The sequence below is a fragment of the Streptomyces sp. NPDC026394 genome (genome assembly GCF_055567735.1).
The window spans coordinates 56518-516819 of the sequence record NZ_JBVHPX010000005.1; the positions used below are offsets into that span (position 1 = coordinate 56518).

General features: G+C 72.6%; 393 protein-coding genes, 9 tRNA genes, 10 pseudogenes and 1 riboswitch. Of the genes and pseudogenes, 255 read left to right on the plus strand and 157 right to left on the minus strand.

Features of this window, described 5'->3' with window-relative positions:
• Window positions 1–2: 2 nt before the first annotated feature.
• Window positions 3–473 carry a transglycosylase family protein gene (locus tag ACZ4QV_RS13975; RefSeq protein WP_361154468.1) on the plus strand — a complete coding sequence of 157 codons (471 nt, stop codon included), beginning with the start codon at window positions 3–5 and terminating at the stop codon, window positions 471–473.
• On the opposite strand, the gene ACZ4QV_RS13980 is transcribed toward ACZ4QV_RS13975, so the two are convergent.
• The 3 genes from ACZ4QV_RS13980 to ACZ4QV_RS13990 all read right to left on the minus strand — a co-directional run bounded on the left by ACZ4QV_RS13980 (window position 442) and on the right by ACZ4QV_RS13990 (window position 4578).
• Window positions 442–1140 (minus strand): ATP-binding cassette domain-containing protein, encoded by a 699-nt coding sequence (locus ACZ4QV_RS13980; protein WP_467762928.1) that lies wholly within the window; start codon window positions 1138–1140, stop codon window positions 442–444. The genes ACZ4QV_RS13975 and ACZ4QV_RS13980 overlap by 32 nt on opposite strands.
• A 73-nt stretch (window positions 1141–1213) precedes the next feature.
• Window positions 1214–4048 carry an ABC transporter permease subunit gene (locus ACZ4QV_RS13985; protein ID WP_467762929.1) on the minus strand — a complete coding sequence of 945 codons (2835 nt, stop codon included), beginning with the start codon at window positions 4046–4048 and terminating at the stop codon, window positions 1214–1216.
• Entirely contained in the window at window positions 4045–4578 is a 534-nt protein-coding gene (locus ACZ4QV_RS13990; RefSeq protein WP_361154460.1) for a hypothetical protein, read from the minus strand. Before ACZ4QV_RS13990 ends, ACZ4QV_RS13985 begins: the two co-directional genes overlap by 4 nt.
• A gap of 113 nt (window positions 4579–4691) precedes the next feature.
• On the opposite strand from ACZ4QV_RS13990, the gene ACZ4QV_RS13995 reads away from it, so the two are divergent.
• The 5 genes from ACZ4QV_RS13995 to ACZ4QV_RS14015 all read left to right on the plus strand — a co-directional run bounded on the left by ACZ4QV_RS13995 (window position 4692) and on the right by ACZ4QV_RS14015 (window position 9411).
• Window positions 4692–5249 carry an MTB12 C-terminal domain-containing protein gene (locus ACZ4QV_RS13995; protein WP_361154458.1) on the plus strand — a complete coding sequence of 186 codons (558 nt, stop codon included), beginning with the start codon at window positions 4692–4694 and terminating at the stop codon, window positions 5247–5249.
• Window positions 5227–6558, plus strand: a complete 1332-nt coding sequence (locus tag ACZ4QV_RS14000) for an ABC transporter substrate-binding protein (RefSeq protein ID WP_361154455.1) — start codon at window positions 5227–5229, stop codon at window positions 6556–6558. Before ACZ4QV_RS13995 ends, ACZ4QV_RS14000 begins: the two co-directional genes overlap by 23 nt.
• A 455-nt stretch (window positions 6559–7013) precedes the next feature.
• Window positions 7014–8051, plus strand: coding sequence for a hypothetical protein (locus ACZ4QV_RS14005; RefSeq protein WP_467762930.1), 1038 nt, complete (start codon window positions 7014–7016; stop codon window positions 8049–8051).
• A 71-nt stretch (window positions 8052–8122) separates the two neighbouring features.
• Window positions 8123–8293 (plus strand): hypothetical protein, encoded by a 171-nt coding sequence (locus ACZ4QV_RS14010; RefSeq protein WP_030019458.1) that lies wholly within the window; start codon window positions 8123–8125, stop codon window positions 8291–8293.
• Between the two features lie 53 nt (window positions 8294–8346).
• Entirely contained in the window at window positions 8347–9411 is a 1065-nt protein-coding gene (locus ACZ4QV_RS14015; RefSeq protein WP_467762931.1) for a helix-turn-helix transcriptional regulator, read from the plus strand.
• Here the strand turns inward: ACZ4QV_RS14015 and ctaD are convergent.
• From ctaD to ACZ4QV_RS14070, 11 genes and pseudogenes are all read right to left on the minus strand, one after another.
• Window positions 9386–11050, minus strand: a pseudogene (ctaD, locus tag ACZ4QV_RS14020) (aa3-type cytochrome oxidase subunit I); the annotation flags it as partial. The gene ACZ4QV_RS14015 and the pseudogene ctaD overlap by 26 nt on opposite strands.
• A 189-nt stretch (window positions 11051–11239) precedes the next feature.
• Complete coding sequence (locus tag ACZ4QV_RS14025; RefSeq protein WP_031008978.1) at window positions 11240–11515, minus strand: gas vesicle protein K; 276 nt, start codon at window positions 11513–11515, stop codon at window positions 11240–11242.
• A gap of 43 nt (window positions 11516–11558) precedes the next feature.
• Window positions 11559–11780: a gas vesicle protein gene (locus ACZ4QV_RS14030; RefSeq protein WP_361154446.1), complete on the minus strand. Its 222-nt coding sequence runs from the start codon at window positions 11778–11780 to the stop codon at window positions 11559–11561.
• Entirely contained in the window at window positions 11777–12604 is an 828-nt protein-coding gene (locus ACZ4QV_RS14035; protein ID WP_361154443.1) for a GvpL/GvpF family gas vesicle protein, read from the minus strand. Before ACZ4QV_RS14035 ends, ACZ4QV_RS14030 begins: the two co-directional genes overlap by 4 nt.
• Window positions 12601–12924 carry a gas vesicle protein gene (locus tag ACZ4QV_RS14040; RefSeq protein WP_030019464.1) on the minus strand — a complete coding sequence of 108 codons (324 nt, stop codon included), beginning with the start codon at window positions 12922–12924 and terminating at the stop codon, window positions 12601–12603. Before ACZ4QV_RS14040 ends, ACZ4QV_RS14035 begins: the two co-directional genes overlap by 4 nt.
• On the minus strand, window positions 12921–14102 hold the full coding sequence (locus ACZ4QV_RS14045; protein WP_361154439.1) for an SRPBCC family protein: 1182 nt from the start codon (window positions 14100–14102) through the stop codon (window positions 12921–12923). The genes ACZ4QV_RS14040 and ACZ4QV_RS14045 overlap by 4 nt, the downstream gene beginning before the upstream one ends.
• The gene (locus tag ACZ4QV_RS14050) at window positions 14095–14844 is read right to left on the minus strand and encodes a hypothetical protein (RefSeq protein WP_361588183.1); all 750 of its coding nucleotides are present in this window, start codon (window positions 14842–14844) and stop codon (window positions 14095–14097) included. The genes ACZ4QV_RS14045 and ACZ4QV_RS14050 overlap by 8 nt, the downstream gene beginning before the upstream one ends.
• A 107-nt stretch (window positions 14845–14951) precedes the next feature.
• The gene (locus tag ACZ4QV_RS14055; RefSeq protein WP_361154433.1) at window positions 14952–15197 is read right to left on the minus strand and encodes a gas vesicle protein GvpG; all 246 of its coding nucleotides are present in this window, start codon (window positions 15195–15197) and stop codon (window positions 14952–14954) included.
• Between the two features lie 3 nt (window positions 15198–15200).
• Window positions 15201–15941, minus strand: coding sequence for a GvpL/GvpF family gas vesicle protein (locus ACZ4QV_RS14060; RefSeq protein WP_361154431.1), 741 nt, complete (start codon window positions 15939–15941; stop codon window positions 15201–15203).
• On the minus strand, window positions 15938–16369 hold the full coding sequence (locus ACZ4QV_RS14065) for a gas vesicle structural protein GvpA (protein WP_030019468.1): 432 nt from the start codon (window positions 16367–16369) through the stop codon (window positions 15938–15940). The genes ACZ4QV_RS14060 and ACZ4QV_RS14065 overlap by 4 nt, the downstream gene beginning before the upstream one ends.
• Window positions 16366–16686: a gas vesicle protein GvpO gene (locus ACZ4QV_RS14070; RefSeq protein WP_361154428.1), complete on the minus strand. Its 321-nt coding sequence runs from the start codon at window positions 16684–16686 to the stop codon at window positions 16366–16368. Before ACZ4QV_RS14070 ends, ACZ4QV_RS14065 begins: the two co-directional genes overlap by 4 nt.
• Before the next feature lie 400 nt (window positions 16687–17086).
• Between ACZ4QV_RS14070 and ACZ4QV_RS14075 the strand changes: the two genes are divergently transcribed.
• Entirely contained in the window at window positions 17087–17302 is a 216-nt protein-coding gene (locus ACZ4QV_RS14075) for an I78 family peptidase inhibitor (RefSeq protein ID WP_361154425.1), read from the plus strand.
• Window positions 17303–17419: 117 nt separating this feature from the next.
• Here ACZ4QV_RS14075 and ACZ4QV_RS14080 read toward each other — a convergent pair whose 3' ends face one another.
• Together ACZ4QV_RS14080 and ACZ4QV_RS14085 are read right to left on the minus strand one after the other, a co-directional pair.
• Entirely contained in the window at window positions 17420–18442 is a 1023-nt protein-coding gene (locus tag ACZ4QV_RS14080; RefSeq protein WP_361154422.1) for a phosphatase PAP2 family protein, read from the minus strand.
• 265 nt (window positions 18443–18707) lie between these two features.
• Window positions 18708–19913, minus strand: coding sequence for a hypothetical protein (locus ACZ4QV_RS14085; protein ID WP_361588187.1), 1206 nt, complete (start codon window positions 19911–19913; stop codon window positions 18708–18710).
• 212 nt (window positions 19914–20125) lie between these two features.
• Between ACZ4QV_RS14085 and ACZ4QV_RS14090 the strand changes: the two genes are divergently transcribed.
• Together ACZ4QV_RS14090 and ACZ4QV_RS14095 are read left to right on the plus strand one after the other, a co-directional pair.
• Window positions 20126–21745: an MFS transporter gene (locus ACZ4QV_RS14090; protein ID WP_361154417.1), complete on the plus strand. Its 1620-nt coding sequence runs from the start codon at window positions 20126–20128 to the stop codon at window positions 21743–21745.
• Between the two features lie 235 nt (window positions 21746–21980).
• The gene (locus tag ACZ4QV_RS14095; protein WP_361154414.1) at window positions 21981–23177 is read left to right on the plus strand and encodes an acyl-CoA dehydrogenase family protein; all 1197 of its coding nucleotides are present in this window, start codon (window positions 21981–21983) and stop codon (window positions 23175–23177) included.
• 62 nt (window positions 23178–23239) lie between these two features.
• Here the strand turns inward: ACZ4QV_RS14095 and ACZ4QV_RS14100 are convergent, their stop codons facing one another.
• On the minus strand, window positions 23240–23692 hold the full coding sequence (locus tag ACZ4QV_RS14100; protein WP_361154411.1) for a cell division protein SepF: 453 nt from the start codon (window positions 23690–23692) through the stop codon (window positions 23240–23242).
• 853 nt (window positions 23693–24545) lie between these two features.
• On the opposite strand from ACZ4QV_RS14100, the gene ACZ4QV_RS14105 reads away from it, so the two are divergent.
• From ACZ4QV_RS14105 to ACZ4QV_RS14135, 7 genes are all read left to right on the plus strand, one after another.
• Window positions 24546–26471: an FAD/NAD(P)-binding protein gene (locus ACZ4QV_RS14105; protein WP_467762932.1), complete on the plus strand. Its 1926-nt coding sequence runs from the start codon at window positions 24546–24548 to the stop codon at window positions 26469–26471.
• 53 nt (window positions 26472–26524) lie between these two features.
• The gene (locus tag ACZ4QV_RS14110) at window positions 26525–27565 is read left to right on the plus strand and encodes an LLM class flavin-dependent oxidoreductase (protein WP_467762933.1); all 1041 of its coding nucleotides are present in this window, start codon (window positions 26525–26527) and stop codon (window positions 27563–27565) included.
• A 77-nt stretch (window positions 27566–27642) separates the two neighbouring features.
• Window positions 27643–28932, plus strand: a complete 1290-nt coding sequence (locus ACZ4QV_RS14115) for an NtaA/DmoA family FMN-dependent monooxygenase (protein WP_361154602.1) — start codon at window positions 27643–27645, stop codon at window positions 28930–28932.
• A gap of 4 nt (window positions 28933–28936) precedes the next feature.
• Window positions 28937–29740, plus strand: a complete 804-nt coding sequence (locus ACZ4QV_RS14120; protein ID WP_361588194.1) for a DUF1684 domain-containing protein — start codon at window positions 28937–28939, stop codon at window positions 29738–29740.
• A 253-nt stretch (window positions 29741–29993) separates the two neighbouring features.
• Window positions 29994–30902, plus strand: coding sequence for a S1 family peptidase (locus ACZ4QV_RS14125; protein WP_361588196.1), 909 nt, complete (start codon window positions 29994–29996; stop codon window positions 30900–30902).
• 222 nt (window positions 30903–31124) lie between these two features.
• Window positions 31125–32072 carry a slipin family protein gene (locus ACZ4QV_RS14130; protein ID WP_361154399.1) on the plus strand — a complete coding sequence of 316 codons (948 nt, stop codon included), beginning with the start codon at window positions 31125–31127 and terminating at the stop codon, window positions 32070–32072.
• A 447-nt stretch (window positions 32073–32519) separates the two neighbouring features.
• Window positions 32520–33584, plus strand: a complete 1065-nt coding sequence (locus ACZ4QV_RS14135; protein ID WP_361588200.1) for a S1 family peptidase — start codon at window positions 32520–32522, stop codon at window positions 33582–33584.
• 789 nt (window positions 33585–34373) lie between these two features.
• Here the strand turns inward: ACZ4QV_RS14135 and ACZ4QV_RS14140 are convergent.
• Complete coding sequence (locus ACZ4QV_RS14140; RefSeq protein WP_361588202.1) at window positions 34374–34799, minus strand: subtilase-type protease inhibitor; 426 nt, start codon at window positions 34797–34799, stop codon at window positions 34374–34376.
• A gap of 531 nt (window positions 34800–35330) precedes the next feature.
• On the opposite strand from ACZ4QV_RS14140, the gene htpG reads away from it, so the two are divergent.
• The gene (gene htpG, locus ACZ4QV_RS14145; protein ID WP_361636951.1) at window positions 35331–37256 is read left to right on the plus strand and encodes a molecular chaperone HtpG; all 1926 of its coding nucleotides are present in this window, start codon (window positions 35331–35333) and stop codon (window positions 37254–37256) included.
• A 63-nt stretch (window positions 37257–37319) separates the two neighbouring features.
• Here htpG and ACZ4QV_RS14150 read toward each other — a convergent pair whose 3' ends face one another.
• A complete protein-coding gene (locus ACZ4QV_RS14150) occupies window positions 37320–37985 on the minus strand; it encodes a TetR family transcriptional regulator (RefSeq protein ID WP_361154388.1) in 666 nt (221 codons plus the stop codon).
• A gap of 128 nt (window positions 37986–38113) precedes the next feature.
• Between ACZ4QV_RS14150 and ACZ4QV_RS14155 the strand changes: the two genes are divergently transcribed.
• Together ACZ4QV_RS14155 and ACZ4QV_RS14160 are read left to right on the plus strand one after the other, a co-directional pair.
• Window positions 38114–38878, plus strand: coding sequence for an SDR family NAD(P)-dependent oxidoreductase (locus ACZ4QV_RS14155; RefSeq protein WP_361154385.1), 765 nt, complete (start codon window positions 38114–38116; stop codon window positions 38876–38878).
• A 92-nt stretch (window positions 38879–38970) separates the two neighbouring features.
• Window positions 38971–39420: a hypothetical protein gene (locus tag ACZ4QV_RS14160; RefSeq protein WP_467762934.1), complete on the plus strand. Its 450-nt coding sequence runs from the start codon at window positions 38971–38973 to the stop codon at window positions 39418–39420.
• Window positions 39421–39459: 39 nt separating this feature from the next.
• Here ACZ4QV_RS14160 and ACZ4QV_RS14165 read toward each other — a convergent pair whose 3' ends face one another.
• Entirely contained in the window at window positions 39460–40539 is a 1080-nt protein-coding gene (locus tag ACZ4QV_RS14165; protein ID WP_361154379.1) for an ABC transporter permease, read from the minus strand.
• 263 nt (window positions 40540–40802) lie between these two features.
• Here ACZ4QV_RS14165 and ACZ4QV_RS14170 point away from each other — a divergent pair, with 263 nt between their 5' ends.
• Complete coding sequence (locus ACZ4QV_RS14170; protein WP_361588209.1) at window positions 40803–44549, plus strand: DNA polymerase III subunit alpha; 3747 nt, start codon at window positions 40803–40805, stop codon at window positions 44547–44549.
• On the plus strand, window positions 44546–45622 hold the full coding sequence (locus ACZ4QV_RS14175) for a DNA polymerase Y family protein (RefSeq protein ID WP_361154374.1): 1077 nt from the start codon (window positions 44546–44548) through the stop codon (window positions 45620–45622). Before ACZ4QV_RS14170 ends, ACZ4QV_RS14175 begins: the two co-directional genes overlap by 4 nt.
• Here the strand turns inward: ACZ4QV_RS14175 and ACZ4QV_RS14180 are convergent.
• The gene (locus ACZ4QV_RS14180; RefSeq protein WP_361154371.1) at window positions 45586–46242 is read right to left on the minus strand and encodes a pyridoxamine 5'-phosphate oxidase family protein; all 657 of its coding nucleotides are present in this window, start codon (window positions 46240–46242) and stop codon (window positions 45586–45588) included. The genes ACZ4QV_RS14175 and ACZ4QV_RS14180 overlap by 37 nt on opposite strands.
• 372 nt (window positions 46243–46614) lie before the next feature.
• Entirely contained in the window at window positions 46615–47634 is a 1020-nt protein-coding gene (locus ACZ4QV_RS14185; RefSeq protein ID WP_361588211.1) for a lytic polysaccharide monooxygenase, read from the minus strand.
• 310 nt (window positions 47635–47944) lie between these two features.
• On the opposite strand from ACZ4QV_RS14185, the gene ACZ4QV_RS14190 reads away from it, so the two are divergent.
• From ACZ4QV_RS14190 to ACZ4QV_RS14205, 4 genes are all read left to right on the plus strand, one after another.
• Entirely contained in the window at window positions 47945–49222 is a 1278-nt protein-coding gene (locus ACZ4QV_RS14190) for an ATP-grasp domain-containing protein (protein ID WP_361636941.1), read from the plus strand.
• Between the two features lie 101 nt (window positions 49223–49323).
• A complete protein-coding gene (locus ACZ4QV_RS14195) occupies window positions 49324–51186 on the plus strand; it encodes an IucA/IucC family protein (RefSeq protein WP_361154363.1) in 1863 nt (620 codons plus the stop codon).
• A 171-nt stretch (window positions 51187–51357) separates the two neighbouring features.
• Window positions 51358–53154 carry an IucA/IucC family protein gene (locus ACZ4QV_RS14200; protein ID WP_467762935.1) on the plus strand — a complete coding sequence of 599 codons (1797 nt, stop codon included), beginning with the start codon at window positions 51358–51360 and terminating at the stop codon, window positions 53152–53154.
• Entirely contained in the window at window positions 53151–54443 is a 1293-nt protein-coding gene (locus tag ACZ4QV_RS14205; protein ID WP_361636935.1) for a type III PLP-dependent enzyme, read from the plus strand. Before ACZ4QV_RS14200 ends, ACZ4QV_RS14205 begins: the two co-directional genes overlap by 4 nt.
• Here ACZ4QV_RS14205 and ACZ4QV_RS14210 read toward each other — a convergent pair.
• The gene (locus ACZ4QV_RS14210) at window positions 54350–55318 is read right to left on the minus strand and encodes a GNAT family N-acetyltransferase (RefSeq protein ID WP_361636932.1); all 969 of its coding nucleotides are present in this window, start codon (window positions 55316–55318) and stop codon (window positions 54350–54352) included. The two genes, ACZ4QV_RS14205 and ACZ4QV_RS14210, sit on opposite strands and share 94 nt — an antisense overlap.
• 216 nt (window positions 55319–55534) lie before the next feature.
• Between ACZ4QV_RS14210 and ACZ4QV_RS14215 the strand changes: the two genes are divergently transcribed.
• Together ACZ4QV_RS14215 and ACZ4QV_RS14220 are read left to right on the plus strand one after the other, a co-directional pair.
• Window positions 55535–55933 carry a GntR family transcriptional regulator gene (locus ACZ4QV_RS14215; protein ID WP_361154351.1) on the plus strand — a complete coding sequence of 133 codons (399 nt, stop codon included), beginning with the start codon at window positions 55535–55537 and terminating at the stop codon, window positions 55931–55933.
• Window positions 55930–56358 carry a VOC family protein gene (locus tag ACZ4QV_RS14220; protein ID WP_361878618.1) on the plus strand — a complete coding sequence of 143 codons (429 nt, stop codon included), beginning with the start codon at window positions 55930–55932 and terminating at the stop codon, window positions 56356–56358. Before ACZ4QV_RS14215 ends, ACZ4QV_RS14220 begins: the two co-directional genes overlap by 4 nt.
• 50 nt (window positions 56359–56408) lie before the next feature.
• Here the strand turns inward: ACZ4QV_RS14220 and ACZ4QV_RS14225 are convergent, their stop codons facing one another.
• Both ACZ4QV_RS14225 and ACZ4QV_RS14230 read right to left on the minus strand, forming a co-directional pair.
• Window positions 56409–56765 carry a hypothetical protein gene (locus ACZ4QV_RS14225; RefSeq protein ID WP_361154346.1) on the minus strand — a complete coding sequence of 119 codons (357 nt, stop codon included), beginning with the start codon at window positions 56763–56765 and terminating at the stop codon, window positions 56409–56411.
• Window positions 56766–56938: 173 nt separating this feature from the next.
• Complete coding sequence (locus ACZ4QV_RS14230) at window positions 56939–58051, minus strand: DUF5925 domain-containing protein (protein WP_361636928.1); 1113 nt, start codon at window positions 58049–58051, stop codon at window positions 56939–56941.
• Between the two features lie 296 nt (window positions 58052–58347).
• Between ACZ4QV_RS14230 and ACZ4QV_RS14235 the strand changes: the two genes are divergently transcribed.
• Window positions 58348–59646 (plus strand): xylan 1,4-beta-xylosidase, encoded by a 1299-nt coding sequence (locus tag ACZ4QV_RS14235; RefSeq protein WP_467762980.1) that lies wholly within the window; start codon window positions 58348–58350, stop codon window positions 59644–59646.
• 69 nt (window positions 59647–59715) lie between these two features.
• Here the strand turns inward: ACZ4QV_RS14235 and ACZ4QV_RS14240 are convergent, their stop codons facing one another.
• The 6 genes from ACZ4QV_RS14240 to ACZ4QV_RS14265 all read right to left on the minus strand — a co-directional run bounded on the left by ACZ4QV_RS14240 (window position 59716) and on the right by ACZ4QV_RS14265 (window position 68341).
• Window positions 59716–63591, minus strand: coding sequence for a lipopolysaccharide biosynthesis protein (locus ACZ4QV_RS14240; RefSeq protein ID WP_467762936.1), 3876 nt, complete (start codon window positions 63589–63591; stop codon window positions 59716–59718).
• On the minus strand, window positions 63584–64396 hold the full coding sequence (locus tag ACZ4QV_RS14245) for a polysaccharide deacetylase family protein (RefSeq protein WP_361154338.1): 813 nt from the start codon (window positions 64394–64396) through the stop codon (window positions 63584–63586). Before ACZ4QV_RS14245 ends, ACZ4QV_RS14240 begins: the two co-directional genes overlap by 8 nt.
• Window positions 64393–65535, minus strand: a complete 1143-nt coding sequence (locus tag ACZ4QV_RS14250) for a glycosyltransferase family 2 protein (RefSeq protein ID WP_361616937.1) — start codon at window positions 65533–65535, stop codon at window positions 64393–64395. The genes ACZ4QV_RS14245 and ACZ4QV_RS14250 overlap by 4 nt, the downstream gene beginning before the upstream one ends.
• The gene (locus tag ACZ4QV_RS14255; protein WP_361154330.1) at window positions 65532–66347 is read right to left on the minus strand and encodes a glycosyltransferase family 2 protein; all 816 of its coding nucleotides are present in this window, start codon (window positions 66345–66347) and stop codon (window positions 65532–65534) included. Before ACZ4QV_RS14255 ends, ACZ4QV_RS14250 begins: the two co-directional genes overlap by 4 nt.
• A 388-nt stretch (window positions 66348–66735) precedes the next feature.
• The gene (locus tag ACZ4QV_RS14260) at window positions 66736–67833 is read right to left on the minus strand and encodes a GNAT family N-acetyltransferase (protein WP_361616935.1); all 1098 of its coding nucleotides are present in this window, start codon (window positions 67831–67833) and stop codon (window positions 66736–66738) included.
• A gap of 1 nt (window position 67834) precedes the next feature.
• Window positions 67835–68341 (minus strand): hypothetical protein, encoded by a 507-nt coding sequence (locus ACZ4QV_RS14265; protein ID WP_361588225.1) that lies wholly within the window; start codon window positions 68339–68341, stop codon window positions 67835–67837.
• A gap of 367 nt (window positions 68342–68708) precedes the next feature.
• Here ACZ4QV_RS14265 and ACZ4QV_RS14270 point away from each other — a divergent pair, with 367 nt between their 5' ends.
• Window positions 68709–69512 (plus strand): SGNH/GDSL hydrolase family protein, encoded by an 804-nt coding sequence (locus ACZ4QV_RS14270; protein WP_361154322.1) that lies wholly within the window; start codon window positions 68709–68711, stop codon window positions 69510–69512.
• An 82-nt stretch (window positions 69513–69594) separates the two neighbouring features.
• On the opposite strand, the gene ACZ4QV_RS14275 is transcribed toward ACZ4QV_RS14270, so the two are convergent.
• Window positions 69595–71106, minus strand: coding sequence for a serine/threonine-protein kinase (locus ACZ4QV_RS14275; protein ID WP_467762937.1), 1512 nt, complete (start codon window positions 71104–71106; stop codon window positions 69595–69597).
• A 749-nt stretch (window positions 71107–71855) separates the two neighbouring features.
• Here ACZ4QV_RS14275 and ACZ4QV_RS14280 point away from each other — a divergent pair.
• Window positions 71856–72119 carry a hypothetical protein gene (locus ACZ4QV_RS14280; RefSeq protein WP_073768393.1) on the plus strand — a complete coding sequence of 88 codons (264 nt, stop codon included), beginning with the start codon at window positions 71856–71858 and terminating at the stop codon, window positions 72117–72119.
• 33 nt (window positions 72120–72152) lie between these two features.
• Here ACZ4QV_RS14280 and ACZ4QV_RS14285 read toward each other — a convergent pair whose 3' ends face one another.
• Window positions 72153–73358: a CaiB/BaiF CoA transferase family protein gene (locus ACZ4QV_RS14285; protein ID WP_361616932.1), complete on the minus strand. Its 1206-nt coding sequence runs from the start codon at window positions 73356–73358 to the stop codon at window positions 72153–72155.
• A gap of 58 nt (window positions 73359–73416) precedes the next feature.
• Window positions 73417–74691 (minus strand): type ISP restriction/modification enzyme, encoded by a 1275-nt coding sequence (locus ACZ4QV_RS14290; RefSeq protein WP_467762938.1) that lies wholly within the window; start codon window positions 74689–74691, stop codon window positions 73417–73419.
• Between the two features lie 201 nt (window positions 74692–74892).
• Here ACZ4QV_RS14290 and ACZ4QV_RS14295 point away from each other — a divergent pair, with 201 nt between their 5' ends.
• Window positions 74893–76254, plus strand: coding sequence for an MFS transporter (locus ACZ4QV_RS14295; protein ID WP_361616930.1), 1362 nt, complete (start codon window positions 74893–74895; stop codon window positions 76252–76254).
• 51 nt (window positions 76255–76305) lie between these two features.
• On the opposite strand, the gene ACZ4QV_RS14300 is transcribed toward ACZ4QV_RS14295, so the two are convergent.
• The 3 genes from ACZ4QV_RS14300 to hmgA all read right to left on the minus strand — a co-directional run bounded on the left by ACZ4QV_RS14300 (window position 76306) and on the right by hmgA (window position 79368).
• On the minus strand, window positions 76306–77175 hold the full coding sequence (locus tag ACZ4QV_RS14300) for a poly-gamma-glutamate hydrolase family protein (protein WP_361616926.1): 870 nt from the start codon (window positions 77173–77175) through the stop codon (window positions 76306–76308).
• Between the two features lie 69 nt (window positions 77176–77244).
• The gene (locus ACZ4QV_RS14305) at window positions 77245–77994 is read right to left on the minus strand and encodes a GntR family transcriptional regulator (protein WP_361154306.1); all 750 of its coding nucleotides are present in this window, start codon (window positions 77992–77994) and stop codon (window positions 77245–77247) included.
• Window positions 77995–78042: 48 nt separating this feature from the next.
• A complete protein-coding gene (gene hmgA, locus ACZ4QV_RS14310) occupies window positions 78043–79368 on the minus strand; it encodes a homogentisate 1,2-dioxygenase (RefSeq protein WP_361154303.1) in 1326 nt (441 codons plus the stop codon).
• Window positions 79369–79650: 282 nt separating this feature from the next.
• Between hmgA and ACZ4QV_RS14315 the strand changes: the two genes are divergently transcribed.
• The 6 genes from ACZ4QV_RS14315 (at window position 79651) to ACZ4QV_RS14340 (ending at window position 86679) form a co-directional block, all read left to right on the plus strand.
• The gene (locus tag ACZ4QV_RS14315; protein WP_361587359.1) at window positions 79651–81165 is read left to right on the plus strand and encodes a CitMHS family transporter; all 1515 of its coding nucleotides are present in this window, start codon (window positions 79651–79653) and stop codon (window positions 81163–81165) included.
• A gap of 3 nt (window positions 81166–81168) precedes the next feature.
• On the plus strand, window positions 81169–82470 hold the full coding sequence (locus tag ACZ4QV_RS14320; protein WP_361616923.1) for an MFS transporter: 1302 nt from the start codon (window positions 81169–81171) through the stop codon (window positions 82468–82470).
• A 71-nt stretch (window positions 82471–82541) separates the two neighbouring features.
• Window positions 82542–83312: a class I SAM-dependent methyltransferase gene (locus ACZ4QV_RS14325; protein WP_361587357.1), complete on the plus strand. Its 771-nt coding sequence runs from the start codon at window positions 82542–82544 to the stop codon at window positions 83310–83312.
• A gap of 139 nt (window positions 83313–83451) precedes the next feature.
• Window positions 83452–84870 (plus strand): aldehyde dehydrogenase family protein, encoded by a 1419-nt coding sequence (locus ACZ4QV_RS14330; protein ID WP_361616920.1) that lies wholly within the window; start codon window positions 83452–83454, stop codon window positions 84868–84870.
• Between the two features lie 114 nt (window positions 84871–84984).
• Window positions 84985–86067: a Zn-dependent alcohol dehydrogenase gene (locus tag ACZ4QV_RS14335; RefSeq protein WP_361587353.1), complete on the plus strand. Its 1083-nt coding sequence runs from the start codon at window positions 84985–84987 to the stop codon at window positions 86065–86067.
• Between the two features lie 162 nt (window positions 86068–86229).
• Entirely contained in the window at window positions 86230–86679 is a 450-nt protein-coding gene (locus tag ACZ4QV_RS14340) for a hypothetical protein (protein ID WP_361587351.1), read from the plus strand.
• Here ACZ4QV_RS14340 and ACZ4QV_RS14345 read toward each other — a convergent pair.
• Window positions 86676–87686, minus strand: a complete 1011-nt coding sequence (locus ACZ4QV_RS14345; protein ID WP_361587349.1) for an urea transporter — start codon at window positions 87684–87686, stop codon at window positions 86676–86678. The two genes, ACZ4QV_RS14340 and ACZ4QV_RS14345, sit on opposite strands and share 4 nt — an antisense overlap.
• Before the next feature lie 84 nt (window positions 87687–87770).
• Window positions 87771–88418 (minus strand): TetR/AcrR family transcriptional regulator, encoded by a 648-nt coding sequence (locus ACZ4QV_RS14350; RefSeq protein WP_361587347.1) that lies wholly within the window; start codon window positions 88416–88418, stop codon window positions 87771–87773.
• A gap of 106 nt (window positions 88419–88524) precedes the next feature.
• On the opposite strand from ACZ4QV_RS14350, the gene ACZ4QV_RS14355 reads away from it, so the two are divergent.
• From ACZ4QV_RS14355 to soxR, 4 genes are all read left to right on the plus strand, one after another.
• Window positions 88525–89676: an acyl-CoA dehydrogenase family protein gene (locus tag ACZ4QV_RS14355; RefSeq protein WP_361154280.1), complete on the plus strand. Its 1152-nt coding sequence runs from the start codon at window positions 88525–88527 to the stop codon at window positions 89674–89676.
• A gap of 112 nt (window positions 89677–89788) precedes the next feature.
• Window positions 89789–90415: a TetR/AcrR family transcriptional regulator gene (locus tag ACZ4QV_RS14360; RefSeq protein ID WP_361587345.1), complete on the plus strand. Its 627-nt coding sequence runs from the start codon at window positions 89789–89791 to the stop codon at window positions 90413–90415.
• 203 nt (window positions 90416–90618) lie between these two features.
• Window positions 90619–91080 (plus strand): MaoC family dehydratase, encoded by a 462-nt coding sequence (locus tag ACZ4QV_RS14365; protein ID WP_361154275.1) that lies wholly within the window; start codon window positions 90619–90621, stop codon window positions 91078–91080.
• Window positions 91081–91181: 101 nt separating this feature from the next.
• Window positions 91182–91829 carry a redox-sensitive transcriptional activator SoxR gene (gene soxR, locus ACZ4QV_RS14370; protein WP_361154273.1) on the plus strand — a complete coding sequence of 216 codons (648 nt, stop codon included), beginning with the start codon at window positions 91182–91184 and terminating at the stop codon, window positions 91827–91829.
• A 91-nt stretch (window positions 91830–91920) separates the two neighbouring features.
• Here soxR and ACZ4QV_RS14375 read toward each other — a convergent pair whose 3' ends face one another.
• The 10 genes and pseudogenes from ACZ4QV_RS14375 to ACZ4QV_RS14420 form a co-directional block, all read right to left on the minus strand.
• Window positions 91921–93363: an amidase gene (locus tag ACZ4QV_RS14375; protein WP_361587342.1), complete on the minus strand. Its 1443-nt coding sequence runs from the start codon at window positions 93361–93363 to the stop codon at window positions 91921–91923.
• Between the two features lie 78 nt (window positions 93364–93441).
• Window positions 93442–93555: an MFS transporter small subunit gene (locus ACZ4QV_RS14380; RefSeq protein WP_425274966.1), complete on the minus strand. Its 114-nt coding sequence runs from the start codon at window positions 93553–93555 to the stop codon at window positions 93442–93444.
• Window positions 93552–94931, minus strand: coding sequence for an OFA family MFS transporter (locus ACZ4QV_RS14385; protein WP_361616918.1), 1380 nt, complete (start codon window positions 94929–94931; stop codon window positions 93552–93554). The genes ACZ4QV_RS14380 and ACZ4QV_RS14385 overlap by 4 nt, the downstream gene beginning before the upstream one ends.
• Window positions 94932–95109: 178 nt before the next feature.
• Window positions 95110–95826 (minus strand): annotated as a pseudogene (locus ACZ4QV_RS14390) (3-keto-5-aminohexanoate cleavage protein); the annotation flags it as partial.
• Window positions 95827–95904: 78 nt separating this feature from the next.
• Window positions 95905–96522, minus strand: a complete 618-nt coding sequence (locus ACZ4QV_RS14395) for a hypothetical protein (protein WP_361154262.1) — start codon at window positions 96520–96522, stop codon at window positions 95905–95907.
• Window positions 96523–96954: 432 nt separating this feature from the next.
• Window positions 96955–98322: a serine-threonine protein kinase gene (locus ACZ4QV_RS14400; protein WP_467762939.1), complete on the minus strand. Its 1368-nt coding sequence runs from the start codon at window positions 98320–98322 to the stop codon at window positions 96955–96957.
• A gap of 233 nt (window positions 98323–98555) precedes the next feature.
• The gene (locus tag ACZ4QV_RS14405; RefSeq protein WP_361616914.1) at window positions 98556–99800 is read right to left on the minus strand and encodes an MFS transporter; all 1245 of its coding nucleotides are present in this window, start codon (window positions 99798–99800) and stop codon (window positions 98556–98558) included.
• A gap of 314 nt (window positions 99801–100114) precedes the next feature.
• Window positions 100115–100606: a hypothetical protein gene (locus ACZ4QV_RS14410; protein ID WP_467762940.1), complete on the minus strand. Its 492-nt coding sequence runs from the start codon at window positions 100604–100606 to the stop codon at window positions 100115–100117.
• A gap of 54 nt (window positions 100607–100660) precedes the next feature.
• A complete protein-coding gene (locus ACZ4QV_RS14415) occupies window positions 100661–104590 on the minus strand; it encodes a polymorphic toxin-type HINT domain-containing protein (protein ID WP_467762941.1) in 3930 nt (1309 codons plus the stop codon).
• Between the two features lie 374 nt (window positions 104591–104964).
• On the minus strand, window positions 104965–106311 hold the full coding sequence (locus ACZ4QV_RS14420; RefSeq protein WP_467762942.1) for an exo-beta-N-acetylmuramidase NamZ family protein: 1347 nt from the start codon (window positions 106309–106311) through the stop codon (window positions 104965–104967).
• Window positions 106312–106550: 239 nt separating this feature from the next.
• On the opposite strand from ACZ4QV_RS14420, the gene ACZ4QV_RS14425 reads away from it, so the two are divergent.
• The 3 genes from ACZ4QV_RS14425 (at window position 106551) to ACZ4QV_RS14435 (ending at window position 109701) form a co-directional block, all read left to right on the plus strand.
• On the plus strand, window positions 106551–107345 hold the full coding sequence (locus tag ACZ4QV_RS14425; protein WP_361154250.1) for an SDR family oxidoreductase: 795 nt from the start codon (window positions 106551–106553) through the stop codon (window positions 107343–107345).
• Window positions 107342–108997 (plus strand): class I adenylate-forming enzyme family protein, encoded by a 1656-nt coding sequence (locus tag ACZ4QV_RS14430; RefSeq protein WP_467762943.1) that lies wholly within the window; start codon window positions 107342–107344, stop codon window positions 108995–108997. The genes ACZ4QV_RS14425 and ACZ4QV_RS14430 overlap by 4 nt, the downstream gene beginning before the upstream one ends.
• 107 nt (window positions 108998–109104) lie before the next feature.
• On the plus strand, window positions 109105–109701 hold the full coding sequence (locus ACZ4QV_RS14435) for a TetR/AcrR family transcriptional regulator (RefSeq protein ID WP_030021412.1): 597 nt from the start codon (window positions 109105–109107) through the stop codon (window positions 109699–109701).
• A gap of 18 nt (window positions 109702–109719) precedes the next feature.
• Here ACZ4QV_RS14435 and ACZ4QV_RS14440 read toward each other — a convergent pair whose 3' ends face one another.
• The 8 genes and pseudogenes from ACZ4QV_RS14440 to ACZ4QV_RS14475 form a co-directional block, all read right to left on the minus strand.
• Window positions 109720–110619, minus strand: a complete 900-nt coding sequence (locus ACZ4QV_RS14440) for a bifunctional helix-turn-helix transcriptional regulator/GNAT family N-acetyltransferase (protein ID WP_361154245.1) — start codon at window positions 110617–110619, stop codon at window positions 109720–109722.
• 55 nt (window positions 110620–110674) lie between these two features.
• Window positions 110675–111889, minus strand: a complete 1215-nt coding sequence (locus ACZ4QV_RS14445; protein ID WP_361587328.1) for an acyl-CoA dehydrogenase family protein — start codon at window positions 111887–111889, stop codon at window positions 110675–110677.
• Window positions 111890–111898: 9 nt separating this feature from the next.
• The gene (locus ACZ4QV_RS14450) at window positions 111899–112957 is read right to left on the minus strand and encodes a phosphotransferase family protein (protein ID WP_361587326.1); all 1059 of its coding nucleotides are present in this window, start codon (window positions 112955–112957) and stop codon (window positions 111899–111901) included.
• A gap of 131 nt (window positions 112958–113088) precedes the next feature.
• The gene (locus ACZ4QV_RS14455; RefSeq protein ID WP_361154239.1) at window positions 113089–113427 is read right to left on the minus strand and encodes a DUF202 domain-containing protein; all 339 of its coding nucleotides are present in this window, start codon (window positions 113425–113427) and stop codon (window positions 113089–113091) included.
• Window positions 113428–113430: 3 nt separating this feature from the next.
• The gene (locus ACZ4QV_RS14460; RefSeq protein WP_125047986.1) at window positions 113431–113841 is read right to left on the minus strand and encodes a YidH family protein; all 411 of its coding nucleotides are present in this window, start codon (window positions 113839–113841) and stop codon (window positions 113431–113433) included.
• Between the two features lie 110 nt (window positions 113842–113951).
• A complete protein-coding gene (locus ACZ4QV_RS14465; protein WP_361154237.1) occupies window positions 113952–114485 on the minus strand; it encodes an NUDIX hydrolase in 534 nt (177 codons plus the stop codon).
• 149 nt (window positions 114486–114634) lie between these two features.
• Window positions 114635–115585 (minus strand): MBL fold metallo-hydrolase, encoded by a 951-nt coding sequence (locus ACZ4QV_RS14470; protein WP_361154234.1) that lies wholly within the window; start codon window positions 115583–115585, stop codon window positions 114635–114637.
• Window positions 115586–115811: 226 nt separating this feature from the next.
• Window positions 115812–116694: pseudogene (locus tag ACZ4QV_RS14475) on the minus strand (DMT family transporter).
• A 240-nt stretch (window positions 116695–116934) separates the two neighbouring features.
• On the opposite strand from ACZ4QV_RS14475, the gene ACZ4QV_RS14480 reads away from it, so the two are divergent.
• Window positions 116935–118590, plus strand: a complete 1656-nt coding sequence (locus ACZ4QV_RS14480; protein ID WP_361154231.1) for an FAD-binding dehydrogenase — start codon at window positions 116935–116937, stop codon at window positions 118588–118590.
• Between the two features lie 43 nt (window positions 118591–118633).
• On the opposite strand, the gene ACZ4QV_RS14485 is transcribed toward ACZ4QV_RS14480, so the two are convergent.
• The gene (locus ACZ4QV_RS14485) at window positions 118634–119272 is read right to left on the minus strand and encodes a hypothetical protein (RefSeq protein WP_361154229.1); all 639 of its coding nucleotides are present in this window, start codon (window positions 119270–119272) and stop codon (window positions 118634–118636) included.
• Window positions 119273–119507: 235 nt separating this feature from the next.
• Between ACZ4QV_RS14485 and ACZ4QV_RS14490 the strand changes: the two genes are divergently transcribed.
• From ACZ4QV_RS14490 to ACZ4QV_RS14505, 4 genes are all read left to right on the plus strand, one after another.
• A complete protein-coding gene (locus ACZ4QV_RS14490) occupies window positions 119508–119894 on the plus strand; it encodes a peptidase inhibitor family I36 protein (protein ID WP_361154226.1) in 387 nt (128 codons plus the stop codon).
• Between the two features lie 297 nt (window positions 119895–120191).
• A complete protein-coding gene (locus ACZ4QV_RS14495) occupies window positions 120192–121145 on the plus strand; it encodes a hypothetical protein (protein WP_361154223.1) in 954 nt (317 codons plus the stop codon).
• Between the two features lie 158 nt (window positions 121146–121303).
• A complete protein-coding gene (locus ACZ4QV_RS14500) occupies window positions 121304–122911 on the plus strand; it encodes an APC family permease (RefSeq protein WP_361154221.1) in 1608 nt (535 codons plus the stop codon).
• Between the two features lie 3 nt (window positions 122912–122914).
• The gene (locus ACZ4QV_RS14505; protein WP_361587321.1) at window positions 122915–124900 is read left to right on the plus strand and encodes a primary-amine oxidase; all 1986 of its coding nucleotides are present in this window, start codon (window positions 122915–122917) and stop codon (window positions 124898–124900) included.
• A 41-nt stretch (window positions 124901–124941) separates the two neighbouring features.
• Here the strand turns inward: ACZ4QV_RS14505 and ACZ4QV_RS14510 are convergent, their stop codons facing one another.
• Both ACZ4QV_RS14510 and ACZ4QV_RS14515 read right to left on the minus strand, forming a co-directional pair.
• The gene (locus ACZ4QV_RS14510; protein WP_467762944.1) at window positions 124942–125838 is read right to left on the minus strand and encodes a phosphotransferase family protein; all 897 of its coding nucleotides are present in this window, start codon (window positions 125836–125838) and stop codon (window positions 124942–124944) included.
• A 170-nt stretch (window positions 125839–126008) separates the two neighbouring features.
• Window positions 126009–126410, minus strand: coding sequence for a hypothetical protein (locus ACZ4QV_RS14515; protein WP_030021429.1), 402 nt, complete (start codon window positions 126408–126410; stop codon window positions 126009–126011).
• Window positions 126411–126444: 34 nt separating this feature from the next.
• Between ACZ4QV_RS14515 and ACZ4QV_RS14520 the strand changes: the two genes are divergently transcribed.
• Together ACZ4QV_RS14520 and ACZ4QV_RS14525 are read left to right on the plus strand one after the other, a co-directional pair.
• A complete protein-coding gene (locus ACZ4QV_RS14520; RefSeq protein WP_467762945.1) occupies window positions 126445–127824 on the plus strand; it encodes a cytochrome P450 in 1380 nt (459 codons plus the stop codon).
• 398 nt (window positions 127825–128222) lie between these two features.
• Window positions 128223–129854: an ABC-F family ATP-binding cassette domain-containing protein gene (locus ACZ4QV_RS14525; RefSeq protein ID WP_361587315.1), complete on the plus strand. Its 1632-nt coding sequence runs from the start codon at window positions 128223–128225 to the stop codon at window positions 129852–129854.
• Between the two features lie 69 nt (window positions 129855–129923).
• On the opposite strand, the gene ACZ4QV_RS14530 is transcribed toward ACZ4QV_RS14525, so the two are convergent.
• The gene (locus ACZ4QV_RS14530; RefSeq protein ID WP_361154591.1) at window positions 129924–130634 is read right to left on the minus strand and encodes an HAD family hydrolase; all 711 of its coding nucleotides are present in this window, start codon (window positions 130632–130634) and stop codon (window positions 129924–129926) included.
• Between the two features lie 177 nt (window positions 130635–130811).
• Here ACZ4QV_RS14530 and ACZ4QV_RS14535 point away from each other — a divergent pair, with 177 nt between their 5' ends.
• Both ACZ4QV_RS14535 and ACZ4QV_RS14540 read left to right on the plus strand, forming a co-directional pair.
• Entirely contained in the window at window positions 130812–131321 is a 510-nt protein-coding gene (locus ACZ4QV_RS14535; RefSeq protein ID WP_361154208.1) for a DUF6314 family protein, read from the plus strand.
• 22 nt (window positions 131322–131343) lie between these two features.
• On the plus strand, window positions 131344–131961 hold the full coding sequence (locus ACZ4QV_RS14540; RefSeq protein WP_361587313.1) for a class I SAM-dependent methyltransferase: 618 nt from the start codon (window positions 131344–131346) through the stop codon (window positions 131959–131961).
• Here ACZ4QV_RS14540 and ACZ4QV_RS14545 read toward each other — a convergent pair.
• On the minus strand, window positions 131888–133222 hold the full coding sequence (locus ACZ4QV_RS14545; RefSeq protein WP_361587311.1) for a DegT/DnrJ/EryC1/StrS family aminotransferase: 1335 nt from the start codon (window positions 133220–133222) through the stop codon (window positions 131888–131890). The genes ACZ4QV_RS14540 and ACZ4QV_RS14545 overlap by 74 nt on opposite strands.
• Before the next feature lie 251 nt (window positions 133223–133473).
• On the opposite strand from ACZ4QV_RS14545, the gene ACZ4QV_RS14550 reads away from it, so the two are divergent.
• The 5 genes from ACZ4QV_RS14550 (at window position 133474) to ACZ4QV_RS14570 (ending at window position 139342) form a co-directional block, all read left to right on the plus strand.
• Window positions 133474–134298 carry a class I SAM-dependent methyltransferase gene (locus ACZ4QV_RS14550; RefSeq protein WP_361154589.1) on the plus strand — a complete coding sequence of 275 codons (825 nt, stop codon included), beginning with the start codon at window positions 133474–133476 and terminating at the stop codon, window positions 134296–134298.
• Window positions 134299–134559: 261 nt separating this feature from the next.
• Window positions 134560–135657 (plus strand): class I adenylate-forming enzyme family protein, encoded by a 1098-nt coding sequence (locus ACZ4QV_RS14555; protein WP_361154200.1) that lies wholly within the window; start codon window positions 134560–134562, stop codon window positions 135655–135657.
• A 1-nt stretch (window position 135658) separates the two neighbouring features.
• A complete protein-coding gene (locus tag ACZ4QV_RS14560; RefSeq protein WP_361619239.1) occupies window positions 135659–137170 on the plus strand; it encodes an aldehyde dehydrogenase family protein in 1512 nt (503 codons plus the stop codon).
• Between the two features lie 221 nt (window positions 137171–137391).
• Window positions 137392–138465, plus strand: a complete 1074-nt coding sequence (locus ACZ4QV_RS14565; protein ID WP_361587307.1) for a DUF1611 domain-containing protein — start codon at window positions 137392–137394, stop codon at window positions 138463–138465.
• A 34-nt stretch (window positions 138466–138499) separates the two neighbouring features.
• A complete protein-coding gene (locus tag ACZ4QV_RS14570) occupies window positions 138500–139342 on the plus strand; it encodes an SMP-30/gluconolactonase/LRE family protein (protein WP_361587305.1) in 843 nt (280 codons plus the stop codon).
• Window positions 139343–139401: 59 nt separating this feature from the next.
• Here the strand turns inward: ACZ4QV_RS14570 and ACZ4QV_RS14575 are convergent, their stop codons facing one another.
• From ACZ4QV_RS14575 to ACZ4QV_RS14595, 5 genes are all read right to left on the minus strand, one after another.
• Window positions 139402–140649 carry an MAB_1171c family putative transporter gene (locus ACZ4QV_RS14575; RefSeq protein WP_361587303.1) on the minus strand — a complete coding sequence of 416 codons (1248 nt, stop codon included), beginning with the start codon at window positions 140647–140649 and terminating at the stop codon, window positions 139402–139404.
• Window positions 140646–141164, minus strand: a complete 519-nt coding sequence (locus tag ACZ4QV_RS14580; RefSeq protein WP_361154187.1) for a toxin — start codon at window positions 141162–141164, stop codon at window positions 140646–140648. The genes ACZ4QV_RS14575 and ACZ4QV_RS14580 overlap by 4 nt, the downstream gene beginning before the upstream one ends.
• A 53-nt stretch (window positions 141165–141217) precedes the next feature.
• Window positions 141218–141658, minus strand: coding sequence for an XRE family transcriptional regulator (locus ACZ4QV_RS14585; protein WP_361154184.1), 441 nt, complete (start codon window positions 141656–141658; stop codon window positions 141218–141220).
• Window positions 141659–141970: 312 nt separating this feature from the next.
• On the minus strand, window positions 141971–142909 hold the full coding sequence (locus tag ACZ4QV_RS14590; RefSeq protein WP_361587300.1) for an NAD-dependent epimerase/dehydratase family protein: 939 nt from the start codon (window positions 142907–142909) through the stop codon (window positions 141971–141973).
• Between the two features lie 158 nt (window positions 142910–143067).
• Window positions 143068–143155: transfer RNA gene (locus ACZ4QV_RS14595), tRNA-Leu, on the minus strand.
• Window positions 143156–143389: 234 nt separating this feature from the next.
• On the opposite strand from ACZ4QV_RS14595, the gene ACZ4QV_RS14600 reads away from it, so the two are divergent.
• The 3 genes from ACZ4QV_RS14600 (at window position 143390) to ACZ4QV_RS14610 (ending at window position 146129) form a co-directional block, all read left to right on the plus strand.
• Window positions 143390–144715 (plus strand): M20/M25/M40 family metallo-hydrolase, encoded by a 1326-nt coding sequence (locus ACZ4QV_RS14600; protein ID WP_031010741.1) that lies wholly within the window; start codon window positions 143390–143392, stop codon window positions 144713–144715.
• 189 nt (window positions 144716–144904) lie between these two features.
• Entirely contained in the window at window positions 144905–145138 is a 234-nt protein-coding gene (locus tag ACZ4QV_RS14605; RefSeq protein ID WP_361154179.1) for a chaplin, read from the plus strand.
• Window positions 145139–145280: 142 nt separating this feature from the next.
• A complete protein-coding gene (locus ACZ4QV_RS14610) occupies window positions 145281–146129 on the plus strand; it encodes a chaplin (protein WP_467762946.1) in 849 nt (282 codons plus the stop codon).
• 324 nt (window positions 146130–146453) lie between these two features.
• Here the strand turns inward: ACZ4QV_RS14610 and ACZ4QV_RS14615 are convergent, their stop codons facing one another.
• On the minus strand, window positions 146454–146642 hold the full coding sequence (locus ACZ4QV_RS14615) for a DUF5703 family protein (RefSeq protein WP_003986762.1): 189 nt from the start codon (window positions 146640–146642) through the stop codon (window positions 146454–146456).
• 47 nt (window positions 146643–146689) lie between these two features.
• Between ACZ4QV_RS14615 and ACZ4QV_RS14620 the strand changes: the two genes are divergently transcribed.
• Window positions 146690–147391 carry a hypothetical protein gene (locus tag ACZ4QV_RS14620; RefSeq protein WP_125048006.1) on the plus strand — a complete coding sequence of 234 codons (702 nt, stop codon included), beginning with the start codon at window positions 146690–146692 and terminating at the stop codon, window positions 147389–147391.
• A gap of 83 nt (window positions 147392–147474) precedes the next feature.
• Here ACZ4QV_RS14620 and ACZ4QV_RS14625 read toward each other — a convergent pair whose 3' ends face one another.
• Together ACZ4QV_RS14625 and ACZ4QV_RS14630 are read right to left on the minus strand one after the other, a co-directional pair.
• Window positions 147475–150078, minus strand: coding sequence for a helix-hairpin-helix domain-containing protein (locus ACZ4QV_RS14625; RefSeq protein WP_467762947.1), 2604 nt, complete (start codon window positions 150076–150078; stop codon window positions 147475–147477).
• Window positions 150075–151058, minus strand: coding sequence for an aldo/keto reductase (locus ACZ4QV_RS14630; protein WP_361154172.1), 984 nt, complete (start codon window positions 151056–151058; stop codon window positions 150075–150077). The genes ACZ4QV_RS14625 and ACZ4QV_RS14630 overlap by 4 nt, the downstream gene beginning before the upstream one ends.
• Before the next feature lie 198 nt (window positions 151059–151256).
• Here ACZ4QV_RS14630 and ACZ4QV_RS14635 point away from each other — a divergent pair, with 198 nt between their 5' ends.
• Together ACZ4QV_RS14635 and ACZ4QV_RS14640 are read left to right on the plus strand one after the other, a co-directional pair.
• The gene (locus ACZ4QV_RS14635; protein ID WP_361154170.1) at window positions 151257–152312 is read left to right on the plus strand and encodes an LLM class F420-dependent oxidoreductase; all 1056 of its coding nucleotides are present in this window, start codon (window positions 151257–151259) and stop codon (window positions 152310–152312) included.
• A 531-nt stretch (window positions 152313–152843) separates the two neighbouring features.
• Window positions 152844–153194 (plus strand): annotated as a pseudogene (locus tag ACZ4QV_RS14640) (ferritin-like domain-containing protein); the annotation flags it as partial.
• Between the two features lie 13 nt (window positions 153195–153207).
• Here the strand turns inward: ACZ4QV_RS14640 and corA are convergent.
• A complete protein-coding gene (gene corA, locus ACZ4QV_RS14645; protein WP_361154167.1) occupies window positions 153208–154191 on the minus strand; it encodes a magnesium/cobalt transporter CorA in 984 nt (327 codons plus the stop codon).
• Window positions 154192–154321: 130 nt separating this feature from the next.
• Between corA and ACZ4QV_RS14650 the strand changes: the two genes are divergently transcribed.
• The 5 genes from ACZ4QV_RS14650 to ACZ4QV_RS14670 all read left to right on the plus strand — a co-directional run bounded on the left by ACZ4QV_RS14650 (window position 154322) and on the right by ACZ4QV_RS14670 (window position 159347).
• The gene (locus tag ACZ4QV_RS14650) at window positions 154322–155020 is read left to right on the plus strand and encodes a histidine phosphatase family protein (RefSeq protein WP_361154165.1); all 699 of its coding nucleotides are present in this window, start codon (window positions 154322–154324) and stop codon (window positions 155018–155020) included.
• A gap of 129 nt (window positions 155021–155149) precedes the next feature.
• Entirely contained in the window at window positions 155150–155740 is a 591-nt protein-coding gene (locus ACZ4QV_RS14655; protein WP_078624393.1) for a DUF3090 domain-containing protein, read from the plus strand.
• Window positions 155741–155961: 221 nt separating this feature from the next.
• Entirely contained in the window at window positions 155962–156780 is an 819-nt protein-coding gene (locus ACZ4QV_RS14660; RefSeq protein WP_467762981.1) for an SCO1664 family protein, read from the plus strand.
• 212 nt (window positions 156781–156992) lie between these two features.
• Entirely contained in the window at window positions 156993–158222 is a 1230-nt protein-coding gene (gene mshC, locus ACZ4QV_RS14665; protein ID WP_361587294.1) for a cysteine--1-D-myo-inosityl 2-amino-2-deoxy-alpha-D-glucopyranoside ligase, read from the plus strand.
• 174 nt (window positions 158223–158396) lie between these two features.
• The gene (locus tag ACZ4QV_RS14670) at window positions 158397–159347 is read left to right on the plus strand and encodes an SMP-30/gluconolactonase/LRE family protein (RefSeq protein WP_361154158.1); all 951 of its coding nucleotides are present in this window, start codon (window positions 158397–158399) and stop codon (window positions 159345–159347) included.
• A 42-nt stretch (window positions 159348–159389) separates the two neighbouring features.
• Here the strand turns inward: ACZ4QV_RS14670 and ACZ4QV_RS14675 are convergent, their stop codons facing one another.
• Both ACZ4QV_RS14675 and ACZ4QV_RS14680 read right to left on the minus strand, forming a co-directional pair.
• Window positions 159390–160580 carry a serine hydrolase domain-containing protein gene (locus tag ACZ4QV_RS14675; RefSeq protein WP_361639445.1) on the minus strand — a complete coding sequence of 397 codons (1191 nt, stop codon included), beginning with the start codon at window positions 160578–160580 and terminating at the stop codon, window positions 159390–159392.
• A gap of 149 nt (window positions 160581–160729) precedes the next feature.
• Window positions 160730–161893 (minus strand): PAC2 family protein, encoded by a 1164-nt coding sequence (locus ACZ4QV_RS14680; RefSeq protein ID WP_361639447.1) that lies wholly within the window; start codon window positions 161891–161893, stop codon window positions 160730–160732.
• A gap of 328 nt (window positions 161894–162221) precedes the next feature.
• Between ACZ4QV_RS14680 and ACZ4QV_RS14685 the strand changes: the two genes are divergently transcribed.
• From ACZ4QV_RS14685 to ACZ4QV_RS14715, 7 genes are all read left to right on the plus strand, one after another.
• A complete protein-coding gene (locus tag ACZ4QV_RS14685; RefSeq protein WP_361639449.1) occupies window positions 162222–163547 on the plus strand; it encodes an enolase C-terminal domain-like protein in 1326 nt (441 codons plus the stop codon).
• Window positions 163544–164359, plus strand: a complete 816-nt coding sequence (locus ACZ4QV_RS14690) for an SDR family NAD(P)-dependent oxidoreductase (RefSeq protein ID WP_361154147.1) — start codon at window positions 163544–163546, stop codon at window positions 164357–164359. The genes ACZ4QV_RS14685 and ACZ4QV_RS14690 overlap by 4 nt, the downstream gene beginning before the upstream one ends.
• Before the next feature lie 66 nt (window positions 164360–164425).
• Window positions 164426–165448 (plus strand): sugar ABC transporter substrate-binding protein, encoded by a 1023-nt coding sequence (locus tag ACZ4QV_RS14695; protein ID WP_361639451.1) that lies wholly within the window; start codon window positions 164426–164428, stop codon window positions 165446–165448.
• Window positions 165402–167048, plus strand: coding sequence for a sugar ABC transporter ATP-binding protein (locus ACZ4QV_RS14700; protein ID WP_467762948.1), 1647 nt, complete (start codon window positions 165402–165404; stop codon window positions 167046–167048). Before ACZ4QV_RS14695 ends, ACZ4QV_RS14700 begins: the two co-directional genes overlap by 47 nt.
• A complete protein-coding gene (locus ACZ4QV_RS14705; RefSeq protein ID WP_361154139.1) occupies window positions 167045–168079 on the plus strand; it encodes an ABC transporter permease in 1035 nt (344 codons plus the stop codon). The genes ACZ4QV_RS14700 and ACZ4QV_RS14705 overlap by 4 nt, the downstream gene beginning before the upstream one ends.
• 87 nt (window positions 168080–168166) lie before the next feature.
• Window positions 168167–169183: an aldo/keto reductase gene (locus tag ACZ4QV_RS14710; protein ID WP_361639455.1), complete on the plus strand. Its 1017-nt coding sequence runs from the start codon at window positions 168167–168169 to the stop codon at window positions 169181–169183.
• 20 nt (window positions 169184–169203) lie between these two features.
• Entirely contained in the window at window positions 169204–170082 is an 879-nt protein-coding gene (locus tag ACZ4QV_RS14715; protein ID WP_361154581.1) for an amidohydrolase family protein, read from the plus strand.
• A 75-nt stretch (window positions 170083–170157) separates the two neighbouring features.
• On the opposite strand, the gene ACZ4QV_RS14720 is transcribed toward ACZ4QV_RS14715, so the two are convergent.
• The 5 genes from ACZ4QV_RS14720 to ACZ4QV_RS14740 form a co-directional block, all read right to left on the minus strand.
• Complete coding sequence (locus ACZ4QV_RS14720) at window positions 170158–170829, minus strand: FadR/GntR family transcriptional regulator (RefSeq protein WP_361154133.1); 672 nt, start codon at window positions 170827–170829, stop codon at window positions 170158–170160.
• Window positions 170830–171018: 189 nt separating this feature from the next.
• Window positions 171019–172362 carry an amidohydrolase gene (locus tag ACZ4QV_RS14725; protein WP_361587281.1) on the minus strand — a complete coding sequence of 448 codons (1344 nt, stop codon included), beginning with the start codon at window positions 172360–172362 and terminating at the stop codon, window positions 171019–171021.
• Window positions 172359–173114, minus strand: a complete 756-nt coding sequence (locus ACZ4QV_RS14730) for a phosphorylase family protein (protein ID WP_361154127.1) — start codon at window positions 173112–173114, stop codon at window positions 172359–172361. The genes ACZ4QV_RS14725 and ACZ4QV_RS14730 overlap by 4 nt, the downstream gene beginning before the upstream one ends.
• Before the next feature lie 110 nt (window positions 173115–173224).
• Window positions 173225–174598 carry an acireductone synthase gene (gene mtnC, locus ACZ4QV_RS14735; RefSeq protein ID WP_467762949.1) on the minus strand — a complete coding sequence of 458 codons (1374 nt, stop codon included), beginning with the start codon at window positions 174596–174598 and terminating at the stop codon, window positions 173225–173227.
• Window positions 174595–175191, minus strand: coding sequence for a 1,2-dihydroxy-3-keto-5-methylthiopentene dioxygenase (locus ACZ4QV_RS14740; RefSeq protein WP_361154124.1), 597 nt, complete (start codon window positions 175189–175191; stop codon window positions 174595–174597). Before ACZ4QV_RS14740 ends, mtnC begins: the two co-directional genes overlap by 4 nt.
• A gap of 287 nt (window positions 175192–175478) precedes the next feature.
• On the opposite strand from ACZ4QV_RS14740, the gene ACZ4QV_RS14745 reads away from it, so the two are divergent.
• On the plus strand, window positions 175479–176975 hold the full coding sequence (locus tag ACZ4QV_RS14745; RefSeq protein WP_361587278.1) for a GMC family oxidoreductase: 1497 nt from the start codon (window positions 175479–175481) through the stop codon (window positions 176973–176975).
• Between the two features lie 68 nt (window positions 176976–177043).
• On the opposite strand, the gene ACZ4QV_RS14750 is transcribed toward ACZ4QV_RS14745, so the two are convergent.
• From ACZ4QV_RS14750 to ACZ4QV_RS14765, 4 genes are all read right to left on the minus strand, one after another.
• The gene (locus ACZ4QV_RS14750; protein ID WP_361154119.1) at window positions 177044–178654 is read right to left on the minus strand and encodes a glycerol-3-phosphate dehydrogenase/oxidase; all 1611 of its coding nucleotides are present in this window, start codon (window positions 178652–178654) and stop codon (window positions 177044–177046) included.
• 2 nt (window positions 178655–178656) lie between these two features.
• Complete coding sequence (gene glpK, locus ACZ4QV_RS14755) at window positions 178657–180198, minus strand: glycerol kinase GlpK (RefSeq protein ID WP_361154117.1); 1542 nt, start codon at window positions 180196–180198, stop codon at window positions 178657–178659.
• A gap of 40 nt (window positions 180199–180238) precedes the next feature.
• Window positions 180239–181027: an MIP/aquaporin family protein gene (locus ACZ4QV_RS14760; RefSeq protein ID WP_361154114.1), complete on the minus strand. Its 789-nt coding sequence runs from the start codon at window positions 181025–181027 to the stop codon at window positions 180239–180241.
• A gap of 226 nt (window positions 181028–181253) precedes the next feature.
• A complete protein-coding gene (locus tag ACZ4QV_RS14765) occupies window positions 181254–182027 on the minus strand; it encodes an IclR family transcriptional regulator (protein WP_030021479.1) in 774 nt (257 codons plus the stop codon).
• A gap of 336 nt (window positions 182028–182363) precedes the next feature.
• Between ACZ4QV_RS14765 and metH the strand changes: the two genes are divergently transcribed.
• The 4 genes from metH to ACZ4QV_RS14785 all read left to right on the plus strand — a co-directional run bounded on the left by metH (window position 182364) and on the right by ACZ4QV_RS14785 (window position 190482).
• Window positions 182364–185873 (plus strand): methionine synthase, encoded by a 3510-nt coding sequence (gene metH / locus ACZ4QV_RS14770; protein WP_361587275.1) that lies wholly within the window; start codon window positions 182364–182366, stop codon window positions 185871–185873.
• A 168-nt stretch (window positions 185874–186041) separates the two neighbouring features.
• Window positions 186042–186743: an HAD family hydrolase gene (locus ACZ4QV_RS14775; RefSeq protein WP_361587273.1), complete on the plus strand. Its 702-nt coding sequence runs from the start codon at window positions 186042–186044 to the stop codon at window positions 186741–186743.
• Window positions 186744–187117: 374 nt separating this feature from the next.
• Window positions 187118–188728 carry an ABC transporter substrate-binding protein gene (locus ACZ4QV_RS14780; protein WP_361154106.1) on the plus strand — a complete coding sequence of 537 codons (1611 nt, stop codon included), beginning with the start codon at window positions 187118–187120 and terminating at the stop codon, window positions 188726–188728.
• Window positions 188729–188892: 164 nt separating this feature from the next.
• The gene (locus ACZ4QV_RS14785; protein ID WP_361154104.1) at window positions 188893–190482 is read left to right on the plus strand and encodes an ABC transporter substrate-binding protein; all 1590 of its coding nucleotides are present in this window, start codon (window positions 188893–188895) and stop codon (window positions 190480–190482) included.
• A 197-nt stretch (window positions 190483–190679) separates the two neighbouring features.
• On the opposite strand, the gene ACZ4QV_RS14790 is transcribed toward ACZ4QV_RS14785, so the two are convergent.
• Together ACZ4QV_RS14790 and ACZ4QV_RS14795 are read right to left on the minus strand one after the other, a co-directional pair.
• Window positions 190680–191351 carry a response regulator gene (locus tag ACZ4QV_RS14790; protein WP_003981597.1) on the minus strand — a complete coding sequence of 224 codons (672 nt, stop codon included), beginning with the start codon at window positions 191349–191351 and terminating at the stop codon, window positions 190680–190682.
• Window positions 191352–191364: 13 nt separating this feature from the next.
• Window positions 191365–192345: a RecB family exonuclease gene (locus tag ACZ4QV_RS14795; protein ID WP_467762982.1), complete on the minus strand. Its 981-nt coding sequence runs from the start codon at window positions 192343–192345 to the stop codon at window positions 191365–191367.
• Window positions 192346–192825: 480 nt separating this feature from the next.
• Here ACZ4QV_RS14795 and ACZ4QV_RS14800 point away from each other — a divergent pair, with 480 nt between their 5' ends.
• The 3 genes from ACZ4QV_RS14800 (at window position 192826) to ACZ4QV_RS14810 (ending at window position 196700) form a co-directional block, all read left to right on the plus strand.
• Entirely contained in the window at window positions 192826–194136 is a 1311-nt protein-coding gene (locus ACZ4QV_RS14800; protein WP_361154100.1) for a site-2 protease family protein, read from the plus strand.
• Between the two features lie 836 nt (window positions 194137–194972).
• Window positions 194973–195881 (plus strand): tRNA (adenine-N1)-methyltransferase, encoded by a 909-nt coding sequence (locus ACZ4QV_RS14805; protein WP_003981600.1) that lies wholly within the window; start codon window positions 194973–194975, stop codon window positions 195879–195881.
• Window positions 195882–196106: 225 nt separating this feature from the next.
• Window positions 196107–196700 (plus strand): hypothetical protein, encoded by a 594-nt coding sequence (locus ACZ4QV_RS14810; protein ID WP_361154097.1) that lies wholly within the window; start codon window positions 196107–196109, stop codon window positions 196698–196700.
• A gap of 15 nt (window positions 196701–196715) precedes the next feature.
• Here the strand turns inward: ACZ4QV_RS14810 and ACZ4QV_RS14815 are convergent, their stop codons facing one another.
• On the minus strand, window positions 196716–197003 hold the full coding sequence (locus tag ACZ4QV_RS14815) for a ferredoxin (RefSeq protein ID WP_030017428.1): 288 nt from the start codon (window positions 197001–197003) through the stop codon (window positions 196716–196718).
• A 241-nt stretch (window positions 197004–197244) separates the two neighbouring features.
• On the opposite strand from ACZ4QV_RS14815, the gene arc reads away from it, so the two are divergent.
• From arc to prcA, 6 genes and pseudogenes are all read left to right on the plus strand, one after another.
• On the plus strand, window positions 197245–199011 hold the full coding sequence (gene arc / locus ACZ4QV_RS14820; protein ID WP_125057258.1) for a proteasome ATPase: 1767 nt from the start codon (window positions 197245–197247) through the stop codon (window positions 199009–199011).
• A gap of 276 nt (window positions 199012–199287) precedes the next feature.
• The gene (dop, locus tag ACZ4QV_RS14825; protein WP_361154094.1) at window positions 199288–200799 is read left to right on the plus strand and encodes a depupylase/deamidase Dop; all 1512 of its coding nucleotides are present in this window, start codon (window positions 199288–199290) and stop codon (window positions 200797–200799) included.
• 177 nt (window positions 200800–200976) lie between these two features.
• Window positions 200977–201195 (plus strand): ubiquitin-like protein Pup, encoded by a 219-nt coding sequence (locus ACZ4QV_RS14830; protein ID WP_003981605.1) that lies wholly within the window; start codon window positions 200977–200979, stop codon window positions 201193–201195.
• Between the two features lie 283 nt (window positions 201196–201478).
• A pseudogene (locus tag ACZ4QV_RS14835) lies at window positions 201479–201657 on the plus strand (endonuclease domain-containing protein); the annotation flags it as partial.
• A complete protein-coding gene (prcB, locus tag ACZ4QV_RS14840) occupies window positions 201609–202454 on the plus strand; it encodes a proteasome subunit beta (protein ID WP_361154088.1) in 846 nt (281 codons plus the stop codon). The pseudogene ACZ4QV_RS14835 and the gene prcB, both read left to right, overlap by 49 nt.
• 63 nt (window positions 202455–202517) lie before the next feature.
• Window positions 202518–203312, plus strand: coding sequence for a proteasome subunit alpha (gene prcA / locus ACZ4QV_RS14845; RefSeq protein ID WP_467762950.1), 795 nt, complete (start codon window positions 202518–202520; stop codon window positions 203310–203312).
• 172 nt (window positions 203313–203484) lie between these two features.
• Here prcA and ACZ4QV_RS14850 read toward each other — a convergent pair whose 3' ends face one another.
• Window positions 203485–204606 (minus strand): LacI family DNA-binding transcriptional regulator, encoded by a 1122-nt coding sequence (locus ACZ4QV_RS14850; RefSeq protein ID WP_467762951.1) that lies wholly within the window; start codon window positions 204604–204606, stop codon window positions 203485–203487.
• Between the two features lie 46 nt (window positions 204607–204652).
• Between ACZ4QV_RS14850 and ACZ4QV_RS14855 the strand changes: the two genes are divergently transcribed.
• From ACZ4QV_RS14855 to ACZ4QV_RS14905, 11 genes are all read left to right on the plus strand, one after another.
• A complete protein-coding gene (locus tag ACZ4QV_RS14855; RefSeq protein WP_361617128.1) occupies window positions 204653–205921 on the plus strand; it encodes an MFS transporter in 1269 nt (422 codons plus the stop codon).
• A 9-nt stretch (window positions 205922–205930) separates the two neighbouring features.
• Complete coding sequence (gene pafA / locus ACZ4QV_RS14860) at window positions 205931–207292, plus strand: Pup--protein ligase (protein WP_361154079.1); 1362 nt, start codon at window positions 205931–205933, stop codon at window positions 207290–207292.
• Between the two features lie 198 nt (window positions 207293–207490).
• The gene (locus ACZ4QV_RS14865; RefSeq protein WP_361154573.1) at window positions 207491–208483 is read left to right on the plus strand and encodes an FKBP-type peptidyl-prolyl cis-trans isomerase; all 993 of its coding nucleotides are present in this window, start codon (window positions 207491–207493) and stop codon (window positions 208481–208483) included.
• Window positions 208484–208540: 57 nt separating this feature from the next.
• The gene (locus ACZ4QV_RS14870; RefSeq protein ID WP_361154076.1) at window positions 208541–208915 is read left to right on the plus strand and encodes an FKBP-type peptidyl-prolyl cis-trans isomerase; all 375 of its coding nucleotides are present in this window, start codon (window positions 208541–208543) and stop codon (window positions 208913–208915) included.
• Between the two features lie 195 nt (window positions 208916–209110).
• On the plus strand, window positions 209111–210100 hold the full coding sequence (locus ACZ4QV_RS14875) for a helix-turn-helix transcriptional regulator (RefSeq protein ID WP_361154073.1): 990 nt from the start codon (window positions 209111–209113) through the stop codon (window positions 210098–210100).
• A 21-nt stretch (window positions 210101–210121) separates the two neighbouring features.
• Entirely contained in the window at window positions 210122–211072 is a 951-nt protein-coding gene (locus tag ACZ4QV_RS14880) for a helix-turn-helix transcriptional regulator (protein WP_031011131.1), read from the plus strand.
• Between the two features lie 21 nt (window positions 211073–211093).
• Window positions 211094–211354 carry a hypothetical protein gene (locus tag ACZ4QV_RS14885; protein ID WP_467762952.1) on the plus strand — a complete coding sequence of 87 codons (261 nt, stop codon included), beginning with the start codon at window positions 211094–211096 and terminating at the stop codon, window positions 211352–211354.
• Between the two features lie 87 nt (window positions 211355–211441).
• Window positions 211442–211645, plus strand: a complete 204-nt coding sequence (locus ACZ4QV_RS14890) for a J domain-containing protein (RefSeq protein WP_361154068.1) — start codon at window positions 211442–211444, stop codon at window positions 211643–211645.
• A gap of 207 nt (window positions 211646–211852) precedes the next feature.
• Window positions 211853–212140, plus strand: coding sequence for a Sec-independent protein translocase subunit TatA (gene tatA / locus ACZ4QV_RS14895; protein ID WP_361154066.1), 288 nt, complete (start codon window positions 211853–211855; stop codon window positions 212138–212140).
• Window positions 212141–212253: 113 nt separating this feature from the next.
• The gene (tatC, locus tag ACZ4QV_RS14900; protein ID WP_361587259.1) at window positions 212254–213162 is read left to right on the plus strand and encodes a twin-arginine translocase subunit TatC; all 909 of its coding nucleotides are present in this window, start codon (window positions 212254–212256) and stop codon (window positions 213160–213162) included.
• A gap of 476 nt (window positions 213163–213638) precedes the next feature.
• The gene (locus ACZ4QV_RS14905) at window positions 213639–216452 is read left to right on the plus strand and encodes a DEAD/DEAH box helicase (protein WP_361587257.1); all 2814 of its coding nucleotides are present in this window, start codon (window positions 213639–213641) and stop codon (window positions 216450–216452) included.
• 150 nt (window positions 216453–216602) lie between these two features.
• On the opposite strand, the gene ACZ4QV_RS14910 is transcribed toward ACZ4QV_RS14905, so the two are convergent.
• Complete coding sequence (locus ACZ4QV_RS14910) at window positions 216603–217493, minus strand: methyltransferase domain-containing protein (protein WP_361154058.1); 891 nt, start codon at window positions 217491–217493, stop codon at window positions 216603–216605.
• Here ACZ4QV_RS14910 and pdxR point away from each other — a divergent pair.
• Complete coding sequence (pdxR, locus tag ACZ4QV_RS14915) at window positions 217492–219003, plus strand: MocR-like pyridoxine biosynthesis transcription factor PdxR (protein ID WP_467762953.1); 1512 nt, start codon at window positions 217492–217494, stop codon at window positions 219001–219003. The two genes, ACZ4QV_RS14910 and pdxR, sit on opposite strands and share 2 nt — an antisense overlap.
• 321 nt (window positions 219004–219324) lie before the next feature.
• On the opposite strand, the pseudogene ACZ4QV_RS14920 reads toward pdxR, so the two are convergent.
• The 3 genes and pseudogenes from ACZ4QV_RS14920 to ACZ4QV_RS14930 all read right to left on the minus strand — a co-directional run bounded on the left by ACZ4QV_RS14920 (window position 219325) and on the right by ACZ4QV_RS14930 (window position 222094).
• A pseudogene (locus ACZ4QV_RS14920) lies at window positions 219325–220254 on the minus strand (ADP-ribosylglycohydrolase family protein).
• 19 nt (window positions 220255–220273) lie between these two features.
• Window positions 220274–221131, minus strand: coding sequence for a siderophore-interacting protein (locus tag ACZ4QV_RS14925; RefSeq protein WP_361154052.1), 858 nt, complete (start codon window positions 221129–221131; stop codon window positions 220274–220276).
• A gap of 48 nt (window positions 221132–221179) precedes the next feature.
• Window positions 221180–222094 carry a 5'-3' exonuclease gene (locus ACZ4QV_RS14930; RefSeq protein ID WP_361154570.1) on the minus strand — a complete coding sequence of 305 codons (915 nt, stop codon included), beginning with the start codon at window positions 222092–222094 and terminating at the stop codon, window positions 221180–221182.
• A gap of 255 nt (window positions 222095–222349) precedes the next feature.
• Here ACZ4QV_RS14930 and ACZ4QV_RS14935 point away from each other — a divergent pair, with 255 nt between their 5' ends.
• From ACZ4QV_RS14935 to ACZ4QV_RS14945, 3 genes are all read left to right on the plus strand, one after another.
• On the plus strand, window positions 222350–223684 hold the full coding sequence (locus ACZ4QV_RS14935) for a quaternary amine ABC transporter ATP-binding protein (RefSeq protein WP_467762954.1): 1335 nt from the start codon (window positions 222350–222352) through the stop codon (window positions 223682–223684).
• Window positions 223677–226274, plus strand: coding sequence for an ABC transporter permease/substrate binding protein (locus ACZ4QV_RS14940; protein WP_361587249.1), 2598 nt, complete (start codon window positions 223677–223679; stop codon window positions 226272–226274). Before ACZ4QV_RS14935 ends, ACZ4QV_RS14940 begins: the two co-directional genes overlap by 8 nt.
• A 97-nt stretch (window positions 226275–226371) precedes the next feature.
• Window positions 226372–227115 carry a helical backbone metal receptor gene (locus ACZ4QV_RS14945; RefSeq protein ID WP_361154043.1) on the plus strand — a complete coding sequence of 248 codons (744 nt, stop codon included), beginning with the start codon at window positions 226372–226374 and terminating at the stop codon, window positions 227113–227115.
• A gap of 248 nt (window positions 227116–227363) precedes the next feature.
• On the opposite strand, the pseudogene ACZ4QV_RS14950 reads toward ACZ4QV_RS14945, so the two are convergent.
• Window positions 227364–228398, minus strand: a pseudogene (locus ACZ4QV_RS14950) (TDT family transporter); the annotation flags it as partial.
• Between the two features lie 182 nt (window positions 228399–228580).
• Between ACZ4QV_RS14950 and ACZ4QV_RS14955 the strand changes: the two are divergent.
• Window positions 228581–229528 carry a LysR family transcriptional regulator gene (locus ACZ4QV_RS14955; protein ID WP_361154040.1) on the plus strand — a complete coding sequence of 316 codons (948 nt, stop codon included), beginning with the start codon at window positions 228581–228583 and terminating at the stop codon, window positions 229526–229528.
• Window positions 229529–229544: 16 nt separating this feature from the next.
• On the opposite strand, the gene ACZ4QV_RS14960 is transcribed toward ACZ4QV_RS14955, so the two are convergent.
• The 4 genes from ACZ4QV_RS14960 to ACZ4QV_RS14975 form a co-directional block, all read right to left on the minus strand.
• A complete protein-coding gene (locus ACZ4QV_RS14960) occupies window positions 229545–230078 on the minus strand; it encodes a hypothetical protein (protein ID WP_361587246.1) in 534 nt (177 codons plus the stop codon).
• Window positions 230079–230259: 181 nt separating this feature from the next.
• Entirely contained in the window at window positions 230260–230955 is a 696-nt protein-coding gene (locus ACZ4QV_RS14965) for a gamma-glutamyl-gamma-aminobutyrate hydrolase family protein (RefSeq protein ID WP_361154035.1), read from the minus strand.
• Window positions 230956–231004: 49 nt separating this feature from the next.
• Window positions 231005–232477: an ethanolamine permease gene (gene eat, locus ACZ4QV_RS14970; protein ID WP_467762955.1), complete on the minus strand. Its 1473-nt coding sequence runs from the start codon at window positions 232475–232477 to the stop codon at window positions 231005–231007.
• 113 nt (window positions 232478–232590) lie between these two features.
• Window positions 232591–233370 carry a FadR/GntR family transcriptional regulator gene (locus ACZ4QV_RS14975; protein WP_467762956.1) on the minus strand — a complete coding sequence of 260 codons (780 nt, stop codon included), beginning with the start codon at window positions 233368–233370 and terminating at the stop codon, window positions 232591–232593.
• Between the two features lie 73 nt (window positions 233371–233443).
• On the opposite strand from ACZ4QV_RS14975, the gene ACZ4QV_RS14980 reads away from it, so the two are divergent.
• From ACZ4QV_RS14980 to ACZ4QV_RS14995, 4 genes are all read left to right on the plus strand, one after another.
• On the plus strand, window positions 233444–234811 hold the full coding sequence (locus ACZ4QV_RS14980) for a glutamine synthetase family protein (protein ID WP_361617120.1): 1368 nt from the start codon (window positions 233444–233446) through the stop codon (window positions 234809–234811).
• A gap of 13 nt (window positions 234812–234824) precedes the next feature.
• Entirely contained in the window at window positions 234825–236192 is a 1368-nt protein-coding gene (locus tag ACZ4QV_RS14985; RefSeq protein WP_361154027.1) for an aldehyde dehydrogenase family protein, read from the plus strand.
• On the plus strand, window positions 236193–237005 hold the full coding sequence (locus ACZ4QV_RS14990; RefSeq protein WP_031011077.1) for a 3-oxoacyl-ACP reductase: 813 nt from the start codon (window positions 236193–236195) through the stop codon (window positions 237003–237005).
• A 129-nt stretch (window positions 237006–237134) separates the two neighbouring features.
• Window positions 237135–238433: an HAD family hydrolase gene (locus tag ACZ4QV_RS14995; RefSeq protein ID WP_361587238.1), complete on the plus strand. Its 1299-nt coding sequence runs from the start codon at window positions 237135–237137 to the stop codon at window positions 238431–238433.
• 46 nt (window positions 238434–238479) lie between these two features.
• Here ACZ4QV_RS14995 and ACZ4QV_RS15000 read toward each other — a convergent pair.
• Window positions 238480–239367 (minus strand): annotated as a pseudogene (locus ACZ4QV_RS15000) (IS5 family transposase).
• Window positions 239368–239573: 206 nt separating this feature from the next.
• Between ACZ4QV_RS15000 and ACZ4QV_RS15005 the strand changes: the two are divergent.
• Window positions 239574–241397: an FG-GAP-like repeat-containing protein gene (locus ACZ4QV_RS15005; protein ID WP_361587234.1), complete on the plus strand. Its 1824-nt coding sequence runs from the start codon at window positions 239574–239576 to the stop codon at window positions 241395–241397.
• A 358-nt stretch (window positions 241398–241755) separates the two neighbouring features.
• Here ACZ4QV_RS15005 and ACZ4QV_RS15010 read toward each other — a convergent pair whose 3' ends face one another.
• Complete coding sequence (locus ACZ4QV_RS15010) at window positions 241756–242973, minus strand: amino acid deaminase/aldolase (RefSeq protein WP_361587232.1); 1218 nt, start codon at window positions 242971–242973, stop codon at window positions 241756–241758.
• Between the two features lie 226 nt (window positions 242974–243199).
• On the opposite strand from ACZ4QV_RS15010, the gene ACZ4QV_RS15015 reads away from it, so the two are divergent.
• The 4 genes from ACZ4QV_RS15015 (at window position 243200) to ACZ4QV_RS15030 (ending at window position 247702) form a co-directional block, all read left to right on the plus strand.
• Complete coding sequence (locus tag ACZ4QV_RS15015; RefSeq protein ID WP_361587230.1) at window positions 243200–244513, plus strand: hypothetical protein; 1314 nt, start codon at window positions 243200–243202, stop codon at window positions 244511–244513.
• Entirely contained in the window at window positions 244510–245673 is a 1164-nt protein-coding gene (gene mycP, locus ACZ4QV_RS15020) for a type VII secretion-associated serine protease mycosin (RefSeq protein WP_361161096.1), read from the plus strand. Before ACZ4QV_RS15015 ends, mycP begins: the two co-directional genes overlap by 4 nt.
• Window positions 245674–246117: 444 nt before the next feature.
• A complete protein-coding gene (locus tag ACZ4QV_RS15025; protein WP_361587228.1) occupies window positions 246118–246873 on the plus strand; it encodes an SseB family protein in 756 nt (251 codons plus the stop codon).
• Between the two features lie 100 nt (window positions 246874–246973).
• Entirely contained in the window at window positions 246974–247702 is a 729-nt protein-coding gene (locus tag ACZ4QV_RS15030; protein WP_361161102.1) for an MIP family channel protein, read from the plus strand.
• An 83-nt stretch (window positions 247703–247785) separates the two neighbouring features.
• On the opposite strand, the gene ACZ4QV_RS15035 is transcribed toward ACZ4QV_RS15030, so the two are convergent.
• The gene (locus ACZ4QV_RS15035) at window positions 247786–248184 is read right to left on the minus strand and encodes a DUF1844 domain-containing protein (RefSeq protein ID WP_125057285.1); all 399 of its coding nucleotides are present in this window, start codon (window positions 248182–248184) and stop codon (window positions 247786–247788) included.
• A gap of 418 nt (window positions 248185–248602) precedes the next feature.
• Between ACZ4QV_RS15035 and infC the strand changes: the two genes are divergently transcribed.
• The 10 genes from infC to ACZ4QV_RS15085 all read left to right on the plus strand — a co-directional run bounded on the left by infC (window position 248603) and on the right by ACZ4QV_RS15085 (window position 259478).
• Window positions 248603–249217, plus strand: a complete 615-nt coding sequence (infC, locus tag ACZ4QV_RS15040; RefSeq protein ID WP_125049771.1) for a translation initiation factor IF-3 — start codon at window positions 248603–248605, stop codon at window positions 249215–249217.
• A 124-nt stretch (window positions 249218–249341) separates the two neighbouring features.
• Window positions 249342–249536 (plus strand): 50S ribosomal protein L35, encoded by a 195-nt coding sequence (gene rpmI, locus ACZ4QV_RS15045; protein ID WP_361161105.1) that lies wholly within the window; start codon window positions 249342–249344, stop codon window positions 249534–249536.
• Window positions 249537–249641: 105 nt separating this feature from the next.
• Window positions 249642–250025: a 50S ribosomal protein L20 gene (rplT, locus tag ACZ4QV_RS15050; protein WP_030017690.1), complete on the plus strand. Its 384-nt coding sequence runs from the start codon at window positions 249642–249644 to the stop codon at window positions 250023–250025.
• A 100-nt stretch (window positions 250026–250125) separates the two neighbouring features.
• Entirely contained in the window at window positions 250126–250980 is an 855-nt protein-coding gene (locus tag ACZ4QV_RS15055) for a TrmH family RNA methyltransferase (protein ID WP_361161110.1), read from the plus strand.
• Window positions 250981–251021: 41 nt separating this feature from the next.
• Complete coding sequence (locus tag ACZ4QV_RS15060; protein ID WP_361161113.1) at window positions 251022–252155, plus strand: sensor histidine kinase; 1134 nt, start codon at window positions 251022–251024, stop codon at window positions 252153–252155.
• A 141-nt stretch (window positions 252156–252296) separates the two neighbouring features.
• The gene (gene pheS / locus ACZ4QV_RS15065; RefSeq protein WP_361161116.1) at window positions 252297–253421 is read left to right on the plus strand and encodes a phenylalanine--tRNA ligase subunit alpha; all 1125 of its coding nucleotides are present in this window, start codon (window positions 252297–252299) and stop codon (window positions 253419–253421) included.
• The gene (gene pheT, locus ACZ4QV_RS15070; protein WP_361587224.1) at window positions 253421–255976 is read left to right on the plus strand and encodes a phenylalanine--tRNA ligase subunit beta; all 2556 of its coding nucleotides are present in this window, start codon (window positions 253421–253423) and stop codon (window positions 255974–255976) included. The genes pheS and pheT overlap by 1 nt, the downstream gene beginning before the upstream one ends.
• Before the next feature lie 227 nt (window positions 255977–256203).
• A complete protein-coding gene (locus ACZ4QV_RS15075) occupies window positions 256204–257430 on the plus strand; it encodes a PP2C family protein-serine/threonine phosphatase (protein ID WP_361156366.1) in 1227 nt (408 codons plus the stop codon).
• Window positions 257431–257560: 130 nt separating this feature from the next.
• Window positions 257561–258898, plus strand: coding sequence for a transcriptional regulator (locus ACZ4QV_RS15080; protein ID WP_361156363.1), 1338 nt, complete (start codon window positions 257561–257563; stop codon window positions 258896–258898).
• Between the two features lie 49 nt (window positions 258899–258947).
• Complete coding sequence (locus ACZ4QV_RS15085; protein WP_361156361.1) at window positions 258948–259478, plus strand: NUDIX domain-containing protein; 531 nt, start codon at window positions 258948–258950, stop codon at window positions 259476–259478.
• Between the two features lie 42 nt (window positions 259479–259520).
• On the opposite strand, the gene ACZ4QV_RS15090 is transcribed toward ACZ4QV_RS15085, so the two are convergent.
• Together ACZ4QV_RS15090 and ACZ4QV_RS15095 are read right to left on the minus strand one after the other, a co-directional pair.
• Window positions 259521–259778 (minus strand): hypothetical protein, encoded by a 258-nt coding sequence (locus ACZ4QV_RS15090; RefSeq protein ID WP_361156358.1) that lies wholly within the window; start codon window positions 259776–259778, stop codon window positions 259521–259523.
• Between the two features lie 527 nt (window positions 259779–260305).
• Window positions 260306–261163 carry a 3-hydroxybutyryl-CoA dehydrogenase gene (locus ACZ4QV_RS15095; RefSeq protein ID WP_361156355.1) on the minus strand — a complete coding sequence of 286 codons (858 nt, stop codon included), beginning with the start codon at window positions 261161–261163 and terminating at the stop codon, window positions 260306–260308.
• A 179-nt stretch (window positions 261164–261342) separates the two neighbouring features.
• Here ACZ4QV_RS15095 and ACZ4QV_RS15100 point away from each other — a divergent pair, with 179 nt between their 5' ends.
• Entirely contained in the window at window positions 261343–262656 is a 1314-nt protein-coding gene (locus ACZ4QV_RS15100; protein WP_361156353.1) for a glycoside hydrolase family 10-like protein, read from the plus strand.
• 15 nt (window positions 262657–262671) lie between these two features.
• Here the strand turns inward: ACZ4QV_RS15100 and ACZ4QV_RS15105 are convergent, their stop codons facing one another.
• Both ACZ4QV_RS15105 and ACZ4QV_RS15110 read right to left on the minus strand, forming a co-directional pair.
• Window positions 262672–262875, minus strand: coding sequence for a DUF1918 domain-containing protein (locus ACZ4QV_RS15105; RefSeq protein WP_361156351.1), 204 nt, complete (start codon window positions 262873–262875; stop codon window positions 262672–262674).
• A 136-nt stretch (window positions 262876–263011) separates the two neighbouring features.
• Complete coding sequence (locus ACZ4QV_RS15110; RefSeq protein WP_361592158.1) at window positions 263012–264049, minus strand: DMT family transporter; 1038 nt, start codon at window positions 264047–264049, stop codon at window positions 263012–263014.
• Between ACZ4QV_RS15110 and ACZ4QV_RS15115 the strand changes: the two genes are divergently transcribed.
• Together ACZ4QV_RS15115 and ACZ4QV_RS15120 are read left to right on the plus strand one after the other, a co-directional pair.
• Entirely contained in the window at window positions 264048–265517 is a 1470-nt protein-coding gene (locus ACZ4QV_RS15115) for an aminotransferase-like domain-containing protein (RefSeq protein ID WP_361156346.1), read from the plus strand. The genes ACZ4QV_RS15110 and ACZ4QV_RS15115 overlap by 2 nt on opposite strands.
• 83 nt (window positions 265518–265600) lie before the next feature.
• Entirely contained in the window at window positions 265601–266101 is a 501-nt protein-coding gene (locus tag ACZ4QV_RS15120; RefSeq protein ID WP_361156343.1) for a GNAT family N-acetyltransferase, read from the plus strand.
• Between the two features lie 17 nt (window positions 266102–266118).
• On the opposite strand, the gene melA is transcribed toward ACZ4QV_RS15120, so the two are convergent.
• From melA to ACZ4QV_RS15145, 5 genes are all read right to left on the minus strand, one after another.
• Window positions 266119–267420 (minus strand): alpha-galactosidase, encoded by a 1302-nt coding sequence (gene melA / locus ACZ4QV_RS15125; protein WP_467762983.1) that lies wholly within the window; start codon window positions 267418–267420, stop codon window positions 266119–266121.
• Between the two features lie 110 nt (window positions 267421–267530).
• A complete protein-coding gene (locus tag ACZ4QV_RS15130) occupies window positions 267531–268520 on the minus strand; it encodes a carbohydrate kinase family protein (protein ID WP_467762957.1) in 990 nt (329 codons plus the stop codon).
• A 139-nt stretch (window positions 268521–268659) separates the two neighbouring features.
• Window positions 268660–269469, minus strand: coding sequence for a carbohydrate ABC transporter permease (locus ACZ4QV_RS15135; RefSeq protein WP_361614674.1), 810 nt, complete (start codon window positions 269467–269469; stop codon window positions 268660–268662).
• Window positions 269470–269567: 98 nt separating this feature from the next.
• A complete protein-coding gene (locus ACZ4QV_RS15140) occupies window positions 269568–270548 on the minus strand; it encodes a carbohydrate ABC transporter permease (protein ID WP_361156333.1) in 981 nt (326 codons plus the stop codon).
• Between the two features lie 347 nt (window positions 270549–270895).
• Window positions 270896–272320 carry an ABC transporter substrate-binding protein gene (locus tag ACZ4QV_RS15145; RefSeq protein WP_467762958.1) on the minus strand — a complete coding sequence of 475 codons (1425 nt, stop codon included), beginning with the start codon at window positions 272318–272320 and terminating at the stop codon, window positions 270896–270898.
• Between the two features lie 443 nt (window positions 272321–272763).
• Here ACZ4QV_RS15145 and ACZ4QV_RS15150 point away from each other — a divergent pair, with 443 nt between their 5' ends.
• Window positions 272764–273294, plus strand: coding sequence for a GNAT family N-acetyltransferase (locus tag ACZ4QV_RS15150; RefSeq protein ID WP_361156328.1), 531 nt, complete (start codon window positions 272764–272766; stop codon window positions 273292–273294).
• Window positions 273295–273444: 150 nt separating this feature from the next.
• On the opposite strand, the gene ACZ4QV_RS15155 is transcribed toward ACZ4QV_RS15150, so the two are convergent.
• Entirely contained in the window at window positions 273445–274296 is an 852-nt protein-coding gene (locus ACZ4QV_RS15155) for an inositol monophosphatase family protein (RefSeq protein WP_467762959.1), read from the minus strand.
• 335 nt (window positions 274297–274631) lie between these two features.
• Between ACZ4QV_RS15155 and ACZ4QV_RS15160 the strand changes: the two genes are divergently transcribed.
• Together ACZ4QV_RS15160 and ACZ4QV_RS15165 are read left to right on the plus strand one after the other, a co-directional pair.
• Window positions 274632–275549: an Lrp/AsnC family transcriptional regulator gene (locus ACZ4QV_RS15160; RefSeq protein ID WP_361156323.1), complete on the plus strand. Its 918-nt coding sequence runs from the start codon at window positions 274632–274634 to the stop codon at window positions 275547–275549.
• A 216-nt stretch (window positions 275550–275765) separates the two neighbouring features.
• A complete protein-coding gene (locus ACZ4QV_RS15165; protein ID WP_361156320.1) occupies window positions 275766–276236 on the plus strand; it encodes a VOC family protein in 471 nt (156 codons plus the stop codon).
• Between the two features lie 172 nt (window positions 276237–276408).
• On the opposite strand, the gene ACZ4QV_RS15170 is transcribed toward ACZ4QV_RS15165, so the two are convergent.
• Window positions 276409–277149, minus strand: coding sequence for a DUF4097 family beta strand repeat-containing protein (locus ACZ4QV_RS15170; RefSeq protein ID WP_467762960.1), 741 nt, complete (start codon window positions 277147–277149; stop codon window positions 276409–276411).
• 187 nt (window positions 277150–277336) lie between these two features.
• Window positions 277337–278284, minus strand: coding sequence for a sigma-70 family RNA polymerase sigma factor (locus tag ACZ4QV_RS15175; protein WP_467762961.1), 948 nt, complete (start codon window positions 278282–278284; stop codon window positions 277337–277339).
• Between the two features lie 209 nt (window positions 278285–278493).
• On the opposite strand from ACZ4QV_RS15175, the gene ACZ4QV_RS15180 reads away from it, so the two are divergent.
• On the plus strand, window positions 278494–278988 hold the full coding sequence (locus ACZ4QV_RS15180) for a carboxymuconolactone decarboxylase family protein (protein ID WP_361156313.1): 495 nt from the start codon (window positions 278494–278496) through the stop codon (window positions 278986–278988).
• A 61-nt stretch (window positions 278989–279049) separates the two neighbouring features.
• On the opposite strand, the gene ACZ4QV_RS15185 is transcribed toward ACZ4QV_RS15180, so the two are convergent.
• A complete protein-coding gene (locus ACZ4QV_RS15185; protein ID WP_361614586.1) occupies window positions 279050–279682 on the minus strand; it encodes an AAA family ATPase in 633 nt (210 codons plus the stop codon).
• 139 nt (window positions 279683–279821) lie between these two features.
• A complete protein-coding gene (locus tag ACZ4QV_RS15190; RefSeq protein WP_361614583.1) occupies window positions 279822–281045 on the minus strand; it encodes a beta-ketoacyl-[acyl-carrier-protein] synthase family protein in 1224 nt (407 codons plus the stop codon).
• A 398-nt stretch (window positions 281046–281443) separates the two neighbouring features.
• On the opposite strand from ACZ4QV_RS15190, the gene ACZ4QV_RS15195 reads away from it, so the two are divergent.
• Window positions 281444–283666: an NADP-dependent isocitrate dehydrogenase gene (locus ACZ4QV_RS15195; protein ID WP_361156306.1), complete on the plus strand. Its 2223-nt coding sequence runs from the start codon at window positions 281444–281446 to the stop codon at window positions 283664–283666.
• Window positions 283667–283811: 145 nt separating this feature from the next.
• Here ACZ4QV_RS15195 and ACZ4QV_RS15200 read toward each other — a convergent pair whose 3' ends face one another.
• Window positions 283812–284924, minus strand: coding sequence for an FAD-dependent oxidoreductase (locus tag ACZ4QV_RS15200; protein ID WP_361156304.1), 1113 nt, complete (start codon window positions 284922–284924; stop codon window positions 283812–283814).
• A gap of 132 nt (window positions 284925–285056) precedes the next feature.
• Between ACZ4QV_RS15200 and ACZ4QV_RS15205 the strand changes: the two genes are divergently transcribed.
• Complete coding sequence (locus tag ACZ4QV_RS15205; protein ID WP_361614581.1) at window positions 285057–285707, plus strand: TetR/AcrR family transcriptional regulator; 651 nt, start codon at window positions 285057–285059, stop codon at window positions 285705–285707.
• A gap of 4 nt (window positions 285708–285711) precedes the next feature.
• On the opposite strand, the gene ACZ4QV_RS15210 is transcribed toward ACZ4QV_RS15205, so the two are convergent.
• Window positions 285712–286482 carry a LysR family transcriptional regulator substrate-binding protein gene (locus ACZ4QV_RS15210; protein WP_361156298.1) on the minus strand — a complete coding sequence of 257 codons (771 nt, stop codon included), beginning with the start codon at window positions 286480–286482 and terminating at the stop codon, window positions 285712–285714.
• A 58-nt stretch (window positions 286483–286540) separates the two neighbouring features.
• Between ACZ4QV_RS15210 and ACZ4QV_RS15215 the strand changes: the two genes are divergently transcribed.
• Window positions 286541–286945 carry a DUF5997 family protein gene (locus tag ACZ4QV_RS15215; RefSeq protein ID WP_361156295.1) on the plus strand — a complete coding sequence of 135 codons (405 nt, stop codon included), beginning with the start codon at window positions 286541–286543 and terminating at the stop codon, window positions 286943–286945.
• 413 nt (window positions 286946–287358) lie between these two features.
• Here ACZ4QV_RS15215 and ACZ4QV_RS15220 read toward each other — a convergent pair whose 3' ends face one another.
• The 5 genes from ACZ4QV_RS15220 to ACZ4QV_RS15240 all read right to left on the minus strand — a co-directional run bounded on the left by ACZ4QV_RS15220 (window position 287359) and on the right by ACZ4QV_RS15240 (window position 292486).
• Entirely contained in the window at window positions 287359–288807 is a 1449-nt protein-coding gene (locus ACZ4QV_RS15220; RefSeq protein ID WP_467762962.1) for an MFS transporter, read from the minus strand.
• A 420-nt stretch (window positions 288808–289227) separates the two neighbouring features.
• On the minus strand, window positions 289228–289536 hold the full coding sequence (locus ACZ4QV_RS15225) for a hypothetical protein (protein WP_361156288.1): 309 nt from the start codon (window positions 289534–289536) through the stop codon (window positions 289228–289230).
• Window positions 289537–289574: 38 nt separating this feature from the next.
• Complete coding sequence (gene rpmB, locus ACZ4QV_RS15230) at window positions 289575–289799, minus strand: 50S ribosomal protein L28 (protein WP_361156286.1); 225 nt, start codon at window positions 289797–289799, stop codon at window positions 289575–289577.
• Between the two features lie 402 nt (window positions 289800–290201).
• A complete protein-coding gene (locus ACZ4QV_RS15235) occupies window positions 290202–290690 on the minus strand; it encodes a LuxR C-terminal-related transcriptional regulator (protein ID WP_467762963.1) in 489 nt (162 codons plus the stop codon).
• Window positions 290691–291037: 347 nt separating this feature from the next.
• Window positions 291038–292486 (minus strand): MFS transporter, encoded by a 1449-nt coding sequence (locus tag ACZ4QV_RS15240; RefSeq protein WP_361614573.1) that lies wholly within the window; start codon window positions 292484–292486, stop codon window positions 291038–291040.
• A gap of 748 nt (window positions 292487–293234) precedes the next feature.
• Here ACZ4QV_RS15240 and argC point away from each other — a divergent pair.
• From argC to ACZ4QV_RS15270, 6 genes are all read left to right on the plus strand, one after another.
• The gene (argC, locus tag ACZ4QV_RS15245; RefSeq protein ID WP_361156263.1) at window positions 293235–294263 is read left to right on the plus strand and encodes an N-acetyl-gamma-glutamyl-phosphate reductase; all 1029 of its coding nucleotides are present in this window, start codon (window positions 293235–293237) and stop codon (window positions 294261–294263) included.
• Window positions 294260–295414: a bifunctional glutamate N-acetyltransferase/amino-acid acetyltransferase ArgJ gene (argJ, locus tag ACZ4QV_RS15250; RefSeq protein ID WP_361614570.1), complete on the plus strand. Its 1155-nt coding sequence runs from the start codon at window positions 294260–294262 to the stop codon at window positions 295412–295414. Before argC ends, argJ begins: the two co-directional genes overlap by 4 nt.
• On the plus strand, window positions 295411–296358 hold the full coding sequence (gene argB, locus ACZ4QV_RS15255; RefSeq protein ID WP_361156258.1) for an acetylglutamate kinase: 948 nt from the start codon (window positions 295411–295413) through the stop codon (window positions 296356–296358). The genes argJ and argB overlap by 4 nt, the downstream gene beginning before the upstream one ends.
• Window positions 296355–297608 carry an acetylornithine transaminase gene (locus ACZ4QV_RS15260; protein ID WP_361156255.1) on the plus strand — a complete coding sequence of 418 codons (1254 nt, stop codon included), beginning with the start codon at window positions 296355–296357 and terminating at the stop codon, window positions 297606–297608. The genes argB and ACZ4QV_RS15260 overlap by 4 nt, the downstream gene beginning before the upstream one ends.
• Window positions 297609–297616: 8 nt before the next feature.
• Window positions 297617–298159, plus strand: coding sequence for an arginine repressor (locus ACZ4QV_RS15265; protein ID WP_030017304.1), 543 nt, complete (start codon window positions 297617–297619; stop codon window positions 298157–298159).
• Window positions 298160–298282: 123 nt separating this feature from the next.
• Complete coding sequence (locus ACZ4QV_RS15270) at window positions 298283–299452, plus strand: metal-dependent hydrolase family protein (protein WP_361156252.1); 1170 nt, start codon at window positions 298283–298285, stop codon at window positions 299450–299452.
• A gap of 67 nt (window positions 299453–299519) precedes the next feature.
• On the opposite strand, the gene ACZ4QV_RS15275 is transcribed toward ACZ4QV_RS15270, so the two are convergent.
• Window positions 299520–299593, minus strand: a tRNA-Pro gene (locus ACZ4QV_RS15275).
• A 161-nt stretch (window positions 299594–299754) separates the two neighbouring features.
• On the opposite strand from ACZ4QV_RS15275, the gene ACZ4QV_RS15280 reads away from it, so the two are divergent.
• The 6 genes from ACZ4QV_RS15280 to ACZ4QV_RS15305 all read left to right on the plus strand — a co-directional run bounded on the left by ACZ4QV_RS15280 (window position 299755) and on the right by ACZ4QV_RS15305 (window position 307542).
• Window positions 299755–300126: a DUF488 domain-containing protein gene (locus ACZ4QV_RS15280; protein ID WP_361156250.1), complete on the plus strand. Its 372-nt coding sequence runs from the start codon at window positions 299755–299757 to the stop codon at window positions 300124–300126.
• Window positions 300127–300274: 148 nt separating this feature from the next.
• Window positions 300275–301468, plus strand: a complete 1194-nt coding sequence (locus tag ACZ4QV_RS15285; RefSeq protein WP_361156248.1) for an argininosuccinate synthase — start codon at window positions 300275–300277, stop codon at window positions 301466–301468.
• 126 nt (window positions 301469–301594) lie between these two features.
• Window positions 301595–303022 carry an argininosuccinate lyase gene (gene argH / locus ACZ4QV_RS15290; RefSeq protein ID WP_361614567.1) on the plus strand — a complete coding sequence of 476 codons (1428 nt, stop codon included), beginning with the start codon at window positions 301595–301597 and terminating at the stop codon, window positions 303020–303022.
• Window positions 303023–303207: 185 nt separating this feature from the next.
• Window positions 303208–303759, plus strand: a complete 552-nt coding sequence (locus ACZ4QV_RS15295) for a TetR/AcrR family transcriptional regulator (RefSeq protein WP_361156243.1) — start codon at window positions 303208–303210, stop codon at window positions 303757–303759.
• Entirely contained in the window at window positions 303756–305342 is a 1587-nt protein-coding gene (locus ACZ4QV_RS15300) for an MFS transporter (RefSeq protein ID WP_361156240.1), read from the plus strand. Before ACZ4QV_RS15295 ends, ACZ4QV_RS15300 begins: the two co-directional genes overlap by 4 nt.
• 268 nt (window positions 305343–305610) lie before the next feature.
• Entirely contained in the window at window positions 305611–307542 is a 1932-nt protein-coding gene (locus ACZ4QV_RS15305; RefSeq protein ID WP_467762984.1) for a bifunctional metallophosphatase/5'-nucleotidase, read from the plus strand.
• A 107-nt stretch (window positions 307543–307649) separates the two neighbouring features.
• Here ACZ4QV_RS15305 and ACZ4QV_RS15310 read toward each other — a convergent pair whose 3' ends face one another.
• On the minus strand, window positions 307650–308318 hold the full coding sequence (locus ACZ4QV_RS15310; protein ID WP_361156237.1) for a lysophospholipid acyltransferase family protein: 669 nt from the start codon (window positions 308316–308318) through the stop codon (window positions 307650–307652).
• A 251-nt stretch (window positions 308319–308569) separates the two neighbouring features.
• Between ACZ4QV_RS15310 and ACZ4QV_RS15315 the strand changes: the two genes are divergently transcribed.
• The 3 genes and pseudogenes from ACZ4QV_RS15315 to ACZ4QV_RS15325 all read left to right on the plus strand — a co-directional run bounded on the left by ACZ4QV_RS15315 (window position 308570) and on the right by ACZ4QV_RS15325 (window position 311019).
• Window positions 308570–309718 (plus strand): glycerophosphodiester phosphodiesterase, encoded by a 1149-nt coding sequence (locus tag ACZ4QV_RS15315; protein ID WP_361156234.1) that lies wholly within the window; start codon window positions 308570–308572, stop codon window positions 309716–309718.
• Window positions 309719–309836: 118 nt separating this feature from the next.
• Window positions 309837–310358: pseudogene (locus ACZ4QV_RS15320) on the plus strand (sigma-70 RNA polymerase sigma factor region 4 domain-containing protein); the annotation flags it as partial.
• Between the two features lie 142 nt (window positions 310359–310500).
• On the plus strand, window positions 310501–311019 hold the full coding sequence (locus ACZ4QV_RS15325; RefSeq protein ID WP_467762964.1) for a GNAT family N-acetyltransferase: 519 nt from the start codon (window positions 310501–310503) through the stop codon (window positions 311017–311019).
• Window positions 311020–311060: 41 nt separating this feature from the next.
• On the opposite strand, the gene ACZ4QV_RS15330 is transcribed toward ACZ4QV_RS15325, so the two are convergent.
• Both ACZ4QV_RS15330 and ACZ4QV_RS15335 read right to left on the minus strand, forming a co-directional pair.
• Window positions 311061–311513, minus strand: coding sequence for a hypothetical protein (locus ACZ4QV_RS15330; protein WP_361589919.1), 453 nt, complete (start codon window positions 311511–311513; stop codon window positions 311061–311063).
• On the minus strand, window positions 311506–311874 hold the full coding sequence (locus tag ACZ4QV_RS15335; protein WP_361589916.1) for a hypothetical protein: 369 nt from the start codon (window positions 311872–311874) through the stop codon (window positions 311506–311508). The genes ACZ4QV_RS15330 and ACZ4QV_RS15335 overlap by 8 nt, the downstream gene beginning before the upstream one ends.
• A gap of 193 nt (window positions 311875–312067) precedes the next feature.
• Between ACZ4QV_RS15335 and ACZ4QV_RS15340 the strand changes: the two genes are divergently transcribed.
• The 9 genes from ACZ4QV_RS15340 (at window position 312068) to ACZ4QV_RS15380 (ending at window position 324848) form a co-directional block, all read left to right on the plus strand.
• The gene (locus ACZ4QV_RS15340) at window positions 312068–312715 is read left to right on the plus strand and encodes an HAD family hydrolase (protein WP_361156221.1); all 648 of its coding nucleotides are present in this window, start codon (window positions 312068–312070) and stop codon (window positions 312713–312715) included.
• Window positions 312716–313091: 376 nt separating this feature from the next.
• A complete protein-coding gene (locus ACZ4QV_RS15345; protein WP_361156218.1) occupies window positions 313092–314153 on the plus strand; it encodes a methionine ABC transporter ATP-binding protein in 1062 nt (353 codons plus the stop codon).
• Window positions 314150–314926 carry a methionine ABC transporter permease gene (locus ACZ4QV_RS15350; RefSeq protein ID WP_361156215.1) on the plus strand — a complete coding sequence of 259 codons (777 nt, stop codon included), beginning with the start codon at window positions 314150–314152 and terminating at the stop codon, window positions 314924–314926. The genes ACZ4QV_RS15345 and ACZ4QV_RS15350 overlap by 4 nt, the downstream gene beginning before the upstream one ends.
• A 105-nt stretch (window positions 314927–315031) precedes the next feature.
• Window positions 315032–315892: a MetQ/NlpA family ABC transporter substrate-binding protein gene (locus ACZ4QV_RS15355; protein WP_361156213.1), complete on the plus strand. Its 861-nt coding sequence runs from the start codon at window positions 315032–315034 to the stop codon at window positions 315890–315892.
• Window positions 315893–316085: 193 nt separating this feature from the next.
• Window positions 316086–316721, plus strand: a complete 636-nt coding sequence (locus ACZ4QV_RS15360; RefSeq protein WP_361156210.1) for a GNAT family N-acetyltransferase — start codon at window positions 316086–316088, stop codon at window positions 316719–316721.
• A 272-nt stretch (window positions 316722–316993) separates the two neighbouring features.
• Window positions 316994–318208 (plus strand): precorrin-6y C5,15-methyltransferase (decarboxylating) subunit CbiE, encoded by a 1215-nt coding sequence (gene cbiE / locus ACZ4QV_RS15365; protein WP_361589908.1) that lies wholly within the window; start codon window positions 316994–316996, stop codon window positions 318206–318208.
• 237 nt (window positions 318209–318445) lie between these two features.
• Window positions 318446–322507, plus strand: a complete 4062-nt coding sequence (gene cobT, locus ACZ4QV_RS15370; protein WP_467762965.1) for a nicotinate-nucleotide--dimethylbenzimidazole phosphoribosyltransferase — start codon at window positions 318446–318448, stop codon at window positions 322505–322507.
• A 228-nt stretch (window positions 322508–322735) separates the two neighbouring features.
• Window positions 322736–323959, plus strand: a complete 1224-nt coding sequence (cobA, locus tag ACZ4QV_RS15375; protein WP_361589902.1) for a uroporphyrinogen-III C-methyltransferase — start codon at window positions 322736–322738, stop codon at window positions 323957–323959.
• 46 nt (window positions 323960–324005) lie between these two features.
• On the plus strand, window positions 324006–324848 hold the full coding sequence (locus tag ACZ4QV_RS15380; protein ID WP_361589899.1) for a TrmH family RNA methyltransferase: 843 nt from the start codon (window positions 324006–324008) through the stop codon (window positions 324846–324848).
• 99 nt (window positions 324849–324947) lie between these two features.
• Here ACZ4QV_RS15380 and ACZ4QV_RS15385 read toward each other — a convergent pair whose 3' ends face one another.
• Window positions 324948–326432 carry a serine/threonine-protein kinase gene (locus tag ACZ4QV_RS15385; protein ID WP_467762966.1) on the minus strand — a complete coding sequence of 495 codons (1485 nt, stop codon included), beginning with the start codon at window positions 326430–326432 and terminating at the stop codon, window positions 324948–324950.
• A 203-nt stretch (window positions 326433–326635) separates the two neighbouring features.
• On the opposite strand from ACZ4QV_RS15385, the gene ACZ4QV_RS15390 reads away from it, so the two are divergent.
• Together ACZ4QV_RS15390 and ACZ4QV_RS15395 are read left to right on the plus strand one after the other, a co-directional pair.
• The gene (locus ACZ4QV_RS15390; protein ID WP_361156196.1) at window positions 326636–326896 is read left to right on the plus strand and encodes a hypothetical protein; all 261 of its coding nucleotides are present in this window, start codon (window positions 326636–326638) and stop codon (window positions 326894–326896) included.
• A 201-nt stretch (window positions 326897–327097) separates the two neighbouring features.
• Complete coding sequence (locus tag ACZ4QV_RS15395; RefSeq protein WP_467762967.1) at window positions 327098–327304, plus strand: hypothetical protein; 207 nt, start codon at window positions 327098–327100, stop codon at window positions 327302–327304.
• 430 nt (window positions 327305–327734) lie between these two features.
• Here ACZ4QV_RS15395 and ACZ4QV_RS15400 read toward each other — a convergent pair.
• The 5 genes from ACZ4QV_RS15400 to ACZ4QV_RS15420 all read right to left on the minus strand — a co-directional run bounded on the left by ACZ4QV_RS15400 (window position 327735) and on the right by ACZ4QV_RS15420 (window position 328212).
• Window positions 327735–327806, minus strand: a tRNA-Val gene (locus tag ACZ4QV_RS15400).
• A 33-nt stretch (window positions 327807–327839) separates the two neighbouring features.
• Window positions 327840–327911: transfer RNA gene (locus ACZ4QV_RS15405), tRNA-Val, on the minus strand.
• A gap of 47 nt (window positions 327912–327958) precedes the next feature.
• Window positions 327959–328030: transfer RNA gene (locus ACZ4QV_RS15410), tRNA-Val, on the minus strand.
• Between the two features lies 1 nt (window position 328031).
• Window positions 328032–328105 (minus strand) — tRNA-Cys (locus ACZ4QV_RS15415).
• Window positions 328106–328139: 34 nt separating this feature from the next.
• Window positions 328140–328212, minus strand: a tRNA-Gly gene (locus ACZ4QV_RS15420).
• Between the two features lie 177 nt (window positions 328213–328389).
• Here ACZ4QV_RS15420 and ACZ4QV_RS15425 point away from each other — a divergent pair.
• From ACZ4QV_RS15425 to ACZ4QV_RS15435, 3 genes are read left to right on the plus strand one after another with little or no spacing between them, the layout of a single operon-like run.
• Window positions 328390–329463: a chorismate-binding protein gene (locus ACZ4QV_RS15425; RefSeq protein WP_361156193.1), complete on the plus strand. Its 1074-nt coding sequence runs from the start codon at window positions 328390–328392 to the stop codon at window positions 329461–329463.
• Window positions 329460–330284 carry an aminotransferase class IV gene (locus ACZ4QV_RS15430; protein WP_361156190.1) on the plus strand — a complete coding sequence of 275 codons (825 nt, stop codon included), beginning with the start codon at window positions 329460–329462 and terminating at the stop codon, window positions 330282–330284. Before ACZ4QV_RS15425 ends, ACZ4QV_RS15430 begins: the two co-directional genes overlap by 4 nt.
• Window positions 330285–330319: 35 nt before the next feature.
• Window positions 330320–331150 carry a GNAT family N-acetyltransferase gene (locus tag ACZ4QV_RS15435; RefSeq protein WP_361156187.1) on the plus strand — a complete coding sequence of 277 codons (831 nt, stop codon included), beginning with the start codon at window positions 330320–330322 and terminating at the stop codon, window positions 331148–331150.
• Between the two features lie 55 nt (window positions 331151–331205).
• Here ACZ4QV_RS15435 and ACZ4QV_RS15440 read toward each other — a convergent pair whose 3' ends face one another.
• On the minus strand, window positions 331206–331730 hold the full coding sequence (locus ACZ4QV_RS15440; RefSeq protein WP_361589890.1) for a DsbA family protein: 525 nt from the start codon (window positions 331728–331730) through the stop codon (window positions 331206–331208).
• A gap of 255 nt (window positions 331731–331985) precedes the next feature.
• On the opposite strand from ACZ4QV_RS15440, the gene ACZ4QV_RS15445 reads away from it, so the two are divergent.
• Together ACZ4QV_RS15445 and ACZ4QV_RS15450 are read left to right on the plus strand one after the other, a co-directional pair.
• Entirely contained in the window at window positions 331986–332450 is a 465-nt protein-coding gene (locus ACZ4QV_RS15445) for a hypothetical protein (RefSeq protein WP_361589887.1), read from the plus strand.
• Between the two features lie 231 nt (window positions 332451–332681).
• Entirely contained in the window at window positions 332682–332855 is a 174-nt protein-coding gene (locus tag ACZ4QV_RS15450) for a hypothetical protein (RefSeq protein WP_361156179.1), read from the plus strand.
• A gap of 54 nt (window positions 332856–332909) precedes the next feature.
• Here ACZ4QV_RS15450 and ACZ4QV_RS15455 read toward each other — a convergent pair whose 3' ends face one another.
• Together ACZ4QV_RS15455 and ACZ4QV_RS15460 are read right to left on the minus strand one after the other, a co-directional pair.
• Window positions 332910–333476, minus strand: coding sequence for a CGNR zinc finger domain-containing protein (locus ACZ4QV_RS15455; RefSeq protein WP_361156176.1), 567 nt, complete (start codon window positions 333474–333476; stop codon window positions 332910–332912).
• 237 nt (window positions 333477–333713) lie between these two features.
• Window positions 333714–334127 (minus strand): SsgA family sporulation/cell division regulator, encoded by a 414-nt coding sequence (locus ACZ4QV_RS15460; protein WP_003987206.1) that lies wholly within the window; start codon window positions 334125–334127, stop codon window positions 333714–333716.
• 190 nt (window positions 334128–334317) lie between these two features.
• On the opposite strand from ACZ4QV_RS15460, the gene ACZ4QV_RS15465 reads away from it, so the two are divergent.
• From ACZ4QV_RS15465 to ACZ4QV_RS15480, 4 genes are all read left to right on the plus strand, one after another.
• Window positions 334318–334785, plus strand: coding sequence for a TIGR02611 family protein (locus ACZ4QV_RS15465; protein ID WP_467762968.1), 468 nt, complete (start codon window positions 334318–334320; stop codon window positions 334783–334785).
• A gap of 95 nt (window positions 334786–334880) precedes the next feature.
• Window positions 334881–334952, plus strand: a tRNA-Val gene (locus tag ACZ4QV_RS15470).
• Between the two features lie 82 nt (window positions 334953–335034).
• A complete protein-coding gene (locus ACZ4QV_RS15475; protein ID WP_361156170.1) occupies window positions 335035–335517 on the plus strand; it encodes an SRPBCC family protein in 483 nt (160 codons plus the stop codon).
• 68 nt (window positions 335518–335585) lie between these two features.
• Window positions 335586–335657 (plus strand) — tRNA-Val (locus ACZ4QV_RS15480).
• Between the two features lie 139 nt (window positions 335658–335796).
• Here the strand turns inward: ACZ4QV_RS15480 and ACZ4QV_RS15485 are convergent.
• Complete coding sequence (locus ACZ4QV_RS15485; RefSeq protein WP_361156168.1) at window positions 335797–336522, minus strand: 3'-5' exonuclease; 726 nt, start codon at window positions 336520–336522, stop codon at window positions 335797–335799.
• Between the two features lie 187 nt (window positions 336523–336709).
• On the opposite strand from ACZ4QV_RS15485, the gene ACZ4QV_RS15490 reads away from it, so the two are divergent.
• The 6 genes from ACZ4QV_RS15490 to ACZ4QV_RS15515 all read left to right on the plus strand — a co-directional run bounded on the left by ACZ4QV_RS15490 (window position 336710) and on the right by ACZ4QV_RS15515 (window position 344271).
• The gene (locus tag ACZ4QV_RS15490) at window positions 336710–337276 is read left to right on the plus strand and encodes a DUF4365 domain-containing protein (RefSeq protein WP_361156165.1); all 567 of its coding nucleotides are present in this window, start codon (window positions 336710–336712) and stop codon (window positions 337274–337276) included.
• Entirely contained in the window at window positions 337276–338478 is a 1203-nt protein-coding gene (locus tag ACZ4QV_RS15495; RefSeq protein ID WP_361883885.1) for a hypothetical protein, read from the plus strand. The genes ACZ4QV_RS15490 and ACZ4QV_RS15495 overlap by 1 nt, the downstream gene beginning before the upstream one ends.
• Window positions 338479–339532: 1054 nt before the next feature.
• Window positions 339533–341512 (plus strand): threonine--tRNA ligase, encoded by a 1980-nt coding sequence (gene thrS / locus ACZ4QV_RS15500; protein ID WP_361619770.1) that lies wholly within the window; start codon window positions 339533–339535, stop codon window positions 341510–341512.
• A gap of 84 nt (window positions 341513–341596) precedes the next feature.
• Window positions 341597–342154, plus strand: a complete 558-nt coding sequence (locus tag ACZ4QV_RS15505; RefSeq protein WP_030024201.1) for an HIT family protein — start codon at window positions 341597–341599, stop codon at window positions 342152–342154.
• An 87-nt stretch (window positions 342155–342241) separates the two neighbouring features.
• Window positions 342242–343063, plus strand: coding sequence for a polysaccharide deacetylase family protein (locus ACZ4QV_RS15510; protein ID WP_467762969.1), 822 nt, complete (start codon window positions 342242–342244; stop codon window positions 343061–343063).
• Complete coding sequence (locus tag ACZ4QV_RS15515; protein WP_361156156.1) at window positions 343063–344271, plus strand: YncE family protein; 1209 nt, start codon at window positions 343063–343065, stop codon at window positions 344269–344271. Before ACZ4QV_RS15510 ends, ACZ4QV_RS15515 begins: the two co-directional genes overlap by 1 nt.
• 85 nt (window positions 344272–344356) lie before the next feature.
• On the opposite strand, the gene ACZ4QV_RS15520 is transcribed toward ACZ4QV_RS15515, so the two are convergent.
• Window positions 344357–346027 (minus strand): hypothetical protein, encoded by a 1671-nt coding sequence (locus ACZ4QV_RS15520; protein ID WP_361156153.1) that lies wholly within the window; start codon window positions 346025–346027, stop codon window positions 344357–344359.
• 130 nt (window positions 346028–346157) lie between these two features.
• Window positions 346158–348359, minus strand: coding sequence for an elongation factor G-like protein EF-G2 (locus tag ACZ4QV_RS15525; protein ID WP_361589869.1), 2202 nt, complete (start codon window positions 348357–348359; stop codon window positions 346158–346160).
• Between the two features lie 221 nt (window positions 348360–348580).
• On the opposite strand from ACZ4QV_RS15525, the gene pgsA reads away from it, so the two are divergent.
• The 15 genes from pgsA (at window position 348581) to ACZ4QV_RS15600 (ending at window position 364440) form a co-directional block, all read left to right on the plus strand.
• Window positions 348581–349294, plus strand: coding sequence for a phosphatidylinositol phosphate synthase (gene pgsA, locus ACZ4QV_RS15530; protein WP_467762970.1), 714 nt, complete (start codon window positions 348581–348583; stop codon window positions 349292–349294).
• On the plus strand, window positions 349291–350283 hold the full coding sequence (locus ACZ4QV_RS15535; protein WP_361156147.1) for a phosphatidylinositol mannoside acyltransferase: 993 nt from the start codon (window positions 349291–349293) through the stop codon (window positions 350281–350283). Before pgsA ends, ACZ4QV_RS15535 begins: the two co-directional genes overlap by 4 nt.
• Entirely contained in the window at window positions 350280–351440 is a 1161-nt protein-coding gene (locus ACZ4QV_RS15540) for a glycosyltransferase family 4 protein (RefSeq protein ID WP_361156144.1), read from the plus strand. Before ACZ4QV_RS15535 ends, ACZ4QV_RS15540 begins: the two co-directional genes overlap by 4 nt.
• 225 nt (window positions 351441–351665) lie before the next feature.
• Window positions 351666–352211 (plus strand): LemA family protein, encoded by a 546-nt coding sequence (locus tag ACZ4QV_RS15545; RefSeq protein ID WP_030999449.1) that lies wholly within the window; start codon window positions 351666–351668, stop codon window positions 352209–352211.
• Window positions 352212–352308: 97 nt separating this feature from the next.
• Window positions 352309–353238: a pyridoxal 5'-phosphate synthase lyase subunit PdxS gene (pdxS, locus tag ACZ4QV_RS15550; protein WP_361618642.1), complete on the plus strand. Its 930-nt coding sequence runs from the start codon at window positions 352309–352311 to the stop codon at window positions 353236–353238.
• Between the two features lie 46 nt (window positions 353239–353284).
• Window positions 353285–353872 (plus strand): pyridoxal 5'-phosphate synthase glutaminase subunit PdxT, encoded by a 588-nt coding sequence (gene pdxT, locus ACZ4QV_RS15555; protein ID WP_467762971.1) that lies wholly within the window; start codon window positions 353285–353287, stop codon window positions 353870–353872.
• Between the two features lie 102 nt (window positions 353873–353974).
• Window positions 353975–354727: a YebC/PmpR family DNA-binding transcriptional regulator gene (locus ACZ4QV_RS15560; RefSeq protein WP_360135757.1), complete on the plus strand. Its 753-nt coding sequence runs from the start codon at window positions 353975–353977 to the stop codon at window positions 354725–354727.
• 150 nt (window positions 354728–354877) lie between these two features.
• Window positions 354878–355501, plus strand: coding sequence for a crossover junction endodeoxyribonuclease RuvC (gene ruvC, locus ACZ4QV_RS15565; RefSeq protein WP_361589860.1), 624 nt, complete (start codon window positions 354878–354880; stop codon window positions 355499–355501).
• Complete coding sequence (ruvA, locus tag ACZ4QV_RS15570; protein WP_361589857.1) at window positions 355498–356118, plus strand: Holliday junction branch migration protein RuvA; 621 nt, start codon at window positions 355498–355500, stop codon at window positions 356116–356118. Before ruvC ends, ruvA begins: the two co-directional genes overlap by 4 nt.
• Window positions 356119–356260: 142 nt before the next feature.
• Entirely contained in the window at window positions 356261–357361 is a 1101-nt protein-coding gene (gene ruvB / locus ACZ4QV_RS15575; protein ID WP_467762985.1) for a Holliday junction branch migration DNA helicase RuvB, read from the plus strand.
• A gap of 162 nt (window positions 357362–357523) precedes the next feature.
• On the plus strand, window positions 357524–358093 hold the full coding sequence (yajC, locus tag ACZ4QV_RS15580) for a preprotein translocase subunit YajC (RefSeq protein WP_361156129.1): 570 nt from the start codon (window positions 357524–357526) through the stop codon (window positions 358091–358093).
• A gap of 149 nt (window positions 358094–358242) precedes the next feature.
• Window positions 358243–360015, plus strand: a complete 1773-nt coding sequence (secD, locus tag ACZ4QV_RS15585; protein WP_361618635.1) for a protein translocase subunit SecD — start codon at window positions 358243–358245, stop codon at window positions 360013–360015.
• A 1-nt stretch (window position 360016) separates the two neighbouring features.
• Complete coding sequence (secF, locus tag ACZ4QV_RS15590) at window positions 360017–361159, plus strand: protein translocase subunit SecF (RefSeq protein ID WP_361156124.1); 1143 nt, start codon at window positions 360017–360019, stop codon at window positions 361157–361159.
• Window positions 361156–361704: an adenine phosphoribosyltransferase gene (locus ACZ4QV_RS15595; RefSeq protein ID WP_361156121.1), complete on the plus strand. Its 549-nt coding sequence runs from the start codon at window positions 361156–361158 to the stop codon at window positions 361702–361704. The genes secF and ACZ4QV_RS15595 overlap by 4 nt, the downstream gene beginning before the upstream one ends.
• A gap of 219 nt (window positions 361705–361923) precedes the next feature.
• Window positions 361924–364440 (plus strand): RelA/SpoT family protein, encoded by a 2517-nt coding sequence (locus tag ACZ4QV_RS15600; protein WP_361156118.1) that lies wholly within the window; start codon window positions 361924–361926, stop codon window positions 364438–364440.
• Window positions 364441–364497: 57 nt separating this feature from the next.
• Here ACZ4QV_RS15600 and ACZ4QV_RS15605 read toward each other — a convergent pair whose 3' ends face one another.
• A complete protein-coding gene (locus ACZ4QV_RS15605; RefSeq protein ID WP_361156116.1) occupies window positions 364498–365730 on the minus strand; it encodes a DUF349 domain-containing protein in 1233 nt (410 codons plus the stop codon).
• Between the two features lie 252 nt (window positions 365731–365982).
• Entirely contained in the window at window positions 365983–366807 is an 825-nt protein-coding gene (locus tag ACZ4QV_RS15610; protein WP_361156114.1) for a peptidylprolyl isomerase, read from the minus strand.
• 155 nt (window positions 366808–366962) lie between these two features.
• Between ACZ4QV_RS15610 and ACZ4QV_RS15615 the strand changes: the two genes are divergently transcribed.
• From ACZ4QV_RS15615 to ACZ4QV_RS15635, 5 genes are all read left to right on the plus strand, one after another.
• Window positions 366963–367682, plus strand: coding sequence for an MBL fold metallo-hydrolase (locus ACZ4QV_RS15615; protein ID WP_361156111.1), 720 nt, complete (start codon window positions 366963–366965; stop codon window positions 367680–367682).
• Window positions 367683–367693: 11 nt separating this feature from the next.
• On the plus strand, window positions 367694–368956 hold the full coding sequence (gene hisS / locus ACZ4QV_RS15620) for a histidine--tRNA ligase (RefSeq protein ID WP_361589848.1): 1263 nt from the start codon (window positions 367694–367696) through the stop codon (window positions 368954–368956).
• Between the two features lie 208 nt (window positions 368957–369164).
• Window positions 369165–369809: a vitamin K epoxide reductase family protein gene (locus ACZ4QV_RS15625; protein WP_361156107.1), complete on the plus strand. Its 645-nt coding sequence runs from the start codon at window positions 369165–369167 to the stop codon at window positions 369807–369809.
• A 91-nt stretch (window positions 369810–369900) separates the two neighbouring features.
• Window positions 369901–371256, plus strand: a complete 1356-nt coding sequence (locus ACZ4QV_RS15630) for a replication-associated recombination protein A (protein ID WP_361156104.1) — start codon at window positions 369901–369903, stop codon at window positions 371254–371256.
• A gap of 231 nt (window positions 371257–371487) precedes the next feature.
• The gene (locus ACZ4QV_RS15635) at window positions 371488–372003 is read left to right on the plus strand and encodes a 2,4'-dihydroxyacetophenone dioxygenase family protein (protein WP_361589844.1); all 516 of its coding nucleotides are present in this window, start codon (window positions 371488–371490) and stop codon (window positions 372001–372003) included.
• 78 nt (window positions 372004–372081) lie between these two features.
• On the opposite strand, the gene ACZ4QV_RS15640 is transcribed toward ACZ4QV_RS15635, so the two are convergent.
• Entirely contained in the window at window positions 372082–372840 is a 759-nt protein-coding gene (locus ACZ4QV_RS15640; RefSeq protein ID WP_361156373.1) for a DUF2470 domain-containing protein, read from the minus strand.
• Window positions 372841–373025: 185 nt separating this feature from the next.
• On the opposite strand from ACZ4QV_RS15640, the gene rpsD reads away from it, so the two are divergent.
• A complete protein-coding gene (rpsD, locus tag ACZ4QV_RS15645; RefSeq protein WP_030023487.1) occupies window positions 373026–373637 on the plus strand; it encodes a 30S ribosomal protein S4 in 612 nt (203 codons plus the stop codon).
• A gap of 59 nt (window positions 373638–373696) precedes the next feature.
• Here the strand turns inward: rpsD and ACZ4QV_RS15650 are convergent, their stop codons facing one another.
• On the minus strand, window positions 373697–375976 hold the full coding sequence (locus ACZ4QV_RS15650) for an ATP-binding protein (protein WP_467762972.1): 2280 nt from the start codon (window positions 375974–375976) through the stop codon (window positions 373697–373699).
• A gap of 168 nt (window positions 375977–376144) precedes the next feature.
• On the opposite strand from ACZ4QV_RS15650, the gene ACZ4QV_RS15655 reads away from it, so the two are divergent.
• The 14 genes from ACZ4QV_RS15655 (at window position 376145) to nusB (ending at window position 391156) form a co-directional block, all read left to right on the plus strand.
• Window positions 376145–376582 carry a DUF948 domain-containing protein gene (locus tag ACZ4QV_RS15655; protein ID WP_361156095.1) on the plus strand — a complete coding sequence of 146 codons (438 nt, stop codon included), beginning with the start codon at window positions 376145–376147 and terminating at the stop codon, window positions 376580–376582.
• 8 nt (window positions 376583–376590) lie between these two features.
• Window positions 376591–376959 (plus strand): DUF6167 family protein, encoded by a 369-nt coding sequence (locus tag ACZ4QV_RS15660; protein ID WP_467762973.1) that lies wholly within the window; start codon window positions 376591–376593, stop codon window positions 376957–376959.
• Window positions 376959–379628 (plus strand): alanine--tRNA ligase, encoded by a 2670-nt coding sequence (gene alaS, locus ACZ4QV_RS15665; protein WP_361156090.1) that lies wholly within the window; start codon window positions 376959–376961, stop codon window positions 379626–379628. The genes ACZ4QV_RS15660 and alaS overlap by 1 nt, the downstream gene beginning before the upstream one ends.
• A gap of 13 nt (window positions 379629–379641) precedes the next feature.
• The gene (ruvX, locus tag ACZ4QV_RS15670; RefSeq protein ID WP_030023480.1) at window positions 379642–380106 is read left to right on the plus strand and encodes a Holliday junction resolvase RuvX; all 465 of its coding nucleotides are present in this window, start codon (window positions 379642–379644) and stop codon (window positions 380104–380106) included.
• A gap of 125 nt (window positions 380107–380231) precedes the next feature.
• Window positions 380232–382157, plus strand: coding sequence for an endolytic transglycosylase MltG (mltG, locus tag ACZ4QV_RS15675; RefSeq protein WP_361637622.1), 1926 nt, complete (start codon window positions 380232–380234; stop codon window positions 382155–382157).
• Window positions 382158–382289: 132 nt separating this feature from the next.
• On the plus strand, window positions 382290–383129 hold the full coding sequence (locus tag ACZ4QV_RS15680; RefSeq protein WP_361637620.1) for a shikimate dehydrogenase: 840 nt from the start codon (window positions 382290–382292) through the stop codon (window positions 383127–383129).
• 117 nt (window positions 383130–383246) lie between these two features.
• Window positions 383247–384431, plus strand: coding sequence for a chorismate synthase (gene aroC, locus ACZ4QV_RS15685; protein WP_467762974.1), 1185 nt, complete (start codon window positions 383247–383249; stop codon window positions 384429–384431).
• Complete coding sequence (locus tag ACZ4QV_RS15690; RefSeq protein WP_467762975.1) at window positions 384428–385009, plus strand: shikimate kinase; 582 nt, start codon at window positions 384428–384430, stop codon at window positions 385007–385009. The genes aroC and ACZ4QV_RS15690 overlap by 4 nt, the downstream gene beginning before the upstream one ends.
• Window positions 385006–386097, plus strand: a complete 1092-nt coding sequence (aroB, locus tag ACZ4QV_RS15695; RefSeq protein WP_361156077.1) for a 3-dehydroquinate synthase — start codon at window positions 385006–385008, stop codon at window positions 386095–386097. The genes ACZ4QV_RS15690 and aroB overlap by 4 nt, the downstream gene beginning before the upstream one ends.
• Entirely contained in the window at window positions 386094–386531 is a 438-nt protein-coding gene (aroQ, locus tag ACZ4QV_RS15700; protein WP_361156074.1) for a type II 3-dehydroquinate dehydratase, read from the plus strand. Before aroB ends, aroQ begins: the two co-directional genes overlap by 4 nt.
• Before the next feature lie 265 nt (window positions 386532–386796).
• The gene (locus ACZ4QV_RS15705) at window positions 386797–387654 is read left to right on the plus strand and encodes an AAA family ATPase (RefSeq protein WP_361637617.1); all 858 of its coding nucleotides are present in this window, start codon (window positions 386797–386799) and stop codon (window positions 387652–387654) included.
• Between the two features lie 1324 nt (window positions 387655–388978).
• Entirely contained in the window at window positions 388979–390085 is a 1107-nt protein-coding gene (locus ACZ4QV_RS15710; protein ID WP_361637615.1) for an aminopeptidase P family protein, read from the plus strand.
• Window positions 390086–390152: 67 nt separating this feature from the next.
• Window positions 390153–390719: an elongation factor P gene (gene efp, locus ACZ4QV_RS15715; protein ID WP_361156067.1), complete on the plus strand. Its 567-nt coding sequence runs from the start codon at window positions 390153–390155 to the stop codon at window positions 390717–390719.
• Window positions 390720–390721: 2 nt separating this feature from the next.
• Window positions 390722–391156 carry a transcription antitermination factor NusB gene (nusB, locus tag ACZ4QV_RS15720; RefSeq protein ID WP_030024534.1) on the plus strand — a complete coding sequence of 145 codons (435 nt, stop codon included), beginning with the start codon at window positions 390722–390724 and terminating at the stop codon, window positions 391154–391156.
• Between the two features lie 217 nt (window positions 391157–391373).
• On the opposite strand, the gene bldD is transcribed toward nusB, so the two are convergent.
• On the minus strand, window positions 391374–391874 hold the full coding sequence (gene bldD / locus ACZ4QV_RS15725) for a transcriptional regulator BldD (protein ID WP_003982726.1): 501 nt from the start codon (window positions 391872–391874) through the stop codon (window positions 391374–391376).
• A gap of 222 nt (window positions 391875–392096) precedes the next feature.
• Here bldD and pyrR point away from each other — a divergent pair, with 222 nt between their 5' ends.
• From pyrR to metK, 13 genes are all read left to right on the plus strand, one after another.
• The gene (gene pyrR / locus ACZ4QV_RS15730) at window positions 392097–392672 is read left to right on the plus strand and encodes a bifunctional pyr operon transcriptional regulator/uracil phosphoribosyltransferase PyrR (protein WP_361156063.1); all 576 of its coding nucleotides are present in this window, start codon (window positions 392097–392099) and stop codon (window positions 392670–392672) included.
• 94 nt (window positions 392673–392766) lie between these two features.
• Window positions 392767–393771, plus strand: coding sequence for an aspartate carbamoyltransferase catalytic subunit (locus tag ACZ4QV_RS15735; protein ID WP_361156060.1), 1005 nt, complete (start codon window positions 392767–392769; stop codon window positions 393769–393771).
• A gap of 2 nt (window positions 393772–393773) precedes the next feature.
• Complete coding sequence (locus tag ACZ4QV_RS15740) at window positions 393774–395069, plus strand: dihydroorotase (RefSeq protein ID WP_361156058.1); 1296 nt, start codon at window positions 393774–393776, stop codon at window positions 395067–395069.
• On the plus strand, window positions 395066–395647 hold the full coding sequence (locus ACZ4QV_RS15745; protein ID WP_361592006.1) for a PH-like domain-containing protein: 582 nt from the start codon (window positions 395066–395068) through the stop codon (window positions 395645–395647). The genes ACZ4QV_RS15740 and ACZ4QV_RS15745 overlap by 4 nt, the downstream gene beginning before the upstream one ends.
• Window positions 395644–396825 carry a glutamine-hydrolyzing carbamoyl-phosphate synthase small subunit gene (carA, locus tag ACZ4QV_RS15750; protein WP_361156053.1) on the plus strand — a complete coding sequence of 394 codons (1182 nt, stop codon included), beginning with the start codon at window positions 395644–395646 and terminating at the stop codon, window positions 396823–396825. Before ACZ4QV_RS15745 ends, carA begins: the two co-directional genes overlap by 4 nt.
• Complete coding sequence (carB, locus tag ACZ4QV_RS15755; protein ID WP_361618916.1) at window positions 396818–400129, plus strand: carbamoyl-phosphate synthase large subunit; 3312 nt, start codon at window positions 396818–396820, stop codon at window positions 400127–400129. The genes carA and carB overlap by 8 nt, the downstream gene beginning before the upstream one ends.
• A 146-nt stretch (window positions 400130–400275) precedes the next feature.
• Window positions 400276–401388 (plus strand): quinone-dependent dihydroorotate dehydrogenase, encoded by a 1113-nt coding sequence (locus ACZ4QV_RS15760; protein ID WP_361156047.1) that lies wholly within the window; start codon window positions 400276–400278, stop codon window positions 401386–401388.
• A complete protein-coding gene (gene pyrF, locus ACZ4QV_RS15765) occupies window positions 401385–402263 on the plus strand; it encodes an orotidine-5'-phosphate decarboxylase (RefSeq protein WP_361637610.1) in 879 nt (292 codons plus the stop codon). The genes ACZ4QV_RS15760 and pyrF overlap by 4 nt, the downstream gene beginning before the upstream one ends.
• A gap of 192 nt (window positions 402264–402455) precedes the next feature.
• Window positions 402456–402779 (plus strand): integration host factor, encoded by a 324-nt coding sequence (locus ACZ4QV_RS15770; RefSeq protein WP_030999380.1) that lies wholly within the window; start codon window positions 402456–402458, stop codon window positions 402777–402779.
• 38 nt (window positions 402780–402817) lie between these two features.
• Window positions 402818–403411 carry a guanylate kinase gene (gene gmk, locus ACZ4QV_RS15775; RefSeq protein WP_125048152.1) on the plus strand — a complete coding sequence of 198 codons (594 nt, stop codon included), beginning with the start codon at window positions 402818–402820 and terminating at the stop codon, window positions 403409–403411.
• Between the two features lie 40 nt (window positions 403412–403451).
• Window positions 403452–403724 carry a DNA-directed RNA polymerase subunit omega gene (gene rpoZ / locus ACZ4QV_RS15780; protein ID WP_003982715.1) on the plus strand — a complete coding sequence of 91 codons (273 nt, stop codon included), beginning with the start codon at window positions 403452–403454 and terminating at the stop codon, window positions 403722–403724.
• Window positions 403725–403887: 163 nt separating this feature from the next.
• The gene (gene coaBC, locus ACZ4QV_RS15785; RefSeq protein ID WP_361156041.1) at window positions 403888–405204 is read left to right on the plus strand and encodes a bifunctional phosphopantothenoylcysteine decarboxylase/phosphopantothenate--cysteine ligase CoaBC; all 1317 of its coding nucleotides are present in this window, start codon (window positions 403888–403890) and stop codon (window positions 405202–405204) included.
• Between the two features lie 204 nt (window positions 405205–405408).
• Window positions 405409–406617: a methionine adenosyltransferase gene (metK, locus tag ACZ4QV_RS15790; protein WP_361156038.1), complete on the plus strand. Its 1209-nt coding sequence runs from the start codon at window positions 405409–405411 to the stop codon at window positions 406615–406617.
• A 393-nt stretch (window positions 406618–407010) separates the two neighbouring features.
• Here the strand turns inward: metK and ACZ4QV_RS15795 are convergent, their stop codons facing one another.
• From ACZ4QV_RS15795 to ACZ4QV_RS15815, 5 genes are all read right to left on the minus strand, one after another.
• On the minus strand, window positions 407011–407748 hold the full coding sequence (locus ACZ4QV_RS15795) for a dienelactone hydrolase family protein (RefSeq protein ID WP_361156035.1): 738 nt from the start codon (window positions 407746–407748) through the stop codon (window positions 407011–407013).
• A gap of 372 nt (window positions 407749–408120) precedes the next feature.
• Complete coding sequence (locus ACZ4QV_RS15800; RefSeq protein ID WP_361637606.1) at window positions 408121–409302, minus strand: hypothetical protein; 1182 nt, start codon at window positions 409300–409302, stop codon at window positions 408121–408123.
• A 17-nt stretch (window positions 409303–409319) separates the two neighbouring features.
• Window positions 409320–410978, minus strand: coding sequence for a hypothetical protein (locus ACZ4QV_RS15805; RefSeq protein WP_361637604.1), 1659 nt, complete (start codon window positions 410976–410978; stop codon window positions 409320–409322).
• Between the two features lie 320 nt (window positions 410979–411298).
• Complete coding sequence (locus ACZ4QV_RS15810; RefSeq protein WP_361637602.1) at window positions 411299–412063, minus strand: toll/interleukin-1 receptor domain-containing protein; 765 nt, start codon at window positions 412061–412063, stop codon at window positions 411299–411301.
• A 67-nt stretch (window positions 412064–412130) separates the two neighbouring features.
• Window positions 412131–413423 carry a helix-turn-helix domain-containing protein gene (locus ACZ4QV_RS15815; RefSeq protein WP_467762976.1) on the minus strand — a complete coding sequence of 431 codons (1293 nt, stop codon included), beginning with the start codon at window positions 413421–413423 and terminating at the stop codon, window positions 412131–412133.
• A gap of 233 nt (window positions 413424–413656) precedes the next feature.
• Between ACZ4QV_RS15815 and ACZ4QV_RS15820 the strand changes: the two genes are divergently transcribed.
• Window positions 413657–415780, plus strand: coding sequence for a primosomal protein N' (locus ACZ4QV_RS15820; RefSeq protein WP_361618920.1), 2124 nt, complete (start codon window positions 413657–413659; stop codon window positions 415778–415780).
• A 198-nt stretch (window positions 415781–415978) separates the two neighbouring features.
• On the opposite strand, the gene ACZ4QV_RS15825 is transcribed toward ACZ4QV_RS15820, so the two are convergent.
• Window positions 415979–416521 (minus strand): hypothetical protein, encoded by a 543-nt coding sequence (locus ACZ4QV_RS15825; protein ID WP_361156020.1) that lies wholly within the window; start codon window positions 416519–416521, stop codon window positions 415979–415981.
• 244 nt (window positions 416522–416765) lie between these two features.
• Here ACZ4QV_RS15825 and fmt point away from each other — a divergent pair, with 244 nt between their 5' ends.
• The 10 genes from fmt to ACZ4QV_RS15875 all read left to right on the plus strand — a co-directional run bounded on the left by fmt (window position 416766) and on the right by ACZ4QV_RS15875 (window position 426212).
• On the plus strand, window positions 416766–417698 hold the full coding sequence (gene fmt / locus ACZ4QV_RS15830; RefSeq protein WP_361592017.1) for a methionyl-tRNA formyltransferase: 933 nt from the start codon (window positions 416766–416768) through the stop codon (window positions 417696–417698).
• Window positions 417699–417831: 133 nt separating this feature from the next.
• Entirely contained in the window at window positions 417832–419262 is a 1431-nt protein-coding gene (locus tag ACZ4QV_RS15835; RefSeq protein ID WP_361592019.1) for an RsmB/NOP family class I SAM-dependent RNA methyltransferase, read from the plus strand.
• A gap of 260 nt (window positions 419263–419522) precedes the next feature.
• Entirely contained in the window at window positions 419523–419972 is a 450-nt protein-coding gene (locus ACZ4QV_RS15840) for an RICIN domain-containing protein (protein WP_361156011.1), read from the plus strand.
• Between the two features lie 241 nt (window positions 419973–420213).
• Window positions 420214–420897: a ribulose-phosphate 3-epimerase gene (rpe, locus tag ACZ4QV_RS15845; RefSeq protein WP_361156008.1), complete on the plus strand. Its 684-nt coding sequence runs from the start codon at window positions 420214–420216 to the stop codon at window positions 420895–420897.
• Between the two features lie 241 nt (window positions 420898–421138).
• Entirely contained in the window at window positions 421139–422128 is a 990-nt protein-coding gene (locus ACZ4QV_RS15850; protein ID WP_030999354.1) for a sugar-binding transcriptional regulator, read from the plus strand.
• Between the two features lie 235 nt (window positions 422129–422363).
• Window positions 422364–422810 carry a guanyl-specific ribonuclease gene (locus ACZ4QV_RS15855; RefSeq protein WP_361156005.1) on the plus strand — a complete coding sequence of 149 codons (447 nt, stop codon included), beginning with the start codon at window positions 422364–422366 and terminating at the stop codon, window positions 422808–422810.
• On the plus strand, window positions 422807–423256 hold the full coding sequence (locus ACZ4QV_RS15860; protein ID WP_361156002.1) for a barstar family protein: 450 nt from the start codon (window positions 422807–422809) through the stop codon (window positions 423254–423256). Before ACZ4QV_RS15855 ends, ACZ4QV_RS15860 begins: the two co-directional genes overlap by 4 nt.
• Before the next feature lie 56 nt (window positions 423257–423312).
• Window positions 423313–423699 carry a ribosomal maturation YjgA family protein gene (locus ACZ4QV_RS15865; RefSeq protein WP_467762986.1) on the plus strand — a complete coding sequence of 129 codons (387 nt, stop codon included), beginning with the start codon at window positions 423313–423315 and terminating at the stop codon, window positions 423697–423699.
• Between the two features lie 126 nt (window positions 423700–423825).
• On the plus strand, window positions 423826–425169 hold the full coding sequence (locus ACZ4QV_RS15870; RefSeq protein ID WP_361155996.1) for a hemolysin family protein: 1344 nt from the start codon (window positions 423826–423828) through the stop codon (window positions 425167–425169).
• The gene (locus tag ACZ4QV_RS15875; protein ID WP_361591883.1) at window positions 425166–426212 is read left to right on the plus strand and encodes a hemolysin family protein; all 1047 of its coding nucleotides are present in this window, start codon (window positions 425166–425168) and stop codon (window positions 426210–426212) included. Before ACZ4QV_RS15870 ends, ACZ4QV_RS15875 begins: the two co-directional genes overlap by 4 nt.
• A 137-nt stretch (window positions 426213–426349) precedes the next feature.
• Here ACZ4QV_RS15875 and ACZ4QV_RS15880 read toward each other — a convergent pair whose 3' ends face one another.
• Entirely contained in the window at window positions 426350–427492 is a 1143-nt protein-coding gene (locus tag ACZ4QV_RS15880; RefSeq protein ID WP_361155992.1) for a PP2C family protein-serine/threonine phosphatase, read from the minus strand.
• Between the two features lie 484 nt (window positions 427493–427976).
• Between ACZ4QV_RS15880 and ACZ4QV_RS15885 the strand changes: the two genes are divergently transcribed.
• The 3 genes from ACZ4QV_RS15885 to ACZ4QV_RS15895 all read left to right on the plus strand — a co-directional run bounded on the left by ACZ4QV_RS15885 (window position 427977) and on the right by ACZ4QV_RS15895 (window position 431718).
• A complete protein-coding gene (locus tag ACZ4QV_RS15885; protein ID WP_361155989.1) occupies window positions 427977–429416 on the plus strand; it encodes a GuaB1 family IMP dehydrogenase-related protein in 1440 nt (479 codons plus the stop codon).
• A 357-nt stretch (window positions 429417–429773) separates the two neighbouring features.
• On the plus strand, window positions 429774–431249 hold the full coding sequence (locus tag ACZ4QV_RS15890) for an amino acid permease (protein ID WP_361155987.1): 1476 nt from the start codon (window positions 429774–429776) through the stop codon (window positions 431247–431249).
• Window positions 431250–431268: 19 nt separating this feature from the next.
• A complete protein-coding gene (locus ACZ4QV_RS15895; protein WP_030017398.1) occupies window positions 431269–431718 on the plus strand; it encodes an Lrp/AsnC family transcriptional regulator in 450 nt (149 codons plus the stop codon).
• 70 nt (window positions 431719–431788) lie between these two features.
• On the opposite strand, the gene ACZ4QV_RS15900 is transcribed toward ACZ4QV_RS15895, so the two are convergent.
• Window positions 431789–432793 (minus strand): YdcF family protein, encoded by a 1005-nt coding sequence (locus ACZ4QV_RS15900; protein WP_361591878.1) that lies wholly within the window; start codon window positions 432791–432793, stop codon window positions 431789–431791.
• Window positions 432694–433539, minus strand: a complete 846-nt coding sequence (locus tag ACZ4QV_RS15905; protein WP_361639473.1) for a hypothetical protein — start codon at window positions 433537–433539, stop codon at window positions 432694–432696. Before ACZ4QV_RS15905 ends, ACZ4QV_RS15900 begins: the two co-directional genes overlap by 100 nt.
• A 402-nt stretch (window positions 433540–433941) precedes the next feature.
• Between ACZ4QV_RS15905 and ACZ4QV_RS15910 the strand changes: the two genes are divergently transcribed.
• Window positions 433942–434739 (plus strand): carbon-nitrogen hydrolase family protein, encoded by a 798-nt coding sequence (locus ACZ4QV_RS15910; protein WP_361639471.1) that lies wholly within the window; start codon window positions 433942–433944, stop codon window positions 434737–434739.
• Between the two features lie 110 nt (window positions 434740–434849).
• On the plus strand, window positions 434850–436550 hold the full coding sequence (locus ACZ4QV_RS15915) for a flavin monoamine oxidase family protein (protein WP_361155975.1): 1701 nt from the start codon (window positions 434850–434852) through the stop codon (window positions 436548–436550).
• A gap of 54 nt (window positions 436551–436604) precedes the next feature.
• Here the strand turns inward: ACZ4QV_RS15915 and ACZ4QV_RS15920 are convergent, their stop codons facing one another.
• Window positions 436605–437363 (minus strand): DUF5995 family protein, encoded by a 759-nt coding sequence (locus ACZ4QV_RS15920; RefSeq protein ID WP_361639469.1) that lies wholly within the window; start codon window positions 437361–437363, stop codon window positions 436605–436607.
• A gap of 215 nt (window positions 437364–437578) precedes the next feature.
• Here ACZ4QV_RS15920 and ACZ4QV_RS15925 point away from each other — a divergent pair, with 215 nt between their 5' ends.
• Complete coding sequence (locus ACZ4QV_RS15925; RefSeq protein WP_361639467.1) at window positions 437579–438031, plus strand: phospholipase; 453 nt, start codon at window positions 437579–437581, stop codon at window positions 438029–438031.
• 9 nt (window positions 438032–438040) lie between these two features.
• On the opposite strand, the gene ACZ4QV_RS15930 is transcribed toward ACZ4QV_RS15925, so the two are convergent.
• Window positions 438041–439471 (minus strand): uracil-xanthine permease family protein, encoded by a 1431-nt coding sequence (locus ACZ4QV_RS15930; protein ID WP_361155965.1) that lies wholly within the window; start codon window positions 439469–439471, stop codon window positions 438041–438043.
• Between the two features lie 290 nt (window positions 439472–439761).
• Between ACZ4QV_RS15930 and ACZ4QV_RS15935 the strand changes: the two genes are divergently transcribed.
• A complete protein-coding gene (locus tag ACZ4QV_RS15935) occupies window positions 439762–440232 on the plus strand; it encodes an acyl-CoA thioesterase (RefSeq protein WP_030999319.1) in 471 nt (156 codons plus the stop codon).
• 69 nt (window positions 440233–440301) lie between these two features.
• On the opposite strand, the gene ACZ4QV_RS15940 is transcribed toward ACZ4QV_RS15935, so the two are convergent.
• Window positions 440302–441570 (minus strand): MFS transporter, encoded by a 1269-nt coding sequence (locus tag ACZ4QV_RS15940; protein ID WP_361591872.1) that lies wholly within the window; start codon window positions 441568–441570, stop codon window positions 440302–440304.
• A 98-nt stretch (window positions 441571–441668) separates the two neighbouring features.
• Here ACZ4QV_RS15940 and ACZ4QV_RS15945 point away from each other — a divergent pair, with 98 nt between their 5' ends.
• Window positions 441669–442937 carry an ROK family transcriptional regulator gene (locus tag ACZ4QV_RS15945; protein ID WP_361591870.1) on the plus strand — a complete coding sequence of 423 codons (1269 nt, stop codon included), beginning with the start codon at window positions 441669–441671 and terminating at the stop codon, window positions 442935–442937.
• Between the two features lie 120 nt (window positions 442938–443057).
• Here ACZ4QV_RS15945 and ACZ4QV_RS15950 read toward each other — a convergent pair whose 3' ends face one another.
• Entirely contained in the window at window positions 443058–443864 is an 807-nt protein-coding gene (locus tag ACZ4QV_RS15950) for an SDR family oxidoreductase (RefSeq protein WP_361591868.1), read from the minus strand.
• Window positions 443865–444042: 178 nt separating this feature from the next.
• A riboswitch (FMN riboswitch) is annotated at window positions 444043–444173 on the plus strand.
• A gap of 190 nt (window positions 444174–444363) precedes the next feature.
• Between ACZ4QV_RS15950 and ribD the strand changes: the two genes are divergently transcribed.
• The 10 genes from ribD (at window position 444364) to ACZ4QV_RS16000 (ending at window position 453111) form a co-directional block, all read left to right on the plus strand.
• The gene (gene ribD / locus ACZ4QV_RS15955; RefSeq protein WP_361156368.1) at window positions 444364–445458 is read left to right on the plus strand and encodes a bifunctional diaminohydroxyphosphoribosylaminopyrimidine deaminase/5-amino-6-(5-phosphoribosylamino)uracil reductase RibD; all 1095 of its coding nucleotides are present in this window, start codon (window positions 444364–444366) and stop codon (window positions 445456–445458) included.
• 1 nt (window position 445459) lies between these two features.
• Window positions 445460–446119 carry a riboflavin synthase gene (locus ACZ4QV_RS15960; protein ID WP_361639464.1) on the plus strand — a complete coding sequence of 220 codons (660 nt, stop codon included), beginning with the start codon at window positions 445460–445462 and terminating at the stop codon, window positions 446117–446119.
• Window positions 446116–446769: a nicotinamide mononucleotide transporter family protein gene (locus ACZ4QV_RS15965; protein ID WP_361639462.1), complete on the plus strand. Its 654-nt coding sequence runs from the start codon at window positions 446116–446118 to the stop codon at window positions 446767–446769. Before ACZ4QV_RS15960 ends, ACZ4QV_RS15965 begins: the two co-directional genes overlap by 4 nt.
• Window positions 446766–448067, plus strand: a complete 1302-nt coding sequence (locus ACZ4QV_RS15970; protein WP_361591864.1) for a bifunctional 3,4-dihydroxy-2-butanone-4-phosphate synthase/GTP cyclohydrolase II — start codon at window positions 446766–446768, stop codon at window positions 448065–448067. Before ACZ4QV_RS15965 ends, ACZ4QV_RS15970 begins: the two co-directional genes overlap by 4 nt.
• Before the next feature lie 72 nt (window positions 448068–448139).
• On the plus strand, window positions 448140–448625 hold the full coding sequence (gene ribH / locus ACZ4QV_RS15975) for a 6,7-dimethyl-8-ribityllumazine synthase (protein ID WP_003986918.1): 486 nt from the start codon (window positions 448140–448142) through the stop codon (window positions 448623–448625).
• Between the two features lie 35 nt (window positions 448626–448660).
• Window positions 448661–448933, plus strand: a complete 273-nt coding sequence (locus ACZ4QV_RS15980; RefSeq protein ID WP_030017415.1) for a phosphoribosyl-ATP diphosphatase — start codon at window positions 448661–448663, stop codon at window positions 448931–448933.
• Between the two features lie 77 nt (window positions 448934–449010).
• Complete coding sequence (gene hisG, locus ACZ4QV_RS15985; protein ID WP_361155942.1) at window positions 449011–449859, plus strand: ATP phosphoribosyltransferase; 849 nt, start codon at window positions 449011–449013, stop codon at window positions 449857–449859.
• Window positions 449860–449950: 91 nt separating this feature from the next.
• The gene (locus ACZ4QV_RS15990; protein WP_361155940.1) at window positions 449951–450415 is read left to right on the plus strand and encodes a PH domain-containing protein; all 465 of its coding nucleotides are present in this window, start codon (window positions 449951–449953) and stop codon (window positions 450413–450415) included.
• A 192-nt stretch (window positions 450416–450607) separates the two neighbouring features.
• The gene (locus ACZ4QV_RS15995) at window positions 450608–451954 is read left to right on the plus strand and encodes a hemolysin family protein (protein ID WP_467762977.1); all 1347 of its coding nucleotides are present in this window, start codon (window positions 450608–450610) and stop codon (window positions 451952–451954) included.
• On the plus strand, window positions 451951–453111 hold the full coding sequence (locus ACZ4QV_RS16000; RefSeq protein ID WP_361155934.1) for a hemolysin family protein: 1161 nt from the start codon (window positions 451951–451953) through the stop codon (window positions 453109–453111). The genes ACZ4QV_RS15995 and ACZ4QV_RS16000 overlap by 4 nt, the downstream gene beginning before the upstream one ends.
• 173 nt (window positions 453112–453284) lie before the next feature.
• On the opposite strand, the gene ACZ4QV_RS16005 is transcribed toward ACZ4QV_RS16000, so the two are convergent.
• Both ACZ4QV_RS16005 and ACZ4QV_RS16010 read right to left on the minus strand, forming a co-directional pair.
• Window positions 453285–455180, minus strand: coding sequence for an AAA family ATPase (locus ACZ4QV_RS16005; protein ID WP_361155931.1), 1896 nt, complete (start codon window positions 455178–455180; stop codon window positions 453285–453287).
• A gap of 463 nt (window positions 455181–455643) precedes the next feature.
• Window positions 455644–456243 (minus strand): uridine kinase family protein, encoded by a 600-nt coding sequence (locus ACZ4QV_RS16010; RefSeq protein WP_361155928.1) that lies wholly within the window; start codon window positions 456241–456243, stop codon window positions 455644–455646.
• 271 nt (window positions 456244–456514) lie between these two features.
• Here ACZ4QV_RS16010 and ACZ4QV_RS16015 point away from each other — a divergent pair, with 271 nt between their 5' ends.
• Both ACZ4QV_RS16015 and ACZ4QV_RS16020 read left to right on the plus strand, forming a co-directional pair.
• Window positions 456515–457873 carry a peptidase C39 family protein gene (locus ACZ4QV_RS16015; protein ID WP_467762978.1) on the plus strand — a complete coding sequence of 453 codons (1359 nt, stop codon included), beginning with the start codon at window positions 456515–456517 and terminating at the stop codon, window positions 457871–457873.
• Window positions 457874–458027: 154 nt separating this feature from the next.
• Complete coding sequence (locus tag ACZ4QV_RS16020; RefSeq protein ID WP_467762979.1) at window positions 458028–458546, plus strand: hypothetical protein; 519 nt, start codon at window positions 458028–458030, stop codon at window positions 458544–458546.
• Between the two features lie 74 nt (window positions 458547–458620).
• On the opposite strand, the gene ACZ4QV_RS16025 is transcribed toward ACZ4QV_RS16020, so the two are convergent.
• Entirely contained in the window at window positions 458621–459460 is an 840-nt protein-coding gene (locus tag ACZ4QV_RS16025; protein ID WP_361155919.1) for a hypothetical protein, read from the minus strand.
• A pseudogene (locus ACZ4QV_RS16030) lies at window positions 459457–460302 on the minus strand (hypothetical protein); the annotation flags it as partial. The pseudogene ACZ4QV_RS16030 and the gene ACZ4QV_RS16025, both read right to left, overlap by 4 nt.

Sequence of the window (460302 nt, forward strand, 5' to 3'; positions counted from 1 at the left end):
CGATGTCCCATTCTTTTCGGGCGCTGATGCCCAAGCGTCTCGCGAGAACCGGCCGCCGCCGAGCGGCCGTCCTGTCCCTGGTCCCGGCGGTGGTCCTGCTGTGCGTGCCCGGCGGCGCGCAGGCGCGGGACACCGCGCACCACCTGCCGTCCCCGGCGGGCTGCTCCCTCAGCAAGGGGCCGTGGAACTGCATCGCCGAGTGCGAGAGCGGCGGTGACTGGCGCAAGAACACCGGCAACGCGTTCTACGGCGGACTGCAGTTCCGGCAGTCGACCTGGAAGCAGTACGGCGGCCTGGCCTACGCGCCGCGCGCCGACCTCGCCACCCGTAAGGAGCAGATCGCCGTCGCCGAACGGGTGCGGCGCACGCAGGGCTGGTCGGCCTGGCCGTACTGCGCCAAGCGGTACGGGCTCGGCAAGCGGGACCGGGCGCTGTCCGGGCTCACGGACTGGGCGGTGCCGCCGGGCCGGTGAGGCCGGGGAAGCGGGCGGCCTCGGCCGGTTCGCCGGCGAAGGCGACGGTGCCGCGCCGCAGGACGTACGCGACCGTGGCGGCGCGGCACAGGGCGGGCGGCAGCGTCTGCTCGGCGACGAGGACGGTGCGCCCGGCGGCCGCGAGGTCGCCGAGCAGCGCGTACGTGCGTGCCGTGACGGCCGGGGACATGCCCTGGGCCGGTTCGTCCAGGAGGAGCAGCCGGGCGGTCCCGGCCAGCGCGCGGGCCACGGCGAGCATCCGCTGCTCACCGCCGGAGAGAGTGCCCGCGCGGCGGCCGAGCAGCGCGCGAAGCTGCGGGTAGGCATCCAGAGCCGGGCCGACGGCACCGTCCGGCGCGGCGAGTTCGAGTTGCTCGCCGACGGAGAGCGAACCGAACACGGCGCCGCGGTCGGGCACCAGGGTCAGTCCGCGGCGCGCGCGGGCGTGCGCGGGCAGCCGGGTGATGTCCGTACCGCGCCACACCACCCGCCCGGCGGCGAGCGGCACGGTGCCCGCGAGCGCGCGCAGCACCGTGGTGCGGCCGGAACCGTTGCGTCCCAGGAGCACGGTGACACGGGCGCCGGGCACGGCCAGGTCGATGCCGTGCAGGGCCTCCAGGGAGCCGTACCGGACGCGGGCCGCGCACAGGGCCGTCTCGATGCTCATGCCGCTGCCGCCGCCGTCGCTGTCTTTGCCGTCACGGGCCGCAGCGGTCGGCGTTCCGCGCGCTGCCGGCCGTTCACGGCCGCGGCTCCGCCAGGACGCGGCGGGCGGGCCCCCGCGTCACGATCCGGCCCGCGGCCATCGCGTAGACCGTGTCGGCCAGCCCGGCGACCAGGTCGAGGTCGTGCTCGACGACGAGCAGGGCCGTGCCGTCGGCCGCCACGGCGCGCAGCACACCGGCGAGCGCGGCCACCTCCGCGCTGTCCAGGCCCGCCGCGGGCTCGTCCAGCAGCAGGGTGCGCGGGCGGCCGGCGAGGGCGCGCGCCAGTTCGACGCGGCGCAGGGTGCCGGTGTCCAGCCCGGCGACGGGCGCGGCGCGCAGCGGGCCGTCGAGGGCGAGCAGGTCCAGCGCCCGGCCGGTGGCGGCGGCCGGGTCCGGTACGCCGCTCTGCTCGGCGCCGATCCGGACGTTCTCGGCCACGGTCATCCCGTCGAACACGGCGAGCTGCTGGAAGGTCCGGGCCAGCCCGAGGCGGGCCCGGGCGTGCGCGGGGCGGTGTGTGATGTCCGTCCCGTCGAGCAGTACCCGGCCCGCCGCGGGGCGCAGGGTGCCGCACAGACAGTGGAACAGGGTGCTCTTGCCCGCCCCGTTGGGCCCGATGAGCGCGGTGACCCGGCCCGGCGCGACGGCCAGGTCGACACCGTCCAGGACGGTGAAGCCGTCGTAACGGGCGTGGAGGGAGCGGGCGGTGAGGCGGCCGGAAGGGAGGGGGCGGCCGGAAGGGAGGGGGCGGCCGGAGGGACTGAGGCGGACAGCGGGCATGGGGGAGGGGGGGGAGGAGGGGGAGGAGGGGGAGGAGAGGAGTGATGGTGTGGGAGTGGGCGCCGGGGTGTGGGGGACGGGCTCCTTCGGGGCGGGGCGGCAGGGCTCGGAGAGGCCACCTCCGGGCGTACGGTTCTCGGGCGTCCGGCTCCCGGGCGTACGACTCCCGGAACCACGGTCCCCGGACGTACGGCCCCCGGGCGGACGTGCCGACGCCATCTTCGCCCGCGCCCGTGCCCCCAGCGGAGTCAGCCGCGGCTCCGGAGCCCCGGACCGACGGGCCACGGCCTCGCGCAGGGCGGCGTGCGGGCCGCTCGGCAGCCGGCCGGCGAGCACGGCCAGGACACCGATCACCGCGGCCGCCGCGCCGCCCCCGGCCCCCGAGTCCAGGCCGACCAGCAGGACCGCCGCGGCGAGCGCCGCCAGCAGGCTGTCGGCGCCCAGGACGAGTACGGCCGCGAACCACAGCAGGCCGCGTACCGGGTCGTAGGACGCCGGGTCGAAGGCGCGCAGCGCCATGCCGAGCATCCCGCCGCCCAGTGCGGCCAGGGCGGCGCCCACCGTGAACGCCGCCAGTTTGAGGGCCGGTACGGGCACACCGGCGGCGGCCGCCCCCGGCTCGTGGTCGCGCATCGCGGCCAGCGCGCGCCCGGTACGGCCGCGGCGCAGTGCCGCCACCCCGAGCAGCGCGAGGCCGAGCAGGGCCAGTTCGAGGACGTAGTACGCGCGGTCGCCGGCGAAACCGGCGGGGCGGTCGAGGGAGAGCCCGGCGGTGGCGTACGGCTGGGCGAAGACGAACCGGCTGACGGCGACCCCGAAGGCGAGGGTGGCCAGGGCCGTCGCGAGGCCGTACCGCCGCAGCGCGGGCCGGCCGGTGAGCAGGCCGAGCGGTGCGGTGAGCAGGACGGCCAGCAGCAGGGCGGGCAGCCCGGGGACGGCCGGCAGGCCCGGGAAGCGGCCCGCCGCGAGCAGTGCGGTGAACAGGGCGCCCAGACCGGCGTACGCGGCCTGCCCCAGGGAGATCTGGCCGCCGCGCCCGGTGACGACCACCAAGGAGAGCAGCACCACGGCGAGCGCCGGTACCTGTACGGAGGTGCGCAGGTCGCCGTGGGCGAAGCCCAGCGGCAGCAGGAAGAGGATGCCGCAGACCAGCCAGGCGCGGCCGTCGTGGTCGGGCAGCCGGACGGTGCGCAGGGCCGGTGCCGAGCCGTGGGACGCGTCCGGCAGGGCCCGGGGGGCACCGAGGCCGCGCCGGGCGAGGGCGGCGGCCAGCAACGCCACGACGAACAGGTTGGCGCCGACGGCCTGGACGAGGGGTTCCAGGCTGCCGCCCGGGTGCAGCCGGGTGAGCTGGCTCTGTGCGACGCCGATGGCCAGGGCCACGGCCACCGCCACCGGCAGGCTGCGCAGACCGGCCGCCACCGCGACCGCCATCACCTCCATGACGAGCAGCGGCAGTCCGTACGGGTCCAGGCGCAGCAGCGGGGCCAGCAGCACGCCCGTCAGCCCGGCGGTGAAGGACCCGAAGGCCCAGCCGGCGGCGGCGACCCGATCGGCGTCGATGCCGCTGAGGACGGCGAGCGGGCGGTTGTCGACGACGGCACGCAGCGCGCGGCCGAAGCGGGTCCAGCGGGTGACGGCGGCGACCCCGGCGGCCAGGATGACGGCGGTGGCGAGCTGCACCCAGGGGTCGTCCGGCAGCAGCGCGGGCGCGTCCGCACGCGCTCCCGGCCCCCACAGCAGTCCCGCGGCGCCGACCAGCAGGACGAAGGCGCCCAGGGAGGCGACCAGGGTGCGGGCCGGGCCCGTACCGCGTAGGGAGAGCGGCCGGAAGACGGCGCGGTCCAGCGCCAGTCCGATGCCGGGCGCGACGAGGAGGAGGGTGACGGCGGCGGCGGGCGGCAGCGGCCAGTTCCAGCCGACCACGAGCTGCCGCAGGACGTAGGCGCACACCATGGCGACGGCGCCGTGCGCGAAGTTCAGCACGCCGGTGGCCCGGTAGGTGACGATCAGTCCGATGCCGGTGAGCGCGGCGGCGCTGCCCACCGCGAGCCCGGCCAGGGTGAGGTCGTACGAGAGCGAGCTCACCGTTCCGGGCCGGGGCGCGGGTCGTCCGGCTCGCAGACGGGGCAGGGCGCCGGAGGGGAGACATCCGCTTCCGCCGGTCCGCCGGCGGCGGCGCGGGCGTCCGGCCGTCCGGCCACGAGCGGGCAGCCGGGCCGGTGCAGAAGCGTTCCGCCGGGCACGGTGAGGGGCGGACCGGCCTCCGCGTCCTGCTCCTTTCGCACGGCCGCGGCCCTGCCCGCCCCCGCCGGCTCCCCGCCGCCCGCCGCCGTGACCGTGTCCTCGGCGCCGTACGTCACCAGCAGCCCGTACAGTTCCTCGACGCGCGCCGCCGCCAGGCCCTGGTCGCCCCGCGCCACCAGCACGGCACCCGCGACGATCAGGGCGGCGCCCGGGATCGAGCAGGAGGCCAGGAACGGGATCTGGCGCTCGGCGAACCGCTCGCCGGAGACGCCGTACCAACCGGCCGCGCACAGCACCGCCCCGCCCGCCAGCGCCGCCCAGCCGCCCCACGGGGCCAGGCGCGCCCCGAACCGTGTTCGCGCGTTGCGCATCACGCCCCCTCGCGGCTTCCGGCGAATGCCTGCACTATGCCCTGTGAAGACAGCACCCAGAAGGCTTGTGCCAGACCGGTCGCGGCCGGTCGCGATGACAGGCGGTGGTGTACATGGCGGTCCGTGGGGGGCGTGCACGGCGGGCTCCGGCGCTGGTGACGGCGGCGGTGCTGCTGATGACGGCCGGGGCGGCGGGTTGCAGTGACGCCGAGGACGGCGGGCAGCGCGCGCCCAGCGGGGCGTCCTCCGCCCCGGAAAAGAGCGGTACGGGAACGGCGACCTCCGGTCCGCCGTCCTCCCCGGGTGACGCCCCGGCCGATCCGGCCGCCGCCGAGCGGGAGATCAAGGAGAACTGGCGGAAGTTCTTCGACCCGAAGCTGTCCAACGCGGAGAAGGCGAAGTACCTCCAGAACGGCGAGGAATTCCAGTTGCTGCTGGAGGCGTTCAACGGCGACCAGCGGGGGAAGCAGGTCGCGGCGCAGGTGTCCGCCGTACGGTTCACCTCGGCGACCGCGGCCGAGGTGACGTACAGCCTCACCCTCAAGGGCGCCACCGCGCTGCCGAACGCCAAGGGCGCCTCCGTGTACCAGGGCAAGGTGTGGAAGGTGGCGCTCAAGACCCTGTGCGCGCTGGTGGGCATGAGCGGCAATGCGGACGCGCCGGGCTGCTGAGGCGGCCGGGGCGGCCGCCTCAGCGCTGCTGCTCGCGCTGACCGCCGCCTGTGGCAGCAGGCTGCCGGAGAGCGACTTCGAACACCGCGGGACCGCGTCCGCCACCGGCCGGGCGCGGGAGCCGATCGTCGTCGGGATCATCACCAGTGCGACGAGCCCGGTGGGCGGCGAGGCGTTCACCGGGCCACGGGACGGCGCGCTGGCGTACTTCGCGGACCTGAACGCGAAGGGCGGCGTCAACGGACGGCCGGTGCGGGCGGTGACCTGCGACGACGGGGGCAGCGGCGTCGGCAACAACGAGTGCGTGCGCAAACTGCTCACCGAGGACAAGGTGTTCGCGCTGGTCGCGACCACCGCGCTGGACTACGCGGGCGCGCCCAGGGTCTCCGCCGCGGGCGTCCCCGACATCGGGGGACAGCCGGTCGGCGCCGCGTACGACACGTATCCGCATCTGTACGGGATCTACGGCAGCCGGGCGCCACGGGACGGCAAGGCGGCGGGCTGGGGCGGGAAGCTGTACGGCGGCACGGAGGTCTACCGCTACTTCAAGCGCGTCCAGCGGGCCCGCACCGCCGCCGTCGTCTCCTACAACCAGGCGGCGTCCGCCGCGTACGCCCGGCTGATCGTGCGCGGTCTGGAGGCCGAGGGGTACGACGTGACCAGCGAGCAGGTCGACTTCGCGCTGCCCAACTTCCCGGCGGTCGCCGCCGGGCTGCGCGACCGGGGGGCCGATCTGGTCTTCGACGCGATGGACACGCACGGCAACGCGCAACTGTGCGAGGCGATGGACGCGGCGGGCGTCCGGCCGACCGCCAAGGTCACGAACGTACAGAACTGGTCGGACACGGTCGCGAAGGACTACAAGGACTCGCCGGGCTGCCGCAACGCCCTGTGGGCCACCGGCGCCAGCCGCAACTACGACGATCCGGGGAGCGGGCCGGGCGGCGCGGCGGTACGGGCCTTCCGTGCTGGTATGACCCGGTACGCCGAGGGGAGACCGCTGTCGCAGTGGCAGCTCGAAGGGTGGGCGGCCGCGATGTGGTTCGCCGACGCGGCGCGTTCCTGCGGGCAGCGGCCCACCCGCGCGTGCGTGGAGCGCTTCGTCGGGCAGGGTGCGCCCTACACCGCCCGTGGCCTGCTGCTCCCCGCCGCGTACCGGCCGCAGGCCGAGCCGCCGGCCACCGACCGGACCTGCCTGTCGGTCGCCCGCTGGCGCGACGCGGCGCGGGGCGGCCGGGGCGGCTGGGTCACCCAGGGCGACATGGACACCAACTGTTTCACCGTCCCCCAGCTTCCGTACCGGCCCTGAGGACCCGGCCGTCACCGTCGGCCCGGCCCGTCGGCCCGGGAAGACCGGCGGAGCGAGCCGTTGGCTGCACACCTCGTGACGGGACGCCCCGGGACGGCATAACTTGTGGCGTTACAGCACGGCACAGAACCGACGATCAACGGTTCGGGAAAGTTCCTCGACGCCGCTACCGATGTCCTAACTCTTTCGGAACAAGTTGGCCAAACGCCTCAACCCGGAACCCGGGAACGTGGTCCAACCGTTCAACGGGGCAGACAGCGGGACTCGTCCGCGGCGACCAAGGGATACGGGGACGGAATACGGGGACGGATGCACAGCTCATTCCTGATTCACCACGCCCACGGCACCGGAGGGGCGGCCCGGACCGGCGCCCGGCGGACGCGACCCCGCCCGGAGCACGGGGCGTACGCAACCAAGGACGCGGCGCAGGCCGCTGTGAGAGGGGTGCGGAGGGTATGAACGCGTCGACGCAACTGCCCGTGACGGGCGCCGGGACGGCCGGTCCCGAAGCCGTCGCTCCCGTGCGGGCCGAGCCCACGGCCCCCGCCGGGCCGGACGTCACGGCCACCGGCCGCGGTTCCCGCGCGGCGGGCGGGGCCGCCCAGCCGCTGCGCGCGGACTGCATAGCCGACTCCGCCGGCGGCCTGACCTTCGACATCACCACCCCGCAGGGCACCAGGCCGGTCTGGAGCGCGGCGCTCGTCCTCAGCCCGCGCGACGGCGGCGCCGACGAGGAGCTGCGGCTGCCGCTCGGCCCGAACGGCTCCGGGTGCCTGCGGGCCGTCCTGCCCAGCACCGTCGCGCTCCCCGAGGGCCGCTGGAACACCTACGCCGACCTCGGCGACGGCCGCGGCCCGCAGCGGCTGCTGCCCGGCGTCACCGACCTGAGCCCGCTGGTGGACCGCCGCCCGCTGGCCGGGATCGGCCGGCTCGGCGTCCGCATCCCGTACACCACCAGGTCCGGCAGTCTGGCGCTGCGCAGCTGGCTGCGCGGACCGCACGCCGAGGCCGGGGACGTCCTCGTCGACGCCTGCGGTGTGACGGTGGCGGGCCGCCTCTACGGCGCCGCCCTCGGCCCGGGCGCCCGGGCCGAGGCCACGACCCGCCCCGGCGCCCCGGAGACGGCCGACCCGGCCACCCGCGTCACCGTCCCGCTCACCGGCGACGGCCCCGACTTCGTCTTCACCCTGCCCCACACGCAGCTCGCGGGCCGCTGGCAGGGCGGCAGTGACCGCTGGGCCCTGTGGCTGCGGGTGACCGAGGAGGCCGAACCGGTCCGTATCGCCCGGCTGCTCGACGACGTACCGGAGAAGGCGGAGACCGTCAGCCACCCGGCGCTGTCCGTCGGCTGCCCGTCGGGCCGGCTGCGCATCGGCCCCTCCTACACCCGCGACAACGACCTGACGGTCCGGGTCACGGGTGGCGGGACGGACGCGAGTGACGGGGCCGGCGGGACGGGCGGGACGGACCGACCGGACCCGGCCGGTTCTTGACCGGGCCTCGTCAGACAGCACGCATAACACCGCACGCCGGGGGCACTCGGAGCAGCGGAGGTGCGATACACATGGTTCCTGTCATTCTGGTACTGCTGCTGGCTTTGATCCTGTTCGGCGCGGGTTTCGCGCTCAAGGCACTGTGGTGGGTGGCCGTCGCGGTGCTGGTCGTCTGGCTGCTGGGCTTCCTGTTCCGTTCGACGGGCGCGGGCGGTGGTCGCACACGCTGGTACAGGTGGTGACCCGGGAGAGACGCGGACGGTAGCTGTCCGCATGTGCTGCCAGACTGCCCGGCATGGTGGAAACCTCGGCACGACTGCTGCGTCTGCTCTCTCTCCTGCAGGCACACCGCGAGTGGACGGGCGCGGATCTCGCCGACCGGCTCGGCGTGACTCCGCGCACCGTCCGCCGTGACATCGACCGCCTGCGCGAACTGGGCTACCCCGTCCACTCGGCCCCCGGCACCGCCGGGGGCTACCGACTGGGCGCGGGCGCCGAACTGCCACCGCTGCTCCTCGACGACGAGGAGGCGGTGGCAGTCGCCGTCGGGCTGCGCACGGCGGCCGCCGGCGGCGTCGAAGGCATCGAGGAGACCTCCGTACGGGCCCTGACCAAGCTGGAACAGGTGCTGCCCCACCGGCTGCGCCGCCGCGTCGGCGCCCTCAACGCCTTCACCGTGCCCATGCCCGGCGCCGCCGGCCCCCGGGTCGACGCCGCCACCCTCACCGAACTGGCCAACGCCTGCCGGGACAGCCAACGGCTGCGCTTCGACTACGCGAGCCACGACGGTACGGCCGGCCGCCGCACCGTCGAGCCGCACCGGCTGGTGTCCGCGCAGCGCCGCTGGTACCTCGTCGCCTGGGACGTGGACCGCGCCGACTGGCGGACGTTCCGCGTCGACCGGATCACCCCCACCCCGCCGCACGGCCCGCGCTTCACCCCGCGCCCCGGCCCGGCCGCCGATCTCGCCGCGTACGTCTCGCGGGGCGTCTCCACGGACGTCTACGCCGAGCGGGCCACCCTGGTGCTGCACGCCACCGCCGCGGAGGCCGCCCAGCGGATCAGCCCGTCCGTCGGCGTCGTCGAACCGCTCGACGCCCACCGCTGCCTGCTGCACACCGGCGCGCACCGCCTGGATGTCCTGGTGGTCCATGCCGTCCTGCTGGGCTTCGACTTCGAGGTGCGCGAGCCGCCGGCGCTGACGGACGCGATCCGCGAGGTCAGGGACCGGCTGACCCGGGCGCTGCCCCCGGATCCGGCTCCTCCGTCGGGGACGGCCCCGACCCCGACGGCTTCCGCGACGCCTGCGGTTCCCGCGTCTCCCGCGCCCCCTGCGGCTCCGGAGTGCCCGGCGGGCTGAGCCGCGCGATCTCCGGGTGGTGCAGATCGAAGGCGGGCGACTCCGAGCGGATCCGGGGGATGGTCAGGAAGTTGTGGCGCGGCGGCGGACAGGAGGTCGCCCACTCCAGGGAGCGGCCGTAGCCCCACGGGTCGTCCGCCGTGACCTTCACGCCGTACTTCGTCGTCTTCCAGACGTTGTAGAGGAACGGCAGCGTGGACAGGCCGAGGAGGAAGGCGCCGACGGTCGAGAGGGTGTTGAGCACGGTGAAGCCGTCGGCGGCCAGGTAGTCGGCGATCCGGCGCGGCATCCCCTCCACACCCAGCCAGTGCTGGACGAGGAAGGTGGTGTGGAAGCCGGTGAACAGCGTCCAGAAGTGCACCTTGCCCAGCCGCTCGTCGAGCAGCTTCCCGGTGAACTTCGGCCACCAGAAGTAGAAGCCGGCGAACATCGCGAACACGACCGTGCCGAAGACGACGTAGTGGAAGTGGGCCACGACGAAGTACGTGTCGGTCACGTGGAAGTCCAGCGGCGGCGACGCCAGGATCACCCCGGTCAGCCCGCCGAACAGGAAGCTCACCAGGAACCCGACGGCCCACAGCATCGGGGTCTCGAAGGACAGCGAGCCGCGCCACATCGTGCCGATCCAGTTGAAGAACTTCACCCCCGTCGGCACCGCGATCAGGAACGACATGAACGAGAAGAACGGCAGCAGCACCGCGCCCGTCGCGAACATGTGGTGCGCCCACACCACGACCGACAGCCCGGTGATCGCCATCGTCGCGCCGATCAGCATCACGTAGCCGAAGATGGGCTTCCGCGAGAAGACCGGGATGATCTCGGTGATGATGCCGAAGAACGGCAGCGCGATGATGTAGACCTCGGGGTGCCCGAAGAACCAGAACAGGTGCTGCCACAGCAGCGCGCCGCCCCACTCGGCATCGAAGACCACCGAGCCGAAGCGCCGGTCCGCCTCCAGCGCCAGCAGCGAGGCCGCCAGCACCGGGAAGGCGACCAGCACCAGGATCGAGGTGAACAGCACGTTCCAGGTGAAGACCGGCATCCGGAACATCGTCATGCCCGGCGCGCGCATCCCGATGATGGTGGTGATGAAGTTGACCGAGCCGAGGATGGTGCCGAAGCCGGAGAGCGCCAGCCCCATGATCCACATGTCGGCGCCGATGCCGGGGGAGCGGACCATCGAGCTGAGCGGGGCGTAGGCGGTCCAGCCGAAGTTCGCGCCGCCGGTCGGCGTCAGCAGACTGCCCAGCACGATCAGACCGCCGAAGAGGAACAGCCAGTACGCGAGCATGTTCAGCCGTGGGAAGGCCACGTCGGGCGCGCCGATCTGCAACGGCATGATCTCGTTGGCGAAGCCCGCGAAGGCCGGGGTGGCGAACAGCAGCAGCATGATCGTGCCGTGCATCGTGAACGCCTGGTTGAACTCCTCGTTCGTCATGATCTGGAGCCCGGGGCGGGCCAGTTCGGCCCGCATCAGCAGCGCCAGCAGACCGCCGACGAGAAAGAAGCCGAAGGCGGTGATCAGATAGAGATGGCCGATCTTCTTGTGGTCGGTGGTGGTCAGCCAGTCGACCACCACCGCGCCGGGCCGCCGCGCCCGCACCGGTCCCGGGCTCGCCTCCACGGTGTCCGTACCCATCTGCGCCACCTCGTTCGCCAAGAGACACCGAAGCGGCCGGAACCCTCCGGCGCGCCCGGGAAGTCGGTAAGGGACGTGCTGGACGTGCTCGGGCTCAAGCCATGATGGCCGTCCCGGCCCGGTCGCGCGAGAGGGTGTGCGCAGCCCGGCCGGATCATTGCGGCGGGCCCGACGGGCGCGGCGCGGGGGTCATTCCCGGGGCAGCAGGGGCCCCAGCGGGCCGAGATCGAGGTTCAGTTCGTCCTTCCCGATGCCGTACCGCTCACACAGCTCGCCCATCCGCCGCTCCAGCAGCATCAGCGTCAGACCGATCCGTTCCTCCTGGTCCTCCGACAGATCGCCCTGGTCGACGCGGCGCAGCGCCTGCCGTTCCATGAGCTGGTGCAGCAGTTCCACCACGGTCAGCACGAGCCGCACCAGGTCGCGCTCCACGGTGTCCTCGTCCAGTTCCACACGCCGGCTCACGGCGCCACCTCCTCCTCGGCTTCCCCGGACCCCGTCACGGACCTCACTGCTCCAACTCCTCGAAGGGCGAGGGAACGTTGGCGTTGACCGAGCTGATCAGGGCCCGCAGATCGATCCGTACGAGATCCACTTCGGCGATGCGCAGGGTGAGGTCGCCCGCGATGACCGCGCCGCCGCCCAGCAGCCGGTCCAGCAGGTCGACCAGCGCGATCTGCCGTTCGGCCAGCGGATTGTCCGGCTGCGGGCCGGCCACCGGGGACGTCATACCGCACCGGTCCCGGTGTCCCCGGCCGCCTCCGAGGGCTGCGGAGGCTGCGCGAAGGAGTACGGGGCCCACGGCCCCGTCAGCTCGATCCGCACGCCAGGGCTGCGGTCCGCCAGCTCACCGACCAGGCCCGCGAACGCCCCGGCCTGCTCGCGGGGGATCAGATAGGCGCCGTTGAGCACGTTGCGGCCGCTGACCCCGGACAGCCGGGCGTCCTGCGGGCGGTGCAGCCGGCTGCGCTCGGCGAACGTGTCCAGCGCCTCGTGCGCGGCGCGGGCCAGCTCGTCGGCGCGCCGCTGGTTCTGCTCCTGCGCCTGCCGGTGGGCCAGCCGCCGGCGCAGGAAGTCGCGGCCCGAGCCGCCCGCGGCCGCCTCACGGGCCGACCCGCCCGCGGGAACGGCGGGCTTGGCGGCCCCGGCGTCCTCGACGTACGCCTTGACGCCCCACTCCATCCGGCCGTCCAGGCTCACCAGCGCGCTCAGGAACTCCTCGGCGCGCTGCGCGAGGACCTGCCGGACCCCGCGCGTGTCGCGGTGGACCGTCACCAGGCGCAGCGGCAGCACACAGAACTCCGCGGCCGCGGTGTCCACCACGCTGCGGTGTGCCCGGGCGGTCCGTTCCAGCCACGCCATGTCCTCCAGGTGGGCGCGGAGCGCCTCCTCCTCGAAGTCGGCGGCCGGCACCCGGGAGACCAGGGCGGCCAGCGCGCCCTCCGTGACGGTCTCCACGGGTGCGTCCGCGACGCCGAGCAGTCCGTCCGGCGGTCGGCAGCCTGCCCGGGCGACGGCGTAGGTGTACATCAGCTCGGCGCCGTGCGTACTCAAGTGATCTCCTCTCGCGGCTCCTGGTCTCCCTCCAGGGCGGCGATCCGCTCGCGCAGCCGTTCGTTCTCCTGGGCGAGTTCGCGGCGCCGGGCACCGGAGGACAGCGACGGGTCGTCGCGCCACCAGTCGATGCCCATCTCCTCCGCCCGCTCGACCGAGGCCACGATCAGCCGCAGCTTGATCGTGAGCAGCTCGATGTCGAGCAGGTTGATGCGGATGTCCCCGGCGATGACCACGCCCTTGTCCAGGACGCGTTCGAGGATGTCGGCGAGGTTGGCGCCGCCGTTCGAGCCGTACGGGGAGGGGACCTGGGAACTCATCGGGCCGGCTCCGGCTCCCGCTCGTCCTCGGTGTCCGCCGGTTCCTCGTCGTCGTACTCGTCCGCGGCGTCCTCCTCGTCGTCGTACGCGTCCTCGGGCTCGTCGTCGGCGTCCTCGGCGTCGTCGTCGTACGTGCCCTCGGCGTCGTCCGCTTCCTCGTCGGCCGCCTCGGTGTCCGCTTCCTCGTCCTCGGCTTCCGGTTCCCCGGCGTCCTCGGCGTCGTCGTACGCGTCCTCGGCGTCCGGCTCCTCGTCGGAGTCGCCGGTCTCCTCCTCGTACGCGTCCTCGGACGGCTTGCCCGCGCCCTCGGTTTCCTGCTCGGCGCGGTCCTGGTCCGCGCCCTGCTCGTCGCGCTCCTGTTCCTCGCGCTCGACGGCCTCGTCATGGCCGACGACGACCTCGCCGTCCCGGATCTCGCCGCGCCACTCGCCGGTCGCCTCGCCCCGCATCATCACGAAGCGGCGGAAGTTCTTCAGATCGAGCCGGGCGCGGCGGCCCTGTGCCCGCCAGATGTTGCCGGTCTTCTCGAACAGACCCTTGGGGTGGTACTCGATGACCAGCAGCACCCGGGTGAGGTTGGCGGCCAGCTCGTGGAAGGTGACGACGCCCTTGAGGGTGCCCTTGGCGCCCTCGGAGGTCCAGGTGATGCGCTCGTCGGGGAGCTGCTCGGTGGTGTGCGCCTTCCAACTGCGCGTGGACCAGAAGATCTTGGCGCGCCAGTTGGAGTCGGTGTCGTCCGTGGACTCCACCCCCTGCACCCCCTTGGCGAAGGTGCTGAACTCCTGGAACTGCGTCCACTGGTTGTACGCCTCGCGCACCGGCACGCCGACGTCGACGTCCTCGCTGATCGTGACGAACTTGCCCTTGCCGCCGCCGCCCTTGCGCCCGCCGGTGAGTTTCTTGAAGGCGCCCTTGACGGAGTTCTTGGCGGTGTCCTTGACCGCGCCCTTGAGGGTGTCCTTGATCACCGGCCCGATCAGGCTGTCACTGCGCCCCTCGGCCACGTCCGTGAGCCGGGTGGTGGCCTCGCCGAGCCGCTTGCCGGTGGCCACCAGCAGGCGCTGGGCCTGCGCGGCGGCGAACGAGACGGCCTCTTCCTTCAGACGGTCGACGGCCGGGTTGCCGGCCACGGTCTCCTTGACGGTGGCCATCGGACCGCCGGACTTCGTGTCAGCCACGGTCCTCACCTCCGCTCCGGCGGGTGCCGGCGCGAGCCGTCTTCTTCGCGGCCGAGGCGGTCTTCTTCGGCGCGGCTGCCGCCTGCTTCGCGGGCCGTTTGCGCTGGTCCGGCGCGGCCTTGGTGCCGGAACCGGAACCGGAGTCGGACTTGGCGCCGGTCCTGGCGGAGGTCTTCGAGGACCGCGCGCTCTGCTTCTTGGCGGCGCCGCGTCCCTCACCCCCGGACTTGCGCGCACCGCTGCCGCGGCTTCTCGGCGCGCTCTCCTCCTCGCCGTCGTCGGACGCTTCCTCGTCGTCCCGCCCGCCGCCGGTCACGCCGCGCACGGTGTCCGCGGCCTTGCCGGCGGTCCCGCCGGCGTCCAGCCGGTCGCGCACGTTCAGAGTCCGCTCGTGCAGGCTGTCCGCCAGGGAGTCGAGGCGCTTGGTGACCAGTGCGCCGGTCGCCGCCTTGCCCACCCCCGCGAGGTCGCCGCGCAGTTGCTCGCGCAACTCCTTGAGCTGCGGGTTGGCGGCTATCTGGTCGTTGACCAGAGAGACCAGTTGCTGCGGGCTCAGATTCAGGCGCTTGCCCAGGACCATGCTGCCGATACCGATGGCGAGCTTGGCCTTCTTGGTGCGGCCGAGCAGATAGCCTCCGGCGACGGCCAGCACCAGTGCCGGCCGGTTCTTCATGTCGGGGATCTCCTCCATGTCGGGTCGCGCTCGTCCGCCGTCCCGTTCCAGGGCTCGGACGTCCGGCACGACGCTCTCCGGGGATCTCGTACTGTCCGGTTCGGTGATGTCTTCGCGCTACGGGGTGCCGCTCCGGGGGAGCGGCACGGGGGCCGGGGCGGTCCGGAAGACCTTCCTCACGCCCCGGCCTGCCGCTGCCGCAGCTCTTCCAGCCGGTCCAGCAGCGCGTCCTCGCGCCGGTCGAACTCGGCCTCGTCGATCTGCCCGCTGTCCAGTTGCTCCGCCAGTTCCCGCAGTTCGCGCTGGACCACGGCCGGGTCGTAGTACTGCCGCTCGGCCTCGGTGAGGACCTGCCGCAGCACCCAGCCCGTCCCCCGTACAGGGGCGGCCGGGAGCAGCAGCAGCTCCTTGATCAGGCCCATCGGTCACTCCGCGGCGGCGGACTCTAGGGGGCGGACGAAGCTGTACGGCGGGAGCGGCCCGTTGACCAGCAGCTCCAGGTGCGGGTGGTCGGCGCCGAGCCGGTCGGCGGCGTCCAGGAACGCGGCCGCGTCCTCGCGCCGCATCAGGAAGGACAGGTTCACCAGCCAGCCGGAGCCCTCGGGACCGGGGCAGGACTGCTCCGCCTTCGGCACCAGCGCCGCTTCCACGGTGTGCGCGTCGGCGACCTCACGGGCCCGTACGGCGTTGGCGACCAGTTCGCCGAGCCGCAGCTTCTGCTGGTACGCGCCGCCGCCTGCGGCCTGGTTGGCCTCGTTGAGGGCGCGGATCTCCGGCTCCTCCGTCAGCACCCGCCGCAGGACGTCCTCTTCGCGGTGGGCGGCCTTGACGTTGTACTCGACCCGCCCGTTGAGGTCGTCCAACTGCGCCTTGTAGTGCTCGGCGTGTTCGGCCAGGACGTCCTGGACCGCCTCGTCGTCGTCGGAGAGCGAGCCGAAACGCAGCGGCAGCACCGCTCCGTCCGCGCCGGCCTCGGTCAGTACGTGCTGGTGGGCGAGGAGGTCACGGCGCTTGGGCCGCAGCTTGTCGGGACAGTCGCTGACGATCGCGGCCAGGTCGCCCTGGCGGACGATGCGGACCGGGCGCGGCGGGTCGCCGATGCCCAGGATCTCCTGCTCGGGCTTCGGGTGGTCGGCGCGGGCGATGCCGTAGACGTACGTGCTCACTCGCTCTCCTCCTTCTTACGGGAGGTGGTGCGCCGCGGCCTGCGCTGCGGTTCGCCCTCGCTCTCGGCCTTGTCCCGCCCCGAGCCGATCGCCTCGGCGAAGGTCTCGGCCGCGCCGGAGAGCGCTCCCTTGGACTTGCCCTTGGCGCCGGACTCGGTGACCTGGCCGACGACGTCGGGCAGGCCGGGGCTCTTGTTGGCGCCGGTCTCCAGGTCGAGACGGTTGCAGGCTTCGGCGAAACGCAGATAGGTGTCGACGCTGGCCACCACCACACGGACATCGATCTTGAGAATCTCGATACCGACCAGTGAGACGCGGACGAACGCGTCGATCACCAGGCCGCGGTCGAGGATCAGCTCCAGGACGTCGTAGAGGCCACTGGTGCCGCCCCCGCCCCCGGACTGCTGTTGTGCCGGGACAACGGTCATGACTGTGGTCTTCCTCTCGCACGCTCGTAGCGGCTGACGCGCCGGTAGCCCGTGAGCATTCCGTCCGGGTCGAGCGTGACCTCGTACAACGCCATGAGGCTCATCGTCTCGGGTACCCGGGCGAGCTCCAGCACCTCGGTCTCCAGGACCCAGCCGTCCTCGGTCTTCTCGAACCGGGACACGGTCTCGGGGTTCATGCCGGTCAGCTCGGCGAGCTGTTCCCGTGCCGACCGCAGGAGTTCCGGTGCGCTGGGGCGGGCGGACGCCGCTCGGTGGTTGTTGCTCTTGTCCGGTGTGTTCGCTGTGTTGTCTCCCATGGGCTCCTCGGCATCAGCGAGTACCGCACGGCGGTGGAGTCAAACCCGCCGACCGGCACCGATGCTTGCGAAATATGCTGCGGCGGCGTGCCGTCGGTTCATTTCCGGGATGTCGGACACCGTAAAAAGGAAGGAATAAAAGGCTGCTGACGGGGAATTAATTCCGGCCGCTCCCGGAGGGTCCGGAGCCGGCCTCCGACGGGCGATCAAGGCTGAAATCAGACCGACGTCGTTTCCCACCCGGTTGGTGCAGTGCCCGGCTCGTACGGGTGACGGAAAAGAGGGCAAACACGCGCTGTCATGCTGTGACAGAAGTGTGACCAAGGGGGGACCGGGCAGGTACGCGCGTATGGCACCCCGGCCCTTCCACCTGCTGCGCGGTACGCCTACGGTGGCTGCCATGGCACCCGTACCGAACTCCCCTTCCGAACCCGACGACGACCCCGAGACCTACGTCGGGCTGGCGCAGCAGGCCGCCGAGGAGCGCGCCCGCGCGCACGGCTGGACCACGGTCCGGTCCCTGGCGCCGGGCACGATCATCACCATGGAGTACCTGGGCGGCCGCCTGAACTTCGAGGTCGAGGGCGGCTCGGTGACCCGTAGCTGGAAAGGCTGAGCGGCCGGCGGCGGACCCGGACAAGGCGACGGCCCCGGCGCTCCGACAGGAGCGGCCGGGGCCGTCGGCCGCGCGGGGGAGAGGCTGTGCGTACCGTCCCCGCGGGTCGGGTGGCGGTCAGCTCCCGCCGGTGCGGCCGCGGACCGGGGCCGGGGTCAGCGGCGCGGTGCGCGGCGCGCGGTCCGCGTGCGGCGGGCGCCGGCTGCCGGTCGGGGTGACCGGGGTGCGCTCCGAGCGGACCGTGTGCGGCCGCGGCGGGTGGTGCGGGCGGCTGTCCGCGGCGCGGGTGGCGGTGCCCGGCCTGGCGACGCCCATCGCGTCCCGGACCAGCACCTCTTCCTCCGGCGCCGGCCGCGGCGCGGACAGACCGGTACGGGCGTGCGCCGGGGTGAGCGGCGCGGGCGCCGGCAGCCAGCGGGTGCGCAACTGCTGCCACAGGGCCGTCAGCCGGGACTCGGCCCACTCCACTCCGGGCTCGAACCAGGGCAGCGCCAGCAGCACCAGCAGCCCGGCAGCCCAGCCCAGCAGCACATCGCTGACCCAGTGGGTACCGAGGTAGACGGTGGTCATGCCGACACCCAGGGCGCCGAGCGCGGCGATCACCGAGAGTGCGCGGCGGCGCAGCGGAGTGGTCGCCAGATAGGCCAGGACGCCCCAGGTGACGACGGCGTTCGCGGTGTGACCGGAAGGAAATATATCGCCGCCCAGCCACATCTCGTTGGCGCCGATGGTGGTCGCGTAGTGCGGGCCGAGCCGGCCCATGCCCAGCTTGGCGGCGCCCGCGGTGATGTTGAGCAGCAGCAGCGAGGTGCCCAGCACCAGCAGCGGGTGGAGGTTCTTGGTCCGCCAGCAGCGCCAGCCCAGCCAGGCCGCCACGGCGACCGCGGTGGGGCCGCGCTGGCCCAGGACCACGAAGTAGTCGAGGAAGGCGTGGATCTCCGGCCACTGCTTGTACGGCCGGAAGAGCATGGCCTGCCAGTCGAAGGTGACCAGCCATGAGGTGGCGAGCACACCGGCCACGATCGCCACGTACACCGCGAGCGTGCCCCCGAACAGCCACCAGCGGGTCCGGGTCATGCGTGACGGCGGGCGGTCGGGCGGGTGCTCCTCCATCTGGTCGAGCTTGTCATCGGTACGCACTCAATCGACGTTACCGCGTGTGATGTCGGTGCTTGGTCAAACTGTGAGCTTTGTAATGACGATGTGATGTGCAATCTGTCTCAAAGGTGACTTTGGCCAAGGGATTTCGGAAGGAATTCACCGGCCGTCGGATTGCCTCCGGGAGGGGTGTCGGCGGAGGCCCCGAGCGGCTTCTTTCCAATTCGCCGGAGGAGTTTATCGCCGATTCGTGCGGGTGTCGCGGTCCGTTTCCCCGCAGGGGCGTTCACGGAGGGGAATCCTCCGTTCACGGCGGGCCCGAACCGTTCAGCCAGAACGCCCCGTACACCGCCGACCCCACGCTGACCAGGGCCGTCACCGTCCAGGACGCCGCCGGACGCCACCGCGCCAGCCCGGCGGCGAGCGGCAGCAGCAGCGGATAGGCGGGCATCATCAGGCGCGGCTTGGAGCCGAAGTACCCCTTGGCCGTCAGCGCCAGCAGCAGGACGACCCCGCCGTAGACGAGCAACGGCAGCGGCTGCCCCTGGCGCGCGCCCCGGACGTAGAGCCAGACCACCAGAGCGACACCGGCCAGCAGTCCGAGGCCCGCCGGGAAACCGAGGTCCCACAGGAACGAGGCGAAGGCCACGCCACCGTCGAAACCGTTGCCCCAGCCGCCCTGGACGTCCAGATACGCGGTGATACCGCCTTCCCGGACACCCACCCAGAGGAAATAGCCGCACCAGCCGAGCGGCGCCAGCAGCACGCCCAGCAGCATCCGCCGGTGCCGGCGCAGACGCAGTCCGCCGCCCGGCCCGCCGTCCGCCGGTCCGCCGCCCGGTGCGCGGTCCCGCCACAGCGTCACCACCGCGGTGATCCACACCGCCGCGACCACCGCGGCCCCCACCGGCCGGGTCAGTCCCGCCAGCGAGGCCAGCACCCCCGCGGTCACCCACCGCCCGGTCAGTACGCAGTACACCCCCCACGCCGCGAGCGCGGTGAACAGCGACTCCGAGTACGCCATCGACTGCACGATCCCCACCGGCAGCGCCGCCCACAGCGCCGCCAGCGCGACACCGGCCCGCGGCCCGTGCAGCCGCTCGCCGGTCAGATACAGCGCCCAGGCGGCGGCGAGCGACGCGAGCCAGGACACCGCCAGCCCGGCGTCGGCGGCGGACAGCGACGTCACGGCGGAGAGCCCGCGCTCCAGCCACGGCAGCAGCGGGAAGAACGCCAGGTTCGAATGCACGTCCCCGTTGGCAAGCTGGACGCTGTAGCCGTACCCCTGCTCGGCGACCCGGGTGTACCAGAGCGCGTCCCAGCGGGCGGTGAGCAGGGTGTGCCAGCTCTTGCCGTGCGCGGCGGACCAGGCCGCCAGGACGACGAGCCCCAGCGCCCGGATCGCGGCGTACACCAGCAGGGCGGGGGCGGCCCGGCGCAGCGCGGAGCGCGGCCGGTCCGTCCGGCCGGGTCCGTTCCGCTCCGGGCCGCGAAAGGGGGCAAGATCGTTCATCCGGCCGATTATCCCGTGGCCGGAGTCCGCCGTCCGTCAACGGGTATGGGAACCGCCGGGCCCTGCGACGAGCGTCTCATCGTGGGGTGAGCCACGCGTCACGTCACGCGACTCGCGTAGTCTGACGTCTCAACTCGCCCGTCCGCCGGTTCCGCCGGAGCGCCTCCCGCGCCCCGGCACGCGGCCGCGAGAGCATGACAGGAGGTACGCGAATGTCCGGGACTACCACGTCCGGCAGCGAGCGGACGGCGGGGGTTCCCCGGCATGGAGGTGGCGGCGCCAACCGCTGGACCGTACTGGTCGTGCTCTGCGTCAGCCTGCTGTTCGTCGCGCTGGACACCACCATCCTGTACGTGGCGGTGCCGTCGGTCACCGAGGACCTGCGTCCCGGGCCGGTGGAACTGCTGTGGATCGTGGACATCTATCCGCTGATCGCGGCGTCCCTGCTCATCCTCTTCGGCACGCTCGGCGACCGGGTGGGCCGCCGCCGCATCCTGCTCATGGGGTACGGCCTGTTCGGCGCGGCCTCGGCCGCCGCCGCACTGGCGCCCAACCCGCAGACGCTGATGATCGCCCGGGCCCTGCTCGGCATCGGCGGCGCGATGATCATGCCGGCGACGCTGTCGATCCTGCGCCAGGTCTTCCCCGACCGGCGCGAGCGGGCGGTCGCCATCGGCGTGTGGAGCGCGGTGGCCGCCGTCGGCGCCGCGGTCGGTCCGGTCCTCGGCGGTTTCCTCGTCGAGAACTTCTGGTGGGGCTCGGTCTTCCTCATCAACATCCCGATGATGGCGGTCATGGCCCTGATAGGGCGCTGGCTGCTGCCGGAGTCCCGGGGCGAGCGCAACGGGCCCTGGGACACCGTCGGCGCCGTCGTCGCGGCGCTCGGTGTGCTCGGTGTCGTCCTCGGCGTCAAGCGCATCGGCAGCGGCGAGGCACTGCTCGGCCCGACCACGCTGGGCTCCCTCCTCGTCGGTGTCCTGCTGCTGATCGTCTTCGTACGGCGCCAGCGCCAGCGCGAGCATCCGCTCATCGACATGCGGCTGTTCGCCCGCCCGGCCTTCGGCACCTCCGTGGGCTGCATCGTGCTGGCGATGCTCGCCCTCGTCGGGCTGCAGCTCATAGCCGTGCAGTACCTCCAGCTCGTCCTCGGCCTGAGCCCGCTGGAGACCGGGCTGCGGATGCTGCCGCTGGTCTTCGCCGCGATGGCCGCCGGGCTCACCGGCTCGAAGGTGCTGCAGGCCATCGGCCCCAAGGTGATGGTCTCGCTGGGCTTCGTGCTCACCGCGGCCGCGGTGCTCTGCCTGACCGCGATGGACGAGACGGACCGGCCCTGGCTGCTCGTGCTGGGATTCGTACTGCTCGGCTTCGGCTTCCAGAGCACCCTCTTCGGCGCCTACGAGTCGATGCTCAGCGAGGCCCCCGCCGACCAGGCGGGCGGCGCGGCGGCCATCGGTGAGACCTCCTACCAGCTCGGCGCGGGCATCGGCGTGGCCCTGCTCGGCAGTGTCATGAACGCCGCCTACGCCCCGGGGCTGGCCCACGTGGACGGCGTCCCGGACCGGGCGTCCGCCTCGGCCGCGCACTCGCTGGGGGAGGCGTACAAGGTCGCCTCCTCGCTCGGCGACACGGCGAAGTCGGTGCTGCGCGACGCCGCGCAGGGCTCCTTCGTGCACGGGCTGCACGTCACGCTCGTCACCAGCGCCGTGCTGCTGCTGGTCGGCGCGGTGATCGCGCTGCGACTGCCGCGGCGGGCCGCGGACGCGGGGGACCGGACCGACAGCGACGGGACGCACTGCGGCTCGGAGCCGGCGCGCGCGAACACCGGACGGTAGCGGGAACCACCGGGCGGAAACGGAACAAGGACGGTAGCGGAACCAAGGGGGACGGGGGCTGCGGCGCGGGGAGTACGGCGCTGAGCGGGGGCTTCGCGTATGGGGCGGGGCGGCCGGGCAGGGGCTGTGCCCACGGCGGGGGCCCTTGCCGCCGTGCCGCGGCCGCCCGTAACGTCGGACCTGGATAACTAACACCGCTAGTTTTTGTGCGCGCGCAGCTACCGGAGGCCCCGCCATGTCCGCATCCCCGTCCCCGAAGCTCCCGCCCTTCGACGCGGAAGACCCGCTGGGCCTCGACGACCTGCTCTCCGACGAGGACCGGGCGGTACGCGCCACCGTCCGTCAGTGGGCCGGCGACCGGGTCCTGCCGCACATCGCCGAGTGGTACGAGCAGGGCGAACTGCCCGGCATCCGGGACCTGGCCCGCGAACTGGGCTCCCTCGGCGCCCTCGGCATGGCGCTGACCGGGTACGGCTGCGCGGGCGCCTCGCACGTCCAGTACGGCCTGGCCTGCCTGGAGCTGGAGGCGGCCGACTCGGGCATCCGCTCGCTGGTCTCCGTACAGGGCTCGCTCGCCATGTACGCGATCTGGCGCTTCGGCTCCGAGGAGCAGAAGCGGCGCTGGCTGCCGGACATGGCGTCCGGCGAGACCATCGGCTGCTTCGGCCTGACCGAGCCGGACCACGGCTCCGACCCCGGCGACATGCGCACCCACGCCAGACGGGACGGCGGCGACTGGGTGCTCACCGGCCGCAAGATGTGGATCACCAACGGGTCGGTGGCCGGCGTCGCGGTGGTCTGGGCACAGACCGACGACGGCATCCGCGGCTTCCTCGTCCCGGCCGGCACCCCCGGCTTCAGCGCGCCCGAGATCCGGCACAAGTGGTCGCTGCGCGCCTCGGTCACCAGCGAACTGGTCCTGGACGGGGTACGACTGCCGGCCGACGCGGTGCTCCCCGACGCCAAGGGGCTGGGCGGCCCGCTGCGCTGCCTGGGCCACGCCCGGTACGGCATCGTGTGGGGCGCGATGGGTGCCGCGCGCGCCAGTTTCGAGGCCGCGCTGGAGTACTCCCGTACCCGCGAGCAGTTCGGCAAGGCCATCGGCGGCTTCCAGCTCACCCAGGCCAAGCTGGCCGACATGGCCGTGGAACTGCACAAGGGCATCCTGCTCGCCCACCACCTGGGGCGGCGCTTCGACGCGGGGCGGCTGCGGCCGGAACAGATCAGTTTCGGCAAGCTCAACAACGTACGGGAGGCGATCGAGATCTGCCGTACGGCCCGTACGGTCCTCGGCGCGAACGGGATCTCGCTGGAGTACCCGGTCATGCGGCACGCGACGAACCTGGAATCGGTGCTCACCTACGAGGGCACCGTCGAGATGCACCAGCTCGTGCTGGGCAAGGCGCTCACCGGCCTCGACGCGTTCCGCTGAGCGGACCCGGCCGGCGGCCGAGGGCGTCGGCCGGGGGGCGTCGGCCGCCCCGGCCCCGGCGCTCAGCTCTGGTTGAAGAAGCCGCCCTCGGGGCGGCGCCGGCCGGGCTCACCGCTGAGGATGCGGTAGTCGGCCGGGGTGAGCAGGAAGACGCGCGTGGCGACCCGCTCGATGGAGCCGCGCAGCCCGAAGGTCAGCCCGGCCGCGAAGTCCACCACGCGCTTGGCGTCGGAGGAGTCCATCGCGGTCAGGTTGACGATGACGGGAATGCCGTCCCGGAACAGTTCCCCGATGCCGCGGGCGTCCCCGAAGCCCTCCGGGGTGACGGTGGCGATGCGGGTGCTCTGGTCCTGGGCGCTCTCGTCGGCGACCTGGACGCGCGGGTCGGTCACCCAGGGGGTGTTACCGGTGCTGCCGGGCTCGGACCCCTCGGCGTAGTCGTCGTCGTAGTAGCGCTCGTCATCGTTGTCGTCGACGAGGCCCAGCCAGGCGCTTGCCTTGCGTACCGATCCCATTGACGCCTCCTCTCACCCGCGGTCTGTGTGTCCGCACCTCTATCGTCGTCCATGATGCGGATGCTCTGCCAAGTGGATAGCCGCCGCACGGGGGGTTCGTGACACATCTGGTGCAAAGAGGGTGGCATGGCGTCAGAACTGGGAAGAGTCGCGGGAACTGACCGTGTGAAGGCTGTCACATCGAGTGTCGGAACGTCCAGTGGCCGACCGGTACCCGATCGTTCTTGCATTCAAACCGGACGGAATGCGAACCGCCCGAGTGCGGGCGGTGTCCCGTTCCACCCCGTACGGGGGGTCAGGTGAACCCGGCCGGCCGCAGGTGTGAGGCGCGGCGTTGACCCGGGGCCGCGCCGGCGGCCCGGCGGCGCGGCTGCCGAACTTTGTCGACAATGCGTTACCGGGGCCGGACGGGGCAGGCGTGGAGCGAGGGTGAAGCGTGGAACGGCAGACGAGGGTGGAGCTACGAGGGGAGGGGCGCGCCGACGGGGCGCGGGCGTGTGAAGGCGCGGCGGACGGGAGGAGAAGCCGCGAAAGGCCCGGCCGGGACGGCGGCGGGCGGGCAGCGGGTCAGCTCAACAGGACGCCGACCACACACGACCGAAGTCGATGTGGTCGCGGGTGACCAGCCACTGCCGTGAGTCCATGCGGCCAAGTGGAACAGGCTTCCGGTTCCCCGTCAACCATGACGTGCTCCGTTGCTCACAGTCCGGACAGCCTTGACAGCGGGGCGTCCCGGGCGCATAGCCTCAAGGATCGGCCGTGCTGAGGGGCGCGGTCCGGTGGCGGCCCCGGGCCCCGTGTGTGAAGACGCTCAACTCCCAGTGGGATCACTGCGTCCACGGAGCCTTCACGCATGTCTGCGACCGACAACGCGCCGTACCCCGCGCCGTCCGCGCGGCCCCTCCACCCCCCGTCCCCCGACCCGGCCCGCCCGTCCGTCGTCCTTGTCGGCGCGGGCCCGCGCGGCACCGGCCTGATCGAGCGCATCGCCGCCAACGCCCCCGAGCTGTACGGCGCCGCACCCCTGGACCTGCACCTGGTCGACCCGTACCCGCCGGGCGGCGGGCGCGTCTGGCGCCGCGACCAGTCCCCGCTGCTGTGGATGAACTCGACGGCCGAGGACGTCACCATGTTCACCGACGCGTCCGTCGAGCTGCGGGGACCGGTACGCCCCGGGCCATCGCTCGCCGAGTGGGCCGCCGGGGTGCGCGCGGGCGAGTTCCCCGTACCCGGCGAACTTGCGGCGGCGGTGCGCGGGTTGGGGCCGCAGGGGTTCGCCGGGCGGCAGGTGCAGAGCGCCTACCTGGAATGGGTGTACGAGCAGGCGGTGGCCGCGCTGCCGCCGGGCGTCGCCGTGCACGGGCACCGCTGCCGCGCGGTGCGGGTCACGGGCCCGCGCGGCGGCCGGCAGCAGGTGTGGCTGGCGGACAGGCCCACCCCGCTCGTCGCCGACCTCGTCGTCCTCGCCCTCGGCCACCTCGACGCCCAGCCGCCGCCGGAACAGCGGGCCCTGGCCGCCTTCGCCGCGCGCCACCACCTGACCTACCTGCCGTCCGACTTCACCGCCGACGCGGGCCTGGACGCCCTGGTCCCCGGCGAGCCGGTGCTCGTGCGCGGCTTCGGGCTCGCCTTCGTCGACCTGATGGCGCTGCTCACCGAGGGGCGCGGCGGCGCGTACGAGGCCGGGCCGGACGGGGAGCCGGTGTACCGGCCGTCGGGGAAGGAGCCGGTCCTGTACGTCGGGTCGCGGCGCGGCGTCCCGTACCACTCCAAGATCGGCTACACCTGGCAGGGCGAACGGCCGCCGCTGCCGCGCTTCTTCGGCCCCGCGCAGGTGGACGACCTGCTCGCCCGGCCCGGCGGCTACGACTTCCGGCGCGACGTCTGGCCGCTCATCGCCAAGGAACTGGGCCACGCCCACTACCACCGGCTGTTCACCGCGCACCCGGAACGGGTCCGCGGCGACCGGGCCGCCTTCGAGGAGCGGTACGCGGCCGCCGGACCGCTCGGCCCGCAAGTGCGGGCGCTGGTCGCCGCCGCCGTCCCCGACCCCGCCGACCGCCTCGACCTGGACGCCCTCGACCGGCCGCTGGAAGGTGTCCGCTTCCCCGGCGCGGACGCCTTCCAGGACGGCCTGCGCGCATACATCGAGGCCGACCTCGCCCGGCGGCACGACCCCGCCCACAGCCCCGACCTGGCCGTCTTCCTCGCCCTGCTGTCGGTGTACGGGCAGCTCGTACGGCTCGGCGACCACGGCCCGTGGTGGCACGGCTTCTTCAGCCACCTCGCCTCCGGGCCGCCCGGCCCCCGCCTGCGGCAACTGCTCGCGCTGTCCCGCGCCGGAGTGGTGCGCTTCCTCGGCGCCGGCACCACCGTCACCCCCGACCCGGAGCGCGGCGTGTTCTCGGCCACGAGCGCGAGCGTGCCGGACGTACGCGTCGAGGCCCGGGCGCTGGTGGAGGCGCGGCTCCCGCAGCCCACCGTGACGGACACGAAGGACCCGCTGCTGCGCGGCCTGTACGACGACGGGGCCGCCGCGACCAGCAGCGGCCTGCTCGCCGTCGACCCCGGCGACGGCCGGGTGCTGGACCGTGCCGGGCAGCCGCACCCGCGCCGCTTCGCGCTCGGCCCGCACACCGACGCCCGCGCCTCCGGCGCCTTCGCCCGGCCCCGTACCAACGCCCCCGCCTTCCGGCAGAACGACGCCACCGCACGCGCCCTGCTGCGGTTCCTGCGCGCGCACGCCGTACCGGAGCCGGCCCGGTGCCCACCCGGCTGAGCAGCACCACGGCATCCGCCACCTCCCCGTGCCCAGCGACGAAAGGCCGTCCCATGCCCCAGCCCTCCTGCTCCCTGCGCCCCCTGCACCTCGCCTTCGCACTCGACGGGCCGCCCCGCCGGGCCCGCCGCGCCCTCGAGCTCTACGACCCGGAGTACTACGTCCGCCTGGCCCGGCTCGCCGAGCGCGGCACCCTGGACTTCGTCACCCTCGGCGACTCCTTCGCCCGGCCGGGCCCGGACGCGCTCGCCGTCCTCGCCCGGGTCGCGCCGCGCACCGGCCGCCTCGGCCTGGTCCCGGCCGTCACCACCACCCACACCGAGCCGTTCCACGTCTCGACCGCCGTGAACACCCTGGACTGGGTCAGCCGCGGCCGGGCGGGCTGGACCGTGGAGGTGTCCGGCACCCCCGCCGAGGCCCGCCTCTTCGGCCGCCGGGACGCCGCGCCCGCCGACGCGCTGTGGCGGGAGGCGGGCGAGGTCGCCGACGTGGCCGCCCGGCTGTGGGACAGCTGGGAGGACGACGCGGAGATCCGCGACACCGCGACGGGCCGGTTCGTCGACCGCGACAAGCTCCACCACGTCGACTTCCGCGGCACCTCCTTCTCCGTACGCGGACCGTCCATCACCCCCAGGCCGCCGCAGGGCCGCCCGGTCGTCGCCGTCGATGCCACCGCCCGGCCCGCGCGGCAGGTGGCCGCGGCGCACGCGGACGTCGCGTTCGTCCGGGTGGAGGACCCCGCCACGGCGGCCGCCGCCCGCGCCGACCTGCGCGAGCGCGCCCGCTCTCTGGGACGTGACCCGGACCGGCTGCTGGTCCTCGCCTCGCTGCCGGTCGAGCTGTACTGCTCCGGCGATGCCGTCGGACTCGCCGACCTGCTCGGCGACTGGCACGCGGACGGCGCGGGCGACGGCTTCCACCTGCGGCCCGCCGACCCCGCGCGGGACCTCGCGCTGCTCGTCGACGGCACCGTGCCGGTGCTCCAGCACCGCTGCCTGCTCCGCCGCTTCTACCCGGGCACGACGCTGCGCGAGCACCTCGGCCTGCCGCGCCCGGCCAACCGCTACGCCCCGGCCCGGAAGGTCTCCTCGTGACCGGGTCCAGTACCTCGACGCGTACGGCGCCCACCCCCGCGGCGCCCGTCGCGACCGTCGCGCCCGGCCTCCGGCGCCTGCACCTGGCGGCCCACTTCCCCGGCGTCAACAACACCACCGTCTGGGACGACCCGGGGGCCGGCTCGCAGATCGACTTCGCCTCCTTCGAGCACCTCGCCCGTACCGCCGAGCGCGGGCGCTTCGACTTCTTCTTCCTCGCCGAGGGGCTGCGGCTGCGCGAGCACAAGGGACGCATCCACGACCTCGACGTGCTGGGCCGCCCGGAGTCGATCACCGTACTGAACGCGCTGGCGGCCGTCACCGACCGGCTGGGCCTGGCCGCCACCGTCAACACCACCTTCAACGAGCCCTACGAGCTCGCCCGGCGGCTGGCGACCCTGGACCACCTCAGCGCCGGCCGCGCCGCCTGGAACGTGGTCACCACCTCCGACGCGTTCACCGGCGAGAACTTCCGCCGCGGCGGCTACCTCGACCACGCCGACCGCTACACCCGCGCCGCCGAGTTCGTCGCCATCGCCCGCGAACTGTGGGACTCCTGGACGGCCGGGGGCGTGCCGCGGCCGGTCACCCACCAGGGCCCGCACTTCCGCGTCCGGGGCGCCTTCACCCTCCCGCGCAGCCCGCAGGGCCACCCCGTCGTCATCCAGGCGGGCGACTCCGCGGAGGGCCGCGCCTTCGCCGCCGCCACCGCCGACGTGGTCTTCACCCGGCACAGCACCCTCGCGGCCGGCCAGGAGTTCTACGCCGACGTCAAAGGCCGGCTGGCCGCCCACGGCCGTACCGCCGACTCCCTGAAGATCATGCCCGGCGTCACCTTCGTCCTCGGCGACACCGCGGCCGACGCCCAGGAGCGGGCCGCCACGATCCGCCGGCAGCAGGTCTCGCCGCAGAACGCCCTGCTGGCCCTGGAACAGGTCTGGGGCGTCGACCTGTCCGGGTACGACCCGGACGGGCCGCTGCCGGACATCGACCCGGACCCCGGCTCCCAGCTCGCCCAGGGCCGCGTCCGGATCGCCGACCCGAAGGCGGTCGCCGACCGCTGGCGGGCGCTGTCCGAGGCCAAGGGCCTGTCCATCCGGGAGACCGTGATCGAGACGACCGGGCGGCAGTCCTTCGTCGGCACGCCCGCCGCCGTCGCCGAGGAGATGGCCGCCTACGTGGCGGCCCGTGCCGCGGACGGCTTCATCCTCGTACCTCACCTGACCCCCGGCGGTCTGGACGACTTCGTCGACCGGGTGGTGCCGCTGCTCCAGGAGCGCGGCGTGCTGCGGACGGAATACGCGGGCACGACCCTGCGCTCTCACTTGGGGCTGCCGGACCCGGTACGTCCCGTAGGGAAGGACTGACCGTATGAGCACCACGAGCAGCACCGGCACCCAGGCCGAGCAGCACTGGCAGACCTGGCACGAGCAGCGCGCCGCCGAGATCGCCCTCCCGTACGGCCCGCTCGCCCTGACCGCCACGCACTGGCTCGCCGACTTCCCCGACGGCCGCCTCGACGGCGTACCGGGCCACTGGAGCGCGGGCGGCGACGCGGTGCTCCTGCGCGCGGCCGCCGCCGACGGGCTGACCGTCGACGGGGCGCCGCCGGCCGGCACCGTACGGCTCGGCGCGGACGGCACCCCCGCGACCGCCCGGGTGGCGCACGACGGCCGTCGGCTGCCGGTGCTGCGCCGCGACGGGGAATGGGCCGTACGGGTCTTCGACCCCGGCTCCGCGGCCCGGCGCGCCTTCGGCGGCATCGACGTCTTCCCCTACGACGAGCGCTGGGTGCGCCCCGGGCTGTTCCGGCCGTACGGCGCGGGGCGCACGGTCCAGGTGGCCAACGCCGACGGGCGGGAACGGGGCCTGGGCCTCGCCGGTGAACTCGCCTTCACCCTCGACGGCGACGAGCACACCCTCCAGGTCGCGGTCGAGGCCGACGGCAGCCTGTGGGCCGTCCTCGCCGACGCCACCAGCGGCACGGACAGCTACCGCTTCCGCTTCCTGCGCACGCCGGCCCCCGCGGCCGACGGCACCGTGCCGGTGGACCTCAACCGCACCCTGCTGCCGCCCTGCGCCTTCGCCGACCACTTCATCTGCCCCTTCCCGCCGCCCGGCAACACCCTGCCCTTCGCGCTGCGCGCGGGGGAGCGGAACCGCATCGTGCGCTGAACCGTCGAAACCCGGACCGAGGGGGTCAACCACCGTCCCGGCAGCGAGAGTTGCTGCCGGGACGTGTGTGCGTACGGGCTTCGGGCGGGCGTCCGAAAGGCACCCTTGCGCGGGCGGGCCGGGCCCTCGAAACTCCCGAGCAGCGCTGTCCGGGGCCCGCACCGGAAGGACGTGCGGAGTCCCGCGGGCCCGCCGGGCAGCGTCACACGGACCTGCCCGCCGGCAGGTTCTTCCGATCCCCTCGGAGGTAGCAGTGAGGTTCGAGCGCACTACCCCCCGGAGCGGCATCGCGAGACGCGGACGGCTGATCGCCGTCGCGTCCGGGCTGGCCGCGATCGGCGCCATGGCCCTGCCGACCGCCCACGCGGGCGAACCCGCCCCGCCCACCACGTTCAGCGCGTCCCAGCTCGCCGCCGTGAGCGACGCCGTACGCTCCGCGGACGTCGCGGGCACCGCCTGGGTCGTCGACCCGAAGACCGGCAAGGTGGTCGTCCAGGCCGACAGCCGGGTGACCCGGGCCCAGCTCGACAAGATCAAGCAGGCCGCGGGTGCCAACGCCGGTGCGCTGAAGGTGGAGCGCATACCCGGCGTGCTGCGCAAGCTGATCTCCGGCGGCGACGCCATCTACGCGACCAGCTGGCGCTGCTCCCTCGGCTTCAACGTCAAGAAGGGCAGCACGTACTACCTGCTGACGGCGGGCCACTGCACCGACGGCAACCCGCCCTGGTACACCAACTCCTCGCACAGCACCAGCATCGGCCCGACCGCCGGCTCCAGCTTCCCCGTCAACGACTACGGCCTGGTCCGGTACAGCAACACCGGTGTTCCGCACGAGGGCACGGTCGGCGGCCAGGACATCACCAAGGCCGGCAACGCGACCGTCGGCCAGAACGTCACCCGCCGCGGCTCCACCACCGGCACCCACAGCGGCAAGGTCACCGGCCTGAACGCCACCGTCAACTACGGCAACGGCGACGTCGTCTACGGCATGATCAAGACCACCGTGTGCGCCGAGCCCGGCGACAGCGGCGGCCCCCTGTACGCCGGGAGCACGGCGCTCGGCCTGACCTCCGGCGGCAGCGGCAACTGCTCCTCCGGCGGCACCACGTACTTCCAGCCGGTCACCGAAGCGATCAGCGCGTACGGGGTCAGCATCTACTGACGCCCGGAGCCGTCCGGTCCCGGCGCACCGCGCCCGGACGGCCTCCGCACACGCACCCCCACGCAGCCGGCAGCTCCCGGGCCCCCGTCCGCACCCGCGGTCGGGGGCCCGTCGGCGGCGCGCGGGCAAGGCCGACGCGCACCCTCGACCGTTCCCGGGGCCGGTCATACCGTGGTGAGGACGCCCGAACTCGGACATGGGCGCATACGGCAGGGGGCCGTGATGGTCGAGGAACTGGTGGCGGCCGGAATCGCGCTGGCTTCGGCGGGCGCGCTGTACGTGTCGGCGGCGGCGCGGGTGGTCAAGCAGTACGAGCGGGGCGTCGTCCTGCGGCTGGGCAAACTGATGCCGGCCGCACGCGAGCCGGGCTTCACCATGATCGTCCCAGGTGTCGACCGGATGCGTAAGGTCAACATGCAGATCGTCACGATGCCGGTGCCCGCCCAGGAGGGCATCACCCACGACAACGTGACGGTACGGGTGGACGCGGTGGTCTACTTCAAGGTCGTGGACGCCGCCGACGCGGTGGTCAAGGTCGAGGACTACCGCTTCGCGGTCTCCCAGGTCGCCCAGACCTCACTGCGCTCCATCATCGGCAAGAGCGACCTCGACGACCTGCTCTCCAACCGGGAGAAGCTCAACCAGGGGCTGGAAGTGATGATCGACAGCCCGGCGCTGGGCTGGGGCGTGCAGATCGACCGGGTGGAGATCAAGGACGTGTCGCTGCCGGAGACCATGAAGCGGTCGATGGCCCGCCAGGCGGAGGCCACCCGCGACCGGCGGGCCCGGGTCATCAACGCCGACGCCGAACTCCAGGCGTCCAAGAAGCTGGCCGAGGCGGCCCAGGCGATGTCCGACCAGCCCGCCGCGCTGCAACTGCGGCTCCTGCAAACGGTGGTGGCGGTCGCCGCCGAGAAGAACTCCACGCTGGTGCTGCCGTTCCCGGTGGAGCTGCTGCGCTTCCTGGAGCGCTCCGGCCTCCAGGCGCAGGCCCGGACGGAGGCGTACGAGCGGAGTGGGGCGGCGGCCGGGCCGCCGTCCGCGTCCCCGACGGCCCCGCAATCCGCGCCGCAATCCGCGCCGCAGTCCGCCCCGCTGTCCGGAACCGCGCCGGGTGCCGAAGCGGCGGCCGGGCTGGAGGAGTTGCCGGAGGCGGAGCAGCTCCCCTGACACGGGAGCGGCGGTTCCCGGAGGTGGAAGAGCTGTCCTGGTGTGCGAAGGAAGTCCCCCGCTGGGCTGAATCTCCGGTGCGGCGTTCCGGTGCCGGTGGGTGAAGTCCGGCCTGGAGCGTCGGTTTTTAGACAGGTGTAGACCGCGCCCGAGGCCCGTTCCGTACCACTCCAAAGTGTTCGTTTGGTGTCCGCCCAGGGAAACGACGTGCGCGGATATCGGAACGCGGGACGAACGACCGGTCGGGCGCGTTCCGTTCTCCAGACCGGATCTCGTTCTTGTGCGCGAGCCCCGTTAATCGGAATACTCGAAACCGCGCATTGGCATGGACGCGACTTCCTGCGGCAGGCTGCGCGGGCAACTCCCGTTCCGTGTCTGTTCCTCAACACCCTCCGGGCACGCGGCCCCCCACATACCGCTGCCCGTCCCCCCACGGGAGGCTTTGAGTTGAAGCACCGACGGAATACTCAGCGGCGCGCAGTCCTGGCCGGCGCGGGCGCGCTGGCCCTCGCGGCCACCGCGACGCTCACCCTGGCCAACGCCAACGCGGCGGACGGGCCGGCCGCGAAGCAGCTCACCCCCGCCGCGGCCACCGCGCTCGCGTCCCAGCTCAGCGGCCACGCGGCCGGTTCGTACTACGACGCGGCGGCGAAGAAGCTGGTCGTCAACGTCGTGGACCGGGCGGCGGCCGACGCCGTACGGGCCCAGGGCGCCGAGGCCAGAATGGTCCGGCACAGCCTCGCCCAGCTCGACGCGGCCCGGCAGACGCTCAAGCGGCAGGCCACCATCCCCGGTACGGCCTGGGCGATGGACCCGCGGACCAACAAGGTCGTCGTCACCGCCGACCGCACGGTCTCGGGCGCGAAGCTCGACAAACTGAACAAGGTCGTCAAGAGCCTGGGCAGCAAGGCCACGCTCCGGCACAGCAAGAGCGCGTTCACCCCGTTCATCGCCGGCGGTGACGCGATCTGGGGCAGCAGCTCCCGCTGCTCGCTCGGCTTCAACGTCACCAAGGGCGGCCAGCCCTACTTCCTGACCGCCGGGCACTGCGGCAACGCCGTCAAGTCGTGGTCGGACAAGCAGGGCGGCCAGGAGATCGCGAGCACCGAGGACTCCAAGTTCCCGGGCAGTGACTACGCCATCGCCAAGTACACCGCGGACATCGCGCACCCGAGCGAGGTGAACACCTACGGCGGCAGCCCGCAGAAGATCACCAAGGCCGCCGAGGCGACCGTCGGCCAGAAGGTCACGCGCAGCGGCAGCACCACCCAGGTGCACGACGGCACGGTCAAGGCGCTCAACGCGAGCGTCAACTACCAGGAGGGAACGGTCGAAGGGCTGATCCAGACCGATGTCTGCGCCGAGCCCGGCGACAGCGGCGGCGCGCTGTACGCCGGCGATTCCGCGCTGGGCCTGACCTCGGGCGGCAGCGGCAACTGCTCTTCGGGCGGCGAGACCTACTTCCAGCCGGTCCCGGCGGCCCTGAAGGCGGTCGGCGCGGAGATCGGCTGACGGCCGGCCGTGCCACCGGCCGATCGTGCGATCGGTGTCCTGAGCGCGGCCATTCGGTAGCGGAACGTCCCCCGGCGGCAATTGCCGCCGGGGGACGTTTGCCGTTTTCCGACGGTGCGTACGGACGGTGTGGACGCGCCGCCGGCGGTCGGCAAAAGAATAGGAAAGAAGGCTGCGTAAATACTGCCGGTCCGATGGGTGTAGGTCGGGCGGCGTACGGCACCCGGTGCCGGGGCTTCCGGCGGCAGTGAGCCCCAGCGCCCAGGGAATCGTTTTCGTGACGATGTGCGACCCGTTGAAATGTTGACGCGAATGTCATGTGACCCGCCCATTCGAAGGGGTGTGAGGCACCTCTCAAGGCGGCCGCATTCTCGGAAGGCAACCGCCAAATGTCCGGTATGGGGGTGTTTCGTCGGTGCGGTGCGCGACGACTTCAGGAAGTCGGGAGTCCTTTGCCGAAATGTACTTCCGGCTTTTCCCGTTCGACGGTCGGAACGGATTTGCCAAGCCCGTTGCGGCTGGCTCTAATGAGGCATCAGCCCCGTGGCCGAAAAGAATCCGGCGAGCAGCCGGTGAGCCGCGCGCCGTGCCGTTCCGGCGGGTGGTGCGAGGGCTTCCGTGCTGCCGTCCCGTGGAGGGGGCGGGGCGGCGGCACGGTGCGCGGGCCGCGCGCGGAGCAACGGCAGCGGCCGGCCCCCGGGCATCCGTGAAGATGCCCGGGGGCCGGCCGGCCTGCGCGGCGAGAGGGTGGCCGCACCGTTTCAGCGGGTCACCGCCCGGTCGGGGCCGTCAGAACTCGAAGACCAGCCCCTTGCCGCCCTCCATCGTGCAGGGGTTGGCGAAGGTGTGCTCGTAGGCGACGCGGCGTCCCTGCCAGACACCGTTCGCGGTGACCGTGACGGGGTTCCACTCCTTGGTGCACATACGGTCCGCCGCGGACTTGGTGATCGCGTCGAAGTCGCCGTTCGCGGTGCGCAGCTGAGCGCAGGCGGCACGCGCCATCGGGTGCGTACCGGTTCCGGACGAGCTACAGCTCAGCGACACGGCGCGCTGGATGGAGGCCGTAGCGGCGTTGTCCCCGTACCCCACGGTGAGGACCAACTCCGAGGGTGCGTACAGGCTCTTCGGCGTCGCGGGCTGCGCCTGGGCCGTGGTGGCCAGACCGCCGAGCACGAGCGCCGCGCCGAGCGCGATCCCCCCAGTGATGTACCGCATTTTCGAACTCTCCTTCGGTTGTCGTCTCGTATGCCGGACGGTGAGGAGTCTGGCCGAGGCGCGACAGGAAAGCACATCGATCGGTGACTTCCAGTCGTTGGTTGAAAACGCTGTGTGGTGGCGTGAAGTGATGTGACGGGCGTTTCGGTACGTGATGTGTGCTATGCCGCGCGGTCAGCCAGAACGTCGGGGGCGTGGGGTTCCGGCCGGGTCGGGTGCGCGGCGAAAAGCGGCCAACTCCCGTTGTTCATGGGGGTGCAGGGGGCTCGTGGGGGTTCGCCGCTAATGGCCGAAGTGTGGTGCCGACGGAGTGTGTCGGGGGCGTGGCGGGGCGTGAGGAGGCGTCGGTCGGCGCGCGAGGGTCGGTCCGCGCCCACCGTGCGGACCGTCGCCCGTACCGCGGCTCGCACGGCGGTCCGCGCCGCTGCCCGTACGGGCTGTGCAGGGGAAGCGCGCGTAGCTCCTGACCGGCTCATCTACAGTTCTCAGGACGGTCCGCCACCTGGTGACACAAAGAAGGAATTGACACATATGCCGACCGAGACGTTCGAGTTCCAGGTAGAAGCACGCCAGCTCCTGCAGATGATGATCCACTCGATCTACTCGAACAAGGACGTTTTTCTGCGCGAGCTGATCTCCAACGCCTCCGACGCGTTGGACAAGCTGCGCCTCGAAGCGCTGCGCGACGAGTCGCTCGACGCCGATGTCTCCGACCTCCACATCGCCATCGAGACCGATGGTGAGGCCCGGACGCTGACCGTCCGCGACAACGGCATCGGCATGTCGCACGACGAGGTGGTCCAGCTCATCGGGACGATCGCCAACTCCGGCACCGCGAAGTTCCTCCAGGAACTGAAGCAGGCCAAGGACGCGGCCACCGCCGAGGGGCTGATCGGCCAGTTCGGCGTCGGCTTCTACGCCGCGTTCATGGTGGCCGACGAGGTCACGCTGGTCACCCGCCGCGCCGGCCAGAGCGAGGGCACCCGCTGGTCGTCGACCGGCGAGGGCACGTACACCGTCGAGCCGGTCGAGGACGCGCCGCAGGGCACCGCGGTGACCCTGCGGCTCAAGCCGGTGGACCAGGAGGACCAGCTCTTCGACTACACCTCCCGCTGGAAGATCAGGGAGATCGTCAAGCGGTACTCCGACTTCATCACCTGGCCGGTCCGGATGGCCCCCGAGGCCCCGGCGGCCGAGGAACAGGGGGAGGACGCCGAGGACGGCAAGGCGTCCGAGCCCGAGACGCTCAACTCGATGAAGGCGCTGTGGGCGCGCTCCCGGGACGAGGTGAGCGACGAGGAGTACCACGAGCTGTACAAGCACATCAGCCACGACTGGTCCGACCCGCTCGAAACCCTCCGGATGCAGGCGGAAGGCACGTTCGAGTACCAGGCGCTGCTGTTCCTGCCGTCCCGCGCGCCCCAGGACCTGTTCGCGCGCGAGCACCGGCGCGGGGTGCAGCTCTACGTCAAGCGCGTCTTCATCATGGACCACTGCGAAGCGCTGCTGCCCGAGTACCTGCGCTTCGTCAAGGGTGTCGTCGACGCCCAGGACCTCTCGCTCAACGTCTCCCGCGAGATCCTCCAGCAGGACCGCCAGATCCAGCTCATGCACCGCAGGCTGGTGAAGAAGGTGCTGTCCACCGTCAAGGAGATGATGACGCAGCGTCCGGAGAACTACGCCACGTTCTGGGGCGAGTTCGGCCGGGTCGTCAAGGAGGGCCTGCTCAGCGACCACGAGAACCGCGACGCCATCCTGCGCATCGCCTCGTTCCCCACCACCCACGACCAGGAGAAGCCGGCCACCCTCCAGCAGTACGTCGAGCGCATGAAGGAGGGCCAGGAGCACATCTACTTCATGACCGGCGAGTCCCGCACCGCCATCGAGAACTCGCCGCACATGGAGGCCTTCCGGGACAAGGGCTACGAGGTGCTGCTGCTGACCGACCCGGTCGACGAGGTGTGGGTCGAGACCGTCCCCGAGTTCGACGGCAAGGAGCTGCGGTCGATCGCCAAGGGCGAGGCGGACCTCGCGAAGGAGGAGTCCGAGGAGGACAAGGCCGAGCGGGCCAAGCGGCAGGAGGACTTCGCCGGGCTGCTGTCCTGGATGACGGAGCGCCTCGGCGACGAGGTCAAGGAGGTACGGCTGTCCTCCCGGCTGACCGTCTCGCCCGCCTGCGTCGTCTCGGACACCGACGACGTGACCCCGGCGCTGCGGAACATGTACCGCGCCATGGGCCAGGAACTGCCCGAGGCCAAGCGCATCCTGGAGCTCAACCCGGGCCACCCGCTGGTCGAGGGGCTGCGCAAGGCCCAGGCCGAGCGTCCCGACGACGCGGACCTCGCCGGTACGGCCGAACTGCTGCACGGCATGGCGCTGCTCGCCGAGGGCGGCGAACTGAGCGACCCGGCACGCTTCACCAAGCTGGTGGCGGAGCGGCTGGAGCGCGCGCTGTAGGCGCGTCGGCAAGGCTCGTCCCGTAAGACTGCCGCCGGGTCCTTCACGGGCCCGGCGGCAGTGTCATGTCCGGCGCCGGTCCAGCCCGGACAGGCCGGCCGTCAGCGCGCGCATGCCCCGCACCACCAGTTCGGCAGGGTCGTCCGCCCGCCCTTCCGGCGCCTCGTCCGCCGCCCATGTCTCCACCGCGACCCGCATCGCGGTGTTCGCGGCCGCCGCCGCGAGCCGCACCTCCGCCGGACCGCCGTCCGTCAGCCCGGCGAGGACGGGGATCAGCGCCTCCTCGCAGTCGTGGTGCACCCGGTGCCAGACCGAACGCAGCGCCGGATCGTCCCGCATCACCCGCAGCAGTCCGCGGGTCCACCGCAGCGCCTCGGCGGCCCGCTCGTCGGACGGCGTCAGCGCCTGCCGGGCCGCCCGCTCCAGCACGTCCCGTACGGACCGGCCGTCCTCCTGCGTCTCCGCCTCCGCCGCCAGCCGGCGCAGGTCCGCGAGCCACTGCCGTACGCCGACGGCCAGCAGCGGCGCGACCGCGTCCTCCTTGGTGCGGAAGTACCGGTAGAAGGTGCGCAGGGCGACACCGGCGGACCGGGCGATGTCGTCGGCGGTGACGGCGCTGCCCCGCTCGGCGAACAGGGCCGCCGCGGTACGCGCGATCTCCAACTGGGTCTCCGCCTTGCGCCGCTCGGTCAGGGAGGCGGCGGCGGGCGGCAGGGGTGCGGTGGGCATGGGGCGAGCTTACGTCGCCCGTACGTCGAAGTGGCACTCCATGCCGATGTGGCACATTGTGCCACCTGGGCGTACGGTGCCGGTGTCGTCCGCGGCGGACGCGGACACCGAAGGCAGGAGAGAGCCACATGGAGCGCTTCGACGGACGCCGCGTGCTGATCACCGGAGCCGGATCGGGCATCGGGCAGGCCACCGTCCACCGGATCCTGGCCGAAGGCGGCCGGGTGGTGGCCGCCGACATCAGCGAAGCCGGGCTGAAGGCCACCGCCGAACGGGCCGCGGCGGACGGTCACGGCGACCGGCTGAGCACCGCGGTCCTGGACATCGCGGACGAGACCGCGGCGCGCGCGGGCGTCGCCGCCGCGGTGGAGGAACTCGGCGGACTGGACGCCCTGGTCAACGCCGCGGGGATCCTGCGCGCCTCACACACCCACGAGACCAGCCTGGACGCCTTCAACCGGATCATCGCGGTCAACCTGACCGGCACCTTCCTGATGATCCGCGAGGCACTGCCCGCGCTGCTGCGCGGCCGGGCGCCGGTGGTGGTCAACTTCAGCTCCACCTCCGCCGCGTTCGCGCACCCCTACATGGCGGCGTACGCGGCCAGCAAGGGTGGCATCCAGTCCATGACACACGCCATCGCGAGCGAGTACGCCAAGCAGGGGCTGCGCGCGGTGTGTGTGGCGCCGGGGTCGGTGCGCTCCGGCATGACCGACGACCCGGGCCTGCCGGCAGACGCCGACATGAGCCTGTTCGGAAAGCTGCTGCCGGCCATCGGCGAGGGCTTCGCACCCCCGGAGACGGTCGCGGGCGTCATCGCGATGCTGGCTTCCGAGGACGGCGCGTTCATCACCGGTACGGAGATACGTATCGACGGTGGTACGCACATGTGAGACGCGGGGGCTTTTCCGTACTCGCTGGGGCCGAGCGGGCCGCCGATCGGTGGCCGTCCTTCACGTAGTGGGGGCGCTGGGACAATCAGGGGATGACCAGCAATGAGATCCGGTTCGACTGTCAGCGCCGCGACGATTACGGCGACGGGCTCGAGGTCATCCCCTGCATCGACGGAATGCCGCTCACCGACCTGATCGACAGGTTCGAGACCGGAGCCGGGATGCAGCCCGCAGGCGATGCCTACGGTGGTATTTTCCCGCAGCTTTTCCCGTACGGTCCGATGGAAGACCACTTCCATGGGCGATCCGCCGATACATGGGGGATGACACTCCTGCTCGGCTGTGAATGCGGCGAGCCGGGCTGCTGGCCGCTCACGGCCCGCATCGCCGTGACGGGTGATCTCGTGATCTGGGACTCCTTCGAGCAATCCCACCGCCCGGAACGCGACTACACGGCGTTCGGCCCATTTCGGTTCGACCGGAACCGATACCGTGACGCCGTGCAGGCGCTGAGCGCGAAAATCAGATCCGACGACGCATGATCACGCACTCCGTCCGCCCCGTCCGGAAGCGTTCCGCCGTCACTGCCGCACCTCGCTGCGGTTGATCACCGTCCGGCCCTTGGTGAGGGCGGAGAAGATCAGGGTCAGGGCGGTGCCGGCGACGGCCCATGCGGAGAGCACCAGGAGGGGGCCGGTCACCGCGTTGCCGTGGAAGTACGCGATGGAGCGGGCCACCCAGGTACCCGCCCCGGGCGGCAGCGCGGGGCCGATCACGCGCCAGAAGTCCGGCAGCAGGGGGTACGGGTAGGCGCCGCCCGCGCTGGGATTGCCGGCGATCACCACCACGAGGATGGTCAGGCCGATGCCGATGATCCCGGCGATCGCCTGGAAGGCGAAGGTGGTGGCGCCCACCGCGAACACGATCAGCGCGCCGAGGCCCCACAGTCCGTACAGGCTGCCGGGCATGGCTCCCAGGACGGGGCCGATGACGACGGCGCCGGCCAGGCCGGTGAGGATCGAGTAGACGGCGAGCGCGCCCAGCCGGATGACCGCCCGCTTGAGGTTGACGGGGCGGGCGCCGAAGCTGATCGCGAGGATCGCGGCGCACAGGTAGCCGCCCACGCACCAGCCGACCACCAGGTAGAACGAGGACAGGCCGCGGGTGTCGTCCTTGTCGGCGGGGGCGATGTCCTGGACCTGTACGGTGCGTTTCTGCGCCTTCTCGGCCTGGGTGACGACCTGTTCGACGGCCTGGGAGAGCGAGGCCCCGGAACCGCTGGCCACCAGCAGCTTGTCGGTGGTGCCGCGCGGGTCGACGATCAGTGCGCCGTCGATGTCCCGCTCCTTGATCTGCCGCGCCGCGTCCGCCTCGGAGGAGGCCGTACGAGGGTCGAGCGGGGAGCCCGGCAGCTTGTCGAGCCGTTCGACGAGCCGTCCGCTCATCTGCTGGGGCGCGACGACCGCGAGCGGTACGTCCTTCGGCTTCGGAGAGTGGAAGGCGCCCGCGTACGAGGCGATGAACAGGGCCGTCAGGGCCAGTACGCCGATCATCAGCAGGGCGGCCCGCCCCGAGATCGCGTCCTTCACCTCCTCGAGGAAGCTCCTGTCCCGGGTGTCCTGGTCCCGGATGCCGCGGGTGCCGTCGTCCGCCGTGGCCATGCGCCGCTCCCTCGCCCTGCCGTGCCGAGTGGGTCTTTCGTTCTCAGGTAGGTCTCTCGTTCCCAGACCTTTTGCCCCATATCTTCCGGCGTATTACGGATCTTTGCAGGCCGGGCGAGCTGATCGGGGCGGCGGCGCGTTCGGAGCGGACGGAGGCGGGCGCTGTTCGAATTTCGTACGGTTGTTCGAGAAAAGAGTTATGGTGGAACCGCGACGGGGGACGCAGCAACGGTCAGGGGGTGTACGAGCGGCAGGAGGCGCGGATGCCACGGTTCACGCATCTGCACACCGCCTCGGGGTTCTCCCTGCGGTACGGCGCCGCCCACCCGGAACGGCTCGCCGAGCGCGCCGCCGAGCGCGGCATGGACGCCCTCGCGCTGACCGACCGGGACGGCCTGGCCGGAGCCGTCCGCTTCGCCAAGGCGGCGGCCTCGGCCGGCGTCCGTCCGCTGTTCGGCACCGAGCTGGCGGTGGCCCCGCCCGAGGACGGCCGTACGGTACCGGGCGCCGCCCCGGGGACGGCCCGGCGGCGCGGCCCGGTGCGCGGCGGCGCGTTCGTCGACGAGTCGGCGGCCCGCGCCGTCTTCCTGGCCCGGGACGGCGCCGCCGGATGGGCCGTGCTGTGCCGCCTGGTCTCGGCCGCGCACGCGGCCTCCCTGCCGGGCGATTCGACCCGGCCCGTCCTGACCTGGGCCGCCCTCACCGAAGCGGTGCGCGCCGGGGCGCCGGACGCGGTCACCGTCCTGCTCGGGCCCGACTCCGAACCCGGCCGTGCGCTGGCCGCCGGGCGCCCCGACCGCGCCGCCCGGCTCCTCGCCCCCTGGCGCGAACTGTTCGGCGACGCGCTGCGCCTGGAGGTCGTCGACCACGGCCGTACCGGCACCGGACCCGGCTCGCTGCGCCTCGCCGCCCGTACCCTCGGCTTCGCCGTCGAACACGGTGTCCGGGCCGTACTGACCAACGCCGTCCGCTACGCCGACCCCGGCCAGGGCCCGGTCGCCGACGTCCTGGACTCCGCCCGCCGCCTGGTGCCGGTGGACCGGCACCGCCCGGAGGCCCGGGACAGCGGCGAACGGTGGCTCAAGGACGCGAACGCGATGGCCCGCGCCGCCGAGCGGGTCGCCGAGGCGGCCGGTCTCGGGCGCGGCACCGCGCAGCGGCTGCTGGAGATGACCGAGGAGACGGCCGCGCGGTGCCGGGTCGATCCGGAGGACGACATCGGGCTGGGCACCGTGCACTTCCCCGAACCCCGCCTGGTCGGCGCCGCGCGCCGCACCGCCGGACGGGTGCTGCGCTCCCGCTGCGCCGCCGGGATGGTGCTGCGCGGCTACGACCGGCGCCGTGCGTACTGGGAGCGGATGGAGCACGAACTGGACATCATCGAACACCACGGCTTCGCCTCGTACTTCCTCACCGTCGCCCAGGTCGTCGAGGACACCAGGGGCCTCGGCATCCGGGTCACCGCGCGTGGCTCCGGCGCGGGCTCGCTGGTCAACCACCTGCTGGGCATCGCACACGCCGACCCGGTCGAACAGCGGCTGCTGATGGAGCGCTTCCTGTCCAAGCGCCGCGCGGTGCTGCCCGACATCGACATCGACGTGGAGTCCGCGCGCCGCCTGGAGGTCTACCGCGCGATCTTCGACCGGTTCGGCACCGAGCGGGTCGCCACCGTCGCCATGCCCGAGACCTACCGGGTCCGGCACGCCGTACGGGACGTGGGCGCCGCCCTGGGCATGGACCCGGCCGAGGTGGACCGGCTGGCCAAGGCCTTCCCGCACATCCGGGCGCGCGACGCCCGCGCGGCCCTCGCCGAGCTGCCGGAGCTGCGCGGCGTGGACGCGGACCGGTACGGGCCGATGTGGGACCTGGTCGAGGCGCTGGACGCGCTGCCGCGCGGTATCGCCATGCACCCGTGCGGAGTGCTGCTCTCGGACGCCTCGCTGCTGGACCGCACCCCTGTCGTACCGACCCGCAGCGAGATCCCCCACCGTGACGGCGTGGGCGGCTCCCCGCTGCCGATGTCGCAGTTCGACAAGGAGGACGTGGAGGAGATGGGGCTGCTCAAGCTGGACGTGCTGGGTGTACGGATGCAGTCCGCGATGGCGCACGCGACCGCCGAGATCGGGCGGGCCACCGGCCGCAGCGTCGACCTCGACGACCCGGCGCAGGTGCCGCCCGGCGACCCCGCCACGTACGGCCTGATCCGCTCCACCGAGACGCTCGGCTGCTTCCAGATCGAGTCGCCCGGCCAGCGCGACCTGGTCGGCCGGCTCCAGCCCGCCACCTTTCACGACCTGGTGGTCGACATCTCGCTGTTCCGCCCCGGGCCGGTCTCGGCCGACATGGTGCGGCCCTTCATCGAGGCCCGGCACGGCCGCAGGCCCGCCCGCTACCCGCACCCGGACCTGGAGGGGCCGCTGAGCGAGACCTACGGTGTGGTCGTCTTCCACGAGCAGATCATCGAAATCCTGCGGATCATGACCGGCTGCGACCGGGGCGAGGCGGACGAGAAGCGGCGCGCGCTGTCCAAGCCGGAGGTGCAGGGGCAGGTGCGCGCCTGGTTCGTGGAGCGGACCGGGCGGCGGGGGTACACCCCCGAGGTGATCGAACGCACCTGGGAGATCGTCGAGGCGTTCGGCTCGTACGGCTTCTGCAAGGCGCACGCGGTCGCCTTCGCGGTGCCGACGTATCAGTCCGCCTGGCTCAAGGCGCACCACCCGGCGGCCTTCTACGCCGGGCTGCTCACCCACGACCCGGGGATGTACCCGAAGCGGCTGCTGCTGGCGGACGCGCGGCGGCGTGGGGTGCCGGTGCTGCCGCTGGACGTGAACCGGTCGGCGGTCGCTCATCGAATCGAACTGGTGTCCGGTAGTGCGGGTGCGGGTGCGGATGTGGGGGACGGGGGTGGTCCGGCCGCCAGGTCCGGAGACGGAGCCGCCCCCGCGGTCTGGGGCCTGCGGCTCGCCCTCGCCGACGTGCACGGCATGAGCGAGGCCGAGGCCCGGCGCATCGAGGACGGGCAGCCCTACTCCTCGCTCCCCGACCTGTGGCAGCGGGCCCGCCCCAGCCGCCCGGTGGCCGAACGCCTCGCGCGCGTGGGCGCGCTGGACGCCTTCGGCGCCAACCGGCGCGACCTGCTGCTGCACCTGGCCGAACTGCACGGCCGCCGGCGGGGCGTGGCCGAGGGGCAACTGCCCCTGGACGCGGGGGACGGCGCCGCCGCGCCCGTCGAGGCGGTCGAACCGGCCGGGCTGCCCGACCTGACCGACGTCGAAAGGCTCAGTGCCGAACTGGGCGTCCTCGGCATGGACACCACCCGGCACCTGATGAGCGACCACCGGGAGTTCCTCGCGGAGCTGGGCGCGCTGCCCGCCAAGCGGCTGCGGGACGCCGCGGACGGGGAGACGGTGCTGGTCGCCGGGGCCAAGGCGGCCACCCAGACCCCGCCGATCCGCTCCGGCCGCCGGGTCATCTTCACCACCCTCGACGACAGCACGGGCCTGGTCGACTGCGCCTTCTTCGACGATTCGCACGAGGCGTGCGCGCACACCGTCTTCCACTCCTGGCTGCTGCTCGTACGGGGCACGGTCCAGCGGCGCGGGCCGCGCAGCTTCAGCGTGGTCGGCGCCGCCGCCTGGAACCTCGCCGAGCTGGCCGAACTGCGCCGCGAGGGCGGGCTGGAAGCGGTCACCGCGCGCCTCGCCGAAGAGAGCCGGACGGCGGCGGAACCGGCCGGGCCGGCGGGTGGCGGGCCGGTCGACGGCGGGGTGCCGCGCCGGGTGCACAGCGAACCGGGCCGCGCGGGCTCGGCGGCGGCCGAGGCGACCTGGGCGGCGGACCGGGCTCCGGCCGCCGCGTCCGGAGCGGACCCGGCGGCCGCACCGGCCGGCCGTACCATCCGGCTGGAGACCGGCTACGAGCTGCACCCCTGGGCCGACCTCCGCCCGGCGGGCGAAGGCACCGCCACCGGACGCAAGCTGTGGCACGCCAGCCCGGGGAGCGCGGGATGACCGGCCGGAGCGGGACGCCCGCCGGGGCCGGGGCCCCTGCCGAGATGCTGTACGTACGGTTCCGCGCCGCCGGTGACGGCGGCACGGACGGAGACCGGGAAGCCCCGCCCGGCGAGGAGACCTACGAACAACTCCTGCGGCTGCTGGGCCAGTTCACGCCGGTGATCGAGGCGCTGCCGCCGGACGCCGCGCTGGCCGACGTACGGGGAGCGCTGCGCTACTTCGAACGGGACGCCGCCGGCATCGCCGAGCTGATCCGGCTGCGGGCGCTGGCCTGGTACGGGGTGCGGTGCACCATCGGTGTCGCCGGCAACCCGCTGCTCGCGCGGATGGCGGCGCAGGGTGCCGCGCCCGGCGAGGTGCGCCGGGTCCCCGGGGACGCCGTCGCGGACTTCCTCGACCGCAAACCGGCCGCCGCCCTGCACGGCGTCGGGCCGGCGACCGCACGCGCCCTGTGCGCGTACGGGCTGGACAGCGTCGGCCGGATCGCCGCCGCGCCGCCCGCGACCCTCCAGCGCATCCTCGGCGCGAAGGCGGGCCGGGCGGTGTACGACAAGGCCCGCGGGATCGACCCGAGCCCGGTCACCCCGAACGCCGCCGCCCGCTCGATCGGCGCCGAACACCGCTTCGCACACGACGAACTGGACCCGGACCGGCGGCGGCGCGCGCTGCTCTCGCTCGCGGACGACCTCGGCGCCAGGCTGCGCGGCAGCGGCCGGGCGGCCCGCGCGCTCACCCTCACCGTCCGCTACGCCGACCGTTCCACGACGACGCGCACCCGGCGGCTGCCCGAACCGACCGCGCACGGGCCCGCGCTGACGGACGCGGCGTACACACTGCACGCGGCACTCGGGCTGCAACGGGCCCGCGTACGGTCCGTGTCGCTGCGGGCGGAGGACCTGTGCCGCGCCGAACACGCCGCCCGGCAACTGACGTTCGACCCGGCCGAGGACAAGGCGCGCCGCATCGAGGCCGCCGTGGACCGGGCGCGGGAGCGCTTCGGCGAGGCGGCGGCCCGGCCCGCGGCGAAGCTCGCTCAGCCGTACAGCCGCTCCGCGTACCGCGGGCCGTAGTGCTCCTCCAGTTGCTCCAGCGGGATGTCGGGGACCTCGACATCCTTGGCCATGCGGGCCCGTGAGGGCAGCGCGTCGGGCCGCCAGCTCTCCGGCTGCCACATCCGGGAGCGCAGGAACGCCTTGGAGCAGTGGTAGAAGACCTCGTCTATCTCGACGAGCAGCACCAGCCGGGGGCGGTTGCCCCGGACGACCATGGCGTCGAAGAACGGGGCGTCGCGCAGGATGCGGGCGCGGCCGTTGATGCGCAGGGTGTCGCCGCGGCCCGGGAGGACGTAGTTCAGTCCGACCCGCGGGTTGGCGAGGATGTTGCGGAAGCCGTCCACGCGCTTGTTGCCGGGGCGGTCCGGTATCGCGATCGTGGTGTCGTCCAGCACCGTCGTGAAACCGGCGGGGTCGCCCTTGGGGGAGACGTCGCACCGGCCCTCGGCGTCCGAGGTGGCGACGTAGCAGAACGGCGAGCTCGCCAGCCACTGCCGGTCGAGGTCGTGCAGCCGGTCGCGCACCTTGTACAGCGCGTGGTCGCTCGGCTCACCGACCAACTCCCGCAACTCGCGCTCGGACACGACCTCCGTGACCTGCCGGGCCCCGTCGGCCCCTGCCCACTCCTTCGTCGTCACGCTGCTCTCCTCGTCGTCAAGGTCAACTCCCGTGACTGTACGGGACACCACTGACAACCGCCTGAAGCGGCGAATTTCCGGGATTCCTCCGGCGGAACGGGAATCTCCGCAGGGCCGCCCGTCGCTGAGAGATGACACGACGCGCGCCTGCCGTGCTGTCACGCCGCACCACAGGGGAGTGCGGCGCGGCAGCGGGGCGCGCGAGGCGCCGCCGCCCCCTGAGGTGAAGGAAAAGGGGGCGGCGGCGCCGGTGTGGGGGCCCCGCGAGGCCAGTGGGGGATGGCCTCGCGGGGCCTGCGGGGCCAGTGGGGGATGGCCTCACAGAGTCGGGCCCTGTGTGGGGGGAAGGGCCCTGGGGAGGAAGTGTGCGGGTCAGCCGCGCTGTCGGGCCGCCTTGCGGCGGGTGCTCGCGAACAGGACCGAGGCGCCCAGCGCCAGGACGGCCGCGCCGCCGACGGCCATCGGTGCGGTCGAGCTGTCGCCGCCGGTCTCCGCGAGGTGGCTGCCGGCCGCCTGCTGGGCACCGGCCTGCTTCGGGTCCACCTCCTTGGCCGCGCCGCCGTCGGGGTGCGCCGCGTTCCCCGTGGAGGTGTCCGATGCCTTGCCGGTGTCCCCGGCAGCCTGGGCGTCGCCGTGTGCGCCGTGACTGCCGTGGTGCGTGTGGTCGATGGTCGACTTGCTCGCCTCGGCGGCGATCTGCTGGTCGCCCGGCGCCGCGGCGGCCGGGGCCGAGGCCGCCGCGCCGCCGCTCGTACCGCCCTTGCCGAAGACGACGTCGGAGCAGGTGTAGAACGCCTCGGGGCTGTCCGAGCGCTGCCAGATGCTGTAGATCAGGTGGCGGCCGGTCTTGGCGGGCACCTTGCCGCCGAAGACGTAGTCGCCGCTGGTCAGCGTGGGGTTGGTGACCTTGGCGAACGGTTTCGCCTCCAGGTCCGACCACTTGAGCGGCTTGGCGGGGTCGTAGCCGTCCTTGGTGATGTACAGCTCGAAGGAGCCGCGGTGCGGGGCGGTCGCCTTGTACCGGAAGGTGTGGTTGCCGGCCTTGAGGTTCGTGGCCGGCCAGTCGGCCCGCGGCAGGTCCAGGCCCTTGTACTCGGGGGCGTTGGCGCTGCACAGCTTGCCGTCCGGGATGCGCTTCTTGGACCGGCCGCCCGCGTTGCCGTCCCGTACGCCGTTCCAGTCGTACAGGGCCTGGGTGCCGCCGGCCGCGACCATCGCCTTGCAGGCCGCGGACTTCGGGTGCTCGGGGCCCTCGGCGAAGCAGGCGGAGATCCGGCTGACCGGGTCGGTCATCGAGCCGTGGGCGACGGCCGGGGTCGCGGTGAGCGCGGTGAGCGCCAGCGGGGCGATGCCGGTCAGCGCGATCCCGGCTGCCGTGCGGCGAGCGGTCATCGTGGGGGTCTCCTTCGTCGGATCGGGGGAGCGGCACCGCACGAACGCTCGGTCCGGGCGGTGCGATCAGCACGCTAGCCCCGCTGAGCAGCGCATTTCGGTCCGGAAGCCGGTTCGCGGTGATCTTTATGGCCGGCTTAAGAAAGAGCTGAGGAGGGATTAAGGCCAGGGGCGTCCGGGGCCGGGGTGAGGGGCGCGAGGGTGGCAGCGGGGGCGGGGCGGTGCGGGGGAGGGGCAGGCGGAGGGGGCGACACGGCGGCGGACGCCACGAGTTGACAAGGTTAGGTATGCCTAACCTAATCTTGCGCGGGTGAACGAGGCCGCAACCCCGAACGACGCCTGTGCGGGCCTGATCCTCCTGGCCCGCAACCCCACCGACTCCGTCACGGAAGGTTTCCTGCCGGCCGCGGCCCGCCTCGGCCTCGCCGTGACGCTGCTGACCGACCAGCCGGACGCCCACCGCGCGGCGTACGAGCGGTACACGCGCGAACGGTGCGGGGACGGGCCGTCGGCGGGAGCGCTGCCCGGCAGGCTGGAGATCGTACCGTGCGACGTGCAGGACTTCCGCGCCGTGATCGCGCGAACCTCCGCGCAGACGGGGCGGGTTGGGGCTCCTGCCGCGGTTTTCACCAACAGTGACCACCTCCAGGCCCAGGCAGCCTTGGCCGCCGAGTACTCCGGGCTGCCCGGCAAGGACTGGCGGGCCGCGCTCCGTACGAAGAACAAGGCCGAACTGCGGCGCGGCCTGGCCGCCGCCGGGCTGGACACCGTCAACTCCGCCGAACTGGCGCCGGGCGACGCCCCGGCCGGGCACGGCGTCCCGTACCCCTGTGTGCTCAAGCCGCGCGAAGGGGTGGCCGGCGAGGACGTCTTCCTGGTGGCGGACGACGCGGAACTGGCCGCGCGGTGCGGCGAGATCCGGGCACGGCGGCCCGGCGCCGCGCTGGTCCTGGAGGAGTACCTGGACGGCCCGCTGCACACTCTGGAGACCCTCGGCGACGGTCACGTACTGCACCCGCTGGCCTCGTTCCGCACGGACACCTCGCCGCCGCACTTCATCGAGGAGCGGCTGACCCTGCTCCCCGAACCGCCCGGCCCCTGCACCCGCCAGGTGCTGGAGCAATTGCACGCGCTGGGTGTCGGATTCGGCGCCTGCCACACCGAGTACGTGGACCAGGGCGGCCGGGCCCGGATCATCGAGGTCAACTACCGGGCCATCGGCGACCGGTGCGACCTCGCCCTCGCCGAAGCCCTGGACCTCCCGCTCTTCGAGCTGATCCTCCGTACGCACCTGGGGGAGCCGCTGCCGGACGCCCTGGCCGTGCGGCGCGGCACAAGGGTGCGCATGGAGTACGTGTGCGCCGACCGGGACGGAACGCTGAAGGCCGCGCCGGAGGCGCACGTACAGGAGGCGGACGGCGTCCGCCTCGACTACCGGCCCTTACGTGAGACGGGCGAGCGGCACCCGCTGTACCGCACCAACCGGGACTTCCTCGGGGTGCTGCGGGCGACCGGCCGCGACGAAGGGCGTATCGACGCGGCCGTACGGGAGTTCCTGGCCGCACACTGTTGGGAGATCGTGCCGTGACGGCGGTGGCGGGAGACGGCGTACCGGACACACTGCGGGGGGCGACGGGAGGAGTGGCCCCGGAGGGCGGGGCCGCGCCGGGCGGAGCGGAAGAGGACCTGATGCGGCGCGTGCTGAGCGCGCTGCTGCGCGAGGACGCGTACGGGCTGCGCCGCCGCGCGGGGACGGTGCGCCGCCCGGACGGCGACTGGCTGCGGCTGGGCCTCCCGGACGGGCCGGTCCTGGTCCCGGTCGAGGCCGACGGCTTCCAGTGCGAGACCGCCGCCAGCAGGGGAGAGCTGGCGCGCGCCGACGGCACGCGGGTGACCGGGGTGGACGGCATCATGGGCGTGCTGCGCACCGCCGTGGCGCCCGAGGACCGGCCGGGCTTCGACGCCTTCACCGGCGAGTGCCACCAGGCGCTTGCCACCGCCCGGATGCAGGCCGCCGAGCGCGCGGCGGTGATCGCCCGCCTCGGCCCGCACGCGGGCGGCGGCGCGTACGGCGGGAACAACGGCGCGACGGCCGGCGGAGCCCGCGGCGCGGCGGCCGGCGCGTACGACGGCGACCGCGCCTGGTGCGGCCCCGGCGGCGCACTCGACTACGACACGCTCGCCGCGTACCGCGACCACCCCGTCTACCCCACCGGCCGGGCCCGCCTCGGCCTGGACGAGACCCAGATCCGCGCCTACGCGCCGGAGTTCGCCCCCGGCTTCGCGCTGCGCTGGCTGGCCCTCCCGCGCGAGGCCGTCAACGGCGACCCGGCGGCGCTGCCCGCCTGGTGGCCCGCCCCCGGTGACCTGGGCCTGCCCCGGCTGGACGGCAGCCATCTCGCCCTGCCCGTCCACCCGCTCACCGCCGAAGGCCCGCTGGCCGAAGCGCTGCGCGCCCGCGGCCTCGAAGACGGCGCGCGGCTCGCCGACCGCGCCTGGCTGCGGGTACGGCCCACCCTGTCGATGCGGACCGTCGCCGTCACCGACGACCCGTACACCCACCTCAAACTCCCGCTCGCCACCGCCACCCTGGGCCGCCTCAACCGGCGCGGCATGAAACCCGGCACGCTCGTGGACGGCGCGGTGGGCCAGCGGCTGCTGGAGACCGTCGTCGACCGGCACCCGCGCTTCGCCGAGACCGTGCTGCTCGCCGACGAGACCACTCATCTGGACGCCGGACACGACCTGCTGGCCACCCTGGTGCGCCGCTTCCCCAAGGGCAGTGGCGGCACGGCGGCGGTGTGCGGCAGCGCCGACGGGCTGAAGGGGGCGCGGAGCCTGCGCGGCCTGCGCGGGTCCAGCGGGCTGCGCGGCGCCCGGGTGGTGCCGCTGGCCGCGCTCGCCGCCCGGATGCCGGACGGCTCACTGGTCGCCGACGACCTCGCCCGCCGCTTCTACGGCGGCGACCTGCTCGCCCTCCTCGACGCCTACCTGACACTCCTCCTGGACTGGCACACCACCCTCTTCGCGTACGGCATCGCGCTGGAGTCGCACCAGCAGAACACCTCCCTCGTCCTGGACGAGGTGGCCGGACGCCCGCGTCTGCGGCTGCTGCTCAAGGACAACGACGGGCCGCGGGTGAACACCGTACGGCTGGCCGCCGTCCTGGGCGGGGACGCCGCCGACCTGTGCGGATTCGACGACCGGCGCATCCTGGTGGGCGGTGACGCCCCGGTGGCCGACGTCTTCGCCACCATCACCGTCCACCTGTGCGCCGGGGCCCTCGCCTTCGAACTGGCCCGGCTCGGCCGCGCGCCGCTGCCGGTCCTGCTCGGGCAGCTCAGAGCGCGGCTCACGGAGGCCGTCGACCGGCTGGAGGCCGCACCCGGAGCTGCCGCCGCCGTGCTGCGCCACCGCGTCCTGGACGCCGACCGGCTGCCGGTCAAGGCCATGGTCACGGCCGGCAGCCTGCTGTCGAAACGCCGGTCGGGGGCGTCGGACATCAACAAGTTCTACGTCACCGGGCCGAACTACCTGGCGCCGGGCCGGTGACCGCTTCCCCGGTTCCGTGCCGCCCCGCGTGACGCCCGTCCGGGCCCGCTGACGCGTTCCGGGCCCGAGGAACCCCGGGCTTCCGGGCCCGAAAGCCCCGGAGCCCCCCACGGCCCGGCCCAGCCCCCCTCCCAGGCATCCGCTCCCCACCCCCCTGTTGGAGTCCCCGCAATGCCCCTCGCCCCCTACCGCACCACCGGCACGGACGGCCGCACGGTCCCGCTCACGGCCGACGAGCCCGTGGCCCACACCCTCCTGAACTGCCTGCTGCGCGAGGTCTGCGGCCCGGAACGGCAGACCGCCGTGGCCGGTACGCACCTGCTGCTCCGGCTGCCGCGCTGCGGCGAACTCCTGCGGGTCGGCCTGCGCCGCATCTCGCTCACCGGGGCGCACCGCTTCACCGGCCCGGCCGGGCGGTGGTGCGACGGCGGCTGGCACGAACTGGGCTGGGAGGAACTGGCCGCGTGCGCGCAGCGGGAGCTGGAGCTGCGGACGGGCGTACGGAACGAGGAGTTCCGGGCGCAGGTCGCGGCGAGCCACGCGGGTGTCACCGCCGCCCTGGAACACGCCGCCGCCCCCGGCCGGGCGGGCAGCCGGGACACCGGTCCGCACGCCCGTTACGTGCGCTCCGAACAGTCGCTGCTGTTCGGCCACCGCTTCCACCCGACGCCCAAGTCCCGCACCGGCAGCGCCGCCGACTGGGCCCGCTACGCGCCCGAGGCCGGGGCCCGCTTCCCGCTGCGCCACCTCGCCGTACGCGCCGACCGGATCCGCGAGGAGGCCGCCACCCCCGCAGCCCTGACCGCGCTGGACCGGCAGGGCGAGGTGCCCGACGGCTACCGGCTGCTGCCCGCCCACCCCTGGCAGTACGCCATGCTCCGGGCGCACCCCGCCCTGCGGGACGCCGTACGGCGCGGCGACGTGCTCGACCTGGGGGAGCGCGGCGACGCCTTCGCGCCCACCGCGTCCGTCCGCACGCTCTACGACGGCCGGAACTTCCTCAAGTTCAGCCTCAACACCCGCATCACCAACTGCGTACGCAAGAACGCCGACTACGAACTGCGCGGCGCCGTCGCCCTCACCCGCCACCTGGAACCCGTCGCCACCGCCCTCACCGCCCGCTTCCCCGGCTGCGACCTGCTGCGGGAGCCCGGCTACCGCACCGTCGACGTGGGCGACCGGGAGCTGGCCGAAGGGCTCGGCGTCATCGTCAGGGAAGGACTGGGCGCGCGGCTGCGGCCCGGCGTCACCCCGCTGCTGGCCGCCGCCGTCGCCGACGAACACCCGTCGAGCGACGCCCAGTTCGGCGAGCTGCTGCGCGGTGCCGACCCGGTGGCGGCGCTGGGCTGGTGGGACGCGTACCTCTCGCTGCTCGTCCCGCCCGTGCTGGCCGCCTACTTCGACCACGGAGTGGTCCTCGAACCGCACCTCCAGAACGTCGTCCTCGGTGTCGACGCCCTCGGCATGCCCGTCCAGGCACTCCTCCGCGACCTGGAGGGCACCAAGCTGCTGCCCGGCCCGCACACCGCGTTCCTCGGCAGTCTGCCGCAGGACGTGGCCCGTCCCCTCGTCTACGCGCCGCAGCGCGGCTGGGACCGGGTCGTCTACTGCCTGCTGGTCAACCACCTCGCCGAGCTGGCCGCCGCCGTCGCCGACCGGCACCCGGGGCTGGAGGGCGAACTGTGGCGCGCCGTACGCGGAGTGCTGCGCGAACGGAGCGCCGCACACGGCGAACCGGCCGAACTGCGTGCCCTGCTGGCCGGCGCGCCCCTGCCTGCCAAGGCCAACCTGCTGACCCGGTGGGGACGCGCGGCGGACCGGGAGGCGGGGTACGTGCACATCACCTCGCCCGTCGGCCCCGGCACGGCGAACGGTACGGTGTCCGACGGCCTGGCAGCGCCCCGCACGCGCGCCGCATCCCGGGCCGCATCCCGCGCCGCCTTCCCCCGCCCCCGGAGCACCTCATGATCACCGAGCTGGCCGCGCGCCAGGTGGACCTCCTCACGGCCGGGCACCCGGGCCCCGGCAGCGCACTCGACGGACCGCTGCCCGCCTACGTCTACGACCTGGCCGACCTGGACGCCCACGCGGCCTCCGTACGGGCCGCGCTGCCGCCCGCCGTCGAGCTGTACTACGCGGCCAAGGCCAACCCGGACCCGCGTCTGCTGCGGACCCTGGCCCCGTACACCGACGGCTGCGAGGTCTCCTCGGCGGGCGAGGCCGCCCATGTGCGCGCGGCCGTGCCCGCGCTGCCGCTGGCCTTCGGCGGGCCGGGCAAGACGGAAGCGGAACTGCGCGCCGCCCTCGACCTGGGCGTCGAACGCTTCCACCTGGAGAGCGAGCACGAACTGCGGATGCTCTCCGCCCTCGCCGGGGAGACCGGCCGGACCGCCGACGTGCTCCTCCGCGTCAACCTGCCGCTCGGCGCGGGCGTGACGGCAGGCGCCGCGCTCGCGATGGGCGGCCGGGCCACCCCCTTCGGCCTCGACCCGGCGCGCGCGGAACACTGCCTGCCGCTGCTCTGCGACGGGCCGCTACGGCTGCGCGGCATCCACGCCCACCTGGCCAGCGGCCTGGAAGCGCCCGCCCAGCTCGCCCTCGCCGCCCGCATCACCGAATGGGCCCGGCACTTCGCCGCCCGGCACGGCCACTCCCTCTGCGAGGTCGGCCTCGGCGGCGGCATGGCCGTCGACTACACGCGCCCGGACACCCGCTTCGACTGGACGGAGTACGGCACCGGGCTCGCCGAGCTGGCCGACCGCTACCCCGAGTTCACCCTGCGCATCGAGCCGGGCCGGGCACTGACCGCCTACTGCGGCTGGTACGTGACCGAAGTCCTGGACGTCAAGCACAGCCACGGCGAAGCCTTCGCCGTACTGCGCGGAGGAACCCACCACCTGCGCACTCCGGTGGCCAAAGGACACGACCACCCCTTCGTCGTCCTGCCCGTCGACGAGTGGACCCGCCCCTGGCCGCGCCCGGGCGCACACGGGCAGGAGGTCACCCTCGCCGGGCAGTTGTGCACCCCCAAGGACGTCCTGGCGCGCCGGGTTCCCGTCGCCCACCTGCGGGCCGGAGACCGGGTCGCCTTCGCACTGGCCGGCGCGTACGCCTGGAACATCTCGCACCACGACTTCCTCATGCACCCGCCGCCGGCCTTCCACTACACGGGCGAAGGGGCACCGGCGGGCGCACCCGTGGGGCGCGCGCGGCGCAGTGCGCGGACGCAGTGCCACTCGGCGGCGAACGGGCGGTAGCCCAGCGCGGCGTTGACGGCGAGCATCGGGGCGTTCTCGGCGTCGTTGGACGTGAACGCCTCCGTGCAGCAGGCGTCCCGGGCCCGGCGCAGGGAGTCGGTCTTGGCCAGCCTGGCCAGCCCCCGGGCCCGGTAGGCGCGGCGGGTGCCGGTCATCTCCGAGCCGTAGCGGCCCTGCCCGTCCGTGACGGCCAGGCTGAACGCCGCGACCTCACCGTCGACCGTCACCACCGTCGTCAGGTCCAGGTCGGTGTCCGGGTGCTCCCAGGTGTGGACGATCCAGTCCTCGTACGTCATCGCGTCGACGGTCAGGTCGTCCGGCTCGTCCGCCGTGACCTCGGCGTCCGCCGCGAACAGCGGGCGGGGATCGGCGCCGAAGTCGGCGGCGGTACGCAGCTCCGTACCGGGCGGAAGGCTCGCGGGCAGCGGTGGCAGGGCGGCGTGGGCGAGGTCGAGGCGGAGGTAGCGGGCCACGCGCAGGCGGCGGTAGCCGCGGCGTTCGGCGAAAGCCAGCGAGCGGGGGTCGTCCTGCGGGTAGGCGTGCAGATGGGTGGCACCGAGACCGGCCAGGTGCTCCTCCGCCGCGTCGAGCAGGGCGCGGCCCGCGCCCAGCCCGCGGTAGCCGGGATCCACCAGCGGCGCGACGACGCCCTGCCCGGCCGTACTGCTGTCGTGCCGGACACTCGCCTTCACCACGCCGACGACCCGGCCGCCGGCCTCCGCGACGAGCACCTTCAACCGCCGGGCGGCAGGCGCCTCGGCGACCTCCCAGGCGACGGACTGCGGCGTCGAGATCCCGTAGGGCAGCACCCGGCGCCGCACCTCGCTGACGTCCCGGGCATCGGAGCGGTGGAAGGGCCGCACGGTGATAGTCATCAGCGGGACGGTACGCCCACCGCCCGGACGCCGCCTCCGAATATCTCCGGGCGGGACGCCACCGCACGGCCGTTCCGGAACAGCTCCCGCGGGCCGGGGACCGGTGCGCGTCCGGCACGACATGTGCGGCCCTGCGGACACGGCGGGCACCGCTGGCGCACAATGGGGGCGACCCACCCCTGCGACTCTCGCAACCCCCGTACCAGGAGCGCCACCGTGGCCGTCCAGCAAGCGCCGCCCCTGCGGCTGACCATCGACCCGGACGCGGCGGACGCGCCGTTCGAGCAGGTCCGGGCCCAGATCGCCGGTCAGGCGCGGGCCGGCGGACTGCCGGTCGGCCGCAAACTGCCCACCGTACGCGGTCTCGCCGAACAGCTCGGACTGGCCGCCAACACCGTCGCCAAGGCGTACCGGGCCCTGGAGACGGACGGCGTGATCGAGACGCGGGGACGCAACGGCACCTTCATCGCGGCGGCCGGCGAGGCCGCCGACAAGGAAGCGGCGGCGGCCGCCGCCTCCTACGCCCGGCGCGCCCGCCGCCTCGGCCTGGACCACGCCGCCGCCCGCACCGCTGTCACGGACGCCCTGCGCGCGACCTACGGAGACGACGCATGACCGCCCTCGCCCGCGTCCAGTGCACCGCCCTGGACTGCCCCGACCCGATGCGGCTCGCCCGCTTCTACGCCGAGCTGCTCGGCGGCGAGATCAACCGCCCGACTTCCCTCTGGACCACGGACGACGACTGGGTCACCCTGCACGCCGAAGGTGGCACGGTCCTCGCCTTCCAGCGCGCCCCCGGCCACCGCCCGCCCCGCTGGCCGGACCCGGATCACCCCCAGCAGTCCCACCTGGACCTCGGCGTGGACGACATGGAAACCGCGCACCGGCAGGTGCTCGACGCGGGCGGCACCCTGCTCGACGCCACCCACGACGGCGGACCGCACGGCTTCCGGGTCTACGCCGACCCGGCCGGACACCCCTTCTGTCTCGTACGGGAACGGCCCGGGGACCAGCAGGCGTACGAGAAGGGCACCGTGTGACCGGCATGTAGGCCCTCGCCCGCCACCCCGGCCCGTGCCCCGCGCGACGCTCAGCGCAGCCAGGCGGGGTGGCCCTTGGGCCGCGGCAGGCCGGGGTACGGGGCCGGGTAGGCGACGCGCGTGACGATATGGCAGTGGTTGCACCACCACAGGCAGCCGTCCGCGTCCACGTCGTCCCCTTCGCACGCCATACAGGTGTCGCCCGCGATGCCGGCCGCCACTCCGCGATGGTTGCCGTTGGCCATCCGCCGCTCGTACGCCGTCCGTTCCGACCCGTAGCAGCGCAGGCACAGCGCCTCGTCGAGGCCCGGCAGCTTCACCGTCTCCTGGCCGCACCGGCACAGCAGTACGCCGACATGGCGCGGGTCCAAGCCGACCGGTCCGCCGCGCGGCCTTCCTTGACTCATGCCGGAACCTTTCCTGTACCGGCGCATCCACCGCACCGCGTCTTCACCGGGTTGCCGCCCCGCGTCTCCCATCGTCCTCCCCGCCGCGGGGCGCCGCTGGGCTTTGGGCAGATCAGTCGACCGGCCGGCGCCCCCGTCGCGACAGACGCCCCGCCGCCCCAGGCACCCCGCCGCTACAGGTACAGCCCCGCGTCCGGGCCCGAGTCCTGCGCCGGGACCGCGGCGGGACCGGTGCCGCGGCGCAGCGCGTACAGCTCCGCCAGGGTCGCCCCGTCCCGGCCGATGCCGTCCTCCTTGCCGAGCCAGCGCACCGCTTCGGCGCGGTTCAGCGGGCCCACCTCGATACGGGCCAGGCAGCGGCCGGGCCGTACCACCGCGGGGTGCATCCGCTCCAGGTCCTCGTTGGTCGTCACCCCGACCAGGACGTTGCGGCCCTGGCCCAGCAGCCCGTCCGTCAGGTTCAGCAGCCGGGACAGCGCCTGCCCCGCCGTGTGCTTGGCCTCGCCGCGGATCAGTTCGTCGCAGTCCTCCAGCAGGAGCAGCCGCCAGCGTCCCTTGCCCGCCGCGTCGTCCTCGCCGATGGCGATGTCCATCAGGTAGCCGATGTCGTTGAAGAGGCGTTCCGGGTCCAGGACGCAGTCGACCTGGCACCAGTCGCGCCAGGAGCGGGCCAGGGTGCGCAGCGCGGAGGTCTTGCCCGTACCGGGCGGCCCGTGCAGCAACAGCAGCCGCCCGGAGATCTCTTCGGGGGCCACCTTCATCAGCCGGTCCAGGGCCTCGGCCACCGGCGTGGTGTAGTTGGGGCGGATCTCGTCCCACGTGCCGGCGGAGATCTGCCGGGTCGTGCGGTGCGGGCCGCGCCGGGGGGAGAGGTACCAGAAGCCCATCGAGACGTTCTCCGGCTGCGGCTCCGGCTCGTCCTCCGCGCCGTCGGCGGACTGGCTCAGCACCTTCTGGGCCAGCTCGTCGGTGGTGGCCGTGACGGTCACGTCGGCACCGCGGTTCCACCGCGACACCAGCAGGGTGAAGCCGTCGCCCTCGGCGAGGGTCGCGCTGCGGTCCTCGTCGCGGGCCGAGCGCAGCACCTTGGCGCCGGGCGGCAGCAGCGTCAGACCGGATTTGACCCGGTCCACCGAGCGGCTGCGCGCGTACGGCTGCTCGCCGCTGGCGAACCGCCCCAGGAACAGGGCGTCGACGACATCGGACGGCGAATCGCTGTCGTCCATGTTCAGACGGATCGGGAGGGACTCCTCGGCGGGGGACGGCTGGACGCGGTCGGCACACATGACCACCATGATCCGGCAACAGCGCCCGCCGCGTACACGGAATTTCCCCTGTCAACGGCTCTTTCTTCGAGAAGTCCGGCCGCAGGCGGACCGGCCCTGCGCACTTCACGGGAAACCGGCCGTCCGGCCCGCGAAGCTGGCTAGGCTGGCCCGTTGTGGGACGTCATGGGGAACGTCACGGTGGGGGCCGGCACGGCGGTACGGGAGCGGCGCGGCCGCCGCACCCGTCGGGCGCGCCGGACGGCGGGCGGGGCCGCAGATTCCGCAACCGGTCCCGGGCCACCGCCCTGCTCGCGATGGGCGTGGCGGTGCTGGCCATGGCGCTGGCGATGTGCGGGTTCCCGCCGGAGGACGGCCGCGGCGGACGGGCCGCCGGCTCGCCCGCCGCACAGGTGGGCTGGGGCTTCACCCACACCGAGTACAGCGCGGACCGCGGCGAGGAGCAGGCCACCGCGAGCGCCGACCGGCTGCTGTCCGCCGACCCGATGCCGCAGAACCAGCACGTCATGGGCTGGGGCGCGCAGAACCCCGAACCGAGCCCGGGGAAGTACGACTTCACGGAGCTGGACAGCCGCGTCGACCTGATCCGCCGGACCGGCGGCACACCCGTACTGACGCTGTGCTGCGCCCCGGACTGGATGAAGGGCGGCAGGGCGGGCGAGACGGACTGGAGCGAGCTGGAGAAGGCGCCGAGCCCGGAGCACTACGCGGACTTCGCCGCACTGGCCGGCACGATCGCCCGCCGCTACCCGGACATCCGGCACTTCATCGTCTGGAACGAGCTGAAGGGCTTCTTCGACGAGGCACGCAACCGCTGGGACCACGAGGGCTACACCCGCCTGTACAACATGGTCTACCGGGAGCTGAAGAAGGCCGACAGGAACAACCTGGTGGGCGGCCCGTACGCGGTCATGGACAGCTACGCGCCCGGCGACGACACCTACGCCTCCGACGTCAAGGGCCCATGGGGCAGCCTGGACCGGCGCACCGTCGACGCCGTCGAGTACTGGAACGAGCACAAGGCGGGCGCGGACTTCGTCGTCGTGGACGGCTCCAGCTACACCAAGGACGACCGGTACGTGCCCGACGCGTTCACCGCCACCCGCAAGTTCGCCGACGTCGGGCGCTGGCTGCGGAAGACGACCGGCCTGCCGCTGTGGTGGGCGGAGTGGTACGTCGAGGTCGCCGACCGCAACGACGACCGGCGCGGCTGGAGCGAGCCGCGCCGCACCGCCACCCAGGCGAGCGCGCTGATCTCCATGGCCGAGGGCGGCGCCACCAGCGGCTTCTACTGGAACCCGCAGAACGAGGGCGCCGACTGCCCCGGCTGCCTGTGGCGCAGCACCGAACTCCAAGACGGCGGCGGCCGACTGCCCATGATGGACCTGCTGTCCCGCTTCTCCCGCGCGTTCCCGCCCGGTACGTCCTACGAGCGGGTCGACGTGGCCGCGGCCGACCGGGCGGACGTCCGCGTCCTGGCCGACGACGAGGACGCCCTGGTCGTCAACGTCCGTGACCGTCCTGTCCGGACGACGGTGGACGGACAGCGCGTCACCCTGGACGCGTACGGGATCCAGTGGCTGAAGCGCTCCTGAGGCCCGCCGCCCGGCCGTGAGCCACCGGGCGCCCGGCACCGCGCACGGCCCGGCCGGACGCCCGGCGGCTCACGACATCGTCACGAACTGCTGGACGAGAGCGACCAGGAACACCAGCATCAGCGGCAGGGTGAACCAGAAGGAACTCTGCATCCACCGCAGCTTGCGGACGCTCGACGGCAGCGCCACCCGCACCACCTCACGGGCCCCGAGCAGCAGGATCAGCGCACCGGCCGCCAGCGCGCCGACGACCGACCACGACGTCCACGTGATACGCGGTCCGACCGGGCCGGGAGCCGGCTCGTCCACCGGCCCCGGCGGCTGCTGCTTGAGTTCGTACAGCGCCGCGTGCTCGTTGCCCAGCACACGGCGCAGCTCCGGGCGCTGGTCCAGGGCGGTACGCAGCCGCTGCTCCCAGGTGGCGGCGTACCCCGAGCCCAGGCGCAGCGACTCCGCCTGGGCTCGGTTGACCACGAAGTAGGAGCGCGGCCCGGCGTCGCGCAGCGCGTCGACGACCGAGTCGGTCAGCACCGGGTCACGCGGGGCGAGGACGGGCACGTACTGCACCCGTTCCATGTCCTCGGCGCCCCACGGCAGCGCCGGGGTGACGTCGTCGACCGGGTCGTTGGACGGCCAGAGCAGCCGTGCGGTGGGCCGGTCGTGCGCGTAGACGTAGTCCATCGCGGCGACCTCGCCCGGCCGGACGCGCTCGAACGGTTCGTTGCCCCAGCGCGCCACCAGGAAGCCGGTCATCAGCACCACGCCGGTCAGCAGGGCGGCGAGCGGGCCCAGGCCGCGGCGGGGGCCGGCGGCGCGCGGGAACAGCGCGAGCGCGCCGAGGACGCAGGCGCCGGGCAGCGCGAACATGAACACCCGCAGTGCCATCTCACCGCCGTAGGACTGCATCCCGAAGGCGAGGAACGGCACGAAGGTCAGCACCAGCAGCGACCGTTCGGAGAACCCGGCGGCGCGCCGCCGCAGCACGCCCCAGCAGGCCAGCGCCAGCACCCCGCCGGCCAGCGCCACCCGGCTGTACAGCACCAGCCTGTGGGTGCTGTCGCCGGTGCCGATCCGGCCGGTGACGGACGAGGAGACATTTCCGCCGATGCCGCCCACGCCGCCGAACAGCTCGTCGAAGTGCCCGGACCAGTACGGCTCGGCGAGGAAGCCGACCCAGACCACGACCACCACACCGAACAGCAGCGGCAGCCCGTACAGGGACGTCCGGCGCACCAGCACCAGGAAGGTCAGCACACCCAGCATCACGAACGGCGTGAGCTGGTGGCCCGCCACGGACGCCGTGAACAGCAGGGCCAGTACGGCCAGCAGCGCCACCCGCTGCCCCCGGCCGGCCGGCGCGACCTCCGCCTCGCCGGGCCAGCGCTTGCCGCGCAGCACCCGCGGATCGCGGAACCACACCAGCAGGACCGCCGCGAAGACCAGATAGAGCAGGTACGTGAAGCCCTGCGGGGAGAAGTAGTCCTGGCCGACCCAGCCGCACAGCGCGAACAGCCACGCCGCGCTCCACTTCGCGCGCCAGCCCGCCCGTACGGACTTCAGCAGCAGGAAAACCGGCGCCAGGTACAGCAGTTGGATGGTCAGCGGCCACCAGCGCAGCACCTCGGTGAAGTCCGTGACGCCGCACGCCTCGGCGAGGAACTGCACCGCCGCGAAGAAACCGGGCCAGCTCCAGCGCGCGTCCAGGTCCGGCACGGCGGTGCCGGTCCGGTCGATGTGGTCCAGGAAGCCCAGATGCTGCCAGGCCGTCGGGAAGCGTGGCTCGGTCTCCAGGACGGCGGGCAGCGCGTGCAGGGCCACCACGGTCAGGATCAGTACGGCCGCCAGCAGGGCACGCCGCGGCCGGGACAGCCACAGGGCGGAGGCGAAGGCCAGTACGAGCAGGACGGCGCCCAGCAGGGTCGCCGCGGGCAGCACGCTGATCAGGCCGAGTCCGCCCATCCGGTCCAGGTCGGCGTCGCCCATGCCGCGCAGCGGCAGCCAGAACAGGGCGAGGGCGGCGAGCAGCAGCGCCCAGATGCCGAGGTCGGGGCGGTCGCCCAGCCGGGCCGTGAGCCGGGTGCCGAGCGGGCCGGGCGCCGTGAGCCGGGCCTTGAGGGAAGCGGAGGTGGGGTGCGGGGTGGCGGACGGGGCGGGGGCGTCCGGAGCCGGGCCGGAGCGGTCCGGCGGCGGCTCGTCCGCCTTCGGCGCCCTCGGTGCCGCGGCCGGTTCCGCCCGGTACATCTTCGTGGGCGCTGCGGGCGCCACGGGCCCGGCGGGCGCCGGCCGCTCCGTACCCCCGTCGCCGTCGTCCTGCGCCCAGGACGGCGCCGGCGGCCGGACGTCGGGCCTGCGTTCCATGTGCTCGAAGTCCACGTGCAGCCCCAGCGGCACCGTGTCCACGTCCCGCAGGGTCCGCTGCGCCCAACTGGGCCGGTGCGGCACCGCGCCGTCCGCCGGCTCCCGCGTGCGGTCCGGCACCAGCGGTACGGCGGCGTCCGGGCCGGGCGCCCGCGCGTCCCCCAGGTCCCCGTTGACCGCCAGGTCGGCCAGGTCGCCGTCCGGCGCCAGGCCCTCGGCCGGTGCCCGCGTCAGCGGCGCTGAGGGGTGCCCCTTGAGGATGCGGTACAGCTTGACGGACGCGATCGAGACGATCACCGTCAGGCTGGAGATCTCCGCGACGCCCGCGCCGGTCAGGCCCATCCGCGGCAGCAGCAGCACCGTCAGGCCGAGGACCAGGACGCACAGCAGGCCCTGCATGTACGCCAGTCCGGACGTACGGCTCTGGGCGCGCAGCACCGCGAAGTAGACCTCCATCACGACGCGCAGCGCGGCGCCCACCGCGAACCAGCGCAGCAGCGGGGTGGCGGCGTCCGCGTACCCCTGGCCGAAGACGGCGAGGATGTACGGCGCGCACACGAAGAGGAAGAGACAGACCGGAATCATGATCCGGGCCATCCGGCGCAGCGCGGCCCGGGTGTTCTCGGCCAGCCGGGCCGGGTCGTGCGAACCCTCCACGGTCAGTGAGGCGCCCATGTTGATGGCGAGCAGGTTGACCGTGCCGCCGATGGTGGTGGTGATGTAGAAGTACGCGTTGTCGGCGGAGCTGACCTGGGAGGCGACCAGCACCGGCACCAGGTAGACGACGGCCAGCGAGAAGAGCGAGCCCGTGTAGTCGCCGGCCAGGAAGCGGCCCATCTCGCGCAAGGACGGCGGCCGGGCGGTGCGTTCGGTGGCCTTGACGTGCCGGGGCACCAGCCGCCGGAACACCAGCCAGCCCAGCGGCAGTACGGACATACCGATGGCGGCGACCCACGAGACGAAGACGCCCGCCGTCGGGATCGCCGCGGCGAACGCGATCAGCAGCGCCAGCTTGACCGTCGAGAAGACCAGGTTGCCGACCGGCACCCACAGCGCGCTGCGCAGCCCGGTCAGCACGCCGTCCTGGAGGGTCAGCACCGACCAGGCGATCACCGCGACGACGAAGCCGAGCCCGTGGACGGGCCCGTGCAGGAAGCGGTACGAGGGCCCCCACAGGTTCAGGGTGAGGAGGAAGACGGTGGCGGCGAGCGCGACGACCACCGAACTGCCCAGGTACGTACGGAGGACCAGCCGTCCGGTGGCCCGGCCCGCGATCGGGATGTAGCGGGCCAGCGCGCCGGTCAGCGTCAGCGAGGTCAGCCCCGCCAGCAGCTTCATCGCGGCGATGGCGGCCGAGCCCTGGCCGACCGCGGACTCCGTGTAGTACCGGGCCGCGACCAGCCAGAACCCCAGACCGAGCAGCCCGGAGATGCCGGTGTTCAGCATCAGCGCGTAGGCGTTGCGGAACAACTGGCTGCCCCCGCCGCCCTTCCCGCCGGGAACCAGGCCGCCGAACAGGCGTCGCCGCCCGCCCCCGGCCGGTTCCCGTTCCGTGCGCCGCTCGGTCCGGGTGGTCGTGTCAGACACGGCTTCCGTGCACCTTCCCCACTGCCTTGGCCGCCTGACGGGCCCTGCGGACCACGGCGTAACCCTTGGTGAGCGCCCGCTCGCGGGCGAAGTACCGGCCGACGGACCGGCCCTCCACCAGCCGCGCGAACTCCTCGGTGGCGGTGTCGCGCCGTACCGTCAGCCGGGTCAGCGCGTACGGGCCCTGGCAGCGGCCCGCCAGGGCGTTGTTCACCGCCAGCGACTGCCGGAAGCCCGCACCGCGCACCGCCCGCCGCACCCGCCGGCTGGAGTGGCCGTAGGGATAGGCGAACGACACCGGGGGAGCGCCCAGTTCGTCGGCGACGAGGTGCTTGCAGCGGGTGACCTCGAACCACAGGCGGTCGTCGGACACCTGGTCGAGCTGCGGATGGGTGTGGCTGTGGCCGCCGATCTCCAGGCCCGCGGCGGCCAGTTCGCGCGTCTGGTCCCAGTCCAGCATGGTGTCCAGGGCGCCCCCGGTGTCGTACGGGCCGCGCAGCCAGCCGGTCGAGACGAACAGGGTGGCCGCGAACCCGTGTCCGGACAGCACGGGCAGGGCGTGCCGGTGCACGCCCTCGTAGCCGTCGTCGAAGGTGATCAGCACCGGCCGCTCGGGCAGCGGCCGGCCGCCCCGCCACGCCGTCCCCAGTTGTGCCGTGGTCAGCGGGGTGAAGCCGCGGTCGTCCAGTACGGCCATCTGCTCGGCGAACGCCCGCGGTGTCACGGACAGGTCCAGCGCGGCGGGCGAGGGCGCGTGCGCGATCGCGTGGTACATCAGGATCGGCACCGTGCACGGTGTGGTCATGCCACCGCCCCCTCGTTCCCCGGGGCGGCGGACCCGCCGCCCGCCCGGGAGGTCGCGGGAGCCGTCGCCCCGGGCGGTTCGTGCGGGCCCGCGGGTTCCCGGGCCGTACCTCCCGTCCCGTCCGGCACGGGCACCACCACGAAGCCGCTGTCACCCACCGTCCGCCGGTCGCGCCGCGCCCGCAGGCTGCCGAGCGCGTAGCCGAACGCGGTGGCGGACGCCCCCGCGACGATCGCGCCCGCCCGGCCGGCACCGCCGGGCCGCCGCAGCAGCGCGTCGCGCACGCCGCGCGCGACGCCCGCCGGGAGCACCCGGGTCGCGTAGCGCCGCTCCGTCGACAGCCCTTCCCGCGCGCCCACGCTGCGCGTCACCAGCGCCTTGGACAGGCCCTCCGCGTACGTACGGGAACGGAAGTACGCGAAGCGCTCCCGGTCCGCCGGCACCCGGTGGTGGATCACCGGCCGGTCGTCGACCAGCAGCACCGCGTCCGGCACGGCGCGGGCGAGCCGGATGCACAGCTCGGTCTCCTCGCAGCCCAGCGGCCGCTTCCCGGCGTCCCGGCCGATGCCGGTGGCGAACCCGCCGGCGATCTCGAACGCCTCCCGCCGGAAGGAGGCGTTGCCGCCCAGGACGTTGCGGACGCGGACGGTGTGCGAGCCCCCGGTGCCGGTACCGGCGGGGAACAGGCCCCGGTACGCGCAGCCCACCACCCAGTCGAACTCCTCGGGGAACCAGTCCGGCCGGCGCCCGGAGGCCCACACCGGTTCGGTCCGGCCGCCGACGGCCAGCACCCGCGGATCGGCGTAGTCCTCGGCGAAGTGCAGCAGCCAGTCGCGTTCGGCCACCGCGTCGTCGTCCAGGAAGGCGATCACCTCGCCGGTGGACTCCGCGACGCCGGTGTTGCGCCCGGCGGACAGGCCGCGCGGTCCGGCGTTGGCCAGTACGCGTACCGGGCAGCTCGGCCCGGGTGACGTGAAACGTTCCCTCAGCCGGTCCAGCAGGACCGGATTGTGGTCGACCACGAGCAGCAGCTCATGGGCCGGATGGGACTGGTCGTGCACCGAGGCCACCGCGGCGAGGATGTCGTCCCAGCGGTCCTCGGTGTATCCGCAGACGACCACGGAGACGCGGACGCTCAAGACGCCTCTCCCGTGATCACGGCCGGGCGGGCGGGGCGCTTGTGGCGGGTGCTGCGCTCGCGCAGTATCACCTTCAGGACCCGGAAGCCGTCCCGTACGGCCCGCAGGTTGCTCACGCCGTGGATGCGGTTGTACTCGTGGCTGGGAATCTCCTGCACCTTCAGACCGGCCTTGACCACGCGGATGTTCATCAGCGTCTCGACCTCGAACCCGTTGCAGTCCAGGGCGATGCGGTCCAGGCAGTGCCGCCAGAAGGCGTTGTAGCCGTAGCACAGGTCGGTGTAGCGGGCGCCGAACTTGGCGTTGACCACGGTGGTCAGCACCCGGTTGCCGAGCTTGCGCACCGGCGTCATGTCGTCGGTGCCGCCGCCGTTGGCGAACCGCGAGCCCTTGGCGAAGTCCGCGCCCCCCACCAGCGCGGAGACATAGCTGACGATCTCGGCGCCGTCCGCCGAGCCGTCCGCGTCGACCATCACGATGATGTCGCCGGTGCAGGCGGCGAACCCGCTGATCAGGGCATCCCCCTTGCCCTTGCCACGCTGTTCGACGACCTTGACGTCCGGCCGCAGTTCCCGGGCGACCGCGACCGTGTCGTCGGTGGAATTCCCGTCCACCAGGACGACTTCGTGTATCCACTCCGGAAGTGTCTTGAAGACGTACGGGAGATTCTCCGCCTCGTTCATCGCGGGTATCACGACACTGACCGGCGGAGCTATGGCCAGGTGCGAGGAAACGGGGCGGTATTGCCCCTCCGCGCGCACCGGCGTCAACGGCTTCGGATCCGTTTCCGCGGAGTGGAGAAATGAACTCATGAGTCTTTTTCCCTCTCGTCCGGTGGACCGCCCACCCCCGGGCGGCCCGGATGGGTATCCGGTTCGAAAGGGGGGTTCACACCCCGTTCAGGACGGCAAAGGTCTTTCGCCGGGTGAACAGGGTGAGCTGGCATGTGTGTTTCCGGCCGCGCGGCACGTGTCCCGATGATCGGCGGTGGTTCTCGACATGTGAAGATCGGACACGGCACCCCCCTACCGCGCCCCGCCCCGGGTCCTGTCGCGGCCGCTTGAGCCCTCCCCTGGAGCCGCCTTGCATGACGTGCCGGTGCGGGTGGTGTACGACGGTATTGATGACTGGGACTCTATGGCAATACCTCGACCTCGTATCCCGTTCTGGGTCATTGGCGTATATGGAGCGGTCCATTGATCAGCTGCGCGACCGGATTCGGCCCATCCGTTTGAGGAGGCGATCGGCCGGCCCGAACAATTCCGGCCGGGACACGACCGTGTTGCGCAAGGCCCGCACCGGGACCCGGTGTGCGCGATGGCAGAGCGCGACCGGATGACGGTGTCGTGACACCCATCCCTCGGAAACCGTGAGTTCGCGCGTCTTGAGACAGTCCTTGTACTGTTTTTCACCGCGTCCCAGATCGATGTAGGAGATCCCTTCGGCGGCGGCCCCCTCGGCCATGTGCAGATGCAGCACCAGGCCGGGTGAGAATTTCGCGTACGCCGGGTCGTACGCGGGGAACCAGCAGGACAGCACCCGCTCGGAGCGGATGCCGAAGTGCGCGGCGACCGGCGTGTCGCCCGCGTAGAGCACCGACAGCAGGCCGGCGAAGGATCCGGTACGGGTGTGGAAGAGCTGGTCGACGAGCTGGACGATCCAGGGGTGGGCGAAGCGGTCGCTCCGCCCCGTCCTGCGGTACTGGGCCGACTTCCAGTCGAGCAGCCGGCGCAGCACCGCCGGATCCCGTTCATCGTGCACGTACCGCAGCGGACCGACATCCCGGCCCAGCTTGCGGCCCTTGGTCCGGGTCCGGCGGGTGAACTTCGGGGAGTTCTCCAGCAGCCACGCCAGGTACGCCTCGTACCCCTGGTCCAGGTCGATGACGGGGGAGGGGAAGCTGTGCACCGGCGCCGTCTCGAACGGCTTCTGGCCCTCCACCAGGTGGTCGAACTCCAGCACCGACAGCCCGCACGCCTGCAGCAGTTCGCGGCAGTCCCACTGGAAGCCGGGCCGGTGCACCAGGCCCTGGGCGTCGGAGACCCCCAGCCCGATCGCCCGCCCGACGCCCAGCGCCGAGCGCTGGAAGGGCAGGAAGGCGGCCGGTTCGCCGTCCTCCCGGATCACCGCGATGCGCACCCCGCGCCGGCAGCGGCCCACGGCGAGGGCGAACTCGGGTGCGAGGAAAGGATTCGCCAACTGGGGTGTGCCCAGCAGATGGGCCTGCGACTGCACCGTGCTCCACGCCGCCCGGTCGGCGCCGTTGAGTTCACCCGGGCGGTACACGCTGATGTCCACGTCAGTTCGTCCGACTTCCCCGTCCACGGGCGCCGCTACGCCGGCGCCGCACGCTGACCCCTAGGAACACGATGCCGCTGAGCACGGCGACGGCCACCACTCCGCCCCGCGCCGACCAGATGTGCAGCGCGAGCATGGCCTGGGCGACCAGCAGGTCCACCGCGACGGCCGCGGCCCCCGCGACGACGGCCCTGCTGAGCGGGTCGAGCCGGCCCAGCGCGGTGGCGGCGGCCGCGGCGGGCGCCAGCACCAGGAAGAAGAGGGTGCAGGGCGCGCGCAGCGGCGAGGCGATGTCGGCGAGCGCCAGGAAGGCGCCCACGCCTCCCACGGCCACGGCCGCTCCGGCCAGTACGGGGGCCGAGTCCGCGCGCAGCCGACCGCCGCCCCGGCCGTCCGCGTCCGGCGCCGGGCCTTCCGGACCGTCGCCTTCCGGACCGCCGTACGCGGGCCCGTCACCGGCGGCTCTGCCGCCGTCCGGTGTGTTGCCGTTGATGGTCTTGATGTGCATGGGCAGCTTTGCCCCCCAGAACCGCCTGATGCCGGGCTTCAATGTCGCGCAGGGGGCGCGGGGGCGTCAAGACGCGAAGAAGGTGTGAACGGGCCATGTCCGAAGCGTGATTGGGCGCCGTCCGCCACGTGGCGCGGAAGGGGCGCCGGGCACCGGAGGCGGGCCCGGCCCGACGGCCGCGGCGGTGGGTTCCGGCGCACCGGCCGGTGCGCCTGTCGGTATGTGGGTATGTCATATACGCGTCATTGCGATGCCGTGACACGTCCATCGAGATCACCCGTGATCGTGAGAATTCGTGTCAACGCTTCCCGTACCGGATGGGTCCTGCTACATCAGGGATGGCAGAGATCCTGCTCAGGGAGGTTCCATGAGACTGTCCCGACGCGCGGCGACGGCGTCCGCGTTCCTCGTCACCACGGCGCTCGCGCTCTCCGGCGCGAGTGCTGCCGTGTCCGCCCCCCGGCCGAAGGCCACCGACTACGTGGCCCTCGGCGACTCCTACTCCTCGGGTGTGGGGGCGGGCGGCTACGACAGCGGCAGCGGCTCCTGCAAGCGCAGCACCAAGGCGTACCCGGCCCTGTGGGCCGCCGCCCACAAACCCGCGTCCTACCACTTCACGGCCTGTTCCGGCGCCCGTACGGGCGATGTGCTGGCCAATCAGCTCGCCCCGCTCAACTCCGGCACGGACCTGGTGAGCATCACCATCGGCGGCAACGACGCGGGCTTCGCCGACACCATGACCACCTGCGCCCTCCAGGGCGAGACCGCCTGCCTGAACCGCGTCGCCACGGCACGCGCCTACGTCAAACAGACCCTCCCCGCCAAGCTGGACCAGGTGTACGACGCCATCGACAACAAGGCGCCCGCCGCCCGGGTCGTCGTCCTCGGCTACCCCCGCTTCTACAAGCTCGGTGGCTGCTCCGTCGGCCTCTCGGAGAAGTCCCGCGCGGCGATCAACGCCGCCGCCGACGACATCAACGCCGTCACCGCCAAGCGCGCCGCCGACCACGGCTTCACCTTCGCGGACGTCAACAAGACCTTCGCCGGGCACGAGATCTGCTCCTCGGCCCCCTGGCTGCACAGTGTGACCCTCCCCGTGGAGAACTCCTACCACCCCACCGCCAATGGCCAGTCCAAGGGCTACCTGCCCGTCTTCGGCTCCGCCGCCTGACCCGTCCCCACCCCCCCTCAGGAGAAGTCCCGCCCGCCGGGTGGGGCTTCTTCCACGTCCGGGGGCGCGGGGGCCGCCGTCGTCAGGTCCGCGGGCCGCCGTCGCCACCCGTGCCGGTCGCTCCGCCGTACGGCCCGCCGTCCGCGGTCCCGCCCGTGGCCGAGCCGGCGGAGGTCGTGGGAGCCGACGTGGTCGGCGCGGTGGTGGTGGGGTGCCCGGTCGTCGGCGGCCGGCCGGTCGTACGGGGAGGGGTGGTGGGGTAGGTGTGGCCGGGCGAGGTGGTGCCGGGGTACGTACGGCCGGGAGACGTGGCGGCCGGGGGAGTGGTGGCGGACGACGTGCCGCCGGAAGCCGACTGCCCCGGGGAGGCCCCGCCGCCCGTTCCGCCGCCTCCGCCGTCGTCGCCGGTGCTCCCTCCGGAGCCGCCGCCCGTCGTGCTGCCCGGCGTACGGTCCGGTGTACCGCTGTCGTCCAGCAGCGCGTACGCCACTCCGCCCGCCGTCAGCAGGGCGAGCAACGCCCCCGCCAGCAGCAGCCGGACCGAGCGCCGCCGGCGCCGCTCGGCCTCCTGGTCGACCGCGGTCGTCCTCGTGGTGTCCCCGCCCGGCGTTACGGCAGGTGGGCCCGGCGCGGGCGTCGGCGTCGCGGGCCCGTACCCGTACCCGGCGGCCGCGTGGCCGGCGGTGACCGTCGGCGGCTGACCGGGCGGCACCACGACCGTGGGCGTGGCACCGCCGGCCGCCACCGCCTCCAGCATTCCCTGTGCCTCGGACGCGTCCAGGCGCTCCCGCGGCTCCTTGCGCAGCAGCCCTTCCAGTACGGGCGCCAGCGGGCCCGCACGGCGGGGCGGCGCCAACTCCTCTTCGATCACCGCGCGCAGGGTCGACAGCGGGGTGTCCTGGCGGAACGGCGAACGCCCCTCCACCGCCGCGTACAGCGTCACGCCCAGCGACCACAGGTCCGACTCCGGACCCGCCTGCCGGCCCAGCGCCCGCTCCGGCGCCAGGAACTCCGGTGACCCCACCAGCTCGCCGGTCAGCGTCAGCGCGGCGGAGCCCGCCACCCGCGCGATGCCGAAGTCGGTCAGCACCACCCGGCCGTCGTTGGACAGCAGGACGTTGCCCGGCTTCACGTCCCGGTGCAGCACGCCCGCCGTGTGCGCGACCCGCAGCGCGGCCAGTACCTGCGCCCCGATGCCCGCGGCCCGGGTGGGCGCCATCGGGCCCTCCGCGCCCAGGGACTCGGCCAGCGACAGCCCGCGCACCAGCTCCATGACGATCCACGGCCGCCCGCCCTCGGACACCACGTCGAAGACGGTCACCACGTTGCGGTGCGAGATACGGGCCGCGGCCCGGCCCTCCCGCTCCAGCCGCGTGTACAGCAACTCCTCCTCGCGGCCCGTCAGGTCGCGCGGCGCCCGTACCTCCTTGACGGCGACCTCGCGGGCCAGCACCTCGTCCCGGGCCCGCCACACCACACCCATGCCGCCCCGGCCCACTTGGTCGACCAGCCGGTAGCGCCCCGCCAGCAGCCGTCCGCCGTCCCCGCCGCCCAGCGGGCCGCCGGTTCCCGCACTGCCAGGACCCTCGCTCATGGACGAGCCCCCCTCGCGAAAGAGCGATGCGGTGGAAACGTACCTCAACCCGGCGTTGTTGCCGCCCCCTTGAGCAGCAATCCGCAGCCGGGCCGCAGCGTCAGCCGGACGGCGAACAGTCCGGCCGCACCGCCGCCCGTCCCGCCCCCGGCGAACTGCGCACCCGGGTACTGGCGGCCGTCCTGGCCACACCACAGGAGACCGTCACAGAACCGGAGCCTGCCCCTCCGGCTTCCGTGCGTAGGGCGCGTGCGGCGGCGGCCGGCACCGGCCCGGAGCACACCCGCCTGCGCCTGCCCGCCCGGTGCGGCCCCGCGTCGCCACGGCGGTCACCGCGCCGCGCCTCGTCGTCAGCAGGCCGTAGTGAAGCCGCTGGACTGACCCAGCCGCCCGGCGGGTCGTACCCGCCGGGCGGCTGCGGGAGGGCCTCACCACCGCCCGTCCGGCCGCGACGCTGCCGTCCGGCCGTGGGTCCCGCACCGCGGGCCCCGCCGTCGAACGTGATCTTCGGCACGGCGGCGCCGGGCAGGCGGACCGGCCGGCGGTCACCCTGGAGCCGGCCGGCGGTTCCGACAGGCCCGCGACCTCGGTACTCATCCAACTCGCCCTCGGTTGACAGTGATCCGTAAGGTGGCGTCAACGTCGGTGTGCGGGAGGTGAATACCGGTGACCGGGCCGCGCGCGTGTCGCGGGAGAGAGATAGGGTTACCCTGCCCGGGCCGGGTGCCCTCGTACGGGTGGGGAGTGTCATGGAACAGATAACAATGCGCAGCAGGCCACGAGTGCCTGCCATCAGTTGCGGGAGCGGCGCGTCCAGCGCGCGGCTCGACCGCCATCTCGCGGTGCTGGGCGGACCCGCCGTCCCGCACCGGGAGACGGAGGGCGCGACATCGTTGATGCAGGAGCTCACTGCTCGTGATCACCGGCGCAGCAGGACGAGCCGCGGCGCCAGGGTGTCGCTGTTCGCACCGCTGCGCAGGCTGCGTCGGTCGCTCTTCGGCGGCCACGGCTGAGGTTCGGCCGGACGACGTACCGTTCCCGGTCCCTCAGGCGACCACACCGTCCCGGCGCAGCGCTGCGATCCGCTCGCTCGTCAGACCCAGAGCGCTCAGCAGCGCGTCGGTGTGTTCGCCGAGGGCCGGGACGTCACCCATCACCGGCCCCGCACTCCCGGGCAGCGTGACCGGCGGCAGCAGCGCACGCAGCGGCCCGGCCGGTGAGCCCACCTCCCGCCAGCGGTCCCGCGCCGCGAACTGCGGATGCCCGGCCAGCTCCGCCACCCCGTTCAGCCGCGCGCAGGCGATCCCCGCCGCCTCCAGCCGCCGTACGGCCTCCTCGACGCCCATACCGGCCAGCACCTCACCCACCACACCGTCTGTCCTGTCCCGGTTGCCGACGCGCGCCACATTCGTCGCGAACGCCGGATCCTCGGCCAGTCCGGGCCGCTCCAGCACCTGCCGGGCCAGCCGCTGCCACTCCCGGTCGTTCTGCACGGACACCAGCACCGGCTGCCCGTCCGCCGTCGGATAGGCGTTGTACGGCGCGATCACGGCGTGCGCGACCCCCGTGCGCGCGGGGGGTGTGCCCCCGTACATCCCGAAGTACAGCGGATGTCCCAGCCACTCGGCCAGGGCGTCCAGCAGCGCCACCTCCACCGGGCCGCCGCGCCCGGTCGTGCCGCGGCGCAGCAGCGCGGCCAGCACCCCGGAGAACGCGTACATCGCCGCCGCGATGTCCGCCGCCGGTATCCCGGCCTTCGCGGGCTCCTCCGGCGTCCCGGTCAGCGAGACGAGCCCGGCCTCGCACTGCACGAGCATGTCGTAGGCCCGCTTGTGCGCGTACGGGCCGTCGGGGCCGTAGCCGGAGATGTCGACGGCGACCAGGCGCGGGTACCGGGCGCACAGCGCCGCCGCGTCGAGCCCGAGCCGGGCGGCCGCGCCCTGCGCCAGGTTCTGCACGAACACGTCGGCGTCGGTGATCAGTTGGTCCAGCAGCGCGCGCCCGCGCGGGTCCTTCAGGTCCAGTGCCAGCGACTCCTTGCCGCGGTTCGCCCACACGAAGTGCGAGGCCAGACCGCGTACGGAGGTGTCGTAGGAACGGGCGAAGTCACCGCCGTCCGGCCGCTCCACCTTGATCACCCGGGCGCCGAGGTCGGCGAGCTGCCGGGTGGCGAACGGCGCGGCCACGGCCTGCTCGACGGCGACGACGGTGATGCCTTCCAGGGGTGGCGGCTCCGGCGCGGTGGGGTCCATGGTCGGATCACCTACCCACCGCCGCGCGCCGGGCAACGCGCCGGGCCGCCCGGCCGCGTCACAACAGGGCGAACTGCCCCTCCGGGCCCTCCTCGTGGTGGTCCAGGACGGAGGCCGGGCGGCGGGCCGCGGCGGGCGGCGGCAGCACCCCCGCCGCGCGCAGTTCGGACGCCTCGACGCGCGGACCGTCCGCCGTCCGCCGGTGCACGTCCTCCAGCGCCGGGCGCAGTTCGGCCGCCAGCGCCAGCACCGTGATCAGTTCCAGCAGTTCGGTGGTCCACTCCTGGGGCCAGCCGGTGGGCCGTACCGCCTCCAGGCTCCCCGGCTCGGCCACCGCGGCCGTACGGCGCTCGAACCACGCCTCCAGCACGGGCACGCCGCCCGCCTCGGCCTCCCAGGCCGCCCGCGGTACGGGGGAGACCCGGCCGGGGCCGAGGACCAGCGCCTCCTCGTCCGGCAGGTAGGAGATGCCGTCGGGCAGCCCGCGGGCGGGCAGCGGAGCCCGTACGTAGGGCCGCCGGCCGCCGGGCAGCCGAGGACGGTCACCGGCGCGCGCCCCGTACGCCGTCCCGTCACCCCGCGCGCCCCTCGTCTGGAGCCACAGCAGCCGCTCGCCCAGCCCGACCCCGTCGTCCCACACCCCGGCGTCGGCGGTCAGCGGCACGACGGCGCCGGACGGCGTGGACCGGGCGCTCGCCATCGCCCAGGCGAGCACCTCGGCGGCGCCGACCGGCCGGTCCAGCCGGCGGGCCAGCAGCTCGGCCAGGCCGGGAGCCAGGTTCGGCTCGCAGCCGCCGGGCCGCCGGTAGAGGGGCCGGATGCGGCCGGGACGCCCGGCCGGTGACCGGCCGTCCGGCAGCAGCGCGGAGGCGACCAGCGCCGGCCCCTCCGTCTGCGGCACGTGCCCCAGCTCCACCACGAACACCTGCCGTCCGTCCGCGACCCGCCACAGCTCCGGCCGGGCGCTGTCGATCAGCCGGTGGTCGGGCAGCAGCCACTGCTGGTCGTACGGGCCGTGCAGGACGCGCACCGGGTCGGGGCACGGCCCGCCGGTGTGCGCGAGCCGGCCGGTGGGCGTGGCCTGGCCGGGCAGTTGGGGGACGGCCGTGCGCAGCGTACGGGCGCGGCTGGGCCGGAACAGCCGCTCGCGCGCCGCGCTGTCCCCGGCCGCGTGCAGCGCCGCCCAGCGGGCCCGCAGCGAGGCGGCGTCCGGGGCCATGACCCAGCCGCGGCCGAGCCGCAGCGGCGCCGCCGACCAGGGCATCAGGTCGTCGAGCCGGGGCGCCGCCGCGAGCCTGCCGCCGCCGCTCCCCGTGGCCTGTGTCACCGTCACGCGGTCGCCCTCCCTGGACCTTCGGTGCGCTCGGTCGCTGGGGGCATCGTAACGGCGGCGGCCGGAGGCGGTCTTTTGCGAGTGATCACCGAGGGGTACGGTCCAGGCCGTACGCCCGTGCCGCCGTGCGCCCGTGCGGCGGGACACTGTACGCCGTGCCGTCGTACGCCCGTGCCGCCGCCGTCCGCCGGGAGGAGCGCCATGACCGCCACGCAGCTCACCGGGGCGCGGGCGGGAGCCCGGCTGGACCGGCTGCCGCCGTCCCGCTGGCACCGCCGTCTCACCTTCACCGTCGGCATCGGCGCCTTCTTCGACCTCTACGAGATCTTCCTCGGCGGGGTGCTGGCCGCGGTGCTCGCCGAGCGCTGGCACCTGGACCACACCGCCAAGTCGTGGGTGATCGCCGCCGGGTTCCTCGGCATGTTCGTGGGTGCCAACGTGCTCTCGGTGCTCGCGGACCGGTTCGGACGGCGCCGGATGTTCCTGGTCAATCTGGGCGCGTACTCCCTGTGTTCGCTGCTCTGCGCCTTCGCCCCGAACGCCGAATGGCTGATCGCGCTGCGCTTCCTGGCCGGGCTCGGCCTCGGCGCCGAACTCGTCCTGGTGGACACCTACCTCGCCGAGTTCCTGCCGCGCGCGGTCCGCGGCCGCTACATCGCCTGGGCCTACACCTTCGGCTTCCTCGGCGTGCCGGTGGCCGCCTTCGTCGGCGCGCGCCTGGTCGCCACCCGTGAGCTGTTCGGCGTCGAGGGCTGGCGCTGGCTCCTGGTGGCCGGTGCTCTGGGCGCGGCGTTCATCCAGCTCATGCGCGCCCGGCTGCCCGAGTCGCCGCGCTGGCTCGCCGTGCACGGCCGTGAGGAGGAGGCCGCGCGGATCGTGACGGACATCGAGGAGCGCGTCGCGCGGGAGACCGGCGAGACCCTGCCGTCGGTCGCGGTGGCGGCGGAAGTGCCGCAGCGCCGTGTCCCGCTGGGCGAGATGTTCCGCGGCGATCACCGGCGCCGTACGGTCATGTGGTGGCTCTTCCAGGTCCTCCAGACCGTCGGCTACTACGGCTTCGGCTCGCTGGCGCCGGTCGTGCTGACCGCCAAGGGCCACACCGTCACCGCGTCGCTGAGCTACGCCGCCCTCAGCTTCTGCGGCTATCCGATCGGCTCGGCACTGTCCGTACCGCTGATCGACCGGATCGAACGCAAGACGCTGATCATCGCCGCCGCGCTGGGCATGGCCGGGTGCGGCCTGGCCTTCGGCTTCGCCGACGCGGGATGGCTGATCGTCGGCGCCGGCTTCGCGCTGACCGTGTGCAGCAACGTCTTCTCCAACACCTTCCACGTCTACCAGACCGAGATCTTCCCCACCGGCCTGCGCAGCAGCGCCATCGGCATCGCCTACTCGCTGTCCCGGCTCACCTCGGTGATCCTGCCGTTCGTCGCACTGACCGTACTGGCGGACCTCGGGCCCGGCGCCGTCTTCATTGGATCGGCGGCCCTGATGGTGCTGCTGTGCCTGGACGTGGCGCTGCTGGGCCCGAGGAGCACGGGACGCAGCCTGGAGCGGATCTGAGGGAGCGCCCTGAAGGCGGGCGGGCCGGTGAGCCGGCGCCGCCCGCGGTGGTCAGAGGATGACCTGGTCCGAGCGGGTTTCCAGGCGGGTGATCGCCTTGCGGCACGCGTCGGCGAACTTCTTGAACTCGTCGTTGGTGCTGCCGGGGCGTCCGTCCATCGTGTCCTTGTCGAAGAAGGACGCGCGCAGTTCGGTACTGAGTTCCAGTTGGCCGCCCTTGCCGAGCATGGTGCGGTTGCAGGGGTTGGCGGGGTTGACTCCGGCCAGGTCCGGGAAGTCGTCGCCGTCCACCGTCTTGAAGTGCTTGCCCAGCTCCTCGTGCAGCAGCTTCTTGAAAGCGGCGTTCAGGCCGCCGACCACGACCACCTTGGGGTCCTGGCCGCTGCGTACACCGGCCTGCTCAGCGGTGCAGCCGTGCAGGCTCAGGACGTTGAGGCTGGAGGCCGCCATGGAGATCGCGACGTGGTCGTCGCAGTTCTTGGCGGTGACGTGCAGGTCGCGGTTGGACCCCAGGTTCATGCTGGGCAGCCGCAGGCCCTCGAACATCCAGTAGTCGTACACCGGCTCGCCCGGGAAGAGCGCCGCCAGGGTGTCGGGCCGGTAGCCCGCTATGCCCAGGCACAGCTCGGAGGTGCCCTTCTCGATGCCGCCGCCGTGCAGCGCCATGATCGTCGTGCGGTGGTACGGGCGTCTCTCGCCCCGCTCGTTGTCGAGCAGCTCATGCCGTCTGTAGCGGCGCGCGAACTGGATGCCCTCCTGGCCGGAGAGCTTCTTGTACAGATCTGTGTTGGTGTCGTACACGTCCTTGTCGGACGTGGCATGGGCCGGGGTGGCCCCCATGCCCGTCACCAGGGGGGTGCTGCTGATGGCTGCCGCGCCGAGCGCGGCGGTGAGGACCGTACGACGGTTGATGGGTGACATGTCGCACATCTTCACCTGCCGCTCCGCCGGCGCTCACACCGGGGTGGGCCACCGCGCACCGGGGCCGGATCAGTGCGCGTCCAGCGTCACCGTGAAGGAGAAACGATCGCCCCGGTAGTGGATCAGGGCGACGTCCACCACCCGCCCGTCCTGGTCGTAGGTGATGCCGGTGTAGTGCAGGATCGGGCTGAGCAGCGGCACCTGGAGCAGCCGGGCGGTCTCCGGGTCGGCCAGCCGCGCCTCGACCGTGTCCGTGATGCGGGCGATGGCCACGCCCACCGCGTCCCGCAGCACCTTCGTCATCGGCCAGCGCTCCAGGTCCGCGAGGTCCACGCGGGCGGCGACGTCGGGGTGCAGGAAGTTCTGCGCGTGGTTCGTCGGCTCCCCGGTCTTGGCGTCGCCGCGCAGCCTGCGGTACGCGACCACCTCCGTCAGGTCCGGGAAGTACTCCGCCAGCTCGGACGGCACGGCGGCCGGGCCGTGCCCCAGCAGTTCGGTCCGCATACCGGACTGCTGGGCCACGATCGCGTCCACCGAACCGAGCAGCCGCACCGGCGCCCCGCGCCGCGCACTCGGCTCGATGAACGTGCCGCGTCTGCGGTGCCGGCTGATCAGCCCTTCCGTCTCCAGCTCCTTGAGCGCCTGGCGCATGGTCAGCACGCTCACGCCGTAGTGCGCGGCGAGCGCGTCCTCGGTGGGCAGGCGCAGCGGGGCGCCGGGGGAGCGGCCGAGTATGGACGCGCGCAGCGACTGCGAGACCTGGTACCACAGCGGCAGCTTGCGGTTCAGGTCCAGCGAGTCGGGGGCGAAGGTGGTCACGACGACTCCGTATCACGGGCCGGACGGATCCCGGCCGGCCCGGTGCGCTCAGGGACGGAAGTGGCGCTCAAGACCCTGCCACACGCCGTCGTAGCCGCTCTGCAGGTGGTCGGCGCCGGCCGCCTGCCCGGTGAGGGTGACCGGCCAGCGGGTCTCGAACATGAACGCCAGCCCGTCGTCGATCTTCTGCGGTGCCAGCTCCGCCGCGCTCGCCCGGTCGAAGGTCTCCCGGTCGGGGCCGTGCGCGGACATCATGTTGTGCAACGAGCCGCCGCCGGGGACAAAACCTTCCGCCTTGGCGTCGTAGGCGCCCTCGACCAGCCCCATGTACTCGCTCATCACGTTCCGGTGGAAGTACGGCGGCCGGAAGGTGTCCTCGCCGACCAGCCAGCGCGGCGCGAAGACCACGAAGTCCACGCCCGCCAGGCCGGGGGTGTCGGACGGCGAGGTCAGCACGGTGAAGATCGAGGGGTCCGGGTGGTCGTAACTGATCGAACCGATGACGTTGAAGCGGCGCAGGTCGTAGACGTACGGGACGTGGTTGCCGTGCCAGGCCACCACGTCCAGCGGCGAGTGGTCGTACGTCGCCTTCCAGAGGTTGCCGCAGAACTTGTTGACGACCTCGTAGGAGCCCTCCTCTTCCTCGTACGCGGCGGTCGGCGCGAGGAAGTCCCGGGCGTTGGCCAGGCCGTTGGCGCCGATCGGGCCGAGGTCGGGGAGCTGGAAGGGCTGCCCGTAGTTCTCGCAGACGTAGCCGCGCGCGGTGGCGTCGAGCAGCTCGACGCGGAAGCGGACGCCGCGCGGGATCAGTGCGACGTGCCCCGGTTCGGCGCGCAGCAGGCCCAGTTCGGTGCGGATCAGCAGACCGCCGTGCTCGGGCACGATCAGCAGTTCGCCGTCCGCGTCGCTGAACACCCGGCGTTCCATGGAGGCGTTGGCGTGGTAGAGGTGGATCGCCATGCCGGTGCGCTGGGTGGCGTCGCCGTTGCCGCCCAGGGTCCACAGGCCGGCCAGGAAGTCGGTGGGGGTCTCGGGCGCGGGCAGCGGGTTCCAGCGCAGGCGGTTGGGGTCCGGCGCGGTCTCGGTGAAGGGCGCGCCGCGCAGCGCGCCGTTGTCCACCCGCGTGAACGCCGGGTGCGCGGCGGACGGGCGGACGCGGTAGAGCCACGTCCGGCGGTTGTGGGCGCGCGGCTCGGTGAACGCCGAACCGCTCAACTGCTCCGCGTACAGGCCCAGGGGCGCGCGCTGCGGGGAGTTGCGGCCCACCGGGAGCGCGCCGGTGACCGCCTCCGAGCTGTGCTCGTTGCCGAATCCCGAGGAGTACGCGAGTCCCTCGGCCGTCTTCCTCGCCCGCTCGTTGCCCGTGCCTGTCATCGCGCGCTCCCGCCGCTCAAGGGGATCCAGCAATCCTATGGAGGACCTTAGGATTGCGGGCCCGGCCCGTCAACGGAAACTCTCGGCCACCCGGCGGGAGCCGTGCGCGGTACCGGACCGGCGGCCCGCCGGGCGCCGGACCGGCCGGGCGAGCGCTCACACGCCTGGTGTTTTGCTCGTATTGCTCGCACGTCAAGACCTTGTTAACGAAAGTTTCGGCCACCTACCGTCGCCTCGACCGCCGTCCCGGGCGGTGTTCGAAGGCGAACGTGAGGTACCCCCATGCTGACAGTCCTCGGATTCGTCATGATCGCCACCTTCCTGGTGCTGATCATGACGAAGAAGATGTCGCCGATGGCAGCGCTCATCCTGATCCCCGCGCTCTTCTGCGTCCTGGTGGGCCAGGGGGCACACCTGGGCGAGTACGTCCTCAAGGGCGTGGGCGACCTGGCGCCGACCGCCGCGATGCTGATGTTCGCCATCATCTACTTCGGCGTGATGATCGACGTCGGGCTGTTCGACCCGGTCGTCCGGGGCATCCTGCGGTTCTGCAAGGCGGACCCGGTGCGGGTCGTGGTCGGCACCGCGCTGCTCGCCGCGATCGTCTCGCTCGACGGCGACGGCTCCACCACCTTCATGATCACGGTGTCCGCGCTCTACCCGCTCTACCGCCGCCTGAAGATGAGCCTGGTGGTCATGACGGGCGTCGCCGCCACCGCCAACGGGGTGATGAACACCGTCCCGTGGGGTGGCCCGACCGCGCGCGCCGCCACCGCCCTCAAGCTGGACGCCGGCGACATCTTCGTCCCCATGGTCCCGGCGCTGGCCACCGGCCTGGTGGCGGTCTTCCTGCTGGCGTACGTCCTCGGGCGCCGCGAGCGCAAGCGGCTCGGCCTGCTCACGCTCGACGACGCGGGCACCGCGACCGGGCGTACGCTGCCCGCACAGCCGGCCGGCGAGCCGGTGCTCGCCGCGGCGACCGGTGGCTTCGGGGCCCGCGTCCGTACGACCGTCCTGCGTACGGCGGCCCTGCGTACGGCCAAGGCGCGTCCCGCGGCGGCGGTCGGGGGCGGAAACGGCGGCACGGTTCCCGCGGAGCCCGCGACCGGCGCCGCGGCCTCCGGCACCGACGCCACGGCCCCCGGCGCCGACGACTTCCAGGGCCTGGACCCGCACCGCGCCACCCTGCGCCCCAAGCTCTACTGGTTCAACGCCGCCCTCACCGTCGCCCTGCTGGTCCTCCTCGTCCTGCAGACCCTGCCCATCCCGGTGCTCTTCCTGCTCGGCGCCGCCACCGCGCTCACCGTCAACTTCCCCCGCATGCCGGACCAGAAGGCCCGGATCGCCGCCCACGCCGAGAACGTCCTGAACGTCTCCGGCATGGTCTTCGCCGCCGCCGTCTTCACCGGCGTCCTCACCGGCACCGGCATGGTCGGACACATGGCCCGCTGGCTCGTGGACGGCATCCCGGACGCGCTCGGCCCGCACATGGGCATCGTCACCGGCGTCCTGAGCATCCCGCTCACGTACTTCATGTCCAACGACGGCTTCTACTTCGGCATCGTCCCGATCCTCGCCGAGGCGGGCGCCGCGCACGGCGTCGGCGCCCTGGAGATCGCCCGCGCCTCCCTCGTCGGCCAGGCCCTGCACATGTCCAGCCCGCTCGTCCCGGCCGTCTACGTCCTCGTCGGCATGGCGAAGGTGGAGTTCGGCGACCACACCCGCTTCACCGTGAAATGGGCGGTGCTGACCTCCCTGGTCGTCCTCGCGGCCGGCCTGCTGTACGGGATCATCTGACCCGTGGACGCCGCGACGCCCGGCCGGGGCTGGCTGCTGCGCCTGGTCATCACCTTCACCTTCGCCCAGGCCGCGGTGAGCATGGCCCGGCCCGCCGTCTCCTACCGGGCGCTCGCGCTCGGCGCCGACGAGCGGGCGGTCGGCGTGATCACGGCGGTGTACGCGCTGCTGCCGCTGCTGGTGGCCGTACCGCTCGGGCGCCGCACGGACCAGGGCCGCTGCGCCCCGCTGCTCGTCGCCGGCGTCGCGCTGATCACCGGCGGCTGCGCGCTCAGCGGCGTGGCGGGCTCGCTGCCCGCGATGGCCGCCTGGAGCGGGGTGATGGGCCTGGGCCACCTGTGCTTCGTCATCGGCGCCCAGTCCATCGTCGCCCGCCGCAGCGCCCCGGACGAACGTGACCGCAACTTCGGCCACTTCACGATCGGCGCCTCCCTCGGCCAGCTCGTCGGCCCGGCCGCCGCCGGGCTCGTCGTCTCCGGGCGTGCCGGCGCCATGGCGGCCACCAGCGCCACCGCGCTCCTGGCCGCGGGCGCCCTCGCCGCCTTCTCCTACCTGTCCCTGTGGCGCCTGGAACACCGCCCGGCCGCCGCCTCCGGGGCCACGCCTCCCGCCCGGGGCCGTACGGCGACGACGGAACGCACGCCCGTACGAAGCATCCTCGGCACCCGGGGCGTCGCGGCCGGCATCTTCATGAGCCTCGCGGTGCTCTCCGCGACCGACATCCTCACCGCCTACCTGCCCGTCATCGGCGAGGACCGGGGCATCGCGCCCGCCACCGTCGGGCTGCTGCTCAGCCTGCGCGCGGCGGCCACGGTCGCCTGCCGGCTGGTCATGACGCCCATGATCCGGCTTCTCGGACGCACCGCCCTGATGGCGGGCAGCTGCGCCCTCGCGGGCCTGCTCTGCGCCGGGCTGACCCTGCCCGTGCCGGTCTGGGCGCTGGCCGTGATGCTCGGCGCCCTCGGCTTCTGCCTAGGCGTCGGCCAGCCGCTGTCCATGACCACGGTCGTCCAGGCGGCTCCCGCGGCGGCCCGCAGCACGGCACTCGCCCTGCGTCTGACCGGCAACCGGCTCGGCCAGGTCGCGGCACCCGCCACGGCGGGCCTGCTGGCCGGACTGGCCGGTACCGCGGCGCCCTTCGCGCTGCTCGGCGTCCTGCTCCTGGCCTCGGCAGCCGTGGCCGCCCGCCCGGCGCGCGGGACGTCGGAGCCCGTACGTCCCGAGAGGCCGTCAGCGCCCCCAAGAGCACCGGCGGTTCCCCGGAGCCCGCCCGCCGCAGGCGACGAATCCCGTGCCAACCGGTGAAGGCCCGCACCACCCGGCGAAAGCCCGCGCCACCCGGTGAAGAACCGCACCCGCCGCACTATCGTGGCCCCATGCCGGACCCGCCGTTGGCACGGTTCTTCGACCAGCTCGCCCCGACGTACGACCTGCTGTACCCGGACTGGTCGGCCGCCGTGGCCCAGCAGGGCCGTGCCCTCGACGGCCACCTGCGCGCCGCGCTCGGCGACCGGACGCACCGGGTCCTGGACTGCGCCTGCGGCATCGGCACGCAGGCCCTCGGGCTGGCCGCGGCCGGGCACGCCGTCACCGGCACGGATCTGAGCCCGGTCGCGGCGGGCCGCGCCACGGCCGAGGCGGCCGCCCGCGGCCTGCACCTGCCGACCGCCGCCGCCGACATGCGGAACCTCCCGTTCCGCGACGCCTTCTTCGACGCGGTGGTGTGCGCGGACAACTCCCTGGCGCACCTCATCACCCCCGAGTCGGTGCGCGCGGCCCTCGGCTCCATGCGGCGGGTGCTGCGCCCCGGCGGTCAGCTCCTGCTCGGCATGCGCGCCTACGAGGAAGCGCGCAGCGAACGCCGCGAGGTGCTGCCGGCCCGCGTCACCCGCACTCCCGACGGCGGCCGGGCCGTCACGCTCCAACTGTGGGAGTGGCACGACGACGGCGAGCACTACGACTTCGACCTCATCCAGTTGCTGCCGCGCGGCGCCTCCTGGGAGGTGCGCAGCCGGCGGGCGACCTCCTGGGCGCTGACCCGGGACCAGGTCAGCGCCTTCGTCTCGGCCGCCGGTTTCGTGCGCCTGGTCTGGCACGAGCCGGAGGACGGCGGCTACTTCCAGCCGCTGCTGACGGCCCGCCGCTGAGACCCGGGCCCCGGGTGCGGACCGGTGGCTTCCGGTATGGCCGGTAAGGGGGCTGGCGCCGAAAAACTACCACCGCTAGTTTGGCCCGGCGAGTACTTTCGGGCTCACGGGACAGCAGCAGGCACGGGAGGGTGACGACGTGAAGCAGCGTGACGCCATGTACATCGACGGGAGCTGGCGGCCCGCCGCCGGGCCGGACACCATCGCCGTCGTCAACCCGGCCGACGAACGGATCATCGGCACCGTCCCCGCCGGGACCGCTCAGGACGTGGACACCGCGGTACGGGCCGCCCGCGCCGCCCTGCCCGGCTGGGCCCGCACCGCGCCCGCCGAACGCGCCGCCCGGCTGACCGCGCTGCGCGACCAGCTCGCCGGGCGCGCGCAGGAGATCGCCGAGACCATCACCGCCGAGCTGGGCGCGCCGCTGGCGTTCAGCAGGGCGGTGCAGGCCGCCGTCCCGGTCATGGTGGCCGGCTCGTACGCCGAGCTGGCCGCCTCGTACGCCTTCGAGGAGAAGATCGGCACCTCCACCGTCCTGCACGAACCGGTCGGTGTGGTCGGCGCCATCACCCCCTGGAACTACCCCCTGCACCAGATCGTCGCCAAGGTGGCCCCGGCGCTCGCCGCGGGCTGCACGGTCGTCCTCAAGCCCGCCGAGGACACCCCGCTGACCGCCCAGCTCTTCGCCGAGTGCGTGGACGCGGCGGGCGTGCCGGCCGGCGTCTTCAACCTCGTCACCGGGCGCGGCCCGGTCGCGGGCCAGGCACTCGCCGAGCACCCGGACGTCGACCTGGTCTCCTTCACCGGATCGACCGCCGTGGGCAAGAAGGTCGGCGCCATCGCCGGCGCCGCCGTCAAGCGCTGCGCCCTCGAACTCGGCGGCAAGTCCGCCAACGTGGTGCTGCCCAGCGCCGACCTCGGCAAGGCCGTCGGCGTCAACATCGCCAACGTCATGGCCAACTCCGGACAGACGTGCAGCGCCTGGACCCGGCTGCTGGTCCCCGCCGACCGGTACGACGAGGCCCTGGAACTGGCCGCGGCGGCCATCGCCAAGTACGTGCCGGGCGACCCGCTGGACGGCGCCAGCCGCCTCGGCCCGGTCGTCAGCGCCACCCAGCGCGACCGCGTCCGCGGCTACATCGAGCGCGGCATCGAGGAGGGCGCCCGGGTCGTCGCGGGCGGCCCGGACGCCCCCGAAGGCCGCGAGCGGGGCTACTACGTCCGCCCGACCCTCTTCGCCGACGTCACACCCGGCATGACCATCGCCCAGGAGGAGATCTTCGGCCCGGTCGTCGCGGTCCTGCCGTACGCGGACGAGGAGGAGGCCGTACGGATCGCCAACGGCACGGTCTACGGCCTGGCCGGCGCGGTCTGGGCCGGCGACGAGGACGAGGCGGTCGCCTTCGCGCGGCGCCTGGACACCGGCCAGGTCGACATCAACGGCGGGCGCTTCAACCCGCTCGCGCCGTTCGGCGGCTACAAGCAGTCCGGCATCGGCCGGGAACTGGGCCCGCACGGCCTGAGCGAGTACCTCCAGACCAAGTCCCTCCAGCTCTGAGCACGGCGGGCCCGGACGGCCACCCGGGCCCGCCGTACCCGCCCCGTGCCCGTACCTGTACCGCCCCGTACCCGTACGCACCTGTACGCCCACCGACCAGGGAGCCACCTCCGCATGACCCGTGCCGCCGTACTGACCGCCGTGGGCGCCCCGCTGGAGGTCGCCGAGATCGAACTGCCCGGGCCCGGCCCTGGCCAGGTGCGCATCCGCCTGGCGGCGGCCGGGGTCTGCCACTCCGACCTGTCGCTGTCCGACGGGACCCTGCGGCAGCCCGCGCCCGCCGTCCTCGGGCACGAGGGGGCGGGCACCGTCACCGCCGTCGGCGCGGGCGTCGACACCCTCGCCCCCGGCGACCAGGTCGTCCTGAACTGGGCCCCCGCCTGCGGGAACTGCCACTTCTGCGGGCTGGCCGAGCCCTGGCTGTGCGCCGACGCCGGAAAGGCGGCGGGCATCCCGTACGCCAAGCTCGCCGCCGACGGCAGCGACCTCTACCCCGGCCTCGGCACCGCGGTCTTCGCCGAGGAGACGGTCGTCCCGGCCCGCGCGGCGCTGCCCCTGCCGTCCGGTGTGCCGCTCACCGACGCGGCACTGCTGGGCTGCGCCGTGCTGACCGGCTGGGGCGCCGTGCACCACAGCGCGCGGGTACGGGCGGGGGAGTCGGTGGCGGTGTTCGGCGTGGGCGGTGTGGGCCTGTCCACCCTCCAGGCCGCGCGGATCGCGGGGGCGGACACGATCGTGGCCGTGGACGTGTCCCCGGCCAAGGAAGAACTGGCCCGCGCCGCGGGCGCCACCGCCTTCCTCGTCGCCTCCGACGACACCGCCAAACGCATCCGCGAACTCACCGGCGGACATGGCGCGGACGTCGCGATCGAGTGCGTGGGCCGGGCGGACACCATCCGTACGGCCTGGTCGTCCACCCGGCGCGGCGGACGCACCACCGTCGTCGGCATCGGTGGCCGGGACCAGCAGGTCACCTTCTCCGCCCTGGAACTCTTCCACTTCGGCCGTACGCTCTCCGGCTGCGTCTACGGCAACAGCGACCCGGCCGCCGACCTGCCCCGCATCGCCGAACACGTCCGCAGCGGCGCACTCGACCTGTCCGCCATGGTCACCGAGCACATCGCCCTCGACGGCATCCCCGCCGCCTTCCAGGCGATGCGGGAGGGCAGGGGAGGCCGCGCTCTGATCGTCTTCTGACCCGGCGCCATACCGCGTTCCGGCCCGGCGCCACACCGCGCCGGACCGGCGGGCACCGGTTCCATGACCCGGGAGGTCATTGAGGCGCCGCCCCGATGACGGCATCGTCGTCTCGACCGGGCCGCCACCGGCCGGACCCGCCCACGCCAGGAGGAGACGCCTATGAGCACGGCGACGACCACGACCGGCACTCCCGCCCGCCCCGCTGCGGCGGCCGGTGCGGGCCTGCTGCGCAAGGTCCTGCGGATCGACAGTTGGAGCACCGCCGCGTTCGGTGTCTTCATGCTCGCCGGCGGCACACCGCTCAGCGCCCCGCTCGGCCTGCCGACCGCCTGGTCCCTGCCGATCGGCGTCGCCATGCTGGGCGGCGCCGCGGCCCTCGCCCTGATCGCCGGCTACCCGCGCATCCCGGCCGGCCCGGCCGCCGCGGTCGTCGCGGGCAACACCCTCTCCTTCGTGGCGATGCTGCTCCTCACCTCCTCCGGCCTGCTGCCGCTCACCGCCCTGGGCACCGTGTTCCTGGCGGTCGGCGCGGTGGTGGTGGCGGTGTTCGCGGTGCTGGAGTACGTGGGGCTGCGGCGGTACGTGGCTGCGGAGGCGCAACAGTTCTAGGGGGTGTCCTGTGTGGCAGACGCCGGTGCGCCGGCTTTTGACAGGCGCGAAAACGCCGGCGCCGCCGCCAGGAAGGTGAGGGTGACCAGGACGAACGGCCAGGTGAAGGCGTGGCCTCCGGAGGGGGCGGTGAGGGCGGTCAGGGCCGGGGTCAGTGCGGTCGCGGTGGCCGCTCCCGTCACCGCGTACGCCGCGGTCCGGCGGCCGGCCGGCAGGAACACCCCGCACAGTGCCATCGCGACCAGCACCGCGTTGTAGCCCGCCGCGCCGGAGGCGATCTGCGCTGCCGGGGCGCCCAGAGCCCAGGCGGTGGCGGTCCCGGTCGCGCTGCCGACGACCGCCATCGCGCCCGCCGTACGGTTCGCGACGAAGATGCCGGCGAGGAAGAGGGCGCCGACGTACCACTGCGGCATGAAGAAGATCTGGGCGGCGTTGGCGAACAGCCCGTGCCACAGGTCGGTGAACGACAGCGCGGTCGGCGGGCCGGCCGGCTGGGGGAGGGCCGCCGGGGGTGCGGCCTGGTGCCAGAGGCGGGTGAAACCCGGTGCCGCGAGGGTCAGCGCGCTCGCCACCAGGCAGAACGGGAGGGTGAGAGTGGGCAGTTGCCGGCTTCCCAGGACGCGCGCGACGGCGGCGGTGACGACCGTGACGAGCACGCTGCCGCCCACCGCGAGCAGGGCGGTGGACAGGTGTCCGGCGCCGAGGAAGACGGCTGAACCGACGGCCACCAGGCAGGCGTTGAAGCCTTCGAGTCCGGCGGTGATCCGTGCGCGGTCCACGCCGAGCAGGTGCGCCGTGGCGGTGCCCGTCGCGGCGCCGAGGAGTCCGTACAGGCCGTACGCCCAGCCCGCGGCGAACAGCGCGAGGGAGAAGACCGCGCCGGTGACCGCGCTGGGCAGGAAGTCGACCTGGGCCTGGCCGCGCAGGACGTGGCGGAGGTAACGGGGGCCGGGGTGCCGGGACCAGGGGGCGGCCCCGTCCCGCAGCGTGGCGATCGGGTCTCGCACGTCGTCTCCCCTCAGGCACCCGGAGCGCGCCGTCGGGCCGTACGCGCTCCGCACCGGGACCACCCGGGCGGATGTACCTTACAGCTACCTGTGCGGGGGCGGGCCGGATCGCGGGTGCCGCAGCGCGAGCCCGTCGACCAGGGCCAGCAGGCCCGTCTCGAACGCCCCCTCGTCGACCCGCTGCTGATGCTCGGCGAGCAGGTGGGCCTGGCCCAGGTGCGGGTAGTCGGCCGGGTCGTAGGCGCTCGGGTCGTCCACGAAACCGCGGGCGAAGGAGCCCAGCGCGGAACCCGCGACGAAGTACCGGACCATGGCGCAGATCCGGGTCGCCTGGGCCGGTGGCCAGCCGGCCTCCACCATGCCGCCGAAGGCCGCGTCGGCCATCTTCAGGCCGGCCGGGCGACGGCCGGGGCCCTGGGCGAGGAACGGGACGATGTTGGGGTGCGCGGCGAGCGCCGCGCGGTAGGAGCGGGCCCAGGCCAGCAGGCCGGTCCGCCAGTCCGCGCCCGCGGCGAGGGCCGAGACGTCCACCTCGGCGACCACCTTGTCGGCGACCGCGTCCAGGATCCCGTCCTTGGTCGTGAAGTGGTTGTACAGGGACGGCCCGCTGACGCCCAGTTCGGCGGCCAGCCGCCGGGTGGACAGGGCGGCCAGGCCCTCCGTGTCGATGAGCGAGAGCGCGGTGGTGACGATGCGTTCCCGGCTCAGGAGGGGCTTGCGGGGTCGGGCCATGCCGCACATAGTAGAGGCTGCCACTCAAAAACTAGCAGTGGTAGTTAATGAGTCGTCCGGCTGTTCCGGGCCGTCCGGCTGCCGTCACCCTCCCCAAGGGGTCTTGATGAACCTGGAGCTCAGCGCGGAGCAGGCTGCCGCCCGGCAACTCGCCGCGGACTTCGTCGACCGCGAGATCACACCGCACGCCGCCGCCTGGGACCGCGCCGAACGCGTCGACCGGGGCATCGTGAAGAAGCTCGGCGAGGTCGGCTTCCTCGGCCTGACGGTCCCCGAGGAGTACGGCGGCTCCGGCGGCGACCACCTCACCTACGCGCTGGTGACCGAGGAACTGGGCCGCGGCGACTCCGCGGTGCGCGGCATCGTCTCCGTGTCCCTGGGCCTGGTCGCCAAGACGGTCGCGGCCTGGGGCAGTGAGGCGCAGAAGCGGCGGTGGCTGCCGCCGCTGACCTCCGGTGAGGCCATCGGCTGCTTCGGCCTGACCGAGCCCGGCACCGGATCGGACGCCGGCAACCTGGCCACCCGCGCCGTGCGGGACGGTGACTCCTACGTCGTCGACGGCAGCAAGATGTTCATCACCAACGGCACCTGGGCCGACGTGGTGCTGCTCTTCGCGCGTACCGGCGACGCCCCCGGCCACAAGGGGATCAGCGCCTTCCTCGTCCCCACGGACACGCCGGGTCTGGAGCGCCGGGAGATCCACGGCAAGCTGGGGCTGCGCGGCCAGGCCACCGCCGAACTGGTGCTGCGGGACGTGCGGGTGCCCGCCGACGCCCTGCTGGCCCCGGAGGGGAAAGGTTTCTCCGTTGCGATGTCGGCGCTGGCCAAGGGCCGGATGTCGGTCGCCGCCGGCTGTGTGGGCATCGCACAGGCCGCACTGGACGCCGCCGTCGGTCACGCCACGGAACGCGAGCAGTTCGGCCGGACCATCGCCCACCACCAACTGGTGCAGGAGCTGATCACCGACATCGCCGTCGACGTGGACGCCGCGCGCCTGCTGACCTGGCGGGTCGCCGATCTGATCGACCGCGGCGAACCGTTCGCCACCGAGGCGTCCAAGGCGAAGCTGTTCGCCTCCGAGGCGGCGGTACGCGCCGCGAACAACGCGCTCCAGGTCTTCGGCGGCTACGGCTACATCGACGAGTACCCGGTCGGCAAGCTCTTGCGCGACGCCCGGGTGATGACCCTGTACGAGGGCACCAGCCAGATCCAGAAGCTGGTCATCGGGCGGGCCCTCACCGGGGTGTCGGCGTTCTGACCGCGAGGTCCGCACGCCCCGCCCCGGCGGTTCTAAGCGCTTGCTCACCGGCGGGGTAAGGTGTTCGGTCCGTCGCGGATGGTCCGCGGGGGACCGAGGATCGGGGTGCGCGATGGTCACGGAGGCGGAGCAGGCGGACGGCTCGGCGGAGGACTGGGCCGACGTGTCCCCGGAAGCGGCCCGCCGTCTGGTCCGTGCCGCCGTCGAGGCGTTCGCCGAGCGCGGCTACCACGCCACCACCACCCGCGACATCGCGGGCCGGGCCGGCATGAGCCCCGCCGCGCTCTACATCCACTACAGGACCAAGGAGGAACTGCTCTTCCGGATCAGCGGCATCGGCCACGAGAAGGCCCTGCGGATCATGGAGGAGGCGGCCGGCGCCGACGGCGGCCCCGCCGAGCGGCTCGCCGCCGCCGTCCGCGCCTTCGCGTGCTGGCACGCCCGGCACCACACCACCGCCCGGGTCATCCAGTACGAGCTGCAGGCGCTGAGCGAGGAGCACTACGCGCACGTGGCCGGCCTGCGGCGGCGTACCGACCGTTCACTGCGCGGCATCCTGCAGGACGGTGCCGACGCCGGGGAGTTCACGGTCGGCGACGTGCCGGGCACGACGCTCGCGGTGCTGTCGCTGTGTGTGGACGTGGCCCGCTGGTTCTCGGCCGAGGGCGCCCGTACGCCCGAGGAGGTGGGCGAGCTGTACGCCGGGCTGGTGCTGCGGATGGTCGGTGCGCGGCCGTAGGGCCGGGTCCGGTGGGCGGGGCCGGTGAGGGCGGCCTCGGTGGGAGCGGGTGCGCCGGGGCGGGGACGGAACGGGCGGCCGGGGCCGTGGGGGCCGGAGGGCATTGACACGGGAGGGCTCGCCGCACATGCTGAGCAAGCGCTTAGTCGGTGGCGGGCCGATGGCACGGCCCGCGTCTGCGGAGCCTGAGGAGGCATACGGACATGGCAGAGCCCCGGGTGTTCGGCTCGCTCGACGCACTGCGGAACGCGGTCGGCGAGGACCTCGGCACCAGTGACTGGCTGGAGATCGACCAGAAGCGGATCGATCTGTTCGCCGACGCCACCGGCGACCACCAGTGGATCCACGTCGACCCGGAGCGGGCCGCGGCCGGGCCGTTCGGCACCACCATCGCGCACGGCTATCTCACACTGGCGCTGCTGCCCGCCCTCGTACCGCAGCTACTGCGGGTCGACAACGTCAAGATGGGCATCAACTACGGCGTCGACAAGGTCCGCTTCCCCGCTCCGGTCCCGGTCGGCTCACGGGTGCGGGCGACGGCCCGTATCGCGGGCGTGACGGAGGTGTCCGGCGGTGTGCAGCTCGCGACGACGGTGACCGTCGAGCGTGAGGGCGGCGAGAAGCCGGTCTGCGTCGCGGAGACGCTCAGCCGCTTCTACCTCTGACCCGGTGCCGGCCGCCGCGCCGCCGCCGGCCGGGCGCCCGCGCCGCCCGTGGCCGGGCGCATCCCCGCAGCCCCGGGCCTGCCCACGGTTAGGGTTGTGCCGTGCCCCAGCTTCCTTACAAGGTCCACGAGCTCACGGTCGGCCAGCTCTCCGCGCGGAGCGGCGCGGCGGTCTCCGCCCTGCACTTCTACGAGTCCAAGGGACTGATCAGCAGCACCCGGACCGCGGGCAACCAGCGCCGCTACACCCGCGACGCGCTGCGCCGGGTCGCGTTCGTCCGTGCCGCCCAGCGGGTCGGCATCCCGCTCGCCGTCATCCGCGACGCGCTCGCCGAACTGCCCGACGAACGCACGCCCAACCGGGACGACTGGGCCCGGCTCTCCGAGGTCTGGCGCGAGGAGTTGGAGGAGCGCATCACCCAGCTCGTCGAGCTGCGCGACCGGCTGACCGACTGCATCGGCTGCGGCTGCCTGTCCCTCCAGAACTGCGCGCTGTCGAACCCGTACGACGAACTCGGCGAGCAGGGCCCGGGTGCGCGGCGGCTGCGTGTGGACCGGACCGGCGGGCCGTCCCGGGGGCGCGGTGGCGCGTCCGGGAGCGGGGCGGGGGAGGGGCGCCGGGACGGCGGCCGGAGTGGCGGTCGGAGTGGCGGTCGGGGTGGCGGGACGCAAGAGTCCGGTACGGCGGGTGGGGGCGGCGTGGCCGGTACGGCCGGCGCGCGGGACGGGGACCGCTGCGCGCGCCGCTGAGGCTCACCGCACCCCGGGTCACCGTGCCCCGGAGCACCGCACCCCGGGGCACCACATCCCGGCCACCGCACTCCGGGTCACCGCACCCGGATCACCACACCTCGGGCTTGCGGCCCGCCCACGGCCGCGCCTCCTCCAACTGCGCGGAGAGCGCGACGAGCGTCGCGTCCTCCCCGTACCGCCCGCCGAGCATGACACCGATCGGCAGGCCCGCCGCGTTCCAGTGCAGCGGAATGCTCACCGCGGGCTGCCCGGTGGCGTTGTACAGCGGCGTGTACGGGGTGAAGGCGCCGACGGCGGCGAACTCGGCCTGCGGGTCAGCGTCGTTGCGCAGCTCACCGACGCGCGGCGGCGGCTGGGCGACCGTCGGGGTCAGCACCACGTCGAAACCGCCGTCCCGCGGCATCACCTGATCGGCGAACAACTGCCCCAGCATCCGGAAGGCGTACAGCGCACGCGCGTACTCGACCGCCGGGATCTCCGCGCCACGCGCCCGCAGATAGCGGGTCAGCGGCATCAGGTCCGCCTCGTCCTGCGGCGGCACCGGACGGCCGGCGGCGATCACCGACCAGACGCGGGTGAAGGCGAGCCGGGAGCTGTCGTCGGCGGGCAGTGTCAGCGCGTCGACCTGGTGGCCGAGGTCCGTGAGGAGCGCGGCCGTCTCCGTGACGGCGGCCCGGCAGTCCGGGTGCACCTCGGTACCGGGGAAGGGCACGTCGGTCAGCCAGCCGATGCGCAGCCGTCCCGGGTCGCGCCCGGCGTACGCGGTGTACGTCTCGCCCGGCGGCAGCGCGGGGGCCGCGTACGGGTCGCCGGGCATCGGGCCGGCCATCGCGTCCAGCAGCGCGGCGGCGTCCGCGACCGTGCGGGCCAGCGGGCCCGAGGTGCCCACGCCCGTCACGTCGTGGAGCAGCGGCCCCGAACTGATCAGCCCGCGGCTCGGCTTGATGCCGTAGAGGCCGCAGACCGAGGCCGGGATGCGGATGGAGCCGCCGCCGTCGCTGCCGTGCGCCACGGGGGCCAGCCCGCCGGCCACCGCGGCGGCGGCGCCGCCGCTCGAACCGCCCGCCGAACGCTCCAGGTCCCACGGGGTGCGGGCGGGCGGTGCGAGGAGGTTCTCGGTGTAGCAGGGCAGGCCGAACTCGGGGGTGTTGGTCTTGCCGAGCAGGATCGTGCCGGCCCGGCGCAGCTTGGTGACGACATGGTCGTCCATCTGAGCCACCTGGCCGGCCAGCGTCCGTGACCCCATCGTGCAGCGCACACCGGCGACCTGGTTCAGGTCCTTGACCGGTACGGGCACGCCGTGCAGCGGCGGCAGCTCCCGGCCCTCGCGGCGCGCGGCGGAGGCCGCGGCCTCCGCGTCCGCCGCCTGTTTGCGGGCGAGGTCGGGGGTACGGGTGAGGAACGCGCCGAGTGTGGCGTCCAGTTCCTCGGCGCGGGCGAGGTAGTGCTCGGTGATCTCGACGGGGGACAGCTCGCCGGTCCGCACCCCCGCGGCCTGCTCCAGAGCGGTCAGGTCGTGCAGTTCTGCCATGGACGTCCGCCTTCGCGTGTGCCGGTGGTCAGTGCCGGGACTCGGTGTTTTCCGGTCCGGTGGAGGTCGTGCGTGGCCTCATCCCGTGAAGAGTTGTCTCAGTTTCAGGGCCAGTTCGTAAAGGCCGTACCCGAACGGCAGGCCCACCCACAGCCAGGCCAGGACGAGCAGGGCGGTACGGCGGGCGGTCACGGAGCGGCTCCCTTCGGCGCGGTGGGCGCGGTGTCCGCCGGCCGGGGCGCGGCGGGCGGCGGTTCGTGGTGCCGGGGATGCACGGGCCGCACCAGCTCGTTGGCGGCGAACCCGACGACGAGCAGACCGATCATGATGAAGAAGGACGTCGTGTACAGGTCGGAGCCGGTGTGCCCGGCCGAGCGGCGCGCGTCGGCGACGGCGTTGACGATCAGCGGCCCCAGGACGCCCGCGGTGGACCAGGCGGTGAGCAGCCGGCCGTGGATCGCTCCCACCTGGTACGTGCCGAACAGGTCCCTCAGGTAGGCCGGTACGGTGGCGAACCCGCCGCCGTAGAACGACAGGATGACGGCCGCACACGCGATGAACAGCGGTGTGGACGCGTCGCCTGCCAGCGCGATCAGCAGGTACGTCAGCGCGCCGGCGCCCAGGTAGAGGCGGTAGACGTGCTTGCGGCCCACCAGGTCCGAGGTGGCCGACCAGACGATCCGGCCGAGCATGTTGGCGAGCGAGAGCAGCCCGACGAAACCCGCGGCGGCCGACGCGCTCACCGGCGCGGAGCCGCGGGCGAAGAAGTCGGAGACCATCGGCGCGGCCTTCTCCAGGATGCCGATCCCCGCCGTGACATTCGTGCACAGCACCACCCACAGACACCAGAACTGCGGAGTCCGAACGGCGTTACGGGCCGAGACCTGCGCGGTGGTGACCAGCGGGCGGGGCGCGGCCGCCGCCCGGCCCGCACCGGGGGTGTGCGGGCCGGTGGGCGGAACCCGTACCAGCAGCACGCCGAGCGTCATGAAGACGGCGTACGCCAGCCCCATGACGAGGAACGTACGGGCGATGCCGGAGGAGTCCCGGCCCAGGGTGTCCAGCAGCCCGGCGGACCACGGTGAGGCGATCAGGGCACCGCCGCCGAAGCCCATGATGGCGATGCCGGTGGCCGTGCCGGGCCGGTCGGGAAACCACTTCAGGAGCGTCGAGACGGGGGAGATGTACCCGATGCCCAGGCCGATGCCGCCGATGAGGCCGTAGCCGAGGACGACGAGCCAGTACTGCCGGGTGGCCGCGCCGAGCGCCGCCACCAGGAAGCCCGAGGAGAAGCAGACGGCCGAGACGGACATCGCCCAGCGCGGGCCGTTGCGCTCGACGAGGGTGCCGCCGAACGCGGCGGACAGCCCCAGCATCACGATGGCCAGTTGGAAGGGCAGCGCGGAGGCCGTGCCGGACAGCCCGAGCGAGGATTCCAAGGGCGGCTTGAACACGCTCCAGGCATACGCCTGGCCGATGGCGAGGTGGATGGACAGCGCAGCGGGCGGCACGAGCCAGCGGCTCCACCCCGGCGGCGCGACGGTACGGGAACGGGCGGGCGCGCGCATGACGCGGAACGTACATCGTTCACCTACCCCGGGGAAGAGTGCCGCGGCCACCGGGACCTGCGTCGTTCCCGCAGGAAAGCGCCCTGCCCGCTCCGGCGTCTCTGCCTGCTCCGGCTCCTCCGGCTTCTCCGGCGCGCACGCCGTCGCCGCTCCCGCCCGCCGTACCGCACTCCGACGGCGCCCGCGCCAACTCCCGCAGCGCCGCCCGCACCAGCTCCGCGTTGGAGGCCGCGGGCGAACCGTCCGGCAGCAGCAAGGTGTCCTCGACGCCGATACGGGTGGCCAGGCCCAGCTCACCGGCGAGCCGCAGCACCGGCCAGGCCCCGCCGTCCTCGCCGTGCAGCAGCACCGGGCGGCCGTGCGCGCCGTACGCGTCCAGCGCGCGCAGCAGGCCGCGCGCCGTCTCCCGCGCCGAAGCGCCCGGGTCCATGACCTCGGCCAGCACCCGCAGCACCCGCGGCCCCAGCGGCGAGACCGCGAAACGCTCCGCGCCGTCCGTACCCGACCAGATGCCCGCCTCGACGCCGACACCGCGCTCCAGCAGAGCGGCGGCGACCGCCTCGGCGCCCGGCTCGTGCCAGTTCACCGAGGCGTGGTCGGGCAGCACCGGCCAGGCCCGTACCCAGGCCACCCGGCGCTCCGGGTCCGGCTCGGCCCACGCGCCGGTGGTGACCCCCACCGGCACGTCCACCACGGCACGTACCGCCTCCAGCACCGGCGTCAGCACACCGGGCGTGAGGGACTCCCGTCCGCACGGCGACCTGGGGTGGACGTGGATGTCCCGGGCGCCGGCCGCGACCGCCTTCCCCGCGGCATCGGCCAGCTCCTCCGGGACCATCGGCACCACCCCGGAACCGGCGGCGTCCCGAGAGCCGTTGAGGCATACCTGCACCATGCCCACGAGCATGACAGCAGGGTCTGACAACGGGTTCCGTCGGCGGGGCGGCCGCCCCGCGTCCCCGGCCCGCCCGGCTCAGGCCGCCACGTACAGCCGCCGCACGCGTGAGGACTCCCGCGCCTCCGCCAGCGCCTCACGGGTCAGCACCGAGAGCGGTGCCACGATCCCGCACTCCTGGCACACCGGCCCGGCCACCGGGAAACGTTCGAGGTCCGCACGCCACACGAAGTGCCGCGTACCGCACACCGGGCAGCCGGACCGCGGCGTGCCGGACTCCATCGCCCGGATCATGCTGCGCAGCACCGCGGCCAGCGGCGCCGCCGGATGCCGGTGGGGCGCCTCGCACGGCACGATGTCACAGCCGCCCCAGGTACGCCGGTGCCAGTCGTCGAGCGCGCTGGGCTGCCGGATGCCGTCGTGCTTCTCGCGGCGCCGACGGGCCGCGAACTCCTTCTCGTACCCGAGCCAGACGGCGCGGGCCTCCTCCAGTTCCTCCAGCGCGGCCATCAGCCGCGCCGGGTCGGGTTCGCGGTCCTCGGTCGCGATGCCCGCCCTGGTGCACAGATGGTGCCAGGTCGCGCGATGCCCGTACGGGGCGAAGCGTTCCAGGCACTTGCGCAAGGCCGTACGCCGCTGCGTGGCGACGAGACGGGGGTTGCGCACCTGTTCTGCGAGAGCTCTGAAACCGGCCAATTCATCCCACCTCCGTGGGGAGGACCCGACTGGACAGGGAATGGACGTAGCGGACCGCCCGCCGGATCCATCGAACTGTCTTGCGGATACGTGGTGGCGACACGTGCGCCGCACCGGAGGCGCCACTCGCTCCCGATGCCCCCCGCGGCGCTCAGCGCGCCTCGTGTGCATCATCCACCGTACATCTGTGGGGATTTGAGAAAGTTAAGGTCGTCCGCCTTCCGGCTGCGGCGCGCTACCGGCAGCCCGTACGAGAGATGCGCCGGTGACTGCTGGTACCCGCACCGCGGCCGTCGATCCGCCCCGCGGCCGACTTGGCTGCTTCCGGTCCGGCACGGTCCGGAGCCGATCGTCGCCCGGACGGAACCGGACGGTGGACACGCGCATCGGAACGGAACCCGACAGGCCCCTTCCGCGCCGCCCGCCCCCGCCCTACTTCGTCACCACCCGCCCGGCGGTGAGGACCACGTGTGCCAGTTCCCCGTGGCAGACGTCGCTGTGCGCGCCGGCCGGCGGCGGACCGTCGCGGACCACCGAGGACGCGTCGATGCTCACACAGCCCTCACCGGGCACCGCGGCGCCCAGCTTCAGCCGCCGGGCGCCGTCCACGGCCTGGATGCCGTCGTGGCCGACCGCGCCCCACCGGTCGAACAGGCCCTGGAAGCTCGCCGAGTCGCCGGAGAGCCGGGAGGCCAGCGGGTACAGCATGCTCAGCGCCGAGTCGTGCCGCGAGTAACAGGACACCACCGGGCCGTCCACCCGCCGCTGCACCCCTTGCAGTGCCCCGCCCCGGCCCGGGTCGTGCGGCAGCCGGGCGGCGAACGCGTAGTGCGAGAACGCCCCTTGCAGCAGCGTCACGGACTTCACCCCGGTGACGCCGGGCGGCATACCGCGCAGCCCGTACGACACCAGGCGGGCGCCGAAACTGTGCCCGACCAGATGGATGCGCGTACCCGGCGCGCCCTCGACCAGCCGGCCGAGCGCCGGGCCCAGCCCCAGCTGGCCCACCACGCCCGCGCGCCGCTTCATCGCGTAGTACGCCGTCTGCCGCAGGAACTCCTTGGCCCCGTTCCACAGCCGCTTCAGCCCGTCACCGAACAGCTCCTGGTGGCCGCACTTCTCCAGCGCCGCCGTGAAGATCTCGCACACGGCCATCGGGTCGTCGGTGAGCATCGCGGGCGTGCCGGTCCCCATGTCCTCGGCCAGCCGGTGCGCCGGGCTGTTCTCGCGGACCGTCACCAGTTCGCGGCCGAGGCGGGCGAACTCGTCGAACGCGGAACGGGCCGCCGACCGCTCGGCGAGCAGCTCCTGGAGGCGCCGCAACGTCAGCTCCCGGCCGGGGAAGACACGCGTCAGCGCGCGCAGCGACGCGTCGTCCAGCACCGGCGGCCCGGCCGCGCCGGTGGCACCGGCCACTCCGGCCGCACCAGTGACTCCCGCGTCCCCGGTGGCTGCGGACGGCCCCGCCGCCACCGGGTCGAAGTCCGGAATGGGCTCGTCCGTGAAACGCATCGCGGGCCAGCTCACACCGGTGTAGCCGAGCCGTACCCCGGCCCCCGCCATACCGGGGAACGGGGCGAAGAACCGCCCGTACAGGCGCCTGGCCATCGACCGGTCGTTGTTCCAGCCGTGCGCGAACACCAGCAGGTCGGTGACGCGCTGCCGCGCCACCCCGGCCACCAGCCGGTCACGCTGCCCGGCGTCCGGATCGCCGTCGGCGTCGAACGTCAGCTCCCAGTACGGCTGTACGCCGATGTCCCCGGCCGCCGCTGTGCCGGAACCGCCCGCTGCATCCGTCATGACGACCCCCTGAGCGGCGCGCCGGTCCACGCTGCCGGGCCGGAGTTGCGAAGCCGCGCCGCGGTGTGCAGCGCATCGTCCTGCGGGCAGGCGGATCCGGCCATACGCCACGCATGGCCCGTTCTCGGCAGTCGGCGCCCGGCGCGGGCCGCGCGCCCCTCCCGCTCCCGGCAGCCGACTCTCGCCCCCGGCTGCCGAGGCCGCGCGGAAATCCGCCGGCCCCGCCCGCCCCCTCAGCCCAGCTCCCGCTCCCGTGTCTCCGGCAGCGCCAGCACGCACACCAGCGACACCAGCGCCATCGCCGTCACGTACCACCCCACCGAGTCCGACCCGAAGGCCGCCTGCAACCGGGTCGCCACCAGCGGCGAGACCGCGCCGCCCAGCACCCCGCCCAGGTTGTACGCCAGCGAGGCGCCCGAATACCGCACCGTCGTACCGAACAGCTCCGGCAGATACGCGCCCATCGGGCCGTACACCACACCCATGCAGAACAGCGCCCCGCCGATCGCCACCGCGATCAGCACCGGCTGCCCGGTGTCCAGCAGCGGGAAGAGGATCAGTCCCCAGACCGCCGAGAGAGCCGTCCCGGTGAGGACCAGCTTGCGCCGCCCGACGCCGTCCGAGCGGGTGGCGGCGAGCCAGGTGCCGGCCGCCAGGAAGAGGCAGGCGACGAGGGAGAGGCCGAGCATGGTGTTGCGCGAGACACCGAGCGTGCCGGTGGCGTACGCCAGGCAGTACGTCGTCGCGGTGTAGAACAGCCCGTACGCGATGATCATGCCGCCCGCGCCGAGCAGCAGCTCGCGCGGATGCCGGCGCACGACGTCCAGCACGGGCACCCGGCTGGCCTCGTGCGCGTCCATCACCTTCGCGAACACCGGCGTCTCGCTGATCTTCAGCCGTACGAACAGCCCCACCCCGACCAGCAGGAACGACAGCAGGAACGGCACCCGCCAGCCCCACGACCGGAACGCGCCGTCGTCCAGCACCGACGACAGCAACCAGAACACCCCGGTCGCCGCGAAGAACCCCACCGAAGGCCCGACCTGCGGGAACGCCGCATACAGCCCGCGCCGCCTCTTCGGCGCGTGCTCCACCGCCAGCAGCGCGGCCCCGCCCCACTCCCCGCCCAGCCCGATCCCCTGGAGGAACCGCAGCAGGATCAGCAGCAACGGCGCCCATACCCCGAGCGTCCCGTACCCCGGCAACAGCCCGACCAGCGCCGTCGACAGCCCCATCAGCAACAACGAGGCCACCAGCACGGACTTCCGCCCCACCCGGTCCCCGAAGTGCCCGAACACCACCGACCCGATCGGCCGCGCCGCGAACGCCACCGCATAGGTGGAGAACGACGCGAGGGTGGCGTTGACCGGGTCGAGCGTCGGAAAGAACGCCTGGTTGAGGACGAGCGCTGCGGCCGTCCCGTAGATGTAGAAGTCGTAGAACTCGATGGCCGTCCCGATGAACGAGGCCACGGCCACCCGGCGGAGGCTCTCCGGACCGGTGCCGGGTCCGGTTTCCTCGCCGCTTCCGGGGCGGCCCTCCGCCCCGCTGGAGGGCGCTTTCGTCGCTGGTCTCGCGTCACTGTGCACGAAGCGCACTTTCACGCCGGGTCCGCAGTGAGTCAAGGGGTGGGACGGTTTGTCTTGATGACCGAGACGGGTTGCGGGCGATCCGGTCCCGGCCCGCGCCCTGCCGGATGCGGCCGCGTACGCCGAAGTCCGCCGTTCCCCGGGGAACGGCGGACTTCGAAGGACCATCGGCCCGGCACGGCAGGGGCCGGGCCGTCAGTTCGTCACCTCCAGTCGCGGAACGGGCTCAGTCCGGCGATCTCCGGGCACACGCTCTGCAAGCCGGCCGCCACGTCGTGGGCCAGCTTGTCGAACATGGCCTCGATGGTCGCGCGCTCGTGCAGCTCGGTGCCGGGGTCCGGGACCCAGGAGGTCCGGGAGACGCACCGCAGCTCCACCGCGCTGCCGGACGGGGCGAACGTGATGCTCCGCTCCACCCCTTGTGAGTAGAGGTCGATCTCGCACTCCACACCCCGGCGCAGACCGTCCCGGACGTCGGGGAGCTGTTCGAGGAGGGTGGACATGTCGTACTCGACGTCGAAGTCCCACTCCTCGGTCCCGAACCCGCCGATGCTGAACCGGTAGCCCGCCTCCGCCAGCAGTCCGCTGGCGGTCATGGCCAGGTACTCGTAGTCGTCGGCATCCTCGATCTCGACGTCGGCGCAGGCGCGCCGGTCCTGCGCCTCGGGTGCGCTCAGCGCGCAGTGGAACGGCATCGGTGGCCTTTCTCTTCATGGTGGTGCGTCCGCACCGGTTGTCGCCCTCTCAGGCTACGAGGACAGGATGGGGTAGGCGGTCTTGTAGAGACCGTTCTTGCTGGGCACCAGCACCGCCCACTTGGCGACCTTCGTCGTGCCGTCCTCGAAGACGACCTCGCCGAGACCGTCGGGAATGCGCACGCCCCGGGGGCCCGCGTCGGCGAGCCAGGCGCCCTTCATGAATTCCGCCGCCGCGTCGTTGTTGATCCAGCGGCCCTGCGGCTCGCCCTTCTTGCGGGCGCGGTCCGCGAGCTGTTTGACGCTCTTGCCGTGGTCCGAGAACGTGTGCCCGAAGGTCTTCGAGCTCTTGGCGGACCAGTTGACGCAACCCGAGTTGTGCACGAGGACGGGAACGCCGCCCGCGACCGCGTAATAGGTGTGGAGGTCGCTGACGGACAGGTTGAGGACCCGCTGGTGTGCTGACCAGGCCCGGACGGCCGTCACCTTGGCCAGGGCGCCGGACGGGGTGCGCAGCCGGGAGCCCGGCCGCAGCTCGCCGGCGTCGACCCAGTCGTGCCGGTCCTGCACCCAGAACGGGTGGCCGGCGGTCGCCGTGAGGGCACCGACGGACCTGCCATGACCGGTCCCGGACTCGACGGTGATCCGCACCAGGTTCTTGGTGCCCTCACCCACGATGACCCGGTCGACCGGCCGGGCCAGCGTCCTGCCGGTCACGGGATCGGTGGCAAGGACCATGTCGCCGGCCTTGACGCGTCCGATGGGCCTGGTGGAACCGTCACCCGTCACCACGGGGGTCTCCGGGGTGAAGCTGTTGGGCGCACACGCCTTCGCGCCCTTACCCACCCGGCCCTTCAGGGCGTCGATGAACTCCTCGCCCTTGCGCAGTCCCTTCTTGCCCCACTTGCCGAACTTGACCGCCGAGGCGCCGTAACCGGCCCCGGGAACGGCCGAGGCGCAGGAGAGACCGGCCTCGACGGCGTCACCCTCCGCGCCGTACCAGGCGCAGTTCGCGAGGTCGGCCAGTTCGCCCGCCCCGGGGAACAGGCCGGCGACGTCCAGCGCGAAGTGGCCGGTACCGGAGACGAGGCCCCAGAAGTCCGGCTCGTCCTCCTCTTCCTCGTCATCCTCCTTCGCCGCGTCCCGGACGGCCTTCTCGACCTGCTCCTTGACCTTCCGGGCTTCCGCGGCGCGCCGCTTGGCCTCGTCCTCCTTGCGCTTCTTGGCGACGTACACCGCGAAGGCTTCCTTGCCGGCCTGCCTGGCCGCCTCGGAGTCCTTGCCCGCGGCTTCCGCGGAGGCGCGGGCCTGGTTGGCGGAGGCCCAGGCCGCCTCGGCGGAACCCCGCGCGTGGTCGGCGGAGTTCGCGGCGAGGGAGGCGGATGCCTGCGCCTCACGGGCCGCGCGCCGGGCATCGGCCTCGGCCGCACGTGCCTGTTTGGCGGATTCGGCGGCCTGGCGGGCGGAGGCTTCGGCGCTCTCGGCGGACTTCTTCGCCTGGTCGGCGTACTTCCGGGCCTCGGTGGCGGATGCCTGGGCCTGCTTCTTGTACTCCTCGGCCTTGTCCGCTGCCTTGCGGGCCCGGGCGGCCTGCTCACCCGCGAGGTGGGCGTTCTGCTGGGCGGTGGCCGCGACGGCGGCGGCCCCGGCGATCAGGCGCTCGATCTGAGCACTGTGCGTGGCGGCGAGGTGGTCCTTGCGCTGGGCCATGGACTGCCCGGACTCAAGGAACGCGTGCAGCAGCCGCGGCGGTCCCGACAGGGCGATCTTCGCCGCCGCCTGGACCTCGGGGCCCCCGCTGCTGATCAGTTGCAGGGCGGTGACCCGCTCGTCGGCGTTCCTGGCGGTGTACTGGCCCTTGTCGAGGAACTCCACCAGCTTCCCGGGGGAGCCGTCGTTGAGCGCGGCCTTGGCGGCCTCCTTGACCTGGGGGCCGCCGGCGCTGTTGATCCGCAGCACCTGGACCCGGTACTCACTGACGGCGGCCTGGTACTGGCCGGTGTTCAGGAAGGCGCTGATCGTTTTGGCGTCACCGGACAGCGCCTCTTCGGCGGCCTGCCGCACCCCGCCCGACAGGCCGTCGTCGGCCAGGCGCGCGACCCGGGCGTAATCGTCCTGCTGGACGGCCTCCCGCCAGCCGCTCCGCACGTACTCGACCACGGCTCCGTCCGAGCCGGCCAGCGCCGCCTGGGCCGCCGCCTGGCTCCACGGCCCACGGGTCTTGAGAGCTCGCAGGGCCACCTTGCGGCCCTTGGCGACGACCTCCTCTACGGGGGTGCCGGGCTTGGCGGCCTCGGTCGCCAGGGCATCGGCCTCGTCGTTGAGGGCCTTGAACTCCTCGGCAGCGGCGGCCTCGTCGGCCGTGCGGCGTTCGTCCTCCTCCTTGAGGTCCTTGGCCTTCTCGACGGATTCCGCGGTGCGGCCGGCCAGGTCCTCCGCCTCGGCCTGCTGAGCCAGTTCGTGAGCGGTACGGGCCTGCTTGACCGCGTCGGTCGCGGTCTCGGCGGCGGTTCTGGCGGCCTTGGCGTGCGCTTCGGCCTGGTCGGCGGCCTTGTCGGCTTCGACGGCGTGCTCGGCGGCTTCCTTGGCGGCGGCGGCTGCCCGCTCGGCGTGGTCGGCTGCCTTGTTGGCGGCGTCGCGTGCCCGGTAGGCGGCGGCAGCGGAGCGCTGGGCCAGGGCGGAGGCGGCGTTGGCGGCGCGGGTGGCCTCGGCGGCATGCCGGCGGGCCTGGCCGGCGGCGGCGCGTGCCTCGCCGGAGGCGATTCCGGCGGCGTCGGCGTAACCGCTGGCCTGGGTGGCCGCGGTCGCAGCGGCGTCGGCTTTGGCACCGGCGCTCAGGGCGGCCGAGGCGGCCTTGCCGGCCTCGGTGGCGGCCACGCCCGCCTGTTCGGCGGCCTTGGCTGCCTTCTTGGCGCCCTTGGCGGCGTCGCGGGCCGTCTCGGCGGCCTTGCGGGCCGCGCCGGCCTTGGAGGCGTCAGCGGCGGCGCCGGCGGCGGCGCTGTTGGCCTGGGCGGCGGCGTTGGCGGCACCGGCCGCCGCGGCGGCGGCGCGGGAGGCGGCGTTGGCGGCGACCCGGGCCGAGGCGTTGGCCCGGGCGGCTGCGCTGATGGCCTGCTGGGCGGCGCGCGCCGCGCCGCGGGCGGCCTCGGCGGCCTCGTTGGCGGCGGTCGCCGCCTCGATGCTGTTCTTCTTGGCGGCCGCGCTTTCCCGGGCGGCCTTCTGCGCGGCCTTCTTGGCCTGCTCGGAGGCTCTCACCGCGCGGTCGGAGGCCTCTTTGGCGGCGTCGGTCTCGCGCTTGGCGCGGACGCCGGCCTGCTGGGCCTGTTCGGCCAGCTGCTCGATGCCGGCCTGTTCCTGATCGCGGGCGGCGGCCACGTCCTGGCCGACGTCGAGGAACTCCTTGATGTCGTCGGCGGTGCCGGACAGAGCGACTTTGGCAGCTTCCTTGGTGGCCGGGCCGCCGGTGCTCAGGATCTGCAGGACCTGGACGCGGTCGTCGGCCCGTTCCGCGGTGGCGCGTCCGCCGTTGACGAAAGCCGCGACGTCCTCAGGGGTTCCGTTGAGTGCGGTCTTGCCGGCCTCCTGGACGTTGTTGCCGCCGGCGCTGATGGCCTGCAGCGCCTGCACCCGCTGGTCGGCCGCCAGGGGCTTCTCCCAGCCGTCCTTGAGGAAGGCTTCCAGCTCTTGGCGGGTGCCGCTCAGGGCCTGCGCGGCCGCTGTCTGGACGTTGGCGCCGCCCAGGGAGTGGATCTGGAGTCCCTCCAGACGGTCGTCCTGGGCTTCGGCGCGTATGCGTACGTCGGTCAGGAACCGCTGTACGTCGTCGTCGGAGCCGAGCAGAGCGGCTTCGGCGGCCGCTTTGACCCCGGGGCCGCCGGACTTCCAGAACTCGACGATCCGGCCGCGGTCGGTGTTCGGGACCGCGCTCGGCCGGCCGTCGGCGCCGTCCGCGAGGGCGGGCGTGATCGAAAGGGAACCGGCCACGAGCGCCAGGGGAACAGCGCCCAGAATCGCCACGCGCGATGCGTGCGACCACTTTTTCTTCACCTTCGATACGAAGGTTTTGTGTCTCACCTAAGGTGCCTCTCTTGCTTGTTGCGCCCTTCCGGGCGCAGTGGGGCGCGGTGAGCATAACCGTTGGGAAAACAGTGCCGGGAAAAGCGGCGGGGAAAAGCGGGAAGAGCTGTGCGGCCGTGACCGGTCCGCGGAAAGAGCCGTTCCTCGCGGACTCCTGGAAACAGGTCGGGTTGTGCTTCGCCGCCCTTTCGTTTCCTGGTTGTGATGCGGCCGGTGAGACTCCCTTGTCCGGCGAGCGTCGGTGATATATTTCTGGCTGGCCGTTATCGGGGGGAAAGCGCTCACCGGTAGCGCAGATACCCGCGCCGCACCCGCCGGAAGCGCGCCAGGTCGTTCTGCCAGGCCGCGGCCACCTCGTCCACGCCGGCGCCCGCGTCGATCATCGTCCGTACGCGCGAGGTGCCCGTCAGTCTGTCGATCCAGTGGTCCGGGCGCCAGGTGAAGCCGTTCCACACCTGCTTCGCGGTGATCAGCAGGGCGATGCCGGTGCGGACCGGGTCGAAGGCTTCGCGGTCGTGGACGTGGAGCTGGACGCCGCCGATGGTCCTGCCCTGGAACTTGGAGAAGGTGGGGGCGAAGTACGCCTCCCGGAAGCGGACGCCGGCGAGGTCGATGTCGGTGGCCAGCCGGGTGACGGCGGCGGACCAGCGGCGGTCGATGCCGTCGGCGCCGAGCAGTTCGAAGGGGCGGGTGGTGCCGCGTCCCTCGGAGAGGTTGGTGCCTTCGAAGAGGCAGGTGCCCGCGTAGACGAGGGAGGTGTCGGGGGTGGGCATGTTGGGGCTGGGCGGGACCCAGGGGAGGCCGGTGGCGTCGAAGAAGTGCCGGCGGCGCCAGCCTGTCATGAGGACGGTTTCCAGGTCGGCCGGGCGGCCCGCGGCGCGGGGGACGAACTCGGCGTTGAAGAGGAGGGCGAGTTCGGCCACGGTCATGCCGTGCGCGAGGGCGATCGGTTCGCGGCCGACTCCGGAGGCCAGGGCGCGGTCCAGTACGGGGCCCGTCGCGGTGCGACCGGTCACCGGGTTGGGGCGGTCGAGGACGACGAAACGTTTGTCCGCGAGGACGGCGGCGACCATGCAGTCGTACAGCGTCCAGATGTAGGTGTAGAAGCGCGCGCCGACGTCCTGGATGTCGAAGACGACGGTGTCCACGCCGGACCGGGTGAAGATGTCGGCCAGCGCGCGGCCGCTCTTGCCGTACGTGTCGTGGACCGGCAGCCCGGTGGCGGGATCCTCATAGCTGCCCTCCGATCCGCCGGCCTGGGCCGTGCCGCGGAAGCCGTGCTCGGGGCCGAAGACGGCGGCCAGGTCCACCCGTTCGTCGGCGTGCATGACGTCCACGATGTGGCGTACGTCCGGAGTGACGCCGGTGGGGTTGGTGACGACGCCGACCCGGCGGCCGGACAGGAGCGCGTAGCCGTCGGCGGCCAGGCGGTCGAAGCCGGTGCGGGTACGGGGGCGGGGTAGGTGGGAGCCGTGCGCTGCGGCCCCTGCCGGTCCGGCTCCGGTCGCTCCGGTGCCCGTGGAACCGTGTGCGGCGCCCGCCGCCCTCGCCTCGCCCGCCATCGCCGTCGCACCCATCACGCTCGTGACCGCCGTCGCGGCCAGCAGATTCCGTCTGGACAGGGTCATGCGTCCACCTCCGCCGTCGGAGCCGAGTCGTGAGCCGTGTCGAGAGTCGTGTCGTGCGCACGCTAACGCCCGGCGGCCTCCGGGGGAACGCGCCGGACGGCGTGCCGCGCGCCGCTGCCGCGTCCGGCCCACGGGGCGCCGGCCCCCTGCCGCCGCGGGTCCGCGCCCTTTCGCTCCGGCATACCGACTGGTTAGTCTGCCTGGCAGCCGAGTCAGGGGCCGACCGAGGGAGACCGCAGGTGGAAGCCGTACGGGACAAGACAGTCGTGGTGACCGGGGCGGGCGGTGGCATCGGGGCCGCACTGGCCCGCCGCTTCGCCGCCGAAGGCGCGCGGGTGGTGGTCAACGACCTGGACGCGGCGAAGGCGGAGCGGACCGCGCGGGAACTCGGCGCCGTCGCGGTCCCCGGGGACGCCTCCGACGTCGTACCGGCGGCCCGGGCGGCGCTCGGCGGGCCCGTCGACATCTTCTGCGCCAACGCCGGGGTCGGCACCGGCGGCGGCCCCGAGGCGCCGGACGCCGACTGGGAGCTGGCCTGGGACGTCAACGTCATGGCGCACGTACGGGCGGCCCGCGCGCTGCTGCCCGAGTGGCTGGAGCGCGGCGCGGGCCGGTTCGTGTCCACCGTGTCGGCGGCGGGCCTGCTCACCATGGTCGGCGCGGCCCCGTACAGCGTCACCAAGCACGGCGCGTACGCCTTCGCGGAGTGGCTGTCGCTGACGTACCGGCACCGGGGGATAGCGGTGCACGCCATCTGCCCCCAGGGGGTGCGTACGGACATGCTCGCGGGCACCGGCGCGGCCGGGGACCTGGTGCTGACCCCGACGGCGATCGAGCCCGCCGCCGTCGCCGACGCGCTCTTCGCGGCCATGGCGGCGGAACGGTTCCTGGTCCTGCCGCACCCGGAGGTCGGCGGGTACTACACCGCGCGGGCGGCCGACACCGAGCGGTGGCTGGGCGGGATGAACCACCTCCAGCGGAAGCTGGAGCAGGCCGGGAGCCGTACGCCGGAAGCCGAGGGGACGCCCCGATGACCACCTACGAGGACAAGCCCTGGCTGGCGCAGCTCACCGACGCCCAGCGCGCCCCCGTCGACCCGCACCCTTCCGCCCTGCACGCCTTCCGGGACGCCACCCGCCGCGCCCCGGACCGCACGGCCCTCGCCTACTTCGACGGGCGGCTGTCGTACGCCGCGGCCGACGCGCTCAGTGACGGCGTGGCCGGGCACCTGGCGGCCCGCGGCTTCCGGCCCGGCGACCGTGCCGCGATCATGCTCCAGAACACGCCGCACTTCGTCCTCGCGCTGCTCGGCGTCTGGAAGGCGGGCGGCATCGTCGTGCCCGTCAACCCCATGTACAAGTCGGCCGAGATGACGCACGTCCTCACCGACGCCGAAGTCACTGCCGTCGTCTGCGCGGACCGGACGTGGGACGCCTTCCTGCGGGCGACCGCCACCGCGGCCCCGTCCGTACGGATCGCCCTGACCGCCTGCGAACGGGACCTCCAGACGCGCGACGACACCCGTGTGCTGCGCGGCGAGCGGCTCGGGCCGCGCGAGGGCGCCGACGACCTGCTGGCCGCGGCCCGCGCGTACGAGGGCGAGCCGCCCGGCGTGACACCACCGGCCGCCGCGGACACCGCCCTCATCAGCTACACCTCCGGCACCAGCGGCACCCCCAAGGGTGCCACCAACACCCACGGCAACATCGCCTACAACGCCGAGCGGCAGCGCACCGGTCTGGCGCTGCCCGACGGTGCGACGTACTTCGCGCTGGCGCCGCTGTTCCACATCACCGGCATGGTCTGCGAGCTGGCCGCCTGCTTCACCAACGCGGGCACTCTGGCACTCGCCCACCGCTTCGAGCCGGGCGTCGTCCTCGACGCCTTCCTGGAGCACCGGCCCGCCTACACGGTCGGCCCGTCCACCGCCTACATGGCGCTGGCGGCGCAGCCCGGCGTCACCCGCGAGCACTTCGCGTCGTTCTCCACGCTCTCCTCGGGCGGCGCGCCGCTGCCGCCCGCGCTGGTGGAGAAGTTCCGGGCGGCCTTCGGCCCGTATCTGCACAACGGCTACGGGCTGACCGAGTGCACCGCGCCGTGCGCCAGCGTCCCGCCCGGCCGCGAGGCGCCCGTGGACCCGTCCTCCGGGACGCTCGCCGTCGGCGTGCCGGGCCCGGACACGGTCGTACGGATCATCGACAACCAGGGGCGGGCCGTGCCGTTCGGCGAGCAGGGCGAGATCGCGGTGCGCGGCCCCCAGGTGGTGCCCGGCTACTGGCGCCGCCCGGACGCCACCGCGGAGACCCTGCCGGACGGCGAACTGCGCACCGGCGACATCGGCTTCATGGACCCGGACGGCTGGCTGTACGTCGTCGACCGCAAGAAGGACATGATCAACGCGTCCGGGTTCAAGGTGTGGCCGCGGGAGGTCGAGGACGTGCTGTACGGCCATCCCGCGGTGCGCGAGGCGGCGGTGGTCGGCGTGCCGGACGCCTACCGGGGCGAGTCGGTGAAAGCGTATGTGAGCCTGCGGCCCGGGCAGCGGGCCGAGCCCGCCGAGCTGGCCGGTTACTGCCGGGAACGGCTGGCCGCGTACAAGTGTCCGCGGCAGGTGGAGATCCTGCCCGAGCTGCCGAAGACCACCAGTGGCAAGATCCTCAGGCGGGAACTGCGCGGGCGCTGCTGACCGCGCCCGCGGCGGGCGGCGGGCAGCGACACGACGCACGGGACGCAACACGCACGAGCAGCAACACGCACGAGACGCACGAGACGCACGAGGGACAGGTGAGGGCGATGGCCGGCACGAAGGACGGCGGGAGCGGCAAACCCGTGGCGCAGCGGCTGCTGGCCACCGCCACCCGGCTCTTCGCCGAGCGGGGCTACGACCGTACCTCCGTGCAGGAGATCGTCGAGGCCGCCGGGGTGACCAAGGGCGCCCTCTACCACTACTTCGGCTCCAAGGACGACCTGCTGCACGAGGTGTACGGGCGGGTGCTGCGGCTCCAGCAGGAGCGGCTGGACCGCTTCGCCTGCGCCGACGCGCCGGTGGAGCAGCGGCTGCGTGACGCGGCGGCGGACGTCGTGGTCACCACCATCGAGAACCTCGACGACACGAAGATCTTCTTCCGCTCGATGCACCATCTCGCGCCCGAGAAGGACAAGCAGGTACGGGCCGAGCGGCGGCGCTACCACGAACGGTTCCGCGCGCTGGTCGAAGAGGGCCAGCGCGCCGGGGTGTTCAGCAGCGCCACCCCGGCCGACCTGGTCGTGGACTACCACTTCGGGTCGGTGCACCACCTCGGCACCTGGTACCGCGAGGACGGCCCGCTCGCCCCGCAGCAGGTCGCCGACCACCTCGCCGACCTGCTGCTGCGGGCCTTGCGGCCGTGAGGGCGCCGTCGGACGGGGTCACGGGAGTTCTCGGGCCCCGCCGGTCCGCTTCTCGAACCAGTGATGGGCGTACGGCTCGTCGTTGAAGGCCGCGACCTCTTCGAAGCCGTACGAGCGGTACAGGGCGATCGCGTCGCCGAGCACCTTGTTGGTGTCCAGGCGGAGCACGCCGCGACCGTGCCGTACGGCCCGCGCCTCCAACTCGGCCAGCAGCCGGCGGCCGAGGCCGAGCCGCCGGGCGTGCGGGGCCACCCACATGCGTTTGATCTCGGCGGTGCCGGGCGGCAGCTTCAGCCCCGCACAGGCGACGGGCTCGCCGTGCAGCCGGGCCACCAGGAACAGGCCCTTGGGAGCGCGCAGTTCGCCCGCGTCGGGCAGCAGGCTCCGGGCGGGGTCGAAGCCCGTCTCGAACCGTTCCCGCATCTCGGTGAAGTAGGACCGCAGGCAGTGCCGGGCGTCCGGGTGGCCGGGGTCGACGACGTCCAGCGTGACCGTGGTGGCGGTCAGCAGCCGGTCGACCTCGGCCATGGCGGCGACCAGCCGGGCACGCTGGGCCTCGTTGAGCGGCTCCAGCAGGGAACCGGCCAGCTCGTCGCTGCGGCCGTCGAGCACGGCGCGCTCCGCGCGGCCCGCCTCGGTGAGCCGGACGGTGCGCACCCGCCGGTCCTCGGGCCGCGGTTCCACCGTCACCAGGCCGTCGGCCTCCAGGGAACGCAGCAGCCGGCTCACATAGCCGGAGTCCAGCCCCAGGCGCTCGCGCAGCCGCCGTACGTCCTGCCCCTGCCCGCCGATCTCCCAGAGCAGCCGGGCCTCGCCGATGGGCCGGCCGAGGCCGAGGTAGTGGTCGTGGAGCACGCCCACGCGCTCGGTGACCGTGCGGTTGAACCGCCGCACCTGGCCGATCTGCACCGCGTCCATTCCCTGACCTTAGTCAGGGAAATCGGGGCGGGGCAAGGGACCGTACGCCGCCGGGTCACCTGTGGCGCTTCAGCTCCCGGCGCGCCAGCGACCGCTGGTGCACCTCGTCCGGGCCGTCCGCGAGCCGCAGCGTACGAGCCGCCGCCCACAGCTCCGCCAGCGGGAAGTCCTGGCTGACGCCGCCCGCGCCGTGCAGTTGCACCGCCCGGTCCAGGATGTCCACGACCGTACGCGGTGTGGCGATCTTGATGGCCTGGATCTCCGTGTGCGCGCCCTTGTTGCCGACGGTGTCCATCAGCCACGCGGTCTTCAGCACCAGCAGCCGCAACTGCTCGACGGCCACCCGCGCGTCCGCGATCCACTGCTGCACGACGCCCTGCCCGGCCAGCGGCTTGCCGAAGGCCGTACGGGACACCGCGCGGCGGCACATCAGCTCGATGGCGCGCTCGGCCATCCCGATCAGCCGCATGCAGTGATGGATGCGGCCGGGGCCGAGGCGGGCCTGGGCGATGGCGAAGCCGCCGCCCTCCTCGCCGATCAGGTGCGCGGCCGGTACGCGGACGTCGTGGAAGACCACCTCGGCGTGGCCCCCGTGGTGGTGGTCCTCGTAGCCGTACACCTGCATGGCGCGGCGGACTTCGAGGCCCGGGGTGTCGCGGGGGACCAGCACCATCGACTGCTGGCGGCGCGGGTCGGCGCCGTCCGGGTCGGTCTTGCCCATCACGATGAAGATCTGGCACAGCGGGTTCATCGCGCCGGAGATGTACCACTTGCGGCCGTTGATGACGTAAGAGTCGCCCTTCCGCTCGATCCGGGTCTCGATGTTCGTGGCGTCCGAGGAGGCCACGTCCGGCTCGGTCATCGCGAACGCCGACCGGATCTCGCCCGCCAGCAGCGGCCGCAGCCACTGCTTCTTCTGCTCCTCCGAGCCGAACTGCGCCAGCACCTCCATGTTCCCGGTGTCCGGAGCCGCGCAGTTCAGCGCGGTCGGCGCCAACTGCGGGCTGCGGCCGGTGATCTCGGCCAGCGGCGCGTACTGGAGGTTCGTCAGGCCGGCGCCGTACTCCTCGTCCGGCAGGAACAGGTTCCACAGACCCTGCGCGCGCGCCTCGGCCTTGAGCTCCTCCACCACTGCCGGGGTGTCCCACGGCGAGGCCAGCGCGGCCCGCTGCTCCTCGGCGACCGCTTCGGCCGGGTACACCTGCTCGTCCATGAAGGCCAGCAGCCTGCCGCGCAGCTCTTCGGTGCGGGCGTCGAATGCGAAGTCCATCAGTGTGCCTCAGCCTTCCTTGGCGGTCGTCAGGGTGTCGAGGGTGGCCAGGCCGCGGTCGATGAAGACGGGCACCAGCTCGCCGATCCGGTCGAAGCCCGCGCCGAGGGTCTGCCCGAGGGTGAAGCGGTAGTGGATGCCTTCGAGGATCACGGCCAGCTTGAAGTATGCGAACGCCGTGTACCAGGCGATACCGGACACGTCCCGGCCGGATCCGGCCGCGTACCGCTCGATCAGCTCGGCCGCCTCCGGATGGCCGGGCGCGCCGCTCGTCGTGGCGATCGGGGAGCCGGGCACGTCCTCCTGCTCGCTGTACATCACCAGCAGCCCGAGATCGGTCAGCGGATCGCCGAGGGTGGACATCTCCCAGTCCAGTACGGCCGTGATCCGGTCGTCGGCGCCGACCAGCACGTTGTCCAGCCGGTAGTCACCGTGCACGACGGCGGGCGCGGGGGAGGCGGGCAGCGCCGCGCCCAGCGCCTCGTGCAGCGCGTCGATGCCCGGCAGTTCGCGGTTCTTCGACGCCGCCAGTTGCTTGCCCCAGCGGCGCAACTGCCGCTCCAGGAAACCGTCCGGCCGGCCGAAGCCGTCGAGGCCGACCGCCGCCGGGTCCACGGCGTGCAGCGCCACCAGTGTGTCGACGAGGGACAGCACCACCCCGCGGGTCCGCTCCGGGCCCAGCCCGGCGAGCTGTTCCGCCGTACGGTACGGCACGCCCTCGACCAGCTCCATCACGTAGAACGGCGCTCCGAGGACCTCCTCGTCCTCGCACAGCAGCAGCGCCTCGGGGACCGGCACCGCCGTCGGGTGCAGCGCGCTGATCACCCGGAACTCGCGCCCCATGTCGTGCGCGGTGGCCAGGACGTGGCCGAGCGGCGGGCGGCGGACGACCCACCGGTCGGTGCCGTCGGTGACCCGGTAGGTGAGGTTGGACCGGCCGCCCTCGATCAGCTCGGCATCCAGCGGTCCCCGTACCGCTCCGGGCAGTTCCCGGTCCAGGTGGTCCCGCAGCCGCTCCAGGTCCAGGCCCGGGGGTGCGGAACGCGGGGGAGGGGTGCCGTTGCTCATCGTGCTCCTCCGTATGGAAGGGACGGCCGCTCGTGTCGGGCGGCCGCTACGATCATGCCGACTAGTCGGTATGGCGTCCAGAGGGAGAGCATGGGGTGTGGGTCACCCGGCCGGAAAGGGCCGGTCGGGCCTCAGAGCAGGATCGCCGCGCCGAGCGCCGCCAGTGCGCAGACGCAGCCCGCCAGGGCCAGTGCCGTACGGGTGGACAGGACCGGCGGCCGGTCCGCGCACATCGCCCGCATCCGCAGGTGCGCCGCGGCCAGGAACGCGACCCACACCAGCAGTACCAGCGCCCCCGCGGCGACCACCACGGGCCCGGGGCCACGCTGCTGCACCACCTGGCGCCCCGCCAGGATCGCGACCAGCGTGCAGGACAAGGTGGTGCGCCGCCAGGCGAGGCGGGTGCGCTCCGGCTGGAGTCCGGGGTCGCGGGCCGGACGCGGCCGCTCCCGTGGCAAGGAACCGGCCATCGGTCAGCGCGTCCAGCCGATGACGACGAGGACGACCATCGCCGCCGCGAGCAGGCCGACGGCGACCGCCAGTACGGCCGGGAAGCGGGACGCGGGCAGATCCTCGCCGCGCCGCATCGCCCGCTCGCAGCGCACCCAGTGGTTGACCGCCCGCACCGCGCACAGCGCGCCGCCCACCAGCAGGACCACCGTGAACGTCACCCGCAGCACGTCGTGCAGCCGGGGCAGGAACTGGTCCACCGCGAAGCCGCCGCCCACCAGCGCCAGCCCGGTCCGCAGCCAGGCCAGGAAGGTCCGTTCGTTGGCGAGGGAGAAGCGGTAGTCGGGCGTCGTGCCCTCCTCGCGGACGCGCGCCGGTGTGAACCACAGCCGTACGCCCGCGCCGATCGACCGCAGTCTGTCGGTGAGGATCATGGCCAGAACCCTACGCGGTACTCGTCCGGCGGGCCCTTGCCCGGGGCCGTCCGGCGGCCGCCCCTCCTCGTGCCGCCCGCCGGGGCCGCCGCTCCCCGCGGTCGTCGGGGTCACCGTTCCCGCTCGGCCCGCCGCTCCAGCAGCCGCTGCCAGGCGGACATGCCGTCCGGCGTCCACTCCCACTCCGGAATGCGCCGCGCCAACTCCTCCTCGGTGAGGAAGGCGTGCCAGTCCACCTCGGACTCCTGCGGCTGTACGGGCAGCGTGCAGCGCACCTCGTAGACCGTCGACCACCAGGTGTGCTCGGGCGTCTCGTACAGGAACTTGAACAGCGGGACCGGCCGTGGGAGGCCGGTCACGCCCAGTTCCTCCTCCGCCTCGCGCAGCGCGGTCCCGTCGTACGTCTCGCCCGCGCCGACCACGCCGCCGACGAACATGTCGTAGTGCGAGGGGAAGACCAGCTTCCGCGCGGTCCGGCGGTGCACGAAGATCCGGTCCTCGGCGTCGCGGGCGAGGACGAAGGCGCAGCGCGTCCGCAGCCGGTGGGCGTAGGCGTCGCCCCGCCGGGCCTGTCCCACCACCTCGTCGCTCTCGCTGACGACGTCGACGATCTCGTCCGCGCTCAGTGGCTGTTGTCCGTCCATGCCCCCATGCAACCAGCCCACGGGGGCCGGTGCGGCACGGGCGCCGCGGCGCGCAGCAGTTTCTCCCTGGTCCCGGCCCCTGCCGTCCGTGCCATGCGGGCACTTCGATGCTGGGCATTGTTACTGTCGAGATCTCCGTCCGGACCGTCTCACCACCGCACGGCCGTGAAGTCGACCGGCCGCGGCCGCAGCTCCCGGGTACGGGCGGCCAGTCCCCGCATCCGGGCGGCCATCTCGTCGGCGGGCAGTTGCTTGCGTCCGCCGTGGCCGGGCAGCAGCCACTCGAAGCGCAGCCCGGCGACGGTACGGTCCAGGGAGGCGGCCAGTTCCTCGATGGAGTACCAGGTGACGGTGTCCGCCACCTCGACGTCGCCGGTCGTGCGCGACCAGTAGAAGCTGTCCCCGCTGAAGCAGTACCGCTCGTCGGCGACGTAGAGCACGCTGCCCGCGGTGTGGCCGGGCAGCGGATGGGCGAGCACGCCTTCGGCGATCTCCGTGGCCCGGGTGCCGCGCAGGACGTGGTCCGCGTCGGGCACGGAGTCCAGGTCGCCTTCGTGGATCCACAGCCGGGCCCCGAAGCGGTCGGCGTAGCGGCGGCCGTGCGCCACGTGGTCCCGGTGGGTGAGCAGCACGTCGGTGACGGGCCCGAGCGCCTCGTACCGCGCGGCCAGGGGCTCGCTCCAGCGCGGCGTGTCCACCATCATCAGCGTGCCGCCGGGGCGGTGCAGGAGGTAGGAGTTGGCTCCGGCGGTGTGCGGGGAGTTGTGGCCGCAGAACAGGACGTCGGTGGTGCCGAGCCGCAGGGGATAGGGGTCCAGGGCCGGGTCGAGCCGGCGGGTGGGGTGCCGGATGGAGCGGGTGGGGCACGCGAACGCCGCGGCGTGGAGCTGCTGTTCCTCGGCGGCGCCGTGCGGCTGCCGTACGACCTCGGAGCGGCCGCCGGTCTCGATGATCAGGTCGGGGGCGAGCTGCCGGGCGACATCGCAGTTGGTGCAGCGGTTGTCGACGTACCAGGCGTCCCCGGAGTCCCCGGCGTGCCGGGCGTCGTGGGCGTCCCGGGCGTTGCGGGTGCCCTCCGGGACGGGTCGGGCATCGTTCATGGCATGCCTCACTCTTCGGGCTTCGGGTGGCTTGTAAGGAGTGCGTACGAATACGGGTGCGTACGAAGAGCTAACGCGCCGGACCGCGGAAAGGGGAAGGGGTGCCAGGTCTTGTTTCTCCTGCTCAAGGGGTCTCTCGCGCGGCCCGGCTGAATGACGTGTACATGGCGAGACGACGTTACGGTGGGGGTGGCGGGCGGCCCCCCGAACCGTCCGCCACCCTCCCTCACCCCGCCTGCAACTCCCGCACCCGCTCCGGCCGCCCGGCCACCCCCGCCGGCATCGCCGGATGCCGTCCGATCAGGACGATGCCGCCCACGACCGCCGCCGGCCCGGCGGCCTCCCAGGCGAGCGCCCCGGCGGTCACGTTCAGCCGGTCGCCCGGGAAGCCGACCCCGCAGACGATGCCCGCCAGCGGCTGGGCCGCCGTCAGCGCGGGCAGCGACATGCGCAGCGGCGCCGTCTCGAAGGCGCTCTGCACCAGTACCAGCGCGACGACGCCCAGTACGAGCACCGGGTACGGCTCCCAGCCGGTGAGCAGCGCTGCCCGCCGCCGCGCCCGAACCGCTCGCCGCCGATCCGGGTCAGGGCGTCCTGGAGCCCGTACAGCAGCCCGGCCGCCGCCCCCAGCAGTGCCGCTTCCCGGCTCATCCGTACGCGCTTGGCACAGGCCGCCAGCAGCAGCGCGAGCCGCGTACGGCACCCATGACCAGCCGGTGCCGCACCGGATCGGTGACGCCGTGGCCGCCGTGCGGCTCGCCGGCCACGATGAACGCCGTCGCCCCGCCCGCCAGCAGCCACAGGCCGCTCCACCCCTGCCGGCCGAGCCGCTCCCGGGTGAGGTACCGGGACAGGGCCATGGCGAAGAGCAGGTTGGTGGCGAGCAGCGGTTCCACGAGGGTGACCTCCCCCATGCCGAGCGCCACCGCGCCCAGCGCCATGCCGGCGGTCATGCATCCGATGCCGGCCGACCGGCGCGGCATCCGGGCCAGGTCGAGCAACAGGCGCAGGGAGAGGAAGTTCCGCATCGGGGCGCGCTGGGCCGCACCCTGCTGGAGCACGAATCCGACGCCCAGGCAGCCGGCCGCGCTCACGGCCAGCAGGACCATCGTCACGTCAGGCACCTCAAGTCCGCCGGTGAGGCGGGGACTTGGCCGAACCTGGTCGCCCGTGCGGCCACCCGTCGCCCGCTTGCCGCCCGCCCTTCGGCACCGGGCACGCCCGAGTACCCCGTACGAGTGGCGCCGGAACCCGAGGTTGACGCGCGGTCCGCCCGCGCTGAGGATCGGTAGCCACGATGGCGGCCGGGCCCTCCGGCGCGCCGCGGCGAGGAGAGAAGACTGGCGGCCATGGCCTACGACGCTGATGTGATCGTGATCGGAGCGGGTCTGGCGGGCCTCGCGGCCACCGCCGAGCTCGCCGAGGCGGGACGCAAGGTGATCCTCCTGGACCAGGAGCCCGCGAGCGGCCTCGGCGGCCAGGCCCACTGGTCCTTCGGCGGCCTCTTCCTCGTCGGCTCGCCCGAGCAGCGGCGGCTGCGCATCCGCGACACCCACGAGCTGGCCTGGCAGGACTGGCTCGGCGCGGCCGGCTTCGACCGCCCCGAGGACCACTGGCCGCGCAAGTGGGCCGAGGCGTACGTCGACTTCGCGGCGGGGGAGAAACGCCCCTGGCTGCACCGGCAGGGCGTGCGGTTCTTCCCGGTCGTCGGCTGGGCCGAGCGCGGCGGCTACGAGGCCACCGGGCACGGCAACTCCGTACCGCGCTTCCACATCACCTGGGGCACCGGGCCCGGCCTGGTCGAACCCTTCGAACGGCGGGTGCGGGCCGGTGTCGCGCGCGGCCTGGTGGAGCTGCGCTTCCGGCACCGCGTCACCGGCCTGGCGCGCAGCGCGGGCACGGTCGACACCGTCACCGGAGAGATCCTGGAGCCGTCGGACGCCGGGCGCGGCGCACCCAGCAGCCGCGAGGTGGCCGGCGCCTTCGAGCTGCGCGCCCAGGCCGTGATCGTCACCTCGGGCGGCATCGGCGGCAACCACGACCTGGTGCGCGCCAACTGGCCCGCACGCCTCGGCACACCGCCGGAGCACCTGCTGTCCGGGGTGCCCGCACACGTGGACGGCCTGATGCTGGGCGTCACCGAGGCGGCCGGCGGCCGGATCGTCAACCGGGACCGCATGTGGCACTACACCGAGGGCATCGACAACTGGAACCCCATCTGGCCCCGGCACGGCATCCGCATCCTGTCCGGCCCGTCACCGCTGTGGCTGGACGCGCACGGCAAACGGCTGCCGGTACCGCTCTTCCCCGGCTTCGACACGCTCGGCACCCTCGAACACATCATGCGGACCGGCCACGCCCACACCTGGTTCGTCCTCACCCAGAAGATCATCGAGAAGGAGTTCACCCTCTCCGGCTCCGAACAGAACCCGGACCTGACCGGGCGCAGCGTCCGGGACGTGCTGAAGCGTCCGCTGCCCGGCGCCCCCGGCCCGGTGCGGGCGTTCATGGACCGGGGTGCGGACTTCGTCGTCGAGCGCTCCCTCGGCGATCTCGTACGGCGGATGAACCAGCTCACCGGGAAACCGCTGCTCGACGAGGCCGCGCTGCGCCGCGAGATCGTCGCGCGCGACCGCGAGATCGCCCACTCCTTCACCAAGGACCTCCAGGTCACCGCCGTGCGCGGGGCACGCAAGTACCTGGGTGACCGGCTGATCCGCACCGCGTCACCGCACCGGCTGCTGGACCCGAAGGCCGGCCCGCTGATCGCCGTACGGCTGAACATCCTCACTCGCAAGACGCTCGGCGGCCTGGAGACCGACCTGTCCTCACGGGTGCTGACCGAGGGCGGCGAACCGCTGCCGGGCGTGTACGCGGCGGGGGAGGCGGCGGGCTTCGGTGGCGGTGGCGTGCACGGCTACCGGTCGCTGGAAGGCACCTTCCTGGGCGGCTGCATCTTCTCGGGACGCACCGCGGGCCGGGCGGCGGCCAAGGCGGTGGGCTGAATACGGAGGAGCCGAGTGCCGGGGCCGAGTGCCGGGAACGGGTTCAGGTCACGTCGATCTCGTACCGCACGGCGTATTCCCAGTCGCTGAATCCCGGCACGTTCGACTGCGCGCTGGACGGCACGCCTTCATGAATCACCGGGTTCTTGTTCGTGAGCTTCCAGGTCCACGGGCCGTTTCGGCCGGTCTGGAGGTCCTTGACGGCGACGCGCTTTTCCACGGTGCCGAGAACGTCGTCCTTGTCGATGGTGTCGAGCACCTTCGCCAGCGCCGGGACCGTCGCGGTGAGGATCGCCGCCGCCACGGCTCCCGCCGCGGGTGTGGCGACCGCACCGACCGCCGTACCGATGCCGGCCACCAGTGATGCCGTCAGCGCCTGGTACTTGGCGTCGAAATCTTTCTCCGCGTTGAAGTCCTCGTCGAAGAACTGAAGGGCGACCTCCACGAAATCGCTCGTCTTCACATCGCCCTCGAAGATCACCGACTCGGCGTCCGGGAACTGTTTGCGGTCGTTGTCGTTGATCTTGATCGGTTTCGTCAGGACGGCCGTGTGCCGACGCCCCGACTCGGGGCCCGTCCCGCCGCCGCCCGCGACATAGAAGTCGTCGGCGCCGGTGATGTCCTCGGTGTTGATGCAGTGCACGTCCTTCAGGCGCATGACCACATGCTTCGTGTCGCCCACGGCGGACTCCTGTCGTCATTTCAGCAGTCTCAAAAAGATATCACTGCCCAGGTTTGCGGCGATTCACTCTCGCGGGTGTTTCCTGCTTTTGTCCGGCGCCATACGCTCGTTCTGGAAGGGGGCGGGGCCTTTCGGTAGGGGCGGGATTCCGTGTCCGATCGCATGGCCCTGACGTTTGCCCGCTTCGCTGGTTCGAAGGACATTCAAAGTTTCTTGCCAGAAGGGAAGAAAAACCATGCGCTGGATTGTCATGTCCACAAAGGGGCTGGCTGTCGCGGCGGCCGCAGGATTTCTGGTGGCTGCGGCGCCGCAGACCGTGATGGCTGCAACTCCGTACGAATGCGCTGATGAATCTGTCTGCCTGTTCCAGGAGCATGGCGGCGTGGGCGCCAAGCTGGAAGTCCACGACGCTGTCGCCGACCTCCGCAATACTCCCGGTTGGAACGACAAGGCTCGAAGTGTGTTCAACAGGACCTCGGACGACTGGTGTCTGTACCGCGACGAGAATTACAAGGGCGAATTCAAGATTGTCGGCCCTGGTTCCGGCACGAACCTCACCAATGAATTCGACAGGTCGGTGAGCTCGCTCCGTCCGATGCCGGACGGCGGATGCGCGGCCTGACGGTTGATCCCCTGCCGCCGCTCCGCCGGGCCCCGGTCCGGCGGAGCGGCGGTGCTTTCCCGGCTCTCCCGGCGCGGCGGTCCACCGGGCCGCCGCGCCCCGCTGCTTGTTGACAAGTGTGTTGACGTGCAAGGGAGTTGGCTTTTCGGTCATTCTTCGAACCGCCTTGACGCGAAGCTGTGTCGGCCGGTTTGCTGTGCGTGACCTTTTGGTGTCGATCAGTGCACCGATTCTGCTCACACGCGTCCGGGATGTGGCGCGTCCGGAGGTGAAGCGCGTCGTGGAGTGTTCCTGCCCGTGACCCCTCCGCCACCCCTGCCGCTGGGCCGGTCCCGCCGCAAGGACGCGCCGGTCCTCGACCCGGCCCTGGACGACGTCCAACTCGCCGCCTCCGTGGACGCCCTGGCGCACGGGCGCTGGGTCCGGGTACGGACCCTGCTGGCCGACACCGGTACGGACTGGGACCTGCGGGGCCACCGGCTGGTGGTGCTCGCCGAAGGCGCGGCCAGCGCCGCCTGGGCCGGTGACTGGCGTCTCGCCGAACCGGACAGCGCCGATGCCGCCGCCCTGCTGGCCTGCGCCCTGGTCTTCCAGGCGCTGCGCGGCCGGAGCGACCAGGACGCAGCGCGCGAAGCCTGCCGGCTCGCCGCCGCCATGGCGCCCCGCGACCCGACCCCGTGGCTCGGCCTGCTGATTCTCGCCCGCCGCACCGGCACCCCCGACGAACGCGAGCACGCCTTCGACCAGGTGCGGGCCCGGCACCCCGACCACCACCACGCCCACCACCTGATGGCCGCCTGCCTGGCCGAGCAGCGGCAGAACGGCGCCGACGACCCGCTGCACCAGGTCTACGACTTCGCGTACTGGGCCGCCGAACAGGCCCCCGCCGACTCGCCGCTGGCGATCCTGCCCGTCGTCGCCCACGCCGAGCGCTACCGCGCCCTGGCCGCCGCCGGTCTCGAACCGGCGGATCCGGCCGCCTCCGGCCACTGGTCCACCCGCCGCGCCCGTCAGGTCATGAAGGCGGCCTTCGACTGGTGGCTGGAGTGGGAGGGCGAGGACCACCCGCGCCGCAAGGTGGATCTCAACTTCCTCGCGCACGCCAAGTACCACGAGGGGCGGATGGCGGAGGCCGCCGCGCTCTTCCACCGCATCGGCCCGCACGTCACCGCCGCCCCCTGGTCCTACCCCGACCGGGATGCCCGCAAGGCGTTCAAGGCGGCCCGCGCCACGGCCTTCCGCACCGCCTGACCCCGGCGCCCGGCCCACCCGGCGCACGCACCACGCACACTGCACCACCGGCACCACGCAGCACCGCCGGCACGACGTACGCAGCACCACCCGCACCACGCACCACGCACGACGCGCACCCCCGCCTCCGCGCTCCACGGAAAGGACACCTCCGCGCCATGCTGACGAGCAGTACGGGTAACAAGGGCAACCAGGGACGCACGTACCGCACGGGACGTGCCGGAAGTCCCGGCGGTCCAGGGGAGATCAGCACCTTCAAGGGGCAGGAGCGGGCCCTGCGGGCCGGCCGCATCGGCACCGCGGGGCTGCTGCTGTCCGTGCTGGCCGCGAGCGCGCCCCTGATGGTGGTGGCCGGTGTCATGGTCACCACGTACCAGGTCATGGGCATCGTCGGGCAGCCGCTGCTCTTCGTCATCCTGGGTGTGGTGATGGCGCTGTTCAGCGTCGGCTACGCGGAGATGAGCCGGCACGTGCACAACGCCGGTGCCTTCTACGCGTACATCGCGCGCGGCCTCGGCGGCACGGCGGGTGCCGGCGCCTCCTTCGTCGCGCTCGCCGCGTACAGCGCCCTGCAGTTCGGCATCTACGGCATCTTCGGCTTCGAGGTGACCGGGCTGCTGCACCAGTACTTCGGTGTCACCGTCTCCTGGTGGGTGCCCGCGCTGCTCGGCGTCGCCCTGATCGGTGTGCTCGGCGCGCTGAAGATCGACCTGAACGCCAAGGTGCTGGGGGTGCTGCTCGCCGCCGAGGTCGTCCTGATCGCCGTCTTCGACATCGCCTTCGCCGCCGCACCCGGGCCGCAGGGCCTGTCGCTGCACGCCTTCGACCCGGCCACCCTCGGCGGCGCGGGCCTGGGCACCGCGCTGTGCTTCGCCGTCGCCGCGTTCGTCGGCTTCGAACAGGCCCCCGTCTACGCCGAGGAGACCAGCCGGCCGCAGACGGTCGTGGCGCGGGTGATGTTCCTCGCCGTCGGCTTCGTCGCGGTCTTCTTCGCGCTCAGCTCCTGGCTGATCGGTGTCGCCACCGGCCCGGACCACGTCGTCGGTACGGCGGGCAAGGAGGGACCCGGCCTGATCTTCGCCCTCACCGGCCCGCGGCTCGGCGGCACGTTCACCGACCTCCTGCACCTCTTCTTCGTGACCGGCATCTTCGCCTCGATGCTCAGCTTCCACAACGTGGTGGCCCGCTACGCCTTCGCGATGGGCCGCGAGGGTTTGCTGCCGGCCGCGCTCGGCCGTACCGCCAGGTCCAGCGGGGCCCCGGCGCTCGGCTCGCTGCTCCAGTCCGTCATCTCGCTGCTCGTCGTGGGCGCCTTCGCGCTCACCGACCGCACTCCGGACGGCGATCCCACCACCCCCGTGCTGAAGCTGTTCACCTGGGGCGGCAACGTGGGCGCGCTCGGCGTGATCGTGCTGATGGCCACCGCGTCCGTCGCCGTCATCGCGTTCTTCGTACGGCGCGGAGCGGGGCGGGCGCAGGCCGGGCGGTTGCTGGCCGCCGGACTGGCCGCGCTGGCGCTGCTGACCGTACTGGTCTACGCCGTCAAGGACTTCGGCGTCCTGGTCAGCGCGGCGGAGGGCTCGGCGCTGACCTGGGTGCTGCCCGGGGTCATCGGGCTGGCGGCGCTGGTCGGACTCGGATACGGGCGCGTCCTGCGCGCCCGGCGGCCGCAGGTGCACGCCCGTATCGGTCTGGGCAACGAAGCGTTTCAACTGGAGAAGGCGGCGAGTACGTCGTCCCCGTCGTCCCCGCGTGAGGAGAGCTGACCGATGGCACACAGCACGCCGGAACCGCAGCCGCCCGCTCCCCGTCCTCCCGACCCGCACGCCCCGGACCCGCACCCCCTCGACCCGCTCACCGCCGACGAGATCACCGCGGCCCGCGACGTCCTGCACGGCGCGGGCCTGGTGGGGGACACCACCCGGTTCCCGCTCGTCCTGCTGGACGAGCCGGACCGGCACACCGTCGCCGCCCACCGCCCCGGCGCCCCGGTCGTCCGCCGGCTGCGCGTGACCCTCCTGGACACCGCGACCGGTGCCGCCGCCGAAGCGGTCGTGGACGTCAGCGCCCGCGTCCTGCTCGCCCACCGCCCGCTGGACCCGGCGGCGGACGGCCAGCCGCCGGTCCTCTTCGAGGAGTACGAACGCTGCGACGAGATCGTCAAGGCCGACCCGGGCTGGCGCAAGGCCATGGCCGAGCGCGGCATCACCGACACCTCGCTCGCCGTCTGCGCGCCGCTGGCGGCCGGCAACTTCGGCCGGGCCGAGGAGACCGGGCGCCGGATGCTGCGCTCGCTGACGTTCCTGCGCTGCGAGACGGCCGACAACCCCTTCGCCCACCCGGTGGGCGGCCTGGTCGCCGACGTGGACCTGACCGAGCGGCGGGTCGTCCGGCTGATCGACACCGGAGCGGTGCCGGTGCCCGCCGCATGCGGGCGCTACGAGGCGGAGTTCAACGGCCCCGCGCGCACCGACCTGAAGGCCCTGGAGATCAGCCAGCCCGACGGCCCCTCCTTCACCTTGGACGGACACCGCCTGACCTGGCAGAACTGGTCACTGCGGCTGGACTTCAACTCCCGCGAGGGCCTGGTGCTGCACGAACTGTCCTACCGCGACGGCGACCGCGTACGGCCCGTACTGCACCGCGCCTCGCTCGCCGAGATGGCCGTCCCGTACGCCGACCCCGGCGCGGACCGCAACTGGATCTGCTACCTGGACGTCGGCGAGTACACCCTCGGCCGCAACGCCAACGCGCTGCGGCTGGGCTGCGACTGCCTCGGCGAGATCCGGTACGTGGACGCGGTCCTCCCCGACGACCACGGGATGCCGCAGACGCTGCCCAACGCCGTCTGCATCCACGAGGAGGACCACGGCCTCCTGTGGAAGCACACCAACATGTTCAGCGGGTTCTCCGCCGAGAGCCGCCGCTCCCGCCGCCTGGTCGTCTCGTGCGTCGCCACGCTCGGCAACTACGACTACGGCTTCTCCTGGTACCTGTACCAGGACGGCGGCATCGAGTTCGAGGTCAAGTCCACCGGCCTGGTGCAGACCTCGGCCTCCGAGCCGGGCACGGTCTCCCCGTACGCCACCGAGATCGCCCCCGGCCTCCAGGCCCCGTACCACCAGCACCTGTTCTGCGCCCGGCTGGACCCGGCGGTGGACGGCCACGCGAACACGGTGGAGGAGGTCGACATCGTCCGGATTCCCATGGGCCCCGACAACCCCAACGGCAACGCCTTCACCGTGCGCGCCACCCCCGTCACCGACTCCGGGGAGGCCGGACGGCTGGCCGACCCGGCCGTCGGCCGCCGCTGGCGCATCACCAACCCCACCGCCCGCAACCGCACCGGACAGCCCGTCGCCTACACCCTGACCCCGCAGCCGTCCGGCCCGCCGCTCCTCGCGCAGCCCGGCTCCGCGGTCGCCGCCCGGGTCGCCTACGCCGCCAAGCACCTGTGGATCACCCGGAGCGCGCCCGGCCGCCGCTACCCGGACGGTGACTACCCCAACCAGCACCCCGGGGGCGCCGGCGTCCCCGAGTGGTCACGCCCCGGCGAGTCCCTGGAGAACACCGCCCTCACCCTCTGGCACTGCTTCGGGCCGACCCACCTGCCGCGCCTGGAGGACTGGCCGGTCATGCCGGTCGACCGCTGCGGCTTCACCCTCCGGCCGACCGGGTTCTTCGACCGGAACCCGACACTGGACCTGCCCCGGGAGAGCGGCGCGGGCGGGCCCTGCCACGCTCAGGGGAGGTGAGCGGTCCGACAGGTGGGTGAAGCGGGCCGGCGGCGGGGTCCTCAGGCTCCGTCCGGCCCGTCGAGCGGCGTCGGCTCCCACGCGCGCCGCAGTTGCGCGCGCAGCAACGGCAGCGGACTGTCGTCGATGCCGCGGAGCCGGTCGGAGAGGAGCGTCAGCGTGTCGCAGCGGGCCAGTTGCAGCGCGCGGGCGCACCCGCCGCGGTCGAATCCCGCGGCCTCCGCGATCCGTACGGCGGCCACCGCGCCGACCGAGATCGCGAGGCCCGCGACGTCCTCGGCGGGGTCGCCGGTCACCGCGTCCGTCCAGTCCAGCACGCCGCTGATCCGGCCGTCCTCGGCGACGAGCAGATGCTCTCCCTTGAGGTCGTTGTGCACCAGCGTGCCGGGTGCCGTGGCGCTCTGCGCCCCTGGCACGCGCAGCCTCGGCAGCAGGCCGGACGCGAACTCGCCGCGCGCGGCGACCGCCTCCGCCGCCGCCGTCGCGCGGCGCAGCAGCCCCGGCATGTTGCGCGGCGCCTCCGGCGGCACACCCAGCGCCTCGGCGGCCGCCACCGGCACCTCGGCGAGCAGGACGAGCAGCCGCGCCAGCTCGGCCTCGCCCGCCGCTGTCACCGGGCGCAGTTCCGCGGAGACCCCGCCCAGCCGGGTGTCCAGGGTGAAGGCGCGCCCGCGCGCCCAATCACCGCTCGCCACACTGACCGGCACCGGCACACCGACCCGGTCCCCGATCAGCTCGCGCACCGCGACCTCCCGGCGCAGCCGTTCCGAGCCGCCCCGGTCCAGCGCGCACCGGGCCACATGGTCCGGCCCCACCCACCAGGACGCGTGATCGCCGCCCTCGCCGACGGGCCGGACATCGGCCGCGGCCGCGCCGGGAACGGCGTCCTGGGCCAGCCGGGCCACCTCTGCCGCCTCCGGCCAACGTTCATCCGTCATGATCGCCATCATGCCGCAGCGGGCCGCCGGGGAGGGGCGGGTGTCCGGCCGACGCCCGTGTTCCGCGGCGGTTGTCCGGCGTTTCGCGGCGGGAGTCCGGCGCTCGGCGGCGGCTTCCCGGCGGATGCCACCCGCGCGCCGTACCCCCTCGGCCGCTGAGTCACCGGCCCTCAGTCCTCCAGCGCCTCCCGCACCCGGCGCGACACGGTGAACGTGTACAGGTCCAGCACCCCCGGCGGTTCCGCGACACCGGGGCCGCCGGCCTTGATCCAGGCGGCGACGTCGTCCAGCGCCCCGTCGTCGTTGACCAGGCCCAGCCACACCGGGCGTCCGCCCGCGGCCCGGCCCGCGCGGGACGGCTGGACCACCACGACGTTGGCCTGGTCGCAGACGTCCAGGCAGTCCGAGGCGCGGACCTCGGCCGCGCCCGCCAGCGCGGCCCGCAGCCGGGGTATCTGCGCCGCGTGGTCCACGCCCGGGACCTTGCGCGGATCGCCGCAGCAGCAACCGCGGCAGACGGTGACGCGGCACGGGGTTTCGGCGGGCGCGCGGCCGGAACGCTTATTGATCATTCGGCCCATGCTACGCGGGGTAGGTATCGCCCCCATGACCTCCACGACGCACCCCGCCCCGCCCATACCGGGCCCCAAGGGAGTCCCGTTCCTGGGCTCGATGTTCGACCTGCGGCGGTCCACCCTCGACACGTTCACGCGCGCCCGGCGCGAACACGGCGACATCGTCCGCTTCGTGGCCGGGCCGCCCGGCCTGCGCAGCGTCTTCCACGCGGTCTTCTCGCCCGAGGGCAGCCAGCAGGTCCTGGCGTCCGGGGCGGCGAACTTCCGCAAGGACCACCCGTTCTACGAAGAGGTCCGGCAGTCCTTCGGCAACGGCCTGCTGACCAGTCAGGACGCCGACTACCTGCGTCAACGCCGTATTGTGCAGCCGCTGTTCACCAAGCGCCGGGTGGACGGGTACGCACAGGCCGTGGCGTCCGAGGCGCAGGCCGTCGCCGACCGCTGGCGTACCCCGGCCGGCGGCACCGTCGACCTGGTGGGCGAGATGAACCGGCTCGCGCTGCGCACCGTCTCCCGCATCCTGTTCGGTACGGACGTGGAGGCCGCGGTCGCCACCGTGCACCGCTGCTTCCCGGTGATCAACAAGTATGTGGTGCGGCGCGGCTTCTCGCCCCGCAACCTGCCCCGCCACTGGCCCACCCCCGCCAACCGGAAGGCCGCCGCCGCGACGGCCGAGCTGAACGCCGTCTGCGACGGCATCGCCGCCGGCCGGCGGGCCGCCGGGACGTCCGGCGACGGCGAGGGCACGGACCTCCTCTCGCTCCTCACCCGCGCGGGCACCGCGGGGGACGGCGGCCTGGACGCCACCGAGATCCGCGAACAGGTGCTGGTCTTCCTGCTGGCCGGGCACGAGACGACCGCGACCTCGCTGGCCTTCACCCTCCACCTGCTCGCCCGGCACCCCGGAGAACAGGCGCTGGTACGGGAGGAGATCGACACCGTGTTGGCGGGGCGCGACCCCGAGGCCGCCGACCTGGACCGGCTGCCGCGGCTGACCATGGCCCTCAAGGAGGCGATGCGGCTGTACCCGGCGGCGCCGGTGGTCAGCCGGCGCGGAGTCGCGGCCACCGAGATCGGCGGGTACCGCATCCCGGACGGCGCCGACGTGATCGTCTCGCCCTGGGTGACCCACCGGCACCCGGACCTGTGGGAGGACCCGGAACGCTTCGACCCGCTGCGGTTCACACCGGAGCGCGAGGCGGCGCGCCACCGCTACGCGTGGTTCCCCTTCGGCGGCGGCCCGCGGGCCTGCATCGGACAGCACTTCTCGATGCTGGAGTCCGTGCTGGCGGCGGCGGTCCTGCTGCGCTCGTACGAGCTGACGGCGGTGGACCGGGACGTGCCGCTCACCGCGGGGATCACCTTGCAGGCGGCCGGTCCGGCGCGGGTGCGGCTGCGCGCGGTGGGGTGACGGGCGGGGGACGGACGGACGTACGGCCGGAGCGGTCGTGGGCCGGGCACGGGCTGCGGTGTGAGCGCGCCGCGCCGCCGAACGCATCGAAAATTGCGTTGCCGTCTCGGCGGCGCCCCTCGTACCGTTCTTCCCGTTCCCACTGCCGTCGACAGGAGAAGGCCGTTGCTCGTCTGAGGTCCTGAGACACCGCGCCCACGGCGCGAGGTGCGACAGCGCGCGCAGAGCGCGCCCGGCACCCGCCGTGCGCCCCTGTCCGCGACCTCGGCGATCCGTGTCACCGGCCCGCCCCCTCCGCCCCGGCGCACCGCTCGGTGCCGCCGCCCGGCTCTCGTGGACCGTCCCGTGGTGTCTCCCGCGCCGTCCCCGTACCTTCGCCGCGCACCGAGGAGACCTGTATGACCACCTCTTCTGCCTCTTCCGGCACTCCGGCCGCCGCCTCCGTCGTCTGCTCCGGCCTCGGCTTCGCCTGGCCCGACGGCACTTCCGTCCTGGAGGACTTCCAGTTGACCGTCGGCCCCGGCCGTACCGGCCTGATCGGCGTGAACGGGTCCGGCAAGTCCACCCTGCTGGAACTCCTCGCCGGCCGGCTCCAGCCGTCCGAAGGCTCCGTGAAAGTGGCCGGCGAGGTCGGCTACCTGCCGCAGAACGCCGCCCTGGACACCGGCCTGCGGGTGGACGCGGCCCTCGGCATCGCCGAGACCCGCGCCGCCCTGCACGCCATCGAGAACGGAGACGCCGACGAGGCCAACTTCACCGCCGTGGGCGACGACTGGGACGTGGAGGAGCGCGCCCGCGCCACCCTCGACCAGCTCGGCCTGCACTCCATCGACCTCGACCGCACCATCGGCGAGGTGTCCGGCGGCGAGTCGGTCCTGCTGCGGCTGGCCGCGCTGCTGCTGCGCCGCCCCGACGTGCTGCTGCTGGACGAGCCGACCAACAATCTCGACCTGGCCGCCCGCCGCAGACTGTACGCCGCGGTGGCGGGCTGGCCCGGCGTCATGATCGTGGTCAGCCACGACCGGGAACTGCTCGGCCTCGTGGACCGGATCGCCGATCTGCGCGGCGGCGAAGTCCACTGGTACGGCGGCAACTACAGCGCCTACGAACAGGCCCTCGCCGTCGAACAGGAGGCGGCCGGGCGCATGCTGCGGGTCGCCGAGGCCGATGTGGCCCGCCAGAAACGCGAACTGGCCGACGCGCACGTCAAACTGGCCCGCCGGGCCCGGTACGCCCACAAGATGTACGTCCAGAAGCGCGAGCCGAAGATCATCATGAACCAGCGCAAGGCCGCGGCCCAGGTCTCGGCCGGCAAGCACCGCATCCTGCACACCGAGAAACTCAAGGAGGCCAGGGAGAAGCTGGACGAGGCCGCCGACGCGGTACGGGACGACGACATGATCCGGGTCGACCTGCCGCACACCGAAGTGCCGCCGGGGCGCGCCGTGCTGACCCTGCGGGGCCTGCGTGTCCGCTACGGCGCGTCCGCCGACATCGAGCTGCGCGGCCCGGAACGGGTGGCGCTCACCGGCCGCAACGGCTCCGGCAAGACCACGCTGCTGCGGACCCTGGCGGGCGAGATCCCGCCGGAGGAGGGCGAGGCGGAGATCCACGTGCCGCACCGCTTCCTGCCGCAGCGGCTGGACATCCTCGACGACGGGCTGACCGTCGCCGAGAACGTCGCCCGGTTCGCCCCGGACGCCACCGCCAACCAGGTACGGGCCCGCCTGGCGCGCTTCCTGTTCAAGGGCGCCCGCGCCGACCAGCAGGCCGGCACCCTCTCCGGCGGCGAACGCTTCCGTGCGGCCCTCGCGGCCCTGATGCTGGCCGAGCCCGCGCCCCAGTTGCTGATGCTCGACGAGCCGACGAACAACCTGGACATCGCCTCGGTGCGCCGGCTCGTCACGGCGCTGGAGTCGTACCGGGGCGCCCTGATCGTGGTCAGCCACGACATGGCGTTCCTCCGCGAGATCGGAATCACCCGCTGGCTCGCCCTGGACGGCGAGCTGAAGGACACCGGCCCGATGTGACCGCCACGGGCGGCGTGCGGCATCGTCGCCGCGCGCCGTCCGGGACGGTACGGTCCCCGGCCTTGCCGCTCAGAAGTGCCGCAGCAGCTCGGTGAACGTCTTCAGGTGGAGCACCTGTTCGTCGGCCGGGTCGAGGACGCCGTGCTCCAGCACCCAGGTGTGGTCGTTCGGGATGAACACCGCGTTCAGGCCGGCCTGCCGGGCCGGCAGGATGTCCGACTTGGGGGAGTTGCCGATCATCCAGGTGTCCGTCGGCGACAGCGCGCACGTCCGGACCAGTTCCTCGTACGTGCCGGTGTTCTTCTCCGGCACGATGTGCACCCCGCGGAAGTGGTGGGCCAGCCGGGACGCCGTCACCTTCGCACGCTGCTCCGCCGCGTCCCCCTTCGTCAGCATCAGCAGTTCGTGCCGCCCGGCCAGCTCCGCCAGGGTCTCGGCCACGCCGGGGATCAGCTCCACCTCGTCCGCCTCGAAGGCCCGCGCCCAGCCCGCGATCCGCGCCAGCTCCGCCTCGCCGGCCTCCCGCAGCCGTACCCGCCGCACACACTCGCCGAGGCTGCGCAGGAACACCTTGCTGCCGTAGCCGTGCACCACGGCGTTGGCGGCCTCGATCTCGTCCAGCAGGGCCCGTACGCCGTCCCGGCCCAGCTCCGGGTGGTCCAGCCAGGTCAGGAACTCCTCGATGACCCGCTCGAAGATCACGTTGTTCTCCCACAACGTGTCGTCGGCGTCAAAGATCAGCACCTGCCGCGCGCGGCGCGTCCCGGGCCCGCCGTCCACTGTGCTCACACCGTCTCCTCGTTCGTGCACGTCGCCGTCGTCCGGGCCGGAAGGCACCCCGGCCCCGCGGCACCCTACTGACCGGGCACGCGCGCACGCACCGCCATTCCGCGCGGCTCCGCGCGGCCCGGAGCGGCCGGAAGCTGGGGGCGGGGCGCCGCCGGGGACAATGGCCGCATGCCCACAGAGCCCGACGCCGCGACCGTACCCGGCGGCCCGTACCCGGTCCCCGACGCCGCCGCGTACCTCGCCGGCCGGTGGACGGTCGACCGTACGGTGCTGGACGTCCGTACCGGTACGCAGGGGACCTACCGCGGCACGGCGCACTTCCGGCCGGAAGGCCCGGAAGGCACCGCGGACGGGACCGCGCCCGGTGCGCTGCTGCACGTGGAGGAGGGCGAGCTGACCTGGAACGGCACCACCGCCCCCGCCACCCGCACCCTGCGCCTGTGCCCGCGCCCGGACGGCACCGCCGACGTCACGTTCGCCGACGGACGGCCCTTCCACGACCTCGACCTGCGCACCGGCCACTGGACCACCCGCCACCCCTGCGCCGCCGACCTCTACGACGGCGAGTTCACCGTCGTCTCGCCGGGGGAGTGGCACCTGCGCTGGCGGGTGGGTGGCCCGGCCAAGACCCAGCTGCTGTGCTCGGTGTACCGGAAAAGCGTTCGTCCGCGGCCCTGACCGTGCCCTACCGTCCGTCCCCGTGACCGAAGCCCCCAAAGACATGGTCCGGCGCGGTTACGACGCCGTCTCGTACGCCTACCGTGCCGACGACGCCGGACCCGACACGTACGTCCCCTGGATCGCCGCCCTGCTCGACCGGCTGCCCGGCCGGGCCGACGTGCTCGACCTCGGGTGCGGGTGCGGAGTCCCCGTCGCGCGGTCCCTGAGCGCCGCCGGCCATGCGGTGACCGGAGTGGACCTGAGCGAGGTGCAGGTCCGGCGGGCCCGTGGCCTCGTGCCGCACGCCACCTTCCACCGTGCCGACGCGGCCGGCCTGGACCTCCCCGACGCTTCCTTCGACGCCGTCGTCTGCCTCTACCTGCTCATCCACCTGCCGCTCGACGAGCAGCCGGCCCTGCTCTCCCGCATCGCCGGCTGGCTGCGGCCCGGCGGCACCCTGCTCGCCGTCGCCGGTCACGGGGCCTGGACGGGCACCGAAAAGAACTGGCTCGGCGCCGGAGCCACCATGTGGTGGAGCCATCCCGGCGCGGACACCTACCGGGCGTGGATCACCGCGGCCGGGCTCACCGTGGACGGCGAGGCGTTCGTACCGGAAGGCACCGGAGGCCATGCGCTGTTCTGGGCCCGGCGCCCGTAAGGGACCGGCTTCGGTCCTGCTGGGCATGCCCCCACGCCTCCGGTTCGAGCACGGCCGCCATCCGGTCCAGCGCGCGCTCCGGCATACCGGTACGCAGCGGCAGGCACACGGCTTGGCGTACGAGGTGCGCCGCCGTTCGCGCGCCCTGCTGGCGGTCGGGCGGTGCCGGCACCGCGGCCAGAGAGGTCGGCCGTGCCGCGTCGAAGCCCGCGGACCGCAGACGGGCCGTCGTCGCAGTGGGGTCCGGGGTGGGCACGGCACACAGCCAGTACGTGTGTACGGGCGCGCCCGCGCCGTACACCAGCGACGGATCGCGCAGCCGCGCCACCAGCCGCCGTGCCGTCGCCGCCCGCTGGTTCACCGCCCGCGTGGTGTCCGTGGTGCGCAGCCGCCGGTCCATCAGGGCGAGCAGCGCGGCGCTCGGGCGGTGCCGGATCGCGGGCATGAGGTCCGTACCGGCGAAGGCGCCCACTGTGTCCTGGAGGCCGCTCGTGTGGTCGCGGCCCAGCGCTCCGGCTGCCGCCAGGACCCCGGTGTAGACCGGCCGCGTGGTGAGCAGCGCCAGCAGGGCGTACTTGGCGACCCGGCGGGCCTGCGCGTCCTGTCGCTGTACCGGCCACTCCTGGTGCAGCGCGCGCATGGCCGTCAGCAGACCGGGGTCGCGGACCACCGCCACCGCGCCGCCCAGCGCGGTGGCGGTCTTGATCGGGCCGAAGCTGAACAGGGACACGTCCGCGCCCGGATCGCCCCGGAAGTCCGGGCCGCTGTACGCCTGGGCGCAGTCCTCGACCAGCAGCCAGCCGCGCCGCGCGGCCAGTTCCGTCAGGGACCCCAGCGGCGCCTGGGTGCCGAGGAGATGAGCGACGACGACGGCCTTCGTGCGCGGGGTGGCGGCCGCCTCCCACTGCCCGGCGGTGGGCAGCAGGGTGCTCGCGTCCAGGTCCACCGGGACCGGCACCAGCCCGTGTTCCGTCACGATCCGCCACATGTCGGGAATCGTGACGGCGGACATCAGCACCTCACTGCCACGGGGCAGCGCGGCGGCACGCAGCGCCAGGTCCAGCGCACTGCGTACCGACAGCGTCGCCAGGCACCGGTTCCCGCTCCCGCCCGCGTCCTGCGCGCTCCCGCCCGTACCACCGTCCCCGAACCGCCGTTCCACGGTGGCCGCCCACCGCTCGGCGTCTCCGCCCCGCCCGCAGGCCGCCATCCCGTACGCGAGATCCGGCCAGCCGATGTCGAAGTCCTTCGGTGGGTACATCCCGCACCACCTCCTCCTCACCGGGGCAGACGCAGGACACTGCCGCGCACCTGACCGGCCGGGGCACCGCGGGACCGCTGCCGGGGCACTGCCGGGCCCGCTGCCGGGCATCCGGCCGTGGGCCGCCGGGTAGGGACGCCGTCGTGACTACTCAGGACAGCACGCCTCATCGGAAGAACGCGCCAAGCCAGGACAGCACGCCGCGCCAGGCCGGCACGTCTGACCAGGACAGCACCCCAGCGACCGACGCCATGCTGCGGGCCAACCGGGAGAACTGGGACGCCCGCACCCCGGTGCACGTGGCCAGCGACTTCTACGGACTGGACGGTACGCGGACCGCCGACGACTGGTTCGCGCCCTTCGAATGGGACGACCTCGGCCCGCTGGCCGGCCGGGACGTCCTGCACCTCCAGTGCCATCTCGGCACCGAGACGCAGGCGTTCGCCGAGCGGGGCGCGGCGCACACCGTCGGCCTGGACTTCTCCGGCGCCGCTCTGGACCAGGCGCGCCGTCTGGCGGCCCGCGGCGGGCGGGACATCGAGTTCGTCCAGGCCGATGTGCACCAGGCCGCCGAAGCGCTGGGCGGCCGCCGCTTCGACGTGGTCTACACGGGCAAGGGCGCGCTCTGTTACCTGCCCGACCTGACCCGCTGGGCCCGGGTGATCGCCGGGCTGCTGCGGCCGGGCGGCATGCTGTACGTGGTCGAGTTCCACCCGCTGCTCAACTCCCTGGGCGCCGCTCCCGACCCCGGCCAGGACCCGGACGACGCGCGGCTGCTGCTGGCCCACGACTACCTGGAAGGCCGGGGCGCGCTCCGCAGCGACACGCCGCACACGTACACCGACGGGCCGCCGGTGGAGGGCGCGACGACCAGTTACGAGTGGCGGCACGGCCTCGGGGAGACCGTCAACGCGCTCGTCGGCGCGGGGCTGACCGTCGACCGGCTGCGCGAGACGGACCTGCTGCCCTGGAAGCGCTTCGCGACGATGGAGCAGGCGGACCACGGCTGGTGGCGGCTGCCCCCGGCGGAACCGCGCATTCCGCTGCTGTTCGCGCTGCGGGCCGTCCGGCCCTGAGCCGTCCGGCGGGCCTTCCGGAACTCGCGGACCGGGACCGGACACACCCCGGCACCGCCCCGACCACCAGCGGGGACACGGTTCAGGCCAGCCCCCGTCCGCTTCAAGCCGGAATGCCCGCGGTCGCATTGCACGGCCAAACATCCCATGATCCGGTGGATCCACCGGACGGTCCCGGCGCGGGACGGCCCCCCACCCCGGGGTCGCCCCGTCCCCGCAGGGCCCGGCCGACAGCCCCACCCCAGCAGAGAGGTGAACCAGATGCGCGACGTGGATGCCGTACTCGGCACGCCCTGGCACGAACTGCCCTCCGCCGACGCCGTCGTGGCCGCGGCCATGGAATGGCACTTCGACCCGGCCACCGGCTCCCGGTTCTGGGTGGAGCGCGCCGCGTCGCTGCCCTTCGACCCGCGCAAGGACATCACCACCCTCGCCGACCTGAACCGCTTCCCCGACGTCAGCGCCGAGTGGCGGGACGTACCGGTCGAGGACCTGCTGCCCGTCGGCCTGCGCGGCCTGGGCAGGCTGCCCTCCGTCTGGGAGAGCGGCGGCACCACCGGCGCCCCGAAGCGGATCGTCGACCTCGGCCAGTGGGAACGCAACACCCGCTGGTGGTCCGAGGTCCTCGACCAGCACGGCTTCCCGTCCGGCGACGGCAACCTGCTCTTCCTCGGCCCCAGCGGCCCGCACGTCGTCGCCGACGCGCTGCGCGGCCTCGCCCGGCTGCGCGGCGCGGTGTTCTTCCCGGTCGACCTCGACCCGCGCTGGGTGCGGCGCTGCCTCCAGGACGGCCAGAGCGACATCGCCCGGCACTACGTCGACCACCTCCTCGACCAGGCCGAATGGGTGCTCACCTCCCAGAACATCTCCCTGCTGTACGCGACCCCGCCCCTCCTGGAGGCGATCGCCGAACGCCCGCGGCTCGCCGGGCTGGTCCGCGACAAGGTGCGCGGCATCCTGTGGGGCAGCACCTCCATCGACCCCGAGACGCTGCGGCTGCTGTCCACCGAGGTCTTCCCCGGCGTGGCCGTCAGCGGCCTGTACGGGAACACGATGATGGGCGCGGCACCCCAGCGGCCGGCCGTGCCCGGCGACACCGAACCCTGTGTCTTCCAGAGCTTCCACCCGTACGTGCACCTGTCCCTGCTCGACCCGGACGACCTCTCCCGCGAGGTGGCGTACGGCGAGCGCGGCCGGGTGTGCATGCGGCAACTGAGCCCGGAGGTGCTGCTGCCGCACGTGCTCGAACGGGACACCGCGATCCGCGTCGCGCCGGTGCCGGGCTTCGGGGGCGACGGGGTGGCCGACGTCCAGCCGTTCACCGACGGCGGCAAGAAGATCATCGAGGGGGTGTACTGACATGGCGGGCCGTCCGGAAACGGCCGCCGGGACCGGCCGAGTCGCCGCGGACACCGGCACCGGCCACGCCGCTTCCCGTACGGGCACCGGCAGCTCCCCCGACGACATCACCGTCGAACGCCCCTCGGGCCCGTACCGCTCCGCCGCCCGCACCACCTTCACCGACGCCACCGGCAACCCGGCGGGCGAACTGTCGCTCGCGCCGCCGCTGCTGATCCGCCAGGTCATCAACGAGATGCGCGCGGCCCCGGAGCAGACCGCCGCCGAACGCCTCGCGGCCCTCGCCAGGGCGGGCGAGCTGTTCGCCACCGCCACCCTGGACGGGGAGACACCCGACGCGTACTGCCGCCGCCAGGCCCTCGTCTCCGGACTGCCCGTGTCCGTCGCCCGCCGCACCCTCGACAAGGTGGCGCGGACCGGCCGCGCCGCGGCGGACACCCTGGCCGCGCAGCGCCCCACGGGGGCCCTGCCCCTCGACGACCTGTCCGCCGGTGACACGACGGCGGTCTGGGTACGCAAGGGCGACGTCCTCGGCGTGCTGGCGCCCGGCAATCACCCCGCCACCCATCTGGAGTGGCTGGGCGCCCTCGCCCTCGGCTACCGCGTCGTCGTCCGCCCCTCCCAGCGCGACCCGTTCACCCCGCGGCGGCTGGTCCGCGCGCTGCGCGAGGCCGGGCTGGCACCGGCGTACACGGCGCTGCTGCCGACCACCCACGAGCACGCGGAGGCCCTCGTCGAGCAGGCCGACCTCGGTCTGGTCTACGGCGGTGACGGCGTCGTCGCCCGGTATGCCGACAGCCGGCGGGTGCTCGCGCAGGGCCCCGGCCGCTCCAAGGTCCTGATCACCCGGGACGTGTCCTGGCGGGACCACCTGGACACCGTCGCCGATTCGGTGGCCGCCGACGCCGGGGTGCAGTGCCTCAACGCCAGTGCCGTCCTGTGCGAGGACGACCCGCACAGCCTCGCGCGGGCGCTGGCCGAGCGGCTCGGGCGCCTTCCGCTGCTGCCCCCGGACCACCCGGACGCGGCACTGCCCGTACGGCCGCTGGACGAGGCCCGGCGCCTCGCGCGGCAGTTGCACGACACCGTCGGCACGGTCGGTACACAGCCGGCGGCCGCCCCGGACACCGACCCGGCCGAACGGTTCTTCGCCGACCTGGGCGACGGCAGCGCCGTCCTCCGGCCGCTCGTCGTCGCCCTCGACAGCCCACAGGACCCGCACTTCGGCGCCGAACTGCCCTTTCCGTACGCGGCCGTGGCGCCCTGGCAGCCGGACCTGCGCCCGTCCGCGTTCGGCCGGACCCTGTCCCTCACGGTGCTGAGCGAGGACGCCTCCCTGGTACGTGAGTGCGTCGCGAGCCCGCGGATCCGCAACGTCCACCAGGGTGACGTCCCCACCCACTGGACCCGTCCAGGGCTGCCGCACGACGGTTCACTCGCCGAGTTCCTGATGGAGTCGAAGACCTTCGCCGGAGGGCCCGGGGCGGCGGCCGTCCGGGGACCGTCCGTATGACGGGCGGTCACCGTCGCCCGGCGGCACGGCCCGGCTTCCGTCGCCCGGCGGTACGGCTCCGCCCTCGCCGTACCGCCGTCGGGGGAGCCCGGGCAGCGGAACGCCCGGGGCCCCGCACCGGACGCCGTGCCCCGGACACCGGACGCCGGGTGGTGTCCGGGACCTCGCGGGGTCCGGCACCGTCGTTCCCCGGAAATCGTCCGGTGAGTAGGGTTCCGGGCATGGTCCTCTCCGGATTTCCGCGGCTTCCGCTCCGCGCCGTGCTCTTCGCCGACGGTGTGTTCGCCCGTCTCGAAGGCAAGACGGCCCAAGGGGTGCTGCGGCACAGCACCGTCCTCGAATCCGTGGCGGTCGTCGACCGTCTCCACCCGTCCGGCAGCACGGCGTCCGTGGTGCCCGGCACCGACGTCCCGGTCGTCGCCTCGCTGGAGGAGGCACTGCCGTACGGGCCGGAGGCGCTGGTCGTGGCGATGACCGAGTCCGATCACGTGGAGGTCGTGGACGGCGCGGTGCGGCACGCGCCGCGTCCGCCGGGCGACCTCCCGGTGTTCTGGTGGGAGCAGATCGCGACCGCCGTACGCAACGGGCTGCACGTCATCTCCTGCCTCCACCTCCAACTGCGCCACTCGGAGTTCGCCGGCAAGACCGCGCACGGCCAGCAACTGGTCGACGTCCGGCGCCCGCACGACGAACTGCCGAAGTACTCGGGCCGGCTGCGGCGCTCCCGCGCCCGGCTCGTCCACGTGGCGGGCAGCGACTGCGTGGTGGGAAAGCGCACCGTCGCCCTGCAACTGCACCGGGAAGCCCGGGCCCGCGGCATCGACGCCGGATACATCGGCACCGGCCAGACCTGTCTGCTGGCCGGCTGCACGGAAGGCGCGATCATCGACCGCACCCCCGTCTTCCAGGCGGCCGGGCTGGTCGAACACCTGATGCTGCGGGCCGACCCCCGGCACGACCTGCTGATCATCAAGGGCCAGGCGTCCGTGCTGCACCCCGCCTTCGGCGGCCTGGCCACCGCGATCCTCCAGGGCTCGCAGCCCGACGCCGTCGTCTTCGTGCACGACCCGCACCGCACCCGTCGTTACCACTGGGAGCACCTCCCGGTGGGGGACCCGCGCAGCGAGATCCGTACGGTGGAGGAACTGGGCGGCGCCCCCGTCGTCGCCGTCGCCACCCGCGGCCGGGACAGCGTGGCGAGACTGCGCCCACTGGGGCTGCCGGTCGTCGACGTGCTCGACGGCGACGGCACCGGCGCACTGCTGGACGTGCTCGGCCCCGTACTGACCCCGTGACCCCGACATCCCCGTGACGAGGAGACTGTGCACCGTGAGTGTTGAAGTGGCCCTGGCCGTACGGGCGCACTTTGCCGAATGCCCCGCCTGGGACGCCGCCGACGGCACCCTGCTGTGGGTCGACATGAACGAAGGCGGAGTGCACCGCTACCGCCCCTCCGACGGCGGCGACACGGTCACCGTCGTGGACCAGCCGGTGGCGGCGGCGCTGCCCCGGGCGGGCGGCGGCCTGGTGCTGAGCCTGCGCGACGGCGTCGCGGTGACCGGACCGGACGGATCGCGCCGGTGGCTCACCGCATGGGCGCAGGAGGGCGTGCGCGGCAACGACGCGGGCATCGACGGCCGGGGCCGCCTGTGGGTGGGCACCATCGCCGGCGAGACCTCCCCGGGCTGGCTGGCGCGCATCGACGCCGACGGCACCACGCACACCGCCGCCACCGGCATACAGCTGAGCAACGGCATCACCTGGAGCCCCGACGCGACCCGGATGTACTACGTGGACACCCGCACCCGCCGGATCGACGTCTTCGACTACGACCTCGACACCGGCAAGGCGGCCAACCGCCGCGTCCTCACCGGCATCACGGACACCGACGGCCTCCCGGACGGCATGTGCACCGACACCGCGGGCGGCATCTGGGTGGCCCTCTTCCGCGGCGGCGCGGTCCGCCGCTACACCCCGGACGGGCGGCTGGACCGCGAGATCACCCTGCCCGCCTCGCTGACCACGTCCTGCGGCTTCGGCGGCCCGGACCTGACCGACCTCTACGTCACCTCGGCCCGCCGCGATCTCGGGGACGTCGAGCCGGAGGCCGGGAACCTGTTCGTCGTACCCGGCGTGGCCCAGGGGCTGGAGGGTGTGGCGTTCGCCGGGTGATCCGGTCCGTACGGGCCGCACAGGGTCCGTACGGGTCCCTACAGGGCCTGTACGGGCACCTACAGGGTCCGTACGGGCTCACCGTCCGGCCGCGTCACCGCGGGCCGGAGGCGGGCGAACGCGCGGGACACCTGGACCAGCCACGCGACATCGGCGGAGAAGTCCGGCCCGCCGGCCGCCGCGGACGCGGGCACCTCGCCCGTACCCGCGGAGTCCGGCGCGGTACCGTCCGCACCGCCCGCCGCCGGGCCGTCCGGCACCTGCCCCGGCGCCCGGGGCCCGGCCGCCAGCGCCGCCGCGATGTGCGCCGCCTCCGCCTCGGCGTGCCGCTGCCCGGCGGCCCCCTGCCCCGGCGAGAGCACCGCGCCCGGATCACCGTGGTGCCCGCGCAGCGCCAGACAGCCGTCCCGGATCTCGATCACCCGGCGGTGCAGATGGAACCGCAGGTCGTACAGGGCCGACAGGTCGCTGCCGGTGCTGGACGGCAGGGAGATCTCCGGATGGGCCCGGTGCAGGGCCAGCCACAGCGGGCGCAGCAGCCGGTAACTGCGGTAGTCCGCCAGCCAGCCGCGGACGGCGGAGACCCGCGGCCCCCACAACGGGGCGGTCCAGCCGACGATGTTGAGGACCATGCCGATCGTCAGCGTCGTACGGGACACGTCGGACCACTGCAGTGGATTCCAGCCGTACTGCGTCAGGAAGACGTCGGCGTACCGGCCGGCCGGATAGACCAGCTCGACGGCCGCGCCGGCCGCCGCGATGCGCAGTCCGCGGCGCACCCACGCGTGGTCGGTGAGCTTGGCGAAGTGCCAGCAGGCGCGGGCCACCAGGATCTTGCCGACCACGAACGCGGTGAGGTACGCGGCCTGGTAGGCGACGAAGAACGGCTGGTCGCCCAGGTTCTTGAAGACGTTGCGCGGCGGGCCCTGGAGGGTCGCCAGGAAGAACAGCACCACCATCGTCACCGGCACCACCGCGAGCAGCAGCAGCCGCCGCCTGGCCCGCACCCGGGCCTCGTCCCTCGGGTACATCCAGTGGATCAGCAGGATCTGCTGGCTGGCGAGCACCGCGATGATCCACAGTTGGACCGAGACGTTGTACCAGGTGATGGTGCCGAACAGGGTGCCCGTCCAGCGGGCGGGGGTGGACATCGCCAGATACATGCCCTGGCACCCGAAGGAGACGCACAGCGCCGTCAGCCCCGCGTTGCGGCGGTGCCCGCGGAGCAGCGGTACCAGGGTGTAGGCGAACGCGATCCAGCAGGCGAGCGCGGCGATCGGATAGCGGATGTGGGTGATGCCGGTCATGAACCGTCCTCACGGCGCCAGTTCAGCGAGCCGTGGATCCGGCCCAGCGCGCTGTCCGGGTCCGGCGCCGCGGCGCCCCCGCGTGGACCGGCGCGCAACGCCTCCCCGAGGAGAAAAGCCATGACCTCCGCTTCCTGTTCCTGGGCGTCCGAGTAGTTCTCGCGGTACAGCAGGTCCTGCACGAGGGAGGGGTCGAGGTCGGGGAAGAGCAGACTGCCGGGGTCGGTCCCGGGGACGCCGACTCCGTGGTGACCGCAGATCATGTGGGCCAGTTCGTGGGCGACGATGTGTTCTTGGTGGTGGCGGCTGGTGTGCGCCTCGTAGACGACGTAGTCCGTACCGGGGAAGGACAGCCACAGGCCGCACGGCCCCGAGGTCTCCATCGGCATGGCCACCAGTTCGAGTTCCCGGCCCCGTACCCGGGCCAGGTGGTCGCAGAGCTGCGGGAGGTCGTAGCAGGCGGGGAGCCCGAACGACGCCAGCTTGTCCCGGCACTGCCGGCGCATGGCCTTCATCCCGGAAGACCCTCTGCCGGGGCGGTCACGCCGGCGGAAAGGCACCCGGAGCACTACTCCTCGCCGTCGGCCGGACGGTTCGGCTGCCGGCCCCGCGCCGCGCCGGTGGTGGCGTGCATCATGCTGACCTCGCGGATGATGCGGGCCAGCGACTTGCGGCCGGAGTCGTCCATGCTCATGGCGCGCAGCGCGATGTCGCGGACCTCCGCGTTGCCCATCGCCGAGGCGAGGGCGAGCTGGGAGTCGACGCGGTCGGCGGTGTCGTCGTCGAAGAAGTAGGCCGCCGGAACCCGGAAGAACGCGGCGAGCGCCTCCAGATGGCGCTTGGTGGGGTTGGTGCGCTGGCCGGTGCGCAGTTGCCAGACGTAGGTCTTGGAGAACGTGCCGCCACTCAGCTCGCTGCACCCGCGCGCGACTTCCTCGTAGGTGTACTCACGGCCGTTCGCGCGAATCGTGGTGAACAGCTTGTCGACCTTCCCGGCCAGTGACGACATCAGGTCTCCTTTGTGGTGTGCCGGGGTGAGCTGCCTGGGAGTGCCAACTCATCCTAGTTGACAGGACTCTTGCGTGCACTTACCGTCGGATCGCGTTAGCGGAGATGAACAGAGCAGTTCCGATGTCCACTCACGCGGACGACGGGGGTGTCCGCCTGAGGGAGAGCTCGTCGCGACGGCGACCGGTTGCCACGGTCGCGCGGCGCCGGCGCGATGAGCCGCTGCCACGTGGTGGCGGGGACTGCCGTTCAGCCGCCCCCCACATGACGCTCGTCCGTGGCCACGGCCGCCCACGGACCCTTCGGCCCGCTGTCACCCTTCAGCCGTCCGGCCGCGCCACCAGTCCACCGTCGCTTCGAGCTGACGGTCGAGAGGCGTGGCGTCGGCGGCGAACGCGGCACGGTACGCACCGGAGTCCACCACGAACGGCCGGTCGAACTGGTAGCGGACTTCCCGAAGTTCCCGCAGCAGGGGCGAGACGACCGACGCGGCACGCAGCACCGCGGACGGCAGCCGGCGCACCGGGACCGGCGGCACCCCCGCCTGCGCCGCGAGCTTGCCGGTCATCTCCCGTACCGACAGAGGCGGCAGGGTCGGCACGTGCCAGGCCCGCCCCCACGCCCGCTCCTCCTCCGCGACCTCGACCAGGGTCCGCGCCACATCGGGGAGATAGGTCCAGCTGTGCGGCGCGTCCGGATCACCGAGGACGGACACCGGTTTGCCGCGCAGCAGCCGCGGCACGACCCGGGCGGCCAGGTGACCGCCGTCGGTCACCCCCGGGCCGAAGAAGTCCGAGGCGCGCACCTCCACCGCCCGGACGCGGCCCTTCTCGTGCAGCGCGAGCGCCTGCTCCCAGATACGGGCCCGTGTACGCCCTTTGGGACCGGTCGCGGCCAACGGCAGCGATTCCTTCATCTCCCCCCGAACCGGGCCGTACCCGTAGAGATTTCCCAGCATGACGAGCACCGCGCCGGTCGCCTCGGCCGCCTGGCCGACCGCGGCGGCCAACGGCGGCCAGTCGCGCGTCCAGCGGTGGTAGGGCGGCGCGGCACAGAGGTGGATCGCCGCCGCGTCCCGCGCGGCCGCCGTCAGCCGCCCGGGGTCCGCGGCGTCCAGCGCGACATGCTCGATCCCCGGCTCCGCGCGCCCACCCGACCGCGTGACGACCCGTACCGCACGCCCCTTGTCCGCCAGCATCCGCGCGGTGGCCGCCCCGGCCGGGCCGTGACCTATGACGACGTGAACACTCATGCGCGCAGGGTAGCGAGCGGAGATCGGTCGGGCGCCGTCGGCTCCGGTCGTATGCCATCGGGGACCTGTCGCATTCCGCCGACGAGCGGTCACGTACGCCGCGCCGCCGCCCGCCGCGCAGAACGCAGAAGAACCCCAGCCGAGCTGGGGTTCCTTGTTGGTGTCCGAGGGGGGACTTGAACCCCCACGCCCGATAAAGGGCACTAGCACCTCAAGCTAGCGCGTCTGCCATTCCGCCACCCGGACCAGGTGTCTGTCGGTGCGGCCCGCTGGGCCGTTCCGACATGGAAAACAATAGCAAACGTTCAGGGGTGGTCGATCACGGCCGTCCAGCGTCAGGGGTACGCCTGTGACCAGCGCATGTCGGGAGTATTGCGGCCTTGGGCGCAGCGCCGCCGAGAGGGAGGATGGCGGTGGACCCCCGCCGCGGTCCGTGCCCCACCGGGAGGACGGCGCGGCCGTGAACCATGAGGAGGCAGTGTGAGCGAGTCGCAGCCGGCCCGTACGGTCACCGGCGAGGACGAGGTCGTCGACCTGTGCCGGGACCTGATCAGGATCGACACGAGCAATTACGGTGACCATTCCGGCCCCGGTGAGCGCGCGGCCGCCGAGTACGTGGCGGAGAAGCTCGCCGAGGTCGGCCTGGAGCCGCAGATCATCGAGTCGCACAAGGGGCGCGCCTCGACGGTGGCCCGCATCGAGGGCACGGACCCGTCGCGGCCCGCGCTGCTGATCCACGGCCACACCGACGTGGTGCCCGCCAACGCGGAGGACTGGACCCACCACCCGTTCTCCGGCGAGATCGCGGACGGCTGCGTGTGGGGCCGCGGCGCGGTCGACATGAAGGACATGGACGCGATGACCCTCGCGGTCGTCCGCGACCGGCTGCGCTCCGGCCGCAAGCCGCCGCGCGACATCGTGCTGGCCTTCCTCGCCGACGAGGAGGCGGGCGGTGTGTACGGGGCCCGGCACCTCGTGGACAAGCACCCCGGCGTCTTCGAGGGCGTCACGGAGGCCATCGGCGAGGTCGGCGGCTTCTCCTTCACCGTCAACGAGAACCTGCGGCTCTACCTGATCGAGACGGCCCAGAAGGGCATGCACTGGATGCGGCTGACCGTGGACGGCACGGCCGGTCACGGGTCGATGACCAACAGCGACAACGCGATCACCGAGCTGTGCGAGGCGGTCGGGCGGCTGGGACGGCACAAGTTCCCGGTACGGGTGACCAAGACCGTCCGGTCCTTCCTCGACGAGCTGTCGGACGCCCTGGGCACCGAGCTGGACCCGGAAGACATGGAGGAGACCCTCGCCAAGCTGGGCGGCATCGCGAAGATCATCGGCGCCACGCTGCAGAACACCGCGGCGCCGACCCAACTGGGCGCCGGCTACAAGGTCAACGTCATCCCGGGTCAGGCGACCGCGGCCGTCGACGGCCGGTTCCTGCCCGGCCACGAGGAGGAATTCCTCGCCGATCTGGACCGGATTCTCGGCCCGCGGGTCAAGCGCGAGGACATTCATGCCGACAAGGCACTGGAGACCGGTTTCGACGGCCCTCTGGTGGCGGCCATGCAGTCGGCACTGAAGGCCGAGGACCCGATCGCGCGGGCCGTTCCGTACATGCTCTCCGGCGGTACGGACGCGAAGTCCTTCGACGACCTCGGTATCCGGTGCTTCGGTTTCGCGCCGCTCAAGCTGCCGCCGGAGCTGGACTTCGCCGGGATGTTCCACGGCGTGGACGAGCGGGTGCCGGTCGACGGACTGAAGTTCGGTACGCGGGTACTCGACCGGTTCATCGAGCAGAGCTGACCGGTGAACTGCCGCGGCGCGGCGCGGAAAACCGGGCTCTGACGTGGTGCGCGACCCGCACGGTCGGCCAGGTGTACGCATGTAGCCGGAACGGGTGAATGGCGTCATAGGCTCGTAGCTTCATCACCTACTCCTCGTTGCAGAGGGTGCGGTCCGCGGCTGGGACCGCATTGCCAACAAGGAGGAATAATGATCAAGAAGGTCGTCGCTGCCGCGGCTGCCACCGGCGGTCTGGTGCTCGCTGGCGCGGGCATCGCCGTCGCCGACGCGGGGACACAGGGCGCTGCCCTGAACTCCCCGGGCGTCATTTCGGGCAACACCCTCCAGGTCCCGATCCACGTGCCGATCAACCTGTGCGGCAACACGATTGACATCATCGGGCTGCTGAACCCTGCCTTTGGCAACACCTGCGTCAACGACTGACGCGGTGCCTGAATCCGTAAGGCTGTAACCCGGTCGGCTCCGGAGTGCGCGCCATGCACTCCGGAGCCGACGGGTGTTCCGGCCCGCGCCGCGCGACGCGCCGCGGGCCATTCGGAAGTCAGAGGCAGGGGAGAGCGAACCTATGCGACAGGTCGCGAAAAAGGGCCTGATCACGATGGCGGCAGCGAGCGGTGTACTGGCCGTCGCGGGCAGCTACGCGCACGCGGATTCCGGTGCGCAGGGGAATGCGGCGCATTCCCCGGGGGCGTTGGCCGGCAATGCCGCCCAAATTCCCGTGGACATCCCGGTGCAAGCCTGCGGGAATTCCGCGAACGTCGTCGGGCTGCTGAATCCCGCCATGGGAAACCGCTGTGACAACGGCGGCTCGTCCGGCGACCGGAGCGACGGCGCCGCCGGGCGCGGCGGTGGCGGCGCGGGCGCCCAGGGCTCGGCGCAGGGCTCGCCCGGCGTCGGCTCGGGCAACCAGGTGCAGGCGCCGATCCACGCGCCCGTCAACGCCTGCGGCAACTCGGTGTCGGTCGTCGGCGTCGGCAACCCCGTCAACGCCAACGGCTGCGCGGGCGAGGGCGGCAGTACCGGCGACGGCACCGGTACGGTCACCGACCACGGCTCGACGCCGGGCACCCCGGCCGGACAGGACCCGCGGCCGTCCGACGGCCGGCCGGACCCGCGGGCCCCGGGCGGCTCGACGTCCCCGGCCGAGGACCGCGCGGGCGAACCGGCCCGCCCGGCCGCCCCGGGGCACCGGCCGCACACGACGGACACGGCGGGCGCCGTGCAGGAACGGGCCCCGCAGGTCCGGAAGGAGGAGTCGACGCCGCGTACGCAGATCGTCACCCCGCCCGGGGACGAGGAGCACTTCCTCGCCCAGACCGGTGCGGGAGCGCTCGGCATCGCGCTGCCGGCGAGCGCGGGCCTGCTGATCGGCGGCGCGGTGCTGTACCGCCGCGCGCGTTCCGCACGGGCCTGACCGTCCGCGGGCGCCGTGCCCGGGACCGGCCCGGCCGCCGGGCGTACCGAACGGGCGCCGGCGGTGCCGGACGGTCGCGCACCGGCCCGGCCGCGCCGTCAGACCGGCACGTCAGAGCGGGCCCCGCGCCGGCGGGGCCCGCTCTGACGTATGCGGAGGTGTCGGGAAGGGTGCTGCCGGCCGGCGGCCCGTCGTGCACGAGCCTCTCGTACCGGCGCCCTTCGTGCGCGGGGCTGTCCGGCACCGGCTCGTACGGCTCGTACGGAACCGGGGATTCCGGGAGCGATCACGCGGTCCGGTCCGTGCCGCGGCGGCCGTGGCGGTTCACCAGGTCGCCCGGATCTGGCGGATGATACGGCGGCGCAGCCGCACGCGGCGGCTGCCGTCAGGGTTGAGGCGCAGACGGTCCAACTCCCAGTGTCCGTACTCGGCATGGTCGGTCAGCAGGCGTGTGGCGGCCTTGCGGGAGACCCCTCGCGGCACATACACATCGCAGAATTCGTATTCCGGCATCGCATCTATTGTGCGGGACCGGCCCCGGTACGGATAGCGTCTGCACTATGTCTGATGCTGCGCAGCCTTCCGCTGCCGAGGTACGTGCCGCCGCCGAGGCGGTAAAAGCCGCGCTGGACCGTCACCTCGACGCGGTCGAACACCGCTCGGGCCAGGACGATCCCGCCGTCTACGCCGCGTTCGACGAACTCGCCGCGGCGGCTGAGGCGTACGACGAGCTGCTGTACGACACCTATGACGAGGTCACTCCCTTCGAGATCCCCGGCAACGACACCCTGCCCGCCTACGCGGGCCCGGAGGAACCCAGCGCGCTCAGCGTGCTGATCCGGCGCGACTACGCGGTGGTCGAACCACAGCGGCTGCTCTCGCAGGCGCAGCGGATCGCCGACCTCGATCCGGAGTCGGCCGCCGACGCCGCGGCGGAGGCCAGGGCGGTCAACGGCGGTACGGGATCGGTGGCCGGCGTGGTCGGCAGCAGTGTGCACGCGGCGCTGGGCGTGCTCTTCGGGGAGTTCGAACCGGACGAGATCGCCACCCGGCACAAGGAGTTCGGCCTGGAGGAGGGCGACTCCACCCTGTGGGTCGTCGCCGCCGACGAGACGCCGGAACCGGGGGAGTGGCTGTCCGCGCCGTTCGACCAGACCGATCCGCAGCGGGTGGTGTGCCGCTTCGACGTCAGCTCCGTCTTCGACGAGGAACTGGGCGCCGATGACGACGACGTACTGGAGACACTCGACGGGGACCGCTGACGGCGTACGGACGCCCTGTCGGGTGGCGGTGCCAGGGCGGCGCGTACCGACGCGCCGCCCCCCCCGCACCGGGCGTGGTGCGGTCAGCCGGCCGACGCGTCCGCCGTGGCCTGCGCCGTGTGCAACTGGAGCAGCGTCCGCAGACGGGTGGTGCGCTCCTTCGCCGGAATCTCCGCGACCGCGCGCGGCAGCGCCTGGTCGACGCCCTGCACGACGGACAGATGGCGCTCGGCGCGGCTGAAGGCGGTGTACACCCAGGAGCGGGTGAGGCCCTTCGCGGCGTCGCCCGGCAGGACGGCCACCACGGCGGGCCAGCGCGCCCCGGCCGCCTGGTGGGCGGTGACGGCCCACCCGTGCCGGACCGTGTCCGGGCCCACCCGCTCACGCGGTACGACCACGGGGGAGCCGGCGCAGTCCAGGTGCAGGCCGGCCGCGTCGGCTCCGGTGACCCTGCCGGTGACCGTACGGCCGGGGGCGGGGGAGTAGGCGACGCGGTCGCCCGGGTCGAAGCCGCCGAACCGGCCGGGGCCGGGGTTGAGCCGCTCCTTGAGGGCCGCGTTCAGCGCGCGGGTGCCCGCGGCACCGCCGTGGCCGACGGTGACGACCTGCGTCTGCTCGGCGGGCACGCCGATCGCCCGGGGCACCGAGTCGGCGACGAGCTGGACGGTACGGTGCACCGCCTCGCCGGGATCGCGCGCCGGGATGATCACTACTTCCTTGCCGGGCGCCTCGACCTGGTGCAGCTCACCGATGCCGATGCCGGAGACCAGCTCGCCGACCGGCCCGAAGTCCGGGGTGCGGGAGGCGACCTGGGGGCAGCAGCGGGCGGCCAGTACGTCCGCGAAGAGCCGGCCCGGACCGGCCGACCACAGCAGGCCGGGGTCGCCGCTGAGCACCAGCCGGGCGCCGTCGGTCAGCGACTCCACGAGCAGTGCGGCGGTCTCCAGGTCCAGTTGGGGCGCGTCCAGGACGACGAGCAGGTCCAGGGCGAGCGCGCCGTCCGCGTCCCGGCCGGGGCCTTCGCGGCCGGCCAGCAGCCCGGAGAGCGTGACGGCGGCCTCGGAGGCGTCTCCGGGCGCCGGGGCCGCCGCCGGGCCGGTGTACGTGCCGACGGCCTCGGCGAGGTGCCGGGCCAGGCGGGTGCGGCCGTCCGGGGTGTGTGTGGCACCGCACGCCCGCAGACCGAGCGCGCGGGCCGCGGCGATCAGCGCGGCGGGCTCGGCGCGGGCGGCCTCGGCTCCGGTGTGCGCGACCAGGCCGCTGCGGGCCGCGGCACGGATCAGCTCAGCGGCGGAAGGGGAGGGGGCGGCCGCGGCGGCGGCGTCCCACGCGGCGGCGGAGGGCTGCCGTACGGCCCGTACGGGGATGTCGTCCTGTACGGGGACGTCGGCCCGTGCGGAGGCGTGGTCCCGTACGGAAGCGTCGTCCTGTGCGGAGGCGTGGTCCTGTCCAGAGGTGTCGTCCTCGGGTGTGCCGTCGCCCGGCTCCGAGGGGCCGTCGTGCTCCGGTGCGCTGACCGCGGCCGGTTCGCCATCCGCGCCGGTGGGCTCCGCGTCACCGGGCTCCTCGCTACCGGGCTCCTCGTCGGAGGGCTCCTCGAAGGTGTTGAGCAGCCGCGCCAGGCCGTCCGCGACGCTCTCCTCGGCCATGGCGAACCGGTCCAGCCCGAGCAGGACCCGGACCGGCTGTTCCTCGTCCTCGTCGCCGGCCGACGGACGGGCTCCGCCGGGCGTCTCGACGGCGTCCTGGAAGACCAGCACGGCTCCCTCGGCGATGGCCGTCTGCAGGGCCTCGTCCGGATCCGGTACGGAGCGCTGGGCGAGCGCGGCGCGCAGCGCGGGCGCCTCCAGCGCCGAGTGCCCCGCCAGCGCGGCCTGCTCCAGCAGCCAGCCGACCAGGGCCTGCGCACGCCGGTCGTCGTCCGGGCCGCAGGCCGGGCCGAGCAGCGCCCGCGCGAAGCCGTCGGCCTGCTCGGGACGGACACCCGGTACGGCGAGCAACTGCCACGGGTCCTCGCGCAGCGCCTCCGCCGCGCGCTCGCCGAGCGTCTCGGCGGTCTTCTCGGCCAGGGTCTCCGGGGCGCCGCCCGCCGTCAGGACCTGCCGCACGCCGTCGAGACCGGGGGCCAGGTCCGCGGTCGTGGCCGGATGGGGCGTCGTGTGCGTGGCGGGGGCGGGGCGGCCGCCGCCGTCACCGCCCGGGGCCGGACGGGTGTGGCCGGGGGAGCCGTTCTGGTCGGAAACGGCGGTGGCCTGCGGCGGGGCTCCCGCCGGGCCGCCGCGCTCCGGGGCGCCCGTCGCGGGGGCCGGTACGGCGCCCTGGGGCTTCCGGGCGCCCGCCGCCGCACCGGCGCCGCCCGACCGGGGCGACCGCTCGGTGAAGAACGAGTCCGCCGACCGCTCCCCGCTCTCCACGGCCCGCACGGCCGCCGCCAGCGCGGCGGCACTGGGCGCGCCACCCCGCGCGGCGGGGGCGGCGGCTGCCGGGGCGGCCGGAGCGGTGGCGGCGTCCGAGGCGGTGGTGGCGGGCGCGTCCACCATCGGACCGTCCCCGTCCGCCCCGGGCCCGCCGTCGCCTTCCGCCGCACCGTCGCCTTCCGCCGCGCCCTCGGCCTCCTCGGGAGCGGTCTCCGGGCCGGGCGCGGTGGGCTCGGGCGCGTCCTCGTCCGGGAGGCGGTCGGTACTCACAGCGTGCTCCAGTCGTGGTCGGGATAGTGGTGCACCGGGGCCGAGACATCGTCCAGGGCCCGGCAGATCTCGTCAGGAAGACTAAGGGTCTCCACTGACAAAGCGGCTCTGAGCTGCTGCGCCGTGCGTGCGCCGACGACCGGGGCGGTGACGCCCGGCCGGTCGCGCACCCAGGCGAGGGCCACCTGCAGCGCGGTGGCGGCGAGCCCGTCGGCGGCCGTGGTGACCGCCTCGACGATCCGGCCCGCCGTGTCGTCCAGGTACGGGGCGACGAAGGGCGCGAGCTGCTCCGAGGCGCCGCGCGAGTCGGCCGGGGTGGCGTGCCGGTACTTGCCGGTGAGCACCCCGCGGCCCAGCGGCGACGAGGGCAGCAGGCCGACGCCCAGGTCACGCGCCGCGGGCAGCAGCTCCCGTTCGATGCCGCGCTGGAGGAGGGAGTACTCCATCTGGGTGCCGGCCAGCCGCGTGCGCAGGGTCGGGGCGGAGAGCTGCCAGGTCGCCGCCTTGGCCAACTGCCAGCCGGAGAAGTTCGAGACGCCGACATAGCGCGCGCGGCCGGTGGCGACGGCGATGTCGAGCGCCTGGAGGGTCTCTTCGAGCGGGGTGTGCGGGTCGAAGGCGTGCAACTGCCAGAGGTCCACGTAGTCCGTGCCGAGACGTTCCAGCGAGGCGTCCAGCGCGTCCAGGAGGTGGCGGCGGGAGCCGTCGACGCGGCGGTCCGCGTCCAGGACGCTGCCCGCCTTCGTGGCGATGACCAGGTCCCGGCGCGGCACCAGCCCCTCGCAGAGCCGGCCGAGCAGATACTCGGCGCCGCCGTCGGCGTACACGTCCGCGGTGTCCACGAGGGTGCCGCCGGCCTCCCAGAACACCTTGAGCTGCTCGGCGGCGTCGTGCTCGTCGGTGTCCCTGGCCCAGGTCAGGGTGCCGAGGCCGAGACGGGACACGCGCAGGCCCGTACGGCCGAGGTGCCTTTGCTCCATGAGCCCTGAGATTACTGGCCCGTCGGCCGGCTCACGGGACCCTGTGGACAACCGGCCGTGCGCTGCGCCGCCGGCCTGTGGACAACTCCGGCGGCCCGCCGCGCCGCAGGCCCGCGGCCGGTCGGCCGGTGACGGCCGGCGCCACCCCGCGCTAGAGTCCCCGGAACACCGACGTTACTGATCAGTAAGGGGAGCGGTATGAAGCTCGGGATCAACCTCGGCTACTGGGGCGCCGGGATGGACGCGGACAATCTGGCCGTCGCGCAGGAGGCCGACCGGCTCGGCTACGCGGTGTGCTGGGCGGCCGAGGCGTACGGCTCCGACGCCCCCACCGTGCTCTCCTGGGTCGCCTCGCAGACCGAGCGCATCGACGTCGGCTCGGCGATCTTCCAGATCCCGGCCCGTACGCCCGCGATGACCGCGATGACGGCCGCCACCCTCGACTCGCTGTCCGGCGGCCGCTTCCGCCTGGGCCTGGGCGTCTCGGGGCCGCAGGTCTCCGAGGGCTGGTACGGCGTGAAGTTCGACAAGCCGCTGGCCCGTACCCGGGAGTACGTCGAGATCGTCCGTAAGGCGATGACCCGCGAGCGGCTGTCCTACGAGGGTCAGCACTGGACGCTGCCGCTGCCCGGCGGCCCGGGCAAGCCGCTGAAGCTGACGGTGCACCCGCAGCGCGCGCACATCCCGCTCTACATCGCCGCGATCGGTCCCAAGAACCTCACCCAGACCGGTGAGATCGCCGACGGCGCGCTGTTGATCTTCCCGTCCGCCGACCACCTGGAGGAGACGGCGATCACGCACATCCGGGCCGGCCGGGAGAAGGCGGGCAAGACCCTGGAGGGCTTCGACGTCTGCCCGACGCTGCCGCTGGCCGTCGGCGCCGACCAGGACGTCAGCGCGCTCGCCGACACCTTCCGCCCGTACACGGCGCTGTACGTGGGCGGCATGGGCAGCCGCAAGCAGAACTTCTACAACCAGCTCGCGCAGCGCATGGGCTACGAGAAGGAGGCCGCCGAGATCCAGGACAAGTACCTCTCCGGCGACAAGGAGGGCGCGGCGGCCGCGATCCCGCAGAAGCTGATCGACCAGACCACGCTGCTGGGCTCCGTCGAGCGCATCGCGGACCGGATGCAGGCGTACGCGGCGGCCGGCGTGACCACGCTGACCCTCGCGCCCGCCGGCTTCACGCTGGAGGAGCGCATCGCCTCGCTGCGGGCGGGCACCGAGGCACTGGAGCGCGCGGGTCTGGCATAGCCGGCACAAGGGGCCGCGGGAGGCGCCGGACGGGTCCGGACGGCGGGGAGCGGGTGTCGGCCCGGACGGCAGCGGCGCGGGGACGGGCCCGGGCGGCGGGGACGCCGGGCCGGGCACCGGCCCGGGGCAAGCCTGCGGCCGTGGTGGGGGCTCGGGGGTCTTCCCCGCCACGGCCGTCACCCGGCACAACGCGGAGACGGCCCGCGTGGTTACGCCACGGTGCTCCGTCCGGCCGCCGGACCGCCTTCCCGAACGGTTCCGGGCCGTCTCCCGGACCGTCCTCCGCCCCACCTCCCGAGCCCGCTTCGAGCCGGTCCGCAGGCCGTCCGTCATGTCACCTGTCCGGGGGAGTTGGCCGACGCCACGGTTGCCCCCTTCGCCGTACCGCACTGCACTCTTCTTCTGCGCGGGCGGCGTATCGGAGGTGCCCCGGTGCTCTCGGCCAGCGGCGAGGCCCGGGACGGCCGGGAGAACGGGCGGATCGCCGCGCTGATCCCCGCACCGCTACGGGAGCCGGCCCCGAGGCCGCCCGGCACGGTGGTCCTGATGATTGCCCATGACCAGGAGAACCCCCTCGCCTACTGCCACGAGGAGCTGCAGCGGCCGGCGGCGCGGGGCCACGGCCCGGCGGCCCGGCGCGCGCTGCGCGACGCGGCGCGCGCCGAGGCCGAGGTCCACCGGGACGTCAGCCTGGCCGTGCTGGACCACATGGGACGCATCCTGGGCCGGCCGCGGCCGAATTCCGCCCTCCTCGCCGCCGGCATCCGCGCGGTGCACGTCCACGAACGGCTCGCCGGACGGCGCCGGACGGTCTCGCTGCGCCTCCCGGAGCGGCGCGACGCGCTGGGCGGTCCGGCCGCCGCGGCACCCGGGCCCGTCTGAGACGGGCGGCCGCTCAGAGCCAGTCGCGGCGTTTGAAGAGGCGGTACAGCGACAGCTCGATGACCACCATCAGCAGCAGGATGCCGTAGTAGCCCCAGGACCATTTCAGTTCGGGCATGTGCTCGAAGTTCATGCCGTAGACGCCCGCGATCAGCGTCGGTACGGCCGCCAGGGCCGCCCAGGCGGAAATCTTGCGCATGTCGTCGTTCTGGCGCACGCCCATCTGTGCCAGGTGGGCGCTGAGGATGTCGGACAGCAGCCGGTCCAGGCCCTCGACGGACTCGTTGGCGCGGGTGAGGTGGTCACCGACGTCCCGGAAGAACGGCCGTGCCTCGTCGTGCACGAAGGGCACGCCGGGGTTCTGCAGCCGCAGCATCGGCTCCACCAGCGGGTTGGTGGCCCGCCGGAACTCCAGCACCTCGCGCTTGAACGCGTAGATCGCGGCGGCGGTGTTGCCGCTGTCCGACCGGGACGGCGCGAACACCTCCGCCTCCAACTCCTCCAGGTCCACCTGGAGTTCCGTGGCCACCTCGATGTAGTGGTCGACCACCGCGTCACTGACCGCGTACAGCACCGCGGTGGGGCCGTGCCGCAGGACGTCCGGTTCGTGCTCCAGGCGGCGGCGTACGGCGGTCAGCGGGCTGGCCGCGCCGTGCCGGACGACCACGACGAAGGAGTCCCCGAGAAAGATCATCAGCTCGCTGGCCGAGACCGAGCCCGCCGCGTCGTCGTAGGCGATCGGTTTGAGCACCACGAACAGGGAGTCGTCGTACACCTCCAGCTTCGGCCGCTGATGGGCCTTGAGCGCGTCCTCCACGGCGAGCGGGTGCAGCCCGAACTCCCTGCTGACATGGTCGAACTCCTCCGTGGTGGGCTCGTGCAGCCCGAGCCACAGGAAGGAGTGACCCTCGGCGCGCGCCGCTTCGAGGGCGTCGGAGAAGTCCTCCGGCCCTTCGGTGCGGCGGCCGTCCTGGTAGATGGCGCAGTCGACGATCACACGGGGAATTGTCACTCGTCGTGCCGCGTCGTGCCAGGAGCCCCCGCCCGCGCACCCGGTGCGGCGGTCCCGTACCCGGTGCGGCGGTCCCGTGTCCGGCCCGCCACCCCGGGAACGTAGGCTGTCTGCCATGCCCACGCTGATCCTGGTGCGGCACGGCCGCTCCACCGCCAACACGTCCGGCCTGCTCGCCGGGCGGATGCCCGGGGTGACCCTCGACGAGCGGGGCGCCGCCCAGGCCGCCGCGCTCCCCGGCCGCCTCGCGGACCTGCCGCTCGCCGCCGTCGTGAGCAGCCCGCTGGAGCGCTGTCTGGAGACCGTGCGGCCGCTCCTGGACGCCCGGCCCGGCCTGCCGCTGCACGTCGAGGACCGCATCAACGAGTGCGACTACGGTGACTGGTCGGGCCGCAAACTGGCCGAACTCAACGACGAGCCGCTGATGGAGGTCGTCCAGCAGCACCCGTCCGCCGCCGCCTTCCCGGGCGGGGAGTCCATGCGCGCCATGCAGGCCCGCGCCGTGGACGCGGTGCGCGACTGGAACGCCCGGATCGAGGCGGAGCACGGCCCCGAGGCCGTCTACGCGATGTGCTCGCACGGCGACATCATCAAGTCCCTCGTCGCCGAGGCCCTCGGTCTGCACTTCGACCTCTTCCAGCGGATCTCGGTCGAGCCCTGTTCGCTGACCGCGATCCGCTGGACCCGGCTGCGGCCCTACCTCGTACGCCTCGGCGACACCGGCCACTTCGGCGGGCTGGCGCCACGGGCGGACGGCAGTACGGCGGCGGACGACCGGGACGCGGCCGTCGGCGGTGGCGCGGGCGGAGCGTGATCAGCGGGCGCAGTAGGGTGGTGCGACGGCGCTGCCCGCCACACCTCCTGCGTTCCGCACCCGGAAGCCACACCCACAGGAACCGCAGCGACCTCAGTGACCCCGCAGTCGAGCAAACGGAGCAGGACGTTGTCCCGTCAGGTGTTCTTCTACGACGCGCCGGACCGCTTCGTGGCCGGTACGGTCGGGCTGCCTGGCCGCCGTAGCTTCTTCCTCCAGGCGACGGCTTCCGGCCGTACCACCAGTGTCGCCCTGGAGAAGACCCAGGTCGCCGCGCTCGCCGAGCGCGTCGACGAGCTGCTGGACGAGGTGGTGCGCCGCAGCGGCGGCAACGCGCCCGTCCCCGCGGTGGCCCCCGCCGAACTGTCCGACACCGCTCCGCTGGAATCGCCGGTCGAGGAGGAGTTCCGGGTCGGCACGATGGCGCTCGCCTGGGACGGCGACGAACAGCGCATGATCATCGAAGCCCAGGCGCTGGTCGAGCTGGAGGCCGACACCGACGAGGATCTCGCCGAGGCCGAGGAGCGGCTGCTCCAGGACGACGAGAACGGGCCGCCGATGCTGCGCGTACGCCTCACCGGCACGATGGCCCGCTCCTTCGCCAAGCGGGCCCTGGAAGTCGTCAACGCGGGGCGCCCGCCCTGCCCGCTGTGCAGCCTGCCGCTCGACCCGGAGGGACACGTATGCCCGCGTCAGAACGGATACCGGCGGGACGCGTGATGCCGGGGGAGGAGACGGTGGCGCCGCGCGGCGGACCGGTCGGCCGGGCGGCGGCGGACCAGGTGGCGGGCGGCCGTACGGGTGACGGCCAGGGTGACAGCCCGGACGGCGGCCAGGGCACGGGCCCGGACGGCGGCCAGGGCACGGGCCCGGACGGCGGCCAGGGCACGGGCCCGGACGGGCAGGCGAACGGCGACGGGAGCGGCGGGGCGAACGGCGGCATATCCGCCCACGCCGCGGGCCGCCCGGGACGGCTGACCGCCGACGCCCTCACCCACGGCGAGCTGACCGTACGCGGACAGGTCCGCGAGGCGTCCAACGCCGTCCTGTACTGCACGATCACCCACGAGGACGTCAGCGGCACCTGCGTCTACAAGCCCGTCGCCGGCGAGCGTCCGCTCTGGGACTTCCCCGACGGCACGCTCGCCCAGCGCGAGGTCGCCGCGTACGAGCTGTCCCGGGCCACCGGCTGGGACCTGGTCCCCACCACCGTGCTGCGCGACGGCCCGTACGGGCAGGGCATGGTCCAGGAGTGGATCGAGGCGGCGCCCGAGGGCGCGGAGCTGCTGGCGCTGGTCGAGGGGGAGGAGCCGGGGCCCGGCTGGAAACCGGTGGGTTTCGCCGAGGTCGGCGGAGGGCGTACGGCACTTCTGGTACACGCCGACGACGAGCGGCTGCGGCGCCTGGCGGTCCTGGACGCCGTGATCAACAACGGCGACCGCAAGGGCGGCCATCTGCTGCCCGCCGACGGGGGCCGGCTCTACGCCATCGACCACGGCGTCACCTTCAACGCCGAGGACAAGCTGCGTACGCTCCTGTGGGGCTGGGCGGGTGAGCCGCTGACCGAGGAGGCCCGCGAGGTGCTGGAGCGGCTCGCCACGGCACTGGAGGAGGGCGCTCCGCTCGCCGCCCGGCTCGCCGGACTGATCACCGCCGCCGAGCTGGCGGCGCTGCGCGCCCGGGTGGCGGACCTGCTGCGCACCGGTGTGCACCCGCGGCCCGGAGGGGACTGGCCGCCGATCCCCTGGCCGCCGGTCTGAGACGCGGTGGCGGCGGCCCGCGGCGCCCGCCAGGGCGCGGCCGAGGGGCGGCCGGGAGCCTGCCGTGGGGCGTCGTAGCAGGCCCGGGGACTTGCCCAGGCCCTGGCGACGGCTCGGCAAGCACAGATCACCCTTCGGCGCAAGAGAGCCTTCTCGGCCAAGATCCGAGGTCCGGTTCGTATGCGGAACGTGCATCCGGTTACGCTCAAGACATGCATGCATGGCCCGCTTCTGAGGTCCCCGCCCTGCCCGGTCAGGGCCGCGACCTGGAGATCCACGACACCGCGACCGGCGGACGGGTGACCCTCGCCCCCGGTCCCGTCGCCCGTATCTACGTCTGCGGCATCACGCCGTACGACGCCACCCACATGGGGCACGCGGCGACCTACAACGCGTTCGACCTGGTTCAGCGCGTGTGGCTCGACACGAAGCGCCAGGTGCACTACGTGCAGAACGTCACCGACGTCGACGACCCCCTCCTGGAGCGGGCCCTGGCCACCGGCGACGACTGGACCGCGCTCGCCGAGCGGGAGACCGCCCTGTTCCGCGAGGACATGACGGCCCTGCGGATGCTCCCGCCGCGCGAGTACGTCGGCGCCGTCGAGGCCATACCGTGGATCGTCCCGATGGTCGAGCGGCTGCGCGACAGCGGCGCCGCCTACGAGCTCGAAGGCGACATCTACTTCTCCGTCGAGGCCGACCGGCACTTCGGCGAGGTCTCCCGGCTCGACGCCGAGGCGATGCGGGTGCTGTCCGCCGAGCGCGGCGGCGACCCGGAACGCCCCGGTAAGAAGAACCCGCTCGACCCGATGCTGTGGATGGCCGCCCGCGACGGCGACCCCAGCTGGGACGGCGCCTCGCTCGGGCGCGGCCGCCCGGGCTGGCACATCGAGTGCGTCGCCATCGCCCTGCAACACCTCGGCATGGGCTTCGACGTGCAGGGCGGCGGCTCCGACCTCGCCTTCCCGCACCACGAGATGGGCGCCTCGCACGCCCAGGCCCTGACCGGCGAGCACCCCTTCGCCCAGGCGTACGTGCACGCCGGCATGGTCGCCCTGAACGGCGAGAAGATGTCCAAGTCCAAGGGCAACCTGGTCTTCGTCTCCCAGGTGCGGCGCGACGGCACGGACCCGGCGGCGATCCGCCTGGCCCTGCTCGCGCACCACTACCGGGCCGACTGGGAGTGGACGGACGCGGTCCTGGACGAGGCCGTGGAGCGGCTGGCGCGCTGGCGTGCCGCGGTCTCCCGCCCGGACGGCCCGTCGGCCGACGCGCTGCTGGAGGAGATCCGTACGGCGCTGGCGGACGACCTGGACTCGCCGGCCGCGCTCGCCGCGGTCGACCGCTGGGCCGCCGCGCAGGCCGCGGACGGCGGCAGCGACGAGGGCGCGCCCGGCCTCGTGTCGCGGGCCGTGGACGCACTGCTCGGCGTCGCCCTGTGACGCGCTGACCAGCCACCGGCGAAACGGTTCGCCGCCTCCCTTCCTTCCGGGGCGTTCCCTCTCACGAGGGAGCGCCCCGCTTCACTTGTGAAGACGTGCCGGTGCGGCGTACGGCGGGCTCCGGGCTGTGCTGGGCTGAGTGGTCCCAGGCACCCCGCAGGAAGGACGCGCACCATGTCACGTTCCCTGTCCCGCCGAAGACTGCTCGCCACCGCCACCGCACTGGGCGCCGGCGCCGCACTCGGGCCCCTGGCCGCACCGGCCCGCGCGGGCGGCCGGTGGCCGACCACGATCCCCCTGCCCGACGGGTTCCGGCCCGAGGGCATCGCCATCGGCCCCGGCCCGTACGCGTACTTCGGCTCCCTGGCCGACGCCTCGGTCTACCGCGCCGACCTGGCCACCGGCCGGGGACGGCTGATCACCGGCAGCCTCGGGACGGGACGGCAGGCCGTCGGCATGCGGACCGACGCCCGGGGACGGCTGTTCGTCGCGGGCGGCCCGGGCGCGCTCCGCGTCGTCGACACCCGCGACGGTGCCGTCCTGGCGGCCTACCGGGCCGGCGACGGGCAGAACTTCGTCAACGACGTCGTCCTCACCCGCGACGCCGCCTACTTCACCGACAGCTTCCGCCCCGAACTCCACGTCCTGCCCCTCGGCAAGAACGGCGAACTGCCCGGCCCCGACGGCCTCCGCACCCTGCCGCTGACCGGCGAATGGGTCCAGGGCGGGGACTTCTCGGCGAACGGCATCGAACGCACCCCGGACGGCACGGCGCTGCTCGTCGTCAACGCCTACGCGGGTGTCCTCTTCCGGGTCGATCCGCGCACCGGCGTCGCCCGCAAGGTGACACACACCGGCCCGCGGCTCGTGAACGGGGACGGGCTGCTGCTCCTGGACCAGGACCTGTACGTCGTGCAGCAGGCCCAGAACGCCGTCGACGTGCTGCGCCTGAACCGCGTCGGGTCGTACGGCCGGGCGATCGCCCGTATCACCGACCCGCGCTTCCAAATACCGACCACCGCTGCCGCCTGGGGGGACCGCGTCTATCTGCCCAACGCGCGCTTCGACGTGGACCCGCCGCTGCCGACCACGACGTACACGGCGGTCGCGGTGGATCGTGTGTGAAGGACCGGCGTTCCGCGGCGGCAGGCGGTGGCCGCCTGCGTCTCAGCGCCTGCCCGGTGCGAAGACGGCCTGTACGAGCCGCTGGGCGACCGGGTTCATCGTCTCGGCCTTGGCGTCGACGGCGTTGACGGAGTACACGAGCGTCCGGCACAGGTTCCGGTCGGCGGCGAAGAGGGTGCTGTAACCCGGGCGGGCACCGCTCTTGCCCCAGAGGATCAGGCCGCCGCCGAGATCCTGGCGTTCGAGTCCGGCGCTCAGCCGGGCGCCCTCGATGTCCGGGACGGTGAACATCTCCGCGTCCAGCAGCGGTTGCGGCACGAGCCTGCCCCGGAACAGCGCGACGAGGAACTTCTCCAGGTCGGCGGTGGTGGAGATCATGTCGCCGGCGGCCCAGCGGTCCGACATGTTCCACTCGGTGGCGTCCACCACCTCGCCGTCCGCCAGGCGCTGGTAGCCCCGGTGGTGCGGGCCGTGGATGCGCGGGTCGGGGCCGTCAGGGAACGAGGTGTGCGTCATGCCGGCCGGACGGAAGATCCGGTTCCGCGCCTGGTGCGCGTACGTGTCGCCGGTGACCTTCTCGATCAGCAGGCCCAGCACGGTGTAATCGATGTTGGCATAGCGCTGCTTCTTGCCCGGCCCCTCGCCCGGCCCCCGGTAGGGACCCTTGGCGACGGACGCCGCGACGACGGCGCGCGGGGTGAGGGTCCGGAAGCGGTTCACGTACCCCTCGGCGTTCTCCGCGCCGAGGGACGCCCCCGGCTGCAGCCCGCTGGTGAAGGTCAGCAACTGCCGTACGGTGATGGGCTCGAAGGTGTCGGTCAGCAGGCCGGGGAGGTAATGCTGCACGGTGCCGTCCAGGTCGAGCTTCCGCTCGGCGGCGAGCTGGAGCACGATCGCCGAGGTGACCGCCTTGGTGGTCGAGCCCGCCCGGAACCGGGCGTTCTCCAGGGGGCCGCGCCCGGTCTTCAAGGAGCGGACCCCGGCGCTGCCGTGCCAGGTCTCCTGCCCGCCCACGCGCACCAGGGCCGCGGTGGTGTCCCGGTCCGGCAGCCCGCGCAGGGCCTGCGCGAGTGCTTCGGTGCCCAGGCTTGTCTGCGGAGTGGACGCGGTCGTGTGCGTGCAGGACGCCCCGGCCGGTGCGGGCGCCGCGGCCGCCGGTACCGCGGTGGCCCCCGTGACGAGCGTGGTGGTCAGGGCGGCGGCCAGGGCTACCGTACGGATGCGGGTGCGCAAGGGGACTCCAAGGGGTGGGCGAGCCGGGGCTCGTTCGTACGAAGACGAAGAGCAGCTTCTCCCGCACGGGCTCACCAAAGATCACCGATGAGGAGGAGCCCGCCCCGGCCGCGCCTTAGGGGACGACCCGGAGGCCGTCCCCGGCGCCGTCAGTCCTCGGAGTCGTCGGCCCGGCCTTCCACCCGGTCGTCCGCCTTGTCGTTCCCTCGGCCGTCTTCCGGTGCCGTGGCGTCCGGCTTCCCGGGCTGCGGTTCCGCGGTGCCCGGGACCCCGGTGTCCGGGCCCGTGGGCTCCGCCGGGCTGTCCGACTCGCCGTTCGGCCCCCTCGTGTCCTTCGGGTCCTTGGGCTCCTTGGGCGCCGGTTTCGGCGGGCGGGTACGGCCGCTCGCCGTGTCGCGCAGGTACGAGCCGTCGCGGCCGTCGGCCACCCCGCCCTCGGTCGCCAGGCCGGGCCCGGCCTGCGGGTCCCGGCGCCGCAGGTAGCGTTCGAACTCCCGGGCGATGGCCTCGCCCGACGCCTCCGGGAGGTCGGCGGTGTCCCGCGCCTCCTCCAGCGACTGGACGTACTCGGCGACCTCGCTGTCCTCCGCCGCCAGCTGGTCCACGCCCAGTTGCCAGGCGCGCGCGTCCTCGCTCAGCTCGCCCAGCGGGATACGCAGGTCGAGCAGGTCCTCCAGGCGGTTGAGCAGGGCCAGGGTCGCCTTCGGGTTCGGCGGCTGCGAGACGTAGTGCGGCACCGCCGCCCACAGGCTGACCGCCGGGACGCCCGCGTGGGTGCACGCCTCCTGGAGGATGCCGACGATGCCGGTGGGGCCCTCGTACCGGGTCTCCTCCAGGTCCATCGTGCGGGCCAGGTCCGGGTCGGAGGTGACCCCGCTGACCGGCACCGGCCGGGTGTGCGGGGTGTCGCCGAGCAGCGCGCCCAGCACCACCAGCATCTCCACGCCCAACTCGTGGGCGAAGCCCAGGATCTCGTTGCAGAACGAGCGCCAGCGCATGCTGGGCTCGATGCCGCGCACCAGCACCAGGTCGCGCGGCTTGCCCTTGCCGTTCGCGTCGGCGATCCGCACGACGGAGAGCCGCGTCGTGGGCCACGTGATCTTGCGGACGCCGCCGTCCAGCCAGACCGTCGGACGGTTGACCTGGAAGTCGTAGTAGTCCTCCGCGTCCAGCGCGGCGAACACCTCCCCCTTCCACTCCCGGTCCAGGTGCGCGACCGCGGCGGAGGCGGCGTCGCCGGCGTCGTTCCAGCCCTCGAACGCGGCCACCATGACCGGGTCGATCAGCTCGGGAACTCCGTCGAGCTCGATCACCCAGCGCCTCCTTCCGACCGGCGCCGCCTCCTCGGGGCGGCCACCGGCAGCAGTTCCATTGCGTGCGCCCCCAGCCTACGGCGTCCGTGGGACCCCGACGCAGCCCCTGTGCACGAACGAGTGTGCATACATCCGACGTGTTCGGATTCCGTCCGGCCCGCCTCCCGCCCGCCCCCCCCAGCGGCCGGCCGGACCCCGCCCCGCGTCCGGGTCCGGACAGCGGCGGGCAACTCCGCCGCGCCCTCTGGACGGTGGTGGGAAGCGGCGCTATACATCGGAGGTCCGGGAAAGGTCCGATGTCCGCCCGCACCTCGCCGGAGGCGTACGCATGGCCGTCACCGCACCCGCGCCCGTCACGGAGGTCGAGGTCCACGACGTCCGCTTCCCCACCTCGCGGCGGCGCGAGGGCTCGGACGCCATGAACCCGGACCCCGACTACTCCGCCGCCTACGTCGTCCTGCACACCGCCGACGGCGGCCGGGGGCACGGCCTGTGCTTCACCCTCGGCCGCGGCAACGACCTCGCCGCCGCCGCGATCCGCGCCCTCGCACCGTCCGTGACCGGCCGCCCGGCCCCCGCGACAGCCGCCGGTCTGGCCGCCCTGCACCGCGACCTGACCCACGACTCGCAGCTCCGCTGGCTCGGCCCGGAGAAGGGCGTGACGCACATGGCGGCCGGGGCGCTCGTCAACGCCGCCTGGGACCTGGCCGCCACCCGCGCCGGCCTGCCGCTGTGGGCGTACCTGGCCGCCATGTCGCCCGAGGAGCTGGTCTCCCTCGTCGACTTCCGCTACCTCACCGACGCGCTGACCCCGGACGAGGCGCTGGCCGTCCTGCGGACCGCCGCACCCGGCCGCGAGGAACGCGCCGCCCGGCTCCGCGCCGAGGGCTACCCCGCGTACGCCACCTCGCCCGGCTGGCTCGGCCACGACGACGCCACGCTCGTACGGCTGGCCGAGCGGGCGGTGGCCGACGGGTTCGGGCAGATCAAACTCAAGGTGGGCGCCGACCTCGACGACGACCTGCGGCGGCTGCGGCTGGTGCGGGAGGCCGTCGGGCCCGCGGTGCGCATCGCGGTCGACGCCAACCAGCGCTGGGACGTGGCCGACGCGGTGCGCTGGATGACCGCGCTCGCGCCGTACCGGCCGTACTGGATCGAGGAGCCGACCAGCCCCGACGACATCCTCGGGCACGCCGCCGTGCGGGCCGGCCAGCCGGTCAAGGTCGCCACCGGGGAGCACGCCGCCAACCGCGTCGTCTTCAAGCAGTTGCTCCAGGCCCGGGCGGTGGACTTCATCCAGATCGACGCGGCCCGGGTGGCGGGCGTCAACGAGAACCTGGCGATCCTGCTGCTCGCCGCCAAGTACGGCGTGCCGGTGTGCCCGCACGCGGGCGGGGTCGGGCTGTGCGAACTGGTGCAGCACCTGGCGATGTTCGACTACGTGGCGGTGTCCGGGAGCCTGGAGGACCGGGCGATCGAGTACGTCGACCACCTCCACGAGCACTTCACCGACCCGGCCGTCGTCGAGGGCGGCCGCTACCGGGCGCCCACAGCCCCCGGTTTCTCGGCCCGGATGAAAACCGCCTCGGTCGCCGCACACCGCTTCCCGGACGGGCCGGTGTGGCGGACCGGGGGACAGGAGGCCGCGGAATGAGCGGCGCCGTCGGACCGCACGCATCCCCGGCCCCTACGGAAGGACGCGACTTCGCCGGCATGGCGGCGATCGTCACCGGCGGCGCATCCGGGATCGGCGCCGCCACCGCCGCCCTGCTGCTGCGCCGCGGCGCCCGCGTCGCCGTACTGGACCGCGACCCGGCCGGGGCACCGCCCGGCACCGTGCCCGTCACGGCCGACGTGACCGACGACGCCGCCGTACGGGCAGCCGTCGCGGCGGCGGTTGACGCGCTGGGCGGAGCGCTGGACACCCTCGTCGGCAACGCGGGCATCGGCGCTGTCGGCACGGTGGAGGACAACCCCGACGAGGAGTGGCGGCACGTCCTCGACGTCAACCTCCTGGGGCTGGTGCGCACCGCGCGGGCCGCCCTGCCGCACCTGCGGCGCACGGCCGCCGCCCGCCCCGGACGAGCCTCGATCACCCACACCTGCTCCATCGCCGCCACGGCCGGACTGCCGCAGCGCGCCCTGTACGGCGCCAGCAAGGGAGCCGTGCTCTCCCTCACCCTCGCCATGGCCGCCGACCACGTCCGCGAGGGCATCCGCGTCAACTGCGTCAACCCCGGAACGGCCGACACCCCCTGGATCGGGCGGCTGCTGGACCAGGCCCCCGACCCGGCGGCCGAGCGGGCCGCGCTCCACGCCCGGCAGCCGACCGGCCGGATGGTCACCGCGGACGAAGTGGCCGCGGCCATCGTCCATTTGGCGTCCCCGGCCGCCTCCGGTATCACCGGCGCCTCCCTCGCGGTGGACGGCGGGATGCAGGGACTGCGCCTGCGCCCCTCCCCCTGAGCCGCAGCGGAGGAACGCGAGCGGGCCCGCGCGGTACGGCCGTACACCTCGACCAAGGACGGGACCATGAGACTGCGTACGACCGGCGCGGCAGCCTGTGCCGTACTGCTCGCCGCCGCGCTCACCGGCTGCAACCGGGGCAGCGACGCCCGGGGCCGGATCGGCATCGACCTGCCGCGCGCGGACACCGACTTCTGGGTCTCCTACCAGGAGCACCTGGAGCGCGAGCTGGCCGCGGGGAAGATCAGGGCGCTGCCGCTGTCCAACTCCCAGAACGACATCGCCAAGGTCGTCTCCAACGTGCAGGCCCTGACCGGACAGGGCGCCGAAGCGGTCGTGATCGCCCCGCAGGACACCGGCGCGATCACCGCCGAACTGCACCGCCTCGCCGCGAAGAAGATCCCGGTGGTCAGCGTCGACACCCGGCCGGACGAGGGCGCCGTCCACATGGTCGTACGGGCCGACAACCGCGCGTACGGGCAGAAGTCCTGCGACTACCTGGGCCGGGCACTGGGCGGCCGGGGCCGGGTCGCCGAACTCCAGGGCGACCTCGGCTCCGTCAACGGCCGGGACCGCTCCGAGGCGTTCGCGGCCTGCATGCGGCGGAAGTACCCCGGGATCACCGTGCACGAGCTGCCCACCGACTGGAAGGGCGAGGTCGCCTCCGCCAAGCTGCAGAGCCTGCTGGCCCAGCACCCGGACACCGACGGCATCTACCTCCAGGCCGGCGGTGCCTTCCTCCGGCCCGTCCTGTCCCTCCTCGAACAGAAGGGACTGCTGAAACCGGCCGGTACCGCCGGGCACATCACCGTCGTCTCCAACGACGGCATCCCCGAGGAGCTGGCCGCGATCCGGGCGGGGACGATCGACGCCACGCTCTCCCAGCCCGCCGACCTCTACGCGAAGTACGCGCTGTACTACGCCCGCGCGGGCCTGGAAGGCCGGACGTTCCGGCCCGGCCCCACCGGCCACGGCTCGCGGATCGTCAAGATCCCGAACGGCCTGGAGGACCAGCTCCCGGCCCCGCTCGTGACCCGGGCCAATGTGGACGACCCGAAGCTGTGGGCCAATCGGCAGGCAGAGAGGTAGGGCGGTGGCGGCCGTGCGGAACGCGACGGAGGAGACAGCGGCGGGAGGGCCGCCCGCCGTACACGCCGAGGGCATCGTCAAACGCTACGGCCCGACCGTGGCCCTCGACGGCGCCACACTGACCGTACGGCGCGGCGAGGCGCACGCCCTCGTCGGCCGCAACGGCGCCGGCAAGTCCACCCTGGTGTCCGTCCTCACCGGCCTGGTACGGCCGGACGCCGGACAGATCACCTTCGACGGCGCCCCGGCACCCCGCTGGGGCGACACCGCCGCCTGGCGGCGCCGGGCCGCCTGCGTCCACCAGCGGCCGATGACCGTCCCGGAGCTGACCGTCGCAGAGAACCTCCACCTCGGCCGGTTCCCGCACGGCCGCGTCATCCGGTGGCGGGCCCTGCGCGCACGGGCCGCCCGCCTGCTGGCCGAGTACGGCGTCGACGCCGACCCCGCGGCCCGGATGCAGGACCTCGGCGTCGAACAGCGGCAGTTCGTCGAGATCGCCCGCGCGCTGTCCGACGGCGCCCGCCTGATCATCCTCGACGAGCCCACCGCCCGGCTCGACGCGGGCGGCATCGCGCGCCTCTTCACCAAGCTGCACGCCCTGCGCGCCACCGGTGCCGCGTTCCTGTTCATCTCGCACCACCTGCACGAGGTGTACGACCTGTGCGACACCGTCACCGTCCTGCGCGACGCCCGCCCGGTGCTCACCGCCCCCGTGGCCGGGCTGGCCCAGGACGACCTGGTGGCGGCGATGACGGGAGAACGGGCGGCGCCGCCCGGCCCTCCGGCGCGCTCCGCCCGGCGGGCGGCGGGGCAGCCGGTGCTGCGCGCCGAAGGGCTGGCCCTGCGCGGCGCGTTCACGCCCCTGGACCTGACCGTACGGGCGGGCGAGGTGGTCGGACTGGCCGGGGCGGCGGCCGGCGGCACCACCGCCATCGGTGAGACCCTGGCCGGGGTGCGGACACCGGACCGCGGAAGGATCGAGGTGCGCGGACGGCCGGTACGGACCGGCAGCGTGCGGCACGCGGTCGAGGCCGGCATCGGGTACGTGCCGGAGGACCGGCACCGCGACGGGCTGGTCCCCGGCCGCAGCGTCGCCGAGAACACGACCCTGGCCGTCACCGACCGGCTCGGCCCGCTCGGCACCGTGCTGCCCTCCCGGACCCGCGCCGTCGCCCGGCGCATGATCGCCGCCCTGGACATCCGGACGGACGGCCCCGGGCAGCCGGTGTCCGGACTCTCCGGAGGCAACCAGCAGAAGGTCGTCGTCGCCCGGGCGCTGGCCCGCGACCCCGCCGTCCTGGTCGCGGTCCGGCCCACCAACGGGGTCGACGTGAAGTCCAGGGAAGCGCTGCTGGGCGTCGTACGGGAGGTGGCCGCGGCGGGCAGCGGCGTACTGATCGTCTCGGACGAACCGGCCGACCTGCGGATCTGCGACCGGGTGCTGGCGCTGTACCGCGGGCGGGTGGTCGCCCGGTTCGGGCGCGGCTGGGCGGAGCGGGAGCTGGTGGCGGCGATGGAGGGGGTGGCGGCCGCGGAGGGCCCGGGCGGCGCGCGGGGCCCGGCCGCGCCCACCGGCGCGGAAGGAGACACCGGACCATGACCGGCACCGCACAGCGGCGGACCACCGGCCGGGCGGGCGCGCTCGCCGCCGCCCGCCGCCCGCTCCCCGCGCTCGCCCGCCGGCGGGACGTCTCCCTGGTCCCGGTGATCTTCGTCCTCGGCGTCGTCGGCTTCGTCGTCTCGCCCGCCTTCCTCACCCGGGACAACCTGATCGGCGTCGTCCAGCAGTCCACCGAACTCGGCCTGCTCGTCCTCGGCGAGGCACTGATCCTGATCAGCGGCCGGATGGACCTGTCGCTGGAATCGACCATCGGCCTGGCGCCGGTCGCCGCCCTGTGGCTCGTGACGCCCGCGCACGGCGGGCGCTTCCAGGGCCTGGAACTGCTCCCCGCCTGGACGGCCGGGCCCCTCTGCCTGGCCGTGGGCGCCGCGATCGGCGCGGCCAACGGATTCCTCGTGCTGAAGCTGCGCGTCAACGGCTTCATCGCCACCCTCGGCATGCTGACCATGCTGCGCGGCCTGCACCTCGGCCTCTCCGAAGGCCGGTCGATCGGCGACGTCCCGGGCTCCTTCGCCTACCTCGGCAAGGCCGTCTGGCTGGGCGTCCCGGCCGCCGTCTGGCTCTGCCTGGCGCTGTTCGGGCTCGGCGGCGCGGCCCTCGGGTACCTGCGGCACGGCCGCGCGCTGTACGCGATCGGCGGCAACCCGGAGGCCGCGCGCTCGGCCGGCATCCGCGTCGACCGGATCACCTGGGCCGTCCTCGCCGTCGGCGGACTGCTGGCCGCCTTCGCGGGCATCCTCTACACCGGCCACTACGGCGCCGTCTCCGCCAGTCAGGGCAACGGCTGGATCTTCCAGGTCTTCGCCGCCGCCGTCATCGGCGGCATCAGCCTCAAGGGCGGCCGCGGCACCCTCTTCGGCGCGCTCACCGGCGTACTGACCCTCCAGCTCGTCATCAACGTCATGACGCTGGGCGGGGTACCACCTCTGTGGACGCAGTTCCTGAACGGCCTGATCATCATCATCGCGCTGGTCGTCTCCCGCTTCACCGGCGGAGAGCAACAGGACTGAGACGCGGAATCGCATCGCAGCACCGCATCGCAGGACGAGAAGCAGGACCGACTAGCAGGACCGACGACCGGGACCAAGGAGGCCGACATGCCGTACATTCCGCACGGCCGACGGCGGCTGGGCGGTACGGACGTGACCGTACCGCCCCTCGGACTGGGCTGCGCGCCCCTCGGCAATCTCTACCGGCCCCTCACCGAGGACCGCGCCCAGCAGACCGTACGCGCCGCCCTCGACACCGGCGTCCGCCACTTCGACACCGCGCCGCACTACGGACTCGGCCTGTCCGAGGAGCGCCTCGGCCGCGCGCTGGCCGGGCGGGACCGCGCCTCGTACGTCCTGTCCACCAAGGTCGGCCTGCGGCTGCGGCCTCTCGCGCCGGGCGAGGCGGTGGACGGCCAGGGCTACACCGCCACCCCGCCGCGCGCCCGCGTACGGGACTTCACCCGCGACGGCATCCGCCGCACGCTCGACGCCTCCCTGGAACGGCTCGGCGTCCCCGCCGTCGACATCGTCTACCTGCACGACGTCGAAGGTCACGCCGCCGAGGTGTACGCGTCCGGCTTCCCCGCCCTCGCCGAACTGCGCGCGCAGGGCGTGGTCGGCGCCATCGGCTTCGGCATGAACCACAGCGGTCCGCTGGCCCGGTTCGTCGCCGACCTCGACGTGGACGTGGTGCTGTGCGCCGGGCGCTGGACCCTGCTCGACCGCACGGCCTTCGACGACCTGCTGCCGGTCTGCGGACGCCGCGGCACGTCGGTCGTCGTCGGCGGCGTCTACAATTCGGGGCTGCTGGCCGACCCGTCGCCCGGCGCGCCGTACGACTACGCGCCGGCCCCCGCCGAGCTGGTGGAGCGGGCGCGGCGGCTCGGCGCCGTGTGCGCGGAGTTCGGCGTCCCCCTCAAGGCGGCGGCCCTGCGCTTCCCCTTCGGCCACCCCGCCGTGGCAGGAGCCCTGGTCGGCGCCGCGTCACCGGAGGAGGCCCGGGAGAACGCCGAACTCTTCACGTACGACATCCCCGACGCCCTCTGGCACGCCCTCACCGACCGCGGCCTGCTCGCCCCCGGCCTGCCCCTGCCCACCACCGACCCCGGAGCCCACCCGTGACGGACCGCGCCGCCCGGCCCGTGGGGCCGCCCGCGACCGCCCCCGCCGCCCGGCCCGTTCGGCCGCCCCCGGCCGGCCGCGTCGACGCGCACCACCACCTCTGGGACCTGTCCCGCCGCCCGCAGCCCTGGATGGCCGGCGCCTGGGCCGACCCGATCCGCCGTACGTACACCCTCGACGACCTGGCCCCCCACCTCGCCGCCCACCGTATCGACGGCACCGTCCTGGTCCAGTCCTCGGCCTCCGCCGCCGAGACCGCCGAACTCCTCGCGCTCGCGGCCCGCTCACCCGCCGTACGGGGCGTCGTCGGCTGGGCCGACCTCACCGATCCCGGGCTGCCGGACCTCCTGGCGGCGATGCCCCCGCACTTGGCCGGCCTCCGCCATCAGGTGCAGGACGAGCCCGACCCCGACTGGCTGGCCCGGCCCGCCGTACGACGCGGGCTGGCCGCCGTCGCGGACGCCGGACTCGTCTACGACCTCCTGATCACCCGGCACCAACTGCCCGCCGCGACCGCCACCGCCCGCGCGCTCCCCGACCTCCGCCTGGTCCTCGACCATGCCGCCAAACCCGCGATCGCGGAGCAGTCGTGGCAGCCGTGGGCCGACGACCTGGCAGCACTGGCCCAGTCGCCGAACACCACGTGCAAGCTCTCCGGCCTGGTCACCGAAGCCGCCTGGTCGACCTGGCGCCCTGTCGACATCACCCCGTACGCCCGGCACGTCCTGGACACCTTCGGCCCGCACCGCGTCCTGTTCGGCTCCGACTGGCCGGTCTGCACCCTGGCCGCCGGCTACACCGACGTCGTCACCCTCGCCGAGACGGCCACCGCCCACCTGTCTCCGGACGAACGGGCGGCGGTCTTCGGGGGGAACGCGGGCCGGGTGTACGGGGCGTGACCGAGCGGCGGCGGGAGCCGTTCAGCGGCTGGACACCACCCGACGCGACTCGCCGGGCCCGGGGAGCGGCCCTCCTCACAGCGTGGAGCGCAGCCACTGCTCGACGCTGGCGATGTGCACCGTCGCCCAGGCCCGCGCCGCCTCCGCGTCCCGGTCGCGGAGGGCGCCGAGGATCGCCCGGTGCTCGGTGAGCGTACGGCTCACGGCGTCCTTCTGCGTCAGCCCGCGCCAGACCCGGGCCCGGGTCGTCGGCCCGGACAGGCCGTCGAGCAGGGAGCACAGCACCGAGTTGCCGGCGGTGGCCACGATCCGCCGGTGGAACTCCAGGTCGCAGGCGACCAGGCCCTCCACCGGCGGATGCGGGCCGAGCGCGTCCACCTGGCGTTCCAGGTCGTCCAGTTCGGCGGGGTGGATGCGGCCGGCCGCCATCGCGGTGGCGGCCGGCTCCAGGATCCGGCGGACGGCCAGGAACTCCAGGACCGTGTCGTCGCGGTGGAAGTCCACCACGAAGCTCAGCGCTTCGAGGAGGAGCTGCGGGTCCAGGCTGGTGACGTAGGTGCCGTCGCCCTGGCGGACGTCCAGGATGCGGATCAGCGACAGGGCCCGTACCGCCTCGCGCAGCGAGTTGCGGGACAGGCCCAGGTCCGCGGCGAGTTCACTCTCCTTGGGCAGCCGGTCGCCCGGCCGCAGCGCACCGGAGACGATCATCGCCTTGATCTTCTCTATGGCCTCGTCCGTGACCGCCATGTCCGCAGCCTCCCCGCTCGCCCACTGCCGCCGGATGCCCGCATACATCCGATGTCTGCGTCATTATGGCCACGGAAGCACGGCCCCGGGAGCCCCCCCCCGGCGGGCCGTCGGCCGAAGCCGGTGGCGGGTGAACTCCAGGGCCGCGTAAGGACAGTGCGGTCCGCGGCCCGGAAGCCACCGTCGTACTCAGGCGGCCCGGACGAGCGCCTCCGCCTCGGCCGCCACGGCCGCCTCGTCCAGCGTCGTCAGCCGCCGGTCGCGCATCAGCACCCGGCCGTCGACGACGGTGTCCCGGACGTCACCTGCCCGCGCCGAGTACGCCAGCGTCGACCACGGGTCGTGCCGGGGCGCCAGGTGCGTACCGCCGAGGTCGAGCACCGCCAGGTCCGCGCGCTTGCCCACCTCCAGAGAGCCGAGCTGCCCGCCCAGCCCCAGGGCCCGCGCCCCCTCGATCGTCGCCATGCGTACGGCCTGCTCGGCGCCGACCGCCGTGGGGTCGCCGCCCGCCTTGTGCACCAGCGCCGCCATCCCCAACGCGCCCACCATGTCGAGGGAGTTGGAGCTGACCGCGCCGTCCGTGCCGAGTCCGACCCGGACGCCCTGCCGCAGCAGCTCCGGGACCGGGGCGACACCACTGCCCAGCTTGAGGTTGGAGACCGGGCAGTGCGCGACGCCCGTACCGGTCGCGGCCAGCGCGGCGATCTCGGTGGCGGTCAGCTCGACCGCGTGCGCGAGCAGCGTGTCCGGGCCCAGCAGCCCCAGGGACTCCAGCAGTTCGACGGGGCGTTTGCCGTGCCGCTCACGCACCGTCGCCACCTCGTTGGCGTTCTCCGCGGCGTGCAGGTGCAGCAGCGCGCCGTGCTCCCTGGCCAGCGCCGCGATGTCCGTGAGCTGCGCGGTGTCCAGCGTGTAGGCGCTGTGCGCGAAGACCACCGGGCGGGTGCCGGGGGAGGGGGCGCGGCCGTCGAGGTGCCCGCGCGCCCACGCCATCCGGTTCCCGTACGGCATCCGGTCGGGCGGACCCGGCACGTCCATGAAAGTCGGACCGGACAGCAGCCGCCAGCCGGCGTCCCACGCCGCCCGTTCGGCCGCCTCGTGGAACCAGTACATGTCCAGGGCGGTGGTCACCCCGCCCCGTACGCTCTCCGCGACGGCCAGCCGCAGGCCCGCGGTCACCGCCTCCGGGGACAGCAGCGCGTTCTCCCGCGGCACCACCCGCCCCAGGAAGCCCTGGAGGTCCAGGTCGTCGGCGTGGCCGCGCAGCAGCGTCATCGCCAGGTGGGTGTGGGTGTTGACGAGCCCGGGAAGGACCAGGCAGCCGGTGGCGTCGATCTCTTCCGCCGCGCGGTGCGAGGCGCGCAGTTCGGCGGCCGGGCCCACCGCGACGATCTCCCCGCCCCGTACGGCCACCGCGCCGTCGGCCAGCACCGTGCCCGCCGCGTCGACGGTGAGCACCGTACCGCCGTGCACCAGCAGATCGGCCGCCGCCGGGACGCCCCCGGCCGCCTCCGTGTTCCGTACCGCGCTCACCGGGCCTCCTCCGCCAGCGTCCGCAGGGCCTCCAGCGCGACGACGGAGCCGCGCGCCACGCCCTCGGCGACGGCGTCCCGGTGCGGGTCGTACCCGCCGGTGGCCGCCTCGTCCACCAGTTCGTCCGCGTTCACCCCGTCGATCACCAGGACCGCGCCGGCCGTCAGCCCGCGCAGCCCCGCGGTCACCAGCAGCGCGGACACCTCCATCTCGATCGCCGCCACGCCCGCCGCGGTGTACGCCGCCACCGGCAGCGGCAGCAGCCCCGGCTGGAACGCCGCACGGGTCCACACCACCCCCCGGTGGTACGGCGCCCCGGCCCGCGCCGCCGCCCCGGCGAGCGCCAGCACCGCTTCCGGCGCCGCCACGGCCGGGTACTCCGGCGGCACCAACTGCTGCGTCACCCCGTCGTCCCGCACCGCCGCCTCGGCGATCACCAGGTCGCCGTCGCCGATCCCCGGCCGGACCGCGCCCGCCGTACCGAGGCGTACGAAGGTCCGTACGCCCGCGTCGGCCAGCTCCTGGAACAGCAGCACCGCGCCGGGCGCGCCCACGCCGTGCGAGGCGACGACCACCGGCAGCCCCTGCCAGGTGCCGGTGAACGTCCGGTACTCGCGGTGGTACGCGATCTCCGCGGCGTCGTCGAGCAGCTCGGCGACAGCGGCGGCACGGGCCGGGTCGCCGACCACGACGGCCTGCGGCGGCAGCCCGCCGCGCGGCAGGCGGGCGATGGGGGACAACTCTGGGGACACGGGTCGGCTCCAAGGGCTCGGCGCACGGGACAATGCGCACGGGACGGCGGTCGCCCCCCAACCTACGGGCCCGCCCCGGCGCACCCGCAACGCGGTCCCGCCCGGCCGCCTCATCCCCGCCCGGCCGCCACCTCCAACTCCAGCAGCCACTGCACGACTTCGGCGTGGTGCCGGGCCTGGAGCAGGTCCGTTCCCCACACGTACAGGCCGTGCCCCGCGACGACCACGGCGGGCATCCGCGGCTCCCTGGCCTCCTCCAGACGGTCCCCGAGCACGTCCATGTCCTGGCTGTTGGCGATGACCGGCAGCCGTACCGCCGCCCCATCGGCGGGCAGGCCGAGCCCCTTGAGCATCTCCAGGTCCCGGAAGACGATGCCACCGGGCCGCCGCCGGCCCATCGCCACGGCGGCGACCGTGTGGACGTGCACGACCGCGCCCGCCCCGGTCAGCCGTACCACGCGGGCGTGCAGTCCGGCCTCGGCGGACGGCTTCCCGGCCCCGGCCGACGTGCCCGCCGTCCCCGCGACGGCGGCGCCCCGGCCGTCGACCAGCACCACGTCGTCCGCGATCAGCTCGCCCTTGTCCCGCCCGCTCGCGGTCACCGCGAGTCGCAGCGGATCGCGCGCCAGCACGACCGACAGGTTGCCGGACGTGCCGCGCATCCAGCCGAACGCGGCGAACCGCGCGGCCTCGGCGGCCAGCCGGGCCCCGGCCCGTCGCACCTCGTCGGCGCCGACGTCCGGCACGTCCGGCGCCGCCGCCGCTGCCCCGGCTCCCGTACGGATCTCCAGCTCCGCGAAGGACGCCACCTCGGGATGATTGCCCACCCCGCTCTCGTAGTACGGCTCGCCCGGCCGCCGCACCCCGGCCGTGTGCCAGCCCGCGGCCTGCGCCGCGTCCAGCTCCCCGGGCCGGTCGGACAGGAACAGCACCCGCCCCGGCGCGGCCCCCAGGTCCGCGGTGATCGCCTCGTACGACGCGGCCACCAGCTTGGGCCCGGCGTTCTCCGTGTCGTAGAACTGCCCGGTCAGCGGCCGCAGATCGCCCTCCGGACTGTGCCCGAACCACGCCCGCTGCGCCGCCACCGACCCCGACGAGTACACGTGCAGCCGTACGCCCGCCGCGTGCCACTCGCGCAGCCGGGGCAGCACGTCGGGGTAGAAGTGCGAGACCAGCTCCCCGCTCGCGAAGCCCTCGGCCCACACGATGCCCTGGAGGGACTTCAGGGGCGTGGCCTTGCGGTCCTCGTCCAGCCACGCGCCGAGCGCCCGCTCGATCCGGGCCGCGTCGGCGGCCGGCTCGTCCAGCAGCGCCCGTATCTGCCCGACGGCCCGCCGTACCTCGGGTTCCGCGGCCCGCTCGGTCAGCAGCCGCCGGAACCGCTTGCGCGCATACGGATACAGCTCGCCGACGACGAAACCCGTCGCGCTCGTGGTGCCCTCGATGTCGAGCACCACATGGTCCACGTCGAACGTGCGGGTCACGCCGTACTCCGTTCCGCCCGGCCGGCCGTGAGCGTGTCGAAGTCCGGGAACCGCAGCGCGATGTCGTCGCCCGTGAACGTGCCGACCCAGCCGTCCTCCTCGTGGAAGAAGCGGAGGGCCGTGAAGGACGGGCGGGTGCCCATGTCGAACCAGTGGGTGGTGCCCCGCGGCACGCCCAGCAGGTCGCCCTCCTCGCACAGCACGGCATGCACCTCGCCGCCCGCGTGCAGGTAGAACACCCCGGACCCGGCGACGAAGAACCGCACCTCGTCGTCGTCCTCGTGGGTGTGCTCGGCGAGGAACTTCTCCCGCGCCGCCTTCGCCCTGTCCGGCCACGCCGGGTCGTCGCAGGGGTGCAGGGACGCCACGTCCACCGTCACGAACCCCTCCTCGGCGGTCAGCGTGCCGATCTCCGCCCGGTACGCCGCGAGGACGGCCGCGGGCTCCGCGTCCGGCGCCACGTCCGTACGCACCGGCCACTGCTCGTACCGCACCCCGATCGGCGCCAGCGCCGCGGCGATCTCCGCGGGCTCGGCGGTGCGCCGCAGCACGGTCTCCGGGCCGCTCTCCGGCCACGTGGTCAGCAAGGTCATGAGGCTCTCCAAGGTCGGTGACGGGGCTGGAGAAACACGGACACGGGGCGCGGGAGCGACCGGGTCCTGTCTGGCGATGCTAGTGCGGGGGTCAGGGACCGGAACCGGTACGACCGTCCGCGAACGGAACCGGTACGGGCCTCCGCGTACCGGACCCCGTCGCTATGGCGCCGCCGTTGCCCTGCCCGGCGCGACCCGCCCGCCACGTGTGCGATCTCCGCCCGGCGGGTACCTCAGGGAGCCGGAAGCGCGAAGACAAAACCGACAGGAGGCGAAGAGCGCAGGTCATGGACGCATGGGACGTGATCGTCGTCGGCGCGGGCTCGGCCGGAGGCGTACTGGCCGACCGGCTCACCGAGGACCCCGGACGGTCCGTACTGCTGCTGGAGGCGGGCCCCGACCACGGCAGCTCGCCCGACGGCCTGCCCGACGACGTGGCCACCAGCCCCGCCGCCACGCACAGCCACGACTGGGGGTACGTGAGCGAGCCCGGCGCCCTCGGCCGCACCGTCGCGCTGCCCCGCGGCAAGCTCGTCGGCGGTTCCTCGGCGATCAACTCCGCGATCGCCCTGCGCGGGCACCCGCAGGACTACGACGCCTGGGCCGCCCAGGGGAACGACGGCTGGTCGTTCGCGGAGTTCCTGCCCAGCCTGCGCCGCGTCGAACGCGACCTGGACGCCGGGCCGCCCTGGCACGGCACCGACGGCCCCGTCCCCGTACGGCGGTACGGCAAGGACGAGACGAACCGGTGGCAGCGCGCCTTCCACCACGCCTGCACCGCCCTCGGGCACCCGCCCGTCGCCGACCACAACGCCCCCGGCGCACGCGGCGTCGGCCCGGTCCCGGTCAACCGGATCGGCGGCGTCCGGCAGAGCACCGCCCTCACCTACCTAGCCCGGGCCCGCGACCGGGACAACCTCACCGTGCGCGGCGACGTCCTCGTCGACCGGGTCGTCCTGCGCGACGGCCGGGCGGTGGGCGTCCAACTGGCCGACCCGGCCCGTACGGTGCTGCCCGCCCGCCGGGTCGTGCTCGCCGCCGGCGCCTACGGCAGCCCGCCGGTCCTGCTGCGCTCCGGCATCGGCCCGGCGGACCACCTGCACGACCTCGGCATCCCCGTGACGGCCGACCTGCCCGGCGTGGGGGAGAACCTGCGCGACCACCCCGCCGTCACCCTCACGTACGCCACCGGCGCCGCACCGCCCGGCCCACGCGACCCGGTGCTGCAAACCTTCCTGACCTGCGACCTCAGCGGCGGCGACGGCCCGCCCGACCTCCAGGTCTTCCCCTCGGGCCCCGAGACGGACGAGGACGGGGCGACGGTGCTCACCTTCTGGGTGGCGCTGCTGCGGCCGTCCTCCCGCGGCCGGCTGTGGCTGCGCTCCACCGACCCCCGTGACGCCCCGCGCATCGACGTCGGCTTCCTGCGCGACCCGGAGGACACCCGCCGCATGCTGACGGGTATGCGGCTGGCCCGCTCCCTCACCCGTACCGCGCCCCTGTCCGGGCTGCTCCGTGAGGAGCGCGCGCCGGGCCCCGCCGTCACCACCGACGCACACCTGGCCGAAGCGCTGCGGCAGACCGTCAGCGGCTACCAGCACGCTGCCGGGACCTGCCGGATGGGCCCGGCCGCGGACCCCGGCGCGGTGGTCTCCGCGACCGGTGCCGTGCACGGAGTCGAAGCCCTGCACGTCATCGACGCCTCCGTGATGCCGACGCTGCCCGCCGCCAACACCAACCTCACCGCCATGGCCGTCGCCGAGCACTGCGTGCGGGGACTCTGAGCTTCCGGCACGCCGAAGGGCGGCCCCCGGAAGGGGACCGCCCTCAGGACGACAGGGGAGCCGGCGGGTCAGCCGCGCTGCTCCAGTATCGACTTGGTCCGGGCGCGGACGTCCTCCGTGTCCAGGCCGCGGATGGTCAGCGTCGTGCGGCGGCGCAGCACGTCGTCGACCGTCTCCGCCCACTCGTGGTCACGGGCGTAGACGACCTGGGCCCAGATCTCCGGCGCGTCCGGGTGGATGCGCTCGGCCAGGGCCGCGTCCTCGTTGGCCAGCCGCGCGATGTCGAAGGACAGCGAACCGTAGTGGGTGGCCAGGTGGCGGGCGGTCTCCGGCGCCATGCGCGGGCCGGGGACCGAGCCGTCGACCAGCAGGCGGTGAGCGACCGCGTTGGGGTTGGCGATACCCGGCAGCGGCAGCTTCTTCGGCAGGTGCGCGATCGGCTCCATGTCCTCGGCCAGCGGCTGGCCGGGCAGCGCCGCCAGCTTGTTCATGACCGTACGGCCGATGTGGCGGAAGGTGGTCCACTTGCCGCCCGCGACGGAGAGCATGCCGCCCGCGCCCTCGGTGACGACGGTCTCGCGCTTGGCCTTGGAGGTGTCGCCGGGGCCGCCCGGCAGCACCCGCAGGCCCGCGAAGGAGTACGTGATCAGGTCACGCGAGAGCTGCTGGTCGCGGACGGAGAAGGCCGCCTCGTCCAGGATCTGCGCGGTGTCCTTCTCGGTGACGCGGACGTCCGCCGGGTCGCCCTCGAACTCCTCGTCGGTGGTACCGAGCAGCAGCATGTCCTCCCAGGGGAGGGCGAAGGTGATGCGGTACTTGTCGATCGGGGTCGCCAGCGCGGCCTTCCAGGGGGAGGTGCGCTTGAGGACCAGGTGCGCGCCCTTGGACAGGCGGATGGAGGGCGCCGCGTTCGGGTTCTCCATCTTGCGCAGGTGGTCGACCCACGGACCGGTCGCGTTCAGGACCAGGCGCGCGTTGACACCGAACTCGGTGCCGTCGGTGCCGTCCTTCAGCTCGGCACCGGTGACCCGGCCCTGGGTGAAGCGCAGGCCGGTGACCTCGGCGTGGTTGAGGACCGTGGCGCCGGCCTCGACGGCCGCGCGGACCGTCATCAGGGCCATCCGCGCGTCGTTCATCTGGTCGTCGCCGTACACCGCGACGGCCTTGAGGTTGTCCGTCCGCAGCTCCGGCACGTCGCGCTGGGCCTTGGACGGGCTGATGACGTGACCGACACCGTCACCGAAGGCGGACAGCGCGGAGTAGGCGAAGACGCCCGCGCCGAGCTTGGCCGCGCCGTGCGGGCCGCCCTTGTAGACCGGCAGGTAGAAGGTCAACGGGTTGGCGAGGTGGGGGGCCACCTCACGCGAGACCGCACGGCGCTCGAAGTGGTTCTCCGCCACCAGCTTGACCGCGCCGGTCTGCAGGTAGCGCAGACCGCCGTGGAGCAGCTTGGAGGAGGCGGAGGAGGTGGCGCCGGCGAAGTCGCCGGCGTCCACCAGCGCAACCCGCAGCCCCGACTGCGCGGCGTGCCAGGCGGTGGAGATGCCCAGGATGCCGCCGCCGATCACCAGGAGGTCGTACGTCGCCTTGGAAAGCTGCTCCCGGGTCTCGGCGCGGCTCTGGGTGGAACCGTCGGCCGGGTGCGTCCCGAGGGCCGGGACGCTCTGCAGGGTGCTCATGATTACTCCTCGTCCTCGATCCAGCCCATGGTCCGCTCGACGGCCTTGAGCCAGCTCTTGTACTCGCGGTCGCGGGTCTCCGCGTCCATGCGGGGGGTCCACTCGGCGGCCCGGCGCCAGTTGGCGCGCAGCGCGTCGGTGTCCGGCCAGAAGCCGACGGCCAGTCCGGCGGCGTAGGCGGCGCCGAGGCAGGTCGTCTCGGCCACCATCGGGCGCACCACGGGGGCGTCCAGGAAGTCCGAGATGGTCTGCATCAGCAGGTTGTTGGAGGTCATTCCGCCGTCGACCTTCAGCGCGGTCAGGTCGACGCCGGAGTCCTTGGTCATGGCGTCGGTGATCTCGCGGGTCTGCCAGGCGGTGGCCTCGAGGACGGCGCGGGCGATGTGTGCCTTGGTGACGTAGCGGGTCAGGCCCGCGATCACGCCGCGCGCGTCCGAGCGCCAGTAGGGGGCGAACAGGCCGGAGAACGCCGGGACGAAGTACGCGCCGCCGTTGTCCTCGACGGTGCTGGCCAGCGTCTCGATCTCGGCGGCCGAGTTGATCAGGCCCATCTGGTCGCGCATCCACTGCACCAGCGAACCGGTGACGGCGATCGAGCCCTCCAGGGCGTACACCGGCGGCTCGTCGCCGATGCGGTAGCCGACCGTGGTCAGCAGCCCGTTGTAGGAGTTGACGGGCTCGTCACCGGTGTTCATCAGCATGAAGGTGCCGGTGCCGTACGTGGACTTGGCCTCGCCCTTGTCGTAGCAGGTCTGGCCGAACAGCGCGGCCTGCTGGTCGCCCAGTGCCGAGGCGACCGGCACGCCGGCCAGCGCGCCCGCGGCGGCGGTGCCGTACACCTCGGCCGACGAGCGGATCTCCGGCAGCACCGCGGCCGGGATGTCGATGGAGTGCAGGATCTTCTCGTCCCACTCCAGCCGGCGCAGGTTCATCAGCAGGGTGCGCGAGGCGTTGGTGACGTCGGTGACGTGCACGCCGCCCTGGGCGCCGCCGGTCAGGTTCCAGATGACCCAGGAGTCCATGGTGCCGAAGAGGATGTCCCCGGCCTCGGCGCGCTCGCGCAGGCCCTCGACGTTGTCCAGCAGCCAGCGGATCTTCGGGGCGGCGAAGTACGAGGCCAGCGGCAGGCCGGTCTCGCGGCGGAAGCGGTCCTTGCCGACGTTGCGGCCCAGCTCGCGGCAGAGCCCGTCGGTACGGGTGTCCTGCCAGACGATGGCGTTGTGGACCGGCTCGCCGGTGTTCTTGTCCCACATCAGCGTGGTCTCGCGCTGATTGGTGATGCCGATGGCCTTGACGTCCTTGGCGGTGATGCCGGCCTTGTCGACGGCACCGGCCACGACCTGCTGGACGTTGGCCCAGATCTCCTTGGCGTCGTGCTCGACCCACCCCGGCTTGGGGAAGATCTGTTCGTGCTCCTTCTGGTCGACCGAGACGATCCGGCCGTCCTTGTCGAACACGATGCAGCGGCTGGACGTGGTGCCCTGGTCGATGGCCGCGATGAATGGGCCGTGGCCGTGCGAGGCGGTGCTGTGGTTGTCGCTCATGGTGTGTGTGCTCCAAAAATCTTCGGTCGGGCGGCGCGGCTCAGGCGAACGCGAGGTTGTAGATACCACCGGCGATCGCGCCGCCGATCAGCGGACCGGCGACCGGGATCCAGGCGTATCCCCAGTCCGACCCGCCCTTGTTCGGCAGCGGAAGCAGCGAGTGGACGATACGCGGACCGAGGTCGCGAACCGGGTTGATCGCGTAGCCGGTCGGGCCGCCCAGCGACAGACCGATGCCGACGACCACGAACGCGGTCAGCAGTGCGCCGATGACGCCGACGCCCTTGCCGTCGTCACTGAGGCCCTGCGTGAGGATCGCCAGCACGAGCACGATGGTGGCGATGACCTCCGTGGTCAGGTTCTGCACCGCGTTGCGGATCTCGGGTCCGGTGGAGAAGACCCCGAGAACCGGGCCGGCCTTGGGGGCCGCCGCCTTGTCGACCATGCCTTCCTGCCCGCTCTGCTCGCCCACGATCTCCGGGTCGGTCAGATGGGCCCGGAAGTGGCCGTAGTACGCGAGCCACACGAGCACCGCGCCGATCATGGCGCCGAGCAGCTGTCCGGCGAAGTACACCGGTACGTCGCCCCACGGCGTGCCGCCCTTGACGGCCAGTCCCACGGTGACCGCCGGGTTGAGGTGCGCGCCGGACTTCGACGCGATGTACGCGCCGGTCAGTACGGCGAAACCCCACCCGAAGGCGATGGCCACCCATCCCGCTTCGAATGCCTTCGAGCGCTTCAGCGTGACGGCGGCGCAGACGCCACCGCCCAGCAGGATCAGAACAGCGGTACCGATGGTCTCGCTGATGAAGATGTCGGAGCTGGACACCCGCGACTCCTTTGTCCTTCGTCCAGGGGAAGGCGGACCCCGGGTCCCTCCGAGGTCCGCGCCCTCCGAGAGGGCGTTGGTCGGCCTCCGGCACTGTCCACCATAACCAATATTGTCGTTTGGTGTTCGACAATGCCGACCGACGAACGGCAGTTTTCTTCACACGTAGCAGCCCGTCAAGGGTTCTGTGACTGAAAACTTAGGTGAACATATGGGATGGAAGGGGTCAGAATCGCCCTGCGCCGAGGTCCCGGGACACCGCCCGTGCGCAATCCCGCACGGCGGCGACGATTTCCGGCCGCAGCTCACCCGGCTCGCCGTCCCGGCAGACCCGCTCCACCGCACCCGTCACGCCCACCGCGCCCACCGGCATCCGCCGCCGGTCGTGGATGGGCGCGGCCACCGACGCCACGCCCTCCCAGGTCTCCTCCACGTCGGCCGCCCAGCCGCGGGCCCGGGTGAGGTCCAGCACACCCTCCAGGTCCTCCAGCGCGGTCACCGTGCGCGGCGTGAACGCCTGCCGCTCGGCCTCCGCCGCCTCACTGTGCGCCACCGGGTCGTACGCCGTCAGCACCTTGCCCAGCGCCGTGCTGTGCAGCGGGTGCATCGCGCCGACCTCCAGCACCTGACGGCTGTCGTCGGGCCGGAAGACGTGGTGCACGATCAGCACGCCCTGCTGGTGCAGCACCCCCAGGTAGACGCTCTCGCCGCTGGAGCGCGCCAGGTCGTCCGTCCACACGAGCGCCCGGGCGCGCAGCTCGTGCACGTCCAGATAGCTGTTGCCGAGCCGCAGCAGCTCCGCGCCCAGCTGGTAGCGGCCGGACGCCGGGTCCTGCTCGACGAAGCCCTCCTGCTGGAGGGTGCGCAGGATGCCGTGCGCGGTGCCCTTGGCCAGGCCCAGCGCGGACGAGATGTCGGAGAGGCCCAGCCGCCGCTCACCGCCGGCCAGCAGGCGCAGCATCGCGGCGGCACGTTCCAGTGACTGGATGTTCCGTGCCATCGGGCAACCTCCGGTGAAGCGGTGAAGCGGGTGACATGGTGCGGTGTACGGCAGCGCGATCGGCCCAGGAGGGCGGTTCGGCAATGCTGAACGATATCGGTGAATGCCGACCCTGTGGCAGTCGACCGACCCCTGTCAATGATCTTGACCAGGTCCCGCACCGCCTCCCGCACGGCTCCCGGGGGCCCCGGCTGCCGCGCGGCCCCCGTACGACTTGCGGGAGTCCAAGCCCTGGGACACCCGGGCCACCGGCAGCCACGCCCGCTACCCTGACCGGGTGCGCCTTCTACCGGAAGACGCAAAGCCGACAGCCGTCGCAACCAGGGGAGCACCTCCATGGCCTCGTACACGCCATCGTCCACCAGCACATCCCGCACCACGGCACTCCGCGAGGCCCTCGCCTCCCGCGTGGTGGTGGCCGACGGGGCGATGGGCACGATGCTCCAGGCACAGGACCCGTCGATGGAGGACTTCCAGCAGCTGGAGGGCTGCAACGAGATCCTGAACATCACCCGTCCGGACATCGTCCGTTCGGTCCACGAGGAGTACTTCGCGGTCGGTGTCGACTGCGTCGAGACCAACACCTTCGGCGCCAACCACGCCGCGCTCGCCGAGTACGACATCCCCGAGCGGGTCTACGAACTGTCCGAGGCGGGCGCCCGCATCGCCCGCGAGGTCGCCGACGAGTTCACCGCCTCGACCGGGCAGCAGCGCTGGGTGCTCGGCTCCATGGGCCCCGGCACCAAGCTGCCCACCCTCGGCCACGTCGACTACGCCACCCTGCGCGACGCCTACCAGCAGAACGCCGAAGGCATGATCGCCGGCGGCGCCGACGCGCTGCTCGTCGAGACCACCCAGGACCTGCTCCAGACCAAGGCCGCCGTCCTCGGCGCCCGCCGCGCCCTGGAGGCCACCGGCACCGACCTGCCGGTGATCTGCTCGGTGACCGTCGAGACCACCGGCACCATGCTGCTCGGCTCGGAGATCGGCGCCGCGCTGACCGCGCTGGAGCCGCTCGGCATCGACATGATCGGCCTGAACTGCGCCACCGGCCCCGCCGAGATGAGCGAGCACCTGCGCTACCTCGCGCGCAACGCCCGCGTCCCGCTGTCCTGCATGCCGAACGCCGGTCTGCCCGTCCTCGGCAAGGACGGCGCCCACTACCCGCTGTCCCCGGGCGAGCTGGCCGACGCCCAGGAGACCTTCGTCGGCGAGTACGGGCTCTCGCTCGTCGGCGGCTGCTGCGGTACGACGCCGGAGCACCTGCGCCAGGTCGTCGAGCGGGTACGGGGCCTGGCCCCCACCGAGCGCAGCCCGCGCCCCGAGCCGGGCGCCGCCTCCCTGTACCAGACCGTCCCGTTCCGCCAGGACACCTCGTACCTGGCCATCGGTGAGCGCACCAACGCCAACGGCTCCAAGAAGTTCCGCGAGGCCATGCTGGACGGCCGCTGGGACGACTGCGTGGAGATGGCCCGCGACCAGATCCGCGAGGGCGCCCACCTGCTCGACCTGTGCGTGGACTACGTCGGCCGGGACGGCGTCGCCGACATGCGGGAGCTGGCCGGCCGCTTCGCCACCGCTTCCACCCTGCCCATCGTGCTGGACTCCACCGAGGTGCCGGTGATCCAGGCGGGCCTGGAGAAGCTCGGCGGCCGCACGGTCATCAACTCCGTCAACTACGAGGACGGCGACGGCCCCGAGTCGCGGTTCGCCAGGGTCGCCGCGCTGGCCCGGGAGCACGGCGCCGCCCTGATGGCGCTGACCATCGACGAGGAGGGCCAGGCCCGTACCGTCGAGAACAAGGTCGCCATCGCCGAGCGCATCATCGAGGACCTGACGTCCAACTGGGGCATCCGCGAGTCGGACATCCTCATCGACTGCCTGACCTTCACCATCTGCACCGGCCAGGAGGAGTCCCGCAAGGACGGCGTCAACACCATCGAGGCGATCCGCGAGCTGAAGCGGCGTCACCCCGACGTGCAGACCACGCTGGGCCTGTCCAACATCTCCTTCGGCCTCAACCCGGCCGCCCGTATCGTGCTCAACTCCGTCTTCCTCGACGAGTGCGTCAAGGCCGGACTGGACTCCGCGATCGTGCACGCCTCCAAGATCCTGCCGATCGCACGCCTGGAGGAGGAGCAGGTCAAGGTCGCCCTCGACCTGATCTACGACCGGCGCGAGGAGGGCTACGACCCGCTCCAGAAGCTCCTGGAGCTGTTCGAGGGCGCCACCGCCAAGTCGCTGAAGGCGGGCAAGGCCGAGGAACTGCTCGCGCTGCCCCTGGAGGAGCGGCTGCGGCGCCGCATCATCGACGGCGAGAAGAACGGCCTGGACGCCGACCTGGAAGCGGCGCTCGCCGAACGCCCGGCCCTGGACATCGTCAACGACACCCTGCTCGAAGGCATGAAGGTGGTCGGTGAGCTGTTCGGCTCCGGCCAGATGCAACTGCCGTTCGTGCTCCAGTCCGCCGAGGTCATGAAGACGGCGGTGGCCTACCTGGAGCCGCACATGGAGAAGACCGACGCCGACGGCAAGGGCACCATCGTCCTGGCGACCGTCCGCGGCGACGTGCACGACATCGGCAAGAACCTCGTCGACATCATCCTGTCCAACAACGGCTACAACGTCGTCAACCTCGGCATCAAACAGCCGGTTTCGGCCATCCTGGAAGCCGCCGAGGAACACCGGGCCGACGTCATCGGCATGTCGGGACTGCTGGTCAAATCCACGGTGATCATGAAGGAGAACCTGGAGGAGCTCAACCAGCGCAAGATGGCGGCCGACTTCCCCGTCATCCTCGGCGGCGCGGCCCTGACCCGCGCCTACGTCGAACAGGACCTGCACGAGATCTACGAGGGCGAGGTCCGCTACGCCCGCGACGCCTTCGAGGGCCTGCGCCTGATGGACGCCCTGATCGCCGTCAAGCGCGGCGTGCCCGGCGCCACCCTCCCCGAGCTCAAGCAGCGCCGCGTCCCCAAGCGCGACATCGAGATCAAGGAGCCGGAGCAGGAGGAGGGCACCGTCCGCTCCGACGTGTCCACCGACAACCCCGTGCCCACCCCGCCCTTCTGGGGCACCCGCGTCGTCAAGGGCATCCAGCTCGCCGACTACGCGTCCTGGCTGGACGAGGGCGCCCTGTTCAAGGGGCAGTGGGGCCTCAAGCAGGCCCGTACGGGTGACGGCCCCTCGTACGAGGAACTGGTCGAGTCCGAGGGACGGCCCCGGCTGCGCGGCTGGCTGGACAAGCTCCAGACCGAGAACCTCCTGGAGGCCGCCGTCGTCCACGGGTACTTCCCCTGCTACTCCAAGGGCGACGACCTGATCCTGCTCAACGAGGACGGCACCGAGCGCACCCGCTTCACCTTCCCGCGCCAGCGCCGCGGCCGGCGGCTGTGCCTGGCCGACTTCTTCCGCCCGGAGGAGTCCGGCGAGCGGGACGTGGTCGGCCTTCAGGTCGTCACCGTCGGCTCGAAGATCGGCGAGGCCACCGCCGAGCTGTTCGCCTCCGACTCCTACCGCGACTACCTGGAACTGCACGGCCTGTCCGTGCAGCTCGCCGAGGCCCTCGCCGAGTACTGGCACGCCCGCGTCCGCGCCGAGCTGGGCTTCGCGGGCGAGGACCCCGCTGACGTCGAGGACATGTTCGCGCTGAAGTACCGCGGCGCCCGCTTCTCGCTCGGCTACGGGGCCTGCCCCGACCTGGAGGACCGCGCCAAGATCGCCGACCTGCTGCGGCCGGAGCGGATCGGGGTGCAGCTCTCGGAAGAGTTCCAGCTGCACCCGGAGCAGTCCACCGACGCGATCGTCATCCACCACCCGGAGGCGAAGTACTTCAACGCGCGGTAGCAGCGGTGGTACCGGGGCCGGCGGGGCCACGGAAGTCCCCGCGGGCCACGCGCGTCTCCCCGCTCAGCCGTACACTGGTCGGTCCGGTAGAGGCCGGCCGCTCCCCCTCGCGGGAGAGCGGCCGGCCCTTTCGTCCCTCCGGGGACGCGCGAGTACGGAGGTGCACGGATGACCAGCAGCATCCCCGCGGTAGGTACCCGTACGGCCGACGGCGCCACCCTGCAGGCCGTCTTCCTCGACCTGGACGGCACCCTCGTCGACACCGAGGGCTTCTGGTGGGAGGCGGAGGCCCAGGTCTTCGCCGGACTGGGCCACGTACTGGACGACCACCACCGCCAGGTCGTCGTCGGCGGGCCGATGAAGCGCAGCGCCGCGTACCTGATCGAGGTGACCGGCGCCGACATCGGCCTGGACGAGCTGAGCGTGCTGCTCAACGCCCGGTTCGCCGAGCGCATCGCCCGCGGCGTGCCGCTGATGCCCGGCGCCCGCCGGCTGCTCGCCGAGCTGTCCGCGCACGGCGTGCCCACCGCCCTGGTCTCCGCCTCGCACCGCACCGTCATCGACCGGATGCTGCACTCCCTGGGCCCGGAGCACTTCCGCCTGACCCTGGCGGGCGACGACCTGCCCCGTACGAAGCCCCACCCGGACCCGTACCTGACCGCGGCCGCCCGGCTCGGTGTGGACCCCCGGCGCTGCGCCGTGGTGGAGGACACCGTCACCGGTGTGACGGCGGGGGAGGCGGCCGGCTGCCAGGTCGTCGCGGTGCCGTCGGTCGCCCCGATCGGCCCCGGCGCGGGCCGTACCGTCGTCGGTTCGCTGGAAGAAGTGGATCTCCCATTTCTCCGGTCGCTCATCACGGACGGCCGGTGACACGTGCACTGAGCGTGTCCCGCTGAAAACGGAAGAAACTGTAAGGAGCGGGCCGCTCATTTTCCGTGACGAATGCGGCGGCCGAATTCAGCCGGACGATCACCTCAATGGCGGAGTGACGTTTCTCACGCGCAGACCCGTCGACAGTGCGGCGTGCGGTCGTTCCAGGGGGGCTTTCTCCTGGTTTCCCTGGGGGTAAGTGTCCGGATTGATGGAGGCACGCACGGTTCGTTCCACCGTCCGGATATCGATCACCGGCCATCCGTTATCCGGGCGTGATATTCGTTCAACTCTGTTGTGTCCCGGAGGCCCTGGCAGTTCCTACTAATGTCAACGCGAGCAACACCTCTGCGCTGATAAGGAACCTGCCGACGATGAATCGCAAGACCTTGGTGCTGCCGGCTCTGGCCGGTCTGCTCGTCCCCACGCTCGCCGCCTGCGGCAGTTCGGACGGCTCCGGCGAAGGCGGCAAGCCGATCAAGGTCGGCACCACCGCCCAACTGGAGGCCACCAAGGACGCGCCCGCCCCGCTCGACCCCGCGCAGGCGTACGACGTCGACGCGTGGAACGTGCTGCGCGGAACCCTGCAGACGCTCATGCGCCTGCCCCGCAGCGGCACCGCGCCGGTCCCCGAGGCCGCCGAGTCCTGCGGATTCCGCGACACCCAGAACGAGCAGTTCCGCTGCAAACTCCGCGACGGACTGAAGTTCTCCAACGGGCACGCCCTGACGTCCAAGGACGTGAAGTTCTCCATCGACCGGATGCTGGCCATCAAGTACGACCGTGGCCCCATCTCCCTGGTGGACAACGTCGACAAGGTCGAGACGCCCAGCGACACCGAGGTGGTCTTCCACCTCAAGAAGCCGGACGCCACCTTCCCGCAGAAGCTCGCCACCCCGGCGGCGGCCATCGTCGACAGCGAGGTGTATCCGGCCAAGGGCCTCTACAAGGGCTTCGAGGTGTCCGGCTCCGGTCCGTACACCGTCAAGGTCGAGCACAGCGGAGAGCGCATCAGCAAGGCCGTCTTCACCAAGAACCCCGACTACAAGGGCGGGATCGAGGCGAAGAACTCCACCGTCGAGATGCAGTTCTTCGAGGACTCCGACGGCATGGAGAAGGCCCTGCGCAAGGGCGACATCGACCTGATGAACCGCAGCCTGACCCCCGACCAGATCAAGGGCCTGGAGAACGCCCGCGACGAGCACGTCGCCCTGACGGCCGTACCCGGCTCCGAGATCCGCTACCTGGCCTTCAACACCGACGATCCCTCGGTCTCCGACAAGGCCGTCCGCCAGGCCATGGCCCAGTTGGTCAACCGCTCCGCGCTGGTTCGCGACGTGTACTCCTACGCCGGCGACCCGCTGTACTCCCTGGTGCCCAAGGGCCTCACCGGCCATATCAACTCGTTCTTCACCAAGTACGGCAACCCGAGCGTCCCCGCCGCCCGCAAGATCCTCCAGCAGGCGCACATCAACACCCCGGTGAAGCTCACCCTCACCTACACCGCGAACCACTACGGCTCCAGCACCGCCAAGGAGTTCAGGGAACTCCAGAGCCAGCTCAACAAGAGCGGCCTGTTCGAGGTCCAGATCAAGGGCATCGACAACTGGACCCAGTTCCGCAAGGAGCAGTCCGAGGGCAAGTACGCCGCCTACGGCATGGGCTGGTTCGCCGACCTCCCCGACGCGGACAACTACATCGCGCCGTTCATCGGCAAGGGGAACTTCCTCAACTCCCCGTACCGCAACAACAAGATCGAGTCCCAGCTGATCCCCACCACCCGGCAGCAGACCGACCGCAACTCCGCCGCCGAGGGCTTCAAGCAGGCCCAGGACATCATCGCGGACGAGGTACCGATCCTCCCGCTGTGGCAGGGCAAGCAGTACGTCGCCTCCCGCGACGACATCACCGGCGCCGAGTGGGCCCTGAACTCCTCCTCGGCCCTCCAGATCTGGGAACTGGGCCGCGGCGTGAGCAGCAACTGACGACGACCTCCGGCCGGCGCCACCGCGCGCCGGCCGGCTGCCGCATCCCCGAGACGGCGCGCACCACCACAACCGATGACGGCACCCTGCCGGCACACCGACACCGGCACCCGCCGGTGCGGACACACCGCTGAACCGCCAGGACGACTGTGAGGAACACGCACGTGAGGAAACGCGACCAGTGGCTCGCCGCACCGCTGGGGGCAGGGCTCGTCGCCGCCCTGCTCAGCGGCTGCGGAACCGGCGAGGGTTCGGCCGCCGGGACCGGTGAACCCGTGGTGATGGGCATGACCGACAAGGTCGTCTCCACCGACCCGGCCGCCGGCTACGACCCGGTCTCCTGGCTGCTGTTCAACAACGTCTTCCAGTCGTTGCTGAGCTTCCCCAAGGGCAGCACCAGCCCCGAGCCCGAGGCCGCCGACTCCTGCGGCTTCGTCGAGGGCGGCAGCACCGTCTACAAGTGCACCCTCAAGGACGGCCTGAAGTTCAGCAACGGCAACAGCCTGACCTCCGAGGACGTCAAGTTCTCCTTCGACCGGATCAAGCGGATCAACGACAAGCGCGGCCCGGCCGTGATGTTCGCCGGTCTGGACAAGGTCGAGGCCCCCGACGACCGGACGGTCGTCTTCCGCCTCAAGAGTCCCGACGCGACCTTCCCCATGAAGATCGCCTCCGGTGCCGGCTCCATCGTCGACCACCGTGAGTACGCGCCCGACAAGCTGCGCACCGACAACAAGGCCGTCGGCTCCGGCGTCTACACCCTCAACGACTACGACGCCTCCTCCGAAGCCGTCTTCGGCGTCAACAGCTCGTACAAGGGCCCCGCCAAGGTCAAGAACTCCGGCATGACCATGAAGTTCTTCACCAGTCAGGACACGCTGAAGAAGGCGGTCCAGGACGGCTCCATCGACATCGCCTACCGCGGTCTGGCCATGAGGGACATCGCCTCGCTGGACCAGGCGTCCGACAGCCAGACGCAGGGCATCCAGGTCGTCGAAGGCAAGAGCGCCGAGGTCATGCACCTGGTCTTCAACATGCGCGACCCGGTGGCCGGCAAGCTCGGCGTCCGCAAGGCCGTCGCCTACCTGCTGGACCGCTCCACGCTCGTCCGCGACGTCTACAAGCGCACCGCCGAACCGCTGTACTCGATCGTCCCCGCGGGCATCACCGGCCACAACACGGCCTTCTTCTCCACCTACGGCGACCGGCCGCAGACCGACAAGGCCCTCGCCGCCCTGCGCGACGCCGGCTACAACAACAAGAAGGTCCCGCTCACCCTCTGGGCCACCCCCGTCCGCTACGGCCCCGGCACCGTCCCGGCCTTCCAGGAGATCGCCCAGCAGCTCAACGCCAGCGGCCTCTTCGACGCCAAGGTCAAGAGCGTGCCCATCGAGGAGTTCGAGCAGGGCGTGGAAGCCGGGAAGTACGGCGCCTACGTCAAGGGCTGGGTCCCCGACTACCCGGACCCCGACAACTTCACCCAGCCGTTCTTCGGCAAGGACAACGTCCTGCGCAACCACTACGACGCCAAGCGGATCACCTCGAAGCTGCTGCCCGGCACCGCCGGCCAGCCCGACCGGCAGGCGACCAAGACCGCCTTCCGCGAGGTGCAGGACATCGTCGCCGAGGAACTGCCGGTCATACCGGTGTGGCAGGGCAAGCAGTACGCCGTCGCCCGCCAGAACGTCGACGGCCTCCAGTGGACGCTGGACGCCACCACCGTCTTCCGCTTCTGGGAGCTGAAGAAGGGCTGACCGGACGGCCCGTCCGCTACGTACGGCTACGGCCCGGCCCGCCACCGCTCCTTCGGGGAGCGGGGCGGGCCGGGCCGTTCTCGTGCTTCTCCGTGCGGCGTCGTACGCCTCTCGCCGCCTCGTACGCCTCGTACGCCTCGTACGCCTCGTACGCCTCGTACGCGTCGCAGGGGCGCGGCCGGCGCCGGTGTGCCGGGCTACTGGGCGCCGGGGCGCACCAGCCCGCTCTCGTACGCGTACACCGCGGCCTGCACCCGGTCCCGCAGCCCCAGCTTCGTCAGCACGTGCCCGACGTGCGTCTTGACCGTCGTCTCGCTCACGAACAGGTCCGCGGCGATCTCCGCGTTCGACAGACCGCGCGCCACCAGCTTCAGCACCTCCACCTCCCGCTCGGTGAGGGTGTGCAGCGTGTCCGGCACCGGCTCCTCACCGGACGGCAGATGACCCGCGTACTTGTCCAGCAGCCGACGCGTGATGCTCGGCGCGAGCATCGCCTCGCCCGCCGCCACCACCCGGATCGCCTGCACCAGCTCCTGGGCCGGCGCGTCCTTCAGCAGAAAGCCGCTGGCCCCCGCGCGCAGCGCCTCGACCACGTACTCGTCCAGGTCGAAGGTGGTCAGCACCAGCACCTTCGCCGGGCCGTCCTTCGCCGGCCCGGTGATCTGCCGGGTCGCCTCGACCCCGTCCATCCGCGGCATCCGGATGTCCATCAGCACCACGTCGGGCTGCAGCGCCCGCACCTGCTCCAGCGCCTGCAGACCGTCCCCGGCCTCGCCGACGACCGCGAGATCCTGCTCGGCCTCCAGGATCATCCGGAAACCGGTACGCAGCAGCGGCTGGTCGTCGACCAGCAGGACGCGGATTGCCACAGGAACTCCTTCGTTAGACCAGGTCCATTCTGCCCTGCCCCGCCCCGGACACCGCCACGGGGAGAGCCCGGCCGGGCCCGGGAACCGGCAGCGGGTACGGCGGGGGAGTACCGCCGAACTCCGGGCACACCGCCTGGTGGTCGCACCACCCGCACAGCTTCGTACGGCGCGGCCGCCAGTCACCGGTCTCCGTCGCCCGCTGGATGGCGTCCCACAGTGCCAGCAGCTTGCGCTCCACGCCCCGCAGGTCCGCCTCGGTCGGGTCGTACGTCAGCACGTCACCACTGCCCAGGTACACGAGCTGCAACCGCCGCGGCACCCGGCCGCGCAGCCGCCACATGACCAGCGCGTAGAACTTCATCTGGAACAGCGGACCGTCGGCGTACTCCGGGCGGGGCGCCTTGCCGGTCTTGTAGTCGACGAGCCGCACCTCACCCGTCGGCGCCACGTCCACCCGGTCGATGAAGCCGCGCAGCCGCAGCCCCGAGTCCAGCACCGTCTCCACGTACAGCTCGCGGTCGGCGGGCTCCAGCCGCGTCGGGTCCTCCAGCGTGAACCACCGCTCCACCAGCGCCTCGGCGTCCGCCAGCCACGCCGCCAGCCGCTCGCCCGACGGATCGTCCTCGAACAGCCCGGCCAGCTCGGGACGCTTCGCCAGCAGCTTCTCCCACTCGCCCGGCACCATCGAGCGCGCACCGCCCGCCGTACGCTGCGCGGCCGGAGCGTCGAAGAGGCGCTCCAGCACCGCGTGCACCACCGTGCCGCGCGTCGCCGCGGGGCTCGGCTTCTCCGGCAGCTTGTCGATCACACGGAAGCGGTACAGCAGCGGACACTGCATGAAGTCGCCCGCCCGGGACGGGGAGAGCGAGACGGGAGGGGCGGCGGGCAGGGCTGAGGAGGGCAGGGGAGCGGGGGCGCCGGGGACCGGGTCCGTGCCGGTGCCGGCCGGGGGCGTGCCGGCGGCCCTGTCGGGCCCGGTGTCGGCCGCGGGCACGGGACCGGGAGCGGGCACGGGGGCAGGATCCGGCACGGTGACTGCGGCGGATGTCACAGCCTCGCCGGGCGCGCCGCACTCACCGGGCTCGCCGGACGCCTCGGGCGCGCCGGGCGGCCCGGGATCGCCGACCGCCCCGGGCGCGCCGGTCTGCACCGCCGCTCCGTCCGCCGGGGCCTCGCCGGACGCCTTGCCCTGTCGGCCTTGTCGGGCCTGTCCGCCTCCGCCCTGACTGCTCTGTCCGGCGTCCGCGGCGTCCGGCCCGGCCTCTTCGGTGCTCGTTCCCATGACACCCGACCCTACGGCCCGCCACTGACAGCCACCGCAACCGAGGGATCACAATGGGAGACCGAGGCAGGGTGTCGCGAAGCACTCCGCATACCATCGACGCCAGACCCCTTCGCCCTGCATGATCGACAAGCCGTACCGGACAGCACCTGGACGGACAGGAGCGAAGGCCGCAACCGACGAGGGGACGCCGTGGACGAGAGTGGGAAGTCGCAGGACCCTGAGGAGTCCGCGCACCACGGACCGCCCGACCCGCCCGGACCGTCCGACCCGGCCCGCGCCACCGGCCGTACGAGGCCGTCCGGGAACCGCCCCTCCGCGCAGCGCCCGGCCAAGGAAGGCCGGGGCAGGCGCACCGGCGGCGGCATCCTCATGGGCCGCCCCTTCGGCGTACCGGTCTACGTGGCCCCCAGCTGGTTCGTCGTCGCCGCCCTGATCACCTGGGTCTTCGGCGGCCAGCTCGAACGGATCCTGCCGGAGCTCGGCTCCGCCCGTTACCTCGTCTCGCTCTTCTTCGCCGTCGCCTTCTACGCCTCGGTGCTCGTCCACGAGCTGGCGCACACCGTCGCCGCGCTGCGCTTCAAGCTCCCCGTGCGCCGTATCCAGCTCCAGTTCTTCGGTGGTGTCTCCGAGATCGAGAAGGAGTCCGAGACGCCCGGCCGCGAGTTCGTCCTGGCCTTCGTCGGCCCGCTGCTCTCGCTGGTCCTCGCGGGCGTCTTCTACGGCGCGATGAAGGTGGTCGAGCCCGGCACCGTACCCGGTGTGCTGCTCGCCGGGCTGATGATCTCCAACCTCATCGTCGCCGTCTTCAACCTGCTGCCCGGCCTCCCGCTCGACGGCGGCCGGATGCTCCGCGCCGTCGTGTGGAAGCTCACCGGCAAGCCGATGACCGGCACCGTCGCCGCCGCCTGGGTCGGCCGCGCGCTCGCCGTCTCCGTCCTGATCGGCCTGCCGCTGCTCACCCACACCGGCGCCCTGGGCAACACCCCCACCGACCTCGGCGGCGCCGACTCGATCACCGACGCGCTGCTCGCCGCGATCCTCGCCGCGATCATCTGGACCGGCGCGGGCAACAGCCTGCGCATGGCCCGCCTGCGCGAACGCCTCCCGGACCTCCAGGCCCGCACCCTCACCCGGCGCGCCGTCCCGGTGGAGGCCGACACCCCGCTCTCCGAGGCCCTGCGCCGCGCCAACGACGCGGGCGCGCGCGCCCTGGTCGTCGTGGACCGGGTGGGCCGGCCCACCGCCGTGGTCCGCGAGACGGCCATCGTCGGCGTCCCCGAGCACCGCCGCCCCTGGGTCGCCGTCAGCGGCCTCGCCCAGGACCTCAAGGACGGGATGCGGGTCTCCGCCGAACTGGCCGGCGAGGACCTGCTGGACTACCTGCGCGCCACCCCCGCCACCGAGTACCTGGTGGTCGAGGAGACCGGCGAGATCTACGGAGTCCTGTCCACCGCCGACGTCGAACGCGCCTTCGTCGCCGCCATGGCCCGCCCGTCCTGACCGCTGCCACACGGTTCCCGCCCCGCCCGCCCGGGTAAGCCCCCGCTGGGGGGACGACCACACCCGCCCCGTAAGGCGGCCGCCCACGCCGCCCAGCCCACCCCTCCGGGCGCCGGCCCACCCCTCCCGGCGCCGGCCGACCCCCGTGTTTCGGCGCGCTCCCGGATTGCGGCTCAGGCTCCGTCCCGCCTCCGGAATCCGGCCTCGGCTCCATACCGCCTCCGGGCCCCTGCCCCGGCCCCGCCTCGCCTCCGGGCTTCGTCCCGGGCTCACTCGGTTCGGCTCGGCGGCTTGGTGCCCGCCGCCTCTGGGTAAGCCCCTGCTGGGGGACGTTCGCGCTCCGCCCCGTGTGGCGGGCGGTCGCCATACGTCCCAGTCCGGCCCCGTACGGCGGGCGACTGCCCCGGGCCCCGGGCCCGCCTCCGGACTTCGTCCCGGTCCCACTCGGCCCGGCTCGGCGGCTTGGTGCCCGCCGCTCCTGGGTAAGCCCCCGCTGGGGGTGTTCGCGCTCCGCCCCGTATGGCGGGCGGCCGCCACGCGTCCCAGTCCGGCCCCGTACGGCGGGCGACTGCCCGGGGCCCCGGCCCCCGGGCCCCGGCCTCGCCCGTAACCTCGGCACGCGCCCCGGCCCGTAACCACCGGCACGCGCCCCCCGCCCGTACGGCCGGACGACCACCACGCGCCCGGCCGAGCCCCGTACCCAGCCCGCACCCCGCCCACGCCCCGCCCCCGCGACCTCTCCCCGCCCCCGTGCCCTCTCCCTGCCCCCGCGCCCTCCCCTTGGCCCCGCCCCCACCCTGGTACGGAGCACCCCTCACGCCCGGTAGGCTGGTCACATGTCCGAACCGACCGGTGCCGCCCGCCGTCGCGGGCCCTTCAAGGTCGGGGACCAGGTCCAGCTCACCGATCCCAAGGGACGCCACTACACGTTCACGCTCGAAGAGGGCAAGAGCTTCCACACCCACAAGGGAGCCTTCCCCCACGACGAGCTGATCGGTGCTCCCGAGGGCAGTGTTGTCCGTACCACCGGGAACGTCGCCTACCTCGCGCTGCGCCCGCTGCTCCCCGACTACGTCCTGTCCATGCCCCGCGGCGCCGCCGTGGTCTACCCCAAGGACGCGGGGCAGATCCTGGCGATGGCCGACATCTTCCCCGGCGCCCGCGTCGTCGAGGCGGGGGTGGGGTCCGGCTCGCTCAGCAGCTTCCTGCTGCGCGCCATCGGCGACCAGGGCATGCTGCACAGCTACGAGCGGCGCGCCGACTTCGCCGAGATCGCCACGCAGAACGTCGAGCGGTACTTCGGCGGTCCGCACCCGGCGTGGACACTCACCGTCGGTGACCTCCAGGACAACCTCTCCGACACCGACGTCGACCGGGTCATCCTGGACATGCTCGCCCCCTGGGAGTGCCTGGAGGCCGTCTCCAAGGCGCTCGTCCCGGGCGGCATCCTGTGCGCGTACGTGGCCACCACGACGCAGCTGGCCCGTACCGTCGAGGCCATCCGCGAGCACGGCACCTTCAACGAGCCGTCGGCCTGGGAGACCATGGTCCGCACCTGGCACGTCGAGGGCCTGGCCGTCCGCCCCGACCATCGCATGATCGGGCACACCGGCTTCCTGCTGACCGCCCGCCGTCTCGCGGACGGTGTCGAGCCGCCGCTGCGCCGCCGTCGCCCGGCCAAGGGCGCGTACGGCGAGGACTACTCCGGTCCCGGCAGCTCCAGCGGGGGCGCGGAGCGCGGCTGACCCGGCGCACGCCCCGGCCAGCGCGGCCGGCCCGCCTCGCACGCCCCCTCGAACCGTCCGGCGCCGCCGACCAGTTCCCGCCCCACGGGAACCGTCGGCGGCGCCGTCGCGTTCAGCGGGTGGAGGCCCGGCGGGAAACCCCGCCCGAGTGTTCCCCGGCGGCCCGGCCTGTGGAACGATGCTGGGCACTCCCACCGCCACAGCTCTTCACAGGAGTTACCCCGCGTGCAGTTCACGGCCGGCCAGGACCTTCCGCACACCCGCACCCGCGCCCTGCACTGGCTCGCCACCGCTGCCGCCCTGGCGGCGGTGGTCGCGGCCGCGTCCTTCGTCCAGCCTCCCGACGCCACGGCCACCACCGACGCCGCCTCCGCCGCCCGCGCGGCCGCCGCCCCGGCCCCCGACCCGCGCGCCGCGGCCTATCCGGTGGACTGCGGCCCGAACCGCCTCGACGTGGTGGACAGCGCCAGCGGCGACCTGGACGGCGACGGCAGCTCCGAGACCGTCGCCGTGGTGCGCTGCCACACCGAGACGGGCACCCCGCCCAGCGGCGTGTACGTCCTCACCGGCCCCGCGGGGGGCAAGGCGGGCAAGGGAGCCCCGCGGGTCGTCGCGACCCTTCTCGCGCCCGCACAGCAGCGCAGCGTGGACGGTTTCGCCGTACGCGACGGTGTGGTCGCCGCGACACTCCTGGGCTACTCCTCGACCGGCGTGCCGCGCTGCTGCCCGGACGTCCGGGTGCCGACCAAGTGGCAATGGAAAGGCGGGAAGTTCGTCCGGAGCGAACTTCCCGCCTCTTCCGACACCGAGCGTGTGTGATCGGTCACACGGCGACTACTCCGCGTCCGGGCCGTAGACCTCCACCCGGTCCGCGACGCGGCGTACGTGGATGCAGTCGCCCGGGCATTCCTTCGCGGAGTCCCGTACGTCGTTGAGCAGCGGCAGCGGGACGGGGGTGGTGGCCCCCTTGTCCTGGAGCAGCTCGTCGTCGGCGCTTTTCACATAAGCCAGACCGTCGATGTCGAGTTCGAAGACCTCCGGCGCGTACTGCGCACAGATGCCGTCGCCGGTGCAGAGGTCCTGGTCGATCCAGACCTCCAGTGCTTCGTCCTGCGCCGTCATCTCGCCTGCCGTTCCTGCGTACGTGAATCAAATGGGGCCCACCCTGACGGGTGTTGACCGTCTCGACGATACAACCGTCCGCTTTCTGATGTTGTTGGGTGGGTATCCCCCTGAGGTGAGGACGTGCGCAAGGGTGAAGATCGGACACACCCCGACAGTCTTTTCGATCTAGGGGTTTCAACCTGCACCGGCCCAGGTAGGGTCAGGAAGCGTCCAGCTCCCCTTGGAGGAGGTGAGGACCGTGGCAGCCCACGACGACGACATCAACCGCGGCATCCGGCCGGGGCGGGGGTCCGACGACCCTGCCGGTCAGGTTGCCTATCTTGAGCAGGAGATCGCCGTCCTGCGACGCAAGCTCGCCGACTCTCCGCGTCACACGAGGATTCTCGAAGAGCGGATCGTCGAGCTGCAGACCAACCTGGCCGGTGTTTCGGCACAGAACGAGCGACTCGCCAACACCCTGCGCGAGGCGCGTGACCAGATCGTGGCCCTCAAGGAAGAGGTCGACCGGCTCGCGCAGCCGCCGGCCGGTTTCGGCGTCTTCCTGCAGGCGAACGAGGACGGTACGGCCGACATCTTCACCGGAGGCCGAAAACTCCGGGTGAACGTCAGTCCCAGCGTGGACCTCGACGAGCTGCGGCGTGGCCAGGAGGTCATGCTCAACGAAGCGCTCAACGTGGTCGAGGCCATGGAGTACGAGAACGCCGGGGACATCGTCACCCTCAAGGAGATCCTTGAGGACGGCGAGCGCGCCCTGGTCATCGGGCACACCGACGAGGAGCGGGTGGTGCGGCTCGCCGAGCCGCTGCTGGACATCAACATCCGCGCCGGCGACGCCCTGCTCCTGGAGCCCCGCTCCGGCTATGTCTACGAGGTCATTCCCAAGAGCGAGGTCGAGGAGCTCGTCCTCGAAGAGGTCCCGGACATCGACTACACGAAGATCGGCGGTCTGGGCGGCCAGATCGAACTGATCCGCGACGCGGTCGAGCTCCCGTACCTCTACCCCGACCTGTTCAAGGAGCACGAACTGCGCCCGCCCAAGGGCGTACTGCTCTACGGACCGCCCGGCTGCGGCAAGACGCTCATCGCCAAGGCGGTCGCCAACTCGCTCGCCAAGAAGGTCGCCGAGGTGACCGGCCAGCCCGCGGGGAAGAGCTTCTTCCTCAACATCAAGGGCCCCGAGCTGCTGAACAAGTACGTCGGTGAGACGGAGCGGCACATCCGCCTCGTCTTCCAGCGGGCCCGGGAGAAGGCGAGCGAGGGCACCCCCGTCATCGTCTTCTTCGACGAGATGGACTCCCTCTTCCGCACCCGCGGGTCCGGAGTCAGCTCGGACGTGGAGAACACCATCGTCCCGCAGCTGCTCTCCGAGATCGACGGCGTGGAGGGCCTGGAGAACGTCATCGTCATCGGTGCCTCCAACCGCGAGGACATGATCGACCCGGCGATCCTGCGCCCCGGCCGGCTGGACGTCAAGATCAAGATCGAGCGTCCGGACGCCGAGGCCGCCAAGGACATCTTCTCGAAGTACCTCACCGAGCGCCTGCCGCTGCACGCCGACGACCTCGGCGAGCACGGCGACTCCCGCAAGGCCGCGGTCAGCGCGATGATCCAGTCGGTCGTCGAGCAGATGTACGCGGAATCCGAGGAGAACCGCTTCCTGGAGGTCACCTACGCCAACGGTGACAAGGAAGTCCTGTACTTCAAGGACTTCAACTCCGGCGCAATGATCGAAAACATCGTCGGACGCGCCAAGAAGATGGCCATCAAGGCATTCCTCGAACACAACCAGAAGGGTCTTCGCGTCGCCCACCTGCTCCAGGCGTGCGTGGACGAGTTCAAGGAGAACGAGGACCTGCCCAACACCACCAACCCGGACGACTGGGCCCGCATCTCCGGCAAGAAGGGCGAGCGGATCGTTTACATCCGCACCCTGGTCACCGGCAAGCAGGGCGCGGACACCGGCCGCTCCATCGACACGGTGGCGAATACCGGCCAATACCTGTAACACCGCCGACCGGCTGCGGATGTCCTGCACGGGGCGTCCGCAGCCGGACGCGTTTCCGGGGCTCCGCGGGTGATCCCCGGAAGGCTGCGACGGAGCAGGTGAAAACCGGACTGGAGCAATGACTGTAATGATCTCCCCAGCGCCGCAAAGGCGTTCTAGGCTCTTCGGTACCGCCGCGTCACGCACTGCGGAAGCGGGGGCCGCACACGGACCGGAAGCGCAGCGGTACTTGAGCGCCGACCCCATCCGGGGGCGCCGCCGGGCAAGGAGGGCCGCATGACCGTACGGCGAGTAATGGGAATCGAGACGGAGTACGGGATCTCCGTCCCCGGCCACCCGAACGCCAATGCCATGCTCACCTCGTCCCAGGTCGTCAACGCGTACGCGGCGGCGATGCAACGGGCGCGACGCGCCCGCTGGGACTTCGAGGAGGAGAACCCGCTGCGGGACGCCCGAGGCTTCGACCTCGCCCGCGAGAACGCCGACGCCAGCCAGCTCACCGACGAGGACATCGGGCTGGCCAATGTGATCCTCACCAACGGGGCACGTCTGTACGTCGACCACGCGCATCCGGAGTACAGCTCGCCGGAGGTCACCAACCCGCGCGACGCGGTGCTCTGGGACAAGGCGGGGGAGCGCATCATGGCCGAGGCCGCCGAGCGCGCGGCCCAGGTCCCCGGCGCCCAGCCCATCCACCTCTACAAGAACAACACCGACAACAAGGGCGCCTCCTACGGCACGCACGAGAACTACCTGATGAAGCGGGAGACCCCGTTCTCGGACATCGTGCGGCATCTGACGCCCTTCTTCGTCTCCCGCCAGGTCTACGCCGGCGCCGGCCGGGTCGGCATCGGCCAGGACGGCCACGAGCACGGCTTCCAGATCAGCCAGCGGGCCGACTACTTCGAGGTCGAGGTCGGTCTGGAGACCACCCTCAAGCGGCCCATCATCAACACCCGCGACGAGCCGCACTCCGACGCCGAGAAGTACCGCAGGCTGCACGTGATCATCGGCGACGCGAACCTCTCCGAGATCTCCACGTACCTGAAGCTGGGCACCACGGCGCTGGTCCTGTCCATGATCGAGGACGGCTTCATCGCCGTCGATCTCGCCGTCGACCAGCCCGTACGCACCCTCCACCAGGTCTCCCACGACCCGACGCTGCGCCACCTGATCACCCTGCGCAGCGGCCGGACCCTGACCGCCGTACAACTCCAGATGGAGTACTTCGAGCTGGCGCGCAAGTACGTGGAGGACCGGCTCGGCGCGGACGCCGACGAGCAGACCAAGGACGTCCTGGCCCGCTGGGAGGACGTGCTGGGGCGCCTGGAGCACGACCCGATGAGCCTGTCCGGCGAACTGGACTGGGTGGCCAAGCGGGAGTTGATGGAGGGCTACCGGCGCCGGGACGGCGTGGAGTGGGACGCGGCCCGCCTCCACCTCGTCGACCTCCAGTACGCCGACGTACGGGCCGACAAGGGCCTCTACAACCGTCTCGCGGCCCGCGGCAAGATGAAGCGCCTGCTGACCGACGAGGAGGTGGCGCGGGCCGTCCAGGCGCCGCCGGAGGACACCCGGGCGTACTTCCGCGGCCGGTGCCTGGAGCAGTACGCGGACGACGTGGCGGCGGCCTCCTGGGACTCGGTGATCTTCGATCTGCCGGGCCGTGACTCTCTGCAACGGGTGCCGACGCTCGAACCGCTGCGCGGCACGCGTAACCACGTGAAAGAGCTGCTCGACCGGTGCCGTACGGCCGAGGACCTGGTGCGGGTCCTGTCCGGAGGGTGACGGCGGGCCGGATCGGGCACCCGATCCGGGGCTAAAGGTCCCCCGTCCGGGAATCATCGGGGTGACTCCCGGACGTTGTACGAAGACGACCGAGAACAGGGCCGATGTCAGACCTTCCTTGTAGGGTCTGATCTTGACAGTCACATCGAGCGGGGCGAACCGAGCGGGGTGAGGGACATGGCGACCAAGGACACCGGCGGCGGACAGCAGAAGGCGACGCGTTCGACCGAGGAGGTCGAGGAGCAGTCGCAGGACGCGCAGGCCGCGGACGATCTCAAGGAGCGGCAGGAGAAGCTGTCGGACGACGTCGACTCCGTGCTGGACGAGATCGACGACGTGCTCGAAGAGAACGCCGAGGATTTCGTGCGGTCGTTCGTGCAAAAGGGCGGACAGTAACCGATCGCCGGGTTCCGTCGGCGGCCGGCGCACCGGACGTGCGGACGCAGCGGGCCAGCACGGTCCGCGCACGCCGCGCGAGCCGTGTGCGCGAACCGGCGTGACGGTCCCCGGCTCCGGCTCCGGGAGCGTGCGGCCGCACAGGCTGCCGCGTGCTCCCGGAATCGCCGGTACGCGCGCTCGGCGAGCGCGTACGCACAAGCCGTCCCGGGTGTCGGCGCACGGTCGTGGGGGCCGGAAGGTGAAGGGCCGCCGCTGCCGTCGTCCGGTCCGTTCCCGCGTGCATGTGGATCATGACCGCAGGACAGGTAAGGTCCGGGACGTACTGTGCTTCAGCTGCAACGCAGCGCTGGGCCAATTCAAGGATCGGCCGGACGTCCTGGGGCGGCGGCCGAATATCCGGAAGGAAACGTGTGGAAGCCAACACTCGTAACGCCGGGCATCTACCAGCTGCCTTCCTGACGTCCGGGTCCTCGTCGTTCATGGACTTCCTCGGGGAGCACGCGCCGGAACTGCTGCCGGGCCGGCGTCCGCCGCTGCCCGTGCAGGGGACCATCGAGGCGCCGCACGGCACCACGATCGTCGCGGCGTCGTTCCCCGGCGGGGTGGTGCTCGCCGGTGACCGCCGCGCGACGATGGGCAACGTCATCGCGCAGCGCGACATCGAGAAGGTCTTCCCGGCCGACGAGTACTCCGCCGTCGGCATCGCCGGCACGGCCGGTCTCGCGGTCGAGATGGTCAGGCTCTTCCAGCTGGAGCTGGAGCACTTCGAGAAGGTCGAGGGCGCCCAACTCTCCCTGGAGGGCAAGGCGAACCGTCTCTCGACGATGATCCGCAGCAACCTCGGCATGGCCATGCAGGGCCTGGCCGTGGTGCCGCTGTTCGCCGGCTGGGACGTGGACCGCGAGAAGGGCCGCATCTTCTCGTACGATGTGACCGGCGGGCGCTCGGAGGAGCACGGCTTCGCCTCGACGGGCTCCGGCTCGGTCTTCGCGCGCGGTGCCCTCAAGAAGCTCTACCGCGACGACCTCACGGAGAACCAGGCCGCCACGGCCGTGGTCCAGGCGCTGTACGACGCCGCGGACGACGACTCGGCGACCGGCGGCCCGGACATGGCCCGACGGATCTACCCGATCGTCACGGTGATCACCGACGAGGGCTTCAAGCGGTACACCGAGGCGGAGGTGTCGGAGATCGCCCGCGCCATCCACGAGCAGCGGCTCGACCGGCCCGACGGCCCGCGTGCCGCGCTGCTCTGAGGACGGGAGACCGCCATGCACGCGCCACTGAGAGAGTCATTGACAGAAAGGGACGGATAGCCGGTGTCGACGCCGTTCTATGTCTCACCCCAGCAGGCCATGGCCGACCGGGCGGAGTACGCCCGCAAGGGTATCGCGCGCGGCCGCAGCGTCGTGGTGCTGCAGTACACCGACGGCGTGGTCTTCGTCGCCGAGAATCCCTCCCGGGCCCTGCACAAGGTCAGCGAGATCTACGACCGCATCGCCTTCGCGGCGGTCGGCAAGTACAACGAGTTCGAGAATCTGCGCATCGGCGGTGTGCGCTACGCCGACCTGCGCGGCTATACCTACGACCGCGCGGACGTGACCGCCCGCGGCCTTGCCAATGTCTACGCCCAGACCCTCGGCTCGATCTTCTCCAGCGCCGCCGAGAAGCCCTACGAGGTGGAGCTGATCGTCGCGGAGGTGGGCAACGCCCCCGAGGACGACCAGATCTACCGGCTGCCGCACGACGGTTCGATCGTGGACGAGCACGGCTCGGTCGCGGTCGGCGGCAACGCCGATCAGATCAGCAGCTACCTCGATCAGCGACACCGCGACGGCATGACGCTGGACGAGGCGCTGAAGCTGGCCGTCGAGTCGCTCTCCCGCGACAACAACGGCGGTGAACGCACCCTGGCCGCCGACCAGTTGGAGGTCGCGACCCTGGACCGAACGCGTCCGCAGCAGCGGAAGTTCAAGCGGATCCTGGGCCGTCAGCTCTCCCGGCTGCTGGAGGAGCACGGCACCGCGGCCTCCGGGGAAGCCGCGGACGACGCCTCGGACTCCGCGGACGCCGAGGGCACTTCCGGCTCCGAAGGCGGCTCCGGCACGTCGTGACGCGACACGGTCGGCGTACGGCGGGACCGTACGCCGCCGTCCTTACGCGCCGCCGTCCGTACGGCACGGGCCTTCTCGCGCCCCGGTGGGTATGCACCCGCCGGGGCGCGCCGCGTTCCGGGGCCGCTGCGGCCGTCTTGCCCGCGCCCGCTGCAGCGGCGGCACCGTTTCCCTACGGCGGTGGCGCCGTCGAGCCGCGCACGAGCAGTTCGACGGGCAGTGTCACGGTCTCCGGCGCGCCGCCGTCCAGGGCGGTCATCAGGGCGCGCATCCCGGCGGCACCGACCTCCTCGGCGGGCAGTCGTACGGTCGTCAGTTCCGGTTCCACGGCCATGGCCAGCGCCAGGTCGTCGAGGCCGGTGACGGAGACGTCCTCCGGCACCCGCAGGCCCAGCCGGCGAGCCGCCTTGCAGGCGCCGGCCGCCAGCAGGTCGTCGTCGCACAGGAGGGCGGTCGGGCGGGGGCCCGGCCGGGTCAGGGCCGCGTGGGCCGCGTGCAGACCGGCTTCCACGCTGAGCGCGGCGGGCTCGCTGCGCACGTCCGCGTCCGGGACGCCGCGCAGCGCCTCGGCGAAGGCGGCGGACCGTACGTGGAAGGTCCAGGAGTCGATGGCGGCGGCGAGGTGGGTGATGCGGCGGTGGCCGAGGGCGAGCAGATGCGCGGTGAGCCGCCGGACGCCGTCGGCGATGTCGGGGTTGACGGTCGCGGTGGCCTGGGCGTCGTCCGGATCGCTGTCGAGCATGACCAGCGGCAGCTCCTCGCCGCGCATGGCCGTCAGGGCGTCGGTGGCCATGGAGGAGGCGATGACGCCGTCGAGTGCCGCGCGCGCCGAGGCGAAGGGGTCCCGGGCCGGGCCGATGCCCTCGGGGGAGGGGTACAGGACGACACCGAAGCCGTGGTCGGCGGCCGCGCGCGCCGCGCCGGTGTAGACGCGGGCGAAGTACTCGCTGGTCAAGGCGGGGACGACGAGCAGGGCGGTGCGGGTGCGGCCGGTCCGCAGGTTGCGCGCGGCAAGGTTGGGGCGGTAGCCGAGGTCGCGTGCGGCGGTGCGTACCGCGTCGGCTTTGCGGGGTGAGACGCGGCCGCGCCATTTGCCGCCCAGCACGAGGGAGACGGCGGCCTGCGAGACGCCGGCGGCACGGGCGACGTCGCGGCTGGTGACACGGGGTGCGGAGGGGGCGCCGGGACGCGCTGCTGTCGGCTGCTCGTGGGTGGTCACCGGGGCCGGGCTCCTCGCGTCGTACGTCGCGGTGTGGACCCGCGGGTTGCGTCCATGGTACGTATGACGCCGCACGTTATACGTAACACTTCCTGGCCGTGCCAGGGGAGAAGAGGCGGGCATGGCCGCTGGGTACGCGGAACTGCTGAGGACGCGCCACGCGGCCCGGCTGCTGGCCGGAACGCTGGTCGGCCGGCTGCCGAACGCGACCGGACCGCTCGCCGTCGTGCTCTTCACCCGCGCCGAGGGCGGCAGCTACGTCCTCGCGGGCGTCCTCTCCGCCGTGTACGGGGTGTGCAACGCGATCGGGCAGCCGCTCCTGGGGCGCGCGGTGGACGTGTACGGGCAGCCGCGCGTGATGCTGCCCTCGGCCGTGGTCTCCGCCCTGGGCATGGCGCTGCTGGCGGTCGTCGGTCTCGATCCGCTGCCCGTGGCGTACGCGGCCATGGTGATAGCCGGGTTCTTCACGCCCCCGCTGGAGGGCGGGCTGCGGGCGCTGTGGCCGGGGGTGCTCAAGCGCGCGGACCGGGTCCATGCCGCGTACGCGCTGGACGCGGTGGCGCAGGAAGTGCTCTTCGCGGTGGGCCCGCTGCTGGTGACGATGTGTGTGGCGCTCTGGTCCGAGCGGTGGGCGCTGCTGGTGATCAACGTGATCGGGGTGCTCGGCGCGCTCTCCGTGGTCGCCTCCGCGCCTTCGCGGCAGTGGCGCAGCGCGCCGCGTGAGGCGCACTGGCTCGGGGCCCTGCGGTCCTCCGGGATGCTGGTGCTGATCGCCTCGTTCTTCTTCGTGGGGCTGGCGCTCGGGTCCATCGCGGTGGCGGCGGTCGCGTACGCCGACGAGCACGGCGGCGGAATGGTCTCCAGCTACCTGCTGTCCGCGCTCGGCGTGGGCGCCCTTCTGGGCGGGGTGGTGTACGGCGCGCGGCAGTGGCCCGGCCACCCGGAGAACCGGCTGCGGCTGCTGGTGGCGCTGCTGGCGCTGGGCTACCTGCCGCTCGCGCTGACGCCGGGCGTGGTGGGGATGACGCTGCTGACGGGGGTGGCGGGGGTGTTTCTGGCGCCGGCGCTGGCGTGCGCGTTCGTCGTCGTGGACGGACACGCGCCCAGGGGGACGGTCACCGAGGCGTTCTCCTGGCTGGTGACGACGTTCGGGGTCGGGTCCGCGCTGGGGATGACGGTGGTCGGGCCCGCGGTGGAGCGGGGCGGCCCGGCCGCCGGGTTCGGTGTGGCGGGGGCGGGCGGTGTCGCCGCACTGCTCGTACTCCTGTCGACAAAGCGCTTTCTTTCTCCCCGTGGACGTGGCGTCGTGAGCGATGCTGTGCAGGCCACGGCGGAAAATGATCGGAACGAGGCCGCCCAACCCGGTTTCAGAGCAGGCCATCAGGCGTAATGTTCAGTCATGGACCGCCGCATTTTCGGGCTGGAGAACGAGTACGGCGTCACATGCACGTTCAGGGGACAGCGCCGACTGTCTCCTGACGAGGTGGCTCGGTACCTCTTCCGCCGTGTCGTGTCATGGGGCCGCAGCAGCAATGTCTTCCTGCGGAACGGCGCCCGCCTGTACCTGGACGTGGGATCGCACCCGGAATACGCAACTCCCGAGTGCGACAACGTGACCGAGCTGGTCACCCACGACAAGGCCGGCGAGCGCATTCTCGAAGGTCTGCTGGTCGACGCCGAGCGCCGCCTGCACGAGGAAGGAATCGCGGGCGACGTCTATCTCTTCAAGAACAACACCGATTCCGCCGGAAACTCCTATGGTTGCCACGAAAACTATCTCGTGGCCCGGCACGGGGAGTTCTCCCGGCTCGCGGACATTCTCATTCCGTTCCTGGTGACCCGTCAGCTGCTCTGCGGCGCGGGCAAGGTCCTGCAGACACCGCGCGGGGCCGTCTACTGCGTGAGCCAGCGCGCCGAGCACATCTGGGAGGGCGTCTCCTCGGCGACGACCCGCTCCCGTCCGATCATCAACACCCGCGACGAACCGCACGCCGACGCGGAGCGCTACCGCCGGCTCCACGTCATCGTCGGCGACTCCAACATGTCCGAGACGACCATGCTGCTGAAGGTCGGCGCCACCGACCTCGTCCTGCGCATGATCGAGGCGGGCACGGTGATGCGCGACCTGACCCTGGAGAACCCGATCCGGGCCATCCGGGAGGTCAGCCACGACATAACGGGCCGGCGCAAGGTGCGGCTGGCCAGCGGCCGGGAGGCGTCCGCCCTGGAGGTCCAGCAGGAGTACTACGAGAAGGCGGTGGACTTCGTAGAACGGCGCGGTATCCGTACGGGCACGGTCGAACAGGTCCTGGAACTGTGGGGCCGCACCCTCGAAGCCGTACGCGAAGAGGACCTCGACCGGATCTCCACCGAGATCGACTGGGTGATGAAGTACCAGCTCATCGAGCGCTACCGCGCCAAGAACAACATCACCATGTCGCATCCGCGGGTGGCGCAGATAGACCTCGCCTACCACGACATCCACCGCCGCCGGGGCCTCTACTACCTCCTGGAGCGGAAGGGCCAGGCGGCCCGTATCTGCAACGACTTGAAGATCTTCGAGGGCAAGTCGGTGCCGCCGCAGACCACCCGGGCCCGGCTGCGCGGTGATTTCATCCGCCGGGCGCAGGAGCAGCGCCGCGACTTCACCGTGGACTGGGTGCATCTGAAGCTCAACGACCAGGCGCAGCGCACGGTGCTGTGCAAGGACCCGTTCCGGTCCGTGGACGACCGGGTGGAAAAGCTGATCGCGGGGATGTGAGTCCGGTTCGTCACCGTATCCGGTGTATCACCGGATACGGTGACGGCTCGGTCGTGCCGGTGCCGGGAGCGCCCGCGCTCCCGGCACTCTGCGGTGCGGCGCCGCTGTGTCGTTGTGTCGCACGGGGAAACGCACTCAGGGTCAGGTCGTAGAGTGGCGGGCATCGCCCACCCACCCCACGACCCCGAGTTGGACTTCATGAACTTCACGAAGAACACCCGCCGCGCCGCCGCCGCGGCGCTGACCGTTCCCCTCCTGCTGTTCACCGCCGCCTGTGGGTCCGATGACGGCAAGGGGTCGTCGGCCGCCGCGGTCGCCAAGGTGGAGGGGAAGCCCGGGGAGCAGCCCAAGATCACCGTCCCGAAGGACGCCAAGGCGCCCGGCGAGGCGGTCACCAAGACGCTGCACGAGGGCTCGGGCGCGGAGGTCAAGAAGGGCGACTACGTACGTCTGGACTTCGCGGCGCAGGCCATGAAGACCGGCCAGAACCTCGGCAGCACCTGGACCAAGCAGCCCGGTGCGGACGCGAAGGCGCCGCGCACGCAGATCGTCGGCGAGATCAGTGACCAGCCGACCCAGCAGCAGCTGCCGCAGAAGGTGATGGAGGCGGTCGCGGGCCAGAAGGTCGGCAGCCGCTTCGAGGTCGAGGGCACCGCCAAGGCGCTGGTCGGCGAGAACCTGAACCCGCAGTCCGGCATCAAGCCCGAGGACGGCCTGGTGTGGGTCGTGGACGTGGTCGGCGCGGGCAAGGCCGACAAGAAGGGCAAGTCCGAGGGCGAGCAGGCGGCGCCGGAGGAGGGCATGCCCGAGGTGAAGGCGGAGGGCGAGAAGGCCGCGACGATCACCGTCCCCAAGGGGGAGAAGGCGCCCACCGAGCTCAAGGAGCAGGTGCTGGTCAAGGGCAAGGGCCCGAAGGTCAAGGCCGGCGACGGCCTGATCGCGCAGTACACCGGTGTGAAGTGGGAGGACGGCAAGAAGTTCGACTCCTCCTGGGACCACGGCGGCGCCACCGCCTTCCAGATCGGCACCGGTGCCGTCGTCAAGGGCTGGGACCAGGCCCTGGTCGGCAAGAACGTCGGTGACCGGGTGGAGATCGTGATTCCGCCGAAGCTGGGCTACGGCGCGAATCCGCAGAGCGAGCTGGCGAAGAACACCCTGGTGTTCTCCGTCGACATCGTCGGCACCGTCTGAACATGATCTGCCAGACTGTGCGGGTAGCTGTGCAGATTCTTTCGTAGGAGCACTTTCGTGAACATCGACAAGCCCGAGATCGACTTCCCTGACGGTCCGGTCCCCACCGACCTGGAGATCGTGGACCTGTGGGAGGGTGACGGGCCGGTCGCCAAGGCCGGGGACTTCGTCAAGGTCCACTACGTGGGAGTCTCCTTCAGCTCCGGCGAGGAGTTCGACGCGAGCTGGAACCGCGGCAACCCGCTGGAGTTCCAGCTCGGTGCCGGCCAGGTCATCTCCGGCTGGGACCAGGGCGTGCAGGGCATGAAGGTCGGCGGCCGCCGCCGGCTGACCATCCCCCCGCACCTGGCCTACGGCGACCGCGGCGCCGGTGGCGGCCGTATCGCGCCGGGCGAGACGCTGATCTTCGTCTGTGACCTGATCTCCGCCTGAGAACGACGGCAGCCGGCCGCGGCACAGCGGCGGCCGGCCCGCACCGAGGGCCCGTGCCACCCGGCACGGGCCCTCGTCCTTGCCCGCCGGGCGCCCGCCGCCCCCGCCGCCCGTCACGGTCCGGACCCTCGGCTTTGCCGCAGGTCCCCGGAGCGGTACGGTCATCGGTCGGGAGTCCGACAAGAAAGGGCGTCGATGGCCATTGCCAAGGCCGAGCGGCTGATGAATCTGGCGCTGTGCCTTCTGGGCACCCGTCGCCCGCTGACCAAACGTGAACTGCGGTCCTCCATCGAGGCGTACGTGGAGACGTTCGGCTCCGGGGACGCGGGTACGGGCAGCGACGACTCCTTCAACCGGATGTTCGAGCGCGACAAGGACGACCTGCGCGAACTCGGCCTGGTCATCGAGACCGTCGAAGGACTGGACGGGGAGACCGGCTACCTCGCGCGCCGCGACAGCAACCGCCTCCCCCCGATCACCCTGGACGCCGCCGAGGCCGCCGCCCTGGGACTCGCCGCCAAGATCTGGCAGCAGGCCCGGCTGGCCGGCGCCGCCAGTGGCGCACTGCAGAAGCTGCGCGCGGCCGGCGTGCCCTTCCAGGACGACGGCAGCTTCGAGGCGCAGCAGCCGCACAGCGCCCTGGAACCCCGCATCCCCGCCCACGAGGCCGCCTTCGAGCCGCTGATGCTCGCCTGCCGCGACCGCCGGCCCGTCGTCTTCGACTACCGCAAGTCCAACGCCGCCCGCCCCGAGCAGCGGCAGGTGGAACCGTGGATACTGGAGTGCTGGCGCGGCCACTGGTACCTCGCCGGCTGGGACCGTGAACGGCAGGCCGAACGGGTCTTCCGGCTCTCCCGCATCACCGGCAAGGTCCGCTCCCGGCAGGGGAAGTTCACCGCCGAGGTGCCCGACCACGTCACCGTCCGCGAGACGGTGGAGAGCTGGGCGGGGGAGACCGCCACCGGCACCGCCCGGATCAGACTGCGCACCGACCACGGCTACCCGCTGCGCGCCCGCGCGCTGAGCATCCGCGAGCTGGGCGACGGCTGGGATGAACTGGAGATCCCGTACGGGCACGGGCTCGACGCCTGGCTGGTCGAGTTCGGCCCCGACGTCGTGGTGCTGGAACCCGCCGAGCTGCGGGCCGACGTCGTGGACCGGCTGCGCGCCGTGGCCAAGGGCTGAGAGGGACGGGACGCACACTCCATGGCTACCAACGCGATCGACCAGACCCGGCGGATGCTGTCGCTGGTCACCTACCTCCGCGAGCGCCCCGGCGCCCGCGTCTCCGACGTCGCCCGCGCCTTCGGCATCTCCGAGGACGAGCTGATCGGCGACCTCGACGTGCTGCCGATGTGCGGTACGAGCTTCCGCGGCGGCGACCTGCTCGACATCGACACCGACGGCGACCGCATCTGGTGGCACAACCCCGACGACGTCGCCGAGCCGTTGCGGCTGGCCGCCGACGAGGCGACCGCCCTGCTGGTCGCGGCCCGCGCCGTGGCCACCCTGCCCGGACTGCGCGAGGGCGACCGGCAGGCGCTGCTGCGCGCCACCGCCAAGCTGGAGGCCGCGGCGGGCGAGGCGGCCGGCGCCAGCTCCCGGGTGTCGGTCACCTTCGAGTCGGAGGGCGGCGTCTTCGCCGACGTCGACCGGGCCATCGCCGAGCGCCGCCGGCTGTGGCTGCGCTACTACTCACCCGCGCGCGACGAGCTGACCGAGCGCGAGGTGGACCCGATCCGGCTGTTCGCGGTGGGCCACACCTACGTCGAGGCGTGGTGCCGCCTCTCGGAGGCGCGCCGTACCTTCCGGCTCGACCGGGTCGCCGAGATCAAACTGCTGGACGCCCCCGCCGACCCGCCGCCCGTCGAACTGCGCGACCTGTCCGAAGGGCTGGTGCAGCCCGCGGCCGAGGACCCCGAGGTCGTCATCGAGGTGGCGCCCGGCGGACGCTGGGTGGCCGAGTACTACCCGCACGACAGCGCCGAGGAGCTGCCGGACGGCGGCCTGCGCATCACCCTGCGTACCCCCGACCCCGCCTCGCTGCGGCGGCTCGCGCTGCGCCTGGGCCGGGACGGCCGCATCGTCTCGCCGCAGGCCCTGGCGGACAGCGCGCGCCAGGCGTCCCGGCAGGCGCTCGCGGCGTACGGCGAATAGGACGCGGAGGGCGGCGGCACGATGACGACGACCATGGCGGGCGGGATGCCCACGACCCTGACCGGCCCGGTGCTCTTCAAGGCGGCCTGCCCCGACTGCCGGGGCTGCTTCGAGCTGGCGTCGGACGCGCTGCGCCTGGCCATCGGCGCCAGCAGTCATACCACCTTCTACTCCTTCACCTGCCCGGACTGCGGCAGCGCGGTCCGCAAACCGGCGGGGGAGCGGATCGTCGAGCTGCTCACCGGCGGCGGGGTCCGGACCCTGCGGCTGCACATGGGCTGAGGTGCCCGGCCACCGAGTCCATCCGTCCGACATGACCCTTTATATGTGTCATCTGTCACGCTCGTACCCCCCGATAGGCTTCGCCCCATGCTCTGGCCCATGATCGCCATCGCCCTCGGCTTCCTCGGCATCGCCGTCCTCGGCGTCCTCGCCGTCCGCGTCTTCGTGGAGGTACGACGGCTGGCCCGCCAGGTCGGACAGACCTCGGAGCGCATCCAGCGGGCCGCGCAGGACCTGGAGCGGGCGGCCGTACCGCTGGCCTCGCGAGCCCACGAATCCCTTCGGGACTGATACCGCACCCTGCTGCTACGGGTGTGCGGGCGGTACGCTGCTGTTCGCAGTTCAGACCGCGAGGCGGGGGCGGAAACCTACGGTACGCACGTCCCTTGCCGCCCGTTCACCGCCGAACGTTACGATCGCTGTCAGCACTAGCACGCCCGTCCGACCCCCACGGCAGGCACCGAAGTAGACGCCGACCCGGCGAGAAGGTAGTCGCACATGCTCAGCAACCTCAGGGCCCCCGAGATCATTCTGATCCTCGTCGTCATTGTGCTGCTGTTCGGCGCGAAGAAGCTCCCGGACATGGCACGTTCGCTCGGCAAGTCGGCCCGCATCCTCAAGAGCGAGGCCAAGGCCATGAAGAAGGAAGGCGGCGACGGCGAGGCCGCCGGCAAGGACGCCTCCTCCGCCGACTCCCAGGCCGCGCCGCGGACGATCCAGGCGGCCCCGGGCGATGTGAACAGCTCGCGTCCCGTCGCCGAGCCGAACCGCACCACCCACAGCTGACCGGAGCCGACCCAGCTCCGCCGGCCCGGTCGGCCGGTGGCGGCTGATGCACGAGACGAGGACGTGGGTTGCTCAAGTCTGCCCGCAAACAGCAAAAGGACCCCGAGGGGCGGATGCCGCTCGCGGAACACCTGCGTGAGCTGCGCAACCGACTGCTGAAGTCGGTCCTTGCGATCGGCGTGGTCACTGCCGTGGCCATGCTCTACTACAAGGACATCGCCCACTTCATCACGGGCCCGGTCATCGAGAGCGTCGGCTGCCCGCGTGGGACGTCCGCCGGCACGCCGCCGGGCCACCCCTGCGCGCAGATCACGGCTCAGGGCATGCTGGCGCCCTTCACGATCCTGCTCAAGGTGTCGCTCACCACGGGTGTCGTCATCGCCAGCCCGGTCTGGCTCTACCAGCTGTGGGCGTTCCTCGCACCCGGCCTGCACAACACCGAGAAGAAGTACGCGCTCAGCTTCGTGGCGGCGGGCGTCCCGCTGTTCCTCGGTGGCGCCTACCTCGCCTACGCGGTCCTGCCCACCACGGCCGCCGCGCTGGTCGGGCTGACGCCCAGCGAGTGGTCCAACCTCTTCCCGGCGGACGAGTTCCTGGACATCGTCACGCGCATGGTCGTGGTCTTCGGCCTGGCCTTCGAGCTGCCGCTGCTGCTGATCCTGCTGAACTTCGGCGGAGTGATCACCGGGCGCCGGGTGCTGAGCTGGTGGCGCTTCATGGTGCTGGGCATCACCATCTTCGCCGCGATCGCCACCCCCACCGGCGACCCGCTGACCATGGGCCTGCTCGCGGCCCCGATCGTGATCCTGTACTTCGGCGCGGTAGGTGTGTGCCTGTTCAACGACCGCCGTCGCCGGCGCTCCGACCCGGACCGGGAACTGGACGACGACGAGGCGTCACAGCTCGACCTGACCCCCGAGAGCATCGACGGACTCGACCCCGCCACCGGCCACCGGATGCTTCCGGAACAGGCCACCGGCGACCCGGCACCGCGCCGCAACGGGTTCGACGACGCGACGTAACGAAGGCGGCTGCGCGACGCAGCGCGGACGCCGTCGCCGGGGGGCGGCGGCGTGGCGCGAGGCGGGCGGGACGACCGGGGCGGTGACGCGTTGAGCGCGTGCCGCCCCGCGGTCTGTGCGGGGGCGGCGCTCCTACGAGGCGCTGTGCGGGGGCGGCGCTCCTACGGGGCGAATCGAACGCGCTCTTCCCCCCAGCGGGGGGATACCCGGGGGCGGCGGCCGGGAACCGCGCGGGGGCGGCCCCGCTTCGCGCCACCTCGCTCCCCGCTGCCCCGCACCACTTCGCCCCGCGCAGCCCCCTCGCCCCGCACCACCTCGCCCCGCCAGTCCCGCCGCTGGTCATAGCGGCGTCCCTGATGGCCCCGGCGTCCCCGGCCGGTGAGCGTGGGGGAGTGGTGTGTCCGGGGGAGGGCCGGTAAAGGGCGTCCATAATGATCGGCTCGTTGTCAGAGGTGGCCGGTAGGCTCGTAAGCACGATGACCGAGGACATGTCCCCTGCTGAGCGCTACGCCGCCGCCAAGTTGCGGGCGGCGGAGCAGGCCACCGCACTCGCCCCTTTCCGTGAGATGTACGACTTCGCGCTGGACCCGTTCCAGATCGAGGCGTGCCAGGCCCTGGAGGCCGGTAAGGGCGTGCTGGTCGCGGCCCCGACCGGATCCGGCAAGACGATCGTGGGCGAGTTCGCCGTCCACCTGGCCCTGGAGCAGGGCCGTAAATGCTTCTACACCACGCCGATCAAGGCGCTGTCGAACCAGAAGTACCAGGACCTGGTTCGGCGCTACGGCGCGGACCGGGTCGGCCTGCTGACCGGTGACAACAGCGTCAACTCCGAGGCGCCGGTGGTCGTGATGACCACCGAGGTGCTGCGGAACATGCTGTACGCGGGCTCCCAGTCGCTGAACGGCCTCGGTTACGTGGTGATGGACGAGGTGCACTACCTCTCCGACCGCTTCCGCGGTGCCGTCTGGGAAGAGGTGATCATTCACCTGCCGGAGTCCGTCACGCTGGTCTCGCTGTCCGCGACGGTCTCCAACGCGGAGGAGTTCGGCGCCTGGCTGGACACGGTGCGCGGTGACACGGAAGTGATCGTCTCCGAGCACCGCCCGGTGCCGCTGTGGCAGCACGTGCTCGCCGGGCGCCGGATGTACGACCTCTTCGAGGAGCGGGAGGGCCGTTCCGGTGCCGGGCGCCGGGAGGTCAACCCGGACCTGGAGCGGCTGGCGCGGATGGAGAACAGCCGCCCGACGTTCGGCCGGGACAAGCGCCGGGGCCGCAACCAGCGGGAGGCGGACCGCGAGCGCGAGCGGCGGCAGCGCAGCCGTATCTGGACGCCGGGCCGCGCCGAGGTGATCGACCGGCTGGACAACGAGGGCCTGCTGCCGGCGATCACGTTCATCTTCAGCCGGGCCGGGTGCGAATCGGCTGTGCAGCAGTGCCTGTATTCGGGGCTGCGGCTCAACGACCAGGAGGGGCGGGCCGAGGTCCGCGCCATCGTGGAGGAGCGGACGGCCGGGATCCCCGATGAGGACCTGCACGTTCTCGGCTACTACGAGTGGCTGGAGGGGCTGGAGCGGGGTATCGCCGCGCACCACGCCGGCATGCTGCCGACCTTCAAGGAGGTCGTGGAGGAGCTGTTCCTGAAGGGGCTGGTCAAGGCCGTCTTCGCGACGGAGACGCTGGCGCTGGGCATCAACATGCCCGCCCGTTCGGTCGTCCTGGAGAAGCTGGTCAAGTGGAACGGCGAGCAGCACGCCGACATCACCCCCGGCGAGTACACGCAGCTCACCGGCCGTGCCGGGCGCCGCGGCATCGACGTCGAGGGCCATGCGGTGGTGCTGTGGCAGCGCGGCATGGACCCGGGCGCCCTGGCCGGCCTGGCCGGTACACGGACGTATCCGCTGCGCTCGTCCTTCAAGCCGTCGTACAACATGGCGGTCAACCTGGTCTCGCAGTTCGGGCGGCACCGCTCGCGAGAGCTGCTGGAGATGTCGTTCGCGCAGTTCCAGGCGGACAAGTCGGTCGTCGGCATCTCGCGGCAGGTGCAGAAGAACGAGGAGGGCCTGGACGGCTACAAGGAGTCCATGACCTGCCACCTCGGTGACTTCGAGGAGTACTCGCGGCTGCGCCGGGAGCTGAAGGACCGGGAGACGGAGCTGGCCAAGCAGGGCGCCGCGCAGCGCCGGGCCGCGGCCGCCGCGGCGCTGGAGAAGCTCCGGCCGGGCGACGTGATCCACGTACCGACGGGCAAGTACGCGGGGCTGGCGCTGGTGCTGGACCCGGGCATGCCGTCGGGGCGCACCAACGGGCACCGCGGCTACGACGCGCACGACGGCCCCCGGCCGCTGGTGCTGACCGCCGAGCGGCAGGTCAAGCGGCTGGCGTCGATGGACTTCCCGGTCCCGGTGGCGGCCCTGGACCGGATGCGCATCCCGAAGTCCTTCAACGCGCGCAGCCCGCAGTCCCGCCGGGACCTGGCGTCCGCGCTGCGGACGAAGGCCGGGCACATCGCGCCGGAGCGGCACCGCAAGCAGCGGGCGGCGGCGGCCGACGACCGGGAGATCGCGCGGCTGCGTACGGAGCTGCGGGCGCATCCCTGCCACGGCTGCGACGAGCGCGAGGACCACGCGCGGTGGGCCGAGCGGTACCACCGGCTGCTGCGTGACACGCGGCAGCTGGAGCGCCGTATCGAGGGCCGTACGAACACCATCGCGCGCACCTTCGACCGGATCTGCGCCCTGCTGACCGGACTTGACTACCTGGAAGGTGACACGGTCACCGACGAGGGCCGGCGGCTGGCGCGGCTCTACGGCGAACTGGACCTGCTGGCGAGCGAATGCCTGCGGGCCGGCGTCTGGAACGGGCTCGGCCCCGCCGAACTGGCCGCCTGCGCCTCGGCCCTGGTCTACGAGGCCCGGCAGGCGGACGACGCGGTGGCGCCGAAGCTGCCGTCGGGCAAGGCGCGGGACGCGCTCGCCGAGATGGTACGGATCTGGGGCCGACTGGACGCCCTGGAGGAGGACCACAAGATCAACCAGGCGGAGGGCGTCGGCCAGCGCGAGCCGGACCTCGGCTTCGCCTGGGCCGCGTACCGCTGGGCCTCCGGATTCGGCCTGGACGAGGTGCTGCGCGAGGCGGAGATGCCGGCCGGCGACTTCGTGCGCTGGTGCAAGCAGTTGATCGACATCCTCGGCCAGATCGCCGCCGCCGCACCCCCGGAGGTGGCGCGCAACGCCCGCAAGGCCGTGGACGCGGTGCTGCGGGGCGTGGTGGCGTACTCGTCGGTGGGGTGAGGCCGCGAGGCCGCTTCCGGGGCCCGGCCGGGCCCCGGTCTCCGGTGTGACGTCGTGCGGGTCCGTCCTTCGGGTGAGGGACGGACCCGCGGTCTGTCCGCCCGGCTCCCGAGGCCCGGGTGCCGGGCGGACGTGCGAGAGCGTGGCGCGTCACACGGGCGGATTGACGGCGGTGGCCTTGAAGAAGGTGTACTGGAACGTTCCGCCGTCCTCCGCCGTCCGGCGCAGCTCGCGGATGCCGCGCTCCCACTCGGCCTCGGTCGTCAGCCCGGCGGCCAGCGCGTCGTCCCGTACGGCCGCGATCATCGCGATGAACGTGTTGCGGGTGAAGCTGTCCACCAGTCCCGGCCGGGTCGCGTCGGCGCAGACCGTACGCGGCCGGACCGCCACCCCCGCGTACCCGGCGGCGGTCAGCAGCGGCTGCAGCCGCCGGCCGATCAGCGCGTCGCCGCCGGCCGCGGCCTGCAGTCGGACCTGGTGGCCGATCACGGTGTGGGCTTCGGCACTGTCCGGGTGGAAGAACGCCGATCCGTGGTCCCCCTCGATGACGGTGATGCCGCCGCCCGGCCGCAGGACGCGCCGCAGGTCCGCCAATGTCCGTGCGGGGTCGGGCAGGTGCTCCAGGACGAAGCAGACGAAGAGGTGGTCGAAGGAGGCGTCGGCGTACGGCAGGTCGGTCAGGTCGGCCTGTTGCCAGCGCACCGTCGCCGCGTGCGGACGGGCGGCGAGGCGGGCGCGGGCCTGGTCGAGCGAGTCCGCGCAGATGTCGACCGCGGTGATGTGGGCACCCGGGCTGGAGGCGACCAGATGCACGGTCTGGGCGCCGACCCCGCATCCGGCCTCCAGGACCCGGCTGCCCGCCTCGTACACCGTGCCCGCGTGCAGGAGCGCTGCCAGGGTGTCCGCCTGGTCGGTGAGCCGCCGGGCCTCATGGTCCGAGTACCCGTGCACGTAAGGGTGTTCGCGGGGTGTGGGAGTCCGGAGCGCGTGGCTGTCCTCGTGCGGGCCGCCGGTCGTCTGCTCCGTCGTTGCTGTTCTCATGCCGCCACTCTGGGCCGACAATGGCCCGGTGCCCAGATCCAAAGACGTGGCGGCCGACCGGTCCATAACGGCCGGGTCCGACTTCCTCCAACTGAACACCGCCGACGCGCCCGCGGGCGGTCTGTCCGACTGGCTGGCACAGCGCCTGCGGCTCGCCGTCGCGGACGGCCGCCTCGCGGTGGGCGACCGGCTGCCGGCCACCCGCACGCTCGCAGCGGAACTCCGGGTCTCTCGGGGCGTCGTCACCGAGGCGTACCAGCGGCTGATCGAGGACGGGCACGCGGTCGGCCGCGGCCGCGGCGGCACGGTCGTGGTCGCCGCTCCCGTCGCGGCCGCGGCACCGGCGCCCGCGCGTCCGGCCCAGACGCCACCGCCGGGCGCGGTGTTCACCACCGAGCCGGAAGCGGACGTCTTCGACACGGTGCGGGCGGCACCGGCCCGGATCGACCTCAGCCCCGGCACGCCCGACCTGGCCTCGTTCCCGCGTACCGCGTGGTCGCGCGCGGAACGCCGGGTGCTCGGCACGCACGCCGCCCCCGGCTTCGGGTACGGGGACCCGCGCGGCACTCCGGAGCTGCGGCGCGCCGTCGCGAAGTGGCTGGCCCGCAACCGCGGTCTGTCGGTCGCCCCGGACGAGGTGCTGATCGTCTCCGGCACCGCGCAGACGCTCGGTCTGCTGGCCCAGGTGCTGGGCCGCCGGGGCGTTCGCGAAGTGGCGGTGGAGGACCCGGGGTCGCTCGGGGCCCGCCAGCACCTCCGGTACTGGGGTATGCGTACACCGCCGGTACCGGTCGACGCCGACGGCATCCGGGTCCGGGACCTGCGGGCCTCCGGCGCTCCCGCCGTCCTGGTGACACCGGCGCACCAGTTCCCGACCGGGGTGGTGCTCGGCGGGGCACGGCGCCGCGAGCTGATGCGCTGGGCGGCCGACGGCGACGGCCTGATCATCGAGGACGACTACGACGCCGAACACCGCTACGACCGGCCGCCGGTGCCCGCGCTCCGCGCCATGCTGCCCGAGCACGTCTGCTACGCCGGGAGCGTCTCGAAGCTGCTGGCGCCGGCGCTGCGGACCGGATGGGTCGTCGCTCCGCCGGAACTGCACGGCGCGCTGGTGGACGCCAAGCGGTTCACCGACCTCGGCAACGCCGCGCTGCCGCAGTGGGTGCTGGCCGACCTGATGGAGAGCGGCGAGCTGGAACGCCGGCTGCGGCAGCTCCGAAAGCGGCACCGGGCGCGTCGTGACGCGATGATCCGGGCCATCGGTACCCACCTGCCGGGAGCGGTCGTGCAGGGCGCGGCGGCGGGTCTGCATCTGACGGTGACCTTCGACGCGGACTTCGCCGATACGGACCTGGCGGCGGCCGCGCTCCTCCGGGGGGTCAAGGTGCAGCCGCTCTCCTGGCACCGACAGGGCCCTGGACGGCCAGGGCTGGTGCTGGGGTACGCCGCGAGCACGGCGACCGAGATCGCGGCGGGCTTGGCGGTCATCGGCAGCGTGCTGGAGTGAGCGCGGCGCCGCCGCACGGTCCGGGGAGGGCGCGTCGGTCCGTACAGCGCTACGGGGAGGGTCGGGCGGGCGTGTCGGTCCGTGGCCGACGCGTCGGACCGGCGTGTCGTGTGCGTCGTGGGGTGCCGTCCGACACGCCGTGCGTGCGTTCGGTTGTGCAGCGACGACACGGGGTGGTGCTGCCGGGGGCGTGGGGCTCCGGTGGATGCGCACGGTCCACGGGGCCGCGCTGCTCTTGGAATGCGAGGTGGTACGGGTCGGAGGGCGCCGTTCCGTAAGGGGGCGCGCCGCCCGGCCATGACCTGTACGGTCCGGCCACGGTCAGCACGGGCCGACCGCGGTGCACGCCAACTCCTCGGCCAGGGCCCGCAGTTCGTCTACCCGCAGCACCCTGCCCCCGAACCCGGGCAGCGGTACGTGCAGCTCCCGTATCCAGTGCTCGGGGATCGCGCCGACTCCGTGGACCCCTCCGGCCAGACCACCGGTGACCGCGGCGACGGTGTCGGTGTCGCCGCCGAGGTCGATGGCGGCCCGCGGCGCGTCCTCGTACGAGCCGGTGGTGCGCAGTGCCCAGACGGCGGAGCCGAGGCAGGGCCACACCGCGCCGTTGAACTCGGTGGCCTGGTCCGGGTGCCAGCCGGGCGCGAGGACGGAGGCGGTAGCGCGCGCGGTGGGCGAGGCGGACGTGGGAGAGCGCGTCCGGCAGGGCGGCGAGCGGGTCGTCGCTTCGCAGAGCGGCATGCAGCAACGCGTGGAACAGCACCCCCCTCCCCGGCCGCCGGGTCCCCGTGGGTCAGCGCGGACAGCCGCCGGGTGGTGTCCACGGACACCACCCGGCGAAGTACACGGCGGCGGGCGTGGCGCGCATCAGTGAACCGTTGCCCGCGGCGCGCCGGTTGACCTGGAAGTGCCGGGCGGCGGCCCGGTCCCACGGCTCGCCGTTGCCGAGCACGTCCTCGGTCTGCAGACCGATGCCCTTCGGCTCGGCCGCGGCCCGGCGCTGGAATCTGCGGAAGACGTCGGGGAGGTCGAGTCCGCCGCGTTCCAGCAGCGATTCGGCGGTCAGTACCGCCATCTGCGTGTCGTCCGTGGCTTCGCCGGGGGCCCGGCCGCCGCCTCCGCACATGGTCCCCGGCCGTCGGGAAAGCGGTCCGTGTACGCGCCCGGCGGGCCGAACTCGAGGGGCGCGCCGAGGGCGTCCCCGGCGGCCGAGCCGACCACGGCACCGATCGCCCGCTGCACGGATTCCACTCCCGGCCCCGGAGGCACGTCAGGAAGCGGCAGGCCGGGCGGTCTCCTGTTCGGCTTCGACCTGCTGGTTCCACTGCTGCTTGGACGCCTGCCAGCCGTCCTCGTCGTGGCCGTTGCGCCAGTAGCCGGAGATCGACAGGTCCTCGCGCGGCACCTCCCGCTCGACGCGCAGCAACTTGCGCAACTCCTTCACGAAGCCGGCCTCGCCGTGGACAAAAGCGTGCACCCGGCCCGCGGGGAAGTCCAGCGCGCGGACGGCCTCGACCAGCCGCGCGCCGACCGGTGCGGTGCCGCGGTGCAGCCAGGTGATCTCGGCGCCGGCCGGAGCCTCCAGCTTCTGCTCCTCCTTCGGGCCGGCGACCTCGATGAAGGCGTGGACGGGCACGTCCTCGGGCGCCCGGGCCAGGGAGGCGGCGATGGCCGGCAGGGCGCTCTCGTCACCGGCGAGCAGGTGCCAGTCGGCGTCGGGGTTCGGGGCGTACGCGCCGCCGGGGCCCAGGAGCAGTGCCTCGTCACCCGGGCGGGCCTGCGCCGCCCACGGCCCCGCGAGGCCCGTGTCGCCGTGCACCACGAAGTCGACCGCCAGTTCCCGCGTGTCCGGGTCCCAGGTGCGCACGGTGTAGGTACGGGTCCTGGGCCACTGGTCGCGGGGGAAGGCGGCGCGGATCTCGGCGATGTCCAGCGGCTGCGGGTAGTCCACGCCGGGGACCGGGAAGACCAGCTTGACGTAATGGTCGGTGTACTCGCCCGCCGAGAACTCCGCCAGGCCGTCACCGCCCAGCACCACCCGCACCATGTGCGGCGTGAGCTGCTCGGTGCGCAGCACCTGCGCGTGAATGAGCTTGGGCTTCTTGCGGGCCGGACGCTCTGCTGCCACGACGATCTCCCCTGCCACGGTCTTGTTAGGTTTACCTAACCTAACAGTTCAGGGGCGGAGCGTCGCCAGGAGCCGCTGCAAGGAGCCGCCCAGTCCCCACTGGTCGGCGAGCGCTTCCAGCCGCTCCGGGTCGGCCGGCTCGTCGGGCAGCGCGGCGTCGAAGTCCGGCACCGGCACGTCGGCGGCCACCCGTACGACCTGCGGCGCGACCTCGACGTACGGCCGGGCCTCGGTCAGCCGCTTGCGCTGGGAGGGGGTGAGCTCGGACGCCGGGTCGTCGGCCGCGGCCATGATCCCCGCCAGGTCGCCGTACCGGTCGAGCAGCTTGGCGGCGGTCTTCTCGCCGATGCCCGGCACGCCCGGCAGGCCGTCGCTGGGGTCGCCGCGCAGCAGCGCCAGATCGGCGTAACCGCTGCCGTCCACGCCGTACTTCTCCCGCAGCAGGGCCTCGTCGGTCATCTGGAGGGTGCCGACACCCTTGAGCGGATACAGGATGCGGACCCCGCGCCCGTCGTCGGCCAGCTGGAACAGGTCGCGGTCGCCGGTGACGATGTCGACCGGCCCGGTGGCGCGGGCGGTGAGCGTGCCGATGATGTCGTCCGCCTCGTACCCGGCGGCGCCGACCCGGGCGATGCCGAGCGCGTCGAGCACCTCCTCGATCACCGGGACCTGCGGCGAGAGGGTGTCCGGGATCTCCTCGGCGTCCGGCTCGGGGGAGCCGGGCGGCGCCTCCTCGGCGACGCGGTGCGCCTTGTACGAGGGGATGAGGTCGACCCGCCACTGCGGGCGCCAGTCGAAGTCCATGCAGGCCACCAGGTCGTCGGGCTGGTGGTCCTGGACGAGCCGGGCGATGAAGTCCAGCAGCCCGCGCACCGCGTTGACCGGCGTGCCGTCCGGAGCCCGGACCGACTCCGGCACGCCGAAGTAGGCGCGGAAGTAGAGGGAGGCGGTGTCGAGGAGCATCAGGCGTCGAGTCACACCCCGATGATGCCGTACGCCCGGTGATGCGGCCGGGCGGTGCCGCGGAGGCGGGACGGACGCGTGTGTGAACTGGGTCACCAATACGTTTGTCATTTCGCAAAGGGGGCAGGCGCGCGGCCGGAGCGGAGCCGGTGGATATTCAACATTTCCATCGGTTAACGGCGGGCCCGACCCGTACCGCGCCACGACCTGCCGACGGGGGAGGCGGGGCGTACACAGTCAATTCGAGAGGTGTATGTGGCCAGGCTGCAAGCCGAGCACGTGTACAAAGTGTTCGGGAGACGACCCGAGGACGCCGTACGACGGCTCGAAGACGGTGCAAGCCGCGAGGAGCTACGGGCCGACGGAACGACCGCCGCGGTGATCGACGCGTCGTTCTCCGTGGACGAGGGCCAGATCTTCGTCGTCATGGGTCTGTCCGGATCCGGTAAGTCCACGCTGCTGCGGACCCTCAACGGGCTGCTGGAGCCGACCGCCGGAAGCGTCCGGTTCGACGGTCAGGACCTGACCTCGCTCAGCGACAAGGAACTGCGCAAGGTCCGCTCCGAGAAGATCTCCATGGTCTTCCAGCACTTCGCGCTCTTCCCGCACCGCAGTGTGCTGGAGAACGCCGCGTACGGGCTGGAGGTCCAGGGCGTGCCCCGGGCCGAACGCGACAAGCGCGCCACCGAGGCACTGCACCTCGCGGGCCTCGAAGGCTGGGAGAAGTCCTGGCCCGACGAGCTGTCCGGCGGCATGCAGCAGCGGGTCGGCCTGGCCCGCGCGCTGGCCACCGACGCCGACCTGCTGCTGATGGACGAGTCCTTCAGCGCGCTGGACCCGCTGATCCGCCGCGACATGCAGGACCAGCTCCTGGAGCTCCAGAAGACGCTGAAGAAGACCATCGTCTTCATCACCCACGACCTGAACGAAGCCATGCGTCTCGGCGACCGGATCGCCGTCATGCGCGACGGCCGCATCGTCCAGACCGGCAGCGCCGAGGACATCCTCCTCACCCCCGCCAACGACTACGTGGCCTCCTTCATCCAGGACGTCGACCGCTCCCGGGTGCTCACCGCCGGGGCCATCATGGTCGACGTCGACGAGGTGCTGGGCCGCACCGCGGACAACGGCGCGGAGATCCGTACGGCCGAGGACTTCCTCGCCGCCACGCCCGCCACGGTCCACCTGGACACGCCGGTCGCGGAGCTGTTCGGCCCCTGCTCGGCCGGGACCGTACCGGTCGCCGTCGTCGACGCGGACGGTGCGTTGGCCGGCGCGGTGCCGGTGCAGCGGCTGCTGTCCGTACTCAGTGAGGGCGGACAGGCGGGCGGGACCGCCGGGCAGGCGGACCCCACGGAGACGAAGGTCACGGCGACAAAGGCCACGGAGACGAACGCCACGGATGCGGAAGCCGCCCAGGCCCGTACCGAGGCCCGGGCCGCCGAAGACGCCGCCCCCTCCGACGGCAAGAAGGCCGACACCGACGGCAAGAAGGCGACCGCCGACGGCAAGGCGGACGTCCAGCCCGACGGCAAACCCGACGGCATGACGGGCGGCAAGCCCGAGGGCAAGGTGATCGCCGGTGCCTAGAATCGATGTCGGCTCCTGGGCCAACACGTGCGTCGAATGGCTGCGCAACCACCTCACGTGGCTCTTCGACTTCGTCTCGCACGTCCTGACGGACATGTACAACGGCATCGAGGCGGTCCTCTCCGCCCCGCAGCCGTTCCTGCTGATGGGCATCTTCGCGGTGCTCGCCTGGTGGCTGCGCGGCCTGCCGGCCGCCGTCCTGACCTTCGCCGGCTTCGCCCTGATCGACTCGATCGAGCAGTGGCAGGCCACCATGCAGTCCCTGTCGCTGGTGCTGGTGGCCTGCATCATCACCATCGTCATCGCGGTGCCGCTCGGCATCTGGGCGGCCCGCAACCGCGCCGTCGGCGGCGCGCTGCGCCCGGTGCTGGACCTGATGCAGACGATGCCCGCGATGGTCTACCTGATCCCCGGCATCCTCTTCTTCGGCATCGGCGTGATGCCCGGCATGGTGGCGACCATCATCTTCTCGATGCCGCCCGCCGTCCGGATGACCGAGCTGGGCATCCGGCAGGTCGACGGCGAACTGGTCGAGGCCGCCGAGGCGTTCGGCACGCACCCGCGCCGCACCCTCTTCCGGGTGCAGCTCCCGCTGGCGCTGCCCACGATCATGGCCGGTATCAACCAGGTCATCATGCTGGCCCTGTCCATGGTCGTCATCGCCGGCATGGTCGGCGCCGAGGGTCTGGGCTCGTCGGTCTACAACGCGGTCAGCTCCGTGAACGTGGCCCTCGGCTTCGAGGCCGGTCTCGCCGTCGTCATCCTCGCGATGTACCTGGACCGGATGACCGGCGCCCTCAACGAGCGGGTCTCGCCGCTGGGCCGCCGCGCGCTGGCCAAGGCGCAGGCCGCGCTGGGCGGCGCGAAGTTCCTGTACTGGAAGCCCGCCACCTCCGTCGCGATGGTCGGCGTGGTCGTGCTCGCGCTGGTCGCGGGCGGTCTGAACGTCTTCGGCAAGGAAGGCGCGAAGACCGACGGCGGCGGCCGCCCGATCACCCTCGGGTACGTCAACTGGGACGAGGGCAAGGCCACCACGTACCTGTGGAAGGAAATCCTCGAACAGCGCGGCTTCAAGCCGAAGGCGCAGGCGCTGGAGGCCGGCGCGCTGTTCACCGGTCAGGCCCGCGGCGACATCGACGTGCAGACCAACGCCTGGCTGCCCACCACGCACGCCGAGTACTACAAGAAGTACAAGGACAAGCTCGAAGACCTCGGCGCCTGGTACGACAAGACCTCGCTGGAGATCGCGGTCCCGTCGTACATGAAGGACGTCAAGACCCTCGACGACCTCAAGGGCAGGGCGGGCGAGTTCGGCGGCAAGATCACCGGCATCGAGCCGGGCGCCGGCGAGATGAAGATCCTCAAGGACAAGGTCCTCAAGGACTACGGCCTGGAGGACGAGTACAAGGTCGCCGAGTCCAGCACCGCGTCCATGCTCACCGAGCTGGACCGCGCGTACGCGGCCAAGAAGCCGATCGCCGTCACGCTGTGGTCGCCGCACTGGGCGTACGACAAGTACGACCTGACCAAGCTCAAGGACCCCAAGGGCTCCTTCGGCTCGGGCGACAGCCTGCACCTGCTGGGCCGCAAGGGCTTCGCCCAGGACGAGCCCGAGGTCGCCAAGTGGATGAAGAACTTCCACCTGGACGAGAAGCAGCTCACCAGCCTGGAGAACGAGGTCAAGAGCGCCGGCGAGGGCCACGAGCAGGACGGCGTGCGCAACTGGCTGAAGAAGAACCCGGGCCTGGTCGACACGTTCGCCCCGTCGGCGAACGCCACGTACGCCAAGGGCAAGGACGCCGGCGCGGCCCCGAACATCGGCTACCCGGCGTGGGACGAGGGCATCGCCACCACGTACCTGTGGAAGAACGTCCTGGAGAAGCGCGGCTACAAGCCGAACATCCGCAACCTGGACGTCGGCCCGATGTGGACCGGACTGTCCAGCGGGCAGATCGACGTCGAGTTCGACGGGTGGCTGCCGGTCGCGCAGAAGCAGTACTGGGACCAGTACAAGGACGATCTCGTCGACATCGGCGCCTGGTACGACAAGACGTCGCTGGAGATCGCGGTGCCGTCCTACGTCAAGGACGTCAAGACGCTGGACGACCTGCGCGAGCACCAGGACGAGTTCAAGGGCAAGATCATCGGCATCGAGCCGGGCACCGGTGAGATGAAGCGCCTGAAGGACACCGTCGCGCCCGCGTACGGCCTGGACGACTTCCAGGTCACCGAGGCCGGCACCAGCTCCATGCTGGCCGAGCTGGACCGCGCCTACGCCAAGAAGGAGCCGATCGCGGTCGTGCTCTGGTCGCCGCACTGGGCGTACAGCAAGTACGACCTGACCAAGCTCGCCGACCCGAAGCACACCTGGGGCGACAACAACCAGATCAAGTCGCTGGGCCACAAGAGCTTCCCGGAGAAGTTCCCGGAGTTCAACGGCTGGCTGAAGAACTGGAAGATGTCGCCCGAGGAGCTGGGCAGCCTGGAGAAGGAGATCCAGGACGCCGGCAAGGGTCACGAGAACGACGGTGTCGAGAAGTGGATCGACGCCCACCCGGGCATCGTCGACAAGATGGCGCCGGTGAAGTGAGGCGCTGAACGCACCACGTGGGCCCCGCCCCCGGCTGTACGGCCGGGGGCGGTGCCGTTCCGCGTCGGGCGCGGCCCCGCCCGCGTACGGTGGGGTGATGACGACCGGTCAGCACCGCGCCCCGCGCGTGGTCTCCCTCGTGCCCTCACTCACCGAGGCCGTGGCCGCCACCGCGCCCGACCTGCTCGTCGGCGCCACCGACTGGTGCAGCCATCCCGCCGGACTGGACGTGCCGCGCGTCGGCGGCACCAAGAACCCGGACACCGCCCGGATCGCCGCCCTCGCGCCCGGCCTCGTCCTGGCCAACGAGGAGGAGAACCGCGCGCCGGACCTCGCCGCGCTGCGGGCCGCCGGACTGGACGTCCTGGTCACCGAGGTCCGGGACCTGGACCAGGCGCTGCGCGAGCTGGAACGGGTCCTGGTGCGCGGCTGCCGGCTGCCCAGGCCCGGCTGGCTGGACGACGCGGCGGACGCCTGGCGGGACGTACGGACCGAGGCGGCGGACGCGCGCGGCGCGGTGGTGCCGATCTGGCGGCGGCCCTGGATGGTGCTGGGCCGGGACACGTTCGCGGGTGACCTGCTCGCCCGGCTCGGTGTGCGGAACCTCTACGCGGACCACGCCGAGCGGTATCCGCGCGTCCCGGTCGAGGAGCTGAACGCGCGCGGCGCCGACCTGGTGGTGCTTCCGGACGAGCCGTACCGCTTCGCGGCGGACGACGGCCCCGAGGCGTTCCCGGGGCTGCCGTCCGCGCTGGTCAGCGGGCGTCATCTGACGTGGTACGGGCCGTCGTTGGCGGAGGCGCCGGCGATGCTCGGGGCGGCGCTGGACGCGGCCCGCTGAGCGCAACCGGCGGGGCCGCGGGGTTACCGGGGGCGCGAGGCTACCGGGGCTGCCGTGGCCGCCGGGGTCGAGGAGGCTGCCGGGGCTTCAGATGTCACGGAGGTCTCAGGGGCCATGGAGGTGCCCGAGGACACCGACGCCGTGGAATCCACCGGAACCACCGTGGACGCGGAAACCACCGGAGCCACCGTGCCCGCCGGGGCCGAAGGCACCAGCCGGGCCGCGATCGCCGTCGTGCCCGCCAGGGCCGCCGCCCCCGGCTTCTCCGGCGGCGGTACGAGGAGCTGACCGCGCGCCAGCCCCAGCGCGGTACGGGCCCCGGCCGTCAGCCAGGCCGCCACCAGCACGGCGAACAGCCCCACCGCGAGCCAGGTGAAGGCGGCGAGCCCGGTGTGCCGCGCCAGGCCCGCCGCGCCCGTCACGCACGTACCGACCGGGAAGGTGAACGCCCACCAGGTCATCGAGAACGTCATCCCGGCCCGGAAGGCCCGGACGACCAGGGCCGTCGCCAGCGCCAGCCACAGCAGCGCGAAGCCGGTGACCGGCACGCCGTACAGGAGCGCGAAGCCGCTCATCGCCTGCGCGTACCCGGCGCCGACCGCGCCCGGCGCGGCGTCCGCGAGGTTGTTGACCGCGGTCGTGGACTGGCCGAGCGGCCCGAGGACCAGGAACAGCGTCGGGCTCAGTGCGAGCGGCAGCGGGCCGTGGTGGATCAGCCGGGTCAGGACCAGCGGCAGCACCAGCAGGGTGGCCAGCAGCGACATCCCGAACATCGCGTAACAGGCGAGCAGCATCGCCTCCTGCCACTGCCCGGCCGGCAGGTGCGGCACCAGACCCGGGCCGAGCGCCGCGGAGACCATCGGCGCGACCAGCGGCAGGATCCACACGGGGGAGGCGGTGCCGGCCTCGATCCGGTGCCGGGCCACCATCAGGTACGGCACCGCCGCGGCCGCCGCGAGGCCCACCGCCGTACCGGCGCACCACAGGACCGCGTCGGCGGCGACGGCGGCCCGCTCGCCGAGCACGTCCGGGCCGACGGCGAGCGTCCCGCCGCCGACCGCCAGCAGGGCCATCGCCAGGCAGCCGTAGAACGGCGCGACCGCCGGGTCGAGCAGGTGGCGCCGCGCCTGGTCGGTGTGGCGGAGCCAGTGGACGGTACGGGCGGTCAGCAGGGCCGCCAGCAGGACGGCGGACAGGGCCCAGACCGCCACGTACGCGCCGCGCAGACCGGGGGAGTGCAGCGGCAGGGTCGCGCCGGCGTTGGCGACGATGGCGGTGCCCATGACGGCGGCGTACCAGTTGGGACCGAGGTGACGCAGGGCCGGGGACGTGTCGGAGGAGCGGGCGGAGAGGCGGCGGCCGGTGCGGGCGGAAGGCTGCGTCAGGGGTGGCATGTCTTCCAGGGTCGGCCCGCGCACCGCCTCCCACCAGGGACCTCGCGCCTATGAGCCCATAAGGTGGGGTTATGGGTGCAGGAAATGAAGGGCAGACCGGGACGGACCCGGTGGTTCCGCTCTCGCATCGGGTACCGGACCTCGGCGCGCTGGAGCTGCTGCTCGCCGTCGCCCGGCTCGGCAGCCTCGGGCGGGCGGCCCGCGAGCGGGGCATCAGCCAGCCCGCCGCCAGCAGCCGCCTGCGCTCGATGGAGCAGCAACTGGGCGTCGCCCTCGTCGAGCGCTCACCGCGCGGCTCGCGCCTGACGGACGCGGGCGCCCTGGTCACGGACTGGGCGCGGCAGGTGGTGGAGGCCGCCGAGGCGTTCGACGCGGGCGCGCAGGCGCTGCGCGGGCGGCGGGACTCGCGGCTGCGGGTCGCCGCCAGTATGACCATCGCCGAGTACCTGCTGCCGGGCTGGCTCATCGCGCTGCGCGCCCAGCGCCCGGACACCGCGGTCTCCCTGCTCGCCGGGAACTCCGCCGCCGTCGCCGAGCGGCTCCTCACGGGCGCGGCGGACCTCGGGTTCGTGGAGGGGCTGGACGTGCCCGCCGGGCTGGACGGCGCGGTCATCGGCCACGACCGGCTGGTGGTGGTCGCCGCGCCCGCCCACCCGTGGGCCCGGCGCCGTACGGAGCTGACAGCGGCCGAACTGGCCGCCACCCCGCTGATCCTGCGCGAACGCGGTTCCGGCACCCGCCAGGTCCTGGACGCGGCACTGGCCGGGCACGGCGGGCTCGCGGCACCGCTGCTGGAACTGGCCTCCACGACGGCGGTCAAGGCCGCCGCGGTGAGCGGCGCCGGGCCGTCCGTGCTGAGCGAGCTGGCCGTGGGGGAGGAGCTGGCGGCACGGCGGCTGGTCGAGGTCCCGGTGCGCGGCACGCGCTTCGGCCGCGACCTGCGGGCCGTCTGGCCCGCCGGGCACCGGCCCGCGGGCCCGGCCCGCCACCTGCTGGGGCTGACCCGGGCCCTGCCGTGACCGGGGCGCGGCCGGGTCAGCGGTCGGCCTGGTAGGCCGCGTCCGCGCCGGTGGCCCTCCGGCCGTCGGGGGCGGTGTAGGTGAGGGTGCGGTCCCCTCGGATCTGGAAGACATTGGTGGGGCGCTGGCGATTGCGGGGATTGCAGACCGGAACCGGAACGGTGAAGACGGTCTGGTACCGCGACCCGTCGGGCATGGACACCCGTGTCACGAAGGTGACCACTCCCTTCTTGGCGGGATGGCTGCCGTTCGGTGCCTCGAAGAACCAGAACCCGTCCGCCGTCGCGGAGGAGTCCGTCGGCACGACCGTCATCGAGTTGCCCGCGTCGAACCGTACGGTCCGCACCTTCGTGCCGTCCTGGGTGTACGGCTTGGACAGCTCGAACCGCGCTCTGCCGCCCTCCTGCGGGGCCTGGATGTAGTCGCTCTCACTGCCCCCGCACTGGCCGGGGGCGGCCACGGCGGGGGAGCCGTACTGGACGAGGAGTCCGAGGGCCAGCGCGGAGGACAGTCCCACGGCGGCGGACTTCAGGTGGCGTCGGTTTGTCATGGCGGAACCCACTTCCGTAGGAAGGACAGCACGAAGCCGGGCTCGTCGGGGAACAGCCGAGCCCCACGGCGTCGACGCAGGTCAGCGCCGGTGCAGCGAGCGTATCCAGGCTCCGGGTGGAGATGGCATCGCCGAAACGGATGGGTTTGCCGCAGCAATTTGCAGTTCTCGGGAACGGATTTCAGGAACCGCCCGCCGCCCCCACCAGCGCGTCCATCACCCGGGTGTCGTCCCCGGCCTCGGGGTGCCACTGCACCGACAGGACGAAGTGACCGACGCCGGGCAGCTCCAGGGCCTCGACCGTGCCGTCCGCCGCGTGGGCCGACGGGAGCAGGCCGCTGCCGAGCCGGTCCACGGCCTGGTGGTGGTACGTCGGTACGGACACCGCCTCGGGCAGGATGCCGCCGAGCAGGGTGCCCGGCTCCGGCTTGACCTCGTGGCGGCCGAAGACACCGACCGGGCCCGCGTGCCCGTCGATGTGCTGGACGAGGGTGCCGCCGAGGGCGATGTTCAGCAGTTGCAGGCCCCGGCAGATGCCGAGCAGCGGCACGCGTGCCGCCAGCGCGGCGTCGATCAGCGCCAGCTCCCAGGTGTCCCGGTCACGGGCCGGCGGACCGGTGCGCGGGTCGGTGTCGGCTCCGTACCGTACGGGCTCCACGTCCGGACCGCCCGCGATCACCAGGCCGTCCAGCCGGGCGACGGCCGCGGCCGCGGTGCCCGGGTCGCCGGGCGGCAGCAGCGCGGCGAGACCGCCGCAGCGCTGCACGAGCCGGTGGTAGCCGGCCGGGAGCACGGCGGCGGGCAGGGCCCAGACGCCCCAGCGGGCGTCGTCGGCGACGTAGGTGGTGACACCGATGAGGGGCGGGTGCGTGGACACGGGACCTCCGGATGGTGCGGTTGCGGGCGCTGCTCCGGCGGGCTGCCGGTCAGTCGCGTTCCAGTTCGGCCTCGGCCGCCGCGAGCGCCGCGAACTCCTCCTCCGGAGCCGCCGCGACCAGCCGGTGCCGGGAGTAGAACGCGAAGTACGCCAGGGCGACGCCGTAGACGCCGAGGGCCATGAAGGCGGCCTGCCGGTCGACGAGGAACGTCGCCACCAGCGCGGCGCAGGCCAGGACGAAGGCGACGGACGAGGTGAGGGTGCCGCCGGGGGTGCGGTACGGGCGGGGCAACCGCGGCTCGCGGCGGCGCAGCACGATGTGCGAGAGCGACATCAGGGCGTAGGAGATGGTGGCGCCGAAGACGGCGATGTTGAGCATCCGGGCGCCGTCGCCGGTCGCGGCGGCCAGCGCGAAACCCAGCGCGCCGGGCACCAGCAGCGCCAGGTACGGGGCCTTGCGGCGGCTGGTGAGGGACAGGAAACGGGGCAGGTAGCCGGCCCGGGAGAGGGCGAAGAGCTGCCGCGACCCGGCGAAGATGAGGGAGAAGAAGGAGGCCACCAGGCCCGCCAGACCGGCGTAGTTGACGATGCGGGAGACGGTGGTGGGCTCTTCGTGCGGCTGGAGGGCCTGCACCAGCGGGTCGCCCACGGACTGGATGGCGGCGGAGCCCCGTGCGCCGGTCGCGGCGACGAAGGTGACCAGCGCGAGCAGCAGCAGGATGCCCATCGCGGCGGCCATCGCCTTCGGCAGCGTACGGGCCGGGTCCCTGGTCTCCTCGGCGGCCAGCGGCACGCCCTCGACGCCGAGGAAGAACCACATGCCGAACGGGAACGCCGCCCAGATGCCGAGGACGCCGAACGGCAGCCACGAACTCGCGCCGAACGCGCCGGAGTCGACCGGGATGTCGTCCAGCGCGCCGACGTGGAAGTCGCTGAGCGCGCCGACCGCGAAGACGACGACCGCGGCGACCGCGACGGCGGTGACGGCCAGACTGAAGCGCAGGGCCTCGCCCACGCCCCACAGGTGGATGCCGATGAAGACCACGAAGCAGGCCAGGTACACGGGCCAACTGGAGGTCAGTCCGAACAGGCCGAGGGATTCGACGTAGTCGCCGATGAAGAGGGAGATCGCGGCGGGCGCGAGCACGTACTCGATGAGGATGGCCGTGCCGGTCAGAAAGCCGCCCCAGGTGCCCAGCGCGCGCCGCGCGAAGCCGTAGCCCCCGCCCGCCGTCGGCAGGACGGAGGCCAGTTCGGCGAGCGCGAAGACCAGACAGGTGTACATCAGGCCCATCAGGACCGCGGCGATGGCCAGCCCGCCGAAGCCGCCCTGGGCCAGGCCGTTGTTCCAGCCGGAGAAGTCACCGGAGACGACGTAGGCGACGCCCAGGCCGGTGAGCAGGAGCGGGCCCGCGCTGCCGCGCCGCAGTGTGCGCTTCCGGAGGTAGGCGTCCTGGGATGCGGAGTCGCCGGCTGCGGTGGCCGCGGGCGGTGCGGTACGGGGGTCCGTGCTGTCGGCCATGAGCCGCTCCTGCCTCGCCGAGGGGTGAGTGAGGGGGAAGTACAGTAATGGTTTAGCCGCATACCTTTGTCTCGTGGTGCGGCCGAGCGCAAGCCCCCTGCGTAAAAGACTGGTTACGCCGACGGACCCGTCAAGAACCCGCGCAGCAGCGCCGCCGTGCCCGCGCAGTGTTCCCGCATCACTTCCCGCGCGCCGTCCGCGTCACCCTCCAGCACGGCTTCGACCAGCGCGGTGTGCTGCGCCTGGGAGTGCTCCAGATTGCGTACCAGCAGCGGGATGCAGTCCAGCAGCTCGTTGACGCCCGCCCGCACCGCGGCGTACTGCGCCGCCAGCGACGGCGAACCGGCCAGCTCGGCCAGTGTCAGGTGCAGCAGCGTGTCGTGCCGCCGGTAGTCCGCCAGTGGCGCGTCGTGGGTGGCGGACAGGGCCTCCCGCAGCCGCCGCGCCTGCCCGTCGTCCAGCCCGTGCGCGGCGCACAGCCCGGCGGCGCCCACCTCCAGCACCTCGCGGAACCGCAGGGTGTCCTCGACGTCCACCTTCCCGATGCGGCGCCGCAGCTCGTCCTCGCCCGCCGACTCGCCGCGCGGCCGGACGAACGTACCGCCGTAGCGGCCGCGCCGGCTCTCCACCAGCCCCTCGTCCTGGAGCACCTTGAGCACCTCGCGCAGCGTCACCCGGCTGATGTGCAGCCGCTCCGCCAACTCCCGCTCTGCGGGCAGGCGTTCGCCGCCCGGTACCAGGCCCAGCCGGACGACCTGGAGTATCTGCTCCAGCGCCTCCTCGAACCCGTTGCCCGCCCGTACCGGGCGCAGTACGGGCGCCAGCCGGTCGGCCGGGCGCCGCGCCGGACCGTCCTGCGCGGAGCCCGCCGCGCCGTTGTCCGCACCGTCCACCGGAACCCCTTCCCAACCAATGGTTCGTGGGCCTACCTTATGACCTCCGGATGCAGCGACAGGAGGCACCACCGTGGCAGACCGCACGCCCCCGCTCTCCGTCGAGGAGCTGACCAGGCTCGTCGACACCGGGGAGATCGACACTGTCGTCCTGGCCTTCACCGACATGCAGGGCAGGCTCACCGGCAAGCGGTTCGCGGCCCGTCACTTCCTCGACGAGGTGCTGGAGCACGGCACCGAGGGCTGCAACTACCTCCTCGCCGTGGACGTGGACGTCAACACCGTGCAGGGCTACGCGATGTCCTCCTGGGAGCACGGCTACGGCGACTTCGCCATGCACGGCGACGCCGCCACTCTGCGCCGCACCCCGTGGAACCCCGGCACCGCCCTGCTCACCGCCGACCTCGCCTGGCACGACGGCTCTCCGGTCGCCGCCTCCCCGCGGCAGATCCTGCGCCGCCAGCTCGACCGGCTCGCCGAGCGCGGCTGGAGCGCGTACGCGGGCACCGAGCTGGAGTTCATCGTCTTCCGCGACACCTACGAGGACGCCTGGAGCCGCGGCTACCGCGGCATGACCCCCGCCAACCAGTACAACACCGACTACTCCGTCCTGGGCACCGGCCGGGTCGAACCCCTGTTGCGCCGCATCCGCAACGAGATGGGTGCCGCCGGGATGACCGTGGAGTCCGCCAAGGGCGAGTGCAACCTCGGCCAGCACGAGATCGCCTTCCGCTACGACGAGGCGCTGACCACCTGCGACCAGCACTCCGTCTACAAGACCGGCGCCAAGGAGATCGCCGCCCAGGAGGGCATGGCGCTGACCTTCATGGCCAAGTACGACGAGCGCGAGGGCAACAGCTGCCACATCCACCTCTCGCTGCGCGACGAGGCCGGGCAGCCCGTGCTGGCCGACGACTCGGGCCCGTACGGCATGTCGACGGTCATGCGGCACTTCCTGGCCGGACAGCTCGCCGCGCTGCGCGACTTCACGCTCTTCTACGCCCCCAACATCAACTCCTACAAGCGCTTCCGGCCCGGCTCCTTCGCCCCCACCGCCGTCGCCTGGGGCCCGGACAACCGCACCTGCGCGCTGCGCGTCATCGGCCACGGCCCCGGCCACCGCCTGGAGAACCGCCTGCCCGGCGGCGACGTCAACCCGTACCTCGCGGTCGCCGCCATGGTCGCCGCGGGCCTGTACGGGATCGAGCACGAGCTGGAGCTGCCGGAGGCGTGCACCGGCAACGCCTACGCGGGCGACGCCGACCACGTGCCCACCACCCTGCGCGAGGCCGCCGCCCTGTGGGAGGCCAGCCCCATCGCCCGCGAAGCGTTCGGCGACGAGGTCGTCGAGCACTACCTCCACATGGCCCGCGTCGAACAGGACGCGTACGACGCCGCCGTCACGGACTGGGAGCGCTTCCGCTCCTTCGAGCGCATGTAAGGAAAGCTGCGACGTGTTGCAAGAGCTGCGCATCATCAACCCGGCGACCGAGGAACTGGAAGCCGTCGTCCCCGTCACCACCCCCGCCGAGGTGGACGCCGCGGTCCGGCGGGCCGCCGCGGCGCAGGAGAAGTGGGCCGCGCTGCCGCCCGGCGACCGGGCCCGCGTCCTGCGGCGGTTCGCCGGGGTCGTCGAGGAGAACAGCGAGTCACTGGCCCGGCTGGAGCTGACCGAGGCCGGTCACCCCCTGGGCAACGCCCGGTGGGAGGCGGCCAACGTCGTCGACCTGCTACACTACGCCGCCGGGGGAGTGGAGCGGCTGACCGGCAGCCAGATCCCCGTCGCCGGCGGCCTGAACATCACCGTCCAGGAGCCGCTGGGCGTCGTCGCCGTCATCGCGCCCTGGAACTTCCCGATGCCGATCGCCGCCTGGGGCACCGCCCCCGCGCTCGCGGCCGGCAACGCCGTCCTGCTCAAGCCCGCCGAGACCACCCCGCTCACCGCGCTCCGCCTCGCCGAGTACGGGCTGGCGGCGGGCCTGCCCGAGGGGCTGTTCCAGGTCCTGCCGGGCGAGGGCGCGGTCACCGGCAACGCTCTGGTCGAACACCCCGGCGTCGCCAAGGTCGTCTTCACCGGCTCCACCACCACCGGCCGGCACATCGCCGCCAAGTGCGCCGCGCGGACCAAGCGCCTCACCCTCGAACTCGGCGGCAAGAGCCCCAACATCGTCTTCGCCGACGCCGACATCGAGCGCGCCGCGTCCGCCGCCCCCGGCTCCTTCCTGGACAACACCGGCCAGGACTGCTGCGCCCGCAGCCGCATCCTGGTCCAGCGCTCGGTCCACGACCGCTTCATGGAGCTGCTGGAGCCGGCCGTGAAGGCGTTCGTCGCGGGCGACCCGGCCGACCCCGCCACGCAGATGGGCCCGCTGATCTCCGCGGCCCAGCGCGAGCGCGTACGGTCGTACGTCTCCGAGGACGCGCCCGCCGCCATCCGCGGTGAGGCGCCCAAGGGCAAGGGCTTCTGGTACCCGGCCACCGTCCTGGAGGGCCGGCCGGACGACCGTACCGCCGTCGAGGAGATCTTCGGCCCGGTCGCCGTCGTCATCCCCTTCGAGGACGAGGCCGACGCCGTACGGCTCGCCAACGCCACCGACTACGGCCTGTCCGGCTCCATCTGGACCCGCGACGTCGGCCGCGCCCTGCGGGTGTCAAGCGCGGTCGCCGCCGGGAACCTCTCCGTCAACTCGCACAGCAGCGTCCGCTACTGGACCCCCTTCGGCGGCTACAAGCAGTCCGGCCTCGGCCGGGAGCTGGGCCCCGGCGCGCTCGCCGCCTTCACCGAGACCAAGAACGTCTTCATCAGCACCGAGGAGAGCTAAGTGACCGACCAGACCGCCGCGGCCACCGAAGGCAGCGCGACCCCCGTGTGCCGTCGCCTCGTCGGCCGCACCGCCGTCATCACCGGCGCCGGCAGCGGCATCGGCCTCGCGACCGCCCGCCGCCTGGCCTCCGAGGGCGCGAACGTGGTCTGCGCCGACATCGACGAGAAGGCCGGCAAGGCCGCCGCCGAGGAGGTCGGCGGGACCTTCGTCCAGGTGGACGTGACCGACTCCGACCAGGTCGAGGCGCTGTTCAAGGCGGCGTACGACACGTACGGCTCGGTGGACGTGGCCTTCAACAACGCCGGCATCTCGCCCGCCGACGACGACTCGATCCTCACCACCGGGCTGGACGCCTGGAAGCGTGTCCAGGAGGTCAACCTCACCTCCGTCTACCTGTGCTGCAAGCACGCGCTGCCCTACATGCAGCGCCAGGGCAAGGGCTCCATCATCAACACGGCGTCCTTCGTGGCCGTCATGGGCGCCGCCACCTCGCAGATCAGCTACACCGCCTCCAAGGGCGGTGTGCTGTCGATGTCCCGCGAGCTGGGAGTGCAGTTCGCCCGCGAGGGCATCCGGGTGAACGCGCTGTGCCCGGGACCGGTGAACACGCCGCTGCTGAAGGAACTGTTCGCCAAGGACCCGGAGCGCGCCGCGCGCCGCCTGGTGCACGTCCCGGTCGGCCGGTTCGCCGAACCGGAGGAGATCGCGGCCGCGGTCGCCTTCCTGGCCAGCGACGACGCGTCCTTCGTGAACGCCGCGGAGTTCCTGGTGGACGGTGGAATCGCAGGGGCGTACGTCACACCCGTGTAGGCCGCAGCCTCCTTCGCGGATACAGTCCGAAGATCACCACCGGGACCGGCGCCCCGGCGCCCCGGTCCCGGTGTGCTTCTGCCCGCAGGAACGTCACTGCCGACATTCCGCCCCAATCACCGGAGAACCATGCGCACCAGACACGCCCTCGCCCTGGGACTCGCCGCCGCCGCGACCGTCACCACCCTCGCGGCCACCGGACCCGCGGTCGCCGCGCCCGCGCACCCCGCGAAGGCCCCGGAGCGTACGAGCTGTCCGCAGCTCTCCAAGAACATCACGTGGTACGGGAACAACCGCGCCAAGATCCAACGCATGATCGACGAGCGCGGCACCTGCTCCCACCCGAAGCCGGGCCCCGAGGGCCGCCCCGTCGCCGCCTTCGACTGGGACAACACCGTAGTCAAGAACGACATCACCGACGCCACGCTCGCCTGGTCCCTGAAGCACGACAAGATCCTGCGCCCCAAGAGCTGGCAGGCCACCAGCCCCTGGATGACCACGGCGGCCGCCCGCGCCCTGACCAAGGCGTGCGGCACCTCCGTACCCGCCGGCCGCCCGCTGCCCACCTCCAAGAACGCCGCCTGCGCCGACGAGATCATGGAGATCCGCGGCACGGCCCGCACCATGGACGGCAAGGCCGCCTTCGCGGGCGAGTGGAACCACCGCCGCACCAAGCCCGAGTACGCCTGGGTCCCGCAGCTCTTCGCCGGCCTGACCCCGGCCCAGCTCACCTCGTACACCCGGCAGGCCCGCGCCGAGAGCCTCGCCGCGCCCGTCGGCGCGAAGCAGACCGTCGGCACCCACCGGCTGGCCGGCTACGTCCGCTACTACGACCAGCAGAAGGACCTGATCCGCACCCTCAAGGCGGCGGGCTTCGAGGTCTACATCGTCTCCGCCTCCTCGGAGACCGTCGCCGAGGCGTGGTCCGGCGGCGTCGGCGTCGACCGCGCGCACACCATCGGCGTCCGCAGCCTGATGAAGAACGGCAGGTTCACCACCGGCATCCGCGGCTGCGGCGACGTCAAGGACGGCCACGGCGAGGTGCTGCCGTACATGGACGGCAAGCGCTGCCTGATCAACCAGGAGATCTTCAAGATCAAGGGCGCCGAGGCATGGCGGTTCCAGGACCCCGCGCACCGCATCGCGCTCGGCGGCGGCGACGCCAACACCGACGTCACCTTCGTCAACGACGCGACCGGCATTCACCTGGCCATCAACCGCAACCAACCGGAACTGATGTGCCGCGGCTACGACAACGCCGACGGCCGCTGGGTGGTCAACCCCATGTTCATCGAGCCGCTGCCCCGTAAGGCCGGTACGTACCCCTGCGCGACCAAGGGCTACACCAACACCGACGGCGGTCTCGGCGCGGTCCGGCGCCCCGACGGCACGGTGGTCCCCGACCAGAAGGACCGCATCCACGCCTGACCCGGCAGCCGGGGAGGGCCGCCCCGCCCAGGTTCTGTCCGGCGGATCACTGACGGAGCCATAGTCGGATCGTTGCTGCGGTGATGGTGCCGTGGAAGACGTAGGCCCGCTTGCCGTAACGGGTAGCGACCGCGCCAAAGTTCTTCATCCGGTTGACGGTCCGCTCGATCTCGTTGCGGCACCGGTAGCGGTCGCGGTCGAAGCCGACGGGCCGACCGGCGACGCAGCCTCTGCGTCGCCGGTTTGCCCGCCGGTCCTTCGGCTCCGGAATCGTGTGCCGGATGTAGCGCCTTCGCAGGTGGCGGCGGTTCCGGCGGGAGCCGTACGCCTTGTCACCGCAGACATGGTCCGGCCGGGTCCGGGGCCGGCCGCCAAGCGGCCGGGGAGCCCTGATCCGGTCCAGGGCCTCGACCATCTGCGGGGTGTCGCCCCACTGACCCGGCGTGATCAGGAGGGACATCGGGCGGCAGCCGCCTTCACCGGCGAGGTGGATCTTGCGGGTCAGGCCGCCCCGGGACCGTCCCAGTCCTTCATCGGGCCGGTGGTGCCGGGGCGTGGTCCTTTTTTCGGGGCCCGCGGCGCCGCCTTGCGGGCGCCCGCCGCGTGCTGATGAGCCCGGCAGGACGTCGAACCGACGCCGGCCGTCGACCAGGCGATCCGGCCAGCCAGGTCCGCGTCAGCATGGACCGCCTGCGGAATCCGGCTCCACGTACCGTCCGCCGACCAGCGGCGATGCCGTTCATAGACGGTTTCCCACGAGTCGTAGCGTTCCGGCAGGTCACGCCACGGGACACCAGTCCGGATCCGGAACAGGACCCCTTTGAGCACAGTGCGGTGGCCATTCCACCACCCGCCCCTGCCACCCGGCACAGGCAGATGCGGCTCCGGCAACGACCACTCGCACTTCGCTCAGATCACCCGACCCATGATCCAACCAACGAGCGACCAGTCAGAAAGTCACACGATCCGCCGGGCGGAACCCAGAGCCAGAATCCGACCCCCTGTGCGCCAGTGTCCATATCGCGCCGCTGATCTTGTTTCCAGAGCGGGCTTTTGGCCACTCCGACGTTGTACGTGAAGAGCGGGATCAGAAGCGGGATTACGGTGAACGTTCCAGCTCTTGGAGAAGGGAGCGGCATCGTGGGGGACAGCCGACTGGGGCTCGTGATGGTCCACGGGTTCATGTCCGGGCCGAAGGTGTGGGAGCCGCTGCGCGGCCTGATCGCAGCGGACCGGGGGCTCGGGTTCGTCGAGCCGCTGACCTTCGAGTACGCGACCGGGCTGCTGCCGGTCAATCCGCTGCGGGTGTTCCCGTCGATCGACACGGTCGCCGACAGCCTCAAGGAGTACCTGGTCACGGAGGCCGGCGCGTACGACCAACTGCTCCTGGTCACCCACAGCCAGGGAGGGCTGGTCGCCCAGCGGTACCTGGCCCGCATGCTCCACGACGGCAGAGGCACCGAACTCGCCCGGATCCAGCGGCTCGTCATGCTCGCCTGTCCGAGCAACGGCTCGGAACTGCTGCTCTCCCTACGACGGCGTGCGCTGGGCGGGCGCCATCCGCAGGAGAAGGATCTGCGCCCGCTGAGCGACCAGGTCAGCGCAACCCTGCGCACGGTCGTCCGGGACGTCGTGCACGCCACGGCGATCACCGACCGGACCTGCCCCATCCCGGTGTCGGTGTACGCGGGCGAGAGCGACGGCGTGGTGTCCCGCGCCTCGGCGCAGTCCGTCTTCCCGGACAGCTCCGCCCTGCCGGGCGACCACTTCAGCCTCCTCAAGGCCGACTCGCCCCAGCACCGGACGTTCACCGCTCTCCGCCGCCTCCTCCTCGCGACGCGCACCGAGCCGTACGTTCCCGGGCCCGAACCGGCGGCACCGGCCCGCATGCACACCCCGGCTGCGGAGAAGCCCTCCAGGAAACAGCGCCCGACGATCGCGATCGCCTCGGTCGCCGCCCTGGCGGTCGTCGCCTCGGTCCTGTACTTCGCTCCGATGCCGTGGGAATCGGACGCCGACTCATCCGGCCCCAACCCCAAATCACCTATCGCTGCTACCGGTTCGGGCACTCCGGGCCCGACGCAGACCGGTTCGAGCGCTCCGAGCCCGCCACGGCAGGATGTCGGCGTCAACCCGCCCGAGGATTTCCCGGCCACGAACAAGTTCTGGTTCTTCGACATCAACAAGGACCAGAAAGCCGATTACGTCACGGTCTACAAGAACCAGACATTCAAGTTCTGGTGGAACGGCGGCATCAAGGACAACCGCTTGCGCACCGGCGAGTATCACAAGAACTCCTACGTCCCCGCGCCCCGCGCGGACGGTGATGCGTTGCGCTTCGGCGACATCGACGGCGACGGCTGGCCCGACTGCATTGTGGTCGACAAGACCGGCGGGGTGGCCGTCCACACCTGGGTCGAAGGGAAACCGGCCGGCGAACGCATGTGTCAGAAGGAGTACGGCGGCGACGCCGACGTTCCCTTGCGCGATACCGCCGACATCGTGCCGGACCTCAAGGAGATCCAGTTCGCCGACGTCAACGGAGACGGGCGGGTCGACTACCTGCGGATCGAACCGAGCAGCAAGGTGACCGTCTGGTACAACCAGACGGTCAAGGGCAAGGACGGCCCGACGCGGGTGGGCTGGTCCCCTCCCGAGATGCTCAGCACGCACGTCTTCGACCGTGAGATGAGGTATGCCGACCTCGACGGCAACGGGCGTGCCGACCCGATCCTCATCACCCCCAAAGGCGGCGCACGGGCCTGGCTCACGCGCGAGCCATCGTGCAAAGCCCTCCACGACATCGGGCAGATCGTGCCGGACCCGGAAACCGCCATCCCGCCGGAGGAGATTCAGTTCGCCGACGTTGACGGAGACGGATACGCCGAATTCCTGCACGTCGGCAAAACGGGGGAGGTCCGCGTCCAGGACCCCGTCTTGCAAGACCGCTGCCCAAGTCGCTGACGAACCGCCCGGTCAGCTCCAGCTCACCCCGAAACTACCGCTCTCCTGCCCACGACCCGCCACACCCCACGCCGAGAGGCAACGAGCTGACAGTCACATGATTTGCCGGACAGAACTTAGGTCCTGTCGTCACATTCCCGTCTGCCGCGCGACTCCCCGCTACCGCTGGGGGACCCCCAGCACGCACTCTCCCACGCCTGAACGGCGTGGGGGGGACCCCCGTCGACGGTGCCCCGGCGCCTTGCGATCGGCTCGGCTTCCGAAGTACGGACGAAAGAGCCGAGACGTAGCGAAGCGGAGTGCACCAGACGCCGCGCGGCCGCTCTACGGGCGAACGACGCGCATGTGACGACAGGCCCTACAGGAAGGTGCGGCCCTCCCCGCGATACGTCGGCACCGTCGCCACCACCCGGTCCCCTTCGACCAGGTGCAGCTCGGCGAACCGCTCGCACAGCTCACCGGCCTTCGCGTGCCGGAACCACACCTTGTCGCCGAGCCGCAGCACGCCCGTGGCCGGCCCCAGCAGCGGCGTCTGCACCTCCCCGGCCTCCTCCTGCGGGTCGTAGCGCAGCCCCTCGGGCAGATACGGCACCGGCGACCGGTCCCGCCCCGCGACTCCGGACGCCGGATAGCCGCCGCCCAGCACGGTCACGACACCGTCCCCCGGCCGCCGCACCACCGGCTGCGCGAACAGCGCCGCCGGACGGCCCGAGAACGACCGGTAGTTGTCGAACAGCCGCGGCACGTACAGCCCCGACCCCGCCGCGACCTCGGTCACCGCCGCCTCCGCCGCCGTGTGCTGCACGCTGCCCGTACCGCCGCCGTTGACGAACTCCAGGTCCGGCGCCTCGGCCCGCACCGCGCGCACCACCTCCCAGCGCCGCCGCGCGAGGTCCCGGCGCGCCGCCGTCTGCATCGCCCGCACGGCCTGTGAGCGCAGCGGATGTCCGGGCACCGCGTCACCCACACCCGCCACATGCCCCTCGTACGCCATCAGGCCCACCACCCGGAACCCCGGGCGGCGCGTCACCGCACGGGCCAGCGCGGCCACCTGCTCGGGGCGGCTCAACGGTGAACGCCGGGCGCCCACCCGCACCCGGCCGCCCAGCGGCCGGTAGGCGGTGTCCCACTCCAGGCACACCCGCACCTCCTCGCCGCCCCCCGCGGGCCGGGCCGCGTCGATCAGCTCCAGTTGCGCCACGTCGTCGACCAGTACGGTCACCGCGCCGGCCAACTTCGGACCGGCGGTGAGTTCCCCGAACCCCGCCCGGTCCGCCGACGGATACGCCAGCAGGACGTCCTCGAATCCCGACCGGGCCAGCCACAGCGACTCGGCCAGTGTGAAACTCATGATCCCCGCGAAGCCGTCCCGCGCCAGTGCCCGCTCCAGCAGGGTCCGGCAGCGCACCGACTTGCTCGCCACCCGCACCGGCTTGCCCTGGGCACGCCGCACCAGATCGTCGGCATTGGCGTCGAACGCCCCCAGATCGACGACGGCCAGCGGCGCGTCGAGACCGGCGGTGGCCCGGTCGAGGCGGGCCCTGTCACCAACTGCGTCGCACGAGTACCGGGACATGGCCCGCAGCCTGCCAGAACAGGCTACGGGTGGGTAGGGGGAGGGAACACGACAGACCGGGCGCCGGACGTCCGGCCACGGCGGACGAGTTGGAGCACCGGCGGCGCCAGCCCGTAGAGTGGCGGACGCCGCAACCAGCAGGTCAGCGGTGTGATGTCCGGATACGAACCACCCTGCCCCGATTGCCGGTCGGGCCGGTGGAACACAGGCGCGAGGGGGAGCGCGGGTGAGCACCGAAGCCGACTTCGCCGACGCGTCTCGCCTTCCCCGCACCCCGCCCCGGGTACCGGCACCGCCCACCGAGGACCCGCAGACCGCCGTCCTGCGCCCGGTCCCGCCGGAACGGCCCGCCGAGCCCGGCCCCGGCCCCATGCCGCCCGCCGCGCCCGCCACGGCCCCGCCCCGCCCCGCGGCCCCGGCGGCGCCCCTCGCATCCGCGGACCCCCCGCCCCCCGTCGGCATCCCACCGCTGCCCACCCACGCCCCGGCTCCGGCCCGTACGGACGCCGCGCCCACGCCTGCCCCCGCCCCGCCCCGTACGGACCCGGCGCCCACGCCCCCTCCCGTCCCCGCCCAGGCCCCGGCGGACCGTTCCGCCACACCCCGCGACACCGCCGCCTTCCACCTCGCCAACAGCGAAGCGTTCTGGAACGGCCCCGGCGCCGCCGAAGCGCACCCGAACACTCCGCCACGCCCCACCCAGCCTCCGGCCGGGGCCGCACCGCCCCCCACCGGAACCCCGCTCTCCGGCCCGCCCCTGCCACCGGCCCCGGCCTGCCGCGCCAGGCTCTCCCGGCGCACCGCGCTCGCCGCAGCCGGACTCGTACTGGGCCTCGGCCTCGTGGCGGGAGCCACCGCCGGCACCTGGCTCGCCGACGACACGGGCGGCAGCCCCGCCGCCGAAGCGGTCTTCGCCCAGGGCCGCGAGGTCTGGCACAGCGCCCCCGTCGACACACTCTTCCCCCGCACCCTGAACGGCGTGGGCACCGGCCCCGGCGGCGCCGACCGCACCTGGATCCGGGCCGCCGTCGCCCCCGACAGCGGCTGCGCGGGCGCCTTCGACCCACTGCTGGCCAAGGCACTCGCCCCGGTGGGCTGCCACCGCCTGGTACGCGCCACCTACGTCGACGTCACCCGCACCAACCTCGTCACCGTCGGCGCCGTCGCCACCAAGGCCGACCGCACCGCCATGCAGGACCTGCGCCGCCGCTTCGCCAAGGAGCACCTCGACACCCGTACGGACCTGATGCCCGGCCCGTACGCCGCCAAGGGCACCCCCGCCGCCGACTTCGGGCCCGCCCAGCGCGCAAGCTGGAGCATCCGCGTCCTCGACGATCTGCCCGTCGTCGTCTACGCCGTCTCCGGCTTCGCCGACGGCCGTACCGTCGACGACCCGCAGCCCGCCGCCGAAGCCACCCGCGCCGGTGCCACCACGGCCCCCGCCGAAGCCGGACTGGGCCACGACGCCAAGGCCGTCAGCGAACGGATCGAGCAGACCTTCCGCAAGCAGGCCGCCAAGGGAACCACGGAGCCGCAATGACCAGGAGGCCCCTGCTGCGCGCCGTCGGCGTCACCCTGTCCGCCGCCGCGCTGACCGTGCTGCCCACCCTGCCCGCCCACGCCGACGGCATACGCGCCCAGGAATGGGCGCTGAACGCCCTGCACGCCGAGAAGGCCTGGGAGACCACCAAGGGCGACGGCATCACCGTCGCCGTTCTGGACACGGGTGTCGACGCCGACCACCCCGACCTTCAGGGCCAGGTCCTGCCCGCCAACGACCTGGTCGGCTTCGGAGCGAGCCCCGGCGACAGTTCCTGGGCCGAGCACGGCACCGCCATGTCCGGCATCATCGCGGGCCACGGCCACGGCGCCGACCGGGCCGACGGCGTCGTCGGCGTCGCCCCCGAGGCGAAAATCCTCCCCGTCCGCGTGATCCTCGAAGACAGCGACCCGCAACGCCGGCGCGCCCGCACCGAACGCGCCGGCGCCCTCGCCGACGGCATCCGCTGGGCCACCGACCACGGCGCCGACGTCATCAACCTCTCCCTCGGCGACGACAGCCGCTCCGCGCACCCCGAACCCCGCGAGGACGCCGCCATCCAGTACGCCCTGGGCAAGGGCGTCCCGGTCATCGCCTCGGCCGGCAACGGCGGCAAGGACGGGGACCACGTCTCCTACCCCGCCGCCTACCCCGGCGTGATCGCGGTGACCGCCGTCGACCAGTGGGGCTCCCGCGCCGACTTCTCCACCCGCCGCTGGTACGCCACCGTCTGCGCGCCCGGCGTCGGCGTCGTCATCGCCAACCCGGACCGCAAGTACTACGAGGGCTGGGGCACCAGCGCCGCGTCCGCCTTCGTCTCCGGCGCGGTGGCACTCGTCCGCGCCGCCCACCCGGACCTCAGCCCCGCCCAGATCAAGAAACTCCTCACCGACACCGCCCAGGACGCCCCTGAGGGCGGCCGCAACGACGAACTGGGCGCCGGCCTGGTCGACCCGGCAGCCGCCATAGAGGAAGCCGCCACCCTCAAGCCCACACCCCAGAAGCCCGAACCGGCCACCCACCCCGAGCAGTACTTCGGCACCGGCCCCACCGCCGCCCCGGGGACCGACGACGCCGGGTGGCTCCCGTGGACAGCGACGATCACCGGCACAGCCTTGATCACCGCCTCCGCCATCTTCTTCTGGCGCAAGCGCACCTGACCGGGGCCTCAGCCACGGACACCGCTGCACCCGGCAACCCACCGAACCGGTCCCAGCCGAAACGGCGCCGCACCCAGCCACTCACCTCACCTCCCCACGACCTTCCTCCCCACCCTTCCCACGGAAGGGGGCGGGCCGGAGCGGCCTGCCGCGCAGACCCGCCCCCGAACTTTGACAGCCCCGCGCAGCGGCCCCCGCCCGCCGCAGGCACAACGGACCCGCACCCGGCAGCGAACCGGCACCGGTGCCCCGGAAACCCGCGTCCCAAGGAGCGCCCCGCAAGCGCAACGGACCCGCATTCGAAAGCAATCCGGCACCGGCGTCCCGGAAACCCGCGCCCCGAGGGGCGCCCCGCAGGGCGCGAACGGACCCGCACCCGGAAGCGGACCGGGACCACCCGGCCCGAACCCCGGGCCCAAAGGGCCCCCCGCTACGCTCAAGAGCGTGCTCAAGAACATCCCCACCTCGGACTTCTCCGACGACGACGGCACCGCCGACCCGGAACTCGCGGCCGCCCTGGCGGCCCACGCGGCCGCGGTCGCGGCCCATGCCCCGGACCGGGCCGCCGCCACTGAGGCTCGGCTCCTGCCCCTGCTGAGCCGGGCCCGGCTCCTCGTCCCGGTCGTCGCCGTCCTCGGCGAGGTGGAGACCGGCCCGGACGGTCTGAAGCGGGAGAAGACCAGCGACATGGCCGTGCCGACGCTGCAGGCCCCCGGCGGCCGCCGCGCGCTGCCCGCCTTCACGTCCATGGAGACGCTGCACCGCTGGCGCCCGGACGCCCGCCCGGTGGCCGTGCCGATGCGGCAGGCCCTGCTGGCCGCCGCCCACGAGAAGGCGGACACGATCGTCGTCGACCTGGCGGGTCCGGCGACGTACCAGCTCACCGGCGCCGCGCTGCGCGCCCTCGCGGAGGGCCGGGAGAGCAGCGACCCGCGCGAGGACCCGGCCGTCACGGACGCGCTCCGCGCCCTGCTGGCCGCCGAGCCGGACGTCCTGGCCGCCCGCCTGGACCCGTCGGCGGAGGCCGACGCCACCCTGGCCCTCGGGCTCGCCCCGCAGGCCGCGCCCGCCGCCGTCGCGCAGCGGCTGGCCGAGGCGCTGGCCGCCGACGAGACGCTGCGCTCCCGGCTCGTACGCGGCCTCGACCTGGCCCTGCTGCCGCCCGGAGCCGACACCGCCGGAGCCTTCTTCACCCGCTGACGACCTGGACCGCGGGCCTCCGGCCTCCCGCCAACAGGCGGAACCCCGTGACCGGCCGCACAATGCGAAGGAGAGAGCAAGATCCGCGCGAGGAGGCCCCATGGAGACGACAACGGAGACCCGCACGGTCGTATCCGAGTTCCTCGGGACGTTGCTCCTGGTGTTCTTCGCCGTCGGCTCCGCGGTGCTGGCCGGCGAGTACATCGGAACCTTCGGCATCGCCCTGGCATTCGGCTTCACCCTGTTGGCCCTGGCGTACGCGCTCGGCCCGATCTCCGGCAGCCACGTCAACCCGGCGGTGACGCTCGGCATGCTGCTGGCGCGCCGCATCACCCCCCGTACGGCGGTCGAGTACTGGATCGCCCAGTTGCTGGGCGGCATCGTCGGTGCCGCGCTGCTGTTCCTGGTCGCCAAGCAGGTGCCGGGCCTGAAGACCAGCGAGGCGTTCGGGTCCAACGGGTGGGGTGACCGCTCGGCCGTGCACATCAATCTCGGCGGCGCCTTCGTGGCCGAGATCGTGCTGACGTTCCTGCTGGTGTTCGTGGTGCTCGCGGTGACGCACCGGGTGGCGGTGGTCGGCTTCGACGGCCTGCCGATCGGCCTGGCGCTGGCAGTCGTGCACCTGGTCGGCATCCCGCTCACGGGGACGTCGGTGAACCCGGCCCGCAGCATCGGCCCGGCCCTGTTCGCGGGCGGCGGCGCGCTGTCGCAACTGTGGCTGTTCATCGTGGCGCCCATGATCGGCGGCGCGCTGGCCGCGGTGGTGCACCAGATCACCCACCCGCCGAACGAACCGAAGCTGGTCGCGGACGAACGGTCCGCGGTCTGAACGATCGGCCCACCGTCCCGACGCACATGAAGGGCCGCCCCCGGCACCGAAGCCGGGAGCGGCCCTTCCGTCCGCCCTGCGGGCTACCCGTACACCGGCCCCGTGAACTTCTCCCCGGGCCCCTGCCCCGGCTCGTCCGGCACCAGCGACGCCTCGCGGAAGGCGAGCTGCAGCGACTTCAGCCCGTCCCGCAGCGGAGCGGCATGGTACGAGCCGATCTCGGTCGCGCTGGCCGTGACCAGCCCGGCCAGCGCCTGGATGAGCTTGCGGGCCTCGTCCAGGTCCTTGTGCTCGCTGCCCTCCTCGGCGAGCCCGAGGTTGACCGCCGCCGAGGACATCAGGTGCACGGCCACCGTGGTGATCACCTCGACGGCCGGTACGTCCGCGATGTCGCGGGTCATGGCGTCGAAGTCCGGGTTCGCGGGGGCGGCGGGGCCGCCCGGCTCCGCCGGTCCGGGCTGCTGCGGGGTCTGGTCACTCATGGCTCGCGCTTCACTTCCTGCTCAGGGGTCTGCCCAACCTTAGGCCCCGCCCGCGCGCGGCCCCGGCCCGCCCCGTACAAGAGGGCGGCTCATCCCGCACACGAGGGAGGCCCGCCCCGCACACGAGTGGGGTCCGCTCCGCGGCTCGTGTATTCTGGGAATCCGACCGGTCGAGCACTGATGTGCCCGACCCACAAGTGGAGGCTCCGATCTCCCACCCGAACCGACCTCACGGTCGGCGGGTCAACGGTCCGGCTGCGCCCCGCGATGACATCGCGGCGGTGCTCCTGATCCATTGAGGAGCCCCGCCTGTGTCCCGTCCGGGGCGTTTTTCGTTCTCCGGCGCGGTTGGTCACATCGAAACAGACGTTACGCGGCAGTCCGCCAGGCCGTCGCGTGGTGCTACCGAGGAGGATCCATCAGCGCCGAGCCCCGCATCAACGACCGGATTCGCGTCCCTGAGGTGCGACTCGTCGGTCCCAGTGGCGAGCAGGTCGGCATCGTGCCGCTTGCCAAGGCCCTGGAGCTTGCGCAGGAGTACGACCTCGACCTGGTCGAGGTGGCGGCGAACGCCCGTCCGCCGGTCTGCAAGCTCATGGACTACGGGAAGTTCAAGTACGAGTCGGCCATGAAGGCCCGTGAGGCGCGCAAGAACCAGGCGCACACGGTCATCAAGGAGATGAAGCTCCGGCCGAAGATCGACCCGCACGACTACGACACCAAGAAGGGTCACGTCGTCCGGTTCCTCAAGCAGGGTGACAAGGTCAAGATCACGATCATGTTCCGTGGTCGCGAGCAGTCCCGTCCCGAGCTGGGCTTCCGGCTGCTGCAGCGCCTCGCGGAGGACGTCCAGGACCTGGGGTTCATCGAGTCGAACCCCAAGCAGGACGGCCGCAACATGATCATGGTCCTCGGTCCGCACAAGAAGAAGACCGAGGCGATGGCCGAGGCCCGCGAGGCGCAGGCCGCCCGCAAGGCGGAGCGCCAGGGTCCTGCCCCGGAGCAGGACGTCGAGGAGCCCGCCGAGGCGTGATCCAGGGCGCGAGCCCCGGGCCGCGCCGGGGTCGCCCCGGACGGACAGCAACCGATACATCTGACGCCCCCGGGCGCCGGTCCCCGGACCGGTGGGGGCGCCATCCAAGAGGAGAGAACGGCGCATGCCGAAGAACAAGACGCACAGCGGTGCCAGCAAGCGCTTCAAGATCACCGGCTCCGGCAAGGTGATGCGGGAGCGCGCCGGCAAGCGCCACCTGCTCGAGCACAAGTCGTCCCGCGTGACGCGTCGCCTCACCGGCAACGCCGAGATGGCCCCGGGCGACGCCGCGAAGATCAAGAAGCTTCTCGGCAAGTAAGTCCTGTCCGCCCCGCCCCCAGGGCGTGGCACAGGACCCGGACCGGGACCCATTCGATTCGGGCCGTGTGACGACCACCACGGCCCCGCTACAAGGAGTTAACAAGTGGCACGCGTCAAGCGGGCAGTCAACGCCCACAAGAAGCGCCGGGCGATCCTCGAGCAGGCCAGCGGCTACCGCGGCCAGCGTTCCCGCCTCTACCGCAAGGCGAAGGAGCAGGTCACCCACTCCCTCGTCTACAACTACAACGACCGCAAGAAGCGCAAGGGCGACTTCCGTCAGCTGTGGATCCAGCGCATCAACGCCGCTGCCCGCGCCAACGGCATGACCTACAACCGCTTCGTGCAGGGTCTGAAGGCCGCCAACATCGAGGTGGACCGCAAGATCCTGGCCGAGCTCGCGGTCAACGACTCCAACGCGTTCGCCGCGCTGGTCGAGGTGGCCCAGAAGGCGCTGCCGAGCGACGTCAACGCCCCGAAGGCCGCCTGAACCGGCCTGAGGCACGTTTGTCACGGACCCGCAGGCCCCGGCCTGCGGGTCCGCCGCTTTCTGCACGCCCCCACCCACCCCAAGAAGTGAGCCGCCGCCCATGGGCACCCCCGAGTTGATCTCCCCGCGTTCCGCACGCGTCGCCGCCGCCCGGCGGCTGGCCCGCCGCAACTTCCGCGGCAAGGAGCGCCGGTTCATCGCCGAGGGCCCGCAGGCCGTACGGGAAGCCGTCGAGCACCGCTCCGGCGGCGAGCGCACGCTCGTCGAGCTGTTCGCCACCCCGGAGGCCGCCGAGCGGCACGCGGAGATCGTCGACGCGGTGCGGGCGGCCGGTGTACCGGTCCGCTTCGCCGACGACGCGACGATCGCGGAGCTGTCCCAGACCGTCACCCCGCAGGGCCTGCTCGGCGTCTGCCGGTTCCTGGACTCGCCCTTCGAGGAGATCCTGGCCGCCCGGCCGAAGCTGGTCGCGGTGCTCGCCAACGTACGCGACCCCGGCAACGCCGGTACGGTGCTGCGCTGCGCGGACGCCGCGGGCGCCGACGCGGTCGTCCTGACCGACGCCTCCGTGGACCTCTACAACCCGAAGTCCGTACGTGCCTCGGTCGGCTCGCTCTTCCACCTCCCGGTCGCCGTGGGCGTACCGGTCGAACGGGTGGTCGGTGGGCTGCGGGACGCCGGCGTACGCATCGTGGCGGCCGACGGCGCGGGCGCCGACGACCTGGACGCCGAGCTGGACGCGGGCACCATGAGCGGCCCCACCGCCTGGGTGTTCGGCAACGAGGCGTGGGGACTGCCGGCGGAGACCCGCGCACTGGCGGACGCCGTGGTGCGCGTCCCCATCCACGGCAAGGCCGAGAGCCTCAACCTGGCCACGGCCGCCGCCGTCTGCCTGTACGCCTCGGCCCGCGCCCAGCGCACCACCGGAGGGTGCCGCTCCGCCTCGCGCGGCTAGTAGGGTTGCGTGCCCGGGGGGACCGGAAGGGGGTAGCGGGGATGGGTACGAGGGCATCCGGTACGACGGTCGCCGCCGAACCCTGTCCGGACGGCGGCACCGTACCCCTGGGGACTGATCCTTCCGGTGCCGGGCTCCACCCGGACGACCTGCCCGACGGCCTGGTCGTCGCCGACGAGCGCGGCCGCGTCGTCTGCTTCAACGCCGCCGCGGCCCGGATCACCGCCATCGACCCGCACGACGCGCTGGGCCGGCCGCTGGAGAAGGCCCTGCCGCTCCAGGACATCGAGGGCCGCCGCTGGTGGCAGCTGACCGACCCGTACGGGGGACTGGCGATCCGCAGCGGCCAGCCGGAGCGCAACCTGCTGCTCGGCGGCCGTGAGGTGCTGGTCTCCGCGCGGTACGTCCGCAGCCACCCCACCGGCCCCGTCCGGCGGCTGGTCGTCGCACTGCGCGGCACCGAGGCGCGGCGCCGCACCGAACTGAGCCACGCCGAGCTGATCGCCACCGTCGCCCACGAGCTGCGCTCGCCGCTGACCTCGGTGAAGGGCTTCACCGCCACTCTGCTCCAGAAGTGGGAGCGCTTCACCGACGACCAGAAGCGCCTGATGCTGGAGACCGTGGACGCGGACGCCAACCGCGTCACCCGGCTCATCGCCGAGCTGCTGGACATCTCCCGCATCGACTCGGGCCGGCTGGAGGTGCGCCGCCAGCGGGTGGACATGGCCGCCGCCGTGCGCCGGCACGTCGAGGCACAGGCGACGGCGGGGCACCTGCCCGACCGTTTCCTGATCCGGACGACCGGGCCGCTGCCCGATCTGTGGGCGGACCCGGACAAGGTCGACCAGGTGCTGGGCAACCTGCTGGAAAACGCGGTGCGCCACGGTGAGGGAACCGTCACCATCGAGGTGGGGCCGGCACCGAGCGGCTCCGGAGCGGAAGGGACGAGCGTCACCGTGAGCGACGAGGGCCCCGGCATCCCCGAGGAGTCGATGAGCCGCGTCTTCACCCGCTTCTGGCGGGGCAGCAAACGCGGCGGCACCGGCCTGGGCCTCTACATCGTCAAGGGCATCGTCGAGGCCCACGGCGGCACCGTCACGGTCGGCCGCGCGCCCGCCGGCGGCGCCCTGTTCCGATTTATCCTGCCCGTCGGGACCCCGGCCTTCATGGCCTGAGCGGCGCCCGGCGGGCCCACCCCCGTCGGGGCTCGGATGAGGCGCGGCCGCCCTGCCCCGTAGACTGCACCTTTGGCACCTTTGGCACTGCACACGTCGGGGGCAAGCCGCGCGCCAAGCCCATCGGAAGCACGGGAAGAGATGTCCGCACCCAATAAGTCGTACGACCCTGTCGAGGTCGAGGCCCTGAAACCGGAAGAGATCGCCCGCATGCGGGACGAGGCGCTCGCCGCCATCGCCGCCGCCGGTGACCTCCAGGCGCTCCACGAGGTGAAGGTCGCGCAGACCGGCGGCACCTCGCCGCTGGCGCTGGCCAACCGCGAGATCGGCGCGCTGCCGCCGCAGGCCAAGGCCGAGGCCGGCAAGCGTGTCGGCCAGGCCCGCGGCCAGGTGAGCCAGGCGCTCAAGAAGCGCCAGGAAGAGCTGGAGGCGGAGCGCGACGCCCGGGTGCTGGTCGAGGAGGCGGTGGACGTCACACTGCCGTACGACCGCGCCCGCGCGGGCGCCCGGCACCCGCTCACCACCCTCTCCGAGCGGATCGAGGACGTCTTCGTGGCCATGGGCTACGAGGTCGCCGAGGGCCCCGAGGTCGAGTCGGAGTGGCTGAACTTCGACGCCCTGAACCTCTCGCCCGACCACCCGGCCCGCACCACGCACGACACGTTCTTCGTGGAGAACGCCGCGACCGGCGCCGACCAGTCCGGGGTGGTGCTGCGCACCCACACCTCGCCCGTGCAGATCCGGTCGATGCTCGACCGCGAGCCGCCGCTGTACGTGGTCTGCCCCGGCCGCGTCTACCGCACCGACGAGCTGGACGCCACCCACACCCCGGTGTTCTCCCAGGTCGAGCTGCTCGCCATCGACGAGGGCCTGACCATGGCGGACCTCAAGGGCACCCTGGACCACATGGTCAGGGCGCTCTTCGGCGAGGGCATGCAGACCCGGCTGCGGCCGAACTACTTCCCGTTCACCGAGCCGTCCGCCGAGATGGACATGGTCTGCTACGTCTGCCGCGGCGCCTCCGTCGGCGACCCGGAGCGCCCGTGCCGCACCTGCTCCAGCGAGGGCTGGATCGAGCTGGGCGGCTGCGGCATGGTCAACCCGCGGGTGCTGGTCGCCTGCGGCGTCGACCCGGAGAAGTACAGCGGATTCGCCTTCGGGTTCGGCATCGAACGGATGCTGATGTTCCGCCACAACGTCGAGGACATGCGAGACATGGTCGAGGGTGACGTCCGGTTCACCCGGCCTTTCGGGATGGAGATCTGATGCGGGTCCCGCTTTCTTGGCTGCGGGAGTACGTCGACCTGCCGGACGGCGAGTCCGGCCGGGACGTACAGGCCAAACTCGTCGCCACCGGTCTGGAGGTCGAGACCGTCGAGCAACTGGGCGCCGGTCTGGAAGGCCCCCTGGTCGTCGGCAAGGTGCTGACCATCGAGGAGCTGGAGGGCTTCAAGAAGCCGATCCGCTTCTGCACGGTCGACGTCGGCCAGGCCAACGGCACCGGTGAGCCGCAGGAGATCGTCTGCGGCGCCCGCAACTTCGCGGTCGGCGACAAGGTCGTCGTGGTCCTCCCCGGCGCCACCCTGCCCGGCGACTTCAAGATCGCCGCGCGGAAGACGTACGGCAAGGTCTCGCACGGCATGATCTGCTCGGGCGACGAGCTGGGCATGGGCGACTGGGGGTCCCCCCAGACGGAGTCTGGGGGAGGTCCGGGCGGCATCATCGTGCTGCCCCCGGAGTACGAGCCCGGCACCGACGCCATCGAGCTGCTCCAGCTCGTCGACGAGGTGCTGGACATCGCCGTCACCGCCAACCGCGGCGACTGCCTGTCCCTGCGCGGCATCGCCCGCGAGGCCGCCATCGCCTACGGCCTGCCGCTGCGCGACCCCGCGCTGCTGGACGTGCCGCCGCCGAACTCCTTCGGCTACCCGGTCAAGGTCGCCGACCCGATGGGCTGCGACCGCTTCACGGCCCGTACGGTCGTCGGTCTCGACCCGGAGGCGCGCTCCCCGATCTGGCTCCAGCGTCGCCTGCAGAAGGCCGGCATGCGCCCGATCTCGCTCGCCGTGGACGTCACCAACTACGTGATGCTGGAGCTCGGCCAGCCGCTTCACGCCTACGACCGGTCCCGGGTGGACGGCGCGATCGGGGTGCGCCGCGCGGAGCCCGGCGAGAAGCTGACGACCCTGGACGGCACCCAGCGCGTCCTGGACGCCGGTGACCTCGTCATCACCGACAACCGCGGCCCGATCGGCCTCGCGGGTGTGATGGGCGGCGCCAACACCGAGATCGCCGACGCGGTGGCCGACCCGGAGACCGGCCTGGTCAACGGCACCACCGAGGTCGTGGTCGAGGCCGCGCACTTCGACGCGGTCTCCATCGCCCGCACGGCCCGCCGCCACAAGCTGACCTCCGAGGCGTCCAAGCGCTTCGAGCGCGGTGTGGACCCGCAGGCCGCGTCCGCCGCGGCGCAGCGCACCGTCGACCTGCTGGTGCTGCTCGCGGGCGGCACCGCCGAGGCCGGCGTCACCGAGGTCGTCTCGCCCAGCGGGCCGCGCACGATCACCGTGAGCGCGGACCACCCGGACCGCGTCGCGGGCGTCACGTACGGCCGCGAGACCGTCGTACGCCGCCTCCAGCAGGTGGGCTGCGACGTGTACGGCCAGGACGAGCTGGTCGTGACGGTGCCGTCCTGGCGGCCCGACCTGACCGACCCCAACGACCTCGCCGAAGAGGTCATCCGCCTGGAGGGCTACGAGAACCTGCCCGCCACGCTGCCGAAGCCGCCCGCCGGGCGAGGTCTGACGGAGCGTCAGCGGCTGCACCGCCGGGTCGGCCGCGCGCTGGCCGGCGCCGGCTACGTCGAGGCGCTGAACTACCCGTTCATCGGCGAGACGGTGCTCGACCAGCTCGGCATCGAGGACGACGACCCGCGCCGCCGGGCCGTGCGGCTGGTCAACCCGCTCTCGGACGAGGAGCCGCTGCTCCGTACGACGCTGCTGCCGGGCCTGCTCGGCGCGCTGCGCCGCAACGACGGCCGCGGCTCGCACGATCTCGCGCTCTTCGAGACCGGCCTGGTCTTCCGGCCGACCGGCGACGAGAAGCCGTCCGTACGGCTGCCCGTCGACCGCCGCCCGAGCGACGAGGAGATCGCCGCGCTGGACGCTGCGCTGCCCGAGCAGCCGCGCCGCGTCGCGGCGGTGTTCGCCGGGGCCCGCGAGCAGGACGGCTGGTGGGGCAAGGGCCGCCCGGCGACCTGGGCGGACGCCGTCGAGGCGGGCCGCACCGTGGCGCGTGAGGCGGGTGTCGAGCTGATCGTGCGCCAGGACCAGCACGCGCCCTTCCACCCGGGCCGCTGCGCGGCGCTGCTCGCGCTGATCGACGGCGAGGAGGTGCTCGTCGGCAACGCCGGTGAGCTGCACCCGCGCGTCACCAAGGCGCTCGGCCTTCCGGAGCGCACCGGTGCGATGGAGATCGACCTGGACCGGGTCGAGCGGGCCGGCTCGGGCGCCGTCCAGGCTCCGCGGATCTCCACCTTCCCGGTCGCCACCCAGGACGTCGCGCTGATCGTGGACGCGTCGGTCCCGGCGGCGGAGGTGGAGGCGGCGCTGCGCTCCGGCGCGGGCGACCTCCTCGAAGCGCTGCGGCTGTTCGACGTGTTCACCGGCGAGCAGGTGGGCGAGGGCAAGAAGTCCCTGGCCTACGCGCTGCGCTTCCGGGCACCCGACCGCACGCTGACCGCCGACGAGGCGTCCGCCGCCCGGGACGCGGCGGTCGCGGCCGCGGTCGAGCGGACGGGCGCGGTGCTGCGCGGCGCCTGATCCGCGCGGGACTCCCACCGGGGCCCGGCGACGAACCCGAGGTTCGTCGCCGGGCCCCGGTGCGTTGTGCCGACCTTCATCCGATCGGGTGAGATCAGAGCGCAAAGTATCCGTTTGAGCACACGCGGTCGCAAGAATCGTCAGCGGACGATGCGGCTTGCTCAGACAGAGGGTCTGCCGCGGGACCGGGCCGACCGCCTCGATGGTTGCTGGGGGGAAGCATCGGCATGATCCGATCCTGGGCGCGGCGGAGCGCCGCGCGGCCGCGGGCCGCGCGGGCCCGGCGGGCCTTCGTCCTCGTGCTGCCCGGTCTGTGGGTGCTCGGCGTGGTGGTCTGGGAGCTGTGCACCCCCGCCGAAGGCCAGTTCCTGCAACTCCTCGCCGCGGCCCCCGCCATAGCCTGCGCCGGCACCGGTCGGCGCCAGTGCGTCGTGCTCGGCGGCCTGTGCGCCCTGCTCGCGCTGTCGCCCCTCGGGACGGTGTCCTCCGGGGCGCACCCCCTCACCCGCGTCGGCACGTGCTGCGCCGTCCTCGTGGTCGTCGCCGCCAGCTACCTGACGGCGGGCCGGCGCCTGCGCCTGCTGCGGGAGCTGGAGCGTACGAAGGAGGTGGCCACCGCGGCGCAGCGGGTGCTGCTGCCCCCGCCGCCCGCACGGGTCGACGGCATCGTGGTCGCCGCCGACCACCTGGCGGCGGACGAGGCGGCGACGGTCGGCGGCGACCTGTACGACGTCGTGGCGACCCGGCACGGCGTACGGGTCGTCATCGGCGACGTGCGCGGCCACGGCCTCGGCGCCATGGGCACGGTCGCCGCGGTGCTCGGCAGTTTCCGGGAGGCGGTCCACGACGAGCCGGAGCTGGGCCGGGTGCTCCGCCGACTGGAGCGGGCGCTGCACCGGCATCTGCGGGAGCGGGCCCGTACGGAGCACCCGTCGGCCGGGGGCGGGGAGCCGGAGAACCCGCTGTCCGAGGAGTTCGTGACGCTGCTGCTGGTGGAGATCGCCCGGGACGGCGCCGTACGGACCCTCAACTGCGGGCACCCCTGGCCGTACCGCCTCAGCCGCAGCGGTGCGCTGCCCGACGCGCCCGGCGAGCCGATGCCGCCGCTCGGCCTCTTCCCGCTGCCCGCCGAACTGCCGGTGATCGACTGCCCGCCGCTGCTGCCCGGTCAGGCGATCTTCCTGCACACCGACGGGGCGACGGACGCGCGGGACGCCGACGGCACGTTCTTCCCGCTGTCGCGGGCGCTCGACGAGAGCGTCCGGTCGGTCAGGGACTGCCGCGCCTCCGCGGTCGTGGAAGGCGTACGGGCCGCGCTGCTGCGCCATTGCGGCGGGCGGCTCTCGGACGACGTGGCGCTGCTGGTGCTGTGCAACGACCGCCTGCGGGTACCCGCAGGGGCGGACCCGGCGGCCCTGGCACGCGGGCGCGTCCGGGCGGGCCGGGCGGAGTGAAGCAGGGCGCGATCGGTTCACACCCCGTGTGAAGCCCACCTCATTAGGCTGATCTCAAGGGTTGTTGAGTCGACAAGTCTACGAGCGGTCGCCCGGCCGGGGGGTGGGGCGACCCCGTCAGGAGGGCACCATGGAGCCCAACAGCCTGCTCGACGCGATTCTCGACGAGGCAGGCATATCGCACGCCGGGCTGGCGCTGCACGTCAACCAGCTCGGTCGGCAGCGCGGACTCGCGCTGCGCTACGAACACACGGCCGTGGCCCGGTGGCTGAAGGGGCAGCGGCCGCGGGGCCAGGTACCCGACCTCATCTGCGAGGTCCTCAGCGAACGGCTGCACCGGGCCGTAGGGCTCGACGACATCGGACTGAGCCGGCCGGGCGTGCGCCGCGTCCCGGACACGCCGCTCTCCGGATTCGTGGAACGGGCCACCGCGCTGTGGCGTTCCGACGAGCAGCAGCGCCCCCATGTGCTGTCCGCCCCCGCCCTCACCGGTACCTCGGCGGTCATCCCCGTCTGGGAGTGGGAGAACCCGCCCGAGGACTCCGACGTGTCCCGGACCGGCCTGACCAGGGTCTCCATGGCGGACATCGAAATGCTCCGCGCGGCGCGTACGCACTACGAGCAGATGTACCGGAAGGCGGGTGGTATCGCGACGAGAACGCGGATCGTGGGATTCCTCAACACCGAGGCGGCGCCGCTGCTGCGGGGCAGCTACACCGATGCGACGGGCCGTCAGCTCCACCGGGCCACCGGCGGGCTGGTGGCCGTCGCGGGAATCTGTGCGTACGACTCGGATGCCCTCGGGCTGGCCCAGCGCTATTTCCATCAGGCGCTGCGGCTGGCCAAGGCGAGCGGGGACCGGGGACTCGGCGCGTACGTCATCGCGCTGCTGGTCAACCAGTCCCTGTTCGTACGGGAGTACCGTCAGGCGGTCGCCTTCGCCGAGGCGGCCCTGCGGGCGGCGGGGCCGCAGATCACCCCGGCACTCGCGGCGGACCTCTACGCGATGCAGGCCAAGGCGTACGCGCGCCTGGGGGACGGCGCGAGCGCGCTCTCCTGCATCCGGCGGGCGGAGGCGGCGGCCGAGCGCATACGCCCTGGTCAGGAACCCGACGAAACGGATTACGTCCAGCCGGGCCTGGTGAACGTCCAAGTGGCGGAGGCGCTGCTGAGCCTGGGGGACCTGCGGGCCGCCCGGGCCCACGCGGACGCCGCCGTCGACACCCCCGCGCACGACCGGGGCCGGGTCCACCGGCTGGCCATGCTCACCCATATCGAGCTGCGCCAAGGGGACGCGGACCAGGCTGTGGCCAACGCCGCGCAGATGACCGAACAGGCGCGGGGAATGGAGTCGCAGCGGTTACGGGACCGGCTGCGGGCGGTGCGCGAGCACCTGGCCGAAACCGGAGGTTCCGCCACCGACCGAGCTGCCGATCTGATCGACGAGGCGCTGCGCGTTCCACTGTGAGGCCGGCCCGTGTCACCTTGCCTGCTCAACGGCGGAAGGTGGCACATACGTGCGATGGAAGAATCTCAGTGAGCAGACCGTGTACGAGAACCGCTGGTTCCGGGTCAACCTCGCCGATGTCGAACTCCCCGACGGCCGTCACCTGGATCACTTCCTGATCCGGTTGCGGCCCGTCGCCGTGGCCACAGTGGTCAACGAGGCCAACGAGGTGCTGCTGCTGTGGCGGCACCGCTTCATCACCGACACCTGGGGATGGGAACTCGCCGCAGGCGTGGTCGAGGACGGCGAGGACATCGCCGCCGCGGCCGCCCGGGAGATGGAGGAGGAGACCGGGTGGCGCCCCGGCCCCCTCGAACACCTCCTCTCCGTGGAGCCGTCCAACGGCCTCACGGACGCCCGGCACCACATCTTCTGGTCCGACCGGGGCGCGTACGTGGGCCATCCCGAGGACGACTTCGAGTCCGACAAACGGGAATGGGTCCCCCTGAAACTGGTACCCGACATGATCGCGCGAGGGGAGGTGCCGGCCGCCAACATGGCGGCCGCTCTGCTGCTGCTGCATCACATCCGGCTGGGGTGACCCGGGCCGCGGCGCCCGAGGTGCGCCGCCGGCCCGCCGGCCTCAGCGCCCCATCGCCTGCCATACGGCGATCGCCAGCGCCGCGAGCCCCGTGAGTGCGGCGATGGAGGGCAGCGGCCAGCGGCCGTGCTCCAACCGCGTGACGCGGGCCTGTATGTCGCCCGCGTCACGCTCGTTCTGTTCGGAGCGCTGCGCGAGCAGCGCCAGTTGGCCGTCGACACGTGCCGTCCGCACATCGAGGCAGCGTCTCAACTCCGCCATGTCGGTGGCAACCAGGTCGGGTTCGGGGTGGGCGGTCACGGTCCGCTCCTCTTTCCTCTCTCGGGCGGGACTTCGTTGTCCATACGCGCACCAGTCAACTGCCTCGGCACGTACGGGGGAACGTGTGCGGGACGAATATGCGGGTCTGCCGCGCACACCCCGTGTGAAGTCACCCGTCGTGACGGCCGCCGGGGGAGTGCCCGCTTCACACGGGGTGCGAACCCCGCACCCGAAGAGGCCGCCTTCACACGCTCCCGGTCACGGCCCGCAAGGCCGACGCTGGTTTCAACGGGGGCCGCTGCCGGTGGACGGGCGCCCATCGGCCGGTTGTCCGCCCGCCGTCTTTCCCCCGAGCGGCGGGCGGACCACGACGGGGGGCGCCACTCAGGGGGTCTGGGACGGCGGGCGGCAAGGACGGTCGCGGGCTTCGCACCGGCGACGCGGAAAAAGGGCGGGACCGGGGCACCGGTCCCGCCCTTACTCCTGCGTGCGGGGTGCGCCGTGGCGCACGAGATCACGAGCCGCGTACGCGTCGCCCACGAGCTGCGTACGGGGTCAGTACGGGATCAGTACGAGTAGAACCCCGACCCGGTCTTGCGGCCGAGGCGGCCCGCGTCGACCATGCGTGCCAGCAGCGGGGGAGCGGCGTAGAGGGCTTCCTTGTACTCCTCGTACATCGAGGTGGCGACCGAGGCGACCGTGTCCAGGCCGATCAGGTCGGAGAGCTTGAGCGGGCCCATCGGGTGGGCGCAGCCCATCTCCATGCCGTTGTCGATGTCCTCGCGGCTGGCGATGCCGGACTCGAACATCCGGATCGCCGAGAGCAGGTACGGGATCAGCAGCGCGTTGACGACGAAGCCGGACCGGTCCTGGGCGCGGATCGCGTGCTTGCCCAGCACGTCGTGGACCAGCGCCTCCGACCGCTTGATCGTCTCCTCGCCGGTGGTGAGCGCGGGGATCAGCTCGACCAGCTTCTGCACCGGTGCCGGGTTGAAGAAGTGGATGCCGATGACCTGGTCGGGGCGGGAGGTGGCGACGGCCAGCTTCACCAGCGGGATGGAGGAGGTGTTGGAGGCCAAGATCGCGTCCGGGCGGGTGACGACCTGGTCGAGGACCTGGAAGATCTCCGTCTTGACCTGCTCGTTCTCCACGACCGCCTCGATGACGAGGTCGCGGTCGGCGAACTCACCGAGGTCGGTGGTGAAGCTGAGCCGGTCGAGCGTCGCGTCGCGCTCCGCGGTGGTGATCTTGCCGCGCTCGGCTGCCTTGCCGAGGGAGTTGGTCAGCCGCGTACGGCCCAGCTCCAGCGCCTCGCCGGTGGTCTCAGCGACCATCACGTCCAGGCCGGAGCGGGCGCACACCTCGGCGATACCGGCGCCCATCTGGCCGCAGCCCACCACTCCGACGCGTTCGATGTCGGTCACATCGTGCCTTTCGCTGATCTCGGGGTCCGGCGGGGCGCGCGGGACCGGCCGTACCTGCGGCAGGGACCCCGGCGTCCGCCTCGGCCCCGACGTTACTCCGCGGAATGCTGTGCGGCGGGGGCAGGGGCGGGCATTCTGTTGTCCTGAGACGGACGTTCCGGACACTTTGGGGGCGTGGCATGAGACGGATCACACGAAGAGCGTTCGCGGTCGCGGCTCTCTCTGCGGCCGCCGCGGCACCGGCGCCGGGGAGCGCGGCGGCCCGCGGCCGTGGTGCGCACGGTGGCCGGCCGGAGTTCCGCGGCATGTGGCTGGCCACGGTCGCCAACCGGGACTGGCCCTCCAGGGCGGGCCTGCCCGCCGCCTCGCAGCAGGCCGAACTGCGCGCATATCTGGACGCGGCGGTGGCACGCCGCCTCAACACGGTGGTCTTCCAGGTGCGGCCGACGGCGGACGCGCTGTGGCCGTCCCCGTACGAGCCCTGGTCGGAGTACCTGACCGGCGTCCAGGGCCGTGACCCCGGCTGGGACCCGCTCGGCTTCGCCGTCCGCGAGGCCCACCGGCGCGGCCTGGAACTGCACGCCTGGTTCAACCCGTACCGCATCGCCAACCACACCGACCCGTCGCGGCTGGTGCCCACCCACCCGGCGCGGCTGCGTCCGGACTGGGCCGTGCCGTACGGCGGCAAGCTGTACTACAACCCGGGTCTGCCCGAGGTCCGCGCCTTCGTGCAGGACGCGATCCTGGACGCGGTGGAGCGCTACGACATCGACGGCGTCCACTTCGACGATTACTTCTACCCCTACCCGGTGGCGGGCCAGACCTTCGACGACGACGCCGCGTACGAGGAGTACGGCGGGGACTTCGCGACCCGGGCGGACTGGCGGCGCGACAACATCGACCTGCTGGTGCGTGAGACCGCGGAGCGGGTGCGGGCCGCGCGGTCGCCGGGCGGCGGCCGGTGGCCCGGCCGGGGCGGTGGCCGGTGGCGCAGGCCGCGCCGTACGCACCACCGGCCCGTACGCTTCGGTATCAGCCCTTTCGCCATATGGCGCAACCAGGCCACCGACCCGGCCGGTTCGGACACCCGCGCCGGCGTGCAGACCTACGACGACCTCTACGCCGACACCCGCAAGTGGGTACGCGAGGAGTGGATCGACTACATCGTGCCGCAGGTGTACTGGAACATCGGCTTCCCCGCCGCCGACTACGCCAAGCTCCTGCCCTGGTGGTCGGAGACGGTCACCGGCACCCGCGTCCAGCTGTGCGTCGGCGAGGCGCTGTACAAGGCGGGCGCGCCGGGCCAGCCGCCCGCCTGGCAGGACCCCGCCGAGCTCTCCCGCCACCTCACCCTGGCCCGCGGCCACCCGCAGGTGCGCGGCCACATCTTCTTCTCCGCGAAAGAGGTGGCCGAGGACCGCACCGGCGCGATGGCGCGGGTCGTCGCCGACCATTACCACGGGCCGGTGCGGCCCCCGCGCCCCGCGTCGTGAGACGGCGGCCGGGCCCTACTCCTGGGCGTCGGCCGTCGGGAAGTGCCGTACGACGGTGTCCGGGCCGGGCGACATCAGCGTCTCGTGGCCGTCCTCGAACCGCACCCGGTACGGCGGGGTGCCGTCCACCCCCAGGACTTCGATGATCTCGGCGGTCCGGTCGTGCTGCCCCACGATCCTGCCGTGCACCAGCAGCCGGTCTCCCACACTCGCTCTCATCGGCTACGGCCTCCTCGTCAGTCGGTCGGAGGGTGACTGTTGCGTGGCCGTCAGTCTACGGCCGGGCTCCGCCGATGCACCCGCGGAACGCGCCACCCGCGCGGGTCCGGTACGGACTTTTGCCGCCCCCGGCCGGTCAGGCGGCCGAGCGCTGGGTGACGGCGATGCACAGGAGGACGGCGACGGCGGCGACCGGAGCGGCCAGCGGTAGCTGCTCGCCGAGCAGCAGCACCGACCAGACCAGCGTCAGCAGCGGCTGGGCGAGCTGGAGCTGACTGGCCTTGGACACGCCGATGGCCGCCATGCCGCGGTACCAGACCACCAGGCCGAGGAACTGCGAGCCGAGGGCCAGCCACAGCAGGCCGGCCACCGCGTGCGCCGTCAGGTGCGGCGGTTCGGCGAGCAGCGCCAGAGCGGCGCCGGGCACGGTGACCGGCAGGGCCAGCAGCAGGGCCCAGCCGATCACCTGCCAGCCGGGCAGATGGCGGGCGAGCCGGCCGCCCTCGGTGTAGCCCGCCGCGCACACCAGGAGCGCCGCGAAGAGGTGGAGGTCGCCGGTGCTCGGCGCGCCGCCGCTCTGCTGGACGGCGAAGCCGATGACGACGACCGCGCCGGCCAGCGCCGCGGCCCAGAAGGTGCGCGACGGGCGGGCGCCGGTCCGTACGGCCGAGAACGCGGCGGTGGTCAGCGGCAGCAGGCCGACGACGACCGCGGCGTGCGAGGTGGTGGAGGTCTCCAGCGCGAGGGTCGTCAGCAGCGGAAAGCCGAGGACGACACCGGCCGCCACGACGGCCAGGCCCGCCCAGTGGCGGCGCTCGGGCAACCGGACGCGGAGGACGACCAGGCAGCACCCGGCGACGGCGGCGGCGAGCACGCTGCGCAGGGTCACCACCGTCCAGGCGCCCATGCCCTCCAGGGCCCACGCGGTGGCCGGGAAGGTGAGGGAGAAGGCGGCGACACCGAGGGCGGCGAGCAGGGTGCCGAGGGCGGCGACGCGGGGCGCGCAGGCGTGCACCACGGGGGCCGGGCGCGGGGCCGTGCCGGCCGGGGCGGTGGGTCCGGCGGTCGGGCCGACGGCCTGGGCGGCGGCCGGGTGGACGGCTGCGGCGGGCCCGGTGCCCGGAGCGTTGACCGCTATCGTGCTGCTCGGAGTAGCGCTATCGTGATCTCTCATGCACGAGCGTAGCAGCGTCGCTGAACTGGCCGCCATTCTCCGGAACGGCCTCAACCGCTACTCTCCGGGTGAGAAGCTGCCATCGAGCCGCGCCCTGGTGGAACGGCACCGGGTCAGCCCGGTGACGGTCTCCCGCGCCCTGGCCGAGCTGGCGGCCGAAGGGCTGGTGACCACCCGCCCCGGCGCCGGCGCCTTCCGCGCCGAGGCCCGGCCGCAGGCCCGCCCGGTGGACACCTCCTGGCAGGAGATCGCGCTGAGCGCGGAGGCCGCCGACGACCACGCGCCACGCGGCGTGGACGCCTCCGGCGTGCTGGCCACCCTGGCCGCGCCCGCCCCCGGCGTCATCGAGCTGAACGGCGGCTATCTGCACCCCGGCCTCCAGCCGGAACGCGCGCTCGCCGCCGCGCTCGCCCGGGCCGGGCGCCGCCCCGGAGCCTGGGGCCGGCCGCCCATGGAAGGCGTCACCGAACTGCGGGCCTGGTTCGCGCGCGAGATCGGCGGCCCCGGCGGCACGCTCGCCGACTCGGACGTACTGGTGACGGCGGGCGGGCAGAGCGCGCTGACCGCGGCGCTGCGCGCGCTCGCCCCGCCCGGCGCGCCGGTGCTCGTCGAGTCGCCGACGTACCCGGGCATGCTGGCCGCCGCCCGCGCGTCCGGGCTGCGGCCCGTCCCCGTACCGATGGACGCGGACGGGGTACGGACCGACCTGCTGGCCGAGGCGTTCCGCGCCAGCGGAGCCCGGCTCTTCGTCTGCCAGCCGCTGTTCCAGAACCCGACCGGGACGGTACTGGCCGCCGGGCGGCGGACCGAGGTGCTGCGGATCGCCCGCGCGGCCGGCGCGTTCGTGGTCGAGGACGACTTCGCGCGCCGCCTCGTCCACGAGGACGCGCCGCCGCTGCCGCCCACGCTGATCGCCGACGACCCGGACGGCACGGTCGTCCACGTCTGCTCGCTGACCAAGGCCACCTCGCCGAGCCTGCGGGTGGGCGCGCTCGCCGCGCACGGGCCGGTCCTCGACCGGCTGCGGGCCATCCAGGTCGTGGACAGCTTCTTCGTGCCCAGGCCGCTCCAGGAGGCGGCCCTGGAACTGGTGGGATCCCCGGCCTGGAGCCGCCATCTGCGCGTCATCTCCGGGCAGTTGGCGGTGCGGCGGGACGCGCTGGCCACCGCGCTCCACCGGCATTTCGGCGGTACGGAGCCGTCCGGGGCAGGACCGGGGGTGCAGGTCGTGCCGCCCGGCGGCTACCACTTCTGGCTGCGCCTGCCCGACGGTACGGACGAGGCGGCGCTCGCCGGCGCTGCACTGCGCGCGGGCGTCGCGGTCGCGCCCGGCCGCCCGTACTTCGCCGCCGAGCCCCCGGCCCCGCACCTGCGCCTGACGTTCGCCTCGGCGGCCGGTACGGCCGAACTGGCGGAAGGGGCGAGGCGGTTGCGGGCGGCGTACGAGGAAGTGCCGAGGGGCGGGTGAGCCTACGGGGCACGGGAGGGGCCGAGCGCAGGGCGACGGGTAATACGTTCGACTCCGGACGGCTCCTCTGCGAGCCTCCGTCCATGAACGACAGCATCCCCGGCGCTCCGGGCGAGCGCGCCCCCGCGGCCGTGTCCGACGGCATTCCGGCCGGTTACGAGGTCTCCACCGACGCCGACCGGCTGGACCTGGCCCTGATCCACCACTGGCTCTCCACCGACGCGTACTGGGCGCTCGGCCGCCCCCGCGAGCGCCAGGACCGCGCGGTGGCGGGGTCGCTCAACTTCGGCCTCTACGAGAACGGGGCGGCGGACGGCGGTTCCGGCCGGGGACGGCAGGTCGGCTACGCCCGTGTCGTCACCGACCGCACCACCTTCGCCTGGCTCTGCGACGTCTACATCGCCCCCGCCGCCCGCGGCAAGGGCCTCGGCACCGCCCTCGTCACCCACATCCGCGATCACCTGGCACCGTACGGCCTGCGCCGCATCCTGCTGGCGACGGGCGACGCCCACGACGTCTACGCGCGGGTGGGCTTCGAGCCGCTGTCCGAGCCGGGCAAGTGGATGGCGCTCGGCCTTCAGTAGCGGCGCCGGGCCCCGGCTCAGTGCCCCAGCACCTCCCGCAGCTCCGGCTGGAGCAGGTCGGCGTGCGCGCGCACGAGGTCGTCGCACAGGTCCCAGATGCGCTCGACGGGCAGCGCGGCCGCGGTGGCCGGGTCGGCCATCGCCGCGTGCCGGATGTGGCGCGGGTCGCCGTCCACCGCGGCCCGTACGACCAGCTCGTTGGCGCTGACATAGGCCCGGTTCAGGGCCGCGCACTGCGGGGGCAGAGCGCCGACCCGGGTGGGCTGGACGCCCAGCGAGTCCACCAGGCACGGCACCTCCACCACGGCGGCGCCGGGCAGGTTGTCGATCAGGCCGTGGTTGGGGACGTTGCCGTAGACCGTGCGCGGGGTGCCGGAGACGATGCTGTGGATGATCTGCGGGGCGTACTCCATCGTGCCCTCCACCGGCAGCGGTGATCCGACGGCGAGCGCGTCCCGGGTCCGCTCGTACTCCGCGGCGTTCTCCTTGATGATGTCCAGGTACGTGCCGATCGGCAGCCGCAGCCGCTCCACCTCGCTGTCGTGGTGGAGGTACCAGGGCACGTACTCGGAGGAGTGCTCGCTGGTCTCGGTCGGGTAGTGGCCGAGCCTGCGGTACATGTCCACGCGTACCCGGCGCAGCAGTTGCGGGTCCTTGGCGATCACGTCGTCGAGCAGCGGGTACAGGCTCTCCCCGTTCCGTTCCAGACGCAGCACCCACGCCTGGTGGTTGACGCCCGCGGCCAGGTAGGAGACCTCCTCGTACGGGACACCCAGCAGCTCCGCGAGGTCGTGCACGGTCCAGTACACCGAGTGGCACAGGCCGACGACGCGGCGCAGCGGCGTGGCCTGCGCCAGGTACATCACGTTCATCGCCATCGGGTTGGTGTAGTTCAGCAGCCACGCGTCCGGGCAGAGTTCGGCGATGTCGTCGGCGAGGGCGCGCAGCAGCGGGAAGGTCCGCAGCGCGCGGAAGATGCCGCCGACGCCGAGGGTGTCGCCGATGGTCTGGCGCACCCCGTGGCGGGCGGGGATGCGGAAGTCCAGACGGGTGGCCTCGTCCATGCCGACCTGGACGGTGTTGATGACGAAGTCCGCGCCGTCGAGTGCCGCCCGGCGGTCGAGGTGGGCGGTGACGACCGGCTCGGCGCCGCGGGTGGCGGCGATGTGGCGGGCCGCGCCCTCGGCGGTGGCGAGGCGTTCCTGGTCGATGTCGTGCAGGGCGACGTGCGCGCGCCGCAGTTCGGGGAAGGCGAACAGGTCGGCGAGGAGGCCCTGGGTGAACACGACGCTGCCGGCGCCGATGAAGGCGATCTTTATGGTGCCGCGGTCGGTGCGGCCGGTGTGGCCGGTGCGGCCGGTCGGTCCGGTCTCGCCGGTCGGGGCGGTGCTGCTGGTCGGTGCCGTGCTGCCGGTCGGGGCGGTGCTGGTCATGGGTGGCTCCCTGGTCGGGTGGTGAGGGCGGCGGCACGGGCCTCGTCCCAGGTGGGCTGGGCCGCCGTACCGCCGTGGGCGCGGGTGGACAGGGCGCCGCAGGCCGCGGCGAAGGAGAGCGCCGTGGGCAGGTCCATGCCGTGCAGGACCGCGGCGACGAAACCGGCGTCGAAGCTGTCCCCGGCGCCGACGCTGTCCACCGGGTCGGTGGGGACGGCGGCCGTACGGGTCAGCGTGGCGCCGTCGTGGGCGAGCGCGCCGGCCGCGCCGTCCTTGACGACGACCAGCGGACCGAGGCGGGCGAGGGCGGCGGCAGCGGCGGCCGGGCCGGTTTCGGGTCCGTCGCCTTCGGGCGGCCCGGGAGCCAGTGCCGCGGCCAGCGCCCGCGCCTCCGCAGCGTTCGGCAGCAGGACGTCGGTGGACTTCAGTACGGGGCCGAGGAGTTCCGGGTCCCAGCGCTGCGCGGGGTCGTCGTTGGTGTCGAGCGAGGTGGCGGCGCCGTGTCCGCGGGCCCGCGCGAAGATGTCGCCGAGCGACCGGGCCAGGCGCGGCATCAGGAAGAACGATCCGGCGTGCACGTGCCGGCAGTCGGCCAGCAGCCGGTCCGGCACGTCCCGCGCCCCGGTGGCCGCCAGGCAGCCGGGAGCGGTGAGGATGGCGCGGTCGTCGCCCCGGGCGAGGACGGTGGTGAGCGGGGTGGGCCGTTCCGGGTCGGTGACCAGCGCCGTGACGTCGACGCCGCGCTCGGCCAGTGCCGTACGGACGAAGGCGCCCGCGGCGTCGTCACCGACCCGCCCGGCGAACGCCACGCGCAGCCCCAGCCGCGCCGCTCCGCAGGCCGTGATCGCGGCCGAACCACCCATCAGCAGGCGTCCCGAGGCGACGAGTTGCTCGCGCTGCCCGTACTCCAGGGTGCGGGGGACGGGACCGACCACCACGTCGGGGTTGGCGTCGCCGATCACGAGGAGGTCGAAGGAGCGGGGCACGGGTACCTCCGGGGCGGGGGCGGGGACAGGGACGGGGGCTCGATGAGGAGATCGGGACGGGTGGGGGCCGGGCGAGATCGGTACGGGTGAGGGCCGGGCGAGGGATCGGGTGAGGGCTCGTCACGGTCGGGCGACGCGGCTACCCCTTCAACCCGCTCGACGTCAGCGACTGGATGAAGGTCTTCTGCGCGAAGAGGAACGCCACCAGCACCGGCAGCACCGTGATCACATTGCCCGCCATGATCGCCGACCACCGGTTGTGGTGCTGTCCCTGGAAGGTCGTCAGCCCCAACTGGAGCGTGTACTGGGTGTCGTGGTTGATCGCGATGAGCGGCCAGGTCAGGTCGTTCCAGGTGGTCAGGAAGGTCAGTACGGCGACGGTGGCCAGCGCGGGGCGGGCCAGCGGCAGCACGACGGAGTACAGCACCCGCAGCCGCGAGCACCCGTCGATCCAGGCCGCCTCCTCCAGCTCCCTGGGCAGCGCCAGGAAGAACTGCCGGAAGAGGAAGACCGCGAACGGCGTGACCAGGGACGGCACGATCAGCGCCCCCAGCGTGTCGATCAGTCCCAGGTTCTTCATCACCAGGAACGTCGGGATCATGGTGAGCTGGAACGGGATGGCCATGGTCGCCAGCATCAGCCCCAGCAGCAGCCGCGACCCGGTGAACCGCATCCGGGCGAAGGCGTAGCCGCCCAGCGAGCCGAGCACCAGGTTGGAGAGGACCGCGGTGACCGCGACGATCGAGGAGTTGGCGAACCACCGCGGGAACATCGCGTTGCCCAGCACGTAGTCGTACCCGCCGAGATCGATGCCGGACGGCCACAACGAGGGCGGGAAGCGATTGATCTCCGCGTTGGTCATCACCGAACTGAGCACCAGCCACACCAGCGGCAGCGCGAAGCCCAGCGACAGCGGGGCGAGCACCAAGTGCCAGGCGCTGAAGGGCAGACGCCCGCGCCGGGCCGGGCGTCGCGGCGTGGCGGTCCCGCTCGGGCCGGCGGTCCTGTGCGGGTGCGCGTCACCGGGCGGCACGGCCGCGGGCGCGCTCAACGGACCGCTCCGTCCGGCGCGGCACCCGGCCGGCGCCGCCGGTACAGGCGCAGGGCGGTGCCCACGACGAGCAGCGCGACCGCGAGGACGTATGCGGCGGCGGCCCCGTATCCGGCGGTGAACATCTGGAACGCCTGCTCCCATACGAAGTAGACGATGACGGTGGTCGACCCGAGCGGGCCGCCCTTCGTGGTGACGTAGATCAGGTCGAACACCTGGAGGGCGGTGATCAGTTGCCACAGCAGCAGGAAGACGGTCACCGGCGTCAGCGAGGGCAGCTTGATGTGCCACAGCACCCGCAGCCGGCCCGCGCCGTCCAGCCGCGCCGACTCGATCAGTTCCGGCGGCACGTCCTGGAGCGCGGCCAGGTAGACGACGACACAGAAGCCGACCCCGCTCCACAGCGAGATGAGCACCAGCAGGTAGAGCGCCTGCCCGGGGTCGGAGAGGAAGCCCTGTGGGGACACGCCCAGGTGGTGCAGCAGGGAGTTGGCCACCCCGAACTGCGGGTCGAGGATGAAGAAGAACAGCACGCCCTGCGCCGCGGCCGAGATCACGAACGGGATGAAGATCAACGTCCGGTAGAGGCCGATCAGCCGGATGCGGCGGTTGAGCGCCAGCGCGAGCACCAGCCCGCCGAGCAGGCTCAGCGGCACGTACAGACCCGCGTAGACGAGGGTGTTCTCCACCGCCGTACGGAAGCCCGGGTCCCGCACCAGCGCGTGGTAGTTGTCCAGGCCCACCCAGCGCCCCGGCGTGACCAGGTCGTCCGCCCGGAAGGAGAGCAACAGCGACCAGACGACGGGGACGATGCTCAGCCCGAGGATGATCAGGACGGACGGGCCGACGAAGGCCCAGGCGGTGGCGTTCTCCCGGCGGACACGGCCGGCGAGGGTGCGGGGGCGGCGGGGGGTGAGGGCGGACGGGTGCCGGTTTCCGGGGCGGTGGCGGCCGGGGGGCTCGTGGTGGGGGTTCAAGGTGAGGGGGCGGGGGGTGCGGGGAGGGCGGGGTGTGGTGCGGCGGGCTGGACGTCCTGTTCCCGTGCGCTCCGGTCCCGTGCTCCCTGCTCCCGTACGCTCCGATTCCGTACGGCCGGATTCTGTGCGCCCTGTTCCCTTACGGTCCGGTCCCGTGCGCCCCGGTCTCGTACGCTCTGGTCCTGTACGTCGATTTTCCGTGCGCTCCGGTTCCGTACGGTCCGGTCCTGCGCGCCCCGTTTCCGTGCGCTCCGGTCCCGTGCGGTCGTCCGCGTGCGGACTCGGTGGCATGGCCCCCTCTTCCGTCCGGCCGTGTCCGGCCGCCGCCTCCCGGGCGTCGTCCGGTGTCATCGCGGGATCAGCAGGGCCGCGTCGGCCTTTTCGGCGCAGGTCCGCAGCGCCTCGGCGGGCGAGCTGCGGCCCAGCAGTACGGCCACGATCGCCTCACCGACAGCCTGCGAGATCTGCGGGTACGCCGGGTGGACCGGCCGGACCCGCGCGGTGTCGAGCGCGGCGGTGAACACCGGCAGCCCGGTGGTCCGCGCCGAGTGCCGCCGCCATTCCGGGCGCGCGGCCGTCGCCTTGCTCAGCGGCAGGCTGCCGCCGCCCAGCGCCCACCGCACGTCCTGCGCCGGATCGCCCAGCCAGCGCAGGAACTCGACCGCCGCCCGCGACCGTTCCGGTCCGTTGTCGAAGACGGTCCAGGTGTCCGGGCCGGCGATCGTGCAAGGCCGGCCGCTGTACGTCGGCGGCGGCACCACGTCGTAGTCGACCTTGCCCTCGACGATGTCCGGCAGTTCCCACGGGCCGGTGGCCATCATCCCCATCCGTCCGCCGATGAAGACCTGGTGCATCTGCTCGCTGCCCGGCTTGGGGTCGACGTAGACGCTCTTGTCGGCGGCGAGCCGCGCCAGGGTGCTCAGCGCCCGCTCCCCGACGTCCTTGAAGCCGATGCTGTGCCCGTCCTGGGCGATGACCTCGCCGCCGAGGTCCCACACCAGCGGCCACAGCCGCCACACGGTGTCCTCGTCGCCGGTACCGGGCCAGCTCGTACCGAACGTGCCGCGGCGCGGGTCGGTCAGCAGGCGTGCCGTACGGACGAACTCGTCCCAGGTCCAGCCCGCCTTGGGGTAGGGCACCCCGGCCTGCCGGAACATCTTCCTGTTGTAGACGTAGCACAGGGAGTCCAGCACGGCGGGCGCCGCCCGCACCCGCCCGTTGAGCGCGACGGCGTCGCGGACCGAACTCCAGAACTGCGGCCAGTACGCGGTGCCGCGCAGCGTGTCGGTGAGATCGACGACGCGGGGGCTGCGGGCCACCCGGGCGAGGTCGGCCCCGAAGATGTACGCGATGTCCGGGTGCGATCCCGCGGCCAGTGCCGCCGTCACCTTCTGGAGCATGGCGTCGGCCACGACCCCGCCGCCTCCGGCGTCGACCCGGATGCGCGACTGCCTGCGGTTGAAGTCGTCCACGAGCGCCTGGACGGCCTTGCGGCCGGTGTCGGCCTGGCCGTGCCACAACTCGACGACGATCCGGCCGTCGGCGCCCACGCTCCTGGCCGCCGAGGAACCGCAGGCACCGAGGAGAGTCCCCCCGGCGGCGCCGGCCGCCAGCGCGGCCCCGGCGCGCAGGAGTTGGCGGCGGGGCGATCCGCCGGGCTGATGTCGGAGCGGTCCGCCGGGCTGTTGCCGGGGTGGTCCGCCGGGCTGTGGTGCGCCGCCGTCGTGCCGTAAGTCTGCCGAGCCCGTGTCCCCGCCGGTTGCGTCGCGCATCACCGGCCACCCCCTCGAAGAACCGGTCCAAGGTTCCGCAGAACCGTTCGCGCCCGCCCTCGGGCCCCCAAACCGGACGGCCGGGAGCCCTCAAGAGCTAACCAGCAGGCAGCGATCAGTGCAATGGTGCTGCGGCGAGGCAATGGTGCTGTGGCGACGGATGGGAAAGCGGCCCTCCGCCCGTACGCAGCCCGCACGCCCGGGCCAGCGCCGTCGCGAGGCCGGCGCGTCTTCTAACGCGATCGTGGTCCCGCTGGTGGCGGTCGGTGTAAGGCGAAGCCGCCCGGAGCGTCCGCGGCTCCGCCCGCCACGGCTGCGGCGCCCCCCGGATCGTTCATGTACTGATCATGGCATCCGCGCAACTGCCGCCCCACTTCTTCAGGTTGTTCCCCCGGCCGCGGGCCTCCCGCTCCGTACCAGGGGCGACCGCTAACCTGCCAGGCATGAATCAGGCGAACGGTGATGTCACCCCGCACGACGTCCGGCCCGACGGCATAGACGGCTTTGACAACCACGACGACCATGACGGCTACGAGGTCAGGCCCGGCGTCCCGACTGCCGACACGTACCGGCAACTGCGCCGGTCGACCGGCCTCGGCGACAAGTCGGCCGAGGGCGCGGCGATCGGCCTCCCGAACACCTGGTACGGCGTCACCGTGCACGCGTCACCGGAGTCCGCGGACGGCGGTGCGACGAACGGCGCAGGCCCCGTCGGCATGGGCCGGATCATCGGCGACGGCGGCTGCTTCTTCCAGATCGTCGACATCTGTGTGCTGCCGCAGCACCAGGGTCACGGCTTGGGCAAACGCATCATGGCCGCCCTCACCGCCGAACTGGAGCGCCGCGCACCGGCGGGCGCCTACGTCTCCCTGATCGCCGACGGCGACGCCCGCCACCTCTACGCCCAGTTCGGCTTCACCGAGACCGCACCCGCCTCGGTCGGCATGGCGTTCATGCCCCGCCCGGCCGACTGAGCACGGCCCCTGCCGCGACGACGGCCGGCCGAGGTCACGGCCGAGACGGTGCAGACGGGACCGCCGGTGCAGACCGGACCGGTCGGCGGCGTAGACCGGACCGACCGAGGGGCGGGCAGGACGGACCGGCGGGGCGGGCAGGCCGGCGGGTCAGGCAGGGCTCAGGGTGAGGGACGGGTTCAGCAGCTCCAGCAGGGGGCCGTGCAGCCCACGGGGCGCGACGAGGAAACCGGGTGCTCCGGCCTGCCACGGCCGCCCCGCCGTGTCGGAGACGACGGCTCCCGCCTCGCGGGCCACCAGGGCGCCGGGCAGCAGATTGGCGTCGTCCCGGCCGTACTCCCAGAAGGCGTCCAACCGCCCCGCCGCCGTGTCGGCGATCTGCCACGAGGTGGGGCCCAGGTTCCGTACGGCTCCCACGGCGGGCACCACCGCGGCGAGCGACCGGCCGGCTGCCGCCACGGCCGAGGGCTGCCCCGCGGCGAAGGGCGGGTGACTGGTCCCCACGAGGGCCGCTTCCAGCCGGGTCCGGGCCGACGGGGTGATCGTCTCGCCGTTGCGGGTGGCGCCGTGCCCGGCCGCGGCGAGATACGTCTCGCCGAGCAGCGGCGCGTGCAGCGCCGTGGCCACCGGCTCACCGGCCCGCACCAACGCGAGGCTGACACAGAAGTACGGCAGATCCTGCATGAACTGCACCGCGCCGTCGATCACGTCCACCATCCACACGTCCCCGTCCGCAGGCAGCCCGGGAGCCGGGGCGGCGTCCGGAGTGGCGCCTGGGCTCCGGTCGTCGTGCAGTTCCTCGGCCCAGGGAACACCGGGCAGCAGTGCGTCCAAATGCCGTCGCACGACGGCAACGGCCGGGGCTTCCAAGGCCAGGTAGGCGGCGGCCAGTTCCTCCATGGTGTCGGTGGGCGTGGTGGCGCGGCGCGGGGTGGCGAGCAGGAGCGCACCGACTTCGTGGGCGGCAGCAGCCATCGGGGCGAGCAGGGATGCATACGTCATGAGCTTCTCCACGGGAACGGCAGACCCTTCCCCGACGCCAAGGACAGCGGTCCTCGTCCGACGCCGGGAGCGGTTGATGCCGTCGATCCTGCGCTACGAGGGCCATAAACAGACCCTGCGTACGAAATCATTGAGCGAAACTGTCACTCATGCCCCGCAAAACGAGCACTCCCGCAAACAGCCCCACCTCTTCAGCCGCCCCCGCACCCTCACCTACCCCCACACCCGCCCCCTCGCCCACTCCGTCACCAGCCCCCTCATCCGCTCCCTCGGCTGTCTCCTCATCCATCCCGTCTCCCGTCCTCGGACTCCGTGACCAGCGCCTGATCGCCGCGTTGCAGTGCGACGGGCGGCTGAGCGCGGAGCGGGCCGCCGAGGTGCTGGGGGAGAACCCCCGTACCGTGCACCGCCGCTGGCAGGCGCTGATCGGCGACGGCACGGTCAAGGTGATCGCCCAGCCCGTGCGCCCCGACTCGGTCGGTGCGCTGCTGCTGCGCATCAAGGTGCTCAAGGGCAAGCTGGACGCCCTCACCGCCGCCCTGGCCGCCCGCCCGGACATCCCCTTCATCGACCTGTCCGCCTCGGGCGACGAGATCTCCGCGGTCTCGTTCACCGAACCGGGATCCCGTGACCACCTGGTGTTCCGGCAGTTGCCGGCCACACCGGCGGTGGCGTCCGTGTCCGTGGCCACCGTGCTGCACGTGTTCTCCGAGGCGTCCGACTGGCGCCACGACGTCCTGACCGCCGCGGAACGCGCCGCCCTGACCCCGGTGCGCACCCCCTCCGCATCCGTACCGCCAGCCGTTTCCGAACCCGGAACCGGGCTCGATCCCGTCGATGCCGACATCCTGGCCGCCTTGAGCGACGACGCCCGCACTCCGGCGGCGGCGATCGCCGTCCGGACCGGGCACCCCGCCTCCACCGTCCGGCGCCGCCTCGCCCGCCTGATGGCCGACGGCCGGCTCAGCACGCAAGTGGCCGTGGACCCCAGGCGCCTGGGCCTGTTCATCGACGCCAATGTGATGATGCAGGTGCCCCCGGATCACCTGGACGCCGTGGGCCGCACTCTGGCCCGGCACCCCGCCGTCCACGGTGCGTTCGCCACCAGCGGCGCCGCGAACCTGCACGCCGCCGTCTGGGTGCCGGACCTGGCCGCCCTGTACCGGCTGATCACCGAAGACCTGACGGGCCTGGGCATCGCCGGTGTCGAGACCGTCATCGTCGGCCAGGCGGTCAAACGCCCCGGCAGATGAGCCGGAAAGCCTCCGAGCGGCGGCGATCGGACCGTTAGGCACAGCTTCGGCAGCGAACGGCAGCGAACGGTCCAGGACGGTACAGGGCGCTGCGAAAGGTCACTCGACGAAACCCGGGACGCCGCTTACCATCGGCGGCGACGGCATCGCGTGTCGGTCACCGACCGGGTGAGGCATGGAGGTGCCCGTGAGTTTGCCTTACGGAGGCATTCCACAGTGTCAGTGCAGTTGAACCACATCATCATCCACTCCCGGGACAACCGGGAGTCCGCCACCTTCCTGGCGGACATCCTCGGGCTCGAAATCGGTACGGAATGGGGCCCGTTCCTTCCGGTGGACACCGCGAACGGCGTCACGTTGGACTTCGCCACGGTCCCGGCGGAGTCGATCGTCATGCAGCACTACGCGTTCCTCATCGGAGAAGCCGAGTTCGACAGCGCCTTCGCCAAGATCCAGCAGGCCGGCCTCACCTACTACGCCGACCCGCACGGGAAGCAGCCGGGCGAGATCAACCACAACGACGGCGGACGCGGGGTCTACTTCTTCGACCCGGCGGGCCACGCGATGGAGATCATCACCCGCCCGTACGGAGGCGGCGCCCCGGTAGAGACGTCGGGCGACCCGAAAGAGGTGTCGGCCGGTGCGGTGGAGGCGTCGGGCGGCTCCGAAGTGACCTCGTCCGCCTGAGCGCTCCGGCCGCTGCCCTGCCGGGAGGGCAGAGCTTCCGGCACCTGAGTCCGTGACGGGGGCGGGCGCCCGCAACAGCAACCCGCGGGCGTCCGCACGACGACCCGTCGCTACGACCCTGTACGACGACTCCTTGCCCCGTCCCTTCCTGGTGGTCGTCCCGTCGCTCGGGTCAGCCTGCCTTGACCGTGAGGGCTCCGTTCGCCGTGGTGAGGTCGAGCCGGTATGCGCCGGCCGGGTCGTTGGGTATACCCAGGCTCTTGTGACCGTTGTCGGCCTCGGCGGCTATTCGGTAGCGGTGGTGCGGGCCGCCGGGCACGGTGAGGCTGATCGCACCGTTCGATGTCTCGGCCAGGACGTTCTGCGGTGACTCCGCGACGAGGTCGACGGCGCCGTTGCTGGTCCGCGCCTGTATCCCGTCCCCCTTCAAGCCGCGCCCGTGGATCCGGCCGTTGGAGGTACGGACGTCCACGGCGCCCGTCACGCCGTTCAGGTTCACCGCGCCGGAACTGGTGGTAACCCGTACCGGGCCGACCTCCGAGAGGCTCACCGCGCCGGACGCGGTTTCGCCCGTCACCGGGAGGCCCGCCGGCACGACGACCGTGTAGTGCACCGAGCAGTTCCTCCCGCAGTCACCGAGCACCAGTACACCGTTCTCCACGCGGTGGCTCGCTTTCTCGGGCCGCTCGCCCCGGTACCGCAGCTCGCGGTGGACCGACACGGTGTCGAGGGACTTCTTGCCGCGCAGGGTGAGGCCGCCCGAACCGCTGTCCAGGCGTACGGACTTGACGTCGGCGGAGAGCTTGGCGTCGTCCTCGTAGGTGGAGCGGTCCATGAGTCCGCATGCGCCGATCCCGCTCACAGCGATACCGGCCAGCGCGACGGCCGCGAGGACTCGGAGATGACGACGCACGGTTTCCCCCTTGGTTCAGTGCACGGTGCGCCACGCGCAGGTCGCGTGCGCGGTGCGGATCGCCGCGCCTTCCGATGCGGCGATCTTCAGGTTAGAGCGCCGTCCACAGCCGCGACCATGAGGAAAACCCCCGCTTCCACCTGCGGAACACCACAGTGCCGTCGGCATACGTTCCTCCCGTCAGCCGTCAGCCGTCAGCCGTCAGCCGCCTGGCGTCAGCGTCCGCGCCGAGTACCGTCAGGTCCAGCCCCCGCAGCCGTTCCGGATCGGCGAGGATGTCGATCGCGGCGATCTTCCCGCCCACGACGGTCAGGCCCATCACCGATACCGGCGCCCCGTCCACGACCGTGACCACCCCCGCGGCCCCGTTCACCAGCGCGTACCGCGCACCGTGTGCGGACCGCCGGAAAGCGAGCGCCCGCCCGGCCACCTCGTGCGCACCGCGAACTGTCCTGGTCAGCCCCGGGAACCCGGCGCCCGTGTCGGCACGGAGCACCACGTCCGGATCGAGCACCCCGAGCAACCCCTCGAAGTCACCGTCGCGCGCGGCGGCCAGGAAGGCATCGACCACCTCGCGCTGCCGCACGAGACCTGTGTCGGGCACGGCGGCCGCGTTCCGCACCCGGCGGCGAGCCCGGCTGGCGAGCTGCCGGGTCGCGGCCGGAGTCCGTCCGACGACGGGCCCGATCTCGTCGAACGGCACCCCGAACATGTCGTGCAGGACGAACGCGAGGCGTTCGGCGGGCGCCAGCGTCTGGAGCACCACCAGCAGGGCGAGGCCGACCGCGTCGGCCTGCAGCGCCTGCTGCTCCGGATCGGTCCCGTCCGTACCGCTGCCGTCCCTTCCGCCGCCGGTGGCCCTGCTGATGACGGGGTCGGGCACCCGTACGTCGAAAGGCTCCTCGCCGCGCGCCGTACGCGTCCGCAGCAGATCCAGGCACACCCGGCCGACGACGGTCGTCAGCCAGCCGCCGAGGTTCGCCACGTCGCTGACGTCGGAGCGGCTGAGCCGCAACCAGGATTCCTGCACGGCGTCGTCCGCCTCGCTCAGCGAACCGAGCATCCGGTAGGCCACCGCCCGTATATGCGCCCGGTGTTCCTCGAAGCGCTCCGCCAGGAAATCTTTCTCGTCCACCTGTCACATTCTCCCGTCGTGTTCCGTCAGAACGATGACGAATCGTTTCCCCTCGATGTGACGGACCGCCTCGCAGGACCGGTGCGCCCGGACCGACACAGGAACAGGGCAAGAGCAGCAGGACAGGAGCCACGATCATGCAGAGCACACAGAGCACACAAGGCACGCAAAGAATGCAGGACACACAGAACACACAGCGCGCTCAGGGCATGGCGGAAGCTCAAAACACGCAGAATGCCTACGCCGCCGTGCAAGCACGGATACCGAACCCGGCCATGCTCCTCCCCGGCGTCACGGAACCGGTCCTCGCCGTTCTCAAGGCGGTCAGGAAGGCCGGTGTACCGCAGGCCACGCTCGACCTGGTCCACCTTCGGGCGAGCCAGATCAACGGATGCAGCTACTGCGTGCACGGCGGCACGCTGCAGGCCCGGAAGGCCGGCGAGCGTGACGAGCGGCTGCACACGGTGGCGGCCTGGGCCGACGCCCCCTTCCTCACTCCGGCCGAGCGCGCGGCGCTGGCGCTCACCGAGGCCGTCACCCGGCTCAGCGACCGTACCGACCCGGTACCGGACGCGGTCTGGAACGAGGCCGCGGTGCACTACGACGAGCGGCAACTCGCCGCTCTGGTCCTCATGATCGGTATGACGAATTTCTTCAACAGGGTCAACGTCAGCACCCGGCAGGTCGCGGGCTCTGCCTGGTAAGGCCACCCGATCCACCGACCGGGTTCGCCGATCGAGCTGATCGGCCGGGCCGACCGCCGGGTCAGCCGAAGCGGATGTGCTTGACGCTCGTCCACGTACGGCGCAGCCGCCCACGGAGCGCGCTGTCGGTGTCGGGGGCCAGCTCCAGCCCGGCCGAGGCGGCGATGCGGTCGGCGACCTGTGCGACCGTACGCCGGTCGGTCCACACGTGCTCGCTGAACTCCGGCCCGCGCAGCCGCTCCAGACAGTGGTCCAGCTTCGCCACGGCGAAGCTCTCCCGCCGCAACGGGGTGTCCTTCCCGGCGACGAACCCCACCAAGTGCCCGAAGCCGCGCTCACGCAGCCGCCGCAGCACCGTCCGCCGGTCCGCGAGCAGTGCGAAGTGCCGGACGTCGTGGCCGTGGTCCCGCAGCCGGCCGACGATCTCCTCGAAGTAGGCGGTCTCCACGAGTGTCATCGGGGCGATCACGGTGCCCGGGTGCTTGGTCAGGGCCAGGTCCAGCACCTCGTGGACGCCCTGCCGCCAGGCCGGGAGGTCCTGGAAGTCGCCGCGCAGGGCCGGCGGCGTCATCCGGTGCAGGCCGAAGCCGACGTGCTCGGGGTCGCAGATGACGCTGCCGGGAAGCCGGCGCTGGATCTCGTGCGCGGTCTGCGTCTTGCCGCCGCCGAAAGGGCCGTTGATCCACAGGAGCATGGGCGGCACTGTACGAGTACGGGCTCCCGCGGGGCGAGGGCTTCCACGGCACCGCCTTCCGGCGCGCACCGTTTCCCGCCCCGTAGCCTCCTAGCCCCGTACCCCGTAGCCCGTCCCCGCCCCCTACTCCACCCCCCCCTCAGCGCGCCGCCGTGAACACCAGGCACGCGTTGTGACCGCCGAAGCCGAAGGAGTTCGTGAGGGCGGAGGACAGGGCGCCCTTCCGTGGCTCGCCCATGACGACGTCGAGGCCGACCTCCGGGTCGAGGGTGTCGACGTTCTGTGTCGCGGGGACGACACCGTCGCGTACGGCGAGGATCGCGGCGAGTGCGCCGGCCGCGCCGGCCGCGCCGAAGAGGTGGCCGGTCATCGACTTGGTCGCGGTGACGGACGGATGGGTGCCGACGGCCTCCGTGATCGACCGGGCCTCCGCGAGGTCGCCCAGTGGCGTGGACGTCGCATGGGCGTGCACATGCTCGATGTCGCGCGGGGACAGCCCGGCGGCGGACAGGGCCAGCCGCATCGCGCGGACCTGCCCCTCGGGGTGCGCGGCCGTGATGTGGTGGGCGTCCGAGGTGACGCCCGCGCCCGCGAGGGTGGCGTGCGCGCGGGCCGCGCGGGCGGCGGCGAATCCGGCGCGTTCCAGAACGACCACGGCCGAACCTTCGCCGATCACGAAACCGTCCCGGTCGACGTCGAACGGGCGTGATGCCAGCTCCGGCTCGTCGTTGCGCGTGGAATGCGCCTTGGCCTGGGCGAAACCCGCCAGCGGCAGCGGGTGGACGCACGCCTCGGCGCCGCCCGCCACGACCACGTCGGCCCGGCCGAGACGGATCAGATCCAGGCCGATGGCTATGGCCTCGGCCCCGGAGGCGCAGGCACTGACCGGCGTGTGGGCGCCGCCGCGCGCTCCCAGTTCGATGCTGACCCAGGCGGCGGGGCCGTTCGCCATCAGCATCGGGACGGTGTGCGGGGACACCTTCCGTACGCCGGACGTTTCGAGTACGTCGTCCTGGCCGAGCATGGTGAGGGCGCCGCCCGTACCCGTACCGATCACCACGGCCAGCCGCTCCGGATCGACGGCCGGTGCCCCCGCGTCGGCCCACGCCTCCCGGGCCGCCACGAGCGCGACCTGTTCGCACCGGTCCATGCGCCGGGCCTGCACCCGGTCCAGGACCGTACCGGGCTCGACCGCGAGCCGGCCCGCGATCCGCACGGGCAGTCCGGCCGCCCACTCCTCCTCGATGGCGCTGATGCCGGACCGCCCGGCCAGCATGCCGTCCCAGGTCGAGGCGGCGTCTCCGCCCAGCGGCGTCGTGGCGCCGAGCCCGGTGACCACCACATCCTCGGTGACCGCACGCATGAGATGAACCCCCTTTGTCGTATGGATACAACTTCCCGGGCCGAATCGGGTCGGGAAATGATCAACTTGGTGCTCACTCTGCCAGGGGAGCGCTGGAGTGACAGGTGGCAGCTTCCACGGAGTTCGGGGGCGTCAGGTTGTGGGAAGCATGCAAAACGGTCGCGGCGGGACGGCGCATACGAGTCGACTGCCGAGCGGGCGGCGACGGGATCCCGGTACGTGCCCCCGCCACCCCCGCCAACCCGGCTGACCCCGCCCGGAACCCGACACGTGACCTCGCCCGGAACCCGACAGGGACCCCGCCCGGATCCCCGACAGACCAGGGCCCTTCCTGTAAGGACCCGATCACGAGATATCTTGATGTCGAGCAATGTTGCAGACGTGGAGCGGAGCACCCGGTGACTGACTCGACCATCATCTACACACACACTGACGAGGCCCCGGCCCTGGCGACGTATTCGTTCCTGCCGGTGGTCGAGGCTTACGCCTCGACGGCCGGGGTCGCGGTGGAGAGCCGTGACATCTCCCTGGCGGGCCGCATCATCGCCGGTTTCCCGGAGTGGCTCCAGGAGGAACAGCGCATCGACGACGCCCTCGCCGAGCTCGGTGAGCTGGCGAAGACGCCCGAGGCCAACATCATCAAGCTGCCGAACATCTCGGCCTCGATCCCGCAGCTCAAGGCGGCCGTCGCCGAGCTGCAGGAGCAGGGATACGCGCTGCCGGACTACCCGGACGACCCGAAGACCGACGAGGAGCGCGACATCCGCGCCCGCTACGACAAGGTCAAGGGCAGTGCCGTCAACCCGGTGCTGCGCGAGGGCAACTCCGACCGCCGCGCCCCCGCCTCGGTGAAGAACTACGCCAAGGCCAACCCGCACCGGATGGGCGCCTGGTCGGCCGACTCGAAGACCGAGGTCGCGCACATGAGCGGCGACGACTTCCGCTCCACCGAGAAGTCCGCGGTCATCGCCGAGGACAGCACCCTGCGCATCGAGCTGGCCGGTGACGACGGCTCGACCACCGTCCTGCGCGAGTCGGTACCGGTGCTCGCGGGCGAGGTCGTGGACGCCTCCGTCATGCGCGTCGCCGTGCTGCGCGAGTTCCTCAAGGAGCAGGTCGCCCGCGCCAAGGCCGAGGGCGTGCTGTTCTCGGTGCACCTCAAGGCCACGATGATGAAGGTCTCCGACCCGATCATCTTCGGTCACGTGGTGCGCGCCTTCTTCCCGAAGACCTTCGCCGCGTACGGTGACGTGCTCGCCAAGGCCGGCCTGACCCCGAACGACGGTCTCGGCGGCATCTGGAAGGGCCTGGAGGCGCTGCCCCAGGGCGAGGAGATCAAGGCTTCCTTCGACGCGGAGCTGGCCGAGGGCCCGGACCTGGCCATGGTCGACTCCCACCGGGGCATCACCAACCTGCACGTCCCGAGCGACGTCATCGTCGACGCCTCCATGCCGGCCATGATCCGCACCTCCGGCCACATGTGGAACAAGGACGACCAGGAGCAGGACGCCCTCGCCGTCATCCCGGACAGCAGCTACGCCGGCGTCTACCAGGCCGTCATCGAGGACTGCAAGGCGAACGGCGCGTACGACCCGTCGACCATGGGCTCGGTGCCGAACGTCGGTCTGATGGCGCAGAAGGCCGAGGAGTACGGCAGCCACGACAAGACCTTCGAGATCGCCACCACCGGCACGGTGCGGGTCCTCGACCAGGACGGCAACGTCGTACTGGAGCAGACGGTCGCCACCGGCGACATCTTCCGCATGTGCCAGACCAAGGACGTGCCGATCCGCGACTGGGTGAAGCTGGCCGTCACCCGCGCCCGCGCGACCGGCGACCCGGCCGTGTTCTGGCTGGACGAGGGCCGCGCGCACGACGCGAACCTGATCGCCAAGGTCAAGCAGTACCTCCCGGAGCACGACACCGAGGGCCTGCAGATCGAGATCATGTCCCCGGTCGAGGCGACGAAGTTCTCCGTCGAGCGCATCCGCCGCGGCGAGAACACCATCTCCGTCACCGGCAACGTGCTGCGTGACTACCTCACCGACCTGTTCCCGATCCTGGAGCTGGGCACCAGCGCCAAGATGCTGTCGGTGGTGCCGCTCATCAACGGCGGCGGCCTGTTCGAGACCGGCGCCGGCGGCTCCGCGCCCAAGCACGTCCAGCAGCTGGTCAAGGAGAACTACCTGCGCTGGGACAGCCTGGGCGAGTTCCTCGCGCTCGCGGTGAGCTTCGAGCACCTCGCGCAGAAGACGGGCAACGCGCGCGCCCAGGTGCTCGCCGACACCCTCGACCGCGCGACCGGCTCGTTCCTCGCCGAGAACAAGTCGCCCAGCCGCAAGCTCGGCGGCATCGACAACCGCGGCAGCCACTTCTACCTGGCCCTGTACTGGGCCCAGGAGCTGGCCAAGCAGACCGAGGACGCGCAGCTCGCGGAGTCCTTCGCGGCCCTCGCGGCGACGCTGGCCGAGCAGGAGCAGACCATCGTCGACGAGCTGATCGCCGTCCAGGGATCGCCGGCCGACATCGGCGGCTACTACCAGCCCGCGGTGGCCAAGGCCGCGGCCGTCATGCGCCCGTCGCAGACGTTCAACCAGGCGCTCGCCACCCTCGGCAGCTGATACGGCGCCGGGCACCGGCGGACGGGTGCTCCCGTCCGCCGGCCGCCCCGCACCTGTACGACGGGTCCGCCCCGGCCGACAGCACTGCTGTCCGGCCGGGGCGGACCCGTCCCTGTTCGGCGCGCGCGGACGAGCCGGAGCCCGCTCACGGCACCAGGTGCTTCAGCCCCTCCGCGCACTTCTTCGCCAAGTCGGCGGACCGCGGCAGCATCAGCTCCTCGTACGCACGTACCGCGTCGTCCACCCGCTCCTCGCCGACCAGCGCCTGCGCCAGGTCGGCGCCGTCGAGCAGCGCGTGGTTGACGCCCACGCCCAGGGGCGGCATCAGGTGCGCGGCGTCGCCCAGCAGCGTGACGCCCGGCACGTGCTCCCAGATGTGCGGTACCGGCAGCGCGAACAGCGGCCGGTTGGCGAAGCCGTGGTCACCGTTGAGCATGGCGTACCGCAGTCCCTCGGCCCATCCGTCGAGCCTCTTCCCGAGGAACGCGCGCATCGCCGCCGTGTCGTCCACGTCCAGCCCGGCGGTCGTGAGCCAGTCCTGCGGGGCCCGGAAGGCCACGTAGACGCGGATGTGACCGTTGCTGTTCCGCTGGGCGAACAGGATCGTGGAGCCGGACTCCGCCACCAGCGTGCCCGGGCCGACCAGTTGCGCGAGGGCGGGGTGGCGTACGTCGCTGTCGTCGAAGCCGGTTTCGAGGAAGGCGACGCCCGTGTAGGCGGGGAGGGCGTCCGAGACGGCCGGGCGGACCCGCGACCACGCGCCGTCGGCGCCGACGACCAGGTCGAAGTCCTCGGAGCTGCCGTCCGCGAACTCCAGACGGCAGGTGCCGTCACCGAGCGGCGTGGCGCCGCCGACGGCGCTTCCCCAGCGGACCGTCCCCGGCGCGAGCGAGTCCAGCAGCAGCTTCCGCAGGTGCCCCCGGTCGATCTCCGGCCGGTCCTCGACGCCCGCGCCCTCGTCCCCCGGAGGCCACTCCTGTTCCAGGGCGGCCGCGGTGGCGTGATCCACCTTCCGCCACTCCTGGCCCTCGGGGCGGGACAGGGCGTGGAACCCGTCGAGCAGCCCCGCCGCGCGCAGAGCCGCCTGGCCCGTATCCGGGTGCAGGTCGAGACTGCCGCCCTGGGAACGGGCGTCCGCGGACGCCTCGCGCTCGAAGACGGCGACGGAACGGCCGTGAAGTTGCAGGATGCGGGCACAGGCCAGGCCGCCGGGGCCGGCGCCGACGATCGCGACGCGGGCCGCACGGGTGGAATTCATGGGTCCCCCTCCAGGGATGCGCGGAGCGCCGGACCGCACGTCCGGCGCCTCTCCAACTAAAAAAGCACACCCACTAAAAAAGTGCAATGAATTAACCTTCGTACTCGATGCACCACACGGTAGGCTGCACCCGTGACCGAACCCGTTCCCCGCATCGAGCCCCCGCCGCCTTCCCGGGGCGCCGCTCCCGTCGGCCGCCGCGAACGCAAGAAGGCACAGACCCGCAAGGCACTGGCCGACGCCGCCCTGCGGCTCTTCCTGGAGCGCGGCTACGAGCAGGTCGGCGTCAAGGAGATCGCCGATGCCGCCGACGTGTCGGTGACGACCTTGTTCAAGCACTTCGCCGGCAAGGAAGCGCTCGTCTTCGACCAGGAGGACGACATCGAGGCCGCCCTCGTCGCCGCGGTACGCGACCGGGCCCCCGGCCAGTCGGTTCTGCGGGCCCTGCGCGAGTACGTCCTGCTCTCCGAGAAGGACACCGCGCACCCGGAAATCGCCGCGTTCGTCCGCCTGGTGACCGACACCCCGGCGCTGAGCGACTACGCCCAGCGGATGTGGATGCGTCATGAATCGGCCCTGGCCCGCGCCATCGCCGAGGAGGTCGGCGCCCCCGAGGACGACGTCACCTGTGCCGCCCTGGCCCACTTCGCCCTCGCCTCCCGCACCCTCAGCGGCCAGTACACCACCCCCCGCCGGGCCACCGAAGAGATCTTCGACCTGCTGGAGCGGGGGTGGGAGGCGGTCCGTCCGGGAGCTGACCGGTCACGTCCGTCCGGAAGCTGACCGGTCAGCGGCGGGGCTTGCCCCGCTTGGCGCCCTTCGGGGCGCCGGAGCCGCCGCGCGGGCTGCGGGTGCCCTTGCCGGCGGGCTTGCGCGCGGCGGGCTTCTGGCGGGCGCCGGCCTTGGCCGGCTGCTTGGACTTCGACTGGGCCGGAGCCGGGGCCTGGGTACGGCCGCGCGAGCTGTTGACGGTCCGGCCGCGGACGATGCCGATGAAATCCTCGACCTGGTCGGTGGTCCGCTCCTCCGGCCAGGCCAGCGCGACCTGGGACTGGGGGGCGTCCGTCAGCGTCCGGTACTTGAGGTCCTTGCGGTGATGCAGCCGGGCCAGCGACTGCGGGACGACCAGCAGGCCGATGCCCGCCGCGACCAGCTCGATGGCGTCCGCCGTCGTCGCGGGCCGCTCGAAAGCGGGCTGCCCCGGCGGGCGCTCCCAGCCGAGGGTGTCGTCGAGGGGATGCAGCACGACCTCGTCGGCCAGATCCTCGAGGGAAACCTCGTCGGCCGCTGTGAAGAGGTGGTCCTTCGGGACCACGACCACCGTCGTCTCCGTGTAGAGCGGGATCGCGCTGAAGAACGTACGGTCGGCCGGCAGCCGTACGAAACCCGCGTCGGCACCGCCGTCCCGCAGTACGTCGTACGCCTCGGCGGGAGGCGTCGCGACGAGTTCCAGCGGGATGCCGGGCAGCCGCTCGTTCCAGATACGCACCCACTTCGTGGGCGTCACCCCCGGGACGTACGCGAGCCGGAACGAGAGGGTTTCTTCCGAGCCTGTCACTCCGCCAGGTTACCGGTCGTGGTCAGCGGTAGCGCACACGATCGATACCCTTGACATCATGACGTCGCACCAGAACACCCAGACGATGAAGCCCGCGACCGCGGCGAAGAAGCTGGGTGTGTACCTCGAAGCCACCCCCGCCGCGTTCCAGGAGGGTGTCGTCTCGCGCGCCGAGCTGAACGCGCTGCAGACCGACCCGCCCGAGTGGCTCCGGGAGCTGCGGCTCAACGGCCCGCACCCGCGGCCCGTCGTGGCGGCGAAGCTGGGCGTCTCCATCTCGGGCCTCGCCCGCGGCGGAGTCACCGAGGCGCTCACCACGGAGCAGATCGACGCGCTGAAGGCGGAGTCCCCCGAGTGGCTCCAGAAGGAGCGCGCCACCCAGGCCGAGGTCCGCAAGGAGAACGTGCGGATCAAGGAGAAGCACAAGGTGGAACAGGCGAAGCGCGAGCAGCAGGACCAGTAGAACGTAGAACAACGCGTAACGAGTAACCGTCAGCCGGCACGGAACGACAAGCCGGCACGCAGCCGGTGGCAGAGGAGCGCGGGCGAGGGGAAACGCCCGCGCTCCCCTCACCTGCCCTGACGCCGTCATCGCCACCGATGCGGCGCTTTCTCCAGACGCCGTCATCGCCACCGATGCGGCCGTTTTCCTGACGCCGTCCGACCCGATGCGTTCGTATTTCTTCGGCGCGGCCTGGGCGCAGGACCGTGGTCTCGCTTTCGACCGTGAGCTGCTGTTCGTCTCGACCCTGCCTGCCCCACGACGTTCGGTAGCCGGTGGCAACAGTCTGATGGCAAAACGGGCGGACGGCTGCGACGCCGGCACCGGTCTGTCGGCGGCCCCGCCCTGATGGTGGCAGGCGGGGCCGGTGTGGGTCAGGTGTGCCGTGCCGGCTCGGGCAGCCGGAACATCAGAGCCCACATCACCGCGAGGGCCGCGATGACATACCAGATGCTGCCCGCGAAGGCGCTGGTCACGGTGGTGCCGTGGCTGCCTGCGGGGGCGTGGGTGAAGAACACCACGGAGGCCAGCGCGATACCCATGGCGGTGCCGAGCTGCATCGCGGTGTTGAACAGCCCTGCCGCGGAGCCCGCGTCCTCGTGCTCGACCTGGCTGAGGGTGAGGCCCGCCAGGCCGGCGCCGATCATGCCGAAGCCGAATCCGAGGAGGATCATCGGAGCGACGGCGGCCGCGAACGGTGTACCGGTTCCCTGGCCGTTCACCAGGAGCTGGTAGCCGACCAGGGTGACGGCGACCAGGAGGACACCCGCCTGAGGCACCCGCCGCATGTGGCGTGCGGCCCACTTCGAAGCGAGCATCGCACCGGCCATACCGCCGATCGAGATGGCGACGGAGGCCGGAGCGAACTGCCCCGGGGACAGGCCGAGCCCGTCCTGCATGAACAGGGTCCACGTCAGCAGGAACACGCCGGAGACCAGGCCGAAGACCAACTGGGCGGCGAGCCCGCCGGTGAACGCCTTGCCCTGGAACAGGGAGAGCGCCACCAGCGCGGAGCCGTCCCTGGCAGTCCTGGCCCGCTGCTGGGCGACAAAAACGGCCAGCACGAGGGCGCCCGCGACCAGCATGGCGAAGCTCCAGGCCGGCCAGTGCCGCTCGCCGCCCACGGTGAGCGGGTAGGCGATCAGCAGGACACCGGTGCTGGACAGCACCATGCCCAGCGGGTCCAGGCGCCGTGCCTGCTGTTCTCGGGACTCCGCGACGAACCGGAGACCGAGCAGCACCGTGGCCAGGCCGATGGGCAGGTTGATCAGGAAGATCGGCCGCCAGCCCAGTCCGGCGATGTCGGCAGCGGTCAGGACGGCACCGAGGACGGGGCCGAGCACACCGCCGAGCGACATGATCATGCCGTACAGGCCGAACGCCTTGGCGCGGGATTCCCCGTCGAAGGTGACGTGGATGGTCGCCAGGACCTGCGGCACCATGGCCGCCGCCGCGGCGCCCTGGAGGGCTCGCGCGGCGATCAGAACGGCCGGGCCGGTGGCGATGCCGCACAACAGCGAGGCGAGGGTGAACACCGCGGTGCCGGCGAGGAAGATCCGCTTGCGGCCGTAGAGGTCACCCAGGCGCCCGCCGGTGATCAGGGCCAGAGCGAAGGCGAGGGTGTAGGCGGCGGGGATCCACTGCACTGCGGCGCTGGAGGCGCCGGTGTCGGCCTGGATCGACGGCAATGCGGTGTAGACGATCGAGCCGTCGAGCGCGTTCATCAGCTCGGCGACCAGCACCACGATCAGCGTGATCATGGCAGTACGGCCCGGCCCGGCGCCAGGGCGCGGCCGGACGGAGGTGGAGGTGTCGGTGGACACGGAAACGAGGATTCCTGTTCGTGTTGAGGGTGGGACACGGGCAAGCCTGGGCGTGCCCGTGTCGCCTGCAAGCGCGACAGGAGCGGAGAAGGGCATGACGAAACCCAGGCCATCGGGTACACCGCGGGGGAGGCGTCGCCGGGAAGGCCGCCAACGGCGGACAACCGGAACAGCGCCTCACAACGAGCGGTTACAGGGCCTGGGAGATACGTCATCACCTCGAAACGCGGAACAGATGAAGCGCGAACGCGCTTCGCAATCTTTTCCAGGGTAGAGGAGGCTTCATCCTGGGCAAACCCATTTATTTCGTCCGCCCTGCCCCAGTCCTGTCACTGCCCGGCGCCCTGCACGGGCGCGATCTTGGAAATGCCGTTACGGCCCGCTTCCGCAACGCAACGGAGGGCGGAGTACCGGATGACATCAGCCCTGACCCGGGGGCTGCAAACGGCTGAGCAGCCGTTTACTGTGCCGTCCATAGTCCGGGTCATTGAGGGCGGCGGTGACGAAATCCGTATGCCGCAGTCGGCGGTCGAGGCGCGCCTCAAGGCAGCCGATGCAAAGGACACTTTCCTCGTCGGCGCCGGCGCGCTCCCATACGCTGTCCATGACGGTGTACCACTCGTCCGGGCCGTCAAGGGGTGCGGTCAGCAGCCCGCAATCGTGACAGGGAAACTCATCCCTCTCGGGACGGCGACACCACCTGCCGACGACCGCGTCGAGGATGCGCATCCTGTCCTTGAGATGCCCGAAGTGACGGCCCGAAAGGCTTACGCCGAGACCCGGCGCTCCACCTTGCCCTTTTTGATGCACGAGGTGCACACCTTCATACGTACGGGCGTGCCGTCCTTGACCGCCCTGACCGGCTGGATGTTCGGATTGAAGCGGCGGCTCGACCGCCCCTTGACGTGGCGGACCTGAGCCCGGAGCCCCGCGCGCGCGACGCGTTTCCCGAAGCTGGGCTGCTTGCCGCATACATCACATCGACTGGACATCGTGTCTCCCGGTTCTGCGACGGATACCGTCGCCCTTTGTTCCCTTGACTGACCATGCGCTTCAGAGCTGGCCTGACCGGCACTCGGCGAAGCATCGCCGGCCGTGAAGTCGCGGGCTCGTCATTTGGCATTCAGCACTGGCCAGGAGAAGGCCGTGCTGGAGGCGCCGGGCCGTCCAACGGCCCGCGCCGAGTTCATACTCTTCCAGAACCATTCGGAACGCGCTCCGCCGATTTGCACTCCGGTTTCCCGGTCAGAAATGCGCTGACCTGCGGATATGTGAAGTGAGGCGGCATCAGGGGGCATCGCGGAAGCTCCTGCGGAGAGGCAAAGTGCATCGTTCTTCGTGCAGATTGCACGCCTCGATCGCGTGGAGTCCTGGCCGGGCGCCGGAGCCCTCGGTCAGATCCAGCCGTGTGTGGCGGCGGTGCGTATCGCCTCGATGCGATTGCGTGCTCCGGTCTTGCGGTTGATGGCGGCGAGATTGTTGCGGACCGTTCCCGGTGAGAGATGCAGCGTCCCGGCGATTTCCTGAGGTGTGTGTCCTTGGGCGGCCAGGCGGAGGATGGCGACGTCACGTTCGCTGAGCGGGTTGTCGGGGGCGTGCAGGGCGTCGGCGACGATGTGCGGGTCCAGGACCCGCTCGCCACGGGCTGCCGTCCGAACGGTGTCGGCCAGTTCTCTGACGGATGCGCCTTTGCTCACGACCCCGTCCACCCCTGTCTTGAGGGCGGTCCGCAGGGCACCGGGGCGATCAGGAGCGGTCACGATGATGATGCGGCAGGCGGGCAGGGCGGATTTGAGCTGTGCTGCGGCCGAGATCCCTTCCAGGCCGGGCAGGTTGGCGTCCAGCAGCGCCACGTTCGGGCGGGTTCGCAGGGCGCTCGGCACGACGTCGTCGCCCCCGCGGTACCTGCGCGACCACGTGCACACCGGGTTCGGACGCGAGGACAGCGGAGAGTGCCTCGCGGGTCAGTCGCAGACCATCTGCGACCAGCACTCGGATCATGGGGTGGTAGTTCCTCTGTGAAGGACCTCGGGAAAGGAGAGCGCGGTGGCCGGCCCGGTCAACTCCGGGCCTTTCCCCGCTGTCTCCGACGTGGTTCCCAGTTCCGTAAGGGGGTTTGGACGGGGCACCGGCACACGGCGTGCTGGTGCGCGAGCGGCTTTCGCAGCGGCGGCTGTGCGGCAGGTCCTGGGCCCGGACCCGCCGCGCCGGTCCGGGCCCAGGAGGGCGGTCAGAATGTTCGCCGGCGTCCGGGCAGCAGGAGCATGAGAGCCCACATCGCCAGCAGGGCGCCGATGACGTACCAGATGGTTCCGGTGAACGCCGTGGCGACGGTGGTTCCCCGGCTGCCGGCCGGAGAGCGGGCGAAGAACACCACGGAGGTCAGTGCCGTACCCAGAGCGATCCCGAGCTGGGTCGAGGTGTTGAACACCCCGGACGCGGAGCCGGCGGAGCCGTGGTCGGCCTGCCCCAGGGTCATCTCGGCCAGAGCCGCCCCGATCAGGCCGAGACCGAGCCCGACCACCAGCATCGGAGCAACGGTCCACGCCAACGGCAGGCCGGTGCCCCGGTCCGCGATCAGCCACGCGTAGCCGCCCAGTGTGGCAGCGGCGAGCAACGCCCCGGCCTGCGGAGCGCGCCGTCCCTGACGGGCGGCCAGGCTCATCGCCAGCCAGGCACCGGCCATCTCCCCCAGAGAGGCCGTCACGAAGCCCAGCGCCGCCTGACCGGGAGACAGGGCGAGGCCGTCCTGCATGAACAGCGTCCACGCCAGGAAGAACACGCCCGACAACAGACCGAAGACGAGCTGAGCGGCCAGACCACCGCAGAAGGCCCTGCTCCTGAACAGTGCCGGCACGACCAACGGGGCGGCCCCCCGCGCGCTCCTGGCCCCCTGCTGGAGCACGAAGACCGCCAGGGCCGCCAGGCCCGTCGCCGGCATGAACAGGCTCCAGGCGGGCCAGTGGTGTTCCGCGCCGACCGTCAGCGGATAGGCGATCAGCAACAGGCCCAGACCGGACAGCACCATGCCCAGGGGGTCGAGGCGCCGGGCGTCGCGCTCCCGGGACTCGGGGATGCAGCGCAGGCCGAGGAGCACGGCCGCCAGGCCGATGGGCAGGTTGATCAGAAAGATCGGCCGCCAGCCGAGGCCGAAGAGGTCGGCGCCGGTGATGACGCCTCCCAGGACCGGCCCCAGGACGCTGCCCAGCGACATGACCGTGCCGTACAGGCCGAACGCCCTGGCCCTGGAGCCCTCGTCGAAGGTGACGTGCAAGGTCGCCAGGACCTGGGGAACCATCGCCGCCGCGGCGCCACCCTGGACGATGCGGGCCGCGATCAGCAGGCCCGGGGCACCGGCGAGACCGCAGACCACGGATGCCGCGGTGAAGGCGCCGGTGCCCAGGAGGAAGACCCGCTTGCGGCCGTAGAGGTCGCCCAGGCGGCCGCCGGTGATCAGCCCGAGGGCGAAGGTCAGCGCGTAGGCGGCGTGGATCCACTGCACGGCGGCGCTGGAGGCGCCGGTGCCGGCCTGGATCGAGGGAAGCGCGGTGTAGACGATCGAGCCGTCGAGCGCGTTCATCAGCTCGGCGGCCAGCACCACGATCAAGGTGACGGTGCGGGCCCGGCCCGGCCCGGCGGCGGGGCGTGGCCGGACGGAGGGAGAAGTGTCGGTAGACACGGAAACCAAGATTCCTGTCCGCGTGGAGGAGGGAAAAGGGCAGGCCCGGGCATGCCCGTACGCCTACAGCGCGACAGGAGCGAAAGGTATGACGAAGCCCAGGCCATCTGGTGCACCGCCGCCGAGGCATACGTCAGCAGCCCGCCATGGCGGGCAACCGGAAAGAGCCTCAAGACGAGCGGCTACAGGGCCTGGGAGATACGTCATCACCTCACAACACATCGTCGGGCCCCCGAACGGGCACGACAGAGCCGCATCAGGCTAGGAGTCCCCGGAAGAGCCCCGCAACCGAATATCCAGCCCATGACGGATGTTCTGCGCAGCCGGGCAACCGGCGCCCGGCGCTCGTGTGACGTAACTGCCGCCTCCTCCTGGCGAGTCGGGACCGGCCCGGACCGCGCGATGCCGTCCGGCGACCGACTCACCCACCACCTCCGCACCGCGGCCTCCACAAGAGCACCCTCGCCCGTGCTGGCGACCTCAGGAGGTCGCCTGTTCCGGCCTCCTCGGTCGGTCGCGTTCACTGCTGTGTGAGCGGCTGCCCGGTGTCGATGCTCCGGGCGCGTTGCTGCCGTACGGGCCGGAACGTAGCAGCAGCACCGCCGCCCGGTCCCCGCACCGGCCGGACGACCTCGTCGCCGTCACAGGACCAGGCCGTGGCCCACGAACGCGGTCCCTCACCCGCCCCACCCGCCATTGCATAAACCTGCCGTATTCCGTATAGTCATGCCTCCAAGGAGGAGGATCCATGCCAGTACGAGCAGCAGTGGCCGGAGCGAGTGGCTATGCCGGGGGAGAGGTGCTGCGGCTGCTTCTGGGGCATCCGGAGGTCGAGATCGGCGCGGTGACCGCGCACGGCAACGCCGGGCAGCGCCTCGGAGTGGTGCAGCCGCACCTGGTGCCGTTGGCCGGGCGGGAGCTGGTGGCCACCACGGCCGAGGCGCTGGCCGGGCACGACGTCGTCTTTCTCGCGCTGCCGCACGGGCAGTCCGCCGCGGTGGCCGAGGCGCTGGGGCCCGAGGTGCTGGTGGTGGACTGCGGGGCGGACTTCCGGCTGGCGGATCCGGCGGCCTGGGAGAAGTTCTACGGTTCGCCGCATGCCGGCACCTGGCCGTACGGGCTGCCCGAGCTGCCGGGGGCGCGGGAGGCGCTGCGCGGGGCGCGGCGTATCGCGGTGCCGGGCTGCTACCCGACGGCCGTCTCGCTGGCCCTCTTCCCGGCGTACGCGGCGGGGCTCGCCGAGCCGGAGGCCGTCGTGGTCGCCGCCTCGGGCGCCTCCGGCGCGGGCAAGGCGCCCAAGCCGCACCTGCTGGGCAGCGAGGTGATGGGCTCGATGAGCCCGTACGGGGTGGGAGGGGTGCACCGGCACACGCCGGAGATGGCGCAGAATCTGGGCACCGTGGCGGGGGAGCCGGTCACCGTCTCCTTCACGCCGACCCTCGCGCCCATGTCCCGCGGCATCCTGGCCACCTGTTCCGCCAAGGCCCGGCCCGGCGTGGACGGCACCGACCTGCGGGCCGCGTACGAGAAGGCGCTGGGGGACGAGCCGTTCGTCCAGTTGCTCCCCGAGGGACAGTGGCCGTCCACCGCGGCCGTGTACGGGTCGAACACCGCGCTGGTGCAGGTCGCGCTCGACGCGGCGGCCGACCGGATCGTCGTGGTCAGCGCCATCGACAACCTGACGAAGGGCACCGCCGGCGGCGCGGTGCAGAGCATGAACATCGCCCTGGGCCTCGACGAGGCCACCGGGCTCTCAACGATCGGAGTCGCACCGTGAGCGTCACGGCAGCCAAGGGTTTCTCGGCGGCGGGCATCGCCGCCGGGATCAAGGAGAACGGGAACCCGGACCTCGCCCTGGTGGTGAACAACGGTCCGCGACTGGCCGCCGCCGGCGTCTTCACCGCCAACCGCGTCAAGGCCGCTCCGGTCCTGTGGTCCGAGCAGGTCCTCAAGGGCGGCCGGGTCTCGGCCGTGGTGCTGAACTCCGGCGGCGCCAACGCCTGCACCGGTCCCGAGGGCTTCCAGGACACCCACGCCACCGCGGAGAAGGCCGCCGAGGTGCTCAAGGGGCACAGCGCGGGTGAGGTCGCCATCGCCTCGACCGGCCTGATCGGCGTACGGCTGCCGATGGACAAGCTGCTGCCGGGGATGGAGAAGGCGGCCGTCGAGCTGAGCGCGCACGGTGGGGAGAAGGCGGCCATCGCGATCAAGACGACCGACAGTGTGCACAAGACCGCCGTGGCCGGCGGGGACGGGTGGACGGTCGGCGGCATGGCCAAGGGCGCGGGGATGCTCGCGCCGGGGCTGGCCACCATGCTCGTCGTGCTGACCACCGACGCGGACCTGGAGCCGCCGGTCCTGGACCGGGCGCTGCGCGACGCGACGCGGACCACCTTCGACCGGGTCGACTCCGACGGCTGCATGTCCACGAACGACACGGTGCTGCTGCTGGCCTCGGGCGCCTCCGGGGAGGTCCCGGAGTACGACGCGTTCGCCGACGCGGTCCGCACGGTCTGCGACGACCTCGCGCGGCAGCTCATCGGGGACGCGGAGGGCGCGAGCAAGGACATCCGCATCGAGGTCGTCGGCGCGGCGAGCGAGGACGACGCGGTCGAGGTGGGCCGGTCCATCGCCCGGAACAACCTGCTGAAGTGCGCCATTCACGGCGAGGACCCGAACTGGGGGCGTGTGCTGTCCGCCATCGGCACCACCTCCGCCGTCTTCGACCCGGACCGGCTGAACGTCGCCATCAACGACGTCTGGGTCTGCAAGAACGGCTCGGTGGGCGAGGACCGGGACCTGGTCGACATGCGTTACCGGGAGGTACGGATCACCGCCGACCTCAGCGCGGGCACCGAGTCCGCGGTGATCTGGGCGAACGACCTCACCGCCGACTACGTCCACGAGAACAGCGCGTACTCCTCATGAGCACCCGCAAGCACACCGCGCTGCCCAAGGCCCGCACCCTCATCGAGGCGCTGCCCTGGCTCACCCGCCACCACGGCAAGACCGTCGTCATCAAGTTCGGCGGCAACGCCATGGTCGACGAGGAGCTGAAGGCCGCCTTCGCCCAGGACGTCGTCTTCCTGCGGCACGCCGGGCTGCGGCCGGTCGTCGTGCACGGCGGCGGCCCGCAGATCAGCGCCCAACTGGACCGGCTGGGCCTGACGTCGGAGTTCAAGGCGGGCCTGCGCGTCACCACGCCCGAGGCCATGGACGTCGTACGGATGGTGCTCGCCGGACAGGTGCAGCGCGAACTGGTCGGGCTGCTCAACCAGCACGGCCCGCTCGCCGTCGGCATGACCGGCGAGGACGCCCACCTGATGACCGCCACCCAGCACTACGCCGAGGTGGACGGCGAGCGGGTGGACATCGGGCGGGTCGGCGAGGTCACCGCGATCGACCCCGGCGCCGTACGGGCCCTGCTGGACGACGGCCGCATTCCGGTCATCTCCTCCGTGGCCCGCAGCGCCGACGAGGGCGACGGGACCGGCGTCTTCAACGTCAACGCCGACACCGCCGCGGCGGCGCTGGCCGCGGCCCTCGGTGCCGAGACGCTGATGGTCCTCACCGACGTGGAGGGCCTGTACGAGGACTGGCCGCACAGCGACGAGGTGATCTCCCGGCTCACCGCCACCGAGCTGGAGAAGCTGCTGCCCGACCTGGCCAGCGGCATGGTGCCGAAGATGCGGGGCTGCCTGCACGCCGTACGCAACGGGGTGCACACCGCCCGGGTCATCGACGGCCGGGTGCAGCACTCGATCCTGCTGGAGATCTTCACCGACGAGGGCATCGGCACCATGGTCGTGCCGGACGCGGAGACGGGCGCCGGTACGGACGCGAACGTGAGCGAGAAGGTGGGAGCGGCATGAGCGGCACGGCTACAGGGACAGCGCTCGGTACGGCGGCGGGCGCGGCGTCCAACACGGCGCTCACCGAGCGCTGGCAGGGCGCCATGATGGACAACTTCGGCACCCCGCGCGTCCCCCTCGTACGCGGCGAAGGCGTCCGTGTCCAGGATGCCGACGGCAACGACTACCTCGACTTCCTCGGCGGCATCGCCGTCAACGCCCTCGGCCACGCGCACCCCGCCGTCGTCCGCGCCGTCTCCGAGCAGATCGCCACGCTCGGGCACGTCTCCAACCTCTTCGTCGCCGAACCGACCGTCGAGCTGGCCGAACGGCTGCTGCGGATCGCCGGCCGCCCCGGCCGGGTCTACTTCTCCAACTCCGGCGCCGAGGCCAACGAGGCCGCCTTCAAGATCGGGCGGCTGACCGGGCGTCCGCACCTGGTCTCCACCATCGGCGGCTTCCACGGCCGCACCATGGGTGCCCTCGCGCTCACCGGCCAGCCCGCCAAGCAGGCCCCCTTCCGGCCGCTGCCCGGCGACGTCGACTTCGTACCGTACGGGGACGCGGAAGCGCTGCGGGCCGTCGTCACCACCGACACCGCCCTCGTGATCATCGAACCGGTGCAGGGCGAGAACGGCGTCGTCGTACCGCCCCCCGGCTACCTCGCCGCCGCCCGCGAGATCACCGCCGCCACCGGCACCCTGCTCGTCCTGGACGAGATCCAGACCGGCATCGGCCGTACGGGCCACTGGCTGGCGTCGCAGGCCCAGGGTGTCGAGGCCGACGTGATCACCCTCGCCAAGGGCCTCGGCGGCGGCCTGCCCATCGGCGCCACCCTCGCCTTCGGCCCCGCCGCCGATCTGCTGACCCCCGGCTCGCACGGCTCGACCTTCAGCGGCAACCCGGTCGTGTGCGCGGGCGCGCTCGCCGTCCTCGACACCATCGAGGCCGACGGACTCCTCGACCACGTCAAGCGGGTCGGCGAGCGGCTGCGTGGCGGGATCGAGGCGTCGGCGCACCCGCTCGTCGGCCAGGTCCGCGGCGTGGGACTCCTCCTGGGTATCGTCTTGTCCGAGCCCCTCGCACCGCAGGTGCAGCGAGCGGCTCAGGACGCGGGCCTCCTGGTGAACGCGGTCGCGCCGGACGTCATCCGGCTCGCCCCGCCGCTGATCGTCTCGGACGACGAAGCGGATACGTTCCTCCGGAAGCTCCCCGCCGTCCTCGACGCGGCCCTCGCAGGGGCACACGGGGAACAACGATCCGGAGACTGACGACAACGATGACCGAGGCGCAGGACAACGAGACGCTGCACGGGGGGCCTGCCGTACCGCAGACCCGCACCGCACGCCACCGCCGGATCGTGGACATCCTCAACCGGCAGGCCGTCCGCTCCCAGAGCCAGCTCGCCAAGCTGCTCGCCGACGACGGCCTCTCCGTCACCCAGGCCACCCTCTCCCGTGACCTGGACGAACTGGGCGCGGTGAAGATCCGCAACACCGGCGGTGAGCTGATCTACGCGGTACCGAGCGAGGGCGGCGACCGCAAGCCGCGAGCGCCGCTGGGGGAGTCCGCCAAGGAGGAGCGGATGCGCCGGCTCTCCGGGGAACTCCTCATCTCCGCCGAGGCGTCCGCCAACCTCGTGGTCCTGCGCACCCCGCCCGGCGCCGCCCAGTTCCTCGCCTCCGCCATCGACCAGGCCGAACTGCACGACATCCTCGGCACCATCGCCGGCGACGACACCCTGATGCTCATCAGCCGCGACCCGGCCGGCGGCCAGGCCCTCGCCGACCACCTGCTGCACCTGGCGCAAAAAGCACGCTGAACCGCGGGTTCCCCGCCCGGCCACCCGCCCGGCCGCTGTACTGGGCCTCCGTCCAGGCCGCCGCGGCCGGGCGGCACGGGGCCCGCCTCGGGTGGCCGGGAAGCACGCGGCACGGGAGGCCCGATGCTGGCCGTACGCGCACGAGCACTGTTCGACGGAGTGGGACCAGGACTGACCGAACGGCCCACCGTACTGATCGAGAACGGCCGGATCGCCGCCGTCCGCCCCGGCGGGGTCCCGCTGATCGGGACCGAGATCCTCGACCTGGGCGCCGCGACCCTCCTCCCCGGCTTCATCGACACCCACACCCACCTGGCGTTCGACGCGAGCGACGACGTCATCGGCCGGCTCACCACCGCCGACGACACCACCCTCCTCGACCGCGTACGAGCCGCCGCGCGAGCCTCCCTGACCGCCGGAGTGACGACCGTACGAGACCTCGGCGACCGCGGATACCTCACCCTCCGCCTGCGCGCGGAAACCGCACAGGACCCGGCGGCCGGCCCACATGTGATCGCCTCCGGTCCGCCCCTCACCACCGCCCGCGGCCACTGCTGGTTCCTCGGCGGCCGGGCGGAGGGCGTGGACGGCGTCCGCGCGGCGGTACGAGAACGGGCCGAACGCGGCGCCGACCTCGTCAAAGTCATGGTGACCGGCGGCGACCTCACCCCCGGCTCGGACCCGTACAGCGTCCAGTACGGCCGCGACGAACTCCGCGCCATCGTCGACGAGGCCCACCACCACGGCCTTCGGACGGCCGCCCACGCCCACGCCACCACCGGCATCCGCGAAGCCGTGGCCACCGGCTTCGACACCATCGAACACTGCTTCTTCCTCACCGGGACCGGCGTCGACTTCGACCGCCAGGTGATCGAGGAAATGGCCCACCGGGGCACCACCGCCTCCCTCACCCTCGGCGCCCTCCCCGGCGGCCCCCCACCCCCCGCCCACATCGCCCGCCGCATCCCGTCCCTCGTCACCGGCCTGGCCACCCTGCGCGAAGCCGGCGTGACCATGGCCTTGGGCAGCGACTCCGGCATCTTCCCGGTCAAGGCCCACGGCAGCTACCCGTACGGCATCACCGCCATGGTCGACTTCGGCTTCACCCCGGTGCAGGCCCTGCGGGCGGCAACGTCGACGGCGGCACAGGTATGCGGCCTGGGCGATCGCAAGGGCCGCATCGCGGCGGGGTACGACGCGGACCTGGTCGCGGTGGGCGGGGATCCGGTGGCGGATGTGGGGGCGGTGCATGACGTGATCGCGGTGATCCGCGGTGGGCGGCCGATCACCTGAGACAAGGAGCACGCAGAAGGGCCCGTCGTCCGGAATCCCTTCCGGACGACGGGCCCTCACAGCACCGTCGGGACGACAGGATTTGAACCTGCGACCCCTTGACCCCCAGTCAAGTGCGCTACCAAGCTGCGCCACGTCCCGGTGCTCGCTTCGGCCGGGTTTTCCCGGTCGCGGCGTGCACAAGAAAAATACCCTGTCCGGGCCCCTGATTCCAAAGCGGGGTCCTCGCAAGGGTGCAGAACGGCCGAAAAAGGGCGAGGGAGTGCCGCGCGGGTCGGGTGGGGGCGTGCTTCCATGGCGCCATGGGTGATCGGCAAGGGCCGGGGAAGGTCCGGCAGCGTCGCGTGTACGAGGAGCCCGAGGCCGGGGACGGGGTGCGGGTGCTCGTGGACCGGCTGTGGCCGCGGGGGGTGGCGAAGGAGGCCGCGCGGCTGGACGAGTGGTGCAAGGACGTGGCGCCGTCGAAGGAGCTGCGTACCTGGTACGGGCACCGGGCCGAGCGGTACGAGGAGTTCGCCGCGCGGTATCGGGAGGAGCTGGCGGCTTCGCCGGCGGCGGAGGCCCTGGAGCGGCTGCGGGAGTATGCGGCGGCCGGGCCGCTCACCCTGTTGACCGCGACCAAGAGCATGGAGCTGAGCCATGTGACGGTGCTGGTGGAGGTTCTGGGGGAGTAGCGGGTGCGGGGGCTGCGCGTCGCGTTTGACCTGCGGTGATGCCTCGGGCGGGCCGTGCGGCTGCGCCATTCGTGTGAAGCGCGTTGACGAATCATGCGGTGGAGTGCATAGTTATACCCATCAGCGTATGCACCGTAAGGAGAAACCCGTGACCGAGCGCGTCGTACTCGCCTACTCGGGCGGCCTGGACACCTCCGTCGCCATCGGCTGGATCGCCGAGGAGACGGGCGCCGAGGTCATCGCCGTGGCTGTGGATGTCGGCCAGGGCGGTGAAGACCTGGACGTCATCCGCAAGCGCGCGCTCGCCTGTGGCGCGGTCGAGGCGGAGGTCGCGGACGCCAAGGACGAATTCGCCGACGAGTACTGCCTGCCGGCGATCAAGGCCAACGCGCTGTACATGGACCGGTACCCGCTGGTCTCCGCGCTGTCCCGGCCCACGATCGTCAAGCACCTGGTGGCCGCCGCCAAGAAGCACGGCGCGAGCACCGTGGCGCACGGCTGCACCGGCAAGGGGAACGACCAGGTGCGGTTCGAGGCGGGGATTTCCTCGCTGGCTCCTGATCTGAAGTGCATCGCCCCGGTCCGGGACTACGCGATGACGCGGGACAAGGCGATCGCGTTCTGCGAGAGCAAGAACCTGCCGATCACCACGACCAAGAAGTCGCCGTACTCGATCGACCAGAACGTCTTCGGGCGGGCCGTGGAGACCGGCTTCCTGGAGGACATCTGGAACGCGCCGATCGAGGACGTGTACGAGTACACATCCAACCCGGCCACCCCGCGCGAGGCCGACGAGCTGGTCATCACCTTCAAGGAGGGGGTGCCGGTCGCGATCGACGGGAAGCCGGTCTCCGTGCTCCAGGCGATCCAGCAGCTCAACGAGCGGGCCGGGGCGCACGGGATCGGCCGGATCGACATGGTCGAGGACCGGCTGGTCGGCATCAAGTCCCGGGAGGTCTACGAGGCGCCCGGCGCGATCGCGCTGATCACCGCCCACCAGGAGCTGGAGAGCGTCACCGTCGAGCGTGAGCTGGCCCGCTACAAGCGGCAGGTCGAGCAGCGGTGGGGCGAGCTGGTCTACGACGGTCTGTGGTTCTCGCCGCTGAAGCGGGCCCTGGACGGGTTCATCGAGGAAGCGAACCAGGCGGTCTCCGGTGACATCCGGATGACGCTGCACGGTGGGCGCGCGGTGGTCACCGGGCGGCGGTCCGAGCAGTCGCTGTACGACTTCAACCTGGCGACGTACGACACGGGCGACACCTTCGACCAGTCGCTGTCGAAGGGCTTCATCGAGATCTTCGGCATGTCGTCGAAGATCGCCGCCAAGCGGGATCTGGCGTAAGGGCGGAAAGCCCAGGGGCGGAATGCCGTCACGGGCCGGGGCGCTGCCCCGGCCCCGTCCCCGGTGGCCGGTTCCGTCCGGCCGCCGGGGATCTGTACATCCCACCATCCACGAGGAGCTGAGCAAGTGAGCAGCAACAGCGGTGACGTCCGGCTCTGGGGCGGCCGGTTCGCCGACGGGCCCGCCGAGGCCCTGGCGAAGCTGTCCGCCTCCGTCCACTTCGACTGGCGGCTGGCGCCGTACGACATCGCGGGTTCCCGTGCCCACGCGCGGGTGCTGAACAAGGCGGGGCTGCTCACCGAGGACGAGCTGACGCGGATGCTGGGCGGGCTGGACCGGCTGGAAGCCGACGTCGCCGACGGGAGTTTCGTCGGCACGGTCGAGGACGAGGACGTGCACACCGCGCTGGAGCGGGGGCTGCTGGAGCGGCTCGGTCCGGACCTCGGCGGCAAGCTGCGGGCCGGGCGGTCCCGTAACGACCAGGTCGCCACGTTGTTCCGGATGTATCTGCGCGATCACGCCCGGATCATCGGCGGACTGATCGCGGATCTTCAGGAGGCGCTGGTCGGCCTCGCGGAGGCGCATCCGGAGGTGGCGATGCCGGGCCGTACGCACCTCCAGCACGCGCAGCCGGTGCTGTTCGCGCACCATGTCCTCGCACACGTCCAGGCGCTGTCGCGGAACGCGGAGCGGCTGCGGCAGTGGGACACGCGGACGGCGGTCTCGCCGTACGGGTCGGGCGCGCTGGCGGGTTCCTCGCTCGGGCTGGACCCGGAGGCGGTCGCCGCCGATCTCGGGTTCGAGGGCGGCAGCGCGGCCAACTCCATCGACGGGACGGCGTCCCGGGACTTCGTCGCCGAGTTCGCGTTCATCACCGCGATGATCGGCGTCGACCTGTCCCGGATCGCCGAGGAGATCATCATCTGGAACACGAAGGAGTTCTCCTTCGTGACCCTGCACGACGCCTTCTCCACCGGTTCCTCGATCATGCCGCAGAAGAAGAACCCGGACATCGCCGAGCTGGCGCGCGGCAAGTCCGGTCGGCTGGTCGGCAATCTGACGGGCCTCATGGCCACCCTGAAGGCGCTGCCGCTCGCGTACAACCGGGATCTCCAGGAGGACAAGGAGCCGGTCTTCGACTCATGCGACCAGTTGGAGATCCTGCTGCCGGCGTTCACCGGGATGATGGCCACGCTGACCGTCAACCGGGAGCGGATGGCGGAACTGGCCCCGGCCGGGTTCTCGCTGGCCACGGACATCGCCGAGTGGCTGGTACGGCAGGGCGTGCCGTTCCGGGTGGCGCACGAGGTCGCCGGGGGGTGTGTCAAGGAATGCGAGCGGCACGGCATCGAGCTGGACGAGCTGAGCGACGAGCAGTTCGCCGCCATCTCGCCGCACCTGACGCCGGAGGTCCGTACGGTCCTGAACGTGCCGGGCGCGCTCGCCTCGCGCAGCGGCCGGGGCGGCACGGCCCCGTCCGCCGTCGCCGTCCAGCTGGCGGAGGTCAAGGCGGACCTGGCGGCGCAGCGGGAGTGGGTGGACGCCAAGCGCTGAGCACCTGTTCACCTGCATGAAGACGGCGGGTGCGAGCACCGGACGGCGGTGTTCGCATCCGGGCCGCGGCCCCTTCGGAGATGTCCGGAGGGGCCGCGGCCATTTCCGGGAGGGGGAGGGCGAGGGGGAGGGGCGGCAAGGGAAAACGTGAGACGTTCGTGTCTCATTCGGGTACCCTATGTCTCATGGCCGTTGACCGAGAACACGTACTGAAAGAAGCCGCCGGCCTGCTCACCCGCAAGGCGACCGCCGGCATGGACGAGATCGCCAAGGCCGCCGGCATCAGCCGCGCCACCCTCCACCGGCACTTCGCGGGCCGTGACGCCCTGATCAAAGCGCTGGAGGAGCTGGGCATCGAGCAGTTCACCGAGGCGCTGGACGCCGCCCGCCTGGACGAGGACGACGCCGTCTCGGCGCTGCGCCGGCTGATCACCGAGTCCGAGCCCGTCGCCGGCTTCCTGTCCTTCCTCTACACCGAGAACCAGCTCTTCGAGGGCGAGGAGGTCAACGACGGCTGGGCGCGGCTGGACGCCCGCATCCACGCCCTGTTCCGGCGCGGCCAGGAGGAAGGCGACTTCCGGATCGACCTGACGCCCGTCTGGCTCACCGAGGCGCTGTACGGGCTGATCGGCGCCGGCGCGTGGGCCGTGCACGAGGGGCGCGTCGCCCGCAGAGACCTCGACCACTCGATCGCCGAGCTGCTGCTCGGCGGCATCCGACGGAGCATGGAGAAATGAGCAAGCCCGCCAAGGAGACCGCGGAGCGCACCGGCGCCACCGCGGAGGACCAGCCCCGCCCCGGACGCTGGCTCGCGCTCGCCGTCCTGGTCCTCGCCGTCCTGCTGGTCGGCGTGGACGCCACCGTCCTGGGCCTGGCCACCCCGTTCCTCAGCGAGGACCTGCGCCCGTCCGGCACCCAGCTGCTGTGGATCGGTGACGTCTACTCGTTCGTCATCGCCGGTCTGCTGGTCTCCATGGGCAGCCTCGGCGACCGCGTCGGACGCAAGAAGCTGCTGCTGACCGGATCGGTCGTGTTCGGCGCCATGTCGGTGCTCGCGGCGTACGCGGGCAGCCCGGCCATGATGATCGTGGCGCGGGCGCTGCTGGGTGTGGCGGGCGCGACGCTGATGCCGTCCACCCTCGCGCTGATCCGCAACCTCTTCCACGACCCCAAGGAACGCAGCCTGGCCATCGGCATCTGGGGCGCCATGGCCTCGGCGGGCGCGGCCGTCGGCCCGGTGCTCGGCGGTTTCCTGCTGGGCCACTTCTGGTGGGGCTCGGTCTTCCTGATCAACCTGCCGGTGATGGCACTGCTGGTGATCATCGGTGCCAAGGTGCTGCCGGAGTCCCGCAACCCGAACCCCGGGCCGTGGGACCTGCCCAGCGTGGGCCTGTCCCTGGTGGGCATGGTCGGCGTCGTCTACGCGGTCAAGGAAGCGGCGGTGCACGGCTTCCGCTGGGACATCGCGGCGGCCGCCGTCCTCGGGCTGCTCGCGCTGGTCACCTTCGTGCGCCGGCAGCAGTCCCTGAAGTCGCCGCTGCTGGACATGAAGCTCTTCCAGCACCGCGGCTTCTCCGGCGCCGTACTGGCCGACCTGCTGACCATCCTGGGCCTGTCCGGTCTGGTCTTCTTCCTCTCACAGTTCCTCCAGATGGTGCAGTTGCGCTCGCCGCTCAACGCGGGCCTGGTCGAGCTGCCCGCCGCGATCGGCGCGGTGGGCGCGGGGCTGGCCGCCGGATACGTCGCCCGGCGGCTGTCCGTACGGCTCGTCGTCGCAGGCGGCCTGGGCGTGGTCGGCCTGGCCCTGGCCGGCTGCATCGGCCTGGGCCAGGACACCAGCACCTTCACCCTCGGCGCGATCCTGTTCGCCGTCGGCGTCGGGGCGGGCTTCGCCTTCACCGTCACCGCTGACGTGATCCTCTCCAGCGTGCCCAAGGAGCAGGCGGGCGCCGCTTCCGCGGTCTCGGAGACGGCGTACGAACTGGGCGCCGCCCTCGGCATCGCGCTGCTCGGCTCCATCGTCACCAGCATCTACCGGGACTTCGCCACGCCGCACGGCGTGCCCGAGGCGACCGCGAACGCCGCCAGGGAGTCGCTCGGCGGCGCCGTCGAGGCGTCCGGCACCCTCCCGGCCGACGCCGGGGCCGGTCTGCTGAAGGCCGCCCAGCACGCGTTCGTCGACGGCCTGGACACCGCGGCCGGGGTCGGCGCGGCCGTCCTGATCGCCGCCGCCTGCGCCGCGTGGTTCCTGCTGCGCGGGCAGCGGCTGGAGGACGGCTCCGCCGGAGTGGAGCCCGAACCCGAGGTCACGCATCACTGATCCGGGTGGTCCGTGCGGCTGTCCATCACCGATCCGGGTGATCTGTGACATCACGTATCACTGATCCGAGTGATTCGTGAGAGCGTGCCGCACCGACCCGTGTGGTCCGTGGTACCGGGCGGGGGACGGCAGTTGTCCCCCGCCCGTTCACATTCCGGCCGCCTCGTGTGGGCCGGGAGGCTCCCATGGCTCGTTTGACTCTCCAGTCGTTCCCCCGCACTCGGGCACTCTCTGGAGGGTGACGACCTTGGCAGAGCTCGGCAGACGCATGTTCCTCACCGCGGCGGGGGCTCTGGCCACCGCCAGCGCGGTCGGCACCCACGCCTTCGCCTCCGGCCACGCGCGCGACGCGCGGTCCGCTGACGAGTACGTGGACGTGCAACTGCTCAACATCACCGATCTTCACGGATACCTCCAGGCGGCCCCGGGCAGCAGCTCGGTCATCACCGGCGCCGGTGGCAGGAAGTACACCGTGGGCGGCGTGGCCTACATGGCCGCGCACCTCGAACGGCTGCGGGCGGACCGCGCCAACTCCCTCTTCTTCGCGCCCGGCGACCTCTTCTCCGGCTGGGAGTTCGCCGCCGAGTCGCTCGCCGACGAACCGACCGTCGAAGCCCTCAACCGGATGGGCCTGGACTTCGCCTCGGCCGGCAACCACGAGTTCGACAAGTCACCCGCCTTCCTCTCCCAGCACATGGTGGACGGCATCTCCTATCCGACGGTCGACTGGGACAACTCCTTCGTCGACTCCTCCGGACAGCGTTTCCACGGCGCCGACTTCGCGTACTACGGCGCCAACACGGTCTGGGCCCGCAGCGGGGAACCGGTCCTGCCGCCGTACAACATCGAGTGGGTGGACGCCGGCCAGGGACGGCGGCTGCCGATCGGTTTCATCCACCTGACCGCCATCGGCACCGAGACCATGCCGGCCTCCTACCAGCCCGGACTGCGCACCCTCGACCAACTGGCCACCGCCAACCGCTGCGCCGCCGAACTGAAGTCACGCGGCGTCAACGCGATCGTGCTCAGCATGCACGACGGCGCGGTGGCCGGCGGCGACTTCAACAGCGGCACCAACCCTTCGGGCCCCGCCTACGAACTGGCGCTGCGCTGCTCGCCGGACATCGACGCCATCGTCTGCGGCCACTGGCACACCGCGTTCACCATGATGGTCCCCGACCCCGACGGCGTACCCCGTCCGTTCGTCGAGGCCGGCTGCCACGGCCAGATCATCAACGAGATCAGCCTCCGGCTGGACCCGGCCACCGGCAAGGTCGTCCGCGAGCTGACCACCTCCACCAACCACCCCAACACCCGCGACGTGGCCCCCCACCCGGAACTGTCGGACGTCGTCAAGTACTGGGCCGGATACGGGACCCGACGCGCCGCGCTGCCACTCGGCAAGCAGTCCGCCTCCTTCACCCGGGCCCGCAACGCGGCGGGCGAGAGCACCATGGGCGACCTGGTGGCCGACTGGGCACTGTGGGCCGGGCGGCAGCCGCAGGGCCCGATGAACGACGCCAACCTCGACCCCGCCGCCCCCGCCGACCTGGCCCTCATCGCCATCGCGCCGCGCATCGGGCAGGCCATCATCGCCGGGGACCTCACGTACGACGCCGCGACGAACGGCACGGTCGCCTTCGGCAAGGCGTGGAACGCGGTCGGCTTCGGCGACCCGATCGTCACGGCCACCGTCACCGGGCAGCAGCTCCACGACGCGCTGGAGCAGCAGTGGACCGTGCCGGTCGGCGGCGGTCTGAAGTACGCGCCGCTGGCCGTCTCCGCCAACGTCCGCTACAGCTTCGACGCGACGGGCCCGGCGGGCGACCGGGTCGACCCGGCCGACGTGTTCATCGACGGCATCGCGCTGGACGTGTCCCGCTCGTACCGTGTCGCGGCGCCGTCGTACACGCTGCTCAACCAGGACGGTTATCCGGCGTTCACGGGCTTCACCCGTCCCTTCCGGCACCAGCGCGACTTCGAGAGCTTCGTGGCGTACGTCAAGGAGCGAGGGCGCCTCGACCCCGCGCCGCTGGACCGGGTGACGGTGAAGAACAGCAGCGCCCCGGGCGCACGGATCGGCACGACCACGGTCCCGCCACGGCTGCGCAGCGCGGAGGGCAAGGTGCTGCCCCGGGCCGAGGCCGCGATGCTCGCCGCCGGGCGGCCCTCGGCGGAAGGATTCCGCGTGCCTTGCTAGCCGTACGGACGGCCGGAGGACGGCGGTACGGAAACAGCGCCGCGGCAACGCGCAGGGCCCCGCCCGGGATCGGACGGGGCCCTGCGTCCAGCGGGTCCGGGCGGCGGTCAGGCCGCGCGTGCCTTGGTGGCGTACATGTCCACGTACTCCTGGCCGGACAGCTCCATGACGTCGCTCATCACCTCGTCGGTGACGGCCCGCAGCACGTAGCGGTCCCGGTCCATGCCCTCGTAGCGGGAGAAGTCCAGCGGCTCACCGAAACGGCAGGTCACCGGCGCCAGGTGCGGGCGGCCCTTGCCGCCGGGCTGCACCTTGTCGGTGCCGATCATCGCGAACGGCACGACGGGCGCACCGGTCGTCAGGGCGAGGCGGGCGATGCCGGTACGGCCGCGGTACAGCCGGCCGTCGGGGGAGCGGGTGCCCTCGGGGTAGATGCCGAAGATCTTCCCCTCCTCCAGGATGCGGCGGCCGGTCATCAGCGCGGCGACGCCGCCGTGCCCGCCGTCCCGGTCCACCGGGATCATGCCGGCGGTGGTGAAGAACCAGGCCATCAGCCGGCCCTTGAGGCCCTTGCCGTTCACGTACTCGTCCTTGCCGATGAAGAACACCTGGCGCTTGACGATGAGCGAGAGGAACAGCGAGTCGATGAAGGTGACGTGGTTGCCGGCCAGGATCACCGGCCCACTGCCCGGGATGCGCTCCGCGCCCTCGACCTTCGGGCGGAACAGGACACGCATGACGAATCCGAGGAACGCCTTCAGCAGGATGCGGGACAACGGGCCCTCCGGTCGTGGGTGGTCTGCGGCGGCCGCCGCGAGCGTGCACGAGTATGCAGCCCAGGACGATACTCGTCGGCCGGCCCCGATCGCACATCGGGTTCACGGGACCGATACGCAGAGTTGACATCCGTTTCCCCCACGTTGGGGGCCGGGTCTCCCCTCAGAAAGGTGTACGTGCCTAGGATCGCCCCGACCCATTGACAGGTGCCGGACACCCTCACCGGCGCCGTGGAGCGAGGAGCGCGATCATGCAGGAACGGCAGCAGCCGGGACGCCGGACGGTACTGGGCGCGGCGGCCCTCGGCGCGGGCGCGGCGGTCTGGGGCGGCACCGGCACGGCGAGCGCCGCGAGTTCCCGCGGGCGCGGCCACGGCGCCCACGGCGAGCTGCCCGTACCGCTGATCGTCGGCCACCGCGGCGCCAGCGGCTACCGCCCCGAGCACACCCTCGGCTCCTACCAGCTCGCCCTGGACATGGGCGCGGACGTCATCGAGCAGGACGTCGTGCCGACCAAGGACGGCCACCTCGTCTGCCGCCACGAGAACGACATCACCGCCACCACGGACGTCTCCGCGCACCCGGAGTTCGCGAACCGCAAGACCACCAAGACGGTGGACGGGGCCAAGCTCACCGGCTGGTTCACCGAGGACTTCACGCTCGCCGAACTGAAGACGCTCCGGGCGAAGGAGCGCATTCCGGGCACCCGGCAGCACAACACCCTTTATGACGGCGTGTGGGACGTACCCACCTTCGAAGAGGTGCTGAAGTGGGCCGACCGCGAGGGCCGCAGGCGCGGCCGCCGCATCTGGCTGCACATCGAGACCAAGCACCCCACCTACTTCCGCAAGCTGGGCCTGGGCCTGGAGGAACGTCTCGCCAGGCTGCTGCGCAAGTACGGACGGCACAAGAAGCACGCGCCCAACTTCCTGCAGTCCTTCGAGCCCAGCAGCATCCAGCGGCTCGACAAGCTCGTCGACTGCCCCAAGGTCGTCCTGCTGGGCACCCTCAAGGACCGCCCCTGGGACTTCGAGGTGGCGGGCGACCCGCGCACCACCGCCGACCTGGTCGAGCCCGCCGGCCTGAAGTGGATCTCCGGCTTCGCGCAGGGCATCGGCCCGGACCTGACCGTCATCCTCCCGCGCACCAAGGACGACAAGCTGGGCACACCTTCCTCCGTCGTCAAGGACGCGCACGCCGCCGGACTGGTCCTGCACCCCTACACCGGCCGCAACGAGAACACCTTCCTGCCCGCCGACTTCCGCCGCGGCACCGACCCGAACGCGTACGGCGACGCGCTGGGCTACTTCAAGAAGTGCCTGGCCACCGGCATCGACGGCCTCTTCTCCGACAACTGCGACACGGCGCTGCTGGCCGCCGCCGAGTTCCGCAAGCACTGATCCGCGCGCACGCCGGGCCGGCGCCGGCAGGCGTCAACCCGGCACCGCCGGCGCCCCGGCCGGGTGAGGCCGGGGCGCCGGCGAAACCACCCGGCGCCGCCGCCACGTCTCGCACGCCATGCGGCACGCCACCACGGACGACGACCTCATTCGCACGCTGCGCCCCCTGCTCACCGCCGAAGTCGCGGCCGAAGCGGCCGCCGCGGGAGCCGACGCCGAAGACCTCGAACAGGGCGTGTGGACCCGGCTGCTGGAACACACCCGCGAGGCCGGACCGCCCGCCGAACCCGCCCGCTGGCTGCGCCACGCGGTCCGCGCCGAAGCCCGCGGCGCACGGCGGCTGGCGCAGTGGGAGACCCCGTACGACCCCACCGGACCGCAGCCGCCGATCGCCGCCGTCGCCGAACGCGCGGCCCTGGAGGCCGAGGCACGCCGGGCGCTGCTCGCCGCCGCCGAACGGCTCCCCGGACGCTGCCCCGCCCTGGTGCGCGCCCTGTTGTCCGGCTCCGACCTCACCTACCGCGAAATCGCGTCCGCGTTGGGAATGTCACAGGGGAGCTTGGGGCCGGTCCGTTCCCGTTGCCTGGGATGCCTGCGCAGAATGCTCACGGCGGAGGTTGCCGCTGCGCGAAACCGGGGAGTCCGGAAGCAGCAGCGTCAGTCACGCCACGACGGCGGCGTGCACCCCACGGCGCCGTCGGTCAGGGCAACCGGTCCGGGCGTACCCTCGCACCCTCTGCGCGCCCGGGCGCACCGAACCGAACAAGGGGAGGCAAACGCGCATGGGCACGAGCGTGACCGTCTCGACAGCGACCGACCAGGACGCCGAGCAGATCCTCAAACTCCAGTACCTCTGCTACCAGCCGGAGGCCGCGCTGTACGACGACTACTCGATCCAGCCGCTCACCCAGACCCTGGATGACCTGCGTGCCGAACTGAGCGACGCCTGCGTGGTGGTGGCCCGGCTCGGCACGGAGGTCGTCGGGGCGGTACGCGGCACGGTCGACGCCGACGGCACCGCCGCCATCGGCACGCTCGTCGTCCACCCGCGGATGCAGCGCCACGGCCTCGGCGGACGGCTGCTGACCGCCGTCGAGGAGCGGCTGACCACGGAGCGCTCGGCCAAGCGCTACCGGCTGACCGCCGGGCACCGCAGCGAGGGCAACCTGCGGCTCTACCGCAGCCACGGTTACGCCCCTGTCGGCACCGAGCAGGTGAGCCCCCGGCTCAGCCGCATCACGCTGGAGAAGGAGGCGGCCGGCGTGGAAGGCGCGCCGCAGGACTACGTGGCGAGCGCCTGACCGGCCGGTCCCGCACAGCGGGGGCCCCGCCGGGCAGCGCGTCACGCCCGGCGGGCCCGCCGCAGCCAGAGCAGGCCGGTCACCGGCAGGAAGATCGGGATGAAGAGGTAGCCCATCCCGAAGTTCGACCAGACGGTCGCGTCGGGGAAGGCGGAGCGGTCCACCAGCGTCCACGTACCGACGCCGAGCACGCCGAGCAGCTCCAGCGCACAGCAGACGACCGCCGCCCTGCGGGCCCCCTCCCCGCCGCGCACCAGCGAGAACAGGATGAAGGCGTAGACCACCGCGGAGACCGCGGACAGGATGTACGCCAGCGGCGCCCGGTCGAACTGCGCGATCAGCTGGTAGGACGCGCGCGACGCGGCGGCGACGGTGAAGACGCCGTACAGGGCCACCAGCAGCCGTCCGGGGCCGGTGCCCAGGGAGCGCCGCTCCCCGGTGGAGCCCTTCGGCGCGGCCTCGGAGGGCCGGGCTCCCGCGGATGTCTCAGGCATGGCCGCCTCCCCAGATGTCGAACAGCCGCACTTCCAGTACGGCGAGGACCACCGCGCCCGCGGCGACGGTGGCCGAGCCCCAGCGGGTCCGCTCCGAGAGCGACAGGAAACCGGTGGCCGGCACGCAGGCCGCCGCCCCGATCAGATAGGCGACGAAGATCGCCGTACCGTCCCGCGGTGTCTGGCCGCCGCCCAACTGCACCAGCCCGACGATCAGTTGGACCACGGCCGACAGCGAGACCACGGCCATGCCGATGAAGTGCCAGTCCTTCGTCGGCTCGTCACGGTACGCGGCGAAGCCGCACCAGGCGGCCAGGGCGAGAGCGGTCACGCCGATCACGGCCGTCAGCGCGTCGATCACCGGGACCTCCGCGCGGCGCGGCTGCGCGCAGTGGAGAAAAGGGGCATGAGAGGACTCTAATCGGCGGCCGGGGGGCGGGAGCGCGCGGCCCCGCCGGACGCGCGCGGCGGCTTCTCCGGACCCTGTGACCACGCCTTACGGTCATGCGCGGGCACTCCCGGCAGTCACCCCGCGTCACGTACCCTGGCGCGGCATGAAGATCTCCGCGGCCGCACTGCTCTTCGACAACGACGGCACCCTCGTCTCCTCCATGGACTCCGTGTACCGCTGCTGGACGCGGTGGGCCGGGGAGTACGGCATCACGGCCGAGGAATTCGCCCGGGTCGAGCTGCACGGCCGTCCGGCCGCCGAGATCATCGGCGATCTGCTGCCCGCCGCCCGGATACCCGAGGCGCTGGCCCGGATCGAGCAGCTGGAGGTCGAGGACGTCGCGGGCGGCGTGGTGGCGCTGCCCGGCACCCTCGCGCTGCTGTCGCAGTTGCCGCCGGAGCGCTGGGCGGTCGTCACCTCCGCCACCTCCCGTCTCGCGCAGGCCCGGCTCGCCGAGGTCGGCATCCACCCGAAGACCCTGATAGCCGCCGACGACATCACCCGCGGCAAGCCCGACCCCGAGCCGTTCCTGCTGGCCGCCCGGCGGCTGGGCGTGGACCCGGCCGACTGCGTGGTCTTCGAGGACGCGCCCGCCGGGCTGCGGTCCGGCCGTGCGGCCGGCATGACCACCGTGGCGTTGACCACAACCCACCCGGCCGCCGAGCTGTCCGCCGACGTGCTCGTCGAGGACCTGTCGGCGGTGTCCGCGCAGGCCACGGCGGACGGCCTGGAGATCGTCACGGCGGACTGACCGGCCGTCCACCCCTCGGTCGGTCCTGTCCGCCATACGGACAGGCTTGATCCGGCCGTACGCCTGTCTGGTTTACTGGCGAACATGACCACGACGAGCAACCGCACCCCTGCGACCGAGGCGCCCCTGACGCCCGGTGCTCGTTGCATGTGTCGAATGTGTGACCGCTGAGGGCCCCCGCCGAGCCTCGCGCCCCGAAGCGAGACCCGCCGCCGTGCGTCGTGCGAGACGTGCACCCCCGTACCCGGCCGCCCCGCGTCACCGGAACCCGAAGCCGGGCCACCGCGCCCTCCGGGTCCCCCATGCCGCACTCCGCAATGAATGCCCCGTGCCCGGCGGGCGAGCCGCCCGGCACACGACAGTGACGGAATTCCCAGTGATCACCACAACGGGCCTGACCAAGGTCTACCGCTCAGGAGACCGCGAAGTCACCGCCCTGGACGGCGTCGATCTGCACGTCCGCGAGGGCGAGGTGTACGGCGTCATCGGCCAGAGCGGCGCCGGAAAATCCACCCTCATCCGCTGCGTCAACCTCCTGGAGCGCCCCACCTCCGGCACGGTCACCGTCGCCGGCCAGGAGCTGACCTCGCTGGCCGGAAACGGACAGCGCGCCAACGCCGCGCTGCGTGCCGCGCGCAGCCGCATCGGCATGGTCTTCCAGCACTTCAACCTGCTGTCCTCGCGCACCGTCCAGGACAACATCGAGCTGCCGCTGGAGATCCTCAAGGTCGACCGCCGCGAGCGCTCCCGCAAGGCGCTGGAACTGCTCGACCTCGTCGGCCTCGCCGACAAGGCCAAGGCGTACCCCGCCCAGCTCTCCGGCGGCCAGAAGCAGCGCGTCGGCATCGCCCGCGCCCTGGCCGGCGACCCCAAGGTGCTGCTCTCCGACGAGGCCACCAGCGCCCTGGACCCGGAGACCACCCGCTCCATCCTCCAGCTGCTGCGCGATCTCAACCGCCAGCTCGGCCTGACCGTGCTGCTGATCACACACGAGATGGACGTGGTCAAGACGATCTGCGACTCGGCCGCGCTGATGAAGAACGGCCGCGTCGTCGAGCAGGGCACCGTCTCGGAACTGCTCGCCACCCCCGGCTCCGAGCTGGCCCGCGAGCTGTTCCCGGTCGGCGGCGAGCCCTCCGGACCGGACCGGACCGTCGTGGACGTCACCTTCCACGGCGAGGCCGCCACCCGCCCGGTGATCTCCGAGCTGTCCCGTACGTACAACGTGGACATCTCCATCCTCGGCGCCGCCATGGACACCGTCGGCGGCAAGCAGATCGGCCGGATGCGCATCGAGCTGCCCGGGCGCTTCGAGGAGAACGTCGTACCCATCGGCTTCCTGCGCGAGCAGGGTCTCCAGGTGGACGTGGCCGGCGACCCGGCCGAGCCCGCGACGACGGCGCCCGCCGGCGCGCTGGTGAAGGAAGGTGCCAAGTGACCTGGTCGCAGATGCAGCCGCTGCTGTACAACAACACGCTCGACACGCTCTTCATGGTGTGGTGGTCGACGTTCTACGCCGTCCTGTTCGGCATCCCGCTCGGTGTCCTGCTGATCCTGACCGACCGCGGCGGCATCCTGCAGAACGTCGTGGTCAACAAGATCATCGGCGCGGTGGTGAACATCGGCCGGTCCTTCCCCTTCCTGATCCTGATGGTCGCGCTGATCCCCTTCACGCGCCTGCTCGTCGGCGTCTCCATCGGCCCGACGGGCGCGGTGGTGCCCCTGGTCATCGCCGCCATCCCGTTCTTCGCCCGGCTCGTCGAGGCCGCGCTGCGCGAGGTCGACCACGGGCTGGTCGAGGCCGCCCAGTCGATGGGCGGCGGCACCTGGACGATCGTCTTCAAGGTGCTGCTCCCGCAGGCGCTGCCCGCGCTGGTCGCGGCCGTGACCACCACCGTCATCACGCTGATCGGCTACTCCGCCATCGCCGGCGCGGTGGGCGGCGGCGGCCTGGGCAACCTGGCCTACACCTACGGCTACCTCCAGTACGAGACCAACCTCATGATCATCACCATCGTGCTGCTGATCGTCCTGGTCATCGCCGTCCAGCTGCTCGGCGACCTGATCGTGCGCAGGCTGGCCCGCCGCGGCAGCCGCGGCTCCTCCTCCGTACGCGTCGGACTGCGCAAGGCACCCGCCCCGGCCGCTGCCGCCGGGCAGCCCGACGGGGCCGCACCCGCCGACGCCCCGAAGGAGCGCGTCGGCGTCTGAGACCGGGTCCGGCGGACCCTCTTGAGCCCGGACCCTTTGCCGGGCGCACCCCGCGCGGAGCCGTCGGCCCCGCGCGACCGAGAAACCGAGATAGGGGCACTCTTCGTGCGTACCACCCGCAACATCACCGTGGCCGCCGTCGCCGCGGCAGCCGTCGCCCTCGGCGCGAGCGCCTGCAGCGCGCCCTCCGACGTCTCCTCCTCCGGAGGAAAGAAGGCGGACAGCAGCGCGCCGCTGACCGTCGCCGCCAGCCCCACCCCGCACGGGGCGATCCTCAACTTCGTCCGCGACAAGCTCGCGGCGAAGGAAGGGCTCACGCTGGAGGTGAAGGAGTTCAACGACTACAACCTGCCGAACAAGGTCACCGAGGACGGCCAGGTCGACGCGAACTTCTTCCAGCACAAGCCGTTCCTCGACACCTACAACAAGAAGAACGGCACCCACGTCGTGCCGGTCGTCAACGTGGCCATCGAGCCGCTCGGCGTCTACTCGAAGAAGGTCGGGAAGCTCTCCGAGCTGACCGCCGGCAACACCGTCTCCGTGCCGAACGACCCCTCCAACGAGGGCCGCGCGCTCAAGCTGCTCGCCGACAACGGCGTCATCACCCTCAAGAAGGGCGTCGGCGCCGACGCGAAGCTGACCGACGTCGAGGACGCCAAGGGCATCAAGCTCACCGAGCTGGAGGCCGGACAGGTCGCGCCGCGCCTCGCCGACGTGGACGCCGCCGTCATCAACGGCAACTTCGCCATCGGCGCCCAGCTCAAGCCCTCCACCGACGCGCTCGCCCTGGAGAAGGCCGAGGGCAACCCGTACGCCAACTTCCTGGCCGTCAAGAAGGGCAACGAGGACGACCCGCGGGTCAAGAAGCTGGCGAAGTTGCTGAACTCGCCCGAGGTCAAGAAGTTCATCGAGGACAAGTACACCGACGGCTCGGTGCTCCCGGCCTTCGGCGCGCCCCAGAGCTGATCGCCGTCACCGCAGGTCAGCACCGTAGGGACGGCTGAGCCTGGCAGCCGACGGGCCCCGGACGCGCTCTGTGCGCCGCCGGGGCCCGCGTGCGTGGCACATCCCCGGTCGGATGCTGCATCCTGGTGCACTCAAGACGGTCAACAGGGCCCGAACTTCGGAGCAGCACGGTCAACGGCGTTGGAGCAGCGGCATGACATCCACCTTTCCGGACATCTCCATCAGCACGGATCGGTTGGTGCTTCGCCCGTTCGAAGAGGCCGACGTGCCCGCGCTCACCGAGATGATGAACGACGAGCTGACCGCCGCCTGGACCGCGCGGCCGCAGCCGTACACCACCGACACCGCCCGTGACTGGGCCACCCGCCGGTCCGCCGCGGTCCGCACCGAAGGCCGCGGCATCGCCTTCGCCGTCACCGAGTTCCTCACCCAGCGCCTGGTCGGCACGGTCGAACTCGACCACACCGACTGGCGCATCCTGAGCACCGAGGTCGCCTACGTCACCGCCCCCTGGGCGCGCGGCGAGGGCTACGCCTGCGAATCCGTCCTCGCCGTCGCGCAGTGGCTCTTCAGGGACCAGAAGTTCGAACGGGTCGAGCTGCGCACCGCCGCCGACAACACCGCCGCCCAGCAGGTGGCCCAGAAGGTCGGCTGCATCAGCGAGGGCGTGCTGCGCAACGCCTGGATAGCCCGCTCGCGCACCGAGGACGGCGGCTGGGCGGACATCCGTACGGACCTGATCGTGTGGAGCCTGCTGCCCGAGGACCTCGACGGCGTACCGGGCCGGATGGCCGACGCCAACGGCTTCGCCTACCCCGAGTGGAACTGACCCGCGCCGCCGGGCCCCGCGCGGCGGGAACGGCCCGGCGCCCGCGCCGCCGGCCCGCGCGACCGGGCGGTTCCGGCCACCGGTACCCCGGCCCGCCTCGCTGTGGTCCGGACCTCTCGGGGTAGTCTCGGCCTGCCCGCCGGACGCCGTGACCGGCTGACCGCCGCCGCGCGAGACGCCCGGTGTGTCCGCGAGAGTTCAGTGTTCCGCAGCGCTGTCCCGTATTGCCCCGCCCTGTTCCGTAGCAAGCGAAGTTCAGGAGACTGACGACGATGGCCGACCGGGTCACGGTGATCGGGTGGGACGGTTCGCCGTTGACCGCCGCCGCCCGCTCCGCCCTCGGCGCGGCGACCCTGGTGGCCGGCGCCGCCCACCATCTCGCCCTGCCCGAAGTGCCCCCGCACGCCGAACACATCCGGCTGGGCAGCGTGGGACTGGCCGCCCGCCGCATCGCCCAGCACCGCGGCACCGCCGTGGTCCTCGCCGACGGCGACCCCGGCTTCTTCGGTGTCGTACGGACCCTGCGGGCACCCGAGCACGGCCTGGAGGTCGAGGTGGTGCCCGCCGTCTCGTCCGTCGCGGCCGCCTTCGCCCGCGCCGGGATGCCCTGGGACGACGCCCAGATCGTCGTCGCCCACAGCCGCGACCTGCGACGGGCGGTCAACGTCTGCCGCGCGCACACCAAGGTGGCGGTGCTCACCGCGCCCGGCGCCGGCCCCGCCGAACTCGCCCTGCTGCTGGACGGCGTCCACCGCACCTTCGTCATCTGCGAGGAACTGGGCACCGGGCGTGAGCAGGTGACGGTCCTCACCTCCGACAAGGTCGCCGACCACGTCTGGCGCGACCCCAACGTCGTCATCGTCGTCGGCGGGGCCAACGCCGCCACCCAGGGCAGCGGCTGGCTGGCGGGGCGCGACGTCGCCTACCCGACGCCGCCGCGCGGCTGGGGACTGCCCGCACAGGCGTACGGCGGCGTCCTGGACGAGGGGGAATCCGTCCAGCTGCGCAGTGCCCAGCTCGCCCGCCTCGGGCCCCGGCCCGGGGACCTCGTCTGGGACATCGGCGCGGGCAGCGGCGCCGCCGCCGTCGAGGCCGCGCGCTTCGGCGCCGCCGTCATCGCCGTGGACGCCGCCCCGGACGCCTGCGAGCGCACCGCTGCGGTCGCCCGCCGGTACGGCGTCCAGCTCCAGGTCGTCCAGGGGCGGGCGCCCCAGGTGCTGGAGGACCTCCCGGAACCGGACGTCGTACGGGTCGGCGGCGGGGGAGCGGCGGTGGTCACCGCCTGCGCCGCCCGCCGGCCCGAGCGCATCGTGACGCACGCGTCGACCCGCGACGAGGCCGAGGCGATCGGCCGCGCGCTGGCCGACGGCGGCTACGAGACCGAGTGCGCGCTGCTCCAGTCCGTCGAACTGGACACCTCCGCCTGGGTCGAGCGGGAACGCGCCGTCGTCTTCCTGCTCAGCGGCTACCGGGTTGCTCACCCGTGACCCGCTCCGCAACCGGCGCGGGGTAGGCTGGCGGATCGTTGCGCCGCCGCCCCACGTTCGGTTTCGTACGCCAATATCCGGAACATGCTGTGGTTTTGGCCGTAAATGAAGCACTCAAGGGCGGACGTGCCGCGAGGCGCGCTCGCTCGTTCTAGCTATAGGGGCGGTCGGCGCGCCGCGGTGGAGCGCGTCGCACGAGCGGTTGGAAGGAGCACTACCAATGGGCGAGGGGTACGCATGACCGACACCGGCCAGGTCCCGGGCGAGGGACTGCCGGAGAACGCAGGCGCACAGCCCGGACAGCCGCAGCCGGCGGCCGTTCCCCCGCCTGCCGATGCCGGCCCGACGCAGCCGCCGGGGACGCCCCAGGCGCCCGACGCGTACACCTTCCTGGACCCCGCCGACGCGGGCACCGAGGACGACGACCTGCTGCTGATGCCGGGCGCCCAGGGCGCGTGGGGCAGCGAGCAGCAGCACCACCAGCCGCAGTACCCGCAGCAGGCCCAGCCGTCGCAAGGGGCGCCCGGGCAGACCGTGCCCGAGCAGGCCGGTCCGTACGACTCCGCGCCGCTCGGCGCCATGGCGTACGAGCCGGTGCCGCCGGAGGCCGGCGACCACGAGAGCGGCGGCCGCGACTCGGCCTCCGTCGACCTGGGCGGCGTACGCGTACCGCCGCCCGCCGCGCCGCAACAGGCCCCCGCGCCGCCGCGCCGCCCCCTGCACATGGGCCCGCCGGTGCCCGACGCGAGCGGCGGCGTGGTCCGCTCGCTCGCCGACCGCGGCCCGGCCGGCGCGCCGCCGAGCACTCCGGTGCGCGGCAACCCCGGCCCGCCGACGACCGGCCCCGAGTACCTGGACGTCGAGGAGGGCGGGCAGCAGCCGGAAGCCCCTGCCGCCGCCCCCGCCGCGCAGCAGGCGCCCGCCGAGGCCTACGCGGCGCCCGGCACGGCACCGCTGCCCGGGCCGCAGCTCGGCGAGATCCCCGTACAGACGCCCGCGCAGGTTCCCTTCTGGGACAGTGCTCCGGCGCAGGCGGCCCCGGTGGCGCCGGTCGCGGCACAGGCCGCCGTCGCGGTGCAGGCCGCTCCGGACGCGGCCACGGCCGCCGGGACGGCACCGGCTCCGGACGCGGTCGAGGCTCCGGTCCCGGACGCCGTCGCGGCTGCAGAATCGGTCGATCGCGGTGCTGAGGAGGCTGCGGTGACCGATGTGACGACGGCCGATGTGGCGGCCGACGTGACGACGGAGCCGGCCGAGGCCCAGGCGGAGCCGGCCGAAGCCGCTGCCCCGGCAGCGCAGCCGGAGCCCGCTCCGGAAGGCGCCGAGGGCGCGCCGGAGGCCGCCCCGGAGGTCACGTCGCAGGCGGCCGCCGACGGCAGCGAGCAGGCGGCGGAGGCCGTGGCGGAGGAGCCCGTGGTGGCGGAAGCCGTGACGGCCGAGCCCGCGGTGGCGGAACAGCAGGCACCGGCCGACGAGACCGCGCCCGCCGAGCAGCCTGTACCGGCCGAGCAGCCGGCCCCCGAAGCCGGGGGCACGCAGCCGGGAGAGGCGGTCCAGGACGTGACCGGCGCAGGCGTGACGACGCACGCCACGGGCACGGCCGACGGCCCGCAGCCCGCGGCACCGGCCCAGGTGCCGCAGCCCATACAGGTCGCCGAAGAGGCACCGGCCGCCCCTGCCGGGACGCCCGCGGCAGCCCAGGAGACGGCCGCCCCGGCCGCCGAGCAGACGGAGAGCGCCGCCGAGGACCGGGAAGCCACGGTCGGGACGGCTCCCGACGCGCCCGGCGCGGAAGACCCCGCGGCCCCCGTGGAGGCCGAGGCCGCCCCGGCCGCACCGGAGCAGGACCAGGTCGTACGGAAGCAGGACCAAGCCGTACCGGAGCAGGACCAGGTCGTACGGGAGCAGGACCAAGCCGTCCCGGAGCAGGACCAAGCCGTACGGGAGCAGGACCAGACCGTACCGGAGCAGGAGCAGGCCGCCGTGCCCGTCACCGACGTACCGCAGGAGGCCGTCGCCCCGGGCGGAGAGCCGCAGCCGCAGGCAGCCGACGCGGCACCGGCCGCACCGGAGGCGGTCGCCGAGCAGCAGGCCGGCGTGCCCGCGGCGGCTCCGGCCGCCGCCGCGCAGGCCCCGGCCGCCGAGGCCGTGCCCACGGACGCCGGGCAGGCCGCCATCCCGGTCGTCCCGGAGCAGCGGACCCCCGAGGCACAGGGCCCCGAGGCGACGGCCCCGGCCGCCGCGCACGCTCCGGCCGCCCCGGTGGCGGAGGAAGCCCAGACGCCCGCAGCCGAGGCCGTCCGGGCCGAGGCGCCGGAGGATGCCGCCGACCGGCCGGCCCCGGAGCAGGACGCCTCCGAACTCGTCCAGCTCGGCGAGGACCAGGACGGCGACGTCCAGGACGGTGACGTCCAGGAGGGCGACGGTAAGGACACGGTGCACGCTCCCGACGCCACGGCTGCCCCGGCGGACGCTCACCAGGAGCAGCCCACCGAGGCCCCCGCCGCGGAAGCCGGCCCCGAAGCCGGCGCGGAACCCGGGCCCGACACCGCCGCGCCCACGACGCCTCCGGCCACCGGCTACGACGACTCCGAGCGGGCCGCCGTGCACCGCGTCATGCGCGAACGCCGCGACATCCGCAACGGCTTCCGTCCCGACCCCATCCCCAACGAGGTGTTGCTGCGCGTCCTGGAGGCGGCCCACACCGCCCCCAGCGTCGGCCACTCCCAGCCCTGGGACTTCGTCGTCATCCGCTCGCAGGAGACCCGGGAGCGGATGCACCAGCTCGCCTCGGCGCAGCGCGAGGCGTACGCGAAGTCGCTGCCCAAGGCCCGCGCCAAGCAGTTCCGCGAGCTGAAGATCGAGGCCATCCTCGAAACGCCGGTCAACATCGTGGTGACCGCCGACGCGACCCGTGGCGGCCGGCACACCCTCGGCCGCCACACCCAGCCCCAGATGGCCCCGTACAGCTCCGCCCTCGCGGTGGAGAACCTGTGGCTGGCGGCCCGCGCCGAGGGCCTGGGCGTCGGCTGGGTCAGCTTCTTCGACGAGCGCGAGATGGTCCGCGAACTGGGCCTGCCCGACCACCTGGAGGTCGTCGCGTACCTCTGCGTCGGATTCGTCGACGAGTTCCCCGACGAGCCCGAGCTGATGCAGGCCGGCTGGGCCAAGCGCCGCCCGCTGTCCTGGGTCGTCCACGAGGAGACGTACGGCCGCCGCGCCCTGCCCGGCGAGGCACCCGCCGACCTCCTCCAGGAAACCCTCCAGGGCATCCGCCCGCTGGACGCCAAGGCGCTCGGCGAGGCGTGGGAGCGCCAGAAGCGGATGACCAAGCCCGCGGGCGCCCTCGGCATGCTGGAGATCATCTCCGCGCAGCTCTGCGGCCTGTCCCGCAAGTGCCCGCCGCCGATCCCGGAACCGGCTGCCGTCGCCGTCTTCGCGGGCGACCACGGCGTGCACGCCCAGGGCGTCACCCCCTGGCCCCAGGAGGTGACCGCGCAGATGGTCGCCAACTTCCTGGGCGGCGGCGCGGTCTGCAACGCCTTCGCCAACCAGGTGGGCGCCGAGGTCTGCGTCGTGGACGTGGGCGTGGCCGCCGACCTGCCGACCACCCCCGGCCTGCTGCCGCGCAAGATCCGGCCGGGCACCGCCGACTTCACCGTCGGGCCCGCGATGAGCCACGAAGAGGTGCTGCGCGCCCTCGAAGTGGGCATCGAGACCGCCCGCGACCTGGTGGCCGCCGGCAACAAGGCCCTGATCACCGGCGAGATGGGCATCGCCAACACCACCACCTCGGCCGCCCTGATCTCCGTCTACACCGAGACCGACCCCGCCGAGGTCACCGGCCGCGGGACCGGCATCAACGACGAGACGCACGCCCGCAAGGTCGACGTGGTCCGCCGCGGCCTGGAACTGCACCGGCCCGACCCCGGCGACCCCATCGGCGTCCTCGCCGCGGTCGGCGGCCTGGAGCACGCGGCGATGGCCGGCCTGATCCTCGGCGGCGCCTCGCTGCGTACGCCGGTCATCCTGGACGGTGTCAGCGCCGGAGCGGCCGCCCTGGTGGCCCGCGCCATCGCCCCCGAGGCGCTGGCCGCCTGCATCGCCGGCCACCGCAGCGCCGAGCCCGGCCACGTCGCCGCGCTCAACAAGCTCGGACTGCGCCCGCTGGTCGACCTCGACCTGCGGCTCGGCGAGGGCACCGGCGCCCTGCTGGCGCTGCCCGTCGTGCAGAGCGCCGCCCGCGCCATGCACGAGGTCGCCACCTTCGACTCCGCCGGAGTCACGGAGAAGAGCTGACCCACCGGCATCGGTCCCGTACCGGTGCCCGAGCATGACCCCCGGCCCGCAGCCACATAGGCTGTGGGCCGGGCCCGTACCCTCTCACCAGGTACGGAACCCCGGGGCTGAGCCGCCCCGCCCGCCAGCCGCTCCAGCGCCGTAGCGGCGAACGCGTCCCCGTTCCCCCGCCCGCGAGCGCTGCCCGCACCACGCGCCCCGCGCCACCGCACAAGGAGCCGTACCGTCATGGCCGAGCACGCCGAACACGCCGCCTACCCCGTCGGACTGCGCCTGTCCGGCCGCCGCGTGGTCGTCCTCGGCGGCGGCCAGGTCGCCCAGCGTCGCCTGCCCTCCCTGGTCGCCGCCGGCGCCGACGTCCTGCTGATCTCCCCGTCCGCCAAGCCGTCCGTCGAGGCGATGGCCGACACCGGTGAGATCCGTTGGGAGCGCCGCCGGTACGAGCCCGGGGACCTCGCGGACGCCTGGTACGCGCTCATCTCCACCGACGACCCCGAAGCCAACACGGCCGCCTCCCAGGAGGCCGAGGACCGCCGCGTGTGGTGCGTCCGCTCCGACGACGCGGAGGCCGCCACCGCCTGGACCCCGGCCACCGGCCGCAGCGAGGGCGTCACCGTCGCGGTCCTCACCGGCCGGGACCCGCGCCGCTCCGCCGCCGTACGGGACGCCATCGTCGAGGGCCTGCGCGACGGGACCCTCGCCGCCCCGCACCACCGCGCCCGGGCCACCGGCGTCGCCCTGGTCGGCGGCGGCCCCGGCGACCCCGACCTGATCACCGTGCGCGGCCGCCGCCTGCTCGCCGAGGCCGACGTGGTCATCGCCGACCGGCTCGGCCCCCGCGACCTGCTCGCCGAACTCCCGCCGCACGTCGAGGTCATCGACGCCGCGAAGATCCCGTACGGCCGGTTCATGGCCCAGGAGGCCATCAACAACGCCCTGATCGAGCACGCCCGCGCCGGAAAGACCGTGGTCCGCCTCAAGGGCGGCGACCCGTACGTCTTCGGCCGCGGCATGGAAGAGCTCCAGGCCCTCGCCGAGGCCGGCATCCCCTGCACCGTCGTCCCCGGCATCTCCAGCTCCATCAGCGTGCCCTCCGCCGCCGGCGTCCCCGTCACCCACCGCGGCGTCGCCCAGGAGTTCACCGTCGTCAGCGGCCATGTCGCGCCCGACGACGAGCGCTCCACCGTCGACTGGTCCGCCCTCGCCCGCCTGCGCGGCACCGTCGTCGTCCTCATGGGCGTCGAGAACAGCGGCGCCATCGCCGCCACGCTCATCGCCCACGGACGCGGCGCCGACACCCCCGTCGCCGTCGTCCAGGAAGGCACCACGGCGGCCCAGCGCCGGGTGGACGCCACCCTCGGCACCCTCGGCGAGACGGTACGGGCCGAGGGCATCCGCCCGCCCGCCGTCATCGTCATCGGCGACGTCGTCGCCGTGAACCCCGCCCCCTGACCCGCGAAACCTTTCGCCGGCCCGCACGGACAAGGCACCCCATCCCGTGGCTGAGATCATCACCGTCGACGACCCGGACGACCCGCGGCTGAGCGACTACACCGGCCTGACCGACGTCGAACTGCGACGCCGCCGCGAACCGGCCGAGGGCCTGTTCATCGCGGAGGGCGAGAAGGTCATCCGACGCGCCGAGCACGCCGGTTACGCGATGCGCTCGATGCTGCTGTCCGCCAAGTGGGTCGACGTCATGCGCGACGTCATCGACGAGGTCCCGGCCCCCGTCTACGTGGTCAGCCCGGCCCTCGCCGAACGCGTGACGGGCTACCACGTCCACCGCGGGGCCCTGGCGTCCATGGCCCGCAAACCCCTGCCGACGGCCGCCGAACTCCTGGCCCGCCCCGGCACCCGCCGGATCGCGGTCATGGAAGCCGTGAACGACCACACCAACATCGGCGCCATCTTCCGCAGCGCCGCCGCCCTCGGCATGGACGCCGTCCTGCTCTCCCCGGACTGCGCCGACCCCCTCTACCGACGCTCGGTGAAGGTCTCCATGGGCGCGGTCTTCGCCGTCCCGTACGCCCGCCTGGAGAACTGGCCCCGCGACCTCGAAACGGTCCGCGCGGCAGGCTTCCCCCTCCTGGCCCTCACCCCGGACGCCAAGGCGGTCCCCCTGGACGAGGTGGCACCCCACCGCCTGGACCGCGCGGCCCTGCTGCTCGGCGCCGAAGGCGACGGCCTCACCCCGCAGGCCCTACGGGCCGCCGACGCCTGGGTCCGCATCCCGATGGCCCACGACGTCGACTCCCTCAACGTGGGGGCGGCGGCAGCGGTGGCGTTCTACGCGGTGACGGCGGGGCGGGGGGAAACGGGCGGCGTGTCCACCCGATGAGCCTCGGTAGGTGCCGGTAGGCCCTGACAGGCTCCGGCTGGCCCCGTCAAGCCCCGTCAGGCTCCGGTAGGCCCCGTCGTCAGGCTCCCGTTGGCGAGATCAACCCCGCCAGGGCCCTGCCGACGACCCCGCCGACGGCTCAGCGGCCGAGGATGTCACCACGGCCCGCTCGGCCCCCATCCCCCGGGCCGGCCCCTGACACCCTTGTGCCGCCGCGATTCCCAACGCGACCAGCAGCGTCACCGTGATGAACACGATGATCCGCTGGCGCAGCAACCGCCGGTCGGGCCCCGGCCTGCGCCCGCCGGGCGACGTCCGCGCCCCCGTGCGAGGCGCGCGCGCCGGACGAGAACCGTTCCGTCCCGAGGTACGCGCCCCCGGTACGGACGGCCGCCGGCCACCACGGGGCTTCGGCGCGGCATCCCCCTGAGGCCCCGCCGGAGCGGCCCCGGGGGCCGACTGCGGCCGGCCCGGTGCGCTCCCGCGTCCCGGCGCCCCTCCGCGCGGCGCCTGCGGCCGCGGCGTCGGCGTGCCGGCCGCCCGCCGCTCCGTCCGCTGGCGCGCGTACTCCTCCGCGCGCTTCCCGGTCGGCCGGTCGGCCTGCGGCCGTACGGGCCTGGCCCGGGCCGGAGTGCTCCGCTCGGACGCGGCCCCCCGGTCCGCGGACGCGCCGCGCTCGGACGACGGGCCACGGCCGGCCCGCCCGCGCCCGGCCCCGCCGGACACCGCCTCGCCGCCGGATCCGCCCGGCAACGCCAGGCCCTGCGCCTCCCGCGCGGCGATCTCCTTCAGCCGCAGCGACAGCGACAGCGTGGAGGGCCGGTCCGCCGGGTCCTTGGCCAGACAGGCCGCCAGCAGCGGCGCCAACGCGTCCGGAACACCGCCCAGGTGCGCCTCCTCGTGGACGACGCGGTAGAGCATGACCTCCGAACTGCCCTGACCGAACGGGGAGTCCGCCGTGCAGGCGTACGCGAGCGTGGCACCGAGCGCGAAGATGTCCGTCGCCGGGGTCACCGCGGCGCCCCGCACCTGCTCCGGTGCGAGGAACCCGGGCGAGCCGACCGCCGTACCGACGTGGGTGAGCGTGCTCGCGCCGGTGGCCCACGCGATGCCGAAGTCGATGATGCGCGGGCCCTTGGGGGAGAGCAGGATGTTGGACGGCTTCAGGTCGCGGTGGACCACGCCCGCGTCGTGCACCGCCAGCAGGCCCTCGGAGAGCGCGGCACCGATCGAGGCGACCTGCGCCGGGTACAGCGGCCCCTCGTCGTTGACCTTGTCGTGCAGCGAGGGCCCGGGGACGTACTGCGTGGCGAACCACGGCCGGTCCGCGTCGAGGTCGGCGGCGACCAGTCGCGCCGTACAGCCGCCGCGGATCCGCCGCGCGGCCGACACCTCACGGGCGAACCGCGACCGGAACTCCTGGTCCTCGGCCAGATCCGGCCGGATGACCTTCAGCGCCACCCGCTGCCCGCGCTTGTCGGAGCCGAGATAGACCACGCCCATCCCACCCGCGCCGAGCCGCCGGTGCAGCCGGTACGAACCGACGACACGCGGGTCCTCGCGCCGGAGCCGCATCATCGCCATGTCCATCCCCGCTGCCCGGTCCCGTCTGACGAGGCACAGCTTACGGATTGACGGCTCGCTGTGCTGATAGGCCGCGCATGAGTCGGCAGCCGGATTGTCAGTGCACGGTGGGATCCTGAAAGAGCGGCAGGAATCCGGGCCCGGCGCGGCCCGGCCTGCCGCGTGTGCTCCCAATGATCCGTCGCGGAAGGGGGATTGGCGCGGTGAAGGGTGACCGAGTCGAGATCGTCGTGGACGCCGGGGACACGACCCGGACGTACGAAGTGGTGGCGAGCAGAGCGGGCCGCAGGGTCGAGACGGCGGTGCGCAGGGGAGTGGTGGAAGTGAGCGAAGTCACCCGCAGTGGCACGGTGGTGCGGACGGCCCGGTTCATGGCCAGCCGGGTGCTGGCCCTGGTCGAGCACCCCGTTCCGCGGGCCGAGGCGTCCGAGGCGGCCGCCGGGGGAGCGTCCCCTCCGGGATGACCCGGGGTTCCGGGGCGAGGTCTCCACCCAGGGGAGTACGCGGCGCGGCGTACCGTCATCCTCCCGGAGGCCGTCCAATCGGTACGACGGCATGACGACCGGGGCCCGCCGGTTCCCTAATGTTGGGTGCAAGCGGCGGGCGAACGCACTCGTCCCCCGAGGTCAGACGCCCGCCGCCCCAATTCGACGGGGAGCGGGACGATGGCAGAGAGCTTCGGGCGCACGGCCGTCCGCACGCAAGGGCGCAGGGCCGCCTCGGCGTTCGGCGGGCGGCGTTCAGGCACCCGCCATCCGCTCGTCGCGGTGGCCATGGTGCTGCCGCTGGCGGTCCTGCTCGCCGTGGTGTTCGGCGGCTGGGAAGCCGTCATGACACAGGCGTCGTCCGTGGCCGGAATGCTGGGGCGCTGAGGCGCCCCGGTCCTGGGAGAGCGGCCCGGGACGGGGGATCTTCCGGCCGACAACCCCGTGGGGACGGGGGTGCGGCGGACGGCACGAGTGGCCGGGCATCTGGGGAGATGCCCGGCCATCGGCCTGTCCGGGGCCGACTCCGGAGCCCGACCCGGCCCCCGATCCGACCCGAAGCCGAACTCGGCCCCGCGCACCGCCCCCCGCTCCGACGCCACCCTCGTCCGCTGCGGGCGTGTCGTGGCCCAGGCGCCCGCTCCCGACTGTGACCCGGACCGGCCGGCCGTCCGGCCGACCGGTCTTCCCGTACGTCCGTACGGCGCCCCCTGGCTCGAACTGGACGCCCCCGCCCGCGCCCTGACGGACCAGTTTCCGGGGACGCCACAACGACCGAGGGCCGGAGCAAGAAGCTCCGGCCCTCGGCCTTACGGTGTGGACGATACTGGGATTGAACCAGTGACCTCTTCCGTGTCAGGGAAGCGCTCTCCCGCTGAGCTAATCGTCCTCGGGACCGCGGCCGGGGCCGCGGGGTGCTGCGTGCGCGATACTGGGATTGAACCAGTGACCTCTTCCGTGTCAGGGAAGCGCTCTCCCGCTGAGCTAATCGCGCGGGTTCCGCCCTGCCCGAAGGCCGGGGGCTCGGTCCTTGCGGACCAGTGGACGATACTGGGATTGAACCAGTGACCTCTTCCGTGTCAGGGAAGCGCTCTCCCGCTGAGCTAATCGTCCTTGGAGGTGGAGACGGGATTTGAACCCGTGTAGACGGCTTTGCAGGCCGTTGCCTCGCCTCTCGGCCACTCCACCAGGAGTGCGGGGGTCGGGAAGATCCCCCACTTCGAGCGGACGACGAGACTCGAACTCGCGACATCCACCTTGGCAAGGTGGTGCTCTACCAACTGAGCTACGTCCGCAGGCGCCTTTCCGGACCAGGTCCGGGGAGGAACCGCGTCTCCGTTTCGCTTCCGCGTCCCGGCGACGTGTTGAACTCTAGCGGATTCCCGGGCCAGTACAAAAACGCGTTTGTGCAGCGTGCTGCGCTGCTCGCCCGATCGGGGCGGGCGCCGGGCCCCAGCCATAGACTCGATGGCGTGAACGACCTCCCTCCGCTGGCCCGTTTCGGCGGCCGTACAGCCACTGACCTGCGCGATGTCACCCGTGATCCGGAGGCCCTGGACTCGGCGGGGTGGTGGGCCGTCGTCGCCGACTACGAGGGCGGACTGCTCTGCGCGCGCTTCGGGGACGTACGGGAGACCGGGGCGGTGCCTCCGCCCGACCCCGCCCGCTGGCGGGGCCCGGCCCCCGGGGACTGGCGCAGTTCGCTGGACCGCGCCGCCTACATCGAGGGCGTACGGCGCATACGCGCCCACATAGCCGCCGGCGAGGTCTACCAGGTGAACCTCTGCCGGATTCTCAGTGCGCCGCTGCCGGACCCCGAGCACGCCGACGTCGACGCCCTGTCCGCCGTCCTGGCCCGCGGCAACCCGGCCCCGTACGCGGGCACGGTCCGCCTCCCCGCGCACGGCACCGAGGTCGCCACCGCTTCCCCCGAACTGTTCCTGCGCCGCTCCGGGCGCACCGTCGAGTCCGGCCCGATCAAGGGCACCGGCCGGGTCCCCGAGGACCTGCGGGACAAGGACCGGGCGGAGAACGTGATGATCGTGGACCTGGTCCGCAACGACCTCGGCCAGGTCTGCCGCACCGGCTCCGTCACCGTCCCGGCGCTCTGCGCGATCGAGGCGCACCCCGGCCTGGTCCATCTCGTCTCCACCGTGCGCGGGGAGCTGGCGGAGGAGCACGGGAAGACCGGCTGGGCGGACCTCTTCGACGCCACCTTCCCGGCAGGCTCCATCACCGGAGCGCCGAAGCTCGCGTCCCAGCGCGTCATCGAGGAACTGGAGACCGCGCCCCGCGGCCCGTACTGCGGCGGCATCGGCTGGGTGGACGCCGATCGCGGCACCGGCGAGCTGGCGGTGGGCATCCGTACGTTCTGGATCGACCGCTCGGCCCCCGAGGGGCCGGTGCTGCGCTTCGGCGCCGGGGCGGGCATCACCTGGGGCTCGGACCCCGAAGGGGAGTGGGACGAGACCGAGCTGAAGGCCCGCAGGCTGCTGGCGGTAGCGTCGGGCCTGCACGAGCCGAGCGGCGGAGGGACACGACCATGAAGATCTGGCTCGACGGAGAGCTGCGCGACGCCGAGAGCGCCCGGGTCTCGGTCCTCGACCACGGCCTGACGGTCGGCGACGGCGTCTTCGAGACGCTCCGGACCGTCGACGGGCGGGCCTTCGCCCTCACCCGCCACCTGGACCGGCTCACCTCCTCCGCCCGCGGTCTCGGCCTCCCCGATCCCGACCTCGACGAGGTACGGCGTGCCTGCGCGGCCGTGCTGGAGGCCAACCCCGTACCGCTCGGCCGGCTGCGCGTCACGTACACCGGCGGCCTCTCACCCCTCGGCTCGGACCGCGGCGAGGCGGCCCCCACGCTGGTCGTCGCGCTCGGCGAGGCGCCGCGCCGCCCCGACACCACCGCGGTCGTCACCGTCCCCTGGACCCGTAACGAGCGCGGCGCGCTGGCGGGCCTGAAGAGCACCTCCTACGGGGAGAACGTCGTCGCGCTCGCCCGCGCCCGCGCGAAGGGCGCCTCCGAGGCGCTCTTCGGCAACACCGTCGGCCAGCTCTGCGAGGGCACCGGCTCCAACGTCTTCGTCGCCCTGGACGGCGTGCTGCACACCCCGCCGCTGGCCTCCGGCTGCCTGGCGGGCATCACCCGTGCCCTGGCCGTCGAGTGGACCGGCGCCAAGGAGACCGACCTGCCGCTGGACGTCCTGGAACACGCCGACGAGGTCTTCCTGACCTCCACGCTCCGCGACGTGCAGGCCGTCACCCGGGTCGACGGACGCCAACTGGGTGACACGCCCGGACCGTTGACCGCCGAGGCAATGCGGGTCTTCGCGGAGCGCGCCGCCGCCGACTTCGACCCGCGCTGATGACGTACGCCCGGAAAACCGGGTAGAAAGCCAGCGTGACCACTACGCTGCGCCCCGCCGGCCCCGAAGAACGACGCGACGACGGCGGCCGGGCCCGTACGTACGAAGTCTGTGTCAACAGCCGCCCGGTGGGCCGGATAACTCTGGCCACCGACGCCCGGCTGGGCCTGTCCGCCGGGCGCATCGCGGACCTGCGCATCGACGAACGCGACCGGCACCGCGGCCGCGGCACCGTCGCGGCCCTCGCCGCCGAGGAGGTGCTGCGCGGCTGGGGCTGCCGGCGGATCTCGGTGGACGTGCCGGCCGCCGCGGAGCCGGCCCTGCGACTGGCCGCCGCCCTCGGCTACACGGAGCACAGCCGCCGGATGCTCAAGGAGCTCACCTCCCCGCCCGGACTTCCCGCGGGCAGCGCCGTCCGGCCGCTCGGCGCGGAGGAGTACCCGGCCTGGCTGACCGCCGCGGCCGCCACCTACGTCGAAGCGCAGGTGGCCAACGGGATGCCGCGCGAGCGCGCGGAACACAACGCGGCGCAGGACCACGCGACGCTGCTCCCGGACGGGCCGGGCACCCCGCACCAGTCGCTGCGCGTGCTGACCCACGACGGCACGGACGTCGGGACGGTCTGGACCACGACGTACCACCCGGCCCGGCCCGGCGGCTATGTCATGGACATCCAGGTGGCGCCGGAGCACCGCGGACGCGGCCACGGCCGTTCGCTCATGCTGATCGCCGAGCGGGAGACCCTCGAAGCGGGCCGCACCGTCCTGGGGCTCAACGTCTTCGTCGACAACCCGCGGGCCCGCGGTCTCTACGAGACCCTGGGCTACCGGCCGACCGACTACTCCCTGCACAAGCTCCTGCTCTGAGCGCGCCGGCCCGCCCGGCTCGGCCGCCGGCCCGTCCGGCGGGCCGCGGGCCGGGTCAGGCCTGCTCGGCCAGCAGCCGGTCGGCGATCTCCGTGATCCGCTCGCGCAGGCCCTCCTGGCTCTTGCCGCCGTCCAGCAGTTCCCCGCCGATCGTGTACGTGGGCGTGCCGGTCACCCCGATCGCCTTGCCCTCCGCCTGGTCGGCGTCGACGGCCAGGAGGTGCCGGCCGTCGATGAGCGCGGTGTCCATCTCCTCGGCGTCCAGGCCCAGTTCGGCGGCCACCGAGAGCAGCAGCCGCTCGCCCTTGGCGCCCAGCTCCTCCGTACGGGCCAGAACGGCCTCCACGAACTGCTGACCCTTGCCCTGGTCCATGGCTTCCTCGGCGGCCTGGGCGGCGGCGTAGGCGTGCTTGTGCTTGGCCAGCGGGAAGTGGCGCAGCCGGATGTCCAGCCGGTCCCCGTAGTGCTCGCGCAGGGCCCGCAGGTCGTCGAGCGCGGCGGTGCAGTCCGGGCACTGCAGCTCGCACCACACGTCGAGGACGACGGGGCGGGCGGAACCGGAGGTCGTGGCGTCGTTCATACGCCCAGTCTCCCAGCCCGCGGGGCCCCGGCCGAACCGGCACCCGCGCCGGTCCGAGGGCGCCGCACCCGGACCGGCACCTGCGGAGGAGCCGGACCCTTAGATGTCCCTGAGCCTGCCCCGGATCGTGGCACCGGACGGCCGGGAGGAGGCAGGATGGAGGCAGAGCAGGGCAAGAGGTGCGTCGCGCTGCCGTCCCGCGGACGGGTGGGCCGGACGCGGCGAGGACGAGAATCGATCGGCAGGAGGACCGGGATGCTGAGTTCGACCATCTGTACCGTGGTGTCGGTGGCCGGCCTGGGTATCGCCGCGCTCACCGCCTACCGCAAGCGGTTCCTGGCCGCGACGCGCATCGCCGCTGTCTCACTGGTCCCCGTGGGCCTGGCGATGACCGGCGTCATCGACTGGCTGACCGGTGTGGTCTTCAAGCCCGTGGTCTGGGCGGGCTTCGGGGTGCTGGCCCTCTCCGTCGTCCTGTTCATGATCGCGAGGGTGGCCGAGCGGCACTCCCTCAAGGCCGGCGGCAGCCGCAAGGAGCGGCGCGCCGCGGCCCGGCAGCAGGGCCCGGCCGCGGTGGCGCCGAAGGCGTCCGCCCCGTCGCTCGGCGCGGGTGCGCGGTCCCCGCAGCCCGCGGCCCAGGCCAAGGGCCGGAACAAGAGCGGCGCGCCGGAGGAGGACTTCTCCGACATCGAGGCCATCCTGAAGAAGCACGGCATCTGACCGGGCGCGGGATCGCCCGGAGCCGCACGGCGGCCGAGCCCCGGAGGGCGGACCGCCGGAGCCGCTGAGCAGGCCGCCGGAGCCGCCGTACGGCACGCGCCGCAGGTTCCCTGCGGGTGACCTCTCGGACACCGTAGCGATCACGGAAGTGCACGGGATCTGGTGAACTCCCGGTCCTGAGGAGTGATCCGGGCGTTTCCACCTGATCATCTGCGCCATCATCGGCGCGAGATGAACGACGAGTGCGCCCTTGCCCGGGACCCCGCCGTCACAGCGGCGGACCCCCCGGCCCCCGAACCGCGTGGCTGTCTTTTCGCGTTGTCCCAGCCGCCGCTGATGCTCTTCCTCACCTTCATCGCCGTCCTGCTGCTCATCGGCGCCCTGCACGACCTCCTCGTCCTGTGAGGCCGGTCGAGGGGGCGACGGGCCGGGCGGGCCCCGGCCGTACTGTCAGCGCCGTCAGCGGGTGGCTTCGCGGCGGCGCGCCCGGTAGGCCGCGACGTGCAGCCGGTTGCCGCACGTACGGCTGTCGCAGTAGCGGCGCGAACGGTTGCGGGACAGGTCCACGAAGGCGAACCGGCAGTCCGGCGCCTCGCAGTGCCGCAGCCGTTCCCGCTCCCCGGCGACCACCAGGAACGCCAGTGCCATGCCGCCGTCCGCCGCCAGGTGCTCGGCGACCGAGGCGCCCGGCGCGAAGTAGTGCACGTGCCAGTCGTAGCCGTCGTGGTCGGTCAGCCGCGGCGTGGTGCCAGCCGCCGCGACCAGGTCGTTGAGCCGCTCGGCGGCCGTACGGTCGTCCGGCGCCGCGAAGACGTCGGCGAAGCGGGCCCGTACGGCCCGTACGGAGGCCAGGTCACGGTCGCCGAGCGTGCCCACGTCGCTGATCGCGTTACGCGTGACGAACGCCTGGAGCGCCGCGAGGTCGGTCAGGCTGTCGGTGGCGCCGGGGGCATCGCCCTCCGGGGCGGTGTTCAACAGGTCGACGACCGCGTCGAGCGCGCACCGGGTGTCGTGGGTGATCATCACGGTTTCGCTCCCTGGCCGGGTGGGGTCGGACGGCGCCGCCCCGGTGTCCTTGCCGAATGGTCGCCGACTCTAGCGCGTCCAACAAGCCTCGGCGCCGTCTCCGCGGTGGGTCCGCGGCGACGGCGCCGGCTCGTGCCGTATGAACTTGTCGGTCCTGTGCCGTCGCCCCGAGTCGGACGGTGCAGGTGTGAGCGGTTCGGTGCGGTGGATGGCTGCGATGGGCTGCTGCGCCGCCTTTCAGTTCTCCGCGAGGATGTGGGAGAGCTCCGTGTCGAGATCGAAGTGCCGGTGCTCCGTACCGGGGGGAACCGCCGCGTCGGTCCTCTTCAGGAACGACTCCAGAGCCCGCGCCGGGGCTTCCAGGAGGGCCTCGCCTTCCGGGGAGCTCAGGGCGATGCAGACAACGCCCTGTCCGTGGCTCCGGGACGGCCATACGCGGACGTCTCCGGTGCCCGTGGGCCGGTGCAGGCCCTCGGCGAGGAGGTCGCGGGCGAAGACCCACTCGACGGTTTCCTCGGCTCCGGTGTGGAAGGTCGCGTGCACGGCATAGGGATCCGCCGTGTCGTACCGCAGGCCCGCGGGTACAGGCAGTGACGACTCGCTCGACACAACGAGGCGCAGGTGCAGCTCGCAGCTGACCGTGGTGTTCATAAGCGCCAGGGCCTTTCGCTCAGTGTGCGCTCGGGGATTCGCACGTCGGCGAAATCGACATGCCACCTACGGTGCCGTTGTAAACCCCTCTGAGGGTTTTGGGTGACTTCCGGTACCTCTTACGGCGGAGCTGCCAATCCTCCTCGGCGGCCATTCCGGTGACGGTGGTCCGTCGGGTAGGTTGGGCCGCATGAATACGGAGAGTAACGGGGGAGTCGGGATCACCGCCGCGGCGGCGACCCCGGCTGCACAAGAGGACGCCGCGGGAGAGACTGCGAACGTGGCACAGCGACTCGGCTCCCGGGCGCCGCGCTTCATCAAGCGTTCCCGGCCCCTGCACCTGAGCTGGCAGGTCGGCATATTCGTCGTCGGCCTCGCGGTGGTCGTCGGCGGCATCATCATGCTGCCGCTGCCAGGGCCGGGCTGGCTGGTGATCTTCGCGGGCATGGCGATCTGGGCGACCGAGTTCGTCTGGGCCCAACTGGTGCTGCGCTGGACCAAGCGCAAGGTCACCGAGGCCACGCAGAAGGCCCTGGATCCGAAGGTGCGGCGCCGCAACATCATCCTGACCAGCATCGGGGCCGTGATCATCGTGGCCGGGCTGGCCGTGTACCTGTGGAAGTTCGGCTTCGTGCTGCCGTGGAACGCGGGTGAGTGACGGGCGCGCGGCCGGGCGGGGGCCGCGCGCGGACGCCCGCCCCCGTGGGTGGTCACGAGACCCCTCCGACGTGCGGTAATGTTGGCGCTGCACCCGGGCGATTAGCTCAGCGGGAGAGCGCTTCGTTCACACCGAAGAGGTCACTGGTTCGAACCCAGTATCGCCCACACCGGACAACGGCCCGGAGGTTTCCAGACCTCCGGGCCGTCGTCGTTCTCCCGGCGCCGCCCGGGCGGCAGACTGAGGGGCATGACCGACTGGCGGCACGTCCTGCACCGGTACCGCTTCCGCAGCGAATGGCGGCTGTCCGCGCCGCCCCCGGCGGTCTACGCCGTCCTGGAGGACGCCGAGGCGTATCCGCAGTGGTGGCCCCAGGTGCGCCGGGTGATCCGCGTCGACGACCGCAGCGGCACCGCGCACTTCCGGTCCCTGCTCCCGTACGTGCTGACCGTCACCGCGACCGAGACGTGCCGCGACCCGGACACCGGGGTCCTGGAGATAGCGATGCGCGGCGACCTCGAAGGCTTCGCGCGCTGGACGGTGGGCGCCTCCGGTGGCGGGACGTGTGCCGTCTTCGAGCAGGAGGTCGAGGTGCGCAAGCCGTCGTTACGCCGGCTCGCGCTGCCGGGCCGGCCGTTCTTCCTCGCCAACCACACGCTGATGATGCGCGCCGGACACCGGGGCCTGGCCTCCAGACTGCGGGGGACGGGAATGCGCGGGCGGGGAATTTGATGAAAAGGCCCGACGGCCTGTATTGTTCAGGTCGTTCGCGGGGGAAACCCCGGGAGCGGAAAACACCCGGGCGATTAGCTCAGTGGGAGAGCGCTTCGTTCACACCGAAGAGGTCACTGGTTCGAACCCAGTATCGCCCACCGGGACCGAGGGCCGGGCTGCCAACAGGCAGCCCGGCCCTCGGCGTTGGCGCACCGTTGCCCGGCAGGGCCTGCCGTACGTCGTCGTGCGGGCCGTCAAGGGGCGCGTATGAGGGCGTGCGGGGTCGTCCGCCGTCGTTCAGGCGGCGGCCGGGAGGTCCGGACGCATCGGCCAGTGCGGATCCACCGCCTCCTCCGTGCCGTTGCGCGCGAACCACGCCTCCAGCCCACGCGCCTGTGCGGCGTGCCACACGGCCTGCCGGGTGTGCAGTTGCGCCGGGCTCAGCGGCTCCAGCCGCTCCGCGTACCGCTGCCCCAGCGCCCGTACGACCTGGAGCGCGGCGAGGGCGTCCGCGGCGGCCTCGTGCGCGCCGGTCAGCTCGACCCCGTACTCCGCGCACAGGTCCGTGAGCGTACGGCGGCCCTTGCGGTAACGGTCCAGGTGCTTGTCCAGCACCCGCGGGTCCAGCACGGACAGCGGGTGGGCGCCCAGGTAGTGGGGGAGCGAGGCGGCGCGGTGCCGCCGCAGTTCACGGTCCAGGAGCGTCAGGTCGAACGGCGCGTTCATCACGATGAGCGGCCGCCCGGCGAGCGACTGGTCAGTCAGCGCACGGGCTATCTCCTCCATGACGGGCGCCGGCCAGCGGCCGTACAGGGCGAGGTGTTCGGCCGTCAGACCATGCACGGCGGTGGCCGCTTCGGGGATCGGCACACCCGGGTTGACCAGCCACCGGGTGACGCGGGGGACGCTGCGCGGGGTTTCCTGGACGACCAGGGCGGCGGACACGATGCGATCTCGCTCCACGTCGATCCCGGTGGTCTCGGTGTCGAAGGAAGCGAGCGGACCGTCGAACCAGCACGGCATCTTCACAACTCCTCGCGCTCGTGCGGCGGGTGAGCCGACGCGGCCACCCGACCAGGTGATACCCGAGGGTTCCGGTTGTCGAACCGTCCTGGTTTGTTGACCACTTGAGACGGACAAGAACACCACAACGGGCCGTCGCCACGACGACGGCCCCTTCGAACGACCCGGCCCGGAAGGCACTTGAGCGATGACGCTCGCGCAGCCCGATCCGGGGGGACTGGTGCCCGCGCGCACGGCGTCGCTGCGCGGCGCGCTCGCCACCACGGCCTGTATGGAGACGCTCCAGGTGGGCTATCTTCACGCGGTGGCCGCCGCGTCGGGCTGCTCGCTGGCCCAGCCCTTCCCGGACAACGGCATCGACTGGCACGTCAGCCACGGCGCGCCCGGCCATGCCGTCGACGACGAAGTGACCATCAAGGTGCAGTTGAAGTGCACGTACCAGGTCGGCCCCCGGCCGCCCGGCACGAGCTTCGCCTTCACTCTGGACAACGCTCATCTGGTGAAGCTCGCGCGGACGCCCGTGGCGGTGCACAAGATCCTGGTCGTGATGCTGGTGCCGCGGACCCAGGAGGACTGGCTGCGGGCGGACCACGACCGGCTCGAACTGCGGCACAGCTGCTACTGGATCAACCTGGCCGGCCATGAGGTGACCGGGCGGCGCAGGACCAACGTGCGGATCCCGACCACGCGGATCTTCGACGACCGCGCGCTCTGCGAGATCATGACGCGGGTCGGGGCGGGAGGGAGACCCTGATGCACCGGCCGACCGACGAGTACGCGTTCCGGCTTCCGGACCCGGCACAGCTGGACCCGGCGGTGCTCGGCGCCCTGCTGGCGCGGCACGGCTGGCGGCGGCGGGGAGGCGCCGCCGGCCACTACGCCCGCTGGACGCCGCCCGGCGGAGCCGCCGGGGGCACCAGTCTGCTCGTACCGCAGACCCGGACCTTCCCGGACAGCACCGACCTGATCGCGGAGGCGCTGGCCGCCCTCGCGCACAGCGCCGCGCCGTCCGCGCGCGAGGTCCTGGCGGCACTCGCGGTGCCCAGCGACGAGGTGCGCTGGGAGCGCGAGGTCCCGGAGGACGGCATCGGCGGCACCCCGTGGGTCGCGCAGGAGCAGCTGCGTACGGCGGCCCGCTCGATGCTGATGGCCGGTGCGCTCGGCACGTACGGGAGGGCGGGCTTCTACGGTGCCCGGCACAAGCGCAAGGCCGAGGCTTTCATGGCGGACGTGCTGGTCGGGCCCGCGCCGGCCGGGCGGCGGCTGACCGCGTACGTGCCGGTGGAGGCCGGCCGCGCGGCCGTCGCCGGGTTGCAGCGCGCGCTGCACGCCACCCGCGACGCCACCGACTACCAGCGGGCGACCGGCGGCATGGAGGCGTTCGACGCCGCCGTGGAGCTGGGGGTGTGCCATGAGCTGGCGGAGGCGCTGATCTCACTGGTGCGGGATGCGGAGGGGGTACGGATCTCGGTGGAGTGGTCGCCGGGGGCGGGGCCGCCCCCGGGGTTCGCCGCCCGGCCCGAACCGGTCGAGTTCTCGCCCGGCGACCTGCCCGCACTCCAGCAGGCTGCCCAGCGTTACGTCCGCGACGAGCCGTCACTGCCGGTGCGGGTCACCGGCGCGGTGGTACGGCTGCGGCGGGAGCGTCCCGGCGGGCCCGGCGTGGTGCGGTTGCGGGTGCTGTCCGGGGCCGACGTGCTCCAGGTGCGGGTCGCGCTCGACGAGGAGGACTACCGCATCGCCGGGCACGCCCATCTGGTCGGTCTGCCGATCCGGGTCAGCGGGCGGCTGGAGAGCCGGGGCGGTTTCCGGCGCATCACGGGGGCGTCGGATGTCACGCCTGTTCAGGTTGATGAGGCGGAGCGGGATCGGCTGCTGAAGTCGCTCCAGGAGAATTTGGATGTTTTTGAGGAGGCGTGTGGGGGGGAGGTGCCGTTGCCGTTGCCGGGGGAGTGAGGGGCCCTCTGCGCTGCGCGCGAGGATTTTTGCTGACGCGTGGCTCGCATTGGTTGCGTTGTGGGGCGGGGGCGCGCAGGGGGGCCAACTCTCCCCAGCCTTCGGCCGGGGGTACCCCCACGGCATCCTTTAGCTGAGGTGCATCGGATATGTGGGCCAGTGTCCGGACTGCCTGCGGGGATGGCCCCCTGCACGCCCCTCAGGTCGGACTGGCGAGCCGAGGTCGGTGGGGGAGTTTTCCGATCACCCTGGTGCGCGCCCATGGGGTGGTGAGGCTCGCGTGAGTGTGGGCGTCACTGCTGCGGCCTCCGGGGCGCCTCCCGCTGCTCCGCGTGGGAGAAGGGTCCTTGCGCTGCGCGCCGGAGGAAGGGCTCCTCGTGCTGCGCGCGGGAGAGCGACCCCTTCGTGCTGTGAGCGGGAGAGCGGCCGTCTTCGCGCTGTGCGCGAGGGACGGGCTCTTGGGCTTGTGAGAGTGTCCAGCCCGATTGCTCGGGACAGCCGCCGGACGGCCAGGGCTCGGGGACATTCCGGGGTCTCCCCGCAGGCAGTCCGGACACTGGCCCACGTATCCGATTCACCTTGGCTAAAGGATGCCGTGGGGGTACCCCCGGCCGGAGGCTGGGGGAGAGTGACCCCGGAGTGGCCCCGAGCCCCCACTACCGGGCCCATCGCGCAAGCCGCGAGCACCGGACCCGGTGCGCTTGCGGGCTCGTGGAGAGTCCGGCCCGATCGCCAGGGACAGCCGCCCGACGGCCAGGGCTGAAGGATGCCTTGGGGGCGTCCCGGCCGAAGGCTGGGGGAGAGGGACCCCGCTGGAGTGGCCCCGCGCCCCCACCCACCGGGCCCATCGCGCATCACGCGCACCCCCACCATGCCGTCCCCGCAAACGCGCCCTCGCGCCCCCACCACGCCAACCCCACAAACCCGCACCCACACCCCCGAAGAACGCTCCCGGCGCAGCCCCGTCGTAACCGTTTCGCGAGGAGCGTCGGTCGCTCGGTACGATTTGCCTGCGCAGCAACCGCTGACGCGCCCGAGAAGTCAGGAGAGACCGGTGTCAGACGTCCGTGTGACCATCCAACGCGATTCCGAGCGGGAAGAACGCGTGGTGGCCACGGGCACTACGGCCGCCGACCTCTTCCAGGGCGAGCGCTCCGTCGTCGCCGCCCGCGTCGCCGGGCAGCTCAGGGACCTGGCGTGCGAGCTGGCCGAGGGCGACGCCGTCGAGCCCGTCGACATCGGCAGCGAGGACGGGCTGAACATCCTGCGCCACTCCACCGCGCACGTGATGGCCCAGGCCGTGCAGGAGCTGTTCCCGGAGGCGAAGCTGGGCATCGGCCCGCCCATCAAGGACGGCTTCTACTACGACTTCGACGTCGAGACCCCGTTCACCCCCGAGGACCTCAAGCGCATCGAGAAGAAGATGCAGGAGATCCAGAAGCGCGGGCAGAAGTTCGCCCGGCGCGCGGTGAGCGACGACGACGCCCGCGCCGAGCTGGCCGGCGAGCCGTACAAGCTGGAGCTGATCGGCCTCAAGGGCTCCGCCGCGGAGGCCGCCGAGGGCGCGTCCGCCGAGGTCGGCGCCGGTGAGCTGACCATCTACGACAACCTCGACGCGAAGAGCGGCGACCTGTGCTGGAAGGACCTGTGCCGCGGCCCGCACCTGCCCAGCACCCGGGTCATCCCGGCCTTCAAGCTGATGCGCTCGGCCGCCGCGTACTGGCGCGGCAGCGAGAAGAACAAGCAGCTCCAGCGCATCTACGGCACCGCGTGGCCGACCAAGGACGAGCTCAAGGCGTACCTGGAGTTCCTCGCCGAGGCCGAGAAGCGCGACCACCGCAAGCTGGGCGCGGAGCTGGACCTGTTCTCCATCCCGGAGGACATCGGTTCGGGTCTGGCGGTCTTCCACCCCAAGGGCGGCATCATCCGCCGGGTCATGGAGGACTACTCGCGGCGGCGTCACGAGGAGGCGGACTACGAGTTCGTCTACACCCCGCACGCCACCAAGGGGAAGCTGTTCGAAAAGTCGGGCCACCTGGACTGGTACGCCGACGGCATGTACCCGCCCATGCAGCTCGACGAGGGCGTGGACTACTACCTCAAGCCCATGAACTGCCCGATGCACAACCTGATCTTCGACGCGCGCGGCCGCTCGTACCGCGAACTGCCGCTGCGTCTGTTCGAGTTCGGGACCGTGTACCGGTACGAGAAGTCCGGCGTGGTGCACGGCCTGACCCGTGCCCGCGGCTTCACCCAGGACGACGCGCACATCTACTGCACCAAGGAGCAGATGGCGGACGAGCTGGACGCCACGCTCACCTTCGTCCTGGACCTGCTGCGCGACTACGGTCTGACCGACTTCTACCTGGAGCTGTCCACCAAGGACCCGGAGAAGTTCGTCGGCTCCGACGAGGTCTGGGAAGAGGCCACCGAGACGCTGCGCAAGGTCGCCGAGAAGCAGGGCCTGCCGCTGGTCCCGGACCCGGGCGGTGCCGCGTTCTACGGCCCGAAGATCTCGGTGCAGACCAAGGACGCCATCGGCCGCACCTGGCAGATGTCGACCGTCCAGCTGGACTTCAACCTGCCGGAGCGCTTCGACCTGGAGTACACCGCGCCGGACGGCTCCAAGCAGCGCCCGGTGATGATCCACCGTGCCCTCTTCGGCTCCATCGAGCGCTTCTTCGCGGTGTTGCTGGAGCACTACGCGGGAGCGTTCCCGGTCTGGCTGGCCCCCGTGCAGGCCACCGGCATCCCGATCGGCGACGACCACGTCCCGTACCTCCAGGAGTTCGCCGCCGAGGCGAAGAAGCGGGGGCTGCGGATCGATGTGGACGCGTCCTCGGACCGGATGCAGAAGAAGATCAGGAACGCGCAGCGCAGCAAGGTGCCGTACATGATCATCGCGGGTGACGAGGACGTCGCCAACGGCGCGGTGTCCTTCCGCTACCGCGACGGGTCGCAGAAGAACGGCATCCCGAAGGCGCAGGCGATCGCCGAGATCCTGGACGCGGTGGAGCGCCGGGTCCAGGTGTGAGACGGGCCCCGCTCGCGCGGGGCGCACGAGGGGCGGTCCCGGACGGGGACCGCCCCTCGCCGCATGGCCGCTCGACCGGGGAATATGCTGGCCCGCATGACGAGTGAGCCGGAGCAGCAGATCGGAGTCGGGACACAGGACGCCTTCCAGCGACTGTGGACGCCCCACCGGATGGCGTACATCCAGGGGGAGAACAAACCGTCCGGACCGGGCGCCGAGGACGGCTGCCCCTTCTGCACGATTCCGGCCAAGTCGGACGAGGACGGGCTGGTGATCGCCCGTGGCGAGCACGTGTACGCGGTGCTCAACCTCTACCCGTACAACGGCGGACACCTGATGTCGGTGCCGTACCGCCACGTGGCGGACTACACCGAGCTGGACCGGGCCGAGACCCTGGAGCTGGCCGAGTTCACCAAGCGGGCGATGACCACGCTGCGCGCCGCCTCCGGGGCGCACGGCTTCAACATCGGCCTCAACCAGGGCGCCGTGGCCGGCGCCGGTATCGCCGCGCACCTGCACCAGCACGTCGTGCCGCGCTGGGGCGGCGACACCAACTTCATGCCCGTGGTGGGCCAGACGAAGGTGCTGCCGCAGTTGCTGGCCGACACCCGCAAGATGCTGGCCGACGCCTGGCCGCAGTAGCCCGGACGCCGCAGCGGCGGCCGAGACACGCCCCGCGATAAATCCGACAAAGCGACAAATGCGGACACGTTGCCCTCTAATGGTGAGGTGACTTCCCTGCATCGTCGCTCCGTGCTGCGCACCGCCACGGCCGCGGCCGCCGGTGCGCTCGCGTCGGGGTGCGCAGCCCGTACGGACACCGCGCCCGTACGGGCCTCCGGCTCCCCGCCACCGGGCGGGACCGGCCCGCCGGGCCCCGGGGCGCGCCCCTCGGGGACGGCCGCCTCGGGCGCCGCCCGAAGGGCCCGCCCGCCGACCCGAGCGCCCGGCCTGCCCGTACAGATCCAGCACGGCCCGCGGCGCGGCGACGCGGTCGCCCTCACCTTCCACGGCCAGGGCGACGCGAAGACGGCCACCGCGCTGCTCGGCGAGGCCGAGCGGGCCGGCGCCCGGGTGACCGTGCTGGCCGTCGGCGGCTGGCTCGACGAGCAGCCGCTGATGGCCCGCCGCATCCTCGACGGCGGCCACGAACTGGGCAATCACACCCAGCGCCACCTCGACATCTGCGCCCTCCCGGCGGCCGAGGCGTACGCCGAGATCAGCGGATGCGCCGACCGGCTGCGGAAGCTGACCGGCACCATCGGCAGTTGGTTCCGCCCCTCGCGCACGCAGTACGCCACCGAACTGGTGACCCGGCTGGCCCGTAAGGCCGGCTACCCGCACGTCCTCTCCTACGACGTCGACTCCCTCGACGCGGACGACCCCGGCGCCCCCGCCGTCCAGCGCACCGTGCTGGACCGGGCCCGCGCGGGATCCATCGTGAGCCTCCACCTCGGGCACGCCGGCACGGTTGCCGCGCTGCCCCCGATCCTCGACGGCCTGCACCGGCGCGGACTGCGCGCGGTGACGACAACGGAGCTTGTGACCTGATGGCTGACCGGACCTCAACCCAAGATCGGAAACGTGCCCGTACCGGCCGACGGGCCGCGCTGCTGGCCGTCGCCTGCGCACTGACGGCGGCAGGGTGCGGCGGCGGCAGCGGGCCGGAGGCCGCCGACAGCAGCCCCGGGGCGTCGACCCCGGCCTCGCCCGCGCAGGCCGCCAAGTCGCTGCTGCCGGGCATGCCGCCGCCGCTGGACGAGCACGACGTGTACGCGGCCGACCGCCCGAACAAGCTCGCACCACAGGTCAAGAACTTCCCCTCCCGCGTGTACGTGCCCAACACCGGCTCGGACACGGTCAGCGTCATCGACCCCAAGACGTACAAGGTCATCGAGACCATCCCGGTCGGGGTGCAGCCGCAGCACGTCGTCCCGTCCTGGGACATGAAGACGCTGTGGGTGAACAACAACCGCGGCCACGACCTGACGCCGATCGACCCGGCGACCGGCAGGTCCGGCCGGGCGGTGGACGTGCACGACCCGTACAACCTCTACTTCACGCCGAACGGCAAGTACGCCGTCGTGATGGCCTCCATGGACAAGGAACTGGTCTTCCGCGACCCGAAGTCGATGGAGGTGCGCAAGACCGTCCCGGTGAGCTGCGCGGGCGTCAACCACGCGGACTTCTCGGTGGACGGGAAGTACTTCATCGTCTCCTGCGAGTTCTCGGGCGAACTGCTGAAGGTCGACACCGAGAAGATGAAGGTCGTCGGCCAGCAGAAACTGCCGTTCCGGGGCGCCATGCCGCAGGACGTGAAGATGTCGCCGGACGGCCGGACCTGGTATGTCGCGGACATGATGGCCGACGGCATGTGGGTGCTGGACGGCGACACGTTCGCACAGCCGAAACTGATGCCGACCGGCAAGGGCACCCACGGCCTCTACGTCAGCCGCGACTCCAAGAAGATGTACATCTCCAACCGGGGCGAGGGCTCCGTGTCCCTGCTCGACTTCAAGAGCGGCAAGCTCGTGGACAAGTGGCACATTCCCGGCGGGGGCAGCCCCGACATGGGCGGGGTGTCCGCCGACGGCAACGTGCTGTGGCTGTCCGGCCGCTACAACTCCGAGGTCTACGCCATGGACACCCGGACCGGGAAGACCCTCGCCAAGATCCCGGTGGGCGAGGGCCCGCACGGCCTGGCGGTCTACCCGCAGCCGGGGCGGTACTCACTGGGGCATACGGGGATCTTCCGGTGAGTGGTCTTGTGCGCGGCGGGGGCCGCGCACAAGCCGGTCCCGCGTCGGTCGCCCCCGTCCGACCGGCTGACCGCCGCGACAGCGGCTACGCGTGGTACTCGTCGGCCTTGCGCGGCTCCGCGGCCTGCACCTGCCCGCTCAGCACCAGCGAACGGCTGTCGAAGCGCGCGACGTCCACACCGTTCTCCTTCAGCACGCTCAGGGCGGCGGAGTGCACCACGCGCAGCACCGGGGTCGCCGCCCGCAGCGCGTCGTCGGCCATGAAGCGGTGCCGCCAGGGCTTGTCGGCCCAGGCGTGCCGCAGGCCGAACGGCTCCGGCAGGGTCAGCTTCCCGCCCAGGAACTCCAGGAAGCCGGGGAACCACGTCAGCGGGGCGCGGGCGGCCAGCCGCACCACCTCGCTCGCGTCGACCAGCGGCAGGCTCACGGACTTGGTCTCCCAGAACTTGACCGTCTTGGAGACACTCTTGCTCTTCGGCGCGGGCTTGGAGGTGAACAGCGGGTTCACCGGGCCGAGGGCGTGGCCGGTGACCTCCACCCGCAGCGTCTCGTGCAGCACGGTGACCGTGATCAGCAGGGTTATCACGAGCTGGCCGTCCCACAGCACGAACTGCACGCCGAGGTAGTGCCGGCTGCCGCTGCCGAACTGCTGCTCGTTGCAGATCCGCTCTATCTCGTGCTGGCGGACCTGGAACGCCTCCACCTCGGTGCCCTCGGGGCGGGAGACGGAACCGGCCTTCTCGCCGACCGGCACCACGACCCAGTGGCGTACGGAGGGGGCGTCCTTGAAGCCGCCGGTGTGCAGCGGGCTGCGCTCCAGCAGACGCAGCCGGTCGTGGATGACGCGGATCACGTCGTAGCTGCGGAACGGGTTGATCTCGCCGCCCTCCACGGCGGGCCGCAGCTCCTCGGCCATCTGCCAGCTGCCCCAGCGGGTGCCCATGCCGAGTATGCCGTTGGGGCCCGCGTAGAAGGCGACGTTGCTGTGCTGCTCGGCGGTGAGCTTCGCCAGGCTCTGGCGCATCTGCTCGGCGGCGGTCTCGTTCGGGTCCTTGGGGACCGCCTCGGGGATCTTGGCGCCCACACCGCCGCCTTCGAGCAGGCCCTTCCACGCCTCCCGCAGGTCCTTCGCGGTGGCCTCACTGATCCGCTTCGCCCACCACCAGCCGACCACCGGCACCACCACCATGGCGCGCAGATACACCGACCAGAAACCGGTGAACGGCAGCTTCACCAGGAAGAGCACAGCGATGGCGCCGACGGCCAGCATCAGCGCCACACCGAGCGCCGAGGTGCCGGTGCCCTGCGCCTTCGACAGCAGCTTCTTGAGCTGGAACGCGCCCAGCCACAGCAGCACGCCGGGCAGGAAGAGCAACCCGAAGCCCAGCATCAGGGCGGTCAGCTTCACATCGCGGATCTTGCGGATGCGGATGGCCGCCAGACAGTGCTCGACGACCGTCTGCGGTTCGATGCCGAAGGACTGGATGAGCGCGCCGCGGGCACCGCCGAGCATCCGCAACTGGAGCGCGCGGGAGAACGCCTCGCCCAGATTCGGTTCGAACAGGGAGAGTTTGGGTGGTTTGATCGTCGACTTCGCGGTGGCGGAGTCGGCCTTGGAGATGTCGGCGAGCGGATTGTCCCGGTACGCCGCCGAGGCCAACGCCTGGGTGGCCGCGGTCTGTCCGGCACCGCCGGACAGCGGGACCTGCGCCCCGGGACTGAAGTCGAAGCCGTCTGCTGCCACTGCCGCCCCCATCACCCGCACGCATCCGCTGCTGCGGCCTTCTTCCCAACTACCGTCGGTCGCACACCTTCTGAGCTGCGATCACAGCGTACCGCCGCCGTCCACCCCGGGGATGCCGAGGTGGACGACCGGCGAGGGGACGTCACGACGAGCCGTTCTCCTCCTGCTCGCGGAGCTTCGCGGCGAGCTGCGGCGGCATCGGCTCGTGCCGCCTGTAGGACCGGTGGAAACGGCCGGTGCCGTGCGAGAGGGAGCGCAGGTCCACGGCGTACCGGCTGATCTCGATCTCCGGCACCTCGGCCCGTACGATCGTGCGCCCGTGCCCGGCCTGATCGGTACCCACCACACGGCCGCGCCGCCCGGACAGATCGCTCATCACCGCCCCGACGAAATCGTCCGGAACCAGTACGGTCACCTCGGCCACCGGCTCCAGCAGATGGATACGGGCGTCACCGGCCGCCTCGCGCAGCGCCAGCGAACCCGCCGTCTGGAACGCGGCGTCGGAGGAGTCCACCGAGTGCGCCTTGCCGTCCAGCAGCGTGACCCGCACGTCGACCAGCGGGTACCCGGCCGCGACCCCGCGCGCCGCCTGCGCCCGTACGCCCTTCTCCACGGACGGGATGAACTGCCGCGGCACCGCGCCGCCCACGACCTTGTCCACGAACTCGATGCCGCTGCCGCCCGGCAGCGGCTCCACCTCGATCTCGCAGATCGCGTACTGGCCGTGCCCGCCGGACTGCTTCACGTGCCGCCCGCGGCCCGCCGCCCTGCCGCCGAAGGTCTCCCGCAGCGAGACCTTGTACGGCACGGTGTCGACCTGCACGCCGTACCGGGACCGCAGCCGCTCCAGGGCCACGTCGACATGCGCCTCGCCCAGGCACCACAGCACCACCTGATGGGTGCCCTGATTGTGCTCCAGGCGCATCGTCGGGTCCTCGGCGACGAGCCGGGACAGACCCTGGGAGAGCTTGTCCTCGTCCGCCTTGCTGTGCGCCTGGATGGCGACCGGCAGCAACGGGTCCGGCATCGTCCACGGCTCCATCAGGAGCGGCGCGTCCTTGTCGGAGAGCGTGTCACCGGTCTCCGCGCGGGTCAGCTTCGCCACACAGGCCAGATCGCCGGCGATCGCCTGCGACAGGGAGCGCTGCATTTTGCCGAACGGGGCGGACAGGGCGCCGATCCGCTCGTCCACGTCGTGGTCCTCGTGGCCGCGGTCCTCCAGGCCGTGCCCGGACACGTGCACCGTCTCGTCCGGGCGCAGGGTGCCCGAGAAGACCCGGACCAGCGAGAGCCGGCCCACGTACGGGTCGGAGGAGGTCTTGACCACCTCGGCGACCAGCGGACCCGCCGGATCGCAGGTCAGCGCCGGGCGCGGCTTGCCGTCGGGGGTGGTGACGGCGGGCGCCTCACGTTCGGCGGGGGTGGGGAAGCCGCGGGCGATCAGATCGAGCAGCTCGACGGTGCCGAGACCCTGCCGGGCGCCCTCCGCGGCCGGAGCCGCGGCCAGCACGGGGTGGAAGGTGCCGCGGGCGACCGCCGTCTCCAGGTCACCGATGAGCGTCTTCACGTCGATGTCCTCGCCCGCGAGGTAGCGGTCCATGAGGGACTCGTCCTCGCTCTCGGCGATGATGCCCTCGATGAGCCGGTTGCGGGCCTCCTCGATCAGCGGCAGCTCGTCGGCCTCCGGCGCGCGCTCGACACGTTCGCCGGAGGAGTAGTCGAAGACCCGCTGGGTGAGCAGGCCGATCAGACCGTGCACCGGCGCGTGGCCGTCGGCGCCCGTCGCGCCGTACAGCGGCAGATACAGGGGGAGGACGGCGTCCGGGTCGTCACCGCCCAGCGTGGCGCCGCACAGCCGCGTCATCTGGTCGAAGTCGGCGCGCGCGGCCTCCAGGTGCGTGATGACCAGCGCGCGCGGCATCCGGACCGCCGCGCACTCGTCCCAGACCATGCGGGTCGCGCCGTCCACGCCGTCCGCCGCCGAAACGACGAAGAGGGCCGCGTCCGCTGCCCGCAGACCGGCCCTCAGCTCTCCGACGAAGTCGGCGTACCCGGGTGTGTCCAATACGTTGATCTTGATTCCGCCGTAGTCGACGGGAACCAGGGAGAGCTGCACCGACCGCTGCTGCCGGTGCTCGATCTCGTCGTGGTCCGACAGAGAGCTGCCGTCCTCGACCCGGCCCGCCCGGTTGACCGCGCCGGTCGCCAGGGCCAGCGCCTCCACCAGCGTCGTCTTCCCCGCACCACTGTGGCCGACCAGCACCACATTCCTCAGGGACGTGGGCCGGCCGGCCGATGTCGCCCTGCCGGCGGCTCCCGGATGTGTCCTCGTCTTCTCGCCCATGTGTCTCGCCTCCCGGTCGACACTTTGCGGTGGTTCGAGCTTTCCACCCTGGTCATGGCACGTCCATACATCGCACAAGGGACGATCAGGGATCTTGCGGCACGCCCCGCCGGCGCGGGGCCCGCGCCGGTGTGGCACCTGCTGCGTCCACGTCTTGGCCGGTCACAGGTCGTGCCCCGGGCCGTGGTGCGTTCGCGGTACGCGGGTGCCGCCTGGCTACGATGGGCCAGCCGGTGGCCCCATTGACCGCGCGGCCCGTATCGACCTCCGGGAAGGCCATGCTGAACACGTACGCGCGTGCATTCTTCACGCGTGTCCTCACGCCATTCGCCGCCCTGCTCATCCGTCTCGGGGTCAGCCCGGACGCGGTCACCCTCGTCGGCACGGGGGGTGTGGTGGCGGGTGCCCTGGTCTTCTTCCCGCTCGGCGAGTTCTTCTGGGGCACGATCGTCATCACGCTCTTCGTGTTCTCGGACCTGGTGGACGGCAACATGGCCCGGCAACTGGGCCGCTCCAGCCGCTGGGGTGCCTTCCTCGACTCCACGCTCGACCGGGTCGCCGACTCGGCGATCTTCGGCGGACTGGCGCTCTGGTACGCCGGGGCCGGCGACAGCCTCTGGCTCTGCGCGGTGGCGATCTTCTGCCTGGCCAGCGGCCAGGTGGTCTCGTACACCAAGGCCAGGGGCGAGAGCATCGGGCTGCCGGTCAACGTCAACGGACTGGTGGAACGGGCCGAGCGGCTCGTCATCACGCTGGTCGCCGCCGGCCTCGCCGGGCTGCACGCCTTCGGCGTCCCCGGCATCCAGTACCTGCTGCCGGTCGCCCTGTGGGTGGTCGCCGTCGGCAGCGCGGTCACCCTCGCCCAGCGCGTGGTGACCGTACGCAGGGAGTCCGCCGAGGCCGACGCCGTCGCACAAGGGGGGAACAGCGCGTGAAGCGCCCGACCATCGACCGCGAGAAGCTGACCGACGGGGCGTACGCCCTGGGCTGGAGCGCGGTCAAGAAACTGCCCGAACCGGCCGCCACCGCACTGGGCCGCCGGATCGCCGACGCGGTCTGGAAACGGCGCGGCAAGGGCGTCCTGCGCCTGGAGGCCAACCTCGCGCGCGTCGTCCCGGACGCCACGCCGCAGCGCCTCGCTCAGCTCTCCCGGGCCGGAATGCGCTCCTACCTGCGCTACTGGATGGAATCCTTCCGGCTGCCCGCCTGGAGCAAGGAGCGGATAAAGGGCGGCTTCGCGCCGGCCGACGTCCACCACCTGGAAGAGGGCCTCAAGAGCGGCCGCGGCGTGATCCTCGCCCTGCCGCACATGGGCAACTACGACCTCGCGGGCGCCTGGGTCACCACCAAACTGGGTGTGCCCTTCACCACCGTCGCCGAACGCCTCAAGCCCGAGACGCTCTACGACCGGTTCGTCGCCTACCGCGAGGGCCTGGGCATGGAGGTGCTGCCGCACACCGGCGGCGCCGCGTTCGGCATCCTCGCCCGGCGGCTGCGGGCCGGCGGCCTGGTCTGCCTCGTCGCCGACCGGGACCTGTCCGCCTCCGGCATCGAGGTGAAATTCTTCGGCGAGGCGGCCAAGATGCCGGCCGGGCCCGCGATGCTCGCGGTGCAGACCGGAGCGATGCTCCTGCCGGTCACCCTGTGGTACGACGGGAGCCCCGTCATGCGCGGGCGGGTGCACCCGGAGATCGAGGTGCCGCAGACCGGCACCCGCGCCGAGAAGGCCGCCACGATGACGCAGGAGATGGCCGACGCCTTCGCCTCCGGCATCGCCGACCACCCGGAGGACTGGCACATGCTGCAACGTCTGTGGCTCGGTGACCTGGAACCACGGGAGGCGGGGCGCGCGGACGCGGTGGATGCCGACGGCGCGCGTTCCGACCAGGCGCGCGCCGACGTCCGGCGGACGGAGCGGTCTTGAGGATCGGCATCGTCTGCCCGTACTCGTGGGACGTCCCGGGCGGCGTCCAGTTCCACATCCGGGACCTCGCCGAGCACCTGATCCGGCTGGGCCACGAGGTGTCCGTACTCGCTCCGGCGGACGACGAGACACCACTGCCGGCGTACGTCGTCTCCGCCGGACGTGCCGTCCCCGTGCCGTACAACGGTTCGGTTGCCCGGCTCAACTTCGGCTTCCTGTCGGCGGCCCGCGTCCGCCGCTGGCTGCACGACGGCGCCTTCGACGTCATCCACATCCACGAACCCGGCACGCCGTCCGTCGGGCTGCTCGCCTGCTGGGCGGCGCAGGGCCCGATCGTGGCCACCTTCCACACCTCCAACCCGCGCTCCCGCGTCATGATCGCGGCGTACCCGATCCTGCAACCCGCGCTGGAGAAGATCAGCGCGCGGATCGCGGTCAGCGAATACGCCCGGCGCACCCTGGTCGAACACCTCGGCGGGGACGCGGTCGTCATCCCCAACGGCGTCGACGTCGACTTCTTCGCCGAGGCCACGCCGAAGGAGGAGTGGCAGGGCCGGACGATCGGCTTCATCGGCCGCATCGACGAACCCCGCAAGGGCCTGCCCGTCCTCATGCGGGCCCTGCCGGACATCCTCGCCGCCGTCCCCGACGCCCGGCTCCTGGTCGCGGGCCGCGGCGACGAGGAGGAAGCCGTCGCGGCACTGCCCGCCGACCTGCGCTCCCGGGTGGAGTTCCTCGGCATGGTCAGCGACGAGGACAAGGCCAGGCTGCTGCGCAGCGTGGACCTGTACGTCGCGCCCAACACCGGCGGTGAGTCGTTCGGCATCATCCTCGTCGAGGCGATGTCGGCGGGGGCGCCGGTGCTGGCCAGTGATCTCGACGCGTTCGCCCAGGTACTGGATCAGGGGGAGGCGGGGGAACTGTTCGCCAACGAGGACGCGGAGGCGCTCGCCGCTGCGGCAGTACGGCTTCTCGGTGACCCCGCGCGCCTCGCGGAGCTGCGGGAACGTGGCAGCCGGCACGTGCGGCGGTTCGACTGGTCGACGGTCGGGGCGGACATTCTCGCCGTGTACGAGACGGTCGCGGCGGGGGCGGCGATGGTGGCGACGGATGAGCGGACGGGGTTGCGGGCTCGGTGGGGGTTGGCGCGGGACTGAGGCGGCCTTTGGCCGCCGCAGTGTCGGGTGTGCTTTGCGCTGCGCGCGAGAGGTTGTGCTGACGTGGGCTCGCGTTGCGTGCGTTGTGGGGCGGAGGCTGGGGGAGAGTGACCCCGGAGTGGCCCCGAGCCCCCACCCACCGGCCCCCCACCCCCTCCGCGCACGACGCGTACCCCCACCAGGCGGAAGGCGAAGGGATCGTGGTGGCCGGTACTGTGACCCGGCGTGACCACTTTGATCTGGATCGCGGCTGTTCTCGTCGTCATCGGCGTCTACCTGAGCTGGACCGCGGGGCGGCTGGACCGTCTGCATGCCCGTATCGACGCGGCCCGTGCGGCGCTGGACGCGCAGTTGCTGCGGCGGGCCTCGGTGGCTCAGGAGCTGGGGACGTCCGGGATTCTCGATCCGGCCGCGTCGATCGTGCTCTACGAGGTGGCGCACGAGGCGCGGCAGGCGGCCGAGGAACAGCGGGAGGTCGCCGAGAGCGGACTGAGCCAGGCGTTGCGCGCGGTCTTCGACGACGAGGGGCAGCTCGAAGCCGTACGGGAGGCGCCCGGCGGTGAGCAGACGGTCGCCGAGCTGACGGCGGCGGTGCGCCGGGTGCCGATGGCGCGGCGGTTCCACAACGACGCCGTGCGGGCCGCGCGTGCCGTACGGCGCCACCGGGTGGTGCGCTGGTTCCGGCTGGCGGGGCACGCGCCGTTTCCGATGGCCTTCGAGATGGACGACGAGCCCCCGGTGGTGCTCGGTGACCGCGCCGTCGGCCGCTGACGAGCCACTGCCTTCCGATTGGCCCTTTTCAGTGGCCGGGCGCAAACGGTTGTGTGGGCGGCGCAGTCCATCCGCCCGCACTTAGTGAGGTCATACCGTGTCCAGCACGCCGAACGCCACGTCTGCCACCGCTCCCGCCGGGTCCCCCGAGACCGGTACCGCCCGCGTCAAGCGCGGCATGGCCGAGCAGCTCAAGGGCGGCGTGATCATGGACGTCGTCACGCCGGAGGAAGCGAAGATCGCCGAGGACGCCGGCGCCGTCGCGGTCATGGCTCTGGAGCGGGTGCCCGCGGACATCCGCAAGGACGGCGGGGTGGCCCGGATGTCCGACCCGGACATGATCGACGGGATCATCGAGGCGGTCTCCATCCCGGTCATGGCCAAGTCGCGGATCGGTCACTTCGTCGAGGCGCAGGTGTTGCAGTCCCTCGGTGTCGACTACATCGACGAGTCCGAGGTCCTCACCCCGGCCGACGAGGTCAACCACTCCGACAAGTGGGCGTTCACCACCCCGTTCGTGTGCGGCGCCACCAACCTGGGCGAGGCCCTGCGCCGTATCGCCGAGGGCGCGGCCATGATCCGCTCGAAGGGCGAGGCGGGCACCGGCAACGTCGTCGAGGCGGTGCGTCACCTGCGTCAGATCAAGGGCGAGATCGCCAAGCTGCGCGGCTGTGACAACAACGAGCTGTTCGCCGCCGCCAAGGAGCTGCGTGCCCCGTACGAGCTGGTCAAGGAGGTCGCCGAGCTGGGCAAGCTGCCGGTCGTGCTGTTCTCCGCCGGTGGTGTGGCCACGCCGGCCGACGCCGCGCTGATGCGCCAGCTCGGTGCCGAGGGCGTCTTCGTGGGGTCCGGCATCTTCAAGTCCGGTGACCCGGCCAAGCGCGCCGCCGCCATCGTCAAGGCGACCACGTTCTACGACGACCCGAAGGTCGTCGCGGACGTCTCGCGCAAGCTGGGCGAGGCCATGGTCGGCATCAACTGCGACACGCTGCCCGAGGCGGAGCGCTACGCCAACCGCGGCTGGTGAGCGGGCGGCGGGACGCGGGAACGGCGAGTGGGAGAACGGCGGACGGATGAGCAACCCCACCATCGGCGTGCTGGCCCTCCAGGGCGACGTGCGCGAGCATCTGAGGGCGCTGGCCACGGCGGACGCGCCGGCCAGGCCGGTGCGCCGGCCCGAGGAGCTGGCTGATCTGGACGGTCTGGTCATACCGGGCGGCGAGTCCACGACCATGTCCAAGCTGGCGGTCGTCTTCGGGATGCTGGAGCCGCTGAGAGAGTTCGTCGGTTCCGGCAAGCCGGTCTACGGCACCTGCGCGGGCATGATCATGCTGGCCGACAAGCTGCTGGGCGGCCGCGCCGACCAGGAGACGCTGGGCGGCATCGACATGATCGTGCGCCGTAACGCCTTCGGGCGGCAGAACGAGTCGTTCGAGGCGGCGGTCGAGGTGGCCGGAATCGGGGGCGGAGCGGTGCAGGGTGTGTTCATCCGGGCGCCCTGGGTCGAGTCGACGGGGGCCGCCGTCGAGGTGCTGGCGTCGTACGACGGGCACACGGTGGCGGTCCGGCAGGGTACCGTCCTTGCCACGTCCTTCCATCCGGAGCTCACCGGTGACCACCGGGTGCACGCGTACTTCGTCGACATGGTGCGCGGCGCGTAGCGGTCCCGTGGGTCGGCCGCCGTGTGTGCGGCGGCCCGATCCCGTCCCGGTAGGATCTGTGGCGTTCGTTTCTCAACCTGGTTACGCGAAGGAGACAGGCGGATGTCCGGCCACTCTAAATGGGCTACGACGAAGCACAAGAAGGCCGTGATCGACGCCAAGCGCGGCAAGCTCTTCGCGAAGCTGATCAAGAACATCGAGGTCGCGGCGCGCACCGGCGGCGCCGACGTCGAGGGCAACCCGACCCTCTTCGACGCCATCCAGAAGGCGAAGAAGAGCTCGGTGCCGAACAAGAACATCGACTCCGCGGTCAAGCGCGGCGCGGGCCTGGAGGCCGGCGGCGCCGACTACGAGACGATCATGTACGAGGGTTACGGCCCGAACGGTGTCGCGGTGCTCATCGAGTGCCTCACCGACAACCGCAACCGCGCCGCCTCGGACGTGCGGGTCGCGATGACCCGCAACGGCGGCTCGATGGCCGACCCCGGCTCGGTCTCGTACCTGTTCAACCGCAAGGGCGTGGTGATCGTCCCCAAGGGCGAGCTGTCCGAGGACGACGTGCTCGGCGCGGTCCTGGACGCGGGCGCCGAGGAGGTCAACGACCTCGGTGAGTCCTTCGAGGTGCTCAGCGAGGCCACCGACCTGGTCGCGGTCCGCACCGCTCTCCAGAAGGAGGGCATCGACTACGACTCGGCCGACACCAACTTCGTGCCGACCATGCAGGTCGAGCTGGACGAAGAAGGCGCCCGCAAGATCTTCAAGCTGGTCGACGCGCTGGAGGACAGCGACGACGTGCAGAACGTCTTCGCCAACTTCGACGTGTCCGACGAGGTCATGGCGAAGGTCGACGCCTGACGGGCGGTCAGCTGCGGCGGTGACGGGCCGGCGGGGAACACACCCCGCCGGCCCGTCCTGCGTTGTCAGTGGCAGCGGATACTGTGCTGATCAGCGGGTCGAGGCCCGCGGAGAACGGTTGGACCCAGGGGAGAAGTGGGGGGAGCGGCGATGAAGGTGCTGGGCGTGGACCCGGGGCTGACACGCTGCGGTGTCGGTGTGGTCGACGGCGTCGCGGGCCGCCCGCTGACGATGGCCGGCGTCGGTGTCGTACGGACGCCGGCCGACGCGGACATCGCGCACCGCCTGGTGCTCATCGAGCGCGGCATCGAGGAGTGGCTCGACGAGCAGCGGCCCGACTGCGTCGCCGTCGAGCGGGTCTTCAGCCAGCACAACGTCCGTACGGTCATGGGCACCGCCCAGGCCAGCGCGGTCGCCATGCTGTGCGCCGCGCGCCGCGGACTGCCCGTCGCGCTGCACACCCCCAGCGAGGTCAAGGCCGCCGTGACCGGGTCGGGCCGCGCCGACAAGGCACAGGTCGGCGCGATGGTCACCCGGCTGCTGCGGCTGGACGCCCCGCCCAAGCCGGCGGACGCGGCGGACGCGCTGGCGCTGGCCATCTGCCACATCTGGCGCGCTCCCGCCGTCAACCGCCTCCAGCAGGCACACGCCGCCAACCGGCTCCGGCAGGCACAGGCGGCCGCCCGTGCCCGCCCGGCGCCCGCCGTCACCCGGCGCACCCCCGTACACGCTCTCGGACCGCGCTCCGAGGCACCCCAGAAGGGCACCCGATGATCGCCTTCGTCTCCGGCCCGGTCGCGGCCCTGGCCCCGGACACCGCCGTCGTGGAGGTGGGCGGCATCGGCATGGCCGTGCAGTGCACGCCGGGCACCCTGTCCGGGCTGCGCATCGGCCAGCAGGCCAAACTGGCCACCTCCCTCGTCGTCCGGGAGGACTCGCTCACCCTGTACGGCTTCGCGGACGACGACGAACGCCAGACGTTCGAACTGCTGCAGACCGCCAGCGGAGTCGGCCCGCGGCTGGCGCAGGCCATGCTCGCGGTGCACTCCCCGGACACGCTGCGGCTCGCCGTCGCCAACGGCGACGAGAAGACGCTGACGGCCGTGCCCGGCATCGGCAAGAAGGGGGCCCAGAAGCTCCTTCTGGAGCTGAAGGACCGGCTCGGCGCGCCCGTCGGCACGGGCGGCGCGGGCGTCGGCAGCGCCGTGACGGCCGGGTGGGGCGACCAGTTGCACGCCGCGCTGATCGGCCTCGGGTACGCGACCCGGGAGGCCGACGAGGCGGTGTCCGCGGTCGCGCCGCAGGCCGAGGCCGCGATCGCCGAGGGCGGCACGCCGCAGGTGTCGCAGTTGCTCAAGGCCGCCCTCCAGTCGCTGAACCGGGCGCGGTGAGCCCGGTGCACCGCGCGGCGGACGCAGGACACCGGGCCGGGCGGGCCCCGGCGGTCCCCGGCCGTACGCCCGGCCACCCCCGTAAGAACCGCGACGCGAAGCCGGCCGACCCGGCCGGTACGACCACGTGAGGCAGGACGCAGTGAACTGGGACGAGCCCACCGAGACCGCGGCCGGACCGCCTCCGGACGGCACGGCCGAGTGGCCCGACCGGCTGGTGGGGTCCGACGCGGACGGCGAGGACACCGCGGTCGAGGCCGCGCTGCGCCCCAAGGACCTCGAGGAGTTCGTGGGCCAGGAGCGGGTGCGCGAGCAGCTCGACCTGGTCCTGCGCGCGGCCCGCGCCCGGGGCGCCACCGCCGACCACGTCCTGCTCTCCGGCGCCCCCGGCCTGGGCAAGACCACCCTCTCCATGATCATCGCCGCCGAGATGGGCGCCCCGATCCGGATCACCTCGGGCCCCGCCATCCAGCACGCCGGCGACCTGGCCGCGATCCTGTCCTCCCTCCAGGAGGGCGAGGTGCTCTTCCTCGACGAGATCCACCGGATGTCCCGGCCCGCCGAGGAGATGCTCTACATGGCCATGGAGGACTTCCGCGTCGACGTCATCGTCGGCAAGGGCCCCGGCGCCACCGCCATCCCCCTGGAGCTGCCGCCCTTCACCCTGGTCGGCGCCACCACCCGGGCCGGTCTGCTGCCCCCGCCGCTGCGGGACCGCTTCGGCTTCACCGGCCACATGGAGTTCTACGCCCCCGGCGAACTGGAACGCGTCATCCACCGCTCCGCCGGACTGCTCGACGTGCACATAGAGGCCGAGGGCGCCGCGGAGATCGCCGGGCGCTCCCGCGGCACCCCGCGCATCGCCAACCGCCTGCTGCGCCGCGTCCGCGACTACGCGCAGGTCAAGGCGGACGGTGTGATCACCCGAGAGATCGCGGCGCAGGCCCTGGGCGTCTACGAGGTCGATGCCCGCGGCCTGGACCGCCTGGACCGCGCGGTGCTCACCGCGCTGCTCAAGCTGTTCGGCGGCGGACCGGTGGGCCTGTCCACCCTGGCGGTGGCCGTGGGGGAGGAGCGTGAGACCGTCGAGGAGGTCGCCGAGCCGTTCCTCGTACGTGAGGGCCTGCTCGCCCGTACCCCCCGTGGCCGGATCGCCACCCCCGCCGCATGGACCCACATGGGCCTGACGCCGCCCCAGCAGCAGGCGGGCGGAGCCGGACAGCAGGGGCTCTTCGGCGCGTGACGGCGCGGGGACTCGCCCGGTCAGGAACTGCGGTGCCATGCTGGGCGTTGTTCCACCGGTGCGGACTCGCTTAGACTCCGCCGATGCCGACCGTATGGTCCGGCATTCCCACCCCCGTATATCAGACCGCGGACTTGCGGTCGTGCGAAGGATTTTCGTCCCGTGAGTATCGTGACTCTCCTCCCCTTCATCGTCCTCATCGGGGCCATGTTCCTGATGACCCGGTCCGCCAAGAAGAAGCAGCAGGCGGCCGCGCAGATGCGCGACGAGATGCAGCCCGGCACCGGCGTCCGGACGATTGGGGGCATGTACGCCACCGTCAAGGAGATCCACGACGACACCGTCCTCCTGGAGGTGGCCCCCGGCGTGCACGCCCTCTACGCCAAGAACGCGGTCGGCGCTGTCCTCCCGGACGAGGAGTACAACCGCATCCTCGACGGCGCCGAGGGCGGCAAGGACGGCGCGGTCGTGCCGGACGACGCCTCCTCGCTGACCGAGGGCACCCCGGCCGTGACCGCCGCGGACGACCAGGCCGACGCCGGCGACAAGCCCGCGAACCTGGACAAGTCGCCGAAGGCCGACCTGGCCAAGAGCGAGCCCGCCGCCGCGAAGGACGCCGGGAAGGCCGAGGACGCGGCCGGTGCCGAGGCCGCCGAGGGCGCCAAGAGCGGTGCGCAGGCCGACAAGGCCGACCAGGCCGAGAAGAAGGACGGCGGCGCCGACGCGAAGTAGCCCCGCCCCGACGGAACCGCGGAGCACCCTTCGAGCGGTGCACCGCGGTTCCGGGACGGTTTAGGCTCCGGCGGGGGCACGTCCCCACTACACTTCGTGGCCGCTCGGCAGGCACCGAGCCGGGCGGTTGGACAGGGAGATACGAGAAGGTGGCAGCACCGAAAAAGGGCCGCAGGTCTCCTGGGGGCCAGGGAAGGCCGGGGCGCACCCTGGTCCTGATCTTGATCGCCATGGTGGCGCTGGTCGGCGGGATGTTCCTCTCCGGCAGCTCGACGCCCCGGCTGGGCATCGACCTCGCCGGCGGTACGAGCTTCACGCTGGAGGCCCGTAACCAGCCCGGCAAGCCCAACGCGATCAACGAGACCAACATGAACACCGCCGCGGGCATCATGGAGCGGCGTGTCAACGGGCTCGGCGTGTCCGAGGCCGAGGTCCAGACCCAGGGCACCAACCACATCGTCGTCAACATCCCCAAGGGGACGGACGCGAAACAGGCCCGCCAGCAGGTCGGTACCACCGCTCAGCTCGGTTTCCGGCCGGTGCTGACCACCACCGCCGGTGCGAAGACACCGTCGACCAGCCCGAGCCCCACCCCGTCCGCGAGCGGCAAGGGCGACGACGGCAAGAAGGACGGGAAGGACGACGGCAAGCAGGGCGACAAGTCCTCCGCGAAGCCGACGCCCACCTCGACGACCCAGGGCCGCGCCGTCACCAGCGCGCTGAAGAAGGGCCCGTCCGACCCGCCGAAGGCGTCCGGCAGCAGCACGCCCGCGCCGAGCGACACCCCGCAGCCGTCCACCGGCGCCGACGAGATCCCGGCCGCGCTGCAGAAGCAGCTCGCCGACCTGGACTGCACCACCAAGCAGTCGCGCGCGGCGGCCGGTGAGAAGGCGGCCGGCGTCAAGCCGTCCGACCCGGTCGTGGCCTGCAAGGACGACGGCTCGCAGAAGTACGTGCTGGGCCCGGTCGGTGTCGAGGGCACCGACGTCAAGGACGCCTCCGCGGTCTTCGACAGCCAGCAGGGCCAGGGCTGGATCGTCCAGATGGACTTCACCGGCGCCGGCGGCAAGAAGTTCGCCGACATCACCGGCAAGCTGGCCGCCAAGACCCAGCCGCAGAACCAGTTCGCCATCGTGCTGGACGGCGCGGTCGTCTCCGACCCGCGGGTCAGCCAGCGGCTCAACGGCGGCAGCGCCACCATCTCCGGCGGCTTCACCCAGCAGACCGCCGAGGACCTGGCGAACATGCTGTCCTACGGCGCCCTGCCGCTCTCCTTCAAGATCGCCGACGAGACCACGGTCACCGCGGCGCTCGGCGGCGAGCAGCTCCAGGCGGGCCTGATCGCGGGCGCCATCGGCCTCGTGCTGGTCGTCGTCTACCTGGTCGCCTACTACCGCGGTCTGGCGCTGGTCGCGCTGGCGAGCCTCGCGGTCTCCGCGGTCCTCACCTACGCGATCATGACGTTGCTGGGCCCGGCCATCGGCTTCGCGCTGAACCTGCCGGCCGTCTGCGGCGCCATCGTCGCCATCGGCATCACGGCCGACTCCTTCATCGTCTACTTCGAACGCATCCGGGACGAGATCCGCGAGGGCCGCACCCTGCGCCCGGCCGTCGAACGCGGCTGGCCGCGGGCCCGGCGCACGATCCTGGTCTCCGACTTCGTGTCGTTCCTAGCGGCGTTCGTGCTGTTCATCGTCACCGTCGGCAAGGTGAAGGGCTTCGCGTTCACGCTGGGCCTGACCACCCTCCTCGACGTCGTGGTGGTCTTCTTCTTCACCAAGCCGCTGATGACGCTGCTGGCCCGGCGGAAGTTCTTCGCCAACGGCCACCCGTGGTCCGGTCTGGACCCCAAGCGTCTGGGCGCCAAGCCGCCGCTGCGCCGCCGTCGTACCACCGCCCCCACCGAGACGAAGGAGGCGTGAGATGTCGAAGCTCGGCAACATCGGCGCCCGGCTCTACCGCGGTGAGGTCGGTTACGACTTCATCGGCAAGCGGAAGATCTGGTACGGCATCTCGATCCTGATCACCATCACGGCCATCGTCGGCCTGGCGGTGCGCGGCCTGAACATGGGCATCGAGTTCTCCGGCGGCGCGGTCTTCACCACTCCGAAGACGTCCGTCTCCGCGACGGAGGCGGAGCACAAGGCCGAGGCCGCGGCGGAGGGCCACCAGGCCACCGTCCAGAAGCTCGGCAACGGCGGTCTGCGCATCCAGATCAGCGAGCTGGACACCCAGCAGTCGGTGCCGGTGCAGGAGGCCCTGGCCAAGGACCTGGACGTCCCGGTCAAGGACATCAACACCCAGCTCGTCGGCCCCAGCTGGGGTGAGGAGATCGCCAACAAGGCCTGGCTGGGCCTGGGGATCTTCATGATCCTCGTGGTGATCTACCTCGCCATCGCCTTCGAGTGGAGAATGGCGCTGGCGGCCCTGATCGCCCTGATCCACGACCTCACGATCACGGTCGGCGTGTACGCGCTGGTCGGCTTCGAGGTCACCCCGGGCACCGTCATCGGTCTGCTGACGATCCTCGGTTACTCCCTCTACGACACCGTCGTGGTCTTCGACAGCCTCAAGGAAGCGTCGAAGGACATCGGGAAGCAGACCCGCTTCACCTACAGCGAGCTGGCCAACCGCAGCATCAACTCGACCCTGGTGCGCTCCATCAACACCACGGTCGTGGCGCTGCTGCCGGTCGCCGGACTGCTCTTCGTCGGTGGCGGTGTGCTCGGCGCCGGGATGCTCAACGACATCTCGCTCGCCCTGTTCGTCGGCCTCGCGGCCGGTGCGTACTCCTCGATCTTCATCGCGACCCCGTTGGTCGCCGACTTCAAGGAGCGCGACCCGGCGATGAAGGCGCTGGCCAAGCGGGTGCGTGCGAAGCGCGCCGCGGCCGCCGCCAAGGCCGACGCGCCGGAGCAGCAGGAGACCGCGCGGGACGCCGGGGACGAGGACGCGCCCCAGGACGCGGAGGGCGACGAGGACGCGGCCGGCAGCATGGTCGGCCAGCGCAACCAGCCCGCGTCCCGCGGCCGCGGCCGCGGCCGTCCGTCGGGCAAGCGCCGATGAGCGCCCCCGACGGCCTGCGGGAGCTGCTGCTCAGCCGGATCGCGGACGTGCCGGACCACCCGAAGCCGGGCGTGGTGTTCAAGGACATCACGCCGCTGCTGGCGGACCCGGCCGCCTTCGGCGCGCTGACCGACGCGTTCGTGTCGCTGTGCGAGCGGTACAGGGTCGACAAGGTCGTGGGTCTGGAGGCGCGCGGGTTCATCCTGGCCGCTCCGGTGGCCGTACGGGCCGGCATCGGCTTCGTCCCCGTACGCAAGGCGGGCAAGCTGCCCGGTGCGACGCTCCGCCAGGCGTACGACCTGGAGTACGGCGCGGCCGAGATCGAGATACACGCGGACGCCGTAGCACCCGGCGACCGGGTGCTGGTGATCGACGACGTGCTGGCCACCGGCGGTACGGCCGAGGCGTCGCTGGAGCTGGTCCGGCGGGCCGGGGCCGAGGTCGCGGGCGTCGCGGTCCTGATGGAGCTGGGCTTCCTGGCCGGGCGGCAGCGGCTGGAGCCGGGCCTGAAGGGCGCTCCGCTGGAGTCGCTGATCACGGTCTGACGAGCCTGCGGGCCGTCCGTAGGCCGGGGGCCGCACCGCCTCCGTACGCACGGAATTCCGCAAAAAGCGAGCAAAAGGGCATCCGGAACAAACCCGGATGCCCTTTTGCTGTCATGTACGGACCCGGCGGCCGCGGAAGAGCCGGAGCGCCAAGGTCGATACCATGGCAGCCCGACCCGTTCGTGGTCTTGTGGTCCGGACCCCCTTTGAGGAGTGCTCTTGCCAGACGAGGCCCAGCCGCTTTCTCCCGGACTCCGCCCGGGGGCGCCGCAGTCCGCCCATCCGGACCAGCCCGGCCCCGCGGACGCGGCCGCCTCGGGTGCGCAGGACTCGGGTGCGCAGAAGAACAGCGAGGGTTCCGGCGTGCCCAGGTCGCAGCCGCCCGCCGTCCGGCCCGCCGCGTCGCCCGTGCCGGCCGCCAAGCCCACGCCGCCCGTCTACACCGGCCGTACCGGCTCCTCCAACCGGGTACGGGCCCGCCTGGCGCGCCTGGGCGTGCAGCGGCAGAGCCCGTACAACCCGGTCCTCGAACCGCTGCTGCGGATCGTGCGCAGCAACGACCCGAAGATCGAGACCGCCACCCTGCGGCAGGTGGAGCGTGCCTACCAGGTCGCCGAGCGCTGGCACCGCGGCCAGAAGCGCAAGAGCGGCGACCCGTACATCACCCACCCCCTCGCGGTGACCACGATCCTCGCCGAGCTGGGCATGGACCCGGCCACCCTGATGGCGGGTCTGCTGCACGACACCGTCGAGGACACCGAGTACGGCCTGGACACCCTGCGCCGCGACTTCGGTGACCAGGTCGCCCTGCTCGTCGACGGCGTCACCAAGCTGGACAAGGTCAAGTTCGGCGAGGCCGCGCAGGCCGAGACCGTGCGCAAGATGGTCGTGGCGATGGCCAAGGACCCGCGCGTCCTGGTCATCAAGCTCGCCGACCGGCTGCACAACATGCGCACGATGCGCTATCTGAAGCGGGAGAAGCAGGAGAAGAAGGCCCGCGAGACGCTGGAGATCTACGCTCCGCTGGCGCACCGCCTGGGCATGAACACCATCAAGTGGGAGCTGGAGGACCTCGCCTTCGCGATCCTCTACCCCAAGATGTACGACGAGATCGTGCGGCTCGTCGCCGAGCGCGCCCCGAAACGGGACGAGTACCTGGCCATAGTGACCGACGAGGTCCAGGCCGACCTGCGCGCGGCCCGCATCAAGGCCACCGTCACCGGACGGCCCAAGCACTACTACAGCGTCTACCAGAAGATGATCGTGCGAGGCCGTGACTTCGCCGAGATCTACGACCTGGTGGGCATCCGCGTCCTCGTCGACACCGTCCGCGACTGCTACGCGGCGCTCGGCACCGTCCACGCCCGGTGGAACCCGGTCCCGGGGCGGTTCAAGGACTACATCGCGATGCCCAAGTTCAACATGTACCAGTCGCTGCACACGACCGTGATCGGCCCCAGCGGCAAGCCCGTCGAGCTGCAGATCCGTACGTTCGACATGCACCGGCGCGCGGAGTACGGCATCGCCGCGCACTGGAAGTACAAGCAGGAGGCCGTGGCCGGCGCGTCCAAGGTGCGTACGGACGTGCCGAAGAACAAGGACGATGCCGTCAACGACATGGCGTGGCTGCGCCAGCTGCTGGACTGGCAGAAGGAGACCGAGGACCCGGGCGAGTTCCTGGAGTCGCTCCGCTTCGACCTGTCCCGCAACGAGGTCTTCGTCTTCACGCCGAAGGGTGACGTGATAGCGCTGCCGGCCGGTGCCACTCCCGTGGACTTCGCCTACGCGGTCCACACCGAGGTCGGCCACCGGACCATAGGCGCCCGCGTCAACGGACGGCTCGTCCCGCTCGAATCGACCCTCGACAACGGCGACCTCGTGGAGGTCTTCACCTCCAAGGCGCCGGGCGCCGGGCCCTCCCGGGACTGGCTCGGCTTCGTGAAGTCGCCGCGCGCCCGCAACAAGATCCGCGCCTGGTTCTCCAAGGAGCGCCGCGACGAGGCCATCGAGCAGGGGAAGGACGCCATCGCCCGCGCGATGCGCAAACAGAACCTGCCGATCCAGCGCATCCTCACCGGGGACTCGCTGGTCACCCTCGCGCACGAGATGCGCTATCCGGACATCTCGTCCCTGTACGCCGCCATCGGCGAGGGCCACGTCACGGCGCAGAGCGTCGTGCAGAAGCTGGTCCAGGCGCTCGGCGGGCAGGACGAGGCGACCGAGGACATCGCCGAGTCCACGCCGATCCGGCCGCGCTCCAAGCGGCGCTCCAGCGCCGACCCGGGCGTGGTGGTCAAGGGCGTCGACGACGTGTGGGTGAAGCTGGCCCGCTGCTGCACGCCGGTGCCGGGCGACCCGATCATCGGCTTCGTCACCCGCGGCAACGGCGTCTCGGTGCACCGCGCCGACTGCGTCAACGTCGACTCGCTGTCCAAGCAGCCGGAACGCATTCTGGACGTCGAATGGGCGCCCACCCAGTCCTCGGTCTTCCTGGTCGCCATCCAGGTCGAGGCGCTGGACCGCTCCCGGCTGCTGTCGGACGTCACCCGCATCCTGTCCGACCAGCACGTCAACATCCTGTCCGCGGCCGTCCAGACGTCCCGCGACCGGGTGGCGACCTCCCGCTTCACCTTCGAGATGGGCGACCCGAAACATCTTGGGCACGTCCTGAAGGCCGTACGGAGCGTGGAAGGCGTTTACGACGTGTACCGGGTGACGTCGGCCCGACGGCCGTAGCGAGCACGTACGAGGGCCCCGGCACGGACACCCGTACCGGGGCCCTCGTCCTGTCGCCTACTTGCCGCCGAACTCCTCAAGCCCCTTCAGGGCCTGGTCCAGCAGTGCCTGGCGGCCCTCCAGCTCACGGCCGAGCTTGTCGGCCTTGGCGTCGTTGCCGGCCGCGCGGGCCGCGTCGATCTGCTTCTGCAGCTTGTCGACCGCGTCCTGGAGCTGCCCGGTCAGACCCGCGGCGCGCGCCCGCGCCTCCGGGTTCGTCCGGCGCCACTCGGCCTCCTCCGACTCCTGGATGGCGCGCTCGACCGCGTGCATCCGGCCCTCGATCTTCGGGCGGGCGTCCCGCGGCACATGGCCGATGGCCTCCCACCGCTCGTTGATCGAACGGAACGCGGCCCGCGCCGCCTTCAGGTCCGAGACCGGGAGCAGCTTCTCGGCCTCGACGACCAGCTCCTCCTTGCGCGTCAGGTTCTCCCGCTGCTCGGCGTCGCGCTCGGCGAACACCTCGCTGCGCGCCTGGAAGAAGACGTCCTGGGCGCCGCGGAAGCGGTTCCACAGGTCGTCCTCGTGCTCGCGCTGGGCACGGCCCGCGGCCTTCCAGTCGGCCATCAGCTCGCGGTAACGGGCCGCGGTGGCCCCCCAGTCCGTCGAACCGGACAGCGCCTCGGCCTCCGAGACCAGCCGCTCCTTGGTCTTACGGGCCTCCTCGCGCTGGGCGTCCAGCGAAGCGAAGTGCGCCTTGCGCCGCTTGGAGAACGCCGAGCGGGCGTGCGAGAAGCGGTGCCACAGCTCGTCGTCCGCCTTGCGGTCCAGCCGCGGCAGCCCCTTCCAGGTGTCCACCAGGGCCCGCAGCCGCTCGCCGGCCGCCCGCCACTGCTCGCTGGCCGCCAGCTCCTCGGCCTCGGCGACCAGCTTCTCCTTGGCCTGCCGGGCCTCGTCGCTCTGCCGCGCCTTCTGCGCCTTGCGCTCCTCGCGGCGCGCCTCGACATCGGTGACGAGCTGGTCCAGCCGCTTGCGCAGCGCGTCCAGGTCACCCACCGCGTGGTGCTCGTCCACCTGCTGCCGCAGATGGTCGATCGCGGCCGTCGCGTCCTTGGCCGACAGGTCGGTGGTCCTGACCCGCCGTTCGAGGAGGCCGATCTCGACGACCAGGCCCTCATACTTGCGCTCGAAGTAGGCGAGGGCCTCTTCGGGAGTTCCCGCCTGCCACGATCCGACGACCTGCTCGCCGTCGGCGGTACGCACGTACACGGTCCCCGTCTCGTCGACGCGGCCCCATGGGTCGCTGCTCACAGCGCCTCCTCCACATGATGCCGACGAGAGCGCGTCGCCCCCCGGCATCGTCCACAGTTTCTGTCCGGCGGGGCAGCGCCCCGGCCGGTCCGACGGGTGTCTTGCGGGTGCGGGTGGCAGCCGTCGGAGCAGGCACCCTACACAACGCCAATCTAGGCGACCGGCGGGTCGGCTGTCCGCATCCAGCACGACCGAAATTTCGCGGTTCGCCCACCGCGGCGGCGCCTCCGGCGTGCCCGGGGGCGTACCCGGTCAGGTTTTGGTGACGGTCGCCCGGTCGATCACCACCGTCGCGTTGGGTGCGGTGTTGCCCGTCGCCTGGTCGGGAGTGGACCCCGCCGCCGCGATCTTCTTCAGGACGTCCATGCCCTCGGTGACGGTGCCGAAGGGCGTGTAGTTCGGGGGCAGCTTGCTGTCCTGGTAGACCAGGAAGAACTGGCTGCCGCCGCTGTTACGGGTCTTGTCGCTCTTGCCGTCGTAGCGGTTGGCCATCGCGACTGTGCCCGCCGGGTAGATGTCGCCCTTGAGCTTCGGGTCCTTCAGGTTCTCGTCCGGGATGGTGTAGCCGGGGGTGCCCGAGCCGGTGCCGGTCGGGTCGCCGCACTGGAGGACGTAGATGCCCTGGTCGACCAGCCGGTGGCACTTGCTGTGGTCGAGGAACTTCTTACCCGCCAGGAAATTGAAGGAGTTGACGGTGCGCGGCGCCTTCGCGGCATCCAGCTTGATGCCGATGTCGCCGCACGTCGTCTGGAGCTTCATCGCGTACGACGCCGAGGTGTCCACGGTCATCGCCGGCTCCTTCTTCCAGCGCTCCTTGGACGGCGCGCCCGGTGCCGGCTTGCCGCACGGGTCGGCGGGCTTGCTCGGGCTCGGCGCCGCGGCGTCCGTCGTGTCACCGCCGCCCGCCAGTCCGACCGAGGCGTACGCGGCCGCGCCCGCGGCCAGGGCGACCGCCACGGCCGCCGCGACGATCACGTTGCGGCGCTTGGTCTTGCGCCGGGCCGCGGCACGCCGCTGCTGCTGGCGCTCGTACTTCTCGCGGGCGAGCTGCCGCCGCCGCTGATCGCTGCTGACCACCGGTCGTCTCCTAGGTGTGCGCTGAGGTCTGCCGTGGGCCGTACCGTATACGGGTTCGCCCGGGTGGGAGTCCCGCCGGTAGGCTCTTCAACAGCCGAAATCTTCCGGATCGCCGCCGGCGATCCGTCCGCCGCCGTCGAATGTTGAGGACGAACGTGCTCATTGCCGGGTTCCCCGCCGGGGCCTGGGGGACCAACTGTTATCTGGTCGCCCCGGCCGCGGGTGAGGAGTGCGTGATCATCGACCCGGGCCACCAGGCCGCCCGTGGCGTCGAGGAAGCGCTGAAGAAGCATCGGCTCAAGCCCGTCGCCGTCGTCCTCACCCACGGCCACATCGACCACGTCGCCTCGGTCGTCCCGGTGTGCGGCGCGCACGACGTGCCCGCCTGGATCCACCCCGAGGACCGCTACATGATGAGCGACCCGGAGAAGGCCCTCGGCCGCTCCATCGGGCAGCAGCTCATGGGTGAGCTGACCGTGGGGGAGCCGGACGACGTCAAGGAGCTGGGCGACGGCGCGCGGCTGGAGCTGGCCGGGATGGAGTTCTCGGTCGCGCACGCCCCGGGCCATACCAAGGGGTCGGTGACCTTCCGGCTGCCCGAGCAGGCCGACATTCCGCCGGTCTTCTTCTCGGGCGACCTGCTGTTCGCCGGCTCCATCGGACGCACCGACCTGCCGGGCGGCGACCACGCCGAGATACTGCGGTCGCTGGAGCGGGTGTGCCTGCCCCTCCAGGACGAGACCGTCGTGCTGTCCGGCCACGGCCCCCAGACCACCATCGGCCGCGAGCGCGCCACCAACCCGTTCCTGCGGGAGGTGGCCGCCGGCCTCGGAGACGGCGCACCGCACAGCCCGGCTCCGCGACGAGGAATGTGACGAGAACTTCCGTGAGCACCTTCAAGGCCCCCAAGGGCACCTACGACCTGATCCCGCCGCAGTCCGCCACCTACCTGGCGGTCCGCGACGCGATCTCCGGACCCCTCAAGCGCTCCGGTTACGGCTACGTCGAGACGCCCGGATTCGAGAACGTCGAGCTGTTCGCGCGCGGCGTCGGCGAGTCCACCGACATCGTGACCAAGGAGATGTACGCCTTCGAGACCAAGGGCGGCGACCGGCTCGCACTGCGCCCCGAAGGCACCGCCTCGGTGCTGCGCGCCGCCCTGGAGGCCAACCTCCACAAGGCGGGCAACCTCCCCGTCAAGCTCTGGTACTCCGGCTCGTACTACCGCTACGAGCGCCCGCAGAAGGGCCGCTACCGCCACTTCTCCCAGGTCGGAGCCGAGGCCATCGGCGCCGAGGACCCGGCGCTGGACGCCGAGCTGATCATCCTGGCGAACGACGCCTACCGGTCGCTGGGCCTGAAGAACTTCCGCATCCTGCTCAACTCGCTCGGCGACAAGGAGTGCCGCCCCGTCTACCGGGCGGCCCTCCAGGAGTTCCTGTACGGGCTCGACCTGGACGAGGACACCCGCCGCCGCGCCGAGATCAACCCGCTGCGGGTGCTCGACGACAAGCGCCCCGACGTGCAGAAGCAGCTGGTGGGCGCGCCGCTGCTGCGCGACCACCTGTGCGAGGCGTGCAAGGCGTACCACGAGCAGGTGCGCGAGCTGCTGACCGCGGCGGGCGTCGCCTACGAGGACGACCCGAAGCTGGTGCGCGGGCTGGACTACTACACCCGTACCACCTTCGAGTTCGTCCACGACGGCCTCGGCTCGCAGTCCGCGGTCGGCGGCGGCGGGCGCTACGACGGCCTGTCCGAGATGATCGGCGGCCCCGCGCTGCCCTCGGTGGGCTGGGCGCTCGGCGTGGACCGCACGGTGCTGGCCCTGGAGGCCGAGGGCGTCGAGCTGGAGCTGCCCGCGAGCACGGCCGTCTTCGCCGTGCCGCTCGGCGAGGAGGCCCGGCGGACCCTGTTCGGCACGGTCACCGAGCTGCGCCGGGCGGGGGTCGCCACCGACTTCGCGTACGGCGGCAAGGGCCTGAAGAACGCGATGAAGTCGGCGAACCGCTCGGGCGCCCGCCTCGCGGTCGTCGCCGGTGAGCGGGATCTGGCCGAAGGCGTCGTGCAGCTCAAGGATCTGGAGAGCGGCGAGCAGACGCCGGTCGCGCTGGACTCGGTGGTCGAAGAGGTCCGCCGCAGGCTCGGCTGACCCCTGCCGCCTCTGTACGGGGCCGTCGTCGTCGTGTAGGGGCCCCCTTCCGGCCGTCCACCGCGCTGTCCGCGCGGTGGCTCGGAAGGGGGTCTTTATGCGCATCGAACAGTGGTCGGGTGTCCGGTTGGGGCAGAATGAGGGCCCGGCGCGCGCCAGTTGGAACGCGCCGCCCGCTCACTCCCCACGGCACCGACGGAACGGCGATATGACGACGACAGCGCTTGACGACGTGTCCACCGGCGACGATCACCCGGGCCGCGGCGGCGGCCCGACCGGCTCGGGGCGGGGGCTGGCCTGGCTGCTCGTGATCACCAGCGCCCTGGGCCTGCTCGCGTCCTGGGTGATCACCATGGACAAGATCGAGCTGCTGAAGGACCCGAACTTCAAGCCGGCCTGCAGCCTGAGCCCGATCGTCTCCTGCGGCAATGTGATGCAGAGCCAGCAGGCCGAGGTCTTCGGCTTCCCCAACCCGGTCGCCGGCCTGATCGCGTTCGGTGTGGTCATCGGGATCGGCGTCGGCCTGCTCGCCGGGGCCCGCTACCGCGCCTGGTACTGGATCGGCCTGAACATCGGCACCCTCGCCGGCTCCGTCTTCTGCATGTGGCTGATGTCGCAGTCGCTGTACGTCATCAACTCGCTGTGCCTGTGGTGCACGCTGACCTGGTGCGTCACCATCCTGATGTTCTGGTACACCACCGTGCACAACCTCAAGCACGGGATCATCCCCGCACCGGCCGGCCTGCGGAAGGCCGTGCTGGAGTTCCACTGGGTCGTGCCGGTGCTCTGGTACGGCGTGATCGCGCTGCTGATCCTCACCAAGTGGTGGTCGTACTGGAGCTCGCTGATCTGAACCGGTACACGGGTCTTCGCACCACGCCGCCGGGCGGCCGGGAATCCGGCTCCCCGGCGGCGTTGTCAGTGCGGTGAATTAGGCTCTGAGCGTGGAGCCCGACCTGTTCACCGCCGCTGCCGAAGACCGCCAGGAGAAAGACCCGACCGGGTCACCCCTCGCCGTACGGATGCGTCCGCGCACCCTCGACGAGGTGGTCGGCCAGCAGCATCTGCTCAAGCCCGGATCGCCGCTGCGCCGCCTGGTCGGCGAGGGCGACGGCGGGCCCGCCGGGCCGTCCTCCGTCTTCCTGTGGGGCCCGCCCGGCATCGGCAAGACCACCCTCGCGTACGTGGTCAGCCAGGCGACGAACAAGCGCTTCGTGGAGCTCTCCGCGATCACCGCCGGCGTCAAGGAAGTCCGCGCCGTCATCGACGGCGCGCGCCGCGCCTCCGGCGGTTACGGCAAGGAGACCGTCCTCTTCCTCGACGAGATCCACCGCTTCAGCAAGGCCCAGCAGGACTCCCTGCTGCCCGCCGTCGAGAACCGCTGGGTGACGCTGATCGCCGCCACCACCGAGAACCCGTACTTCTCGGTGATCTCCCCGCTGCTCTCCCGCTCGCTGCTGCTGACACTCGAACCGCTCACCGACGACGACCTGCGCGGCCTGCTCAAGCGCGCGCTGACGGACGCGCGGGGGCTGGCGGGCGCGGTCACCCTGCCCGAGGACACCGAGGCGCACCTGCTGCGCATCGCGGGCGGCGACGCGCGCCGCGCGCTCACGGCCCTGGAGGCGGGGGCCGGATCGGCGATCTCCAAGGGGGAGAAGAAGATCACCCTCCAGACGCTGGAGGAGTCCGTCGACCGGGCCGCGGTGAAGTACGACCGGGCCGGTGACCAGCACTACGACGTCGCCAGCGCCCTGATCAAATCGATCCGGGGCTCCGACGTGGACGCGGCACTGCACTACCTCGCGCGGATGATCGAGGCGGGCGAGGACCCGCGGTTCATCGCCCGCCGGCTGATGATCTCGGCGAGCGAGGACATCGGGCTCGCCGACCCGTCCGCCCTGCAGACCGCGGTGGCCGCGGCCCAGGCCGTCGCGCTGATCGGCTTCCCGGAGGCCCGGATCACCCTCAGCCAGGCCACGATCGCGCTGGCGCTGGCCCCGAAGTCCAACGCGGCCTACCTGGCCATCGACGCGGCCCTCGCGGACGTACGGGCCGGACTCGCGGGCCCGGTGCCGTCGCATCTGCGCGACAGTCACTACAAGGGCGCCGAGAAACTGGGACACGGCAAGGGCTATCAGTACCCGCACGACCTGCCCGGCGGGATCGCGGCCCAGCAGTACGCACCGGACGAGGTGCACGGCAAGCGGTACTACGCGCCGACGCGGTACGGCGCCGAGGCGCGGTACGCGGACGTGACGGACCGGGTGCGGGGCCGCCTGCGCGGCGAGGAACCGTAAACGCCGGGGTGTGTGGACGGGGCGGTTGCGTGCCGGGTGCGGGTCACTCGTGGCCGGGGGCCGTCCTCAAATGCCGGACGGACTGACTTCCGCTGAGACCGGTCGTCAGGTGCGGGCCCTTCCGTCCCCCGGCCGTCCGGGAAGCCACTGTCGGGCCGGGGTGCGGGGAGCCGACCATGGCTGTGCTCGCGTGTCCGCTCAGGACCCGGCACCCACAGGAAGGATTCCGCCATGACGACCAGCTCGAATCCGCATGCGGACAGCCTGACCGAGATCGAAGCGCGGATCGACCGGCGCCGGGACCAGTACGCGCTGCCCGAAGGGCACATCGCGGAGGCGGACTCGCCGTGGCTCCCGTTCGCCCCACAGGTGATGATCAAGCACCTGACGTTCGACGTCCGCAGCAGCTCGGCCGCGAACGTCCTGTGGGTGCAGGCGGGCGGGGTGCTGGGCCGGCACCGCCACCGGGGCCCGGTCTCGGGCTATGTGCTCGACGGCAGTTGGCGCTACCTGGAGTACGACTGGGCCGGGCGCCCCGGTGACTTCGTCCGGGAGAGTCCGGGCCGTACCCACACCCTGGTCTCCGACGAGGGCATGAAGACCGTCTTCTGGCTGAACGGGCCGGTGGAGTTCCTCGACGAGCGGGACCGGGTGACGGAGGTGATCGACGTCTTCTGGTTCATCGACCACTACGAGCGCGGCTGCGCGGAGCAGGGCATTCCGGTCAACCGGGCGCTCTATCTGTGACACCGGGGCTTCGGCGCGGCTTCTCGATCGCCGGACGGGCCGGGGGCCGGCCCGTCCGGCGAGGAGCGGCGCCGGTGGTCATCCGGACGCGGCCGCGTCGAAGAGGGTGTGCATGGCGCGGCGGAGTTCGGAGACGTCGCGGACGGGTTCGGGGAAGTCGAAGCGGGCGTCGAAGGAGCGGTGCGCGTCGTCGGTGAAGCGCACCCGCAGGCCGAAGCGGTCCAGGGCCACCGGTACGGCCCGGTCGCGGAAGTCGCACGCGCGCTGCGAGCGGTCCCCGAGCAGCGTGCACAGCCCGCGGACCTGGTCGCTGTGGGCCGAGTGGAGGTGCTGGAGCAGCTCCGCCTCGTGGGCCGCCAGCGGGTCGGGCTCGGCCTGGGCGAACTCGTCAGGCTCGATGGCCTGGGCGCCCCACAGGTCGTCTACGGCCGCCTCGCCGACCTCCATGCGCAGCATCATCCAGGCGGGCCGCCCGAACATGCCCGGCGGCGGGTCGGGCTGGAGGGCCTCGCCGATGCCGAGCAGCTCGCCGACCGGGTGCCGTTCGGCGAGCAGCATGGCCGCGCGGGCGCGCTCCTCGTTGCGTACGGGAGTGAGCCAGCCCGCGACCCAGGCCCGGCCGCGGATGCGGTGGGGCACCGAGACGGGTGCCACGTCGGTGATCTCCATCACGGCGGTCAGGTCGTCGTCCTGGGCGTGGGCGGCGGCCCTGGCGGCCGCGGCGTCCCCGGGAACCAGGAGGAGCACGTCACCAGCACCGGTGACCGTACGGCATACTGGGGACGAGAGTCCGGCGTCGTCGGGGTCCTCGATTCCGGGGATGCTCAGCGAGGCCATACCATTGGACTCGACGAGGGTTCGTACGCGCTCGGCGGCGGCTGGCTGCTGGGCGTCTTCCACGGGACGCGGCTGACCCGTCCCGGTGCTCTGACCAGCACCGGGCAGGGGGATCCCAGGTCGAAACATGCGTTCTCCTCGAAGTAAGGTAAGCCTAACCTAACCTACACGGAGGTCCGTTCCACGTGAACCAGTCGCGTCCCAAGGTCAAGAAGTCGCGCGCTCTCGGCATCGCCCTGACGCCGAAGGCCGTCAAGTACTTCGAGGCCCGTCCCTACCCGCCCGGCGAGCACGGCCGTGGCCGCAAGCAGAACAGTGACTACAAGGTCCGTCTGCTGGAGAAGCAGCGCCTGCGTGCGCAGTACGACATCAGCGAGCGCCAGATGGCGCGTGCCTACGACCGCGCTCGGAAGGTCGAAGGCAAGACTGGCGAGGCGCTGATCATCGAGCTTGAGCGCCGTCTGGACGCGCTCGTCCTGCGTTCGGGCATCGCCCGGACGATCTACCAGGCCCGTCAGATGGTCGTCCACGGCCACATCTCGGTGAACGACCGCAAGGTCGACAAGCCCTCCTTCCGCGTCCGTCCCGACGACGTCGTGATGGTCCGCGAGCGTAGCCGCGAGAAGCACCCCTTCCAGGTCGCGCGTGAGGGTGGCTACGCCCCCGACGGCGAGACCCCCCGCTACCTGCAGGTCAACCTGAAGGCCCTGGCGTTCCGCCTGGACCGTGACCCGCAGCGCAAGGAGATCCCGGTGATCTGCGACGAGCAGCTCGTCGTCGAGTACTACGCCCGTTGATCCAGGCGTAGGCACCGCACGGATCGGTCCGCGCGCCCCGCGCGCGGACAGCCGCGTGCTCAGCCCGTCGTCTCCCCGCCGCTCGCGGTGGGGGAGGCGGCGGGTTCGCTGTTTTCCGGGCGCGGCCCCGGTGCCGTGGGCCGCGGGCGCGGCACGGCGCCGTCCGGCCGGGTGTCCCCGTTCCCGTCGCCGCTGTCGCTGCCGCCGCCGTTCAGGATCCGGGCGACCGTGGCGTCCAGGTCGAGCCGGGCGCCGGCCCGTACGCAGTGCTCGTACCGCTCCGCCCCGAGCAGCTCCCGCGCCTGCTCCTCGCACAACTGGTGCGGTTGGTTGTAGTAGCGGGAGCCGAACAGCGGCAGCCCGACCGAGGGCCAGATCCGCCCGGCGGCCCCCTGGAGCAGCGCCGCCTCCGCCGGATCGCCTTCGCCGAGGGTGACCAGCGCCAGCAGCTCGACGGCCAGCACCGCGCCCAGCAGGTCGTGGAAGGCATGGTCGATGGCGAGACACTCCTCCAGCAGGGCGCGCGCCCGCGCCGCCTCGCCACGGTTCCAGGCCGCGTAGGCCAGTACGAACAGCGCGTACGCCAGGGCCCACCGCTCCCCGTGGTCGTCGCAGACCTGCCGTACGTCCTCGCACAGGCGCACCGCCTCCGCGACGTCGCCCTGGAAGGCCACCGCCATCGCCAGCTCGACCTGCGCCATCAGTACGTTGCTGTTGAGTTCGCCGATGTCCCGGTAGCGGGTGAGCGCGTCGCCCAGCAGCCGCTCGGCGCGCGGCATGTCGTCGCGGACCAGCGCGAGGCAGCCGGTGCGGTGCACGGCGTACGCGGCCGCGGTGGCGTTGCCCGCGCGCTCCGCCTCCTCGCCGCACTCCCGCAGCGCGCCCATCGCACCCACCGCGTCGCCCTGGAGCACCGCCACGTACCCGGCCACCCACAGGGCCTTGAGGCGCGCGTCGTCGTGCTCGCTGTCCAGCTCCAGGGAGCGGTCGAGCCAGTGCCGCCCTTCCGAGAGCCGGCCGCAGCCGACCCAGTAGAACCACAAGGTGCCCGCCAGGTACTGGCCCAGGTGCGCGTCTCCTGAGCTGTCGAGGCTGTATTCCAGGGCGGTCCGCAGGTTGGGAAGCTCGCACTCGATACGGGCGGCGACCTCGGCCTGCCGCGGACTGAACCAGTCCAGCTCGCACCAGGTGGCCAGGCCCACGTACCAGTCGCGGTGTCTGCGGCGCAGCCGCTCGACGTCGCCCAGCGCTTCCAGCCAGCCGGCCCCGTACTCCCGCACGGTGTCCAGCATCCGGTAGCGCAGGCCCGCCGGGGTCTCCTCCCGTACGGCCACGGACTGGGCCACCAGTTCACCGAGGACGTCGAGCAGTTCGTCCGCGGGCAGGTCGGGGCCGGAGCAGATGTACTCGGCGGCGTCCAGGTCGAACTGCCCGGCGAAGACGGAGAGCCGTGCCCACAGCAGGCGTTCCGCGGGGGTGCACAGCTCGTGGCTCCAGCCGATCGTCGTCCGCAGGGTCTGGTGGCGCGCCGGTGGCGTGCCCTGCTCCGGAGGCGCAGGGAAGGCCGGGGGAGAGGGGCGGGTGCCCCCGGTCAGCAGGCGGAAGCGGTCGTCGATCCGGTGCAGCAGTTGTTCCACCGACAGGGCCCGCAGCCGCCCGGCCGCCAGTTCCAGGGCGAGCGGGATGCCGTCGAGCCGCCGGCACAGCTCGGCGACGGCGGCTTCGCCGTCCGCGTCGGTGCGGAAGCCGGGGACGACGGCGGCGGCGCGGTCGTGGAAGAGGGCGGCCGCGTCCGGGCCGTCCATCGGCGGCAGCGGCAGGTTCTGCTCGCCGGGCAGCCCGAGCGGGCGTCGGCCCGCCGCCAGGACGCGCAGGCCGGGCGCCCGTCGCAGCAGGTCGGCGGCGAGCGCGGCACACTCGTCGACCAGGTGCTCGTACCCGTCCAGGACGAGCAGCAGCTCGCGTCCGGCGAGGTGGTTGCGGAGCGCGGCGCGCGGCGGCCGGCCCGTGTGATCGGCGAGGCCCAGTGCTTCGGCGACGGCGTGGTCCAGCAGGCCGCCGTGGCGCAGGGCGGCCAGCTCGACCAGCCACACCCCGTCGCAGAAGCGATCCTGCAAGATTGCGGCAGCCTGGGTGGCGAGCCGGGTCTTCCCGGCCCCGCCGACCCCGGTGACCGTCACCAGCCGGGCGGACTCCAGGTGACCGGCGAGCGCGGCGAGTTCACCGTCGCGGCCGACGAACCGGGTGAGCTCCGCGGGCAGGTTCCCGGGCACCCGTAGGCGCGCGGCGAAGGGGCGGGGAACCCGGGGAAGGGGGTCGGGGCGCAGGGAGCGTCGCATGGAACACGGAGCGTACTCGCAGGTGTGCGCACCGTACAATCGCCCGCCGGTGGGCCCCGCGCCGCACGGGGAACGCGGTACGGCCCGACGGCCGCGGCGCGATAGGCTCGGGCTCTGCCGTTCGAGCGGGACGGGACCAGAACAAGTCAGTCGGAGAGTGGTGCCAACGTGTCCGGTGGAGAGGTGGCCGGGATCCTCGTGGCCGTCTTCTGGGCGATCCTCGTGTCCTTCCTGGCCCTGGCGCTGGTGAGGCTCGCGCAGACGCTCAAGGCGACGACCAAGATGGTCGCCGAGGTGTCCGAACAGGCCGTACCGCTGCTGGCCGACGCGTCCGCGACCGTCCGCTCCGCGCACACCCAGCTCGCCCGTGTCGACGCGATCGCCTCCGACGTCCAGGAGGTCACCGCCAACGCCTCCGCGCTCTCCTCGACCGTCTCCTCCGCGTTCGGCGGACCGCTGGTCAAGGTCGCGGCGTTCGGCTACGGCGTGCGCCGCGCGATCGGCAAGAAGGGCGCGCCGCCGCCCGAGCCGAAGCGCACCGTCGCCGGCCGCACCCTGCCCGCAGCCCGCCGAGGCGGGCGCCGCAACCGTCGCTCCAAGGACTGATCGCCGCGATGTTCCGCCGCGCATTCTGGTTCACCACCGGCGCCGCCGCCGGAGTCTGGGCCACCACCAAGGTCAACCGCAAGCTGCGCAAGCTCCAGCCCGACAGCCTCGCGGCCCAGGCCGCCGACAAGGCCGTCGAGACCGGACAGCGGCTGCGCCAATTCGCGTTGGACGTCCGGACGGGAATGGCGGACCGTGAAGGGCAGCTCCACGAAGCGCTGGGCCTGACGGGCCAGGGCGACGCCCGCGAGCTGCCACCGGCGCGCTCCCGCGCCGCACTCGAAACGACGCAGTACCGGATCACGCAACACCAGCTCACGCAGCACCGAACGAGAACACCCGGCCCGACCGGACCGACCGGAAATGAGGACCACTGATGGAGTCGGCTGAAATCCGCCGCCGCTGGCTGCGCTTCTTCGAGGAGCGCGGGCACACCGTAGTGCCGTCGGCGTCGCTCATCGCGGACGACCCGACCCTGCTGCTGGTCCCCGCGGGCATGGTGCCCTTCAAGCCGTACTTCCTCGGCGAGGTCAAGCCGCCCTTCGACCGCGCCACCAGTGTCCAGAAGTGCGTGCGCACGCCGGACATCGAAGAGGTCGGCAAGACCACCCGGCACGGCACGTTCTTCCAGATGTGCGGCAACTTCTCCTTCGGCGACTACTTCAAGGAAGGCGCCATCACGTACGCCTGGGAGCTGCTGACCAGCTCGCAGGCGGACGGCGGCTACGGCCTGGACCCGGAGCGGCTCTGGGTCACGGTCTACCTGGACGACGACGAGGCCGAGCGCATCTGGCACGAGGTCGTCGGCGTGCCCAAGGAGCGCATCCAGCGCCTGGGCAAGTCCGAGAACTACTGGTCCATGGGCGTCCCGGGCCCGTGCGGCCCCTGCTCCGAGATCAACTACGACCGCGGCCCCGAGTTCGGCGTCGAGGGCGGCCCGGCCGTCAACGACGAGCGGTACGTGGAGATCTGGAACCTGGTCTTCATGCAGTACGAGCGGGGCGCGGGCACCTCGAAGGACGACTTCGAGATCCTCGGCGACCTGCCCAGCCAGAACATCGACACCGGCCTCGGCCTGGAACGCCTGGCGATGATCCTCCAGGGCGTCCACAACATGTACGAGACCGACACCCTGCGGGTCGTGATCGACAAGGCCGGCGAGCTGACCGGGGTGCGCTACGGCGCCGGCCCGGACACCGACGTGTCGCTGCGCGTGGTCGCCGACCACATGCGCACCTCCACCATGCTCATCGGCGACGGCGTCACCCCCGGCAACGAGGGCCGCGGCTACGTGCTCCGCCGCATCATGCGCCGCGCCATCCGCAACATGCGCCTGCTCGGCGCCACCGGCCCGGTCGTCCACGACCTGCTGGACGTCGTCATCAAGACGATGGGCCAGCAGTACCCGGAGCTGCTGGAGGACCGCAAGCGCATCGAGACGGTCGCCCTCGCCGAGGAGGCCGCCTTCCTCAAGACGCTCAAGGCCGGCACCACCATCCTGGACACCGCCGTCAGCGAGACCAAGGCCGGCGGCGGCACGGTGCTCTCCGGCGACAAGGCGTTCCTGCTCCACGACACCTGGGGCTTCCCCATCGACCTCACCCTCGAAATGGCCGCCGAACAGGGCCTTTCGGTGGACGAGAACGGCTTCCGCCGGCTGATGAAGGAGCAGCGGGAGCGCGCCAAGGCCGACGCCCAGGCCAAGAAGCACGGCCACGCCGACCTGTCCGCCTACCGAGAGGTCGCCGACCGCGCCGGCGCCACCGTCTTCACCGGCTACGCGCACACCGAGGGCGAGTCCACCGTCGTGGGCCTGCTGGCCAACGGCACGGCCGCCCCCGCCGCCCACGAGGGCGACGAGGTCGAGATCGTCCTGGACCGTACCCCCTTCTACGCCGAGGGCGGCGGCCAGCTCGCCGACACCGGCCGCATCCGGCTGGCGTCGGGCGCCGTCGTCGAGGTCCGCGACGTGCAGCGGCCGGTCCCCGGCGTCACGGTCCACAAGGGCGTCGTCCAGGTCGGCGAGGTCGTGGTCGGCTCGGCCGCGTACGCCACCATCGACGTCAAGCGCCGCCGGGCCATCGCCCGTGCCCACAGCGCCACCCACCTCACCCACCAGGCGCTGCGCGACGCGCTCGGCCCGACCGCCGCCCAGGCCGGTTCGGAGAACTCCCCGGGCCGCTTCCGCTTCGACTTCGGCTCGCCGGCCGCCGTGCCCGGCACGGTCCTGACCGACGTCGAGCAGCGGATCAACGAGGTGCTCTCCCGCGAGCTGGACGTCCAGGCCGAGGTCATGAGCATGGAGGACGCCAAGAAGCAGGGCGCCATCGCCGAGTTCGGCGAGAAGTACGGCGACCAGGTGCGCGTGGTGACCATCGGCGACTTCTCCAAGGAGCTGTGCGGCGGCACGCACGTCGCCAACACCGCCCAGCTGGGCCTGGTCAAGCTGCTCGGCGAGTCCTCCATCGGCTCCGGCGTGCGCCGTGTGGAGGCCCTGGTCGGCGCCGACGCGTACCACTTCCTGGCCCGCGAGCACACCGTCGTCTCGCAGCTGACCGAGCTGGTCAAGGGCCGTCCCGAGGAGCTGCCCGAGAAGGTCTCCGGGATGCTGGCCAAGCTCCGGGAGGCCGAGAAGGAGATCGAGCGCTACCGCGCCGAGAAGGTCCTCCAGGCCGCCGCCGGGCTGGCGCGGGACGCCAAGGACGTACGGGGCGTCGCGCTGGCCGCCGCCCAGGTCGCCGACGGCACCTCCGCCGACGACCTGCGCAAGCTGGTGCTGGACGTGCGGGGTCGCATCCCGGGCGACCGCCCGGCCGTGGTCGCCCTGTTCACCGTGGCCAACGGCCGCCCGCTGACCGTCATCGCCACCAACGAGGCCGCCCGCGAGCGCGGCATCAAGGCCGGTGACCTGGTCCGTACGGCTGCCAAGACGCTCGGTGGCGGTGGCGGCGGCAAGCCGGACGTCGCCCAGGGCGGCGGCCAGAACGCCGCCGCGGTGCCCGAGGCCGTCGAGGCCGTCGAGCGCCTCGTGGCCGAGGCGGCCTGAGCACGTGAGTGAGATGCGGCGCGGCAGGCGCCTCGCCATCGACGTCGGTGACGCCCGGATCGGAGTCGCCTCGTGCGACCCCGACGGGGTCCTCGCGACCCCCGTGGAGACGGTGCCGGGCCGGGACGTCCCGGCGGCGCACCGGCGGCTCAAGGCGATCGTCGAGGAGTACGAGCCCATCGAGGTCGTCGTCGGCCTGCCCCGCTCCCTGAACGGGGGAGAGGGGCCGGCCGCGGCCAAGGTGCGGGCCTTCGCGCAGGAGATGGCGCGCGGGATCGCTCCGGTGGCGGTACGTCTCGTCGATGAGCGCATGACAACCGTCACAGCCACGCAGGGGCTGCGGGCGTCGGGGGTGCGGAGCAAGAAGGGCCGTTCGGTGGTGGATCAGGCCGCTGCCGTGGTGATTCTGCAGAGCGCGCTGGAGACCGAACGGGTGTCTGGTCAGCCACCCGGAGAGAGCGTCGAAGTGGTCATCTGATCGCGGTACGGTAACGTTCCGCGCGACGTGGCGGCGGATCGAACAACCGCACGTGCAGAAAGAGGCGGTCGCTACCGCAGGCGCTGCCACCCAGGAGCGCACCGCCTCGCGGCTCTAGGGGATCGATGACTGAGTATGGCCGGGGCTACGGCTCCGAACCGTGGCATCCGGACGACCCTCTCTACGGAGACCAGGGTCGTTACGGGGGCCAGCCGCAACAACCTCAGCAAGGTCCCTACGGGGAGCAGTACGGCGGCCCGCAGCAGCAGAACGCTTACGGCGGGCAGCAGCAGGGGGGCCAGCAGCACGGCGGTCACGGCGGTCAGCAGCATGGTGGCCAGCAGCACGGCGGCCATGGCGGTCAGCCGCAGCCCTACGGGCAGCAGCCGCAGGACCGGCAGTGGGACGAGTTGTCCGGCCCGTACCCTCCGGTCCAGCAGCAGTACGGCGGCGGCTGGGACGCGTCCCAGGGCGGCGCCCCGTACGACCCGTACGGGCAGCACCCGCCGGTCGACCCGTACAGCGGCCAGAGCCCCGACTACTACGGGACGCAGGACGCCTACCCGCCGCCGCAGCCCCAGCACCTCCGGCAGCAGCAGGCCGGGCAGCCCGGACCGCACGGCCAGGCCGGACAGTCGGGACCGCACGGCCAGCCCGGTCCTCACGGGCAGTCGGGACCGCACGGCCAGCCCGGCTCCCACGGACCGCAGGGGCAGGGCGAACAGGGAGACCAGGTCGCCCAGACCGCCCAGTTCGAGGCCGTACGGCCGGAGCACCTGCGCCAGCCGCCGCACCCGTCCCCGCCCGGCGACGACTTCCGGGCCGGTCCGGGTCCGGAGCAGGACGAGCAGGTACGCGACCCGGCGCACTCCTTCTTCCAGGACGACCGGGGCGACCGGGACGGCGACGACGGTTACGACGACGCCGACACCGACCCGCGCGAGGAACGCCGCGCCGGCCGCGAGCGCCGCGGCCGCAAGGGCAAACAGCGCAGCCGGATGGCCTGCCTGATCGTCGCCGGTGTCTTCGTCGTCGGCGGCGGCGGTGTCGCCTACTTCGGCTACGACTTCTGGCAGAGCCACTTCGGCCCGGCCCCCGACTTCGAGGGCGAGGGCAGCGGGGACGTGCAGGTCGAGATCCCGTCCGGCGCCTCCCTCCTGAAGATGGGCCTGCTCCTCAAGCAGGCGGGCGTCGTCAAGAGCGCGGACGCCTTCACGGAGGCGGCGAGCGACAAGCAGCTCCAGGCCGGCGCCTACTCGCTGCGCAAGCAGATGTCCGCGGCGTCCGCGGTGCAGCTCATGCTCGACCCCAAGAGCCGCAACGGCCTGACCGTCCGCGAGGGCCTGCGCAACGGTGCCGTCTACGACCTGATCGACAAGAAGCTGCACCTGAAGTCCGGCACGACCAAGGACGTCGCCGCCTCGCAGGTCAAGAACCTCGGGCTGCCCTCCTGGGCGAACAGCAATCCGAAGATCAAGGATCCGCTGGAAGGGTTCCTCTACCCGTCCACCTACAGCGTCAGCGGCAAGGCGAAGCCGGAGGACGTCCTCAAGGAGATGGTGGCGCGGGCCAACCGGGAGTACGCCAAGTACGACCTGGAGGAGAACGCCAGGAAGCTGGACCTCAAGTCGCCGCTGGACCTGATCACGGTCGCCAGTCTCACCCAGGCCGAGGGCATCACCCACGACGACTTCCGGAAGATGGCCGCGGTCGTCTACAACCGGCTGGCGACCAGCAACACGATCACCAACCAGAAGCTCGAATTCGACTCCACGTACAACTACCTGAAGAACCAGAGCAAGATCGACATCAGTACGCGGGAGATCCGCAACTACGACGATCCGTACAACACGTACTTCTACAAGGGCCTGCCGCCCGGCCCGATCGGCAATCCGGGAGCGGATGCGCTGAAGGCGTCGGTCGACCCGGACGACAGCGCGAAGTGGCTGTTCTTCATCTCGATCGACGGCAAGAAGACGGACTTCACGACCAACCTCAAGGACCACGAGAAGCTGGTCCAGGAGTTCAACCAGCGCAAGCGCACGTCGTAGGACCCGGCTCCCGGCTCCCGGCCGCCGCGCACGGCGGGCGGCCGGGAGCGGCCGGGGGCCTCAGGTCAGGGGGTGCCTCGGCCCCCGCGCGCGGTTCGTCTATCGTTTCGCGGGTCCGAGCTGAGGAGCAGCATGTCCAGTGAAGTCCAGGGCCGTCACCGTGCGGCGGTCCTCGGGTCGCCGATCGCCCATTCCCTCTCCCCGGTCCTGCACCGGGCCGCCTACACCGAACTGGGCCTGACCGGCTGGGAGTACGGCCGGCACGAGGTCGGCGAGGCCGCGTTGCCCGGCTTCATGGCCGGGCTGGACGGCGTCTGGGCGGGCCTCTCCCTGACCATGCCGCTCAAGCGCGCGGTGATCCCGCTGCTGGACGGGATCAGCGACACCGCCGCCTCCGTGGAGGCCGTGAACACCGTCGTCTTCACCGAGGACGGGCGGCGCATGGGCGACAACACCGACATCCCGGGCATGCTGGCCGCCCTGCGTGAACGCGGCGTGCAGCAGGTCGAACAGGCCGCCGTCCTGGGCGCCGGTGCCACCGCCTCCTCCGCGCTCGCGGCGCTGTCCCGTATCTGCGCGGGCGAGGTGACCGCCTACGTGCGCAGCGAGGCGCGCGCCGCGGAGATGCGCGGCTGGGGCGAGCGGCTGGGCGTCGCCGTCCGTACGGCCGACTGGTCGCAGGCCGCCGCCGCCTTCGAGGCGCCGCTGGTGATCGCCACCACCCCGGCCGGTACCACCGACGCGCTCGCCGCCGACGTGCCCGAACAGCCCGGCACCCTCTTCGACGTCCTGTACGAGCCCTGGCCGACCACCCTCGCCACCGCGTGGGGCGCGCGCGGCGGGGCGGTCGTGGGCGGCCTGGACCTCCTCGTCCACCAGGCCGTACTCCAGGTGGAGCAGATGACGGGGCGGTACCCGGCACCCCTGGAAGCGATGCGCGCGGCGGGGGAGGCGGCGCTCGCGGGGCGGTGACCCGTCCGGCCTGTCCGGCCGGTGGTCCGGTTCCTGGACGGGCGGCGGTCCACCGGCGCGGACGTGGGAGGATCAGGGGAAGACTGTTCGCGCAGTAGCAGGACATGAGGAGCATCGTTGAGCAGGTTGCGCTGGCTGACGGCGGGGGAGTCGCACGGCCCCGCACTCGTGGCGACGCTGGAGGGCCTCCCGGCCGGCGTCCCGATCACCACGGACATGGTGGCGGACGCCCTGGCCCGTCGCCGGCTCGGCTATGGCCGCGGTGCCCGCATGAAGTTCGAGCGCGACGAGGTCACCTTCCTCGGCGGTGTCCGGCACGGCCGCACCCTCGGCTCGCCCGTCGCGATCATGGTCGGGAACACCGAGTGGCCCAAGTGGGAGAAGGTCATGGCGGCCGATCCGGTCGACGAGGCGGAGCTGGCCGAGCTGGCCCGTAACGCCCCGCTGACCCGGCCCCGCCCCGGCCACGCCGACCTCGCCGGCATGCAGAAGTACGGTTTCGACGAGGCCCGCCCGATCCTGGAGCGCGCCTCCGCCCGCGAGACCGCGGCCCGCGTCGCGCTCGGCACGGTCGCCCGCTCCTTCCTCAAGGAGACGGCCGGCATCGAGATCGTCTCGCACGTGGTCGAGCTGGCCGCCGCCAAGGCCCCGTACGGCGTGGTCCCCGCGCCCTCGGACGTGGAGCGGCTGGACGCCGACCCGGTGCGCTGCCTGGACCCGGAGGCGAGCGCGGCGATGGTCGCCGAGATCGACCAGGCCCACAAGGACGGCGACACCCTCGGCGGCGTCATCGAGGTGCTGGCGTACGGCGTGCCCGTGGGCCTCGGCTCGCACGTCCACTGGGACCGGCGGCTGGACGCGCGGCTGGCCGGTGCCCTCATGGGCATCCAGGCCATCAAGGGCGTCGAGGTCGGCGACGGCTTCGACCTGGCCCGGGTGCCCGGCTCCAAGGCGCACGACGAGATCGTCTCCACCGACGAGGGCATCCGCCGTACGACCGGCCGCTCCGGCGGCACCGAGGGCGGCCTGACCACCGGCGAGCTGCTGCGCGTACGGGCCGCGATGAAGCCCATCGCGACCGTCCCGCGCGCCCTGGCCACCGTCGACGTCGCCACCGGCGAGGCCACGCAGGCGCACCACCAGCGCTCCGACGTGTGCGCGGTCCCCGCGGCCGGCATCGTCGCCGAGGCGATGGTCGCGCTGGTGCTGGCGGACGCGGTGGCGGAGAAGTTCGGCGGCGACAGCGTGCCGGAGACCCGCCGCAACGTGCGGTCCTTCCTCGACGGCCTGGCGATCAAGTGACGCCGCCGCTGGTGGTGCTGGTGGGCCCCCCGGGCGCGGGGAAGTCCACCGTCGGGGCCCTGCTGGCCGAGCGGCTCGGCGCCGGGTACCGCGACACCGACGCGGACATCGAGGCGGGCGCGGGCAAGCCCATCCCGGACATCTTCATCGACCACGGCGAGCCGCACTTCCGCGAGCTGGAACGGCAGGCCGTACGCGCCGCGGTCGAGAGCCACCCCGGCGTGCTCTCGCTCGGCGGTGGCGCGATCATGGACGAGGGCACCCGTGCCCTGCTCACCGGCCTGCCGGTCGTCTTCCTGGACGTCCAACTGGCCGACGCCGTACGGCGTGTGGGGCTGGACGCGCCGCGCCCGCTGCTCGCCGTCAACCCGCGGCAGCGGTGGCGCGAGCTGATGGAGGCGCGCCGCCCGCTGTACACGGAGGTCGCGTGCGCCGTGGTCGCCACGGACAGCCGGACGCCCGAAGAGGTCGCCGCGGCCGTACTGGACGCATTGCAGCTACACACATCACCGGAGGCCGGGGCGCCGGCGGCGGACGCCGCGGCCCCCGGCACGCCCGGGAGGAAGGAACACCCGTGACGGAGCAGGCCACCCGTATCCAGGTCGGCGGCACCGCGGGCACCGACCCGTACGAGGTCCTGGTCGGCCGGCAGCTCCTGGGCGAGCTGGCGGGCCTGATCGGCAAGAAGGCCAAGCGCGTCGCCGTCCTGCACCCGGAGGCGCTGGCCGCCACCGGCGAGGCGCTGCGCGAGGACCTGGCGGGCCAGGGCTACGAGGCCATCGCCGTCCAGTTGCCCAACGCCGAGGAGGCCAAGACCGCCGAGGTCGCCGCGTACTGCTGGAAGGCGCTCGGCCAGACCGGCTTCACCCGCACCGACGTGATCGTGGGCGTCGGCGGCGGCGCCACCACCGACGTCGCGGGCTTCGTCGCCGCGACGTGGCTGCGCGGGGTGCGCTGGATCGCCGTACCGACCACCGTGCTCGGCATGGTGGACGCCGCGGTCGGCGGCAAGACCGGCATCAACACCGCCGAGGGCAAGAACCTGGTCGGCGCCTTCCACCCGCCGGCCGGTGTGCTGTGCGACCTGGCCGCGCTCGACTCCCTCCCGGTCCACGACTACGTGTCCGGGCTCGCCGAGGTCATCAAGGCGGGCTTCATCGCCGACCCGGCGATCCTGGAGCTGATCGAGTCCGACCCCGAGGGCGCCAAGCGCCCCGACGGCCCGCACACCGCCGAGCTGATCGAGCGCGCCATCCGGGTCAAGGCCGAGGTGGTCTCCTCGGACCTCAAGGAGTCCGGCCTGCGTGAGATCCTCAACTACGGGCACACCCTGGCGCACGCCATCGAGAAGAACGAGCGCTACAACTGGCGGCACGGCGCCGCCGTCTCCGTCGGCATGGTCTTCGCCGCCGAGCTGGGCCGGATCGCCGGCCGGCTGGACGACGCGACCGCCGACCGGCACCGCGCCGTACTGGGCTCGGTCGGCCTGCCGCTGACCTACCGCGGCGACCAGTGGCCCAAGCTGCTGGAGACGATGAAGGTCGACAAGAAGACGCGCGGCGACCGGCTGCGCTTCATCGTCCTGGACGGCCTGGCCAAGCCCACCGTCCTGGAGGGCCCCGACCCGGCCATGCTGCTCGCCGCACACGCGGAGATCGCCGCGTGAGGCGCGTCCTGGTCCTCAACGGGCCCAACCTCGGCCGGCTGGGCTCCCGCGAGCCCGACGTGTACGGGGCCACCTCCTACGCCGGGCTGGTCGAGCGGTGCACCGCGCTCGGCAAGGAGCTGGGCTTCGAGGCGGAGGTCCGGGAGACCAACGACGAGGGTGAGCTGGTCCGCTGGCTGCACGAGGCGGCGGACGGATCGGTTCCGGTCGTCCTCAACCCCGGCGCGTTCACGCACTACTCGTACGCCATGCGGGACGCCGCCGCCCAGCGCACGGCGCCCCTCGTCGAGGTGCACATCTCCAACCCGTACGCCCGCGAGGAGTTCCGCCACACCTCGGTGATCGCGGCCGTGGCCAGCGGTACGATCGCCGGCTTCGGCATCGGCTCCTACGAACTCGCGCTGCGCGCACTGGCCGCCGAACTCACCGGCTGAGCGCGGCCCGCCCCGCCCACCGCGCCGCCTCCGGCCGTCGCAGAGCCGACGGCCGGAGGCACCGGCTGCCCCCGCCGGGGGAGGACTGCGGCCGTGTTCTGCGGGTACCGTTCGCCGGACAACCACCTCGGCCCACCCGGGCCGGACGCCCGGCGCGCCGGACACGCGAGCACCGTACGGACGGAACTCCCGCCCGTACCGCGGACACTGCGCATCCCCCGGGTGGCCCGCGAAGATTCGACCGCACGAGACGGAGAGCCACCGGATGCAGCACGCAGGGGGGACTCCGCTGCCACCGCCTCACGGGCCCGTGCCGGGCCACGGGGCCGCGATGACCCCGCATCCCGGCCCGGGCCACCCCATACCGCCGCACCAGCACCAGCAACAGCCGCAGGCCGCGCCGCCCGCGCCCGGCTGGCCCGCGCCCCCGCCGCACGGCGCCCCGCCGCACGGCGCACCGACCGCGCCGCCGCCCGCCGAGGCCACCGGGCACATCCAGCTCCCGCCCGGCGCCCCCGTGGCGCTGCCCAGCCCGCCCGCCGGCGCCTCCGCGCCGGACGCCGCGCACGCCGCCGTGGCCGTGCTGCTCATCGGCCCGGCCGGCGCCGGCAAGACCAGCGTCGCCCGGCACTGGGCCGACACCCGCCGGGTGCCCACCGCGCACATCAGCCTCGACGACGTCCGCGAATGGGTGCGGTCCGGCTTCGCCGACCCCCGGTCGGGCTGGAACGACCACTCCGAGGCGCAGTACCGCCTGGCCCGCCGCACCTGCGGCTTCGCGGCCCGCAACTTCCTCGCCAACGGCATCTCCTGCATCCTCGACGACGCCGTCTTCCCGGACCGCCCGGTCATCGGCCTCGGCGGCTGGAAGCGCCACGTGGGTCCCGGTCTGCTGCCGATCGTGCTGCTGCCGGGCCTGGAGATCGTCCTGGAGCGCAACGCCCGCCGCACGGGCAACCGGCGCCTCTCCGACGAGGAGGTCGCCCGCATCCACGGCCGGATGGCGGGGTGGTACGGCTCCGGCCTGCCCATCATCGACAACTCCGCGCACGACGTGCCCACCACGGCCCGCCTCCTGGACGACGTGGTCGCCCGCAGCATCGCCAGCCCGCCGAGCTGGTAGCGGGCACGAAGACGCAGGGGCCACGGGCTTCCCAGGGCTCCCGGGGTTCCCGCCACCCCCTCCGGGTATTCCCCCGTCGGGGGGACGATCATGTTCGATTCGCCCCGTAGGGCCACCTGCCCGCCCGGCCGATTCCGCCCGCCCGGCCTGGCCCGTCCGGCCCAGCTTGCCCGGCCAGGCCCGTGTGGGCGGCGCCGTATGCCCGGCTCTGACCACCCGGCCAGGCCCACCCGGCGTCGTCTGCCCGACCGCTGGTTGCCCGCTGGGCCGAGCCTGCCCGGCCCGGCGGGACTCGTCCGATCCAGTCCGCGCGCCCGGCCTGGCGCATCAGGCCGAGCCTGCCCGGTGCCGTCCGTCCGGCTCTGACCGCCCGGCCAGGCCCGCCCGGCTGAGCCCGCCCGGCGCCGCCCGCCCGAGCCTGCCTGCTCGCCTGGCCGAGCCCGCCCGGCACGCCAGCCCGGCCCGACTCGTCCGGTCCAGCCCGTGCGCTCGGCCAGGCCCATCAGGCTGAGCCTGCCCGGTGCCGTCCGTCCGACTCTGACCGCCCGGCGCCGTCTGCCAGTCCCTGCCCGCTCGCCGGGCCCGGCGGGACTCGTCCGATCCAGTCCGCGCGCCCGGCCTGGCGCATCAGGCTGAGCCTGCCCGGCGTCGTCCGCCCGACCCTGCCTGCCCGCCGAGTCGAGTCCGCCCCGCCAGGCCCGCGCGCCCAGCACCGTCCGCCCGTCCCTGCGCGTCCGCCCGGCTGGACCCGTCGCGCGTCCCCCCCCCGATTCCCCCGCCCCCCCGATTCCCGCCGCGCGCCCCCGGCCGCACCCGTCGGGCAGCCCCCGGCCGGGCTCGCCGTGCTCGTCCGCACCCGCCGCGCGTACCCCCAGCAGACCTGCCGCACGGCTCCCCGGACGGTCCCGCGCCCCCGGACGAACCCGCCCCACAGCCCCCCGACGCCCCCCCCGGTCCTCCGGCCGGACCCGCCCGTCCGCCCGTCCCTGCCCGTCCGCCCGGCCGGACCCGTCGCGCGTCCCCCCCCGATTCCCCCGCCCCCCCGATTCCCGCCGCGCGCCCCCCGGCCGGACCCCGCCGGGCAGCCCCCGGTCAGGCTCGCCGTGCTCGTTCGTACCCGCTGCGCGTCTCCCCGGTCAGGCCCCGCCGTGCCCGTCGGCACCCGCCGCGCGTACCGCCAGCGGACCCGCCGCACGGCTTCCGGACGGTCCCGCACCCCCCTGACGAACCCGCCTCACAGCCCCCCGACGAACCCACCCCCCCCGGTCCCCCGGCCGGACCCGCCCGACCGGCCGCCCCGGACCGGGGCCCGTACGCTCGGTGCATGTCCGAGCTCTACTCGGCCCGGCGTACGCGGCTGCGCGACCGCTGCGCCGCCGCCGGCAGCGCCGCGGCGCTGATCTCGCGTCCCGCCAACGTCCGCTACCTCGCCGGCTGCGCGCCGCCCGGCGCGGCGCTGCTGCTCGGCCCCGCCGACGACCTCCTGCTGACCGAGGGGCCGCTCAGCGGCGATCCCTCGGAGGGGCGGCCCGCCGAGGAGCTGCGGGTCTCCGAGCTGCCCACCCGGGACGGCGACCCGGTGGTGGCCGCCGCCGATCAGGCCGTGCGGGCCGGGGCGGGCTCGCTGGCGGTCGAGGAGCACCACCTCACGGTCGCCCGGCACCGCGCGCTGGCCCAGGTGGCGCCCCGGCTGCGGCTCGCCGACCTCGCCCGCGCCGTCGAGGCGCAGCGGGTCGTCAAGGACGACGAGGAGATCTCCTGCCTGCGGATCGCCGCCGAGATCACCGACCAGGCGCTCGGCGAGTTGCTGGAGTCGATCCTGGTGGGCCGTACGGAGCGGCACCTCGCCCTGGAACTGGAGCGCCGCCTGGTCGACCACGGCGCGGACGGCCCTGCCTTCGCCACCTCGGTCGCCACGGGCCCGCATTCGGGATGTCCCGGACATCTGCCCACCGACCGCCGGGTCGAGGAAGGTGACTTCCTGAGCGTCAACCTGGGCGCGAACTACCGCGGTTACCGCTGCGAGATCGGCCGTACCTTCGTCATCGGCACCACGCCGGCGGACTGGCAGATCGAGCTGTACGACCTTGTTTTCGCAGCCCAGCGGGCCGGCCGGGAGGCACTGGCGCCGGGGGTGGAGTGCCGCGAGGTGGACCGGGCGGCACGTCAGGTACTGGTCGGCGCGGGCCACGGCGAGCGCCTGCGACCGGGTACCGGACACGGCGTGGGACTCGAAATCGACGAGGACCCTCGGCTGTCACCTGCGGCCATGGGTAAACTGGACGCTTGCGTGCCGGTCACCGTCGATCCAGGGGTTCACATCCCGGGCCGCGGCGGCGTCCGGATCGACGACACACTCGTCGTCCGCCCCGAGGCGGACGGCGGACCCGAGCTACTCACGATCACGACCAAGGAGCTGCTCGCGCTCTGAGCCGGACCCGGTTCGACGCGCGACTGCCCGGGGTCCCACCACCCGCAGTCCAGGAGATTCCGCAACCGTGGCTTCCACGAACGACCTCAAGAACGGCCTGGTGCTCAAGCTCGAAGGCGGCCAGCTCTGGTCCGTCGTCGAGTTCCAGCACGTCAAGCCCGGCAAGGGCCCGGCCTTCGTCCGCACCAAGCTCAAGAACGTGCTGTCCGGCAAGGTGGTGGACAAGACCTTCAACGCCGGTGTGAAGGTCGAGACGGCCAACGTCGACAAGCGCGGCATGCAGTTCTCGTACATGGACGGCGAGTACTTCGTCTTCATGGACATGGACACCTACGACCAGCTGCACATCGACCGCAAGACCGTCGGTGACGCCGCCAACTACCTGCTCGAAGGCTTCGAGGCCGTGGTGGCCCAGCACGACGGCCAGGTGCTCTACGTCGAGCTGCCGGCCGCCGTCGAGCTGGTCATCCAGGAGACCGAGCCGGGCGTCCAGGGCGACCGTTCCACCGGTGGCACCAAGCCCGCCACCCTGGAGACCGGCTACCAGATCCAGGTGCCGCTCTTCATCACGACCGGTGAGAAGATCAAGGTCGACACCCGCTCCGGCGAGTACCTCGGCCGGGTGAACAGCTAACCGTGGCCGCCCGTAACAAGGCCCGTAAGCGCGCCTTCCAGATTCTCTTCGAGGCCGACCAGCGCGGTGCCGACGTGCAGACCGTGCTGGCGGACTGGATGCGGCACGCCCGGACCGATTCGCGGCAGCCGCCGGTCAACGAGTACACCCTGCAACTGGTGGAGGGGTACGCCGAGCACATCGAGCGGATCGACGATCTGATCTCCGACTACTCCGTCGACTGGCCGCTCGACCGGATGCCGGTGGTCGACCGGAACGTCCTGCGGCTCGGTGCGTACGAACTGATCTGGGAGGACGAGATCCCGGACGCCGTGGCGATCGACGAAGCGGTGCAGCTGGCCAAGGAGTTCTCCACGGACGAATCCCCGGCCTTCGTCAACGGCCTGCTGGCCCGCTTGAAGGAACTGAAGCCCGGCCTGCGGCGCGAGGCGCGCTGAGGCGGCGGTGGATCCCTGAAAGGGCCCGGAGCGTATCGACGCTCCGGGCCCTTCGCACGGGCGGGGGCGCAGGGGCCAGTGCGGCAGCCCTGCGTCGTCGGCACGGAAACTCTCCGCCCCGGCGGAGAACCGCCGTACCGACACAGAAAACCGCCGCCCCGACGGAGTCGGAAGCGGCGGTACGTTTCTGCAGGTGGCAGGTGACGCCCGTACGGGGTCAGATGTCCTCGTGCTGCACCGCGCGGCGCGCGTCCGCGTCCAGCACACCCCAGCTGATCAGCTGCTCGGTCAGCACGGAGGGCGACTGGTCGTAGATCACGGCGAGCGTGCGCAGGTCGTCCTGGCGGATCGAGAGGACCTTGCCGTTGTAGTCACCGCGCTGGCTCTGGATCGTGGCGGCGTAGCGCTGCAGCGGGCCGGCCTTCTCGGCGGGGACGTGGGCGAGGCGCTCCAGGTCCAGGACCAGCTTCGGCGGCGGCTCGGCCGCTCCGCCCGGGGTCGTGCCCGGCAGCAGTTCCTGCACCGGCACACCGTAGAAGTCGGCCAGCTCGGCCAGGCGCTGCACGGTCACGGCACGGTCGCCGCGCTCGTACGAACCCACCACGACGGCCTTCCAGCGGCCCTGGGACTTCTCCTCGACACCGTGGAGAGAGAGGCCCTGCTGGGTGCGGATGGCGCGGAGCTTGGCCCCGAGCTGTTTGGCGTATTCGCTGGACATAAAGCTCCCCGGACGCTGTGTAGACGTGCGGCGCGGGCCGCGCGGCTGGTAACTCACTGTGAGGTTACGCAGCGTAATTCGGCATCGTCAAGCCGAATGAGTCACACGGTGGCCCCGAAGGGGTGCGCTCGGACTCCGCCGCGGCTCCTGGTACCGTGAACGGCGTAACCCCGACGTCCTTTAAAGTCCGTCCTGTGAGGCGGAGAAGGAGGTCCGTTCGTCATGGACGCCCCCAGCTCCAACGCTGCGCGTCCGGTCCTCGAAGGGCCGGACATCACGCGCATGCTCACCCGCATCGCCCACGAGATCGTCGAACGCGCCAAGGGCGCCGACGACGTGGTGCTCCTCGGCATCCCCACCCGCGGGGTCTTCCTCGCCCGCCGGCTGGCCGCCAAGCTCGAAGAGATCACCGGCCGCGCCGTACCGGTCGGCTCGCTCGACATCACGATGTACCGCGACGACCTGCGCCTGGGTCCGGCGCGCGCCCTCGCGCGCACCGACATCCCCGGTGACGGCATCGAGGGCCGTGTGGTCCTCCTCGTCGACGACGTGCTCTTCTCCGGCCGGACCATCCGCGCCGCGCTCGACGCCCTCAACGACATCGGCCGGCCGCGCGCCGTGCAGCTCGCGGTCCTGGTCGACCGCGGCCACCGCGAGCTGCCGATCCGTGCCGACTACGTGGGCAAGAACCTCCCCACGTCGCTGCGGGAGACGGTCAAGGTCCTGCTCACCGAGGAGGACGGCCGCGACGCCGTGCTGCTCGGCGTCAAGCAGACCGCCCCGGCCGGCGAGCAGTAGCGCCTCTCTGGACGGACCCGGTACGGCCGGGCCGCCAGTCATGCCTGCTCGACGGACATACCCGTACACCTCCATCAATCACGGAGAAAACCGGATGAAGCGTCATCTCATCTCGGCCGCCGACCTCACCCGCGACGACGCCGTCCTGATCCTCGACACCGCCGAGGAGATGGCCCGGGTGGCGGACCGGCCGATCAAGAAGCTCCCCACCTTGCGCGGACGCACCGTCGTCAACCTCTTCTTCGAGGACTCCACGCGCACCCGCATCTCCTTCGAGGCGGCCGCCAAGCGGCTGTCGGCGGACGTCATCAACTTCTCCGCGAAGGGCTCGTCCGTCTCCAAGGGCGAGTCGCTGAAGGACACCGCGCTGACCCTGGAGGCGATGGGCGCGGACGCCGTCGTCATCCGGCACGGGGACTCCGGCGCCCCGCACCGCCTGGCCACCTCCGGCTGGATCGGCGGCTCGGTCGTCAACGCGGGCGACGGTACGCACGAACACCCCACCCAGGCGCTGCTGGACGCCTTCACCATGCGCCGGCACCTGACCGACGGCGCGGGCCAGGACCTGTCCGGACGCCACATCACCATCGTCGGCGACATCCTGCACAGCCGGGTCGCCCGCTCCAACGTCCACCTGCTGACCACCCTGGGGGCCGAGGTGACGCTGGTCGCGCCGCCCACGCTGGTGCCGGTCGGTGTCGAGCGGTGGCCGTGCGAGGTCAGCTACGACCTGGACGCGGTGCTGACCAAGTCGGACGCGGTGATGATGCTGCGCGTCCAGCGCGAGCGGATGAACGCCGCCTTCTTCCCCACCGAGCGGGAGTACGCCCGGCGCTACGGACTGGACGGCGACCGGATGGGCCGGATGCCCGACCACGCGATCGTGATGCACCCAGGACCGATGAACCGCGGCATGGAGATCACCGCCGAGGTCGCCGACTCGCCGCGCTGCACCGCCGTCGAGCAGGTGGCCAACGGTGTCAGCATCCGGATGGCCGTCCTGTACCTGCTGCTGGGCGGCAACGAGCCCGCCGTCACCACCACCCCGGACGGAGGCGCTGCGCGCCGCCCCTCCATTCGTACCGAGGAGAGCAAGTAATCATGAGCAAGACCCTGATCCGCGGGGCGAAGGTCCTGGGTGGCGAGCCGCAGGACGTCCTGATCACCGACGGCACGATCACCGCCGTCGGTACGGACCTGACCGTCTCCAGTGCCGAGGACGCCACCGTCGTCGAGGCCGCGGGCCAGATCCTGCTGCCCGGCCTGGTGGACCTGCACACCCACCTGCGCGAGCCGGGCCGTGAGGACTCCGAGACCGTCCTGACCGGCACCAAGGCCGCCGCCGTCGGCGGGTTCACCGCCGTGCACGCCATGGCCAACACCTTCCCCGTCGCCGACACCGCGGGCGTCGTCGAGCAGGTCTGGCGCCTGGGCAAGGAGTCCGGCTACTGCGATGTCCAGCCGGTCGGCGCGGTGACCGTGGGCCTGGAGGGCAAGAAGCTCGCCGAGCTGGGCGCCATGCACGACTCGGCCGCGGGCGTCCGGGTCTTCTCCGACGACGGCAAGTGCGTGGACGACGCGGTGATCATGCGCCGCGCGCTGGAGTACGTGAAGGCCTTCGACGGCGTGATCGCCCAGCACGCCCAGGAGCCCCGGCTGACCGAGGGCGCCCAGATGAACGAGGGCATCGTCTCCGCCGAGCTGGGCCTGGCCGGCTGGCCCGCGGTGGCCGAGGAGTCGATCATCGCGCGGGACGTGCTGCTCGCCGCGCACGTCGGTTCGCGGGTGCACATCTGCCACCTGTCCACCGCCGGGTCCGTCGAGATCGTCCGCTGGGCCAAGTCCAAGGGCTGGAACGTCACCGCCGAGGTCACCCCGCACCACCTGCTGCTGACCGACGAGCTGGTCCGGTCCTACAACCCCGTCTACAAGGTGAACCCGCCGCTGCGTACCGAGGCCGACGTGCTCGCGCTGCGCGAGGCGCTGGCCGACGGCACCATCGACTGCGTCGCCACCGACCACGCCCCGCACCCGCACGAGGACAAGGACTGCGAGTGGGGCGCGGCCGCCATGGGCATGGTCGGCCTGGAGACGGCGCTCTCCGTCGTCCAGCACACGATGGTCGACACCGGCCTGCTCGACTGGGCCGGCGTCGCCGACCGGATGTCCAGCCGCCCCGCGGAGATCGGCCGTCTCAAGGGGCACGGCCGTCCGGTCTCGCCTGGCGAGCCCGCCAACCTCACGCTGCTCGATCCGGCATACCGTGGACCCGTGGACCCCGCGGGCTTCGCCTCCCGCAGCCGCAACACGCCCTACGAGGGCCGTGAGCTGCCGGGTCGCGTGACCCACACCTTCCTGCGGGGCCGGGCAACGGTCGTGGACGGGAAACTGGCGTGACATCTTCAATCATCCAACTGGCAGCCGAGCAGAAGTCCGCCGAGGTCACCGACTGGGCGGCCCGGATCGGCTGGGTCGTCGGACTGCTCCTGTTCGTCGCGCTCCTGTACTGGCTGATGCGCGAGGGCTGGAAGTGGCGCGGCACCCTCCAGGGCGACCTGCCCGAGCTGCCCACGGCGCCCGAGGACACCGGGGAGCCGCGGCTGACGATGACCGGCCGCTACCACGGTTCCACCACCGCCGGACAGTGGCTGGACCGCGTCGTCGCCCGCGGCCTGGGCACCCGCAGCCGCGCCGAGCTGACCCTGACGGACGCCGGCCTGGACGTCGTACGGCCCGGTGCGCAGGACTTCTTCGTCCCGGCCGCCGCGCTGCGCGGCGCCCGCCTGGACAAGGGCATCGCCGGCAAGGTCCTGCCCGAGGGCGGCCTGCTGGTGATCACCTGGGCGCACGGCGACAAGGAACTCGACTCCGGCTTCCGGTCCGACCGGGCCGCCGAGCACACCACATGGGTCACCGCTCTGACCGAGCTGACCGGCAAGAACAGCAAGACCACCGAAACGGAAGGCGCACGATGACGACCTCCATCCAGGGGAACGCCTCGCAGAGGAGGGCGGCGTCTCCCGCCATACTCGTCCTGGAGGACGGCCGCAGCTTCCGCGGCCGCGCCTACGGGGCCGTGGGGGAGACCTTCGGCGAGGCGGTGTTCTCCACCGGCATGACCGGCTACCAGGAGACGCTGACCGACCCCTCGTACCACCGCCAGGTCGTCGTCATGACCGCCCCGCACATCGGCAACACGGGCGTCAACGACGAGGACCCGGAGTCCGCCCGCATCTGGGTGTCCGGCTTCGTCGTACGCGACCCCGCCCGCACCCCGTCCAACTGGCGCTCGGCCCGCTCCCTCGACGACGAGCTGGCCGCCCAGGGCGTCGTCGGCATCAGCGGCATCGACACCCGCGCGCTCACCCGCCACCTGCGCGAACGCGGTGCGATGCGGGTCGGCATCTTCTCCGGCCCCGGCCTCGACGGCCCGTCCGGCACCGGTCTCGCCGACGAGGCGGCGCTGCTCGCCAAGGTGCACGCGGCCCCGCAGATGAAGGGCGCCGACCTGTCCGCCGAGGTGGCCACCAAGGAGGCGTACGTCGTGCCCGCGCAGGGCACCAAGCGCTTCACCGTCGCCGCGGTCGACCTGGGCATCAAGGGCATGACCCCGCACCGCATGGCCGAGCGCGGCATAGAGGTGCACGTGCTGCCCGCCACGGCGAGCGCCGAGGACGTGTACGCCGTCAACCCCGACGGTGTCTTCTTCTCCAACGGCCCGGGCGACCCGGCCACTGCCGACCACCCGGTCTCCGTCATGCAGGCGGTCCTGGAGCGCGGCACGCCGCTGTTCGGCATCTGCTTCGGCAACCAGATCCTCGGCCGCGCGCTGGGCTTCGGCACGTACAAGCTGAAGTACGGGCACCGCGGCATCAACCAGCCGGTGCAGGACCGTACGACCGGCAAGGTCGAGGTCACCGCGCACAACCACGGCTTCGCCGTCGACGCGCCGCTCGACCAGGTCTCCGAGACCCCCTACGGCCGCGCCGAGGTCTCCCACGTCTGCCTCAACGACAACGTGGTGGAGGGGCTCCAGCTCCTCGACCGGCCGGCCTTCAGCGTCCAGTACCACCCCGAGGCCGCCGCGGGTCCGCACGACGCGGCCTACCTGTTCGACCGCTTCGTCCAGCTCATGGAGGGCCAGCGTGCCTAAGCGCACCGATATCCAGTCCGTCCTGGTCATCGGCTCCGGCCCGATCGTCATCGGCCAGGCAGCCGAGTTCGACTACTCCGGTACGCAGGCGTGCCGGGTCCTGAAGGCCGAGGGCCTGCGGGTCGTCCTGGTCAACTCCAACCCGGCCACGATCATGACCGACCCGGAGATCGCCGACGCCACGTACGTCGAGCCGATCACCCCGGAGTTCGTCGAGAAGATCATCGCCAAGGAGCGCCCGGACGCCCTGCTGCCCACCCTGGGCGGCCAGACCGCGCTGAACACCGCGATCTCGCTGCACCAGTCCGGCACCCTGGAGCAGTACGGCGTCGAACTGATCGGCGCCAACGTCGAGGCGATCAACAAGGGTGAGGACCGCGACCTGTTCAAGGAGGTCGTGGAGGCCGTCCGCCGCAAGATCGGCCACGGCGAGTCCGCCCGCTCCTACATCTGCCACACCATGGACGACGTCCTGAAGGGCGTCGAGGAGCTGGGCGGCTACCCGGTCGTCGTCCGTCCCTCCTTCACCATGGGCGGCGCCGGCTCCGGCTTCGCCCACGACGAGGAGGAGCTGCGCCGTATCGCCGGCCAGGGCCTGACTCTGTCGCCGACCACCGAGGTGCTCCTGGAGGAGTCCATCCTCGGCTGGAAGGAGTACGAGCTGGAGCTGATGCGCGACAAGAACGACAACGTCGTGGTCGTCTGCTCCATCGAGAACTTCGACCCGATGGGCGTGCACACCGGTGACTCCATCACCGTCGCGCCGGCGATGACGCTCACCGACCGCGAGTACCAGATCCTGCGGGACGTCGGCATCGCCGTGATCCGCGAGGTCGGCGTGGACACCGGTGGCTGCAACATCCAGTTCGCCGTCAACCCCGTCGACGGCCGGGTCATCGTCATCGAGATGAACCCGCGCGTCTCGCGCTCCTCCGCGCTCGCCTCCAAGGCCACCGGCTTCCCGATCGCGAAGATCGCCGCCCGGCTGGCCGTCGGCTACACGCTCGACGAGATCCCCAACGACATCACCGAGCAGACCCCGGCGTCCTTCGAGCCCACCCTCGACTACGTCGTCGTCAAGGTCCCGCGCTTCGCCTTCGAGAAGTTCCCGGCGGCGGACGCCCGGCTGACCACCACCATGAAGTCGGTCGGCGAGGCCATGGCCATCGGCCGCAACTTCACCGAGGCGCTCAACAAGGCGCTGCGCTCCCTGGAGAAGAAGGGCAGCCAGTTCGACTTCACCGGCGACCCGGGCGACAAGACCGAGCTGCTGGTGAAGGCCGAGATCCCCACCGACGGCCGGATCAACACCGTCATGCAGGCCATCCGGGCCGGCGCCACCCCCGAGGAGGTCTTCGACGCCACGAAGATCGACCCGTGGTTCGTCGACCAGCTCTTCCTGGTCAAGGAGATCGCCGACGAGATCGCGGCCGCCGACCAGCTCGGCCCCGAGGTCCTGGCGTACGCCAAGCGGCACGGCTTCTCCGACGCCCAGATCGCCGCGATCCGCGGCCTGACCGAGGACGTCGTCCGCGAGGTCCGGCACGCGCTCGGCGTCCGCCCCGTCTACAAGACGGTGGACACCTGCGCCGCCGAGTTCGCCGCGAAGACCCCGTACTTCTACTCGTCCTACGACGAGGAGAGCGAGGTCGCGCCGCGCGAGAAGCCCGCCGTGATCATCCTGGGTTCCGGCCCGAACCGCATCGGCCAGGGCATCGAGTTCGACTACTCCTGCGTCCACGCCTCCTTCGCGCTGAGCGACGCGGGCTACGAGACCGTCATGGTCAACTGCAACCCGGAGACCGTCTCCACCGACTACGACACCTCCGACCGGCTCTACTTCGAGCCGCTCACCCTGGAGGACGTCCTGGAGATCGTGCACGCCGAGCAGCAGGCGGGCCCGGTCGCCGGCGTCGTCGTCCAGCTCGGCGGCCAGACCCCGCTGGGCCTGGCGCAGGCGCTCAAGGACAACGGCGTACCGATCGTCGGCACCTCGCCGGAGGCCATCGACCTGGCCGAGGAGCGCGGCGCGTTCGGCCAGGTGCTGACCGACGCGGGCCTGCCCGCCCCCAAGTACGGCACCGCCTACTCCTTCGCCGAGGCCAAGGGCATCGCCGCCGAGATCGGCTACCCGGTCATGGTCCGGCCGTCCTACGTCCTGGGCGGCCGCGGCATGGAGATCGTCTACGACGAGCCGTCGCTGGGGGAGTACCTGGAGCGGCACGCCGGCCTCATCGACCAGCACCCGGTCCTCATCGACCGCTTCCTGGACGACGCCATCGAGATCGACGTGGACGCCCTCTACGACGGCCACGAGCTCTACCTCGGCGGCGTCATGGAGCACATCGAGGAAGCCGGCATCCACTCCGGCGACTCCGCGTGCGCGCTGCCGCCCATCACGCTCGGCGGCTACGACATCAAGCGGCTGCGCGCCTCCACCGAGGCCATCGCCAAGGGCGTCGGCGTGCGCGGACTGATCAACATCCAGTTCGCGATGGCCGGCGACATCCTGTACGTGCTGGAGGCCAACCCGCGCGCCTCGCGCACCGTCCCCTTCACCTCGAAGGCCACCGCGGTGCCGCTGGCCAAGGCCGCCGCGCGGATCTCGCTGGGCGCCACCGTCGCCGAGCTGCGCGCCGAGGGCATGCTGCCCAGGAGCGGCGACGGCGGCACGCTGCCGCTGGACTCGCCGATCTCCGTCAAGGAGGCCGTCATGCCCTGGTCGCGCTTCCGCGACGCCGCGGGGCACGGCGTGGACACCGTGCTGGGCCCGGAGATGCGCTCCACCGGCGAGGTCATGGGCATCGACTCGGTCTTCGGCACGGCGTACGCCAAGTCGCAGGCCGGTGCGTACGGCGCGCTGCCCACCAAGGGCCGCGCGTTCGTCTCCGTCGCCAACCGCGACAAGCGCTCGATGATCTTCCCGGCGCGGGAGCTGGTCGCCCACGGCTTCGAACTGCTCGCCACCTCCGGCACCGCCGAGGTGCTGCGCCGCAACGGCATCAACGCCACCGTCGTGCGCAAGAAGAGCGAGGGCGAGGGCCCCAACGGCGAGAAGACCATCGTCCAGCTCATCCACGACGGCGAGGTCGACCTCATCGTCAACACGCCGTACGGCACCGGCGGCCGCCTGGACGGCTACGACATCCGCACCGCGGCCGTCGCCCGCGCCGTTCCGTGCCTGACCACGGTCCAGGCGCTGGCCGCAGCCGTCCAGGGCATCGAGGCGCTGACCCGCGGCGACGTGGGCGTGCGCTCCCTCCAGGAACACGCGCGGCAGCTGACCGCGGCCCGCGAGGAGTAGGGCCACCGGAGGGGGACACCACGCGGTGTCCCCCTCTTCATGAGCCCCGTCCCGCCGGGAACATTCATGAGCCCCGCCCTCACCGGGACCGTTCATGAGCCCCGTCCCCTCCGACCTCCTCGACCCGCGGAAGGCCCCGCCCGCTCGTGTACTCCCTCTTCTTCAAACTGATCTTCCGGCGTATGGACCCCGAGAAGGCCCACCACCTGGCCTTCCGCTGGATCAAGCTGACCGCGCGCATCCCGGTGCTGCGCACCTTCGCCGCGGCCGTGCTGGCCCCTCGCTACAAGGAGCTGCGCACCGAGGCCCTGGGCCGCCGGATGCACGGTCCCTTCGGGCTGGCCGCCGGCTTCGACAAGAACGCCGTCGCGATCGACGGCATGGCCATGCTCGGCTTCGACCACGTCGAGATCGGCACGGTCACCGCCGAGCCGCAGCCCGGCAACCCCAAGAAGCGCCTGTTCCGCCTCGTACCGGACCGCGCGCTCATCAACCGGATGGGCTTCAACAACGACGGTTCGGCGGCCGTGGCGGCCCGCCTGGCGGCCCGCAACCCGGTCTTCCGCACGACGCTGGGCGTCAACATCGGCAAGACCAAGGTCGTCCCGGAGGACGCGGCGATCGCCGACTACGTGACCTCCACGGAGCGCCTCGCCGGCCACGCCGACTACCTGGTCGTCAACGTCTCCTCGCCGAACACCCCCGGCCTGCGCAACCTCCAGGCCGTCGACCACCTGCGCCCGCTGCTCGCCGCGGTCCGTGAGGCGGCCGACCGTACCGTCACCGGGCGCCGCGTCCCGCTGCTGGTCAAGATCGCCCCGGACCTCGCCGACGAGGACGTGGACGCGGTCGCCGACCTCGCCGTGGAACTGGGCCTGGACGGCATCATCGCCACCAACACCACCGTCGCCCGCGACAGCCTCGGCCTGGCCTCCGACCCGGCCCTGGTCCAGGAGACCGGCGGCCTGTCCGGCGCCCCGGTCAAGGCCCGCTCCCTGGAGGTGCTGCGCCGCCTGTACGCCCGCGTCGGCGACCGCGTCACCCTGGTCGGCGTCGGCGGCATCGAGAACGCCGAGGACGCCTGGCAGCGCATCCTCGCGGGTGCCACCCTCGTACAGGGCTACAGCGCCTTCGTCTACGAGGGCCCGTTCTACGCCCGCGCGATCCACAAGGGCCTCGCCGCCCGCCTGCGCAACAGTCCGTACGCCACCCTCGCCGACGCCGTCGGCGCCGAGCACAGGAAGGTGACCTCCTCGTGAGCCCCGAATCCTTCGGCGCCCGCCTGCGCCGCGCCATGGACGCCCGCGGCCCGCTCTGCGTCGGCATCGACCCGCACGCCTCGCTGCTGGCCGACTGGGGCCTGAACGACGACGTGGCGGGCCTGGCGGCCTTCTCGCGGACCGTCGTGGAGGCGCTGGCCGACCGGGTCGCCGTCCTCAAGCCGCAGTCCGCCTTCTTCGAGCGCTTCGGCTCGCGCGGCGTCGCCGTCCTGGAGGAGACCGTCGCGGCGGCCCGGCAGGCCGGTGCCCTCGTGCTGATGGACGCCAAGCGCGGCGACATCGGTTCCACCATGGCCGCGTACGCCGCCACCTACCTGGACCCGGCCTCCCCGCTGTTCTCCGACGCGGTCACGGTCAGTCCGTACCTGGGCTTCGGATCGCTGCGTCCGGCCGTCGACCTGGCCCGGGAGAACGGCTGCGGCCTGTTCGCCCTCGCGCTGACCTCGAACCCCGAGGGGCAGGAGGTCCAGCACGCCGTACGGGCCGACGGCCGTACCGTGGCCGCGACCGTGCTGGGCCACCTGAAGGCGGCGAACGCCGACGCGGCCGCCCGCGGGGAGCTGGGCTCGTACGGAGCCGTCGTCGGCGCCACGCTCGGCGACCTGTCCTCGTACGACCTGGCGACCGGCGGACCGCTGCTCGCGCCCGGCATCGGTGCCCAGGGCGCGACCCCCGCAGACCTCCCGCGGGTCTTCGGTGCCGCGGTCCGCAACGTCGTGCCGAGCGTCAGCCGGGGGGTGCTGCGGCACGGTCCGGACGTCGCGGCACTTCGCGCGGCCGCCCTCGGATGTGCCGCCGAGGTGCGTACGGCGGTCGCCGAGGTGCGTACAGCGGTCGAACGGCAGGGGCTTTAGTCCCGATATGTCCTGGTCAGCAGAGTCTGACCAGGACTTTTCGTCTGTTCTCGCTGACTCCGAGCGCCTTGGCCGCTAGTCTCCGACGAGAGCAGTGCACGTAAGCGCGTTGCTCGTTGCCCCGCAGGTGCGGGGCGACTAGGTTCCACACCGGTCCGTATCCGACAGTTCTACATCCGAGGTGACGTAGGCGTGGCTCTTCCGCCCCTTACCCCTGAACAGCGCGCAGCCGCGCTCGAAAAGGCCGCCGCGGCTCGCCGGGAGCGCGCCGAGGTCAAGAATCGGCTCAAAAACTCCGGCGCCTCCCTCCATGACGTCATCAAGCAGGGCCAGGAGAACGACGTCATCGGCAAGATGAAGGTCTCCGCCCTCCTGGAGTCCATGCCCGGCGTGGGCAAGGTCCGCGCCAAGCAGATCATGGAGCGGCTCGGCATCTCCGAGAGCCGCCGGGTCCGCGGTCTGGGCACCAACCAGATCGCTGCCCTGGAGCGGGAATTCGGCAGCAAGGCCGGCTGAGTTTTCTGGCACCGCCGGGGAACTGGAATAATCGCCGCATGGCTGCAACACCCCGGGGCTCATCCCCCGCATCCCCGGACTCCCGTCCGCGGCTGACCGTGCTCTCCGGCCCCTCCGGGGTCGGGAAGAGCACGGTCGTCGCCCATATGCGCAAGGTCCACCCCGAGGTTTGGCTCTCGGTGTCGGCCACCACCCGCAAGCCGCGCCCCGGGGAGCGGCACGGCGTCCAGTACTTCTTCGTGGACGACGAGGAATTCGACAAGCTCGTCGCCAACGGCGAACTGCTGGAGTGGGCCGAATTCGCGGGGAACCGCTACGGCACGCCGCGCAAGGCCGTCCAGGACCGCCTGGAGGCCGGCGAGCCCGTCCTGCTGGAGATCGACCTCCAGGGCGCGCGGCAGGTCCGCGAGTCCATGACGGAGGCCCAGCTGGTCTTCCTGGCCCCGCCGAGCTGGGAGGAACTGGTCCGCCGGCTCACCGGCCGGGGTACGGAGGCGCCCGAGGTCATCGAGCGCCGTCTGACGGCCGCCAAGGTCGAGCTCGCCGCAGAGACCGAGTTCGACGTCACCCTGGTCAACACCTCCGTCGAGGACGTCAGCCGTGAGCTGCTAGCCTTGATGAAGGTTCTTTGATCTTTACACCGGTTTTCACCCCCCCTTCGGAAGGCAGAGAGTGTCCTCTTCCATCACCGCGCCCGAGGGCATCATCAACCCGCCGATTGATGAGCTTCTCGAGGCAACCGACTCGAAGTACAGCCTCGTGATCTACGCCGCCAAGCGCGCCCGCCAGATCAACGCGTACTACTCGCAGCTCGGCGAGGGCCTGCTGGAGTACGTCGGCCCGCTGGTCGACACCCACGTGCACGAGAAGCCCCTGTCGATCGCGCTCCGTGAGATCAACGCGGGCCTGCTGACCTCCGAGGCCGTCGAGGGCCCGGCTCAGTGAGCAGTGCGGCGTCGAGCGGTACGGCGTCCTGAGGATTCCGCCCCGATGCCTTCACCAAGGGCCCGGCAGCGCCGCTGCCGGGCCCTTGGTGTGTCATGGGACAGATGACCAACCGGGTCCGCACCCCGCGGGGACGGAACCCACGGCGTGGGGAGAGAACGCGATGGACAAGCCGACACAGCCGCAGCCGGCCGCCGGACCGGCGCACGGAACCGGCGCGGCGGACGGGGGCGGCGCGGACCGCCGCCCCGAGGTCGTCCTCGGAGTCAGCGGCGGCATCGCCGCGTACAAGGCGTGCGAGCTGCTGCGCCGGCTCACCGAGTCCGGGCACGACGTCCGGGTCGTGCCGACCGCGGCGTCCCTGCACTTCGTCGGCGAGGCCACCTGGGCCGCGCTCTCCGGCAACCCGGCCTCCACCGAGGTCTGGGAGTCGGTCCACGAGGTCCCGCACGTGCGCATCGGCCAGTCCGCCGACCTGGTCGTGGTGGCCCCCTGCACGGCCGACATGCTGGCCAAGGCCGCGCACGGCCTGGCGGACGACCTGCTCACCAACACCCTCCTCACCGCGCGATGTCCGGTGATCTTCGCTCCGGCGATGCACACCGAGATGTGGGAGCACCCGGCCACCCAGGAGAACGTCGCCACGCTGCGCCGCCGCGGCGCCGTCGTCATCGAACCCGCCGTCGGCCGCCTGACCGGCGTGGACACCGGAAAGGGCCGCTTCCCCGACCCGGTTGAGATCTTCGAGACCTGCCGCCGTGTCCTGGCCCGCGGCCCGCTCGGCCTCACCCAGGACCTCGCCGGCCGGCACGTCGTGATCAGCGCCGGCGGCACCCGCGAGCCCCTGGACCCGGTCCGCTTCCTGGGCAACCGTTCCTCCGGCAAGCAGGGGTACGCGCTCGCCCGCACCGCCGTGGCCCGCGGCGCCCGCGTCACCCTCGTCGCCGGCAACAGCGAGCTGCCCGACCCGGCCGGGGTGGACGTCGTGCACATCGGTACGGCCGTCCAGCTCCGCGAGGCCGTGCTGAAGGCCGCGGCGGACGCCGACGCGGTGGTCATGGCGGCAGCCGTGGCCGACTTCCGTCCCGCCGCGTACGCCACCGGCAAGATCAAGAAGAAGGACGGCGAGGAGCCCGAGCCGGTGACCCTGGTCCGTAATCCGGACATCCTCGCCGAGATCTCCGCGGAACGCCCCCGCCCGGGCCAGGTGGTCGTCGGCTTCGCCGCCGAGACCGACGACGTCCTCGCCAACGGCCGCGCCAAACTCGCCCGGAAGGGCTGCGACCTGCTGGTCGTCAACGAGGTCGGCGACCACAAGGCGTTCGGGTCGGCCGCGAACGAGGCGGTGATCCTGGCCGCCGACGGCGCCGAGACCCCCGTACCGTACGGTCCAAAAGAAGCCCTCTCGGACCGGATCTGGGACTTGGTGGCCCCCCGCCTGACCGCCCCGCAGGCCCCTCCTTCCCCGCCCTCCCCGTGATCGAAAAGCCTCTTCCGAGCCGTTGCCGGAACGAGATCTTCCTCTCTCCGGCAAGGTGTCCCAGGTCACGGCGGGTCCAGAAATCGAGACTGCGTGCCCGAACGCGGCTCATGACCGATAAACTGGCCCCGGATCGCGCCGAGCGCAGCTCTCGGCCTTTCCGCCAATGATCAGCCAGCAGCCGCTGCAACCCCAGGGAGCGATGTGTCCCGCCGCCTGTTCACCTCGGAGTCCGTCACCGAGGGTCACCCCGACAAGATCGCTGACCAGATCAGCGACACCATTCTCGACGCCCTCCTGAAGGAGGACCCGACCTCCCGGGTCGCCGTCGAGACGTTGATCACCACCGGCCTGGTCCATGTGGCCGGCGAGGTGACGACGAAGGCGTACGCCGACATCCCCAACCTCGTGCGCAACAAGGTTCTGGAGATCGGCTACGACTCGTCGAAGAAGGGCTTCGACGGCGCCTCCTGCGGCGTCTCCGTCTCGATCGGCGCACAGTCCCCCGACATCGCCCAGGGCGTCGACACCGCCTACGAGAAGCGCGTCGAGGGCGACGAGGACGAGCTGGACAAGCAGGGCGCGGGCGACCAGGGCCTGATGTTCGGCTACGCCTGCGACGAGACCCCGGAGCTGATGCCGCTCCCGATCAACCTCGCGCACCGCCTCTCCAAGCGCCTGTCCGAGGTCCGCAAGAACGGGACCATCCCGTACCTGCGCCCCGACGGCAAGACCCAGGTCACCATCGAGTACGACGGCCACAAGGCCGTCCGCCTCGACACCGTCGTCGTCTCCTCGCAGCACGCGAGCGACATCGACCTGGACTCCCTGCTCGCTCCCGACATCCGCGAATTCGTCGTCGAGCACGTCCTCAACCAGCTCGTCGAGGACGGCATCAAGCTGGACACCGACGGCTACCGCCTGCTGGTCAACCCCACCGGCCGCTTCGAGATCGGCGGCCCGATGGGAGACGCCGGCCTGACCGGCCGCAAGATCATCATCGACACGTACGGCGGCATGTCCCGCCACGGCGGCGGCGCCTTCTCCGGCAAGGACCCGTCCAAGGTCGACCGCTCGGCCGCCTACGCCATGCGCTGGGTCGCCAAGAACGTCGTAGCGGCCGGGCTGGCCGCCCGCTGCGAGGTCCAGGTCGCCTACGCCATCGGCAAGGCCGAGCCGGTGGGTCTGTTCGTCGAGACCTTCGGCACCGCCACCGTCGACGTCGACAAGATCGAGAACGCCATCGCCGAGGTCTTCGACCTCCGCCCGGCCGCCATCATCCGCGACCTCGACCTGCTGCGCCCCATCTACGCCCAGACCGCCGCCTACGGCCACTTCGGCCGCGAACTGGACGAGTTCACCTGGGAGCGCACGGACCGGGTGGAGGCGCTGCGGAGGGCTGTGGGGCTGTAAGGCTCCGCACCGGTTCCGCACCTGCACGACGCCGGAGGCCCGCCCTTTCGGGGCGGGCCTTTGGCGTGGGCGGGGTCAGGGCTGGGGCGCGGGTGCAGCCGAGATACGCGCCGAAGGGGCAATGAGGTGATCTCGATGCGCCTCGGCGCAGGGTCGGTACGGTGACACCGCAGTTGATGCGTACATCTCACCCTTGCGGCCGGGACGTCCCGCCGCAGGCCGGGATGATGGCCGCAGGGGCCCTGTCGCGGTCGATCCAGTGTTTGCTGCGGCAGTTTTGACTACGTCTTCGACCCCGGACTTCTGCCCGCATGCCATTCCGCTGCGCGGACTTGGGGGAGGGATGTCAGCGCCCGACGCCGGCCATGCCTGGCGCCTGCATGTTTGCCGGGGTCAGGCCGCCAGATCCTCTGTCACGGGCAGGCACTCGGCGAGCAGGTCGACGATGTCGCGCCAGGCTCGCTGCGCGTGCCGTGGGTGGTGGCCGACGCCGGGACGCACGGTGTGATCGACCGGCGGGTGGTGGAAGGCGTGCAAGGCGCCGCCGTAGACCGCGAGGCGCCAGTCGACGCCCGCGGCCTGCATCTCGGCGGTGAACGCGTCCCGTTGCGCGGGCGGCATGATCGGGTCTTCCGACCCGACCCCGGCCCACACCGGGCAGCGAATGCGCGCCGCCTCGCCCGGTCGGCCTGTGGTCAGTGCATTGACTGTCCCGATCGCGCGCAGGCTGACGCCGTCGCGCCCGAGTTCCAGCCCGATGGCGCCCCCGGTGCCGTAGCCGATGGCGGCGATCCGGTCGGGATCGGTCCGCGGTTCGGCGCGCAACACGTCGAGCGCCGCATGGCCGATGCCCCGCATCCGGTCGGGGTCGGCGAGCAGCGGCAGGCAACGGGCCAGCATCTCCTCGGGGTCACTCAAATAGCGCCCGCCGTGAAGGTCGAAGGCCAGCGCTACATATCCCAGTTCGGCGAGAGCGTCGGCCCGGCGGCGCTCGACGTCGCTGAGCCCCGTGCCCTCTGGTCCGAGCAGCACCGCGGGCCGGCGGTCGACACCGGCCGGTAGCGCGAGGTGCCCGGTCATCGTCAGGCCGTCGGCCGGATACTCGACCGTACGCGTCGTAATCATCGTCATGAGGCTGGACTGTAGTGATCGTCGAGCCCGGCCCGGCCGCTGTTCTGCTGCTGGCAGAACGGCGCGGGTATCCCTCTGAAATGCGGCGAGGGCTCATGAGAACCGTCACCGACCCCGTCCCCACGGCAGCGCTATCGGATCATTCGCCCAGGCCACGGTGTTGGAGGCGGACCGTCGCGGCAAGTTTTAGGGACATACCGGCCCGCACCCGGGAAGGGCGTCACCTGTTGGTTCGTCTCACGGTTCAGGTGGCCTCGCCGAGTCCGGCGGTGGTCAGGTCCTGCTCCCCACGACGCTGAGCCGAATGGGTGGCGGGCAGCAGACGCGCACGGCTTCGAGACCATTCCGGTGCCCCTTTGGCGCGTGTCTCGGTCACGCCCCTGGTGGGGGCTTCTGGGCCGAAGGGGGTTCGGGGCCGGGGTCCGCGGGCGCAGACGGTCCGGGCCCCGGGGGCTCAGGCTCCGGGCCGGTGTCCTCCGGAACGGCGTTCTCGTACGGTGGGGGAGCGGGCGGAGCGAAATGATCGCGGACGGCCGCTGCCGCTTCGGCCGCGACCGGGCCGGAACACTTGGCGATGTTCTCCGCGACGCGCTGGGCCAGCATCGCGCCCTCCGCTGTGTCGGGGATGCCCAGCTCCTTCAGCAGGTGGCTGACGCAGTCGACGGTTCCGGGACCGGGGCCCGGCTCGCCGTGTCCCGGGCCGGCGGTGGCGTCTTCCCACGTGGTGTGCGGGCGGTGCCCGTCGGCCGACGGTGGTGCGGCCGCTTCCTCCACCTCGGCAGGTTCGGGGAAGTCCCTGGTGTTGGCCGCTCCGGCGAGCCGGGTGAGGGTGCCGATCAGGTCGACGGTGTGCTCGATCGCTTCCTCGTTCCGGGACAGGTACCAGACGACGGCGCTGCCGGGGTCTTTGAGTACGTCGTCGCCCAGGTAGGCGCGTTTGCTCTTCTCGTACTTGCGCTCGTGTTCCCAGACGGCCTCGTCCTTGCGCACGGTCGACAGTTTGCTCAGCCGGTCGCGGTCGGGCTCGCTCAGGGTGAGGGTGACGGCATCGGCCATCGCCAGGACACGGCCGGACGCATCGCCTTGCATGGTGCCCAGGACCCCGCCAAGCTGGTGCTGGATCAGCGAACAGCGCAGCGGCAACTGCTGAGCGGTGACGGCGCGGGCGCGCTCCAGTATGGCGCTCACGGCCAGGCCGCCGGGGCTCACCGGAGGGCCGTAACCGGATTCGTCGAGGACGGCCCAGCGGATCCGGGCGGAGAAGAGGAAGTCGTAGTCGGGCGATTGACTGGGCAGCGCCACGTCGGTGATGAAACGTTCCTGCGGCTCTCGGGGAGGGATCGGCAGATCGGGGTCGGCGAGCGCCTCCCGCGGAATCAACGGCTTCCTGCGGTCGGTGACCACGAACACGGTGACCGCTCCGGCCAGCAGGGACACGGCCAGCGTGGGCCACAGCCACAACGGCTGCCAGTCCAGCGCCAGCCCGGCGATGGCGACGAGCAGTTCGCCGATCACCGTGACGAACATGGTGAAGGTCTTATGTCCCGAACTCATCTTTCCTGTCCCCCGATTCAGCCGCTCACATTTTGCGCGGCGTTGATTTTCCGCCAGACCAGTGCCGAGACGTCCGCCTTCGCCGCTTGCTCTTCCTCGGAGGCGCACGGCAGGTGCCAGTCCAGTGCGTAGAGTTCACCGAGAAGATCGCCGCGTCCCTCACAGGCATGCACCAGAACATCCAGAACGCTTTCCCGCGCAGCCGGCCACTTGCGGGCGGCCCGTAGCCAGTCGGCTGTTCCGGCACGGCATTCGGCGAATGGGCGCGCCGTGAGAACCGCGCGCCAGCCGGCGGTCAATTGCCTCCGTACGGCTGGTTCGGCAATCAGCGGCCGAGTCCGGCCTCCTGGGTCGGCGAAGCGTTCCGGTTCGGCGAGCCGCCGGAACAACTCGATTTCGCGGGCGCGGCGCCGAGGAGAGAGCTGCCGCCCCCAAGCGCGGTCGATGCGGTCCAGGAGGCGCCGGGTCAGGCGGCCTTCGGAAAAGGCCAGGTCGAACAGTGCGTCGTGGGCGATGGGCGCGGTATCGGCGGTTTCCCGGCGAGCGAGGTGCAGGAGCCGTACCAAAGCGCTGTCGGGGTGCTGGACAGCCATGGCCCCGGAACAGACACCGACCAGAACCCGTACCAATCCGGGGCTCGGCTGCCGGCTGATCGCCCATTCGTAGGTCTTCTCCCGGAAATGGCCACCGTGCGTCTCGTCGCGCAGCCCGGTGTCCAGGGCGAGGTAGGCCGATCGATGCAGCCAGGACGGTGTTCCGCCGGATACGGAGGCCCACGCGACCGCGGCTCCGGACAGCTCTTCGGGGCTTTCGGTACGCAGACACTGCCGGGCATAGCGCAGAACGAGATCGTCGGGCCGCTCGCCGACGGCAGCGGAGTCCCGGACCAGGCGGTCCGTCCAGACGCGCAGGACGGGCCGTAATTCCGGGAAATCGTCCCAGAAACAGTCGCTGACCGCTTCGTCGTAACGAAGGCCGCGGAACACCACCCGGCCACCGGCCGTCAGTTCCGCGCCGACGTCCGCCAGTCGGTGCGGCAGTGCCGTACGGCTGAGCAGAGGCTGCACCACATGCGGCTCTTCCGCGGCCCGCAGCAATTGGGCGGCCGCTTTCTGGACGACCTGCCCGCGGGCTCCGTGCAGCATGGCGCACGACAGGAAGAGGGCGCGTTGCGCCCCGGAGGACCGCGCCAGAATTTCGCGTACCTCGTCCTGCCGTCGGAGGGTGGCGGCCAGGGCGCGGTCCAGCCAGTCCGTGAAGTGGCCGGTCTCCGCAGCCGTCTGATCGCGGAACTGCTTGACGAGGTCCGCGAACCGGGCGACCTCGCGCATGTGCGCGGTGGCGAGAAACGAGGTCAGCTCGGCTCGGGAGAATTCGGCCTCCTCCGGGACGATGTGCTCGGCGTGCAAGTGCCTGCGCAGCACCTTGAGGGCTTCCGGCCGGCCCACTGCGACGCGCAAGCCGCTCAAGTCGTCGTGGACACGGGTTTCGGACGGCAGCGCGACGGTGAGCCAGGCGGACTTCGCCTGTACGGCGGCGCGGAACTCGGACATCTCCCGTTGCGCTTGCTCCAGTACGTCCGGCCCGGCAGCCGTGAGATCCAACAGCATCAAGTCGGACTGCTGGACGTCGTCCGGGTGAAGAATGGACCCGTCCGACCCGTCCTTCTCCTCCACCCGGTCCGGCAGTCTGACGAAGCGGCTGCCGCTGCCCTGCTGCCGTTCGTACAGCAGCTCGCGCGCCGCCGCGCTGCGCCCGCTGCCGACGGGGCCGCTGATCAGGACGGTGCGGTATTCGGAAAGGCGGGTCCGGGCGCTCTCGAAACCCGGCGGGAAGACGAACCGGCGGTGCAGCCGGAAGAGTTCGTCCCGGGCGGCGTCCCGTGGAGGACGGCGGGGAGCACCGGTGGCTGACGAGCCGAAGTAGATGTACTGGTCGCCGGCCCCGGAATGCAGGGGCCCGGAAGCGTCACCGAGAGCCGTCCCGATGAATTCGGTCACCGGCCTTCGCTCTCGTCCTGGGGCGGAGTGGCGTTGAAGCTGATACCGCCCTGGTTTCCACCGGTGAAATGGACTCCGCTTCCCCCGGACTGGTGGTTGGAGTGGGTGTACTGGTCTCCTTGGTGCGAGTTGACGTACTGGTTCCCTTGGCCACTGTGCACGGCACCGCTCGGCTTGTTGAGCGCGGTGCCGATGGTGCCCGCCTGGAAGACCGTGCCGTGATTGCCGTCGACGGTGTTGCGGGTCCGTGCTTCGCCATCGCCGTCCCGGGCGGCCCGGGAATCCGCCTCACCCAGCCGGGGAACCAGCCGGGCGAGTTCGTCGGCGAGCAGGTCCAGGTCGTCGTGCGAGGTGTAGGAGGTGACCCGGCGATATTGGCGGCGCGTGAGTTCACGGATACCGACCGGCAGCCGGTCGGCGGCCGGCGGGGCGGTGTCCGGACCGATGAGGACGGGAATGACCTGGGCTCCGCTCTCCAGGGCTTCGGCGATCTCGCGGCACGTCCAGTCGTCTCCGCCGTCCGTGGCCTGTCCACGGAGGCTGTCCAGCCACCGTGGTCCGATGACGGCCAGCAGCACGCTGCAGTTCCGTACGGCTGACCGCAGCGCTTCGGGGAAGAGGCTGCCCGCCGGGATCGATTTACCGTCCCGGAAAACCAGCTCCGTACCGAACCGCTGGGACAGATGGTTTTCGATGAGAGCGGCACCGTCCGGTGCGTCCGCCGTGCGGTAATTGATGAATATCTCGGGTCGCTGAGTCACAGGATCTCCTGGTCGGTGCAGGACGATGACCGGCGCGGGCGGTTTCCCGACGCCGGCCGGAAGAAAATCAGGCGGTGGGGCGCAGGACCGAAGTGAGCTGCGGGGTGATCTCCCGCACCGCGGCATTCGAGCCGTGCCGGGTCAGCAGGCGGGCCAGCCGTCGTACGTCGGCCCGTACCGTTGCCGAATCGACCTGGGACACGGGGCCGAGCAGGGGTGCCGCCACGGAACAGGCGTGCTCGATGTGGCCGGCCGCGGCGTGGCTGAGTGCGCGGCGCATCCCGTAGCGGACCTGATTCCGTACGGAATGGCCGGGCAACCGGGCGGTCTCGGCGTCGAGGACGTCGGCTGCCTGGTGCGGACGGCCGAGGTCGTACAGGCACCACCCGGTCGCCATGGAGACGGGGTCCGTCAGGTTGCTGCTCCCGATGACCGGGAGGGTGGGGTCTTCGGTGTCGGCGCTCAGCAAGGCGCGTGCGGTCTCCAGCCGGCGCATACACGCCCGGTGGTCTCCCGCGAGCGCATGCCCTTGAGCTTCCTGCTGGGCGGCCAGACCTCTGATGCGCGGTGGCGCGTCCTGGGTGTCCGCCGCCCGGCCGGACAGGGCGATGGTCGCGGCGGCGTCGCCGGCGTAGAAGGAGATCAACGCCTGCCGGGCCAGCGCGTAGGTCGCCAGATGACGGTCGCCGCCGGCTTCAGCGAGGTCGACCGCGAGCCGGGTCAGCCACGACGCGGCGCGGTCGTTGCCGGACTCCTGGGCCATCCACCCCGCGAATTCCGCGTATCGGGAGGCCAGGACGAGAAGTCCGCGCCGGGTTCCGCCTGCCGAGCGGGTGGCGAGGTCGCGTAAGGCCTGGGCCTGGGCCACCAGGGGCGGCACCAGGGCACCGGGTTCCGCGCTCTGGCCCAGCCTGCGGTACTGGTCGAACATCGCCCGCGATGCCTGGAGCAGCCCGGCGTCCGCCGGGGAAGCCGCGGCCGGCTCCTCGCCCGCGGCCACGGCGAGCAGACAGGAGGCGCCCAGTGCCAAGGCACGGCGGCGGTCCACGGCGGCGAAGCGGACCGAGCCGTCTGCGTCCCACTGCATGATCCACACCTCTTCGTCGGGCCGGGACTCGGGAATCGGTGCCGCCTCCGTCGTTTCCGTCGGCGGCACCAGCGCCGCCAACGCGCCGTCGGCGCACAGAGCGGCGTCGCAGAGCCGGGCGAGCTCGGACGTCGGGCGTTTGAGACCCGTCTCGACCTTGCTCAGATGGCCCTTGCTGTAGTGCACCGCCATGGCCAGCCGGGTGAGGGACCACCCCGTGGCCGTGCGGCGCCTCCGGAGTTCGATTCCGAACGAGATCGGCTGCTCCGACACGTGAACCTCCGTCATGTCGACCGTGCGGCCGCTCGGGCGGTCCCGACTCCGGACGTCAGCCTGCTGTCGTCGAGCCGGTGCCGACAAGGCAGCCGGACGGTTTCCCGTTTCCTCTTCCTGTTCCGGGCGTCGCCCGGAGGGGCAGCGAACCGGAACGGCCGACACCTGTCGAGCCCCCGGCCCGCTCCCCGGCCCCACCGCCGCTGTCGGTCCCGTCTGCTAAGACTGATGCTGTGAGCAGGGAAGACGACGGGCCGGGTGTGGAGCCGGAGCAGCTTGCGTTGATTCGGGAGGCGGTGCGGGGGACGAAGGCGGCGCGGGCGAAGCCGCGGACGTGGCGGGGGGCCGAGCTGGCGGAGCGGTTGCCGGTGGCGCGGGTGCTGGTGGACAAGGGGCTGGTGCATCTCGACCGGTATTTCGACTATGCGGTGCCGGCGGCGATGGACGCGGAGGCGCAGCCCGGGGTGCGGGTGCGGGTGCGGTTCGGGGCCGGGGAGAAGGGGGGCCGGCGGGAAGGGGGGAAGCTGGTCAGCGGGTTCGTGGTGGAGCGGGTGGCGGAGAGCGAGTTCCGGGGGGTGCTCGCGCCGATCGCGCAGGTGCTGTCGCCCGAGCGGGTGCTGACGCCGGAGTTGCTGGGGCTGTGCCGGGCCGTCGCCGACCGGTATGCGGGGACGCTCGCGGACGTGGTGCAACTGGCGGTGCCGCCGCGGCGGGCGAAGGTGGAGGGGCAGGCGAGCGGGCCGCCGATGCCGCCCAACGCGATGCCGGACACGGGGAGTTGGGGGCGGTACCCGGCGGGTCCTGGGTTCTTGGCGGCGCTGGGGCGGGGGGACACGCCGCGTGCCGTGTGGACGGCGTTGCCGGGGCCGCACTGGCCGCAGGAGCTGGCGCGGGCGATGGCCGCGGCGCTGGCGTCGGGGCGTGGGGCCCTGGCCGTGCTGCCGGACGGGCGGGCCGCGGCGCGGGTGGACGCGGCGCTGGGGGAGCTGATCGGGGAGGGACGGCATGTGGTGCTGAGTGCCGATGCCGGGCCCGAGGAGCGGTACCGCCGCTGGCTGGCGGTCAGCCGGGGCGCGGTGCGGGCGGTGGTCGGGACGCGGGCGGCGATGTTCGCGCCGGTGCGGGACCTGGGACTGGTGGCCATCTGGGACGACGGGGACGGCAGTCACAGTGATCCGCATGCGCCGCAGCCGCATGCGCGGGAAGTGCTGCTGCAGCGGTCGGTGACGGAGCGGGCGGGGTTCCTGCTGGGCGGGCTGAGCTGCACGGTCGAGGCGGCTCAGCTGGTGGAGACGGGCTGGGCACGGCCGCTGACGGCCGAGCGTGAGCAGGTGCGGGCCGCGGCGCCGCTGGTCCGTACGGTCGGCGACGCCGACGAGGCGCGTGACGCGGCGGCGCGGGCCGCGCGACTGCCGACGCTGGCGTGGCAGGTGGTGCGCGAGGGGCTGAAGCATGGGCCGGTGCTGGTGCAGGTGCCGCGACGGGGCTACGTGCCGCGTCTGGCGTGCGAGCGCTGCCGGGAGCCCGCGCGCTGCCGGGCCTGCGCGGGGCCGCTGGAGGCGCGCGACGCGGGCGAGCTGCGGTGCGGCTGGTGCGGGCGAGAGGAGGGCGACTGGCGCTGCGGGGAGTGCGGAGGCGTACGGCTGCGGGCCCAGATCGTGGGGGCGCGGCGGACGGCGGAGGAGCTGGGGCGTGCGTTTCCGGCCGTTCCGGTGCGTACGTCGGGGCGCGACCATGTGCTGGACACGGTGCCCGGCGTTCCGTCCCTGGTGGTGAGCACGCCGGGGGCGGAGCCGGTCGCCGAGGGCGGTTACGCCGCCGCGCTGCTGCTGGACGGATGGGCGCTGCTGAGCCGCCCCGACCTGCGGGCGGGCGAGGAGGCGCTGCGGCGCTGGCTCCAGGCCGCGGCGCTGGTCCGGGGCCATGCCGAGGGCGGCACGGTCGCGGTCATCGCGGAGGCGACGCTGCGCCCCGTACAGGCGCTGGTGCGCTGGGACCCGGCCGGGCACGCGGTGCGTGAGCTGGCGGAGCGGGCCGAGCTGGGTTTCCCGCCGGTGTCCCGGATGGCGTCGGTGACGGGCCGTCCCGAGGACGTGGCGGAGATGCTCGCGGCGGCCGGGCTGCCGGAGGGCGCCGAGGTGCTGGGCCCCGTACCGGTGCCGGCTCCCGACGCGGGGCGGCCGCGCCGGCCGGGGGACCCGCCGCCCGGGGAGGAATGGGAACGGGCGCTGGTACGGGTACGCCCCGGCCAGGGTGCCGCGCTGGCGGCGGCGTTGAAGACGGCGCAGGCGGCGCGGCTGGTCAAACGGGAGGGGGAGGCGGTGCGGGTGCGGGTCGATCCGCCCGATCTCGGGTAGCCGGGCAGGGTCTTCGCCGGGCTGCCGGGCTGCCGGGCGGGGTGCCCCTGGGGCTGCCGGACGGCGTTTCCGCGGTGCTGCCGGACGGCGGTTCACGTGGGGCTGTCGTACGGCGTTCACGTGGGGCCGGTGGTGCGGACGCGGCTGGGGTGGGGACAAGGAGGCCGCCCCGGGGGCGGACCGGGGCGGTGGGCGTGGTCAGCCGTTGCGGGGGCCGGGGAAGACGCCGGGGCGCGCTTCCTCCCGTGCGGGAACGGAGGACTGCCCCGGCAGTGTGCGGGTGGCGGGGACCGCCGGGGCGCTCGGCAGACCGGGGGAGACGGCCAGGCTGCGGGCGGCGGACGGCTCGGGCGTACGGACCGCCTCGCCGTTCTCCGGGCCGGGCTGGGAAGTGGAGCGGCGGGCGCCGTAACGGCGGTGCACGGCCTGTTTGGTGACGCCCAGTGCGGAACCCACCGCATCCCAGGAGAAGCCCAGCGAACGGTCGAAGTCCACCGCCGCCGTGACGAGGGTCTCGACGCTGTCGCGCAGTTCCTGGGCGAGACGTACGGTCGGGGCGGGGGCGCGCCCGTAGACGACGAAGCCGGCGGACGGGCCGGTGCGCCGCGGCCGGTAGACGTTGCCGAGCTGAGCTGTCAGGGTGCGCAGGGCGTCCACCTGCCGGCGGACCCGCTCGATGTCCCGTACCAGAAGGTGCAGGCTGGCGCGTGCCTGGGCGTCGTGGGTTGCGTGGTCGGCCATGAACAAGCCTCTCGAACCGGCGTTGAATGTGCAGAGGAACGTGACAAATGGTGAAAACGAGCGGGCCGCGAGGGCGGCCCGGTCGGTCAATGCTGCTTGACCAACGCAACAGACGCGGCTTCGGTCACGGTATGGGGGCGTACGGGTTCCAATGAGGGGCGCGCGCCTGTTCGCACGCCCCCCGAAGGTGTGGCCCATAGACTGGTGCGCCGTTCCGCAGCGTGTGAGAGGTAGTACGCCACCCATGAGGCTCGTCTTCGCCGGCACCCCCGAGGTCGCCGTACCCGCCCTGGACGCCCTGATCGCCTCGGACCGGCACGAGGTCGTCGCCGTCGTCACCCGGCCCGACGCCCCCGCCGGCCGCGGCCGGCGCCTGGTCGCCAGCCCGGTCGCCGAGCGCGCGGAGGAGGCCGGTATCGAGGTGCTCAAGCCCGCCAAGCCGCGCGACGAGGACTTCCTCGCCAGGCTGCGGGAGATCGCGCCGGACTGCTGCCCGGTGGTGGCCTACGGGGCGCTGCTCCCCAAGGTGGCCCTGGACGTTCCCGCGCACGGCTGGGTCAACCTGCACTTCTCGCTGCTCCCCGCGTGGCGCGGAGCCGCTCCGGTGCAGCACGCGGTCCTGGCGGGCGACGAGGTGACCGGCGCCTCCACCTTCCTCATCGAGGAAGGACTGGACTCCGGGCCGGTGTTCGGGGTGGTGACGGAGGAGGTACGGGCCACCGACACCAGCGGCGACCTGCTGACCCGGCTGGCCCTCGCCGGAGCCGGACTGCTCGCCGCCACCATGGACGGCATCGAGGACGGCACGCTCACCCCGGTGCCGCAGCCGGCCGACGGCATCACCCTCGCGCCGAAACTTGAGGTCGAGGACGCGAAGGTGGACTGGACGGCGCCCGCGCTGCGCGTGGACCGGGTCGTGCGCGGGTGCGCGCCCGCGCCCGGCGCGTGGACCGTCTTCCGGGGGGAGCGGCTGAAGCTGATGACGGTCGGACCGGTGCCCGACCGCACGGACCTGGCCCCCGGCGAACTCGCCGTCACCAAGAAGGCGGTGTACGCCGGCACGGGCAGTCACGCGGTGGAACTGCTGTGGGTACAGCCGCAGGGCAAGAAGCCGATGCGCGGCGCGGACTGGGCGCGCGGGGTGCGGATCGGTGAGGGCGAGCGGCTGGGGGAGTGAGACGGGGGAGTGAAGCGGGCGAACGAGCCGGGGCGGAGGCGGCGGCTCCGACCGGCACCGCCCCGTGGCGCGCCCCGGCGCGCCACGTAGGCTGGGGGCGAACCTCGTCTCGTATCAGCGGAGCACATTTCTCGTGAGTGGTCAGTCGCGTCATCCCAGCAAGCCCTACCGCCGGCCCAAGAAGGACCCGGTCCGGATACTCGCCTTCGAGGCGCTGCGGGCCGTCGACGAGCGGGACGCGTACGCCAACCTGGTGCTGCCGCCGATGCTGCGCAAGGCGCGGGAGAACGAGGACTTCGACGGGCGGGACGCGGCGCTGGCGACCGAGCTGGTGTACGGCACGCTGCGGCGGCAGGGCACCTACGACGCGATCATCGCGCGCTGCGTGGACCGGCCGCTGCGGGAGGTGGACCCGCCGGTCCTGGACGTCCTGTCGCTCGGCGCGCACCAACTGCTCGGTACGCGCATCCCGACGCACGCCGCGGTGAGCGCGACCGTCGAACTGGCACGTGTGGTGCTGGGGGACGGGCGGGCCAAGTTCGTCAACGCGGTGCTGCGCAAGATCGCCGCGAACGATCTGGACGGCTGGCTGGAGCGCGTCGCGCCCGAGTACGACGACGACCCCGAGGAGTACCTGGGGATCGTTCACGCGCACCCGCGCTGGGTGGTCTCGGCGCTCTGGGACGCGCTCGGCGGCGGCCGCGCCGGTATGGAGGACCTGCTGGAGGCCGACAACGAGCGGCCCGAGGTCACACTGGTGGCCCGGCCGGGACGGTCCACCACCGAGGAACTCATCGAGGCCGTGGGGGAGGAGAGCGCCCTGCCGGGGCGCTGGTCCCCGTACGCGGTACGGCTCGCCGAGGGCGGCGAGCCCGGCGCCCTGGACGCGGTGCGCGAGGGCCGGGCCGGTGTGCAGGACGAGGGCAGCCAGCTCGTCGCGGCGGCGCTGGCCAACGCGCCCGTCGAAGGCACCGACCGCGTCTGGCTGGACGGCTGCGCCGGACCGGGCGGCAAGGCGGCCCTCCTGGGCGCGCTCGCCGCGCAGCGCGGTGCGCGGCTGCTCGCTTCCGAGAAGCAGCCGCACCGCGCGCGCCTGGTGGCACGGTCGCTGGCCGGCAACCCCGGTCCGTACGAGGTCATCGCGGCCGACGGCACCCGCCCGCCGTGGCGGCCCGGCTCCTTCGACCGTGTCCTGATGGACGTCCCGTGCACCGGTCTCGGCGCGCTGCGCCGCCGCCCCGAAGCGCGCTGGCGCCGCCGCCCGGAGGACCTGGCCGGCTTCGCGCCGCTCCAGCGGGAGCTGCTGCGCCAGGCGCTGGTGTCGGTGCGGGTCGGCGGCGTCGTCGGCTACGCGACCTGCTCACCGCACCCGGCCGAGACGCGCGCCGTGGTGGAGGACGTCCTCAAGGGGCGGGCCGGAGCGGACGTGACGGCGGAGTGGATCGACGCCCGCCCGCTGATCCCGGGCGTGCCCGCGCTGGGCGACGGTCCGGACGTGCAGCTGTGGCCGCACCTGCACGGTACGGACGCGATGTACCTGGCGCTGCTGCGGCGGACGGCGTGATGTCCGGGGTGCGTACCGGTGCCCTGCGAAGGGCGCTTTGCCTGGCATGATCATGCAGGGATAAGGTGCCGATGACAACGGGGATCACGGCCGCAGAGGTGTCGGGCAGGCACGCCACGACGCGTACGGACCAGGCGTCGGCACCGACCTTGTCGACGCATGTGCCGACGGAGGCCGAGTACCGGTCGCCACCTGTCTGCCAGATGGGCAGTCACTGCTGCCGGGGTCGTCAATTTCGACCCTAGAACGGGGAAAACACGATGATGAAGCGCCTGATAGGCACGGTCGCGGCCACCGCGGTTCTCGCACCGGCCCTGATGTTCAGCGCCTCGGGGCAGGCGTTCGCCGCCAGCAAGACGGTCACCTGGAAGAACAAGGGCAACGGCAAGTGCCTGGTGGCCAATGGCTTCTGGGTCGGCGTGGGGAGCTGCGGGGCCGCCGCGAAGTGGAAGGAGACCAAGCAGTCCGACGGAACCTTCGTCCTGAAGTCCGCGGACCACGACTTCTGCCTCGACAGCAAGAAGGACGGCACCGTCTACACCAATGTCTGCAACGGCGGCGCGAACCAGAAGTGGCGCGAGATCAAGGACTCCATGGGCTGGCGGCTGCAGAACAAGGCCACCAAGCTGACCCTCGGTTCCAAGACCAGCGCCGGCTCGCCCGTCTACGCGGGCTTCGACGGCGGCATCAAGCACCAGCGCTGGAGCTGACCCCCGAAGGCGCCCGGCGGGGGACATGACCGGTCCCCGCACGGTGACGCATCATCGAGATCATCGGCCGCCGGCCCTCCGTCCGCCTCAAGGCGGGCGGAGGGCCGGCGGCTTGCTGTCTCCCTCCCGCGGGGGCTACGGGCTCGTTCCCGTGCGCCCCGGCGGCCCCTGGCACCGCCTGCGGCCCGCGGCCCGCCCCACCCACTTCGGCGCCCGGGGCCGGGCAGGACATACTGGGGGTATGGCCTTGATCAACCCCAGCATCCTGTCCGCAGACTTCGCCCGGCTCGCCGAGGAGGCGAAGGCCGTCGAGGGCGCCGACTGGCTGCATGTCGATGTGATGGACAACCACTTCGTGCCGAACCTGACGCTGGGCGCTCCGGTCGTCGAGGCGCTGAGCAAGGCGACGGACACCCCGCTCGACCTGCACCTGATGATCGAGGACCCGGACCGCTGGGCGCCGCAGTACATCGAGGCGGGCGCCGGTTCGGTCACCTTCCACGCGGAGGCGGCGGCCGCGCCCGTACGCCTGGCGCGGGAGATCCGGGCCAAGGGCGCGCGGGCCTCGATGGCGCTCAAGCCGGCCACGCCGATCGAGCCGTACGAGGACCTGCTCCCCGAGCTGGACATGCTGCTGATCATGACCGTGGAGCCCGGCTTCGGCGGTCAGGCGTTCCTGGACATCATGCTGCCGAAGATCCGCCGGACCCGGGAGCTGATCTCCCGGCACGGTCTGGAGATGTGGCTCCAGGTGGACGGCGGGGTGTCGGCGTCCACGATCGAGCGGTGTGCGGAGGCCGGCGCGGACGTGTTCGTGGCCGGTTCGGCGGTCTACGGCGCGGACGACCCGGCGAAGGCGGTGCGCGAACTGCGCGCGCAGGCCGAGTCCGCGACGGCCGCGGCCGGCTGGGGCTGCGCCCACTGACGCCACCGTCACAGGGGCGCCCGCGTGATCGCCGCGGGCGCCGGCGCCGCACGTGGTGTGCGGGGAGCGCGCACCGATCCCCGTACGCCGGTGTTTCTTGGTGTTGCCGCTACCGGGTGTTCACGACGGCCGGGGCGGTGATGGTCCCCGACCACCTCGGGTTTCTGCAAGGATGAGCAAAGACTCGATCAGGTGCGCACAAGGGGAGAATCTCGTGGTTGCCAGCCGCCCGCAGTCCGCAATGGGCCCCGCCGAGCTGGTGCAGGCCGCGGCCATGGCCCGCCGCTTCTATCTGGAGGGCAAGTCCAAGATCCAGATCGCCGAGGAGTTCGGCGTCAGCCGCTTCAAGGTCGCCCGGGTGCTGGAGACGGCGCTGGAGCGTGACCTCGTACGGATCGAGATCCGGGTTCCCGCGGAGCTGGACGCCGAGCGTTCGGACGCGCTGCGGGCCCGTTACGGCCTGCGGCACGCGGTCGTGGTGGAGTCGCCCGCCGACGCCACCGACGACGCCCCCGACCCGGAGAACCTCGGCGAGGTCGCGGCCGACCTGCTCGGCGAACTGGTCACCGAGGGCGATGTGCTGGGCCTGGCCTGGGGCCGGTCCACCATCCACATGGCGGCCGCGCTGCACCGCCTCCCACCGTGCACGGTCGTCCAGCTGACCGGCGTGTACGACGCGGGCACCGCGGACCGCGGCTCGGTCGAGGCGGTACGCCGGGCGGCCGACGTCTCCGGCGGCGAGGCGCACCCGATCTACGCGCCGATGCTGCTGCCCGACTCGGCGACGGCCGCCGCGCTGCGCGGCCAGACCGGCATCGCCCGCGCGTTCGAGTACTTCGACAAGGTCACCGTCGCCTGTGTCTCCATCGGCTCCTGGGCGCCGGGCATCTCCACCGTCTACGACATGCTCTCGGAGCAGGAGCGGGAGCACTACGCCTCGCTGGGCGCCGCCGCCGAGATGTCCGCGCACCTCTTCGACGCCGACGGCCGCCGCATCGGGCGGGACCTGGGCGAGCGGTGCATCACGGTCGAGGCGGACCGGCTGCGGCGCATCCCCGAGGTCGTGGCCATCGCGGGCGGCCGGCAGAAGGCGGCGGCGATCGGCGCGGTGCTGCGGTCCGGGCTGGTGACCAGTCTGGTCACGGACACGGCCGCCGCCGATCACCTGCTGCTGGAGACCGGACCCGGCCCGCGTCCGGCGCTGGAGCGGGCGGACCCGGACGGGGCCTGAGTCCCGGGGCGGACGGGCCTGAGTCCCGGGGCGGACGGGCCTGAGTCCCGGGGCGGGCGCGCCTGAGCGGGCGCACCCCGGGCGGGCCTGAGCCCCGGTCGGGCGGGCGGCCCGTTCCCGTACCGGCCGCCGACCGATCGCACGTCAGCCGCCGTCCGCCCGGTACCGGTCAGCTAAGTGATCTTGTACGGGGTGCGGGCGCGCACCCCGTGCCGGGCTGTGACAGCATCGGCGCATGGTGATCCGCTCCGCTCCCCGCGCGGCCGCCGGCGTACTCGCTGCGCTGCTGGCCTGCCTGCTGCTGTTGGTGTCCGGCTGCTCCGGAGGCGGCGGCGGACAGGGGAGCGCGAAGTCCACGCACGGGGCGCCCTCGGCGAGCGCCGCCGCGCCGGACTGGGCCGAGGGCATGGCGACCGTACCGGCCGCGAAGCTGCCCGAGCAGGCCCGCGACACGCTGCGGCTGATCGACGCGCGCGGCCCGTTCCCGTACCCCAAGGACGGCACCGTCTTCGGCAACCACGAGCGGCGGCTGCCCAAGCAGAAGCGCGGCTACTACCACGAGTACACGGTCCGCACCCCGGGGTCGAAGGACCGCGGCGCGCGGCGGATCGTCACCGGCGACCGCCACGAGACGTACTACACCGACGACCACTACCGGACCTTCAAGGCGGTGCTCCGATGACGGCTCCCGTGCCCCGGCCGCTCGCGGCGGTGCTCGACGGCAGTACACCCCCCGGGGTCGTGCCCTGGCCGCACGACCGGCCCGCGCAGGAAGCGCTGGACGCCGCGCGCGCGGCCGGCTGGCACGGTGCGCTGCTCGACCTCGAAGGCGTCTCCGGCAAGGCGGAGTTCATGGACCGCTGCGCGCGGGCCCTGCGGCTGCCGGACTGGTTCGGCCGCAACTGGGACGCGCTCGCGGACTGCCTCACCGACCTGTCGTGGTGCCCTGCCGACCGTGGCCGGGTGCTGGTGGTGTGCGGCTGGCAGCAGTACGCGTCCGCCGCGCCCGACGACTGGAGCGTCGCGGAGGAGGTCATCGCGGACGCGGTGGGCTTCTGGCGCGACACGGACACCGGGCTGGTCGTCGTGATGGCGCGGGGCCGGGAGCCGGGGGCGCGGACGGCGTGACGTACGGGGGCGGGGGCCGGCGCGGCGCGGGGCTCGGCAGTGGGACGAGGACGCGGCTGGTGGCGGGTGTGGCGGCGCTGCTGACAGTCGCCGCCGGGCTCGGCGTCCGGGCCGGCGCGGCCCGGGTGGGGCTGGGGCCCGAGGTGGCCAAGTACGCGGGCGACGCGCTGTACACCGTGCTGGTCCAGGCGGTGGTGGTGCTGGCGGTGCCGCGCATCCGGCCGCCAGTCGCGGCCGCGGTGGCGCTGGCCTTCAGCTGGGCGGTGGAGTTCGCGCAGCTCAGCGACGTACCGGCGGAGCTTTCCCGGCGCAGCGTGGTGGCCCGCCTGGTGCTCGGCTCGACCTTCAACGCGCCGGACCTGCTCTGGTACGCGGTGGGCGCGGCGGCCGCGTGGGCGGTGCACGGGTGGCTGCGGGCCCGGCGCCGTACCGGGACGTACTGAGCCGGAAGCCGCGGCCCGCCACCACGAAACTCGCCCGCTCCCGAGCCGCCTCCCGTGCCCGCGCCCGCACCCGCGAGGTTTCACCCGCCCACCGCCGGGCACCGAGGTGCGGCGGGAGGTGACGCGGTGGCCGAGGTGCTGCTCCTACTGGCGGCGTTGGCGCTCACGCTGGCCTGTGCCGTGTTCGTCGCGGCGGAGTTCTCGCTGACGACGGTCGAGCGCAGCGCGGTGGAGCGCGCGGTCGAGGAGGGGGAGCGGGGCGCGGAAGGGGTGCTGGGCGCCGTCCGCGCGCTCGCGTTCCAACTGTCCGGCGCCCAGTTGGGCATCACCGTGACCTCCCTGGTCATCGGCATGCTCGCGGAACCGTCCCTGGCGGCGCTGCTGCGCGGCCCGCTCACGGCGGCCGGGCTGCCCGGCACGGTGGCCCCGGGCGTCGCGTCCGCGCTCGGTGTCGGTGTGTCCACGGTGGTGCTGATGGTGGCCGGCGAACTGGTGCCCAAGAACTGGGCGATCTCCCGGCCGCTGGTCGTGGCCCGGATCGTGGCCGGGCCGCTGCGTGCCTTCAGCGCGCTGTTCGCCCCGTTCATCCGCCATCTGAACCAGTCCGCCAACCGGCTCGTACGCCGCTTCGGACTGGAACCCACCGAGGAGCTGGAGTCCTCCCGCGGCCCGGCCGAACTGGTCTCCCTGGCCCGCTACTCGGCGCAGGAGGGCGCGCTGCCGGCCGACTCGGCCGAGCTGTTCGTCCGCACCCTGCACCTGAGCGAGCTGACCGCGCAGAGCGTCATGACGCCGCGGGTGGAGGTACGGGCTCTGGAGGCCCACGCCACGGCGGCCGACGCGGCCACGCTGACCCTGGCCACCGGACTGTCCCGGTTCCCCGTGTACCGCGGCGGCCTGGACGAGGTCGCCGGCACCGTGCACATCCGCGACGTCCTCGCCCTCACCCCGGAGCGGCGGGCCGCCACCCCCGTCGCGGAGCTGGCCACCGAGCCCGTGCTCGTACCGGAGTCGCTGCCCGTCGACCGGCTGCTGGACCGGCTGCGCACGGTCCGCACCATGGCCGTGGTGATCGACGAGTACGGCGGTACGGCCGGGATCGTCACCCTGGAGGACATCGTCGAGGAGATCGTCGGCGACGTACGGGACGAGCACGACCCGGCGGCGGGCCCCGACCTGCTGCGGACCGGGGCGCGCACCTGGGAGGCGGACGGCGGGGTACGCCTGGACGGGCTGGCCGGGATCGGCCTGGCGGCGCCCGACGGGCCGTACGAGACGCTCGCGGGGCTGCTGGCCACCCGGCTGGGCCGGATTCCGGAGCCCGGCGACGAGGTGGGGGTGGCGGGCGGCTGGCGCCTGACGGTCCTGGCGGCGCGTCGGCACCGGGCGGAGCGGGTACGGGTGACGGCGCCCGCGGGCTCGTCCTCGTCGGGCGCCCGGGCCGCCGACGGGGGAGGGGAGCGGCCGTGACCGCCGTGCAACTGGCCGTCGCCGTCCTGACGTTGTTCAGCAACGCCTTCTTCGTCGGCGGCGAATTCGCGATGATCTCCGTACGGCGCAGCCAGATCGAACCGCGCGCCAAGGCCGGTGACCGGCGGGCCGGCCGGGTGCTGTGGGGACTGGAACACCTCTCCGAGATGCTCGCCACCGCCCAACTGGGCGTCACCGCCTCCTCGCTGGTCCTCGGCGCGATGGCGGAACCGGCCATCGCCCACCTCGCCGAGCCCGCCTTCGAGGCGCTGCACGTCCCGCACGGGCTGGTCCACCCGATCGCGTTCGTCCTGGCCCTGTCCCTGGCCACATATCTGCACATGCTCGTCGGCGAGATGGTCCCCAAGAACGTCGCCCTGGCCGCGCCGGAGCACGCCGCGCTGCTGCTGGGGCCGCCGCTGGTGGCCCTCACCCGCGCGCTGCGGCCCGTCGTCGTGAGCATCAACGCCCTCGCCAACGCCCTGCTGCGGCTCTTCCGGACCGAGCCCAGGAACGAGGTCGCCGCCGCGTTCACCGACGAGGAACTCGCCCGTATCGTCCAGGAGTCCCGCCATGCCGGGCTGCTCTCGGACACCGGCGGCGAGCGGCTGCGGGACGCGCTCGCGCTCGGGCGGCGGCCGGTCGGCAAGCTGCTCGTCCCGCTGGCGGAGATGGTCACCGTCGACCGGGACGTCACCCCGGACGAGTTGGAACGCACCGCGGCCCGCGCCGGTTTCTCCCGGCTGCCGGTCACCGGACCGGCCGGTACCGTCCTCGGCTACCTCCACATCAAGGACACCCTCGGCGTCACCGACCGGGACCGGCCGTTCCCCCGCGACGCGCTGCGCCCGATGCCGCGGGTCGGCTGCGGTACGCCGCTGGACGACACCCTGACCGCGATGCGGACGGCCGGCACCCAACTGGCCGCCGTCAGCGGTGCGCAGGGCGTGGTGCTGGGCTTCGTCACCATGACGGACGTGCTGGACGAGCTGGTGGGCCCGCCGGAACGGGCCCGGCGCCGGCGGGGTGACCGGGAACCGTGACCGGACCGCGGACCGGGAGTCATGACACGAAGGGGAGTTGTGGCCGGGCCGTGAATCGTGGCAGGGCCGGGGGCGTGACAGGCCGGGGATCGCGGCAGGGCCGGTGCGTCCGCGCAGCGGCCCGGACACCGCGGGGATCAGTCGGACACCGCCGCGGACGGCGAAGGGCGGCCGGCCGGTTTCCGCGGCCCACCAGGAGGCTCGGCACTCGTACGGGTGATGGCGGGCGGGGTGCGGCCGTGGTGCTGCCGGGGCATGCTCGGCTCCAGCTCGACCAGGACGAGCGCGACGTCGTCGTCCTGGGCGCCGTGGGTGTGCCGGCACATCGTCGACAGCACCGCCTCGATCGCGTCGTTGAGATCGGGCAGTGAGCAGGCGGGCAGCAGACCGGCCAGGTCGAGCATCGTGCCGTCGGGGTCGCGGGCCTCGGCGAGGCCGTCGGTGTAGAGCAGCAGCCGGTCGCCGGGGGCCAGCTCCACCTCCTGCACGCGCGGCAGCGGCAGCAGCCCGATGGGGGTGGTCGGCTCGGACGGGGTGAGCAGGACGGGTGGGCCGGCGGCGGGCAGGTGCAGGGGCGGGTGGTGGCCGCAGTTGACGAGCCGGAGCCGGCCGGGGGATATCTCGGCGATCACAGCGGTGATGAAGTCCTCCGGCCCGAGGTCGTCGATCAGCCGCCGGTCGACCTCCTCGGCCACCTCGGCGAGGTTGCTGCGGGTGTAGGCGCAGTCGCGGAAGTGCCCTATGGCAGCGGCGGACAGGCGTACGGCCTCCAGACCCTTGCCGCGCACGTCGCCGATCAGCACCCGCAAGCCGCTGGGGGTGTCGGCGAAGGCGTACAGGTCGCCGCCGATGACGGCGCGGGGCGCGGCGGAACGGTAGCGGGCGCAGACCGAGGCCCCGCTGACCCGGAACGAGGTGGGCCGCAGGATGGCGCGCTGGGCCGCGGCCGCCACCCCGGCGAGCTGGTTGTCCAGGGCGGCCTGCCGGTCGGAGGTCCAGGTCGCGTAGGCAGCGGCGGCGGCGAGCACGGTCAGGGACAGCAACTGGTCGGTGCGGCCCAAGGTGTGCTCGCGTGCGGCGACGGCCACGCCCAGGAGCAGGGCGGTGAACGAGACCACGGCCGTGCACGCGCCTTCCAGTCTCGTCGCCGCCACCAGTGGGCCCACCAGCAGCAGCCCGGCCAGGCTGACGTCGGGGCCCAGTGCCAGGTCGCAGGCGGCGACGGCGGCCCCCGCCACGGCCGTGAGCAGCAGCAGGGCGCCCTGTCGGACTTCGCGCATGTCCTCCCCTTCCCCCACGGCCGATGCGGCTGTGCCCGGCCCGGCCGGGCACCACCGCGCGTCGCGGTTACTGTACGTATCCATATGCGAAGTGTTCGCCCAGGCGCTCGGTGGCCCGGCGGTCGCACCGGATGGACACCCGAAGCGGCCTGTACACGGTTCTACCCACCTGCTGGCCAGCAAGAACCTCCCGGCCCGTCATATGGTCACATCGGTTTCGAACCGCAGGTGGCCGGCCGTCCGCACCGACGAAGACCAGCCATTTCGATTACCGTGCGTCACGAAGTGGCGTTCCGTGAGAGAGTGCCGCGCGGTGTCCGGCGCCGTCCCGGGAGGGGTGCGTGGCGGGGTCGAGGGAACACCGGTTCGCCCCCGACCGGATTCATCAGGGATGATGTCCTAGGAGCCGCATCCTGACCGGTGCCGGTTCGGAAGCTGACTCCCCACCCGCCCGAGCAGTGAACCCGCAGGTGAGAGAGCCAGTATGAAGTTTCTGAACGATGCCAAGCCGCCGTACGACCTGACGTACGACGATGTGTTCATGGTGCCCGGCCGCTCCGCGGTGGGCTCCCGTCAGGGCGTGGACCTGTCCTCGCCGGACGGCACCGGTACGACCATCCCGCTGGTGGTCGCCAACATGACCGCCATCGCCGGCCGCCGGATGGCCGAGACCGTGGCCCGCCGCGGCGGCATGGTCGTCATCCCGCAGGACATCCCGATCGAGGTCGTCGCCGACGTCGTCGGCTGGGTCAAGCGCCGCCACCTGGTCCTGGACACGCCGATCGTGCTGTCCCCGGTCGCCACCGTCGCCGACGCCCTGTCGCTGCTGCCCAAGCGGGCGCACGGCGCGGGCATCGTCGTGGAGGGCGGCCGCCCCGTCGGCATCGTCACCGAGCACGACCTGACCGGCGTGGACCGCTTCACCCAGGTCTCCGAGGTCATGTCCAAGGACCTGCTGGTCCTGGACGCGGACATCGACCCCCGCGAGGCGTTCAACCGGCTCGACGCCGCCAACCGCAAGCTGGCCCCGGCGGTCGACGCGGACGGCATGCTGGCGGGCATCCTGACCCGTAAGGGCGCCCTTCGCGCGACCCTCTACACGCCCGCCACGGACGCCGACGGCAAGCTGCGCATCGCCGCCGCCGTGGGCATCAACGGCGATGTGGCCGGCAAGGCCGAGGCGCTGCTGGCGGCCGGTGTGGACACCCTCGTGGTGGACACCGCGCACGGCCACCAGGAGTCCATGATCAGCGCGGTCAAGGCCGTCCGGGCGCTCGACCCGCAGGTGCCGATCGTGGCCGGCAACATCGTCGCCGCCTCGGGCGTACGGGACCTGATCGAGGCCGGCGCGGACATCATCAAGGTCGGTGTGGGCCCGGGCGCCATGTGCACCACCCGCATGATGACCGGCGTGGGCCGCCCGCAGTTCTCCGCCGTCCTGGAGTGTGCCGCCGAGGCGAAGAAGTTCGGCAAGCACGTCTGGGCGGACGGCGGCGTGCGCCACCCGCGCGACGTGGCGATGGCGCTGGCCGCGGGCGCGTCCAACGTCATGATCGGCTCCTGGTTCGCCGGTACGTACGAGTCGCCCGGCGACCTCCAGCACACCGCCGACGGCCGTCCGTACAAGGAGAGCTTCGGCATGGCCTCGGCGCGTGCGGTCCGCAACCGCACGAGTGAGGAGTCGGCGTACGACCGGGCGCGCAAGGGCCTGTTCGAGGAGGGCATCTCCACCTCGCGGATGTTCGTCGACCCGGCCCGCCCCGGCGTCGAGGACCTGATCGACTCGATCATCGCGGGCGTCCGCAGCTCCTGCACGTACGCGGGCGCCGCCTCCCTGGAGGAGTTCGCCGAGAAGGCCGTCGTCGGCGTGCAGAGCGCCGCGGGCTACGCGGAGGGCAAGCCGCTGCACGCCAGCTGGAGCTGATCCGCCGCCCGCCAGGGCACCGGCCGTCCGGCCCCGCACCGAGTGCTTCGGTGCGGGGCCGGACGCGTTGACGGGAGGGGCCGGCCGGGAACGTCCGACCGGTGAGATTTGTCGTTTGTGCGCAACGAACGACCGTTCAGTGACAGGGTGCGCAACGAAAATTCACTGTTGCGCAAGGAACCTGCATTACGGCAGCTCACACGCGCCCCGTACAGTCAGGCGCTGTACGTGGAGTGGCGGGGACCGCCTGCTCGGCGGTTCCCCCCTTTCTGGCACGGGTCGTTTCGGCGTACCCGCACCCGGGAACCCCTGGCGGTCGTCCGCCACCGTGACCGGCAGCGATAAGGAGCCACCCCAGTGTTGGAGCACGGCGCAGCCCCGCCCTCGGCGGGCAGCGATTCCCGGCCCCCCTCTCCTTCCGGAGGGCTCGGCACCCGGCTGATGCGGCGCAAGCCCGTCGAGCGGCTGGTGGCCGAGGGCGGCCAGGGCGAGGGCGGCACCCTGCGCCGCTCGCTGGGCATGTGGCAGCTGACCATGATCAGCATCGGTGCGACGCTGGGTACCGGCATCTTCGTCGTGCTCGGCGAAGCGGTGCCCAAGGCCGGTCCGGCCGTCATCATCTCGTTCGTCATCGCCGGCGTCACCGCGCTGTTCTCCGCGCTGTCCTACGCGGAGCTGGCGGGCTCCATCCCGGTCTCCGGCTCGTCGTACTCCTACGCCTACGCCACCCTCGGCGAGCTGGTCGCCTGGGTCTGCGGCTGGTGTCTGATCCTGGAGTACGGCGTCTCCGTCGCGGCCGTCGCCGTCGGCTGGGGCGAGTACCTCAACGAGCTGCTGTCCGGCACGATCGGCGTCACCATCCCCGCCGCGCTGTCCGCGCCGCCGGGCGACGGCGGCATCTTCAACCTGCCGGCGCTGATCGTCGTCATGCTCGCCATGGTCTTCCTGCTGGGCGGCGCCAAGGAGAGCGCCCGCGCCAACGCGATCATGGTGACCGTCAAGATCATCGCGCTGCTGCTGTTCTGCGGCGTCGCCGTCCAGGGCATCTCCTCCGGCAACTACGCCAACTTCATGCCGCTGGGCATCGCCGGCGTCAGCGGCGCCGGGGCCACCCTCTTCTTCTCCTACATCGGCTTCGACGCCGCCTCCACCGCGGGCGAGGAGGCCAAGAACCCGCAGCGCGACCTGCCGCGCGCGATCATGCTGTCGCTCATCATCGTGACCGCGCTGTACTGCCTGGTCGCGGCGGTCGCCGTGGGCGCCAAGCCCTGGAAGGGCTTCGAGGGCTCGGAGGCCGCGCTCGCCGGGATCATGAAGGAGGTCACCGGGCAGGGCTTCTGGTCCGTGCTGCTGGCCGCCGGTGCCGTCATCGCCATCGCCAGCGTCGTGCTGACGGTGCTGTACGGGCAGACCCGCATCCTGTTCGCGATGTCCCGCGACGGCCTGGTGCCGAAGGTGTTCTCCAAGGTCCACCCGAAGACCGGCGCCCCGCGCGCCAACACCGTGATCGTCTCGCTGTTCTGCGGCATCCTGGCCGCCGCCGTTCCGCTCGGCCAGCTCGCCGACGCCACCAGCATCGGCACGCTCTTCGCCTTCGCGCTGGTCAACATCGCGGTGATCGTGCTGCGCTTTACCAAGCCGGACATGCCGCGTACGTTCCGTACGCCGCTGGCACCGGTCTTCCCGGCGATCGGTTTCCTGCTGTGCCTGTACATGATGGGCAGCCTCGGCCCGGTCACCTGGGTGGTCTTCGGTGTCTGGATGGTCGTCGGGCTCGTGGTCTACTTCGTCTACGGCATCCGCCGGTCCCGATTGGCCACCGCAGAGAAGTGATCCACCCGCAGTGCGACAGATGAACGAACTCGACCAGCGCATCGTCCATGCCCTGGCGGAGGACGCCCGCCGCTCCTACGCCGACATCGGGGCGGAGGTCGGGCTCTCCGCCCCGGCGGTCAAACGCCGGGTGGACCGGCTGCGCGCCGAAGGCGCCATCACCGGGTTCACGGTACGGGTCGACCCGGCGGCGCTGGGCTGGGAGACCGAGGGGTTCATCGAGCTGTTCTGCCGCCGCAACACCTCACCGGACTCCATCCACCGGGGCCTGTCGCGCTACCCCGAAGTGGCGTCCGCCTCCACCGTCACCGGTGAGGCGGACGCCATCGTCCAGGTCTTCGCCTCCGACATGCGGCACTTCGAACGGGTGCTGGAACGCATCGCGGGCGAACCCTTCGTGGAACGCACCAAGTCGGTCCTGGTCCTCTCCCCGCTGCTGCGCCGCTTCAGTTCGGGGTCACCGGGCTGAGGGGCGGGGACCGGACCGCCGCGGCCGGCCCAGGGGCCGTGCGGCGCTGCCGCCCCCGCGCCGCCCCCGTTCAGACGCTCAGCATGGTGAGTGCGCCGCCCAGGGCGAGCAGTCCGCAGATGCCGAGGTTGACGAGCTTGTAGGAGAGGAAGACCGCGGCGAACTCGCGGATGGTGGCGCTCGGCCAGAAGTACGCGGCGGTGGGAGCCCCGACGACCTGGCCGTTGACGCCGGCGCGGCGGGCCAGGATGGCGGCGCGCAGGACGTGGTAGTTGTTCGTGACGATCACGCACCGGTGGTCCGGCACCGCCTGCTCCATGATCTTCTTGCTGAACGCCAGGTTCTCCTCCGTGGTCCTGGACTGTTCCTCGCACAGGATCCGGTCCGCGGGGAAGCCGCGCTCGACCAGGTAGTCGGCCATCGCCCGGGCCTCCGGGAGCTGTTCGTCGGGGCCCTGGCCGCCGGAGGTGAGCAGCATCGGCGGGTTGCCGCGCCGCGCCTGGCGCTCGTACACCGCACGCCCCCGCTCCAGCCGGTTCGCCAGCAGCGGCGGTACGCGCGTGCCGCCGATCAGCCCGGAGCCCAGCACCACCACGAAGTCGGCGTTGCGGCGCACCCGCAGCCGCCCGTAGAGGAACGCGTAGCCGACGAAGCACAGGAAGAGGAAGGACACATAGCCGACGACCAGCAGCGTGGTGCCGGCGAGCGCCACCAGGGTGCGCGACCCGGTGGCGAGGGCTGTGATCAGCAGCGCGATGACCCCGAAGATGCCGAGTCCGGCCAGCAGCGACAGCAGGTTCGCCAGGCTCCGGCCCTCCTTGCGGATCATCTTCACGCCGTTGAGGATCAGGAAGACCCCGAGGACGAGGACGCCGAGCGACGGCAGCAGCAGGATGAGCACGGTGACCGCCACGGTGGCCACCGTGGGCATCCGCTGCACCTGCATGAGCAGTGCCGGCACCAGGAAGACGACGGTCAGACCGAGGTAGACGGCGTTGCTGAAGCGGCGTCGGTCGCGCAGCACACCGATCGCGAACAGGACGAAGAACAGGGCCGGTAGGGCATACGCGAGCATGAACACATCGTAGCCAGGCCGATCATGTGTTCGGCGTCGTTCGCGGCAGGTACCGGGCCCTGGACGAGGGGTGGCAGGTCCGCTCGGCGCACGGGCTCGTCCCACGGGACGACGGTGAAGTCACCGCGCTCCACCGTCTCGAACGGTGCCGCACTGACGCACCGGGGCAGATCCTTGGTGGTGGCGGGGCCCGGGGTGGCGGCCCAGTCTGTAGCCCAGCCGGTCGGCGCCGCCCCGGCCGACGGTGTTGCGGACGTCGTGGACTCGCGGACGGAGAACCCGACCCGCTCGCCCTTGAGTCCGGGAATATCGGTCTCGGTGACGATGCCGCCGGTCGTCGCGGCTTTCCCGCCGGTCACCAGGCAGTCGATACGGCCCCTGGCCCAGCCGCTGTCCGTCCTGCCGACGTGCCGGAACCCGAAGGTGCCGCGCGCGTCGCCGGGTGTCCGGTCCCGGCGGAAACGCGCGTCGAAGGAGCAGCGGACGTCGTCGCCGTCGAGGCGGCGGAGTTTCGCCGCCCCGGTGAGCCGTGGGCCGTCGGGCTGGTGGGCGGCGCTCCGCGCGGCGGCCGCGGGCGGTGCCGGGTGCGCCGCGCCGGGCGGGGGCACGGCGAGCGCGGAGCCGCCCGCGCCCGTTGCCGGCAGGACCGCCGCCGAGACGGCGAGGGCCCGGAGGTGTCTGCGGGTGGTGGCGCGTGGGGCGGTGCGATGCGTGCGGGTGCTGTGGCGGTGGACAAAACGGTGCATGACGGACCCTCCCCGGCTGGAATCGTCAGCGTTCACCCGGCTTTTCCGGGCGCCTCGTGCGATGCCGTCCGGCCGTGGGCGCCACATCGGACCCGGGGTGACCCCGGCTCCGCCGTGCGGCGGGCCGGGATGAGGCCGGAGGGTGACCACTCGGCCCGGACGCGCGCGAGTGCCGCCTCACGGGCCCCCTGCGTCACCCGCCGCACCGTACGGCGCAACGAATCGCCGTACCGGCCGTACAACACGCAACGAAATACCCGGCCGCACGCAATGGTGACGCCTTGTACGCGCGGTTCGGCGAACCGTACCGTCTAGGCGTCCCGCCGATCGCCGGGCCGCCGCGGCGCCGGAGCGCCCGAACCGGCCGGCCGGTCCGCCCAGTCGTGTCCTCCGAGGGGTCCCATGTCGTCGCTGCGCACCGCCCTGCTCCAAAGTTCGGGACGGCCCGGCGACGTCGCGTACAACCTGAAGGCCGTCGAGGACGCGGCCCGCGAGGCGGCGGCGGGCGGCGCCGGACTGCTGGTCTGCCCGGAGCTGTTCCTGACCGGCTACGCCATCGGCGAGGACCTGCACCGGCTCGCCGAGCCGGCCGACGGCCCGGCCGCGCGGACCGTCTCCCGAATAGTCGCCGAGCACGGCATCGCGGTGCTCTACGGCTACCCCGAGCGCGACGGCGCGGCGGTGTACAACGCGATCCAGCTCATCGCCCCCGAGGGGCGTAGGATGGTGAATTACCGTAAAACGCACCTTTTTGGATGTTTCGAGCGTGATTGGTTCACCCCCGGGGACGATCCGGTCGTCCAGGCGGAACTGGGCGGCCTGCGGCTCGGCCTGATGATCTGCTACGACGTGGAGTTCCCGGAGAACGTCCGCGCGCACGCGCTGGCCGGCACCGACCTGCTGCTGGTGCCCACCGCCCAACTGCACCCCTTCCAGTTCGTCGCCGAGTCGCTCGTGCCGGTACGGGCCTTCGAGAACCAGCTCTACATCGCCTACGTCAACCGGGTCGGCCCGGAAGGCGATTTCGAGTTCGTCGGCCTGAGCTGTCTGGCCGGTCCGGACGGGACCGTACGCGCCCGCGCCGGACGCGGCGAGGAGCTGGTGTCCGGCGACGTCGACGCCGGTCTCCTCAAGCGGTCGCGGGAGGACAATCCGTACCTCGCCGACCGGCGCCCCGGCCTCTACGGCTCGCTCACCTGATCTCCGCACCGGCCTGAAGGACCCCGCGGCGGCGCCACCGCGCCGCTCGCGCGCCTGCCCGCGCGCACCCGCACCCCCCTCATGTACCTGCCTGCAAGGAGCCCGAACCGATGACCGTGCCCACCGCCGCCCACCACGCGGACGCCCAGCCGCCCGTCACCATGTTCGGGCCGGACTTCCCGTACGCGTACGACGACTTCCTCGCCCACCCGGCGGGTCTCGGCCAGGTGCCCGCGACCGAGCACGGCAAGGAGGTCGCCGTCATCGGCGGCGGTCTGTCCGGCATCATCACCGCCTACGAGCTGATGAAGATGGGCCTCAGGCCCGTCGTCTACGAGGCGGACCAGATAGGCGGCCGGCTGCGCACCGTCGGCTTCGAGGGCTGCGACCCGGGACTGACCGCGGAGATGGGCGCCATGCGCTTCCCGCCGTCCTCCACCGCGCTCCAGCACTACATCGACCTGGTGGGCCTGGAGACCAAGCCGTTCCCCAACCCGCTCGCGCCCGACACCCCGTCGACCGTCGTCGACCTCAAGGGCGAGACGCACTACGCGCGCACCGTCGAGGACCTGCCCGAGGTCTACACCCAGGTCATGGACGCCTGGAACGCCTGCCTGGAGGAGGGCGCGGACTTCTCCGACATGAACCGCGCCATCCGTGAGCGCGACGTCCCGCGCATCCGGGAGATCTGGGCGCGGCTGGTCGAGAAGCTCGACAACCAGACCTTCTACGGCTACCTCTGCGACTCCAGCGCCTTCACGTCCTTCCGGCACCGCGAGATCTTCGGCCAGGTCGGCTTCGGCACCGGCGGCTGGGACACCGACTTCCCCAACTCCATCCTGGAGATCCTGCGCGTCGTCTACACCGAGGCCGACGATCACCACCGCGGCATCGTCGGCGGCAGTCAGCAGCTCCCGCTGCGGCTGTGGGAGCGCGCCCCGGAGAAGATCATCCACTGGGCGCCGGGCACCTCGCTGTCCTCCCTGCACGACGGCACGCCGCGTCCGGCGGTCACCCGGCTGCACCGCACGGCGGGCAACCGGATCACCGTCACCGACGCGAGCGGCGACATCCGTACGTACGAGGCGGCCGTGTTCACCGCCCAGTCCTGGATGCTGCTGTCGAAGATCGCCTGTGATGACGCGCTGTTCCCCATCGACCACTGGACGGCGATGGAGCGCACCCACTACATGGAGTCGTCCAAGCTGTTCGTGCCGGTGGACCGGCCGTTCTGGCTGGACAAGGCCGTCGACGACGAGGGCAACGAGACCGGGCGGGACGTGATGAGCATGACGCTCACCGACCGGATGACCCGCGGCACCTACCTGCTGGACGACGGCCCGGACAAGCCGGCCGTCATCTGCCTCTCCTACACGTGGTGCGACGACAGCCTGAAGTGGCTGCCGCTGAACGCCAACGACCGGATGGAGGTCATGCTCAAGTCGCTCTCGGAGATCTACCCGAAGGTCGACATCAGGAAGCACATCATCGGCAACCCGGTGACCGTCTCCTGGGAGAACGAGCCGTACTTCATGGGCGCGTTCAAGGCCAACCTGCCGGGCCACTACCGCTACCAGCGGCGCCTGTTCACCCACTTCATGCAGGACCGGCTGCCCGAGGACAAGCGCGGCCTCTTCCTCGCGGGCGACGACATCTCCTGGACGGCGGGCTGGGCCGAGGGCGCCGTGCAGACCGCGCTGAACGCGGTCTGGGGCGTGATGACGCAGTTCGGCGGCAGCACGGACCCGGCCAACCCCGGGCCGGGCGACGTGTACGACGAGATCGCGCCGGTCGAGCTGCCGGAGGACTGAGAGCGACCGGGCCGCTGTCGCGGGGCCGCGTACGGTACGCCGCACGCGGCCCCGTCAGCCCAGCGGTGTCAGCAGGCAGCGGCCCACCAGACCGACGCCCGCCCCGAGCTGCTCGGCGAACTCCTGTGCCGTCTCGGGCAGCCCGCGCAGGCTCCACAGCACCCGCGCCGCCGCCCACGCGCCGTCCCGGGCCATGTCCAGGCTCCAGGAACCGGCGAGGTGGGTGAGCGGGTCGGCGACGTCCAGCAGGTCGGGGCCGGGCATCAGGCTCTCCCGGATGCGTTCCTCCATGCCCGCCAGCAGGTCGCCGACCCGGTCGAAGTCCGCCGCGAGACCGGCCGGTTCGCACTCCAGGACGCGGCAGGTGTCCACGACGGCCAGCGCCAGGTCGTGGCCGATGTGGGCGTTGATGCCCGCCAGCGCGAACTGCAACGGCCGCACGCCGGGGTGGCGGCGTAGCTGGAAGACCGGGCGCCAGCAGGCCGGTACGGTCAGGCCGGCGCCGGTCGCGTCCACCGCGGCGAGGTAGCGCCGGGCGAAGACCGCGTTCAGTTCGCCCGCCGCCGACGGGTCCTGGAAACCGCCCGTGCCGAGCCGCCGGGCGATCTCCTCGGTGACGGACAGGTACACCCGGTTGAAGACGGCGATGCCGTCGGCGGGCGGGAGGGTGGCCTCCAGCGCCCGCATCCGCGCCAGGACCGCGGCGACGGGGGCCGGGGGCGCGGGGGCCTGCGAGGGGACCGAGCCCGGCCGGGCCGCGCGGGCGGCCGTTCCGGTCTGCGGGCCGCCCGGGACCTGCTGAGTCGTCGTCATCCGCACAGCGTGGCAGCCGGGCGCGTACCGGGGCGGCGGGCCGGTGACGGTTGACCGGATCGGGGTAATCCGCGGCGCCCTCTTGCCCGTACGGCGCCGGTTCGCCGATCACTGTTCAACCAAAACCCCACCGACACTCGTCCGAAGTGATTATTTTCGGCCTTCGACGAAGCGGTCCGTCCTGCCAAGGGACCGCTCTCCCTCGGAGGTTGAAGATGTACCGAAGATTTGCCGCCGCCCTGTCCGCCTCGGCCATGACCGTGACCGCTCTGGTGGCGGCCGCGGCCCCGGCGCAGGCCGTCCCCGCCGACAGGTCCAAGGTGCTGGCGGGCTGGACGCAGACCGACGCCGGCAGCTACAGCGGCTGGCTGGCGGCCCGCGGCAACCAGGGGAAGTGGGCGGCGTACCAGTTCGACTGGAGCACCGACTACTGCACCAAGTCGCCCGACAACCCCTTCGGCTTCCCGTTCGAAACGTCCTGCGCGCGCCACGACTTCGGCTACCGCAACTACAAGAAGGCCGGTACCTTCGCCGCGAACAAGCCACGCCTGGACAGCGCGCTGTACGCGGACCTCAAGCGGGTCTGCGCCAAGTACAGCGGCGCGAAGAAGACCTCGTGCGACGCGCTCGCCTGGACGTACTACGAGGCGGTCAAGAACCTCGGCTGAGCCGGGGCCTCACTCCGTCGGCTCCGGCTTCTCCGGCCCGTCCGGGGCCGACGGCTCGTGGGGCGCGTCCTCCTCGTCGTACGCGCTGGTGCCCTCGTCGAGCAGCGGCCCCTGCTGCTTCAGATGGGCGGGGGCCAGGGCGCGCAGCACGTGGTAGCCGGAGAGCACCACGATCGTGCCGAGGGCGATGCCGCCCAGTTCGAAGTTCTCGCTGATCTTCAGGCTGACGCCGCCGATGCCGATGATGACGCCCGCGGCGACCGGCACCAGGTTCAGCGGATTGCGCAGGTCGACCTTGTTGTGCACCCAGATCTGCGCGCCGAGCAGGCCGATCATGCCGTACAGGATGACGGTGATGCCGCCCAGCACGCCGCCGGGGATCGCGGCCACCACGGCGCCGAACTTCGGGCACAGGCCGAAGAGCAGCGCGAATCCGGCCGCCGCCCAGTAGGCCGCGGTGGAGTAGACGCGGGTCGCCGCCATCACGCCGATGTTCTCGGAGTACGTGGTGTTGGGCGGGCCGCCGAGCGCGGTGGAGAGCACCGAGCCGACGCCGTCGGCGGAGATCGCGGTGCCCAGCTTGTCGTCGAGCGGGTCGCCGGTCATCTCGCCGACCGCCTTGACGTGCCCGGCGTTCTCGGCGACCAGCGCGATCACCACCGGCAGCGCGACCAGGACGGCCGACCACTGGAAGGACGGCGCGTGGAAGGACGGCAGGCCGATCCACTCGGCCTTGCCGACGCCCGACAGGTCCAGGCGCCAGTGGTCGGTGAGCTGTCCGGCGCCGTTCACCGAGTGGATCTTCCCGAAGACCAGGTCGAGGAGCCAGGAGACGCCGTACCCGAAGACCAGCCCGAGGAAGATCGCGACGCGTGACCAGAAGCCGCGCAGACAGACCACGGCCAGCCCGGTGAAGAGCATGGTCAGCAGCGCCACCCACTGGTCCTGCGGCCAGTACGTGCTCGCCGTCACCGGCGCCAGGTTGAAGCCGATGAGCATGACGACCGCGCCGGTGACCACCGGCGGCATCGCCGCGTGGATGATCCGCGCGCCGAACCGCTGCACCGCCACACCGACCAGGAAGAGCGCGACGCCGACGACGAGGACCGCGCCGGTCACGGTGGCGCTGGTGCCGCCCTGCGCGCGGATCACGGCGGCGACACCGACGAAGGAGAGCGAACAGCCGAGGTAGGACGGCACCCGGCCGCGGGTCGCCAGCAGGAAGATGACGGTCGAGACGCCCGACATCATGATGGCGAGGTTCGGGTCCAGGCCCATCAGGACGGGGGCCACGAAACTGGCGCCGAACATGGCCACCACGTGCTGCGCGCCGAGGCCGGCGGTCCGCGGCCAGGACAGCCGTTCGTCCGGTCTGACGACGGCTCCGGGGGCGGGGGTGCGCCCGTCGCCGTGCACGGTCCAGCGCACACCGAGGCCCATGAGTGCTCCACTTCTTCACGTACGTCGCGGGGATCGGCCGGGCGAGACACCGGCCGGGTCATGTTAAGGCGGCACCGTGCCGACCTGGGGCGACCGGATCGGCCCGGCCCGCCGCGCGGCGCTGCCCGCCCCGGCGGCCGGAGCATTTTAAGCAGGCGCTTACGATGGCTGGGTTCACTTCTTGAACAGTCAACAGCATCGGGCGGGGTCCGCCGTACCTCCGTACGGCCGGGTCGCCGCCCCGCGTACGCCGGCGGCACGGCCCGCCGCAGAACCAGGAGCACCAACCCGTGAGCGTCGAAGCCCTTGAGGCAGCCCCCGCCGTCCCGTACGGCCAGCTGGTCCCCGTCACCGTGCACTTCGACGACCTCGACGCGCTCGGCATGCTCCACAACTCGCGCTACCCGCTGCTCGTCGAGCGCGCCTGGGCCGAGTTCTGGCACGCCCGCGGCTTCGGCTTCGACGGGGACTGGGCGGCGGCCGGCGACATGTGCAACGTCATCAAGGAGATGAAGGTCTCGTACGAGCAGCCGGTCACCCGGCCCGGGTACTACGCCGCCCACCTGTGGGTCGAGCGCCTGGGCCGCACCGGTCTGACGTACGGCTTCCGGCTCTGCTCCGCCGACGGCGAGCAGACCTACGCGCGCGGCCACCGCGTCCTGGTGCGCGTCGACCCGCAGGCGCTGCGGCCCACCCCGTGGTCGGACCACGCCCGCGGGATAGCGGCCGAGCTGCTGCACCCGGAGGCGCAGACCGCCTGAGCGCACCGTGGTCCCCCCGCTGACCAGGGGGGACCACCGTCGGCTCGGGACCGCTCCGGGCCCGTCGGCTCAGGGACGCTCCAGGCCCGTCGGCACCGCGTCGCGCCCGGCGGCGCCCCGGCCCCGGCCCGGCACCCGCAGCACCCCCGCGCCCGCGACCAGCCCGCAGGCCAGCACCGTGACCAGCAGGAACGAGCCGGTCAGCGAGGTCGCCTGGGCGATGGAGCCGATGGCCGACGGGGCGATCAGCCCGGAGGTGTACGTGATGGTGGCGACGCCCGCGATGGCCTGACTGGGGGCCGGGCCGCTGCGGCCCGCCGCCGCGAACGCCAGCGGCACCACGACGGCGATGCCCAGGCCGATCAGCGCGAAGCCCGTCAGCGCCATGGCCGGGTGCCGCGCCAGCACGATCAGGACGCCGCCCACCGTCGCCAGCACCCCGCTGACCCGTACGGTGCGCACCGGCCCGAAGCGGGCCACCACCCGGTCGCCCGCCAGCCGGGCGACGGCCATGGTGCACGAGAAGGCCGTGGTCGAGGCGGCCGCCAGGCCCGCGTCGGTGCCCAGGACGTCCCGCAGGTAGACCGCCGACCAGTCCAGGCTGGCGCCCTCCGCGAAGACCGCGCAGAACCCGATCGCGCCGATGACCAGCGCGGACTTCGGGGGCAGCGCGAAGCGCGGCGGCGGGTGCTCGTCGGGGGTGCTGCGCAGATCCAGTACGCCCTGGCAGGCGACGGCGCCCAGGATGGTCGTCACGGCGGCGGCGACGGCCAGGTGCAGCCGGGCGTCGGTGGCGGCGTGCGCCGCGGCGGTGCCGGCCGCCGAGCCGAGCAGGGCGCCCACGCTCCACATGCCGTGCAGCCCCGACATGATCGGTTTGCCGAGCCGGTCCTCGGTCTCCACGCCCAGCGCGTTCATCGCCACGTCCGCCATGCCCGCGGTCGCGCCGTACACCAGCAGGGCCCCGCACAGTCCGTACAGGTTGGGGGAGAGGGCGGGCAGGGCGAGCGAGAGCGTCCACAGGGCGAGCAGCGCGCGCAGCGCGGCGCGGGCGCCGAGGCGGTGGCTGATCCGGCCGGCCAGCGGCATGGCGAGGGACGCGCCGATCGCGGGGAAGGCGAGGGCGAGGCCAAGCTCTCCCGCGCCGATCTGGGCGTGGTCCTGGATCCAGGGGACACGGGTGGCGAAGCTGCCGGTCACCGAGCCGTGCACGAGGAAGACCACCGCGACGGACCAGCGGGCGCCGCGCAGCCGGCCGGGGGAGAAGGGCTGCTCCGGGGGCTTTCCGCGGGGTGCGGCGGGTGGGGGAGCCGGATCGGGAACGCCTGTGCCATCCATGGGCGGTAAACTATCAGGAAGCCTGCCTGATAATAAGGAAAATTCACCGGCCGATACCGCAGCGACTCCCGCACCAGGGGGTCTGGAAGGATCCGGGCATGGATGAGACGCGCGGCCCCGCCCCCGCCCGTACCGCCTCGGCCGCCGTACGCACCGGCCCGCGCACCGCCTCACCGAGCACTGCGCGGGCCATCAACGACCGTCTGGCCCTCCGGCTCCTCCAGAGCGAGGGCCCGCTGACCGCCGGGGAGCTGAAGGCACGTACCGGACTGTCCCGGCCCACCGTGGCCGACCTCGTCGAACGTCTCCAGACCGCCGGACTGATCACGGTGGTCGGCGAGTCGGGCGCCCGGCGCCGCGGGCCCAACGCCCGGCTGTACGGCATCGTCGCCGGCCGCGCCCACCTCGCCGCCGTCGACCTGCGCACACACGGCGCCACCCTCGCGGTCGCCGACCTGCTCGGCCGGGTGCTGGCCGAGGCGGCCGTCCCGGTCGGCCCGGACGCCGGCCCCGGCCAGGCGGCGGCGAACGGCGTGGCCACCCTGGAGAAGCTGCTCGGCGAGGCCGGGGCCGGACGGCCGCACGTCGTCGCGGTCGGCGCGCCCGGCCTGGTCGACCCGGCCACCGGGCGGTTCGGCGGTACGGAGTGGGTGCCCGCCTGGCACGCCGCGCTCGTCACGGCGTTCGGCGACCGGCCCGCCGCGCCGGTCCTGCTGGAGAACGAGGTCAACCTCGCCGCCATCGCCGAGCAGCGGGACGGCGCCGCGTGCGACCGGGACACCTTCGTCCTGCTCTGGCTGGGCCACGGCACCGGCGCCGCCGTCGTCCTCGACGGCCGGCTGCGGCGCGGCGCCTCCGGCGGCACCGGCGAGATCGGCTTCCTGCCCGTACCGGGCACCGGCACGCTGCCCACGGCCGCCGGCTGCGACGGCGGCTTCCACTCGCTGGCGGGCTCCGCGGCGGTGTGCCGGCTGGCCGCCGAGCGCGGCATCGAGGCGAGCCCGGAGGGGTCCGGCCTCGGAAGCGCGGACGCGACCGGCGCCCCCGCCGCCGAGGCGCTGGTACGCGCCGCCGCCGGCGCGGGCGAGTCCGGCGCCGACTTCCTCGACGCGCTGGCCGCCCGGGTCGCCATCGGGGCGGCCGCCGTCTGCGCCGTACTGGACCCCGGCTGCGTCGTGCTCGGCGGCGAGACCGGCCGCGCGGGCGGCGACGCGCTGGCCGGCCGGGTCGCCGAGCACCTCGCGCGGATGTCCCCGCTCCGTACCGAGGTGCGCGCGGGGACGGTCGGCGGCCGGGCCGTGCTGCGCGGCGCGGTGCTCGCGGCGATGGACGCGGCCCAGGACGACCTGTTCGGGCCCGCGGCCTGAACCAGGCGCTCAGAGAGCGCCAGCGGGCGCCCGGGTGCTTCCGGGCGCCCGAGCATCCTGGTTCCTCGCTGTCGGCCTCCTGTCGCCCGGCCTCTGTCCCGCGTCCTACCGCCCCGCCTCCTATCGCCCGGCCTCCACCGCGCCACCAGCCTCCGCTCCGCCGCCGTCCCGCCGCCGCTCCGCCAGGAAGTCCCCGTAGCCCACCGTGCCGTCTGCGTGCTCCAGTGTCAGGTTCTCGCCCCGCCGCAGTGCCCCGAACAGCCTGCCGGGCACCCACAGCGGAACCAGCACGCGCCGCCGCCCGCCGGCGCGCAAGGTGTCCCGTACGAGGTCGCGGGCGCTGCGCGCCTCGGGGCCGCCCAGGTCCGCCACCCGGCCCGCCGGTGCCGCGGACGCCAGCTCGACCAGTCGGGCGGCGACCTCGCGGACGTCCACCGGCTGGAGCCGCACCCCCGCCGGCACCGGCAGCACCGGCAGCCGCGCCCCCGCCTTGACCAGTCGCAGCACCAGGTCGTGGAACTGCGTGCTGCGCAGGACGGTCCAGCCGAGCCCCGATTCCTCGATCAGCCGTTCCACGTCGAGTTTCGTGCGGTAGTAGCCGAGCGGGACGCGGTCCACGCCGACGATGGAGATGTAGACCAGGTGCCGTACCCCGGCCGCGCGGGCCGCCTCGACGAGCCGCCCGGCCGCCTCGGTGTCACCGCTCGTCGATGAGGCGCAGTGCACCACGGTCTCCACGCCCGCCATCGCCGGGGCCAGGCCCGAGCCGTCGCGCAGATCGACCGCGTACGAGTGCAGCCGGGGCCGTTCGGTACCGGTGTGCGGGCGGCGGCTGAGGCTGCGTACGTCGTGACCGGCGGCGAGCAGCCGGCCGACCACGGCCCGGCCGAGCGTGCCGGTGCCGCCGGTCACCAGAATCGTCGTCATCGCGATCAGTCCTCGGGGTAGGGGGCGGGAGTGGTCCGGGCCGAGGGCCCGTCGGTGAGCGGCGCGGTGGGGCGGTGCGCGGCCTCCGCGCCGCTCCCTGTGAGCCACTCCACAGGTCGCCGCCCGCATGGCCGACGATCAGACGTGGCAGACTGAAGCCGTACTGAATTGACATACGCAGCGCACTCCGGGGTCGGTGAAAGTCCGAACCGGCGGTAACAGTCCGCGACCCGGCCGCCTCCAGCGGTCGGTTGAGCAGGTGGAATTCCTGCACCGACGGTTAAAGTCCGGATGGGAGGCAGTGCGCGGCGGGCGAGCAGCGGTACACCGCCGTCGGCGGCGGTCGTCCTCGTGTCCACGAGTGGCGGTCCCCTTTCCGGCCCGGTGTCCCCGTTGTCCCGTTCCCGTTTTTTCCTGTCCTTCGTGACAGCCCCGGAGTCCGTGCCCTGAGTGGCAGGAGGACCCGGTGGCCACCCCAGCCCCCGCGCAGACCGCGGCGATGCGCCGAGCCATCCAGCTTGCCGCCCGCGGCCTCGGGCACACCAGCCCCAATCCCGTCGTCGGGTGCGTCGTCCTGGACGCCGCCGGACACGTCGCGGGCGAGGGCTGGCACGAGCGGGCCGGCGGCCCGCACGCCGAGGTCAACGCGTTGCGCGAGGCCGGCGAGCGGGCCCGTGGCGGCACCGCCTTCGTCACACTGGAACCCTGCAACCACACCGGTCGCACCGGCCCCTGCGCCCAGGCGCTCATCGAGGCGGGCGTCGCCCGGGTGTACTACGCCGTCCCGGACCCCAACCCCGCCGCCACCGGCGGCTCCACCACCCTCGCCGCGGCCGGCGTCGAGGTCGAGGGCGGCCTGCTCGCCGACGAGGCCGCGGCCGGCAACGAGGCGTGGCTGACCGCCGTACTGCGCCGCCGCCCCTTCGTCCTGTGGAAGTACGCCGCCACCCTCGACGGCCGGATCGCCGCCGCCGACGGCACCAGCCGCTGGATCACCTCGGCCGAGTCCCGCGCCGACGTCCACCGGCTGCGCGCCCGGGCCGACGCGGTGATCGTCGGGTCCGGCACCGCCCGCGCCGACGACCCGCACCTCGGCGCGCGCGTCGCGGGCCTGACCGACGCCGAGGTCAGCCAGCCGCTGCGGGTCGTGATCGACACCGGCGCCGCCGTCGTCAAACCCGGCGCGCGCGTCCTGGACGGCACCGCGCCCACCCTGATCGCGGTCGCCGAGGACGCCGACACCGGCCACCTCGACGGACTCGCCCCGATCGTCCGGCTGCCGCGCTCGGCGGGCGGCACCGGCGTGCACCTGCCCGCCCTGCTCGACGCCCTGTACGAGCGCGACGTCCGGTCGGTGCTCCTGGAGGGCGGCCCGACCCTGGCCGGCGCCTTCCTCGCCGCGCACGCCGTCGACAAGGTCGTCGGCTATCTCGCCCCCGTCCTGCTGGGCGCCGGTCCCGCCGCCCTCGGCGACGCCGGAATCGCCACGATCGGCCAGGCGTTGCGCCTGGAGGTGACCGACACCGTCCGGCTCGGCCCCGACCTGCGCATCACCGCCACCCCAGCCCGCCACACCCTGAACGAGGAGAACTGACGTGTTCACCGGAATCGTCGAAGAACTGGGTGAGGTCGCCGCCGTCGAGAACCTCGGTGACAGCTCCCGGTTCACCCTGCGCGGCCCGCTCGTCACCGAGGACGCGAAGCACGGCGACTCGATCGCCGTCAACGGCGTCTGTCTGACCGTCGTGGAAACCGGCGCGGGCACCTTCACCGCCGACGTGATGGCCGAGACGCTCGGCCGCTCCAGCCTGGGCGCGCTCGTCCCCGGCTCACGGGTCAACCTCGAACGCCCGATGGCGCTGGGCGGACGCCTCGGCGGCCACCTCGTCCAGGGCCACGTGGACGGCACCGGCACCATCGTCTCGCGGACGCCCGGGGAGCACTGGGAGATCGTCGAAATCGCACTGCCCGCCGGACTCGACCGTTACGTCGTGGAGAAAGGCTCCGTCACCGTCGACGGCGTGAGCCTCACCGTCGTGGACGCGGGCGACGACTTCTTCACCATCAGCCTCATCCCCACCACCCTCGCCCTGACCACCCTCGGTATCAAGCAGCCCGGCGACCCGGTCAACCTGGAGGTCGACGTCCTGGCCAAGTACGTCGAACGGCTGCTGGGCCAGGGCGCGGGCCGCGACCAGGACCGGGGCCGGGACACCACGACGGCCGTCGCGGCCGGGGAAGAGAGCCTGCGGTGAACCCCCTCGGCTGGCTGAACGGCCCGGCCTTCACCGCCTTCGGCCAGCACGTCATCTGGTCCGACATGATCGGCAACAGCATCGGCCTGGCCGCCCTCGCCTTCGGCTGGCGGCGCTCCATATGGACCTGGCCCGCCCAGTTCCTGTCCGGCCTGATCCTGGTCTCCGCGTACGCCTACGCCCACCTCAGCGGCGGCGTCGGCAAGCAACTGCTGGTCATCGGCGTGGCGCTGTGGGGCTGGCGGCAGTGGCAGCGTGGCCGGCAGCAGGCCCAGGACGGCTCCATCGCCGTACGCTTCGCCACCTGGCGCGAACGCGGACTCCTGCTCGCCGGCACGGCGGTCGGCACCGCCGCCGTCGGCTCGCTGTTCGCCCTGCTGCCGCAACTGTCCTGGAACCCCTGGCCCGACGCGTACATCTTCGTCGGCACCCTCGCGGCGATGGTCGCCCAGGCCCGCGGCCTGGTCGAGTTCTGGTTCGCCTGGCTGCTCGTCGACATCGTGGGCGTCCCCCTCGCCTTCAGCAGCGGCCTGGCCTTCTCCGGCCTGGTCTACGTCGTCTACCTCGGCCTCGTCCTGTGGGGCCTGCGCGACTGGTGGCTGCGCTCCCGTACGAATCCGCAGCCCGTCCTGGAAGGAGCGGCGGCATGACCGCACTGCAGAGCTGGTACGACCCCGAGGGTGCCGTCGAGCGTGACGCCGTCCTCGCCCTGGACCCCGTCGAGCAGGCCGTCGCCGACATCGCCGCCGGCCGCCCGGTCGTGGTCGTGGACGACGAGAACCGCGAGAACGAGGGCGACCTCATCGTCGCCGCCGAACGGGCCACCCCCGAGATCCTCGCCTTCATGATGAGCGAGTGCCGCGGCCTGATCTGCGCCCCCATGGAGGGCGCCGAACTGGACCGCCTCGCCCTGCCGCAGATGGTCGAGCACAACACCGAGTCGATGCGCACCGCGTTCACCGTCTCCGTCGACGCCACCTCGGCACACGGCGTCAGCACCGGCATCTCCGCCGCCGACCGCGCCACCACCCTGCGCCTGCTCGCCTCCGGCGAGGCCGGGCCGGCCGACTTCGTACGCCCCGGCCACATCTTCCCGCTGCGCGCCCGCGAGGGCGGCGTACTGGCCCGCAACGGCCACACCGAGGCCGGTGTGGACCTCGCCCGGCTGGCCGGACTGCGGCCCGCCGCCGCCATCGTGGAGATCGCCGGCGAGGACGGCACGATGCTGCGGCTGCCCGAGCTGGTGCCGTTCGCCCGCAAGCACGGCCTGTCGATCATCTCCATCGAGGACCTGATCGCGTACCGCCGCAGCTCCGAGCCCACCGTCCGGCGTGAGGCCGAGACCCGGCTGCCCACCCGCCACGGCGAGTTCACCGCGTACGGTTACCGCTCCACCGTCGACGGCGTCGAGCACATCGCGCTGGTCGCCGGCGAGATCGGTGACGGCGAGGACGTCCTGGTGCGGGTCCACTCCGAGTGCCTGACCGGCGACATCTTCCACTCGCTGCGCTGCGACTGCGGCCCCCAGCTGGAGGAGTCGCTGCGGCGCGTCTCGGAGGCGGGCCGCGGCGTGGTGATCTACCTGCGCGGCCACGAGGGGCGCGGCATCGGGCTGCTGTCCAAGCTGCGCGCGTACGAGCTGCAAGAGCGCGGCCGCGACACCCTCGACGCCAACCTGGAGCTGGGGCTGCCCGCCGACGCCCGGGACTACGGCGCCGGGGCCCAGGTGCTCGCCGACCTCGGCGTGCGCTCGCTGCGGCTGATGACCAACAACCCGGAGAAGACCGAGGCACTGGTCCGGCACGGACTCAAGGTCCTCGGCCGGGAGCCGATGCCCGTACAGGCGGGCGAGCACAACCTGCGGTACCTGCGTACCAAGCGGGACCGGATGGGGCACGACCTGCCCTGGCTCGACGCGGACCGCGCGTCGGCCTGCGGCAACCAGTAGGACCGCGCGGCCGGGGCCCGGCCGTCCCACCACGTACGTACACGAGCACCGGACCACGAGGAGACCAGAACCGTGAGCGGCAAGGGCGCACCCGAACTGTCCGTGAAGAACTGTGGCGACCTGCGGGTGGCCGTCATCGCCGCCCAGTGGCACGAGAAGGTGATGGACGGCCTGGTGGACGGCGCCCTGCGCGCCCTCTCCGAGCTGGGCATCGACGAGCCGACGCTGCTGCGCGTGCCCGGCAGCTTCGAGCTGCCGGTGGTCGCCAAGGTCCTGGCCGGCCGCGGCTACGACGCGATCGTGGCGCTCGGCGTCGTCATCCGGGGCGGCACCCCGCACTTCGACTACGTGTGCCAGGGCGTCACCCAGGGCCTGACGCAGGTCAGCGTCGACACCGGCGTACCGATCGGGTTCGGCGTGCTGACCTGCGACACCGAGGAGCAGGCCCTGGACCGGGCCGGGATCTTCGGCTCCACCGAGGACAAGGGCCACGAGGCGGTGACCGCGGCCGTCGCCACCGCCGCGACGCTGCGCACCGTCGCCGAGCCCTGGCGCTGAGCGCGGCCGGGCGACCGCGTAGGGTGGGTCACATCATGTCCAAGAAGACGTTCGAGGAGCTCTTCGCCGAGCTCCAGCAGAAGGCCGCCACCGGCGACCCCGCCACCTCCCGCACCGCCGAGCTGGTCAGCTCCGGCGTCCATGCGATCGGCAAGAAGGTCGTCGAGGAGGCCGCCGAGGTCTGGATGGCCGCGGAGTACGAGTCCGACGAGGCCGCCGCCGAGGAGATCTCCCAGCTCCTGTACCACCTTCAGGTGATGATGGTCGCCAAGGGCATCTCCCTCGACGACGTGTACGCCCATCTCTGAGCCGTCGCCCGGCCCCCGCACCACTCCTTTTCTCCTGTTCCCCCCTCACCCCCTCCCGCACGAAGGAAGTCGTTCTCATGCTGCGCATCGCCGTCCCGAACAAGGGTTCACTGTCCGAGCCTGCGTCGGCGATGCTCCATGAGGCCGGCTACCGCCAGCGCAAGGACCGCAGGGAACTGGTCCTGGTCGACGCGGAGAACGAGGTCGAGTTCTTCTTCCTGCGCCCGCGCGACATCGCGGTGTACGTCGGCTCCGGCAAGCTGGACATCGGCATCACCGGCCGCGACCTGCTGCTCGACTCCGGCGCGCAGGCCGAGGAGATCATGCAGCTCGGCTTCGCCGGTTCGACCTTCCGCTACGCCACCCGCCCGGGCACGGCCGAGGAGGTCACCGACTTCGGCGGCATGACGGTCGCCACGTCCTTCTCCGGACTGGTCACCCGGCACCTCGCCGACCACGGCGTGAACGCCTCCGTCGTCCACCTGGACGGCGCCGTGGAGACCGCCATCCAGTTGGGCGTCGCCGAGATCATCGCCGATGTCGTGGAGACCGGCACCACCCTGCGCAACGCCGGGCTGGAGATCATCGGCGAGCCGATCCTGAAGTCCGAGGCGGTCGTCATCCGCGGCAAGGGCGCGCCCGAGGACGACCCGAAGGTCCGTCAGTTCCTCCGCCGGATGCAGGGCGTCCTGGTCGCCCGGCGCTACGTGATGATGGACTACGACATCCGCGTCGAGCACGTCGAGAAGGCCGTCGCCCTCACCCCGGGCCTGGAGTCGCCGACCGTCTCCCCGCTGCACCACGAGGGCTGGGTCGCGGTCCGCTCGATGGTCCCGTCCAAGGACGCCCAGCGCATCATGGACGAGCTGTACGAGCTGGGCGCCCGCGCCATCCTGACCACCGGCATCCACGCCTGCCGCCTCTGACCCAGGCCAGGCGGCCCGGCCGCCGCCGACGGGCGGCGGCCACACCCGCCGCCGGCCCGCGCCGGCGGCCCGTACGAAAGAGCCCAGCGACGTGTCCGCGCCCGCATCCGCGCCCCTGCCCGCCCTCCCGGTGACCTTCCGGCCGGGCCGCACCCGTGCCGTCCTGTACGGCGTCGGCATCGCCCAGCTCGCCGTGCTGACGGTGATCGCCGTCCTGCTGCCGAACCTGGGCGGCGGCGAGCGGATCAGCTTCGTGTTCACCGGACTGATCATCCTGGGCGTCCTGCTGCTGCTCGCCCGCCCCAAGGTGGTCGCCCACCAGCAGGGCATCACGGTCGTCAACCTGACCACCAAGCGCGAGCTGGCCTGGGCCCAGGTGCTGCGGGTCAACCTGCGCCAGGGCGACCCCTGGGTCCACCTGGACCTGGCCGACGGCACCAGCCTGCCCGCGATGGGCATCCAGCCCGGCATCGCGCGCGACCAGGCCATTCGCGACGCCCGTACGCTGCGGGCGCTCGCCGAGAACCACGGCACCGGAGACCAGCCGGCCCGGTGACCCTGCCCGCACCCCGGCCCTGCTGATTACCCTGGTTCCCGGGGCGCGCCCCGCGCCCCGCCCCGCCAGCGGGCCCCTGCAACATGAGGAGTGACTCCCTCCAGCAATGGACGGATCGTCCGGTAGTACCTGCGCCGCCCCTCCACCGGAACCCCCGCAGCAACGGGAGTTCCCCTCCACGGAGGCGGCGGCATGACCGCCACACTGCTGCTGCTCGCGGCCGCCCTCGTCCTGATCCTCGCCAACGGCTTCTTCGTGGCCGCCGAGTTCGGCCTGGTCACCGTGGAGAAGGCGGAGGCCGAACGGGCCGCCGCCGAAGGGGACCGGCGCGCCCGCACCGTCGTCGGCGCGCTGCGCGAACTCTCCTTCCAGCTCTCCGGCACCCAGCTCGGCATCACCATCACCTCCCTGGTGGTCGGCATGCTCGCCGAGCCCGCCCTGGCCCGTCTGCTGTCCGGGCCGCTGACCGCCACCGGGCTGCCGGTCGGTGCCGTACCCGGCATCGCCGTCGTCATCGGGATGCTGCTGGCCTCCGCCGTGCAGATGGTCCTCGGCGAACTGGTGCCCAAGAACTGGGCGGTCTCCAAGCCGCTCCAGGTCGCCCGCTTCGTCGCGTGCCCGCAGGGCGCCTTCTCGCGGTTCTTCCGCCCGGTGATCTCCCTGCTGAACACCGTCGCCAACCGGCTCGTACGGGCCCTGGGCGTGGAGCCGACCGACGAGCTGGCCTCCGCCCGCACCCCCGGCGAACTGGTCTCGCTCGCCCACCACTCGGCCCGCGCCGGGGTGATCGAGCAGGACACCGCCGACCTGTTCGTGCGCACCCTCTCCCTCGGCGGGCTGACCGCCGAGAACGTGATGACCCCGCGGGTACGGGTCAGCGCCCTCCAGTCGTCCGCGACCGCCGAGGACGTCCTCAACCTCACCCGCGCCACCGGCCTGTCCCGCTTCCCCGTCTACCACACCCGGCTCGACGAGGTGGTGGGCATGGTGCACCTCAAGGACGCCCTCGCGGTGCCCGAGCACGACCGGCTGCGCACCCCGGCGGCCCGGATCGCCGTACCGCCGCTCCTGGTCCCGGCGACGCTGCCGGTGCAGCCGCTGCTGGAACGGCTGCGCAGCGAGCAGCCGATAGCCGTGGTGGTCGACGAGTACGGCGGCACGGCGGGCGTGGTCACCCTGGAGGACATCGTCGAGGAACTGGTCGGCGAGGTCCGCGACGAGCACGACCGGATCGATCTCCCCGAGCTGGCCCAGGCGCCGCCCGAGGACGGCCGCCCCGCGTGGGACGCCGACGGCGGCTGCCGGGTCGACACCCTGCGGCGGATCGGCCTGGACACGCCCGACGGCCCGTACGAGACGGTGGCGGGCCTGGTGGCCCAGATACTCGGGCGGGTGCCCGCCCCCGGTGACACCGCCGAGCTGGACGGCTGGCGGCTGCGGGTGCGGCTGGTGTCCCACCACCGCGCCGAGCGGGTCCGGATCATACGGACCGCGGGCGCCGCGGCACCCGCACCGACGCCGGCGGAGGTGGCCCGGTGAGCTTTCTGCAACTCCTCTTCGCCGTCTTCCTGGTCCTGGTCAACGGGTTCTTCGTGGGCGCCGAGTTCGCGCTCGTCTCGGTGCGCCGCAGCCAGATCGAACCGCTGGCCACCGCGGGCTCCAAACGGGCCCGCAAGGTGCTGCACGGCCTGGAGAACCTGCCCCAGATGATGGCGGCGGCCCAGTTCGGCATCACCGTCTGCTCCCTGACGCTCGGCGCGGTCGCCGAACCGACCGTCGCCCGCCTCCTGGAGCCCCTCTTCCACGCGGCCCGCCTGCCCGAGCCGCTGATCCACCCCCTCGGCTACGTCATAGCCCTGGCCGCGGTGGTCTTCCTCCACCTCGTCATCGGCGAGATGGTCCCGAAGAACCTGGCGATGGCCGCGCCGGAGAAGACCGCGCTGTGGTTCAGCCCCGGCCTGGTCGCCTTCGCCCGGCTGTGCCGCCCGGTCACCGCGCTGCTCGGGGCGTGCGCCCGCGGCGTCCTGCGGCTGTTCCGTGTCGAGCCGAAGGACGAGGTCGAGGCGGTCTTCACGAGCCAGCAGCTCACCGACCTCGTCGAGGACTCCAAGCAGGCCGGCCTGCTGGCCCCCGCCGAACAGGAACGCCTCTCCGACGCGCTGGAACTGGGCAGCCGGCCCGTCACCGACGTCCTCCTGGACCCGGCCGGGCTGGTCACGGTCGACCCGACCGTCACACCGCGCCGGGTCGAGGAGCTGACCGTCAAGACCGGCTACTCCCGCTTCCCGGTGTCCGCGCCGGGCGGCGCCTACATGGGCTACCTGCACGTCAAGGACGTACTGGACCTGGAGGAGGGCGACCGCGCGGTGCCACAGCACATCTGGCACCCGATGACGACACTGCGCGCCGAACTTCCCCTGGACGACGCCCTGACCGCCATGCGCCGCTCCGCCTCCCACCTGGCCGCCGTCGCGGACGCGACCGGGCGGGTGCTGGGGCTGGTCGCGCTGGAGGACGTGCTGGAGAAGCTGGTGGGGGAGGTGCGCGACCCGGCGCACCGGCAGGAACTGCCCGCCGTACCGCCCTTCGGCGGCGCGCAGGGCACCCGTGTCCCCGAAGTGCCCGGCGACCGGCTCTCCGGTCCGCGCACCGCGGCGGGACCGGCCACCCGGGAGGACCGGGCGCTGGCGGGGTGACCCGGCCGTGACGACGGTGTGAGCCCGCGGTGGTCCGCGGGCTCACATCGTTTCTGCGGGCGGCAGTACGCGCCGGAGGCGGTCCGTGTCGGAAGCGGCGACCGCGCGTGGACGAGCAGGACATGTCCGGTTCAACGGCGTAGCTTGCGCAGTTGGACGCCTGCCGCTTCGTGTCAGAGCGGCGGCGCCTCCGGTCCGGTCACCGGGCCGCGCCCCGAGAGCACCTCGCCGTACGCCTGCATCAGGTCCGGCAGCCGCAGGGTGGCCAGGTCGTCGCGGGACGGTGCGCCGGACCAGGTGGACAGCCGCAGGTCACGGTAGGCGCAGCTCTTCTCGTACAGCGTGCGCAGGAACCGGCCGTTGCCCAGTTCGTCGATCCAGCCCTGGCCGACGACGTGCGCGCTGATGCTGCGCAGCTCCTCCAGCGACTCCTCGTCCCAGTGGTCGCCGTTCTCGGCGGCCAGCACCTCACCGATGGCGGTCAGCTCCGGCGGCCGGTAGCTCGGGAAGTCGACGCGCGAGGTGAAGCGCGAGGACAGGCCGGGGTTGGCGGCCAGCAGGCGGTCCATGCCCTCCGGGTAGCCGGCCAGGATGACGACGAGCCGGTCGCGGTTGTCCTCGGCCCGCTTGAGGAGGACCTGAAGGGCCTCGTCGCCGTACGCGTCGCCCTTGCTGTACGCGGAGTTCGAGAGGCTGTACGCCTCGTCCACGAACAGCACCCCGCCCAGCGCCGAGTCGATCAGCTCGTTGGCCTTCACGGCGGTCTGCCCCAGGAACTCCCCGACCAGGTCGGCCCGTTGCGCCTCGACCAGATGATCGCCGCCGAGCAGGCCGAGGGCGTAGAACACCCGGCCGAGTATCCGGGCCACGGTGGTCTTGCCGGTGCCGGACGGGCCGGAGAAGACGAAGTGTCGTTTCGGCGGCTGTACCGGAAGGCCCTGGCCCGCTCGCAGGCGTGCCATCCGCAACTGCGCGGACAGCGCCCTGACCTGACGCTTCACCGGCTCCAGACCGACCATCCGCTCCAGTTCGGCGAGCGCCTTCTCCAGCAGCACCGGGTCGGACGGGCCGGCCGGCAGCCGGTCCGAGCGGCGCGGACCGCCGAGCACCGCCTTCTCCCGTACGGCCGGTCCCGCGTCCCCCGGCGAACCGCCCGCCAGGTCGCCGTCCGGGCCCTCCGGGTCGGTCGCGGCCAGCAGCTCCCGGCCGTCCACCGGGTCGAGCGGGGAGAGCGGGTCGAGATCGCCGCCCGCCTCCTGGCCGAAGCCGGCGGTCACGGCCGCGAGGTCGGTGCCCTCCTCCAGACCGTCCCCCTCGGCGATGGCCGCGAGCCGTGCCGCGGTGTCCATGAACGCCGGGTCGACCCGGTGCACGGAGCGGTACAGCGGCAGCGCGGCGGCGCTGCGGCCGGTGCCCTCGTGGGCCCGGGCGAGCCAGTACCGCAGCTCCTTGCGCTGCGGCTGCTCGCTGCGGCAGCGCATCAGGGCGGCCGCCAGCAGCGGCTCGGCCTGCCCGAACATCTCCTGGCGCACCCGTGCCATGCCGCCGAACAGTCCGGCCTCGATGCCCAGCAGCGGATCGTCGAGCAGCGGCTCGGTGTGCCGTACGAGCTGGTCCCAGTCCTTGACGAGATAGGCGCGGCAGGCGTGCAGGAAGCGCACCTGCGGGTCGGTGTCCACCGGCGGGCAGCCCGCCAAGGCCTGGTCCAGCTCCGCGACATGGCGGCCGTCGAGCCAGTGCGAGGCGTACGCCAGCAGCAGGTCGCGGCCGGTCTCCAGCACCGGCTGGACCCACCAGCCCAGCCAGTACCAGGAATTGAGTGTGCGTCGGTGCCGGGCCCGCTGTTCCCCGAACCGGTCGCGGTGCCGGTGCATGTGCAGCAGCGCGGTCGAGGTGTCCGCACGCAGTGCGTGCAGGCCGAGCCAGCCGTCGGCCATCGTCGGGTCCATCCGCACCGCGGCCCGGAACTCCTCCTCGGCCTGCGGGTACGCGCCTACCGTGTAGGCGTCCACCGCGCGCAGCCAGGCGAGTTCGGCCGGGGCGTGTGTGCCCTGGGTGCCGAAATCCATCACGTCCCCCACAAAACGTCCCCCGTGGTGTGCCGCCGGGCGAGTGCCAGGCCACAGCGTGTTCGAACGAACCGGCGTGCTCGGGGCGGCAGTTGCAGGTCGCCCCCGGCTGCTCTTCGACTGCGTCCTTCGGTGGCACGGACTCGCATCGTACCTGCGGTATCGGTGCAGGCCGAAGAGGGCGGAGCAGGGGAAGCCGAGGCTCCGCGGCGCGAAGGGAGCGGTGACATAGGGTGAGGAGGCGGACGGCGCGCGGCGCGCGCTGGGCGCCCGGGCACAGAACGAAGCCCCCGATCACGGGGGAACAACCGGGGGCTTCGCGTCTGCGGGCGGTCCGTCAGAACCGCACATTGAGAACGTAAGTCCTGTACGCCCCCCAGGTCAAGCCGAGTTGAGGCAGTCGGCGGTACGCGCAGGGCGACGATCTGCGTACCGGCCGTGGTCCGTCACGTACGGTGATGATTCAGGGGGTACCGCACGCCTCACCGGGCCCCGGCAGCACCTCGTACCCCTCGGTGCGCGCCCGTACCAGCAGGCCGGCGTGCGGACGTGAGGGGTCCGCCGCGAAATGGGCGCGCTCCGCCGGGATCCAGTCATCCCAGAAGGCGGCCTGGGCCGGACCGTCCCGCCGTCGCCCGCGTTCCCAGGAGTGACACGCCGTCAGTTCCATCCACAGCAGGCACGCCAGGTACGGGCGCAGTGCGCGGCGGCCCGCGCCGACACCCTCCACGACGACGGCGTGCGCCGGTGCCAGCTCCCGGCGCGCGGTGAACTCCCTGCGCTCCCAGTCGTACACCCCGTAGCGCGCGTGCTCTCCCCGGGCCAGCGGTTCCAGGACCTCGGTACGGAACCGCTCCGTCCATGCGAACAGCTCGTCGTGGGTCGCGATGTCGTCCAGACGGACGACCGGGGCGCCGCCGAGCGCCGTGGCCAGATGCCGCGCGAAGGTGCTCTTGCCGGACCCGGCGTGTCCGTCCACCGCGATCAGCCGGACGGGGCCGCAGGACGGGGGCAGTGCGCGCAGCCGGCCGGCGAGGCCGGGCGGGATCGGCTCTTGACGCACGCTGCTGCCTGTCTGCTGTGACGGGTGAGACGGTTGAGATGCTGCAAGATTACCGGTACGCGAGGTGCGGGCCCGCGGACCCACGGTCGCCTCCGCACCGCCACTCCGGCGGGCCGTCCGTGCCCCTGTACGGCCGCCCTCCACTGCCGCAAACTGCTGATCCCTGCGGCGACGCGCGACGAACGGCTGGCCGAAGGGTGGGTGCGGGGGAATAGTTGAGCTCCACCGTTCTCCTGGCTCAATCCTTCGCATCCGACTGGGGGACTCCACCATGAGCAGACCCACGCCCCGGCGTACCGTTCTGGCCGCCGCCCTCGCCGCCGCGGCAGGCGCGGCCACCCCGCTGGCGCACGCCGCCACCCCTTCCGCACCGTCCGCCGCACCGAAGGCGAAGCGTCTCGTGGACTACCGAGCCTGGCACACCGCAGCCGACTGGAACCAGGGTGTCGCGAACGGCACCCGGGTGGCCGACGGGCGCCGCCCGGGCGTGGTGATCGACCGCCCGGCCGGCACCGCCGACTACCGTGATCCGCACACCGGTACGACCGCGGCCTGGGAGTACGCCGTCTGGACCTCCCCGGCCCGTACGCTCAAGGTCCCGTCCACCGAAGCCGTCGTCTCCTGGAACGCCCAGACGCCCGCCGGGACCTGGATCGCCGTCGAGCTGCGCGGCACGTACGGCGACGGCGTACGGACCCCGTGGTACGTCATGGGCCGCTGGGCCTCCGGGGACGGCGACATCCGTCGTACCTCCGTCGACGGCCAGAAGGACGGCCGGAGCAGCATCTCCACCGACACCTTCGCGATCGACGCCCCGGCGAGCGGCCTGCGGCTGGCCTCGTACGAACTGCGCGTCACGCTCTACCGGAAGCCCGGCACAACGCAGACGCCCACGGTGTGGCGGCTGGGCCTGATGGGCTCCGACATCCCCGACCGCTTCGACGTGCCGGCCTCCAAGCCGGGCGTCGCGACCGGCCGCGAGCTGGTCGTGCCGCGGTACTCGCAGGAGACCCACAAGGGGCAGTACCCGGAGTACGACAACGGGGGCGAGGCGTGGTGCAGCCCCACCTCCTCCCAGATGATCATCGAGTACTGGGGCCGCAAGCCCACCGCGGCCGACCTGGCCTGGGTCAACCCCGCCTACGCCGACCCCCAGGTCTGCCACGCCGCCCGCTACACCTTCGACTACCAGTACGAGGGCTGCGGCAACTGGCCGTTCAACACGGCTTACGCGGCCACGTACCAGGACATGGAGGCCGTCGTCACCCGGCTGCGCACCCTCTCCGACGCCGAGACCCTGGTCCAGGCGGGCATCCCCGTGATCACCTCGCAGTCCTTCCTGGCCCCCGAACTGACCGGCGCGGGCTACGGCACGGCCGGCCACCTGATGACCGTCGTCGGCTTCACCCGCACCGGTGACGTCGTCGCCAACGACCCCAACTCGCCGACCAACGCCGCGGTCCGCCGCGTCTACAAGCGCCGCCAGTTCGAGAACATCTGGCTCCGGACCAAACGCAAGAACGCCGAGGGCAAGATCGTCAGCGGCACCGGCGGCATCTGCTACGTGTACTTCCCCACCGAGGTCACCGCGGCCCAACGCCACGCCCTGGCCATCGTCGGCATCACCTGACCCTCGCACTCCGCTTCCCGCCTCCTCCCGCCCGGCCGCAGAGCGCCGGCCCGGTGCCGCCCGCCGTCTACCGCGCGGGGCGACACCTGTGGCGCAATGGACCGGGCGGGGTCGACGGGGCTCCCGCCGTCGGGAGTTGAGGGAGGGACAACAGATGTCCGTCGTGGTGTGTTCGCTGCTCTGGGACGCGGAGAAACACGGGGCCGGGTCGCAGAAGATCTCGTACGACAGTGACGGGTACCACCTGGTGCGCTTTCCGTACGGAGCGGGCGACGAGTCGTACGACCCGTGGAAGATGCACGACCCGGCCAACGGAGGCGGCACGCCGTCGACGTTCCCGGACGCCCGGTCGGGCCTGATCTGGCCCAGCCACGAGGGCTGGGGACTGCTGTCCGCGATGGTCTTCTGGGAGGCGGACGACCGTCCGAACGAGTACCGGGCACGCTTCGTACGCGACCCGCTCGGCCCCGGCTACGACTCGACGGGCACCACCGACACGTGGAAGACCGGCGGCGGGCAGTACAAGACATACCTGTGGCAGATGTTCGTCCACCCGGGCACGCCCGTCGGCCTGAAAATCTCCGCCCGCGGCCCCGGCGACACCAAGGTCCCCGCCGCGATCACGCACGCCCAGTTCAAACTCGCCATCCACACGGAGGTACTCCGGCCGTAGACGGATGGCCGGGGCGGGCCGGGGCCCGCCGGGCGTGCGTGGGGGCAGCCGGCCAGGGCGGGGCGGAGGCCGTCCTAATCCGCCTTGCCCCACGGCGGGTTGGACGGGCGCCGGTGCCAGTACCAGGCCCGACCGGCGAAGGACGACTCCGCAGCCGCCGCGAGACCCGCTCCGCCGTCCTCGGTGGTCAGCCGGTGATAGGCCTGGTCGACCTGCTCCAGTGCTGCCTGCACGGGCCGCTGCATCTCGGCGGGCAACTGCGCGATCACTCCGGGCACCTGATCGCGCAGTTCCAGGTCCTCGATGTACATGCTGACCGGATACCACCCGGAAGGGGGCCAATCAGCTCCCATGCGAGCGGTGAGACGTTCCCAGTTCAGCAGCGGCCAGACGGCGTCTCGCCACATGTTCCCGTCGGGGACGCAGGCGTCGGTGAGCGGCGTCGGCAGTTGCAGAGGCTTGATGATCTCTGGAATGCGCCGGACTTCGGCGTGGGGGAATGCGGGGACGGAGACCTCGGAGACGGCAACGGTCCACCGGGGGAGCTCGCCCTCTTCTTCGACGGTGTTGACGTAGCCCACCTCGCCTGCGGGGGTCGCGACGCGGTCGATCCACGAGATGTCCGGGTAGTCGGACGGAAAAATGACATCGACACGGAGCGACCGCGCTACAGCCAGCGCAAGCTGCTCTTCGGAAAGATGCGGTGTATCGCCGGAGGTGATGGCCAGCGACCACTTCAGGTCCCCGTCCAGTGCCATGTACTCACAGGTGACGGAGGCTTCCCAGTTCCGGTTCTCGAGGTCCCAGGCATCACAGACGTCAACGTCCGGGACGGGGACACCGAAGAAATCCGCCAGAGTCGGGGCAATGCGTCCCGGAACTCCGTCCCCGGTTGTCAGCAGGGTGCACATCATAGCTGGTACATCCTATACAGGTCGATCGCTGTCTGAACGGCGTTGGGCTCGTTCTGGAACTGCTTGGCATTGGCGAAGAACTTCTCGCACTGAGCCACATCGCCGTTGGCGCGCATGATGGCGCCCAGGGCGCCGTATTCGGCGCGGCTCAGGTTGGTGAATCCGGGGCCCGAGACGGGGAATACGGTACCGGAGGGTTCCACTGCGTAAGAGCGTCCGTTGATTTCGTAGACCTGCCGTTCCGCATTCCATGCGGCTTTTCCGGCTGCTATCTCCGATATCTCGTCTTTCACTGCTTGGTTGTACCCCGGCAGGATGACCGTGTTGTCTTCCTTGGCCGGACCTCGTTTGATTCCGCCCCAGGTGTGCCGGGGGTGCGGGGCCTTGAGCGTCTTGCCCCTGGCGGCTCCTGCGACATCTTGACCGGCCTCCCAGGTGGACCGGCCTCCGGAACCGCCTGATCCGGTGGTGTTGCGCAGCAGTGGACGTCCGGTCGGCCCGACAGGACCGATGTCGGCCATTGCCAGGCGCGGGCCGCCCACGTTGGGCAGTGTTATCTCGAAGTCGCGCAGTGGGTTCTTGAGGTTGCGGAAGCTGTCCAGCTTCATGTGGCCCAGGACGTTTTTGACGCCCCCGGCTTCCCCGATGGCCCTGGCGCCGCGGGCGGCTCCGCCGAAGGCGCCGCCCAGGAGGAGGCCGGAGGTGCCGGCGTCCTGGATTTCGGCGAGGTTGACGCCCTTCTGCTCGCCGAGCAGGTTGCGGCCGCCCTGGGCCACCACGACATCGACGGTGATGGCTTCCACGCCACCGATGGCCGCGGTGGCCAGGACGGTCCCGGCGAT

Bases quoted from the DNA above. Each gene is read 5' to 3' on its own strand.
- ACZ4QV_RS13975 (WP_361154468.1), top strand. From the start codon at position 3: ATGTCCCATTCTTTTCGGGCGCTGATGCCCAAGCGTCTCGCGAGAACC.
- ACZ4QV_RS13980 (WP_467762928.1), bottom strand. From the start codon at position 1,140: ATGAGCATCGAGACGGCCCTGTGCGCGGCCCGCGTCCGGTACGGCTCC.
- ACZ4QV_RS13990 (WP_361154460.1), bottom strand. From the start codon at position 4,578: ATGCGCAACGCGCGAACACGGTTCGGGGCGCGCCTGGCCCCGTGGGGC.
- ACZ4QV_RS13995 (WP_361154458.1), top strand. From the start codon at position 4,692: ATGGCGGTCCGTGGGGGGCGTGCACGGCGGGCTCCGGCGCTGGTGACG.
- ACZ4QV_RS14000 (WP_361154455.1), top strand. From the start codon at position 5,227: ATGCGGACGCGCCGGGCTGCTGAGGCGGCCGGGGCGGCCGCCTCAGCG.
- ACZ4QV_RS14005 (WP_467762930.1), top strand. From the start codon at position 7,014: ATGAACGCGTCGACGCAACTGCCCGTGACGGGCGCCGGGACGGCCGGT.
- ACZ4QV_RS14010 (WP_030019458.1), top strand. From the start codon at position 8,123: ATGGTTCCTGTCATTCTGGTACTGCTGCTGGCTTTGATCCTGTTCGGC.
- ACZ4QV_RS14015 (WP_467762931.1), top strand. From the start codon at position 8,347: ATGGTGGAAACCTCGGCACGACTGCTGCGTCTGCTCTCTCTCCTGCAG.
- ACZ4QV_RS14030 (WP_361154446.1), bottom strand. From the start codon at position 11,780: ATGACGTCCCCGGTGGCCGGCCCGCAGCCGGACAATCCGCTGGCCGAA.
- ACZ4QV_RS14040 (WP_030019464.1), bottom strand. From the start codon at position 12,924: ATGAGTTCCCAGGTCCCCTCCCCGTACGGCTCGAACGGCGGCGCCAAC.
- ACZ4QV_RS14055 (WP_361154433.1), bottom strand. From the start codon at position 15,197: ATGGGCCTGATCAAGGAGCTGCTGCTGCTCCCGGCCGCCCCTGTACGG.
- ACZ4QV_RS14065 (WP_030019468.1), bottom strand. From the start codon at position 16,369: ATGACCGTTGTCCCGGCACAACAGCAGTCCGGGGGCGGGGGCGGCACC.
- ACZ4QV_RS14070 (WP_361154428.1), bottom strand. From the start codon at position 16,686: ATGGGAGACAACACAGCGAACACACCGGACAAGAGCAACAACCACCGA.
- ACZ4QV_RS14075 (WP_361154425.1), top strand. From the start codon at position 17,087: ATGGCACCCGTACCGAACTCCCCTTCCGAACCCGACGACGACCCCGAG.
- ACZ4QV_RS14085 (WP_361588187.1), bottom strand. From the start codon at position 19,913: ATGAACGATCTTGCCCCCTTTCGCGGCCCGGAGCGGAACGGACCCGGC.
- ACZ4QV_RS14090 (WP_361154417.1), top strand. From the start codon at position 20,126: ATGTCCGGGACTACCACGTCCGGCAGCGAGCGGACGGCGGGGGTTCCC.
- ACZ4QV_RS14095 (WP_361154414.1), top strand. From the start codon at position 21,981: ATGTCCGCATCCCCGTCCCCGAAGCTCCCGCCCTTCGACGCGGAAGAC.
- ACZ4QV_RS14100 (WP_361154411.1), bottom strand. From the start codon at position 23,692: ATGGGATCGGTACGCAAGGCAAGCGCCTGGCTGGGCCTCGTCGACGAC.
- ACZ4QV_RS14105 (WP_467762932.1), top strand. From the start codon at position 24,546: ATGTCTGCGACCGACAACGCGCCGTACCCCGCGCCGTCCGCGCGGCCC.
- ACZ4QV_RS14110 (WP_467762933.1), top strand. From the start codon at position 26,525: ATGCCCCAGCCCTCCTGCTCCCTGCGCCCCCTGCACCTCGCCTTCGCA.
- ACZ4QV_RS14120 (WP_361588194.1), top strand. From the start codon at position 28,937: ATGAGCACCACGAGCAGCACCGGCACCCAGGCCGAGCAGCACTGGCAG.
- ACZ4QV_RS14130 (WP_361154399.1), top strand. From the start codon at position 31,125: ATGGTCGAGGAACTGGTGGCGGCCGGAATCGCGCTGGCTTCGGCGGGC.
- ACZ4QV_RS14140 (WP_361588202.1), bottom strand. From the start codon at position 34,799: ATGCGGTACATCACTGGGGGGATCGCGCTCGGCGCGGCGCTCGTGCTC.
- htpG (WP_361636951.1), top strand. From the start codon at position 35,331: ATGCCGACCGAGACGTTCGAGTTCCAGGTAGAAGCACGCCAGCTCCTG.
- ACZ4QV_RS14150 (WP_361154388.1), bottom strand. From the start codon at position 37,985: ATGCCCACCGCACCCCTGCCGCCCGCCGCCGCCTCCCTGACCGAGCGG.
- ACZ4QV_RS14155 (WP_361154385.1), top strand. From the start codon at position 38,114: ATGGAGCGCTTCGACGGACGCCGCGTGCTGATCACCGGAGCCGGATCG.
- ACZ4QV_RS14160 (WP_467762934.1), top strand. From the start codon at position 38,971: ATGACCAGCAATGAGATCCGGTTCGACTGTCAGCGCCGCGACGATTAC.
- ACZ4QV_RS14165 (WP_361154379.1), bottom strand. From the start codon at position 40,539: ATGGCCACGGCGGACGACGGCACCCGCGGCATCCGGGACCAGGACACC.
- ACZ4QV_RS14170 (WP_361588209.1), top strand. From the start codon at position 40,803: ATGCCACGGTTCACGCATCTGCACACCGCCTCGGGGTTCTCCCTGCGG.
- ACZ4QV_RS14175 (WP_361154374.1), top strand. From the start codon at position 44,546: ATGACCGGCCGGAGCGGGACGCCCGCCGGGGCCGGGGCCCCTGCCGAG.
- ACZ4QV_RS14185 (WP_361588211.1), bottom strand. From the start codon at position 47,634: ATGACCGCTCGCCGCACGGCAGCCGGGATCGCGCTGACCGGCATCGCC.
- ACZ4QV_RS14195 (WP_361154363.1), top strand. From the start codon at position 49,324: ATGCGGCGCGTGCTGAGCGCGCTGCTGCGCGAGGACGCGTACGGGCTG.
- ACZ4QV_RS14200 (WP_467762935.1), top strand. From the start codon at position 51,358: ATGCCCCTCGCCCCCTACCGCACCACCGGCACGGACGGCCGCACGGTC.
- ACZ4QV_RS14205 (WP_361636935.1), top strand. From the start codon at position 53,151: ATGATCACCGAGCTGGCCGCGCGCCAGGTGGACCTCCTCACGGCCGGG.
- ACZ4QV_RS14210 (WP_361636932.1), bottom strand. From the start codon at position 55,318: ATGACTATCACCGTGCGGCCCTTCCACCGCTCCGATGCCCGGGACGTC.
- ACZ4QV_RS14220 (WP_361878618.1), top strand. From the start codon at position 55,930: ATGACCGCCCTCGCCCGCGTCCAGTGCACCGCCCTGGACTGCCCCGAC.
- ACZ4QV_RS14225 (WP_361154346.1), bottom strand. From the start codon at position 56,765: ATGAGTCAAGGAAGGCCGCGCGGCGGACCGGTCGGCTTGGACCCGCGC.
- ACZ4QV_RS14230 (WP_361636928.1), bottom strand. From the start codon at position 58,051: ATGTGTGCCGACCGCGTCCAGCCGTCCCCCGCCGAGGAGTCCCTCCCG.
- ACZ4QV_RS14235 (WP_467762980.1), top strand. From the start codon at position 58,348: ATGGGCGTGGCGGTGCTGGCCATGGCGCTGGCGATGTGCGGGTTCCCG.
- ACZ4QV_RS14245 (WP_361154338.1), bottom strand. From the start codon at position 64,396: ATGACCACACCGTGCACGGTGCCGATCCTGATGTACCACGCGATCGCG.
- ACZ4QV_RS14255 (WP_361154330.1), bottom strand. From the start codon at position 66,347: ATGAGTTCATTTCTCCACTCCGCGGAAACGGATCCGAAGCCGTTGACG.
- ACZ4QV_RS14265 (WP_361588225.1), bottom strand. From the start codon at position 68,341: ATGCACATCAAGACCATCAACGGCAACACACCGGACGGCGGCAGAGCC.
- ACZ4QV_RS14270 (WP_361154322.1), top strand. From the start codon at position 68,709: ATGAGACTGTCCCGACGCGCGGCGACGGCGTCCGCGTTCCTCGTCACC.
- ACZ4QV_RS14275 (WP_467762937.1), bottom strand. From the start codon at position 71,106: ATGAGCGAGGGTCCTGGCAGTGCGGGAACCGGCGGCCCGCTGGGCGGC.
- ACZ4QV_RS14280 (WP_073768393.1), top strand. From the start codon at position 71,856: ATGGAACAGATAACAATGCGCAGCAGGCCACGAGTGCCTGCCATCAGT.
- ACZ4QV_RS14285 (WP_361616932.1), bottom strand. From the start codon at position 73,358: ATGGACCCCACCGCGCCGGAGCCGCCACCCCTGGAAGGCATCACCGTC.
- ACZ4QV_RS14295 (WP_361616930.1), top strand. From the start codon at position 74,893: ATGACCGCCACGCAGCTCACCGGGGCGCGGGCGGGAGCCCGGCTGGAC.
- ACZ4QV_RS14300 (WP_361616926.1), bottom strand. From the start codon at position 77,175: ATGTCACCCATCAACCGTCGTACGGTCCTCACCGCCGCGCTCGGCGCG.
- hmgA (WP_361154303.1), bottom strand. From the start codon at position 79,368: ATGACAGGCACGGGCAACGAGCGGGCGAGGAAGACGGCCGAGGGACTC.
- ACZ4QV_RS14315 (WP_361587359.1), top strand. From the start codon at position 79,651: ATGCTGACAGTCCTCGGATTCGTCATGATCGCCACCTTCCTGGTGCTG.
- ACZ4QV_RS14325 (WP_361587357.1), top strand. From the start codon at position 82,542: ATGCCGGACCCGCCGTTGGCACGGTTCTTCGACCAGCTCGCCCCGACG.
- ACZ4QV_RS14335 (WP_361587353.1), top strand. From the start codon at position 84,985: ATGACCCGTGCCGCCGTACTGACCGCCGTGGGCGCCCCGCTGGAGGTC.
- ACZ4QV_RS14340 (WP_361587351.1), top strand. From the start codon at position 86,230: ATGAGCACGGCGACGACCACGACCGGCACTCCCGCCCGCCCCGCTGCG.
- ACZ4QV_RS14350 (WP_361587347.1), bottom strand. From the start codon at position 88,418: ATGGCCCGACCCCGCAAGCCCCTCCTGAGCCGGGAACGCATCGTCACC.
- ACZ4QV_RS14355 (WP_361154280.1), top strand. From the start codon at position 88,525: ATGAACCTGGAGCTCAGCGCGGAGCAGGCTGCCGCCCGGCAACTCGCC.
- ACZ4QV_RS14360 (WP_361587345.1), top strand. From the start codon at position 89,789: ATGGTCACGGAGGCGGAGCAGGCGGACGGCTCGGCGGAGGACTGGGCC.
- ACZ4QV_RS14365 (WP_361154275.1), top strand. From the start codon at position 90,619: ATGGCAGAGCCCCGGGTGTTCGGCTCGCTCGACGCACTGCGGAACGCG.
- ACZ4QV_RS14375 (WP_361587342.1), bottom strand. From the start codon at position 93,363: ATGGCAGAACTGCACGACCTGACCGCTCTGGAGCAGGCCGCGGGGGTG.
- ACZ4QV_RS14385 (WP_361616918.1), bottom strand. From the start codon at position 94,931: ATGCGCGCGCCCGCCCGTTCCCGTACCGTCGCGCCGCCGGGGTGGAGC.
- ACZ4QV_RS14400 (WP_467762939.1), bottom strand. From the start codon at position 98,322: ATGACGGATGCAGCGGGCGGTTCCGGCACAGCGGCGGCCGGGGACATC.
- ACZ4QV_RS14410 (WP_467762940.1), bottom strand. From the start codon at position 100,606: ATGCCGTTCCACTGCGCGCTGAGCGCACCCGAGGCGCAGGACCGGCGC.
- ACZ4QV_RS14420 (WP_467762942.1), bottom strand. From the start codon at position 106,311: ATGACCCTGTCCAGACGGAATCTGCTGGCCGCGACGGCGGTCACGAGC.
- ACZ4QV_RS14430 (WP_467762943.1), top strand. From the start codon at position 107,342: ATGACCACCTACGAGGACAAGCCCTGGCTGGCGCAGCTCACCGACGCC.
- ACZ4QV_RS14435 (WP_030021412.1), top strand. From the start codon at position 109,105: ATGGCCGGCACGAAGGACGGCGGGAGCGGCAAACCCGTGGCGCAGCGG.
- ACZ4QV_RS14440 (WP_361154245.1), bottom strand. From the start codon at position 110,619: ATGGACGCGGTGCAGATCGGCCAGGTGCGGCGGTTCAACCGCACGGTC.
- ACZ4QV_RS14445 (WP_361587328.1), bottom strand. From the start codon at position 111,889: ATGGACTTCGCATTCGACGCCCGCACCGAAGAGCTGCGCGGCAGGCTG.
- ACZ4QV_RS14450 (WP_361587326.1), bottom strand. From the start codon at position 112,957: ATGAGCAACGGCACCCCTCCCCCGCGTTCCGCACCCCCGGGCCTGGAC.
- ACZ4QV_RS14455 (WP_361154239.1), bottom strand. From the start codon at position 113,427: ATGGCCGGTTCCTTGCCACGGGAGCGGCCGCGTCCGGCCCGCGACCCC.
- ACZ4QV_RS14460 (WP_125047986.1), bottom strand. From the start codon at position 113,841: ATGATCCTCACCGACAGACTGCGGTCGATCGGCGCGGGCGTACGGCTG.
- ACZ4QV_RS14465 (WP_361154237.1), bottom strand. From the start codon at position 114,485: ATGGACGGACAACAGCCACTGAGCGCGGACGAGATCGTCGACGTCGTC.
- ACZ4QV_RS14470 (WP_361154234.1), bottom strand. From the start codon at position 115,585: ATGAACGATGCCCGACCCGTCCCGGAGGGCACCCGCAACGCCCGGGAC.
- ACZ4QV_RS14480 (WP_361154231.1), top strand. From the start codon at position 116,935: ATGGCCTACGACGCTGATGTGATCGTGATCGGAGCGGGTCTGGCGGGC.
- ACZ4QV_RS14490 (WP_361154226.1), top strand. From the start codon at position 119,508: ATGCGCTGGATTGTCATGTCCACAAAGGGGCTGGCTGTCGCGGCGGCC.
- ACZ4QV_RS14500 (WP_361154221.1), top strand. From the start codon at position 121,304: ATGCTGACGAGCAGTACGGGTAACAAGGGCAACCAGGGACGCACGTAC.
- ACZ4QV_RS14505 (WP_361587321.1), top strand. From the start codon at position 122,915: ATGGCACACAGCACGCCGGAACCGCAGCCGCCCGCTCCCCGTCCTCCC.
- ACZ4QV_RS14510 (WP_467762944.1), bottom strand. From the start codon at position 125,838: ATGACGGATGAACGTTGGCCGGAGGCGGCAGAGGTGGCCCGGCTGGCC.
- ACZ4QV_RS14515 (WP_030021429.1), bottom strand. From the start codon at position 126,410: ATGATCAATAAGCGTTCCGGCCGCGCGCCCGCCGAAACCCCGTGCCGC.
- ACZ4QV_RS14520 (WP_467762945.1), top strand. From the start codon at position 126,445: ATGACCTCCACGACGCACCCCGCCCCGCCCATACCGGGCCCCAAGGGA.
- ACZ4QV_RS14525 (WP_361587315.1), top strand. From the start codon at position 128,223: ATGACCACCTCTTCTGCCTCTTCCGGCACTCCGGCCGCCGCCTCCGTC.
- ACZ4QV_RS14535 (WP_361154208.1), top strand. From the start codon at position 130,812: ATGCCCACAGAGCCCGACGCCGCGACCGTACCCGGCGGCCCGTACCCG.
- ACZ4QV_RS14545 (WP_361587311.1), bottom strand. From the start codon at position 133,222: ATGTACCCACCGAAGGACTTCGACATCGGCTGGCCGGATCTCGCGTAC.
- ACZ4QV_RS14550 (WP_361154589.1), top strand. From the start codon at position 133,474: ATGCTGCGGGCCAACCGGGAGAACTGGGACGCCCGCACCCCGGTGCAC.
- ACZ4QV_RS14555 (WP_361154200.1), top strand. From the start codon at position 134,560: ATGCGCGACGTGGATGCCGTACTCGGCACGCCCTGGCACGAACTGCCC.
- ACZ4QV_RS14560 (WP_361619239.1), top strand. From the start codon at position 135,659: ATGGCGGGCCGTCCGGAAACGGCCGCCGGGACCGGCCGAGTCGCCGCG.
- ACZ4QV_RS14565 (WP_361587307.1), top strand. From the start codon at position 137,392: ATGGTCCTCTCCGGATTTCCGCGGCTTCCGCTCCGCGCCGTGCTCTTC.
- ACZ4QV_RS14575 (WP_361587303.1), bottom strand. From the start codon at position 140,649: ATGACCGGCATCACCCACATCCGCTATCCGATCGCCGCGCTCGCCTGC.
- ACZ4QV_RS14580 (WP_361154187.1), bottom strand. From the start codon at position 141,164: ATGAAGGCCATGCGCCGGCAGTGCCGGGACAAGCTGGCGTCGTTCGGG.
- ACZ4QV_RS14585 (WP_361154184.1), bottom strand. From the start codon at position 141,658: ATGTCGTCACTGGCCGGGAAGGTCGACAAGCTGTTCACCACGATTCGC.
- ACZ4QV_RS14590 (WP_361587300.1), bottom strand. From the start codon at position 142,909: ATGAGTGTTCACGTCGTCATAGGTCACGGCCCGGCCGGGGCGGCCACC.
- ACZ4QV_RS14605 (WP_361154179.1), top strand. From the start codon at position 144,905: ATGATCAAGAAGGTCGTCGCTGCCGCGGCTGCCACCGGCGGTCTGGTG.
- ACZ4QV_RS14610 (WP_467762946.1), top strand. From the start codon at position 145,281: ATGCGACAGGTCGCGAAAAAGGGCCTGATCACGATGGCGGCAGCGAGC.
- ACZ4QV_RS14615 (WP_003986762.1), bottom strand. From the start codon at position 146,642: ATGCCGGAATACGAATTCTGCGATGTGTATGTGCCGCGAGGGGTCTCC.
- ACZ4QV_RS14620 (WP_125048006.1), top strand. From the start codon at position 146,690: ATGTCTGATGCTGCGCAGCCTTCCGCTGCCGAGGTACGTGCCGCCGCC.
- ACZ4QV_RS14630 (WP_361154172.1), bottom strand. From the start codon at position 151,058: ATGGAGCAAAGGCACCTCGGCCGTACGGGCCTGCGCGTGTCCCGTCTC.
- ACZ4QV_RS14635 (WP_361154170.1), top strand. From the start codon at position 151,257: ATGAAGCTCGGGATCAACCTCGGCTACTGGGGCGCCGGGATGGACGCG.
- ACZ4QV_RS14650 (WP_361154165.1), top strand. From the start codon at position 154,322: ATGCCCACGCTGATCCTGGTGCGGCACGGCCGCTCCACCGCCAACACG.
- mshC (WP_361587294.1), top strand. From the start codon at position 156,993: ATGCATGCATGGCCCGCTTCTGAGGTCCCCGCCCTGCCCGGTCAGGGC.
- ACZ4QV_RS14670 (WP_361154158.1), top strand. From the start codon at position 158,397: ATGTCACGTTCCCTGTCCCGCCGAAGACTGCTCGCCACCGCCACCGCA.
- ACZ4QV_RS14685 (WP_361639449.1), top strand. From the start codon at position 162,222: ATGGCCGTCACCGCACCCGCGCCCGTCACGGAGGTCGAGGTCCACGAC.
- ACZ4QV_RS14690 (WP_361154147.1), top strand. From the start codon at position 163,544: ATGAGCGGCGCCGTCGGACCGCACGCATCCCCGGCCCCTACGGAAGGA.
- ACZ4QV_RS14695 (WP_361639451.1), top strand. From the start codon at position 164,426: ATGAGACTGCGTACGACCGGCGCGGCAGCCTGTGCCGTACTGCTCGCC.
- ACZ4QV_RS14700 (WP_467762948.1), top strand. From the start codon at position 165,402: ATGTGGACGACCCGAAGCTGTGGGCCAATCGGCAGGCAGAGAGGTAGG.
- ACZ4QV_RS14705 (WP_361154139.1), top strand. From the start codon at position 167,045: ATGACCGGCACCGCACAGCGGCGGACCACCGGCCGGGCGGGCGCGCTC.
- ACZ4QV_RS14710 (WP_361639455.1), top strand. From the start codon at position 168,167: ATGCCGTACATTCCGCACGGCCGACGGCGGCTGGGCGGTACGGACGTG.
- ACZ4QV_RS14720 (WP_361154133.1), bottom strand. From the start codon at position 170,829: ATGGCGGTCACGGACGAGGCCATAGAGAAGATCAAGGCGATGATCGTC.
- ACZ4QV_RS14740 (WP_361154124.1), bottom strand. From the start codon at position 175,191: ATGACCTTGCTGACCACGTGGCCGGAGAGCGGCCCGGAGACCGTGCTG.
- ACZ4QV_RS14745 (WP_361587278.1), top strand. From the start codon at position 175,479: ATGGACGCATGGGACGTGATCGTCGTCGGCGCGGGCTCGGCCGGAGGC.
- ACZ4QV_RS14750 (WP_361154119.1), bottom strand. From the start codon at position 178,654: ATGAGCACCCTGCAGAGCGTCCCGGCCCTCGGGACGCACCCGGCCGAC.
- glpK (WP_361154117.1), bottom strand. From the start codon at position 180,198: ATGAGCGACAACCACAGCACCGCCTCGCACGGCCACGGCCCATTCATC.
- ACZ4QV_RS14765 (WP_030021479.1), bottom strand. From the start codon at position 182,027: ATGGCACGGAACATCCAGTCACTGGAACGTGCCGCCGCGATGCTGCGC.
- metH (WP_361587275.1), top strand. From the start codon at position 182,364: ATGGCCTCGTACACGCCATCGTCCACCAGCACATCCCGCACCACGGCA.
- ACZ4QV_RS14775 (WP_361587273.1), top strand. From the start codon at position 186,042: ATGACCAGCAGCATCCCCGCGGTAGGTACCCGTACGGCCGACGGCGCC.
- ACZ4QV_RS14780 (WP_361154106.1), top strand. From the start codon at position 187,118: ATGAATCGCAAGACCTTGGTGCTGCCGGCTCTGGCCGGTCTGCTCGTC.
- ACZ4QV_RS14805 (WP_003981600.1), top strand. From the start codon at position 194,973: ATGTCCGAACCGACCGGTGCCGCCCGCCGTCGCGGGCCCTTCAAGGTC.
- ACZ4QV_RS14815 (WP_030017428.1), bottom strand. From the start codon at position 197,003: ATGACGGCGCAGGACGAAGCACTGGAGGTCTGGATCGACCAGGACCTC.
- dop (WP_361154094.1), top strand. From the start codon at position 199,288: ATGACCGTACGGCGAGTAATGGGAATCGAGACGGAGTACGGGATCTCC.
- ACZ4QV_RS14830 (WP_003981605.1), top strand. From the start codon at position 200,977: ATGGCGACCAAGGACACCGGCGGCGGACAGCAGAAGGCGACGCGTTCG.
- ACZ4QV_RS14855 (WP_361617128.1), top strand. From the start codon at position 204,653: ATGGCCGCTGGGTACGCGGAACTGCTGAGGACGCGCCACGCGGCCCGG.
- pafA (WP_361154079.1), top strand. From the start codon at position 205,931: ATGGACCGCCGCATTTTCGGGCTGGAGAACGAGTACGGCGTCACATGC.
- ACZ4QV_RS14865 (WP_361154573.1), top strand. From the start codon at position 207,491: ATGAACTTCACGAAGAACACCCGCCGCGCCGCCGCCGCGGCGCTGACC.
- ACZ4QV_RS14875 (WP_361154073.1), top strand. From the start codon at position 209,111: ATGGCCATTGCCAAGGCCGAGCGGCTGATGAATCTGGCGCTGTGCCTT.
- ACZ4QV_RS14880 (WP_031011131.1), top strand. From the start codon at position 210,122: ATGGCTACCAACGCGATCGACCAGACCCGGCGGATGCTGTCGCTGGTC.
- ACZ4QV_RS14885 (WP_467762952.1), top strand. From the start codon at position 211,094: ATGACGACGACCATGGCGGGCGGGATGCCCACGACCCTGACCGGCCCG.
- ACZ4QV_RS14890 (WP_361154068.1), top strand. From the start codon at position 211,442: ATGCTCTGGCCCATGATCGCCATCGCCCTCGGCTTCCTCGGCATCGCC.
- tatA (WP_361154066.1), top strand. From the start codon at position 211,853: ATGCTCAGCAACCTCAGGGCCCCCGAGATCATTCTGATCCTCGTCGTC.
- tatC (WP_361587259.1), top strand. From the start codon at position 212,254: ATGCCGCTCGCGGAACACCTGCGTGAGCTGCGCAACCGACTGCTGAAG.
- ACZ4QV_RS14905 (WP_361587257.1), top strand. From the start codon at position 213,639: ATGACCGAGGACATGTCCCCTGCTGAGCGCTACGCCGCCGCCAAGTTG.
- pdxR (WP_467762953.1), top strand. From the start codon at position 217,492: ATGCCGCCACTCTGGGCCGACAATGGCCCGGTGCCCAGATCCAAAGAC.
- ACZ4QV_RS14910 (WP_361154058.1), bottom strand. From the start codon at position 217,493: ATGAGAACAGCAACGACGGAGCAGACGACCGGCGGCCCGCACGAGGAC.
- ACZ4QV_RS14930 (WP_361154570.1), bottom strand. From the start codon at position 222,094: ATGCTCCTCGACACCGCCTCCCTCTACTTCCGCGCCTACTTCGGCGTG.
- ACZ4QV_RS14945 (WP_361154043.1), top strand. From the start codon at position 226,372: ATGACGACCGGTCAGCACCGCGCCCCGCGCGTGGTCTCCCTCGTGCCC.
- ACZ4QV_RS14955 (WP_361154040.1), top strand. From the start codon at position 228,581: ATGGGTGCAGGAAATGAAGGGCAGACCGGGACGGACCCGGTGGTTCCG.
- ACZ4QV_RS14960 (WP_361587246.1), bottom strand. From the start codon at position 230,078: ATGACAAACCGACGCCACCTGAAGTCCGCCGCCGTGGGACTGTCCTCC.
- eat (WP_467762955.1), bottom strand. From the start codon at position 232,477: ATGGCCGACAGCACGGACCCCCGTACCGCACCGCCCGCGGCCACCGCA.
- ACZ4QV_RS14995 (WP_361587238.1), top strand. From the start codon at position 237,135: ATGCGCACCAGACACGCCCTCGCCCTGGGACTCGCCGCCGCCGCGACC.
- ACZ4QV_RS15010 (WP_361587232.1), bottom strand. From the start codon at position 242,973: ATGTCCCGGTACTCGTGCGACGCAGTTGGTGACAGGGCCCGCCTCGAC.
- mycP (WP_361161096.1), top strand. From the start codon at position 244,510: ATGACCAGGAGGCCCCTGCTGCGCGCCGTCGGCGTCACCCTGTCCGCC.
- ACZ4QV_RS15030 (WP_361161102.1), top strand. From the start codon at position 246,974: ATGGAGACGACAACGGAGACCCGCACGGTCGTATCCGAGTTCCTCGGG.
- ACZ4QV_RS15035 (WP_125057285.1), bottom strand. From the start codon at position 248,184: ATGAGTGACCAGACCCCGCAGCAGCCCGGACCGGCGGAGCCGGGCGGC.
- rpmI (WP_361161105.1), top strand. From the start codon at position 249,342: ATGCCGAAGAACAAGACGCACAGCGGTGCCAGCAAGCGCTTCAAGATC.
- ACZ4QV_RS15055 (WP_361161110.1), top strand. From the start codon at position 250,126: ATGGGCACCCCCGAGTTGATCTCCCCGCGTTCCGCACGCGTCGCCGCC.
- ACZ4QV_RS15060 (WP_361161113.1), top strand. From the start codon at position 251,022: ATGGGTACGAGGGCATCCGGTACGACGGTCGCCGCCGAACCCTGTCCG.
- pheS (WP_361161116.1), top strand. From the start codon at position 252,297: ATGTCCGCACCCAATAAGTCGTACGACCCTGTCGAGGTCGAGGCCCTG.
- pheT (WP_361587224.1), top strand. From the start codon at position 253,421: ATGCGGGTCCCGCTTTCTTGGCTGCGGGAGTACGTCGACCTGCCGGAC.
- ACZ4QV_RS15075 (WP_361156366.1), top strand. From the start codon at position 256,204: ATGATCCGATCCTGGGCGCGGCGGAGCGCCGCGCGGCCGCGGGCCGCG.
- ACZ4QV_RS15080 (WP_361156363.1), top strand. From the start codon at position 257,561: ATGGAGCCCAACAGCCTGCTCGACGCGATTCTCGACGAGGCAGGCATA.
- ACZ4QV_RS15100 (WP_361156353.1), top strand. From the start codon at position 261,343: ATGAGACGGATCACACGAAGAGCGTTCGCGGTCGCGGCTCTCTCTGCG.
- ACZ4QV_RS15105 (WP_361156351.1), bottom strand. From the start codon at position 262,875: ATGAGAGCGAGTGTGGGAGACCGGCTGCTGGTGCACGGCAGGATCGTG.
- ACZ4QV_RS15115 (WP_361156346.1), top strand. From the start codon at position 264,048: ATGCACGAGCGTAGCAGCGTCGCTGAACTGGCCGCCATTCTCCGGAAC.
- ACZ4QV_RS15110 (WP_361592158.1), bottom strand. From the start codon at position 264,049: ATGAGAGATCACGATAGCGCTACTCCGAGCAGCACGATAGCGGTCAAC.
- ACZ4QV_RS15120 (WP_361156343.1), top strand. From the start codon at position 265,601: ATGAACGACAGCATCCCCGGCGCTCCGGGCGAGCGCGCCCCCGCGGCC.
- ACZ4QV_RS15145 (WP_467762958.1), bottom strand. From the start codon at position 272,320: ATGCGCGACGCAACCGGCGGGGACACGGGCTCGGCAGACTTACGGCAC.
- ACZ4QV_RS15150 (WP_361156328.1), top strand. From the start codon at position 272,764: ATGAATCAGGCGAACGGTGATGTCACCCCGCACGACGTCCGGCCCGAC.
- ACZ4QV_RS15155 (WP_467762959.1), bottom strand. From the start codon at position 274,296: ATGACGTATGCATCCCTGCTCGCCCCGATGGCTGCTGCCGCCCACGAA.
- ACZ4QV_RS15180 (WP_361156313.1), top strand. From the start codon at position 278,494: ATGGCGGAAGCTCAAAACACGCAGAATGCCTACGCCGCCGTGCAAGCA.
- ACZ4QV_RS15185 (WP_361614586.1), bottom strand. From the start codon at position 279,682: ATGCTCCTGTGGATCAACGGCCCTTTCGGCGGCGGCAAGACGCAGACC.
- ACZ4QV_RS15190 (WP_361614583.1), bottom strand. From the start codon at position 281,045: ATGCGTGCGGTCACCGAGGATGTGGTGGTCACCGGGCTCGGCGCCACG.
- ACZ4QV_RS15200 (WP_361156304.1), bottom strand. From the start codon at position 284,924: ATGAATTCCACCCGTGCGGCCCGCGTCGCGATCGTCGGCGCCGGCCCC.
- ACZ4QV_RS15215 (WP_361156295.1), top strand. From the start codon at position 286,541: ATGACGTCGCACCAGAACACCCAGACGATGAAGCCCGCGACCGCGGCG.
- ACZ4QV_RS15225 (WP_361156288.1), bottom strand. From the start codon at position 289,536: ATGCGCATCCTCGACGCGGTCGTCGGCAGGTGGTGTCGCCGTCCCGAG.
- rpmB (WP_361156286.1), bottom strand. From the start codon at position 289,799: ATGTCCAGTCGATGTGATGTATGCGGCAAGCAGCCCAGCTTCGGGAAA.
- argC (WP_361156263.1), top strand. From the start codon at position 293,235: ATGCCAGTACGAGCAGCAGTGGCCGGAGCGAGTGGCTATGCCGGGGGA.
- argB (WP_361156258.1), top strand. From the start codon at position 295,411: ATGAGCACCCGCAAGCACACCGCGCTGCCCAAGGCCCGCACCCTCATC.
- ACZ4QV_RS15260 (WP_361156255.1), top strand. From the start codon at position 296,355: ATGAGCGGCACGGCTACAGGGACAGCGCTCGGTACGGCGGCGGGCGCG.
- ACZ4QV_RS15265 (WP_030017304.1), top strand. From the start codon at position 297,617: ATGACCGAGGCGCAGGACAACGAGACGCTGCACGGGGGGCCTGCCGTA.
- ACZ4QV_RS15270 (WP_361156252.1), top strand. From the start codon at position 298,283: ATGCTGGCCGTACGCGCACGAGCACTGTTCGACGGAGTGGGACCAGGA.
- ACZ4QV_RS15280 (WP_361156250.1), top strand. From the start codon at position 299,755: ATGGGTGATCGGCAAGGGCCGGGGAAGGTCCGGCAGCGTCGCGTGTAC.
- ACZ4QV_RS15295 (WP_361156243.1), top strand. From the start codon at position 303,208: ATGGCCGTTGACCGAGAACACGTACTGAAAGAAGCCGCCGGCCTGCTC.
- ACZ4QV_RS15300 (WP_361156240.1), top strand. From the start codon at position 303,756: ATGAGCAAGCCCGCCAAGGAGACCGCGGAGCGCACCGGCGCCACCGCG.
- ACZ4QV_RS15305 (WP_467762984.1), top strand. From the start codon at position 305,611: ATGTTCCTCACCGCGGCGGGGGCTCTGGCCACCGCCAGCGCGGTCGGC.
- ACZ4QV_RS15315 (WP_361156234.1), top strand. From the start codon at position 308,570: ATGCAGGAACGGCAGCAGCCGGGACGCCGGACGGTACTGGGCGCGGCG.
- ACZ4QV_RS15325 (WP_467762964.1), top strand. From the start codon at position 310,501: ATGGGCACGAGCGTGACCGTCTCGACAGCGACCGACCAGGACGCCGAG.
- ACZ4QV_RS15330 (WP_361589919.1), bottom strand. From the start codon at position 311,513: ATGCCTGAGACATCCGCGGGAGCCCGGCCCTCCGAGGCCGCGCCGAAG.
- ACZ4QV_RS15340 (WP_361156221.1), top strand. From the start codon at position 312,068: ATGAAGATCTCCGCGGCCGCACTGCTCTTCGACAACGACGGCACCCTC.
- ACZ4QV_RS15360 (WP_361156210.1), top strand. From the start codon at position 316,086: ATGACATCCACCTTTCCGGACATCTCCATCAGCACGGATCGGTTGGTG.
- cbiE (WP_361589908.1), top strand. From the start codon at position 316,994: ATGGCCGACCGGGTCACGGTGATCGGGTGGGACGGTTCGCCGTTGACC.
- cobT (WP_467762965.1), top strand. From the start codon at position 318,446: ATGACCGACACCGGCCAGGTCCCGGGCGAGGGACTGCCGGAGAACGCA.
- cobA (WP_361589902.1), top strand. From the start codon at position 322,736: ATGGCCGAGCACGCCGAACACGCCGCCTACCCCGTCGGACTGCGCCTG.
- ACZ4QV_RS15385 (WP_467762966.1), bottom strand. From the start codon at position 326,432: ATGGCGATGATGCGGCTCCGGCGCGAGGACCCGCGTGTCGTCGGTTCG.
- ACZ4QV_RS15395 (WP_467762967.1), top strand. From the start codon at position 327,098: ATGGCAGAGAGCTTCGGGCGCACGGCCGTCCGCACGCAAGGGCGCAGG.
- ACZ4QV_RS15430 (WP_361156190.1), top strand. From the start codon at position 329,460: ATGAAGATCTGGCTCGACGGAGAGCTGCGCGACGCCGAGAGCGCCCGG.
- ACZ4QV_RS15440 (WP_361589890.1), bottom strand. From the start codon at position 331,730: ATGAACGACGCCACGACCTCCGGTTCCGCCCGCCCCGTCGTCCTCGAC.
- ACZ4QV_RS15445 (WP_361589887.1), top strand. From the start codon at position 331,986: ATGCTGAGTTCGACCATCTGTACCGTGGTGTCGGTGGCCGGCCTGGGT.
- ACZ4QV_RS15450 (WP_361156179.1), top strand. From the start codon at position 332,682: ATGAACGACGAGTGCGCCCTTGCCCGGGACCCCGCCGTCACAGCGGCG.
- ACZ4QV_RS15460 (WP_003987206.1), bottom strand. From the start codon at position 334,127: ATGAACACCACGGTCAGCTGCGAGCTGCACCTGCGCCTCGTTGTGTCG.
- ACZ4QV_RS15465 (WP_467762968.1), top strand. From the start codon at position 334,318: ATGAATACGGAGAGTAACGGGGGAGTCGGGATCACCGCCGCGGCGGCG.
- ACZ4QV_RS15475 (WP_361156170.1), top strand. From the start codon at position 335,035: ATGACCGACTGGCGGCACGTCCTGCACCGGTACCGCTTCCGCAGCGAA.
- ACZ4QV_RS15485 (WP_361156168.1), bottom strand. From the start codon at position 336,522: ATGCCGTGCTGGTTCGACGGTCCGCTCGCTTCCTTCGACACCGAGACC.
- ACZ4QV_RS15490 (WP_361156165.1), top strand. From the start codon at position 336,710: ATGACGCTCGCGCAGCCCGATCCGGGGGGACTGGTGCCCGCGCGCACG.
- ACZ4QV_RS15495 (WP_361883885.1), top strand. From the start codon at position 337,276: ATGCACCGGCCGACCGACGAGTACGCGTTCCGGCTTCCGGACCCGGCA.
- ACZ4QV_RS15505 (WP_030024201.1), top strand. From the start codon at position 341,597: ATGCTGGCCCGCATGACGAGTGAGCCGGAGCAGCAGATCGGAGTCGGG.
- ACZ4QV_RS15515 (WP_361156156.1), top strand. From the start codon at position 343,063: ATGGCTGACCGGACCTCAACCCAAGATCGGAAACGTGCCCGTACCGGC.
- ACZ4QV_RS15520 (WP_361156153.1), bottom strand. From the start codon at position 346,027: ATGGGGGCGGCAGTGGCAGCAGACGGCTTCGACTTCAGTCCCGGGGCG.
- ACZ4QV_RS15525 (WP_361589869.1), bottom strand. From the start codon at position 348,359: ATGGGCGAGAAGACGAGGACACATCCGGGAGCCGCCGGCAGGGCGACA.
- pgsA (WP_467762970.1), top strand. From the start codon at position 348,581: ATGGGCCAGCCGGTGGCCCCATTGACCGCGCGGCCCGTATCGACCTCC.
- pdxT (WP_467762971.1), top strand. From the start codon at position 353,285: ATGAGCAACCCCACCATCGGCGTGCTGGCCCTCCAGGGCGACGTGCGC.
- ACZ4QV_RS15560 (WP_360135757.1), top strand. From the start codon at position 353,975: ATGTCCGGCCACTCTAAATGGGCTACGACGAAGCACAAGAAGGCCGTG.
- ruvC (WP_361589860.1), top strand. From the start codon at position 354,878: ATGAAGGTGCTGGGCGTGGACCCGGGGCTGACACGCTGCGGTGTCGGT.
- ruvA (WP_361589857.1), top strand. From the start codon at position 355,498: ATGATCGCCTTCGTCTCCGGCCCGGTCGCGGCCCTGGCCCCGGACACC.
- secF (WP_361156124.1), top strand. From the start codon at position 360,017: ATGTCGAAGCTCGGCAACATCGGCGCCCGGCTCTACCGCGGTGAGGTC.
- ACZ4QV_RS15595 (WP_361156121.1), top strand. From the start codon at position 361,156: ATGAGCGCCCCCGACGGCCTGCGGGAGCTGCTGCTCAGCCGGATCGCG.
- ACZ4QV_RS15625 (WP_361156107.1), top strand. From the start codon at position 369,165: ATGACGACGACAGCGCTTGACGACGTGTCCACCGGCGACGATCACCCG.
- ACZ4QV_RS15635 (WP_361589844.1), top strand. From the start codon at position 371,488: ATGACGACCAGCTCGAATCCGCATGCGGACAGCCTGACCGAGATCGAA.
- ACZ4QV_RS15640 (WP_361156373.1), bottom strand. From the start codon at position 372,840: ATGGCCTCGCTGAGCATCCCCGGAATCGAGGACCCCGACGACGCCGGA.
- ACZ4QV_RS15650 (WP_467762972.1), bottom strand. From the start codon at position 375,976: ATGCGACGCTCCCTGCGCCCCGACCCCCTTCCCCGGGTTCCCCGCCCC.
- ACZ4QV_RS15660 (WP_467762973.1), top strand. From the start codon at position 376,591: ATGTTCCGCCGCGCATTCTGGTTCACCACCGGCGCCGCCGCCGGAGTC.
- alaS (WP_361156090.1), top strand. From the start codon at position 376,959: ATGGAGTCGGCTGAAATCCGCCGCCGCTGGCTGCGCTTCTTCGAGGAG.
- ruvX (WP_030023480.1), top strand. From the start codon at position 379,642: ATGCGGCGCGGCAGGCGCCTCGCCATCGACGTCGGTGACGCCCGGATC.
- mltG (WP_361637622.1), top strand. From the start codon at position 380,232: ATGACTGAGTATGGCCGGGGCTACGGCTCCGAACCGTGGCATCCGGAC.
- ACZ4QV_RS15680 (WP_361637620.1), top strand. From the start codon at position 382,290: ATGTCCAGTGAAGTCCAGGGCCGTCACCGTGCGGCGGTCCTCGGGTCG.
- ACZ4QV_RS15705 (WP_361637617.1), top strand. From the start codon at position 386,797: ATGCAGCACGCAGGGGGGACTCCGCTGCCACCGCCTCACGGGCCCGTG.
- ACZ4QV_RS15710 (WP_361637615.1), top strand. From the start codon at position 388,979: ATGTCCGAGCTCTACTCGGCCCGGCGTACGCGGCTGCGCGACCGCTGC.
- bldD (WP_003982726.1), bottom strand. From the start codon at position 391,874: ATGTCCAGCGAATACGCCAAACAGCTCGGGGCCAAGCTCCGCGCCATC.
- pyrR (WP_361156063.1), top strand. From the start codon at position 392,097: ATGGACGCCCCCAGCTCCAACGCTGCGCGTCCGGTCCTCGAAGGGCCG.
- ACZ4QV_RS15735 (WP_361156060.1), top strand. From the start codon at position 392,767: ATGAAGCGTCATCTCATCTCGGCCGCCGACCTCACCCGCGACGACGCC.
- ACZ4QV_RS15740 (WP_361156058.1), top strand. From the start codon at position 393,774: ATGAGCAAGACCCTGATCCGCGGGGCGAAGGTCCTGGGTGGCGAGCCG.
- carA (WP_361156053.1), top strand. From the start codon at position 395,644: ATGACGACCTCCATCCAGGGGAACGCCTCGCAGAGGAGGGCGGCGTCT.
- gmk (WP_125048152.1), top strand. From the start codon at position 402,818: ATGGCTGCAACACCCCGGGGCTCATCCCCCGCATCCCCGGACTCCCGT.
- coaBC (WP_361156041.1), top strand. From the start codon at position 403,888: ATGGACAAGCCGACACAGCCGCAGCCGGCCGCCGGACCGGCGCACGGA.
- ACZ4QV_RS15795 (WP_361156035.1), bottom strand. From the start codon at position 407,748: ATGACGATGATTACGACGCGTACGGTCGAGTATCCGGCCGACGGCCTG.
- ACZ4QV_RS15800 (WP_361637606.1), bottom strand. From the start codon at position 409,302: ATGAGTTCGGGACATAAGACCTTCACCATGTTCGTCACGGTGATCGGC.
- ACZ4QV_RS15825 (WP_361156020.1), bottom strand. From the start codon at position 416,521: ATGGCCGACCACGCAACCCACGACGCCCAGGCACGCGCCAGCCTGCAC.
- fmt (WP_361592017.1), top strand. From the start codon at position 416,766: ATGAGGCTCGTCTTCGCCGGCACCCCCGAGGTCGCCGTACCCGCCCTG.
- ACZ4QV_RS15840 (WP_361156011.1), top strand. From the start codon at position 419,523: ATGATGAAGCGCCTGATAGGCACGGTCGCGGCCACCGCGGTTCTCGCA.
- rpe (WP_361156008.1), top strand. From the start codon at position 420,214: ATGGCCTTGATCAACCCCAGCATCCTGTCCGCAGACTTCGCCCGGCTC.
- ACZ4QV_RS15850 (WP_030999354.1), top strand. From the start codon at position 421,139: ATGGGCCCCGCCGAGCTGGTGCAGGCCGCGGCCATGGCCCGCCGCTTC.
- ACZ4QV_RS15855 (WP_361156005.1), top strand. From the start codon at position 422,364: ATGGTGATCCGCTCCGCTCCCCGCGCGGCCGCCGGCGTACTCGCTGCG.
- ACZ4QV_RS15860 (WP_361156002.1), top strand. From the start codon at position 422,807: ATGACGGCTCCCGTGCCCCGGCCGCTCGCGGCGGTGCTCGACGGCAGT.
- ACZ4QV_RS15880 (WP_361155992.1), bottom strand. From the start codon at position 427,492: ATGCGCGAAGTCCGACAGGGCGCCCTGCTGCTGCTCACGGCCGTGGCG.
- ACZ4QV_RS15885 (WP_361155989.1), top strand. From the start codon at position 427,977: ATGAAGTTTCTGAACGATGCCAAGCCGCCGTACGACCTGACGTACGAC.
- ACZ4QV_RS15895 (WP_030017398.1), top strand. From the start codon at position 431,269: ATGAACGAACTCGACCAGCGCATCGTCCATGCCCTGGCGGAGGACGCC.
- ACZ4QV_RS15900 (WP_361591878.1), bottom strand. From the start codon at position 432,793: ATGCTCGCGTATGCCCTACCGGCCCTGTTCTTCGTCCTGTTCGCGATC.
- ACZ4QV_RS15905 (WP_361639473.1), bottom strand. From the start codon at position 433,539: ATGCACCGTTTTGTCCACCGCCACAGCACCCGCACGCATCGCACCGCC.
- ACZ4QV_RS15910 (WP_361639471.1), top strand. From the start codon at position 433,942: ATGTCGTCGCTGCGCACCGCCCTGCTCCAAAGTTCGGGACGGCCCGGC.
- ACZ4QV_RS15915 (WP_361155975.1), top strand. From the start codon at position 434,850: ATGACCGTGCCCACCGCCGCCCACCACGCGGACGCCCAGCCGCCCGTC.
- ACZ4QV_RS15920 (WP_361639469.1), bottom strand. From the start codon at position 437,363: ATGACGACGACTCAGCAGGTCCCGGGCGGCCCGCAGACCGGAACGGCC.
- ACZ4QV_RS15925 (WP_361639467.1), top strand. From the start codon at position 437,579: ATGTACCGAAGATTTGCCGCCGCCCTGTCCGCCTCGGCCATGACCGTG.
- ACZ4QV_RS15930 (WP_361155965.1), bottom strand. From the start codon at position 439,471: ATGGGCCTCGGTGTGCGCTGGACCGTGCACGGCGACGGGCGCACCCCC.
- ACZ4QV_RS15940 (WP_361591872.1), bottom strand. From the start codon at position 441,570: ATGGATGGCACAGGCGTTCCCGATCCGGCTCCCCCACCCGCCGCACCC.
- ACZ4QV_RS15945 (WP_361591870.1), top strand. From the start codon at position 441,669: ATGGATGAGACGCGCGGCCCCGCCCCCGCCCGTACCGCCTCGGCCGCC.
- ACZ4QV_RS15950 (WP_361591868.1), bottom strand. From the start codon at position 443,864: ATGACGACGATTCTGGTGACCGGCGGCACCGGCACGCTCGGCCGGGCC.
- ribD (WP_361156368.1), top strand. From the start codon at position 444,364: ATGCGCCGAGCCATCCAGCTTGCCGCCCGCGGCCTCGGGCACACCAGC.
- ACZ4QV_RS15970 (WP_361591864.1), top strand. From the start codon at position 446,766: ATGACCGCACTGCAGAGCTGGTACGACCCCGAGGGTGCCGTCGAGCGT.
- ACZ4QV_RS15980 (WP_030017415.1), top strand. From the start codon at position 448,661: ATGTCCAAGAAGACGTTCGAGGAGCTCTTCGCCGAGCTCCAGCAGAAG.
- hisG (WP_361155942.1), top strand. From the start codon at position 449,011: ATGCTGCGCATCGCCGTCCCGAACAAGGGTTCACTGTCCGAGCCTGCG.
- ACZ4QV_RS15995 (WP_467762977.1), top strand. From the start codon at position 450,608: ATGACCGCCACACTGCTGCTGCTCGCGGCCGCCCTCGTCCTGATCCTC.
- ACZ4QV_RS16005 (WP_361155931.1), bottom strand. From the start codon at position 455,180: ATGGATTTCGGCACCCAGGGCACACACGCCCCGGCCGAACTCGCCTGG.
- ACZ4QV_RS16015 (WP_467762978.1), top strand. From the start codon at position 456,515: ATGAGCAGACCCACGCCCCGGCGTACCGTTCTGGCCGCCGCCCTCGCC.
- ACZ4QV_RS16020 (WP_467762979.1), top strand. From the start codon at position 458,028: ATGTCCGTCGTGGTGTGTTCGCTGCTCTGGGACGCGGAGAAACACGGG.
- ACZ4QV_RS16025 (WP_361155919.1), bottom strand. From the start codon at position 459,460: ATGATGTGCACCCTGCTGACAACCGGGGACGGAGTTCCGGGACGCATT.